This is a genomic window from Pseudoalteromonas umbrosa, from assembly GCF_030125375.1.
In the GTDB taxonomy this organism is placed as follows: domain Bacteria; phylum Pseudomonadota; class Gammaproteobacteria; order Enterobacterales; family Alteromonadaceae; genus Pseudoalteromonas; species Pseudoalteromonas umbrosa.
The window spans coordinates 634,388-975,254 of the sequence record NZ_JASJUU010000001.1 but is presented as its reverse complement, the minus strand read 5'-3'; the positions used below and the strand labels follow the sequence as shown (position 1 = coordinate 975,254).

288 protein-coding genes, 5 tRNA genes and 5 pseudogenes (1 of these 298 only partly in view) are annotated in these 340,867 nt (G+C 39.9%); 106 read left to right on the top strand and 192 right to left on the bottom strand.

The genetic code is table 11. The features are described from left to right. Positions 1–433: 433 nt before the first annotated feature. From QNM16_RS04195 to QNM16_RS04180, 4 genes are all read right to left on the bottom strand, one after another. Positions 434–1,006, bottom strand: a complete 573-nt coding sequence (locus QNM16_RS04195) for a MiaE family protein (RefSeq protein WP_284019333.1) — start codon at positions 1,004–1,006, stop codon at positions 434–436. A 70-nt stretch (positions 1,007–1,076) separates the two neighbouring features. Continuing rightward, positions 1,077–1,706, bottom strand: a complete 630-nt coding sequence (locus QNM16_RS04190; RefSeq protein WP_284019332.1) for a sulfotransferase — start codon at positions 1,704–1,706, stop codon at positions 1,077–1,079. Beyond that, a complete protein-coding gene (locus QNM16_RS04185) occupies positions 1,703–2,077 on the bottom strand; it encodes an MAPEG family protein (RefSeq protein ID WP_284019331.1) in 375 nt (124 codons plus the stop codon). The genes QNM16_RS04190 and QNM16_RS04185 overlap by 4 nt, the downstream gene beginning before the upstream one ends. A gap of 70 nt (positions 2,078–2,147) precedes the next feature. Continuing rightward, positions 2,148–2,846, bottom strand: a complete 699-nt coding sequence (locus tag QNM16_RS04180; protein WP_284019330.1) for an SIMPL domain-containing protein — start codon at positions 2,844–2,846, stop codon at positions 2,148–2,150. Positions 2,847–3,068: 222 nt separating this feature from the next. On the opposite strand from QNM16_RS04180, the gene QNM16_RS04175 reads away from it, so the two are divergent. Next, positions 3,069–7,253, top strand: a complete 4,185-nt coding sequence (locus tag QNM16_RS04175; protein WP_284019329.1) for a response regulator — start codon at positions 3,069–3,071, stop codon at positions 7,251–7,253. A 52-nt stretch (positions 7,254–7,305) separates the two neighbouring features. Here the strand turns inward: QNM16_RS04175 and QNM16_RS04170 are convergent, their stop codons facing one another. The 4 genes from QNM16_RS04170 to ggt all read right to left on the bottom strand — a co-directional run bounded on the left by QNM16_RS04170 (position 7,306) and on the right by ggt (position 13,219). Beyond that, positions 7,306–8,112 carry a hypothetical protein gene (locus QNM16_RS04170; RefSeq protein WP_284019328.1) on the bottom strand — a complete coding sequence of 269 codons (807 nt, stop codon included), beginning with the start codon at positions 8,110–8,112 and terminating at the stop codon, positions 7,306–7,308. Positions 8,113–8,635: 523 nt separating this feature from the next. Further along, positions 8,636–9,454, bottom strand: coding sequence for an ABC transporter substrate-binding protein (locus tag QNM16_RS04165; protein ID WP_284019327.1), 819 nt, complete (start codon positions 9,452–9,454; stop codon positions 8,636–8,638). A 125-nt stretch (positions 9,455–9,579) separates the two neighbouring features. Further along, positions 9,580–11,274: an NAD-dependent malic enzyme gene (locus QNM16_RS04160; protein WP_284019326.1), complete on the bottom strand. Its 1,695-nt coding sequence runs from the start codon at positions 11,272–11,274 to the stop codon at positions 9,580–9,582. Positions 11,275–11,446: 172 nt separating this feature from the next. Next, positions 11,447–13,219, bottom strand: a complete 1,773-nt coding sequence (gene ggt / locus QNM16_RS04155) for a gamma-glutamyltransferase (RefSeq protein ID WP_284019325.1) — start codon at positions 13,217–13,219, stop codon at positions 11,447–11,449. A gap of 81 nt (positions 13,220–13,300) precedes the next feature. Here ggt and rrtA point away from each other — a divergent pair, with 81 nt between their 5' ends. After that, positions 13,301–13,903: a rhombosortase gene (gene rrtA / locus QNM16_RS04150; protein WP_284019324.1), complete on the top strand. Its 603-nt coding sequence runs from the start codon at positions 13,301–13,303 to the stop codon at positions 13,901–13,903. Between the two features lie 55 nt (positions 13,904–13,958). Here the strand turns inward: rrtA and QNM16_RS04145 are convergent, their stop codons facing one another. From QNM16_RS04145 to QNM16_RS04125, 5 genes are all read right to left on the bottom strand, one after another. Continuing rightward, on the bottom strand, positions 13,959–16,442 hold the full coding sequence (locus QNM16_RS04145; RefSeq protein WP_284019323.1) for a prolyl oligopeptidase family serine peptidase: 2,484 nt from the start codon (positions 16,440–16,442) through the stop codon (positions 13,959–13,961). Between the two features lie 279 nt (positions 16,443–16,721). After that, positions 16,722–17,660 (bottom strand): YeiH family protein, encoded by a 939-nt coding sequence (locus tag QNM16_RS04140; protein ID WP_284019322.1) that lies wholly within the window; start codon positions 17,658–17,660, stop codon positions 16,722–16,724. A 57-nt stretch (positions 17,661–17,717) separates the two neighbouring features. Further along, positions 17,718–18,866 carry a 5-(carboxyamino)imidazole ribonucleotide synthase gene (locus QNM16_RS04135; RefSeq protein WP_284019321.1) on the bottom strand — a complete coding sequence of 383 codons (1,149 nt, stop codon included), beginning with the start codon at positions 18,864–18,866 and terminating at the stop codon, positions 17,718–17,720. A 1-nt stretch (position 18,867) separates the two neighbouring features. Next, the gene (gene purE / locus QNM16_RS04130; RefSeq protein ID WP_039610090.1) at positions 18,868–19,350 is read right to left on the bottom strand and encodes a 5-(carboxyamino)imidazole ribonucleotide mutase; all 483 of its coding nucleotides are present in this window, start codon (positions 19,348–19,350) and stop codon (positions 18,868–18,870) included. A 181-nt stretch (positions 19,351–19,531) separates the two neighbouring features. Then, positions 19,532–19,750, bottom strand: coding sequence for a hypothetical protein (locus tag QNM16_RS04125; RefSeq protein ID WP_284019320.1), 219 nt, complete (start codon positions 19,748–19,750; stop codon positions 19,532–19,534). A gap of 136 nt (positions 19,751–19,886) precedes the next feature. Between QNM16_RS04125 and QNM16_RS04120 the strand changes: the two genes are divergently transcribed. Beyond that, positions 19,887–20,411 (top strand): TetR/AcrR family transcriptional regulator, encoded by a 525-nt coding sequence (locus QNM16_RS04120; protein ID WP_284019319.1) that lies wholly within the window; start codon positions 19,887–19,889, stop codon positions 20,409–20,411. An 89-nt stretch (positions 20,412–20,500) separates the two neighbouring features. Further along, on the top strand, positions 20,501–22,288 hold the full coding sequence (locus QNM16_RS04115; RefSeq protein WP_284019318.1) for a sensor domain-containing diguanylate cyclase: 1,788 nt from the start codon (positions 20,501–20,503) through the stop codon (positions 22,286–22,288). A 35-nt stretch (positions 22,289–22,323) separates the two neighbouring features. Here the strand turns inward: QNM16_RS04115 and QNM16_RS04110 are convergent, their stop codons facing one another. Further along, positions 22,324–23,943, bottom strand: a complete 1,620-nt coding sequence (locus QNM16_RS04110; protein ID WP_284019317.1) for a PepSY-associated TM helix domain-containing protein — start codon at positions 23,941–23,943, stop codon at positions 22,324–22,326. Beyond that, positions 23,940–24,251, bottom strand: coding sequence for a hypothetical protein (locus QNM16_RS04105; protein ID WP_284019316.1), 312 nt, complete (start codon positions 24,249–24,251; stop codon positions 23,940–23,942). The genes QNM16_RS04110 and QNM16_RS04105 overlap by 4 nt, the downstream gene beginning before the upstream one ends. A 584-nt stretch (positions 24,252–24,835) precedes the next feature. Here QNM16_RS04105 and QNM16_RS04100 point away from each other — a divergent pair. From QNM16_RS04100 to QNM16_RS04070, 7 genes are all read left to right on the top strand, one after another. Beyond that, on the top strand, positions 24,836–25,009 hold the full coding sequence (locus QNM16_RS04100; RefSeq protein WP_284019315.1) for a hypothetical protein: 174 nt from the start codon (positions 24,836–24,838) through the stop codon (positions 25,007–25,009). 386 nt (positions 25,010–25,395) lie between these two features. Then, on the top strand, positions 25,396–26,016 hold the full coding sequence (locus tag QNM16_RS04095) for a hypothetical protein (protein ID WP_284019314.1): 621 nt from the start codon (positions 25,396–25,398) through the stop codon (positions 26,014–26,016). 114 nt (positions 26,017–26,130) lie between these two features. Beyond that, complete coding sequence (locus QNM16_RS04090) at positions 26,131–26,808, top strand: alpha/beta fold hydrolase (RefSeq protein ID WP_284019313.1); 678 nt, start codon at positions 26,131–26,133, stop codon at positions 26,806–26,808. 36 nt (positions 26,809–26,844) lie between these two features. After that, positions 26,845–27,678: an acyl-CoA thioester hydrolase/BAAT C-terminal domain-containing protein gene (locus QNM16_RS04085; RefSeq protein ID WP_284019312.1), complete on the top strand. Its 834-nt coding sequence runs from the start codon at positions 26,845–26,847 to the stop codon at positions 27,676–27,678. An 80-nt stretch (positions 27,679–27,758) separates the two neighbouring features. After that, the gene (locus tag QNM16_RS04080; RefSeq protein WP_284019311.1) at positions 27,759–28,151 is read left to right on the top strand and encodes a hypothetical protein; all 393 of its coding nucleotides are present in this window, start codon (positions 27,759–27,761) and stop codon (positions 28,149–28,151) included. A gap of 127 nt (positions 28,152–28,278) precedes the next feature. Next, positions 28,279–28,776, top strand: a complete 498-nt coding sequence (locus QNM16_RS04075) for a hypothetical protein (RefSeq protein WP_284019310.1) — start codon at positions 28,279–28,281, stop codon at positions 28,774–28,776. A 333-nt stretch (positions 28,777–29,109) separates the two neighbouring features. Next, a complete protein-coding gene (locus QNM16_RS04070) occupies positions 29,110–29,466 on the top strand; it encodes a DUF6559 family protein (RefSeq protein WP_284019309.1) in 357 nt (118 codons plus the stop codon). 101 nt (positions 29,467–29,567) lie between these two features. On the opposite strand, the gene msrA is transcribed toward QNM16_RS04070, so the two are convergent. After that, a complete protein-coding gene (msrA, locus tag QNM16_RS04065) occupies positions 29,568–30,779 on the bottom strand; it encodes a peptide-methionine (S)-S-oxide reductase MsrA (protein WP_284019888.1) in 1,212 nt (403 codons plus the stop codon). A gap of 388 nt (positions 30,780–31,167) precedes the next feature. Between msrA and QNM16_RS04060 the strand changes: the two genes are divergently transcribed. The 8 genes from QNM16_RS04060 to QNM16_RS04025 all read left to right on the top strand — a co-directional run bounded on the left by QNM16_RS04060 (position 31,168) and on the right by QNM16_RS04025 (position 39,333). Next, positions 31,168–32,682 carry a leucyl aminopeptidase gene (locus QNM16_RS04060; RefSeq protein ID WP_284019308.1) on the top strand — a complete coding sequence of 505 codons (1,515 nt, stop codon included), beginning with the start codon at positions 31,168–31,170 and terminating at the stop codon, positions 32,680–32,682. 164 nt (positions 32,683–32,846) lie between these two features. Beyond that, positions 32,847–33,503 (top strand): 5-oxoprolinase subunit PxpB, encoded by a 657-nt coding sequence (gene pxpB / locus QNM16_RS04055; RefSeq protein WP_284019307.1) that lies wholly within the window; start codon positions 32,847–32,849, stop codon positions 33,501–33,503. Beyond that, positions 33,497–34,435, top strand: a complete 939-nt coding sequence (locus QNM16_RS04050) for a 5-oxoprolinase subunit C family protein (RefSeq protein WP_284019306.1) — start codon at positions 33,497–33,499, stop codon at positions 34,433–34,435. Before pxpB ends, QNM16_RS04050 begins: the two co-directional genes overlap by 7 nt. Further along, positions 34,432–35,169 carry a DUF969 domain-containing protein gene (locus QNM16_RS04045; protein WP_284019305.1) on the top strand — a complete coding sequence of 246 codons (738 nt, stop codon included), beginning with the start codon at positions 34,432–34,434 and terminating at the stop codon, positions 35,167–35,169. Before QNM16_RS04050 ends, QNM16_RS04045 begins: the two co-directional genes overlap by 4 nt. Continuing rightward, positions 35,166–36,188, top strand: a complete 1,023-nt coding sequence (locus QNM16_RS04040) for a DUF979 domain-containing protein (protein WP_284019304.1) — start codon at positions 35,166–35,168, stop codon at positions 36,186–36,188. Before QNM16_RS04045 ends, QNM16_RS04040 begins: the two co-directional genes overlap by 4 nt. Then, the gene (pcp, locus tag QNM16_RS04035) at positions 36,181–36,843 is read left to right on the top strand and encodes a pyroglutamyl-peptidase I (RefSeq protein ID WP_284019303.1); all 663 of its coding nucleotides are present in this window, start codon (positions 36,181–36,183) and stop codon (positions 36,841–36,843) included. The genes QNM16_RS04040 and pcp overlap by 8 nt, the downstream gene beginning before the upstream one ends. Before the next feature lie 200 nt (positions 36,844–37,043). Then, complete coding sequence (asnB, locus tag QNM16_RS04030) at positions 37,044–38,717, top strand: asparagine synthase B (protein ID WP_284019302.1); 1,674 nt, start codon at positions 37,044–37,046, stop codon at positions 38,715–38,717. A gap of 142 nt (positions 38,718–38,859) precedes the next feature. Continuing rightward, positions 38,860–39,333 carry a peroxiredoxin gene (locus QNM16_RS04025; RefSeq protein WP_284019301.1) on the top strand — a complete coding sequence of 158 codons (474 nt, stop codon included), beginning with the start codon at positions 38,860–38,862 and terminating at the stop codon, positions 39,331–39,333. A gap of 93 nt (positions 39,334–39,426) precedes the next feature. Here the strand turns inward: QNM16_RS04025 and QNM16_RS04020 are convergent, their stop codons facing one another. Next, on the bottom strand, positions 39,427–40,401 hold the full coding sequence (locus tag QNM16_RS04020; RefSeq protein WP_284019300.1) for a DUF1852 domain-containing protein: 975 nt from the start codon (positions 40,399–40,401) through the stop codon (positions 39,427–39,429). Between the two features lie 405 nt (positions 40,402–40,806). Here QNM16_RS04020 and QNM16_RS04015 point away from each other — a divergent pair, with 405 nt between their 5' ends. Together QNM16_RS04015 and QNM16_RS04010 are read left to right on the top strand one after the other, a co-directional pair. After that, a complete protein-coding gene (locus tag QNM16_RS04015; RefSeq protein ID WP_284019299.1) occupies positions 40,807–41,619 on the top strand; it encodes a sulfite exporter TauE/SafE family protein in 813 nt (270 codons plus the stop codon). A 243-nt stretch (positions 41,620–41,862) separates the two neighbouring features. Beyond that, positions 41,863–42,069: a hypothetical protein gene (locus tag QNM16_RS04010; protein WP_284019298.1), complete on the top strand. Its 207-nt coding sequence runs from the start codon at positions 41,863–41,865 to the stop codon at positions 42,067–42,069. A gap of 68 nt (positions 42,070–42,137) precedes the next feature. Here QNM16_RS04010 and QNM16_RS04005 read toward each other — a convergent pair whose 3' ends face one another. The 6 genes from QNM16_RS04005 to QNM16_RS03980 form a co-directional block, all read right to left on the bottom strand. Beyond that, positions 42,138–43,043, bottom strand: a complete 906-nt coding sequence (locus QNM16_RS04005) for an ABC transporter substrate-binding protein (RefSeq protein WP_284019297.1) — start codon at positions 43,041–43,043, stop codon at positions 42,138–42,140. Positions 43,044–43,524: 481 nt separating this feature from the next. Beyond that, entirely contained in the window at positions 43,525–43,935 is a 411-nt protein-coding gene (locus tag QNM16_RS04000; RefSeq protein WP_284019296.1) for a S8 family serine peptidase, read from the bottom strand. Between the two features lie 327 nt (positions 43,936–44,262). Next, positions 44,263–44,541 carry a hypothetical protein gene (locus QNM16_RS03995; RefSeq protein WP_284019295.1) on the bottom strand — a complete coding sequence of 93 codons (279 nt, stop codon included), beginning with the start codon at positions 44,539–44,541 and terminating at the stop codon, positions 44,263–44,265. A gap of 267 nt (positions 44,542–44,808) precedes the next feature. Beyond that, entirely contained in the window at positions 44,809–46,026 is a 1,218-nt protein-coding gene (locus QNM16_RS03990; RefSeq protein WP_284019294.1) for a hypothetical protein, read from the bottom strand. Positions 46,027–46,345: 319 nt separating this feature from the next. Continuing rightward, positions 46,346–48,256 (bottom strand): ammonium transporter, encoded by a 1,911-nt coding sequence (gene amt / locus QNM16_RS03985; RefSeq protein ID WP_284019293.1) that lies wholly within the window; start codon positions 48,254–48,256, stop codon positions 46,346–46,348. A 397-nt stretch (positions 48,257–48,653) separates the two neighbouring features. Further along, the gene (locus QNM16_RS03980; RefSeq protein WP_284019292.1) at positions 48,654–48,794 is read right to left on the bottom strand and encodes a hypothetical protein; all 141 of its coding nucleotides are present in this window, start codon (positions 48,792–48,794) and stop codon (positions 48,654–48,656) included. A 444-nt stretch (positions 48,795–49,238) separates the two neighbouring features. Between QNM16_RS03980 and QNM16_RS26475 the strand changes: the two are divergent. Together QNM16_RS26475 and QNM16_RS03975 are read left to right on the top strand one after the other, a co-directional pair. After that, a pseudogene (locus QNM16_RS26475) lies at positions 49,239–49,355 on the top strand (IS30 family transposase); the annotation flags it as partial. 38 nt (positions 49,356–49,393) lie between these two features. After that, positions 49,394–49,522 (top strand): annotated as a pseudogene (locus QNM16_RS03975) (IS30 family transposase); the annotation flags it as partial. A 142-nt stretch (positions 49,523–49,664) separates the two neighbouring features. Here the strand turns inward: QNM16_RS03975 and QNM16_RS03970 are convergent. The 3 genes from QNM16_RS03970 to QNM16_RS03960 form a co-directional block, all read right to left on the bottom strand. Next, positions 49,665–53,237 carry a hypothetical protein gene (locus QNM16_RS03970; protein ID WP_284019291.1) on the bottom strand — a complete coding sequence of 1,191 codons (3,573 nt, stop codon included), beginning with the start codon at positions 53,235–53,237 and terminating at the stop codon, positions 49,665–49,667. A 325-nt stretch (positions 53,238–53,562) separates the two neighbouring features. Further along, a complete protein-coding gene (locus tag QNM16_RS03965) occupies positions 53,563–55,572 on the bottom strand; it encodes a methyl-accepting chemotaxis protein (protein WP_284019290.1) in 2,010 nt (669 codons plus the stop codon). Positions 55,573–55,931: 359 nt separating this feature from the next. Further along, the gene (locus QNM16_RS03960) at positions 55,932–57,980 is read right to left on the bottom strand and encodes a winged helix-turn-helix domain-containing protein (RefSeq protein ID WP_284019289.1); all 2,049 of its coding nucleotides are present in this window, start codon (positions 57,978–57,980) and stop codon (positions 55,932–55,934) included. Between the two features lie 146 nt (positions 57,981–58,126). On the opposite strand from QNM16_RS03960, the gene QNM16_RS03955 reads away from it, so the two are divergent. Both QNM16_RS03955 and QNM16_RS03950 read left to right on the top strand, forming a co-directional pair. Continuing rightward, positions 58,127–60,409, top strand: a complete 2,283-nt coding sequence (locus QNM16_RS03955; protein WP_284019288.1) for a CocE/NonD family hydrolase — start codon at positions 58,127–58,129, stop codon at positions 60,407–60,409. Between the two features lie 407 nt (positions 60,410–60,816). After that, positions 60,817–62,076: an SDR family NAD(P)-dependent oxidoreductase gene (locus tag QNM16_RS03950; protein ID WP_284019287.1), complete on the top strand. Its 1,260-nt coding sequence runs from the start codon at positions 60,817–60,819 to the stop codon at positions 62,074–62,076. A gap of 350 nt (positions 62,077–62,426) precedes the next feature. On the opposite strand, the gene QNM16_RS03945 is transcribed toward QNM16_RS03950, so the two are convergent. The 9 genes from QNM16_RS03945 to QNM16_RS03905 form a co-directional block, all read right to left on the bottom strand. Beyond that, positions 62,427–62,981 (bottom strand): DUF2628 domain-containing protein, encoded by a 555-nt coding sequence (locus tag QNM16_RS03945; RefSeq protein ID WP_284019286.1) that lies wholly within the window; start codon positions 62,979–62,981, stop codon positions 62,427–62,429. A 533-nt stretch (positions 62,982–63,514) separates the two neighbouring features. Continuing rightward, positions 63,515–64,237 carry a hypothetical protein gene (locus QNM16_RS03940; protein ID WP_284019285.1) on the bottom strand — a complete coding sequence of 241 codons (723 nt, stop codon included), beginning with the start codon at positions 64,235–64,237 and terminating at the stop codon, positions 63,515–63,517. A gap of 968 nt (positions 64,238–65,205) precedes the next feature. Next, on the bottom strand, positions 65,206–65,760 hold the full coding sequence (locus QNM16_RS03935) for a hypothetical protein (protein ID WP_284019284.1): 555 nt from the start codon (positions 65,758–65,760) through the stop codon (positions 65,206–65,208). Between the two features lie 789 nt (positions 65,761–66,549). After that, positions 66,550–68,421: a DUF885 domain-containing protein gene (locus QNM16_RS03930; RefSeq protein WP_284019283.1), complete on the bottom strand. Its 1,872-nt coding sequence runs from the start codon at positions 68,419–68,421 to the stop codon at positions 66,550–66,552. A gap of 195 nt (positions 68,422–68,616) precedes the next feature. Beyond that, positions 68,617–69,243 (bottom strand): LysE family translocator, encoded by a 627-nt coding sequence (locus QNM16_RS03925; RefSeq protein WP_284019282.1) that lies wholly within the window; start codon positions 69,241–69,243, stop codon positions 68,617–68,619. A gap of 64 nt (positions 69,244–69,307) precedes the next feature. After that, positions 69,308–69,688 carry an MmcQ/YjbR family DNA-binding protein gene (locus QNM16_RS03920; RefSeq protein ID WP_284019281.1) on the bottom strand — a complete coding sequence of 127 codons (381 nt, stop codon included), beginning with the start codon at positions 69,686–69,688 and terminating at the stop codon, positions 69,308–69,310. Between the two features lie 3 nt (positions 69,689–69,691). Beyond that, the gene (locus tag QNM16_RS03915) at positions 69,692–70,120 is read right to left on the bottom strand and encodes a DUF3574 domain-containing protein (protein ID WP_284019280.1); all 429 of its coding nucleotides are present in this window, start codon (positions 70,118–70,120) and stop codon (positions 69,692–69,694) included. Between the two features lie 140 nt (positions 70,121–70,260). Beyond that, the gene (gene def / locus QNM16_RS03910; RefSeq protein WP_284019279.1) at positions 70,261–70,764 is read right to left on the bottom strand and encodes a peptide deformylase; all 504 of its coding nucleotides are present in this window, start codon (positions 70,762–70,764) and stop codon (positions 70,261–70,263) included. A gap of 211 nt (positions 70,765–70,975) precedes the next feature. Continuing rightward, positions 70,976–71,992: a D-cysteine desulfhydrase family protein gene (locus tag QNM16_RS03905; RefSeq protein WP_284019278.1), complete on the bottom strand. Its 1,017-nt coding sequence runs from the start codon at positions 71,990–71,992 to the stop codon at positions 70,976–70,978. Positions 71,993–72,264: 272 nt separating this feature from the next. On the opposite strand from QNM16_RS03905, the gene QNM16_RS03900 reads away from it, so the two are divergent. After that, entirely contained in the window at positions 72,265–72,981 is a 717-nt protein-coding gene (locus tag QNM16_RS03900) for a hypothetical protein (RefSeq protein WP_284019277.1), read from the top strand. A 316-nt stretch (positions 72,982–73,297) separates the two neighbouring features. Beyond that, positions 73,298–74,185 (top strand): annotated as a pseudogene (locus QNM16_RS03895) (alpha/beta hydrolase). A 71-nt stretch (positions 74,186–74,256) separates the two neighbouring features. Here the strand turns inward: QNM16_RS03895 and QNM16_RS03890 are convergent. Then, on the bottom strand, positions 74,257–74,664 hold the full coding sequence (locus tag QNM16_RS03890; protein WP_284019276.1) for a GFA family protein: 408 nt from the start codon (positions 74,662–74,664) through the stop codon (positions 74,257–74,259). A 136-nt stretch (positions 74,665–74,800) separates the two neighbouring features. On the opposite strand from QNM16_RS03890, the gene QNM16_RS03885 reads away from it, so the two are divergent. Then, a complete protein-coding gene (locus QNM16_RS03885) occupies positions 74,801–77,293 on the top strand; it encodes a cation:proton antiporter (protein WP_284019275.1) in 2,493 nt (830 codons plus the stop codon). Here QNM16_RS03885 and QNM16_RS03880 read toward each other — a convergent pair. Continuing rightward, positions 77,286–77,801, bottom strand: coding sequence for a 2-thiouracil desulfurase family protein (locus tag QNM16_RS03880; protein WP_284019274.1), 516 nt, complete (start codon positions 77,799–77,801; stop codon positions 77,286–77,288). The two genes, QNM16_RS03885 and QNM16_RS03880, sit on opposite strands and share 8 nt — an antisense overlap. Positions 77,802–78,056: 255 nt before the next feature. Here QNM16_RS03880 and QNM16_RS03875 point away from each other — a divergent pair, with 255 nt between their 5' ends. Continuing rightward, entirely contained in the window at positions 78,057–80,066 is a 2,010-nt protein-coding gene (locus QNM16_RS03875) for an alpha-amylase (RefSeq protein ID WP_284019273.1), read from the top strand. Positions 80,067–80,194: 128 nt separating this feature from the next. After that, a pseudogene (locus tag QNM16_RS03870) lies at positions 80,195–81,604 on the top strand (alpha-amylase); the annotation flags it as partial. Positions 81,605–82,755: 1,151 nt separating this feature from the next. Here QNM16_RS03870 and QNM16_RS03865 read toward each other — a convergent pair. The 10 genes and pseudogenes from QNM16_RS03865 to trhO form a co-directional block, all read right to left on the bottom strand. Then, positions 82,756–83,319 carry a hypothetical protein gene (locus tag QNM16_RS03865; protein ID WP_284019272.1) on the bottom strand — a complete coding sequence of 188 codons (564 nt, stop codon included), beginning with the start codon at positions 83,317–83,319 and terminating at the stop codon, positions 82,756–82,758. Positions 83,320–83,438: 119 nt separating this feature from the next. Next, entirely contained in the window at positions 83,439–84,539 is a 1,101-nt protein-coding gene (locus tag QNM16_RS03860; RefSeq protein WP_284019271.1) for a hypothetical protein, read from the bottom strand. A gap of 796 nt (positions 84,540–85,335) precedes the next feature. After that, positions 85,336–86,961 carry a methyl-accepting chemotaxis protein gene (locus QNM16_RS03855; RefSeq protein WP_284019270.1) on the bottom strand — a complete coding sequence of 542 codons (1,626 nt, stop codon included), beginning with the start codon at positions 86,959–86,961 and terminating at the stop codon, positions 85,336–85,338. Between the two features lie 659 nt (positions 86,962–87,620). Then, the gene (locus tag QNM16_RS03850) at positions 87,621–90,170 is read right to left on the bottom strand and encodes a glycoside hydrolase family 3 protein (protein ID WP_284019269.1); all 2,550 of its coding nucleotides are present in this window, start codon (positions 90,168–90,170) and stop codon (positions 87,621–87,623) included. Then, the gene (locus tag QNM16_RS03845) at positions 90,167–91,420 is read right to left on the bottom strand and encodes a sugar MFS transporter (RefSeq protein ID WP_284019268.1); all 1,254 of its coding nucleotides are present in this window, start codon (positions 91,418–91,420) and stop codon (positions 90,167–90,169) included. Before QNM16_RS03845 ends, QNM16_RS03850 begins: the two co-directional genes overlap by 4 nt. A gap of 93 nt (positions 91,421–91,513) precedes the next feature. After that, positions 91,514–94,480 carry a TonB-dependent receptor gene (locus QNM16_RS03840; protein ID WP_284019267.1) on the bottom strand — a complete coding sequence of 989 codons (2,967 nt, stop codon included), beginning with the start codon at positions 94,478–94,480 and terminating at the stop codon, positions 91,514–91,516. Between the two features lie 580 nt (positions 94,481–95,060). Then, a pseudogene (locus QNM16_RS03835) lies at positions 95,061–97,718 on the bottom strand (family 16 glycosylhydrolase); the annotation flags it as partial. A gap of 280 nt (positions 97,719–97,998) precedes the next feature. Continuing rightward, positions 97,999–98,841: a LytR/AlgR family response regulator transcription factor gene (locus QNM16_RS03830; protein ID WP_284019266.1), complete on the bottom strand. Its 843-nt coding sequence runs from the start codon at positions 98,839–98,841 to the stop codon at positions 97,999–98,001. 15 nt (positions 98,842–98,856) lie between these two features. Further along, positions 98,857–99,963 carry a sensor histidine kinase gene (locus QNM16_RS03825; protein WP_284019265.1) on the bottom strand — a complete coding sequence of 369 codons (1,107 nt, stop codon included), beginning with the start codon at positions 99,961–99,963 and terminating at the stop codon, positions 98,857–98,859. Between the two features lie 253 nt (positions 99,964–100,216). Continuing rightward, a complete protein-coding gene (gene trhO, locus QNM16_RS03820) occupies positions 100,217–101,203 on the bottom strand; it encodes an oxygen-dependent tRNA uridine(34) hydroxylase TrhO (RefSeq protein ID WP_284019264.1) in 987 nt (328 codons plus the stop codon). A 265-nt stretch (positions 101,204–101,468) separates the two neighbouring features. On the opposite strand from trhO, the gene QNM16_RS03815 reads away from it, so the two are divergent. Together QNM16_RS03815 and QNM16_RS03810 are read left to right on the top strand one after the other, a co-directional pair. Beyond that, positions 101,469–102,797: a DEAD/DEAH box helicase gene (locus QNM16_RS03815; RefSeq protein WP_284019263.1), complete on the top strand. Its 1,329-nt coding sequence runs from the start codon at positions 101,469–101,471 to the stop codon at positions 102,795–102,797. Between the two features lie 3 nt (positions 102,798–102,800). Beyond that, on the top strand, positions 102,801–103,628 hold the full coding sequence (locus QNM16_RS03810; protein WP_284019262.1) for a CvfB family protein: 828 nt from the start codon (positions 102,801–102,803) through the stop codon (positions 103,626–103,628). 50 nt (positions 103,629–103,678) lie between these two features. Here QNM16_RS03810 and QNM16_RS03805 read toward each other — a convergent pair whose 3' ends face one another. The 7 genes from QNM16_RS03805 to QNM16_RS03775 form a co-directional block, all read right to left on the bottom strand. Continuing rightward, positions 103,679–104,110: a hypothetical protein gene (locus QNM16_RS03805; protein WP_284019261.1), complete on the bottom strand. Its 432-nt coding sequence runs from the start codon at positions 104,108–104,110 to the stop codon at positions 103,679–103,681. A 53-nt stretch (positions 104,111–104,163) separates the two neighbouring features. Beyond that, positions 104,164–104,361, bottom strand: a complete 198-nt coding sequence (locus QNM16_RS03800) for a hypothetical protein (protein ID WP_284019260.1) — start codon at positions 104,359–104,361, stop codon at positions 104,164–104,166. 74 nt (positions 104,362–104,435) lie between these two features. Continuing rightward, positions 104,436–105,533, bottom strand: a complete 1,098-nt coding sequence (locus QNM16_RS03795) for a serine hydrolase domain-containing protein (RefSeq protein ID WP_284019259.1) — start codon at positions 105,531–105,533, stop codon at positions 104,436–104,438. Positions 105,534–105,708: 175 nt separating this feature from the next. After that, a complete protein-coding gene (locus QNM16_RS03790; protein ID WP_152614486.1) occupies positions 105,709–105,885 on the bottom strand; it encodes a DUF6435 family protein in 177 nt (58 codons plus the stop codon). A 94-nt stretch (positions 105,886–105,979) separates the two neighbouring features. Next, positions 105,980–106,336 (bottom strand): VOC family protein, encoded by a 357-nt coding sequence (locus QNM16_RS03785; RefSeq protein WP_284019258.1) that lies wholly within the window; start codon positions 106,334–106,336, stop codon positions 105,980–105,982. Between the two features lie 215 nt (positions 106,337–106,551). Then, complete coding sequence (locus QNM16_RS03780) at positions 106,552–106,935, bottom strand: GFA family protein (protein WP_284019257.1); 384 nt, start codon at positions 106,933–106,935, stop codon at positions 106,552–106,554. A 189-nt stretch (positions 106,936–107,124) separates the two neighbouring features. Next, complete coding sequence (locus QNM16_RS03775) at positions 107,125–108,795, bottom strand: methyl-accepting chemotaxis protein (RefSeq protein WP_284019256.1); 1,671 nt, start codon at positions 108,793–108,795, stop codon at positions 107,125–107,127. Between the two features lie 928 nt (positions 108,796–109,723). On the opposite strand from QNM16_RS03775, the gene QNM16_RS03770 reads away from it, so the two are divergent. The 3 genes from QNM16_RS03770 (at position 109,724) to QNM16_RS03760 (ending at position 114,876) form a co-directional block, all read left to right on the top strand. Then, positions 109,724–112,882: a M43 family zinc metalloprotease gene (locus QNM16_RS03770; protein ID WP_284019255.1), complete on the top strand. Its 3,159-nt coding sequence runs from the start codon at positions 109,724–109,726 to the stop codon at positions 112,880–112,882. Positions 112,883–113,015: 133 nt separating this feature from the next. Continuing rightward, positions 113,016–114,017, top strand: a complete 1,002-nt coding sequence (locus tag QNM16_RS03765) for a sensor domain-containing diguanylate cyclase (RefSeq protein ID WP_284019254.1) — start codon at positions 113,016–113,018, stop codon at positions 114,015–114,017. A gap of 520 nt (positions 114,018–114,537) precedes the next feature. Next, entirely contained in the window at positions 114,538–114,876 is a 339-nt protein-coding gene (locus QNM16_RS03760) for a hypothetical protein (RefSeq protein WP_284019253.1), read from the top strand. A gap of 66 nt (positions 114,877–114,942) precedes the next feature. On the opposite strand, the gene QNM16_RS03755 is transcribed toward QNM16_RS03760, so the two are convergent. Next, positions 114,943–115,137, bottom strand: coding sequence for a hypothetical protein (locus tag QNM16_RS03755; protein ID WP_284019252.1), 195 nt, complete (start codon positions 115,135–115,137; stop codon positions 114,943–114,945). Positions 115,138–115,904: 767 nt separating this feature from the next. On the opposite strand from QNM16_RS03755, the gene QNM16_RS03750 reads away from it, so the two are divergent. Next, positions 115,905–116,168, top strand: coding sequence for an acyl carrier protein (locus QNM16_RS03750; RefSeq protein ID WP_284019251.1), 264 nt, complete (start codon positions 115,905–115,907; stop codon positions 116,166–116,168). A gap of 6 nt (positions 116,169–116,174) precedes the next feature. Here the strand turns inward: QNM16_RS03750 and QNM16_RS03745 are convergent, their stop codons facing one another. The 6 genes from QNM16_RS03745 to QNM16_RS03720 all read right to left on the bottom strand — a co-directional run bounded on the left by QNM16_RS03745 (position 116,175) and on the right by QNM16_RS03720 (position 119,421). Continuing rightward, positions 116,175–116,516, bottom strand: a complete 342-nt coding sequence (locus QNM16_RS03745) for a hypothetical protein (protein WP_284019250.1) — start codon at positions 116,514–116,516, stop codon at positions 116,175–116,177. Between the two features lie 80 nt (positions 116,517–116,596). After that, complete coding sequence (locus QNM16_RS03740; RefSeq protein WP_284019249.1) at positions 116,597–117,478, bottom strand: PhzF family phenazine biosynthesis protein; 882 nt, start codon at positions 117,476–117,478, stop codon at positions 116,597–116,599. Positions 117,479–117,540: 62 nt separating this feature from the next. Then, positions 117,541–117,993, bottom strand: coding sequence for a pyridoxamine 5'-phosphate oxidase family protein (locus QNM16_RS03735; RefSeq protein ID WP_284019248.1), 453 nt, complete (start codon positions 117,991–117,993; stop codon positions 117,541–117,543). Between the two features lie 2 nt (positions 117,994–117,995). After that, the gene (locus tag QNM16_RS03730; protein WP_284019247.1) at positions 117,996–118,415 is read right to left on the bottom strand and encodes a hypothetical protein; all 420 of its coding nucleotides are present in this window, start codon (positions 118,413–118,415) and stop codon (positions 117,996–117,998) included. A 41-nt stretch (positions 118,416–118,456) separates the two neighbouring features. Beyond that, positions 118,457–118,801 (bottom strand): VOC family protein, encoded by a 345-nt coding sequence (locus tag QNM16_RS03725; protein WP_284019246.1) that lies wholly within the window; start codon positions 118,799–118,801, stop codon positions 118,457–118,459. A 230-nt stretch (positions 118,802–119,031) separates the two neighbouring features. Further along, entirely contained in the window at positions 119,032–119,421 is a 390-nt protein-coding gene (locus QNM16_RS03720; protein WP_284019245.1) for a MazG nucleotide pyrophosphohydrolase domain-containing protein, read from the bottom strand. A gap of 512 nt (positions 119,422–119,933) precedes the next feature. On the opposite strand from QNM16_RS03720, the gene QNM16_RS03715 reads away from it, so the two are divergent. Together QNM16_RS03715 and hisC are read left to right on the top strand one after the other, a co-directional pair. Continuing rightward, the gene (locus QNM16_RS03715) at positions 119,934–120,530 is read left to right on the top strand and encodes a CPBP family intramembrane glutamic endopeptidase (RefSeq protein WP_284019244.1); all 597 of its coding nucleotides are present in this window, start codon (positions 119,934–119,936) and stop codon (positions 120,528–120,530) included. Positions 120,531–120,702: 172 nt separating this feature from the next. After that, complete coding sequence (hisC, locus tag QNM16_RS03710) at positions 120,703–121,800, top strand: histidinol-phosphate transaminase (protein ID WP_284019243.1); 1,098 nt, start codon at positions 120,703–120,705, stop codon at positions 121,798–121,800. A 60-nt stretch (positions 121,801–121,860) separates the two neighbouring features. On the opposite strand, the gene QNM16_RS03705 is transcribed toward hisC, so the two are convergent. The 7 genes from QNM16_RS03705 to QNM16_RS03675 all read right to left on the bottom strand — a co-directional run bounded on the left by QNM16_RS03705 (position 121,861) and on the right by QNM16_RS03675 (position 131,188). Then, entirely contained in the window at positions 121,861–124,791 is a 2,931-nt protein-coding gene (locus tag QNM16_RS03705) for a M14 family metallopeptidase (RefSeq protein ID WP_284019242.1), read from the bottom strand. A 207-nt stretch (positions 124,792–124,998) separates the two neighbouring features. Next, positions 124,999–125,370 carry a DUF2237 family protein gene (locus QNM16_RS03700; protein ID WP_284019241.1) on the bottom strand — a complete coding sequence of 124 codons (372 nt, stop codon included), beginning with the start codon at positions 125,368–125,370 and terminating at the stop codon, positions 124,999–125,001. A 223-nt stretch (positions 125,371–125,593) separates the two neighbouring features. After that, on the bottom strand, positions 125,594–127,228 hold the full coding sequence (locus QNM16_RS03695) for a methyl-accepting chemotaxis protein (RefSeq protein WP_284019240.1): 1,635 nt from the start codon (positions 127,226–127,228) through the stop codon (positions 125,594–125,596). 403 nt (positions 127,229–127,631) lie between these two features. After that, on the bottom strand, positions 127,632–127,787 hold the full coding sequence (locus tag QNM16_RS03690; RefSeq protein WP_284019239.1) for a hypothetical protein: 156 nt from the start codon (positions 127,785–127,787) through the stop codon (positions 127,632–127,634). Between the two features lie 1,194 nt (positions 127,788–128,981). Further along, positions 128,982–129,380 carry a glycoside hydrolase family protein gene (locus tag QNM16_RS03685; protein WP_417709492.1) on the bottom strand — a complete coding sequence of 133 codons (399 nt, stop codon included), beginning with the start codon at positions 129,378–129,380 and terminating at the stop codon, positions 128,982–128,984. Between the two features lie 131 nt (positions 129,381–129,511). Beyond that, positions 129,512–129,775 carry a hypothetical protein gene (locus QNM16_RS03680; RefSeq protein WP_284019237.1) on the bottom strand — a complete coding sequence of 88 codons (264 nt, stop codon included), beginning with the start codon at positions 129,773–129,775 and terminating at the stop codon, positions 129,512–129,514. A gap of 342 nt (positions 129,776–130,117) precedes the next feature. Continuing rightward, positions 130,118–131,188, bottom strand: coding sequence for a hypothetical protein (locus QNM16_RS03675; protein WP_284019236.1), 1,071 nt, complete (start codon positions 131,186–131,188; stop codon positions 130,118–130,120). A 365-nt stretch (positions 131,189–131,553) separates the two neighbouring features. Here QNM16_RS03675 and QNM16_RS03670 point away from each other — a divergent pair, with 365 nt between their 5' ends. Next, positions 131,554–131,943 carry a hypothetical protein gene (locus QNM16_RS03670; protein WP_284019235.1) on the top strand — a complete coding sequence of 130 codons (390 nt, stop codon included), beginning with the start codon at positions 131,554–131,556 and terminating at the stop codon, positions 131,941–131,943. A 137-nt stretch (positions 131,944–132,080) separates the two neighbouring features. Here the strand turns inward: QNM16_RS03670 and QNM16_RS03665 are convergent, their stop codons facing one another. The 9 genes from QNM16_RS03665 to QNM16_RS03625 all read right to left on the bottom strand — a co-directional run bounded on the left by QNM16_RS03665 (position 132,081) and on the right by QNM16_RS03625 (position 141,806). Further along, a complete protein-coding gene (locus QNM16_RS03665; RefSeq protein ID WP_284019234.1) occupies positions 132,081–132,914 on the bottom strand; it encodes a DUF6615 family protein in 834 nt (277 codons plus the stop codon). Between the two features lie 302 nt (positions 132,915–133,216). Further along, positions 133,217–133,468 (bottom strand): GNAT family N-acetyltransferase, encoded by a 252-nt coding sequence (locus QNM16_RS03660; RefSeq protein WP_284019233.1) that lies wholly within the window; start codon positions 133,466–133,468, stop codon positions 133,217–133,219. Between the two features lie 5 nt (positions 133,469–133,473). Beyond that, the gene (locus QNM16_RS03655; protein ID WP_284019232.1) at positions 133,474–133,626 is read right to left on the bottom strand and encodes a hypothetical protein; all 153 of its coding nucleotides are present in this window, start codon (positions 133,624–133,626) and stop codon (positions 133,474–133,476) included. Positions 133,627–133,736: 110 nt separating this feature from the next. Next, on the bottom strand, positions 133,737–133,955 hold the full coding sequence (locus QNM16_RS03650; RefSeq protein ID WP_284019231.1) for a hypothetical protein: 219 nt from the start codon (positions 133,953–133,955) through the stop codon (positions 133,737–133,739). Further along, positions 133,922–134,083 (bottom strand): VOC family protein, encoded by a 162-nt coding sequence (locus tag QNM16_RS03645; RefSeq protein WP_284019230.1) that lies wholly within the window; start codon positions 134,081–134,083, stop codon positions 133,922–133,924. The genes QNM16_RS03650 and QNM16_RS03645 overlap by 34 nt, the downstream gene beginning before the upstream one ends. Before the next feature lie 46 nt (positions 134,084–134,129). Then, positions 134,130–134,636: a GNAT family N-acetyltransferase gene (locus tag QNM16_RS03640; protein WP_284019229.1), complete on the bottom strand. Its 507-nt coding sequence runs from the start codon at positions 134,634–134,636 to the stop codon at positions 134,130–134,132. Between the two features lie 99 nt (positions 134,637–134,735). Continuing rightward, entirely contained in the window at positions 134,736–135,176 is a 441-nt protein-coding gene (locus QNM16_RS03635; RefSeq protein WP_284019228.1) for a GNAT family N-acetyltransferase, read from the bottom strand. Positions 135,177–135,371: 195 nt separating this feature from the next. Next, positions 135,372–141,041: a leucine-rich repeat domain-containing protein gene (locus QNM16_RS03630; protein ID WP_284019227.1), complete on the bottom strand. Its 5,670-nt coding sequence runs from the start codon at positions 141,039–141,041 to the stop codon at positions 135,372–135,374. A gap of 351 nt (positions 141,042–141,392) precedes the next feature. After that, complete coding sequence (locus QNM16_RS03625; protein ID WP_284019226.1) at positions 141,393–141,806, bottom strand: GNAT family N-acetyltransferase; 414 nt, start codon at positions 141,804–141,806, stop codon at positions 141,393–141,395. A gap of 321 nt (positions 141,807–142,127) precedes the next feature. Between QNM16_RS03625 and QNM16_RS03620 the strand changes: the two genes are divergently transcribed. Next, a complete protein-coding gene (locus tag QNM16_RS03620; protein ID WP_284019225.1) occupies positions 142,128–143,399 on the top strand; it encodes an O-acetylhomoserine aminocarboxypropyltransferase/cysteine synthase family protein in 1,272 nt (423 codons plus the stop codon). A gap of 121 nt (positions 143,400–143,520) precedes the next feature. Here QNM16_RS03620 and QNM16_RS03615 read toward each other — a convergent pair whose 3' ends face one another. The 45 genes from QNM16_RS03615 to hutH all read right to left on the bottom strand — a co-directional run bounded on the left by QNM16_RS03615 (position 143,521) and on the right by hutH (position 188,624). Next, positions 143,521–144,135: a DNA-3-methyladenine glycosylase I gene (locus QNM16_RS03615; protein ID WP_284019224.1), complete on the bottom strand. Its 615-nt coding sequence runs from the start codon at positions 144,133–144,135 to the stop codon at positions 143,521–143,523. A gap of 4 nt (positions 144,136–144,139) precedes the next feature. After that, positions 144,140–144,430, bottom strand: a complete 291-nt coding sequence (locus tag QNM16_RS03610) for a YciI family protein (protein ID WP_284019222.1) — start codon at positions 144,428–144,430, stop codon at positions 144,140–144,142. A 408-nt stretch (positions 144,431–144,838) separates the two neighbouring features. After that, positions 144,839–145,138: a hypothetical protein gene (locus tag QNM16_RS03605; RefSeq protein ID WP_284019221.1), complete on the bottom strand. Its 300-nt coding sequence runs from the start codon at positions 145,136–145,138 to the stop codon at positions 144,839–144,841. A 139-nt stretch (positions 145,139–145,277) separates the two neighbouring features. Continuing rightward, the gene (locus QNM16_RS03600) at positions 145,278–146,384 is read right to left on the bottom strand and encodes an NAD(P)/FAD-dependent oxidoreductase (RefSeq protein ID WP_284019220.1); all 1,107 of its coding nucleotides are present in this window, start codon (positions 146,382–146,384) and stop codon (positions 145,278–145,280) included. Between the two features lie 2 nt (positions 146,385–146,386). After that, entirely contained in the window at positions 146,387–148,576 is a 2,190-nt protein-coding gene (locus QNM16_RS03595; RefSeq protein WP_284019218.1) for a LodA/GoxA family CTQ-dependent oxidase, read from the bottom strand. 395 nt (positions 148,577–148,971) lie between these two features. Beyond that, positions 148,972–150,084 (bottom strand): tryptophan 7-halogenase, encoded by a 1,113-nt coding sequence (locus tag QNM16_RS03590; RefSeq protein WP_284019216.1) that lies wholly within the window; start codon positions 150,082–150,084, stop codon positions 148,972–148,974. A gap of 50 nt (positions 150,085–150,134) precedes the next feature. After that, on the bottom strand, positions 150,135–152,585 hold the full coding sequence (locus tag QNM16_RS03585) for a LodA/GoxA family CTQ-dependent oxidase (RefSeq protein ID WP_284019215.1): 2,451 nt from the start codon (positions 152,583–152,585) through the stop codon (positions 150,135–150,137). Between the two features lie 508 nt (positions 152,586–153,093). Next, entirely contained in the window at positions 153,094–153,780 is a 687-nt protein-coding gene (locus tag QNM16_RS03580; protein WP_284019213.1) for an SDR family NAD(P)-dependent oxidoreductase, read from the bottom strand. Positions 153,781–154,064: 284 nt separating this feature from the next. After that, on the bottom strand, positions 154,065–154,427 hold the full coding sequence (locus tag QNM16_RS03575) for a hypothetical protein (RefSeq protein WP_284019212.1): 363 nt from the start codon (positions 154,425–154,427) through the stop codon (positions 154,065–154,067). Between the two features lie 75 nt (positions 154,428–154,502). Next, entirely contained in the window at positions 154,503–154,925 is a 423-nt protein-coding gene (locus QNM16_RS03570) for a HEAT repeat domain-containing protein (protein WP_284019210.1), read from the bottom strand. Between the two features lie 108 nt (positions 154,926–155,033). Further along, positions 155,034–155,354, bottom strand: a complete 321-nt coding sequence (locus QNM16_RS03565; RefSeq protein WP_284019208.1) for a hypothetical protein — start codon at positions 155,352–155,354, stop codon at positions 155,034–155,036. Positions 155,355–155,460: 106 nt separating this feature from the next. Continuing rightward, entirely contained in the window at positions 155,461–155,799 is a 339-nt protein-coding gene (locus tag QNM16_RS03560; RefSeq protein ID WP_284019206.1) for a DUF6404 family protein, read from the bottom strand. Between the two features lie 511 nt (positions 155,800–156,310). Next, positions 156,311–156,898, bottom strand: coding sequence for a hypothetical protein (locus QNM16_RS03555; RefSeq protein WP_284019205.1), 588 nt, complete (start codon positions 156,896–156,898; stop codon positions 156,311–156,313). A gap of 188 nt (positions 156,899–157,086) precedes the next feature. Continuing rightward, positions 157,087–157,521, bottom strand: coding sequence for a hypothetical protein (locus tag QNM16_RS03550; protein WP_284019203.1), 435 nt, complete (start codon positions 157,519–157,521; stop codon positions 157,087–157,089). 50 nt (positions 157,522–157,571) lie between these two features. Further along, positions 157,572–158,150, bottom strand: coding sequence for a pyridoxine/pyridoxamine 5'-phosphate oxidase (locus QNM16_RS03545; protein WP_284019202.1), 579 nt, complete (start codon positions 158,148–158,150; stop codon positions 157,572–157,574). Between the two features lie 73 nt (positions 158,151–158,223). Then, complete coding sequence (locus QNM16_RS03540; protein WP_284019201.1) at positions 158,224–158,664, bottom strand: GNAT family N-acetyltransferase; 441 nt, start codon at positions 158,662–158,664, stop codon at positions 158,224–158,226. Between the two features lie 238 nt (positions 158,665–158,902). Continuing rightward, entirely contained in the window at positions 158,903–159,292 is a 390-nt protein-coding gene (locus QNM16_RS03535; protein ID WP_284019200.1) for a hypothetical protein, read from the bottom strand. Positions 159,293–159,522: 230 nt separating this feature from the next. Beyond that, the gene (locus QNM16_RS03530; protein WP_284019199.1) at positions 159,523–159,960 is read right to left on the bottom strand and encodes a hypothetical protein; all 438 of its coding nucleotides are present in this window, start codon (positions 159,958–159,960) and stop codon (positions 159,523–159,525) included. Positions 159,961–160,466: 506 nt separating this feature from the next. Further along, positions 160,467–161,489, bottom strand: a complete 1,023-nt coding sequence (locus QNM16_RS03525) for a S41 family peptidase (RefSeq protein WP_284019197.1) — start codon at positions 161,487–161,489, stop codon at positions 160,467–160,469. A gap of 267 nt (positions 161,490–161,756) precedes the next feature. Continuing rightward, positions 161,757–162,287 (bottom strand): hypothetical protein, encoded by a 531-nt coding sequence (locus tag QNM16_RS03520; protein ID WP_284019196.1) that lies wholly within the window; start codon positions 162,285–162,287, stop codon positions 161,757–161,759. Positions 162,288–162,396: 109 nt separating this feature from the next. Next, complete coding sequence (locus tag QNM16_RS03515) at positions 162,397–162,984, bottom strand: hypothetical protein (RefSeq protein ID WP_284019195.1); 588 nt, start codon at positions 162,982–162,984, stop codon at positions 162,397–162,399. An 83-nt stretch (positions 162,985–163,067) separates the two neighbouring features. After that, on the bottom strand, positions 163,068–163,835 hold the full coding sequence (locus QNM16_RS03510; protein WP_284019194.1) for a hypothetical protein: 768 nt from the start codon (positions 163,833–163,835) through the stop codon (positions 163,068–163,070). Between the two features lie 366 nt (positions 163,836–164,201). Further along, positions 164,202–164,585 carry a hypothetical protein gene (locus tag QNM16_RS03505; RefSeq protein ID WP_284019193.1) on the bottom strand — a complete coding sequence of 128 codons (384 nt, stop codon included), beginning with the start codon at positions 164,583–164,585 and terminating at the stop codon, positions 164,202–164,204. 39 nt (positions 164,586–164,624) lie between these two features. Further along, on the bottom strand, positions 164,625–165,200 hold the full coding sequence (locus tag QNM16_RS03500; RefSeq protein ID WP_284019192.1) for a Crp/Fnr family transcriptional regulator: 576 nt from the start codon (positions 165,198–165,200) through the stop codon (positions 164,625–164,627). Positions 165,201–165,280: 80 nt separating this feature from the next. Continuing rightward, complete coding sequence (locus QNM16_RS03495) at positions 165,281–165,589, bottom strand: hypothetical protein (protein ID WP_284019190.1); 309 nt, start codon at positions 165,587–165,589, stop codon at positions 165,281–165,283. A 304-nt stretch (positions 165,590–165,893) separates the two neighbouring features. Continuing rightward, entirely contained in the window at positions 165,894–166,250 is a 357-nt protein-coding gene (locus QNM16_RS03490) for a hypothetical protein (protein WP_284019189.1), read from the bottom strand. A gap of 521 nt (positions 166,251–166,771) precedes the next feature. Then, positions 166,772–168,718 (bottom strand): PI-PLC domain-containing protein, encoded by a 1,947-nt coding sequence (locus QNM16_RS03485; protein ID WP_284019188.1) that lies wholly within the window; start codon positions 168,716–168,718, stop codon positions 166,772–166,774. Between the two features lie 149 nt (positions 168,719–168,867). Next, positions 168,868–170,874: an MAC/perforin domain-containing protein gene (locus QNM16_RS03480; RefSeq protein WP_284019187.1), complete on the bottom strand. Its 2,007-nt coding sequence runs from the start codon at positions 170,872–170,874 to the stop codon at positions 168,868–168,870. A gap of 1,119 nt (positions 170,875–171,993) precedes the next feature. Then, positions 171,994–172,557: a GNAT family N-acetyltransferase gene (locus QNM16_RS03475; RefSeq protein WP_284019186.1), complete on the bottom strand. Its 564-nt coding sequence runs from the start codon at positions 172,555–172,557 to the stop codon at positions 171,994–171,996. Positions 172,558–172,644: 87 nt separating this feature from the next. Further along, positions 172,645–173,274, bottom strand: a complete 630-nt coding sequence (locus QNM16_RS03470; protein ID WP_284019185.1) for a hypothetical protein — start codon at positions 173,272–173,274, stop codon at positions 172,645–172,647. A gap of 854 nt (positions 173,275–174,128) precedes the next feature. Continuing rightward, positions 174,129–174,611, bottom strand: a complete 483-nt coding sequence (locus QNM16_RS03465) for a GNAT family N-acetyltransferase (protein WP_284019184.1) — start codon at positions 174,609–174,611, stop codon at positions 174,129–174,131. A gap of 447 nt (positions 174,612–175,058) precedes the next feature. Next, positions 175,059–175,553, bottom strand: a complete 495-nt coding sequence (locus tag QNM16_RS03460; protein ID WP_284019183.1) for a GNAT family N-acetyltransferase — start codon at positions 175,551–175,553, stop codon at positions 175,059–175,061. 208 nt (positions 175,554–175,761) lie between these two features. Then, positions 175,762–176,130, bottom strand: a complete 369-nt coding sequence (locus QNM16_RS03455) for a hypothetical protein (RefSeq protein WP_284019182.1) — start codon at positions 176,128–176,130, stop codon at positions 175,762–175,764. A gap of 101 nt (positions 176,131–176,231) precedes the next feature. Beyond that, positions 176,232–176,600: a hypothetical protein gene (locus tag QNM16_RS03450; protein WP_284019180.1), complete on the bottom strand. Its 369-nt coding sequence runs from the start codon at positions 176,598–176,600 to the stop codon at positions 176,232–176,234. Between the two features lie 94 nt (positions 176,601–176,694). Continuing rightward, positions 176,695–177,174 carry a hypothetical protein gene (locus QNM16_RS03445; RefSeq protein ID WP_284019179.1) on the bottom strand — a complete coding sequence of 160 codons (480 nt, stop codon included), beginning with the start codon at positions 177,172–177,174 and terminating at the stop codon, positions 176,695–176,697. Between the two features lie 1,018 nt (positions 177,175–178,192). Beyond that, complete coding sequence (locus QNM16_RS03440) at positions 178,193–178,939, bottom strand: hypothetical protein (protein ID WP_284019178.1); 747 nt, start codon at positions 178,937–178,939, stop codon at positions 178,193–178,195. 112 nt (positions 178,940–179,051) lie between these two features. Further along, on the bottom strand, positions 179,052–179,414 hold the full coding sequence (locus tag QNM16_RS03435; RefSeq protein ID WP_284019177.1) for a hypothetical protein: 363 nt from the start codon (positions 179,412–179,414) through the stop codon (positions 179,052–179,054). A gap of 127 nt (positions 179,415–179,541) precedes the next feature. Continuing rightward, the gene (locus tag QNM16_RS03430) at positions 179,542–180,087 is read right to left on the bottom strand and encodes a hypothetical protein (protein WP_284019176.1); all 546 of its coding nucleotides are present in this window, start codon (positions 180,085–180,087) and stop codon (positions 179,542–179,544) included. Between the two features lie 1,339 nt (positions 180,088–181,426). Continuing rightward, on the bottom strand, positions 181,427–181,867 hold the full coding sequence (locus tag QNM16_RS03425; RefSeq protein WP_284019175.1) for a hydrogenase: 441 nt from the start codon (positions 181,865–181,867) through the stop codon (positions 181,427–181,429). Between the two features lie 790 nt (positions 181,868–182,657). Continuing rightward, positions 182,658–182,963, bottom strand: coding sequence for a hypothetical protein (locus QNM16_RS03420; protein ID WP_284019174.1), 306 nt, complete (start codon positions 182,961–182,963; stop codon positions 182,658–182,660). Positions 182,964–183,073: 110 nt separating this feature from the next. Further along, positions 183,074–183,193 (bottom strand): DUF6174 domain-containing protein, encoded by a 120-nt coding sequence (locus tag QNM16_RS26450; protein WP_369291456.1) that lies wholly within the window; start codon positions 183,191–183,193, stop codon positions 183,074–183,076. A 418-nt stretch (positions 183,194–183,611) separates the two neighbouring features. Further along, the gene (locus QNM16_RS03415; RefSeq protein ID WP_284019173.1) at positions 183,612–184,229 is read right to left on the bottom strand and encodes an HAD family hydrolase; all 618 of its coding nucleotides are present in this window, start codon (positions 184,227–184,229) and stop codon (positions 183,612–183,614) included. A gap of 268 nt (positions 184,230–184,497) precedes the next feature. After that, positions 184,498–184,668, bottom strand: a complete 171-nt coding sequence (locus QNM16_RS03410) for a hypothetical protein (protein ID WP_155731981.1) — start codon at positions 184,666–184,668, stop codon at positions 184,498–184,500. A gap of 444 nt (positions 184,669–185,112) precedes the next feature. Further along, positions 185,113–187,113, bottom strand: coding sequence for a urocanate hydratase (locus tag QNM16_RS03405; RefSeq protein ID WP_284019171.1), 2,001 nt, complete (start codon positions 187,111–187,113; stop codon positions 185,113–185,115). A gap of 11 nt (positions 187,114–187,124) precedes the next feature. Then, positions 187,125–188,624 (bottom strand): histidine ammonia-lyase, encoded by a 1,500-nt coding sequence (hutH, locus tag QNM16_RS03400; protein WP_063361198.1) that lies wholly within the window; start codon positions 188,622–188,624, stop codon positions 187,125–187,127. Positions 188,625–188,843: 219 nt separating this feature from the next. Between hutH and QNM16_RS03395 the strand changes: the two genes are divergently transcribed. Continuing rightward, positions 188,844–189,743, top strand: coding sequence for a LysR family transcriptional regulator (locus QNM16_RS03395; RefSeq protein WP_284019170.1), 900 nt, complete (start codon positions 188,844–188,846; stop codon positions 189,741–189,743). A gap of 439 nt (positions 189,744–190,182) precedes the next feature. On the opposite strand, the gene QNM16_RS03390 is transcribed toward QNM16_RS03395, so the two are convergent. Continuing rightward, positions 190,183–190,992, bottom strand: coding sequence for an alpha/beta hydrolase family protein (locus QNM16_RS03390; RefSeq protein ID WP_284019169.1), 810 nt, complete (start codon positions 190,990–190,992; stop codon positions 190,183–190,185). A gap of 137 nt (positions 190,993–191,129) precedes the next feature. Between QNM16_RS03390 and QNM16_RS03385 the strand changes: the two genes are divergently transcribed. Continuing rightward, positions 191,130–191,504 carry a hypothetical protein gene (locus QNM16_RS03385; protein WP_284019168.1) on the top strand — a complete coding sequence of 125 codons (375 nt, stop codon included), beginning with the start codon at positions 191,130–191,132 and terminating at the stop codon, positions 191,502–191,504. A gap of 149 nt (positions 191,505–191,653) precedes the next feature. Here the strand turns inward: QNM16_RS03385 and QNM16_RS03380 are convergent, their stop codons facing one another. Together QNM16_RS03380 and QNM16_RS03375 are read right to left on the bottom strand one after the other, a co-directional pair. Further along, positions 191,654–192,004 carry a hypothetical protein gene (locus QNM16_RS03380; RefSeq protein WP_284019167.1) on the bottom strand — a complete coding sequence of 117 codons (351 nt, stop codon included), beginning with the start codon at positions 192,002–192,004 and terminating at the stop codon, positions 191,654–191,656. Between the two features lie 50 nt (positions 192,005–192,054). Continuing rightward, the gene (locus QNM16_RS03375; RefSeq protein WP_284019166.1) at positions 192,055–192,681 is read right to left on the bottom strand and encodes a LysE family translocator; all 627 of its coding nucleotides are present in this window, start codon (positions 192,679–192,681) and stop codon (positions 192,055–192,057) included. 190 nt (positions 192,682–192,871) lie between these two features. Between QNM16_RS03375 and QNM16_RS03370 the strand changes: the two genes are divergently transcribed. Further along, the gene (locus tag QNM16_RS03370) at positions 192,872–194,056 is read left to right on the top strand and encodes a beta-propeller fold lactonase family protein (RefSeq protein ID WP_284019165.1); all 1,185 of its coding nucleotides are present in this window, start codon (positions 192,872–192,874) and stop codon (positions 194,054–194,056) included. 73 nt (positions 194,057–194,129) lie between these two features. Here QNM16_RS03370 and QNM16_RS03365 read toward each other — a convergent pair whose 3' ends face one another. Then, positions 194,130–195,458 (bottom strand): hypothetical protein, encoded by a 1,329-nt coding sequence (locus QNM16_RS03365; protein WP_284019164.1) that lies wholly within the window; start codon positions 195,456–195,458, stop codon positions 194,130–194,132. Between the two features lie 348 nt (positions 195,459–195,806). Here QNM16_RS03365 and QNM16_RS03360 point away from each other — a divergent pair, with 348 nt between their 5' ends. Continuing rightward, on the top strand, positions 195,807–196,007 hold the full coding sequence (locus tag QNM16_RS03360) for a hypothetical protein (protein ID WP_211037461.1): 201 nt from the start codon (positions 195,807–195,809) through the stop codon (positions 196,005–196,007). Between the two features lie 140 nt (positions 196,008–196,147). Here the strand turns inward: QNM16_RS03360 and QNM16_RS03355 are convergent, their stop codons facing one another. Then, entirely contained in the window at positions 196,148–196,603 is a 456-nt protein-coding gene (locus QNM16_RS03355) for a hypothetical protein (RefSeq protein ID WP_284019163.1), read from the bottom strand. Positions 196,604–197,024: 421 nt separating this feature from the next. On the opposite strand from QNM16_RS03355, the gene QNM16_RS03350 reads away from it, so the two are divergent. Together QNM16_RS03350 and QNM16_RS03345 are read left to right on the top strand one after the other, a co-directional pair. Next, on the top strand, positions 197,025–197,912 hold the full coding sequence (locus QNM16_RS03350; RefSeq protein ID WP_284019162.1) for a winged helix-turn-helix domain-containing protein: 888 nt from the start codon (positions 197,025–197,027) through the stop codon (positions 197,910–197,912). Between the two features lie 210 nt (positions 197,913–198,122). Beyond that, positions 198,123–199,139: a TolB family protein gene (locus QNM16_RS03345; protein ID WP_284019161.1), complete on the top strand. Its 1,017-nt coding sequence runs from the start codon at positions 198,123–198,125 to the stop codon at positions 199,137–199,139. A 990-nt stretch (positions 199,140–200,129) separates the two neighbouring features. On the opposite strand, the gene QNM16_RS03340 is transcribed toward QNM16_RS03345, so the two are convergent. From QNM16_RS03340 to gdhA, 3 genes are all read right to left on the bottom strand, one after another. Then, a complete protein-coding gene (locus QNM16_RS03340; protein ID WP_284019160.1) occupies positions 200,130–200,633 on the bottom strand; it encodes a hypothetical protein in 504 nt (167 codons plus the stop codon). 207 nt (positions 200,634–200,840) lie between these two features. After that, the gene (locus QNM16_RS03335) at positions 200,841–201,167 is read right to left on the bottom strand and encodes a DUF2834 domain-containing protein (protein WP_284019159.1); all 327 of its coding nucleotides are present in this window, start codon (positions 201,165–201,167) and stop codon (positions 200,841–200,843) included. Between the two features lie 633 nt (positions 201,168–201,800). Next, positions 201,801–203,144, bottom strand: a complete 1,344-nt coding sequence (gene gdhA, locus QNM16_RS03330) for an NADP-specific glutamate dehydrogenase (protein WP_284019158.1) — start codon at positions 203,142–203,144, stop codon at positions 201,801–201,803. 544 nt (positions 203,145–203,688) lie between these two features. Here gdhA and QNM16_RS03325 point away from each other — a divergent pair. Beyond that, a complete protein-coding gene (locus QNM16_RS03325) occupies positions 203,689–204,564 on the top strand; it encodes an SDR family oxidoreductase (protein WP_284019157.1) in 876 nt (291 codons plus the stop codon). Positions 204,565–204,708: 144 nt separating this feature from the next. Here QNM16_RS03325 and QNM16_RS03320 read toward each other — a convergent pair whose 3' ends face one another. Then, on the bottom strand, positions 204,709–205,392 hold the full coding sequence (locus tag QNM16_RS03320; RefSeq protein WP_284019156.1) for a hypothetical protein: 684 nt from the start codon (positions 205,390–205,392) through the stop codon (positions 204,709–204,711). 990 nt (positions 205,393–206,382) lie between these two features. Here QNM16_RS03320 and QNM16_RS03315 point away from each other — a divergent pair. Continuing rightward, positions 206,383–207,189: a hypothetical protein gene (locus QNM16_RS03315; protein ID WP_284019155.1), complete on the top strand. Its 807-nt coding sequence runs from the start codon at positions 206,383–206,385 to the stop codon at positions 207,187–207,189. Between the two features lie 193 nt (positions 207,190–207,382). Here the strand turns inward: QNM16_RS03315 and QNM16_RS03310 are convergent, their stop codons facing one another. Together QNM16_RS03310 and QNM16_RS03305 are read right to left on the bottom strand one after the other, a co-directional pair. After that, the gene (locus QNM16_RS03310; RefSeq protein ID WP_284019154.1) at positions 207,383–208,624 is read right to left on the bottom strand and encodes an amidohydrolase family protein; all 1,242 of its coding nucleotides are present in this window, start codon (positions 208,622–208,624) and stop codon (positions 207,383–207,385) included. Positions 208,625–208,634: 10 nt separating this feature from the next. Continuing rightward, positions 208,635–210,020, bottom strand: a complete 1,386-nt coding sequence (locus tag QNM16_RS03305; RefSeq protein ID WP_284019152.1) for an amidohydrolase — start codon at positions 210,018–210,020, stop codon at positions 208,635–208,637. A gap of 473 nt (positions 210,021–210,493) precedes the next feature. On the opposite strand from QNM16_RS03305, the gene QNM16_RS03300 reads away from it, so the two are divergent. Beyond that, entirely contained in the window at positions 210,494–210,841 is a 348-nt protein-coding gene (locus tag QNM16_RS03300; RefSeq protein ID WP_284019151.1) for a DUF3718 domain-containing protein, read from the top strand. 55 nt (positions 210,842–210,896) lie between these two features. Here the strand turns inward: QNM16_RS03300 and QNM16_RS03295 are convergent, their stop codons facing one another. Then, entirely contained in the window at positions 210,897–211,589 is a 693-nt protein-coding gene (locus tag QNM16_RS03295) for a DUF445 domain-containing protein (RefSeq protein WP_284019150.1), read from the bottom strand. A 126-nt stretch (positions 211,590–211,715) separates the two neighbouring features. On the opposite strand from QNM16_RS03295, the gene QNM16_RS03290 reads away from it, so the two are divergent. Together QNM16_RS03290 and QNM16_RS03285 are read left to right on the top strand one after the other, a co-directional pair. Next, entirely contained in the window at positions 211,716–212,570 is an 855-nt protein-coding gene (locus QNM16_RS03290) for a fructosamine kinase family protein (protein WP_284019148.1), read from the top strand. A gap of 76 nt (positions 212,571–212,646) precedes the next feature. Then, positions 212,647–212,850, top strand: coding sequence for a CPXCG motif-containing cysteine-rich protein (locus tag QNM16_RS03285; protein WP_023399951.1), 204 nt, complete (start codon positions 212,647–212,649; stop codon positions 212,848–212,850). Here QNM16_RS03285 and QNM16_RS03280 read toward each other — a convergent pair. Further along, on the bottom strand, positions 212,847–213,488 hold the full coding sequence (locus QNM16_RS03280) for a riboflavin synthase subunit alpha (RefSeq protein ID WP_284019147.1): 642 nt from the start codon (positions 213,486–213,488) through the stop codon (positions 212,847–212,849). The genes QNM16_RS03285 and QNM16_RS03280 overlap by 4 nt on opposite strands. A 137-nt stretch (positions 213,489–213,625) precedes the next feature. On the opposite strand from QNM16_RS03280, the gene QNM16_RS03275 reads away from it, so the two are divergent. The 7 genes from QNM16_RS03275 to QNM16_RS03245 all read left to right on the top strand — a co-directional run bounded on the left by QNM16_RS03275 (position 213,626) and on the right by QNM16_RS03245 (position 219,770). Beyond that, the gene (locus tag QNM16_RS03275; protein ID WP_284019146.1) at positions 213,626–214,987 is read left to right on the top strand and encodes an MATE family efflux transporter; all 1,362 of its coding nucleotides are present in this window, start codon (positions 213,626–213,628) and stop codon (positions 214,985–214,987) included. Beyond that, positions 214,956–215,942, top strand: coding sequence for a DUF3080 family protein (locus QNM16_RS03270; RefSeq protein WP_284019145.1), 987 nt, complete (start codon positions 214,956–214,958; stop codon positions 215,940–215,942). The genes QNM16_RS03275 and QNM16_RS03270 overlap by 32 nt, the downstream gene beginning before the upstream one ends. Before the next feature lie 101 nt (positions 215,943–216,043). Then, positions 216,044–216,120, top strand: a tRNA-Val gene (locus QNM16_RS03265). A gap of 36 nt (positions 216,121–216,156) precedes the next feature. Then, positions 216,157–216,233, top strand: a tRNA-Val gene (locus QNM16_RS03260). A gap of 31 nt (positions 216,234–216,264) precedes the next feature. Next, positions 216,265–216,341, top strand: a tRNA-Val gene (locus QNM16_RS03255). 33 nt (positions 216,342–216,374) lie between these two features. Beyond that, positions 216,375–216,451, top strand: a tRNA-Val gene (locus tag QNM16_RS03250). Between the two features lie 670 nt (positions 216,452–217,121). Further along, on the top strand, positions 217,122–219,770 hold the full coding sequence (locus QNM16_RS03245) for a DUF2339 domain-containing protein (RefSeq protein ID WP_284019144.1): 2,649 nt from the start codon (positions 217,122–217,124) through the stop codon (positions 219,768–219,770). Between the two features lie 54 nt (positions 219,771–219,824). Here QNM16_RS03245 and QNM16_RS03240 read toward each other — a convergent pair whose 3' ends face one another. The 6 genes from QNM16_RS03240 to bioB form a co-directional block, all read right to left on the bottom strand. After that, positions 219,825–220,712: an NAD-dependent epimerase/dehydratase family protein gene (locus QNM16_RS03240; protein WP_284019143.1), complete on the bottom strand. Its 888-nt coding sequence runs from the start codon at positions 220,710–220,712 to the stop codon at positions 219,825–219,827. Positions 220,713–220,809: 97 nt separating this feature from the next. Further along, on the bottom strand, positions 220,810–222,672 hold the full coding sequence (locus tag QNM16_RS03235; RefSeq protein ID WP_284019142.1) for a S8 family serine peptidase: 1,863 nt from the start codon (positions 222,670–222,672) through the stop codon (positions 220,810–220,812). Positions 222,673–222,930: 258 nt separating this feature from the next. Then, positions 222,931–223,608 (bottom strand): dethiobiotin synthase, encoded by a 678-nt coding sequence (bioD, locus tag QNM16_RS03230; RefSeq protein ID WP_023401731.1) that lies wholly within the window; start codon positions 223,606–223,608, stop codon positions 222,931–222,933. Next, positions 223,608–224,360 carry a methyltransferase domain-containing protein gene (locus QNM16_RS03225; RefSeq protein WP_284019141.1) on the bottom strand — a complete coding sequence of 251 codons (753 nt, stop codon included), beginning with the start codon at positions 224,358–224,360 and terminating at the stop codon, positions 223,608–223,610. Before QNM16_RS03225 ends, bioD begins: the two co-directional genes overlap by 1 nt. Continuing rightward, entirely contained in the window at positions 224,357–225,490 is a 1,134-nt protein-coding gene (locus QNM16_RS03220) for an aminotransferase class I/II-fold pyridoxal phosphate-dependent enzyme (RefSeq protein ID WP_284019140.1), read from the bottom strand. Before QNM16_RS03220 ends, QNM16_RS03225 begins: the two co-directional genes overlap by 4 nt. Continuing rightward, positions 225,491–226,534, bottom strand: a complete 1,044-nt coding sequence (bioB, locus tag QNM16_RS03215) for a biotin synthase BioB (RefSeq protein ID WP_284019139.1) — start codon at positions 226,532–226,534, stop codon at positions 225,491–225,493. Positions 226,535–226,647: 113 nt separating this feature from the next. On the opposite strand from bioB, the gene bioA reads away from it, so the two are divergent. Further along, positions 226,648–227,937 carry an adenosylmethionine--8-amino-7-oxononanoate transaminase gene (bioA, locus tag QNM16_RS03210; protein ID WP_284019138.1) on the top strand — a complete coding sequence of 430 codons (1,290 nt, stop codon included), beginning with the start codon at positions 226,648–226,650 and terminating at the stop codon, positions 227,935–227,937. Between the two features lie 213 nt (positions 227,938–228,150). Further along, positions 228,151–229,488, top strand: coding sequence for a KamA family radical SAM protein (locus QNM16_RS03205; RefSeq protein WP_052262186.1), 1,338 nt, complete (start codon positions 228,151–228,153; stop codon positions 229,486–229,488). A 32-nt stretch (positions 229,489–229,520) separates the two neighbouring features. On the opposite strand, the gene QNM16_RS03200 is transcribed toward QNM16_RS03205, so the two are convergent. Beyond that, complete coding sequence (locus QNM16_RS03200) at positions 229,521–229,955, bottom strand: ATP-binding protein (protein ID WP_284019136.1); 435 nt, start codon at positions 229,953–229,955, stop codon at positions 229,521–229,523. Positions 229,956–230,300: 345 nt separating this feature from the next. Here QNM16_RS03200 and asnS point away from each other — a divergent pair, with 345 nt between their 5' ends. Continuing rightward, a complete protein-coding gene (gene asnS / locus QNM16_RS03195; RefSeq protein WP_284019135.1) occupies positions 230,301–231,698 on the top strand; it encodes an asparagine--tRNA ligase in 1,398 nt (465 codons plus the stop codon). Positions 231,699–231,967: 269 nt separating this feature from the next. On the opposite strand, the gene QNM16_RS03190 is transcribed toward asnS, so the two are convergent. Together QNM16_RS03190 and QNM16_RS03185 are read right to left on the bottom strand one after the other, a co-directional pair. Continuing rightward, a complete protein-coding gene (locus tag QNM16_RS03190) occupies positions 231,968–233,185 on the bottom strand; it encodes a glycoside hydrolase family 18 protein (RefSeq protein WP_284019133.1) in 1,218 nt (405 codons plus the stop codon). Positions 233,186–233,359: 174 nt separating this feature from the next. Then, positions 233,360–233,782 carry a globin family protein gene (locus tag QNM16_RS03185; RefSeq protein ID WP_284019132.1) on the bottom strand — a complete coding sequence of 141 codons (423 nt, stop codon included), beginning with the start codon at positions 233,780–233,782 and terminating at the stop codon, positions 233,360–233,362. Between the two features lie 206 nt (positions 233,783–233,988). Between QNM16_RS03185 and QNM16_RS03180 the strand changes: the two genes are divergently transcribed. Further along, the gene (locus QNM16_RS03180; protein ID WP_284019131.1) at positions 233,989–235,512 is read left to right on the top strand and encodes a flavin monoamine oxidase family protein; all 1,524 of its coding nucleotides are present in this window, start codon (positions 233,989–233,991) and stop codon (positions 235,510–235,512) included. A 43-nt stretch (positions 235,513–235,555) separates the two neighbouring features. On the opposite strand, the gene QNM16_RS03175 is transcribed toward QNM16_RS03180, so the two are convergent. From QNM16_RS03175 to QNM16_RS03165, 3 genes are read right to left on the bottom strand one after another with little or no spacing between them, the layout of a single operon-like run. After that, positions 235,556–236,143, bottom strand: coding sequence for a cytochrome P460 family protein (locus QNM16_RS03175; protein WP_284019130.1), 588 nt, complete (start codon positions 236,141–236,143; stop codon positions 235,556–235,558). Between the two features lie 9 nt (positions 236,144–236,152). Continuing rightward, positions 236,153–236,761 (bottom strand): cupredoxin domain-containing protein, encoded by a 609-nt coding sequence (locus QNM16_RS03170; RefSeq protein WP_284019129.1) that lies wholly within the window; start codon positions 236,759–236,761, stop codon positions 236,153–236,155. Between the two features lie 9 nt (positions 236,762–236,770). After that, positions 236,771–237,763, bottom strand: a complete 993-nt coding sequence (locus QNM16_RS03165; protein WP_284019128.1) for a cytochrome-c peroxidase — start codon at positions 237,761–237,763, stop codon at positions 236,771–236,773. Between the two features lie 189 nt (positions 237,764–237,952). Here QNM16_RS03165 and QNM16_RS03160 point away from each other — a divergent pair, with 189 nt between their 5' ends. Next, complete coding sequence (locus QNM16_RS03160) at positions 237,953–240,370, top strand: methyl-accepting chemotaxis protein (protein WP_284019127.1); 2,418 nt, start codon at positions 237,953–237,955, stop codon at positions 240,368–240,370. A 52-nt stretch (positions 240,371–240,422) separates the two neighbouring features. Here the strand turns inward: QNM16_RS03160 and QNM16_RS03155 are convergent, their stop codons facing one another. The 4 genes from QNM16_RS03155 to QNM16_RS03140 form a co-directional block, all read right to left on the bottom strand. After that, complete coding sequence (locus QNM16_RS03155) at positions 240,423–241,040, bottom strand: FKBP-type peptidyl-prolyl cis-trans isomerase (RefSeq protein WP_284019126.1); 618 nt, start codon at positions 241,038–241,040, stop codon at positions 240,423–240,425. Positions 241,041–241,142: 102 nt separating this feature from the next. Further along, entirely contained in the window at positions 241,143–241,511 is a 369-nt protein-coding gene (locus tag QNM16_RS03150; protein WP_284019124.1) for a hypothetical protein, read from the bottom strand. Between the two features lie 50 nt (positions 241,512–241,561). After that, positions 241,562–241,652 (bottom strand) — tRNA-Ser (locus tag QNM16_RS03145). An 82-nt stretch (positions 241,653–241,734) separates the two neighbouring features. Continuing rightward, on the bottom strand, positions 241,735–242,106 hold the full coding sequence (locus tag QNM16_RS03140; RefSeq protein ID WP_284019123.1) for a hypothetical protein: 372 nt from the start codon (positions 242,104–242,106) through the stop codon (positions 241,735–241,737). Positions 242,107–242,556: 450 nt separating this feature from the next. Here QNM16_RS03140 and QNM16_RS03135 point away from each other — a divergent pair, with 450 nt between their 5' ends. From QNM16_RS03135 to QNM16_RS03125, 3 genes are all read left to right on the top strand, one after another. Next, positions 242,557–244,845 (top strand): TonB-dependent siderophore receptor, encoded by a 2,289-nt coding sequence (locus QNM16_RS03135; RefSeq protein ID WP_284019122.1) that lies wholly within the window; start codon positions 242,557–242,559, stop codon positions 244,843–244,845. Between the two features lie 248 nt (positions 244,846–245,093). Continuing rightward, entirely contained in the window at positions 245,094–246,704 is a 1,611-nt protein-coding gene (locus tag QNM16_RS03130; RefSeq protein ID WP_284019121.1) for a trypsin-like serine protease, read from the top strand. Between the two features lie 86 nt (positions 246,705–246,790). Then, positions 246,791–247,987, top strand: a complete 1,197-nt coding sequence (locus QNM16_RS03125) for a hypothetical protein (protein WP_284019120.1) — start codon at positions 246,791–246,793, stop codon at positions 247,985–247,987. Here QNM16_RS03125 and QNM16_RS03120 read toward each other — a convergent pair whose 3' ends face one another. From QNM16_RS03120 to gyrA, 13 genes are all read right to left on the bottom strand, one after another. Continuing rightward, on the bottom strand, positions 247,988–249,559 hold the full coding sequence (locus tag QNM16_RS03120) for a cryptochrome/photolyase family protein (protein WP_284019119.1): 1,572 nt from the start codon (positions 249,557–249,559) through the stop codon (positions 247,988–247,990). Positions 249,560–249,562: 3 nt separating this feature from the next. Then, positions 249,563–249,709 carry a DUF2256 domain-containing protein gene (locus QNM16_RS03115; RefSeq protein WP_284019118.1) on the bottom strand — a complete coding sequence of 49 codons (147 nt, stop codon included), beginning with the start codon at positions 249,707–249,709 and terminating at the stop codon, positions 249,563–249,565. 5 nt (positions 249,710–249,714) lie between these two features. Then, on the bottom strand, positions 249,715–251,163 hold the full coding sequence (locus QNM16_RS03110) for a cryptochrome/deoxyribodipyrimidine photo-lyase family protein (protein WP_284019117.1): 1,449 nt from the start codon (positions 251,161–251,163) through the stop codon (positions 249,715–249,717). Continuing rightward, the gene (locus tag QNM16_RS03105; protein WP_284019116.1) at positions 251,153–252,490 is read right to left on the bottom strand and encodes a DASH family cryptochrome; all 1,338 of its coding nucleotides are present in this window, start codon (positions 252,488–252,490) and stop codon (positions 251,153–251,155) included. Before QNM16_RS03105 ends, QNM16_RS03110 begins: the two co-directional genes overlap by 11 nt. A 159-nt stretch (positions 252,491–252,649) precedes the next feature. Continuing rightward, a complete protein-coding gene (pyrF, locus tag QNM16_RS03100) occupies positions 252,650–253,354 on the bottom strand; it encodes an orotidine-5'-phosphate decarboxylase (protein WP_063359859.1) in 705 nt (234 codons plus the stop codon). 39 nt (positions 253,355–253,393) lie between these two features. After that, complete coding sequence (locus tag QNM16_RS03095) at positions 253,394–254,530, bottom strand: lipopolysaccharide assembly protein LapB (protein ID WP_284019115.1); 1,137 nt, start codon at positions 254,528–254,530, stop codon at positions 253,394–253,396. Continuing rightward, the gene (locus tag QNM16_RS03090; RefSeq protein ID WP_284019114.1) at positions 254,527–254,763 is read right to left on the bottom strand and encodes a LapA family protein; all 237 of its coding nucleotides are present in this window, start codon (positions 254,761–254,763) and stop codon (positions 254,527–254,529) included. The genes QNM16_RS03095 and QNM16_RS03090 overlap by 4 nt, the downstream gene beginning before the upstream one ends. A gap of 48 nt (positions 254,764–254,811) precedes the next feature. Further along, on the bottom strand, positions 254,812–255,102 hold the full coding sequence (ihfB, locus tag QNM16_RS03085) for an integration host factor subunit beta (protein ID WP_023401704.1): 291 nt from the start codon (positions 255,100–255,102) through the stop codon (positions 254,812–254,814). A gap of 60 nt (positions 255,103–255,162) precedes the next feature. Next, positions 255,163–256,830 carry a 30S ribosomal protein S1 gene (rpsA, locus tag QNM16_RS03080; protein ID WP_237136421.1) on the bottom strand — a complete coding sequence of 556 codons (1,668 nt, stop codon included), beginning with the start codon at positions 256,828–256,830 and terminating at the stop codon, positions 255,163–255,165. A gap of 95 nt (positions 256,831–256,925) precedes the next feature. Next, on the bottom strand, positions 256,926–257,633 hold the full coding sequence (gene cmk, locus QNM16_RS03075; RefSeq protein WP_284019113.1) for a (d)CMP kinase: 708 nt from the start codon (positions 257,631–257,633) through the stop codon (positions 256,926–256,928). A gap of 156 nt (positions 257,634–257,789) precedes the next feature. After that, entirely contained in the window at positions 257,790–259,070 is a 1,281-nt protein-coding gene (aroA, locus tag QNM16_RS03070) for a 3-phosphoshikimate 1-carboxyvinyltransferase (RefSeq protein ID WP_284019112.1), read from the bottom strand. After that, positions 259,070–260,152 (bottom strand): 3-phosphoserine/phosphohydroxythreonine transaminase, encoded by a 1,083-nt coding sequence (gene serC, locus QNM16_RS03065; protein ID WP_284019111.1) that lies wholly within the window; start codon positions 260,150–260,152, stop codon positions 259,070–259,072. The genes aroA and serC overlap by 1 nt, the downstream gene beginning before the upstream one ends. A gap of 189 nt (positions 260,153–260,341) precedes the next feature. Continuing rightward, positions 260,342–263,017 (bottom strand): DNA topoisomerase (ATP-hydrolyzing) subunit A, encoded by a 2,676-nt coding sequence (gene gyrA, locus QNM16_RS03060; protein WP_284019109.1) that lies wholly within the window; start codon positions 263,015–263,017, stop codon positions 260,342–260,344. A gap of 181 nt (positions 263,018–263,198) precedes the next feature. On the opposite strand from gyrA, the gene ubiG reads away from it, so the two are divergent. The 3 genes from ubiG to nrdA all read left to right on the top strand — a co-directional run bounded on the left by ubiG (position 263,199) and on the right by nrdA (position 267,173). Further along, the gene (gene ubiG, locus QNM16_RS03055) at positions 263,199–263,909 is read left to right on the top strand and encodes a bifunctional 2-polyprenyl-6-hydroxyphenol methylase/3-demethylubiquinol 3-O-methyltransferase UbiG (RefSeq protein WP_063359867.1); all 711 of its coding nucleotides are present in this window, start codon (positions 263,199–263,201) and stop codon (positions 263,907–263,909) included. Beyond that, a complete protein-coding gene (locus tag QNM16_RS03050; RefSeq protein ID WP_284019108.1) occupies positions 263,906–264,553 on the top strand; it encodes an HAD family hydrolase in 648 nt (215 codons plus the stop codon). Before ubiG ends, QNM16_RS03050 begins: the two co-directional genes overlap by 4 nt. Positions 264,554–264,887: 334 nt before the next feature. Then, positions 264,888–267,173 carry a class 1a ribonucleoside-diphosphate reductase subunit alpha gene (gene nrdA / locus QNM16_RS03045; protein ID WP_284019107.1) on the top strand — a complete coding sequence of 762 codons (2,286 nt, stop codon included), beginning with the start codon at positions 264,888–264,890 and terminating at the stop codon, positions 267,171–267,173. A 77-nt stretch (positions 267,174–267,250) separates the two neighbouring features. Here nrdA and QNM16_RS03040 read toward each other — a convergent pair whose 3' ends face one another. The 6 genes from QNM16_RS03040 to QNM16_RS03015 all read right to left on the bottom strand — a co-directional run bounded on the left by QNM16_RS03040 (position 267,251) and on the right by QNM16_RS03015 (position 273,651). Beyond that, positions 267,251–268,042 carry a PhzF family phenazine biosynthesis protein gene (locus tag QNM16_RS03040; protein ID WP_284019105.1) on the bottom strand — a complete coding sequence of 264 codons (792 nt, stop codon included), beginning with the start codon at positions 268,040–268,042 and terminating at the stop codon, positions 267,251–267,253. Positions 268,043–268,165: 123 nt separating this feature from the next. After that, positions 268,166–269,164 carry an L-histidine N(alpha)-methyltransferase gene (locus tag QNM16_RS03035; protein WP_284019104.1) on the bottom strand — a complete coding sequence of 333 codons (999 nt, stop codon included), beginning with the start codon at positions 269,162–269,164 and terminating at the stop codon, positions 268,166–268,168. After that, positions 269,161–270,435 (bottom strand): ergothioneine biosynthesis protein EgtB, encoded by a 1,275-nt coding sequence (gene egtB, locus QNM16_RS03030; protein ID WP_284019103.1) that lies wholly within the window; start codon positions 270,433–270,435, stop codon positions 269,161–269,163. The genes QNM16_RS03035 and egtB overlap by 4 nt, the downstream gene beginning before the upstream one ends. Positions 270,436–271,045: 610 nt before the next feature. Next, positions 271,046–272,113, bottom strand: a complete 1,068-nt coding sequence (locus QNM16_RS03025; protein ID WP_284019102.1) for a DUF4331 family protein — start codon at positions 272,111–272,113, stop codon at positions 271,046–271,048. A 101-nt stretch (positions 272,114–272,214) separates the two neighbouring features. After that, entirely contained in the window at positions 272,215–272,688 is a 474-nt protein-coding gene (locus QNM16_RS03020; RefSeq protein ID WP_284019101.1) for a DUF417 family protein, read from the bottom strand. Between the two features lie 492 nt (positions 272,689–273,180). Then, complete coding sequence (locus QNM16_RS03015) at positions 273,181–273,651, bottom strand: hypothetical protein (RefSeq protein ID WP_284019100.1); 471 nt, start codon at positions 273,649–273,651, stop codon at positions 273,181–273,183. 135 nt (positions 273,652–273,786) lie between these two features. On the opposite strand from QNM16_RS03015, the gene QNM16_RS03010 reads away from it, so the two are divergent. Continuing rightward, a complete protein-coding gene (locus tag QNM16_RS03010; protein ID WP_284019099.1) occupies positions 273,787–274,761 on the top strand; it encodes an AraC family transcriptional regulator in 975 nt (324 codons plus the stop codon). Between the two features lie 303 nt (positions 274,762–275,064). Here QNM16_RS03010 and pssA read toward each other — a convergent pair whose 3' ends face one another. Continuing rightward, on the bottom strand, positions 275,065–276,390 hold the full coding sequence (gene pssA, locus QNM16_RS03005; RefSeq protein ID WP_284019098.1) for a CDP-diacylglycerol--serine O-phosphatidyltransferase: 1,326 nt from the start codon (positions 276,388–276,390) through the stop codon (positions 275,065–275,067). 255 nt (positions 276,391–276,645) lie between these two features. On the opposite strand from pssA, the gene trxB reads away from it, so the two are divergent. The 4 genes from trxB to infA all read left to right on the top strand — a co-directional run bounded on the left by trxB (position 276,646) and on the right by infA (position 279,410). Next, positions 276,646–277,596, top strand: coding sequence for a thioredoxin-disulfide reductase (gene trxB / locus QNM16_RS03000; RefSeq protein WP_039608983.1), 951 nt, complete (start codon positions 276,646–276,648; stop codon positions 277,594–277,596). Positions 277,597–277,688: 92 nt separating this feature from the next. Continuing rightward, positions 277,689–278,405 carry a leucyl/phenylalanyl-tRNA--protein transferase gene (gene aat, locus QNM16_RS02995; protein WP_284019097.1) on the top strand — a complete coding sequence of 239 codons (717 nt, stop codon included), beginning with the start codon at positions 277,689–277,691 and terminating at the stop codon, positions 278,403–278,405. After that, positions 278,398–279,102, top strand: coding sequence for an arginyltransferase (locus tag QNM16_RS02990; protein ID WP_284019096.1), 705 nt, complete (start codon positions 278,398–278,400; stop codon positions 279,100–279,102). The genes aat and QNM16_RS02990 overlap by 8 nt, the downstream gene beginning before the upstream one ends. A gap of 89 nt (positions 279,103–279,191) precedes the next feature. Continuing rightward, the gene (gene infA, locus QNM16_RS02985) at positions 279,192–279,410 is read left to right on the top strand and encodes a translation initiation factor IF-1 (RefSeq protein ID WP_010560183.1); all 219 of its coding nucleotides are present in this window, start codon (positions 279,192–279,194) and stop codon (positions 279,408–279,410) included. Between the two features lie 136 nt (positions 279,411–279,546). Here the strand turns inward: infA and clpA are convergent, their stop codons facing one another. Both clpA and clpS read right to left on the bottom strand, forming a co-directional pair. After that, a complete protein-coding gene (gene clpA, locus QNM16_RS02980) occupies positions 279,547–281,811 on the bottom strand; it encodes an ATP-dependent Clp protease ATP-binding subunit ClpA (RefSeq protein ID WP_284019095.1) in 2,265 nt (754 codons plus the stop codon). A 28-nt stretch (positions 281,812–281,839) separates the two neighbouring features. Continuing rightward, positions 281,840–282,157, bottom strand: a complete 318-nt coding sequence (gene clpS / locus QNM16_RS02975) for an ATP-dependent Clp protease adapter ClpS (protein ID WP_284019094.1) — start codon at positions 282,155–282,157, stop codon at positions 281,840–281,842. A gap of 201 nt (positions 282,158–282,358) precedes the next feature. On the opposite strand from clpS, the gene cspD reads away from it, so the two are divergent. The 8 genes from cspD to QNM16_RS02935 all read left to right on the top strand — a co-directional run bounded on the left by cspD (position 282,359) and on the right by QNM16_RS02935 (position 290,923). After that, a complete protein-coding gene (gene cspD / locus QNM16_RS02970) occupies positions 282,359–282,577 on the top strand; it encodes a cold shock domain-containing protein CspD (protein WP_023401678.1) in 219 nt (72 codons plus the stop codon). Between the two features lie 349 nt (positions 282,578–282,926). After that, on the top strand, positions 282,927–285,149 hold the full coding sequence (locus QNM16_RS02965; RefSeq protein WP_284019093.1) for an NADP-dependent isocitrate dehydrogenase: 2,223 nt from the start codon (positions 282,927–282,929) through the stop codon (positions 285,147–285,149). Positions 285,150–285,261: 112 nt separating this feature from the next. Next, positions 285,262–285,915, top strand: coding sequence for a pseudouridine synthase (locus QNM16_RS02960; RefSeq protein WP_284019092.1), 654 nt, complete (start codon positions 285,262–285,264; stop codon positions 285,913–285,915). Between the two features lie 79 nt (positions 285,916–285,994). After that, complete coding sequence (mnmA, locus tag QNM16_RS02955) at positions 285,995–287,095, top strand: tRNA 2-thiouridine(34) synthase MnmA (RefSeq protein WP_023401675.1); 1,101 nt, start codon at positions 285,995–285,997, stop codon at positions 287,093–287,095. Continuing rightward, a complete protein-coding gene (gene hflD, locus QNM16_RS02950) occupies positions 287,095–287,697 on the top strand; it encodes a high frequency lysogenization protein HflD (RefSeq protein ID WP_284019091.1) in 603 nt (200 codons plus the stop codon). Before mnmA ends, hflD begins: the two co-directional genes overlap by 1 nt. 37 nt (positions 287,698–287,734) lie before the next feature. After that, positions 287,735–289,105, top strand: coding sequence for an adenylosuccinate lyase (gene purB, locus QNM16_RS02945; RefSeq protein ID WP_284019090.1), 1,371 nt, complete (start codon positions 287,735–287,737; stop codon positions 289,103–289,105). Between the two features lie 75 nt (positions 289,106–289,180). Continuing rightward, a complete protein-coding gene (locus QNM16_RS02940) occupies positions 289,181–290,335 on the top strand; it encodes a ribosomal protein uL16 3-hydroxylase (protein WP_284019089.1) in 1,155 nt (384 codons plus the stop codon). 129 nt (positions 290,336–290,464) lie between these two features. Beyond that, positions 290,465–290,923 (top strand): GNAT family N-acetyltransferase, encoded by a 459-nt coding sequence (locus QNM16_RS02935; RefSeq protein ID WP_237136398.1) that lies wholly within the window; start codon positions 290,465–290,467, stop codon positions 290,921–290,923. Here QNM16_RS02935 and QNM16_RS02930 read toward each other — a convergent pair. After that, positions 290,907–291,320 (bottom strand): DUF4826 family protein, encoded by a 414-nt coding sequence (locus QNM16_RS02930; RefSeq protein ID WP_284019088.1) that lies wholly within the window; start codon positions 291,318–291,320, stop codon positions 290,907–290,909. The two genes, QNM16_RS02935 and QNM16_RS02930, sit on opposite strands and share 17 nt — an antisense overlap. 170 nt (positions 291,321–291,490) lie before the next feature. On the opposite strand from QNM16_RS02930, the gene QNM16_RS02925 reads away from it, so the two are divergent. The 10 genes from QNM16_RS02925 to QNM16_RS02880 are packed head-to-tail and all read left to right on the top strand — an operon-like array spanning position 291,491 to position 302,058. Beyond that, the gene (locus tag QNM16_RS02925; RefSeq protein WP_417709222.1) at positions 291,491–292,627 is read left to right on the top strand and encodes a methyl-accepting chemotaxis protein; all 1,137 of its coding nucleotides are present in this window, start codon (positions 291,491–291,493) and stop codon (positions 292,625–292,627) included. 7 nt (positions 292,628–292,634) lie between these two features. Continuing rightward, positions 292,635–293,003 (top strand): response regulator, encoded by a 369-nt coding sequence (locus tag QNM16_RS02920; RefSeq protein WP_039608997.1) that lies wholly within the window; start codon positions 292,635–292,637, stop codon positions 293,001–293,003. 9 nt (positions 293,004–293,012) lie between these two features. After that, a complete protein-coding gene (locus tag QNM16_RS02915; protein WP_284019086.1) occupies positions 293,013–293,288 on the top strand; it encodes an STAS domain-containing protein in 276 nt (91 codons plus the stop codon). A gap of 9 nt (positions 293,289–293,297) precedes the next feature. Further along, positions 293,298–295,412 (top strand): chemotaxis protein CheA, encoded by a 2,115-nt coding sequence (locus QNM16_RS02910; RefSeq protein WP_284019085.1) that lies wholly within the window; start codon positions 293,298–293,300, stop codon positions 295,410–295,412. 18 nt (positions 295,413–295,430) lie between these two features. Continuing rightward, the gene (locus QNM16_RS02905; protein ID WP_284019084.1) at positions 295,431–297,413 is read left to right on the top strand and encodes a methyl-accepting chemotaxis protein; all 1,983 of its coding nucleotides are present in this window, start codon (positions 295,431–295,433) and stop codon (positions 297,411–297,413) included. A gap of 5 nt (positions 297,414–297,418) precedes the next feature. Further along, positions 297,419–298,009, top strand: coding sequence for a chemotaxis protein CheW (locus QNM16_RS02900; protein ID WP_284019083.1), 591 nt, complete (start codon positions 297,419–297,421; stop codon positions 298,007–298,009). Beyond that, positions 298,002–298,547 carry a chemotaxis protein CheW gene (locus QNM16_RS02895; RefSeq protein ID WP_284019082.1) on the top strand — a complete coding sequence of 182 codons (546 nt, stop codon included), beginning with the start codon at positions 298,002–298,004 and terminating at the stop codon, positions 298,545–298,547. The genes QNM16_RS02900 and QNM16_RS02895 overlap by 8 nt, the downstream gene beginning before the upstream one ends. Positions 298,548–298,556: 9 nt before the next feature. After that, positions 298,557–299,360, top strand: a complete 804-nt coding sequence (locus tag QNM16_RS02890; protein WP_284019081.1) for a CheR family methyltransferase — start codon at positions 298,557–298,559, stop codon at positions 299,358–299,360. Continuing rightward, a complete protein-coding gene (locus QNM16_RS02885; RefSeq protein ID WP_284019080.1) occupies positions 299,357–300,430 on the top strand; it encodes a protein-glutamate methylesterase/protein-glutamine glutaminase in 1,074 nt (357 codons plus the stop codon). The genes QNM16_RS02890 and QNM16_RS02885 overlap by 4 nt, the downstream gene beginning before the upstream one ends. Positions 300,431–300,432: 2 nt before the next feature. After that, entirely contained in the window at positions 300,433–302,058 is a 1,626-nt protein-coding gene (locus QNM16_RS02880; RefSeq protein ID WP_284019079.1) for a bifunctional diguanylate cyclase/phosphodiesterase, read from the top strand. Positions 302,059–302,074: 16 nt separating this feature from the next. On the opposite strand, the gene QNM16_RS02875 is transcribed toward QNM16_RS02880, so the two are convergent. Genes QNM16_RS02875 through QNM16_RS02865 form a run of 3 tightly spaced genes read right to left on the bottom strand, consistent with a single transcriptional unit; the run spans position 302,075 to position 305,198 of the window. Beyond that, complete coding sequence (locus QNM16_RS02875; protein WP_284019078.1) at positions 302,075–303,304, bottom strand: lipoprotein-releasing ABC transporter permease subunit; 1,230 nt, start codon at positions 303,302–303,304, stop codon at positions 302,075–302,077. Beyond that, positions 303,305–304,003, bottom strand: a complete 699-nt coding sequence (lolD, locus tag QNM16_RS02870) for a lipoprotein-releasing ABC transporter ATP-binding protein LolD (RefSeq protein WP_284019077.1) — start codon at positions 304,001–304,003, stop codon at positions 303,305–303,307. Next, on the bottom strand, positions 303,996–305,198 hold the full coding sequence (locus tag QNM16_RS02865) for a lipoprotein-releasing ABC transporter permease subunit (protein WP_284019076.1): 1,203 nt from the start codon (positions 305,196–305,198) through the stop codon (positions 303,996–303,998). Before QNM16_RS02865 ends, lolD begins: the two co-directional genes overlap by 8 nt. 157 nt (positions 305,199–305,355) lie before the next feature. Between QNM16_RS02865 and QNM16_RS02860 the strand changes: the two genes are divergently transcribed. Then, positions 305,356–307,026: a SulP family inorganic anion transporter gene (locus QNM16_RS02860; RefSeq protein ID WP_284019075.1), complete on the top strand. Its 1,671-nt coding sequence runs from the start codon at positions 305,356–305,358 to the stop codon at positions 307,024–307,026. Here the strand turns inward: QNM16_RS02860 and QNM16_RS02855 are convergent. Continuing rightward, entirely contained in the window at positions 307,023–307,898 is an 876-nt protein-coding gene (locus QNM16_RS02855; RefSeq protein WP_284019074.1) for a LysR family transcriptional regulator, read from the bottom strand. The two genes, QNM16_RS02860 and QNM16_RS02855, sit on opposite strands and share 4 nt — an antisense overlap. A gap of 99 nt (positions 307,899–307,997) precedes the next feature. On the opposite strand from QNM16_RS02855, the gene QNM16_RS02850 reads away from it, so the two are divergent. Next, positions 307,998–309,119, top strand: coding sequence for an S-(hydroxymethyl)glutathione dehydrogenase/class III alcohol dehydrogenase (locus QNM16_RS02850; RefSeq protein WP_284019073.1), 1,122 nt, complete (start codon positions 307,998–308,000; stop codon positions 309,117–309,119). A 78-nt stretch (positions 309,120–309,197) separates the two neighbouring features. Further along, positions 309,198–310,043, top strand: a complete 846-nt coding sequence (gene fghA, locus QNM16_RS02845) for an S-formylglutathione hydrolase (protein ID WP_284019072.1) — start codon at positions 309,198–309,200, stop codon at positions 310,041–310,043. 50 nt (positions 310,044–310,093) lie between these two features. Here fghA and QNM16_RS02840 read toward each other — a convergent pair whose 3' ends face one another. Then, positions 310,094–311,995 (bottom strand): beta-ketoacyl synthase, encoded by a 1,902-nt coding sequence (locus QNM16_RS02840; protein ID WP_284019071.1) that lies wholly within the window; start codon positions 311,993–311,995, stop codon positions 310,094–310,096. Between the two features lie 120 nt (positions 311,996–312,115). Here QNM16_RS02840 and QNM16_RS02835 point away from each other — a divergent pair, with 120 nt between their 5' ends. Next, entirely contained in the window at positions 312,116–313,105 is a 990-nt protein-coding gene (locus QNM16_RS02835; protein ID WP_284019070.1) for a GlxA family transcriptional regulator, read from the top strand. Here the strand turns inward: QNM16_RS02835 and QNM16_RS02830 are convergent. From QNM16_RS02830 to QNM16_RS02800, 7 genes are all read right to left on the bottom strand, one after another. After that, entirely contained in the window at positions 313,094–313,693 is a 600-nt protein-coding gene (locus tag QNM16_RS02830) for a class I SAM-dependent methyltransferase (RefSeq protein ID WP_284019069.1), read from the bottom strand. The genes QNM16_RS02835 and QNM16_RS02830 overlap by 12 nt on opposite strands. 352 nt (positions 313,694–314,045) lie before the next feature. Continuing rightward, positions 314,046–314,288 (bottom strand): hypothetical protein, encoded by a 243-nt coding sequence (locus tag QNM16_RS02825; protein WP_063359906.1) that lies wholly within the window; start codon positions 314,286–314,288, stop codon positions 314,046–314,048. A gap of 136 nt (positions 314,289–314,424) precedes the next feature. Further along, positions 314,425–314,901, bottom strand: a complete 477-nt coding sequence (locus QNM16_RS02820; protein ID WP_284019068.1) for a transcription elongation factor GreAB — start codon at positions 314,899–314,901, stop codon at positions 314,425–314,427. 59 nt (positions 314,902–314,960) lie between these two features. Beyond that, on the bottom strand, positions 314,961–316,850 hold the full coding sequence (locus QNM16_RS02815) for a hypothetical protein (protein WP_284019067.1): 1,890 nt from the start codon (positions 316,848–316,850) through the stop codon (positions 314,961–314,963). A 10-nt stretch (positions 316,851–316,860) separates the two neighbouring features. Further along, entirely contained in the window at positions 316,861–317,937 is a 1,077-nt protein-coding gene (locus QNM16_RS02810; RefSeq protein WP_284019066.1) for a hypothetical protein, read from the bottom strand. Between the two features lie 58 nt (positions 317,938–317,995). After that, the gene (locus QNM16_RS02805; RefSeq protein ID WP_284019065.1) at positions 317,996–321,073 is read right to left on the bottom strand and encodes a GumC domain-containing protein; all 3,078 of its coding nucleotides are present in this window, start codon (positions 321,071–321,073) and stop codon (positions 317,996–317,998) included. A gap of 593 nt (positions 321,074–321,666) precedes the next feature. Next, positions 321,667–322,107 carry a hypothetical protein gene (locus tag QNM16_RS02800; RefSeq protein WP_284019064.1) on the bottom strand — a complete coding sequence of 147 codons (441 nt, stop codon included), beginning with the start codon at positions 322,105–322,107 and terminating at the stop codon, positions 321,667–321,669. 343 nt (positions 322,108–322,450) lie between these two features. Here QNM16_RS02800 and ccoN point away from each other — a divergent pair, with 343 nt between their 5' ends. The 10 genes from ccoN to uspE all read left to right on the top strand — a co-directional run bounded on the left by ccoN (position 322,451) and on the right by uspE (position 331,429). Beyond that, positions 322,451–323,884: a cytochrome-c oxidase, cbb3-type subunit I gene (gene ccoN / locus QNM16_RS02795; protein WP_023401643.1), complete on the top strand. Its 1,434-nt coding sequence runs from the start codon at positions 322,451–322,453 to the stop codon at positions 323,882–323,884. Positions 323,885–323,896: 12 nt separating this feature from the next. After that, positions 323,897–324,517 carry a cytochrome-c oxidase, cbb3-type subunit II gene (ccoO, locus tag QNM16_RS02790; RefSeq protein ID WP_237136372.1) on the top strand — a complete coding sequence of 207 codons (621 nt, stop codon included), beginning with the start codon at positions 323,897–323,899 and terminating at the stop codon, positions 324,515–324,517. A gap of 6 nt (positions 324,518–324,523) precedes the next feature. After that, entirely contained in the window at positions 324,524–324,709 is a 186-nt protein-coding gene (locus QNM16_RS02785) for a cbb3-type cytochrome oxidase subunit 3 (protein WP_046355371.1), read from the top strand. Next, positions 324,706–325,671 carry a cytochrome-c oxidase, cbb3-type subunit III gene (ccoP, locus tag QNM16_RS02780; protein WP_284019063.1) on the top strand — a complete coding sequence of 322 codons (966 nt, stop codon included), beginning with the start codon at positions 324,706–324,708 and terminating at the stop codon, positions 325,669–325,671. Before QNM16_RS02785 ends, ccoP begins: the two co-directional genes overlap by 4 nt. A gap of 126 nt (positions 325,672–325,797) precedes the next feature. After that, on the top strand, positions 325,798–326,289 hold the full coding sequence (locus QNM16_RS02775; RefSeq protein ID WP_284019062.1) for a FixH family protein: 492 nt from the start codon (positions 325,798–325,800) through the stop codon (positions 326,287–326,289). A 5-nt stretch (positions 326,290–326,294) separates the two neighbouring features. Continuing rightward, positions 326,295–328,667, top strand: coding sequence for a heavy metal translocating P-type ATPase (locus tag QNM16_RS02770; protein ID WP_284019061.1), 2,373 nt, complete (start codon positions 326,295–326,297; stop codon positions 328,665–328,667). Beyond that, positions 328,664–328,837 (top strand): cbb3-type cytochrome oxidase assembly protein CcoS, encoded by a 174-nt coding sequence (ccoS, locus tag QNM16_RS02765; RefSeq protein WP_063359916.1) that lies wholly within the window; start codon positions 328,664–328,666, stop codon positions 328,835–328,837. Before QNM16_RS02770 ends, ccoS begins: the two co-directional genes overlap by 4 nt. Continuing rightward, positions 328,824–329,495 carry a sulfite exporter TauE/SafE family protein gene (locus QNM16_RS02760; protein WP_284019060.1) on the top strand — a complete coding sequence of 224 codons (672 nt, stop codon included), beginning with the start codon at positions 328,824–328,826 and terminating at the stop codon, positions 329,493–329,495. The genes ccoS and QNM16_RS02760 overlap by 14 nt, the downstream gene beginning before the upstream one ends. Positions 329,496–329,681: 186 nt before the next feature. Further along, positions 329,682–330,410 carry an FNR family transcription factor gene (locus QNM16_RS02755; RefSeq protein ID WP_284019059.1) on the top strand — a complete coding sequence of 243 codons (729 nt, stop codon included), beginning with the start codon at positions 329,682–329,684 and terminating at the stop codon, positions 330,408–330,410. 95 nt (positions 330,411–330,505) lie between these two features. Next, the gene (uspE, locus tag QNM16_RS02750; protein ID WP_284019058.1) at positions 330,506–331,429 is read left to right on the top strand and encodes a universal stress protein UspE; all 924 of its coding nucleotides are present in this window, start codon (positions 330,506–330,508) and stop codon (positions 331,427–331,429) included. 448 nt (positions 331,430–331,877) lie between these two features. Here the strand turns inward: uspE and ccoG are convergent, their stop codons facing one another. The 6 genes from ccoG to dapB all read right to left on the bottom strand — a co-directional run. Continuing rightward, the gene (ccoG, locus tag QNM16_RS02745) at positions 331,878–333,260 is read right to left on the bottom strand and encodes a cytochrome c oxidase accessory protein CcoG (protein ID WP_284019057.1); all 1,383 of its coding nucleotides are present in this window, start codon (positions 333,258–333,260) and stop codon (positions 331,878–331,880) included. A 138-nt stretch (positions 333,261–333,398) separates the two neighbouring features. Next, positions 333,399–334,838 carry a sigma-54 interaction domain-containing protein gene (locus QNM16_RS02740; protein ID WP_284019887.1) on the bottom strand — a complete coding sequence of 480 codons (1,440 nt, stop codon included), beginning with the start codon at positions 334,836–334,838 and terminating at the stop codon, positions 333,399–333,401. A gap of 170 nt (positions 334,839–335,008) precedes the next feature. Beyond that, positions 335,009–335,485, bottom strand: a complete 477-nt coding sequence (gene greA / locus QNM16_RS02735) for a transcription elongation factor GreA (RefSeq protein ID WP_039609029.1) — start codon at positions 335,483–335,485, stop codon at positions 335,009–335,011. A gap of 46 nt (positions 335,486–335,531) precedes the next feature. Beyond that, positions 335,532–338,750 carry a carbamoyl-phosphate synthase large subunit gene (gene carB / locus QNM16_RS02730; RefSeq protein WP_284019056.1) on the bottom strand — a complete coding sequence of 1,073 codons (3,219 nt, stop codon included), beginning with the start codon at positions 338,748–338,750 and terminating at the stop codon, positions 335,532–335,534. Between the two features lie 18 nt (positions 338,751–338,768). Beyond that, positions 338,769–339,905: a glutamine-hydrolyzing carbamoyl-phosphate synthase small subunit gene (carA, locus tag QNM16_RS02725; RefSeq protein WP_039609524.1), complete on the bottom strand. Its 1,137-nt coding sequence runs from the start codon at positions 339,903–339,905 to the stop codon at positions 338,769–338,771. A gap of 209 nt (positions 339,906–340,114) precedes the next feature. Beyond that, positions 340,115–340,867, bottom strand: partial view of a 4-hydroxy-tetrahydrodipicolinate reductase gene (gene dapB / locus QNM16_RS02720; protein ID WP_284019055.1) — the 3' portion only. Its footprint extends 48 nt past the window's final position; only the last 753 of its 801 coding nucleotides appear in the window; its start codon lies beyond the right edge, outside the window — the gene reads right to left on this strand; it ends in the stop codon at positions 340,115–340,117.

Below are 340,867 nucleotides of genomic sequence, written 5' to 3'. Positions count from 1 at the left end.
TCGAACTTCATCTTCGAACTTCATCTTCGAACTTCATCTTCGAACTTCATCTTCGAACTTCATCTTCGAACTTCATCTTCGAACTTCATCTTCGAACTTCATCTTCGAACTTCATCTTCGAACTTCATCTTCGAAAATTATGTATCCTTGATCCTTAGATTAAATATGCTTTGGAGGATTTTTACTGGTATGAGACTCGTTATGCATGAATGTGTGATTTAACACAATTAGGAAAAGTTTGAGTTTGAATAAGTAAGGTCCAAAAATTTGATTTATATTTATTAATGGCAAAATGCTTCAGTTCACCTGCTATATCAGCTAGATGATTTAAGTAGTAAATAATAAAGTGCTATCAGTTACGCAAAAAAACAGTAAAAAACGTGATTTAACATAATGAAAAGCACTCTAGTTATGAGTGCTTTTCTTGGAAAGTTTAGTGTAATGCTGCTGTGAATGGAATACTTTCACAAATTTGAGCTTCAGCTACTAATATCTCTTCGAGTCTGGCGTCAATAATCGCTTTATCAAAATACTCATAACCTAATTCTACGAATAAGTTTTTATGCTTTTCTTCTGATTTAGCAATCGCGACGTAGAAATCTTTATCTTTTCCTTCAGGTAATGCTTCAGCAACGAGAGAAAATCGCTCATGTCCCCTCGCCTCAATCACTGCCGCAACGAGTAATCGGTCAATTAAAAACTCATCACTGCCTTGTCTAAACAAAGCGCGCATCTTTTTAATATATGGATCTTGTTTATCATTTCCGAGTACCAAGCCTCTTTCATTAATGAGCTTTAATACCTGCTTAAAATGAATCATTTCTTCAATAGCAAGATCAGCCATAGCTTTGACCAGCTTAGTTCTATCTGGGTAATGTCCTAACATAGACATCGCCATGCCTGATGCCTTTTTTTCTGCTGCGGCATGGTCTTGTAAAAAGGTCACAAAATCGTCCATAACTTTGTGTGTCCACTCAAACGGTGTATGATATTTTAGTTCAAACATTAGCTATTTTGTCTCACTTACTACGTGTATTTAAAATTTATGACTTCAATTAATATCGGACATTTTAATACTATAAGTCATATAAAATACTGTCTTTATCTACTTTGCCAATTCTTGTTGATTCTACTTTTAAAGGGTGTTTAATGTCATTCCAGGCTGTTACTTTCCCATGCTTATTTACATGTGGTATAGAAATTTTAGGAACAGACATAAACTGGGCAAATTTAGGTGTGCTACCTATTTCAGATAAATTGATTGTCACATGCTCTACATTGGTTGATTCAAAAAAATCAATAACTCTTTGCCTATGTCTATTATAACACTCAATCAAATAGTCATCATCGTTGATATTTTTTTCATCAAGACCATTAAAAACATTGAAATAACAACGTTTTAAGGTCTCATTAAAACCGCCACCTTGTACAATCAATTTTGGTAACATACGAACAAGTAAACGTCGAATCGATGGTAACCAAACATTATGATCACGCTCTAAGTAGATAAACTTAGCTTGTGGGAAATGTTGATAGAGTTTCTGAAAATCATTAAATACTGGTGTATCTGCAATGAACTCCGCAGTTTTAAGTGCTTCTTGCGTGTACGCAGTGTGTGCAGTTTTAAGTCCGATATCAAGACTAGAAACACATAAGCTCGTGGTTCCAGTTCTAGGCAGCCCCAGAACAAAGTATTTTTTGGTCATAAAAAGTATAAATAAGCGTTTATTAGCGCCATGACTATGAGTGATAAAAATGTACAACCCATACCGATAACGCGCATTTTTAAGTTTGCATCATACAAGGCCTTGGCGTGTAATAATCGGCCAGCTAAAAAAAGACAAGCAATGGGTATGAGTATGATGTTACCAATTAGTTGATACTCAAGTATAAAAACTAGAATAACAGCCAAGGGGGTATATTCGATGTAGTTTGCGTGAGCGCGGATGCTGGCTTGCAAATCTTTATGGCCTGCATCACCAACCCCCACTTTATGTGATTTTCTTAGCTTGATTACATTAAAGCTGAGTTTGATATAAAACAGTGTGCAAATTGCAGCAAACAGTCCACTAAACATGATGAAAAGCCCCCTATTCCTTGTATACCTTTAGTATACGTTGTTTTAAGAGGACTTTAAAAGGTCCAAATCAATCTATGTAATAAACCGCGTACACTTCCGCTGTCAACTTAGTATCACCAGTACTGTACGAGTCTTGTAGGCTCATAGATTCTGCAGCCATCACTTTGCCTCTGGCATATGGTTGAATCGGAACATTCATCGGAGAGAAAGACACTGAATACAAGTCACCTACTTTAACACCAAAGCCATCTGCAAGTTCTTTTGCACCAAGCTGTGCTTGTTTAATAGCGTTCTGTTTAAGCTCTTTCATAATCTCTGATTTATCTTCTACAACAAATTGCGTGTTGTTGAATTGATTAATGCCACTGTCAACAAATGCTTGCAATAGCTCAGGATATTTATCGACATTTTTCAGTTTTAGTGTGATGTTACGACTCACTTTAAAGCCAGTAAACTCTTCTTCATTTGTACTGCGGTTGTATCTAGTTTGCTTGTAGACATTTAATTGTTCTGCATTTATGTGATTACCTTTCACACCAAAGCTCTTCGCAATACTTAAAGCTTTTGCAACGATATCGTCAACGTTTGATTTTGCCTGTTGAAGGTTTTTACTTTTCTCATTAATTGCAACATTGATAATAGCTGTATCTGGCTGAACAGATACCTCTGAGTACCCTTTTACGTATAAATGCGGAGTCGTTGGAATGCTCCCTGCCATTGCCGATGTACTTAACAACACTGAAAACGCAGCTGTTAATAAACGCATAAACTCTCCAAAATATTCATTTCTGTATTGATGTGTGTAATTGAAACATAATTAAATTAATTGATACTGAATATTCAAAGTTTTGTCTATGAGTATGAGTCATAAGACTTAACTTACACGGCATACGTAACGGTTATCATCCAAATTGCTTAGTTAATCAATTTTTAATGAAAAATAGTCCTGAAAATAGAAATTGCTCATAACATCAACTAGCCTAATATTATGAATAACAAGATTTTCTATCAATACACGGTTAATAAATTACTTATGGGTAAACCGCTTTCAATAATTGGCTCAATTGCAGTATTGTCTACACTAATTCCAAGCTTTTGTTATGGCAACATACCCATCTTGAGTAACCAGTATTCTGTTAAAAAATTGACAGCCGAAGATGGATTTGTGTCGTCCGAAATTTATTCAATCATTCAAGATCAGCAAGGTATGTTATGGTTCGGAACTGCTGAAAATGGCGTTATGCGATATGATGGCCGTAAAGTCACATTATTCGAATTTGATAGTGAATCTGTGAATGGGCTATCTCACAATGATGCCGGTAATCTGATGCTCGATAGAAATGGCATCATTTGGATAGGTACTTGGGGAGGTGGCGCAAACCGCTACAACCCCAAAACAGGCAAATTTGAAAACTATTTTCACGATCAAAATATACCAGAGTCTATTTCCGCGAACAGAATCCAATCTCTTTATCATGATTTGGATGGCACGATTTGGCTAGGTTCTTATGATAATGGACTCAATAAATATATTGGTTCGGATAATTTTGTGCATGTCAAAAAAGCAGAAAATGGTAACAACGGTTTATCGCATAACCGAATTTGGGATATCGAAAACAATGACATAGATAACTTATGGGTAGCCACAAGTTATGGATTGAATTTATACAATAAAGTAGAAGGCACATTTGAATATTTTTTTCCTGATCCCGACAATAAAACTCCTACAGGTGCAAATGAGATTCGCCACGTTCTAAAATCATCGCAAGGTAACGTATACGTTGGAACACAAAAAGGGCCATTTATTTTTAACACCGACCATAAAACATTTTCGAGAATTGGCTATGTGTCCGAGCAGCATTTAGGCCAAGTCAACTCAATAATAGAAGATCATGAAGGCTATATTTGGTTTGTAACCAGTAGAGGTGTATTTAGAAGAGATGAAAATAGCGATACCCTAGTACAACTCGACCTAGAGCAAAATAGTGGTATGCGCATAATTTTTGAAGATAGTGCAAACACACTGTGGGTCACCAATGAATTACACGGTATTTTCAAATTAGTGCCACATAGAAAATTTAAATCTATAGATAACCCAGAGTTAAGTGCACCTAACGGTATTGCCGCTGATAAAAATGGAGATGTATTAATTGCTAACTCTGCTTCACAATTGTTCAAGTGGGATGTATCAAAATCAACTTTAAAAAGCCTATTTCCACCCGTATTCACCAAAGATAACGGTTTCGAGTTAAATAGATTATTAGAGCGTCCTGTACTTTTTTTAGATAAAGACAACATCGTTTGGATGGCACAAGATGAGGGACTGGTAAGATTTGACCTAAATACAATGCAAAGCAAGCTTATTAGTTACCCTAAATCTGATCCAAACTATAGTGAGTTTCGTGAAATAAGAGCGCTTTCAGTAGATAAAGATGGATATCTTTGGATTGGTACGTACAAAAACGGTGTGTACATTTACAACCCCAAATTGAACGAGTTTAAACATCTAGGTGAAGAATATGGATTGTCTCACCCAGAAGTGCTCACAATATATAAAGATAAGTCTCAAAACATTTGGGTCGGTACAGGAAATGGTGCGAATTTATGGATTGACGAAGAGGAAAGATTTAAATCGTTCGTTAACACTAAAGATTCTGCCAACAGTTTACTTGGAAGTATCGTTCAAGACATCTATGAAACCCAAAATGGCTATATCTGGATAGCGACCCAACAAGGTTTAAACCTCTATAAAAATGATACTAATACGTTTACTCACTTTAATACTCAAAGTGGCTTACCTAGTAGCCTTATCCGGTCAATATCAGATGATAACAACGGGAATTTATGGTTAACAACTAACAAAGGCATCACCAAACTTAACCCCAAAACAGGAAAAATTATTAACTTTGACAATCAAAGTGGTCTACTTGGACTTAATTATTATCCAAGCAGCTTTGTAAAAGCGAAGAATAATACTTTGTTCACTAATAGCCAAAGAGGGATTGAATATTTCAGCACATTAACCACACAGACGGTGATTGAAGAGCCTGAGTTGGTTTTAACCGGATTTAATAAAATGGGGGTGCCCGTTAAACTTGATACGCCCTACTCTTATGTAGAAAATATCAATATATCTTACCTTGATTACATATTTTCTTTTGAGTTTTCAGTCCTCGATTTTTTATCTCCCAACAAAAATATCTATGCCTACAAACTCGAAGGCTATGATGATAACTGGATTGAAATTGGTAATAGGAATACTGCATCGTTCACTAATTTGGATGGTGGTAGCTATCAGTTTAAGGTTAAAGCTACAAACAGCAGTGGTGAGTGGGGAGAAAAAGTGTTATCAATAAATGTGTATGTCTCGCCTCCGCCTTGGAAGACTTGGTGGGCTTATTCACTCTATGCTTTATTTGTTGTAAGTAGTATTTTTATGGTTATTTACCTGCGAACAAAACTGCAAAAAGCTGAAATTAGACGTCAAAAGCAATTTGTTGTCGCACTTGAGCAGCAAGTATCAGAGAAGACAGCCTCACTTGAAACGCAAGCAAGAAAGCTAGAAGGCGCACTCAAAAAAGCAGAAGAAGCGACAAGATTAAAATCTGAGTTTTTAGCTAATATGAGCCATGAAATACGCACCCCTATGAATGGCGTCATTGGAATGTTGGATTTATTAAAAAGCAGTGGGTTAACTCAAGAACAGTCGCATTCAGTCAATATTGCCAGTGCAAGTGCACATTCATTACTAAGCTTAATAAACGATATTTTAGACTTTTCTAAAATTGAAGCCGACAAGCTTGAGCTGGAGTTTGTCGATTTTGACCTACGTGAGCTCCTTGAAAGTCTCTCAGAATCAATGGCCCTTGCTGCACAAGAGAAAGGTGTTTGTATTGTTCTAGACTTTTCAGACATCAAAAAATCAATGATACAGTCTGACCCTGGCAGAATACGACAAGTAGTCACTAACATATTAAGCAATGCAATTAAATTTACTGAAAGTGGAGAAATTGTATTATCGGCATCACTGAATGAACACAATCACACTGACATGTATATTTTTTCATGTACTGTAAGTGACACGGGCATTGGGATCCCCGAGGAAAAACTAGCGACTTTATTTGACTCTTTCATTCAAGTTGACGCTTCAACCACACGCAAATACGGGGGAACAGGCTTAGGTCTCAGCATTACTAAAAGGCTATGTCAGTTGCTTGGAGGTGATGTGGGCGTCACCAGCCAAGTTGGCATTGGCAGCTGCTTTAGTATTCAGTGTTCAGTTAAAAAAAGTCGTTTCGAAAACGTTATTGACCCCGACTTCAACAAATTAAACATCAAGATGTTGCTTGTGGACCCTAGTACCTCAAGCAATGACGCGATAAAAAAGCAGCTTGAATTTTGGGGAGTTAGTGTGTTTGAGGCTATAAATGCTGACCAAGCTTTACGAACTCTAAACAAAAGCCCTATTGATTTAGTTATATTCAATAAAACACTCATCGGCTTAAGTGGTGAGCTCATGGCTAAAGAAATAAGAAGTAAGGCGTCGTATAAACATATTAAATTGATTATGATGACGCAGTTAACAGAACACTTTGAAGCAATACATACTTGCCCTGTAAAACTTGATGGTTATTTCACTAAACCTACGACAAAAAAAGATTTACTCAAAGCCCTCTCTACTGTGACAACCCCCCTCGACACAGCGGCAAATGCGTCCAATGAAACTATTGAGAATAATGCAGAAAAATTTATCAATGTATTTTCAAAAGACACGCGGATTTTATTGGTTGAAGATAACAAGGTAAACCAGATTGTCGCTACACGAATCTTAGATAGTTTAAGGCTAATAGTCGACGTTGCCGAAAATGGCCTTGAAGCACTAGAGAAGCTCAGAGAGTCCCCTGTGCAATCAAAATATTCAATTATATTAATGGACTGCCAAATGCCAATAATGGATGGATATGAGACAACTAAAAATATTCGAGAGTCAAATGCTGGCTCGCATAATTCAAACATACCTATTATTGCAATGACAGCAAACGCTATGCAAGGTGATAAGCAAAAGTGCTTGGATGCTGGCATGAATGATTATATAACTAAGCCTATCGAAGCGAGCAAAGTCTTTGAAAAGCTTCAGTACTGGTACAATAAAGAAAATATATCTGACATGTAACTCAATATACAAAATGGGCCTAATGGCCCATTTTCGAATGAAAAAGTAGCAATTACTTATAGTCCACGTGGTCAACAACTAGGTTGATATCGTTTTCACCAGTTACTTCCCAAACAGTCGTATGCTCAGTTGTACCAGCAGGGTTATGACAAGCTACTGTTTGTCTGAAAACTCGACCGATTTGTGAATACACTTGCTCATTTAGCGCAAAGTGATTCGTGTGGAAAAGCGGTGTAGCGCCTTCGCCATTAAATACTTTTGAAACTAAACCGTCGTTTATTTGTGATGTACAATAACCGTCTTCAGTACCGTTGTTTACAAGAATTGAAGAGGTATAACTAACTTGGTCATACCAACCTGCGCCACCACAATGCTGAGATTGACCGCTACAATCCGGAGTCTGCCAAGGGCCAACACCTGTTAAACTTGCATTCCATGTAATTTTTGGTAAAGCTGGGATTTTGTGTTTTGCAGTATAGCTTACGCCCGTCTCAGATTCACAGTTTAGTTTTAAAACACGAGTACGCTGTAGCTGCTCTTCTGTGAAATAACCTTGTAAGCTTACTCGGTCAATATGGTGTGTATTATGGCCCGCAGGACTAATTCCTACATTTGCAATAAACTGACCAGAGACTTCATCATATACTGCGCCTGAAGAACATGTACCATATTTGTCTGCGCGGAATACCCAAGCACCAAAAGTACGAGAGCTTTCAGAATCTGTTACTATGCGCTCCATTAATGAACCAGAGTAATTAGACTCACGATCATAACCGTCTAAATCATCTACGACAACACTTGCTGCAGCGCTATTGATAACAAGTAAAGATACAGCTGCTGTGAGAAGTTTAATTTTCATTTTTAATCCCTTTTATTAGATTAGTTTAATTTATAAAATTGCCTCTTTAGAAAGGCGTAATGTCGATTTTTTACAGCGGTTATACGCATGGGTATTTAGTAAGTTAATTTACATCGCTGCCTGTTTCGCTATCTAACTTAGGTGCTAAAAAAAATATTGTAAATGGTTAAAATATTTAGATTCTGGTGATTCGACAAGTGTTTTCTTAAATCAAAAACAACAAGGTTTTAGTAATAAAAAAGTGATTTTGGAGGGTTTTTCACTTGAGTAACACGCCACATATAACTATAAAAATCATAAGCTTAGGTTGTCGAGGTGAAGTTAATTAGATTTCATAATCATATAGAATAGGTTACTCTAAAATCAGAAATCATTATTATAGGGTGAGCAAAGCTGATAAATCAGCTAAATTCTATAAAACTGAAGACTTAATTAAAAAATTTAATTTATAACAATGCATAGCACTTTAATAACCCGCTTGGATAAGTTTTACATAAATTGAATAAAAAAAATAATCCGAAATTTAATCGTTTATGCTAAAAGCTGTCTTCAAGGAGTTACTAATGAACACTTCCTCTTGAGGAAGAAATAGATTAGCGTGTGCTTCTATTATTAAATCTTGAATTTTTCGTTTTTGCAGTGTTCTTTCAAACAAGTCAACCGCTTTTCTTCCAACTTTAGAATCCGAACACGCAATATAACCAAATATGGTCGCTTTGGTGTCGCCTATAGCGTGGAACGAAATATCTTTAAGTACATCTTCAGAAGGAAAGTCTGTAACAAATACTGAACTGTATTCAATGATCCCATCCAAGCGACCTTGCACCAACATTTGTCGTAACCTAAAAGCGCTATCATTGCCCTCGCCGATAAACAGCCTATCGGTATTTGCATTAATGAAATCATCGATTTCTAGTCCATATGAACGACCTTTGGTAACACCTATTCTCAACCCCATTGACAGCGCTTTTTTTAAAGTCACTTCGATAGAAACGAACTTTTTATTACGCAAGATAAGTCGATTAGAGGGAAAAGCCATCAATGGCAGAGACACAAATAAAGCCATTGTTTCACGTTCAGGCGTTCGAACCTTATTATACAAACAGACATTTTCATGATGTTTAAGCTCTCGCCACTCTCGTTCTCTACTTGCTGGAACAAACTCAATGGCCATTTCATTATTTAAATTTCTTGCAATTATCAATAGCAGCTGTGTGGCCAAATCTCCGGGTGATTCGCCATAGGATGGGTTGTAGTCTGACACAATTTCAATTTTTAAAGGTTTGGAAAAACAAAAGAAAGAAAAGAAGACACAAGCTAAAAGCACAAATCTAGACGGCATATATACTCCTACTGCATGCAGTCCGTGCTGTAAATTATTAGTTAAGTATAGCGACAAACCTATTGTTTGCTATTTATTAGCACAATAAAAAGGCCCTCTATCGAGGGCCTTTAAAATAAGTCAGTTTAAATGCTACAACGTTTGTAGTTTCTATACTCTGGCATCCAGTAGTTTTTATCGATTGCAGACCAAATTAGGTCATCAGGCATGTCTAATGACACCCCTTCTTCCATCGCTTTTTTGGCAACAGCAAATGCTATTCGCTTACTTAATTGCTCAATTTCGACCAGAGAAGGCAGAAGGCTGCCCTTACCTGTGTTTGCCCACGGAGAAGATTCTGCTAATGTCTCACTCGCTACCATTAGCATTGACTCTGTGATTCTTGACGCTTTAGCAGCCAATACACCTAGACCAATACCTGGGAAAATGTAGCTGTTGTTACACTGCGGAATTACATGTGTTTTACCACCAAACTCGACCGGATCAAATGGACTACCAGTGGCAACAATCGCTTTACCTTCTGTCCACTCAATCACATCCTTTGGATGTGCTTCAACTTGACGAGATGGATTACTAAGCGGGAAGATAATTGGTTGTTCACAACCTGCGTGCATCGCTTTGATCACTTGCTCAGTAAATAAGCCAGGTTGACCTGATACACCAATTAAAATATCTGGTTGTGCGCAGTGCATCACGTCTAGTAAAGATGCATACTCACCACTATAGTTCCAGCTCTCTAGGTTTGTTGTTGTTTGAACAAGCGCAGCTTGGAAGTCTCTCAAACCTTCCATTCCTTCAGTTAATAGACCAAATCTGTCAACCATAAACACTTGGCTGCGCGCTTGCTCATCTGAGACACCTTCAGATACCATTTGTGCAATGATTTGTTCAGCGATACCGCAACCTGCTGAACCTGCACCAACAAAAACAACTTTTTGTTCTGATAGTTTTGCGCCTTTAACTCGACAAGCAGCAAGTAAAGAACCAACTGTTACAGAAGCTGTGCCTTGAATATCATCGTTAAAGCAACAAATTTCATCACGGTAACGCTTTAAAAGAGGCATTGCATTTGGTTGTGCAAAATCTTCAAACTGAAGTAACACATTTGGCCAGCGGCGCTTCACTGCTTTAATGAATAGATCTAAGAACTCATCGTATTCTTCTTGGCTGATGCGCTTATGTCTTGCGCCCATATACATTGGGTCGTTTAATAACTTCTCGTTATTTGTACCCACATCCAGCATCACAGGTAACGTGTACGCTGGGCTGATTCCGCCACATACTGTATAAAGAGCCAGTTTACCAATTGGAATACCCATACCACCGATACCTTGGTCACCTAGACCAAGAATACGCTCACCATCAGTTACTACGATTACCTTAACTTTGCCCTTAGTGGCATTGCGAAGAATATCATCGATATTGTGACGATCTTCATATGAAATGAATAATCCACGAGAACTACGATAAATATCAGAGAACTTTTCACATGCATCACCTACCGTTGGTGTATAGATGATAGGCATCATCTCTTCTAGGTGATCTCTTACTAAGCGGTAGTAAAGCGTCTCGTTGTTGTCTTGAATAGCTCGTAAATATATATGTTTGTTTAGGTTATCTTTGAAACTTGAAAATTGTTGATAACAACGCTCTACCTGTTCCTCAATTGTTTCATAACGAGGAGGAACTAAACCTGCTAAGTTGAAGTTTTCACGCTCATGCTGGCTAAATGCACTGCCTTTATTAAGAAGCGGAGTTTCCAATAAAGTTGGGCCAGAATATGGGATGTAGAGGTAGTTAGGGTCGGTTTGTTTAGTCATATTTACAAGCTGTGACTCTTAATTTTTTGATATAAGGGATCATTATTGTCTAAGTACACAAATTTTCAATTACTTTAATGCACATCAGACCAATAAAACGGCCCTGTAAACGAATGAGAGATCCGTAAACAGGGTCATACATTATAACTGAATAATCTATAATATCCTACGCTTACTCGCTAGATTCTCCAAGTGCAACACCTTCTCTGCGCGGATCTGCACCACCAAATAAAAGTCCTGCTTTTATTTCGATTGCGTGAATACCTGAATTTAAATCAGAGATCCGTACTTTATGCCCCTTTGACTCCAACCAAGGCTTCATTGCTTTTAATTCTGTTCCCTTCTCTAAGGTTGTATATTTATTCCGATTTGTGACACGCGGTAAATTAATTGCCTGTTGTGGCGTCAAGCCCCAATCAAGAACACCAATCACCGTTTGAGCGACGTAGTTAATAATTCGGCTTCCACCTGGAGAGCCGACAACCAACTTTAAACTGCCATCTTTATTAAATACCATAACTGGGGCCATAGAGCTTCTAGGGCGCTTATTTGGTTCAACACGATTAGCAACCCATTTCCCACCAACTTTTGGTGAGAGTGAGAAGTCAGTCAGTTGATTGTTTAATAAATACCCGTTCACCATAACCGTTGAGCCAAAACCCATTTCAATAGAGCTCGTCATAGAAACAGCATTGCCTTTACTGTCTACAATTGACAAGTGCGTAGTTGATGGAAGTTCATAACTGTCATCCTGAGCATAAGATAATTTGCCCATTGATGGATCTCCCACAGGCATTTCTTGATTATCTCTTTCCCCAATTAATTTTGCTCTGGAGTTTAAATAAACTGGATTCAACAAGCCCTGAGTCGGTACATCTACAAAATCTGGATCTGCGATATAAAAATTACGGTCAGCGAATGCCAACCTTGATGCCTGTGTAAACAAATGCACAGCTTGCGGATCATTTGGGTTGTACTGTGCTAGTTTTTTGCCTTCTAGCAACTTCAGTATTTGCAGTACTGTTAGCCCGCCGCTACTCGGTGGTGCCATCGAACACACTTTATAGTCATGATATGAAGTGCAAACTGGATGACGCTCTTTACTTTGGTAATTAGCAAGGTCAGACAAAGATAAATGGCCCGGCGCAATTTCAGCGTTTTGCACCGCTTTAACCATATCTTCAGCATATTTACCTTCATAAAATGCTTTAGGTCCGTATTCTGCAATTTCTTTGTAGATTTTGGCTAATGCGGGGTTCTTAACTAAAGAGCCAATTTCAAGCGCTTTTCCATTTGGATAGAAATACTCCTTCGCTGGAGAAAGTTTAGTTAGACCTGGGTTAAACTCTTTTTTAAGCAACATGTGAAGTCTAGGAGATACTTTAAAACCGTTATTTGCCAGGTCAATAGCAGGTTTGAACAACTGCTTCCACTTTAAGACACCATACTTATCGTGTGCTTGCTTCATAGAGTGAATAATACCAGGTACACCAACAGAACGGCCGCCAACAACCGCTTCAATCCACCTAACCGGTTTACCCTCTTTGTCTAAAAAGAGCGTATGGTCTGCTTTTTTCGGTGCAGTCTCACGACCATCAAATGTCGTGAGATAATCATTGCTTTTATCATAATGAAGAATGAATGCGCCACCACCAATACCAGATGATTGCGGTTCTACAAGCGTTAAAACTAACTGAGCAGCGATTGCCGCATCAATTGCGCTGCCCCCTTGTTGAAGCATTAACTGGCCTGCTTTGCTTGCATGTGGATTAGCAGCGACAATCATATACTTTTTAGCTATTTTTTCTTTTTTTAAGGTCAGGCCAGTAGCTGCTTCAGGTTCTCTTGCTTCTCGCTTTTTAGATTCAGCTTGGTCCGCTACAGCGGGTAAACTAGATGCGAGCACCAATGCTAGCAATGAGGACTTTAATTTGAATGTATTCATTATTTATTTTCGATCTTCGTTGGCATCATAAAAGTTAACAGGCACAATATGTAAAAATACCTTTATTATTGTAGACATAGCATGCTTGGTTTCAACCTTCCTGTAAGCCCTCAGTATATCGTACCGCCATTGGTATTAGCGATAATTGCCACTTTATTAATGGCATTCGATATGCGAGATACACTTGAATTTCACCGTCAATTGATCACTGATGGTCAAGTATGGCGAATTTGGAGTAGCCAATATATTCATACCAATTGGACACATTTAGGTTTGAACCTAGTCGGTATTTTGTTTATTTGGGTACTGCACGCAGAACACACATCAATAAAACGCTATTTTGCTCATGTATTATTACTAGGGCTTTGGACTGGGTTAGGCATTTGGCTATTTTGTCCAGACATCAGAGTATACACCGGATTAAGCGGATTGCTACATGGAATTATTGTTTGGGGTGCACTAAAAGATATTCAAGTAAAAGAACCTACAGGTATTCTTTTATTCTTGGGTATTGTAGGTAAATTGGCTTGGGAACAATATGCAGGACCGAGTACTGATGTAGGTAACTTAATTGACTCTCGCGTTGCAATTGAATCACACCTTATTGGTGCTTTAGGCGGGCTTGTGCTAGCTATTCCTTTATTTACACAAAGTTTAGGGCTTAATAAATCCGAAACGAAGTAACAGCGTACATTTTAAAATGAAAAGGCCAGCATGATGCTGGCCTTTTTTGTCGTTATTAAAGGTTCTCTTTAAATAATTTGTATATACGACGGTATTCATCTAACCAGCTTGAGGGTTGAACAAAACCGTGTGGTTCCACTGGGTAAATTGCAGTTTCAAAGTTCTCTTTTTCAAGTTCAATGAAACGCTGCACTAATCGAACAACATCTTGGAAAAACACATTATCGTCAATCATTGGCGCATTGATTAACAGAGGTTTATTTAAACCTTCAGCAAAGTAGATTGGTGAACTTCTTTTATATGCAATTGGATCTACATCAGGCCTGTTCAAAATGTTAGACGTATATGGGTCATTATAGTATGCCCAATCAGTAACCGGACGAAGCGCTGCACCTGCTTGGAACAGCTCAGGCTGTGTGAACAATGCCATAAACGTCATAAAGCCGCCATATGAACCACCGTATGTGCCCACAGAACCTGCGTCGACGTTAGCATGCTCGCTCATCCACTTAACGCCATCGGCTAAATCTTGGATCTCTGGCGTACCCATTTGACGATAAATGGCTGTACGCCAGTCGCGGCCATAACCTTTCGACGCACGATAATCCATATCCATCACCACATAACCTTCACTTGCTAGTAGTGAGTGGAACATAAACTCGCGGAAATAAACCGACCAACCCATATGTGAGTTTTGAAGGTAGCCTGCACCATGGTTAAAGATAACCGCTTTGCGCTTTTTACCTGTTTCACCTGGCGTATAATCAGCTGGATAATAAACTTTCGCATAAATCGGTGCGTCTGTGTGGCTAGATGGCACAGCAACAATCTTAGGTGCAATCAGTTTTTTATTTAAGAACTCGTCAGAAACCGTATTGGTTAGACGCTTTGGCTGAGCGTTAGGCTTAGCATCCGCAACGTAAAGCTCCGTAGGCATCATTATTTTGGAGTGCTTAAGTAAAACTTTTGACTCGTCAGGGCTCAGTGAGTAGTCGGTTAAACCATTCAAATCAGTAATTGCTGATTTTTCTTTTGTGTTTACATCAACGGTGTAAATCTCATAAATGCCAGGGTGATCTACGTTCGCTTTAAAGAAAAACTTACTGTTATCACGAGTTAGCTTTGGCTCAGATACTACAAATTTACCAGATGTAAGTTGCTTTGCTTTTCCATCAATCGGCTTAACATATAAATGGCTATACCCGGTCTCTTCAGACAAGAAAAATAACGTATCTTCGTTATTAAGCCAACCAAAGTCATTATATGCATAGTTAACCCAAGCTTTGTCATGTAGCCTATGCTGCGGCTCAAGTTCACCTTTGTCAAAGTCTAGCGTTGCAATCCAACGGTCTTTGTTGTCCCAAGCTTTGAACATCAATGCAACTTGATCACCTTTAGTGTTCCATTGAATAGGAGATTGAGTCCAGTACCAATCTAGCATAAGCTTGATAGAACGAGGTGATTTCTTAGACTTATAAGTTTCACCTTTTTCTTGTGCATTCTCTCTTTTCACATCAGCTAAAACATCTTCGTCAAAGCCCGGCAGGGTTTCAAAGCCAATGTCTTTTTGCTCGCCTGTTTTCAGATCAAAATATCTCACTTCGACTTCTACAGGTTTATTGTCTGCTACACGGCTTCGCGCTTGAACTGGGTCAATATTTCCATCTTGCCCAATATAATTTGGCATGATGTCTTTTTTCGTTTCTTGAGAAACCATATGCGCTTTGCTAACAACAACAATTAACTTATCACCCTTTGGCGAAATGCTTGATTCTACAAGTTCGTAACCTTCACCGATATATAGTTGTTGATTTGCAATAGAGTTATTTTCAGACTCAATATTAGCTTGTCGAGTTTCTGTATCTAACGCATTTTTGTGTGTAAGAGCGACATAGTCTATAAGTTTGTGCTGTTCTTTCGCAATATAAGTACTTGGTTCTTGCGTACCAACTGGCTTATTACCTTTGTTGATTTTAACTAACTCTTTAGTTAGACCTGTAGTCACATCAACTGAAAATATTGTATGGCCAACTTTAAATGCTAGTTCACCAGATAACATAAACTGTATGATTTCTTCTTTTGCGCTCGTACGGGTTAATTGCTTAACCTCTTGCGTTGCTACCTTTTTAACAAAAATATTGTCTTGGAATGTGTAAGCTTGAAACTTGCCATCTGAAGAGTATATAGCTTCATCACTACCAATTTTGTGTAAGTTTGACAAAGAAACTGGCAGTGTTCCTTTACTATTTATTGAAAAAGTGTCTCTTAGCTGATTACCAACCTGTTTTTGATCAAAGTAAATAGTATTGCTGTCAGCACCCCAATAAGCATCTTCTGGTGAACGACTAATCCAATCTGGATCCGCCATAGCTTGCTCAAGCGTGATATTTTCGCTACCAAAGTCAAGTGGTGTTTGTACGTTTTGAACTGCCGCTTTTTTCGTGTTATTCACACCTTCAAGTTCAGATTGTTGACTTGTTGTTTGACAACCCGTTAGCAGTAATCCTGCAACGGCAATGCTCAATAGGGATTTTTTCATTAGAGCTCTTCTTTTAAGAATTAAATCGGCGCAATTTAAACAAAAGATAGAACATTATTCGATAGGTTTAAGACCAATAAACAAAGTTTTTAGCTTGTTTGCAGGTGTGTTCACAAAACAGCAACAATGGAGGGTAAAAAAAGGCCAGTAAAGCTACTGGCCAAATACTCTCTGCGCTCACATAGTCGTTGATAGACAACGAATATGAAATGAGGCATATCCAAGCCTCAAATATTCAGACTAGCGCAATTTTAAAAGGTTCAAAAAAATTTAGTAAATTTATTTAATAAATCCATCAAGAATTAATATTAGTATGACTGCACTCACAATTGCCCATAAAATCAGCGCCATAATGAAAGGTTGCCAACCACATTGTTGCAATACTTTTTTCGATATTCCCGAACCAATCAAAAACAAAGTACCCACCAATAGCGATTTTGCCCCCTCATAGCCTAGTTGCCATACCATCTTAAGTTCAGGGACCCACGTATTGATACCTGCGGCAAACAAAAAACCAACAATAAATAATGGAATGCTTGCACGCTCCTCTGAGCGCCAGAATACACCTGCTAACGCAGTATAGGGAACTATCCACATCGCACGAGTCAGCTTAATCGTGGTTGCCATAGCAAGTGCAACCGGGCCATAAGCAGCTGCTGCGCCAACGACACTACTCGTATCATGAATTGCTAGCGCACTCCACATTGCAAACTGACTCTGACTTAATTCAAAATAGTGCCCAAGCCATGGAAATATTAATAAACCAACAGCATTGAGCGAAAATACAATTGCTAAAGCAACAGCAATTTCGTCTTGTTTCGCCTTAATCACTGGAGCCATCGCCGCTATTGCACTACCACCGCAAATAGCTGTACCAAATGAAATTAGTGTGCCAGTATTTTTATTTAATCGAAAAAGCTGAGTGAGAATTTCGCCCAGACCAATAATTGCGGTAATACTAACAATAGTTAGAACAATTGAGCTGCGCCCTACTTCAAGTACTTGCATAATATCAACGTTAAAACCCAATCCAATAACTGAAATTTTGAGCAGTAACTTCGATAAATTTGCACTTTGAATCTCTAACGGATTACCAAGTAAAAGCGCAAAAGTAATACCCATAAATAATGCTGTAGCAGAACCAACAATTGGACTAATACACGCTAAAAAGCAGAGCAGGTATAGGGCTTTGAGGTAATTCAGGTTAATCTTGGCCATGATAGAGCTTAATAAAGACTGAATACAATAAAAAACCGAGCTACTGCTCGGCTTTTTTTAGTTTAAAATCAAGGCGTGGCTTGTAACGCTGACACCCGGATAATCATCTTCTGGGAGTAACTCAGCAAGCTCAGCTAGCCTCTCTCCAAGTTCATGCAGGTTATCTGCTGACACATTTATATGACCCATTTTTCGGCCTGGTTTTGACTCTTTACCATACCAATGACTAGTACAGTTTTGTACGCCAAGCACAGTATAAGGTATTGAAGGCTGTCCAAGTACGTTAATCATAGCGGTTGGCCTAACCAGTTTCGTCGAACCAACTGGTAAACCTGTAATTGCACGCATGTGATTTTCGAATTGGCTAGTATGTGCCCCCTGTTGAGTCCAATGTCCTGAGTTATGCACTCGAGGCGCAATTTCATTGACAAGCAGTTGACCACCTACATCGAAAAACTCAATAGCCAAAACGCCAACATAATTTAACTCTGTCGCTAGTTTCTCAAAGGCAGATTCGGCTTGTGCTTGTATTGCTGCTTTTTCTTTACCAGCAATAGATAAAGTTAAAACACCATTGGTGTGCTGATTTTCAGTCAAAGGGTAAACCTTGCACTGACCATCTCTAGCTCGAACACCTATAATAGAAACTTCCCTATCAAATGGGATCATCTTTTCTGCAATAATGGAGTGAGGTGCAGCCTCAGTGCCAGAGTCCAAAAAGTCTTTCATTTCAGACCATATTTGTTCGGCATCATCGGGCGTTTTCAAGCGCCATTGCCCTTTGCCGTCATAGCCTGCCTGACAAGTTTTAATCACTAGGGGTAAGCCTAGTTCATCTATTGCGTTAATAAATGCCTGTTTTTCTGTTATCAAAGCATAGGGAGCACAAGGGACATGTGCATTGTCTAACAAGGCTTTTTCTTTACTACGATCACCACCTGTTGCGATGGACTCAGCGCCTGGAAAGAACTTACCGCTTTGTTGGCAGATATTTAAAACATCTTCAGGGATGTGTTCAAACTCAGCTGTAATCGCGTAAGATTGTTCTACTTCTTGTTCGAGCGTGGTTGATTTTACTTCAAAAGTCACTGGGTTAATAACTTGCTTAGAGCCTACATCGTAAGCCAAAACACTAATTCCCAAGTGTGTAGAAGCTAGGCTCATCATGCGGGCTAATTGACCCGCGCCTAGAACTAATACCTTCATGTTACTCAGCAGGATTAGGGTTAGCTAGAATTGTTTCAGTCTGTGCTTTTCTGAACGCTTCTACTTTCTCAAAAATCTCTGGTTGTTGGCAACCTAGGATTTGAGCAGCTAGCAAACCAGCATTTGCAGCACCAGCATCACCAATTGCCAGTGTACCTACAGCAACACCTTTTGGCATCTGACAAATAGAAAGTAAAGAATCAACGCCATTTAGCGTCTTAGATTTAACTGGAACACCTAGTACAGGCAAACTAGTAAACGCAGCTGCCATGCCCGGTAAATGTGCTGCACCGCCTGCACCTGCGATGATAACCTTGATGCCGCGATCAGCAGCCGATGATGCATAATCGGCCAATAATTGAGGAGTACGATGCGCCGAAACCACCTTCGTTTCATACTCAATGCCAAACTTATCTAACATATCTGCCGCATGTTGCATTGTAGGCCAATCCGACTTAGAGCCCATGATAATGCCAACCGTCATAATAAATCCTCAATTCTAAATTAAACGATACTTACTACAGCGCTAAAGGGGTTGCGCCGAAATCATGCGTATTATACCCGAGTGATAGGTTAAAGCGAGTACCAATAACTAAAAAACCGCAGCTCGCGGTTTTTTAATTGCCAAGATAACTCATTGCAAAGAATGTACTTTTAAAAACAGGCTAGCCAACAACCTGCCTGTCAGTAACAGACTTTAGCTTATTCGGTTGTTTACGAAAAGCAGCACGCCAATGTATAGAAAACTCTTTTGGACCAAAAATACATACAAATAGTAGCAATCCCCCAGGGATGAGGATTAACTTAAGTACAGGACCTAGGACATAACTGTAAAAAGCAATAAATGGGACAAATAAAATATAACCAATGATTCGCGATAGCATGAAACACCTCCAGTAAATTGAGCGCGCTCAATTAATTTAATGAGCGCGCTCAATTTTGTCAATACTATAGATAAGATTGTTACATTTGTCGTGATTTATGATAAGCTTGCCTATGTACTCAAAACGTTGATTTAATATGAAAAAAAGAGAAATCACAGCTCAAAAGATACTAGACGTAAGCTGGAATTTATTTCAAGAACACGGCTATGCTGAAACCACAACTAGACAAATAGCAACGCAAGCTTCTGTTGCGACAGGCACGGTGTTTAGCCACTTTCCTAATAAAATCGATATTTTAAAGTTGGCAATGCACCAACGTATTGATGAAGTACTGAAAACAGCCCATCGAGAGAATGAACAGACAAGTCCTCGATTACGTCTTAGGCACTATGCTAAGTTTTTATATCGTTTTTACTGCGAAAACCGCCCTTTCAGCAAAGCGCTTTTACAAGATTTAATGTGGCATAGCGCCTTTTTTGAAGACCAGCTTACTGAGTTTAAACATATGCTTTTTGAAGGTCATAAATATGATGAAGTCAAAGCCACAGCAATGATGGATTGTTATTTCATGACGCTAATTTATGGCTTGAATAATGAACATCTTAGTCCTGTTGATTTAGTTTCCCTTCTTACTGCGAAGTTACAAATGATACACACATAAAAATTGTATGATGTGTTCTTTTTATATCTTTGCTCATTAGACCATACACTTCTAAGCTTTAGTGAGAGTCAACATAAAAACTATCGCTTGTGAAAATTTTATTCGTATTGCTGTTTTGTTACACACAATATCTTAATGCAGCTGAGTCTGATCTTACGCTCACGAACGGCAAGTACACGAATTTAAGTGCAGGCAGCCAATATTTAAGCGATAATAATTTTGGCATCGTTGATGTGCTCTCATTGCCCCAAAATCACTGGAGTACCAATAGCGTAAACAACTTTAATCTCGGTTACACTGACCAAACGTTTTGGGTAAAAGTTGATTTTGTATTACCAAACAACAACCGAACATACCTTATTGAAATCGCCTACCCCGTGTTAGACAGTTTGAAACTTTATTTGATGCAGGAAGATGATGTGCTTAGCTACGCTAAACTTGGTGACAAACAGCGCTTTAATGACCGCTTGATTAAGCATCACAACTTTATTTTACCGATAAAAAAAGAAGTCAATGGACCACTATCCCTTTATATTCAGGTAGAGTCTACTAGCGCTGTACAATTGCCTATTAGGCTTTGGGAACAAGCAGAGTTTTACGAAACCGATCAATTAAATACGCTTTTTTTAGGCATTTATTTTGGTTTGATGAGCATTATGGTGATATACAACATCTTCATGTACGTTTCACTCAAAGATGAGACGTTCCTCTATTATGTTGTATATGTGTCTGCCATCATAGCATTCTACTTTAGTCTATCAGGTCTCGCTTTTCGGTATTTATGGCAAGAAAGCCTGTGGTGGAACGATCAATCTATTTTGTTTTTTCTTGTCGCAGCTGTACTAGCTGGTACTTTCTTTATTATCAAACTATTAGAGTTACAAAAAAATAGCCTGATTTTGTATCGAGGTTGCTTAGTCATTTCATTAATTGGTATATGTTTGTTGTTTGCATCCATGTACTTTACTTACGGTACTATGATCCGTGTTATTATTTTGTATGCGTCTGTCGCATGTGCTTGGGGTGTCATCACCAGAACCGTTAAATTGTTTGAAGGCACGCATTTTTCTACATATTACTCTCTAGCATGGAACGCCGCTTTATGTGGCGGCCTTATTTTAGCGGCAAACAAACTTAATTTTTTACCAAATAACTGGTTTACAGAACATGCATTAACCATTGGCACATCGATAGAAGTAGCATGTTTGTCGTTTGCAATGGCTGAAAGAATAAACTCCGAGCGCAGAAAACGCTTTGTCGCGCAAGCTCGTAGCATGACCGAAATTCGCAAAGCAAATCAGCGACTAGAGTCAGAAGTGATTAATAGAACTAAAGAGCTTCAAACGGCTTATGATAAGCTTAAACATATTTCACGTATCGATGAGCTTACGCAAATTTTTAATAGACGCAGCCTCAACGACGCACTAAATACAGAATGTTTGAGGGCAAAACGTTTTGGTCATTCGGTTAGTTTACTAATGATTGATATTGATCACTTTAAAAAAATAAACGATACCTATGGACACCAATGTGGAGATAAATGCATTGCACACATTGCCGATGTGCTAAAAAATACCTGTACACGAGCTGGTGATGTAATAGCGCGCTATGGCGGTGAAGAGTTTTGTATATTATTACCTGAATGCAATGAAGGGGATGCGTTCGAACTAGCTGAGCAAGTAAGGAAGCACACAGAAGCATCTTTAGTAAGATTTGAAAACTCCGTCATCAAATTAACGGTCAGCATTGGAATCGCCACACGTTGGGGGGTGGATTTAGAGCCACATCAACTTGTCAAGCAGTCAGATATGGCACTGTATTTTGCCAAGCAACATGGGCGGAACCAAGTGTCGCTTGGCTCAGTACTAGATACATAAATGTCAGGAGACGACCGCCCTTTTAAATTGTTACGTTAAACTAATCTCACCGCCTTTTGATTTTTACTGACTGTTGGGCAGTACCAAATACTGTTTTCTTCACCTTGGTAAACACGATTCTTAACGTGTTTCAATGCAAATAAAGCAGCCATTGCAAACCCAACTATGCCCAACTCAACACCTAGATCTGCAAGTGAATCAGGCCCCCAAATACCAATTGAAGGCAAAACAATAGCAATCAAGGAGTTAAGTGGTACTGCCAAACACAAGACGATAAACAGTTTCAAACCAAGGATACTAAATCTTGCTGCACCTAAAATAAAAGCACTCGCCATTGTGCCAAGGAACAAGGTGTAATAAATCCACATGTAAGCAATATTGATGTTCCAATCAGCCAAGCTTAGCCACTTACTGGAAGCGAAGACTCCTGCGAGTCCAATGGCGCAGCCAAGCGTAACACCTATGGTTAAATTAGCCATGAAATGACTTGAACGGCTTTGTTCTAGTGTTTGCTTTTTACGTCTTTTTTCAAGCCATATTAGGTTTCCACTGTAGAATAAGAATGCGCCGCCTAAACCCATCACAAAATAAAGCCAACGACCGAGTTCACCGCCATAACTCCCAAAATGCAGTCCAAAAAAGCTTGTTACAACAGCCCCCCAAATCCCTTGTTGCCCAGTTTCATTCGTTACACTGCTAGAGTCAACTTCTAATGTAAAAGGGTTCATAAACACATAATCATTGTGTGGGCCACGCATTAAAGTACGATCACTAATAATCATCACCGTAGTAGATGGGTGTTCAGATTTTAAACGGCTCAAACTAATGCTTTTTACCTCATAACCAGGTGCATAAATTAATGCTGCTTGCTTAATTTGATTTAAAGATGGCAGATCTTTTAATTCATACTTAACCTCTTCATGCGCTTCACCGCCACCAAACATTGGTTTATCACCGTAAACTTGACTCAGGCCGCCGTAAAATAAATCATGAAAAGAAAAAACAATGACGGTTACTGCGATAATAATATGAAACGGTAAACTCGCAATACCAACAAGGTTATGTGAGTCTAACCAAAAACGGTTTGCACCTTTTTCTTTTCTCAGGGCAAAAAAACTTTTGACTAAACTGGGTAGTAAAAAAACTACTCCAGACACAAGGGCAATAAAATATAAAAATGCTGCAATGCCAAGCACATACACTCCCGCTTGATCATGACCAAGTTCACCCATAATCCCTGCTGAACGATGTAAGTAGTCCACCAGCATAGACAGCTCATTAACATGGCGAAGTTCAGTGATCATGTCGCCCTGTTCATTTAGGGTTGCATGCCATACTTGATCATCCATCGAAAAGCCACGTGCTGAGCCGTGTCCGTACCATGATATTGGAGAACTGCTTTCTTCAAAACTGACAGTTACTCCTTTGAGTGCTTCAGGGCTTGAAGACAAAACCTGTTGTAGTAGAACATCATGCTCATCCGTCTTTACCTGAGGTAATTGATACTCTGGCGGTGTTGCCCAATCGTTAATTGCAGAGCTAAACATGGTAAGCGCACCAGCAAAAAAGCCTATGAATAGTAACAAACCGGCTGTGATACCTGTCCAGGTATGCAGGCTTTGGTATGTCCTTAAAATATCTGACCTAATTTTCATAGGTAACTCCTTAATGCATAGACAATTGCAATTGATAAAACAGCACCACTGCCAAGATACAACCAAGCTTGTTTGCCAGTTTTAAACATATAAACAAAGCTCAAGATCAAACACCACAAAGGTGCGATCATCCACATATTAAATTGTGTTTTCCAGGATCTTTGCTCTGGCGTAATTTGCTCTGTAAGACCAGTCGGGCCAAGCCATGCAAAAATCCCAACAAGGCCAAGTGCTAAGAAAAAACCTGCGAACACCCCTGCTAAAGTTTTACTCCACCAATGTGGTTGGATTTTGTCTGTTTTTGACATGCTCAATTCCTTTTAATAAATAGCGCAATAAACGGGAAACAAAATAAAGCGACCATTAGAATTAAGATCCAAATGAATACACCTGCCGAGCCAACAAAATTAAAAACCCCTACCAAAATTGCTATGGCAAACAATCCATAGCCTACTTTTTGATATGCCTTAGAGAGCGGCTTTTTTAATAATCTTTGGTGTCTATTAGACAAATATAAAAAAATTGCACCAGTACTTATTAATAGCACCATCAGAAACGCGTACAAACTTATGCTCCTGTCCTTAGTAATGAGAGTATTTGGGATGCGGGATTATAAACATAATAGGAACATCATTGCACAGCTTAAATGTAATGAGAATGGTTTTTATTACATATAATGGTATGGGATGTTCTAATAAATTAATTTGTTCATATAAAACAAAACACTAGAATGTTATGTTAAATAAAGTGGTTTTTTCTTTCAACACAGTAAAATCGTTTGTGTAATATAAGCAAAGTTGACAAACGTCACTATATTTAGTTTCCTTCTAACATTCTGATTTACGCTTTATTATCAACCAAAGCTCAACCACTACCTTCAAGATAAACAAAAATGGCAAACAAAAGAAAAATGACGACCAAAAATAACAATATGGGTTTGTGTATCGCTTTAGGTGCAGGTATAGGAATAATTTTTGGAGAATTCACTGATAACTTAGGGCTTGGGCTAATACTTGGTTCAGCTGTTGGCATGGTAACTAGCTTGAGTAAAAAGCCAAATTCTTAATATTCGCTTTTAATACAAATGACACATAAACAAACTTAGCATCTTATTTTTATCTGACCTTCATTTCTTTGTTGGCAGCAAAAAATCTTTATGCTCGATCTGCAAAACTTAACCTTTATCTCATATTGAAAAACAACACTATCTAATAAATTACCTCAATCATACAAATTGGAGCAGACTGAATTGATTTAATCACTTGATTCATATCACTGTTTTCTCCATAAAATTATTGTACATTTTAAAGTCAGTAATTTGATTATCGGCTGTCACGATATGAGAGCCGAAGGTTGACATCATTTCCTAAAATTAAATCACAATAAAGGAATCATATAGTCAAAGCCCATTTATTGATCACGGAAAAAAATCTAAATTCCTATACAGTAGGCATGATATTTTTCCACTTACTCTATGATCTTGTTGGTAAAAATGAGTTCAATCACATTATAGGTGGCTTTTATCGAACATTTTATGCAACTGGGGCAACCACAGAGCAATTTATTCAATTTGTTAAACGCAATTCAAAACAAGACTTGACCCATTTCTTCGAAGAATGGGCCTATTCTCCAGTATTCGCAAAGCGGCTAAACGAATTTGAGTCATATAATGAGCTATATCAGTTTTACAAAGTAAATAATCAAACACAATGCTGCTACCGTGAAATTGAATTAAGAGATGAAAAAATGATAAGAAGAGTCACCTTCCTTATAATCACAGTACTGTTGCCCTCTTGTAGCTTTGTGCAAACAGTTAAGGTCAAACCCTATGAATGTGGCCCATTGGCAAGGGGTAACTTTGGGGTCGTATTCTCTGTAATACAACCTAGCAACAGTCAAACATATTTTGTAAAAGGTGAAGCGAATGATGTCTGTCCTAAGCTGTTATCTGCAGACTGTGTGTTAGGAGTTGAATCATCATACTGCGCCAATAATAACTCCGCGAACGAGTATGAATGCAACTCAATCAAAATATTCTCTATTATCCAGTATCAAAATGGCACCTGCTTTTAACAAACTTATTGAGAAATCTCATGAAAAATAAAAACGGATATATAAACATCGATAATATGAGCCTCTATTTTGATGTCTCGGGAAACCCAAAAGGTAAACCATTATTGATGCTACATGGCGGGCCTAGGTTCAATGGATGAACTAAACAGTATTTCCCCCTATGTCGCCTCGAACTATCAAGTTATCCGTGTAGACTTTAGAGGACATGGTAAATCACTTTTAGGTGAACAGTCTCTTAGCTACCTGCAATATCAAAAAGATATTCAAGCACTACTTAATCATCTAGACGTCGGTCAGTATTCAATTTTTGGTTTTATTGACGGAGGTATTGTGGCTTATCGGCTGGCAGCACGCGAGCCTGACAGAGTAAATTGCTTAGTTACACTTGGAGCACAATGGCGACTTAAGCCAAATGACCCTTCCATAGAATTGTTAAGCGCTTTAAATAAAGATGATTGGCTATCGCAATTTGCTAATGAAGTTGCATATTACGAAGAGAACAATCCAGAACCGAATTTTTCAAAACTGTTGCATACAGTGAAAGATGTATGGCTTGATACAACAGCATCGGGTTACCCAGATATTGCCGTCGAAACTATCAAGTGTCCTACTCTGGTCATGCGCGGAGACAACGACTTTTTATTCTCATTAGATGAAGCGGTCGCACTCAAAACAAGAATATCAAATTGTAGTTTTGCCAATATACCGCTGACAGCTCATTCCTCTCATCAAGAATCACCAAAACTGGTCGGTGAAATACTAAACCAATTTTTACAAAAATATACTAATTAAAATGTACTAAAGGGTCTAAAACAACAAGGAAACAATATGCATAAATTTCTACTCTCTTTATATCTCATATTTTCCCTGATGCCCGCTTTGTTAAAAGCACAAGACCATCAATATGACATAAATAAGGTAGATCATAATGGCTTGGTCGCTAATTTATATCTACCAAGGGTAAAAGGTAAAGTACCTGCTGTGATAGCTTTCGGCGGTTCTGAAGGAGGCTTAGGCACTGGCAATGCAAATGGTGAAATGATTGCCCCCCATGGTATAGCGGTGCTTGGTTTAGCTTATTTTAAAGACAAAGGCATTCCGCAAACGTTAGATCAGATCCCAATGGAGTATTTTATCGATGCAATAAATTATCTTGACACTCACCCATCAATAGATAGCTCAAAAATTGGGGTGGTTGGCGGTTCTAGAGGCTCTGAAGCTGCATTCTTACTTGCTAGCTTAGACTTAAGAATTAAATCTGTCGTCGTGACTACACCAAGTAAAGTTGCTTGGAATGGTTTAACTATGCCTAAGTCTGCATGGACAATGGATGGTAAAGACATCCCGGCATTAGCTCTGGGCTTAGATTCAAATGCAACATTATTAAACAGGTTTAACGCTGCGTTAGATGACGAAATTCTAGTGAAAAAATCTTTATTTAAGTTTGAGAATATCAACGGTCCAATTTTATTGATTTCAGCAGAAAACGATCAAATTTGGCCTTCCTACCAAATGGCAAAGGACATTGAGTTGTACTTAAAAAATAGGCAGTTCCAACATAAAGTAGTGCATAACTCATATAAAACTGGTCATGGGTTTAGCCAAGAAACAGCACCTAGAATTAAAAAGTCGATAATTAATCATTTTCTGAGTACATTATAGTTTGGAAAATTTACAAGCAAAAAACTGATTACTTACTGCGCACTTAGCACATCAGCTTATATTAAGGAAAAGCTTTACGGATGAGTCATTTTAAAATGGAAAATATTCTTCACTTAGATGGCAGCGCTGGTTTAGTTGTAGGCATTCTTTTACTACTTTTAAACAATTGGTTTAGCCATCTATATAACTTACCTGCATCCTTGATACTGTTTTTAGCGACAATGAATATCTGTTACGGCGTTTATGCATTGTCGCTCGCTTTTTCTAAAAATAGACAAGCTCGGTTAATTACCTTACTTATATTTTCAAACATTGTATGGGCCGCACTATGTTGTGCACTCGTTGTGTTTTACAAGCAAACTGCTAGCATGATCGGGTTAGTATTTATCAGCTTAGAAGGCTTTTTTGTCACTGGCCTTGCATATCTTGAGTGGAGTAATAAAGACCTACTGTCGATTGCAGATAACACGTAAAAAGCTTGTTACTTCATTGAATACACCAGTTACCACTAATTTAAAAAGAATACTGATATGAATTTTTTAAATAAAAATTTAGACATTCATGTAAAACGCCATTTTATTGTTTCATTGGGTTGGAAATATGAATAATAAATTTTATAACGAAGTCGATATCTTATGGAAAGGTCCTTTTGAAGTAAGTTGTAACCGCGAGACTCTCGAACACTTTCTGTCAGAGGATGTGCCACCAGATATTATTAATTCTCACGGTGTCTATCAAATTTATGGTGAACACCCTATATACGGCAGAGATGTACTACTTTACATCGGACAAACCGCTCCCACAGAAAATAATGCACGCGGCTTTGGGCTGCGCTTAAAAGAACATTTTAGAGGCCGCTTTTGGTCGCATTGTAACTTAACGGTCAGGTTTGGCCGCTGTTATATTGATGAAAATGAGATCTATGATAAAGACAAAATTTTAGTGATAGAATCACTATTAATAGCGTGTAACATGCCTGCTCTCAATAGAGAATATCTTGATGGGGCAAAGAAAAGCAGCGAACACTATATAGTTAGAAATTGGGATTTTAAAGGCTCAATTGCTGCTGAATGTTCAAGTATCTACTGGACAGAATAAAGCCTCTGTGAAATATTTTGATTTAACACTGCATGTTGAACATGTAGTGTATTCAAAGGAGCAATCGAGAAGCAGTTAAAACCAATTAAATATATCTTGATAGTCTATATTTATGTACTTTTATTACACAGCGATTGTAGCTGCATTTATCGAGTTATATGCATTTTTCACCTCACCGGTTTGCAAGCCTTAGAAACCATCAGCATAAACTTCAAGTTTACTCTACTCACCTTTAGTCATTCCAAACCCTATTAGAGTTAAGATCCGATTAGGTGCTGTACTATTTGTCCTGTAATATAAAAATTCTACATTCTCTATCGTTTTAAAGGAAAGATGATGTTTTTCGCGAAATATAAAAAGAAAAAAGCAATCAGCAGTTACATATCTACTCTTGGTAAAGATCTTGCTCGCAGATACGGTAAGAGTAAAACCTATACTACTGGACAAGTTGAAAAGACTATTCATGATGAAGGCTATAACTGGAGACATATTTGCTACGCTCATGCTTTGTATACCAGTATGAAACAGTTCGATAAATGGCACAGTGATCGCGGTGAAGTATGTGATTATAAAAGTATGCGAGAAGAAATATCTGATTCGTTTTTTAACGGGGATATGTCACCAATCGACTCAGGTAGTTTTATGGAGGGAAATGCTGTCGGCTCCTCTGGTGATGGTGGTTCAGATTAAAGCGAACAAAATATAAGCAGTCAAAACGTTAGCAATGTGCTTTGACTGCTCGTATCGTATTTTACCTTAAAAAACCTTATCAATGCTAAGCTTAAATACTGCTAGCTCTCATTACTTGGAATAAAATCCAAAACATTAGCATTAATACAGTATCTATCCGTGCCGTTTGGTCCTTCGTTTTCAAATACGTGACCTAAATGAATACCAGTAGATTTAGAACGTATTTCAGTTCTGACCATGCCATAACTTAAATCTTGATGATATGTCACGCTGTCTTTTACTGGATATTTAAACGATAACCAACCAGTACCTGAATTAAATCTATCCTTTGTATCAAACAAAGGCGCGCCACTGAGCTTATCGACAAACACACCTTCTCCTGTATTTTTGAAAATATCGTATTGCTTACAAAACGGTCTCTCAGTGCCTTTTTGAAACGCAATCTTATAGGCTTCTGTGTCACCGAGCTTAAAAGCGCCGAGCACTTTGTAAAAGGTTTCTCTATTCATAAAGCCCTGATAACCAGCAACCTCTTTACCATTTTCAATAAGTAAGATAGTCGGTGTTGCCCAAGTAGCCGACATAATGTCAATACCTTGTAATTGGTCGGCATATCTATAATGAAGAGGTATAGAACCTTGATAATCGTTCAGCACAGTGCTTTTCAACTTTTCACAATACGGACAATAGCTGCGAGAATCCAACACTATTATGTGCTTACCTCTTTTTAAAGCGTCGTTCTCAACAATATTTGCTTCTTTTTTTTCAAACGTCACCCCAGTACTATGATCTGGGCAGTAACCATTGGGATTTTTCGCGAGATAATTTTGATGATACTCTTCTGCGGAATAAAATCGTTCAAGGGGCTTTATTTTAGTCTGAATATCGCCATAACCTGCTTTTTGTAATAACAATTGGTAGCGCGCTTTTAACTCATGGGCTTGCTTGGCTTGTTCATCGGTATCAAACAAAATAATAGACCGATATTGCGTGCCTACGTCATTCCCTTGGCGGTTCTTTTGCGTAGGATCATGACTTTCGAAGTATGATTTGATCAAAGACTCTGTAGAAATCAAATTAGCGTTGTAGGTAACTTTTACCACTTCTGCATAATTGTTCTCATCAAAACGTCTGCGAGGACTGGTAATATTTTTGTAGGTCGCTTTAAAACCACGACCATCGGCATAACCAGACTCTGCATCAATCACACCTTTCATGGCTTCATAGCGCTTTTCTGGTCCCCAAAAGCAACCAGAGCCAAGAATAAGCGTTTTAATATTCACACTCGCATTTTCCATTTCAGGCTTTGGCATATCGGCGCCATAGCTAAAAGCCGAACATAAACCCAGTAACAAAGTAAAGGTAATCTGCCTTTTCACTTAGATGCTCCTATCGTAATCGTCTAATCATTGGGACCGTGCTTTGAATAAAACAATTTCAAATTTTTGGATAGTATTGATAAAACCTTGGGTCTAAAAACTGCGCTGTAACTGGTTTATCTAGTAATTTTGTGAATAAAAAACACATTTTTTAACTAACTTTTAAGTCTGTGCGCACATGTGAAAACTGATTGCCACACTCACTATCTGCTCTTTGCAATTGCAACTTAACCTACAATACGAGCGGTTCAACGACATTAGATTAATATGTATTGTAAAATAAGGTAAAACGTTGCCACGCAATATCCAGAGGATTATAAACATGTCTTTTATCTCTCGCCTTTCAGCGATCGCTGTCGCACTTGGTGCATCAGTTTCTGTAAACGCTGCAGATATCCAATTCACTTCTACGCTTGATAACGCAGACTCTTTAGTTGTATTTAAAGCTGAAGACAAAAAAGCGGCTTTCAAATTTCTAGACAAACCGACTAGAGCGCAATTAAACAGAGCATTAGAAAGTGAAGACTTCCAAGGTAAATTTGGAAAAACAGTTGAAGTACTAGCGCCAGTTTCCTCTGACTATAAACGCATTATTGTGGTTGGTCTTGGTAAAGAAGACGAACTAAACGCAAGCAAAATGACAAAACTTGGCGGTAACTTACATGCCAAGTTAGAAGACAAGAAATCAGCCAGTGTTGCAGTTGCTTTTGAAGACTTTGACGGTGAAATCAATAACTCACAACTTGCAGCTCAATTAGCACATGGTATTAACCTTCGTGACCACACTTTTGAAGTTTACAAAAAAGAGCCAAACACTTTTAATGTAAGTTACAGCATCGATGTTGACAGCAAGCGTAAAGCAGCTAAGGAATATATCACCCTAGAGCACATTCAATCTGGTGTATTCTTAGCGCGTGACTTAACATCAGAAATTGCGTCTGAAATGACGCCTGTTGATTTTGCAAACGCTGCCAAAGAGCTAGAGCAATATGGTGTAGAAGTAAAAGTACTAGAGCCTGCTGAAATTAAAGAACTAGGCATGGGCGCACTAGAAGCTGTAGGTCGTGGTAGTGCACAAGGTTCACGCCTAGTTATCGCACACTACAAAGGTAACAACGACACACCTATCGCATTAGTTGGTAAAGGTATTACATTTGATTCTGGCGGTTATAACGTTAAAACTGGTAAGTCTATTGCGTTAATGAAAGTTGACATGGCCGGTGCTGCTGCAGTGCTTGGTACCGTTCAGGCTATGGCTAAAGCAAAAGCAGACGTAAACGTGGTTGCTGTTATGCCTATGGCTGCAAACATGGTATCAGAAAATTCTTTCGCTCCAGGTGATGTACTTCGCACAGCTGAAGGCCTAAGTGTTGAAGTACTAAACACAGACGCTGAAGGTCGTTTAATTCTAAGTGACGCTTTATGGTACGCACGTGAGTTCTACAAACCAGAAATCATGGTTGACCTAGCGACATTAACAGGTTCAAAAATCCGCGCAGTTGGCAATGACTACTCAGCTATCTTCTCAGAAGACGATGAACTAGTTAAAGAGTTCACCATCGCTGGCCAAACTGTTAACGAGCAAGTATGGCGTTTACCACTAGGCTATAAAGATGCACTTAAGTCTGATATTGCAGATATGACAAATGTTGGCTCATACGGTCCAGGTGCGACAACTGCTGCAACTTTCCTACAACAATTTGTTGGTGACACGCGTTGGGTACACCTTGATATTGCAGGTAATGCAATCTCTAAGAAAACCAAAGATGAAGTACCAGCAGGTGGTACAGGTTACGGCGTACGAATTCTGAGTGAATGGCTATTAAGCGGTAACTAATCGACTTTAAGAAAAGGCCATGCAATTGCATGGCCTTTTTTGTTATTTCTAATTGTGTAGCCTCGCACACCATAAATATGTATATTAAACATGCATATTAACATGATATGACAACGCTAAAATAATAAGAAAATCGTGTTGCAAAATATAATAAAGACAACGTAATGAATAACAACAAGATCTACATTCTAGGCGAGCGTGCACTCGTTTTAGAGATCACGCAAGGTAACCTATCTCAGTATCAACAAAACAAGCTTTTCGCGCTACACGCGTGGATGCGCGAACAAAAAGTCTTTATTGATATAGTCCCAGCAAAAACCACAATCACTGGCTATTTGATGCACTCTCAAGATCCAGAATACTGGTTAGATAAAATGCAAGATGCCTGGCAAAACATTGAGCCAGAATCATTTGAGCCAACTGTCCATACAATTTTGACACATTATGGCAAGCATTACGGGCCAGACCTTCAATCAGTTGCCTCTTTGACTGGTTTGTCACAATCACAAGTTGTTGAACTGCATAGCCAATGCAGCTATCAAGTGAAGTTTTTGGGGTTTTTGCCCGGCTTCGCCTACCTTGGAGATTTACACCCTAAATTGCACTTGCCAAGGCTAGAGTCACCAAGAACCCATGTACCAAAAGGCTCTGTGGCCATCGCACAAGACTTAACCGCTGTGTACCCGAGCGAATCCCCTGGTGGTTGGAGATTGATTGGTCACACAGACACCGTATTATTCAATCATAATTTAGATTCACCCAGTATTTTACAACCTGGAGATGTGGTGAAATTTTTACCAAGCACGGAGGGCATATGCTAACAATCTTAAAATCTGGTATTCAAACATGTATACAAGATTTAGGAAGAATGGGCTTTAGACACTTGGGTGTTTCCCAGTCCGGTGTATTAGATCAATTAGCAGCTAAAAGTGCCAATATATTACTAAGTAACCCAAAAGAAACCCCTGTTCTCGAGATAACTGTGGGTTTGTGTCAGTTTAAGTTTAATAAGCCAACAAACTTTGCTATCACAGGTGCAGACCTTGGTGCAAAGCTATCTGGACAACCAATAACCGCTGGCTGGCGTTATCATGCTAATGAAGGCGATATTTTAACATTTTCAACGAGCAAAACAGGACTCAGAGCATATTTTGCGATTCAAAATGGCTTCTCTTCACTGCCCTGTGTCATGAATTCCTGCTCTACAGACATACAAGCAGGGTTTGGTGGTTTAAGCGGTAAAGCATTAAGCGATGGTGAAGAACTGGATTATGTACCCAACTCAGTACTTAACTCTATTGGCGCGGCTTTGCCTGAATATACCGATACAATACGTATCATTGCTGGACCGCACATAGACTTACTGGCAAAAGACAAGCAGCAATGCGTGTTCGAAAAGAGTTGGCAAGTATTACCGCAAAGCAATCGTATGGGGGTTAGATTATCAAACGATATAGACCTGACTCATGACTTGAGTATTGCAAGCCAGGGGGTTTGCCCTGGCACAATACAATTACCGCCAAACGGTGAACCCATTGTGCTTTTAAATGACTGTCAAACGACGGGGGGTTATCCAATCATTGGTCAAGTCATTGAGGCGGACCTAAGACTGTTAAGTCAACTTAGTGCAGGTCAAACTTGCAATTTTGTCGTCGTGGATAGATCACAGGCCTTAGAAGCGACAACACAACAATTACAACACTTAGCACAGCTAGAAATTGCTGTACAACATCACAATAAGAAAAACTCATGACAGAACTAAACTTACTCCCATTAACGGGGATATTGGTTGTCGTATTGGGCTTTGCCCTGCGATTCAACCCATTATTGGTGGTCACCGCAGCCGGTCTCATTACAGGGTGGGCAGTAGACCTCAACTTTTCTGAATTACTTGCCACCTTTGGCGAAAAGTTTATGAATTCAAGGCAACTTGCCAGCTTCTTACTCATCTTACCCGTGATTGCTATTTTAGAGCGCTATGGCTTGCAAAACCGTGCTAAAAATTGGATTGCTAACATTAAAGGCGCAACCACTGCCAGAATATTAGGTATGTACTTTGTCGTGCGTGAATCGTCCGCAGCGCTTGGGCTATTAAGCCTCGCAGGTCAGGCACAAACTGTACGTCCACTGCTCGCTCCCATGGCGTTGGGTGCAGCTGCAAACCAGCATGGAAAACTGCCAAAAGAAGTGAAAGATATGATCAGTGCACACTCTGCTGCCTGCGATAACATTGCGGTATTTTTTGGCGAAGATATTTTTATCGCCTTTGGCGCAGTATTACTGATGGATGCGTTTTTGAAAGAAAATGGCATTGCAGGTATTGAACCACTGCACATCGGCTTGTGGGCTATCCCGACTGCTATTTTCGCGCTTATCGTGCATTTATTCCGCCTTGCTCGACTTGAAGCCAAGATTTGCAACAAAATTGCTGAAATCAGACAACAAGAAGCACAAAACAAATCAGCAACGTCAGAGGAACCAGCATGAGCGCAGTAAATCATTCATCACAGGCTGAGGCACCGGCATTACTTTCCATTGAAAATATTTATTTGCTGATCGGCTTTTTAGTACTATTCCTCGTTGTCAAAACACTTCAAGATAAAGGACACCCCAAACGCTACACCACCGCCCTATTTTGGATGTTGTTTGGTAACGTATTTTTATTTGGCGATCTATCAATTGCCCTCATTGGCGAAACACTAACATACCAATGGGTTGGTGTGAGTGTCATCATCATCGCCCTGCTTGCAGGCATGGGCAAAGTCTCCATGGGCACTTATTACACCCCAAGTGATGAAGAACTCGACCAAAGTGCAAAATCAATCGGCAACAAGTTATTTATTCCAGCTGTACTCATTCCAATCATTACGGTAATTTGTACCTTATTCTTAGGCGGCATTAACCTAGGTGGTACCTACTTATTTGACCAAAATCACCTAACTTTGGCGTCATTAACACTCGCTTGTGGTGGCGCTTTGTTGGTGGCATGGAAGTTCACCTCTGGTAGCCCAATTCAAGCAATTGGCGAGTCTAGACGCCTTGTGGACTCCATCGGTTGGGCTGCTATTTTGCCGCAAATGTTGGCCATGCTTGGTGGCGTATTTATTGTAGCGAACACCGGCACTGCGATCCAAGATATTGTCACTATGTTTATTTCGCCAGATAATCGCTTTATGCTGGTTGTGCTTTATTGTGTTGGTATGGCACTGTTTACCATGGTTATGGGTAACGCGTTTGCTGCATTTCCGGTAATGACCGCAGGTATCGCCGTACCATTTTTAATTCAGGGACACGGTGCAAGTCCAGCACCTCTGGTAGCGATTGGCATGTACTCGGGATACTGCGGTACGCTGATGACGCCAATGGCCGCAAACTTTAACATCGTGCCTGCAGCGCTGCTTGATTTAAAAGATAAATACCAAGTGATCAAAGTACAAATTCCGACTGCGATCGCTCTACTCATCATCAATATTTTCTTAATGTACGGGGTAATATTTAATGACTAAACCGAATCACCCGACGGTATTAATTACTGGTTTTGAACCTTTTGGTGGCGAAGAGATAAACCCATCATGGCAAGCCGTACAAAAACTAGAAGGGTTAATAATTGAAGGCCACATGGTGGTGACACGTGAACTTCCTTGTGAATTTGATACATCCCTTGAGTCTCTTTACAACAGTATCGCGCTGCATGAGCCAAATCTCGTTTTATGTGTCGGTCAAGCTGGCGGCAGAAGTGACATCACCATCGAGCGTATTGCCATCAATATCAACGATGCAAGGATAAAAGACAATGCAGGCCACCAGCCAATAGATACACCTGTTATTAAAGACGGTCCGGCGGCAGTATTTGCCAAGCTGCCGATCAAACAGATGCTCTGGGATTTACATGAAGCGCACATTCCCGCCAGTATTTCAAATACCGCTGGCACCTATGTGTGTAATCATGTGATGTATGGATTATGCCACTATATCGAAACACACAAGGCTAATTTGAAAGGTGGATTTATACATATTCCATATTTGCCTGAACAAGCAGTGCACCATGGTGGTGCACCAAGTATGGCGGAGTCTACTGTCATTGCAGCACTAAAAGCCATGATTGCGTCTGCTTTGGCTCACGACCAAGACTTAGCCATTGCAGCTGGCACAACCCACTAAGACCTTGCTTTATTTTGGTGCAGAAATGCACCAAAACGTCCCTCTATTTCCTTCTTTTATGTTTAAAATTTTCTGTGTGACTTAGCCAAAGTTTTCTGTTAGTTATAGTTTAAGCTTTATAAAAAATAACAATATATCGCAGTGATAAGCCACCAAGTCAGTGCATAACAGCTGGGTGTCGTAACAGGAATGAGGGTACTATGTGTTCAATATTTGGTGTATTAGAAATTCAAGGCTCAGCTGATAAGCTCAGAGCACAAGCAATAGAAATGTCTAAAAAACTTAGACACCGAGGACCAGACTGGTCAGGGGTATATTCAAGCGACAAAGCTATTTTAGTACACGAACGACTTGCTATCGTCGGTGTCGCCAGTGGTGCACAACCTCTTTATAACCCAGAGAAAACCCATGTTTTAGCAGTCAATGGTGAAATCTATAACCACAAAGCACTGGCTGAGCAATTAGAAGCCCCATTCGAATTTCAAACTAAGTCTGACTGTGAGGTTATTCTGGCACTATACAAGCAAAAAGGACCAGAGTTTTTAGATGATTTGAACGGTATTTTTGCTTTTTGTTTGTATGACGAAGAGCAAGACGCTTATCTTATTGGTCGAGATCATATAGGGATAATTCCACTGTATACCGGTCGCGACCAACACGGTAATTTTTATGTTGCCAGTGAAATGAAAGCCCTAACGCCAATTTGTAATCAAATAGAAGAGTTTCCTCCCGGTCATTACTTATATTCAAAAGAAGGCACGTATCACAAATACTATCAACGTGACTGGCAAAACTATGATGCCGTCAAGGATAACCCAGCAAGTGCACTCGATGTTAAAAATGGCTTAGAAGCAGCTGTTAAAAGACAACTGATGTGTGACGTGCCTTATGGCGTACTTTTATCTGGTGGCTTAGACTCATCTGTTATCTCTGCAATTACTCAACAATATGCCGCTAAACGAATTGAAGACAATGATGCCAGTGATGCATGGTGGCCCAAATTGCACTCTTTCTCTATTGGTCTTAAGGGATCGCCAGATTTAGCCGCAGCACAAAAAGTTGCTGACCAAATTGGTACCGTTCACCACCCTATTCATTTTACAGTACAACAAGGTTTAGATGCGCTTAAAGAAGTTGTATATCATCTGGAAACATACGATGTAACGACTATTCGTGCATCCACGCCCATGTATTTAATGGCAAGGTATATCAAAGCCATGGGGATCAAAATGGTGTTATCTGGTGAGGGGGCGGACGAGCTATTTGGTGGCTATTTGTATTTCCACAAAGCACCGAACAGTAAAGAGTTCCACGAAGAGCTTAACCGTAAAGTATCAAAGTTACACATGTTTGATTGCCTGCGTGCGAACAAATCTATGGCCGCTTGGGGTGTTGAAGCAAGAGTACCTTTTTTGGATAAAGAGTTTGTAGATATCGCCATGCGTACCAATCCTGAATATAAGATGTGTAAGGATGGCCGTATTGAAAAACATGTGATCCGCGAAGGCTTTGATGGTTATATCCCTGATGATGTGCTTTGGCGTCAAAAAGAGCAATTCTCAGATGGCGTTGGGTATTCTTGGATTGACTCGTTACGTGATTACGCTGAGGCACAAGTGTCTGATCAAGATATAGCGAATGCACATTATCGTTTCCCAATTAATACGCCCGACAGTAAAGAAGCGTACTTCTATAGAACCATCTTCGAAGAGCATTTCCCGGGAGATGCCGCAGCTAAATGTGTGCCTCATGGCAAATCTGTTGCGTGTTCTACGCCTGAAGCACTTGCTTGGGATGCAAGCTTTGAGAACAATGCGGATCCGTCGGGTCGTGCCGCAAACGTGCACAACGACGCATATATGCAAAAGCAGTAGCCTCCACCCTATTTGCTGATAATTTAAGCAGCCTATAAAAATCAATTACTAGGCTGCTTAAATAACCCTTCACATTATCGGTTTTTATCTTTGCTTTTACATACTACACTTGCAAACATCTTAATCTAATAGAGAAAAAACAATGATTGAACAAGGACAACGCATTCCTGAGTCGGTATTAACAGAACTTACTGCTGATGGTATGCAAAACCATACATCAGATGCGCTTTTTGCAAATAAAAAAGTAGTGGTTTTTGCTGTACCTGGTGCTTTCACACCAACCTGTTCTGCTTCGCATTTACCGGGTTTCGTCGCACTTGCTGATAAAATTAAAGCAAAAGGCGTTGATAGCATTATTTGTGTATCAGTCAACGATGCTTTTGTTATGAAGGCTTGGGGCGAAGCACACAATGCTGAAGCGCTATTAATGTTGGGCGATGGCGATGCAAGCTTTACCAAAGCATTAGGCCTTGAAATGGATACTGAGACTTTTGGTGGCGTGCGCTCACAACGCTATGCGATGGTTGTCGAGAACGGTGTTGTAACCCAACTAAATGTTGAAGCACCAAAAACATTTGAAGTCAGTAAAGCAGAAGTAATTTTAGAAGCACTTTAATCACTGATATCGTCAAACGAAAGAACCATTCTTTCGTTTGACTTATTAAAGTACTAGGGCTGATGCGTTTGCTCTTACCTAGTCAAGTCCCTACTAAGCGTAATTCGCTGACCACTGCTCAAGGATAGTTTGGTACGGTTTAATAAAGTGCTCTTCAGCAAATTTACCCTGCTCAATCGCAAGGCGACTACGCTCTTCCCGGTCATACACAATCTGTGTGAGCGAGTGATCTAAGTTTTTCAAGTTTGGCTTATAAACAGCACCAGCGATGGCATTGGCATTATAAATTTCTGGGCGATAAATTCTTTGGAATGTACCCATCGTACTGATTGTGCTGATAAGCTCCAAGTTTGAGTAATCATTTAGCAAGTCACCGAAGAAGTAAAATGCAAATGGTGCAGCGCTGTTTGGCGGCATGAAATAACGTACCTGTAAGCCCATTTTTTTAAAGTACTGCTCAGTTAATGACGACTCATTTGGCAAGTATTCAAAGCCCAACACTGGATGTTGATTGTCAGTTCTGTGATATGTTTTATTATCTGAAACACTTAAACAAATCACAGGTGGCTTTTTAAAGTTTTGCTTATACGCCTCAGAATTCACGAAATATTGAAACAGCTTTCCGTGCAAATCACCGAAGTCTTCAGGAATACTGAACTGTGGCTTATCTTTATTGTAAGCAAGCAGTCTAACGCTGAAATCGTAATCTCGTACATAGGATGAAAAGTTGTTACCAACAATTCCCTCTATACGCTCGCCAGTCTTATTATCTATGACATACGTTTTTAATACCTCGATAGAAGGAAACGTTTCTCCACCGCCATCCACATCAATATCCACAGAGACAATTTCAAGCTCTACTGAATAGCGGTCGCCCTGCGCATTGTCCCAATGTGCCAGCGCATTAAAACTGTTATCAATCATCTTCAATGCGTTACGCAGATTAGCTTGGCGGCTTTCACCTCTTGCTAAATTTGCGAAGTTAGTCGTAATACGCGTGCTATTTGCAGGGTGATAATTTTCGTCTAAACGGAGGCTTTTGATTGTAAATGTGAATTCTTTGCTCATAGTGTTCTTACATCCAAATTGGTTAGGTGACCCTAAATTTATGTCTCGCTCTATCGGGCTTTTTATTTCAAGCTGCGGCTTATCCTCCTTAAATACGACCCAATGGTGAATTTAAGATTTAATACCTTTGGACTTTTAGACGTCTAGAGCTATGCGATGAGTTATTTATACTCTTATAGCTAAAAATTTAAAAATGTTATTAATTCAAATTGGACATGAGAAAAATTAATACATCATAAAACCAATACCTATAGCCATATAAACCATTGATTTAAATTAGCTTTAGACGTCACATTATGAAATTTTCGATTGAAAATACGTATTTTCAATTCTAAAAATACGAGATGCTAGCCCCATTTCAATGCTGTAGTATTGCAACCTAAATTATAATAAGAGATAAGTTGAATGAGTGAATTGCTTTTGTTGATCCTATACTGCGCATTGCTTGGCAGTGGTGTTGGCTTCCTCGCTGGTTTGCTTGGTATCGGGGGCGGGTTGGTGATAGTACCAATTTTGAGTATTATTTTACTTCAGTTTGAAATACTACCACCTAACCAAGTTGTTATAGCGGCCATAGCAACCTCACTTGCGTCGATATTATTTACATCGACTTCCTCAGCACTTGCACATCATAAAAATGGAAATGTGCCATGGGAATTGGCACCTTGGATCATGACAGGCGTCGCGTTTGGTGCTTTACTCAGCGGCTTTATGGCTTCCTTACTGCCAGAGGAAGTAGTGAAAGGGGTATTTGCTTTATGTGTTACGCTGATTGCTCTTAAAATGCTCTATAGCAGTAATAAACGCGAAGAAAACGAAAAGCGTCTAATGCCAAATAAAGGCATTTTAACCATTTTCACAACCATCACAGGCGGATTGTCTGCCATGATTGGTATTGGCGGTGGCGCTTTACTTGTGCCCTTACTTACATATTTTTCTGTTAACATGAAAAAAGCAATAGGTTGTTCATCTACGTGTGGCATAGTAATAGCTTTGTTTGGCTCTGTAGGTTATATCAGCTCAGGAGTAAATCACTTTAGCGTTGACGATGGATTTTTAGGGTTTGTGTATTTACCAGCATTACTTGGTATCGTATGCACATCTTGGTTTACTGCACCATTAGGCGCAAAAGCAACTAACCATCTACCAGTATCTACTGTAAAGAAAATATTTGCCGCATTACTGGTGATCATGGCTGGTAATATGGCACTAAGCTAACCTTTCTACTGTAATCAAATCACTAAAACCAGCCTCAACATTTATTTGGGGCTGTTTAGTTAACAATTACACTAACCACGCAATTTAAAAGCTGCATAGCCTGTTAAGACCACATAGCAACTCGCAAAAATTTAAAAATTATAATTAAAATACTCATTTTCAAAACAAAAGATTTACAAAAGTGCAAATATGTTCAAGAATGCTCTACAGATTTAAATTTACTGAATAATAGAGATAAGAATAATGATAAAGTCGTTTTTACTGACACTGCTAACCTTTATGATGTGCTCAGCGTATTCATCTGCACAAGCCCGTACATCTACTTATGTACTATGTTATAAACAAGGAAAAGTTGCTTGGAGTGAAGAGCATTACAATCCTCGTTCAGTGCAAACTGCATATTACAAATGCGTAAGCGATAATGGCACACCACAACTAGTAATCAGTTAACGACTTATTAAACTATATACCAACTTTGATAATCTATTGATTTTATGAAAAATATAGCTATGTGATATCTATTGTGTAGAACACGAGGTATCCACCCACTTGGCAATATCATTACGGTACTTAATGGCCCATCGCTTTGCAGCTTTAGCCTCACTATTACCATCAAAAACGGCAAAAGATGCAGCGTCCGCTATCATTCTTTGCGAAAAATCAATTTTTTTTATCAAATCATAAACACATGGATATGACTTTTCTAACTGTGGCCACCCAGCTTTTCTTAACCACCCTTTTTTGGGGTTACCACAATCATGCAACAGGTTTGGGTTTATACCCCAACTGACATCAGTTTCACACTCTATAGAATAAGTCGGAAACTCGACAAAACGACCAGGAATATGTAAATCAGTCCAATTTGGCGTCCAATTGATCAGTATTATGGGCTTTTTATTTAACCAAGCCTCTTCAAGTTTTTGCCAAAGAGCTTCTTCATTTTGCAACCTTTCAATCGTAAAATTCATGTCCAATGCTCTGATCAGATCGGCATCTTGATAATTCCAATCAATAGTATAAAACACCCCTTTTGACGGATCAGAGTCTTTAGAAAACAGCTTTGAACACTTATTAAGTGCCTGCCAGTCTGGTAAACCAGGGCACAACTCTTCTACATATTTAGGGTACCACCACTCCTCACGTACAACGACACTATGTACGCCTAAATCTACTATCATGTTATTAGCGACCATCCTATTATACTGGCCCGACATTGACTGTTGCCAAATTTCAATTTGAAAGTGAACTAAACCTTTTTGCATCGCGCCCCATTGATCGCTTGCAGGCATATCATGATATGTGACTGTATAGCCGTAGCCCTCAATAATATTGCCTAAAGCATGAGAAAGTACTCGCTGGCTCATCCAGTTATTTAAAGGAATAGAGATTACATCTGTTTTGTTTGATGCGTATGTGTTTGACAAAAATAGCCAACACATACATAGATAGAGTGTAACCTTAATAAATCGCATACACATATTACCAACACAGTTTTACGCCAATGATTTATAAACAAACTAGCTGGTATAGTATAGCTGAAGTTTCAAGTCCCCATTAATCGAGGAACTAATTCGATGGTTGTGCGGAACACAAGAGTGGTGTCTAAGCCAATACAGTGTAATGAAATATTTAGATACGTATGCCAATTAGTCAGAATATTAAAAACAAGTAGGTCACAAATTTATTTAGCCTATCTGAATGACTATTACCTATAACAATCAATCTTACCTGAAATATTTATTGTCTGAAATGCAGTACGATAAAGGTGGCGTAGCCAAATTCATGATGCCCCGTAATCAACATAACGGGTATATCGAAGTATGTGAAAAGCGCATTTCCTCCTGATTCTTTAAAGGCTTTTGTTGCAGTATCTAACTTAGCTATACCCTTTAGAGTCATTGAAAGTCAGCTGATAAAATTAGTATGAAAAGTTTCCAAGCTCAAACTTTGAAAACACGCAGGCTCAAGTCTAGATTTATATGACATCGGGGTCGTCCCGATATTCACTTTAGTAAAAGCAAATCGATTTGATTGTTTAAAAACACCTTCGTTAGTTTGATAGTAAAAGTCGTTTATTTCTCTATAAGTGCTATCAATAGTAGACAGAGTCTTACTACCTAGTGCACATATTTCAAGAATTGGGTTAACAGGAGAAAATCTCGTTTGCAACTTATTTTCATCAACTGCTCCGACTGACATCACGCTTCTATAAGCAGCCGGATACAAAGGAGCATCAATATCCGGTCGGCTTGTTGAGTCATAATTTCCTGCTTCAGCAATAATTAAAATGCCTGCACTGATTACCCTATCAATCACAACCTCGTAATGCTTTGGAATAAAACTGATCAGCCAGTGAAATATTTATAATGTATATCCCTCGACTGGCACAAATCTCGATTGACTAAATTAAGTCTGAGCGCCTAACCTCTGAATTTTCTCTATCACTAGATAAAGAAAGCTTCTGAATAAAAAGGTCAAAAGCGCCACTTTGTACAATACCAACAATGGCTTGTTCATTTTCGTTTGCAGAAATAACACCTAAAAACGCGGTAACATGATCGGCACTATCGTTATAACAAAATTCAACATAACTGTTATGGGTGCTGTCTAAACTTGTTGTTGAAAACTCATTGTGTTCGCCGGCTATACCAGAATCTGTAATACAAACTTCAATGCCCTATTATCCGGCTCTGATACCAATTCAAACTGTATTAATTTAGCATCAGAATTTATGACCTCGTTATTTTTTAATTTCTCATACCTAGGATCACTACTATCTTTTTGAGGTATATAGACTTCATCAGTTATTTTAGAGGAACTATTCTTTTCAATTGAATCGAGCCTATAAATGGCATCATTATTTCCTATATCGATTGATGAAATTTTTTCTATTTGTTCAATTTCAGCGCTATCCAACTTCATTAATAAAATATTTTAATCACTATCCACACTTAATGATTTAATTAATTCACCTCTAAAATAAGCTGGTTTACCCCTTGGCTATACGCAACCTCATATTTAAATAGTGATTTTAATAAAATTCAACTTAATTTTCATTAGAGTCAAAAACAAAAATAAAATAGAATAAATTAAATAAAATTTAGATTTAATGAGTTTGGTTTGAAGTCTGGCTTAGACAGTGAAGAACGCACTGCCTGTTAAATTTGGCAGTGCTTTTTAACTATTATATTACCAAATATAAGTCCCCTGTATTGGGTAACTTCCAGGCATATCAATTTCGCGAGAAATAGTAAGTGTTTCAAGGTCAATTTCAATAATTCGACCATCATCACTGGCGGCAGTATAAAAATACCTATCGTTGCGAGGATCAAAAGACGATGTATGTGATTGTGTTTTTCGACTTGGCGAAGAAGCTGGTGGACTTACATCAATATTTGCAATTTTACTATGCGTGTTTAAATCAATTACAGTCATAAATGTGTCTGTGTGATTTGTCGACACCGCTAACATTCGACCTGGGATCATCGTTGTATGTCCATTCCCTGTACCAGTTTCTATAATAGATACAATCTCCATAGATACCTTATTGATTACATATGTTTTTCCTTCATTTGAGCCTAAGTATATGTGAACGCCATCAGGGTGAAATGACGCATGATGCGCCCCCATTTTTTGTACATCTATGTCTAACGTTGGGACCAACTTAATTTGTTTTTGATAGATTTTCTTATCTGACAGCTCAAATGCCATAACCCCAGGAGCTATCCCTTGTTTAGGGGCCCCTTCTAGTACAGCATAAAATACATCTTGATCAGAGCCACTTGTATTTGGTGCTGCTAATATATGATGTACAGATGTTGGCGTCGCAAGAGAGAATTTGTGAGAAACAACATATTCCCCCTGATGAGATGAAACCTCATATAATTCCAGAGACCTCCTAGCTCTATCTAAAATTAAAAACAAAGAGTCGCTTAACCAATAAGGATGGCCAGTAGCTAGGCCTCCACCAAAATCTGTTGGTGTAATAATCGCCTCATTACCCACTGTTGCAACAACCTCATTTGTAGTTGTATCAATAATGCTTGTTACTGCTTTTTTTGTTCCTGATACAGCTGCTAACTTTTTACTGTTGTTATAAGTAACCGAACGAGGATAATGGCTAAGAGGAATTACATCCCCTATTTCTAATGTTGAACTTGAAATTATATCCAGTGATTGTGTGTTTCTTGTTGTAACATACACTTGCCCTTGACCAGCCTTATCAATTGGATAAGGGCTATCGCCAATTGTATTTAGTATTTCTTTAAGCTTCATAGACTGAGGAGCAAATGTAATTACTTGATTACTCTCTTTGTCTGCATAAAAACCGGTGCTGTGAGTATGTGCTGCTACTGATTGAATACTTATTGCCGATAGAACCGACATAAACATAATAGACTTTCTCATTTTTTTCCTTTCTTCTTATAAAGAATGAGAGAAATATCAGATGGCCAAGTTTCCATGTTTATAATTTAAACAAAATCAAAAAATGGCCTTCTTATTTCTTCGCTTTTTACTGGTTATTATTGAATGTTCCTAAATAGGTTATACCCTTTACAGGTTCAAAGAAATAAGAGATATGAGGTTATGAATAAAAATCAATTTGTTTCACTATGATAAACAGTCAAGCATAAGCAATTGTAATCTAAAAGAATAAGAGTAATGAGAAGAGATAATGTAAAATATATTTACAAGGATAGTATGCGTGAATTTAAATAATTAATTGCTAGCCCAAAGCATCGTCATCACTACTAAAAAAGACTTGGTTTCGCCCGTTACGTTTCGCATGAAAAAGCGCTCTATCTGCTTCATCAAATAACTGTTTGACGTTCACTTCCCGAGTATAGTCCCAGCACGTACCACCTATACTCACAGTAACAAACTCACCTTGAGCCGCTCGATGTGGAATTTCGAGTTCACTTACTGCACGGCATATGTTTTGAGCGACATTTTTTGCATTTTTTAACCGAGTATTTGGCATTATTATGGCAAACTCTTCACCGCCAATTCGAGCGAGTAGCCCATTCTTTACCGTTAACCCGTTAGATAGTGCTTGGCAAACATTTTGTATACAGTAATCACCAAGTTGATGGCCATAATGATCATTATATTGCTTGAAATTATCAATATCGATTACCAATAAACAAAAGTGCTGTTTTTGCTCACAGCTCCTCTCAAATGTATCACGCAGGGCTTGTTCATACACTCGCCTATTTGGGATCCCCGTTAGTGGATCTAAGCTAGCTAGACGCAAAAGTTCATCCTCTCTTGCTTTAAAATGTCGACTAGTATGATCTAAAAGATAATTATAAGTCATACATAAAGAGGCATTATTTGAACCATGATCGACGTTGAGGTGTTGAGGGTTGCTTTCATTTTTGGCAATTTTGTCAAATTGCTCCATTAAATCGATTAGTTCATCTTTCATACCATGCTCTCCAAAGTTTAAACCAATCGTTTCAGTTTGTGCTGAAACTCGAAGTGGATGAAAAAAATTGATTAACCAAAGCGCAACAAAGCCAATACCGCAAACCCAAACAGCACTCACACAAATACCAAGTAATTGAACAATAAGTTGTTCAGTGTGTGTTTCAAGTTTTAACTTTTCAATCGGCACAAAAAAGGCAACAGCCAACGTCCCCCATATACCACCACCAAGATGAACAGGTACTGCACTAACTACATCATCTATTTTAAATTTCTCCAATAAATCGCCTAATAAAACACTGATGCAACCAGCTATGGCACCGATTACAATAGCTGATGGTAAATTCACCAGATCCGCGCAGGCCGAAATAGCGACTAAGCCGGCGAGTAGTCCGTTCAGAACATAGCGTATGCCTTGCATAGAGTGCAGATTCCATGATAACAGCAATGCACTTACACCACCTGCACAAGCAGAAAGAGCTGTGTTAGAAAACACTCTAGCAAGTTCTAAATTAGGTGTATGAACGCTCCCTCCATTAAAGCCAAACCAACCGATAAAAAGTAAAAAAGTACCTAACGCCGAAAGAGGCAGATTTTGACAATACAATTCTTTAGGCTCTCCCTCACTTGTGAAGCGGCCTAATCTTGGCCCTACGATTATCAGAGCAACTAATGCTATCCAGCCGCCAACACTATGCACTACTGTAGCGCCAGCGAAATCAATAAAACCAAGCTCGAATAACCAACCTAATGGGGCTTGCGTAAAATGTTTACCATGCCAAATCCAATGACCTACAATAGGGAACAAAATAGTTGCAGTAAGAAACGAACAGATTATATAGCCGGAAAACCGCATTCGCTCAGCAACAGCACCTGATAAGATTGTTGCAGCAGTGCCACAAAACATCATTTGAAATAAAAAGAAGGCAAGTACACTTGGGTCATCATAACTATTTAAAGCGAACTGTTCTGTACCAAATAAGCCACTTTGACTTGCTCCATACATCAGGCCATATCCAATAAGCCAAAAACATACACCACTGATGCAAAAGTCAGCTACATTTTTCAAAGCAACATTAATGTTGTTTTTGCTTCTTACCAATCCGCTTTCGAAGCAAGTGAACCCAGGTTGCATCAGTAACACCAGCGCAGTACATAACAATGTCCAAGTGATTGATATTGTTTGCGGGTCTATTTCAATATTTGCCAAAGATGTCCCAAGTGGATAGGTACTTCATATAAGGAGCTTAGACAAGCTCTTAATAATTCTCCAGATGAAACTTGCAACACCCAATTGCTTTTCGAGTAACGAGCAAGCTCTAGCATAATTCACGAATAAAGTTTGATCCAAAAAACCATTTTTTAACGCAAACGCTAATAACAGTAAAAGTGAGGGTAATGATGGTAAAAATATGTCTTTTATAACTCCATTAAAAAATGGCTTTTACATTTTAAAAATAATATACTCCCACCCCAAAAATAATTTTAAAATAAATTTTTAAATTAAAGAGCACAGATTATAATAAGAGCCGCAACCTTTAAAATTTATAACTCAAAAAGTAAAGCAGCTCCACAAAATTAACTTTCAGTTAATATCTTTATGAGAATCAAACAATGCGTCCATTCTCATCAACAAGTACGATGCTACCACCTCCGCGACCACCGCTGACTTTATCAAGTAAGTCCTTTGATTTTAAACTTACAACGTTAGACTTGAAAATTACTTTAGTTTTTTTATTTAATAGCATAAAATTCTCCTTAAATTTTTAAAGCTAAGAAAGGTCTTTGTATATTTCTTATTTGACCCACAAACACCTTACCACCTTTATTTATATTCATATATTTTTTATAGTTATCACATATAACAACATTGAATCAAAAAAACTTAAAAAGATAGATTTAAACCTATCCAAAGCAAGCCTCGTATAAGTTCAAAAAAATCACAATAATAAATTATGAAAAATTTAATTTAAAACAAAAGAAAATAAAAAATAATGATAAAATTTATATTTTTTGTTTTTTTCCCGAATATTGATTTTTTCATAAGTTAATCTAAATTTACGCATCTACATTTCAGGCTAAATACACCTGATTTCAGATAATAACTGCAACACTCATAGAAAGGTGTAGAGAAGGAAGCAAACTGCCGAAAGTGGCACGTCCTTCTCGCCAAAGAAACAAGCGTTACTACTGTGAGTTATCAGCAGCTGACCGAGGGAAGAAGATACCAAGTTACGGCCCTTTAAGAACCAAGAATTCCAATCTTTGAAATAGCAAAAAAAGTGAAGTGCCAACGTGCAACGGTGTATCTATAAAGCTCTTGGGAGCTAGGCGCAAACGCAAATGGCAATATGTAAAAAAGGGTATGGATTTAAGACAAGTAACAGATGAAAATATTCGGCTCGCTCAATCAAGGTTTAACTACCCCTCCAGAAAGTGTTTAGGGTTCAAGCAACCAGCAATTATTTTTAAATAACAAGGTTATGGCTGCTTGATATTAAAGAGTGTCGCACTTCGGAGTTTAATTCAGGCATTTAATCAAGAAAAAAGCCCTAGCATTTCTGCTAGGGCTTATATATTTAGAACTCGATCGCCTTTAAGATTACACTACAACCTCTCTAGTGAACTTGATACATCGCAGATGAAGTAGAAATAAGTAAATTGAGCTTCCCTTGTTCATCTAATCTAACCTTTAATGCATCTTTTGAAGGCCTACCAAGTAAATTTGGGCTTCGGCTTATTTTATTACCAGAAGAGTCTGTAAATAATACGTTCGAATGTGTAGCATTGCTCCAACTATCAACACTTTGAGTCGCAAATATAAGCTGTTGGTGGTTTTTAGTTGCTGGAGAAACCGTAAAATCAATGACATTTTCATTCAGTGCTTTTTTATGCACCTGCTCGAACCCATCGCCATTAACTTCATACACTATAAGTGATAAGTTACTATCTGAGTAATACTCATCTTCATTATATAAACATGCAACTTCTAGCTCAGCATCACTATCAAAATTAAAATACTCTACCTGAGTACACCTTTGATCTAATTTACTTTTCTCAGAAAAACCGCCATTAGAGAATGAGAGTAAAGTTAATTCATCAGACGCTACCACCATATTTACAGCATCATTTTCAGCAAGACTAAAATCTTTTATCTGGCCAGAAACTACAAAACTAGATAGTAAAGTTTGGTTATTTACATCCACAACTTTGACATTACTTCGCGTGCTATAAATTGCATCAGGAATATTGTCACCATTTATGTCAGCAGCATCAACACCAACCAATCTGTCATTAGAATCAATTGGCAACTCATAAGAAATATCATAAGTAGTAAGGTCCATCACCCCCAAAGATGTACTATAAAGTGCTGTATTCGGGAGCAATAACTCTGAAAAACCGTCATTGTCAAAGTCAGCAGTAATTGTGGCTTGATCGTCATTCCAATTAGTTGAAATTTCATCTGATGGGGTGAATTCACCATTTTCTGTCATCTGAACTACACGTCCACCATCATAGCCAGAGTTGCTATTTGGCACATAGAAAATGGCTTTTTCAATATTTCCAGCCCCTTCAGCCCACCCTGCTGATACAAAGCTATCAAGCTGAGGTGCTATTTGCTCTTGTCTGACCGAAACGCTATCGCTATTGATATCCGCCGTGACTAACTTATCAGCACCTGAATCATAAATGCCAGAACCCCATATGATTTCAAGTTTTCCGTCATTATCACTATCACCTACCTGAAATGATGCTGTATCATTGTCTACCGAATCAGCATTCCACAGCTCGGTAAGTGCATTTTCACTATCATATTTATAGGCATGCAATTTACCCCATTGGCATTGTCCAATAATAAGTTCATCACTTGCATCATTATCTAGATTAGCGGCGGCTATTTTACAATTATTATTGTAACTATCTAAACTAGCAAGTTGCGCTTTATCAACTGCGGAATAAACAGTTACGCCATAGCTACTGCCAATAATTTCATCAATACCATCGCCATTGATATCAGCAAGAATAAAGTGGTTTTCACCGAACGCATTGCTACTTAACCATTGGTTTTCCCAAGTTGCGCTATCGTATACTAGACCTGAGTCTACAATAAGCTCTACGTTTTCGTCTGTATCGACATTACCAAAACTCACGATGTTTGCGCTGTCTAAAACAGTTTCAAATAATGGCTCATCTGGGTTTTCTAAAGAATATACAGCAAGCGTTCTTGCTGAATAATAGCTATCTTCATGCTGAAGCAAAACAGCCAACTCAGGCACACCATCGTTATTTATATCTCTAAATGCGCCAGACACGGCCTCTTTTTCGAAACTTAAGAGTGTGCGAGCTTCTGAATTTAAATCATCAATAACACTCAAACCAGATCCTGTAAGAACATAAATTTCCTTCTCAGAATCGTTATCTGTATTAGCCGCAAAAACGCTCTTAATAGTGCTATTTTCAGCAAGTGAATAAGGATATAACCACTTTTGCTCGGGGGTTTGATTGTTATATGTGATTAACATCACCCGATTTGAATTATCGGTCGTAAGTATTTCATTCTTTTTGTCACCGTCAAAGTCATCAATTATGAAATTGTTTTGCATTTTAGGAACTTCGACACCTGAGCGTGCAATCGGTAATGATTTTTGAGAGTTAACTTTAACGCTAAGACTCACCTCACTCGGATTTGACTCATCTCCAGTTGCAAAAGTAAAGAAATAGTCCTGAGATGAAAACAACATTTCAGATGGCGTAGTCCAAGTTATTTGGCCATTTTCGTCAACTGTGACGCCTTCTGGAGAAGCAATTAATGCATCTGTTTGAGCCGCTAGCTTATTGTCTGGATCAACAACTTTAGCAGTAAACACAACACGCTGATCCGGAGAAATGGCGTCCGGAAGACCCGTTACTTCAACGAAATTTGGAGCATCTGATAAAGTAATTGACGTTCGATAACTAAGAACTGAACTCGCTCCATCAGATACCTTCATCGCGACTTCTAATACATCGCCAAAAACTGCAATCCCTGCTGGCAGCGTATTCGTGTATTGCCCTTCGACTAATTCGTCATTAACATACCACTCGAAGCTAACAGTCAAGTCTTCTATCGGTGTATCTTCATCCCAATAATTACCAGCTTCAACGGTGATAGGCATTGTCGTATCTGGCATGTAACCGGCATAGTAAGGGCTATCTGCCGCAGGTGGTAATGACATAATATCAAGTGGCACTGGGTTAAGATTTGTTTGATTACCAAATACAAATTCGTGAATATTCGTGATATATGTGCCTAAGTCATGTTGATTATCTAAGTCGGTGTCTAGATAATAAATAGGAAAACTGTTCGAAAATGAAATAGTGGCACTTGAATTCTTGCCAGTAAACTTAATTTCACCACTTCTAAAACTTGGCGAATAACCTGTTAAATCTTTTGCATTAACAGTCAAAATGCCAGAGTTGTTAAACTTAATGGTGCCTGACAAGTTTAGCTCGTCAGTCCTGTCATCAATTGAGTCATCGTTAGCACTTAGCTGAGAGACAATTTGATCACCATTTTGATTCTCGAGAAGAATGTTATGAGTAACATTGACAGAGCCATTATGAACACCTAGGTCACTTTGAGCCGCCTTTAAACTTCCAGTTAACTTTTGCGACTCACCCTCGGAGAACATTTCAAGCGCATCGAAGTAAATACCGAGCTCGTTGGTGTCAACTGAGCTTTTGACAGTAATACTGCCTGTAATAGTCGTGTTGGAATAATTAGAGCAATTAGTAAATTTCGCAGAAATTTCGCCTTCACCAGATTCCTTTACAGAACCAGAATAATTAACTGTACCACCATTTGCACAGCGCTCCGTACCACTTATTGTTCCATCACTTTTAACATGATTTTCAATACTGGGAAAATCAAAATCTGTAAATGAGGTAGCCGAATCATCGAGCATGTAAACAAAAGCTTTTTGAACAAGCTCAGGAGTTATCTCTGCCTTACTTTCTTGACCGGTATATCGGCTCTGAACAAGTGAATTCGCAGCTGATTCTAACTCAGCAAATGTTTTGCCTTTTGAATTCTGCAGAGTATCAGATGCAACGCTCGCTGCTGATGGCTCATCACCTCCAGATCCACCACCGCAACCTGCCAGTACTATTGATAAAGCGAACGCGATAGATGAATGTTTAAATTTTTTCATACTTTTAAAGTCCTTTTAGGCCTTCCATTGATTAAAAAATAATTGTACCCAAAAACAAAGTGATTATCAAAATTACATAAATAAAGTGATGGAATAACCGCCAGAAATGGAATTGAAAATCCTGAGATGTGAAAATAAATGAAGCTATATTGAAAGTAGGTTTTACTATTGTTTATATCTAGGGTTATAGGTGTGCTTTATATTAAACTATATTAATTACAAACCTAGCAATTACATTGCAATGAAAGTGAAGCAGTCACTATTAGTATGTTAAAAGTTCAAATCTTGCTATACCTCTACAAACTTCTTTTTATTGGTGTTTAGACTAGCTAAGCCTAAACGCTTCTAATAACCTCACTAACTCAGCTGATTGACCTTTCAACTTGTTTGCAGCAACTTCAGCATTTTGCGTATCAGATAGAGACCGCTTACTCGAGTCATCTACTTTTACAATCTCTTTCGACATATCAGCTGCTACCCTTGCTTGCTCTTCAGTATCGATAGCAATAGATTGGATCATACCAGCAATTTCTTGCGCACCACTGACAATTTCATTCAGCGAACCACCGGCTTGCTGAGCAAGATCAACACTATTGTTAACTTGTTCAACGCTTACATTCATCGCATTTACTGCAACCTGTGTTTTATCTTGAATGGCTTGCACTGTCGAAGATACTTCACCAGTGGCTTTTGTAGTGCGCTCTGCAAGTGTTCTTACTTCATCTGCAACAACAGCAAACCCTCGGCCTTGCTCACCGGCTCTGGCAGCCTCGATAGCTGCGTTCAAGGCAAGTAAATTCGTTTGCTCTGCAATACTACCAATTACTCCAATAACATCACCGATTTGCGCACTTAAATCACCCAAGCTAGTAATAGTACTCGCCGTTTTTTGTACTTCGCTTGCTGCATTCGTAATTTCATCCACTGTCAGTCGTACAACACCTCCACCTTGATCAGCCAAATCACGGGCACTTTCAGCGTGTTCTGCTGCATCTTTGGCTCGCTGTGCCACTTCAGCTACCGTAGCACTCATTCGGCCAATTTCATCTGCAATAATGGTTGATTGTTCAGAACTACTTTGACTTAAATTGGCTATTCTTTGATTTATCTCAGCGATGTCTTCACCTGATAACTCCACGTTGCTAGCCACCTGTTCAACATTACGAATTAGATTGCTCAAAGACTCTACCATTTCATTTGATGCATTAGCCAAACCGTCAATTTCATCTTTACCCTCATGAACCAACGGCTGTAAAGATAAGTTACCCCTTGCTGTTTCAGTAGCAACATTTAAAACATTAGTAATTCTTGATGAAATTGAATTACTTAAAATAAAAGCTACCACGCCACTGCCAACGGCTGCCAAAGTTGTAAGAACAAAAATAATGGTTAGCATGCCACGCATATCTTCATCAAGTTTTATCAATGCTCTTTCAGCATCGGCCTTCTCTTCGTTTGTCGATTTGTCTAAAATCGCTTCCATTTTTTCAAACAAAACAACTTCAAGCTCATGCACAACAGCAATTGATTTTGATTTTGCACTTGGGTCAAAACGTTTGAAAACCTCATGTGCCTCTTTATATAACTCATCGTGCAACTGCTTAATTTTGTTCAGATTGGTGACTTCAGCGGGCTTTCTCTCTAATGGTCTTAACAGCTCTAAGTACTTGATGAATCTTTTTGAAGCTTCTTCAAAAGCTTCTTTTTCATCTAGTTCACCAGTCATAAATTCAGTGAGAGATGCAAGCATATCGCCTTTTTCATCGACCATTTCTAAATATAAACGTACGCCCGGTAAATCATCAGAAACGGCTTCAACGATATCTGTGGTCTTCAAGGCATCAGCGAATTCCTCTTCTTTAAGCCTATCAAGCAATGTTTCAAGCTCTGCCCCCACTGAGTTTTCGAGCTTATCAACAAACTCAAAAGCCCACCTTTCCGTAACAGGATCATAAACACTGAACACTTCTCTTTCTGCTCTAGTTTTGAATTCATTAACAATACGTTCAATCTCTGCCATTTTTGCTCTGTCAGATTCTGTCGCTGATTCAAGAGGCCTTAAACTTTTGAATACATCCATGAATTCATCGTAGTTGTCATAAAACTCAGCTTTTTTGCTCTCATTGCCAACAACATAATCGAGTAACTCAACATGCATATCACCGATTTCATCCATCAGCTGTAAGTAATAAATAGCTGCGGGAACATCATCACTGTGAACTTCTTCTGTGACTTCAGATAGTGATGTAACTTGCATCCAAGTCACTGCACTTGAGATGACCATTAACATGACAATTATGCCAAAAGAGAGGTAGAGTTTTTTATCTAGTTTCATGTGATGCAACTTTATTTACATTGTCTAGAAAGGCTTCTCACCATAAAAAGGCAATCTTAGCGAAGGCTATCCTAACCTATTACCTAGTGTGAAATCACATAACACGAGTGGTAGCGTCCATGTTGAATCATTATGCTTGCTATTATTGTATGAGAGAAATCAGTCTATCGAGTTACATATAACTTAGTCTAAAAAAACAATGTTTCAAGAATCGACCTCTTTACTCACATTTAATGCGACGTGTAACTATGACTGGCAAACATTTTAGATACAATCAATAAGGGCGCAGAAGTTTGAGGGCATTTCAATATAAAAAGAGATGGTTCGAAGGTGCACCAATTACTGAAGTGCACCTTATTTTACTTAACATTATCTACAGATATCGAGTAAATGTCTGAATTAGCATAGTAAATCGAGTTATACAACAGCTTGTCGTTCTGCCAGTCAAAGTCGCTGGTATCTGAAGTGATGAGCAGCTTTTGCTTTTGTACTAGCTCATCATACTGATATAGCTGATATCTTCGAGACTTAGCTTTTTGCCAAAGCCATAGATTATCCTGCTTCTGCAAGTTAAATCTATTTTGAACAACAAATGGTATTGCTTGAATTTTTTCAGATTTCACAAGAGCAAAGTCAATACCGGTAAAGTATGTGCCATGGGCGTCTTGCCATATTATATCTTCTGCAATGGTTGAGAATGAAACAAACTGCCATTTAGGATCTTCACTCGATAACTTATCATCACGAATATCATAATAATGTACTCGCCATTTATCAGCACCTTTTAGACTAAATGCTATTGTATGAACATCTTTTACAGACAAGCCGCTAATTTCTACTTGTGGTATTTTCAGCTGTTTAATTCTGCCACTGTTTAACGATATTTTGAAAAGTCCATCCTGCGTTAGTGCAAAAATAAATCGACCATCAAATGACCATTTTAAATCGATAAAATATTGTGCTTTGTTAAACTTAGAGAGCATGACTCTGCGCTGAGTATTAAACTCATATAGCCACACTTGCTCACTTCCCGTTGCCAAACTGATATACGCAATTCTGTTATCGTTATAAGAGAATCGTGCAAGACGCTCGTCAACAGAGGTCGCTGCCAATGTTTGTGTAACAGCATTGTTCATAGAGTAATATGTAATATTGCGATCTTGAGCCCCCGTGCTAAACAAGTATCCCTGACCGTCAGAATGACGGTTTAAGCCAAATAACGGATGACTATTGGAGTAAAGAACTACTCTATCCTGCCCTTCTAAGTCATAACTCACAATTTCATTTGCTGGGTAGCCTTCAAGCAAAGTAATTCGTTCGCCTGAGTGGTCCCAAACAGCGCCTCCCTCACTGTCAAACAATTGATAAAAAGCATTTTTCTCTATATCAATTACATATAGTCCAGTCGACAATTGCTTATCAACTGCGCTGATCAAGAGTTTATTTTTTGTAGGGTGCAAATCGAACTGACTGTACCCTCCAAGACCCGCCAGCGGCTGCCGAAGTCTAGTTATTTTCCTGTTTGATATTTGAAAAGAATATAGATAGAAAGGCCCGCCAGGATAGGTAGACTCATTAAAAATAAGTAAATCTTCATCATGAGTGAAAATAATTTTCCCATAACTGCCTGAACGACAGTTGTGTATTAGCTCTGGTGTACCTAACTTACCGTTTCCAAAGCTTCTCATGAAATATTGGCAGCTATTTGAAGTGGTAGTGAGATAAATAAATGCCTTACCATCTTTGCGCCAAACACCTGGCCCCTCCCAAGTTTCAGGTCCATGCTCTATGGTTTCAACATTTTCGGTATGTAGTGTTTTTAATTTTAAACTGATGTTCCCATCATTCACTTCGGTGAATAGAAGGAAATTGCCATCAGAAGATAAATGAGGATTTAACTCTAAGCCAGGTTCACGAGTTATCGCGTTGACATCTGTTAAAAGTTGAATCGTTGATTTCTGGTTATAGTGAAATATACAGTATAAAGCGATGAGTAAAATAATAGCAAAAATACCGGATATCGGCATCAATACTGTTTTATATTCCCCAATTGGTAAACCAAAACCTTGAATCTGTGTTTGACTACTCGATATATGCTCTAGCGTATTGACAGGTGCAATAAATTGATACCCTTTTTTTGGATAAGTAACAATATACTTAGGACTTCTAGGATCATCTTTTAGTGCTTTTCTCAATTTTGTGATCACACGGTTAACTGCATTATCAGTTACGATCCGCCCTTGCCACACCTGCTCAATTAACTCATCTCTAGACACCAACACTTTTGGGTTTGAACAGAAAAAACGCAGTACTTCCGAAACCATAGGCTCAAGCTGTGTCTTGTTATCATCACAAGTTAAAGTAAGGGTTTGATCACAAAACGTAATTTCGCCAATTTTCCAATGCATCACATCTCTTTTATTATTATTAAGTGATTGTATTTATTGATTAATATTTTCAGGCATAAAAAATCATAAAAAGTTATTTTATTATCAATACTTTAAAAAAAACCAAAATAAACTGATTCCGATTATTAAGAATTAGGAAAACAGTAATGTGCATTTTATCTAAAAATGTTGCGAAAGTAATTGCTTTAATCGCCATTTTATTAGCTATGAGCTTACCTTATCCAGGCCAGGCTGTAGAAGAACATATTTCGTTACCAACAAGCCTTATGAAAAAACTATATGCTGATGATATTAATATCACTCATATTGCTGATTCTGAATTGTTTTTTAGCTCATTACTGCCATTAATTAAACAACTACCAACTGAATTAGTTTCGAAGCAATCAAATAGTATACAGATCAACTTAAATTTAATTTTACAAGACTTCGAAGCATTGAACGCTCAGCTTTATGCTGAACAACAAACAAGAATAGACTTCAGCGAATTCCAAAAATGGTACATTGCAAGTATTCAAAAGAGTTCCCCTTCAACGCTCAGACAGTTAATCACGAACAAACTAAACCCATTAAGCTATGCTGCACTATTTCAATATGAACATAATCTAAACAACACTTACAAGAATAAACGCCAGCAACTTACTAATCTTATTAATGAAATAAGGGATACAAAAACGCTCAATACCCAACAATTAATTCATCTTGCATCGAGCACTATGGACCTTAAAATCATGACAAGCGTCTATGTCATTGCACACCCATTGATTCAAAAAAAGTGGCAAAAGGATTTCATTATCGAACCCTCACGCTTGATCACGACAACTCAAGGGGTTGAACACACAGCGACCATCGTAAGGCCGAAAAATATTGATAAATCATACACAAGCGCATTTCAATTTACGATTTACGCTGATGAGAGCCGGCATATAAAAACAGCCAAATATGCTGCTTTAAATGGGTATATCGGTATTGTTGTCAATTCCCGTGGTAAACGACTAAGTAAAAATAAAATTGAACCATGGGTCAATGAAGGGATAGACGCACATAGGATCATAGATTGGATTAGCAAACAAAGCTGGAGTGATGGTCAAGTGGTGATGTATGGTGGCAGCTACAATGGCTTTACCCAGTGGGCAGCAGCAAAATACAAGCATCCTGCATTAAAAGCCATTGCTCCTTATTCTGCAGCACACCCAGCCCTTGGTTTACCTATGGAAAACAACATATTCTTAACAGCCAATTACCAGTGGGGATTTCACGTCACAAATAATAAAACCATGGACAACAGTGAGTATGCAAACAGAGATCATTGGAACAACTTAAACAAAACGTTATTTAACAGTGGTCGGGCTTTCAAAGATATAGATAAAATTGAAGGACGCCCAAACCCCTTGTTTCAAAAATTATTAAAGCACCCGAGTTTTGATGGTTACTACAAAGCCATGGTCCCTTTTGGCGAAGAGTTTGCTGACATCACAATTCCAGTGCTCTCAATCACAGGTTATTTTGATGGAGGGCAAATATCCGCTATTCATTTTATGAACGAGCACTATAAATATAATCCAAAAGCAAATCACAGCCTACTAATTGGCCCCTATGACCACTGGACTGCGCAAGCTGTGCCAAACAGCCATGTTACAAATTACAAACTTGACCCAATCGCGTTACAAAAAGACACTGAAAAAGTGGTATTTGAATGGTTTGACCATGTTTTAAATAGTGCACCAGTCCCCGATCTTGTAAAAAATAAAGTTAACTACCAACTGATGGGAAATAATACTTGGCACCACGTTGACAGTTACGAGCAACTAAACCAGCAAGGTATAGATTTTTACTTAGGCAACCCCTCTAAGAGCAAGTACCAGTCTTTATTAAAACAAAAGCCAAACCCTATTGCGCAGCATACTCAAGTTGTTGACCTTGCTGATAGAAAAGTACAGCATAATATTGACTATATGAACGTGATACTACCAGAACTGCCTGATGAAACTGGGGTTGTATTTGTTTCTGACGAATTTGAGCAAGATATGCAATACGCTGGTGCACCGTCAGGCCACGTATTTATCTCAATTAACAAAAAGGACGTAGATATTGGCTTTAATCTTTATCAACTTATGCCTGACGGTCAAACATTTCATCTGGCCCATTATCGCAGTCGAGCAAGTTATGCAAATAACAGCTCAAAACGCCAACTGCTTACACCAAACCAAAAAACCAAGCTCCCGTTAGTGAATACTCGTATGACTGCAAGAAAGTTAATAAAAGGCAGCAAATTAGCACTGGTACTGGATGTGAATAAAAATGAGCACGCTCAAGTCAACATGGGTACGGGCAAGGATGTCAGCGTCGAAACCATTGAAGATGCAAAAGAACCTTTGATATTAAATTGGTTTGCAGATTCGAAAATTCACCTTCCGATCGCACCACTATAAATTGTGAATTTTAACACTTATGAAAAAACTAGCTCGATTTGCGGTCTAAGTCATCGAGCTAAAAACTAATTAATAAATACCACAACGTCAAGTAAGTAGATTAACGCTAATAATATTGTGCGGATGTTTGAACATGGGCGTTCAAAGACCAACAAGCATGCTTCATAAAAGACATAGTAATGATCGGAAACACCTCATTCTAAGCTGAAGTCATACAGAACCTAATAATTTAATTTATCGATATTTAATGTTGCCAAAAGTTAGTGCTATTCAGCCTATTAATACTTTTAAATCAATGAACGTTATGTATAAAATCAGATAAATTTTCGTCTCTTGATGGTATATCAAGCTGTGAAAATTTTGTAGCTAAATGCATTTATTAGTAACGATTATAAACAGGTTAAATATTGAGTAAACGTAAGAACCCATATGGCATTCCTAAAGCCCTTTATGGAGCCAATAAAAGTAAGCACTTTTTCAAAGAAAATACCAAACTAGAACAAAAAGATATTTATCAATTAGCTGTCACGCATTATGACATTAATGAGCATAATTGCTGCGTTAAAAAAGCACATGTAAACAACAGTATTACCCGACAACTGCAACCTACTTGTCATGACCTCGACGAGCTAGAAAGAACTGTCTTGCCAGACCCAAGTAATCGGGTGCGCTTGGCATCCAAAAAACATTTCATACGGTGCTATCAATGCCACAAGTTTGTTCGAAATCCCCACCCAACCTATCTATTTTGTTGTTACAAGTGTGGCGCTCTAAATCAAAAGTACCGACACTTTAGTCGACAATTGACCAACCATACTGCTTTAGTTACCGGAGGAAGAACAAAATTAGGACACCAAATTGCACTCAAGTTACTCCGTGCTGATTGCCAGTATGTGATCGTTACAACCCGTAACACTGAATCTGCTAAGCAAGTATTTTCAAAATACCCTGACTACGATGTTTGGAAAGACAGCCTTATATTACTAGCGCTTGATTTGGATACTGACAACTTAGACTTCTCTCTTGATAATCTAAAAGCAAAACTATCGATGATCAAGTCTTTAGATATCTTAGTAAATTGCGCAGCACAAACTATTAGGGCACGAGACAAGTCAGAACAATATGGCTCAACAAGTAACACTGAAAGTGAAGTTGAAACAAATCGCTATGGCGACCCTAAATTTGTAAGTAATACACATACGAATAGCTGGCATATGCGACTAAATGATTTCCAACAACAAGAGTCTGAAGAGTGCTACCGAATTAATGCAGTTGCTCCGACACTGTTAATTCAAAAGCTAACCCCCTTGCTAAAGAAATCTTTAGTTTCGCCCTACATTATCAACGTACACGCTAGAGAAGGCGTATTTAATACCAAAAAAGCAGATTTACACCTACAAACAAACATGGCCAAAGCTGCGCTACATATGCTGACCAAATGTTTAGCACGAAAGCCTGATTTACTTACAGAATCAGGAAAACGTTTTGCAGTGCACGGCTGCGATCCAGGTTGGTTTTCAGTCGATGAGTATTATGAAGATGATAGGCCATGGGTGGTACCACCTTTAGATGAAATTGATGGTGCTGCAAGGATATTATTTCCATTGTTCGCGAAGTTGCCAGGTTGCAGCCCGACACGTAGGCATTTTTACCAGCTCTCTTACTAAGTTAAGTATCGTTATAACTTGTTTATACCTAAACTTAAATTTCTAAGTAAAAAGATAATGCACTACATAAAAGCCCGAACAACCTCTGCAAGGGCTTTATCATCATTGCGGTTCTTGCCCTATGACGTAACTTTTTAACTCGCAAACTTAAACTTATCCGCCCACTTCAACGGGATTATTTTCCTTAACTGAGTCTAGCAATATAGCTTACTTGGCGCCTGTCAAAAGCTTTAAACAAATACAGGCTAAATAACTTACATAGATAAAAACCACTAAGGTATTTTTACATATTAGTTAAACGTTTAATAATAAATAGGGTCCATTAGACCCTATTTAAAATATTGCGACTATCATAAAGTTGTTAACGAAACAGCCACCATCAAAAAGACAAACGAAGCGACTAAATATGAAATGATCCCTACAGGCTTCTTAAAGAACTCCGGTAATTGAGGCCATATTTTCTCTTCAGCCGTCACGTGTCTGTAATAGTCATAACATGCTATTTGAGCACATATAACATTTGGTACCACCCAAAAAATCACAGAGGGGAAGGTAAAACCCATTAATCCCTCAACTATTGAAAGCAACCCGTTGAAAACCCAAATACTCGCAAACATGAAGCCGGCTTTCATCCACATTTTTTTGAACAAATAATATAGAGGCCCAAAAAACAGAACGAAAAAGTTTAGCGAAACACTTATTCGGTCTGAGTTCGATAGTCCTTTAAATTCAGGTGTTTTCATAATAGAAAACATGGATTGAGAATCAGCGCCAAGCTTTTTGAGTAATTTAAAACGTTTTAGCCACTTTTCTGACAATTGGTATTGCTCAAAATCAGATGATGATTCTGGCACAGTAGAAGTCGATCCCGGATTAGTAGATTCTGTATTTGTTGTTTCACTCATTATTTTCATCCCTATAAATTTTGCTCTGAAATATTACATTGCCAGCAGGCAAAAAAATCGCTGATCTCAGCTGAGTAATCCACGCAATTCCTTTTGCTTGTGATAAATCTGGCAGTGCGACTGCGGCCCTAATTAAGTGTGTGTGCCTATGGCCCACCATACTTGTACGAAACCAAAACAAACTGTACACAATTCAACCATGATTATATTAATAAATGTTCAAATGATGATAATTCATAGACAAGCTTAGATAGCTTTCAAACTTTCTAGGACTGAAAACCACTATGCACAACGAGAAGTATGTTGCATTTCATATCAACTCCCCCCTGTTGGAGTGGGTAATTCAAGATACAGCAGCTATGCAGAAGCAACAATCATTTTTTGTCGAGCACAATTGCAAATGATAGCCGAGAAAACATGCATTCTTTGCAATGTTATTTGAGCAACAGTCTGTTGCACAGACTGTCAAAAGTTAAAGCCCCAGCTAATGCTGAAGCTTTAACTTGTGTACCTATTAATAAGTTTATTTTTGGTTAGCCAAGTGGTGTTACGTTTAGCCTTGAGCCCGGTGCAACAGTGTTGTCGCTAACTGTGCTTGATTGGGTATCAACCGGAACCACTGGTGCTTGGTTGATAATGCTCACAGACGCCGCATTACCCGATGCGGTTTCCATTTTAAAGGTCGTTGTCTCAACAACTAGCGTTGTAGGTGAAGGCACTAGAAGTTCACCGGTTACAGAAATTGTTCCCGTGACTTCAACTTCACTTTGGTTGTTGACCATGATACTGGCAATTGAATTTGCAACAGTAGTATCACTTGAGGATTGACCTACCTCATAGTCGTTAATTGCTTCAGTGAGATTTTCAGTTTTGTTTGAAAATGAGCCGCTGCCACCTCCTAGTAGCCAACCAAAGATCCCTCTTGTTGAAGAGCCTGCTGAGGTGTATGTAGCGCTTTCCAGCTCTTTACGAAACTGGCTGTTTCGCTGATATGAATCACTACGTTTTGCTTCATCTACAATCTGGTCAAAAGTTTGCTGCGTAATTGAGACCATTTTGATTTTAACATGCGCATCTACCTTTGCATGATAACCTGGCGATACGGAGACACTTGTTGCCGAGCCATAACCGTTCTCCATTTTTAGCTCGTTGAATTTTTGATTTTGACTAGTGCCAGATAACGCGTCGCGAGATGCTATAGGTAATGATTGATGTTCAAAGTTAGTATTAGCCAATACATTTACACGAATGGACATATTATATTCCTTTTAAATAATGATCAGTAAGTGATGCATTTCGCAATGTTGTGCAAGTAAAAAACAACAGAGCACGAATTCCACAGTGCTGTACACATCGTTCCAAGCTAGCAGTTTTGCTAGCTGTGCTTCAAAGATAGAGTGCGGATTAATAATTACTATTACATATCATTACATCTGACCTGATTGTGAATCCGTGAGCAAAGGTAGTGACCAGACTGAGGATATTTCTGTTTCTTTAGACTTTTTAAATTTTGTTTAATTCATGGGATTAATTTAGCCAACTATAAATCTCAAAAGCACTGTTTAGAACTATAATAACTAGCACTCCAACATACGCCATCACGGCTATCAGCCTCTCATCAGTATTTTTAGGGATATCGTTTAACTTTTCTACCATAGATACTCGAATACCCTTTCCATTAAAAAAGTTAATTAAATTATAAGAGCAATAAAAAAATACAAAAGTAACCATGATAAAACTTAAAAAGCTCGATGGTTGAAAGTCAATTATTATAATTGCCACATATATTAAATAACCAAAGATAATAATTAAGTATAATTTTTTAATCATCTTTTAGAAAACCCATTTGTAGGCGCTGAACCACTTGCTATATAACAACACTTCCAACTGGTACGAGCCCCGTTTTTCATTAATGCAACAAAAGTTCTGATACTCAATACAAAACCTATTACTCTTGAAAAATCTTATCTACAACAGCGCTACCAAATAAAAATCGATTTATTTACAGGAAACATAATACCTATCTTCGATACTGACTAACACTAGTTTTAAAATCCCGATGTAGGCCATTGAAGTCATCTCGTGTGTATGGAGCATAAGAAAAAACACTACCCGAATTCAAGTTCTATCTACCACGATAGATTCACTTAAGTTGACATAGATAGAGCATCCATATGTGTCAACTATATCAGGGCTTTGGGTTGGGTTTCTTTTATATTTGTTATTACTCTATTTTGAATAATCTATCATTTATAATTAATTCAGATTGTTCTGATAACCCAGGGAATTCTTTAAAGTAAGTACACCCTGCGATAGTACGAAACCTATCAAGCAATAAGCCAGAAACAGTGGAAATGCTTACAAGCTCACCAATAGTAAAGTCTGCTAAGAAAACAGTAATGCTATCTTTGGATTCACGACTTATACTTGAGTATATATCTGCGTTAGTACAAGCTTCAGGTTGAAAATATTCGTACAAGGAACGTTCTCCCTCATTCTCATAGTATAATGCTACTGATATTTCCTTTAAATCAATTGCGCATTTATCAATCATAACTTGAGATTGGCCATGGATTCCTTTCACAAAAATACTTTTGCCACACAACTTGAATTCAACGAGTTCTGAGCCTGGCCTTCCTTTTAATACATGTAGCGCTATCAACTCAAACTTTCCATCGCCTCTGTCATATACATTAAAATCGGTTAATCCCAGTTTTTTCCCAGCCAATGAAACGGGTGATAAAAATAGAAAAGTCGCCAGTAATAATTTAATCTTCATTGGGAACTAATACCCACTGTAAATTGCATTTTTCATACCCCCGATATTTCTTTAAATATTATTTATAAAAGAACTATGTTAGAATATAGATATAAACAACATTTAACATGACAACCACTTATACCAACTTTTTAAGCCTATTTTATAAATGACGACACACATTGAGATAAGTGTCATTTATTTATTATGCTCGTCAACCTGTACTTAATCTCCTATATAGAAAACAACTTGGGTTGACATACTCGGAGCATCCATACTTTCAATTTAATATTTCTTAAACCTCTGAATTTAGAAAAATCTTTTTATAAATTCAGTTACCATCTCTTTCCCTGTTAATGAGTAAAAAATAAAAAGTAAGGCAAAGAATGTTGAAGCCATTAGCTGAATAATAATCACGGAAATAGAATCATTATAGACAAATGAAAGTAAAACCCCCACAATTCCGGACAACCCCCCTAGCATTGCTGATAATACTCTAAAAAACACTACAATTAACCTCGGTTATATTTAATTCCAACACTTGAAAACACCCAATATATAGAGCTGTTTATAGTTATTTTAGAAGATGAAAATTAAAGTATGACATCAAAAAAATTATACAAACACATTGTGATAGCCAAGAACTCGCAGCTCACTTTCTCTATATTAAAAACACAACCTTGTCTTTTTTTGAATACGTGTTTTTTTACAACATAGCAGGATTTGATTGGTACAAACATGGCCAAAATTAAAAAATGCACAGGCCAAAAAGCATGTGCATTTGTTACTTTCAAAATAGGCCCTAATTATTTATGAGCGCTTTTGCTCTTCAATCCATGTGTTCACGCGTCTTTCAAGTATAGATAATGGCATGGCACCACCGCCTAAAATTGTGTCATGGAAGCCTCTGATATCAAATTTTGCACCGAGTTCATCTTTTGCATGCTCTCTCAGTTCAAGAATTTTAATCATACCCACTTTGTATGATGTAGCCTGTCCCGGCATGATCATGTAGCGACGAATTTCTGAACGTGCCGCGGTATCATTTATTGGTACGTTATTCATAAAGTAAGAGACGGACTCTTCTTCAGACCAGCCTTGTGCATGAATACCTGTATCAACAACCAGCCTAACAGCACGCCACATCTCATTAGATAAACGGCCAAAGTCGCTATATGGGTCTTTATAGGCACCCATTTCTTTCGCTAGTAATTCTGAATACAATCCCCACCCTTCAGAATATGCAGTAAATTGTGCTTTAGTTCTAAACTCTGGGATCCCTTCTAGCTCTTGTGCAATAGACAATTGCATATGGTGACCCGGGTTGCCCTCATGATAAGCAATCGACTCCATTGTATTTTTAGGCATCGATGTCATATCAATCAAGTGAGCATAATAAACCCCAGGGCGAGAGCCATCTTTGGTACCAGGCATATAGTGCTGCGCCGCTCCAGGTTGCTCGCGAAATGCTTCAACTCGTTTAACGACTAATTTTGACTTAGGTAATATCCCAAAATAGTCTGGTAGTTTTTTGTTGAGCTCATCTAAATAGGCAATAGAATCATCAATGTACCCTTGCCTGCCTTCATCGTTGTTCTCATAGAAAAACTGCGGGTCACTGCGGAAAAATTCAAAAAACTCTTTTAAAGAGCCTTCAAAACCAACTTGCTCAATAATTTGTATCATTTCGCTTTTAATACGCGATACTTCATCAAGACCAATCTTATGGATCTCATCTGCGGTTAAATTGGTTGAGGTTTGATCTGCCAGCCTGTAATTATAAAAAGCCTTACCATTTGGAAGGTCGCCAACACCATAACCATCTTGTTGCTTCAAGTTAGCCATATCTTGCTCAAACCAATTTATAAGAGCTGTGTAAGATGCTTTAAATTCACCTTGCAACGCAGCTTTCGTTTGTGCAAGCAACGCATCACCTTGTGTTTGACTTATCTTTTTATCATCAATCAACTTTTGCACTTTGCGTTTAGCATCTGACCAAAGGGGTGCATCTTTATCGCTTTCGATAAATGGAGCACCATTGATGATACTTTTAGATTGGTTAATAACCCCTTCATAGGTAAATTTAGGCGGTCTAATACCTTTTTTCGCTCTAGATTGAGCCTGATCAAGCAGCTCAATAATTGCATCAGATCCTTTAACTAGGCGAGTGTTGTACGCATGCATGTCTTCTATCGTTTCAACTTTATGGTAATTAATCATAAACTGGACGAAAAACGACTGAATACCAAACATATGATTAAACACGTATTCATTTTCAAAAAACTTTGCTTGCTGCTTTTCTTGCTCATAGTCATAAAGCCAAAGATCATAAGAAATCTTAGCCTCATCATCTAATTTGCTGTAATCAAATTGCGATCTTAATTCAGCTACGGTACCTGCCAGCCAAGCTAACTGGCGCTTCTGGGACTGCTCAGACACGTCATCGATTTGGTCATATTTATCTTTTCGACCATAAATCGTCATCATAATTGGGCTCATTTGCATTTCTTGTTCGTACTTTTCTGCAAACCAAGCATTTAGTCTTTGTGTCTCTGCCTCTACGGCACTTTGACTGTGAATTTGTGCTGTAGCATTGACTGAATTAGTACCGGTGCTAGCCTTATTCGCTTGACATCCAGCTAACACTGCCACGACAGAAATTGCAATAATGGATTTGTACACTGTAGGTATCTCCTTTAATTTTTTTAGCTACAGTAAATAAAAACCACATTTATTCCAATATATTAGATAAATTTAAATGTAACTAAAAGTGAATTAAGTTACAAAAACCACCCAACTTATTTGTCGTAAAATAATCAATTAACTCTGTCGTTTTTGACTGAACAGAATTGATATAAACAGAACTGATATAAGATGTTATCGCTGCTTCATAAAGGCGACCGCAAGACCAGTGCTGACAAAAGTAAACCCTGCCGAAATATTTAAGCCCTGTAACACTTTGGGCCTATTTACCAAAAACTTCTTCAGCTGCGTCGAAAAAACGCCCATTATTCCAAAACCAAGCGTGGTCAGTAACGCAAACCAAGCACCATATATCATCATTTGAATAGAAACACTGCCTAAGCTGGGGTCGATAAACTGCGGTACAAACGCAAGTACAAAAATCCCCGGCTTTGGATTTAATGCCGCGGAGAAAAAGCCAGTGGCAAAAATGGTTTTATATGACTTTGCCTCAACAGACTCTATAGTAATCAAGTTGCGATTAAGAAGCACTTTAATGCCCAGCCAAACTAAATAGCTGGCACCGATGAATTTGACGATGTAAAAAGCAATATTTGAGGTCTGGATCAATAACGTCAATCCAGCAGTCGCTGCAAATACATGAAATAAAATGCCTACTCCAGAAGCACTGGCAGAAATACAAGCTGCTAATCGCCCTTGGCTTATTCCACGAGCGATTGCCAAAATGTTATCTGGCCCGGGTGAAATAACGAGTAGAAGACATGCTGCGGTATATGCAGTGAATACATCGAAAGGAAACATAGGCCCATCCTTGTTATTAATTTAGGTAAGAGGGCTTATTGCATTAAAAGTTCAAATATAGTCATTACAAATGCAATAATATTGACTGCCGCTCACTTTTACGCATCTTTTTGACAACTAACAAGAATGAGTTGTCGATCATGCGCTCTATCTCTCCTTTAGGCACTGTGCCATCAAGAATAACCGTGTTCCAATGTTGTTTATTCATATGATAGCCGGGAATAACAGCGTCAAAAATATCTCGCAACGCTTGAGCCTCGTCAGGGTCACATTTTAAATTTAACCACCAATGTCCACCTTGCGACTGACGCATTTTTTCTAGTGCAAGTGTTGCATACATTTTATCTTTCACTTTGTATACATCCACACCCTCACCAAATGGTTGACTAACGCTACTAAATGGTTTTGCTAAAAGATATTCATGCACAGCCTTTACACAACTCATTGTCTATTCCTTACCAACAAAACTTACTTGCGAAACATTGAGTAGAGCAATGAGCACTGAATCTTGATTAAAGAGTTGACTATATTTTTTTGCCAGTAAATTAGCTGCTGCAATATCTTCAGCAGAGGCATTATAAATAGTGACTACTTTTGAATGCTCTTTCTTACCTTTGTAGTAACCGACTGCATCCACAACACTAAAGCCTGCAAATGTTTTCGCTAGCTGGTTTGATTCAAAATGCTGCCATTGACTTGTCGTAATATGCCCACCTGTTGGGATGGACAACCCAAAATACATTTTGAGACCTTCACTGCGCGCTTTCACCTTAGCAGTTGCTGTTTCTGCAAGACTTTGTTTTTTTGCCTCACCAATACTGGCACAACCAGATAGTAATAAGATCGCAAGGCAAAAGCTTAAACTAAGCGTTCGCATATTCATTCCTTAAGGGTTATATGGTTTAGATGTGGATCAATGATAAACCATACAAGATGCTGAAAAAGCACTCAAGAATAATTTAGAATGGAGGGGCTATGATGAAGCAGCACGGAATATGCTGCTTCCAACGAACATACTCAAGCGTGGAGCTTTAAGTATTTCTTAACCTTTTTCATCGCCATTTTTTGTTTTAACGGTGAAAGATAGTCAATAAATAAATTGCCATGAAGATGGTCAATTTCATGCTGCATTACAATGGCTAAAAACTCATCACTCTCAATTTCAATTGCATTACCGTCTCTGTCTTGCGCTGTCACTTTTACTGATGTGAAACGCTCAACCTCTGCGAAGTAGTCGGGCACCGATAAGCACCCTTCTTGGCCTTTTTCTTTATTCTTGCCTTCAGATACCTCAGGATTGACCAAGATGAGAGGGTCATTACGCTCATCTGAAATATCAATAACAACGACAGCTTCTTCTCTACCCACTTGAGTTGCAGCCAACCCTATGCCGTTACTTGTGGCGTACATGGTCTCTAACATATCATCTATCAGGCTCTGAACAGAATCAAAATCAGTTACTTTTTTTGCTTTTATTTTTAATCTTGGATCGGGGGCTGTTAAAATTTCTAGGACTGCCATATTTTACTTGTTTACCGTAATTTATATTGAAAAGTTCAAATGACTCAGCGTCATTTTATATATTAGGGTTCTAGTTGCAAAAGTGTATTTGCAACGCTGCTGGCGGATCAAACCTGCAGCAGCGAATTTAAAGGAATCAATATATAAAAGCAATTTAAGACCGAAACGTATCATTTATTTAGCTAGATACAATGTATACCTTGCTATACGACTACAACATAGAATCACTGTAGGCAAATAAAGAAGGTGCTCCACCTGTGTGCCAAAACATTACCTGTTTATCTTTTGGAAGCTCTCTTTTTTGAATTTTATCTACCATGGCAGCAAAAGCCCTTCCCGTGTAAACGGGATCGAGTAAAATCCCCTCTGATTTAGCCAATAGTTGGATCGCTTCTTTTTCTTGTGCAGTCAAAACACCATAACCCGTCTCTAAATAGCCCCTATCCAGCACTACATCATCAACTTGATAACTTTGCGCCAAATTTAAAAATGAGCACATTGAATTTGCCAGCTCAGCAACTTGCTGTTGAAAGCTATGGGCTTCGTTTTCAGCTTTATCAATCTGTATGCCTGTAAGTTCATATTTATGTTTCAATAAAGACTTGGCTATCATCAGACCTGCATGTGTACCACCCGAGCTTGATGCAAAAAAGATATTGCTTAAATTATCAACACCTATTTGTGTCGAGAGCTCAAAACCTGCTTCTATAAACCCACATGCCCCTAACTCATTCGATCCCCCATACGGTATCACATACGGTGAGTGCCCCGATGCTTTCAAGGTATCGACGAGATTAGGAATGTCTTCTCCTTTTCGATTTTCTTTGGTGAAGTGAATATGTGCACCAAACAACTCATCAAGTAATAAATTACCATTAAAATTGGCAGGTTTTTCTCCTCCTAATAAAAGATGACAATCTAACTCCAATTTCGCAGCAGCTGCGGCTGTTTGTCTGCAATGATTGGACTGCTGAGCACCTGCAGTTATTACCGTATCACAGCTTTTTTTAATCGTATCTCCGAGTATGTACTCAAGCTTTCTTGTCTTATTTCCACCAAGAGCAAGGCCTGTCAGATCATCCCGCTTCATTAATATATCAGGACCACCTAATACTCGGGTAAGATTTTCTAGTTTAATAACTGGTGTTGGCAGATAGCCTAGTTTGGCTTTTGGTAAGTGTTGCAAGATTGAGAATTTTTGCATGATTAAGTCAGCTTTACAGTTCATTAATACACTCTTTTTAACACAGTGTATAATTAGCATGCAACATTTCAAAAATACGCGTTTATAATAGAATGGTAAATTTTATTTATATTAATGATACAGCTTAAATAAATAGTGATTTTTGAAACAGTATAAATCGATTACTCCAACAAAAAGTCTAAAGCTCGTTTTGATGAATAGTAGATGTTTATATATATTAGAAATTAATAACTAAAGACTTTAGTGTAACTGTCGATATGTAACCAATGACAAATCTTCTGTATAAGGATTATGTAATGAAGATAGCAAACCAAACCAATTTTCCGCCACCAGCCCCAAGTAGCGCACCAAACAAGAATCCTTCATCTATGGATGCTAAACCCATTACTGATGAAGTAAAGACACTAGCAACGGTATACGTTCAAAATAGATCACATGACGACCAACATATAATCAATGACCCAAATGTTGGTGAAATGACGCTTGAATCCCATACCTACGACCCTGAACGACTCAACAAAGTCTCCCAGACGTTGTATTTTGGCGGTGTAGCGGACCTATTTAGAGGTATGCAAACACACTACCAATCATTTATGAGCGAGTTAAAAAACACAGCTCCAAAACTCGCCGAGTCAACAAGCTGGGGATTTTCGATTGATGAAAAAGGTGAATTTGTCGTCAATGGCACCATCAGTGACGAAAATAAAAGCTATTTAGAAGAAAAGCTAAATGCAAATGAAGACCTACTTGAACTTGCAAAGCAAGTTCCTGCCCTATTCATGCAAGGTTTAGCGTACGACAGAGGAGCTGATGGCAAAGGCCCAGCTTGGGGGAAATTCGATGTCAATGCAGAAAACTTTAAAGACATCATAGATTTTAAAGAGGTGTTCGATGAATCTTACAGCTCCATGGGAGACATTAGCTTTTTCAAGGGCAACTTTGATGTTTTAAAATACGCGCAAAATGTGGCTGATCAACTACATAATAAAGCTGAGGCCAAATTTGGTTACTAACAAAAAATAGTTTTTCGGACAATATGGGCTTTGTCCTTTATTAATCATCAGTAAATACATTTACGTTGTTAAGTCGATTGGAAAAAGCCTTACTCATTTATATTAAAATAATTAATGACAGCTCTGTCACTGCTCTTACTCTCATTGTTATAAAACCACTACGACTTAAGGTTTTCGACAATTAAAGATATAGTTAGGATCAAAACCTATAAATTATTTAATTAAATAACCTATACATACCTATGTACTAACTGCAACGCTAAACAATTACATAACTGTTTCGTCCTTAAAGTAACTTAAACAAAGGAGTAAACTTATGAAGCAGTTCGCTTTCCTATTGATGTGTGCCTGTAGCTTTTTGGCCAATGCCTCTTACCTTGACTATAAGTATGAACATCTGCCTACCGAACATACCATTTCCTCTTCCACACTCGGTGAAGAGCGTACTGTGTGGGTCATTTTGCCTGAAGGCTACAATGCGCCAGAAAATAGCGACAAGCAATATCCCGTTATTTACACCACTGACGGCGAGAACTTACAATATTTAACCGGTCACAATATGTGGTTCTTATAGCGCTCAAACATGCTGCCAGAAGCAATTTTGGTCGCTATCAATACTCGTCATCACAGAGCGCGCGATTTAACCCCAACAGAACCTAAAAATAGCCCAATTCCAGTCGCAACCGGACAAAGCCACCAACTAAAAGCCTTTATCAAAGATGAGGTTATCCCGTTTATTGATAACACATATCGTACAGATGACTTTAGAGTGCTGTCTGGTCACTCTCTTGGCGGGTTGTTCACAATCACTAGCTTATTATCAGAGCACATGCAGCCTCTATTTAAAGGCTATGTCGCCATTGACCCTTCACTGTGGTGGGACGATGGTATCGTTGCAAAGTGGGTTGAAGCAGCAGAAGACACATTTGATGAAAAAGCTTTCTCTGTCTATATCGTAGCTGCACATGAAGAAAACATTCCTCCTGAGCATCAAGCGCTTTACTTGCAGCACATCACAGCAATCGATGACGCCGCAAACAGCCTGATTGACACAGATGCGACCACAATTCGATACGACATTACCCATGACGAAAACCATCGTTCAGTATTACATGTCGGTGTATTTAGAGGATTAAGAGAAGTCTTTAAATGCTACCCAAGCGTTTGCCCTAAAGCTGACGAAGATGAGTCAGAACAGGACTAAGCAAGGACTGATAAAACACATTTGGCCTGCCATACATTGAGGTGCCCCTTGCACCTCTTTATACAAAGATATTAACCAATAAACCCATCGTGCTGCTGACCTTCATCACCAATTTCGTGCCAGCAGGCTTTTGAACTTACCCACATGTGGTGAACCACCTTAGCACCCGCCAAATCGTCATTGGCGATTAATCCTACCGGCACGTACATTCGCTGCTCATCGTTTTTACCAGGGAGATTTGACCCGCACTGCGTACAAAAACTACAAACCCAGTCGTGGTTGGGTTTATGCCAAGTTTTGATTTTGTCGGTACCTGTCAGCCAAGCAAAGTGTTGGTTATTAACCACCGCAACTGACACACCATTTCCGCCACTTGCTTTTCGACATATTGAACAGTGACAGACATAAATGTCCGTTATTGGTAAACTAATTTCAAACTGCACCGCATTACAATTACAACTACCTTTAACCATCTTCATCTTATTACATCACATTCTATCTGTTTCTATTGTATAAACATTTTTGCACTTTAAACACTATTGATAACGCCTGATCTTAGCGAACATGCCATTCCTTTTCTAAACTTAGAACACCCGTTTTGATAGGCACAGTACTATGGCGTTTAGCACAGGGCTATTGATCCTACTATTTGTGATCTTCGCACTCTTTATTGGCGCATTTGTACGTCATATTTTAAAAGGTACACAAGTCCCCTACACTGTTGCGCTCTTACTGCTAGGCATTGCTATCGGGTTGCTACAAAGAGCAGACTTATTTAATGCATACGCCCCAGAATTTGGCCAAAGCTTATCTTTGGTTGCCGAAATAGACTCTCACCTATTCTTATATCTGTTTTTGCCAACGCTCATTTTTGAAAGCGCATTTGCCATGGAGGTCCATTTATTCCGGCGGATGTTTACGCAAATCGCTATTTTAGCCGTTCCAGGTTTAATGCTCGCGATTTGGTTAACAGCCGAGCTCATCTTTGCCATTGTGCCCGATGGCTGGGGCTGGAGCTGGGCCATTTGCCTGATGTTTGGTGCTTTGATCAGTGCCACAGATCCTGTGGCTGTCGTCGCGCTGTTAAAAGAGGTCAGTTCTAGAAAGCGTCTTGAAACCCTCATTGAGGGTGAGTCGCTGCTTAACGATGGCACCGCAATTGTGTTCTTTTCACTTTTTTTTGCATGGGTTAGCGCCACTTACAGTGGTGATATCAACGCTGGACTTTCATCTCCTTTGCATGTCACAGCCGAGTTTTTACAAGTCGTACTAGTAGGTCTAGCAATAGGTTTGGCTGTTGGCGGTTTATGTATCATATGGATAGAGCATGTATTTAACGACCCAATGATCGAGATCTCTTTAACCATAGCAGCTGCCTATTCAGTTTTCTTTATTGCAGAGAACTTTCACGTATCAGGGGTTGTTGCAGTTGTCACGTTAGCCATAATGTTTGCAAGTATCGGTCGAACTCGGATCAGCCCCGAAGTAGCAGGATTTTTACATCATTTTTGGGAAATGATGGCCCACATGGCCAACACACTCATCTTTTTACTGGTTGGCATATTGGTCGCTATCCGTGTACCACTGAATGATATGCAAGCATGGAAAATGCTGGCATTGCTTTACGCTGGTATTTTAATCATTCGGGCAATCTCTATCACCATGTGTATGCCGGCCCTAACTAGATTAGGTATTGGTATTAATTTTCCAAAAGCAGCGGTACTGTGCTGGGGTGGACTGCGCGGTGCCGTGTCACTAGCCTTGGCGCTGGCCGTGGTCGCCAGTGATGTCATACCAAAAGAAATTGGTGATCGGGTGCTGTTTTTATGTGCAGGCATCGTGGTCTTAACCATATTAGTCAACGGCTCCACGATGGGCTGGTTACTTAAAATACTCGGCTTAAACTCATTACCTCCAGCAAAACAAGCAACTGTAGACAAAGCCCAAGGCACAATCAGTAATGAGCTACACGAGATGCTGCCTGTGATGATGACCAACCCATTTTTGCAAGGCGCAGACTGGGAAACCGTAAAGCAAAAATCGCAGCTACAAGCACTCAATGAAACTGAATCAAATAATAAAATAACTACAGAAGAGCTCAACACGGCATACAAAAGGCGATTGCTCGAGACTGAACGCAAACATTACTGGACGCAATTTGAACAAGGGATGTTGAGCAAGCAAGCTACCAGCAAATTAGTCGAAGCGGTTGAATCAGCCCTAGACGGTGAACCCCAAATTAGCCCAAGAACTTCCATTTATACGGTATGGCAAACCCCCAAATGGTTGCAACCACTGAGGCAATATTCATGGTTAAACAAGCTCTTATTGACCTTTTATTTTAAGAAACTTGCCTTGGGTTACGATATTGCTCGGGGGTTTATGCACGCACAAGAGGCCCTGCAAAGTCATGTGCAAACCTTAGCCCCCAGCCAGTCTGCTGCCGATTTAGTGTTAAAAGATGTCAAAGATAACAAAACACGCACACTTGAGCGTATGAACGAATTACATGAGAGCTTCCCAGAAATTATTCAATCCCTGCAGACACAAGCTGCGACTAGGTTGTTGCTCAATCGCGAGCGCGCAGTCATCAATGCACAACTTAAGCAAGCTGTGTTAGATAAGCCCGAAGCTCAAAGGTTATTAGCATGCGTTGAAGACAAAATGGCCAATCTCCAAAATGAGTCAATCTTCAAAACGACCAAGCAACAGCAATTTACTAATGATATTCCATGGGCCAAAGAGTTACCGCTTGCCACACGTGAAAAATTGTCCGCTTTTGTAGAGCATCACGTTTATGAAGCGCAGCAAGTAATTTGCAACGAAAATCAGCCACTATCGAAAATTGGCGTTATTGTGAGAGGAAGCGTTAAAGAACAATGGAACGTATCATCAGGTAATGACGTAAAGCACACTTGTACAAATAAAGGGCCGGGCGAATCAGTTGCTCTAACAGCATTGCTAAGCGGTGCATGCGCTACCGACATTACCAGTGACACACCCTGTGATATTATGTGGCTACCTTGCGACAAGCTTAAGCAATTAATGCAAAATGATAGCCAATTAACCCAAGTAGTTTGCAAGTTAATGCAAGAATATACTAGCTAATTGTTTTAGATTTATCCGTTTCGCAAATGCGTTCTAGTTGCTCAATTAACTGCATAACAGAGTGTTGGCTATAGACTTTGATTCCTTTGGACCTGAGCAGTTGTGCAGTAACGCCGGCACCGGTCACTTTCTTACCAGAAAAAGTGCCATCATATATTTTTTCGCTTCCGCAAGATGGGCTACCCTCTGCCAAAACCGCGAATTTTATTTCTTGTTGCAAACAAATTTGCAGCGCTTGATGGGCACCATCTAAAAAGGCATCAGTCACATCAACTCCATCATCTCCAATAACACGCGCTTGTTGGTGGATGACATCACGCCCCTCGCCTCCGATAATTTCCGCAGGCGCTCTAGGTATCGGTAAACCAGCAGAGACTTCTGGACAAAAGCCAACAAGCTTAACGTTTAGATCTAACCAACGCTTATCTGACTTATCCAGCGATAAGCTACTTCCGTTATACCTCACTTTATTACCCATTAAACAGGCGCTCACAAAGACCTTTTGCATCCATACTCCACATTTAAATACTGCACTAACTTCTATATACCCATAAAAAGTACACATAGCTCATTATAGTAGAGTAGTTATTTAACACTAAAGAAATATTTATTCTTTAATGAAAGAATAAACAGCTAAAACCACCTAATTCATAGTATTAAAAAAAACAACATGCAACTTTGATCCCATTTTGCATACGTATTCAATGGAATGTTCCTCAAAGCGCCTTATATTGTAAAACTCATGTAAATGAGAGGCGCAATAATGAAAAATATAATACTACCAATCGTCGCAAGTGTTTCGGTACTTGCATCAAACAGCACCTATGCTACGCCTAGTAACACCGGTGCACCAACAACATTTGTTCACCTGTTTGAGTGGTCTTGGCCTGATGTCGCCAAAGAATGTGAAACCTTTTTAGGGCCACAAGGCTATGCGGCAGTTCAGGTTTCACCGCCAAGTGAACATATCACCGGGAGTCAATGGTGGACAAGATATCAACCTGTTAGCTATCAACTTGTCAGTCGCGGCGGAGATAGAGCTGCGTTCATCGACATGGTATCTCGATGTAAAGCCGCAGGGGTCGATATTTATGTAGATGCGGTGATAAATCATATGGCACACGGAAGCGGTACAGGGGTCGCGGGCAGTCAGTTTGGTAACAAACAATACCCCATCTACAGCCCAAATGACTTCCATCAAACCTGTGCAATTAACCCTGAAGATTACGGCAATAACCCATGGCGCGTGCAGCATTGTGAATTAGTTGGGTTGCACGACTTGGACACCGATGCACCTTATGTGCAGTCGCAGCTTGCAAATTACTTAAATGACTTGCTTGATATTGGCGTTGCGGGCTTTCGTTTAGATGCAAGCAAGCATATGCCTGCGAACGACATCGGCGATATTCTCGGTAAACTCAATAAGCAATCTGTGGTGTTCCAAGAGGTCATAGATCAAGGTGGTGAAGCTGTTCAAGCTTCCGAATACTTTCAAAATGGCTTAGTCACCGAGTTCAAATACAGCATTAAACTCAGCGAAACTTTTAAAACAGGACAGCTTGCTTGGCTTAAATCTTTTGGTGAGCAATGGGGCTTTATGCCAAGCTATAAAGCCGTTGTATTTTCTGATAACCATGACAATCAACGCGGGCATGGCGGTGCTGGCTCTATAGTCACCTTTCACGACGGCAAACTATATGAACTGGCCAATGTGTTCATGCTTGCCTACCCCTACGGCTATCCAAAAGTAATGTCTAGCTATGAGTTTAATGGTGATACCGATGCCGGCGGCCCAACTGTGCCCGTTCATCAAGGTAATAATTTAAATTGCAACGCACAGCAATGGCAATGTGAGCACAGAAAGCCCTTTATTGCAGGCGCGATGCGCTTTAGAAATCACACCAATGAAGACTGGTCAGTACAAAACTGGTGGGACAATGGTAATAATCAAATTGCTTTTTCGCGCGGTAATTTAGGGTTTGTGGCCATCAATAGAGAATCAAACAATATGAATGTGAGGTTGGCAACCGGTCTCCCTGCGGGCACATATTGTGACGAGCTTTCTGGCGGTAAAAGTGCGGGATATTGCAATGGCAGATCAATTACGGTTGATGGCGATGGCTCTGCTCAAATATCACTGTCCTCTATGGATGCAATCGCGATCCATCACCAAAGTATTACCACAGATACCCCTAATGACGGCGACGGAGATTGGCAAAGAACCGTTGTATTTATAAAGGCACAAACACAAAGCGGCCAAGATATGTTCGTACGCGGCGGCTTGGACCACAATGCAGCGTCACAACGTGGATTGCAATGCGACCAAAACCCTGTACTTTGCCAAATTCCAATTAGACACCTAAACCTCAGAAATCAAACCACTGCACCATGGAAATCCGGAGATACCTACCTTGACTGGCAGTCATCTGAACCTGGTCAATCAAATCAAGCCCAAGGGACTGCTTTAGATTGGACAACCAATGTTTGGCCCGCAAATTGGGGGGAAAAGAAAACCTACGATTTACATGGATTTGGTGAGTCAGATTTAAACCAATGGGGCCCGCACTACTGGAAACTGGATGTAGAAATGGATTGCAGTCAAACTCACCAAGGCTGGTTCGAACTAAAAGCATTTGTCAAAAATGGTCAAGGATGGGAAAGTGATATTCTCCAAGCAAACCGACCTTATGCTAGCAATAACCACTTCGCGCAGTGTGGTAAACTAAACGTATTTGAGTTTGGCAAAAACACCCACCTCATACAGGCTCTCTAGTGTTAAGATAACACCTTAAAATTTGTGTATGGCAACCGTTTTTGGTTGCCATTTTGCATACGTATTCAATACGATTATTACCATAAGACCGATATATTGTCTTTCTCAAAAAAATGAGAAATATAAGAATGAAAAATAACCGACTCCCTACCCTAGCTGGACTTGCACTCATTGCATCTACCAATGTGAACGCATCGGGGCATACCACTAACACATTTGTACATTTATTTGAGTGGTCTTGGCCCGATATTGCCACTGAATGCGAGACGTTTTTAGGACCTCAAGGTTACAAAGCGGTTCAAGTGTCACCGCCTAATGAACATATCGCAGGCGATCAGTGGTGGACAAGATATCAGCCCGTCACTTATGAAATAAACAGTCGCAGTGGCGACAAAGCGCAATTTGTCGATATGATAAAGCGATGCAAAGCGCAAGGCGTAGACATCTATGTCGATGCAGTGATTAATCACATGGCCCACGGTAGCGGTAAGAGTATTGCTGGCAAGTCTTATGGCAATAAGCACTACCCCATTTACTCTCCTAAAGATTTCCACAAACCCTGTGCTATCAAAGGCTCCGACTACGTAAATAATGCGTGGCGCGTGCAAAACTGTGAACTAGTTGGCCTACATGATTTAGATACTGACTCTGTCAGTGTTCAGGCAAAAATCGCCAGTTACCTAAACAAACTTACAGGCTTAGGCGTGGCAGGATTCAGACTTGATGCCAGTAAACACATGCCAGTTGAGGATATCGCTGCAATTTTAAAACAACTCAATGACTCACCGCTTATTTTTCAAGAAGTCATAGATCAAGGTGGTGAAGCAATCACATCAGTACCGTATCTCAGCAACGGCATGGTCACAGAGTTCAAATACAGCGTCAAACTGAGCCATGTCTTTAAACAAGGGAAGCTTGCTTCACTGAAGACCTTTGTAAAAGACTGGGGTTTAATGCCCAGTGAAAAAGCCATCATATTCACAGACAACCACGATAACCAGCGCGGTCACGGTGGTGCTGGAGACATCGTCACGTTCAAAGATAAAACGCTGTATGACCTTGCTAACGTATTTATGCTGGCCTATCCGTATGGTTATCCAAAAGTGATGTCCAGTTACGAATTTAACGGCGATACCGATGCTGGCGGGCCAAAAGTGCCTGTTCACCAATCTGGTAACCTCAACTGCCAAGACACCTTGTGGCAATGTGAACATAGAAAACCTCTGATCGCCGGCGCAATGCGTTTTAGAAGTTACACGGCCGACAATCCAACCATCTCAAATTGGTGGGACAATGGTAATAACCAAATTGCATTTACACGTGGAGATCTGGGTTTTGTCGCGATTAATCGCGAAGATAAAACAATGCACGCTACGCTTCAAACCGGTTTACTACCCGGCACATATTGTGATGAGTTGAGCATAGATATCAATCAAGGGCCGTGTATAGGGAAATCTATCACTGTTAACCAAGACGGTACCGTTTTAATACAGTTAAAACCAATGGATGCAATAGCCATACATCACCTTGCACGATTGAAGTAGTATGGCCTTTGTGCAAATCGCTATTGTGCGAAAGGTTAATGACACAGCGCCAAGCGCTGGCATTCTTTTCGCGCAAGGTGTTTAACGTGCAAAATGTAATGACTGCGAGCGAAGCGAGTACGTTCAATTTGCGCAAAGTGAATATCGTGTGAAAGGTTAATGACACGGCGCGAAGCGCTGACATTCTTTTCGCGCAAGGTGAAATGAGCCATTTTAACCAAACAAAAACAATACCCCTATTAACCCAAAGCAGATCCTCTGCTACGTCATTCCGGACTTGCTCCGGAAACCATAGAATAGTCACAGAAAAAATAGGTCCTGAATCAAGCTCAGGATGACAAAGTGATTAACGTGCGAAAAGATAATGTGTACTAGCTCATATCTGACTTACTGCTTAAGTGAATAGAGTTCGACTTCATCTAACAGGCACCTATGAGCGAAAAGCGGACGATCGTTATAATTCATTTTTGGACAGAAACGTTTTAAGTCGTCTGTACTAGGTGAATTTCGCGTAAAAGCTTTGTAACGCTCTGCTAAACGGCAATAAAATAGCAGGCTAAAATTGGCGACGAAGGAGCACAAGCCTGCTGTTTTGTGTCCAAAAACAAAAATGGACAGACATATTTTAAAAAGCTAAAAAAATTCCAAGATATCATTCCAAAACAATGGGCTCTTCATTATAGAAAATTTGTGCCTGTCCTATTTTGGTTTCTTGACTAAGCAATATTCACTCAGAACCCTTGATACATATCTTAAGTGGATTTATTCCTATATTCACAGTCATGGTAGAAACAAAAACGCATACTGAAAAATAGTACATAAAATTAGTGGAAAATGAATCAGGTACTTATTGCTCTCAAGAGTAAAGCCTGCGAATTTATAGTTAAACCTTTGGGCATTTAAAGAATAATACAAAGAAAAAACGGCGAACACATAATAAAAAAGAGAGGCGACAATAGCTGACGTGGTTAACCAAATCCCTTTTAAAAGAATAATTTCAAATCCTAAGTTAAATACGAAAGGGAATGAGCTAACAATAAATGCTACAGCTACTGTAATTGAGATACTTTTTTCGTTCAAAATATCCCCCCTAAGACATAACGCCAAGCGAAACGACAGCGTCAGCTGTCAGGTTGCGCGCCTTGTTATACTTTTAACCCCAATAACTTTCTCGATATTTCAACATACTCTGGATTCCCTTTACCATTTAACGCCTCGATTAAGCCCTCACGACCTGATTCAATTAACGGGCTTTTTTCTGAAATAAGAATTTTAAGTGTATTTGATTTAAACCAAGGCATTGCCACTTCCAGGAAAGCCTGAAACATGGCGTCAGCACATAATTGAATTGATTCTTCAGTATTTTCATACTTGAAGCTCGATTCGTAAGGGTGTAAATCAATATCTGGCATACCATTTAATGCAACATGTTCACGAGAATCGTTAAGTGCCCTAATCAGAACATGCATTCTAAATGTTGGCCCAAACGTATATTTGTGGAAGTGAATCACATGCGCAACATGTCCTGCCTGCTTTGAAAACCAATTACTACGTCTAGTAAAATCATATTCTCTAACCAATTTGTTAAATCTTCGCAACACTTTTTGACCATTAGCCTGCTCAATTTTCTTTGCTTCTTTCTCAGCAAGGTATTGTTGTTTCTGCTCTGCCGTTAGATGGTCAATTAATTTAAATCCTCTAGGAATCACTTCCCTCTCCTTGCAATGCATAACGCTTTGCTAAGCGGCAATAAAATTGTTGGCTAAAATAGTGAGGAACGAGCAAAAGCCAACTGTTTTTTGTCCGTTTAAGCAACTTGTTATGCGCATTATTTTGATTTGAAATGACCTAGCAAAGCATTCCAGTCAAACTCAATACCAGCCTTTTTAAATACACCAAGTTTAATTCCACCACTCAGAAATTCTCTTTTGTTTTTTTCCTCATCATCAATATGGATACATTGTAAAGCCTCTATTGGCTCCTTTAACTTTACTATGCCATTTGAAAGAAGTTTATCTTGATATCGAATTAGCGCCGCACTTGTTCGCAGATCTCCTTTAAGTTTATCAATTTCGCTTTTTAGTCTTTCTAGTTTAAGTTCAGTAAGAGGGTCTGAATACTCATTTATTAACTCTGCAGTGTCAATTTGCGGTAATTTCAAATACAAAGACAGCGCTTGAGATACTAGAGTTAAAGACTCTTCCTTTGAATCAGGAGTTATTGAAAATAGAATGTCTTGCCCTGAGTAATTGACTTGAGGTTTAGATTTTATGCCTAGATCTTTCAAAAATTCGATAAAGTAATTTAGGTAACTGATACAGGATTGTTGTACCTCTTCATCAAAAGAGAATTTAGCCACTACTTTATTTGAAAAGCCACCTATCGATAACTTTTCTTCTACTTCTTCAAAAGTTCTATCCAAAAAGCTCGCAAGTTTTAAGTAAAAATCTTTGAAGCACTCTACTTCATCGACATCTACACCAAAATAAATTGATGCAAAACCAGAGTCATCGGATAAACCTAACTCCTCGCCATTAATTGGAAATTCTGTCTGAGCCTCTATTGCTTTGGCGACTTCATTTCTAATCATAAAAGGATTGAAATGTCCATCCCAATCATCAAGCTTAATATCCCAGCAATAGCCAAAGTACTTCGAGTCTGCATCTGCGCTAGTACATAAATAGAGAGTTGAAATTTGTTTTCCTAAGATTCCATGTTCGTTATCAATAACAAGATAAAGTTCAGGATGAAAATCACTAAAGTTATGATCTGAAAAATCGGTGATGGTTAGTTTTAAATCTTGATTTGCGGGAAATTGATAGGACTTATCACCCCATTTACCCCCATATTCGGCTAGGTTATACTTTTTCCCTTTAAATAGTACATTCCAGTCTTTCCAATTATCGCTTGTTTTTTCTAGTTCAACCATAATCCATCACTTAAATATTCGAATGCGTATAACAATTTAATATCGACCCAATGGGTCGCTTTTCTACCGAACCATGGGTCATTTTTCTCATTGTACCAGTTTTATCACAATAACTAACTTGTTGCTACAGATATATTTTTTAATCATTATAGACATTATGGAAAGGATCAAAACGACCCACAGGGTCGTTTTCTTGACTATGGGAGAAACGCAGCGGCACTGTATATAAACACAGTTACCTTTTAGAGCTAACTTAATGAGAACTCGTTCACCATTTTTAAGCCACATCGTCGAGTTTATGTTGACTAAGCAATATTCACTTAGAATCGTTGATGCATACCTTAAGTGGATTTCTCCCTATATTCACTGTCATGGTAAGCCCCATTCGAAGTTGCCAATTGTTATAACCCCTGAGGAGGTTAAATGTCTCATGTCGTTTTTAAGCAAACGATATTATTTAATTTCAGGATTAATGTGCGAAAAGTTAATGACATAGTGCGAAGCGCTGGCATTCTTTTCGTGCAAGGTGAAGTGAGCCATTTTAACCAAAGATGACCAACCCCCCTTTAAACGCACCAATCCAGTCGTAGTGGGTTAAGCATGGATCCTGAATCAAGTTCAGGACGACGAATTCGGGGGGCATGTGCATAACTGGCCATAAATCAACATCATGACCCCATCTATTAACACATCGCTGATTCTCTCTACGTCATTCCGGGCTTGCTCCGGAAACCATTGATTAGTCACAGAAGCAATGGCTCCAGATTCAAGTTCACTAAAACAAACACTCGATGCATTAAGCCTTAAAAGAATCGACCTTTTCTTTTAAGTTGCTGGTGTAATCACCCAATGCACTACTTACTTCAGCATTGAGCTGCGCGTTTTTAGCAATTTCTGTGATGCTATTGTTAAACTCATTAATGTTGGTGCTTATCTCAGCAATCACAGAGGTTTGCTCTTCAGTTGCAGTCGAAACTTGCACATTCATATCGATGATTTCATTCACTGCGCTATTGATTTCGTTCATATACTTTGCCGACTCGTTCGCTTTTTCAACGCTCGAAGTTGCACTCGTTTGCGCATTTTCCATCGCAGTCACGGCATTTTGCGCCATTGACTGTAGCTTTGTGATCATCTCTTTAATTGACTCAGTTGCTTTTTGCGTATTATGTGCCAGCTGTCTCACTTCATCGGCAACGACCGCAAAGCCTCTGCCCGACTCACCTGCCCGAGCAGCTTCAATCGCAGCATTTAATGCCAATAAATTGGTTTGCTCAGCAACACCTTGGATCATCAAAACAACTTGGTTAATTTCGTTACTTTGCGTATTTAAAGCTTGAATTTGTTCGGTATTATCCGCAACTAAGTCAGCTAACTGCTCAATCGATTGGATATTCTGTGAGATTGTACTTGTGCCTTGCTGAGCAAGCGTGCCCGATGTTTCAGCTTTTTGTGCTGTTAACTGCGCATTATTAGCCACTTCTTGAATAGCAGCGCTCATTTGCGTCACAGCTGTCGCAATCATAGCTGTTTGCTGCTCTTGATCCTGAGACGTATTTGCCATCGATGAGCTAATAGATGTCAAATTGGTAGACGTCGAGGTCAATTCACCTATCATTTCAATAAGACTTTGAACAAGGTTGTGCAAACAATCGACCATCATATTAAAGTCATTGCCAATTTCGCTAAGCTCATCTTCGCCAACCACTTTTACACGCTGCGTTAAATCCGCATTTTGTGCAATGGTTTTTATGGTGCGTCGCAATCCTTTTAGTGGCTTATGGATAGAGCCGTAGATCAACCAACTGACACTCAACATAACAACTATCACGAGTACAGACGCAACTATCATCCCAACCCTTGCAGCATCGGCTTCTTCATGGCTCACATCAATCAGTTTGCTGGCCTCATCTAGCTGCAGCACCATCAGTTCATTGTAGCCTTCGCTCAGTGGGTCAAACGTCTCGTAGAGATCTTTAACAAATTGGTTGTAAGGCACAGAGTCAAACTTATCTTGTGCTATTAAGCGCTGATACTCTTGAATAAGCTGATTAACTTCCCGCTCAGACTGCTTAATTTGCTGAACTATCGATTGCTCTTGACTGGTCAATTTACCTCCTAAGTAAATTTCCCACTCAGCTATGGCTATTGATTTGGCCTCTTCAATATTATCAAGCGCTTGTGATGGTGTTAATTGCTTGCCTCTTAACTTATGAAATGTATCAACAATAACCACCGCATAGTTATCTGACACCACTTTAATCTCTTTAAGTGGTAAAACTCGACCAGAGTACATCTTGTCCATATTCGTAACGAGGTGGGAAATCGTCGTGAGCGTAAACACTGTCGCAATTACGAAAAGGATTGCAGGTAATCCAGACAACGACAATAAACGGCTTTGTACAGAGAAATTATTCAACATCAAATTTTCCTTAGGCTTTGCCTAGTTACCTTGATAATTGAGTATTGACTAACTATGTGAAATTACAATGTAAAAACGGAACTGATCCACTAAAGTCTCGGTTCAAAATGGCTGTTCAAACCACTTTGTCACATAATCGAAAACGAACACTGTGTGACTAACTAATTTAGCGACGCATTCAATATTATAAACTTGCGATGTAATGGACTTGGCAAACTACTGCTAAAAAACTTAAAAACAGTACTTTATATGCAATGGGCTGCTGAGTCTTAAGTGCTGAAATAAACGCGCAAATAAATGAAGATATAAGAGAGAGGAAGCATACTAGTGCCAGAGCAAATACAATTTGTTGCGGCAGATAAAAATCACAGTCATAGGAGCACCTATAGAACCGCTCTATCATTAAGCTGGCCAATATCGTTTGTAACGCCCCCCAAGCGCTTAATAAGAGTAAAGCAATATGCGACAAATGTCGGAAATTAAATGCTTGTTTATAATCCACTGATAAATCCTTATCGAAAAAACATCCGCATTACGAAGACATAGCCATGACTTAAAGCTTAATGGCGAACAATAAAAAAACACACTCATCAAGTACAAATTATGACCGGTCTTGAAAATAAAAAGCCCGCTATTTGCGGGCCTTCGTCTAGCGTACTCTAGTTACATTCAACGATTGAAGCTTCTGATGTTGATGCTCTAAGCGCTATTTTGCTCAATCCTACTTCAGCGTTTCCAACGAGCGAGAGTTTAAATGGAGACATTGTCTGAGATAACTCAGCGCCAAGGTTTGCAAAGCAAGTCAAAGGCACGGCTAACTGCTGCCAACCATTTGTGAGCGCGCTCAATTTTTCATCCGGTATTTTAACTTGTGAGCTGCAATTGATTTCTTCCTGACAATTCACCCCTATATAGGCTTTTGAAATTGAGCCTGATTTCACAGAGATATCAAATGTTAAGTAAGCACTCGAATTGACATACGCGCTGAGATCTTCAGGGAAACCATGTTTGCTCAACAATTGAATGCCAGCGATTTTTGCATCACTAAAAGACAATTGCAGACTGTCTTCCTGTACAAAACGGTCAATCGTTCTGTAGCCTACGCCATTGATCTGCTCACTATTAGAACGGATCGGCTTTCTCTTATTACCTTCAGTGAGATATAGCGCCCATGGTTTTTTAGGCTGACCATCGTATAACAACTCGACTTCATTGACGCTGGCACTAATATCAAAATACTCGCTCAAGTTGTCTTTCAACGTATCCTTTGTTTCGTAATCCAACCCAAAGCCGTATGCAAACAACGGAGTTTTTCCGTCAAAACGATTGACGTGTTGCGTCGGTGAATTCGGCCACGAAAACGACAGCTTGCCCGTAAAGTCATATTGAATACTGTCATTTTTATCTTTTAGTAGCACATCAGCCACACCACCGCCTTCAGATCCCGGTAGCCAAAGTGCAACAAAAGCGTCGCTGGCGTTTAGCTCCGCATTCATCCACATCGGACGACCACTAATGAAAAGTGATACAACTGGGATACCTTGCGCTTTCAATGACTTTAATAACATCAGGTCCTTGTGAGTACCGTATTGATATGCCAAATGCGGTCTATCCCCTTGTCCCTCTGCGTAAGGCTCCTCTCCAAATACAACAATTGCGACGTCGGGCTTATTATCTTTATCGAACGAACCATCAAGACTCAAGGTAATCTCACCACCCGCTTTCAAGACTTGGTGTTTGATACCTTCATAAATCGAGGTACCACCAGGAAAATCTGCATTGGCGTTATTGGTTCCTTGCCAAGTAATAGTCCATCCACCTGACTGTTTACCTATGTTATCTGCGCCATCTCCAGCAATTAAGATATTTTGTTTGGGAGATAAAGGTAAGATCCCAGCTTTGTTCTTGAGCAGTACCAGAGACTTTCTTACTGCTTCTCTGGCAAGTGCTCTGTGTTGTTCATTACCCATAATTTTACTATCGCCAGCATAAAGGCGCTGCGCGGGACTTGGCTTATTGAACAGGCCCGCTCGTATTTTTACTCTTAAAATACGGCTCACCGCATCATTCACTCGACTAAGCGCTATGGTGCCGTCTTTCACTTGGCTGACCGTATTGTAAAACAATGGCTTCCAACTTTGCGTTGGTGCCATAAACATGTCTAATCCCGCATTGATTGCTTGTGGACAATTATCATTCGTGCATCCTTGTATCTGACCATGGCCATTCCAGTCTCCGACCACAAAGCCATCAAAGCCCATTCGGTCTTTCAACACTGTTGTCAGCAAATATTTATTGCCATGTATCTTGTCGCCATGCCAGCTATTAAAGGAAGCCATTACTGACTGCGACCCAGCTTTTAAGCCACCTACATAACCTTGTGCATGAACTTTAAATAGTGTTTCTTCGTTAGCAACGTTGTTCCCTTGATCATCTCCTTTAAGAGTCCCACCGTCTCCAACAAAATGTTTAACTGTGCTTATCACATGCTGCTCTTTGAATACGGTATTTGAGCGCCCATCACCTTGAAGTCCTTTAACAATGGCATAAGCGTAGTCCCCGACTATTTCTGGGTCTTCTGAATACCCTTCGTACGTTCTTCCCCACCTGTCGTCTCTTACAGTGGCAACCGTGGGTGCGAAGATCCAATCAATGCCCGTAGCCAGCACTTCTTTTGCGGTAACTTGGGCGATTTTTTCTATCAATGCAGGATCGTTTGCAGCGCCCAGACCGATATTATGAGGAAACAAGGTCGCGCCAATCACATTGTTGTGACCGTGAACCGCATCGGTGCCCCACATCGTCGGGATCGTCGAACCATCCAAAGACGCATCAATTGACGCTTGATACATAGACTCAGCTAATGCCACCCAATCGGTCACTGACGCATGTTTGTCACCATTTGGAAAGGCCCCACCGCCATTTAAATAAGAGCCAAAACCGTATTTGCGCATATCTTCAACTGTGATATCGCGTATTTCAGGCTGGATCATTTGAGCGACTTTTTGCTCAATGGTCATCTCAGCGAGAAGTGCATTAACTTGAGATTCAACCTCTTCCGATTGTGCAATTTCAGACACAATATTTGGCCAAATAGTTTGGTCTTTGCCCTTATCTGCTGTTGTCTCTAATCGTTTTGACTGTTCGCACGCACTGAGCAAACTCACCATACACACACAAAATAACGAGGTTCGTTTTAAGTTGTTCATTGCGCAGTCTCCTTTGTCGATTTTTTATGGCATCCCCAAATTCCAAAATACGCAATGAAGATATAACAAGCAGCGGGTAAGAAAAATGAGCCCTGTAGCCCGATATTGTCAGCCAGTAACCCTTGTAAAATAGGGATGATAGCGCCGCCGACGATCGCCAAGCACAATAAACCTGAGCCACGACTTGCGTCTTTGCCTAAGCCAGAAATCGCTAAACTAAAAATTGTAGGAAACATAATAGAGTTGAATAACCCAACCGCGAGCATCGCCCACATCGCAAGTGCACCGGTTTGATTGACTGCAAAAACAATCAGGCAAATCGAAACAACAGCATTGAACGCCAGCACCTTTCCACCCGCAATTTTTTGCATCACCGCAGCCCCAATAAAGCGCCCGATCATTGCTCCGCCCCAATAGTATGCAATGAGCTTGGCAGCTTCTGCTTCATTCAAGTCTGCAATACTAGGTTGATGTAAAAAGCTTACTAGAAAACTGCCAATCGATACTTCTGCACCCACATATAAAAAGATGCCAATTGCGCCTAAAATCAAGTGTGGATGATCAGACAGCGGTCTGGTACTTTTTGGGAGTTCATCCTGTGATTCGACCAATTTTGGTAACTTAAGTGCAGCAAATACAATAGCCAATACTCCCAATACACCTGCGAGCAATAAGTATGGTGCTTGTACCGCTTCAGCACCATTTGATACCGTGTTCTGCCCTGAAAACAAGAGGTAAGCACCAAAGAATGGGGCAATAGTGGTGCCCAGTGAGTTGAAAGCCTGTGTCAGCGTTAACCTTGAAGGTGCGGTTTCAGGTTTACCCAGTGCGCTAACATAAGGATTCGCAGACACTTGTAATACGGTGATCCCTGAAGCCAATACAAACAAAGCAAGTAAAAAGACTTCGTATATTCCAATAACAGCCGCTGGTACAAACATCACACAGCCCAAAGCAGCAATGAATAAGCCAAATACAATACCTTTTTGAAAGCCAATTTTACTGACGAGGTTTCCTGCGGGGATCGAAACAATGACGTACGCCCCAAAAAAGCAAAATTGCACAAGCATCGCTTGCGTGTAGCTAAGTTGAAATGCCCCTTTTAGATAGGGAATTAAAATATCATTCAGGCAGGTAATAAACCCCCACATGAAAAATAAACTGGTGAGCGCACAAAGTGCAAATCCAATATTTTTAGGGAAATCGGATGATTGTACTTGCGCAGCTTTTGAAGCAAACTCGGTTGCCATAATAAAAACTCCAACCAGCATTGAGCCAATGCAACAGCGTCTGTTGCATGCTCAATACTTAAAAATAACTTAGAGATAAAAAAGTGATTAGATTTACTGAAAGCTATATCTCACACCCAAGGTATACCTCGGGCCGTACTGCCTTGCGAATAAAAACTGTCGTTCATAGCGACCAAATCCCTGCTCAGTTTCATCGTTGAGATTTATGCCCTCAAAAAAGACCGTCCAGCGTTCATCAATGTCGTAATTTACGCTGGCGTCTAACTGGGCATACGCCTTGGCAAACTGCGGCGGATTATCAGCAGAACCTTGATCTTGACCAACGCCTATTAAATACTCATCACGCCACGCGTAAGTAAGCTTAATAGAGAGCCCATCCTTCTCGTAAAAAACTTGTGCATTTGCTGAATCACTTAACCCCGTTAACGGTGTTTGCTGATCTAAACTGTTTACATCAAACTCCACGTCGCCATCGACAAACGTGGCATTGAGCCCAATGCCAAAGCCGCTTTCACCAAACACATGTTGAAATGCCACTTCAAATCCATCGACCTTTTTAGTATCTGTGGCATTAAATGGCTGGGTTATTTGCCAAACTAATGATGGGTCATCGTCAGCAGGCTCTATGTAACCTTGCGAATTAAGCGTCGCGCCATTAGCCTGCATTTGCAGAAAAATAGCATCACTGGTTGCTTGCTCACCGCGCGCTTCAATATCGGCAACCGCTTGATTCCATCTCGGACCTTGATAGATATCTTTAAATCCATCAATAGTTGTTTCATTAACCTGACTTCCGATGAAGTTTTTGACTGACTTTTTGAAGTAGCCGATTGCTGCGTAACTACTTTCATCGTAATAATATTCAAGGCTTAAATCTAAGTTTGTAGACTCAAATGGCTCTAAATTAGTATTGCCTTCATTGCCGTTACGTGAACCTATTTTAGGGCTGCCAGAGAGCACGCGTCCCCCCGCCAAATCACCCAGTGGTGCACGTGTAATGGTTTTACCCCAAGACACTCGGCCAACCAGCTCATCGGTGATATCCACTTTCACGTCGAGCATTGGCAGCAGCACATCATGCTGTCCTTCAGAAGTATAAGTATTATCCTCTGGGAGGTATTGTGTGTGCCACTCACTACCACCTAGCCACCAAACTGAAATCGGAATCTGTTGTTCATCAACACTGGTTACATCGGTTTCTTCGTATCGAACACCGATGTTTAAAGCGACAGGGAATGAGGCGACTTCAAACTCCCAAGCACTCTGAACATAAAAGCTCATTGTCTCTTCTTGAACAGAGCTACGAGAAAAGGTGCCCAAATCATGGTATGCCGTAGTGGCAAAGTAATCGTCACCACCGAGCACGTCATTGGTAAGAAATGCTTCAGAGCGCGCGACGACCTCATCAAAGTCAAAAGTGTAATAGTAATTCGGGCTCAAATTTGCGCCACCACTGGAAAATGCATCTAAAAATCCATTGGTATCGTTTCTGATAAACATGCTATCAGGGAAGATTTGTGGCCACGCAGGATTAAATAAAAAACCGCCAATTAGACCACTCCAAGCGTTAGAGCCGCCCATCGTTTGGTCCGTCATAGCAGCACCAAATTTGACATCAATGAGCGGAATGTCAAAGCTGTCATTTTCCCATGTTGCATCTATTTGTAGTTGCTGAACCTCTGCCTTTCCAGGCGAGTGAACAAACTGACTAAAGTGTGAGTCAATTTCACTTTCAAGCAGCGTTGTTGAGCCATTCAGCCAATGTATTTGCGCATGTGGAACATCACCGGTGCGATAATCATAGTTTTTAGTGCGTAGCTGATCTGACCCCAACACCAAAGAGCCTTCACTGCCGATGCCTTTATCAATGCCATTGTCGGTTTCACTTGATGAGTCGTGATAATCCACGGCAACATGCCACACGTCATTAATTTGCCAATCAATATTAATACCTGCTGATTTTTCAATGACTTCTGTCGTGGATCGCGACGCAGTAAAAGAGCCATCATTACCGCTAATATCGGCAAAAACCGCTGTGCCATTTTCATCTAATTCATAGGCATTGATGTTGCCGCCATATTCATTCCACATCCCCCAACCTATGCCGTTTTTACCTGTTACGGCTTTGGTGTGGGTGTAGTCTACTGAAAGCACCAAGTCATCAGTGGGCGCATACTGAAACACAATATGACCATTTGTTCTGTCCCTTTCCAAATCTTCAATGCCGTAGTTCATGTCACGAGGAAAGAAATAATCTCCTACTCGATTTCCTTCATTATCTAGTGGCCTAGGATCAACCACCTTGCTGTCATTTATATTACCGGGCAAATCGACATTGGCTTGCCAACCCTGAATATGCGCCTGCTGCTTTTGGAAATCTCTTTCATGATGTGTGAGAGAGAACGATACACCCAATGTATCGTCAATAAAGGTGTTTGAATAAAGCGCTGATAACTCGGGCGTCACATCGTCATTTTCGACGTTTGACGAATCATGAATCGCTTTTGCCGAAAAGGTATAGCGCTCACCGGGACTTGCCAGCGGTTTTCTGGTCACAATGTTAACTGTAGCGCCTAAACCACCACTTGGGTTTTCTGCGCGTGCTGTTTTAAATACCTCTAACGCCATTACACCGTCAGCCGATAAATTCTCAAGGCTGTAAGATCTTGAGTTACCAGTGCCTGGCATTTGTCGACCATTTAACGTAATTAAGTTGAAATCCGGACCAAAGCCCCTGACTGTGATCTGAGAGCCTTCACCATTACTTCGACTGACCGCAACACCAGTAATACGCTGTAAAGATTCAGCCAAGTTGGTGTCTGGAAATTTGCCCATTTCCTCTGCTGAGATCGCATCCACAACACCTGATGCACTTCTTTTGAGATTCATAGCACGGGTCAAACTGCCCTTGATCCCACGGATCTCAATGACTTCTATTTCTGGATTTTGCGCATCTGTCGTTAAATTCACTGTTGATTGTTCTTCTGCAAATACCTGCCCTGATAGAGCTAATGACACACACAAAGCCACGCGCGAAGATACAAATTGAACTTGTTTCATAACTAACCTACATAAATTCTCTGTTCTGGGGGGAAATTTGTCCCCCCTTGTATTTGCCGCGTTACGGCACCGTGATTTCTGCGTTATCAACTCTGTAAACCGCACCTTCGCCGGTGCCCCATGCAGGGAACACCATTACAACATTGATTTTTGATAAATCTAAGCCTGCGTCAGCCAACGACTGTAAAGAGTAGGTATAAGTTTGCCACTGCCCAGTAACTGGAGGTTGTGCTTCAATGCTCGCACTCAAATCAAGCTCGACAGCTGTTTGCGCGTCGAGTGATTCAATTTTGAATTTCCAAGTACTACTTGCGTCATTGGGTGCGTTGAGCACTTTCATGTCAAAGCGAACAACCCCTTCTGCTTGCAAGGCGCTGGCATCAAAATGTGAACCAACATTTGCCAAAAAGCCCATCACTGTCGGCTCTGCACCAATTGTGAATTCTGCAGTCATGCCATGCGCTGCATCGTCTTGTTGTTCTGTAGGGGTAGAACCTCCACAGCAATCCCAAATTGGCCAGTTAATGTTTTGTCTATCTTTAAAAAGCGTAAGAGACTGAGCTTGAGGCACTGAGCTTGGATTGTAGATAAGCACGTTATCTAGTCTAAATACTGCCCCTTCACCAGTACCCCAAGCGGGAAAGACCATCACAACATCAATCGCTGTCACATCTAACCCTGCCTCTAATAAACTTTGTAGGGAATAAGTATAGGTTTGCCACTGGCCAACGACTGGGGCTTTACCCTCTTGACTTGCTGCCAAGTCCAGCTCAACCGCGGTGGTCGCATCCATAGATTCAATCTTGAACTTCCAAACAGACTCTGCGTTGGCTGGCGCACTCACCACTTTCATCTCAAATTGAATGACACCCGATTGCAAAAACTCACTGCTGTCGAGATAAACACCATCGTCTGCAAATAGACCAACAACTGTCGGTTCGCCACCGATGGTATATTCAGCCGTCATGCCATGTTGTGCATCGTCATTGACGATTTCAGGTGTCGATCCACCGCAACAGTCCCATAGCGACCACTGTGACAGCACATCATCTTGAAATAACACATGCCCTTCAAAAGTTGGCGCATCCATTGGTTGATAGAATTTCAAATTATCGACGCGATAAAGTGCGCCTTCACCCGTTCCCCATTCTGGGAAAATCATCACCACATCAATGGCACTCACATCCAACCCTGCACTGGCTAAATCAGAGATCTTAAATGTATAGGTTTGCCATTGCCCTGTAACCGGTGCTAAACCCTCAATGCTACTGTTGAGGTCGAGCTCTGCAGCGGTTTCAGCATTGTTGCTCTCTAATTTTAACTTCCAAACCGATTCGGCGTTCGCTGGCGCATTAACGACTTTCATTTCAAATTGAAGCATGCCATTGTCAAACATCGGTGAGGCGTCAAACGGTGCTGGTGATCCCCCTGCTTCGGAGGTATTGTCAGTGCGTGATATAAAACCTAAGACAGTTGGTTCACTCCCCACAGAGAACTCAGCAACATTGCCGTGCTGTGCATCGTCTTCAACTATTTGTGGTGTTGTTCCTCCACAGCAATCCCATAATGGCCAATCTGGATTAATCGACTCTTCAAAAACGACAAATGGTTGAGGCGCAGATACGCCATCGCCAGCAATGCGCATGTTGGTAACTTGATATACCGCGCCCTCGCCACTGCCCCACGTTGGGAATATCATCACAGCATCGATTGCATTCGGAGTAAGTCCGCTATCTACCAAAGCTTGCAAAGGAAATGTGTACGTTTGCCACTGTCCAAGTGCCGGTGCTTGACCTTCAACACTGGTGGTCAAGGCAACTTCGGCTGCGGTTGATGCATCAACGCTTTCAACTTTTAAAAGCCATGGCGTATCAGCAGCACTTGGTAAACTCACTACCTTCATTTCAAAGCTCAGCGTACCGCTACTTATAAGCGGGCTTGCATCAAAAGGCGTGGCTTCACCCTCAGGGTCAGTAATAAAATCCTCGCGAGAAATAAACCCATTCACGGTTGGGCTCTCTCCAACCACAAATTCATACACAGCACCTTTTTCAGTGTCATCGACTAAGGCAGGTGTCGACCCGCCACAGCAGTCCCAAGCTGGCCAATTCGGATTGGGTGTACCAGTAAAAATATCTAGATCCTGGGCGATGCCGGAAGAAGGCGGAATTGGTGTGGGTGCTTTGCCCTCCACTAATGCATCCTCTAAACTATCGAACCCACCACGTACTGTGTCACACCCTTTACCCGTCTCTGGGTTAATTTGGCATTGATACACACGCACATAATCGATCTCAAAATGCTGACCGTTGGCAAAAGCAGAGGCATCGACGCCTAACTCATTGGCACTTTCAGGCCAGTCTCCCCCAACTGCAAGATTGAGTAGCATATGGAATTCTTGGTCATACGGCGCGTTATCCCAATGGGTTTCTAACTCGCCAGAATCTTGCCCAAAATACTCCGTAAACCATCCGCGATAAATTAGCCCTACTGCATCACCATCTCCATTATAAAGCGCTTGCGAACGGCGCTGAGTTTGGTACAGGTAGCCATCTACATACCAACGAATTTCCCCTTCTTGCCACTCGATGGCATAAGTGTGAAAGTCATCCGCGGGGTTCATATCATCTGGTAATAGGTATGCTTTACCGCTTGATTCGTTGTCTGGCCAGTCTTTGCCATAATGCAAAGTGCCATATACATGTCGCTCTAATGTACCATCTTCTCGTTTTGCTTTTAGATTTACCGACTCAACCACATCAATTTCACCGGACTTTGGCCATCCACCGTATGCTTCATCTGTGGGTAACAGCCAAAATGCTGGCCAACTTCCTTGGCCTGATGGTAATTTCGCCCGCACTTCAAAACGTCCATACTTGAAATCTGCTTTGTTTTTAGAACTTAACCTTGCTGACGTATAGGGCTTTTGCTCCCCCTCTGCCGCCGGTAAAGCGACAATATGGAGTACGCCATTATCGATATAAGAGTTGTCATTACTGTCTGTGTAACATTGTTGCTCGTTGTTACCGCCACCTGCACAATTAACTTCATGAAGCCATTTATTGGCATCAATGGTATCTGTATCGAACTCATCACTCCATACGAGTTGCCAATCAGAGACGGGAACTTCTGGTGAGATTTGGCTGGTATCAGTGTTCGTTTCAGCGCCCCCGCCACACCCTTGCAGTGTCGCACTCAGCAGGCAAACGCCAAACACTTGGTTTACTGTTGGTTTCATTTCATCACTTCCACATTTGCCCACAGTGCATATGTGATATTTTCTTATTTAAAAACATCCCACTGTGAACCTTGGCACATTTATCGTTGTCATTTGGCCAAATGCATTTAGTTTAAATGCAAATTAAAAATGTAAATTTGGCAGTTAAAATATTGATAGAAAGATAATAATGTGACAATTGAAATGCGCTATCGCGGTGCAATTTTGCGTCAATGCTGGTGCAGCTGCACCGCATACGACAAGGCGAAACAAATCCACGATGAAATGTGAGGCATGATGACTACAAAAATGTATCTCCCACACGAGATTTCAGCAATGACTTCAATGTGTCACTATAATTCCGACTCACTTTGAGCCTGATATCCCCCCCTAAATCCAACATCGATTCATTATTCTTTAGTGTGGTAAAACTTTTAACAAAATTCACATTAACCAAGGTAGATTTATGAATTCGTGCAAACGTCGCATTGTCTAACTCTTCACTTAAGCGCTTGAGTGTGATCCGCACAACATAGTTCTCCTTTTCAGTGTGAATACACATGTAATCCCCAGCTGCATCAACCCACATAATGTCATCGACGCATAAGAACACTTGCTCATTGTCATGATTCTTGATCAGTAATTCATGTCTAGGTTTTGTCGGAAATGGCGCGCTTTCTTTATCTAGCCACTCTTGTAACTGTGAAATACTTAACCCCGATGATTCACCCAGCGCTTTTAAAAGCTTGGCTTTCTCTTCACTTTTTTGATACAGGGCTGATTCACTGAGAGAGTCTCGGATCCTGTCGACTGTTTTTTTCAGCCTGCCAAGATTCACCGGCTTCATAAGATAATCCAAAGCATTGAGTTCAAAAGCTTCTATCGCGTAGTCGCTGTACGCACTGACAAACACAACTAGTGGCATCGTGTCTGACTGCAAACCTTGAACCACTTCAAGACCACTGAGTCCCGGCAGCCTTAAGTCAATAAACAATACGTCTGGCTGGTGTTCATGACACAAGCGAATTGCATCGTCGCCGTCAAACCCTTCTCCGACTATCTGAATATCAGATATGTTCTCAAGTCTAAGCCTTAGACCTTCTATTGCTAGAGGTTCATCATCCACCAATACTGCAGTAATCATATTTGTTTCCAATTCTTAATTTGCTATCACAAAGGGAATAATCAATGTGACGCGTGTTTTGGTATTGCCATTCTCAACGCCGAGCTCACAGGGTGTACCAAAAAAGGTTTCTAGGCGCTCTTTGGTGTTACTTAAACCTATCCCAAACCCTTTTTCATTGGGCTTCTCTGAGACTCCCCCGTCGTTTTCGACCAAGATTTTTAAATGCTCATCTTGTTTGGTAACCTGAATATCTATGAGACTTTGCTGTTTTCTCGCTTCAACACCGTATTTTATCGCGTTTTCTACAATCGGCTGTAAAACCAAAGGAGGGATTTTGGCCTGCTTTGCATTATCGTTTATGTCAAAATTGACCTTCAGACGTTCACCAAATCGAACTTTCTCAATACTCAAATACAATTCGATTAGCTCAAGCTCTTTGCCTAGGTGGCTCGCATCTGTTGTGTCGTGTTGGAGTGACGCACGGAAGAAATCACAGAGTTTGTCTAACATCTCTTGTGCCATATCATTCTCTTTTTTCATGATCAAAGTCGAAATGGCATTCATGGTGTTAAACATAAAGTGGGGATTTAACTGATATCTCAGCATTTGCAGCTGTGCATCTTTTGCCGCCGTTTGGGCTCTAAGCAACATTTCATGCTCTTTTTGCAAACGCGCGTTGTAGAGCATAATAAAAAATATCGCTGTCCACACAAACATGGTAGAGACCGAAAACAAAAACCAGCCACCAAACTCAAGCATATTGAGCTCTTGATACCATACTTGGTTGTAAACAATGGTTTTGTATGAGGCCAGCTTAATAACATTAAACACCAAGCCTAAAATAGCGGCGCTGACAAAGCTCGTTATTAAAGTCCGTTTAAGCGGCCAATGCACTATGCGCCGGATGATCGACCACTGTAAAAACGACAATATAAAACCAAACCCCACCTCAACAGCCAGATTCAATAATTGGCCCGTTAAGTTAAAGTCGCGGTCATCAAACTGTGGATGAATAATCGAGATAAATACAACGAAAGTGTAACCAAGCCAGCCTAAGATCTGTAAAGACCAAAATTGATGACTTTGCTTGGAAAAAGCTTGCAGTGAAATGGTTAATTCTGATTGGGTTGGCGCATTCATTATTATTGTACGGTATAAACTTATCCTACTTGAGTATAAGCGCACATGTCAGGGGAACCCAAATCAGCAACAAATATTATTGAGCATGCTCAAATTTATTCTTTGGACAGAAAGATAAATTATAACCCATTGAATTTAAATAGATCTATAAAATGAGTAAAAGGAATAAGTGTTGAGGCACACAAAAAAACGCCCTCGGCCATATGACCGAGGGCGTTAAAAATCGATATTGCTTTTTAAAAGCTAGAGCAAATTAAGCTGACTGCTTACGCTGCGCTTCTTTTTGAGCTTGCTTTTGCTCTTTACGTTGACGCAGTGCTTCTTGCGCTTCGTGACCAATATGGCCTTCACCACGTTCTTTTGCCAGTTCCATTTGCTTTTGGCGTTCTGCAAAGCGAGCTTTTTGCTCTTCAGTCACATTGTCGAAGCAGTGGTGGCAAGATACCCCTTCCATGTACTGCTCTAATTGCATTTCTTCTTCAGTGATAGGCATGCGACATGCGTGACATTGCTCGTATGAGCCTTTGTTTAGGTCATGGTCAACTGCGACGCGATTATCAAATACGAAACACTCACCTTCCCACATTGTCTCTTCTTTTGGCACGTCTTCTAAATACTTAAGAATACCGCCTTCTAGGTGATAAACCTCTTCAAAACCCTGCTCTTTCATGTAAGCAGTTGATTTTTCGCAGCGAATACCACCAGTACAGAACATAGCTACTTTTTTGTTTTTCTTAGGGTCTAGGTTTTTTTCAGCCCATTCAGGGAATTCGCGGAAAGTTTTCGTTTTTGGGTCAACCGCGTTTTTGAACGTGCCAATTTCAATTTCATAATCGTTACGTGTATCAACAAGTACTACTTCTGGGTCTGAGATAAGGGCATTCCAATCTTCAGGCTTAACATAAGTACCTACCACTTTTTTCGGGTCGATACCGTGTACACCCATGGTCACGATCTCTTTTTTCAATTTAACTTTAGTGCGGTAGAACGGACATGTTTCGTCGTAAGACTCTTTGTAAACGATGTTCTCTAAACCAGGTTGTTTGTCTAGCCATGCTAGCAATGCATCAATGCCTTCACGCTGCGCTGCAACGGTACCGTTAATACCCTCTTCTGCTAAAAGTAGCGTACCACGTACTTCATTTTCTTCCATTACTTGCAATAAAGGTTGGCGGATCTGCTCAAAGTTAGGCAGTGAAACGAACTTATACATTGCACAAACAACATAAGGTTTAGTCATAATAATTCTCTTTTATAAGCTTTAAAACAACCTACACTTAAACACGACGCGTAGGCACAAACCGAATCGTAAATCCGGCGCTGAGGCGAGTATTTTACGGATTTATGAAACAAATGCAAAACACACAGAATCAAGTGCTGAGTTTTTATTCCAAGTGATTAAAACAAAAGCAAAAACAGCTTTAACCTTATATTTATATAGTGCCTTTGTCTGGCACTTTGCTATAATGGCGCGTTTTTTAGAATAATGATTGGAGAAAGTAACTTTGAGATTTTCCGAACTCGGCCTTGACCTACGCTTTGAGAAGCAATTACAACATCAAGGAATTAATGAGCCAACAGAGATCCAAGCTCATGCTATCCCTACCGCACTTGCAGGCCACGATGTTTTTGCCCAGTCAAAAACCGGTTCAGGAAAGACCTTGGCGTTTTTATTACCTGCTGTTCAGCGTGTAATGAAACAAAAAGCGCTGAGTAAACGCGACCCACGTGTACTCATTGTTGCCCCTACCCGAGAGCTTGCTAACCAAGTATTTTCACAGTGTCGTCTATTAATCGCAGGTACTGCAATGACAGCCACTAAGGTGCTCGGTGGTGAGAACTTTAATGATCAGGTTAAAGCGCTACGTAAAAACCCGCACTTTGTGATTGGCACACCGGGTCGTATTACTGACCACCTAGAACAGCAATCTCTGCGCTTGTCTGGCCTTGAGCTACTGATTTTTGATGAAGCAGACCGAATGCTTGATTTGGGCTTTGATAAGCAGCTTAATACGATTAACAGCCAAGCTGACCACCGCCTTCGTCAAACTATGTTGTTCTCAGCGACCTTAGAGCACGCGCAAGTTGAGATCACTGCCAAAGCACTTTTAAAGTCTCCAAAAAAGATTCTATTAAGTGGCAGTAACGAAAAACACGGCGACATTCAACAAGCGCTGTATTTCGCAGACCATCTTGATCACAAAGAAGCACTACTTAAACACTTTGTTCAACAAGACGAAGTTGGCCAGTGCATCATCTTTACCGCGACTCGCCAAGACACCACGCGTTTAAGTGAGCTGTTAAATGAGATGGACATCAAAGCAATTGGCCTTGCAGGTGATTTAGCGCAAAACAAGCGCCTAGATATCATGGATGCATTTAGCCGTGGCATTTATAAAGTGTTAGTGACTACTGATGTCGCTTCACGTGGTCTTGACCTATTAAACGTGACACACGTGATCAACTTTGACTTACCAAAGCAAGCAGAAGAATACGTTCACCGTATCGGTCGTACAGGACGTGCTGGATTTAAAGGCACTGCGGCATCACTGGTTGGTCCAAAAGATTGGAAGAGCTATAAAGCGATTGCTCAGTACCTAAAAGAAGAACTGACTTTCCACACCGTAGAAGGTTTAGAAGGTAAATTTAAAGGCTTTAAAGAAAAACCGAAAAAGCCTGCTTATAAAGGTAAGAAGCCGCAAAAAGCGAACAAGCCAGAACAAAAACGCAAGTTTACTAAAAAGCCAAAAGCGCCAAAAAAACCGATTGCAGCACCATTTGATGTAGATGGTCATGCACCACTTCGCAGAAAACCAAAGCCAACTGAGGAATAAACCATGCTAGGAACTAAGCAATTTTTAATGATTGAAGAGATCTGTGCAGAGGGCGCATACCTCGACGGTAAAGAGCTTGGCGATGTATTTTTACCTTTGGATGAAAAACCTGAATATTTAGAAGAAGGCGATAACGTCGAAGTCTTTATTTACTCAGATAACCAAGGTCATGCCTGTGCAACTACAAAAGATCCCATTGCACAAGTGGGTGAATTTGCCTTACTTCGTGTTAAACAAATTAACAAAGTTGGTGCATTTATGGACCTGGGCATTGCAAAAGATGTACTTGCGCCATACAACGAGCAAAAGCCAAAAATGCGTGAAGGCTATAGCTACCTTGTAAAGCTTTATTTGGACAATGCCAGCAAGCGTTTGTGCGCTTCAAGTAACCTCAATAAGTTTGTTAATAAAACACCTGCGGATTACGAGAAAAACCAAGAAGTCGATTTAATCGTGGCTGCTAAAACAGATCTTGGCTACAAAGTGGTTATTAATGAAACGCACTTTGGCATGGTGTTCTTTAATACGGTATTTAAGCGTATGTACATCGGCCAGCGCATGAAAGGCTTTATCAAGCAAGTACGCGAAGGCGACAAAATCGACGTATTACTTGAAAAACCGGGGATCGAGAAGATTTCAGGCCTTGGTGAGCAAATCCTTGCCAAGCTAGAAGAAAACAACGGCTTTTTACCTTTAGGTGACAAGTCAGACCCTCAGCTTATCAAGCAAGCTTTCTCAACCAGTAAAGCTAACTTTAAAAAAGCCATTGGTGGCTTATTTAAGCAAGGCAAGATTGATATCGAAGCGAACTCAATTTCACTTCGAAAATAAATCTGTCGGTGATTTGAGCATTGGGCTCAGGGCTCAAATCACCTTTTCAACTACATAAGGGTTAGGAGAACATCACTGTACACATTGATATGTGTTTGATAATAATACGCTTCAGATGCGGTCCCATCTTGACGATAAAGCGGTATTTTCTTTCGGCTGGCTTCGCCCACCACCTCAACCTTCTTATTGATAAAAAATACTTCTGGCCTTTGACCATATTTTTTAGTCATTTTTGAAACGGCATACCAGCTGAGGGCAAGCGTCACATTACGCCTGTCTCGATAATCCTCTTGTGTGTTTAAATACACGACATCGCCTCGTTTAGCACCAGCCTTAATTTCAAATTGAAAGACCCCACGTACTGAATTTGGTGCACTGGCTTCTGTATCTGCAATTAACTTCATTGTTTCATTCAAGTCATATACACTCGGATGGGTGTAAGTACCGAAAAAAACGATAAGCAAAAAAATAAGTACTTTCACTTTCAATCCTTTTATTCAAACTTTCCTTGTAATTACAAAATACCTTACCTTATTTAAACTGCAGAATTGTTTTGTTTTTGTAACAGCGGTCTTTCTTTTGTGCCAAGTAAACTTAAAATATTTTTGCTTTGGCTATATTCAGTGACATTCGAGGAAGAAAACGGACGAGCTAATGAAATAAAGCCTGTGACAGATAAATAATTCAAGAAAAAGCTTTCTAAAATTTCTGGTAAGGCCCAACTCTTCGCCATAACAAAGGCCGTTTAAACTAGTGCGTTCAAACGACCTCTTATCTGCTAGCCAATTGCAACTGTGCTTGCCCTAATTACAACGCAAATCCTTCGATATATTCTGCTGCTATTTTATCGGCAAAATGAATAGGTAGAGCACCAGCAAGGTTTGTTAGCACAACCACAGATACATTATCTTCTGGGTAATACACCATGGTTACCGCGTTACCACCGCTGGCACTGACTGCTGGGTGATTTTCTCTGTCTATCACTTGCCAGCCAATGGCATAACCATTTTGTAGTTTATCGAAGCCTCTGATAGTGCCATCATTTAGCACCACTGGCGCCCAAAGCCCATCCAAGTTTTTAGTCAGTTTCTTGTTTGTAAGCGCAATCAGATAATTGGCCAATTCTGTCGCTGTCGAATTCATACCTGCAGCGGTTCTCATCATGTATGAAAACTGACCCTGAATATTTATAAAGCGTTTGTTTTGACCATCATAAACGTACTGCTGCGCCTGATCTTTGATCACTGGGGTCATATACTCAAAACCAGCTTCGGCGGTTAAATTCATCTTGGCGCGTTTTAACTGATGCTCTGTTATAAACTCAATAAAGTTACCATCAACGTATTTATCAATAATTTTACCGACAATCACATAACCCGTTTGGTTATAAGAAAATTGGCTATTCACTTCAGACGCCATAGGTAATGTTTGCACTTTATCCCAAGACGCTTTTGGGTTGCCTCTGACAATTAAGTCTATGTTATGTCCGCTTAGAATCCTCGGTAAACCAGAGGTATGGGCCATCAGATGCTTGATTTTAATCTTTTGCCACGCTTTTGGTAAATCAGGTAAATGCTTGCCAATTTCATCATCAATTGACAATATGCCTTGCTCCTCCAATTGCATTAAGGCAACCCCTGTGAAGGCTTTGGTCATTGAATTTATCGAAAAAATAGAGCTATTTTTAACCGGTACGTCATGTTGTAAGTTTGCCACACCATAGCTTTGAGCTTTTACTATTTTATTGTTCTTCACCACTGCAAGTTGCAATCCAGGAATATTGCGTTTCTCCATGGTGCTTTTTATTAGGTAGTCAACGGGATTAGCGTATGCAGACAATGTCGTGCCAGCAATTATTGTGTAGAGTGCGGCGAATCTGGCCGATTTTAAAACCGATGTCATCATCCGTATGTTGTCCTTGTTTTTAATACATATTCACAAGGAGGATACATTAAATAACATCTTACAGTAAGTGAAGCGCGCCTGTTTATTCCATAAATAAGAATAAATTAGTGTAACGACCATGCCCTTACATTAGAATGGCCGTTTTTTGTACGCTTTTTATCCCAAAAACTTACAGCTAATTGCTTTTATTTTGCAATGTTTCAATCTCTTTCCAAATAGCCTCAGCTTCAGCTGTTAACATAGCATAGCCCTTAATGTCTCCATTTCTTTGCGCATGCATACCTTGTTCAAGCTTTTTGTCGTAAATCTTTCTGAGTTTTTTTACTGGGTCAGGTTTTAAAAATCCAAACATACCTTTATCTCGTGTTAGTCTTTTCTCACTAAACGAATTGAGTGAGGGTATGGATCAGTTGTGCTTTTTAATTCCCTGAGATAGTTAAATCAAACTACTGCGTTTCTGACCAAACAGCGAATTCATTACCGCTTGGCTCAATAAAATGAAAACGACATCCTCCTGGGAATTCAAAAATAGGTTTTACAATTTCACCGCCTTTTTCCACTACCTTTGCCTGTGTTGCCTTAATATCACGGCTGTAAAATACCAATAGCGCACCACCACTTACAACCTGACTGGACATATCAGCTTTATAAAAACCACCATCTAAACCTTGATTTGTAAAAGCAGTATATTCAGGACCGTAATCGACAAATTCCCAACCAAAAACCTGAGTAAAGAAAACTTTTGTCGCTTGCAAATCATTTGCAGCAAACTCCACATAATTGAGTTTTTCATGTTGATTCATGATTGATTTTTCCCAAATTTAACTAATTTTTTTAGTGATAAGTACGACAAGCTTGTGTCATTAGTTACCCGTGCCCGGCCTTTTTTCTTTTGGGAGTTGATCTCCACCACTGCCACCAGATACACGCTTTAACAGAACACCACATGTGATCACTTTAATTGTATTTTTTATCATTTCACGATCCTTAACTATTAATACACCAGTTTGTGAGGTTATCAAACCTCAGCGTTAACATGCCACCACTTCGGCTTTTTTGATACATAAGAATGTGAGGTTGGCCTAAGTGCGACTCTATTGGGCGAATCAAAAGTGCCAAGCACTAAAGCAATCATTGGGTCGTCATCTATAGCCCCTAACGTGCTACCACACACGTCGCAAAAGCTACGTGATGAATAGTCTGAAGAGCGCCAAGTTTTCGGAATCCCACCCGGTCCAACCCAGTTAACGTCTTTTTTATCAAACTCAACCCATACTTGAGTTAATGAACCGCTATGACGCTGACATATTTTACACGAGCAAGTATGTGGATTACGCGCTTCACCTGATGCGACAAATCGAATGTTTCCGCACAAGCACCCGCCGTTATACTCTCTAGCCACAAAATGATTCCTTATTGTTGTATAGATGAATAATACAAGTGCAATAAAAGCATATACTTACATCAATTTCAAAAAGTTGCTATAAGCTGCGAGTAAAGAGACGCTTGAAAGGAGTTGAAGAGATTAATGAAATTAAGCGATGACCCAGCCAATACTAGGCAATCGCTTTTTAAGATTAGTTGAAGTGAGTTAACTCAGCTTAAACCCACCCACGGCCTCACGCAGACGCTGCGCACTTAACATAGTTTGATCGGCAATTTCTCCATTTTCTACTGCGGTATCAAAATTTAATCTTGTACCTTCCGACATTTGCGTCAAATTGCTGCTGATATCGTCTGTTACTTTGCTTTGCTCTTCTGTCGCCGTCGCTGTCTGTATTGCCATATCAGAGACACGCTGTGACGCTGAAGCAATTTTACCAAGTGACGCTAAAGTTTGGTTTGAACACGTCACCGTTGAGTGCGTTGTCTCATTCCCTTGTTCAATAGAGGTTACAGCTTGCTCTACACCGCTTTGTAAGTTTGCGATCATTTGCTGAATATTCTCTGTCGATTGCTGTGTTTTGCTTGCTAGGGTTCTGACTTCATCTGCGACTACCGCAAACCCTTTACCCTGCTCTCCTGCTCGAGCTGCTTCAATGGCTGCATTAAGCGCCAGTAAATTGGTTTGCTCTGCAATTCCGCGGATCACATCCAGCACAGAAGTAATGTTCGTTGAATCTTCAGATACTTTTGAGATAGTACCTGCTGCATGTTCAATAATTTCCGACAGTTGGTTTATTTCTGTTACGGTATTATTGGTAATGTTAGCGCCTTCTTCCGTTAGCCTATTTACACCGGCTAAATCTTCCGCTGTGGAACTGGCATTTTCAGCTACTTCTCTGATCGCATACGACATTTCATTCACCGCCGTTACAATGACTTCAATTGACTGTAGTTGATCCGAGCAGGTGTCATGAATGTGCTTAGCGCCTTTTTCAAGTGACTCTACGCCCTGTGCAACGGTCATGGATTCATCTACTATGGTGCGAATAAGTTCTGACAAGCCTGAAATAAATTTATCAAACTCATTGGCAACATCACCAATTTCATCTTGTCTTGTAGAGTTTATACGTTTAGTAAGGTCACCATCGCCTTGGCTCATTTCTCTCAGCTGAGCCACTAAATCATTCAGTGCAATGGTCATTCGCTTCGGTGCAACCAAACCAATGGCAACAATTAAGGCAATAACCAGTGCACTGAAGATTAAAATCACAGTCAAAGTACTTTGTACTTCAGCTATGGATTGTGTGCTGACAAGCTCACTAATGGTATCTGCCTTTTCACCTGCTGCATTAAAGTAATCTCTCAGTGCATCAAAGCTTCTTGTTGCTGCCCCTTCGCTTTGTCTGATTGCCGCCGTTTTATTCCCTTGGTTCATCAAATCAAACACTTTTTGAGATTCAACAAGCCAAGTCTGATACTGCCTATCAAAACCAGAAAGCGGAGACAATGCACTCGGATAATCTCGCATCAGTTCACGGTATTTATTCATTCGTTCCAATGCTTGTTTGGCATTTTCTTTATAGTCTCTATAAATAATGTCGTAGTTTTGCGATAGGTTGTCGCTGTACAACACGTGTTGTTCCGCAGAATGGGCTTGATATAAGTCTCTGTCAGCATTGATAACCGCAGAAATGGCAGGATTAAATTTATTACCTACTTCATTGAGGCTTTTTTCTGTTTTAGATATAAGAAAAAAGTTAATCGAAACCACTGCTATAAAGAACACAGAGATTGCGATAAATAGCGCCGAATATTTTACACGTATCGAGCGAAGAAATGCCGGCTTTTCTTCTTTGTAACGAGGATTTGTTGTCATTGATCTATTACTACTTTATTCAAATCAAATTTGATATCACTAGGTAGAGTCTGAGCACCTTGATAGACAGCACAACGCACATTGTGAAGTGTCAATTACAGTGAACTTTTTCTACAAAAAGTAATCAAAATCCTGTTCAATTTTTCAATCGTTCCTAGAAAGGCGGCGAATATTAATACGACTTACCTGAAATGGGTAGTAATATTTAATTCTATCGTTGTTTTTTTAAAGGTGAGTTAAAGTAAAAACTCTAATGTAAGTTTTTTATTTATGTTTTATGTTTACTATCTTGATTTACATGTAGCTTATGATATTTAAGTGTAATTCACTGAAGATCTATTCAATTCATAACACGCAGCATTGAAAGCTAAAACTCCGCAGTGAATAGTTGAATGGGGTTAAGGCAATTAATCAATCCGCGTAATGAGTGTTAGTGACCGTTCCAATACATACTGACTTTCCATAAGGTAATTTGGAACTACGCCATGCTCATTCCAAGTTATGGACTTATCCACACTCATAATAACCCATTGGAGCGTGTATCGACCACTCAGCACTTAACGAAAGTATTTCTTCAGTTGTCATACACACATTCCTACCACAATCAAAAAAGTAACTCATAAAACGATCTTAACCTTATATATTTCATCAGCATTTTACTCACTCAACTTCAAATATGTCTCAAACCTAGAAAAACAAAATAAAATATATTGTATACAATTTATTTTCATTGATGTAAGTTAAGAAACGTTTATTACAAAGTGATACTTGTTTTTGAAATAAACAAACACGTTAAGTAACTAATAAATATGAATTTTAACTCACAATCAAGAGGTAAGGCAGCTATGCCATTTGTTAACTAAGGCGCAAGTTAAACCAATAAACTCTCCCTTTCATTAACAATAAAAATAGATTACAGGAGAACAACATGTCTTTAACCAAAACAGCCTGTTTATGGCCTAAACAAACGCTAAAACTCAATTGCATCACCGCAGCACTGCTTTGTGCATCGGTTAATGCTTATGCTGGAGAAAGCATACAAAACCAACAATTACAAACTAGCATGGCTGAATTAGGCGCGCATAAACACGAGGGGCAAATCTGCGGCACTGACCATAACAGCCAAAGCTGGTCTGCAGTTCAAAAAGAAAACGCTCGACAAGCAAAGATAAGTTCAAGCTTCTCATCACACATCATGAATACCCTTGCAACCCAAGATGATTTAGCTGCGGAAAATGGCAATGGCGTTGCTGGTAGATATTACATACCTGTTGTTGTCCATATTTATGGCGATAGATACAACTGTGATACAGGTACTTATTGTCTTACAGAGCAAAAAGTCATAGACGGACTCAACAAATCTAATCAAGACTTTTTAGGGCTCATCACAGATGACGGCCCTATTGCCCCAGAATTCCAAGCAATCCGCAAAAACCTAAACATTGAATTTGTTTTAGCCAAAATAGACCCAGATGGGCAGCCAACGACGGGGATTGTCCGTTACCCAGAAAAGGCGGGCTATGGCAAAGGCAGCGGGGTTGATGAGCAAATCGCTGCTGATGCTTGGGACAATTTCAAGTATATGAATATTTATGTTCAACAAGACTTGTATGATGATGGTAAAACCAATAATTCAGGCGTTGCTTGGTACCCACAGCTGAGCATGTCGCAAAACGGACTTTCACGCGTTGTATATAATGGCGACTACATTGGCGCGAATACCAATGAGAACTTTCGTTCTGTATTAACCCATGAATTTGGTCATTGGTTAAACTTACCTCACACATTTGATGGTGGGTGTACGATACATTCAGAAGCGTTTTGTAACGCCACGGGTGACGGTGCCTGTGATACGCCACAAATGAGTAGCAGCATATTGCAAGAGAATGCCAAAAACTGCTTAGGGCAAGCCACCAATACTGAAAACTTCATGCACTACTCCGATAACTACGCTATGTTCACTAAAGATCAGGTCGACCGTATGACAGCAGCCCTCCACGGCCCGGCCCGCGCGACACTTTGGTCAAACGCCAATCTCATTGCCACTGGCTTAGGCGAGTATACCAGTGATGCTGACCACCCTTGGGATGGTACATCAGGTGCAGTCGTACCGCCCAAAGGCGAAGTGCTTCAATCATTTACTAACCTATCTGGTGCAAAAGGCGAAGTTGATAACTTCGAAATTCAGATCCCAGAGGGGACGCAAGCTGTCGCATTTTATCTTGACGGATACGATGAAGATCCGGATATGTATGTTTCAAAAGGCAAAGCCCCTACCAAAACAGGTAATAATTGGGATGCCGATTTCATCTCCTTTAGAAGTGCAGGATCTCCAGAATTAGTAACTTTGTCAGCGCCATCGAGTGTCGAGCGCTATCATGCAGCCATTGATGCTTATAGCGCTTATTCTAATGCAACACTCAGCGTCATATCAGGAAGTGACAACACGCTTTGCGCTGGTTGCGAACGTGTTTTTCTCGCCGAAGTAAAAGACTTACAGTCTGCAAAAGGAGCTGATCCTAAAACCTACCAATACGAGATCCCAGCTGATGCGCTGCGCACAGTAGCGGTAATGACAGGCGGGTATCAAGGCGACCCTGATTTATACGCCAGCATGAACGCAATACCAACTAAAGAGACATTTGATTGCGGGCCATTCAGTGCACCGAGGCTAAGTGAATACTGCGAATTATCCGCCGGCGGTGGCACACTCAACCTCTTGATTGACCCATTTTTAGAATACAGTGATGCAACACTCCTTGTTTACTATGAAAGAGCTATCGATTCTGAGCTACCAATCGCACAAGCAAATGGTCCCTACTCTGGTTTGATTGACAGTCCAATCAGCTTTAGTAGCGCAGGCTCATTTGATGCAAATGGCAGCATTACAGCTTATTTGTGGGAATTTGGAGATGGCAATACATCAACAGAGGCCAATCCATCACACTCTTATAGCCGAGCTGACACTTTTTCGGTGAAGTTAACCGTCACTGACAACGACGGAAACACCGCCTCAGATACTGCAACAAGTCAAATCAAAGCGCAAAACCTTGCACCTGTTGCCGTTGCAAACGGCCCTTATAGTGGTGAAGCCGGACAGCCAATTCAATTTAGTAGCAATAACTCGGCTGATCCAGATGGCAACATTGTCAGTTATTTGTGGCAATTTGGTGATGGTCAATCAAGTAGTTCAGCAAATCCTACCCACAACTATACAGAGGCTGGTGACTACACCGCTACATTAACCGTCACCGACAATGATGGCCTAAACCATAGCGCTCAAGCGAGTGTCAGTGTTAATACCATGCGCTACTGTGAAGCATCAGGTAATACAAAATATGAATGGATAGCCAATGTGCAATCAGGTGCATTCAGTAATCCGTCACAAGCAAGCGGTTACAGTGATTTTACCTCAAAAGTGATTGAGCTAACCGAAGGCGATAATCAATTTACCTTAACGCCAGGTGGTAACTACACAGAGCACTGGGCTGCATGGATTGACTTTAATAATAACGGTCAATTTGAACAGTCAGAGCAAGTATTGAATAATCTATCTGGTAAAGGCCCTGTTAATGGTACTCTCGCTATCCCAGCTGGTAATGTGGGTAAATCAGCGCGTATGCGTATCGTAATGAAATACAAAGGTGAAACTGTCTCAGCTTGCGGCGAGATTGGCGACGGTGAGGTTGAAGACTATACAGTAACAATCAAACCAAACGATGCAATACAACCTGTGCCCAATGCCTGCGCAGCCCAATCACCGATTTCTGGCGGTCGGTTAGAAGCTGGAAAAGCCGCATGCCTTGGTGATGATGGCACACTTTGGCTGAGCATTGGCGGCGTTGACTCAGCAAATCATATCGCCATCACCACTGCACATGGCAAAAACAACTTACATATCTTGTACAAAAATGGTGGCTGGCCAAGCGATGGGGATAAAGATGCAGAGTCTAACTCTGGTACCACTTCTGAGTGTATCACGGTCCCTGCTGGCAATCAGTATTGGTCATATTTAAAAGTTTCTGGTGATGCAAAAGACACCAGCATCATTGTCGACTTTGATAGTGAGCAATGTAGGCAGCCATAAGCTAACTATTTCAACCTTTACACCAAAAGCATCGACTTTTTAAGTTGATGCTTTTTATCTCCCTCCAACTTAGTTGATTTTGGTACTTGAACTATACTCTAAGCCTGTGACCAACCACCTTTAGCCGATGTGTATGTCTTCTTCACCCAGTCATGACACAATTTGTCTACCGATAACATTTATAAACGAGTTGTCGCAGTCGAATGATTTGCATGAGACATTAACTTTAATTTCAAATTGGCTTCCGCAAATTATTGGGTCAGATAGAGCAAGTGTATGCTTGAATAATGGGTCAGACGAAACATTAGAAGTGTTCGCATTGTTTGGCAACAACGCCATTGAGGCAAATACCATCCTGCCCATCAGTAGCACTATGGTTGGCCGAGTTTATTCCAATAAGCAATTGGAAATAAACAATAACCTTGCTCAAAGTAAAGACCTTGATTGCCAAATCTTACACAAGGGCGGCCTAGGGTCCTGTGTTGATGCCCCATTGCAGCACTCAGGCACATGCTTTGGCACACTGAATTTAGGTAGTTTAGAGCCAGACACTTATAAGCCAGAAGATGGTGCCCAATTAGAGTGCATTGCTAATTGGTTAGCCAATTACATTCATGCTCAAATGGAGATCACCGAACACAAAAAACGTGCAGAAACAGATCCACTCACCAAAGCAAACAACCGGCACTGCCTAAATACAGTCGGTAATGAACTGCTTAAACTGTGGGAAACAGATCAACAACCGTTTTCTATGATCATGATAGATATCGACCATTTTAAGCAGTTTAATGATAATTATGGTCATCATGTTGGTGACCAAATACTGGTTACTTTTAGCCAAGTGATTAATCAAGTGATCCGCAAATCAGAGCACTTTATGCGGATTGGCGGAGATGAGTTTGTTATTTTGTTGGAAGGAAACGTCGACCTTGCAACTAAGCTAGCTGAACGTATCAGAAAGGCTATTAAAGATATGGCGCTCAAACATGACGATGACAGCCTCATCATAACCGTTAGCTGTGGTGTAACCTCAGTGCAAAACCAAGACAGTTCTTTAGAGTGCCTTTACAACCGAGCAGACAAAGCCCTGTATCAATCAAAGAAAAATGGCCGAGATCAAACCACTGCGATTTGAGTAAGGTTGTAAGTATAGCTTTATGAAAAGAAGCTTATCTAAAAGCATTAAGCCCTCACAAACTGGCCAGTTCGTTTTTTCGTGGTCTGGTAAATACTCGCGTAAAGTAAAAAATGAGTAACGACAAAAAAGTATTATAAGTGTATATAATAACTAAAAGAGAATGTTAAACTGCAGTTATTGTGGGACTCCGAGAATATAGTGAAATCTCTGTTCTTAATATTTATTTTTATTCATTTAAGTATACATGCAAGAGCACCCAATTAACTGAAACCGAAAGATCAAAATTGTTTGAGTCATAGTTCAATTTTTTCAAAAGCCATATATTATTGATGGCGCTAAGTTCCAATCACTAAGAAGAACTCAGTGGCTAAGCCAAGTTAGCGCTTTGTTTGTGCCGATAAAGTCCTCTTATAATATTTGTAGGTCAAGAGCTGTTGGAGCCACATTTTCCGGAACATCCCCTTCAGATATTACTTATATCGTTCCCGTGACAAACAGTGAGTATATTGGTGAATTAGTGTGGTTAGAAAGTGACAAAAATTGCTCACAAAAGAAATGGAGTGACGTGCCATTTTTATCCTCTCCAATCGTTGACCCTACATTATATAAGATATTGTCTAATTTAGACTCACTATTAAATGCTGCGACCAAAAGTAATGTTGAAACCAATTTGAAAAAAGAGAAAATTCTCAGCTTTAAGAAACATCCAATAATATCAATTGGTGTGGAGCGAGACAAAACTGATTATTATTACAAGATCAATGTTGGAAACGACACATGCAATCAACTAACAGTCTACACATTAATAAATGAAGACTTTTTCGAAGTAAAAAGTGTTTATATGGTAATGTGTTAATTATTTAGTTTTCAATTATATTGGTAATATGAGCTGAAGAATACAAATTCCTCAGCTCCTCAGTCATTAGTGCTCGCAGGCTTTTGAGCACATAATTACAGAAGGTGCAATTGTACCACAACAACCTCCAGCACTATATGTGAAACATACAATTCCATTTGACATATTACCACCAGCTATATCAGCTGTTTGCTCTTGTGGAATGGCTTTTTTATCCGCAGATAGTGTTTTTATTTTCTTTTTGTTCAACTTGATATTCATAACAATTTCCTTTTTTACATATTTTAATTAATAAACGGCCCTAGATTTAAAAAACCAAACCAAGCCTAATTTATCACTTCAAAAAAACAATTATAAAAATTAGTTAATAACTTCCAATCGCATAATGTCAATTATTTAAATTCTATAAATCAAAAAACCCAAAAAACATCTAAAACCCTCAATGCATTAGTTTTTAATGAGTAAAATACAGTCACTATAAAAGGCAGTCTTTTGTGCAATTAGCCTCAATGGGAGAGACTGTGATCCAATCACGAGTGTAATCAATACATAAACTGAATAGTGATATTGTGCCACCCCCGCCTATACCATTAGTATGTTCTTGAGGTATGACTTTTTTATCCGAAGATAGCGTTTTTATTTTCTTTTTTCAGTTTGACATTCATAATGATGACATATTTATTACAACCCTTAAATTAAAAATACATTTACATAATAAGCCATTTATATCAACACATTTTTAACCCGCATCAAAAAGATTTCTCTAATAGACTCTGTGATTAATTCTTAAAAGTGAATAACTAAATATTACCAAACACGAAAACCATACTAAAATTTAGAACAATCAATTAAACTCCTCTGATAATTAAAGTTATTTTTTAAGTTTAAAATTATAAACCCGATTTTCGCACCATTCTAAAATCAAGTTTATTTAATTTAAAAAAACAGTAAATTTTCTAACTTAAAACCTAAAATTATTTTATAATTCAAACTAAAATCGGTTAAAAGAAGATGTCAGGTATCAATGCATGGGGTTAGAAATACTAGAAATAAGAATGTGGGCAGAGGAAAGGTTTTCATTAAAAATATCGAATAAAGAAGCTCGAGAAATAAGCACAGTCGGGGAGTTTGCTCAGTATATTAGTGCAAACTCAAAGCCTGCTTTTCACCCACATTCGGATTATGAAGCCGTATACGATATGCTAGTTGATCTGTTGGTGAGTAAATACAACATTCCAAGGGAATCGATTGTCGAAACTTCACTACTTTATGCTGATTTAGGCTTGGGATGATTTTATTTAACCAATCGCCCAACGAAAAGACAAATTAGCTTCAAACCCAACTAGTCCACAGCCTGTAACAATTAAAATCAAAGCAGCATACCAAGAGAACTTAATATCTGAGCTTGCCTTAATTAACGACTTATTCTTTAGCTTGACGCACTCATTGCCGAAAATCATTGGGTAAAAGTCATCAAGTTGTGCTTCATAAAACGCTTGAAAAGATGGCTTCCCCCAAGAAATCCAGTTTGCTTTTTCATGCTCTAACCAAGTTCGATAAAAAACCTTACAAAAATAATAGTTTAAAACGATCACAGCCGCGAATATCACTAAAATACTGACCGCGATTACATCAAACATATTGAGCACCGATTAAGTCGTTCTGATACAAAGATAATGCAGAAAACAAGCAAGCACTAAGAACCGAGCTAGGTACCAGGCTACGTTTCTAAAGCGACTTCCTGCTTATCAAACACCTTGGCATAGCCACCGACTCTGACCTCACTCACCTGCCCGTTATCTAATTTGATAGTCGCTGAGATTTCAGACGCGCATTTCATGGCACGGCCTTGCTCAAATAGATAGTCAATTGTTGTGTTTGAGTCAGAGTAGATGTGCTTAGCTAAATAACATGCAAGGGCACCACTGGCACTGCCTGTTGCAGACTCCTCAGGGATACCAAAAAGTGGTGCGAAATTCCTACAACTGGCTGTGTAGGTTGACTTAGATCCATTCAATTCAAATACATGAGCGCCAACCAAGTTATGCTTTTTGCAAAATGCACTCATCAATTCGTCGTTGAGCGTCACTTTGTCAAGATAGCCACTTGGTACTGGCACTATCATATCCGCAAGCCCTGTGGTGACAATTTCGATGGGCAAGCATGTAGATGCCAAAACGTCATCATCCAAACCGATTAATGGCGAAATTACTTGGTATGAGAAGCTGCCTAAAAAGTCGGGTAAACGCTGCTGCATGACGACTTGTCCGTTGGTGTCAATATGCACTTCGAGTATACCGGCCTTAGTTCTTTGCACATATTGCCCAGCGTTAATCATGCCCTGTTCAAACATCACTGAAAATGCAGCCAAGGTCGCATGTCCACAAAAGTCAACTTCTTCGGTTGTTGTGTAAAACGTCAGCTCAAAATCCACCTCTTTATCGCGGGTAACAAAAGCCGTTTCTGAAAAGCCAACAACTTGGGCAATCTGTAATTTTTCAGCACGAGTTAAGTGCTCAGCATTTAATACCACACCAGCTGGATTACCACCTGCCCCTTCTAACACAAATGAATTAACCAAAAACGTCTCTACTTGCTTCAAACTAGACTACCCCAAAATTTATATCGTTGATTTTATGTTATTTTATAAAGTGAGCACGCTCATTATTTGACACCATATGTAACTTTTGCGCTCTCAATTTGCTCGGCTTCAGTAATGTTAGGAAACAGTTTGTAGCTGGGTGCTACGATAGGCTTAACCTTATTCACCGTAATATGAATAACGCCCGCAACCGGATATTTATCCCCCGTTATAGGCACTATTTCTTTAAAGAGTATAGGAAAGTGACTGTCTTTTTTAGCGACATAGTTTGCTTTACCATAGAGTTGAAAGCCCTTTTGCGTAAACACATCCACACAGCTTACGCACACATTATCGTTATGTTTTATATTGCGAACACTATTTGCTGATGCAATATTGGCTATGAGCAGTTCATTGTCTTTGTAGGTAACAAACACTTCTTTGGGTGACACACTCGGCCCCCCGTCTTTATCAACAGTTGCCAACCAACATAATACGCTCTGGTGAATTGATGACTTAACTTCTTCTGTAAACATGATCATTCCTTTAAATAAATAAGCCTTGCGACTTTCATAAACCAAGGTTGCTCCCATAACTCTATTTTAGCTTGTTCACGTGTTTTTTGTTCTAAAAATGCTTCATATGCATCACCTAAGTCACTGTGTTTGTTGATTTTTGGATAATCGATCACTATTCCTACTTTAGCCAAAGAGACACGTGCATGCTCAGTTTTGGCTTGGTCAACATATAGCATTTGGTTTTTAACATCTGCGTAATACGCGATTCTCTCTTGATCAAGCACATCAGCTATAAGCACCGCATCGACCAAACGCATATCTTGAACAAGAGGCCTAAATGTTGGATTATCTTGCCTTGCCCACACAATGATAAGTACAGCAAATATGACAGATGATGCTAGTACAAGTAATAGCTTGTTGTATCTTGTGATGTTCAGCATTTTGTTACTCTATTCTTGTTATTATTAGAAGACTTACTTACCTAAAGCTGCCATAAACCTTGCTCATTTTCACCTAAAATGTATATGGCGAACTGACCTTTACCAGGTATTTCCATCAGTGGCATTGCAATTTTAGCCCCTAACGCCTGAACTTTACGCACCGCTTCATTGATATCGTCCACCAGCCAATACGGGCGAATTATTGGAGACTCAGTCTCTCTAAGTGGCGCTCGTACCCCCACTAAACTGCCGTCATCAAGTCGGCAAGTTTTTGCACCACCAAGTAGCGGTTCTGGATCAGAGAAGGTTTTTTGGTATGTTTTTTCGTAAACTTTTACCACTGACTCAACATCTTCAGAGACGATTTCTAAGTATTGTATTTTCATAAGCTCTCTTCTAGCACTTTATTTGAGCATTTAAGATAAGTTTACATATAGCCTTAATGTATCTAAAATTGGCTCAGAGTAATTTTGTAAAAAATGACTTTCAACTACGCACTCCAGTCTAAACTCCAACTTTTGATAATAGGTTAGTTGATAGCCAAAAGCCCCTATACCAAGCTCAACACGTTCAGTTTTTTAAACTTTAACTGAGCAACAATTTTATAAGCACATCACTACTTATTATGAAAACGAGGTTTAGCACTTTCACTGTGTTCTTTTTCTAATGCACGTTTTTGTTTTTCTTTTACTTCTGCCCAACTACCACCTTGTTCAATCGCTGATATTCGTTGTTCATATTTATTCACTGCACGCTGAACTACAGAGCCCATATCTATCCCCGTCTCTTTTTCTAGAGCTAGGATGATATTTAAGTAGTTCCAAAGGATGTCGCCTAATTCATCTTCTAAATGACATTTTCTTTGTTTTGGGATCTCTTCTAGTACTTCAGAGACTTCATCTTGCAAAGCGGATAAATACGTATTTGAGCCTGAATACCAGCTATTTGTTTGGTCAAAAATAAACTTTCGCTGTGCAATTGCTAATAAGTTTTCTAAATCTGACACCTTTCTCTCACCTCAGGCTTTGAACTTTAAGCGTATAATGTCTGGCGACTAAAAGCTAAATCGAAATAACGATTGTACCTAGCTTATTGTTTAACGGTATGCCACCCGACTATTTGATTTAACTTAGCCTAACTTTACGATTAATTTGTACATTGGCAATTTTTCTATTTTAGGTAAAATGCAAAAAATTAAAACAAATAAGGATATAAAAACCTGAACTTATAATTATGTTTACACATTTTTCTCTCATTCGGCTCATCGCCTTTTACTTTCTTGCAATGATTATTATGTCATTGCCAGTAGTGTTATTAATGTATTCAAACACGCCCGACTCATTCTTGAGCCTATCCAACGCCCATACCAAAGAACTTATCGAGATAACATCGTGTGTACTTATATTAATACTAATATTGCGCTTTCTTAAGCCTAAGCAAAGGCGTGTAATCTTTTCAAATACGGCATCAAAAACTGAGTACGCCTATATGACAATACTCGCTTTAGGACTACTTTGTATGTATTTTGCCACTGCAGACATCTTGCAATTGTATTCGCACATCGACCTTAAGTTGGTTGACGACAATTTTTTAGATCCCAACATCTCACCGCAAGACGATCATTTTATTTTCTACATGTGTGTACTATTTGTCAGCCTAGTGATCGTGGTGCCTATTTTTGCAGAAGTCGTATATCGAGGTGTATTACTAGATAGGCTATATATAAAGCTTTCCCCGTTGTGGGCCATTGCTTTAAGCTCGCTTTTATATGGCTCTATGCATAATAATTACATCGGCAGTCTCATTTTGGGTATTATTTTATGCCTAATAAGGTTTAAGTATCGAACACTTGCCGCGCCTATTTTTATCCATATGCTGCATAACTTGATTGTATACGGCCTTATTCTCACCTCTTATTTTGTGAACTTAAGCTGCATTCCAATTATCTCTGGCTTAGTGAGCGACCCCAACATCAAAACCATTGCGATATTGCTCAGTATCGCCACACTGATTATTGGCACATATTGTTATTATGTCCTTCGCGACATCCCTAAAAACAAGTTTAAAAAGCGTACTCGCTCTTTGCATGAAACGCCTCTAAAGCAAACAAATTAAGAAACTACATACAAACTGATCCGGTTGGAGCTAGTCTTTATTTAGCTCCACAGCGCTCAACATTAAATTTATAATAACCTACCCAACACGCTACCCTTGATTTTCAATTCTCGCTATGATGGCAGCTGCATATGCTTAATCATTACAAATGCCAAGGACTTAAGGAATTTTTATGCAAAGTATCAGTACCCTCATTTCTGAGCAATTTAGTCAATTAAAACCCTACAAAGCTGGCTTAACAACCGAAGCGATACAAGAACAATATGGCCTTGAACAAATACATAAGTTTGCCAGTAATGAATCCCCATTTCCGCCTTCTGAATTGGCAATGCAAGCAGTCGCTGAGGCAATGCATACTAGTAATCGCTACCCTGATTATCAAAAGCTTCGTTTGGTTATTGGCGAGCAGTTTCAACTGTCTGCAAGCAACGTGATACTTGGGTGTGGTTCAATCAATATTCTCGATATCATTTTTCACGCTTTTAACAGAAAAGGCAGCAACGCTGTTTTTACAACATGTAGCTACTTCGCATACCCACTGCTTGCACAAAAATCAGGCATTGACGTAAAGCTTGCACAGACTGACGAAAACCTAGGACATATTGCACACAATTTGTTAGCTCAGTGCGACGAAAACACCAGCTTATTGGTTATTGACAACCCGAGTAATTTTTCCGGCAGTGCGCTCGATGCCAAAGAGTTAGAATACATCTTTAGCAATGTCCCAAAGCATACTTTGGTTGTGCTTGATCAAGCATATGAAGAGTTTACTGATGCAGCCCCCTTATCCATTAACAGCCAAACATTTGCAGATCACCCAAACCTAATTGTGACGCGGACATTTTCCAAAGCATATAGCTTGGCAGCACTGCGCATTGGTTATGCACTTGCTAACTCGGAAATAATCGACTGGTTAAATCGCGGACAACAGCCTTTCCCAGTATCAAACTTAGGCATTGCTGCCGCCATTGCCTCATTGCAGGACAAAGCATACAGCGACATGGTGATTAACAGCGTTAAACAAGGCCGTAAATTACTGACTGACGGGCTAAATCAGCTCGAATTAAAGTGCTATGCTAGCCATTCAAATTTTGTATTGGTCGAATTTGGCGAAAACGCTGGTGACATTTATCAGCAGTTATTGGAGATGGGCTACATCACGCGCCAAATGCAAGTATATAAGCGACCAGATCTCATCCGTATTTCTATTGGTAATAACGAAGAAAACACCAAGTTACTCAGCGCGCTCAAAACACTACTCAATCCATAACTGGTATTCAAAAAGCACAACCATGAAGGGGCAAACACCTTCATGGTTGAGTCTGTACGTTTACAGCTTAGTTATTGGCGTGTGCGCCCCAAGTCCCGAGCCATACACAATGGCATTCAGTAGCAATCGATTAGTGGCAAGTGTAGAGCCCCTAAATACCGGTTGACCAGAGAATAAAATAATTTGCCCATTGCCTTTTCTTTCACGAGTTAAATAGGCTGAATTTGCAAGACGCTTGCTGGCTTCAGGCCATAACAAGCCACTCATACGTAGTGTCAGCTCTTGCTTTTCGGGTAATGTCGCCCATCCCACTTTACGTGAAACGGGTTTATCTTTTGCCTCTTTGATGTGTTTTTTCCACGCGCTGGCATCCATTTCTTGATAACTGCCAAACCTTACCGCAGTTTCTACGCGGCCTTTACTCATCAAGATGGGATCTCTTGCTGTTAAAACAGGGATCACAGGCGGCGCACCAAAAGTAAGCCAATGTTTTTGATCAGTTCTTGCAGCGACAATCGCGCCAGACGTTCTAAATTGAGCAAGCCATTCATCTTGCTTTTTAAGTTGCTTTTCTGACAACGGCTTTGCTTTATCATCCCAAGGATAATTGACTGTATCTACTGCGTTATGTTGCCAAATATTGCTGATTTCTGGGTAGCTGTCTTGCTGTGCTAACCACTCTCTTTGCAATGCGATGTCGTATTGCTCAATCTCTTTGAATGCGTCTTTTATCTCCCTTACTTGGCTTAGCTTTGCTTTAGGATTGGTCAACTGAGGAACTGAGCCATCAATCGCAATGAGTGTGCCGCCGGACTCAACCCAGTTGTTGATAGCAGATAATTCGCTCTTTCCTAATTTACTACGCCACGTTGAAGGTAAAACAAGCGTGTTGTATCGCCTTAGATCTGTCCAGTTAAAGTAATGACTATCAATGTGTGAATGACGAATGCCTAAGTTGCTGTCAATACTGTGCCAAATTGCACCAAAATCCAGTGAGCTTACACCACTGCCATTTAAAATCGCAATTCTAGGTTGCGCCAGTACTTTAAAGTGAGAGCCACCAAAATCAGGTAAATCACCTTCCCCGTGTCCACCTGCTACAGCGTACGCGGTAACTTGCATTTCTTTGGCTGTTTTTTCTACTACTGCATCCAAATCGCCTGCAAAAAATTCATTATCATAACGCGAGACTATAATGGAACCACGGCTGATATTCACATCATCCAACACAGTTTCTTTATTAATAATGCGTGTTGTCACGCCGCGCTCCATCAGCCGTGCCGCAAAGCCAACAGATGCATCATCTTGACCGTCAATGACATACGCCAATGAGTTCTCTTTTTTAATAATTGGCGGGCGCTGCCTAGGAGCCTCATAAGGGCGAATATCTTCGCTAATGTCTTCTTTAACAGTCAGTGCTTCAAGGCCGTACATCATGGAAATATTCCACGCCGTCGCGTCATACATTAAGCTTGAACCATTTCGCAATAGGCGCTGACGCTCTTCAACTAATACCTCATCCGTAATTTTTGCGTCAAATTCTAACATAGCTGACACCAACCGACCTTGCGGTTGGCGATTACGGATCAGTAGCGTGCCAGCTGGCAGTTCTGTTTTAACTTGCTCGCCGAGCTGATTTTTAGCCTTACTCACTTTAATTGGTTTAGTGCTTTGGTGCAGCTCAAAGCCTTGCAGCTGCATTAAATTGACAAACTTAGCCATTCGCTGATGATTTTCAGTTGGTAAAATAGCAAAAGTCTGATCTGCAAACGGGCTGTCTTTAGAGATGAGCTTACGTTTGTCTTTGACAAAGTCTCGATAAATATCTTTGGAGTGTTTTGCTAAGGTTTTAATGTTGGCAATGCTGCTAACCAGTTGCTTGTCGACCCCTTCTGCATAACTCACTATACGACCATTCGGCTGCATCACGCCGTCTTCTTTGATCCGTGCTTGCTCGTACAGAATATGAATGGTGCCTCTAAAAGCAGCATAACTCGAATAGCCTGGATATAAGTTTTCTAGCCACTCCCCCATATAATAAGGCCAATTTTCTTTATCTAACGCATCAGCTTGGTCTTGCTCAAACACTGTGCCCCATTTTCTGATATGTGATGATAAGTTTTTGTTTACTGGCTCTCTTGCCAAACCAAATAAATAAGTATCCATCGGCCCCATTTCATGGGCATCTATCATTAACTGTGGGTTCCATTCATTAATGGAGCGAACAATTCCTTGCGTTTCTGGGTGCACACCCAGCGTAAAGTCACGGTTTAAATCAAAATAGTAATGGTTGCTTCTGCCAGTTGCCCATGCATCTGAATGAAGTGTGGACTGCGTGTCAACATTCGGAGCGACGCCGCGACGCTGTTGCAGCTGCTTGGTAAAACGTGCACGACCGTCTGGGTTCATCAAGGGGTCAATAATGATCACGCTTTTATCAAGTAACGTTTCAATATCTTGCTCTTGCGATGCAATGAGTTGATATATGACGGCAAGTGCCGCATCACTGCCCGATGCCTCATTGCCATGAATGGTATAAGCTAACCATGATACCGCAGGTAGACGATCAATAATGCGCTTTTCTTCAGAGCTGGATAGATTGACCGGGTTTGCAAGTCGCGCTAAGTCAGACTTGATTTGATCAGTGTTAGCCAAGTTTTTTGCTGACGAGATGACCACATAATGTAAAGGTCGCCCTTCATGAGATTTCGCATATTCAACTACTTGCATTCTGTCACTGACTTTTTGCCATGCCGCCAGTGCCTCTGTAATTTGAGCCGGTGTTGCAGCGCGCTGCCCAACAGGAAAACCTAATATACTTTCGGGTGTGGGAATAGATGAGCTCAATTTTCCCTCAACTAAGGGTTTGTTGTAATTCAGCCCTTGCAGCTCGGTTGGTAAGCGCTTTACGCCATCAGCTGCGTTGGCACACATTGCCAAAGCGCTTGCGATGGCAATAGACAATGCCTTATATGAATTGCGCATATACATTGTTGATTTCCTTATTATTGTAATAAAAAAGCAGCTGACCTATTTTTAAACTGTCAGCGTTTTAGACACTATCACTGGCTATTTTTGCGGTCAAACAGTGGACGATAAAGCGAAGAAATATAAGACAAAGTTCTATGTCGATAACAAGCGTTTCAAGAACTGGCACATAGCTACCAGTTCTTTATATCCCATTTTTAGTGAATAGACTTAGTCAATGCTGAACTCTTTCAAAACGTCTAAATCTATATACTCCAAAACTTTTTCATGCGTTGCACTGAGCTTAACTGGCGGTGCAAACCCAGCTATATACGCTTCTTTCCATCTTAGGGCACATAAACACCAGCCATCACCCGGCTTTAAACCCGGAAACTGATACTGAGGCGCTGGCGTACTCAAATCATTGCCTCTTGCTTTGGTAAATGCCAAAAACTCTGCAGTGACGATTGCACACACAACATGTGTGCCATGATCCATGTCATTAGTGTTACAAAAACCATCTCGCATAAATCCGGTTAACGGATCGATACAACATACCTCTAAGTCTCCACCCAATACGTTTTTCGCTTTCTCTAGCGCCATTATTTCGACTCCATTTATTTCGATGATCAATCATGAAAATAAATGGTGTTACGAGGTACAACTAAATAAGGATTACTTTTTAAGGGATTAAAACCCACTTTGCTCAATATAAATAGCGCGCTAATTCTTTTTTCGTTATTGAGCAGTGTTCTGATAGGAAGGGAGCAAGAGAGCACAAGCTTTTATTATGCATGCGCTCTCTTCAAAAGTTTAAAGCAACACACTACCCCAGTTTAAAGCCGCCGACTGCCTCGCGCAGCTTTTTAGCACTGGCCATGGTTTTATCAGCTACCTCTTCATTTTCGACAGCTGTATCAAAGTTATGGCGTGTGCCTTCTGACATTTGCGTCAGATTACCACTTATGTCCTCTGTTACCTTACTCTGCTGCTCTGTTGCCGTGGCGGTTTGCACTGCAACATCCGATACACGCGCTGATGCTTGGGCAATTTTATCCAAGGACTCCAAAGTCTGAGAAGAGCACTCCACTGTTGAACTCGTTGACTCATTGCCTTTTTCAATCGACGATACCGCCTGCTCGACGCCTTGTTGTAAGTTCGAGATCATTTCTTGAATATTTTCAGTTGATTGCTGTGTTTTACTGGCAAGCGTGCGTACTTCGTCAGCAACCACTGCAAAGCCTCGCCCCTGTTCCCCCGCTCTTGCAGCCTCAATGGCCGCATTTAACGCCAGTAGATTGGTTTGCTCTGCAATACCGCGTATAACATCTAAAACCGACGTTATATTTGTTGAATCTTCGGCAACTTTAGAGATTGTGTCTGACGCATGTGCAACCACCTCTGATAACTGGGTTATTTGGCTCACCGTCTGGTTAGTCACGCTTGTTCCTTCGTCTGTCAGCTCATTCACATGTGACAAATCTTGCGCGGTCAGGCTAGCATTTTTTGCCACCTCTTTAATTGCATAAGACATTTCATTTACAGCAGTGACAATCACTTCAATGGCTTGAAGTTGATTAGAGCACGTATCGTGAATATCTTTAGATCCGCGCTCAAGAGACTCCACCCCTTTAACAACCGACATAGACTCATCAACAATAGTGCGTATCAGCTCTGATAGACCTGCAACAAACTTATCAAATTCATTGGCCACATCGCCTAATTCATCATCGCGGTCTGAGTTAATGCGCTTGGTCAAATCCCCGTCACCATGGCTCATCTCTTTTAACTGCTTCGCCAAATCATTGAGCGCATTGGCCATTTTTTTAGGCGCTATCACCCCGATGGCAATAATAATCGCAACCACTATGGCGCTGATCACCCAAATCACGGTCAAAGTACTGTTTACTTCACTGATAGATTGGTTACTCACCTCGCCACTTATCCTATCAGCGGCCTCTCCTGCCAAATTAAAATACTCCCTAAGATCGTTAAAGCTTTGTGTTGCGACCCCTTCGCTTTGAATGATAGCGGCGCTTTTATCACCTTGGCGTATTAAATCAAACACCTTTTGAGAGTCACTGAGCCAAGTCCTGTACTGGTTATCAAAACCCCGAAGCGGTGAGAGCGCACTGGGGTAATCTTGCATTAACTCACGGTATTTGTTCATGCGATCAAGCGCTTGCTGGGCATTTTCTTGATAATCAGCATATAAGCTGTTGTAGCTGTTATCCAAGTTGGTGCTGTACAAGGTGTGCTGCTCCGCTGATAACGCTTGGTATAAATCTCTATCCGCATTGATAACAGCAGAGATTGCGGGATTAAATTTGTTACCAACTTCACTGAGGCTTTTTTCAGTTTTAGATATAAGAAAAAGATTGATAGACACAACCGCGATAAAAAACACAGAGATGGCAAAAAACAAGGATGAGTATTTGACTTGCAGACTTTTGAAGTTCATCTAAATTCACTATTTGCTTGTTACTTATTACAAATATAGTTAGAAATAGCGAGTTTTCAGGGGAAATTAGTGTCTAGTTTTTTTGACCAACAAGCTTACAGCTTAATTAACCATGCAACTAAGTTTGGTGTTTTAGCAAAATATCCTTAGATTAACATGCAACTCTCTCACGCCTCTGGTTCATTACCACATTTATCAAATAGTATTTTCTATATGCACCAGAGCCATCATGCTGCACATCATATTCATGTACCAAGAGTGACAAGCATTTTAAATACTTACAATACTTTGCAAAATATAAATATGGTTATCTCTATGAACCTTATTTCTAGACTTATGGTATCACAGGCTAAAATGACGACTTATCCATCAGACAAGCCTTGTTGTACATGTGCAACAAGGCTTATAGCCATAAACTAAGGGCTGCAACAAGCGTTGACAACCCAACCAAAATTGCAAAAACGTAAACTGCCTTCGCCTGTATTAAACCCACTTTATCAGCACCATTTTCACTCATGGTGCCTTTGACCTCTAATTTGTCTGTACTATTCTTTTTCATCCAATAAGTACTCTCGTTTTTTACTGTCAAACTCTTATATGCACCAACACCGCCAGAACTCTAAAACCCACCCCCGTGCAGATTTTGTTTTTTGAATAAACTCTTTCGATTTATTCAAATTCGCTTTGCTGTACAGGAAATAGAATATAAGATGATTAACACTTATCATCACCCAACTCTCTCACGCCGCTTTTTTTCGCTTAAATAATCGCGGCATACGCAAACATATACACCGGCACCATTACTAAAATTTTTGACATATCAAGCTCTCCTAATTCATTTATAAAACCCAAAAGCGATGCTATAACCTTAATTACGATATCAATCAATATCTCATAACGTTTGGTGTGTACTCCCCTTGGAAGGGTTAATCCCGTGAAGGACGCTAATCACCCGCCCAGTGCGGGTTTATTATTTCTAATGGGCCTTTTCAACTCATTCAAATTCACTTTCTGGCACTGAAATGAAATATAAGCTGTTTAACACTTCTCAGTTTTACCTTTTCAATGCTCACCTAATCACCACCAGCTGACAACAAGATTGAGTACTATAACCGCACCTATACTGGTCAAAATGCTAAAATTGTTCTTGAACAACTACGTCGACCGAAAATTAATTGCAGCTGTGTTTCCACAATTAAGCTTGTTCATGAACAACCTAATAAAACGATCATACCGATTTTTTCAGGGGCAAAAGGCGACGAAAAAAAATAGTTGTAAAAGCCCTTCTAAAACTCAGTTTGTACATGTACAACAACCCGTTCTTTTCTAAAACGGCACCAGCTAAAAATGAAATAGAAAAGCTTAATTGCTCTCAAAGCCCCGTATGGCCTCACCTTAGCGATAGATTAAAGCCCGGTGAAGAAGAAAATGATTTTTTTAAAAAATTTTAAAGCGATTGAAAAGCGCACATTCACACTATACGAAATCATGGCCTAGCTGCTATTAAGCACTTCCCCATACGTATGCTTGCTTCTAAATCCAATTTCGAAACAGTAAGGAAGTAAGTGATTTATGTGCCTTACTAGTCGAAGTTCTTCTAAATTCACCCGTGCAAACTAAGCTAAAGACGGCAACGTCAACTACGTGCAGTTGCAAATCAGCTTCACGAGTTTCCACTAAAGTTGCTTTAAACGCCGCCGCTGAGTCATGAGGGAGATATCGAATAAAACTAACCGTATCTGCCAAAATTTAACTAGTGCCACTCACCAGTTTGCATTTGATTTGAAAGTGCTATCGCCCAATTCGGCACCTGCTTAGCCCAGCGGCTATCTAGCATTTCGGTAGCAGCCTGCTCGTAATCACTAGCTTCAACATATGAAAGTGCCTTTTTGAAGTTCATTAAGCCAGTAGCGCCCAAATTAAAAGCCATATTTACTAGCACTGCTTTTCGCTGCTCATTAAGTAAAGAGAAATATGGAAGCGCTTTAGATAACTGCTGAGAAATTGTTTTAACTCTGCACTGCAATAACAGCGCAGCTTCTTCTTTGGTGAAACCGCTCCCTAAATTAAAGCCATAACCAATGGTCCATTTATCTTTGGTGCATTTGTACATCTGCGAGCGAAATCCCTCATGTGCTTTTAGTTGCGATATTAAATCGATGAATTTCCGCTATAAAAAAGCCCGACCTAAACAAATAGAACGGGCTGTAAAAATAAGATTCTTTAAACAAAAAAATCCGCTTAGATAAACTAGGCGGATTTCTTCAACATGGGAAATAGTAGCTATTTATTGGGGTTTGCAAATTCTCTTTTTATTTTAGATACCATAGTCCTAAAACATCCCATTAATCTTGAATTCAAAAGGTTTAGGAATGTCAAACTTCCCCCTGATGGACCATCACTTGGTAAATCAAGAACTTCATAAGTATACTCATACCCTAATGGCTTAGCACGTTCCTTTAACACAACTATACCAGACCCATCAAGCCACAATTCTTTTTGACCTAGACACTCACCAACTAACGTATTAGCATGACCTATAATCATTCTGCTTAACCCTTGTACAAAACTCGATAGTGAAGATCAGAAGAGGCCAAGCGATATACATCGTTAACCCACTTTTTGCAGTGCTTGCACCCAAGCGCTTTAAAAATCTAGCTTGCAGAATAAACACCCTCAATAGTTACATCATCCCTTTTTCTTCTTGCCATAATAAAAGGTTTCGTAAGGCTCATCATATCGCTTTAGTCAAAATACTTTTTTTCGAAGTTTGTTATATTGAGAGGTGTCAGAGAAATACTGAGAAACTGACTAAAAAATAGAGAAACACTCTAATGCAGACGTTTTTTTCACTGTTACTTTAAATTTTTCATACTATTTTAATGAATATTATATATTGCCTTCAAATTCTTTTTCCCACTCGGACCAGACTTCATTCACTTTTACCTTAACACTATTAAAAGCCACCTCGTCTATCATATTTATATCTCTTAAAATATTTAACCCTAGAAATAAATCATCAATAAAAACTTTTATCTGTTTAAAATCAACACTACTTTCATTAACATTATCCCGTCCTAAGAAGATATCAGTTCGACTATTACTTAAAGAAACTCCATCTAGGTTAAGTAAATTCGATACTCTCATAATACCCTCTAATACTATAGATTTCCGTTTTGGGTTAATATCTTCAACTGAGTCACTTGATTTATTATAATTAGCGGAGGAAAGGCCAAATTTTGGACTAGCTGAAAACCTTGAAAAATTCACCATACTATTTCGCGAGTTTTCATGATTTGGGTAAATATATTTAATTGAATCAATTAGTGTATTAAAATTAGGGGATGAAATCCCAAGTTTTGGACTAGCTGAAGACATTGAAAAATTCACCACACTATTTCGCGAGTTTTCGGGAAATGTACGCTTATACAGCTTAATATAGTTAATTATTACACGCTGAGCGCTATCCGCATGGTAATTTGAATGCTGCATATGTAAAGACTCCACATGCTCCTTAAACAATTTCTTATGCTCGATGTAAAACCCTAAATTTTCTTTTTTCTGGGCTAATTTGAATTGCTCCTGAGATAACACAAACTGCTTATTGGCTCTCTCAGATTGCTCCTGCGCCAATTCAAACTGTTTTTGAGCAACCTCAAGCTGAGCCTGTATCTTCAAGCTACGCCAATAAAGGCCAATCAATGATGTGAGGGCTATTAAAAGGGTAAATATACCTATCGGAAGAGAGAATGTTTCAGGAACGCCAGTCCAATTTGAGATTTTACTTAGATCAAAATCCAGCTGGTCCCATACGAACCACAGCTGAATCACGAGTATTAGTGGCGGCACTACTAACGTACATCGCAAAAGTAACTGGAAGGTCTTGCCTAATCTTTCTATTAGTTTTGTGTTGTCTTTATTTTCAGCTTCATCTCGCTCAAGCTGTGTTCTTTTACTCAATTCTTTATCCTTAGCCCTAAACTCACAAACCCACTTAGAATTCAGAATCCTACACGATTTTAATCACCTATCCAAATTCGTGATAGAGTATTTAAAGATTAAGAATATAAGGAATACACATTGAAAAACGCTCACTTTTTTTTGATTGCTGTTTGTCTCGTTATAGTTGGTGCAATTGCCGACAACCTAATAGACCCACCAGTGCTTTTTGTGATTAGTTCAATTGGCAACATCCTCTCTGTGCTATCAAATATTGGTGGTTTTGTTGGAGGTGTATGTGCTGTGTATGCGGTTGCGTCTTGGAGAAAGCAGATAGCCTATAACAAGAAATATGAGTGCTGGAGGCTTTGGAAAATGTATATCTTTTGCTTTTAAGAGCCCAAAGCAAGGTCGATTTACTCTATATACGTTATGACAACTCCTCTAAGGACTACTTACCCTTCACAATTGCCGAGTACAAAAGTGCAAAACTTGATTACGAAACTATTGTATCAGAACTACAATCATCGAGCCTGAAGCTTTCAACTAAGTCACGTATATTTCTATCAATTGACAAGGATAAAGAGATTTCGAGGTTAGATAGCAACATGCGTCGTGCAAGAAATTTATTTACGTTGCTCAAGCTATCAGAGACACCTGAAAAAACAGATTATGTACCTTCAAATATTTCAAAAGTGTACTTCAATTGTGAAGCTACATTTAAGCCAGCTTATATTGAGTATCGAGACTACATTGAGCGTTCACTTAAAATATAGTTGCGCACTTTAGGTCTCATGCGCATTAATTTGCGCACATTGCGCACATTGCGCAGTGAGTTTGCGCACTTTTGATCTAAACTTATTATTATTCAACAAATTATAGACACAAAAAATGCGCAGTTAAGTTGCGCAATCTATTTTTTAACAGTGAGATCATATGCAATTATGTGTCTCGGTTTATTACTTGGTTCTTTTGCAACATCAACATCATCATGAACAGCCTCAAAAATCTCCCTTGCTCCATCTGGTTTTTTATCAAATAGCGCCTGTATATGCTTAGGGCAATCCTGTAGTTTAGGAAAAAACTCTCTAAAATCAATCGCTGAAAGCTGATAGACCTTCCTGTATTCTTTGATAAGTAACTTGGCAATTGATAACTTATCGCCGCAACAAAAAAGTGCATGCAAAGGAATTGTTTCCTTTAAAATATCATTTTTAGTTATTACTGGAGATTTTGTTTTTTTATCCTTTTTTGAAGTTGTATCTATTGGCTTCATCAAGTTTTTAATGAACGTGCCCAGCGCCAAAAATACTCCAAAATCTTGGGCAGGATGGCCTCCTATTGTCTTTGAATCAACATCAGGAATTGTGTAAAAAGCATAACAAGCAAACATCTTGTTCTTTTTTGCGTAATCAAAAAGCATATCCATCTGAGCATTTGTGTTGTTGGGGTACCTTAACTTGCGGTGATAACTGTCAGTTTGCTTCACAAATTTTTTAGCCTGAATGGACAATGGTAGAATTCCACTCTTAGTACGAATCCAAAGTTCAAAATCAGATCCAGTAACACCACTCTCTTTCATTCGATTATGTGTTTGAGTGCTAAAATAGCTACAATTCGGATCTATCTCAGCCCACTTCCAAATTAGATAATCAGTTATCGACTCTTCATTGACGCCACTAACTTTCTCAATAACTTTTTTGTTTAACGCGGTATTCTTAGTGCATATATCCACTGCAATTTCCAAGAAATTCTGTTTTTATTACAATTAAGTAGTTAATTTATCCTCATTTATTACCATAGGCAACTAAACAACATATGTGGTGTCTTAAGCCAATTCTCTCATCTTTTCACGCACATTCTTAATAATATCACCCTCCCACCCACTTATAATACGCATTATCTCTTTTGATACTTCTTCATGCCGCTAGGTATAACTTTATTGGATAACTCCTTCTTTGACCACGGAATACAATTCGCAAAAATACACCTCAATCTTGTAATACAAAGAATGCAAATATTCAAAGGGAATCACATACTCCCCACAAATCATTTTGCTTGATAAAACTTTTTGGTCATACCTTGGCTTTTTGGCGCCACCAAGCGATAGCCTAGCTTTTCATAAAATTTAGGCTCATCAGCGATCATGGATACATACGAGCCTTCAAGTGCAACCGATGTTAGGTATCTATCAATGTATTCCATCACTTGTCGGCCTAAGCCTTGCCCTTGGTATTGTGGGTCAACTGCGACATCTACAATTTCAAAATTACATGCGCCATCGCCCACAACTCGGCCCATACCGATTAGCTTGCCATCGTGGCGAATAGACACACCAATAAGGTGTTAGGTAAGCCAATTTCTGCGGCTTTTAAAGATTTAGCTGACAAGCCAGCCGTCACACGCATATCACAGTATTCTTGGGGCGTAGGTACATGCTCTTCAATTGTATAATTCATAATCACTCCTAGGTAAAACTGATATGATTATACATATAACTGTATAAATAAACAGTGCTGTACTTTATTTAACTGGGGGATGAAAAACGCTGTTTAGCACACCAGATAAATTACCTATTCAGCTCAGTAATATGCCACATTTCACCTGATGGCCCCCAAAGGTAGATGATTTTACCCCATCTCTCTTCTTTGATAGGTTCATACCTTATATCTATGTTTTTTACTTTTTGGATGGAATTCAGAGCGGCTTGAATATCAGGTACACTGAGTTGAAACATCAAACCCGCGTCACAATTTATTTCAGCAGCTTGTACAAAAAGAACGTACATGTGCCATTGCTAATCACGCTCATGTCTTCATTGGCATCGTCGCTGATAAAGCCTAACGCCTCGTAAAAGGCTTTCGACACAGCTAACTCTTTTACTGGAATAAATGGGCGTATATCATTTGATTTCATATTTTTCATTTAAAAAGCGCAGTCTAACCGGTGTTGCTAGCGATGCTTAAAACGTATCTATACTCAACACGTAATTGAGGTGTCGCTCATTGTTTAACACAAAATACGTCTCGCCAATGACTTTAAAATTATGACGTTTATAAAAAGCCAAGGCGCGCTCGTTTTTGTGAAAAACAGTTAACCAAAGCTTAGAGTGTCCAGCGTTTTTGCAAGTATTAATGGCAGCATCAAGCAATTTTCTGCCTAAGCCTTTGCCTGTAAACGGCTCTTGAATATACAGCCTATCTAGCTCAGGACTGGGTTTTGATGTAACGGGGCAAGTGGCCGAATAGTCCAAAGACACTAGCCCTGTAAGATTGCTCGCGTTTTCACAAAGAATATATTGATAACTATTGTCCTTGATTTTGTTTGCGATATTTTCAGCCGTAAACTCACTCAAAACATACGCTGAAATTGCATCATTTACTCCATCAAGGGCATAATTGTGGAGCCAAACCTGCGCCGACAGTGCGGCGATGTTTGCACTGTCTTTTAATGTTGCTTCTCTATACATAGTCCTTTACCTCTACACAAGTGTACCTAATTGTATTTATCACTTTCTAAGTTATTTATAAATAACCACAAAGTAAAGGCAGCCTGATCAAACCTCACACTACACGTAGCGCTTTAACTTTCTGCCAGTAAATTCAAAACCACACTTTTGATAAAACGCAAATGTCCTGTCCCATTGTGTATTCGGTGGCGCTGATACGTCGACCCGCGACCATTCATGCTCCTTTGCAAGACTGATTATTTCATCAATTACTTTAGACCCTACCCCATGTGCACGGTGATCTGGGCTGACCCAAAGCTCATTAATGATCCCATAACGGCCACTGGCAAAAAATGAAAAGGACTCCGATAAAGTAAAAAATGCCACAGCTTCATCATTTATTTTTACCTCATATGCAGTGTGTCCATATGCAGGCAATGCATCAAATATACTGTCAAACTCAGCGGATGTTGGTACTTTTGACTCACCAAATAACTCTGAATAGAGTTTGCTGATGTATGATTTAATAAGGTTTTCATCTGTAATAACGCTAATCTGCATATTCATTCCTTTTAAGCGTATTAAGTTGGTTATTGAGCCTAAGAAAACAAGTATCACTCAACATAACACAAAACGGCATAGGAACGATGAAAGATAAAGGTGTTTTAACCACGATGTATCGTGCAGGTGACGCCAGATTTATCGCATTTTCAAATAAGAATATAGTGAATTTGGGGGCACAAGCCCCCAAATTAATTATTGATAAACTTGTACATTATTACTTTGAATATACTGCAATAGTTCATCGCTAATAGTCGTACCAGATAACCAAAACGATGTCTGCTTGGTAGATATATACTCAACACCGGTGATATTATCCAATGTGTTGTTTGAAAAGTTTAAAAACTGTAAGTTTGATCCCTGAGGAATGTGCAGCTCTGTCACATCTGTATTTGATAAATTTAAGTCAATCAAAGAGGTCATGTTTTCGTCAAACTCAAACTTCGCCAATGGGTTTCCTTCCAAGTTTAGAGTGTATAAATTCGTTAAGTTTTCGAGTTTTACCTCAGTAAGCTTAGCTTCAGCCGCTTGTAGTGAAAATAAGTTCTGATTACTTTCTAAGTTTAAGCTCGTCAAAGGAGTAGAAGTCACCTCCAAAGAATACAAATGCTCAAAGTAGCTAAGATCTAATGCTTCGATATTCGTATTATTGAGTGTCAAGTAAGACAAAGCATAAGTATCCGGCTCAATATTGAGGCTAACTAATGGCGAATAAGATGCATCTAAAGACGTAAGTAATGGATTTCCGCCCAACTCAAGTTTAGTGATTTGGGTTTGTCTTACACTGACGTTCTGAATTTCGTTCAAATTACGTAAATCCAATGCCATTAAAGCTGAGCTTTCAGCGTATATGCTTTGTATTTTATGCGCCGTTGTAACCCCCGAAATACTCTCTATTTTACTACTCTCAATGTCTAGTGTTCTTAGCTCAACATTGCTAGATAAATCTAAATGCGTTAAGTCTGAAGACCTAAGAGATAAGCTTAACAAACTGACTTGATTGGACAAATCTAGTTCTGTAAACAAGGCACCTTCAATTTGTAATTGCTCTAGAGAACTGTGTGTAGGTAGTTCCATACTCGTCACTGTCGAGCCATAACTAAGACGTAAACTTTTCAACGTATTGAGACCACCTAAATCTAAATGTGAAAAGTCGACACCTGTAAAATCAAGTGATTCTAATTGCGTTAAACTCTCAAGATCAGCAATTGCCTGCCCAGATAAACTAATGTTATAAAAAGACATTGACGTTAAGAATTTAAACTTTTCAATGCCATTCAAATTATCAATTTGAATGTTATCTTCAGAGTATGAGTAACAAGATAAATTGTTTGAATATTGTGGAAAGATATTGCCTTGGCTCTCTAAGCAAGCTTTGAAAGTAGAGTCTTCAATACCCAGCGACTCAAGTATAGATTGCCCATTATCCTGCTCAAACGACACCTTTAATGTGCAATCAGACACCAGCGAAGGTAGCACAATACCAATCTCAGAAATACTATTTTCCCATGCAAAACGCGCATTACACCCTTCAAAGTCAGCAATACGATAACCTTCATCAGCCAACAATGTCATGTGAGTGTCATGATAAAAAGGCACGTTTTCTAGCGATGAATTAGTGTTAACAGCCCCACCCTGACTTACATCAAGCGTGATATCAAAACTTGGGATTTGGTAAAACCAAGTTTGTTCAATCCCTTGTTCACAACTTTGGCCGTCTTGATATACGCATACCTTAATACCATTCGGTATATGCATAACGGGTGCAATCCAATAAGCGCCTTGCGGGGTTTGTTGAAAAAACTTTCCGTCAATGAACTTTGCAGTCCCGATTGTTTCATCAAAGACCGTTGAAATTTCCCAGTTATTCTTATCCTCATCAAAGTATCTGTAGTATATGTCTCCTGTTACATACCTCTCACCATTTAAGTGATAAAAGCTAAATCTATTTAGTGCGCTTGGAATAAATTGCTCAACATGCATGTTAGAGCTGTGTTCCGCAATATGGTATTCACCATTCCCTTTTGCAAGTAACACTAACCCATTATTTTTAGACAATACCTTAAATCGCTCTGATTGGTCTATTATGCAAAACGTTGGGTCGGTCTCACACTCAGGGGAGTAATCGAGATAATAACGGACTTCAAAAGCATTCTCATCCAGTTGAACATCACCAAACTGAGCATATTTATTTACAGATGCGTCTTCATGTATAACAAAGCCATGATATACGTTTGACTCAGGGCCCCACTTAAAGCGCCACTGCCCAGTGAGTTTTTCAATAGATAATGGCTCATTCATTGCTTTTGCCATGATACCAATTCCTTTTTGGAAATAGCGCATACCATCAAACAAATTAGAGTCCTGAGTTTCTATTTGAATAAATCCATTATGCTGATTAACAGGCTTTAAAATATAAGTGTCGAGAGCATTATCCAAAGCAGTTAATTTCAATTGCCCTAATTCATCTACTTCCCAGCTCAATTGCACTGGGCTAGTTTGAAAACCTTGCTCTGACACGGTTTCTAACACAGCCTGTCCATCTGCCGAAATCTCAATTTCATAATATGTATATGAATTTTGATATACAAAAACCCACTTTCCTACCCAGTCAGTCAACTCCTGAACTTCTTCCCCTGCAAAGCTTTTATGGATAACTGGACCAACCTCAAAGCCTAGACCATCATCACTTTCATCTGCATCAAGCGCCCAAACTAAAGAATTGCCATCTAGATAGCTGAACTCCAAGGCATTAATAAATGTATAAAAGTCATCGTTAGTAAATACATCAGCATAATAACTTGTGAAATTAACTGAAAAAACATATTCAAACTCAGCACGAGTATGGTACTCAGATAAATTATGCCAAAAGAATTTTATCTCGGGTGAGTAATCAGCGCTTTCATTATATGTGTAGACCCCTTCCCCGTTAGGATGAACATTCAACTCATGTAGCAATGGGAAGTATAAGGACGGATCATAAAGAAGGTGCTTGCCATATACTGGTAGCTTTTCTTCAAAGGTTGCTTCGATTTCACATGCATCGTATTCATTTACTATGTAAGAAAACTCAGTTTGGATGCTTTCTAAATCAGTAGAGAAATCACGGCCACATATGTTTAAAGCAGTAATATAGTGTCCTTCATCTGCTAATACACGAAGGCCAATACTCTCACCAAGAAGAACATTCTCGGCATTAAAATCGATGCGACCTGCACCGTTGGTTTTTACTGTAATAGGATAAGTTACCGGTGTTGTCGAATAAACAGTTGTATTTGACTCATCACATACAGCTGAGAGTTCCGATTTTAAGCATATGGCAAAGCTGTTGTCACCAAGGTCAGTAACTTCAAGATACAGTTTGCTATTATCATACGGTGACGTCAGCTCATAATAACCTTGTCGTTGTTCGAATGAATAAAAGTCTGAAACCTCTTGACTGATGAGCCTCAAAGATATCTCGCAAGGCTTATCTTCATAACAATAGTCAACGCTGGTTATGATACTGCCATTGTCGCCATACAATCTAATATTGTTTGCTGATAGCTCATCATCAAAAGAAAAGAGAAGCTCATGTTCGTCTTTTACTTCTATAAACTTTATCATCTCAAAAGTGTAATTTTGGTCTATAAGTTTTAGAGTAGAGTTAACTGCGATTGTATCGCCAGAAACAGCCAATAACTGATAAGAGTATTCAGTACTAACAACGCATAACTCGCTATTTTCACAAGCCTTATACCTACCATTCCCATCAAATGAATAGCGATATGATACAAGTTTTCCTGACTCAAGCGAGTACTGTCGCCCTGTGTTAAAGCCAAAATGAACCAACCCTTGTTCATCAATTCTAAATACACTATTGTGAATATCTTTTAATCTTACCCAGGTACGCTGGTAATCAAACGTATCAAAGCTTACATCTTGATGTTTGACCATATAAGTGTTGTAGGATTGGATTATTTGGTCGTCTTCTACTGTGTGCCCCATAAAATGATAACCAAACTCATTATGCGCAATAAGCTGCAATATTTGAGTTCTTTTACCTTGTTGAAAGGTAAGTTCATTCCCAGAGATTTGCCACTTGCTTTGCTCTGAGCTTTGTATATTTGTAGCTATACCGTTCTCATCAAACTCATATTCAAAATATACGTTTTCTCGGGCGTTGATTATTTTATGAAGTGACCAAGTTCCCTCTAATGTAGGCTGAGACAATTGCGCAAAGCTACTTTTTGTATAAGTTTGTGAGTGAAAAGAAAACTGACGGGTCTGTAACTTTGAATCCACATGCGCATCACCAATAAAGGTAACGCTTGCTGAGTTAAAGTTCGTATTTTGCGCGTAAAAATCTAGCTCTATACGATTTAGTTCTAGAAAGTGGTATTCATCCATATAAGCGTTGTAATTGAGTGTAACAGGCTCTAAAAAAGTAACTACAACACGATTATTTTCACGCTCCCAAGACACTTTATGGCGCTCGTCTGAGATATAATAACCAGTATTGTCATCATTCAACTCAAGACCAAAATAAATACCATATTGAAAGTCAGGTTCAGTTACCCACAAAACTTCATCTAAGATGATCTCAGCGGGCTGAAATAAATCGGTGTCCGACTTCAAAGCATCTATAGTGCGCTCAATAAGCTCAGGCTGCTCTTCTTTTAATTGGGCAAGGTACTGAGTAGCGGCATTTTCGTCCTTTACCAATTCTAACGTTGTAGCATACCCGTCTGGCAGATCCACTGTGTCATTATCTACAATCGCTTTAAGCAAAGTTGCAATATCTAATTTATCTTTGGCACTGACGCCAAGTTTACGTTGCTCAAGAAGCTCACCCGAATTAAATGCATCATCAAATGATGACAATAATGCATACTCAGCGGTTGTCACATTGGTTACATTGACACCAAACTGTTCTTCAACATTAAGCTCTTCATCGTCGCCAGCTGCCAAGCTAAGTTGAGACAAAGATCCTAGCTGCGAAACAAACTCTACAAAACTTTGTTTATCTTGACCTGTTGCGCTCAGCTTCACTAATTCATTTGCATAGGCCTCTTCACCTTGCTCTAAATTAATAGCAAGTGTGTATTCACCAAAGCTATCTGCGACTGCCGTAAATACCTTATCACCAATTTGCGCTTTAACATTTGCGTTTTCAATAGGTTGATCTGTTACCTTACCCGATATTTTTAATTGTTGTGCAAATGCTTTAATCACAACCGAAGTAGATGATGTCGCTTCTCCGCCAGTCTCATCTGTGACAGTCAGATTAAAAGTAATAGGAATATCTTCGTTGATATCACCACTGCTTATTATAAGTGTATCGGTATCAGTACCTGTCACTTCAATATAGTCAGGTGCATTGCTAGCCCACTCATAGGACGTAATTTCCTTGCTCGTTGCAACACCTGCCTTTACAGAAAAGGATGATTGTTCGATGGCATGCTCTTTTGTCTCAATTGTCAAAACAGGAGTGTCAATGAACGTCACTAAATGAGTTGCTGTTGCTGTTGCCCCTTGTTCATCTGACACGGTAACTGAAAATGTTATCGGCGTGTCCTTAACTAAATCATTGGTGCGTGCGGTAATACTGGCGTTGTTTTCACCAACGAGAACGATCGCTGAACCTCCATCATGTGACCATGTGTAGTTCAGCAATTGACTCTCTTTGTCATGTCCATTTGCTATCAAGCTAATCGCTTGCATCTCATCGGAATGCGTTTGCCCTTCGATAGAAACCACAGGTACAGTATTGGCAACAACTGGCTGCGTTATACTTTCTTCCTGCTTATCTGAAGAACCGCCACCGCACCCTGAAATTATTCCTATCAGGCCTGCGAGGCATATCTTACTTACCGCACTATTCAATTGTATTTTCCTCACTAATTTTTGCAAAAAGGCGCAGAATACACACAGCACAATAAATGTTCAAGGTTAAAATTTAAGCAGATAGGTAGTGGTCAGTTTACTTTTTAGATATGCATTTTCTTTTAATATGAAATTCAGATAGATAAGGGGCTTATTCGACATACTATTAGAAACTTTAATTTACCTACTATCTAAAATTTGTTGCATTTTTGAACCCATTGAAAGATTATTCCCAGCGGATTTGCAATTATTAATTTCCAACAGTGAGCAATTTAATAGGTTGCTTTGAACATTCTTAAGGGGGGTTTTGAGTCTGTGCTCGCCATAATATGCAATAATGACTATTCAAAACTACTCAATTAATTTACACATACCATAACCTAGTGGCATACCCGTTCTTAGATCATACCCGTAACGTCTGTAAAACGATTCTTTCCCCCTCGCTGACATAAGGCTAATCGTTGCGCCTTTTGGAGCATTATCACACAACCAACTTTCAATCTGCACCATCAACATACCGCCGATCCCTGTTTGTTGATAATTTGGATGCACTGCGAGCTCTTGAATATAGAAAAACAAGGCACAATCACCTATAACCCTGCCCATTCCAACAAGCTGTGAATCCATACGTGCAGTAACATGAAATAGTGACTGCTCCAAACTCATTGTAGCCATACTCAAATCTGTATCACCCCAACCAACATCAGCGCGTAATTGCACAAACTCTTTGGCTGAAGGCCCAATCGTGTTGATTTTCAATTTCATATCGCTTTCCCTATTTTATATTTTAGATTGATAACAATCCTCATATCGCTCTATTACTTATCTTACTTTCAACAGTGAAGCGAGCTATTGTCATGCCTGAAAATACACACCTTAAAGACACCAGATCATAAACTGATTTGTTTTTTCTCTCTTCATTTCAACTGTCTCTTTGAATTATCTCAACGTCCAAAAAGTGTGCTATGTTCAATTTGGGTTTTTGAAGTTGATATAACGAATACATCTTAAACGCTAAATAGCACCTGATTATCACCATAATAGTTAAGCGTTTATATCAATTACACTTAAGTTAGGGAGAGTTTTGTGAAATTAGAATCAATTGCTTTACATGAAGGATATACATCCGAGCCCACAACCAAATCTGCGGCAGTGCCAATTTATCAAACAACCTCATATACTTTTGATAACACAGAACATGGTGCAGACCTATTTAACCTCGCAGTACCTGGCAATATTTACACACGGATCATGAATCCAACCAATGATGTGCTAGAAAAACGCGTTGCGGCAATGGAAGGTGGTATCGGCGCATTAGCGGTGTCATCAGGCATGGCTGCAATTACATACGCAATACAATGCCTCACTGAGGTTGGTGACAATATCATTAGTACCAGCCAACTCTATGGAGGCACATATAACCTATTTGCTCACTCATTGCCAAGACAAGGCGTTCAAGTCAAGATGGTTTCTTATGATGACTTTGATGGCTTTGAAGCTGCGATTGATAGCAACACTAAAGCTGTTTTTTGTGAGTCCATAGGTAATCCCGCTGGCAATATCGTCGATATCAGCCGAATTGCAGAAATAGCGCACAAACACGGTGTACCAGTTATTGTAGACAATACGGTAGCAACTCCCTATTTGTGCCGCCCTTTTGAACTGGGCGCAGATATTGTCGTACATTCATTAACTAAATATATGGGCGGCCATGGCACGACCATTGGCGGCATCATTGTTGACTCAGGTAAATTTGATTGGATTGCAAATAAAGAGCGGTTTGCAGTGATGAACGAGCCCGATCCTTCTTATCATGGCGTGGTATACACAGAAGCTTTTGCTGAAGCGGCTTATATTGGCCGATGTCGTGTTGCCCCACTGAGAAACACAGGCGCTGCATTATCACCGATGAACGCATTTCAGATTCTTCAAGGTATAGAGACACTTGGGCTAAGAATGGATCGTCATTGTGAAAACGCGCAAAAACTGGCGGAATATTTACAACAACATCCAAAAATTGAATGGGTTAATTACGCCGCCCTTGCAAGCAGCCCAGATCATGACGCCTGCCTTAAAATTACTCGCGGTAAAGCTTCTGGGATTTTAAGTTTTGGTATCAAAGGTGGCATTGAAGCCTGTACTCGATTTATCGATGCTTTAAATATGATCCTTCGGTTGGTCAATATTGGAGATGCAAAATCACTCGCCTGTCATCCTGCATCAACCACACATAGGCAGCTAAATAAAGCAGAGTTGGCTTCAGCTGGTGTGAGTGAAGATCTCGTTCGTATTTCAGTGGGTATAGAGCATATCGATGACATCATTGCAGATGTGTCGCAAGCGCTAGATAAAGCATAAAGCACTGATAGAGCTTGTACGAATTTTTATGCCTTGTGCAATCGCGTATTCGCGTATAAAGCTGAGTTAATGGTTTTTAACTCAGCTTTAAATCATGAAACGATTTCTAGATTGGAACACATCAAGGTAATTGCGGTCTTTTAAATTGTTGACGCGCTTTTTCAACCTTCGCTCTGATAATACATCCCTCAGCGTGATCATTGATCAGCCCCATCGCCTGCATAAAAGCATACACTGTCGTCGGGCCTACAAACTTCCAACCTCTTTTCTTCAAATCTTTCGCTATCGCTTTGGACACATCTGAAGTCGATTGCGTTTGTGGTTCATTCATACTTTCAGACGATGGTTCATAACGCCAAAAGTAGGCTGCGAGTGAGCCCATCTCTGTAACCACTTCTTGGGCTTTTTTCGCATTATTAATGGTGGCTTCTATTTTTCCGCGATGGCGAACGATGCCTTCATCCGATAGTAATTGCGTAATGTCTGCATCAGTAAAATCCGCAATTTTATTAAAGTCAAACCCCATGAATGCACGTCGAAAGTTCTCTCGTTTTGCTAAAATTGTTCTCCAACTTAAACCAGATTGAAAGCTTTCAAGGCACAGTTTTTCAAACAGGCGGATATCATCACCCACAGGAAAGCCCCACTCTGTATCATGGTAGTCAATAAATTCAGGGACAGAAGCCGCCCACTTGCAACGCTCTTGGCCATCTTCACTCGTTACTATTGCACTCATACAATCATTGACCCAACAAGAATGACAGCCTTTCGTCTGTCTTTTTGGGAGCTATTTCTAAAATATCAGCAGTAACGACATTTTCAGCCACAAAAGGGTCTGAATTAACTCGTGTTTGTAAGTCTTCAAGGGATGTATTATGCGCAATCACTGAGCCACCAAGCCCCGGTTGCAAACTTCCCACAAGTATAAATACGCCATCATCAAAGCCTTGTTTAATCCATTGATTATGAGCCCCCATATACTCAGCGGCTTGAGATTTATTATCTGAAAACTTCAGCAGTACAACAAACATCTTTCATCCTTATATTATTTGTAATATTTGAGTAGATTAAACTTTTCAACTAAAAACTGGTTATTCATACAGTATTGGTGCAAAAAGAAAAAAGCAAGCACTGATGCAAACAGATGTTAAGAAAAGCGCTTTTCATCACGAAGGGTCTACTAAAAAAGACAAGGGTATTTCAATTAAAAGACAGGGTTACAAAGGCAGAAAAGTTAACTTTGGATAGCACACTTCTGTGTACCAGTTTGCGTTTTATAATTTATAAGCAACGCCTTAAAGTCTAACCGTTTGAGTTATAAACTGAATAATAGTTTATCAATACAAGGGGTATTTACCATCAAAAAGGTGGTAAACCCCTTTACCAAATTACAATTTGAGCTGCTCGCGAACACTTAAATGCATCAAGCTAGCTGTGTTTTAGTCTTTTCTTCGGGCGCGAATATAAGCACTGGCAACAAGAATATTACAAAAGTGCGCTACATCGCTGTAATTACGTAAAGAATATACTCCCCTGCCGTACTGGCCTTCAGAATCAGCATCCCCAGCTTCCCACTGATGTACTTGAATATACCCAGACGAGCTACTTGCAATTATTTTGTATGCAACAGCATGATGATTATCAATAAATATTTCAAAAGTACGACTACCCTCTGTCATTTCATAGCCTTGCTCTTGGCCAACCAATTTAATTTGCTCTACTGCAAAATCAAAATCCATTGTTATTTCCTTATCTGATAATACCTATTTAAATAAAAGGTGGTGTGTTTGGTAAAGCCGCCAAGCGGTTGCAATATACCAATAGAACCCACCACTTAAAATTAACAAAAATTTAAACTAAACACACCTAAAAAGATTTTCAATACTGTCGCCTTTTCCAAAAATCCGTATCATAGTGTGTAACCCTTTGATACTCTTTATTTTTATCAATCACATAGGTAAGAAACTGCTCATGCATAAGCTGCTGATACTGCTCTAAAGAGTCTTGTTCCTGCGCCATAGCTTGAACTATCGCTGTTGCACCGTAATAGGCACTGCCCATCGCTGACGTGATCCCATAAGAAGAAAGTGGATCATAGCTACAAGCCGCATCACCAATAGCTATCCACCCATCTCCAATGCAACTAGCCACACAGGAAGAATAAGAAGAAACGGCTTTAAATTCAGTCGTTTTCTCAAGTTTACACTGAGCCAAATAAGGTTTTAAGTAAGTAAGTTCACTTGCTTGGTGCAATAAAGCTGTATGTGATTTAGGCATATCTAAATCATTGTCTGTAAAAAAGCATAATGTCGCCATTGTTTGTGAGAATGGTGCCAAATACCACCAGCCATTAGAACAGCTTTTTATCACCGCATTTTGCTTGCCCATCAGCCCATTGCCATCGTGATGTAGATATGTGCAACACGCCATTAAGGCGTCCGCTTTTTTTTCAGCAATATTGAGCTTTCGAGTTAATACCCGAGCTCGACCTGTGGCATCCACAATATAACTGGCAGTAAACTGCTGTTTTTGGTTGGTATTAGAGCATACCCGCTCTGTATTTTTCGTCTGAAGCAGCCACTTATTATCACGACTAATGTCTATTAATCTGGTATTCCAGAAAAAATCAACACCCGCTGTTAAAGCAGCGCTTAATAAGCTGCTATCAAAACGTTCTCTATTTAAAATCCATCCTGTTCCGTATGGGCTAGCAATTAAGTTTCGTTCATAGCGGCCTTCTCTATCCCAGTCAACTTCATACCCTTGCAATTCAAAATGGCCATCACGGCAAAATTGCTCAAATAAATTTAGTTCAGATAAAATCGGTTGTATTGTTCCATGAACACACTCTCCAAAGCTTTGCTTTTGTCTCGAGTTTTTATCCACAACAGCAACTTTCACGCCCTTTTTAGCGAGCACAAGTGCTGCGGTCATACCCGCAACACCTGCCCCCATAATGACGACTTGATAATCCGTTATCGCCATAACTATCGTTGATTTTGACGTGTGATAATTTTGCGCGGAGGAAGATTTTGCTTAGCCGCTTTGCTCTCTTCCTTGTCAAGTTGACTTATCGCACCTTCTGACTCGGCGCTGACGCCTTGTCCACTCTCGAGCCCTGCAAGTTGCTGTATGTTAAGTAGCTGTCGATAACTGGCATCTTTAACTAAATAGCGTTCGTCTACTTGAGATTCAACCCAAACTTCATTGACCTCTGTATCTTCAAGCGAGATAGGGCTTTTTATGGGCTTTTTAACGACAATCCCCATTTTATCCCAGTTATCAACCATCTTAACTCTTGGGTTTTCTTGGTTTTCTCGCAAAAACCTTAGCCAGTCTTGACGATAGCTGAAGTACTTAAATCGCTGAACTTCTGATAGTTCATGGTTATCAAGTTGCTGAAATGATCGCTGACTCATCACCTGATTCGGTACTCTCGCCGACCAATAAGTAATTGTCGGTAAATACTGAGCCGGATCGTAATCTTGATTAGAACGACAGCTCCCCTCATCAGATTGCCAAGGCACGCCCATAAAACGAGTTAGTGTGCCCGGTCCACTGGCATTAAACATTTCTTTCAATGCTATATGAGGTGTTAAAACAGGCCCAAAGTAATCTTGCACCTCTTCATTTTTTGGCAAGATGTTCAGCCGCATTGGATCAAATTTGTCTTGCACATTCCACATACTCAAACGGCGCATAAACCAAGTCAATTCAATGCCAGGGTGAAATGGTCCACCTAAGCATTGCTCAAGATTCGTTTGTGTCAGTGCAAATGGGCGACGATTTACCGGCTCAATTGTCTCCAACGGATCGGTAATATTCTTCAAAGGTTTTAAATTACTTTTTGCGTTTTCACCTTCAATGAAATCGCCGTCAGCCCACTTTTGCATATGATTATATTGCGTTTGCGTCAGACTAAGCCCCTTTAATGGCGAGTCGTTATCATCCCCATATAGATCACCGAAAATAGGCGGCAATTGAGATGCTTGCAATAATGCCTGCGACTTTTCAATGGCCTTATCTAGGTTTTCTTTGATACCTTTTTTCAAAGCAGGATCAATATCTTCGTTGCCACCTTCCTTTATCAGATCTTTTACAAGCTTTTTCCTTTGCGCCTTAGTGTCTTCCTCTGATAGACGGAAAAGCTTAAAAACTGCTTCTCTGATAGGCTTATTAGAACCGCAATTTGATTTCAGCTTGTCTAAGAACACCGGATTATTGAAGTTGCCTGGAGAGCCATCACCAAACACCATAAAGTAGCCTAAATTCACCCCTTGATTTTCAACTAAGCTGCTAAGGACAGGGTAAATATCACGATAAAATTCTGTTTTTTCAGAATATGAAGGAAGTTCATGTTTTCTGAGCATCAAGTCAGTGACAACGTCATACATGGTCACAACACCTGGCATATTCGGCGCAAAGTTGGGTGGCGTAACCGCTACCATAGCAGGCTCAGCTTCTATCTCTTCGCTATTAATGATGACTTTAGCGCGGACGGTACCATCTGAGATATCGTCATGCCAATAGTCATTGTTAGCAAAGGTTTCAATCGGTTTTTGCTCATAACTACTAGAGTGACCTCGACCACCAAGTACAAGCAACCTGCCCTGCTCATCAGTTCTCAATTCACCAAGGTAAACGGTTTTTTCTTGGCTTGTTCCGCCAAAGATGGTGCCATCATCAAAATGATACTCATTGCCTGATTTGTTTTTACCTTTAATAGTACGAGGCTTAGGATCAATGAGCAGTTGTTCTTTACGCTTTTTAAGGTCTTGGACGAACGCATTTCTTAGCTCACAATCCCTTGAGGCATCACCCAAGTCCATTGCATCTTCGAACTTATAGTTGATTGATTTTCTGTTCGCTAACTGTACTTCCCACTTAATTGTGGCGTCATCAGCAGTGATCTCACGTGTGACTTGACCACTGTCATTTACCTCAAAAATTCTAAAACGTGCCGCTTGTCGCTTTACCCTTCCTTTTTTATCTTTGTAATCTAACTCAACATCTGGGCGATTCGTCAGGCTATAGTTTTCGTAACACGCTTTTAAGTTATTACCTGTGTAATTTGGGTTTACATCTTGATGTGGCACTTCAGGACCTACGAAGAAATCTGATTTCGAATTTCCTAAGCGTGCAATACCAATGGCGGGATAAATATAGTACTTAGCCATAGTCTTTCCTTATTTTTTAAATTAAATCAATACCGAACCATAAGCTGAAATAAATAGGAGGGAACAAATACAAGGTTTACTCAATGATTTAACACCTTAAAGCACTTACACATACAGGAGAGTTTAAAAGACGAGTTTTTATCAATAAAACTGCTTTTTCTATATTCCATTATTGCTTAAAGGTAATAACTTTATTGATATATGCTCACTCCAATTACCTCTACATATAAGCTCAGATAATCACTCCCGTTACTTTAGTTGATAGTATTTAATTAAAGTATTACAAAGCCTTACAAGACAAAGCTAACCAACATATTGCACATCAAATTTAGATATTATCAACAGTGCTTAAACGTAATCATAAGCTGGATTAACCCACTTACTCTCAACCAAATTTAGCCTACAACTTTAAGCACTTCTGGCGCTGAAAACTGTTGCTTACTTTGCCAAAATTTGGAGTTCGTAAATCGTTGCTCACGACGATAATGTCCCAGCAGCTCATTCAAATAACTGTTGTAGATTTGCGTCATTGTTTCACTATAATTGCCCAGCGCACTTTGCTCACCTTGAAATACTTTATGTATTGCTTGCGCTGACTTTTCCGCCATATAAATTGCCGTTGTCATACCATGAGAAGATAAGGGGTCAAACGACATCGCGGCATCCCCTGCAATGAGCCAATTATCGCCATGTAGTTTACTAATTATATGACTACTCGCGTTGAGTGCTTTTATGTCAAATGGCTCTTGAGGTAGGACTTTTCTAAACCAGTGTGTATTCTTTGCAATACTATGCCAGCTCGCACATTGCTTGAGCTTTCCAAAATCAGGTGTGAACTGATTACAAAAGATGGCTAGCATGCACTCTTCATCATTAATTTTTGAAGCCAGAGTCCAGCCATCCTCAAAAGCCTCGACAGCCACCGCTGGCTGATTTTGTAAGGGCGCTTTTAACCTACTATTTGTCACAAATGCACTGAGCTTATCAAATGTGTGTCGTTGCAAGTTCAACACTCTCGGTAAATAGCCCTGTCGCCCGCTTGTATCAAGTACAAATCGCGCTTTGATCACCAGTTTATTTTGAGTATTGGCACAATTGATACTGCACTGCCAGCCTTGATCGACACGACGAGCGTCCTTTACTCTGCCTAATAAGGTGGATTGTTTTGGTAAGGTTGAGCGTATTTGTTCAATAAAAAACTGCTTGTCTACTTTCCAACCATGATGTGCCGCCACTAAAGGCGCTGTTTGCAGAAAAGGTGAGCCCCATGAAGAAACCATCCCCGAATGACGGACATGCGGCCCTGACATCAGCAATTCAAAAACCCCAATACGCGCCAATAATGGCTCTATGCTTGCCGGTAGGCTTTCAGCCAGACGGATTTTTGAGGAGGAGCTTTCCTCCACAAGCACTACATTATAGCCATGATCAAGCAACAGCTTTGCGGCAACCGTGCCAGTTATCCCACCACCGATAATGAGACAGTCACACTCTAAAACATCGCTCATTTACTATTTCCTGTTTAAAGGCACCGAAGTGCCTTTTTCACTCATTAGAATTAATCTTTATCTGCTTCGCTGTAAGCAACATAGACCACATTTGGGATACCTGAAGAGCCTGGGTTTTCGACAGGTCTCGCCATCACCATGCCCATGTTTTTCCACTGACTCACCATTTGTATCAAGCCATTGGTGTAACCACCTTCCGCATGATAGCCAACAAAACCAAGATCAGCCGTATGAAGCCACTCTAAACGTTGTGAAAATTGCTCCAACCGTAAGTGTTCAAAAGTAGACTCAGACATGCCCTGCGCAATACTGTGTGTCATACCATTAATTTCAGGTAAATCTGCAGATTGGCTATCTTTAAATTTGTTATACCTTGCTAGCGGCAATACATGAACTGGCAAATTTGCTGCCCACCACGACGGAATTGGGAAGTCTTCAGGAGTGTAAACGGCTTGGCAACTTGCGGCATCAGATTGCCAAGGTATCCCCATCCACTTAGTCAAATCGCCCGGTGTATTTTGCCATAACCATGCTGCATCAGAGTTTGGAATAACGGACTCTGTGACATTTTCGACCCCTATCGAGTAACCAAAGTCTTGGTACATATTTTCAGACTTGAGTCCTTTCGGATCTTGTTTGAGCCTAAATTCCCTTAAGCCCAGTAAACTGATATCTGGGGTGACACTGCTTACGGCTTCATTTTGGCTGTAAATCAAGTTATGACGCATCGGCCAAGTTAACTCAACCCCAGGGTGAAACCCACCTCCATATAGAGCATCTAGTGCGGCGCGCGCGCACAATAGTGCACTGTTTGGAGAGGCTTTAAACTGTTCACTGTAAAAAATGCCCAGTTCTTCAATTGTGTTTGCACACTCTTTTTCAGCTTGCGTAACATTAAACTTCCCTGCTGCCCAGTTTTGTAGATGTTGATACATGAAAGGAGGGATAGCAAACCACTGCATCGGGCTACCCGGGTAGTCAACTCCATCATTAGGGTAAAAAGGCAGTTTTAACGGGTAAGTCGCGGGACGCTCCGCTATGTTCGTTTTGTCCTTACTTGGTATGATGCGGCTATCACTCACCCAAATACTGCCACTTGTATTAGGATCATCGTCGGTCACGCCTTCATCAAACAGTGGGTTTCTAAACTGATTAAAGATCCCCTCACGCAGTGATTTAGCCGCATTCGATGTATCTAATAGCTGCGCAAATTTCAATTCGCTATTCAATTCACGAATTTGTGTATTGACGGCATTATCCGTAAAGTCCGCTTGATTCACCCACTGCATTCTGTACAAACGGTACAAAATTGGAAAAACATCGCTAAATTGTGTTTCTAATGTATTTAAATCGCCTTCTTTGAGTGCGGCCCCTGTGACCATGTCATACATAGTCACCAAAGGCTCAATTTGTGGCGCATAATCTGGTGGAGTCGTCGCTATCCAAGCACTATTACTTTCATCATTAAGCTCAAAACAACCACCTTCTTCAAGTTCGACTAAAGCGGTTATACGACCATCGCAAATATCATCAAACCAATTTGAATTATCAGCAAAGTCTGTATTTAGCGATGATGGCGATAAGGCTTGTGATATGCCGTTACCCGCATAAAAACGAAGTGTACCGTCTTCTGCACATTCAAGACTGCCTTGTAATACATTGTGACGCTCTTGTAAGTTGAGCAAGTCACTCAGACGATTTTTTTCATTCGGTTCATTCGCAGGAAACTTTCCACGAAGTGCAACTTGGCCATGATGTCCATTTGAAATGCACCCTTTGCTTGAGATCACTAACTGCTTTCTTAAGCCATTTGTGGTCACATTCGGGTTTCTGCGCTTTGCCGTCTGCGCTGGTGCGATACGATGTTTGCTGACATTTTTACTCAGATTGCCAGACCCTTCTGTCTGCAAAGACAAATCAAGCGCGTTGTTGTAGTCATACCAAAAAGACTTTTTATTTGCCACCTCAACATGCCAAGTAACCTTATCGCCTTCGCCTAGTTGAAGCTTTTCGGTTGGGTTGCCATTTTCATCACATTTATAGATATAAAAGTTTTGTGCCTGCTTTTTTACTGCATGCAAATAATGATCGCTCAACACTTTTAAGATGGCATCTTTTAGTTGCTGTATCACTGAACAAATGTCACTCGTATTCTCTAACACAAGATTATCAAGGCTACGTGAGATCTGCGTTTTCGGCACTAAATGAGATAAATCAAGTAACTCTGTGAGTGTTTCAATATCATCTTGAGCGAGCTTGGATGTCTTTTCTTCATTCAAGCCTTTATGAATTTGGCTAATGGCTTGTTCAGTTTTATCACCAAAACATGACTCTACCAGTTCCACCAACTCATGCTCGGTCACCAAATATTGAACATTAGTGTCATACAAATGTGCCCAAGGCACTTCGGGGGTCGATATAGATAACGACTTAATTGCAGGACCGTTTCCTACTCTAGCAATACCCAATGGTGGATAAATTTTATATTGGCAATTTGACATGGTTTGTCCTTAATTAAATTAAGTTTGAAGCACAACTGACCGAGCCGAAACATAACGAGCAATGAACACGCGTTATCTCAAACTCGGTTTTTACAAAGCAAATGACGAAAAGGAGAAGTGTTGGATAGCGCAAAATACTGCTGGGTATGGCTGCCAGTCACCTTCAGTAACCAACACGGCAAAACGCAAACCAAACTTGTAGGCATAACCTCTCCTTGTAAAGTTTCAATTAGACTTTAATTGAATAATAAGGCACTAAGTTTAGTAACAAATCGAAAACAATCCATTACAGATTATTACGCGAAACGCGAGAGTTAATTGCTATAAGAGCGAGTAAGTTGTGTTGATGAGCCATGATTGAAGTGAAAAAAATAGATTACTCATAAAACTCAGGGATGCTTATATGGGCATCGATGCTCCTGCATGAAAAAATGAGCTAACAGCGTCGCAGCTCTCACAAAAGAAACAGTAACAACGCTAGACTCAGCATGGTTTAGTGGTCGTATTGTCAGGTAGTATATTTTTGAGTAAGCGTTATATCACCAATGTCTGTGTTGATATTTGATTGCATGACAAAATCGACCGTTCTCACCACATCCTCTAAAGGTATTGGAATGAGGCCTGCAAATTCGCCAGAATGAATATCTGCCAATACTTCATCGGTTCCCACCAAGCCTGGGTTTATTGTTGTAAATCCAATGCCTTCATTTTTATACCCTATTCGCAATGAATGCACAGCACCTCGTAATCCGAATTTAGAGGCGGAATATGCGACTTCAGACGTTGTAGAAATATCAAGACCAGATGTAGCACCTATGAATATGACCCTGGGGTTTTCAGATTTTCTTAAACTAGGTAGGAGGCCCTTAACGAGTTCTATGGGTGCAATCTGATTAATATTGATTATATTTTGTGTTTCACAATGCGGACTTCTCTCAAAGTTATAGTCTTGAGTAAACGCATTCTCCTCCCATATTCCACCCATATACAACAAAGCATCAATGGTAAGATGGGACGTTGCGTCAAGCACTTTTTGTATACCCGCGATATAAGAAATATCAGCTTCAATCCATTGGCCAATTTTGGATGGCGTGCGCGAAACAGAAATCACATTATCTCCATGCGCGTGATAAAATTGTGCTACAGCTAAACCAATCCCTCTGCTTGCACCCATGACTAATATATTTCGTTTCATACCGCTCTATCCTTATTTTTGGTCAATATAACATCTGTTAAATTACAGCCTTTACCTACATAGTTAAAGCCAGATCTCACCGTCATATTTGCTTTAAAAATAACTTAGTTTCGACTCTGGTAAATGGCGTTTGTCAGCTCAACTCATTACTTTAATTAGTTATATGAAGTCGTTATTTTGATTCGCACTAAGTAAATTTAAGGAGAGCACCGGTGCCCTATTGAAGGAATAAAGTTTCTGTGAATAGAATTCAGTCCGTTGTATAGCACCATTTAAATTGCTTGTTAGCTATACCCTTCCCAATAGATACAGCTTGCAATTCTTTGAGAGTGACTAAGATTATTTTTTATAAACTCTATTGTTTCAGCTTTACTTTCAGGAAGAACTGGGTCGTCATGGTATCCACTACCACAGTACCTAAACCCTGCTTCCCAAAGTAACATTGCTGACTGCCACCTATTTTTATCCGATTGCTTTGGTGCGCGAAAGTTGCGACCTAAAAAGGCCATTCTACGACCGCAATTGGGACAATTGTGCACAACCTCAGAATCAGCTTGCCAAGTGGACCCCGTATTTAACTCTTGAGTTGCGTGCCTTTTGAAAGCTACTCGACAATCAAAACATGCAAATTTGTAGAGAAATTTCATGAATACCTAACGCCAACCATAAAGGGGACAAAAAAGCAGGGTAAACCAAGCAAATAATGAGTGCAAGTCGGCTACTTAGCGCCCGCTGCTTTTGCTTGTTAGTGCGCTAAGTTTATCCGAAGCCACTTCCCTAATAACTTGCCAAGAATCATTTCTTAGTACCTGCAAAACCGCCACTGTCACTTTTCTATTATTTACAAGCGCATGCCTAACAGACTCATCTTCATCTTTTGCTAACTGCAACATCAGTGATTCAGGTATTTTCCTTTTACGAGCTACCATTCCACGGACTTTTGGGTCATTATCTACTGCCAGCTTTTCAAGTATTGCCACAGGTACAGTTTTGTTGTGCGCTACCCAAACGGCTAAGTCTGGATACTTCACGAGAACCTCTTCCCATATTTGTATAGGCGCCTCGTCATGAGCAGCGCGAAAATATTCGTCTTGAGCTTCGCTTTCTCTAAGCCTTTTGAATTCTTCAGCTGACTCTATCATCATGTACTGTCCTAATGTTCACCAAACCGGCAAAATAACTGGCTTAAGTTAGCACTGCGTAGGAAAGCAACCCTAGTATTTCGAGTCATTGGTTTGTAAGCATAATATGTTTTATTTAGACCAAACAACTCGCGTAACGTTGCACGATTTTTTGTCAATTACAGCTCTTGGGTATTCCTTAGGCTGCGCTTTAAATACTTGCTGCTTTCTCAACAAAAGCCAAATACCATCGTGCTCTTCAATTGTGAAAATCCCTATGTGATGCTTATATTCTGGATACTTTTCATAAATAGCACTAAATCCATTTCGAGCAGCTTCACCTTTATCACACGCATGACTAAAAATAGGTATAACGATAAAAGTTAATATTAATAACTTAGTATTTTTACACATAAACTGGATATTATTTTTCTTTATAACAAGAATAAGCACCTGTTCTTCATTGATTTAGGTAGCATCGAAATGAGATGTGGACAACACCTAGTAATAATGAACAAACGATATCCATGCGTTTGGCATCATTATTTACGTTTCTTAGCTATAGCTCCTCCCAAGTGCTTAATTTATACTTTTTGGCGCTATTACTATAGTAAGCTGCTGCACATAACCCTAACATCAACCCACTAAACATACTAAAAATAACCATTGTCGAGAATGACGCACCATCTAAATGCCAAAAAGCCAACAAAAACGATATTGGTACAAACCAACCTGAAGCCATCAAAAAATTCGATGAAAATCTGTTGTAATGAAAAGGAATAATTTCAAAGCCAACTTTGCGCAACAGTTTATATGGCGGTGGCATTGCGTTAGTTTTATTAACATTTGCTTCTTCGAGTTCTATTAGCGCTGCTTCAAGCTTTTTCGAATACGACATATACCCCTCCTACATAATAACCAATCAAAAATATTTTGTTTTAATTATTTGCGATAACATGCTTTCACTACATCGCAGGCTCTACACACCACTCAGGCATAAACTACAATTAAAAAGAACACCACTTTATTGATTGCACAACCCACTTTTCAACATAAAAAGTTAATTACCCATAAAGTTCATTAAATAAAATAAATATAGTTTCCACATTACGGCTATCATAGTAGCCTATCGATTTACAAAAGCTAAAATCATTTGTTAACGCTAGACAAATAACAACACCTTATCAATAAAAGTATATATACAATCAACTACAACTCTAGCACTGAGTTTTAAAAGTGCTGATTTATTAATAATAAAGAGCCTTTGAGAATGACACCAATAAATCCGGGAATTTTGACACTAAACTTGACATTGAATTCCTAAAACTTGCCTCAAGTCAACAATTAGCAGCTGTTTCGAACAGGAAAATGACAGTTTAACCAACTCCACATGCTTTGACTTGTTAAAGCTACTCTGCTTGCGAAATCACAGGTCTATTTTTCTTAATAAATTTCACTATATCGGATAGTTTAACTAGAAACTCCTCAGGTGATTTCTCCGAGAACTCATTGACATTAAATATTTCCAGATTGCCATCTGGCGTCTTCAGTGATTGAGATAAATCATTGACTGGGTTTGCGCTAAAATGAATTAGGAAAGGTACTACAAACACATTATACCCCTCCAATGTCATATCATATTTAGCTAACACCTCTGGAGGCCAATTGTTATGACTATTAAAAGTATTACTAATAAATTGTGTGGGTATATGAATACGTGATTTCCCTTCTGCAATTATTGGAAGCACAGAGGGCTGTTTAGCCTGCACTAAAGCAAACATCGCAAGCCAGGGAGTAGTACCTTTTGAATTAATAAGGTATTCAGGCTTAATAGCAGCTCCATTAGAAATTGCAGGGCCGACATTAACCATAGAAAGCAGACCTTGTACCTGTCTTTCCGATAAATCTATCTTATTTGGGTTTTGTTTTGATATTCCAATAAAATACATGTGGCGCCACTCTGTCGCAGAACATCCTTTTTTGGTTTTATCTGTCACGACTTCCCCATGTGCAAATGTCGAGATAAATATAGCACTTAAAAATATTAGAATAATTCGATTTAGCATAATCTTCCTGTGAAACCTTAACGTCCACCTAAGATGCAAAAATGATTGGCTAAAATAAGCAATGAGGGAGCAATAACCAAGCGTTTTGTGTCCTTTTTAATATGGGCGCGTGTCATATTTCATTTCACCCAAAGTACAACTAAATAAAACACACACACAAGAGCCAATGAATAGAAAGGTACTTTTTTCTGAATATAATTCCGAGCATCCCTTGGAGGTGTTAGCATTGTTAAAAGCTTGGATGTTTTAGATATTTTCTTATTACTTAATTTGCCATTAGATGAAACAAGTCGGTACTTTTGATGTAAAAATTTCCCTCCGTAATACTTCATATCACTTTCTAACTCAGCTCTCTCTTGAAAGATATCCTCATTTTTATTACGAACAAGCCTAGTAACCTGCAATACAACCGTTCCATTTTCCACCTCCCTCATATTACATTCAGAAGGGTTATTTCTCTGATGTATGTATTTAAAACCACCTCTTGCAGATCTGCTAGATTGAAATAGAAAAGAAAAAGTAACAGTAACATACTTTTCCTTGAAATTTTTCAATTGAATCTACCTCTTAAAACCTGTGTTAAAATATAACACTGTAATTCTTTTCACGGCTGGAGTAATGTTTTACACCAATAAACACCTGTGTTTTCATATAACTCCCGCAAATGTAGCCTGCTTTTTCGGAAAGTAAGAAACTCTATTACAACAGGCTTAATGATATAACCTCCCCAATTATTTGGCCTTGGGACAGGTTGGCCATTAAAATTTTCCGAGGCTTTTTGGTAGCGCATTGCTAAAGCGGTTTCTGATTCTAACGGCGCACTTTGAACGAAAGCGCTAGTCGTTAACTGAGCACTTCTGGTTCTTGTTTCCCAAAAATAATCTGCTTCTATTTCAGTTATTTCTTCTGCATAACCAATAATGCGAACTTGATAGCCAACATGATCCCACCAACAAGTCATCGAAGATTTTGGGTTATCCGAAATCTGTTTGCCTTTTGCGGAATCTAAATAGGAACAAAAAACGAAACCCTCGTCACTAACGGCTTTTAAATCAACAAATCTTCCCGACGGAAACCCATTTTTGTCGATAGTCGAAACACACACAGCACTTTTTTGGTTTAACGGACTATCTACTTGCGATTCCTGCCACCAAACTTTAAATTTATTTATAGGACTTTCCATGAACCTCGTTCTCATTTAGGTTAACATCGTAAACAATAACCAAAGACCTGCATGCCATACCCTTATGGCGCTACTAATTTATGCGAACCATTTTATTAGCACATACAGACTCACCATTATATTCAGTTATAAATTCATCAGACACTTCGAAGCCATATTCTTTGTAGAGTGCCTTTGCTGGTTTATTTGATTTGACTACAAACAGGTTAGCCTTCCCACTTATTTGTGACAATAGGTGTTCAAGTATCTGTCTTCCTATACCTTTTCCTCTTGCGCTAGGGCTAACAAATAGAGCTCTAATCTCTGACTCAAATATCGCACCATACTCAAGGAGCTTACCATCATCAAAAACGTATATTTTTGATTCTTTTAGCGCAGACATTCTCTTTTCATCATTTTCTAGTGGTAAAAGCGTAAACGCCTTTTTCTCAAAACTAAGCTCATCCAATTTGGACTTCGAATAAATCTCCAAAACTGTTGGATAGTCTTTTTCACAAAACTCTCGAACACTCATATGGTGTTAATTCCTTTGAAAACACTAGGCTAAAACTAAAAGAAAAATAAGCACAAACCTGCCTCAATGACATCCTATTGAATTGGGCAATTATCATATTTCACCGTATTCTGATTTGATTAAACAAAAATACTTAAAAATTCAGAGCCGATGGTCATCCAATTCCATATATAGATGGCTAATAATATTTGGCTTATATGCATGGGAAACGTACAAAGCCAACTATTTTTCAGCTCTTTTAATCCGTTCTTTTTGGTTTACGATAATATACCGTAAACCAAAACACAGTAGTCAACACAACACCTAACAATGCATAAGTTATTATTGATTCAATAATTAATCGACCCGTTACATCAGTAAAAGCAGGTATAAATATAAATACTATTGATGGAATAACACCAACCATTAAATAATATCTCAATCCAACGAGCTCATTATGGCTCATCCAAAAGTGTATAGGCAAAACATAAAATACCAATGCCGCCGAACTAACTAAACCACCTAATGTTGATGCGAAAAGCAAGTGAAAAAACAGCACATTAAAGTCAGTCAAGAACCACATATATAAAAAAGACAATCCCCAACCGGTAATAATTGAATTTCTTAAACCTTTGATTGCCAATTTCAAACTAATAACCCTTAATTTCTGCATAATAAACTAATTTAACTTAGCTATTATTGTTAAAGTACGGTCCAAGCCAAGCTTTAATCGCCTTTGCGTTGATTTGTTATGTTTTTATATAAAGAACAAGTAGAGTTCCAAAAGTCAGTATTACTTCTCTAATTTTGATTCGATTTTAATGCTAATACTGCAAAACATCACCACCAAGTTGGTATAGAATTAATTAAACAACCCTACTAAATGCCCGCTTTTTGCTTTAAGAAATTAACTACACGATGTCTTTCTTTTTCATAGTACTCTTCACGTTTTTCCATATGAATTGTTGGACTACAAGCACCAACAAACAGCCCCTTTTCATTGGGATAGGCAAATACAGCATATTTCCCCTTTTGTTTAAAGGGAAAGCCACATGCAGCAGGGTCTTCCCTTGTTGCCACTAATACTTTTTCACCCATAAATCCTTTATAGCTTTGCTCTACAGCTATAGTCACTGCCATTGATTTAGAGTAATTAAACCAACCCTCTTCCTTAGTTTTTATTATCTCAATTTTTTCAACTGTCCCAGTAAAAACAATTGGATAATCATTAAATGCCTCTTTTATATCATAACCTAGGCAAGTACATGCTAACGTATTAAAACTAAATAAAATTAATAACGTACTTAAAGTTTTCAAGTGTTCCACCTTATACAAATTACGTTTCAATAAGAAGTGGATAGCATCCGCGATTTCCCTCGATAAAACTATAGGGGCATACACGAAAAAACTTCCACCCTTACTCATAAGATTGCTAGCAACCCATAAATAATATTCAAATTTAGATGACTAACTCAATTCGATTTACAAGTTAATATACGTCCTATCACATACTAATTTTTCTTTTTACTAATTTTTGGATTATTTCGTATAGAAAACACCAATGTAAATAATAACGACATTATTAACTGAACTGCAAAGTTAGAAAAATAGCTTTCTCTGGTCATTTGAGATGCGAGATTCCACACACCCATGTTGGTAAGAAAAACGATGATGTTTCCACCAACTTGGTGACGAAACCTAAAACAAGCAAAGTCTTCAATGCATAATTTATACTTTTCATCTAACTTCAACTTTTTCTCCCCCCTATTTTGAAAAATGAGCAAACTATCAGCGTTATCAAGATCCGCTTGTTGATGTCGTTATCAGTTTTTTCTTCTGGACAATTCAACAAGTTTTTCATTGATTTCCTTTATTTGATACTCATTATTCGATGACTTTTTAACTTCTGTAAGTGCTAATTTATAGGCGACATCTAAGGCGTGCTCGCGTGAAACCTCAATATGAGGCTTAACCCCAACCGACTCCCAATTAGTTTTTGTATTAGGGTTAATTGACTTTGCAATGGGGATACCTGCTCTAAAACCATTTCCTAATTCATAAAACTGCCAAGGGTTTGCACCACCTTTTGTTATTTCTCCTACTAAAGTGGCTCGATTGAGGTGCTTTAAGTTATAAGCAAACTCTTCTGCCGCTGAAAATGTATCACTGCTGGTAAGTATGAATATAGGTGCATCCAAATTGATTGAGCCATTAAGTTTTTCCAATGTATAAAATTCACGCGTGGAGTCTGTTGCTCGCCAATAAATACTGTTTAAATGCGTATTCGGCTTTAGAAAATAACTACTAATAAACTGGACCATTTCCGCACTACCGCCACCATTTTTTCGAAGATCAAAAATCAGAGCATCTGCATTTGAAACAAACCCAATTATACCTTCTACTGTTTTCTTAGAGCTCTTTGATAATGCGTCAAACCCCCAAAAATCCACATACCCTACATTGCCATCCAGTATTTCAACTCGATTAAAACCTGAGTTTTTCCTGTTTAGTTTAGCAAACCAAGGTTCTCGCTTTGGTATCTGTTTTTTACTTGCTGCTGGGTTTCGCCATTGCACAGTAAAGTGTTTGTCAAACCTTTGCAGCTCATCTGTCAGAGAAGAAGCAAACAGCTCATGCGAGTGGCTATCAGAAAATGCCCGACTATATTTGAAGTTTGCGAGTGCGCTTGAAATTTCATCGATCTTTTTTACTTCAACATACTCTTGCTTAATACTATTCGTAAGCTCATTTAATATATTAGCTCTATCAACAGCACTGATATCAGCAAAGGCAAATGAAGAAAAAGTAAGAAAGCTGCCCCATATAATACCACCCTTAATATACATTAAAACTCCCTCTTTCAAACAACTTACAAGTTCATTACAACTAAAAAACACTACTTTATATGATTATATGCTCTATATTAATTTACTTTAACATTGCATTAAAAATTATTAATGACATAGATTATAACCTTTGAAGGTTCAATCTGTTACCCGGTTATTAAATTACAAAATTAAAATCTATAAATTTCCAGACTTTAGTTTTAGAAAACATGACAGTGTGTTCCTTATTCAACTTTATCGAAGTGTAAGTTACTAAAGCAATACTTTTTATACCCCGTATGTTTTTTTAAACTTTTCAAGATAAGGCAAAAATTCATGATACTTATCATTTATTTCATGGATGATATCTGAAAAGCGTTTTAATACCTGAGAACTTTGCTTTTTTTCTAATCTTTTTGGGTACTTTGAGTTTTCGATGTCATTGAGCATATAGTAAAAATATTCACAATCCTCTCGCGCGTAATTACCATCCGTATAATCACCGCATTCCAATAGAAATTCAGCCCACGATATTTTATTCATTTCATAACGAAGCCATTGAGCAGCAACAAATTCGTCATTGCATTTCTCTGCATCAAAACGTTCAAATGGTTCTGAATATGCGTATGTATTTAAACAATCAATTGCAGCCTCTTTACTTCGAGTTACCGCCAGGTCCAATATCCAAAATGGAGGCTTATTTTCAGACAAAATTATTTCATCTGCCCAGCATATGTAATGCTTGTAACAGACCAACTCAGTATCGAGCAAGGTTACAAAGCTAACAGCTTCTCTCTTTGTTATGACTCTTTCTAGCATGATGCTTCTTTTGATTGAATACCTTAGGAATAGATAATTACATAATTAACCAAGCTTAATGGAAATTGAGCTTCAATAAATATTGAAACGCCCCCCTATCATCGTTTTATTAAGTACCGTTTGGGATACTATGTCCATAACTTATAGCAAGATTTCTCTGACTAGATGACAAAGCTGACCAAATCACATGGACACGGTCCAAAGGCATATCAGCTAAATCTTTTTTATATTTATCTTTTTTTAAACTTACTTTAAAAAAAGATGGGCTATGGTCGATGTTATTTATTTTTAAACGCCACAAAACAACGAATGCATATTTCGGAGTTAAAAACTGATTTCTTTTATAAAACTCCAATGCGTTCTTTAGTATGTTATTACTTTCTGTTGCCGCCAGCTCAACCAAGGCCTTTATGCAAGTGTCCAAGCGCATATCTAGAGTTAACGCATTCAGTTTCTTCTTAGCTCCATCAATATTAAGAAGAACCCCTTTATCAAAAACTTGAACCTGAAATTTAAGGATACAACTAGAGCCAACCCACAAGCAATTGAAGGTATTTCTATTTTTTATTTCGAAATGATACCTAAGTTGCTCTTGATTACACAATTCACAATCTTCAATAGGTTTTCCATGGTCTTGTAGATTTTCAGTAAAATACCATTCTTGCAAAGCTTCATGTAATGTAGTGCTCTCAGACAATGGTAAAATATTATCTGTTATTTTTTTTGGATATGTGGCAATAACCCCTCCTTGAGTTATTGACCCTGCATTAGGTAAAACAACTATACCTGATAGTTTTGAAGCGCCTCTGCATTTGTTATTCGTTGAGTATATAACTTGCCTAAATCATCATTCGAGCTAATTGAAGCAAAATGGGACTCATCAATCATGATAAATTGTTCGTTAGTTTTTCTATTTATTTTGATAGTGCCAACTTCTAGAGCTTTTAATGCACTGATCCACAACCATTTATCTTTCACATCAGTTTTGTATGCATACCAAAGAGGCATTCTAAATAACCTCTCGAAAGTTAAAGACTTTATCAGTTCACTTTGCAGATTCAGGCTGTAAGAGTTATTATATTTCTTGTAGTTTTTTACATCGACTGCAATCATTCCGATTGATTCCAATAAAATCAGAAAATCAGGACGTTTAAGGCTATTTTTAAACAATGTACTAAAAGTTTCTTCTGATTGCTCAATATATAAAAAAGACACATTATTTGACTGTAACCAGTCATTAAAAGCTAATTCTCCTACCTGTCCTTTTTCAATAATCGATAGTGATGTGCTTATCGACTTTTCTTGCTCTGGCTCAAAGTCGACCTCTATAAACTGTTCCCAATCATCTGTATTGAATGTGCCGAAACCATCAATCCAACCACTTACCCACTCATCATTACCGCACTTATCACAAGTTAAAAATTGCGAAAACTCAGCCCAATCGTTTTTATTTAGCTCTTCTTCTTGCTGGTTATAGTAATTATGTGTGCCAATCTTTTCGCATTTTAAACATCTATAGTATGTCTCACTTAAATCATGAATATTCAAATTAAAACCTTTTTTATATTATAAAGCTTGATGTATCCAGTTATATTAGTAATGCCAATCGTCTACTAAAAATACAAAGGTGTCGATCGACTAATGATGACCAGAGGGCTGTAGACCAGATTTATATTGCACCCAAAACAAGAGCAACTCAATAAAGTGAATTGGAAATCTTTGTATTTTTTCTCCACAGCGTTCAAACTATTGGTAGTAAAATCAAAGAGAATACAGTGCAGATAATTAGCGAAAAATTTGAGCCAAAACGCACCAGAGTCATGATTATATATTCTGAGGTATTAGAAGCAGAAAACCTTATTTCAGAAAATAGAATCGCCTTACCTGTACCTGCATGGGTTTCAACTGATATTTTCAACCAAATAAGTATAAATACCAAACATAATCATAAACTGCAAACACCTCTAAAAGTAAAGGTAACTCAACTAACAACCGAATAATACCCAAAATAGCTAGAGCTATTGCGCACTGTACAGCGGTTAAATACCCAGAAAGCGCAATTGTTGAATTTTTAACAATCGGTATCAATGCGCCTTGTATTAAACTAACTAAGAAAAAAACTCCAACGACAATAAGCTCTTTACCGATTTTAGTAAGCACCACCATAACTGCTCCTAAACTCAGCATTGAAAAAACCTCAATAGTGCTGCTTATATTCCCACCGCTGGAAATATATAGCCGAGGGTTATGTTTTATTCGTTTTTTAATTTTTGAAAGGTATTCACTATTAATCTGCATCGAAAATAACATGTTAAGTAACTGAATACCAAAACTCAGTCACCTAGATTCATTTTTCAACTTACTCAAAGTCTGAGGGGCAACACCTAGATAAGAGGCGATATGATAGGACTTAACTTGACTAAATATGAGAGGATACTCATCCAGAAGACGTGCATACCTTTGGGCTGCGGTCTCTGACATAAGAGAAAGAACACGTTTGTATGTTGCAGAATAATAGGTGTTATGTAGCCATATTCTCGCCAACGTGTCCCACTTTTTATCTCGTGATATGAACTTATCGAGCTCCTTTAAAGACGCTACATAAAAAACCGAGTCTTCCAAAACTTCAAAGTTAAGCATAGAGCCAGCTTTTTCATAAAAACTGACACTGTCATCCATAAAGTGGTTTAAACCATGTTTGCTTTTGCCCCGAAAGTAAAGTTGCCATGTATGCTCTTTACCATTCATGTCAATTAGATATGACCTAGCTAAGCCACTTTTAATAAACCACATTTCACTAAATACCTCACCGGCATGGTGGACTATTGTTCCTTTTTTAATATATTTTACATCTAAAAATTCGCAAGCATGACTCCATTCCTCATCATTAACTGGAATGTAATGCTCAATCATTTTTCTTATATATTTCATAACATTAAGGTGTTTTTTATAAAGTACTCAGCCAAAAGAAAAAAACTTTGAGGAAACAGTTATTAAGAACTTTCCCACACAGTCAATGTATCAACGACATCACCTCTGTAAAATTGACACTCAAACTCATCAAAAGAAAGTCCTTCTAGCGCTTTTTCAAGGCGGTTGAGTGTAGATTGAATACCAAATGACTTCGAACTCGCAGAAATATTGTTACCATTGATGTCTATAAAAGACCATATTCCAATAAAGCCAACAACTGCGTGGTAGCTATATTCAATCTTATTCAGCTCTGAAACCCTGATCTTTTTTGGCTTTCCAAAGTGGTACTTTCGAAGGAAGCCATGTTTATATCGAACAATTTCAAACATTATAAGTCACGTCACTTTCAAAGTGGCTAAAACAAAAACGTTACCATGCAATTAACCCCCAATTGAAAAATTTTAGTACGCCTTCTCACGTCAAATTTTCTTCAGCTTTACACCTTGATTAAAAACCTAATGGTTATAACAAAGCAGCTAACTATTCGAATTTAATTTCAACATCGGAACTGGCGATACATTAACATTTCCCGAGGTTTTACATTAGCACGTTCAATTTTCCTTTATTCACAAATATTCCATAGTACATTACATTTATAAAATTATTGGAGTCTGTTTGGTTGTTTAGTATTTTTTAAAATCCGCAAAGTTCCGCTGTCTCAAGTCTAGATATCGTTTCTTTAGCTCTTGCTAATAAAGCTTGAGACTCAATTTTTTGGAGCCCTTCAATATTCCCATCATATAGCTCTAAAAAATCAAGGTATAATTGAATACTCGCACAACTGTTTTTATAAAACTCTTCTGAATCTTGAGCTTCATATGCCTCAAGACTAATGAGGTAACTCTCCAAAACTAACGTATAATCCATTTGTAATTTAACAGTTCCGGAGTATAAATCGAAAACTCTTTCTATAATCTTTTCCGAAGCTGACATAGATGTAATAACGCCTAAAACGACAACTAAAAAATACAATACGAATGCTTTTTTCATGGGTACCCTAAAACATACATAATAATGACTGCCACACGATGCTAGTTATTACAATTTCATGGGTTAGCTTAAAGCCAAAACAATAGTTAATTTGCAAAATTACTAAACTGTTTAGGCAAACATGAACGAAGATAGCATATTTGTTAATAACTTGGAAACCCATAAAAATCTTGTCGAGTAGGCTTGTGTTGAAGATAAATATGGTACATCTCCGTTGATCGTTTATCAGCTAGCTAAAACTAAATAATCAACAGGTATGTTGTGAAGAACAGGGAATTACAACGAAAAGCCTACGCTTTACAACTAGAAAAGCACTTTAAAACCACCAAGTTAAAACCCAAGTATTGTCACCACTCTTGTGACTCAATAAATTCGCACAACACTTGATATACGATATAAGATGAAAGTCTCGCAAACTTTCTTGTTTTTTGAGAACTTAAGTCTGTGGATGCCCTGCTTTTAAATCTTATTAAAAAAACAGGGCAAGAGTAAATATGTCAATTTGATGCTAGGTGTCTACTTTATACTACGGGCTGCGACACAGGTTTTACAAATTTAGGTTTGGCCAAACGATTAAGGTATTTAATGCCATTCAATTGGCAACAGTAATCAACCAAAAATGGAGCTGGTTTGTTGTTTTCTATAATATTGACATTATGCTTAATGAGGGCTGGCTGTTGTGATAATAAATAACTATCACTGATCGGTGTATATTGTTCATTCCAGTCTAATACCGAGTTATACTCAGAATTATCAGTTAAATGCGTTTGCAATACGTAGACCTGATTAGCGTAGCTACTGGTATTTCTTAAGTTAATGGTATTATAAATCTCATTAAAATATTCTTTATCCAGTTTTTTTCTTCCATGCCAAGGGCTGCTGAAATTGTTCTTACAAGGCCAGAGAACGTCATATTTTATCGCTTTTTCAGCCGCTTCCATATCATCTAAGTCTTTAAAGTAGATAATCATTTGCTTGTTGTCTGACAACAAATTCGCCAAAGGGGCTGTTTCAATATCAATACTGCCATCGTCTTTCACAACTTTATTCGCTAAAAAGTGTTTAACCAAATCACACAACTGAGAGTATTGAGGCGTTGTTAACTTGCTGTGAGTTAAACTCATCACAACGAATTCTTCTTTTTTGGCACTGTCTGTGGAATCAATATCGAGTAACTTGAATTCTTGTGCGGCCATACTGAGGGGTTGGTACCAAATATTGTGTAAGAGGTCAGTATCCGCTTCCAACGATAACAATTGACTATCTCCGGTACTAAATAACGCCGCCGATTGCGCATTCCAAGTCGGGTAGTTTTTATCAAATGTGGTTTTCTTTACGACTGATAATTGATAGTCAGTTGCAATTGCTAAATCAATATAGGCTCGTGTACTGATCTGCCCATCAAACTGGGTGTAACTCAAAACAACATTGTTATCATTGTTAGATAAGCAAACAGCGATTTCCCGCTCTATTGGTTCACCTGCAGGCTTTAGGATCAGCTGTTCCGATGAAAACGTGACTTTACCACCGTCCAAACTGGCAACGACATAAACCAAATCTTTATTTTGATTGCTGTAGAACAACAGACTCTTTTGCTTACCTGGCAATGTTAATAACTTCGGATTGGTTCCATTACATTGTGATACTTTACTCGATTCCAACTTTACCAACTCAGATCCATCTGGTGCGATAGAAAAGTGATTAAACCATAGCTGATCATGCTTGTTGTCATGTTCAGTTTTGTGCACTTCCAAAATGGTTTCTTGGTCTTGAGCACATAATACTGCTAATGTTGGTTGAACTCCGCTGGTATAATTGGCTTGATTGTGTAAATCAAAAGTTGGCTTGCCATCAATTATTTTGCCTAGTGTGTACCATAACTGATCTTTATTTTCCGATTTATGCACTTCTACGACTTGACCAGAGTTTGTAGTCACCACAGCTGGTGTCATGCCATAATTATATGCTTGTTCACTTTCCCACTTTAATTGGCGGTTCAGTGGATCATATTCACCAATGCGATAATATAACTCAGTGGCCGACTTTTTCTCGTTATTAATGCTAAAAAGTCTGGTGCTGTGGTAAAGCAAAGCAAATGTATTATTTGTCAAAGGTAGTATGTTTGGCGACTCCCCATAGGCAGAAAGCGTATTATAGCCTTTAAAAAAATCAGAAAAGCTACGAAGTAAAGTATTATAGCTTGCGCCATAACTTGGGTCCTTACCGCCGTGGTATTCAACCAGCTGATTTTTGTAATCGCTAGGTCTAGAGTCAAAATAGCGGATCCCCATCATCAGTTGCTGATAGATATTGTGCTTTGTAGTGATATATTTACCGGTATTGCCTGTAATAAATGAATAAGACGCAGGATGGTGAACACCTGCCATAGCAATATTTTTTATCGGCTGAGATTGGATTTGCACTGCCATTTCCTCCATCCAAACTGAAGGGTTGTATGATGTCGTCATTTTGTTCTCTCTTGTCTTGGTAAAGTATCAACAGTCAACGATTAGGTGGTCCCGTATCACGCTACAGTTCCTTTTAAAGATTGAGCTGTTTGTCGATATTAGGGGCAAATCGTCATATCTGCCCCTGCGCTCTAGTCGTGAACGCTCTGTTAAGCTAGGATCGCTAAGTTGTAATAGAGGTTGTTGTTCCCACCGCCATTGTGGATATCGAGTGTTGTTCCATCGGACATGCTTGCGACACAAGGATTATTACCGGTATCGTAATAATTACCCTTGCTACCAACCCAAGTCAGACGGTCAGAAATTACCTTACCAACAAGGTAATAGAGATTGTTATTACCACCGCCATTATTGATTTGCAGTAAGGTTTCGCGACCCACTGCGGTAATAGCTGGTTGGTTTCCAGTGCCATACTTGACACCAACTTGGTCTTTCACCCAAGTTAATTGATCATTTTTGTATTTACCAATACTGTAATATAAATTGTTATTATCACCCCCATTGTAAACTACAACAACAGTATCATTGTTGAGTACTGCCACGCTCGGGTTGTCGCCAGTGTCAAATTTAATACCATTACTGCCTTGCCATTCAATTGAGCTCTGTCCAACTTTACCAATACGGTAATAGAGATTGTTATTACCGCCGCCGTTGTGAACCTCAATAATGGTATCGTGATTGAGTGCTGCTACACTTGGGTTATCACCGGTATCATATTTTACTCCGTGATTTCCAACCCATTGGATAGTATTGGCTTGCACTGTACCGATACGATAATAAAGATTGTTATTACCGCCACCGTTGTGAATTTCGACCAAAGTGCTGTTTTCAAGCGCAGTCACACAAGGATTATCACCAGTATCGTATTTTGTTCCATGTTCACCAATCCAACTAAGAATGTTGTTACTAATATGCCCTATACGATAATAAAGATTATTATTGCCACCGCCATTATGAATATCAATCACCGTACCGTCTTGCAGTATCGCAACGCAAGGTCGGTCACCAGTATCGTATTTGACACCGTTTGGACTATAAACAACCCATTTGTTTTCTGAAAAAGGTTCATTGGCTTCGCCATATTGTATGATATAGCTGTCAATAGCAGTCGCCAGTGCTTGTTGTTTTAATTGAATGTTTGCATCATCAGGAAAATAATCAGCACTAAGTAATTTAGATAAAGGCTCTAATTGAATATCAATCGGAGCTGGCGATTCTTTAGTGCTAGCAAGAAATTGACTGATGTCTTCATTTTGACTGCCGCCGATGTACAGGGCCGCTTTTTGGCCTGATTTGGTAATTTGATTGAATTCTTGTTGTTGTTTCTCATCCAAACCACCTGAGCCGCCTACGGTTACTTCCTCAAACGTACCTTGCGCCCCCATGCCTATGTTTATGCCTTTTCTTGTCAGTTCAGTATAAGCCTCTTTGGTTAAAGTAATGCTTTGTGATACTCGCCCACCAAAGGCAATAGATTTGGCATAATGCGTACCAAATTTATCAATAAAATCATAGAGTTTTAATTTATTTAATTCGTTTAATTCATTTGATTTTTCTGAGTCTGACTTTTTTATTTCGAAGGAGGTGGGAAGTTTAGCAACTTCGGCTTTAAACGATTGGTCCAAAGGGAGTCTTGTGGTTGAGGATTCATCCTCTATCTCCACTACATAACCATGATATGTTGCTTCTGTGTAGGTCTGAAAGTTTTCGGTTTGACCAACCTCTTTTTTAAAACTTTGATAAGATTTGCTAAGACTGAAAGAAAAGAGGCCAGGAATCCCTATATTAGCGCTGGCCTGTCGGCTGAAAGTAGATTGGAAGTCATAGGCATTATAAAGAAATTCAGATTGACTCAGCGATTCTCCCCAATTGTCTGGTTTGTAAAAGGTGCCATCTGGAATACTTGCAGTGCCATCTGGAATGAGGTGGCTTTTTTCGTCCGCTCCAACAGAAAAAACAGGATGCTTAGTGCCTGAACTTGCTCCCAAGTAATATGGGTTAATATCTAACAAACTATAACCCAGTCCTATGAAGCCAATATTCTTTAACATTGGTGCTTCTTGTGTATGTTCATCCGTCATTTTGATTTCTTCTGTATCAAGGCTTTCAGGTCTCTGCGCTTTACCTTGAATATCTATTCGTTCAGAAATATTCATTGTTTTGTCCTATTTCAATTTGATTACTTTTCGCCGAAATTTGTGCCAATTTCATAGCAAGTGCTGGCCAGCTGTTGAAATAAGGTTAATGTAATCCCGTAATAAAACTATTACATAGCCATTACAGGACTGATGTTTGCGTCTCTTCTGAAAGTAAATAAAAGTTTAGCTAATCGTTTTTCGATGGGTAATAGAAAAAGAAATTGTGAATAAACTAACGTTCCCTCGTGATACATACTGAAAATACACTGCTTAGCAGCTAAAATTAAACGTGTTGATATTGTGGTCTAAATGAGTAAATTGGAGGCTAGGCATGCAGCACTTGGAATAAGATGATAAATGTATACTCTGGCAATATCAGATATCAATCTACGACAGTTATAGTATATCTACACACCCTTCCCTACTAAAAAAAGTGTTCTGCAACATGCTAAATCAATAATAGTGACTTTAACAAAGCAAGATGGTTGTTTATACAGATGAAAGTAAATAAAGGTTTAATTGCTTTTTTAAACAATTCCTCTACGTTTTACTTCTTTTTTATACAAGGATTCGTTATAAAACCAATAGCACAAAAATCCAAAAAACATGACTAATGAGTAAATAAAGTACTGAAGAATATTATCGGATAAAAACACCATCAAACTTTCAGGCTCTAAAGACGGAGAAAGAAATATAAAATTAAAAACCATGTACAAAATGGAGGTAGGGACCGTTGTACTTAATAACCAACTTACACATCCTTTAACACGTAATTTTTTCCAATTATTAAATGTTCTATCGTTCATTAAATAACTCTTTTATAGTAGTAAAACTTGAATTCCAAGAAACCCAAATCCCTGCCAAATTTTTCATATCATATAGCCTCATAAAGTATTAAAGTACCTTTGCTTCCTTCATTGCTATTTTCAACAGCTTTCATATTTTCGATTTTTTTCATATCAATTAAAACAATATGACTCAGTAAGCATCTCATCAACATCAAACATTACATAATAAGAGTACAGCTCCCCTTGGTTTATAAGTCTCTAACCACTTAAATGGCAAATAAATAACCTGACGATAATCTCAAGCACAGCAACAACAGCTAGACTTGATTAGGCCAGTTTTAGTTGCTCATTAGGTAGCGCTTTTAAACCAATCAGCTTGTGTGATTTTATAAACGCAATGTTCACGCAAATGTTTAGGGCTAGGGACATCTGGATGTAAAAAACTTTCTCCAGTGTTAACCATTTCCAGCCTTTCCATTACTGCGCGAGAAGATTTGTTATCTACAACAGCAAAAGAAAAGATTTCATCAAATTTTAATTCTTCGAACCCTATTTGAAGTACAGCTTTTGCCGCTTCCGTAGCATACCCGTACCCCCAATATTTCCGTGCGAATCGCCAAAGAATTTCTACACATGGAGAGTGCGGCAATTGCGAAGTCGGGCTATATAGCCCAACAATGCCAATAAACTCTTTTGATTCTGCAAGTTCAACAGCCCAAACTCCCCAACCGTTTTTTTCAATTAAGGATTGGCACTTTTTTGCTGTGTCGTCGCTCTCCTCACGATTCAAAGTATGCGGAAAAAACTTCATTACTTCAGGATCTGAGGACATTGCATAGAATGCATTTAGATCATCTGACACCCATTGACGCAGTAGAAGCCTTTTAGTTTTGGGCTCCAAAATTTTAATCATAATGTAAACTATCCTTGTATTACCTTAGCCCTCTGGTAAGAGGCAAAATATAGTTGCCTAAAGTATGGAGCTCAAACTACCCCACTTTTACGTGGTCAATTTTTTAATCGTTTTGTTAGTTGTATTACTAACCGTTACCAAAGCGGCGATAAAAATCACAGCCATTATATCTACTGCTATGAATGGCTCAGCAATTTTGCTCGTAAATTCCTGATACAATAATCCTGGGGTGAAATTAGCGGAAAGACTTAATGAAGTTGTGTCAGCGAATGTGATACCCAAATATATACCGCCTAAACCGCTATAGTTTATAAATGTTGAGCCCAATCCAAAAGTTACTAGCTGTAAAGATTGATTTATAATTGACAACCAATAAAACCTTTGCAGCCCTTTTAGCGCTGTATAACCAGCAAAAATATTCAATAATATTACGGCAAAAGCAATAGATATCGTCAAGGCTGAAATGTTTTCTGTGAAAAACACTAGAAATGGTGTCACAATTGCAGCTGCAATTTGGAAGCACCCAATAACCTTTACTCTTTGCTCTGCTAATTTAAATGTTTCTTTTTGAGATACTTCTTCAGCTCTATCAATTTCTTCTTTACGACTTTCAAGCTCTCTTAATAAAGCCGGATAATTCTCAGAATTCGGGTCAATTTTGTCTTTAACATCCATTAACTCATTTATTGAGTATGTAGAATAGTCAATTTTTGTCATAAATATCTCAAGTGCAGCTAACGATTGCCAAACCAACACCTAATAGCAAGCTAAAATTAGCGAAAAGGGAACGTAAACCTGCTATTTTTCGTTTTTTTGGGGTCTAAATTACACTAGTCTTCTAAACCAAGTATGGTAATTATAAAATACATTAGCCTATGATTAAACCGGTTTAAAAACCAAAATTATAAGCATTACAGAGCAAAAAAAAATAAACTCAGCTATGGCTATAAAAATCAAAGCCTCCTATTTATAAAATCAAAGCAAAAAAAGAATAACTCCTGTGCTTAGCATTGCTTTTTAAGTTAAAGATAAAAACTTTGAGCAAGAAGCAAGGAGCAATAACATTGTTACTTTAACTCAATAGTTTTAGTTAAACATGACCCACTTGTTATTTGAAATGATATACACTATTTAAACAGGGATGGAGTTAGCGCTAAGGGCGCTATTAGCGGTGAACCGACTATATTACCAACGAGAAATAAATAACTTGTTAATTTTCACCCCTAAACACTTGAATATAAAGTAACCTAACAACTATTTTTACCTTTATCAAATTCACTCAATTTTACGTTTAGTAAACTAAGCTTTTTAAAGTTAAAGAGAAGTTAGATCAAAATGATAATACAAAAATTAATATTTTACTCACTATTGCCCTTATAACATAAAGCCCCATTCATGAGCGCATAATAACAGACGAAAAGTTGCGGTGAAGAAGCATAATTTTACTTAAACCATTTAAGTAAGCAATCCGGTCCACACGCTAAATGATTGGTAGTACTGAAAAGTCGATTGTGTCAAAGGAGTATTTATTACTCATAGCCGCAAAGCCATGCTTTTGCTATCCGGTCCCCTCACTGACAAACCTGAGGTAGCATTTCATCGCCTCGTGCATGTTTTATTAAGTCGATAATAGCAAGCATATCTTCATCGTCTTCATCCATTCCAACTTCTACGAACCCGAAGCTAGAATAAAACTCCTTTGCAACTGGGTTAGCTGGATCATAACAAATTTCGATCTCTCGAAGGCCCGGGGCTTGCTTAATTTCATCCAAGGCAAGATTTAATGCTTTACGCCCAATCCCTTGTTGCTGATGCTTTTTATCAACCATGAAACGCCATATCGATATTTTTTCAAGGGACTCTTGCACCCACATGAAAAATCCGACTGCCTCTTCATTTAAATATATTGCCCTAGTTTCATAACCATTGTTGAACATTGACTCAACCAATGAATACATATTACATGCAACATACTCTTGCTGCTCTTTTGTGACATCAAGCTCGCAAACTTCTTCGTAATTTTCCTTAGTTACTGGACGAAGTGAAACTTCCACAAATTCTCCTTAGCCTTGCAGACTTCTAGCGATAATTCTCGTGTATCCAACTTACCCACGACTGAGGCACACGCAAAATTAAGCTAATTTAACCTAATACTTTTAGTAACTTAACAGCTAAAACTCACACTTTCAATTGAAAATCAGCATGTCGAAATCGAAAGCTTATTTATTCAGCCATAACCTGGTTTGCTTACTACTGTGTTAAACAACTTAGAAGCTAAAAGATTATTTTTTCTAGCACTCAAACGATATACCCGATAATGTTTTACTGCTTGTTGATCTTCTTCCTTTTTAATTTGCAGGATTCCAGCTTAAAGCTGTACACTTTTCAGTAAGTGAAATAGTGGTTTATAGATACCAAAGTCACCTTATTTGAATCTGGCAGACTTCAACTCATAATACAGCGCTCTACAAACGAGTTAATAGAATATATTTCGCCAATATTTATTTTACTTCGCTAAGAATCTTCTCCATAAAAATGGCATTTTCGCCATAGTTTGCACATACATTAGCTCCTTTGACCTTCTGGAATCCAATCAACGACCAAAAACTATCGGAGCCTTGTACCGCTACCAAGCTTACTTTATGAATTCCTTTTTTCTGTGCTATTTCTATCAATTTTAAGGCAGCCGCCCGACCTATTCCTTTCCCTTTTGAATAAGGGGCTATGGCCATATCATGTAAGTATAAATACTCACAATAAGCGATATTTGGTAAAGGCTCGAATAACTTTGGTGGCACGATGCCACTCCATGGGTGGGCTAATACATATCCGAGTACATCTCCGTGATTGGATAAACATACAAAACAAGTATCAGAAGATGCGTAATTTTTACTTTGAAGCACCTCTAGTTCTTCAGTACCAATCTCTTGGTAAGATTTTTCTTGAATGTCTAAAATGCTGTCCCAGTGCATTTCTTCTATTTTACTAAATATCATACAACTCCTCATATACATCGCAGCAGTATCGATCTGTTATATACACATACCTTATCAATATGTAACCAAATTACATACAGTTAAATAGTGGTAAAGCAATGTCACTTATACGATGAGTTTGTGCCTGTCCTTTGTGAATCTATAGTTGGCTAAATGTGTATTGAAGCGAGACCGTACCAACTGTTGCGAGCCACGCTTTAGTGGCTTGTTATGTTTCAGATACTTGATGAAACCGCCAAATTGTTTTGTTTTGAAAAGCGTATAGCGCTAAAACAAAATAAAATGAAAAAATTACGACTACTGTAACTGTGTCTAAGCCGCCTTCTTCGAACCATCCAATTAGTTCGTCAATGATCCCTAGAACCAACAAAGATTGCCAGAATGTTCTGTTAAGGAACCGGATACCTAGAGCATAAAATATACAACCAATCAAAATTGAAGAGGTCATCAAACTTCGTATTACCTGAATAACATCAGGTGAGTCTACAAAAAACGAAATTTCAATATAGATATAAAGGTGGAATATAAACCATGGAAGCCAGAGCAGCCTCAGTGATTTCCATTTTGTAATTTGCATCGTACTTCCTTTGAAACATAACGCCAGCCTAATAGGCGGAAAGGTTTGGCTAAAATTAGGAACTAAGTGACGCAAGCCAAGTTTTGGCGTCCTTTGTTTAATTAACTTTTATACCAACTTGCCCAAGCTTTAGGGGCCGGATGTTTTAATTTATATGCTTGAATATCGTCTTTACTTGCGTACTTTAAATAAACACCAAAATAATCAGTTAGATATTCTTCACCTACACCCATTCGCCAAAATATATTGCTAGGTTCATATTCAGGAAACTTCTCCCAAGGAGGTAACGGAGGAGTCGCTTTTAGCTCATTTTCAAACCTTTGCTGAAGCATGGTTTCCCAATCCTTTTTGTGTTCAAGATAAGCTTTCCAATCTTCAGCCGAAATTCCCTCTGGTGGCCCCATTTCATTTGAAGCCATAGCAGACCCTGCAATCATAAACAAACTTAAAAATATAAAACGAATCATCATCAAAAAACTAACGCTTGCCGTAAACGGCACTATATAGCAGGCTAAAATTAGGAGTGCAACGGACACAACCTGCAGTTTTGCGTCCATTGTTTAATTAATTTATTATGTCTCTTGTACATAAAACTGTTAAGTTATCGTTAGGGTCTTTAGTTTCCCATTCGATTTCATTAATGAAAGTCGTTTTGTAAGGTGTTTTATCATTTCTTAAATCATCTCCCATTTCATTAATCACCTTGTCGGAGATAGCTTCTAAAGGGTCATCTAAAACATCAATTTTGACATTTCTTAAATCATATATCATTTGCGATGATTCATACGTAAAGCTACCTTCTTCATTAACTAGAACAGTACCAAGTGGAATTTTGTTTTGATAGAGCATTTCTACATTAGAACGGTAAGAGTAAGTGAAATTACTTATATCGTACGAATACTGCATTGTTTCTTTAATTGTAACTTCTTCCTCTTCATAAGAGTTAAAGCAAACCCAGTTACCATTTATCAATTCTAAATGTAATTTATCACTAGCATGAACACTGAATGAAAGTATAAACAATGAAATTAAATATTTTCTCATAGCCCCCCTTGAGGCATAACCCCTGTCTAATTGCTTGTTAGCACAACTCCTGTTAAGGGACTGATAATGTTTGGCTAAAGTTGTGTGGCGAAGCGAAACCGAGCCAAACTTTAGCAGTCCTGCTTGAACAGCTTGTCATGTGTTAATCCATCTTATCTAAGATTTCTTTTGCTGTAATCACATAATGTGTAAGACTTTGCATTCTTTTTAAAGACTTACGAATTTCGTGGTTATGTTTATTTATCTCTTGATTCACACCTTCGATATTATGCTCAAGAAACTCTTTAAGATCTTTGTGATGTATAGATGCAATAACAGGTGTTAATTGCTCTAACTGCTCTTTCGTTTTTCTCGGTGATCTAATTCTAGGGTTTGCCAACCCCTAATGGTGTGATGTAAAGACATGTCATTTGCATCTTAAAGCACAGTTATTACAACGCCATCTTTTTCTTCGAGAGTAAAACGTAATTCCCTTTGTTTATTCTTTCTCATAACTCTGGCTTGACATATAACGCCTTAATAAACAGCGAAAAATAGCAGACCAAACTAAGCGAAGAATGAGCGCAAGCCTGCTGTTTTGCCTCCACAGTTTAATTAATTTGTTATGTGTACCTTTACAGCGGCGCCTCAAAAATAATATATAAAACACAACCATAAGAGATTAATAAATTAACCCAACAAATTCTTTTTAATAGGTGATTTAAGAGCTTATGTCCGAACCAAAGTATCACGGAATTGATTAAAATAAATAAACAAGCGGAAAACATAAAGTATGCGGCCACAATTAAAGTCTCATGTGGTGCCTTACCTATATGAAACCAATAATGAATAAGTAAATATATAAGCCAACCATTAAACATCGCGACTGAAAAGGAGCTTAAAAATATAACTATTGGAGATATTTTTCGTTCTTCCACATTCCCTCTGTTACACATAACGCTTATCTAATCGGTAAATTGCTGCTGGCTATACTGCGCGAAGCGCCAGCCAGCTGCAATTTATCCGATTGAGCGCCTTGTTATATTTTTTTAGCACTAAAGGTAATAGGCACTTCGTTGATGAACCAATTAACAATACTATCTACTTCCATGAACACTTTGCTTTTATAAGCATCTTTTATTGATACCGTTCCGGCATTACGATCAACATCTGCGTAATTATCTGACAGGTCAAAGCTCTTAATGAAGGGCTGCATAGTAATTCCATCTTGTATTGCTGGGAATATTATTTTCATTGTGTGCAGATCTACTGCAAACATTTCAACTGCGACATGACCAGAAAGTCCATCCTCAAAAGATTGAACGCCGATACCTTTATTGTACAGAGGGGTTTCGCCGTGATAGTAGCGCCATGCGGGTTTTGCTATGATTATTACATCTAAATCATACCTATCTTTTACTTCAGTTAGTGCTGGAATGAACTTTTCATAAACAGAGCTAAAACCGTAAGATATCGCGTCTCCAGCCCCTAAGTCAGCTTCAAGACTTGCTACTATTGGCGCATCTATCAACCATTTCTTCTTTGCGGCTTTAACTAAGCTAGCTTCAACCTTCTCTTTCAACCCCCAACTTACATCAACAACAATATCTTTCTGTTGGCCTGAACGAGCTGTGGTTTCATCCCAGATATTATTATTTGTTTCATCTGTCACACTAGAGTAAATACCAATGCGAGCTTCACTTGTTAGATTTATAGGTCTTTTTGAAGCACAACCTGAATTAAGAACGATTACACTAAGAAATAGTACTTTTGCAAGATTTTTCACCAAAGTTCCCTTAAAAATATAACGCTTTACTAATAGGCGCCAAATGCTTGGCTAACATTGACGACGAAGGAGCACAAGCCTGCTATTTTGTGTCCACGGTTTAACGGCCTTGTTAGGTGTTACCTTCACCAAACCTTAAATTTATAAATTTTATAGCCTCATACAGCAAGAAAACAGCCATTATATAAATTGGCCAAATAGATACTTTTAATAAACTTGTGCCACAATCACCATTACCATAACGCAACATTTCTATACCAGATGGAATACAAGCGATGGCAAATATAGTGATAGGAATATACAAGCGCTGGCGTTTTTTAATATACCAAATAAAAGTTACTATAACACCAATAAAAAATGAAATTAAAAGTAAGTTAATTGAATCATTCCAATTTTGCTCATAACCAACACCACTAAAGCATGCGTATGAACGCGAGGAAAATAATAAAATTAGTAGCGTGATACCAAACTTCATGTAATACCTAACGCCCGCATATGCGGGGCAAAATGCTTGGCTATAATTGGTGAGGTACGAACCAAGCCAAGCTTTTTTGGTTCCGCTCATAATGCACTTGTTAGGTTTCAGACCTAGTTTAAGCACTTTATTTTTCTGCAAGCCAGATTTCACAAATTAAAATTAAAATTAAACCTACTATAGGCGGAAGAAAATAGACATAGCTACCAATGGATATATCCCAAAAATCACCATTTAAAAAAACTGGTGGCCAAGTCCATACAATCGTAAGTGCAGCAATTGAAGAGCCACACCCTACGGTAATTCCCAATGTTAACCACGCCTTAATTTTTAGCTTGCTAATTGGTAGATTTAACCAAGTGAAAGTGGCCGTACTTAAACCAATAAAGCCACCGAGAGTAACCACAAACAAATCTAACGATGCAGCTTCACCTAGTAGGACCGCTATTCCTGATGCAGTTAAACCCAAAATTGCTGGAATACCAGCTAAATACCCACCAGCACCAAAGAATAAGTACCACAGTTTACGCGTAGTCAAATTCATGTTGAAACCTAACACTCCAATAAGGGGCTGATAATGCTTGGCTAAAATTGTGTAGCGGAGCGAAACTGAGCCAAGCTTTAGCAGTCCCGTACTTAATTGGCTTGTTTTATCTATAAGCTTACCAAACACCAAGAAGCTCTAGTGTATAAATGATACCTACCCCAAACATGGCGAGACCACTAACTTTAAGCATAAGTTTTTTGTGAGCTAACTCAGCTTAATCCATTTTTTCAGAGTTTTTAATACTTATATAACCAAAGCTTTGGCATAAACTAAAAATACCTAAACCGAAACCAGCGATCATCATTGCTAATTGAAACAAATATATTCTCCTTTTTCACATTAGATATAACATCTTTATCTACGATAAATGTCGCATAACAACAGCGTAATGTCTGCCGTATAACAACAGCATAAGAGTTACTCCAAACAGAGCTTAAACAGCTGAAATTTCTGCCTGACACTATTGAAAAGATCAAAGTAATTTTAAAAAAGAAATACAACAACACAGTAATGAACACCGCATATAAGATACCACTTTCCTTGCTTTCTTTTTTATTCAACGCTTGACCTTACAAAGCGATATTACATTTTTATCTACGACAAATATCGTATAACAACGACGTAATCTCTGCCGCATAGCCGCAGCCATTTATATGCGCACCTTAATACCTTCAACCATAACAATAAGTTAAACAAATGTCACCAAATGAGGAATGGTTAAAATACGTCAGTTGTCGCATAACAGTGATATGTGACTGACACCGAAAACTATTTAGATACCCATGTAAATAAGTCAAAATTGAACTTGCTATGAAATCGCCCTTTTTATCCATGCTCCAAACGCACGTACGACTCGCAAAGACATGCCAAAAACACCGCTTCGAATTACTTCTAGTGAATAACCGCCTTTATCTGGCTTCAAAATTTATTGCCCTCAAAAGTACTTGATGAGGAGATGAAAGAGCAATTTTTGACTCACCTAGTTAATCAGCAAAACGATTCTTAAAATATACAACTCTGACGGCAAATATACGGATACGCATATACCAAAGAGATATACTGAGCTCTAGTTGATATACAAAAATTCAAAGATAAATAAAAACCGCAAACAAACGATTTGGCTGGCATTATTTACGGCAAAAAATATAAATTGCGCCAGTCCAAAATGATCCGCTTAGATACTTTTAAATGGCTGCTTAACTTTATTACAAACCAAACAAAAATTATTATTAAGTTTAAGAATGCAATTTCAGAACGCGTGTTGGGTATTATTTTTCGCGGCTCTCCTAGCTCTAGAAGTCTCAAAATGCACAACCAAACATAATATCGGCTTAACTTGTTCATCAGACGCATAATAAATATCATTGCCATAAACCTGAACAGATACCAGTGCACCTCACCACGACGACCATCGAACAATGACTAACGCACCGGCACAAGAGCCTAAAGGTCGGAGGCTGCTTAGCTATAATGACTGCAAAAATATCGGCACCAAACCAAAAACTAACAAGGTACAGGCGATAAGTGACAGCAATGACCCAAATCTAACCATAACCTTAACCATCAACTCTAAAGTCGCATTTGCCGAGTACCCTGCGCCAGCAATTGGAAGTGCCTTACTTGCACCTGTGACAGATGCAACCGTTATACCTAGCCAAATAAATACGAAACCAAATGCACATCCATAAGCTGCAAATATTGCAACTAATGCCGGCAGCTCAACTAATGACCACATAACGCCTAGGATTGCTAAAGCCATGGCACATTGCACAGCAGTCAGGTGCCCAGAAAGTGCCATACGCGAGTTTTTGACTTTAGGTATCAATGCTCCTTGTATTAAACCCGCAAGGAACAACACCATCCCAATAAAGATCAGCTGTGTACCTACCTCTGTAAGTTCTAACATGATGTACCCCTTGCTGATATCTCGTAAATTTCAGAGAGGTTAACTGCATTCCAGCAGCTGCTGATGTATAACCTACGGCAATGCTCACGTTGTGCGTTTAATTCTTGAAAGGCTTTCATTGTCAATCTCCATTAAAAAAACACATGGTAGATAACGAAATACCAGAATTCATTCACCTAGATTCATTTTTTAATTTACTTAATGTCTGGAGGGCAACTCCGATCTAAGAAGCAATATGATATGACTTTACTTGCTGAAATATTTATAAGCACTCGTCAAATAGGTGCATATATAATTGAGCTGTGGCCTCTGAAATGAGTGAAAAACGCGATTGTATATTGCAAAGTAGTAAGTGTTATGTATTCAAACTATGGCTTCCTCTTACTTTTGATCTTGAAAAATAAACTTATCAAGTGCACCCAGAGGTATTACATAAAAGATAGAATTTTAGATAACTTCAAAACTAAGCCAAGACTCCGTTTTTCAAAAAAGCTCCACTATCCTCCATAAAATGCTTTAACCCATGTTTATTTTTTACACAAAAATAACGTTGCCATGTATAGTCTTTGCCGTTCAGAATAGCCAAGCATGAATAGGCGACACCTCTTTTAATAAATCATATATCACTAAATACTTCACCTATGTGATGAACTTTTATGCCTTTTTAACATGCTTTATGTCAAATGTGCAGCTAAATCAGACATTTGAAGATTGAAGTTCAAGCTTATCAGAATATTAATTTATAATTTGATTAGCAATCGCCTAATATAGATATCGCTTGGCTGATAACCTAATAAAGTTTCCAAGCCTGATAAAACTCAAGCTGTGCCTTTACTGATAAGCATTCTTGCAACCAGTCATTACTTTTTGCAATATCAATTAATTCAGAAGGCTCATTATAAAGCTTCAATGCATCTGACACATCTATCGTTACTGCACTCTCAAACTCTTTTAAAAGCACCTCAACTTCATATATTAAAGATTTACAATCTGATTTTTGGGATACTTCGAGATGCGCTAGCAAAATTTCAATTGCAATGATTTTAGGCGCTCTGTACTTATCTTTTTTAATTATTCTTAGTAACCAATTCCACATATTTTCCCTATATCTTTAACACCGAGAAAAGCCGGCGGTGAATTCCTAGCTGAAATGTACGAAGGACAAGCGCCTGCAAAGATTTTATTAATTATTTTAATAAAGTGACTTTACTCGAACACCTCAAAATGGCTGACACGATAGAAGCACTCATCACCTTCAATGTCTTTATTCCAATCAACGTGTATAGCTGTTGGGAATACATAAGTTGGATGATAATCTAGTTTTATGCAAGATTATTAATTTCATGAGTTAGTTTATTTGTTCACTTAAGCAATATTTCACCGCACTTAAAAAAGCAAACCCCGCATAAAATACCATTAAATCACCTACAAGCATTCAAAATTTTGAATATTAGGTAAAAGCTCAGATAATTTTACAGGAGCCTTATCACATTATGGGGGAGTGAACATATATCAAAATACTTCCCTAGCATTTTACACAGATAAAAAACACGCGCCTAGCGTAGCACCATTTTTATTTTTAAAACGATTAACTTTTCAGGGAAAATATGATGTGAAGACTTATTCTGAATGTCTAATATACTCCCAAATCAATGTCTTAAATCGTTCTAATTATAATGCAGCTTCTTAATCGCTCCTCGTATATTTAGCCAACGCTTAAAACAAAGTTAAACGCTTACTTAAATTACAATTCTAAACCCAAGGATTTGAGTGCAGATTCACCTTGCTGTGCACTTTGAAATTGAATTGCTTCCATGCCAACCGCTTTTGCACCAGCAATATTATGGGGCATGTCATCTAAGAATACCGTTTCATTTGCAATTAGCCCATACTGCACCAATAATGCGTGATATATCTCAGGTTGTGGCTTTAGCATACCTAGATCAGCTGAAATAATAGTGCCATCAAACAAGTCCCAAAAATCATAGGAAGCTTTCAAAAACTCAACTGTTTCATGGACATTGTCTGTTAACGCATATACACCATAACCAGCTTGTTTGACTCGTTGGATCAGTTCTGTAGATTTATATATTAAAATTTGCGTATGCTTTATGTAGTAAAAAAGCCGTTTGGTATCTTGTGCGCTGAAGTTAAACTCTCGTTGATACCTGCATTGAGTCTCATGCTCAGTGGTAATGCCTTTGTTAATGTCTAGCCAAATTTCTGAACCAAACACTGATTGGGCCAACTGCTCACACGAGTCTGATTCTGGAAAAGTCAGCTTAATTATTTCTTGTGGCGACCAACGCACTACAACGTTACCTATATCAAAAACAACATTTTTTATCTGGCTATGTGCCATGATTATTCCTTAATTTTACTTTTTAATTTCACAGATGCCTTTATATTCATAAACTCATCTATTTGGCTTGTAGTGCTTTACTAAGCACAGGCAATAACAAATCTAGATTGAATTATTGAAATCCGAATTAACAAAGACCAACTAAAATATATATGAAGTTTATATCTAAGAAATGAAAAGGTTAGTTTTAAAACTGAAAGTAGGTCAATTAAGACCTACGACAAGGGTTAAGGATATTTACAAACACAAGCAATGCTTGTTTTTTTCGTTAGCAGTCGTCTGAATAACACTGCCAAGAAACCTGGCACTTCACGGTTGGTAAACAACCGATTGTTTCAAAAGTTTGTCCACCACCAACCTGAGGTGTCTGTTGATTATTAAGCGACTTTTTAGACGCGCTTAGGTTTTTCACTTTCTTTTTGCTTAATTTAAGTAACATTATAATTTCCTTTGGTTAGTTACATTCAACACAGACACGATATCAGGTTTTTTAATCCTTAAAAACCTTATTTTTATGAAATTTTATACTTTTTTGATCAAAAACATAGATTTATATTTCATTATTATGCCATTTTTTTGAATTTACTAATTAAATAATGTATTTAATTTGAGCAGATTTAACACTGCTGTATAAAAAGGGAATAATTTTTCTCATTTCATTACAAAACCAGTACGTTATTATTAGATAAAATTCACTAGAATATTTTCTCATTTAAGTACTTAATGATTAGATCAAATTGATCGATAAATGAGCTTTCGCACGTACCTACGGTATCGAAGAAGATATAGCTGAGGATATAGAAATGTATATTTTGTCTGTGCGGGAATTTTTGAACAAAAGAATAGAGCTTAAGATTACCTTAAGCTCTATATTAAGATGCGGTTATAGAGATAAGTTATCTAAAATATCATCATCCACGTTGTTCGAAAGTGTTACTTTCAATTTTGGCGTTCTGGCCATTTCACGTTTAATTGCAAAATTAGCTTCTTCGTTACGTGCCCAGCTGCGACGTGCAATACCATTGTTTACATCAAATAGCAGCATAGATTCTAGTCGACGTTCAGCATCGCTTGAACCATCTAACAACATACCAAAACCACCATTGATAACTTCACCCCAGCCAACACCGCCGCCGTTGTGAATTGAAACCCAAGTAGCGCCACGGAAACCGTCACCAATGACGTTGTGGATCGCCATATCAGCTGTAAAGCGGCTGCCATCATAAATGTTAGATGTTTCACGGAATGGCGAATCAGTACCTGATACATCATGGTGATCACGGCCAAGAACAACTGGACCAATTTCACCACGTTCAATAGCATCATTAAATGCTTTAGCAATCTTGATACGGCCTTCAGCATCTGCGTAAAGAATACGTGCTTGTGAGCCAACAACCAGCTTGTTTTCTTTTGCGTCTTTGATCCAAGTAATGTTGTCTTGCATCTGCTGCTGAATCTCTTCTGGTGACTCAGCCATGATTTCTTCAAGCACTTTTGCAGCAATTGCGTCAGTCTTGTCTAAATCTTCTGGTTTACCTGATGTACACACCCAACGGAATGGGCCAAAGCCATAGTCAAAACACATAGGACCTAAAATATCCTGAACATAAGATGGATATTTAAAGTCAATACCATTTTCGGCCATCACATCGCCACCAGCACGTGAAGACTCAAGTAAGAATGCATTACCGTAGTCGAAGAAGTAAGTACCTTTTGCAGTATGCTTGTTGACAGCATCAGCGTGGCGCTTAAGTGTCGCTTGTACTTTTTCTTTGAATACTTCAGGCTCTTCACGAATTAAGCGGTTTGACTCTTCATAACTGATCCCAACTGGGTAATAACCACCTGACCACGGGTTATGAAGTGATGTTTGGTCTGAGCCAAGGTGCACAAATATGTCTTCTGCAAGGAATGACTCCCATACATCAACGATGTTACCGATAAATGCAATAGACACTACCTCTTCGTCTGCTTGTGCTTTTTTAACACGAGCAACCAAATCAGGCATATTGTCGACTAATTCATCAACCCAACCTTGCTCATGACGTTTAATCGCCGCTTTCGGGTTTACCTCTGCACATACAGTAATACAGTTGGCAATGTTACCTGCTTTCGGCTGCGCGCCACTCATGCCACCAAGACCTGCGGTTAAGAAGATCTTACCTTTTGGACTATCGCCCTTTTCCAGTACTTTACGGAATGCGTTCATTACCGTGATGGTTGTACCGTGTACAATGCCCTGAGGACCAATGTACATGAAAGAACCCGCTGTCATCTGGCCGTACTGTGTGACACCCAGTGCGTTGAACTTTTCCCAGTCATCTGGCTGAGAGTAGTTCGGGATCATCATACCGTTTGTTACGACAACGCGTGGCGCATCTTTTGATGACGGGAATAATCCCATAGGATGGCCTGAGTACATATGAAGTGTTTGGTCTTCTTCCATTTCACTTAAGTACTTCATTACAAGTAGGTATTGTGCCCAGTTTTGGAATACTGCACCGTTACCACCGTACGTAATAAGCTCTTCTGGATGCTGTGCAACTGCCGGATCTAAGTTGTTGTCAATCATCAACATGATTGCCGCAGCTTGCTCGCATTTAGCTGGATAGTCTGAAATCGAACGCGCCTTAAGCTCATAATTAGGCTTAAAACGGTACATATAAATACGACCAAAATCTTTTAATTCTTGCGCAAATTCAGCTGCAAGTTCTTTGTGCCACTCCTTTGGGAAGTAGCGCAGCGCGTTTCTTACTGCTAGCTGCTTTTCTTCTGGGCTTAAAATGTCTTTACGCTTTGGCGCACGGTTTGCCCCCGCCGGATATGGCTTTGCTTCAGGCAATACGCTAGGGATACCCTGCTTTATTTGTTCTTGAAAATTCATGTCGGATTTCCTTAGTTCACTGTAACCGTAAATGCTTGTGACTTAACAAACTCAACCATGGCATCAATGTCTGGCTTAAGTAGTCTGTCTTCTTCAAGTTTCGCGACCTTTGTACGGATCAAGGCGTGATTCTGTTCAATAATATCTGAACATGTATTCGGACGTCTAAAATCAACCGCTTGCGCTGCATACATCAACTCAATTGCAAAAATCTTTTCAAGGTTACCCAAGATTTGGTTGAATTTGCGACCTGAAATACTGCCCATTGATACGTGGTCTTCTTGACCCATCGACGTCGGTACACTGTCAGCAGACGGTGGGAAACACAGCGATTTATTTTCTGTTACCAAGGCCGCAGTCGTATACTGAGGGATCATCATACCTGAGTTTAGACCACCTGATGTCGTGAGTAGTCTAGGTAGTCCATGTAAGCCTTCAAGTAGTAAATAACAACGACGATCAGAGATATTACCAAGCTCAGCGGCTGCAATTGACGCGTAGTCAAGTACCATAGCTAAAGGCTGGCCGTGGAAGCTACCACCAGAGATGGCTTCTTCTTCACTGATAACGATTGGGTTGTCTGTTACTGAGTTCATTTCTGTCTCAGCAAGCTCTTTTAAGTGGTTAAATGCGTTGCGCGATGCGCCGTGCACCTGCGGGATACATCTAAGTGAATATGGGTCTTGAACGCGATCGCACTCTTCATGGTCAGCCATATTCTGTGAATCTTTGAATAAACGGCGCATGCGTTTTGCAACTGCAATGTTACCTTCAAATGCACGGATAGCATGTAGCTCTTCACGGAATGGCTGCTCACTGCCCTGCATGCCTTCAATACTCATCGCACCGGCTACATCAGCAAGGTCTAATAAGTAACGCATTTTAGTCAAACCAGTAATGGCATGAGATAAGATGAATTGCGTACCATTGATAAGCGCAAGTCCTTCTTTTGAGTCAAGGTCCATGGCTTCTAAGTTGTTATCTGCGAGTACTTTAGCTGCTGGCTGGATCTCATCGCCTACCCAAAACTCGCCTTCACCTAATAAAGGTAAGAATAAGTGAGAAAGCGGCGCAAGGTCACCTGATGCACCTACAGAGCCTTGCTCTGGCACAACTGGGATAATGTCTAGTTCAATAAACTTAAGCATACGCTCAACCACTTCTAGGCGAATGCCTGAAAAGCCTTGGCTAAGTGCGTGTACTTTAGTGATAAGCATTAGCTTAGAGATAGGTTTCGCAATTGGATTACCTACACCAACGGCATGCGTTATTAGTAGGTTCTTTTGCAGAAGTTTGGTCTCTTCAGGGGAAACTTGCGTGTCGCACAGCGGACCAAAACCAGTATTGATACCATATACTGCTTTATCAGACGCAGCCATCTTGTCTACTCGTTGACGGCTTTTGTTAATTTTATCTAATGCTTCCTGACAAAGCTCTGCTTCAATACTGCCATCGGCTATGCCGTTTACAATATCAAGGTTCAGACGATCTACACCATATCTAAACGTCATCTTATTCTCCTAAATATATGCTTTTCCTAAGCAACTATGTGCTTGATGGTGCCATATTAACGCTGTAATGATGTTTTATAAATTATAGATAATCGTAATTCATTCCGATTTTATCAAACTTAATGATGTTACCTTGGCAAACTTTCCACTAAAATAAGCCCAGCTTTAAATTACAACCACTTTTTAGCCAGTTCGCGTGCTGCTTTTAGGAGAAAAACTGTGCAAGTTCATGACGTTGACCTACGCCTATTGAGGATCTTTGTGGCCATAGTTGAATCTGGAGGCCTATCCGCCGCAGAATCTCGCTTAAACATTGGTCGCTCCACCATTAGCTCACACTTATCGGACTTAGAAGTCAGGTTAGGGATAAAACTGTGCAAGCGCGGTCGAGGCGGCTTCGAACTCACAGAGCCTGGTCGCATTACATACCAAGCCTCTCTTGAGCTTTTGCAACAATGCGAGGCATTTGCAACGACGGTTGCCAGTTCTAAGAATGAATTATCTGGACGTGTAACCATTGCGGTAATAGACACCATGGCCAGCGACCCCCGCTGTGGAATAGCAAACGCTATCGCGTCATTAAAAACACAAAGCGACAATATTCAATTTGATATTAATGTTTGTGAAGCGAAAGAAGTTGAAACTTCTGTGATCAACGGGCGCTCGCTCGTGGGTTTAGGTGTTAGCCGGCACCATTTGCGTGGCCTAGAGTACATTCCCCTTTATGATGAAAAAAACTTTCTGTACTGTGCCAAAGATCACCCTCTATTTGATTGCAAGCCTTCGCAGGTCAATAAACTGCTTAAAAGTGCAGAAGTCGTCTCAAGTAACTATATGCGAGATAAAGAGGTCAGAAATGATGGTCTGAATTATATGAATACCGCCATTGCTTATCATGATGAGGGGATTGCACATTTAATTTTATCCGGCGCATTTATTGGCTACTTACCCGAACACTACGCCAGTTACTGGGTTGATAAAGGTATTTTAAAAGCCATATTACCGCAAAAATATGCGTATACCATTCCGGTTTCATTGATCACCGCAAAAAACAATTCGGCCTCACCCCTTGCTAATGCCATCATCAACGAATTAAAACGCAGTCACACAATTAAGTAATCGATGAGGGCGACAAGTGCCCTCAAAAGCTACCGACTTTTGTGTCTATCAATGTACGTCTTTACTTACCAGCTTTTAGACAACGCATTGAAATTCTGAGCTAAAGACGACGTCAAACCCACACTCGTCATCAACTACAACTCGTAGTTCATGGTATTCTTGTCGCGTTGGCACCAGCTTTTCAGCTGCAAGGTTCCAAAATTTTTCGATAGACAGCAAACTGGCTACAAACGATTGTACGGATAAAAATTAAATTTAAACTCCCTGTTTGGACTTAATACCTAAAAGTGCATTATTAAAGGCAACCAACCTATGTTGTCATTGTATTTTAAGGGTTCAATCATTAAAACTTCAGAGTCTACTCACGTTTTAGTGTTGAATTAATACGAGTCAAAATAAATGGATTGCCATAAATAAAACCAGCGAAGCCTATCTTATATTATTGATTGTAAGCCTGAATAGTTTTCATCAAATGAGTCGTTACTTCGGGGAATAAGAAAATGTCATGTCCACCAGCAACCACTTCTAATTCACTGTCAATACGATGCTTATCTAGCGCCTTTTTATAATCAAGTGTTAACTGTGGTTTGGTAATATTATCTTGGTCTCCAACCAACAATGTTATTTTGGTGGATTTCGGTATGTGTTTTACCAATTCAATCGGAGATGCGACATCAATATCTCCCTTAAATTGACGCCAACCACGCGTGTCAGATATGTATTTTCTCCATTCATTAATGTCACAAGGACAAGACACTATATAAGCATGATCAATTAACCTAGGAAATTGGGCGACAATTTTTGCAGTAATTGCACCACCACCTGAATGGCCAGCAACAATCAATTTATCTGCATTATGCCGAGCTTTTAATGCGCTGATTGCTTGTGCAACTTGCTTTACTCGATCATCACTATAATTCTCACCATTTGTTTGGCCTCGCTCTCCATCAGACGTTTTGTTCATGGCATCTGTATAGCCAGGCCTTAAAAGGCCCACAGCGACCAGATTGTCTACTTTTTTAGCAAGTGTCGAGGCAAAAAAGTATTGATAGCTTGGACCAGAAAATGGTGAATCTCCATGTAAAGAAACTAAAAGAGTCGGTGAATTGGTCAATTTATCACTTTTAAATGTTTGTATCTTTGTGCAAGTACCATTTACATTCACTTGCTCATTATTATTCTTGCAACTGGCAAATACCGCACCAGAGTATAAAGCCATGAAACATATAAAGCCTTTGGCTATATTCATGATTGTTCCTTATTATTTTTATGAATCATCCGAGCTCTAAGCTAGACAAAATCTATTTTATTTTCATTGACACAGTCAGCATTACAATTAATAACTAATTGTGGGCTTTATAGTAAAACAAAAAAGAGACATTAAGGATGAAAAAAGTAATAAATACGATACTTTTATGGGTATCAGCTTTATCTAGCCTATTACCAATAACTGCATTTGCTTCTGGTGTTGTATATTACAAGGCTTTATGCAAACAAGTAATAAAACAAACACAGCAGGCAGTTCAGCTATATAAAAACTTACTCAGTTTGCCAAATGACACACAATCAAGAAGACATAAAAAGCTTTCTTCATGGCTAATCCAAGCATTCAATCAACGCGGGGTTGAATCTCCCCCCTTGGAGATGTCAGGCAGCACGCTTATTTACGCGAAGCGCATCAACCCAAACGCAAAGAAAACCGTTTTAGTCTACATACAAGCTGACGGTCAGCCGCATGGCAGCAGCCATGATTCGCCATAAACAAAAGCTAAATGCTGATAACAACCCACACTGCCCAAATGAAAATTTGCGTGTAGGTATCTTCATAGAAGGTATCACCATAATCGCCTCCGTTTTAATTCAGCTTTTATAACAAAAAAGTCTGCTTAATTGTTGGCACTTATACACTATTACGCGCTATTTATACGCATGCTCAATACCCGCTTAATTCCAAACAAGACGATAGTAACAAAACCAGAGTACATAACTAACTTACCGAGCAAGGATTCAGATGGTAGACCAGCAAACAGCCTAAGATAATCGTTCACTAGCAGCATACCCAAACCTACAGTGATGCTTACTAACTTAAAACACCAATAAACATTACCTTGGATAGTCATGATAGACAGCAGGAGTACAATCAATGAGGCATAAAATGCTAGGACAGACATAGCGCCTGGAACCACACTTAGCAGAAGTAAAAATAACGAACTAGCGAGTAGCAGACATCTATAAATATGTAATACCTTACTTTTCATCATCAATTCCCATTATGAATAGGTTTCTCTGGTTCTTATATAGTGCGATGGGGTTACTTGCCATCAATGGCAATTTTCCCTGCTAAACCAATTAAAATTGCCCCAGAAACGCCCTCAAGTGCCCGTGTATAACGCTTGGCGCTTTGTCGACCAAACGCCCAACTCCCTGCCAGTGCATAGATAATGTTGCAAAGCGTGGCTAACACACTAAATATCAAGCCATAGATAAGTAAGTTTTGGGTTGCCGCTTCGCTATTTGGGTTTATGAATTGTGGTAAAAAGGATAAGAAAAACAAGGCAACTTTTGGGTTTAAGACACTGACAATGAACCCTTGCAGCAAAACATTGCTCTCGAGCTCGTTATTAGCCTCCAAATTTATACTAGATTTACCTTGGTACATTGAAATTAAAGATTTCACACCTAAATAACATAAGTAGACAGCACCTAAAATCTTAATTAGGTTGAACAATACCGCCGAGCTTAAAATAATTGCTGACAAACCCAAGCAAGCAGCAGCTGTATGAAACGCATAGCCAAAGCCTAAACCAGCTGCCGCTTTAAAGCCATCTACCACTTTGCCTCTCATAGTATTTGAGACAATATAAATCACATCTGGACCTGGGATCAGGTTAATCGCCAAGCAAGCAACGATAAAGACATATAAAGAATTGAACTCCATTCCTACTCCTTTAGTTTTTAGTCGACTTATTTTCTAAATTGAAAAGTCAAAAGCTAATAGAATATATAATAAGTTTAATCAAGATAACCAACAATAAAGTATAAAAAATGAGCTTATTGATTTAAAACCCTATCCATGATTATATGAAGTCGATTTCCAATCATACAACTTCATACCATTAAGAGATCTTATGTATTATCGAATTTTAGCGCCTCTGCTAATGATAACTATAACAGGCCAAGCTGAAGCGCTCCCACAAAATAAAAAACCGAGTGAGCTCGAAGCAATACAGATCCTCCGACATACCGAGAACTTAAATCAAGAAATTGCAAATCCTCGTGATATCACTTCAACGAACAATCGAACGCTATTGATCGCCAGTGGAGACAGTAATTCGCTGTCTGTCTTTAGTGAAGGGAGTGACAATAAATTCAGTTTCTTACAGAGTTTTTCCAGCTCCAAATATCCAACTTTGGCACTCGAAGGTGCGTCAGATGTGACATACATAGAGCATAATGACGTTGCCATCGTTACCTCGTTTTACAGTGGATCGCTCACGTCATTTAAACGTAATAAAAGTGGACACTTTGAGCATGTTCAAACTTTAGGCAATGATATTAATATCAAGCAAGCTTTTTCTGATTATAAAAAAGTAAAACATAAAGATACCCTAAGCTTACTCGGTGCATGGAGCACGCACTTTTCAGAGCAAAGTAATACCTTATATGTCGCTAGCTACCTAAGCAATGCAGTCTCTGTTTTTGACATTGATAGCGCAGGAGTGCTCTCCCCACATGACCAACTACTGCCGAAAATAAACTGGGGAAAGCCAACTTCCATTAGTCAATCTAACGACGAGAATTGGCTGTACGTTAATGGTTTTGAAGAAAGCAAAATATCCATATTAAAAAAAGACGCGGATGGGAAATATGCTTTGACTCAAACGCTTACTCACGGCTCAGACAACATTGAGGCAATGCAAAAACCGCAACAAATATTAATCAGCCCTGATAATCAGTTTTTATTTGTGGCCGCATCCAAAAGCAATAACATTAACGTTTTTAAGAAAAACAGCTCAGATACATTTGTTCATCACCAAATCCTCTCGACCCCCACACCAACAAGCTTAAGCGGTGCATGCTGTATCGCATTTGCTAGCAAACATAATATGCTTTTTGCTGCAGGAGAAGCTGGGGAAGGAATTTTAGTCTATGAACTGTCCCCATCAAGTGGGAAATTGTCTTTAAAGAGACATATTAAGCAATTTAAAAATAATACAATAAATGGTGTCTCGGTTTTAAGCTTGTCAGCAGACCAACGAACTCTGTTTGCCGGTACAGGCAAAAACAATGAAGTGTACATCATTAAACTTTAGCAATATAAACACCTTTAAAATTCATTAATAAGCAGGCAGTTGGGGTATACAATGCAAAGGTATACCCCTTCGGTTAGCTAACGACACTCTCTTTATTTACGCGCAGAGTTTCATGATACACCCAGGTCAATCTTCCAATATCTATTGGAAGCTCCATCTCTTCCACTGCATCATAAATTTGGTCTATTTGTTGATTTTCAAATTCTCGTTGAATTGAGGATAAATTTATCTCCATCCACGCCTCCACAGAGTCCGATTTTTCAAATAATGCTGGATTATCTTCAATAGTGTCGTTTATATTTTTCCAAATATCAGACTGTATCTGAGGTGGAGTTTCATGAGTATGTTCAATGACATCCTGCATCCATCCAACACCTTGCTTCTCGTAAGCATCTATTAGATTGCTATACATATTGCGTCTTTCTGATTCGGTTTCCATTCTATCAGTAAATAAAACATGACCACCATGCGAACTGTCATAGCCACTTGTATATTCCTCTAAATCAACAAGTTTGCTTGCATAGGAAAAAATATTGTTTTCATTGCTTTTGTCAGACTCGTCCAACATGGAAAGAAATGATGACCTATCATTATTTTTTACATGATTAGCCATGTCCATAATACCCATACTCTGCTCACGCGTACTTTCTTTTAAATGCTGATTAATAGACGTCATTTCGCCTTGTGAGTATCTATTTTTAGAAAGTAAATCTACATATTGATGTGTCAGTTTTGCAAAATGTAAATTTTCTCTTTCAAGCTGTTTGTAATTTGCAGCTTCTGAGAATGTTTTAAACAAAGTTTCACTGTGGTCAAAGTCGGTATCTAAAGCAATAAACATTCTAACATTTTCTTCTTCCTGCTCAGATAAAGCAGCGAGTGTGCTTACCGTATTCTGGATGTCTTCTTCTGACATTGAGCTAAGTAGCGATATCAGCTCCTCAGATTTTTCTTTATTAAACCCAGCGCCCATAAATGAATCTAGACGAAATGACTTGGCTAAAACATCGACAAACTGGTTCAGTGTTTCATCATCCATTTTATCCATGAGTGATAGAAGTTCCTTTGAGGGAACATGTGTTCGAAGTAAGTCTTTTTGCTCTGTAGTCAGCCTATCTTCATGGGTCAAATAAGCGTCGATATCTTCCAATTTTGTCAGTTCTCCATAACGATACTGCGGGGCTTTATTTGCTCCCCCGCTCGACATATCAATGACTTGAACTTTGTGCTTTTTCGCTCGCATGTAAGGGTCATATAGATCAGGTTGAGGAGCCGGATAACGCGGAGTTAGGATTTCTGCAACTTGTTCTTGATCCAGTTTATCAGCTTTTTCAATTCGAGCATTTGTTACCGAGGGCTTAGAGTCAGCCAAATTTATATTTAGAGCGGGTTTTATATGCATTTTGATTTCCTTATGCTCACTTCAAAAAATATCGGCATTTCTCATCATTTCTTTAGTATTTAATTAATAAATAAAATTTCAATATAGAGAATATCAAGATCAATATTTTAAAAACACTTTTGAGACAACGAAAAAATAGCCCTACTTATATTAATTCGAGATTAAAATACCTTTAATTTCACCATTCCTATTATTTATACAAATATGTTCTTGCAAAAACACACCATTAAGGTTAAATTAATGTTAACACAGTGCGGCTTTTTAAACTCTTTCCTAATGCACTATGACGTAAGGAATTACACTAGAGATATAAAGTACATCACTAAAAAACTAAAATAAGGAAAGTTCATGAAACTAAATAAGAAGAAATTGAAAAATCTAAGCCAACAAAAAGAACTCGCCAATGTGCAAACACCTAATATCGCAGGTGGTTTTTGGAGAACAATTGGCTGTGCTCCAAATACTTACAATGATGGCACTTGCCCGTCAAATTTGCCGTATGAAACAGGCTGCGCTTGCCCTACTACACACCCTATTCACTGTGCATAAGTAGAAGTCAAAACTAAGTAGTATAAAATCAATCGCGTATTCTATAACACGTAGGTGCGCGATTTCATTTTCCAATTTCAAAACCAGTGCACCCAATATTTCCAATATAAATAGGCACCAAGGGTTTTTAATTAAACGGATTAAATTTTGCTGTCCATTTGAGTATTAATAAGCGCATCAGTTACGCAACCAGCTATTGTTCGACGAGAGCCTAACTTCACACATTGCTGTAATTCTGGAAATATCAATCCGTAAGACGCTATGGGAAAATTATCAACTCGCCTAATGCACCTTTCCACTGCATACTGACCATATACACTCATAGGAAGTGGCTGAAAGTCATATACTTCGTCAATTATGTCATGCATATTCAAAGCAATAATATCTGCTGGCTTGGTCAATTCTGATTGCGCTAAAACTTGTTTTGGCGACAATCTGGCCAAGAGCACTTGCTTTGGCTGGCCTCGTGATTTTTGCTCAAAGGTTGAAGCCGCAATTTCATGTAAAGACATACAAACAGCTAAAGGATGACTGGTTTTTGAATAAGCCATCATTCCCCAACACAACATCACCACACCCAAACTGACCCTTAGCATAACCCCTTTCCTTTTATAAACGAGTTGTACCAAGTGGCACAACCAGATTAAGTATCTCAATAACGGTTAGATAATATCACAGTCAAATAATTTTTATATTGCAATCATATCTTTATAATAAAAAAGGTATTAATGTGTATAACTTAAGAAAAGAGGTATAGCAAAGTGCGTTTTTTTAAATACACAGCGTATTCTTAAATACTTTGACATCTCATCGTTCTAGCAATAACAACCTTGTCGCTTCCTCGTTTAAATTTTCAGGTGTTGTAAGTGGAGAGTTTACCACTCTGGCTAAAATTCTTTTTAAAGGAATATAAATTTATCAATCAGCTAGTTACCTGTTTGAATTTTATATCTAACGTCGGTATTCTGATGGCGCTTCATTCAATAATAAAAACAAAACAAGTGAAATAGAGGCTCTATGACAAAGCAATATTGGGTTGGTGAATTTTATGTCGACATATCTAGAAATCAGATCACACGAAATCAAGAATCACAGGTCATTGCACCCAAGGCATTATCCGTACTGACTTATTTGGCAAAGAATCAAGGAGAAGTGGTCTGCCAAGAAGTTTTGCTTTCTACAGTATGGCCAGACACAATAGTTACCACAAATAGTTTACAGCGTAGTATTGCACAGCTTCGAAAAGCCCTTGGTGATGATGGCAAAGGGCAGATTTATATTAAAACACACGCCAAACAAGGCTATAGCTTAGAGTGCAAAGTTCAGTGGTCAACTCAATTAGAGCAAATTCCTGTCCAAATAGACAGAGCTCGCTCTACCCACCATGTCGCGTCACCAAGCGCAATGTCATATTGGAAAACAAAACTGCCGCTATTTGTTATCATTCTCATTGTATGTAGCTTTATCGGGGTTCGCTTTGTAATACCGGATGAATCTAAACTGTTTTCAGTTGGAGAAATTCGTGCTCTAACGGCATCAGATGGAAAAGAGTTTGCAAGCATTTATTCTCCAGACGGTAACTATATTATTTTTCATCGCTTTTCAGAAGAAGAATGCGTAAATAATATTTGGGCTAAAAACTTAAAGACCAAACAAGAGCATAAACTCACAGAGCACATAGACAGTTATGGTAGTCATAGCTTTTCCCCTAGTGGAAAGGAGCTCGTGTTTATTCGCACAATGAACTGTGAAAAACCCATAGTACAAAAAAAATGCTATCAACTAATGAGTATGGAGTTTGCTAAAGCGTTAATAGCACCGCAACCTATGAATGTTTTGCTAGAGTGCAAAAGTTCAGAGATCAAATCACCTCATTGGTTGAATAACAATAACATCGCTCTGTGACAACGCGAGTCTTCTCAATGGCAGTTAATAAGCTACTCTGTCGAAAAAAATGAAAGCAGTGTTATTCATAACGTCACCGATGGAAATATTATCTATTATGATTACTCACCAAAAGACGACTTATTTGCTGTAATCAGCATCCATGCAGACAGCAAACATTACATAGAAGTACTCTCATCGACAGGCGAATTACTCTCAAGCAACCCTATAATGTTCACATCTGAGGCCAAGCGAGATATCAATGTGGTAGCCAATTTCTCACCGATTGAAAACCATCTTATTTTTAGTACAGGTCGACAGTTTTTCACGCTCTCCTTTGAGGGTAAAGTGAGTAACGTAAGCATCCCACTGGACCGACCCGCTTTTTCTCCTAATTTTCATCCAGATGGTAACAAAGCACTGGTCATAAAAGGTAACTTTGATTTCGACATTGCCACAATTCCTATAACAGAGCTGTCTAAAGCATATGAGAAATTAGATAACTATATTACTGCGCGCTCAACTATGTCCGATAGTAAAGGGATCTTTCAACCGGGTGGAGATTTACTGGCATTCTCCTCTGACCGTTCAGGAGATGATCAAATTTGGCTGCATGATGAGCATTCTACAGTGCAATTATCAAACTTCCCCATCGACAGCAATATTTCCGGTATGAAGTGGTCAAAGGACGGAGATAGTATACTCGTAAGTGTTAATAATGAACTGATACAGTTAAAACTTAGCGGTAAGCAAACTAAACACCACACCCAACACCCTATTATTGAGTTATTACATTGGGACTCCACAACTAATCTCGCACTGACGTTCGCGAACGTCAGTGGAACAAAAAAACTGATGCAATACAACCTCATCACAAGTGAAACACAGCTAGTAACTGATAGGCGCGTAAACTGGGCTGATAAATCAGAAGAAGGACAGGTTTTTTACACAGATCACATGGATAGATTCTGGCAACTAGGTGCTGTAGAAGCTGAGCAAATAGTCGCTCTAGACGGGCATGGCGGTGATGGAAAGCGATTTATTATTCATAATGGCGCTATTTTTGGTACGAACAATAAGCACGAACTTTGGTCTTATGACCTTATTAACACCGACTTTAAGGTAGTAGGCAAATTACCTAATAACTTCGCTAATATTGGTGATATAAACAACGAGCAACTCTTAATAAAGGCCAGGATTTCAGCTAAAAAAGAAGTCGTTGAACTGCGACTAAAAGACGAACAGTAATCTAGGCCCTCATTATCTACTATTTGAGTGCCTAACAGCTACCACACGAAGCTCTCTTACTAGCGTCTCTTTGAAGTTTTATACGTAAACTGATAAAGCATTGAGCTCTATTCTATTGAGCCTTATTTCTACCAACACCCCGTTCACTAAATATAGATAACTAACACTGCTAAAAAAACTTCTCTACTAAACTTGAAAATTTACATCGATGCATATTTTCATTCGTTAACGATTAATAATTAATGAAAATGCAAACCTAATTAAGAAAACTATAATTTTAATAAAAAATAAAACCAATTAAAACAACAGCTTAAAGTCAAACACAATAAAAATATTAATATACCAATCAGATTTTAAATTTTCACTTTTATTTTTTAAAAACTCTAATATAATGTCCTTGTGCTCTCAAATAGCACATAAAAATAATTTATAAGGAAAATAAAATGAAAAAAGATAACAATAAAAATCAAAGCTTTGCTTTAATCGAAAAGTCACTACTTAACCAAATCGCTGGTGGCCGTGGCGGTGCAAACTACCCAAGATATAAAGAAGACTAATTACCAAGTAAAGTCTAGAATTAGAAGGTATTAACTTACCTTCTTTTTAAGTAAAAAAACTTATAAACTTCAAAAATTTTCAAAAATACGTTAATAGCCTCACCTAATTTTTAATAATCATACTGAAACACAGCGCTCTCAATTTTCGGTAAAAACCTTCGTGAATGAGTGAAGAGTAACGACCAATAAAAGTAATAATTTAAAAAAGCTATATGAATCAGACCAATAACTTCATTCACAGACAAGTTACAGCATAAAGTTTTTAATCATCCCGATATCTTTTTTAAAAATAATAAAGGCTACTTGATTTTAGAAAAGCATTGATTTTCAGGTTTAAGTCCTTAACAAATTAATTGGGAAACTCCCATTACCTAGAATCAATGCTGATTATCAACTTTAAGACTAACATTTTTCAAAAGTAAAGAATTAATAATCACAACATCTCGCTATCAGAGTTCAGTTCAGCGAGATGTTTTTCAGCTTTTCTTGTCATAATGTTAATACTGCGTTTTGCGCCAGATAAACTGAATCGAGACACCAAAAACTGACCGCTTTCCATCGGAATAGCAATACCAAATTGCTTACTATCTTTAGTGGTTCTCTCTATTTCATCAAAGTCATCAAAAATCATCACATTCTGCTCGTCAATTTCATCACCACAAACGAGATTTACGTTTAAAGAGCCAGATTCAGCATTGACAAGCACAGGGTAACTCTCCCCCTTGTCACATGTAATATCAACGCTAAGAAGATAAAGGCATTGCTGGCTATCAAAATAACAATACTTACCAAAAACATGATCGCTATTATTGACCGTGGCTGCAAAATAATACTCGTCACCATCTGTATTGGTGATCCAGTCTTTATGGGTAGTCTCGTTAGAAAAAGTAGGTAAGCAAATTGATGAAGCAAGCAGAGCTATGAGTATTCTTCTCATATCAGTATCCCTCTATTAAAATTCCATTTTATATAAAGCAAGTATTAAGCTAACACTATAGAAGGAAAATGAAAATATATGGTCCTGTAAAGAATGCGATTCTTCATATATGGGTCATATTTTTACTTAAGCAGATGGTTATTGCGCCGATTCTGATAAAAAACATAGCTTACTATTTAGCATCAGCTCGGATTTGGACCTTAGGTTTTAGCTGTGCGCTCTCTCTTTTTCCGCATGCAGCTCTCTCATCAACAAAAATAACGGCAACCCAAAAGATACCCCGACCATCATGGTGCTAACAATAGGCAACCACAAATAACGAACACCCAGCTTTTTTCCTTCATAAAGGATAAATATAATCAGCACAATCGCAGATACAATCACATCTAGCCAAGCAAATGAGGCAAGGGGATCAGCGTTTACCTCCTCGTATAATCTAATAAGATCCAAACCATGTAAAAATAACCAAGGAGCAAACGCACTAAAAGGCGCTAATATGCCCAAAATGCACAATAAACCGTAAACATACTTCATTACAGAATCCTTTTTTAGAAGAGTGTAATAGGCAACACATCGATATATTTAAGATGAGCTAGCCAAGCCTTGATAAGTCCAGCCAGTCTTTGCGGCTTTTCCAAAGGAAACATATGTCCACTCCCCCTCAATTTCAAAAATGTATTCATTCAGATGAGTTTGCTTTATCTTGTCAAACCAACTTACATTGATAATGTTCGTCATTTGCACTGTAGCAAAAATAAATCGGGACCTTCAAACCGAATAATTGTGTGTATAAACCTTCCCGAATAGCTGTACACTGGTACTGCTCTACGAGTGTTTGTTTGCCAAGTTCTTTATCCTTATTTTGATAATACCCTCTTTATCTGCAGCGCTTTTTATATCCAGCAATGCTTCCGCCTTGTGCGTGCCGACCCCTTGATCGTTAAAAGCTGGGGGTTTAGTCGCCAAATAGGATGCGATATAGCCCCTCATTAAAAAACCCATAAGGTTAATCTCTGACTGAGCTTACTCTAGAGCAGCTCGTTGCACATAGTACCGAGAATTGCAAAACCTTAACTAGACGACAAGACTAATCCTTTAATTAAAGCAAGATTTACGTACTGTTATAAAGCTTAAGGCAAACACGCACCTTAAGCTTTTAACTGAAAACTATACAACACCATACGCGAGCATGGCATCTGCAACTTTAATAAAGCCTGCGATATTCGCGCCATCTACGTAGTTAATTTGGCCATTTTTGCTGCCGTACTTCACGCACTGGTCATGAATTTGCTGCATAATGTCATGTAACTTTTGCTCTAGCTCCTGCTCAGACCAAGACATACGAATACTGTTTTGTGACATCTCTAATGCAGATACTGCCACCCCACCCGCATTTGACGCTTTTCCTGGCGCGTACAACACACCGCGCTCAGAAAATATTTGCACAGATTCTGGCGTACAAGGCATATTCGCACCTTCCGAAACCGCAATACAGCCGTTGTCAGCCAAAGTTATTGCATCTTGCTCAGTCAGTTCATTCTGAGTCGCGCATGGGAATGCAAGTTCAGCTTGAATATGCCATGGCTTTTTACCTTCGTAGAATTCACAAGTGAACTGCTCTGTCAGTACACTAAGACGTTTCCGTTGCCTTGTTTTTACATCTTTAATTATATCCAACTTAGTCTGATCTATGCCCTCAGCGACATATAAAGTACCACTAGAATCAGATAGCGTAAGTACTTTGCCACCGAGCTGGATGATTTTCTCAGCGCAATGCAATGCAACATTTCCAGAACCTGAAACCAAACATGCTTTACCCGCTATCTCTTCTTTTTGATGCGCTAGCATCGCTTGCATGAAATAGGCATTACCATATCCTGTTGCTTCAGTGCGAATTAAGCTGCCGCCAAATTCAAGCGACTTACCAGTTAACACGCTTTCAAACTGGTGCGTTAATCGTTTATATTGACCAAATAAGTAACTGATCTCTCGAGAACCCACACCAATATCACCAGCAGGCACATCCATATTTGGCCCAATGTGTTGATAAAGCTGCGTCATGAATGACTGGCAAAAGCGCATGATTTCACGATCTGATTTCCCTTTTGGGTTAAAGTCTGAGCCCCCTTTGCCTGCACCTATTGGCAGTGTTGTTAAGCTGTTTTTAAATGTTTGCTCAAACCCTAAAAACTTTAAAACACTCAAATTAACCGAAGGGTCAAAACGAAGTCCTCCTTTGTACGGTCCAATTGAGTTATTAAACTGAACCCGATACCCACGATTTATACGAATATTACCGTCGTCGTCTTCCCATGAAACTCTAAATGAAACCACTTTGTCCGGCTCAGTCATTCGTTCAAGAATATGCGCCAATTTATACTGAGGGTTTTTATTAATGAATGGAATTACAGACTCCGCCACCTCTTTTACTGCTTGATGAAACTCAGGTTCATGTGGGTTACGCTTTACAAGTCCTTCCATAAAGTGTTCAAGTGTCAAATCATCGTACATATTTCTACCTTTTAGCAGTTAAAATAGCCGTATTATTGATATAAACGACTTTTCAATATTTGGTATTAATAAGGTTACCTCAGTATAGCTAACCCAACTTCTTGAATTTTTCGAACATGTCATTCGTAAAATCTGATTAAGCACAGCAAGAACTGAGTAAACATCATGTTTAAAATATAGCCTGTTTTGCGGCTTATTTTATATGACCGGAGAACAAGTAAACCGCATTCAATCAAATTGATCTCTCGACACTTATATAGCAAAAGTATTTAGCTTTTATTGAAAACCAAGATAATAAACCGATTTTTAATCTCTTGAAGAAGAGCCCGTACAATAACGCCACCTCTTCTCAAGCACTTTGTATAAACGATGCTTTTGTGACATCTTTCAAAGCCATTGCACCATTTCCAAAAAAACGATTAGGCTAACCAAAACATTCTATGTAAACGAATAAATAGCGCTAATATTAGAAATTTTCAATCTAAAAAATTAAACATAAGATAGCTCCATCAAAGCAAAAACTTAATAAACTGGAGAAATGCTTATGTCTAATATTCTTATCATCGGTGCTGCTGGCCTAAACGGTATTGCAACTATCAAAGCCCTTTTCGCAAAAACGGACCTACAAGACACCATTATTGCTGGCGTACGAAGTAATGAAAAAGCCCAAGCGCTAAAAACCCAGTTTCCTGACCTTGAAACTCGCATTATGGATATTGAACAGCCAGAAGCGCTGGCCGCATCAATGCAAGGCGTAGATAAAGTCTTTTACATCACAGGAAACGTATTTGAACGTGAGCAACATGCTAAATTGGTGATTGACGCAGCTGTAGCATCGCAATCAATTAAGGACTTTGTGTTTTACTCAGTATTTGGCGCAGAATATGAAGCCATTTTGTTTGGCCGCCAATTCCGCTTTGGAGAAAAGTACTTAGAGGGGTCAGGACTCAACTGGACACATCTACGTACTATTTTCTTTCAAGATAATTTACTTGGTTGGGCCGACGGCATCAAACAAGGGGCACTTTACCTTGGTACTGGAGAGGGTAAATTCGCACCTCTACTAGTGTCTGACATCGGCGAAATTGCAGCCAATGTTTTAACATCAAACGAACACAAAAATAAAGCCTACAATATCACAGGCCCTGAGCTATTAAGTGGTGTGGATATAGCCAATACTTTCAGTGAAGTGTTAAACACAGGAGTCGCTCATATCTCACCAGATAATAAAACCACTTTGGCTTCATTACTCGATACTGGTTGGCCACAATGGCAAGCAGAAGGATTAGTTGAACTATTTAACTTATTCGCAGATAACCATGCAGCGGTTGTCAGCCCTGATGGTAAGGCACTACTTGGTAGACCGCTGACGACACTTAGGCAATTTATCGAACAAAACCGTGAGGCATTTAGCTCATAGTGTTTCAAGTGAGTAGATTTGAATGAGGTGATGTAACAACGTACTTTAGATTACCTCATCAAACCTACAAAAGAAGTCGCCTACTCAGCTTAAATACCAGCGGTGGCGATCTCTTAGGTGAATAGCTTTAGTACTTTAATTGTTCTAGCAAGAGGACTTATTGAGGTTTTCTAACTTTTTAAGCAATAAATTGATATATCCTCTGCATAAAAGCACGACATAGATAAACACGAACGTATTTGTCATGTGCAGTAGTAACCAGACTTGCTCAAAGTTAAACAAATACCCAACCATTTGCACTATACCAGCCAATGAGAAGACAAAATAAAATGCAATCAACAACCTATGAGGAATAAGCCCATACTTTGCATCTTTCAGAGAAAGCAAAAACGATTTATCCGACAAGCAAGCTCTGACTACATTGGCTTGATAAAACAGGATCTGAGTTAGATACAGGGCTCCTACCGCAGATGTTACCCCCGCATCATCGACTAATCGATATGAGAAAAACAAGGCAAAGGGTAAAAAGTGAGGAAGTGTTCGCCAAAAACCTGTATATGTATTCGTTAAAGCTTGCTTGTAGCGCTCAATTAAAGGCCCTAGTAATAATGGGGATGCGTGGATAAATGCGATTGCAAACCAGGGGATCTCAAACTCCTGCAAACTCATAAACTCTACTGCAGGTGATAAAACCATAAGCCAACACAATGCAAGCTCAAGCCGTTGAAACTTAGGTAAGCCTTGCTGTATCGATATCAAAGAAACCGTAATCAAAAAAACAATGACAACACTTGATAAATAACCAATTTGTAAAACATCTACCAACACACTTTAAAACCTCAACATTCTTTACTTCTAAAAGTCACCCACTAACCTGTGTTTAATGTAGCGTCTAGTGACAGGTTTTCAAATTAAGCACCTGAAACAGCTCATTTCCTATTGTGACTCGCACAGCTCACTTTACTAATAATTTAAATGCGTGTCATTAACATTAGCAAATGAAAGAGAAAAGAAAGTTATTAGGTCGAGTCATAATTTAGGCCAACTATTTTGAGCTGTTCTGAGCTGTCACTCTGAAAACCTCCTAGCTTATATTAGCCAGCTGAGCCGACTAAAACTACGGTAACAAGCCCGCTTTTTAAAGTCAGTTGACACTGAAAGTAGACCTAGATCAAATTTAAATTTATTTTTTAAATTTTTATAAATTAATTTTTCGCATTAATCCGCTTATTTTTACAAGCAAAAATTTCCACATTCATAAACTTCAACCTCTCAATAGGATAATTAATGAACACACCATATTAGTTTGGATAACATTCGCTACTTACCACCTCCATACCAAGCGTTAAATATAGTATATTTATATTAAAGCTTTTTAATAACTTATAGTGACAAAAAACACTTTCATAATAGTCAAAAATCACATTATCAAAATATAAAATAAATTAAAAACAACAAAACCAAGAATAAAAAATTTAAAAATTGCAAATTCTGCATATGAAAATAATCATCAACCATGCTCCAACATCTAGGGGTTTACACACCAAAATTTACCCGTTAGCTTATTTAGCAATCAGCAACGGTTGTCGTTGAGAAGCCACAGTTTTAGAGCCCAGCTAACAGCTAGTTTCTTACTCAATCGTACGTTTTTATATGGCAATAACTTTTAATGTAGCAGATATAAAAATTGCTGATAAAAAAGAATTCGGCGCATGAATAAATTTATATTCAAGATGAAAAACCTCAATTAAGGAATGCATCTGCGTCAGACAATTACTCAGGATAAAATACTTCCTGTAAAATATAATGGAGTTACCAATGAAACTTAAACTACTAGCAGCGCTTACATCAGGTCTATTAGCTACTTCAGCATTTGCTCAAACAGTTGTGCAAGACTTAGATGGATATAACAGAACGACAGTATACGCAAATGGCGCTGTTGACCGTATCGTAACGGACTCTTTAAGCGCTCGTAGCTATGAGGCGTGGATTTATTTCAGAGAGTCTGGTTCAGAATGTACTACAGGTACAATCTTTGACGAATTAACTGGCCAGACATACGGCTCTGTAAAGTTTGGCACAGCAGGTCCTGGCGCTGCGCGTGTTGATACGGTTCACTTTAATGGTGGCTTCTCTGATGAGCAAGTAAAACGCAATCGTGTGCTTGCTTTAAACTGTCAAAACATCGAAGGTGAGCAGTTCAAGGTATATCACAAATTCTCAGCACTACCTGTTATCACATGGGATACTAACTTAGTTGGTGTTGGCGAATATAAAATGCCTGACTGTACAGGGGCAAGCTCGCATTGTGGCGGTCGCGGTTGGTACGAGCAAGTAAGCTATACATCATCACTGCACATTGATAACAAAAATGAAGATACATACTGTACAGCAACTATGAATGACGGCTTCACTTCACGTGTATTTAATGGCTATGACAGCACGCCGCTATTCCACACAAACCACTATGGTCTTGAAAACGCAGTATACGATTACTCTGGCCCAGCGTTCAGACAAGTTGTTACGTGCCACAGCCCTGTAGGTCAAATTCAACGCACACAAGTGTGGGTTGTTTCAGGTGAAAACGATATCAACCTTGAAGTAGATTACACTGTATATAAGTAATCCATACTTCTAAAACCTCAAAAGAAGTGCCTAGCACTTCTTTTTCTATTTCAGCCCCACTACTTGTCCAAATGCTATAAAACCAAATATGCATTCACATTCCATCTGACAGCATGTAAAAGTGAAAGCAATCGCTTAATGGCGCGCCAATAAAAAAGGCGCCAACAGGCGCCTCTATTCATTATTTACAAATTTACTTTGTATAGCCACGCGGCATCGATGAATCTTTGGTGTAACGCTCTGTCAATTTGTCATGACGAGACTCTGTGGTTACTTGCTCACCATTAATCCAAATAGTGTCAACACGTGTACTGAACTCGAACGGATCAGCTGTCCAAAGTACAACGTCAGCGCGTTCACCTTTAGCAATCCTACCGCCTTCGATACCAAACGTATCAGCAACATTTACTGTCATCGCTTTTAAAGCACCGTCATGTGACATGCCATTTGCTACAGCAATACCTGCATTGAAGCGCATCTGATAAACATTATGGCTACCATCACCAGCAACATTTAGAATGACTTTAACACCTGCTTTTTCAAGTGTACCGGCATTACCTAAATGTGCATGTAGTGCATCAAAACCAGTTGGTAAGTTAGATACCGCACTCACAATCACTGGTACTTTTGCTTTCGCCAACTCTTCTTTTACCAATACAGCATCATCTGCACCGTAAATGACAAGGTTTAGCCCAAACTCTTCTTTTAGTTTGATTAGCTCAAGTAGTTGTGAAGCACGTGATGCTGACGCGACTACTGGCAGCTTGCCATTTAATACGTCAATCAGAAGCTTTTCTTCAGCTGAAGGATCTTTATCTGCTTTTTTGTCTTTTTTAGCTGTGAGCTTTTTCTTTTGCTCAGCTAGCTTTTTAGCAAACGCTTGAACAGCTGCTGCACGAGAGCCATCACCACTTGCCGCACCTAAGTCTACGATAAGCGCAGTTTTACGGTCAGTAACACTACCAAACTCACCTGATAGATCAGCAACAAAGCCAAGACCCATAAACACACCACTTTCACCCCAAGGTAATGATGGAATGCTCAAGTTTTGCGTTACGCCACCTTTTCTTGCATAAGGGATCAAGCTAGATCGCGGGTTAAACGCCGAGCTTGGATCAAACTCTAAACCTGATTTATCGTACGCATCAACTGAACGAGAAACTGCACCGACTTCAACCAAACCTAAGTGGTTCATCGTACCGATAAGGCCTGGCGTTAGCACTTTACCTTGTGCGTCAACAGTCACATCAGCGTTAAATGACTTCGGATTTAGGGCTGTAATTTTGCCATTTTCAATCACCACAGTTGCGTTTTCTAGTACACCCTGCTTTGTTTGCGTGTGTACAGTCGCATTTGTAATCGCTGTTACTTGCGCAAATACCGCTGATGAGCTCAGTAATGCACCAGTTAGAATAGATAATTTAAACTTGTTCATTGTGGCTCCCCTAGCGCTGACCTAACATAAAATCACTAACTGCTTGGTACTTACTATCATGGCGGTCATATACTTTTGCACCATCAATAAATACTTTTTCAGCTTTTGAATACACGCTAAATGGACTTTGGTCCCAAATAACAACATCTGCTTGTTTGCCAGCTGCAATTGAACCTGTCAAATCTTCAATGCCCAGTGATTTTGCTGCGTTGTAAGTGATCCACTTAATTGCATGCTCTTCTTTGATATCAAAACCAACTTCATTTGCTGAATACATCACTTTTGCAGCTTCATGATTCAAGCGTTGAATGGTTGTATCAGAATCAGAGTGAATAACTGCACAAGAGTTTTTGGCTGCATCAACAATGGCGACATTTTCAAGTGACATGTCATATGCTTCCATCTTAAAGCCCCACCAATCTGGCCAAAGTGCAGCACAGTTACCATTCTCACCTAGTAAGTCTGCAATTTTGTATGCTTCAATACCGTGGTGGAATGTACCTGCGTGATAACCAAACTCTTTAGAAAGGTCAATCATCATGGCCATTTCTTCAGCTTTGTAACAGTGGTTATGGATTAAGATTTCGCCGTCAAGTACGCCGCGTAGCGTATCCAGCTTAATATCACGATGTGGTGCATCTGGGTTTAAGCCCGCAGCATATTCTGCATCGTACTGTTCCCAAGCACGCTTATATTCTGTCGCTTCAATCCAAGCTTCGCGGTAGCCTGCCATGTTACCCATACGTGTTTTTGGTGCAACACCTTGACCACCATATACGCGTTTAGGGTTTTCACCACACGCCATTTTCAGACCGTACGGGGCTTCAGGGAACTTCATGCCTTGCATAGTTTCTGATGGTACGTTTTTAAGCGTTACCGCTCGACCACCAAATAAGTTTGCAGATCCAGGTAAAATTTGTAATGAAGTAATACCGCCTTCACGTGCACGGTTAAAACCAGGGTCTTGTGGCCATACTGAATGCTCAACCCATACTTGTGCAGTATTAGGGTGGATCATTTCATTACCATCTTGGTGAGACTCAACACCTGGGTTTGGATAAGCACCCAAGTGTGAATGGTTATCGATAATACCAGGTGTTACCCATTTGCCAGCAGCGTCAATTGTTGCATCAGCATTTACGGATAAGTCTTTGCCTACTTGGCTAATTTTACCATCAACAATGTAAACATCAGCATCGTTGATTCTTTCACCTGTGCCCGTTAACACTGTCGCATTAGTAATTAATGTACTTGTCTTTGAATGAGGCTGGTAAGTGCTTGGATATGGATTTTTCTCGATTGTGACTTTATCTTTTTGAGGACCAGTGTCTTGCTGGCATCCTAAAAGAGCGGTGCTTAGAGCAAGCACGATCACAGAGGGTTTGAACATATTCATATTTTCGTCTCTGTAGTTTTTGTGACTGTAGTTATCAAAGAGACTGTAGCGAAAATTCACAAAAATTTCGATGTAAAAACCTCAAAATGCCATAAATTACGATAAATTACGTGAGAAATTGCAATATTGTATAACAAACAGGCACGCCCCTTCTGTTTTCTGAGCAAATAACATACACACTTGCACACACTTATACATACTTTTGAAATAGGTTTTAATAAAAATAGGAAAAGTAGCTAAAAGCGTTAAAACATATCGATATTGAACTGTTAACCAAATTTTATTTGTAATTTTTTTCGGCTGTTATGAAACAAATATGAGGTGTTTTTTCATTTAAGTTAGATGGACTTACAGTTGCAATAATACAAATACATAATTCCTTACATTCGTACAATCTTCCCTTACAGCATTTTATGCCGTTCAGGCCAATACTCTAGAGGAATCGCACTTAACGACCTGCTTGGAGAACAACGATGAAAGTATTATTAACTGCTGCACTAACTGCGCTAGTATCTATGTCAAACGCACATGCTGTTGAATTTGTTGCCGCTGACGACAGTCATGCAACCAAACTTTGCATGGCATTCGCATCGGATCGCCCACATGTGATGTTGGCAGCAATGCGCGGACAACACACCGCGAAAACACGTATAACCACGAAACTAGAATGCAACGATATGAGTTTAGATGAGTTTGCGAAGACTTATAGCCTTACTCGAAATGCTAAGTTTATGAAAATCGACTTAGAAACCAAAACTTCTATTAAAGACATTGCAAAAGCAGAACATACAATGCCAGTTGTTTTATCAGGCTCTAAATAATGAGCGAGCAAAAGGTGTGCATTAAATACAAGTAATGCACACCACATAGAGTACGTTACAAAACACTCGCCAATAAACCGAATACACCGCCAAAAACACCGCCCCAAACAACCAACCAACCTAGATGTGTATGGATCATGTTTTGCACAATATTTTTCACCATAACTGGCGTTAACTCAATTAGCCTTTCATCAACGGCATGTTCAATGGCTGTACGGATCGAGTCTAAAGACTGCCCACTTGTTAGCACCCCAGAAATTTTATCTTTGAACTCTGGCTGCTCACTCATTTCACGCAAGGCTTCTTTCATTTTTTCAGTAAAAGTATCACGCATTGGCTCAATAGCTTCTTTGCCCCCCACCATTGCCAGCATCGCTCCAAACTGTGAGCTTTCGATGACTTGCACCAACTTATTAAAAGCAATCGATAAGTCTGCATGCTCAATGACTGGGTTTAAATCTATGTCGATTTGATTTTTTTCTGCGAAGCTTTTGAGCTTATCTTGATTAAAAAACTCATCTAATATGAGCTCTTTAATGGCAATTTTAAACTCTTTAAATTTTATTGTTATAACACCAGAACCATATAGACCGGGTACTTTTTCAAATAACATATGAACCGCAAGCCAATTGGTGACGGCACCAGAGAGGGCAAACAAACCCATGGTAAAAACTAAATCATGATCTAAAGCATAACCAAACGCGACCAATGCAGCCGCAATCAGGTTTGTGATAACACTTTTATTCAATGTGAACATCCAAAACATTTCAAAACTGTGGCTATTCTATTCGATTTAAATTTGCACTCAAGTATTTGTGTTATAGCCAAAATCGATCATAGTTAGATAAAGTGCTCACACCCCACCGGGCTGACTATGTGGAACCTAGTAAACCAGTACATTAGTGAAGCGATTCACGACAATTTTGAATTTACTCGCAAAACACAGCTACCCAGCAACCACAAGTCGAAAAACTACCAAATTGAAAACGACAGGCACCGCTTTTTAGTAAAAGTGGACCATATCAGTGCCTTAGAACGCTATGAGTGTGAAGCCGATAATCATGCATTACTCACCAGAGACAGTGATTTTTTGGTCGCCGATCCCATCACCATAGGGTCAAGCCTTGAGTATTGCTTCAGTGTTTACGAATGGCTGCCTTCTCAACCAGATAAAGAGAACTGGTACTTGTGCGGTGAAACACTTGCCAAAATGCACAATAGACATGAACAAGAAATGTTTGGTTTTGAGCAAGACAACTATATTTTAGGCTTAGCCCAACCTAATCAGTGGCATAAAAAGTGGTCTGTGTTTTTTGCCGAAGAGCGGATCGCTTGGCAATTGCAATTACTACATGAAAAAGGCATAGAGCTCGTAGAAATAGATTATTTTGTCGAGTACATAAAGCCGCTAGTAAATCACCCTGTTCAACCCTCATTGCTACATGGATTTTTCTGGCGCGGTAATATTGCTTTTTCCAATGATAAGCCAAGCGTTTATTGTCCTGCTTGTTACTACGGCGATAGAGAGGTAGATATTGCGAATAGTGAGCTATTCGCACAACTGCCTAACGCGTTTTATGCAGGATATGAAGAAACTTATCAAATAGACAAAGGCTACCAACTGAGAAAGCCTATTTATCAATTATATAGCTTGCTTTGTCATGCAAATGTCTTTGCTGGTGACTACCTCACCCAATCAAAACAGCAAATTGAGCTCATCTTAAAATAGCTGTCATCGCGCGGTAATAATTGCAAAAACTGCTATAGTTAATAGTGGAATTCAAGGCGGTTGTTGGAGCCATATTATGAAGCAGCTGTATAACCAAAGGATCAGCTGCCCCCACTGTGGTCATCATATTTTTGTTGATTTAGATATCAGTGAGGGCGACCAAGATTTTTATGAAGATTGCGCCGCATGTTGCAACCCAATTCATTTGAACATGCACATCGACGAAGCAATCAACAAATTGGAGTTACGAATTGACAGTGACGACGAACAAATTTTTTAACCCATTGGGCTTAAGGTATTTTTACGTAAATAATGCTCGACCGTGTTGACGATAGTGTAAGTTTGCTGATCGACTTCAATGTTGAGCTTATCACCTGATTTAATCTTGCCGATATTGGTGATGGCAAGCGTTTCAGGAATTAAATGTAACCAAAAGCCTTGCTCGTCTACTTCACCTACAGTTAAACTCGCGCCATTAACAGATATAAAACCTTTATAAAAAACATATTTTGACCAGTTGGTATCTAACAGCAGTTTTATTTTTACATTGTCAGCTGTTTTAATCACGCTATCTACGATTGCCATATCATGGATATGCCCAGAGACAATATGCCCACCTAATTCTGTGCCAAAAGTGACTGAGCGTTCAAAATTTACTTTATCACCACATTTAAGTAAGCCTAAATTGGTTAACTTTAATGACTCATCAATGACATCAAAGCTGACTTGACCAACCACATCAGACTGACTAGCCTCAAATTGCACGACGGTTAGACAGCAGCCATTCACAGCGATACTGGCACCAATGGTAAGTTGCTGTAAATGCTCGTTGCCAACAGATAAGACTAAACGCATAACGCCATCATTTAATGATGCGCTAACCACTGACGCTTGAGTTTGAACAATTCCAGTAAACATGTTTTTTCCGAGGTAAAAATTATGCCGCCATTCTACCTGATGCCCTGCCCTGTCGAAACATATTTACACACTTATTTCGTAGATAAAAATGACAAACTTCAATAGAATGCCTTTTTTTAGAAATACTGAGTTTTAAGATGAAGTTTGAACTCTGGGAAGCCAAAAAGTTAATTAGACTTGCCACACCCGTTCTATTAGCCCAAGTGACTCTCGTGATGATGTCTGTTGTCGATACCATGATGGCAGGACAAGTGAGTCCAAACGACTTGGCTGCGCTCTCCATTGCAACTGGCGCACTCAACCCCTTGATGTTTTCTTTACAGGCTATTTTATTAGCGCTTACCAGTATGGTTGCCCATAGCGTCGGCGCCAATGATCAAGACAGTATAAAACGGTATTTTCAGCAAGGTTTATATTTGGCATTGATGCTGTCTTCATTAGGATTTATTGCAAGTTATTTCACGCCTTATTTATTTGCTAGTACCGGCACAAGCCCTGAAATTGCCCAAATGGCACAAGATTATATCGATTATGTTAAATATGGTCTCGTTGCATTTTTAGTCTTCTCAGTGTACCGAAATGTCACCGAGGGTATGGGCAATACTAAAGTTGCTTTTTATATCGGCTTACTCGGTCTGGGCATAAACGTTATCGCTAACTACATCTTTATTTATGGCAAATTAGGTATGCCTGCCTTGGGCGGTGCCGGATGTGGTGTTGCCACCAGCATTGTTATATGGACTATGGCCATTGCACAAATTTGCTACAGTATGAAAAGCAAAGAGTTGAAGGGCAAATGGCTGATCAGTGATTTTATGAAGCCGCACAAAGAAACCATTTTACAGATCGCGAAACTCGGGTTGCCTATCTCATTTGCTACTTTTTTTGAAGTGACGTTATTTGCATGTATCCCATTATTTATTGCTGATTTAGGTGCTGTTGCCGTATCTGGGCATCAGGTCGCCGCGAGTGTAACCATGATCTTGTTTATGTTGCCGCTTAGTTTATCTATGGCTATCGGTATTAGGATTGGCAATATCAGCGGACAAAACAACATTGAACGATTGGTCAACGCAACCTACACCAGCTTTATACTGGCCGTTGGTGTTGCAGCCATTGTTGCTTTAGGCACCTATCTGATCAGACATGACATCAGTTGGCTTTATACACAAGAAAAAGAAGTTGCCATGCTCGCATCGAGTATAATTATACTTGCCTGTGTTTATCAGTTACCTGATGCACTGCAAGTGTCTGCAAATGGCGTTTTACGTGGCCTAAGATACACCAAGCCTATTACTGGGGTAACCTTTATCTCCTATTGGGTAATCGGCTTTACGCTTGGATACGTATTAGCAAAAACAGACCTAATAGTACCAGCGATGGGACCGACCGGCTTTTGGGTTGGTATCATTGTTGGTCTCACAGTGGCTGCTGTGCTATTGATATATTTTGTGAGGAGAAAACTCGTTGAAATGCAAACTGCTGCTCTTAGCACTTAGCACGGTTTTGTTTGGGTGCACACCAGCACCCAGTGACACAAACCAAACGTATACAGAACGCCTTGGCAAGGTGTTCAGTACCGACGGGTTATCTATCGGATCGCTGAGTGTACTGCCACACTCAGTCCTCGACAAACCAAAAGCCAGCTACTCCATCTCTGTTATAGATCTTGCCAAGCTCGGACACTGCCGTGTTTCTACACACATTGCCAATCATAACAATCAATTAGGCAAGCTAGCCAAACCAAGCGAACAATTTAAATATAATCTTAATTTTATCCGTTATGCGCAAGCATGTATTGACGACGACAGGACACCACGAGATGTGCAGCAAGCCTTAGCACTTGCAAGACAGGAGAAGCTTGCTCAGCTCTACCCTATGCTGGCTTACGTATTTTCCAATGAGAAAGAACTCAATCAGTTTTATACACTGACATTCAGTGAGGTTCAGCGTGAAACTAGCCAAGGAGAAATTCATGCCTTGGAAGCTCTAAATACGCTAAGCAGCTTAATAGATAGCTTAAGTGAACCAAACCAAGCCAATGGCGAGATGCTGACAGACGCCCTTGAGAAACTAAATAACAATAATTATGTGCAAAGCCTGATCACCAGTACCAGATCCCAAATTGCTTGGAATCAAACAACCACAACTTGGCTCAACTCGTTAGACATAGAGAATAAAGTCTGTCCTGCTGGGAAAAACAAAAAGCGCGCTCAAGTACTCAATAATGTATTTCAAAAGTTCTACATTCAAGATATTCAAGCGTATCAATCACAACTAGTTAAACGTTTACATGATGTGGAGCCCCACTTTGAAACTTTCTCGCGTAAATTTGGCCAACAAGACTACCCTAATGTCATCACGCCTTTATTGGTTAAGTTAAAGCAATCAGCTAAGGAGCACGTTTTTTGGTGGCAAAACTTCTACAAAGTGTGCAAAGTTAGTCCGTTGTGATCGAAAAAACCGCAGACAAACAAAAATTTAGCAAAGATACTTGATCCATTTCGCAGAGCACTATATATTAGCCGCCGTTGCCAAGAAACACGGCACATTGTACGACCGTAGCTCAGTTGGTTAGAGCACCACCTTGACATGGTGGGGGTCGGTGGTTCGAATCCACTCGGTCGTACCAACTTAATTTAGTTAAGTTTTAAAGTTCTAATATGATACGACCGTAGCTCAGTTGGTTAGAGCACTACCTTGACATGGTAGGGGTCGGTGGTTCGAATCCACTCGGTCGTACCAACTTTAACTAAATTAAGTAATCTTCTATAGTACGACCGTAGCTCAGTTGGTTAGAGCACCACCTTGACATGGTGGGGGTCGGTGGTTCGAATCCACTCGGTCGTACCAACTTAACCTTGTTAAGTAACACACATCTATAGTACGACCGTAGCTCAGTTGGTTAGAGCACTACCTTGACATGGTAGGGGTCGGTGGTTCGAATCCACTCGGTCGTACCAAGCTTTTTCTCTCTTCTTTCTATCAAATTTACTAAATCGCTATTTGCTACCCTGTCGTAAACTTCAATATATTTCTACTATAAATTTGCATGCGTTTTTCGACTAATGTCCATAAACACTAGGCCCTGAAACCAGTTTAGGGTGACAAATGTAGCGACTACTTAATCTGGTCGATTAGCTGGTGACTTTTATACGAATATAAAACTCGTCGTCCCGGACTTGCTCCGGGACCCATACTGAGCTTGAAGCTGGCGATAAGCGGTTGGCACCTGCTAAAACTGCTCATTTCACCTTGCGTAAAGAGAATGCCTTCACTTCGCTAGCAGTCATTAGCCCTTTGAAAGAACAAAATTCGGCTTACGCTTTTTAAGATTTGTGCCTCTAAAAACTGGGCCCTGAAACCAGTTCAGGGTGACGAATGTGGCAACTCTTTAATCTGGTCGTTCAGCAGGTGACTTTTACACGAATATAAAACTCGTCGTCCCGGACTTGTTCCGGGATCCATACTGAGCTTGAAGCTGGCGATAAGCGGTTGGCACCAGCTAAAACTGCTCACTTCACCTTGCGCTAAAGTAACATTGCTCCGTAATGTGTATTTTGCACTTAACTTGATAATTATCTGTTTTTAAAGCAAACTCATCTTACCTCTCTAGTATTTTAAGGAAAAGGTATGGATACTGAGTTGTTTTCCTTTGCATTTAATCTGTTTTTGTTTGTGGGGGTTGTGATTGCTTTTAAAGATCGCGCTCGTATAGACAAACTCGCGAAAAAGGTTATACATCTTCAAAAAATCATCGACTTTCAAACAGCGCAGATTGATAAGCTCAAGCAAGCGTTGAGTGAGTCTGCCCCAGCACCCCGCTCCACTGATGAGCCCACAATACAAATTGAATCAACAAAACCTGATACCGTGCAGGCTGACAATGTAGAGCCAGCACACTTATCTACCCCAGCAAAGCCGGACGTAAAAAGCCCGCCAAAGCAAGCGCTTCAAAAGCAGTTTACACTGCCCGAGTTCAACTTAGAAACGCTACTCAAAGGCAATGGTATTTTCTGGTTGGGCGCACTTATTTTATCTATTGGTGGGATTTTCCTCGCCAAATATTCGATTGAAGCCGGCCTTATGCCACCGGCTGTGCGTGTTGTTTTAGGCGCATTGTTTGGCTGTGCGCTAGTAGTAGGTGCTGAGCTGGTTAACCGCTTTAAAACTAAGCTCAATGTGAATACGCCCTATATCTCTGCGGCGCTTGCCAGTGGCGGTGTGATCACCTGCTTTGCTATGGTTTTGGTATCATTTAATCACTATCACTTCTTACCCGCCAACCTCGCCTTTGTCTTTTTAGCGGTTATAGCCTTGTGCGCAACTTATTTGGCGCTACGCTTTGGGCCTGTGCTTGCGGGCATTGGGATCATCGGTGCGTATGCTGTACCGGCGCTTGTCTCGACTGGGTCTAATAATATTGGGGCATTGTTGTTGTATGTCGCCTTTGTGTCTTTATCTGCAGTGTGGGTTGCGGATTACGTCAAACAAAAGTGGCTGTGGTGGCAAAGTTTTGTTGGCCATTGTGTGTGGTTTATCGGTGCCATTGTTTTAGGTGATAAAGGTGACTTTGCTGCCATTACACTTTACACGGTTGCAACTCTATATTTTTATGTGCTCTCAAACCTACTTGGTTGGCGGCTTAATTTAACCATGCATAATCCACTGCCCATTAAGTCATTATTGATGGCAAGAAGAGAGCAAGTCGCAACCCTTATCACCCTGTTTTTGTTCGCCATTTACCTGATGTTTTCACCCGTTTTCAGTCACATGGTGATAGCTGCTTTCATTGTCGCTGCCATCGCTTTTGCTTCAGCTTACAGGCATAGTGCCCTAGATACATGGCCATATTTGGCGCTGGGTTTTGCTTTGTTTATGTTTGGCAACATACATCATAAAGTCGATTTTAATGACATCCTCTATCCATTTACTGGCAAGTATTTGTTTATTCAGATCGCTGCCTTGTTAGGTATGGCATTTAGCGTAGTGATGGTCAAACGCGATGCAGTACGCCATGCTTATTTACTGCTACTTGTGTTAGTGCCACTAAGCTTATTTGGTCTTAGCTATATTTCACTGCCTGTGGACAGTGACGCCATCCTCTACCCTGTTTGGGCATTTGAACTCCTGCTCATCGCCGCCGGCGCAGCGTTTGCGGCTGCCAAATCATCGGTACCGTTACAGCGTGTGACATATTTAGTGTTAGCAAATGCCATGCTGACTTTATGTTTGACCATGTTGTTATCAGCAAGCACGCTGACCTTGGCTATTACGGCGCAAGTCGCATCCATGAGCTATTTAAGCTGGAAATACAAGGTTGAGATCCCTGACTGGCTGTACAAAGCAGCTTTACTCGTTGTGGTTACTCGATTGTCTGTGGCCCCTTGGGTTGCTGATTACAAACATGAAGCCATTTTAGGTATTCACTGGACACTCATCGTCTACCCAATTGCGATTGCTTTAGTCTGGTTTGCTGCAAAATATAACCCATCAAGAACGCTTAATACGTGGTTTATGGGTGTATTTATTCACTTATGTGCGCTACTTGTCACCACCGAAACCAGCTATTTATTAGTCGGAGATTATCCTAATTTTGATAATTTAAGCTATCAAGAAGGCGTGGTGTTATCCCTAAACTGGTTAATTCTAGCGGGCGTATATTATTGGCGCAGCCAGCTAACGCGCAATCTGCAAAAACTGTATATGATTGGTGGCAGCATTTTACTCGGTGCAAGTACGCTAATACATGTGCAATTCTCCGTGTTTGAAAGCCCATTTGTATACAGCCAAAATGTAGGTGGCTATGTTATAAACTGGTTGTGGCTCCAATGGCTTGCACCTGTACTATGCCTGTATGGGTTTATGCATTTTAAACTTGTCAAAGCACAGTTTAACCGTTTTAATTATGTGGCAATGGCCATATTTGGCTTTATGTTTATCAACGGTGAAATACGCACCTTGTTCAATGATGGCTTCATCAACTGGCATTTGGGGATGAAAGAAGCGGAGCTTTACACCTATTCAATTGTCTGGTTATTGATCTCAACCACAACCATTTTTGTCGCGCAGCATTTTAACCATAAACACTTAATCAATATTGGCTTTATTGGTCTCGCCATGGTGATTTTAAAAGCCTTTATGGTCGATATGTCTAATCTTGAGGGGCTGCTCAGAGCCTTGTCATTCATTGGCTTAGGTTTGTGCTTGGTGGGTGTGGGTTGGCTATTTCAAAAAATGCAGCCAAAATCCGCCACCAGCGCTTCAGGCAAAAAGGATTAATCACAAGTTATCATAAGCGAGTGCAGGTCACTCGCTTTTTTAATCACCAAAAGATTAACCTGAGCTTTGATTTTTACTAGGTAGGACTTCTGCAAAACCGTCATCATACAAGTCAATCACACTTTCAAAGCCGTATTTTGAGGTCCAACCCAATTCACTTTGCGCTTTAGATGAGTCATAAACTCTGTCTAAGCTTTGTGGTAAAGACCAACCTCGCTGTTCAAACACCGCCACTAATTTTGGTGATCGTACACGTAAAACGGCCTCACAATCGTTAAATAATTGCTCACAGCAGCTGGGATCAAACGGTGTTTTGCCAGAAATAATAAAGCGATTAAAGCCAGGCAACCTCTTTTCAATGGCGCAGCGGTGAGCGCTGGCCACATCACGGTAGTCTATTCCTCGATTTAACCGATACTGCGCCATTTGCTCAACTGGCTCTGGAAAGCATCTCGACATTTGCAATACAGTTACGGGAAAATCACGCGCATTGCTTATCGCCTCAAGCGTAACCTCTGCGGCAATTTTAGTATGATGATAGATGGTTTTAGGTAAAGGTTTGCTCTGCTCTGTCACCCACCCTGCTCGCCCATTTGGTGTGCTAGCATGTCCGTATAATGCCGTAGTACTGGTAAACACAAACTGCTTTACGCCATTTGCAACGGCAAGCTCAGCTAATTTTGTGGTTGCTACAACATTCACTTCATGAAACATCTCGTCACTTACATGGCCGATATGCGGTGCATGGAGTGCCGCCGTATGTACAACCACATCAACGCCTTTAAGGGCACGATGTAAAAGCGCTTCGTCTCGAATATCGCCGATAAAATCTGCGGTTGAACAAGGTGTGCTGTCTAACCCCACCACGTGATAGCTGCGTGCTAGGTGAATATAAATGGCTCGACCAACGCGTCCGGCAGAGCCTGTAACTAAAACCTTCATAAACCACTCGATATGAATATCATTGTTTTATTGTAACAAACGAAAAAAGGCCTTTAAATCGGCCTTTGGGAGTGACTCAACAAAGTAGCTTTGAAGATTAGTTTAAGTTCTTTTTCTTAGTGACTTTGTCTGTATGGCCAAGTACACGAATTGACCAATTGGTGAATGTACCCGGTTTGCTATTATTCTCGATGGTATAGCGGCTGCGTGGTTGGCCAAACGGGTCGGTAACTATCGTGCGCTGTTGATCATTCATATCCGTAATATGTAGCTTCCATGTTCCAACAGATCTTTCATCCCAGAATTTATAACTAAGTAGTTTATGATCATCATAACCAAGCAAGCTCTTTTCAGATGGCGCGATATAATCTGTGTTTTGTCCAACCAGATTATTATTTGGCGACATCAATATACTGCGAGTGCCACTTGGTGATTCTAACTCGACTTTTAAATCAGTAATACGGCCATGTTCAGCACTTAAACGTACTTGCACGCCCTCAATAAACATATCTTCAGTCACTTCTATTTCTGAGGTGGTCGTGTGTGTAATATCTTCTAAAATAGGCTTGCTAAAGGTGTCGTGCTCGCCAAACCATCGCGTTTTTACAAAATCTGCTGGTAAATTTTCAACGGCATAACGGCGAATAAGCTCTGCAGCTTTATCAACATCGACTAGGCCAAAGCCATAATAAGGGGAAAACTCAACACCCGCAGCATTGCTAGACCAGCCTTCCAATGCCACCACATTAGACAACTTAATGTCTTCCATATCTCGGTTTACTTTGGTTGCCGTATTGGCCAGTAAGTGTCTGATATCTCTTGCGGTCAAGTTGTGACCTTGCTGCTCAGCAGCTGACATGAGCAGCGCCACTGCACCTGTTACATTCGCTGCCGCAGACGATGTGCCATTTACGCTGAAATAATAATCTTGCGGACCTGTACATGTCTGTTGTTGGCCCTGATATTGCTGACGCCAATCACAGCTTAATGTCGTGGTCACCATACCTGGCGTGTTGCGATCTGCCCCCGCCGGCGCTGTAACAAAGATATTACTGCCCACCGTAGAGCTATTGGTTAACCTGCCATCAGCACTCACGCCACTGACATTAATTTTCCAAAAGCTGGTTAAATGGCCGCTATTTGCATTGTGAAATGGAAGACCGCCATTATTTGTTGCATAGTGATATCCCGGCGTATCTATGCCATTAGGGCCATACGCATTTATTAATGTCCGGTAGTGACCATTGCCCGCAGCCTGAACAAAAAGTGCGGTACGTTTGTCTAGCTCTGTTGATAATGTGACGCGCTCCATCACCTCATCTCTAAGTCTAAAGTTCACCATTTGAATGGTTTTGCCAGTATCAGCATCTGTGGTTGTATACGCATAGTTGTAAGGCGTACTATGCACAGGGGTTACCCCAAAACTGGTATTAAAAACTCGGGAGTTTTGCGCAATCGAGGTTTTGCCATTTTTCAGGCCAACACCACGATGATAAGCCCACTGCTCATGACGGCTCATGTATGAACCCAATCTATTGTGCACAATGACGTCTGCTTCAGGGGCGACGCCTCTGATCCCAACATCGTTTTGCACAGCTGCAATCAAACCAGCCATGTATGTGCCATGTGCTGATGCCCAGGGCTCTGTTGAATCAATACTGGGGTCAAAAATTAAGTTGTCGATCAAATCCAAATGAAGCTCATCTACACCTGTGTCAATCAGCGATATTTGCACGCCTTGGCCTTTGTGCCCCCAAAGGTGCGATTGCCACAAGTTCAAGTCGTGCCCTGCAACTGTATTATCAAAGCTGCCATCATTGAGTAAATTCCATTGTAGAGATAAGTAAGGATCCCCGTTTGGGTCTAACCAACGGTGTTCATAAAGGCGATCTGTTGCACTTGCATTGACTTGGCAGGAGAGCAAAATCGCTAAACTGATTGGAGCAAACTTATATTTCATAGCATTTTCCTTTCTTTTACTGATAATGCTCGAAACGTCGTAAAGATATAAAGATAACGAGGAAATTTATAATCTATTAGTTTAATAAGTAACAAAACATTTATTTATGATTGAATGTAAAAATTACTTTTTAAAATAATTAAATAGATGATTTTAAATCAACAAGCCGTAACTTAAATTTGATGTTTGGCAGGGTTTTAAAAAATAACCTTCATAAATATAAATAAAAAATATGAAGGTTATTTTTTAATATAAGTATTACACGCCAAGTAAGCTATTTAGCGCTGAGTGCACTTGCATCTTAGCTTTTTCTTCAGAATAAGGCGTGACAGCTAAAAGCGGAAAATCAAGGCGTTGCTTTAACGTCTCTAAGTTCGCGTCATACTCTGCCATATTTGGATCAATTTGATTGGCAATCCAGCCAACACATTTTGCCCCTGACGCCTCAATGGCTTGGGCCGTTAAAAAGGCATGATTTAAGCAACCTAACTTCATACCAACCACAAGGATAACGGGTAGGTTTTGCTCTGCAACCCAAGTGGATAAAAAGTCTGTATCATTGATTGGCAATGCCCAACCGCCTGCGCCTTCCACCATGGTGAACTCAGCACCTAGCGTAGACACATCAGCCAGTTTGTTGGTCAAATCCTGCTTTGAAATATGTACATCAACACGACTTGCGGCAATATGTGGTGCTATTGGCGGCGCAAAGCAAAACGGGTTAATTTGCTCATATGTGCCGTGCACATTGGCCGCTTCCATTAAAGTTAAAGCATCTTCGTTGACCAGCTCACCAAACGCTTCTTCTGCACCGGCAGCAATGGGTTTAAAACCAAGGGCTTTTTTCTTTTTTGAGACAAGATACTTCAGCAGCAAACTTGTGACATAGGTTTTGCCAACTTCAGTATCCGTACCGGTAATAAAAAACTGACTCATTATTTTGTTAACTCCAAAAATGCCACCTCGTAACTAACATGGGCGAAGCCATCAACGAGTGGATAGGCTTTTAACAAGGCTTGATAACTTTCTTTACCCACTAAGCCACGACGCGTATCTGTATTGTTTAACTGGTTTGCACCTATGCTTTTTACCGACTTAAGCGCCTCGCGTGGGGTGTTGTAAATATCAACCAAGCAGCGTTTACTCATCGACCGGATCGAAAACCCAGCTTGCCTTGCAATCTGCTGTATGTCTTCAAATCGCGTGAATTGGTTTACATGGCAATGACCATCTACACCCTGCCAAGCTTTAGCAATTTCACGTAAAGAGCCATCAATAACAATGGATAAATGCGCACTGCCACCAGCTTTTAACACGGTATTCAAACGCTTAAATAATGTTGGTAAGTCACTGCTCCACTGCATCGCAAAATTACTAAACACACATTCAACAGACTGAGCTTGCAAAGGCAGTGCATCCATATCCGCACACACTTTCAAGGCGGATTCTGGACCTTGTTTTAGCATGCCTTCGCTCAAATCCAATGCCACTAACGTATCGCACTTTTGCGACAATACGCCATGATGTTGCATTGGCCCTGCCCCCAAGTCCAGCATGGTATTGTAGCGACGGTTTAAACCGGCAAACAGAATTTCGGCTGAGCGCTGTTGCACATTGGCGTGCTTAATGTACTGAGCAGACGCGCGTGAAAACTTATCTGCAATATTCAGTTTTAACATCGCACTCATATTACCTCCTTGAGGCATTCAACCAAGTATTCGATGTCAGCTTGCTGGTGCGCTGCGGTCAGTGTTACACGTAATCTAGCCGTATTGTGTGGCACCGTTGGCGGCCTAATTGCAGTCAGCCAAATACCTTTTTGTGCAAGACTTTGCTGCGCATTTAGCGTGCTTTGCGCATCGCCCAATACAATCGGCTGAATCGCACTATTTGATGCCTGCACTGGAATGCCCGCATCCCTACAAAGTGCTTTAAAGTGCGTAATGTGACGATGTAGTACCTCACGAGCACTACCGCTGTCACATAATCTTGATAACTGCGTTGAGGCAATCTTAGCTAAAGCTGGCGACATGGCCGTTGAGTAAGTGTATTCACGGTTAAACTGTACCATGTAATCAATCACTCTTTTGCTTGAGAGCACGGCAGCGCCTTGACACCCCATGGCCTTACCGAATGTAATCACTAAAATATCAGGTCTCACACCGGACTCAACAGAGCCTAAACCGTTTTCACCGCATACCCCGAAACTGTGGGCATCATCAATCATCAACCAAGCGCTGTGGGTATCAGCCAAAGACTTCAGCTCATGCAACGGCGCACCATCGCCATCCATTGAGAAAATACCTTCACTGACAATAAGCTTGTTTTGGACACGTGTTTTTTCCAAACGCGCACGCAAATGACCCATGTCGTTGTGATTAAACCTGACTAACTTAGCGCTGCTGTTCAGCCCACCATCAATAAGGCTGGCATGATTGAGCTTGTCTTGAAACATAGCGCTGTCTTGGCCAGCTTTATTATCATGAAATAAAGTGCTGAGCACACTAAAATTCGCGCCAAAGCCACTGGCAAATAGCATGGCTCTCTCGTAGCCAAGCAACTCACACAATTTAGCCTCGAGCAATCGGTGGGTGCGCTGATATCCAGTGACCAAAGCTGAGCTTTTACTGCCAGCAACAAAGTCACCAGAAATAGCTTGATCTCCAAGCGCTAAATAATCATTACTGGCAAAGTTTAAGTATTGCTGCCCATCAACTTGGATATGACGAGCAGACACTTTATCTATGCAGGTACGGCGACGCTGCAGCGCGTCACGTGCTTTGTCTTCTAGCGCTTGATCTATAAATTCAAACGCCATTTATTTTGCTTCGTAGAATAGCTCTGACGTTACTTTGTCTGCAATTGCAGAGTTAAGAGACGCTTCATACGCTTCATCTGAGTAGTCTTCACGCGTCTCAGGCTTCATACCTAGCTTTTTAAGTAGGTTCATATCCGCATCTGCTTCAGGGTTTTCTGTAGTTAGTAGCTTATCACCATAGAAAATCGAGTTTGCACCAGCAAAGAAACACATTGACTGCATTTGCTCATTCATCGCAGTACGACCTGCTGATAAACGCACATAGCTCTCTGGCATCATGATACGTGCCACAGCAATAGTACGGATGAACTCAAAATGATCTAAATCATCCACATCTTCAAGCGGCGTACCCGCTACTTTAACCAGCATGTTAATTGGTACACTTTCTGGTTGCTTTGGTAAGTTTGCTAACTGCATTAATAAACCATAACGGTCTGCAGCCTGCTCTCCCATACCCACGATACCACCAGAACAAACCTTCATGCCCGCATCGCGCACGTGATCAATGGTGTTTAGTCGGTCTGCGTAAGTACGTGTTGTGATGATCTGCTCGTAATATTCAGGTGAGGTATCTAGGTTGTGATTGTAATAATCAAGACCTGCATCTTTTAGAGCATGTGCTTTTTGATTGTCTAGCTTACCTAGGGTCATACATGTTTCTAGACCAAGTGCGCTAACTTCTTTAACCATTTTTTCAATGTATGGCATGTCTCTGTCTTTTGGATCTGACCAAGCAGCACCCATACAAAAACGCGTTGCGCCCTTTTCTTTTGCCAATTTTGCTTGGTTTACAACCTTTTCAACTTCCATCAGTCGTTCTCTTTCTAGGTCTGTTTTATAATGACCTGACTGTGGACAGTATTTACAATCTTCTGGACATGCGCCTGTTTTAATCGACAGAAGAGTAGAGATCTGGACTTCATTTTGTTTGAAGTTTTTGCGATGTACGCTCGCAGCATAAAATAGTAAGTCGTTAAAAGGCATTTCAAATAATGCTTTTACTTCTGCGTGTTTCCAATCGTGACGAACGATGCCATATTCCATAACTTAATCTCTTCTTTTTCTGGTTTTTTTCGCCAGATAATTTGACGGTGATTGGCTTAGTCTACTTCTTGCTTTAGTATTGTCAACGAGTGATGAGCAAACAAGGTTTACAAATGAACAAAAATCAACCAATCGATCTGAATTTTGACAAAGCCCACATCTGGCATCCCTATACGTCAATGATCGATCCGCTGCCTGTTTATCCAGTGACACACACAGATAAAAACCGCATATTTCTAGAAACTGGTGAGTCTTTGATAGATGGTATGGCCTCTTGGTGGAGCGCCCTGCATGGTTACAATCACCCAAAACTTGTTAAAGCAATGACCGAGCAAGCCAGTCAAATGAGTCATGTGATGTTTGGCGGCATTACTCATGCGCCTGCTGTCAATTTATGTAAAAAGCTCGTTGAGATCACACCTGAGCCCCTGCAAAGGGTATTTTTGGCAGACAGTGGCTCTGTGAGTGTTGAGGTGGCCATTAAAATGGCTTTGCAATATTGGCTGAGCCAAGGTCATCACTCTAAAAATAAATTAATGACTGCCAAAAAAGGCTACCATGGTGATACCTTTGCTGCGATGAGTGTTTGCGATCCAGTCAACTCTATGCACAGCATGTATCAAGGCTTTTTACCTGAGCATATTTTTGTTGACGCACCGAAATCCAAGTTTGGCGAAGAGCAAAACGACGCTGAACTAGTCGCATTAGAAAATACATTTAAACAGCATCACAATGAGCTTGCAGCCTTCATCATTGAGCCAATTGTGCAAAATGCTGGCGGCATGAACTTTTATAATGCCAAATATCTTAAAAAGCTCCGCGAGCTTTGCGACGAATACGACGTGCTGTTAATACTTGACGAAATTGCCACAGGCTTCGGTCGTACCGGTAAAATGTTTGCTTGTGAACATGCTGACATCGCACCTGATATTTTGTGTATAGGCAAAGCATTAACAGGTGGATGTATGACGTTATCAGCCACTTTAACCACAGACAAAGTCGCGTTGGGAATAAGCCAAGGTGAAGCAAAAGTACTCATGCACGGCCCAACCTTTATGGGTAACCCACTAGCTTGTGCAACGGCAGTTGCGAGTCTTGAATTGCTGGAAGACACAGATTGGCATGGCAATGTCACCCGCCTTTATAACGCAATGCAAGACTTACACCGCTGTGAGTCATTCGAAGCAGTCAAAGAAGTCAGAACACTCGGTGCCATTGGGGTTGTTGAACTACTTGATGTAGTCGACGTAGCAAAAATTCAAAAATTCTTTATCGAAAAAGGATTATGGATCCGCCCATTTGGCAAACTGATATACATTATGCCTCCTTATATCACTTCTAATGAGGATATTGCTCAGTTAATCGACGGTATCTATCAAGCGATTGAGCAAAAAGCCTACTAGAATCATAGGATGTCAGCTTACACACCACGTATGGGCTGACACCTTTTATCTCCGCAGTGATTATTTCTCACACAAGTCTGTATAGAATCCAACCACATACGATGAAAACTATCATTTTTTCAGGGCCTTTAACGATTTGTACCTGAATTTACTTCAGCTTTTTGCTATAATGCGTCTCTTTTTTAAAATCTAGCAAGCCGAGAAGTAGTAAGTATGCAACAATCCGTCCAATTGCAGCCGGCAGAGGCCTATCAGCCACCTCGCTTTACTGTGTACCAACACCGTCAAATTGATAAGATCGAACAGCTTGATAAGCTGCCTGAGCACCTGCGCTTTCAAATGAAAGTCGTTGCGAACGTATTCCCATTCCGTGTAAATAATTACGTTATCGACGAATTGATTGATTGGGACAAGGTACCTAATGACCCAGTGTTCCAGCTAACATTCCCACAGCGCGGTATGCTTGATGACGAGTCATATGATGAAATGGCCGCTTTATTAAAGCGTGAACATACGCCAGAAGAAGTATTTGAACTGGCAACTAAGCTAAGACAAAAGCTTAACCCGCACCCAGCTGGCCAAATGGACAAAAACGTGCCGTCTTTTGAAGGTGAAAACGTAGCGGGTGTACAACATAAGTACAAAGAAACAGTCTTATTCTTCCCTGCGCAAGGTCAGTACTGCCACTCTTATTGTACTTTCTGTTTCCGTTGGGCACAGTTCGTTGGTAAAGCTACGCGTTTCAACAATAACGATGAAGAGTTACTGCACAGATACCTAGAAGAGCACACTGAAGTTACAGATCTACTGATGACAGGTGGCGATCCAATGGTAATGCGTACTGTGAAGCTACGTAAGTACCTAGAGGCACTAAAAGAGCCAAGATTTGACCACATCCGTACTATTCGTATCGGTACTAAGTCTTTAACTTTCTGGCCATTCAGATACGTAACTGACCCAGATGCAGAAGATTTATTAGCACTGATTAAAGAACTTGTTGACGCTGGTAAACATGTTTCATTTATGGCACACGTAAACCATAAGCAAGAACTTCGCACTGATGTTGCAAAAGAAGCAATTAAGCTTATTCGTAAAACAGGTGCACAGATCAGAACCCAAGCGCCTTTACTTAACCACTTAAATACAGATCCAAATATGTGGGCTGAAATGTGGAAAGAGCAAACGCAAATGGGCATGATCCCTTATTACATGTTCATCGAGCGTGATACAGGTGCAAAGCGTTACTTTGAATTACCACTGCACAAAACATGGGAAATTTTCAGAGATGCATACAAGCAAGTATCAGGTGTGAGCCGTACAGTGCGTGGTCCATCAATGAGTGCAGGCCCTGGTAAAGTTGAGATTTCTGGTGTAACAGAAATCAACGGCGAAAAAGTATTCGTTCTACGCTTTATTCAAGCACGTAACCCTGAGTGGGTACAGCGCCCATTCTTTGCAGAGTTTAACGAAAACGCGCATTGGCTAGACGACTTAAAACCAGCATTTGGTGAAGAAAAGTTCTTCTGGCAAGAAGAATACGAAGCGATGTAAAACATAAAAAAGCCGACTTAAAAGTCGGCTTTTTACCATTCGAACATATGTGCCATTTTACTGATGGTTTTCAGTGCCACACCATGCTGATTACGTTTCGCATATAAATGTTGCAGTGACTTATCTTTCACCTCTCCGACAATCACTTCTTTTACTTGATAGCCCATCGCATGCGCCGCGCTCACATACGCGATAAATTCCCACTTTTTAATATTCGTATTATCTAAAATGACTAAAGGAATGCCTTCAGCGAGTGCATTGATAAAACGCGCAATATTCAAATTGTGATATTGCGGCAGCTTCGCCTTATTAAACTCATAATTGCCCTGCTCGTCTGTAAAGTAATCATCCGTAGAGCAAATTGTATATTGTGATTGATCACCAGCCACCAGCTCGTCGGCTAATGTTTGCGCGTAGTGTGTTTTACCAGATCCTGGTAATCCTCTTAAAATAAAAGCTTGTTTCATTTAATGAAAATTCATTCCGACTTTTTTTATTAATAACCAAGCTATAATGCCATAAAAATCGACCTTCGCACAGTGCTCTATACCGCCACAAATACAGTGATCAGCCAAATTTTGGCCATTGTAGTCAAATTTTTTTAAAATTGGGTCATTTGGTAGTTTTTTTATGTAGCCAACGGGGGTAAGATACCGATCACGTGACTCCAAACATAACAAGCAAATTGCGTTAAAAAAACGAGTCACCACAGAATTTGCGCTCAGTGCATTGAAATTTGCACTGACGAGCATATATAGACAAAAACTAGCTGGGCAATATAAGCCCTTTTTACAAATCATTTTGGAGTAAAGATGAGCCACATAGCGATAACGGAGCTACTAGCAGGCACCGTTGCGGTAGACAGCCAAGTTACAATCAAAGGCTGGATCCGTACACGACGCGATTCAAAAGCGGGTATTTCATTCCTTGCCGTCCACGACGGTTCTTGTTTCGACCCTATTCAAGCAGTAGTACCTAATTCGCTTAATAATTATGAAGAAGTAACTCGTCTTACTGCTGGTTGTTCTGTTGCAGTAACAGGTGTACTTGTAGAATCTCAAGGTAAAGGCCAGAGCTTTGAACTACAAGCAAACTCTGTTGAGGTATTAGGCTGGGTAGAAAACCCAGATACATACCCAATGGCAGCAAAGCGCCACTCTATTGAATATCTACGTGAGCACGCACATTTACGTCCACGCACTAACGTTATTGGTGCGGTGACACGTGTTCGTAACTGCCTATCACAAGCAATCCACAGATTCTTCCATGAGCAAGGTTATATGTGGATCAGCACACCAATCATCACAGCGAGTGACTGTGAAGGCGCAGGTGAAATGTTCCGCGTATCTACGTTAGACATGAATAACTTACCTCGCACAGACAAAGGCGATGTTGATTACAACGAAGATTTCTTTGGTAAAGAAGCATTCCTAACCGTATCTGGCCAGTTAAATGGTGAGACGTACGCAAGTGCAATGTCTAAAATCTACACCTTCGGCCCTACATTCCGTGCTGAAAACTCAAACACTTCTCGCCACCTAGCAGAATTTTGGATGGTTGAGCCTGAAGTTGCATTTGCAGACTTAGAAGACATTGCGAGCCTTGCTGAAGATATGCTTAAGTATGTATTTAAAGCAGTGCTTGATGAACGTCGTGACGATATGGAATTTTTCGCACAACGTATCGAGAAAACAGCGATCTCTCGTTTAGAAGAGTTTGTTGAAAAAGATTTCGCACAAGTTGATTATACTGATGCAATCACAATCCTTGAAAACTGTGGTAAGAAATTTGAGTTCCCAGTTGAGTGGGGTGTAGACCTTCAGTCAGAGCACGAACGTTACCTTGCTGAAGAGCACTTTAAAGCACCAGTAGTTATTAAAAACTACCCGCGTGATATTAAAGCATTCTACATGCGTCAAAACGAAGACGGTAAAACAGTTGCAGCAATGGATGTTGTTGCACCTGGCATCGGTGAAATCATCGGTGGTTCACAGCGTGAAGAGCGTTTAGACGTACTTGATGCTCGTCTAGAAGAAATGGGCTTAGACAAAGATGATTACAGCTGGTACAGAGACCTTCGTAAATACGGTACAGTCCCACACTCAGGCTTCGGTCTAGGTTTCGAACGTCTAGTTGCTTATGTAACAGGTATGGGTAACGTACGTGACGTTATCGCATTCCCACGTACTAAAGGCAGTGCAACTTACTAATTCAAATTAGTTTGAATTTAAAAAGCTCTGTTTTCACAGAGCTTTTTTATGTCTTGCTACCATCTGACTTTAGAATGTTAACTTGCACACATGGATTCTGAGGCAAGCTCAGAATGACGTAGGTAGGTATCAAGATTGATAAGGATCCAAGACAAGCCCAAAGTGTCAGCACTGCAAATAACACCGTCACTCTGAACTTGATTGAGCGCCTATTTTTAAAGCTGCGATACATCAATTAGCAGCCAATAGCCTCACGATTTAACTCATTTTTATTTATTCAATACATAGCTCTTACATGCACCAAGTTCAGTGTAGCGATGTGCATGACCTAAAGTTTCTGGCTCAACGCCATGCAAAGGTCCGCCGTTCACACGCCAATTTTTACCTTCAAAGCTGACTACATCCCCTGTGCTATAAACACTTGGGTAAGGCTGCCACTGTTCTGCACAAGGCTGACACTTAGGTAGCTCCTTAGCAATTACATCTAACAACTTATATTCATCGTCTCTTGAGTCTTGGTGTAACTCCCAAATAAAGATGCCAGGGTAACCATTTTCAGACACAAAATCGGTTTTTGTTTTTAATAACTCAGGCGTTTCCCAAAAATGCACATAGTTATCAAGTTCGTAGTGGCCTTGGTTATAATCTACGCCCTCGCCTTTTACTATCGTATCAACAATTTCTCGTGCAGTTAATGTTTTGACAGGGCCACTAACCAATGGGAATGATTTATTATAAAACGGCACACCCAAACTGGTTTTAGCCACATCATACTTGGTGATCATGCTTTGGCTCCACTCTGCCGGGTGCACTAATCCGCCATGGATGTACTCCCAAGCTGCATGGTGGTTTTTAGGTGAACCGCCCCACGCTCCCGTATAGTCATATGCCATAAAGCGAATGATATCTGCATGGTCGTCTAAATCTTTATGAAAGTTAATACCTGACCATCCACCCGCTTGTACATCTACAGATACTTCTAAGTGCGATGGTAGCTTTTCTCTAAGTTCCTTAACAAGATCCAGAAGGTATCCGCTCTCAACCGGATTTGGCTGGTTGTATGTACTCCAGTCTTCCCAGTCAACATCGATACCGTCTAGTTTATGTAACTCGGCATATGCAACTAAGTTATCAACAAGATTGCTGCGTGCAGCGGCATCCATAGACAAAAAGTCCACGCCTGCACCACCGACAGACAGCATCACTCCCGTATTGTTAGCATGAGCATGCTCGACAATATCATCAATGTATCTATCAGCCTGTACCGTATCCATAGTGCCATCAGGACGAGGATAAGCAAAAGCGACAATTATGTGCGTAAGTTGATCAGTCGCTAAATCTTTAACATCCAGCTCACCACCATCAGGATAATCCCAAGTAGAATAAAACCCTTCAACCCTAGGGCAAGACTCTGCAGCGCTCGCACTCATAGTGATCGTTCCAAAAACAGCAGCAGTTATTGCCGCCATACAAGTTCGTTTAAACATAACCTTTCTCCATGTTGTAAAATGTATCCTTAATTTAAGTAACATGAATGCGGGTCATATAACATTGAATATTTATACTGACAAAAAAAACTAATAAAAATAATTTTATATCGTTTAAGACAATTAAAATGTAAGAAACTACTTATTATAATCAGTAAAAATACGCCTTTTATTTTAATGTTTAGTACTAAAGGCGTGATCTTTCATCACGGTTGCAACCAGTCTGAAAACATCAATCCAAGCCCGACGTAACTCAGAATTCCATTCATTACCCAGCCCTTTTTTTAAAGTGTATAACAGCGCATTCCCAACAAATGTAAAATGCTCTGCTTTTACACCATATCCAACATGGCGCTCTGCTAATTTTTGAAGCACGGGTACTAATGCATCTAAGTCATCCAAAGAATTTACCGCGACTTTAAGTGTTGCCATCAACTTTTGCCCCTGACTTTTCATGCTATTTTTAAATAACGCTTTGAGTGACGGGTCATACTCAAAAAGTGTTGAATAGAATATTTCAGCGGCTTGCTCCGCTATGGGTTCTACTTTAGCAAAACTTTGCTGCACTAGCTGTTTTTGGCGTGTTGATAAACTCATGCTAACGCTCAAATATAATTCGTATTTTTACAACTCTAGACCTAATATCGCCATCTGGCGAATAATACCTATATAAGCAACTAAAATGGGTGTTCCCCTGATTATTTGCATCGTCCATAAAATGAAAAAAAATCATTCTAATTGTCAACAAAACTTAATCTGTTAATGTTTTGGATACAAACCAATCAATTCAAGGACACGAACAAATGCATAAAGATAGACGCGATTTCATACAAAAAGTGACTGCCGCGGCACTAGTAGGCTCAGTGGCACCTAATGTATTGGCCGATCAATCTCTTGCACCTGTCGACATTCAAACATGGCGTAACTCCATGAAAAACCGAGGGGAACAAGAGGAGGAAATATTAATCCTAGGTGCTGGTATTTCTGGGCTCTGCGCCGCGTATGAGCTAGCAAAGCAAGGTGTTAAATATAAAATACTAGAAGCTCGCTCAAGACCAGGAGGCCGAAATGAAACCATTCGCCACGGATCTGTGATTGAAGAGTTCGACCGTACATCAATTTGTGATTTTTCTGCCGATAGAAATTTATACTTTAATGTCGGCCCTGCTCGTATCTCTACACAACACAAACGGGTGCTCTCGTATTGTAACGAATTCTCTATTCCGTTAGAGCCTTTAATTAACGACAATCGAAATACATACTTTTCTTTCAGTCCTTCACACTCTTTAAAATCCCGAGAAGTATACGCAAGTCAACGGGGCCTAATTGCATCAACCTTGGCAAAGGCAATCGACCAAAATCTCACTTCTCACCTCATTCCAAATAACCAAAATCAACATATGCTAGAAATGCTCAAAAGCTTTGGCGAACTGGATGACAATTTCAATTTCACTTCATCAACTCGAGCTGGAGTAGCGCAAGATAGTGGAACCTTTACACCAGAACAAGGTATCGAACCGACTCATTTTGAAGAACTACTTCAATATATTGATAAATGGAAAAACCGTATTCACTTTGAGCAATCACTCCACCAGCAGTCAGTCATGCTACAACCAAAAGGTGGAATGGATAAAATAGTGAAGGGGTTCACTAGTCGATTACCGGGTAACATCCGCTATAACAGCAAGGTTCTGGCAATCAAGCGTTCAACAGATGGCGCTGAGGTCACTTATGAAAATAAACATGGGCGAATAAAGACAATCACAGCTGAAAAGGTAATCGTTACCCTGCCACTAACAGTACTACAAGATATTGAGCATGATTTTTCTAATGAAATTTCACAAGAAATACAACAAGCACAATATTCTTCTGCCGGTAAAATTGCGTTTCAGTCAAAACGATTTTGGGAAACGAACGAGCAAATTTTTGGTGGGATAAGCTGGTTAGATACCGACAATGCGCAAATTTGGTATCCATCGGCAAAGTTTGGCAGTGATCTGGGCATTTTAGTTGGCGGTTATATTTTTGGAGGCCCAGCTGGCGATAGGTTTGCGCAGCTATCAGAATATCAACGGATCAGTGATGCTATCTCTCAAATGTCACTTGTCCACCCAAACACTTCAGATCATGTCTATGCTCCCGTATCGCGTTCTTGGAAAAACACGCCTTATTCTAAAGGCGGCTGGTCTTCGCGTCCTCCTATTGAAGCGTTTTCCCATTGCGATGGCCCGTATGTGTTTTCAGGTGACCACACAACTTACTTGAGTGGTTGGCAAGAAGGGGCAATTGCATCAGCACACAGGGCACTCGAGTTACTGGATTTATAAACAATATCTTTATACCAATACAGGCTTTGCAAACTAGCCTGTATTACTTTTTCCTTGAGTAGAAATTTGCGAAAATAAAATCTCGCTCTTCAATACTTGCATGGCAATTAGAGCACATTTGCTTTATTACCGGCTCGCTTCCCTTCCCTGCCAATATCAAAGTCCCCTCTTTATCAAACTGAACATACTCCCAATCTCCAAACCCTTTCGAATACCCTTTTTCTCTTTTTATCATCATGGTAATGGTGAGTGCATCATGAGGGGCACCAGACTGCGAAGAGAAGTTTTCTTTTAAAACAATTGTACCTGGTTGGTACGATTTAAAGTTTGGCTCAGCAATTTCATCCTCATCTTCGTCGTCTTCATCATAGTCCTGATAGTAACGAAGGTATTCCAAGTAGTTATTTTCGTATACCTTGATATCTTTATTTAAAAACACCACGATAAACTGCTGCCAATGCAAACCTGAATGCTCAAATCCTGTCACTCTTTGCCATTGCGTCCTGTAATCTTTTAATGCGGCTTTATATTTATCAGGTACTTTAAATGGATAAACATTAAACGGATTTGCTGCCACAGCATTTGCGATAAAACCTGCGCAGAGACACAAGATCTTCAGTTTACTAATCATGTTTTTTCCCTAGTTTAAAGCAAGCTTCAACGTCGCACGCTTTTTCCCCTTATACATAACATCCACACTTGTTTGCTGCCCTTTGGCTAATTTAAGTTCGACAGGGTCGTATTTAGGAATTTGTAATACAAACTCGGTGTGCGTCCCAACATCTAATTCAATAGGGTAAACTTTTTGCTTTTTAGTAAAGGGTAAAACCTGATATGCATCTGAATTGACATTGGCTATATAACTGCGCATTTTTGGATGAATTTTACACCCGATCCGAGTCAATGTGTTTTCACTCCAGTTAGCAGCCACCTTGGTAGTTTGGCCTTGATTCATTAAGCCGACATCAAACTTAACGCCAGAGTTTGGGTCATTTGCAAAAATATTGTGCTGAAATTCATCAGAGTTTTTAAATGTGATTTCGCCATTTTTACCTATCACAACCGCTTTTTTATCAAATATTTTGTTCGATTGATCAAGCTCAGCAGTGCTAGGCCCCTTTCCTCCTTTAGCGTATACAACACCAACAAAAGACGGCTTTTTCACAAACTCTAACTCGCCAGTTAACACTGCTGCATGCGCAGAAAATATGGAGCACAAGCTCATGCCGATTAATAAATACTGTTTCATTTTTACTCCTTAGTTAGGCAATTTAGGTCGCTGTATCACAACAGGATCTGTCAATGCAGCCATAAATGCGATTAAATCTGCTTTTTCTTGCGGGTTTAGATTTAGAGGGACTATCAATGGGCTTACGTCTTTTACGTTCACAGCACCTTTGTCGTAATGCTCAACCACTTCTTCTAAGCTGGCCAGTGAGCCATCATGCATGTAAGGCGCACTCATAATGATATTTCTGAGGCCTGGGGTTTTAAATGCGCCCTTTAATTTACTGTTGGGGTCAATAAGAAAGCGGCCTTCATCATTGTCTTCTATACCGATATTATGAAAGCTATCATCTGTGAAGTTTGCGCCGTCATGGCACTTCACACAACGTGCCTTACCGACAAATAATTGCAACCCTCGAATCGCAGAGTGTGACATTGCTTGCTTTTCTCCAGCAAGGTATTGGTCAAATGCTGAATTATCACTAATGATGGTTTTTTCAAATGCAGCAATCGCCCTGCCGATATTTTCAAACGTTAAGCTGCCATAAATCTCTTTAAACTCTCTGTTATAAAAAGGAATTTTCTTAAGCCGACCAACAGCTTCTTTTGGCGTCATTTGCATTTCAACATCAGAGACGATAGGCCCTAAAGCCTGTTCTTCCAAAGTTTTCGCTCGTCCATCCCAAAAGAAAATGGCAGACCATGCGAGGTTATATAAATGTGGCGCGTTACGGCCTAATATATCGCCACCACTGCCAATTCCCTTTGCCAACCCATCACTAAAACCGAGCTCAGGATTGTGGCAAGTTGCACAGGATTGATTTTGATTTTTTGATAACCTGTGGTCAAAAAACAACATTTTTCCAAGCTCAATTTCCCTCTCACTTGGCTCTTCGTCATCAAAATATTCTATGTCATCTACATCGGGCGTAGATAAATTACCGAACGCAGGCGAGTCAACCGCCAACACATTTGCGCTAATAGCCAACACAAACGACAACATAATCCCCTTGTTACAATCCATTACTTGCCCCCACAGTAAGCCATCTTTAATTGTAAATATTTAGGTATAAACTTTGACCTTACCGAAGGATTGTCTATATTTTTCAATAAATCAAAAAATTAGTAGCTTTTAATAAAAGTTTATTAAAACCAATTAATTAGGTACAAACCGTCTGCCTAGGCTACTAACAATCAGAGCTCACGACACAATATGAAAATTTCTCGTTTCGTTCCGGGCATTGCCGCGCAAATGCTTTTAGCGTTTGGCATAATTACTTCTTTAGGAATATTTAGTAACTTCTTTGTCTATTTAAGTACAGGCACGCTCGCCGGTAATTTTACGCAAGTCTCGTCAGTTTCCATTCCACTTGTAAACGTCAATTCAGATTTGAAAATGCACATTTTAGATTCACTTATTGCGCTTGAAGAACAGATCATTACTGGCAGCGATGTACAGGCACGTAATACTGCGATTACCAAGCGTGATGATGCGTGGAAAGATATAGATCAAGACTTTTCAAGCCTAAGTGAATTTGCAAAGCAAACTGGGTTTAGTGACAGTAAGCTCTCAATAATCAACGCAAACTTAAAAAAGCTCAAACAAGAACAACAGATCATTTCTAACATAGCGAATACACTTGATAATGAACCAGCAGTGAAGCTGTTAGTCACAGACGCGATCCCGCTTGCGGAGTCTATGGTGCAACTCCTCGCCCAGATGATAGAAATAGAGAGTGAGCAAGAGTTAGATGAAGACAGAATTGAGTTATTTAAGCTGCTTGTTGACTCAGAAGTAAGCTTTGCGACAGCCATTTCTGAACTGCGCGCATTTTTGTTAACACGCGAACAAAAAAACATTGATGGGTTCGACCAAGCATGGTTTAAAAACAGTGACGCCTTTGTATCAATTCTTGATGATTATGAAGAGCTCTTCACTGACCAGCAGCTTGAGTACTGGGAAGCTTATAGCGAAGAGCGAGAAAAGCTTGCGCCAATTACAATTTTAGCCTTCGAGAAACAAGCCAGTAACGAGTCTAATTTTGCGACAAACCACCTCAGCAATACCATTAAGCCATTGACCGAAACAATTTTTGACGAGCTTCGCGAAATGAACCAACACGTTGAGCGCGTCACCAAACAAGGCATTGATGATACACAAAGTGCATTGTCTAACATGTTTGTTGTGCTTGCTTTAAGTTCCGTATTAACCATTATCATTGCAGGCGTGATAAGTGTCATGTTTAGCAGTAAATTACGTAATCGAGTCAAATCCTTATTAGGTAGAGCACAGAATATTTCAGTCGGCGACTTTAAAACCAAACAAGATTACTTTGTGATCCGTTCCGACGATGAATTAAACCAACTTTCTGAGAGCTTTAACCACATGACGCTCTCTTTGTCCTCGACTATATCTACCGTACGCAGACAATCAAGACAAGTTGGTCACTCCGCACACCAAGTTGCAGCCATTGCAACTGAAATAAGTACCGTTGCCAAAAATGAAAATGCGAGCTACTCAGAAGTAATGCGAGTCATCGAGTCATTTATGGATTTATTGGTGGAGTCTGGGCAGGCCATTGAGCAAAGCCAAACTGTACTAGAACAAGCCAAAACAGAAGCAGATACAGGCATACAAGCTGTTGAGAGTAACTTAAATGAAATGGTAAGAACGGTTGAAGTTGTTACTCTCGCATCTGCAGGCGTTGAGGAGCTTAAATCGGCCAGTGAACAAATTGAGTCTGTTACAGATGCAATCTCGACCGTTGCCGATCAAACTGCGTTAATTGCACTCAACGCAGCCATCGAAGCAGCTAGAGCTGGCGAGCAAGGCCGTGGTTTTGCAGTCGTCGCCGATGAAGTTAGAAATTTGGCGCAAAGAACAGCAAACTCAACTGATGAAATCAGAGGCGTTATTTCTCAGCTCACGCATAAAGTCGTCGATGTTACGCGTTTAATGACAGATATTATTCATCAAGTTGATGTCAGTAAGCAGCGCTCAGATGAAAGTGGTCAAGCCTTAAGAGCAATGACCAATACTATCGACAGTATTATCTCGGCAAATGATCAAATAGCCAACCGCTCTGAGCAGCAGAGTCATCAAATGCATGAAATGCAACTCAAGCTACAGCACTTGTTTTCTTCCCTTCAGCAAAATGCCGAAAAAGCACAAATGGTCTCTATGATTGGTGCTGACCTTTATCAAACATCAGAGCTAGTAAACAATTTGATGGATGGCTTTCACTTTGACGAAGATAAAGACGCGATTCAAAAGCGCCATGAAAAAAGACGCTCTGACAGACTTGAAGCAAAAATTAAAATTAAGATTATCTGTGAGGATAAGGACTATTCAACAATTACTCGTGAGCTTAGCTGCGTTGGCTGTGGCGTCACATTAAGTAAACAATTAAACCAAGAACTCGATATTGATACAAATTTAACACTGATAATGTACTTACCAAGAAAAAATTACAAAGAATATATGAGTCAGTCTCCAATGAAGATTTCAGCACGAGTTGTTAGAAAAGAAGAGAAAAACCACGAATATACCTATTATGGTATGGAGTTTTTGGTTGAAAATAATGAAAGGAAGACGACGCTTTCAGAGCTTTATGAGTTTTTTGATCAGTAGGAATATGCATGCTCAGCGCGAACTGAGCATGCAACTTTAAAGATAGCCTAAATTATAGGATCTCTAAAAGCTCAACATCAAAGATAAGTGTTGAGTAAGGTGCGATAGATGCGCCTGCACCACGCTCACCGTATGCTAGGTCGTGTGGGATGTATAGACGTAACTTAGTACCAGCATTCATAAGCTGAAGTGCTTCTGTCCAACCTTTGATAACGCCATTTACTGGGAATTCAGCAGGCTGACCACGGTCATATGAACTATCGAACACTGTACCATTGATTAGCGTACCGTGGTAATGAACACGAACTGTTGACTCAGCAGAAGGCTTGTCACCTTCACCAGTAGCTACAACTTCGTACTGTAGACCAGACTCAGTTACTGTTACTTCTGCACGCTTCGCGTTTTCTTCTAAGAAAGCAGTACCTTCAGCAGCTAGAACTTTAGCTTCTTCTTCACGACGTGCTTGAATTTCGCTGTTGATTTTCTCGAAAGCAGCTTGGATCTCTGGGATCTCAACGCGGAATTCACCGCCAGTGTAAGCGTCTTTCATACCTTCGAAAACTGCGTTTAAGTCAAGACCTTCGAAAGGGTTCGCTTTTAATTGCTCACCCATTTGAAGACCAATACCGTAGCTCGCTTTACCAGCGTCTGTGTTGAATAAATCTGACATATAAATTCACTTTATTTATCATTCTAAAAGGACGCGCAGTGTAGCATAGACAACAGGTAACTTATAGGGCGCTAAGCAAATACACGCCCTATTTATAATACCTTAGGCGTTATTCTCTAAACTTTTTGATTTTAATTGTTTTACCAAGAAGGTAGCAAAAGGCAGAGATAAAACTAAACCAATGATTAACTCATTACTATAGCCTGCTAATTTATCGTCGAAATAGACACCAAAACCAACAACACCAAATAGAGATATAACGATTGAAGCTAAAAATGGCCATAACTTTTCGTATTTAGTTATGAGGTGTCCTATAAGCGCATTATACAAGAAGGTATAAAACAACGTTTTCCAAATGGTTGGCTGCGGTTGACCATCAATTGACATAATCACAGCCATTTGCAGTCCACTTAAATAAAAGAAGCTAAAGACAACCCATAATGAACAATGTTTAACAACATCTTGAGTCATTGAATTCTCCAAACGAAAAAAACCGCCGTTAGGCGGTTTTGGGAATGAGGTGGCGGAGAGATAGGGATTTGAACCCTAGATACGCTATTAACGTATGCCGGTTTTCAAGACCGGTGCTTTCAACCACTCAGCCATCTCTCCGTTGTTGGCGCGCATAATAAAGAGTATTCATAAATATGTAAAGTATTTTTTGAAGTTTGCGCAATAGTTTTCAATTTTTAATTCAGTAATACTGTTTAGGCCGCCTTGCCAATAGCGCACAAATAACACTGACTAATACAATACATAAAAATACAGAGCCGGAGTCAACCGCGATATGAATAACTTCGTCCCAACCGCTGATTTTTTTCGCCAACAATGGAATAACTGAAATAGACGCAACAACTATAAATATTTTTAAAGCAGCTAAAAAATCAAAGCGTTTATTAAAATTCATCCAAGCAGTAAGGACTACAAGTAAAACAGCGGGTGAACTAAGCGACAACCAAGCATTACTAACATTACTTAATAAATAGTGGCAAATAATACATCCCACTACCCCCCAAGTTATCCAGACCCACCAATTCTCTCGTCTCTTTAGAAATAAATCTCCCATAACCTATCTTCTTATATTTATTCACAGGTAACAAACTAGGTACATCCACACTAAGACTTACTAGACTAACAAACGCAGATTAAAAAACAACCAAGAGATGATGAATTATTTTGCTACTTTTGTGACATTTAAATACTCGCACTAACCTTGCTTGCAAAGCCTATTTTTGCGCTATCAGTGATAGATATAAAAAGCGACATCGAGATTAGACATTTCTACGCAGTTAAAATTTACATAAAAACCAACTGTTAAATGAAAGATTTAATATATGACAAATAATCATGCCATCACACCTGATTCAACTTGACTTAAAAACAAACTTAACGATAATGCAAACCGTTATCATTTAACACTATATTTGGTACAGAGAACTATTGTAATTCTCTTTGCTCAATGACCCGTTGTATCAAATTGGTTAATGACATTTATTTGTTCTTTGGATAGGATTTTATGGACAACTCTACTACTTTTCACTCTTCTAAGTCTCTTCGCTTAACACCGCTTACTGTTGCTTTAGTTACCGCTTTAACAGGCACTCAAGCGCTTGCTAAATCTGCGCCAGACGGTTCTAAAACAGCAAATGAAATTGAGCATATTTACGTCACAGCCTCAACGACGGGTAATTATTCAGATGCAGCCACAAAATCGGCAACTAAAATGATTTTGTCACTGAAAGAGACTCCTCAGTCAGTTTCAGTGATAACACAGCAGCAATTAGAAGATTGGAAATCAGTAAATATCAAGGATATTTTACAACATACAACTGGCGTTTATGCAAGCTCTTCGCGAGGCCAAGATAGACCGTTTTTCGTCGCCCGTGGTGAAAGAATCAACTTAGTTCAAGTTGACGGTGTTCAACAATTTCCTGGCGGTCGCCGCTCTGATGTAAATGGAGATGCAATTGCTTATGAACGTGTGGAAATCCTCCGAGGTGCAAACGGCTTAATGACTGGTGTAGGTTCTCCTACAGCCACTGTTAACCTTGTCCGTAAACGCGCCATCAGTAAAGAGCTGGATGGTCATGTTGGGATTACAACAGGACGCTGGAACAATAACCGCGTTGAACTCGATGTTTCAACACCTCTAAATAGTGATGGCAGTATTCGCGCAAGGGTAGCAGCAGCGCATTTCGATAGAGACTCGTTTATTGATAGATATAGTCAAGAAAAAACATCCGTTTATATGACTGCTGAAGCAGATGTTACAGAGTCAACTTTATTACGAGTCGGGTATGAGTTTGCAGATACCGAGTCATTAGGTGCGATGAACTCTCACGCAACACCTTATTATTTCATCGATGGTTCATTAATGAACCTAGAAAGAGGTTCAACAGGGCTTGCCGCCAAATACAGTTCATGGCCCCTAGAAGAAAACACAATTTTTGCTAGTTTAAACCACGGTTTTGATAATGGATGGCAACTAAACACAATCGCAACGTATAACACCATAGAAATGGAAGGTGGTAACCTGTTCTTCGTTTGGACAAACGACTTTTACGCGAAAGATGGATCAGTCAACCCTGAAGTTGGTCATGGTTATAACTTTGTAATTAGTGATTCTAAAGACACTCAAAAGACATTTGATATTAACTTGCAAGGCGGCTTTGATCTCTTAGGTAGAGAACATGATTTAATTGTCGGATTTAATATGTTTGATAGAGAACGTATTGGTTATAACAAAACAGATGGTCAACGCGATATTTCTATTAATAATATTAACTATTTCGATTGGACCGGTGACTTACCGCGTTACGCCTATCAGCACATAGATACTGCAAATTATACAACAAATCATGAAAGCAGCGGTTTTTACGTCGCTACTCGTTTGTCCCTAACCGATAATTTAAAATCTATTATTGGCGTTAGAGCAACTGATTGGGAAGTTGTCGATTATCGAACTAACCGACGAACACAGTTATTTGCCCAGAATATAAAAGGTAGTTACGAGGTAAGTAATGAATTAACACCATATGCCGGCCTTATCTACGATATCAACGACGAATTTAGCTTGTATGCAAGTTATACCGATGCATTTGAACCTCAGAACGCATATGACAAAGATGACAACCTACAATCTCCAATTGTTGGCGAAAGTATAGAAGCCGGTTTAAAAGCTGAAATTGGCTTACTTAACTTTTCATTCGCTATCTTCGAAAGTAATAAAAATAATGTTGCAAAAGCAGATCCTGCTTTTTCTCGGCAACTAACGCCCAATGGCAACACTATCACTATGCTGATAGATGAAACGCAAACAAGTGGCTTTGAATTTGAGCTAAGTGGTGAAGTCCATCCAGGTTTTAATGTATATGCAGGCTATTCATATGCAAGATCTGAAGATGAGCACGGTTCACAGCTTAATAGTGAAGTCCCTGAACAGCTAATAAATATTTATACGACTTATCAACCGACCGATCTAATTGAAAACTTAACAGTTGGCATAGGTGTAAACTGGAAAGATAGCTACTGGGTAAACAGTACACGTCCTTCAGGTAATTTAGATTACGGCCTAAATAGATGGCAAGAAGTGTCCCCTATTGAAGTCGACGAAATCCGTACGCATGGTTCAGTTGCCTTATTTAATTTAATGGCGCGATACGATGTGTCTGACAATCTGAGCTTATCTTTGAATATTGACAATTTATTCGACAAAAAATATTACGATGCCATTTCAACTTCTCAAGGCTATGTAAATTGGGGTGAACCAAGAAACTGGAAGCTTTCTGCTAGATACAATTTCTAACACTTCCTTCCCCTAGGTCTAAAGCGAGCATACAGGCTCGCTTTTTTTATTCAACTTTTCAACACTCCCCTTTGTAAAATTATTGTTACACACAAAGTGCTGTTAGTGTTACTTAAGTTGTATTTTATTCCCAAAAAAGCACATGGTCTTACCACTGATGATTTTTCAACCACCACTTGAAAGTAAGGTGTATCTCAGATTATTCATATAAAGGCTCAATTTCGAGCATATGAAGGAAAAGATACATCATGAAAAAGGTTAACTTATTATTATCTGCACTCACAGTCGCCGCATTAAATGCATATGCCACACCGCCGACCGATGTTCAACCGAATGTCGTTGGAGGAATTGAAACACCTGCATATTCAAGACCATATCAAGTCGCTCTAATGATGAATGGTCGCCAAGGCTGTGGCGGCACACTGATCAGTCCGGATTGGGTATTAACAGCAGCCCACTGCTTGGACAGCGCATCTACATCAAGTTTAACAGTACGAGTCGGTGCACACTCAATCAGCCGTGGTGATGGCCAAACAATTAGAGTATCTCAGATTATAAATCATGAAAGATGGCGCGGTGCTAATGGGATCCGCTCAGGGTATGACATTGCTTTGTTGAAACTCGCCTCGCCTGCCCCCAATCAATATACACCCGCAAAGTTACCAACCGCAGCAATCGAGTCACAATATGCAAATGTTGGCGCTTATGTCACAGTATCTGGTTGGGGTTTAACCTCAAACCGAGGCAGACCTAGCGATGTTTTACGTGAAGCCGAACTACCAGTCATTAGCAACAATAGTTGTAGCTCTTTACTTAACTTTTCTATTCCTGGCTCTGTCATATGCGGCGGTGGTGAAGGTGGTCGTTCAGCATGTAATGGCGATAGTGGCGGCCCCTATGCTGTGCGCGTCGGAAGTGACTTTTATAGCATTGGTACTGTCAGTTGGGGAATTGCCTGTCAGGGAGCTACTGCCTTTACTCGTACCACCAGCTATTTAGATTGGATTAAGCAAAAAACGGGCATTATTGATATTCCAAATGACAAACCACCTGTCGCTAATTTTAGATATAGCGTCAATGGTACAGCGGTTAACTTCACCAGTACTTCAACTGATGACAAAGGAATTGCTCAATTTGATTGGAGTTTTGGCCAAGGCAACGCTTCTTCAAACGCCGAAAACCCGAGTCATGACTACAATTCGAACGGAGAGTTTAACGTCACTTTAACTGTCACTGACACAAAAGGGCAAACCAATAGTACTTCTCAGGTAGTCCGTGTCGGAACACCGCCTAGCTGTGGAGAAAACTGGTTAGCAACGAAAAGTTATTCACCTGGCGACAAAGTGACATTCAATGGTGTTGTATATGAGGCAATTTGGTGGTCTCAAGGTGCGCAGCCAGATTTATATAGCAATGTTTGGCGTAAAGACAGTGACTGCGACGGCTCATCTGATCCAGTGCCAGTTGCAAGCTTTACCATTACTAAAAACAATTTAACGGTTTCATTGCAAAACCAAAGTACAGGTGCAGTGTCCTACTCTTGGAGTTTTGGTGATGGTAAAACGAGTTCAGCTGCCTCTCCAACGCACACCTATGCAGTAAAGGGGCAATACACTATTACGCTTACAGCAAAAAATAGCCAAGGACAATCTGCAACGTCAAACAAAGTTGTTACTGTAGGAGAAGTTTCTGGCGGTTGTAATGGTTTGCCCAGTTGGTCGGCTGAAAAAGTGTACTTCAAAGGTGATCGGGTTGCTCATGACAATGTGATTTATGAAGCAAATTGGTGGGTTCAAGGAGAAAACCCTGCAAACTCTGATGACTGGGGACCTTGGACACGGATCCAACCTTGCAATTAACAAACTGATAGTAAAATGTAAATTTTACTTTTAAAGCAGCTAAGTCCCATGTAATCTGATATCAAAAAATTACCTCAAATGAGAGCATGGGACTTAATCAACACAATCGAACAGAATTAACCCGCTTAGGTGAGCGGATCCAAAAAACCTTTTTAGCTGTCAGTCATGCTTTACCTGAACATGCTCACACGATTGGCGGTTTCGCAAAGCATTTAGATTATAATCGTTCAAACAGCCAAAGATTTTTTGCAGCCTGCAAGGCCAATAATGGCTTACAAGTTTTGGTTGAACTACCCGGCTTACAAGCATTGCAGCTACTCTCTGACAAGCTCTCTCCCCTACTACCCTCAGCTTTGATAAGCCAAGTTAATCAAGTCGTAGACTTATTTGCTCAGTGTATAGAAAACAACGCTAAAAGCCATGCAGACCTGAAGCGCTTGATTAAAGAGCCTAAGAATATTGAAGTACTGTCAGAAGGGTCAGAGCATAAAGCCCAGCTCTATCACGCCGCTAAAGCTTTGTTAAAATTCAGTGTTGAAGAGGTTTTTTGCATCTATATTTTGCGTGAAAATAAGAACGATCCAAGCTATTTACAAGAAGTTGCACTTATCAGTAAGTCAGGTATAAATAGGCTTGTTGGCGCTGTGCCATTCGTTCAGTTTTACACTCACCCTCACCCTGAACATTTCAATGGCCCAGTCGAAATCACAGCAAATAGTGCCCTCAAGCCCAATGAGTTCACACTGGGTGTTTCAAAAGAGCTTTCAAGTTCTGGCTTTTTAAATGCATTTAGTACCTATTCACCCAGTAATTCTGGATTGGTGTTCGACCCTTTGCCAAGCCAAAATAGCGATGTCACTTTTGTATTTAACAACCCAGACGAAGTCGTCAATCCCTTGGATCGAAACAGTCCATGCAGCTCAACCAGCCTATCGATTAAAAACCCAGTAAAAAAGCTCACTATGCTTGTTTTACTTGAAAAGCAAATAGACAAATGTAGTACTGTCAATATCGGTTGCTATCACAGTAATCAAAAAGTTGAAGAAGGCAAATTAAAGGCAAGTGACCTTTGGACTGAGCGTTTTCCTGAGTTTCCCGAACTCAAAATAACACCTCTTGAAAATGACTTTGCTCACAGTCAACTTTTGGAAGAACAAAAAAATAAGCTTAGGTATCTACTCAATGTCAGTGGTATAGCTGCTGATGATTTTATTTGCTACACCACTGATGTTGACTACCCTATTTGGTCCAGTACTTATCGCATTTACTTTGAACACCAATAATTACAGTTTATTAAGGTTATCAAGGTAGTATGCCGCTTGTTCCATGATTAACGCCCTTTGCTCAGGGGCTTTTTTACGCCAATTGGCATATACCATACGATTACGAGGGTTAGAAGAAAACTTGCCTTCATGCGTGTCCATAAAGTGCCAATAGAGTGAATTCAACGGGCATGCATTGTCACCAGCAACGGACTTGATATCATATTGGCAGTCTGAGCAATAGTCACTCATTTTGTTCACGTAGTTTCCACTGGCTGCATAAGCTTTTGAACCAACTATGCCGCCATCTGCAAATTGACTCATACCTCGAGTGTTTGGCATTTCAACCCATTCAATCGCGTCGATATAAACACCCAAATACCAATCATCAACCTGCCTTGGGTCAATACCAGCAATCAGGCAAAAGTTCCCTGTTACCATTAAACGTTGAATATGATGGGCATATGCATAATCAAGAGACTGCTTTACTGCATGCTTTTGACAATTCATATGCGTCTTGCCATTCCAAAACCAGTCAGGTAAATCTCGTTTTGCATCTAACTCATTGAGTTCAGCGTATTGCGGCATGTTTACCCAGTAGATCCCACGAACAAACTCTCTCCAACCAATGATTTGCCTGACAAAGCCCTCTACTTGCGCAATATCTATTTCCTGCTGATGTTGCACAAAATAGGCAACAACCGTATCAACCACAAACTGAGGACTGATAATTTTACTATTGAGCGCAAAAGAAAGCCTTGAGTGATACAAACTCCATTGTTTTTTTGTATACATATCATCTGCTTTACAAGTCATCGCGTCTTGAAAAAATCCAAACTTGGGTAACTGCGTCTCGCAAAATGAGCGTAATAACTCTTTTGCTTGCGCTCTGGTTATCGGCCAGAGGCTGTTGGCTTCATATATGCCAAAAGTACTTACCTGATGCCTTTGCAACCTTTCCCATACATCACTTACATCATTTGCAAAAACCAGCGGCTCAGGTATTTCCGAAAGATCTTTTTGTTTGAGTTTGTTTCTGTTATTGCTGTCAAAGTTCCACTCTCCACCAAAGGGAGTAGAGCCATCCATCAAAATATTGAACCTAACTCGCATCTTACGGTAGAACGCTTCTAATCTATGCTTTTTACCGGCACTAAAATAACTGGAAAGCTCGCTATCTGATAAATAAAAATGCTCAGATTCATAGGCACCGCTATCGATGTCTATTTGTGCACAAAAAGTACTTAGTTGATCTCTAAGCCGATACTCATCTGGCAATTGATATTCAAATTTTGCTATGCCATATTTTGCTATCAAGCTATTGAGTAGTTCGGGTAATGTTGCAAATTGGTGAGTATCATCCAGCGTTAAATGACTCACGTTATGCCCCGCTTTTTGCAGTGCAACCGAAAATGCTTTCATCGCCGCAAAAAATGCACATACCTTTTGAACATGGTGCTTTACATAACTGGTTTCCTGATTCAGTTCAGCAATCACATACAAGGTGCCTTCATCTTTGGTATTGTACCAACTATGACCTGCATTAAGCTGATCGCCCAGAATTAAGCGAAGTGTTTGATAAGTTTGAGACATATTTTATTGACTCTCTTTGTGACGGTTTGAAGCACAGCGCTTAGAACAATATTTGACGTGAGCCCAGTCCCTTTCCCACTTTTTTCGCCAAGTGAATGGGCGCTTGCATGTAACACATACTTTGCTGGGTAAATTTACTTTTTTATGCACTGTGTTTACCTTACATGTATTGCCAAAACACGCTTGGCTTCAATGGCTACATCCTCTCGCTTTTTCCAATGCCACATAAGTGCTTGAGCGCGAGTGTAACTTTCTTTTAAATCTACGATAGGATTTGGATAATCGACACCAAGCTCAATGCCATACATCATTTGCTCCATGTCTGTTAAATCCCATGGTGCATGCACAAGGGGTGCTGGTATATTTTCTAATTCAGGTACCCACTTTTTCACAAATACACCTTCTGGATCTTTATCTTCACCTTGCTTAACCGGGTTATAAATACGGATCGTATTTATCCCTGTTACCCCAGCTTGCATCTGAAACTGACTGTAGTGGATCCCAGGTTCAAAATCTAAAAACAATTTAGCAAGGTGGGTAACACCTTCACGCCAATCAAGCTCCAAGTGGTGACATAAAAAACTCACCAACATAGCGCGCATTCTAAAGTTCAGATACCCAGTTTTTATCAAACTGCGCATGCACGCATCAACCATAGGCACACCTGTGTTCCCTTCTTGCCATGCTTTTAGACGAACAGCAGCTTCACCTCCCTTTACCCTTGGCATGCCTTCATAGGCACGATTAACGCACCTGAACTCCATATCACATTCACTTTCAAATTTTTGCATAAAGTGGCAATGCCAATGCAACCTTGACGTAAAAGCAACAAGTGAGCGCCGCCAATGCGGTTTTTTCCAATTGGCCAAGACTGTTTGATATACTTGCCGCAGACTCACGTTGCCCCAAGCGAGATGAGCAGATATCCGAGAGCAATGTTGCTGAGATTTTTCTGGGCTTGATAAAGAAAACGCATACTCTTTGCCCCTCTCATAAAAAAATGACTCAATAACCCGCCAGGCCAGCGTCTCACCACCTTGCTGAAAATGCACAGCCTCAGTTTCATACTGAAACCGCTTAATATCAACGCGCATGGAAAAGTGTGCGCCAATTGGAAACCAATTAACCTCGGCGCAATCAATATCGAGTGTGTCTTCACGCATCACGGTTTGCCAGTTTTTGTCCCAACTAGTTCTTGCTTTAAGTCCTCTGATCACAGCGCCTTGTGGGAACTCTTCCCAATTTATACCAAATTTTTTACACCAAGCTGCGACGAGCTTATCTCTTTCAAAAGTGAAGCCAAGCCCTATTTCTTGATGGGAGTACAATGCATCTATACCAACCTCTTGGTTGATCTGCTCAAGCACATCAATGATACTCCCATAGGCACAATAGAGACTGTCAGAATCTATTCGCTCTGAAATATCTTCGAGAGATTGGGATATAAATCTAAGATGACGACGAGAAGTGTGTTCATCTTTTATCATGATCGGCTCAAAGCAATACAATAAAAGCACTTGTTTATTTGTTTTTGTCGCCTTATACAGTGCTGCATGGTCTTGTAAACGCAAGTCCCTTTTTAACCAGACAACGCTAATGGCCATGCTTTTCACTCATTACAGGCCAATCGACCATATCAACGTCTTCACTGAATATGTTGGCATGACTAGACCACTTTTCTTGAAATGCGCCATCGGGGTCATACATCTGCGCCTGCTTTTCAATATTGAAATGTCGTCCGCCTCTCGGGTCATCACCGACTCCTGCGATATATTGCCAGTTTCCCCAATTAGAGGCGACATCATAATCAATCAACTGTTGTTGAAAATAAGCTGCACCATAGCGCCAATCAACTTGTAGTTCATTAACCAAGCAACTTGCGACAATTTGTCTGCCGCGATTCGACATAAACCCAGTTTCGTTCAACTCTCTCATACATGCATTGACAAGTGGAAACTGAGTCGCTCCATTGCACCAACGTTTGAATCGCTGTGGGTAATAAGTTGTTAAGGGACGAGCGCCTTTTTCTCCTGCAAACTTAAATAAACTACTCCCTTTTTGAATCGCTTTGTGATGAAAAAAATCCCGCCACATCAATTCAAAGCGGATCCAATAAGTAGAGTCATTTGCACCGTGCTGCTGCTCATACATATCGAGCCTATTAATGATCTGTCTTGGTGAGATATTACCAACGGACAAATACGGGCTAAATTGCGTAGAGTTATACTTTCCATCTAATGCATTTCGAGTCATTTTGTATGACGATGCACTTTGTGTAGAAAAGTATTCTTCTAAGTAATCAAGCGCCACTTTCTCACCACCTTGAATCAGACTTTCATCGCTAGGTATTGAGCCGTCTAGTTTGAACATATACTTCTCTATCACAGTACTGTCTATAGCTAAGGGCAAAGGCAAAGTCTCTGAGAACGTTTCTTCAACGCTCGAAGAGACCGTGAGTTTATCCGCTTTTTTCCTGAATTTTGAAAAAGAGCCACTCAAATCTTTGTCTTCAAGCTGCTGTGGACCAAACAACAAATTATTGTGCTGGTGTATAAATCGAACGTTACTATTGTCTGATTTTATATACTCAAAGGTCGTTCTCTCGTCATAGCCACAACCTAAGTGACTGCCGACAACTTCAATCCCCTTTTGGGTAATCACATGATTTATGACTTCTCTACTATGTCCTTTGAGCACATATAGCTCATAACCTAATTGCTGTAGTTGCTCAGACAAATCAAGCAGCGACTGTTGAATAAATTTAAGTCGCTTTTCACCTAGATGTACATGATCAAAATTTGTTGCCGAAAATAGAGATTCATCTAGAACATAAATAAACATAATGCTGCTAGATGCATAAAGAGTGGAATTGAGTGCCAAATTATCTTGAAGCCTCAAATCGTCGGTAAACCAGTATAGAGCTTTACTCATGACGCTTGTTTAACCCTGCCTTACAAATGGTTATTAAGCACATTTGTACGCATCAAACATCAATCTAGATTTAAAAAATATATAACGAATATAGTGGTGAGCATTGATGACGAGAGATTGAGACTCGTTAGGCCTAGGACAGGCCTAACGAGTATTCAATTAAGAAATACTTGCGTTTATATCTCTCAGTGCTTTTGCAGGATCTTCGGCTTTAGTGATCGGTCTGCCAATCACTAGATAGTCACTGCCAGCTTCGATAGCTTTAGCAGGGGTCATAATGCGCTTTTGGTCACCCGCATCACTACCAGCAGGTCGGATCCCCGGAGTAATAAGCTTAAATTCATTACCAAGCTGTGCTTTTAATGTCTCCGCTTCTTGCGCTGAACACACTACCCCATCCAACCCTGACTCTTTAGCCAGTTTTGCCAAGTAAAGCACCTGCTCCTGTGGTGTTTTATCAATACCCAATTTGCTAAGCTGAGCTTGGTCCATACTTGTCAAAACAGTAACAGCAATAAGCAACGGCGCCTTATCACCATATTTACTTAACGCTTCTTTGGCTTTTGACATCATTTCAGTACCGCCACTAGCGTGCACATTGACCATCCATACGCCTAACTCCGCAGCAGCAGTGACTGCTTTTGCAACCGTATTTGGGATATCATGAAATTTCAGGTCAAGGAATACGTCAAATCCTAGATCTACTAGCTTTTTAACAAACTGAGGGCCAAAGTAAGTAAACATCTCTTTACCTACTTTTAAACGACACTCATCTGGTGAAAGCTGAGACACAAATGCTAAAGCCGCACTCTCGTTGTCATAATCTAATGCAATTAGCACTTTCTTTTGTTCAATATTTGACATAATTACCTTAATTTTCTTTTAAAAGAATCACATACAATATTAATAACCATCTAAACCCCGACTAGGTACAACAGACTCCCACGTTTTACACGATGGGCATAACCAGTATAGTTTATGGCTGGTAAAGCCACATTTATTGCATTGATAATCGGGCTTAGTGGATATGTAAGATGTAACGAGGTTATCAATCTCTTCCAATACATCTTGAATTCTTACATTTTTGGCACTCAAAAGTTGCAGTAAATAGCTGAACCCTCTTATTGACGGCTCTCTCTTTAAGCTGTCAGTTAGAAATACTATCGCTTCTGTTACTTTTCCGGACTCTACTAGCCCCTGACAATGCTTTATTTTTATTGTTACGCCGGCATTCGGGAGTAATTCCCCTACCAAGCCATAAAACTCTTCCGAGATATTCAAGCTCTCATAGCAGGTTTGAAGATCGTTAATAATAAGAGGTGCGATTTGAGGAAATTCAGAGGTCAGTTTGCGCCAATAATAAATTGCTTTTACATTATCTTGACGGCCATGTGCATCAAGGCCTAACTCATATAAAGGTCTGATAGCTTGATGATTGAGCTTCGTCGCTTGTTCAAAAAATTTGATATCCTTTGATTCAATTGCAACTTCACAATAAAAATTCGCAATCGCAGCACAACTGGCCTTATCGGAAAATAGGTCAGAATATGCTTCGTACATATTTACACCTTTTTGCCAGTCTCTCGTTTGCGAATAAAGCTGGATCATGGGCTCCAAAGCATCTTCAAAACCTGCTTTAACTAAAACGACTAAATTTGATTCTGCCCCATCTAATAACCCTGCCATTATATAATCTTTTGCTAATTCCAGCCTGCAGGACTTGACCAATTCTATATCTAGATTGGGCTGTTCTATAAGTAACTCATGAATTTTGATCGCTCTATCGAGTTCACCGCGCTTTCTAAATAAGGTAGCGAGAGTCAAATAGTGCTCTACTGAATCAGCTGACACTTCTAGCAGCTGTATTAGATGTTCAAGACCCTGATCTTCTTCTCTATCAAGTAAGAATTTCAGGCCTTTACTATATTCGGATGTGATTTTTCTATTTTGCTCATGTGCCAAATTTTTAGCACTGTTCTTTCCCATTACATAGCCATAAGCAGCGGCAACAGGAAGCAGCAAGAACAAAAGCTCGATCATGACTGGCTTTGATCTTTATTCAACAATAAATTATTCGTTTTATGTAACTGACGATTCTTTTGTTTTAACCTTACGATTGAACTTAAGTTAAACAAAACACCAAGAATTATACCTGAAAACAGACATAAGCTCAGCAGTGTCGCTAACGGCATTTCGGCACTTGCAACGATAAAGTTTACTTCAACAACATTCGGATTCTGTGTGCCTACTACAAACGCCACTAAAAGCAACACTAAAAGTAGTCCCTTTTTAACAACTCGAACCAAATTAGGTATCTCCAATTACCCTTCGAGACTAGCGTTAACGCGATCTCTTAATTCTTTGCCAGGCTTAAAGTGTGGAACATATTTGCCATCCAACTCTACTGTTTCGCCTGTTTTAGGGTTGCGACCAGTTCTAGGAGAGCGGTAGTGCAGAGAGAAACTGCCAAAGCCACGGATTTCAATTCTATCAGAGCCAGATAGTGAACCCGCCATTTGTTCTAAAACTTCTTTTACTGCATTTTCTACGTCTTTTACAGGAACATGTGCATGCTGTTCAGCAAGTTTTTCTATTAATTCAGACTTTGTCATAACGTTTCCTTTAAATAAAAAAAGAAGGGCTAAAGTGCCCTTCTTGATTAGACTTAAGAATTAGTCTTTTTGAGCATTTTTGAAAGCAGCTGCCATTGCGTTTTCGAACGCTGGCTCTTCTTTCTTAAGCTTCTCTAGAGCTTCTTTCTCTTCAGCTTCGAAGATAGCTTTAACAGATAGGCTGATCGCACGGTTCTTACGGTCAACACCTACAAACTTAGCTTCTACTTCGTCACCTTCAGAAACAACAGAAGTTGCATCTTCAACGCGCTCTTGAGCGATGTCAGCTACACGGATGTAACCTTCAACACCTTCAGCAAGCTCTACAGTTGCGCCTTTCGCGTCAACTTCAGTCACTTTACCTTTAACAATAGCACCTTTTTTGTTTGCGTCTAGGTAGTTATTGAAAGGATCAGCTTCGATTTGCTTAACGCCTAGTGAGATACGCTCACGCTCTGGGTCAACTTGAAGAACGATTGCAGTGATCTCGTCGCCTTTCTTGTACTCACGTACAGCTTCTTCGCCTGGAGTGTTCCAAGAGATGTCAGAAAGGTGTACAAGACCGTCGATGCCGCCGTCAAGACCGATGAAGATACCGAAGTCAGTGATTGACTTGATCTTACCAGTAACTTGGTCGCCTTTGTTCTGTAGACGAGCAAATTCCTGCCAAGGGTTAGCTTTACACTGCTTAAGACCTAGAGAAATACGACGACGTTCTTCGTCAATTTCAAGAACCATAACTTCAACAGTGTCACCTAGTGAAACAACTTTTGAAGGGTGGATGTTCTTGTTAGTCCAGTCCATTTCAGAAACGTGTACTAGACCTTCAACGCCTTCTTCGATCTCAACGAAACAACCGTAGTCAGTTAGGTTTGTAACGCGACCAGTAAGCTTAGCGCCTTCTGGGTAACGACCAGCGATTGCTGCCCAAGGATCTTCGCCAAGTTGCTTAAGACCTAGAGAAACACGAGTCTTCTCTTTGTCGAACTTAAGTACTTTAACAGCGATTTCGTCACCAACATTTACGATTTCACTTGGGTGCTTAACGCGCTTCCAAGCCATGTCAGTGATGTGAAGTAGACCGTCAACACCACCTAGATCTACGAATGCACCGTAGTCAGTAAGGTTTTTAACGATACCTTTAACTTCTTGACCTTCAACAAGGTTAGCAAGAAGCTCTTCACGCTCTTGTGAGTTCTCAGATTCGATAACTGCACGACGAGAAACAACAACGTTGTTACGCTTCTGGTCAAGCTTGATTACTTTGAACTCAAGCTCTTTACCTTCAAGGTGAGCAGTGTCACGTACAGGACGAACATCAACAAGTGAACCAGGTAGGAAAGCACGGATTGAATCAACTTCAACAGTGAAACCACCTTTAACTTTACCGTTGATAATACCGATAACAGTCTCTTGGTCTTCACATGCTTTCTCAAGACGGATCCAAGCTTCGTGACGCTTCGCTTTCTCACGAGAAAGGATAGTTTCACCGAAACCGTCTTCGATTGCGTCTAGTGCTACGTCTACTTCGTCGCCAACAGCAACTTCTAGTTCACCAGCAGCATTTTTGAATTGCTCTGCAGGGATTGCACTTTCAGACTTAAGGCCAGCGTCAACAAGAACGATGTTGTTCTCGATTGAAATAACTGTACCTTTAACGATAGAGCCTTGCTCTGCTTCAAAACCCTTTAGGCTTTCTTCAAATAACTGCGCAAAATTTTCTGACATACTAAATACGTCTCATATATAAATGTACCAATAAGCGACCATGCTGCATGGGGTAGTTAAAAAAACACCGGCGGCCTTGCCAGTGCTATGATAAATTAGCTAACTTTCGGAAGTTTGCCTGACAATACAGCTTCATCAACAAGTTTAAGCACTTGCTGATATACTTGGTCGGCATCTAAAGTCGTGGTATCTATGTGAATAGCATCTTCAGCAGGCACTAGCGGCGCTACTTTTCTATTCATATCACGGTCATCACGTGCTTTGATATCTTCTAAAAGGCCCTCAAGTGTAACATCAAGCCCCTTATCCTTCAACTCATTAAAGCGTCTCTTAGCACGTTCTTCAGCACTTGCAGTAAGATAAATTTTTAATTCCGCTGATGGGAAAACAACTGTGCCCATATCACGACCATCCGCAATAAGGCCATTCTCAGTTCTAAATGCACGCTGTCTGCGTAAAAGTGCCTCTCTAACTCGCGGAAGCATGGCTATTTTTGAAGCCGTAGCCCCTACTTCTTCATTGCGGATTGTATTCGTTACATCTTCGCCTTCAAGCACAATTCTAGATTTCTTAGACGTGCTATCAATCATAAATTGAACGTCAAGGTTCGCAGCTAAAGGAACCAACGCCTCTTCATTATCCAGTGCGATTTGATGATGTAACACTGCAATAGACAGAACGCGGTATATTGCACCGCTGTCTAAAACATCCCAATTTAATTTCTCAGCCAACAAACGACAAACAGTCCCTTTGCCAGATCCGCTTGGGCCGTCTACGGTGATTACGGGCATTGCAGCCTGCATTAAAACCTCCTGAAATGCACACCTTATATAAATCGGCGCCTATTATACGCAAGTTTGATGAATAGATCCTTATCAAGATGTAACTTTTTGTTCTATTGCCGAATTTGTATCTTAATTAGGTATGAGAGCGTGTGAAAAACACGCTCTTAAATCTGACTAGTGCTGCGAGATTGAGGACAGCACATCAAAGTAGGTAGGGAAAGTTTTCGCTGTGCAGCCAGGATCATTAATTGTAACTGTTTGACCACCAACAGCGACCATTGAGAAACACATTGCAATTCGATGATCGTTATAAGTGTCTATCTCAGCCTGTTTGAACTCTGTCGGCGGTGTGATCTCAATGAAATCTTCACCTTCAACTACTTCAGCACCGACTTTGCGTAGCTCCGTCGCCATTGCGTATAAACGATCGGTTTCTTTCACTCGCCAATTATAAATATTACGAATAGCCGTCTTACCTTTCGCAAACAGTGCGACTGTAGCCAACGTCATCGCTGCATCAGGAATAGCATTGGCGTCGATATCAACACCTTGCAACTCACCCTTTCTCACGACTAGTTTTTCATCGAACCAATCAATTTGAGCACCAACTTGCTCCATCACTTGTGCAAAACCGATATCACCTTGCACACTTGCTTTGCCAACACCATTTATTTCAATTTCGCCTCCTGCGATTGCTGCTGCTGCCACAAAGTAAGATGCAGAAGAAGCGTCACCTTCCACCATAATACTGCTTGGTGAGGTGTAGCCCTGTTGGCCTTTGACATAAAACACTTGATAATTATCATGCTCTACGTTCACACCAAACTGCTTCATTACACCTAATGTAATATCAATGTAAGGCTTAGAAACTAGCTCGCCGGAGATCTTAATTTCACTGTCACCATCAAATAATGGTGCAGCCATCAGAAGCGCAGTTAAAAATTGACTTGAAATACTGCCATCAATCTCAACTGTGCCGCCTTTAAGCTTTTTCCCAACAATATCAAGTGGCGGATAGTGTTCATTTTTCAGATAGGTAACATCAGCACCTAATATATCAAGTGCATCAACAAGATGACCAATTGGGCGCTCTTCCATTCTTGGCTCACCAGTCAATGTGAACTTTCCCTCTGTCGCAGCTAAAACTGCAGTCAGAGGGCGAAAGGCTGTACCTGCATTACCTAAAAACAATGGTTGTTCAGGCGTATTAAAGTGGCCACCGTTACCGTGTACTTTCGCTATTGTTTTGTCATCATTCAATTCAACCTTAACACCCATCACATCTAAAGCGGCGAGCATATGGCGAATATCATCACTGTCTAACAAATTGCGAACTTCTGTTACTCCGTCACATAAAGCGGCAAGTAAAAGAATACGGTTTGATAAGCTCTTTGAACCTGGCAAGGTCACAGAGCCAGATACTTTTTTTATTGGTCTTAAAGGTAACTGTTCCATCAGCTGTGCTCCGCTGCAAATTTTTTCATGAATACAATTAATGCTTCAATGCCCTCTATTGGCATTGCGTTATAAATACTTGCGCGCATACCACCGACAAAACGATGACCTTCAAGCGCCATTAAACCGTTTTGTTCTGCTTGCTCAAGGAAGATGTCATTCAGTGCATCATCTTTAAGCCAAAACGGGACATTCATTAATGAACGACAAGTGCTCGCTACTTTATTGTAATAAAAATCAGAGCTATCAATATAATCGTATAACAATGCCGCTTTTTCTTTATTGTGTTTTTCCATTGCAGGCACGCCACCTATTGACTCTAAGTATTTAAATACCTCAGCCGCTAAGTACCAAGCGTATGTTGGTGGTGTATTGTACATGCTGTTTTGCTTTGCTTCGATTGCGTAATCTAAAATTGCAGGGCGCGGTAACCCTTCTCTTTCTAGTAAAGACTTACGAACAATTGCAATACTCAAACCTGACGGGCCAATATTCTTTTGTGCACCAGCATAAATTAGATCAAAATCATCGACATTAATTTCACGGGATAAAATCATTGAAGACATATCTGCAACGATTGGTGCTGTTGGATGTTTTGGCACGTCAAAGATTTCAATGCCATCTATGGTTTCATTCGGGCAGTAATGGATGAAAGATGCATTTTCAGGTAGTGACCAATCTGAAACCGGTAAAATATCAAATTGACCCTCTTTGTCCGTACGAATATCAAGAGATTCTACCTGCGTAAACTTTGCGCCTTCTTTCGTTGCGCCAATTGACCAAATACCATTCTCAACATACACACCTGGTGCACTATCCAAATGTAAGTTCAAAGGCACCGCTGAGAAATGGCCTCTGCCGCCACCGTGCATAAATAACACTTCAAATTCATCAGAGATATTCATCAACCTTCTTAAGCTTGCTTCACATTCTTCAGCCAACTTAAGAAACGGCTTGGAACGGTGGCTTATTTCCATTACGGATACACCTAAACCTTGCCAGTTGATAAACTCTGCTTGCGCTTTCTCCATTACCGCAGGGGGCAACATCGCTGGACCTGCACAAAAGTTATAAACAGTCATATTTTCCTCATTCCAAATAAAACGTGCCGCGAAACAGCAAAATGCTGTTCATACAACGCGACACGAAAATAAACCTTCAGTCTATGAATTTACATCAAATACAGGGTCAGATGAAACAAAATTCTGGGTCAAATTATTTAATTTGGTTGAATTTTTTTAATAAAAAAGCGGCCTAAGCCGCTTTTTTAATTATTCAGAATCTTGTTCTGGTTCACTCGGTGGTGTTTCTTCACCTTGAGCATCATCCACAACAGCATCTTCAATCTCATCTACTTCAATTTCTTCGATGCGCTGAAGCCCGACAACTTGCTCATCTTCTATTGTACGGATCAATATAACACCTTGCGTGTTACGTCCTACAGTAGAGACTTCATTTACGCGCGTTCTAACCAAAGTGCCTCGGTTAGAGATAAGCATAATTTCATTGTTGTCTTCAACTTGAACTGCGCCAACAACGTTACCGTTACGCTCAGTTACCTTAATTGATACAACCCCTTGTGTCGCTCGGCTCTTCGCTGGGTATTCATCCAATGGCGTACGCTTGCCATAGCCGTTTTCTGTTACCGTTAAAATAGCACCATCATTTTTAGGCACAATCAATGAAACAACTTTTACGCCATCTGGCATCTTAATACCACGAACACCTGTTGCTGTACGACCCATCGGACGTAATGCCAACATCTCTTCGCCTGTTTCAGGGTCAAGTTTCACTTCGCCTGTTTCTGAGTCACGTAGTTTCTCATTAAAGCGAACAACTTTACCGTGGTCAGTAAATAACATGATGTCGTTACTGCCATCAGTAATATCAGCACCAATCAGGTTATCACCGTCGTTCAAGTTGATTGCGATAATACCACTTGCACGCTGGCGGCTGTATGCAGTCAGTGGTGTTTTCTTCACTGTACCATTGGCTGTTGCCATTAAGACATACTTGTCTTCTTCATATTCGCGAACTGGTAAAATCGTTGTGATACGCTCATCTTCTTCAAGGGGCAATAAATTAACAATTGGCTTACCACGCGCTTGTCTTGATGCCAGTGGTAATTGATATACTTTCAACCAGTACAATCTACCCGCTGTCGAGAAACAAAGTATTGTGTCGTGTGTATTAGCCACAAGTAGACGCTCAATGAAATCTTCGTCTTTCATTCTTGTAGCCGCTTTACCTTTACCACCACGGCGCTGTGCTTCGTAGTCAGATAGAGGCTGATACTTCACATAACCTTCATGAGAGAGTGTTACAACAACATCTTCTTCGTTAATAAGGTCTTCTAGGCTGATGTCATGTGCTGCGGCAGTGATTTCCGTGCGACGCTCATCACCATATACTTCTTTGATTTCAACCAACTCATCACGGATAACTTCCATCAAACGCTCAGGTGATGAAAGAATGTGTAGTAGCTCAGCAATTAAGTCTAGTAGTTCTTGGTATTCACCTAAGATCTTCTCATGCTCTAAGCCTGTAAGCTTGTGTAAACGTAAATCAAGAATTGCCTGTGCTTGTTGTTCAGAAAGATAATATTGACCATCTCTGATACCAAGCTCATCTGCTAACCAGTCAGGTCTTGCAACATTTTGCTCACCTGCACGCTCAAGCATAGGTGCAACAGAACCAAGCTCCCATGCACGCGCTGTTAATGCCGCTTTCGCTTCAGATGGTGTTGGTGACTTACGAATTAGCTCAATAATTGGGTCAATGTTTGCCAGTGCAATAGCAAGACCTTCTAGCGTATGTGCTCTATCTCTTGCCTTACGTAAGTCGTAAACTGTACGACGTGTGACAACTTCGCGACGGTGAATAACAAACGCTTCTAGCATTTCTTTTAAGTTGAAACACTTAGGTTGATTGTTATCAAGTGCAACCATGTTCATACCAAACACGGTTTGTAGCTGAGTCTGAGCATATAGGTTATTAAGTACAACCTCGCCTACTTCACCACGCTTAATTTCAATAACAATACGCATACCGTCTTTGTCAGATTCATCGCGTAATGCACTGATACCTTCCACTTTCTTATCTTTTACTAGCTCAGCAATTTTTTCGATAAGACGCGCTTTGTTAACCTGGTAAGGGATCTCATGGACAATAATCGTTTCTTTGCCCGTTTTCTCGTCAGTCTCAATCTCTGCACGAGCACGGATATAAACTTTACCACGGCCAGTTTTATAGGCTTGTTCGATGCCTTTTTTACCACTGATGATTGCCGCAGTTGGGAAATCAGGGCCTGGAATATATTCCATTAGCTCTTCAATGGTGATGTCAGGGTTTTGAATAATTGCTAAGCAACCATTGATCACTTCAGTTAGGTTATGTGGCGGGATGTTTGTCGCCATACCAACTGCGATACCTGAGGAACCATTCACTAACAAATTTGGCACTTTAGTTGGTAGCACGTCAGGGATCTGCTCTGTGCCATCATAGTTAGGTACGTAGTCGACAGTCTCTTTGTCAAGGTCAGCAAGAAGCTCATGAGACATCTTTGCCATACGCACTTCGGTATAACGCATTGCAGCTGCCGAGTCACCATCGACAGAACCGAAGTTACCTTGACCATCAACAAGCATGTAACGTAAAGAGAATGGCTGAGCCATACGTACGATTGTATCGTATACTGCACTATCACCATGAGGGTGGTATTTACCGATGACGTCACCGACTACACGAGCTGATTTTTTATAAGGTTTGTTCCAGTCATTTCGTAGCTCGTTCATTGCGAAAAGTACACGACGGTGAACTGGCTTCAGTCCGTCACGTACGTCTGGCAATGCACGCCCTACGATCACGCTCATTGCGTAATCAAGGTATGAATTTTTCAATTCATCTTCAATATTGACCGGGAGGATTTCATTGGCGAGATCAGTCATTTGATACCACTTTCCTTCAGAGTCTTGCCCTTTTGTGTCACACTAATAGCAACAAAGGGTTAAGTTATTATTTATTCGGCTGCCGATAGTAACACAGGTAAATTCAATTTGCAGTCGTAAAATGTCTGGTATTTTTATAAATAGCCAATACAATGCGCCCAGATAAACGAGGAAGCTTTTTATGACCGAACATCAAAATGTAGACCACCAAGAAATCGCAAAATTCGAAGAAATCGCTGAAAGATGGTGGGATACAGAAGGAGAATTTAAACCGCTACATGATATCAACCCATTAAGGTTGGACTTCATCAACGATAAAAGTGCAGGCTTATTCTCGAAGAAAGTACTTGATGTTGGATGTGGTGGCGGGATCTTAACTGAGAGTATGGCTAAGCTTGGTGCAGAAGCGACAGGCATTGATATGGGCCAAGAGCCTTTAAATGTTGCTAAACTTCACAGCCTTGAAAGCGGAATCAGCGTAGATTATCAAAAAATACCCGCTGAAGTTTTCGCTGACGAGCATCCTGAGCAGTTTGATGTGGTGACTTGCATGGAAATGTTAGAACATGTACCCGACCCTGCTGCAATCATTGCCGCAGTCGCAAAAGCTGCTAAGCCGGGAGCCAGCGTATTTTTTTCTACTCTAAATAAAACACATAAAGCGTATTTATTAGCTGTTGTTGCCGCAGAGAAACTTTTAAAAATGGTGCCTGAAGGCACACACGATCATAACAAGTTCATTCGCCCTTCAACTTTAATTGGTTGGGCTGAGCAACATGGTTTAAAAGTACGTGCATCAGCAGGAATTAGTTACAACCCGTTCACTAAAACGTTTACTTTAACAGACGATGTTAGTGTAAATTACCTACTTCACTTCGAGAAACTAGCATGACACAAGCCGTTTTATTTGATTTAGACGGCACTTTACTTGATACCAGTGATGATTTGGGTGCCGCATTAAACCATGTTCTGACAGAGCATAGATTACCCACACTTTCAAAAAATGAGTACAGTCCCGCCATTTCTAATGGCGTCAAAGCCCTGCTTGAAGTTGGCTTTAAAGACAAATTAATCGACTATGACTTAGCAACCTTGAGGCAGCAGGTTTTAGACTATTATGAAAGTAATATTGCTATCCACAGCCATTGCTTTGATGGGATCGATGACATGTTGCAATCTTTGCATGATAAGGGGGTCGCAGTCGGTATAGTTACCAACAAACCTGAGTTTTTAACTTTCCCTCTTTTACGACAAATCAATACATTAAAAAATATTGAAGTCGTCGTGTGCGGAGATACCCTCGATGTAGCGAAACCCCACCCAGCACCACTATTGCTCGCAGCCGAAAAGTTGGGGGTTTCTGCTTTGCAAACTTTATATGTCGGTGATGCAGAGCGAGATATACAGGCAGCCAAAGCAGCACACATGCGCTCGGTTGCTGCACTGTGGGGCTTTATTCCCTCACTAGATGAAGCCCTATCATGGCAAGCAGAGGTAAATGCACACCATCCGATTGAGCTTATTTCGCACATATAGTGAAAAATTATAATTTGAGACACTACATATAGTGCCTTACACTTAATTGAGTAAATAATTGAACAGAAAAAAATCATTCAGTTTTTTTGCTAAAAAAAGGCAAAAATTAATGAACTGAAGTTGATTTTTTTACGCACTCAGGCTCAGCGGATAGCAGAAGGTTAGTAATTACTAACGCTATTTATTTATCCCAATGTTATCCACAATTTGAGTGAAGTTGTTCTCTTGCAAAATAGTATCAACCACACTATCTTGTGATGCACTTTCAAATAGGCACCATATCTAGTGGTGATTTCCTAACCAATATAAGAATTTGGGAATACGGGCATAGCTTATGAACCAACAATTATCTGTCAGTAAAAGAAACGGTCGTAAAGAACCGCTTGATTTAGATAAAATCCATCGAGTTATTACTTGGGCAGCCGAAGGCTTAGACAACGTCTCGGTCTCTCAAGTGGAATTGAAGTCTCATATCCAGTTTTACGATGGGATCCGTACTGAAGATATCCATGAAACAATCATCAAAGCAGCTGCAGATTTAATCTCTAAAGACACGCCTGATTATCAGTATCTTGCAGCACGTCTTGCAGTGTTCCATTTAAGAAAAAAAGCATATGGCCAGTTTGAGCCTCCGCACTTATATGATCATGTTGCAAAGCTCGTGGACGACAAGCGTTACGACGAGCACCTATTGAAAGACTACACTCGTGAAGAGTTAAATGAATTAAATGACTATCTTGATCACAGTCGCGATATGACTTTCAGCTACGCGGCGGTCAAGCAGTTAGAAGGCAAATACTTAGTTCAAAACCGTGTAACTGGTGAAATCTATGAGAGCGCACAGTTCTTATACATACTAGTGGCGGCAAGCCTATTTGCTGATTATGACAAAGAAACACGTTTAGATTACATCAAGCGTTTCTATGACGCTGTTTCACAGTTCAAAATATCACTACCAACGCCTATCATGGCCGGTGTTCGTACACCTACACGTCAGTTCAGCTCATGTGTACTTATTGAGTGTGATGATAGCCTAGATTCAATTAATGCTTCTTCTTCAGCTATTGTTAAATATGTGAGTCAACGTGCCGGTATCGGTGTAAACGCCGGCCGTATTCGCGCACTTGGTAGCCCAATTCGCAATGGTGAAGCATTCCATACTGGTTGTATTCCATTCTACAAACACTTCCAAACAGCAGTGAAAAGCTGCTCACAAGGCGGTGTGCGTGGCGGTGCTGCAACTTTATTCTACCCGCTTTGGCACCTAGAAGTTGAAAACTTATTGGTTCTAAAAAATAACCGTGGTGTAGAAGAAAACCGTGTTCGTCACCTAGACTACGGCGTACAGTTCAATAAAACAATGTATGCGCGTTTATTAAAAGATGATTACATCACCCTGTTTAGCCCATCAGACACACCGGGGCTATACGATGCATTCTTTGAAGATCAGGAACTTTTCGAAGAACTATATTTAAAGTACGAGCAAGATGAGTCTATTCGTAAGAAACGTATCAAAGCGATTGAACTGTTCTCAATGTTTGCTCAAGAGCGTGCAAGCACCGGTCGTATTTACTTACAGAACGTGGACCACTGTAATACTCACAGTCCATTTGACTCAAAAGTAGCCCCTATCCGTCAATCTAACTTGTGTTTAGAAATTGCACTGCCAACTAAACCGTTGAACAACGTCAATGACGCTGAAGGTGAAATTGCACTATGTACACTTTCTGCATTTAACTTAGGTGCTATTGAAGATTTATCTGAGCTTGAAGAGCTAGCTGAGCTAGCAGTTCGTGCACTTGATAATCTATTAGATTTCCAAGATTACCCAGTACCAGCTGCTCACACAGCAACCATGGGACGTCGTACTCTGGGTATAGGTGTCATTAACTTTGCTTACTACCTAGCTAAGAATGGCAAGAAGTACTCAGACGGCAGCGCTAATGGCCTAACGCATAAAACGTTTGAAGCAATTCAATACTACTTGATGAAAGCATCTAACGAACTTGCAAAAGAGCGCGGTGCATGTCCTAAGTTTAATGAGACAACATACTCACAAGGTATTATGCCTATCGATACTTATAAAAAAGACATCGATGCAATCTGTGACGAGCCACTTCACCTTGACTGGGACGCGCTAAGAGCAAGTGTTCAAGAACATGGTATGAGAAACTCAACGTTATCTGCGTTAATGCCTTCTGAAACTTCATCGCAGATCTCAAACGCGACAAATGGTATTGAACCGCCTCGTGGGCATATCAGTGTTAAAGCAAGTAAAGACGGTATCCTAAAGCAAGTTGTGCCTGAGTATGAGAAGCTTAAAGATCAGTACGAACTACTATGGGACATCCCTTCTAACGATGGTTATTTAGGCCTAGTTGGCATCATGCAGAAGTTTGTCGACCAAACAATCTCTGCAAATACAAACTACGACCCAACTAAGTTTGAAGGCGGTAAAGTACCAATGAAGTTATTGTTAAAAGACTTACTAACAGCATACAAGCTGGGTGTTAAGACGCTTTACTACCATAACACACGTGATGGTGCTGCTGATGCACAGGACGAATTAAAACCAGAGCCTGAAGATGACGGCTGTGAAGGCGGCGCTTGTAAGATTTAACAAGCCAGTCAAGAATCAAAAAGCCCAGCATATGCTGGGCTTTTTCGTACACACAATTCAATCATGCTCTATCAAATTTAGTCATCTAGCTTGAGCACTTTGGCTATCACGCAAACTTGCTGTGCGCTTTTATAAATTTGATAATATCCTCCACTTACAGATAACTGATAGCAATTAAATATTTTGTTGGCTGGTATCTGCCAATACGAAGCCAGCAACGGAGCCGCCGATCCTGTCGCTTGATCTTCTTTACTGCCATATTGAGGTGCAAAGTATCTGAAATAAAAACCATCACTACCTAAGCCATGATTTGTGGTCACTAGCAACGCCCGACGAGTGCATTTGATGTATTCCTTAGCATTAAAATCTAACTCAATCAGATCTTGCATATTTGCTGCTTGTGCAACGAAATACCCGTCATGAGGCTCTGTGTGCTTAATATTACTCAGCGTTTGGTTAAACACCGGAAATATATGATCAAAGTCCGTTGTTATTTCAAGGCTCGCTTGCGGCAAGCACATAACAAACAGCTCGCCCCCTTGATGAGACACACGTATTGTCTGATTAGACGATTCAAAAATAATTTCTTTGTCAACAAGGGTGAAGGTGGATGTTAGTACGTCAGCCGCAGCAAGGGTTGCATGACCACAAAATTGAATTTCACCATATGGTGAAAACCATCGAATACGATACCTGCTATTGGCATACTTAACCAAAAACGCAGTCGCAGCGACTTTATTATTATTGGCGATTTTTTGAAGGCCGTGCGTATCGTGAAACTCATTGAGATCATCACATAAATTCACGTCAGCAAGATTGCCAAGGTAATGCTCAGAGCAAAATACTCGCCGAATACCGCACATCTTCATATCAAAAAATCTTACTCATGGTTGTATTTATTATTCATGCTTAGCAATCGATGCATCAAAGATATATAAGCACATTGCCACAAACACTTCTTTGTACTCAAATACCTCTGCAGTAAAAAGTAATTAACGCTCTTCTTTCACGACTTGCCATAAGGAGTCTACAAAATACTGATTACTGTCCGTGAAATGCTTAACCACATGAAAGCCGCTTTGTTGTGATAATCGCTCAATCTCATTTGTTGAAAACTTATAAGAATACTCGAAATGAATCGCCTCATATGCATCGAATTGAAACGCTCTTTGTAGCGCCGAGATGTAAACCTCTTGCTTTTCAGTAGAAAGTACATAACTTTCCATGGCGCCTAAAACTGGATTATAAACGCCAAAATGTTGGAATTTATCTAGCTCGAAATTAGCGCCTAACTCTTTGTTTATTCGGCTCAACAAATTGAGATTAAACTTTGCAGTTAAGCCATCTTCGTCATTATAAGCAGCAGTGAGCTTCTTAACGTCCTTCTTTAAATCAAAACCAATGAATATAAAGTCATCCGATTTAAGACTCGCCCATACCTTTCTGAGAAATCCAAGACTTTGCTCGCGATTAAAATTGCCAATATTAGAGCCTAAAAATAAAACCAACTGCTTATTTGTAGACTGACCCCTGACGAGCTTTAACCCGTCAAAGTACTCGGCTACCACACCATGAATTACCAGATTATCATTGGGCACAATATTTTCTTGTAGCATGAACATGGCTTTTTCTGAAATATCGATGGGGTAAAAATTTACTTTGCAGCCACTTTTCAAAAAGCCATCGATAATTAACTGACTTTTATGTCCATCCCCAACGCCTAATTCAATAATGTCAATTTCTTGCTCATCAATCACATCAGCTAACTGTTTGTTAATATTGGTGATGATTTCCACTTCTTTCGCGGTCAAATAGTAATCTTGATGCTGGGTAATTTTTTGGAAAATTTCACTTCCCGTATCATCATAAAAGTACTTTGCAGACAAGTGCTTTGAAGGCGCACTTAACCCAGTCAATACGTCAATGGCTAGCTGATCATCTTGTGTACTTTCACCGTGTGTGTCTTGCGTGAGTAATCTAAAGTGTGTCATTCAATATCCTGTGCTAGCCTGATGCCAGAAAACATCCAGCGCTGATGTGGTTGATAAAAATTGCGATAACTGTGGCGATAATGATCGTTAGGTGTGGCCACACACCCACCTCTCAAAACAAACTGGCTGCACATAAACTTACCATTGTACTCGTTCAGCATGCCCTGATATGGCTTGTAACCGGGATAGCCCGAATAATGACTTTTAGTCCAACACCAAACTTGCCCAAAAGGCACGCCACTCGCTATAGGGTGATAAATGCTTGCAAGATTGCCATTGCGCTTATTGATCTCTGAAATTACCGCAACAGCTGAGCTTGCTTGCAAATAAACCTCCAGCTCATGCTCTGTCGGTAACCTTAAGCCTTTCCAGTTAGCAAACGCGTCTGCTTCAAAGTAGCTTATATGTGTGACAGGAAGGTTGAGGTCTAACGGCATCAAACCATGTAGTGTAAACTCAAACCATTCATTGCCTATCTTTTGCCAATACAAAGGGTGGGCAATTTTCTTGTCGTTTACCCACTCCCATCCCAAGCTCAGCCAAAATTCTGCTCTGCCATACCCATCATCTTGAATAAACGCCAAATACTCGCCATTTGTGATTGTGTTTTCACTAATCGCAAATCCATAGTTGTAGCTTTTGTGCCTAGGTTTTTCATTGTCATAGGCAAACCCCCTATTTATAGCACCCACTTCATAAATGCCTTCGTCAAAAGCACGCCAACGTGCTTTTTCAGACCTAGGGATGCCTAACGATTGGTCGCAATAAACGGGAGAAAGTGGGTTACAGCCCAAAATATACTTAATATCCATAAGCAACAGCTCCTGATGTTGCTGCTCGTGATGTAACCCGATCTCTAGCAAGGATAGCACTGCTTCGTCTATATCGGCCAAGGACAAAAAGTTTACAACTTGTTGATCTACATAGTTACGATAATGAATAACTTCATCAACCGTTGGTCTTGATAGGCTCCCCCGCTGACTTTGCAACCAATGTTCGCCAGCTGATTTATAGTAAGAATTAAACAGCACGCGATACCCTTGGTGATACCTTGAGTAATCTGTCATGTATTTAACCAAGATAACTTCTTCAAAAAACCACGTTGTGTGGCCTAAGTGCCACTTCGGCGGACTGACTTCAGCGATCGGTTGAACCGTATAATCTTCAACTTGTAAGCTTGCGCATAAAGTAGTTGAGTGCGCTCTGATCCTCAGATACTCATCAATTAAATGTGTAATCTTTGTTTTCTCGATTGCTTGCTGTCGGTTCATAAGCTACCTGATTGAAAAGTCTATTCTGTGTCAGAAACCAACTTAATAACCCTATCTAACAAACAGACTACAATGTTAATAAAGTGTAGCACGTTAATGTTGTATGGTATTTAAGCTTTTTCAATTTCATGTAACACAGCCTTCAAAAGCTGACTTGAAGCATTTATTGAAATCTAAACTCACCAGCATCGGCTGGCTTATAATGTATTATCTCTTTGCCCACTTAAAGTATGTATGCTCTAAACGCTTCTAATTATGTCTAAAAGTCTTTTATGCAGATTTTTGGCTTAAAAACTAATCCTAAACAATAAAATTGTTAGGGCTCAAATGAATGACGGTGAATATCCTCGACCAAGACGATTTCATGCGCCAATTGTGATTTAGAATAATATGCAATATCGTGATAACCACTGTCTTGTATCGTCTAGCCATCAACGTAATAACTAATAAAAACAGCACCAAACCGCCATTGGCTTTTATCAAAGTTAAGTCCTAAATGTGAGTTATAACTATCTGCATCTGAGATATATTGTCCAAAAAGAGATAAATGTATTGGGGTGTTTCTCAACTATGAGAAACACCTTGGTCAAGTTAAATTATGAAGAAGGTATTAACGCACTGGTACGACATATGGAAACTTAACAGGATGTCGATTAAAGGTATTTGCATGATCTGTTACCTTGCGCCCAACTAATAAGCTCAGCGCTGCGTCCATACCGTCGTCACTGGGTTTACGTCCGTTGACTTTCGGATAGCCATATTCAGCTCTGCTACCCACCGTGTAAGAAATCATATCAGGTAACAATTGCGCTGCAACTGAGTCCGCATATTCAACAGGGTTGGACAGTTTCCCATCAAGAGCAACCGCCCTTAATACCATGCCGGATATCGCATACCTTCGTGACATGTCGCTATCTGGGCGATGTTGAATATGTTCACTCACTTCCATTTTGTTATTTGCCAAAAACATATGCGTGACAAGCGGGTTTGCCACTCGATTCACTTGTACCCACTGATCAACATTGTACATCGCGCTACTTGCATACACGTGAATATTTTCCGCCAGCATGCTGTTAGGCAGTTCAACTAAAATGATACTGCTATTAAAATCTTTAAATAAATCAACCCCATTATTGAATTGAGACAGCTCAAGCTTACCTTTGCCAATCAGTGTTGTTAAAAACCCGACAATACCCACGGAATTTCCAACAAATGGATCTCGTGCCGCGCCGCTCCATACCTTCACGCCATTGTTAAATTTAACGGTTTTACCAACTTTAGCCTTACCAAATGCCTTGCCTTTTGTACCAACAGCTTGATTCGCCCCATCTACGAGCCCAAAAACCAACTGTTCCCCTTCTAAATGAGCTGTGATAGTTACCCCGCCACTACCAAACGATTTATCATTGGCAATATGAAAGCTGTAAACGCCTTTGTGACCAAAAGCAGCGCGGTCTGTTGTGGTTGGGTTCACATCTATCATAAATGCAGTGTAACCACGGCGCTCAGAGTCAAATACAAACATATCCGTCAGATCAAACTGTGGATGCTCCTGAGCCAATTTACTTTCAAAGTGATGGCTTGCAACTGCTGGTACTGCGCTTAAGCCTGCACCAATAGCAAAAGCAAGCGCTGCCACTGTAGATTTATTGGATGATTTTTTTAGCAATTTAATCATAGCGGTCTCCTATAAACCGAGTTGCTATTAAAAAGTGGGTTTTACGGTTTAAACTACTGATCTATCGACCTTACTTTTTTATTTTGGGCTATTTAATTAACTCAGCTGTGAGCACGTAAACGCGCTAAACAGTTAGCCAACACCAATATTGAAATACCTAACAAAGCAACATCCTTGATTAAAAACTGTCCTAGAAAATTTAGAAATGGTAAACCTCCCTCTTTGTCTTCCCCGATTGGCAGCACAAGTAAAGTGCTCACAGTCACCAAAAAAGTCATGGCGCCCATTGCACCACCCATAATTCCAGCACGCGCAGACCACACAGACATCACCAATAAGGTGGCAGTAATAATTTCAATTACACCGAGGAAATACGATGCCCCTTCAAAGCCAAATACCGCATACAACCAAGTTAACCAAGTTAACCAAGGTGTGCCATTAATGACGGGTTTTAATGCTTCAACTTCCGTGAGGGTAAATTTAAGTACGCCAATTAATAATAATGGCAAGACAACCCCTAGTAGCGCAGTACCTTGCCCAACCTTATGCAAACAATTAATCGAATTAGTAAACAAAAGCAGCCTCCTGAATAAATTTGTAAGTTCTGTTAGCTCAATACCGTATCCTGATACCAAGCAAAAATAGCGACTTTTATCGTGTTTAGTGCTTTAACTGCGTTCATATTCACGGCAATTTATGTGCTGAAGACAGTCAATCTATCAACGGCTTGGGATAAATTATTAATCACCTTACTTGGATGAACCATGACCAAAAAAACCAACTTTATGTCAGTTCGTACAAAAATCGGGGGTAATAACTTTTAAGAGTGTTCTCCATTCGCCTACAAGCTATAAAAGGTAGATGGTTTTAGATTTCTGCGACTTTAGAGGTGCCCTATCTAAATGGATTTTTGAATTAGGTAACAAAGCGTTTTGAATTTTTGAAGTGGAAGTGCTGTCAGGCGCAATATATTTATTGTTTGATTCAACTTTGAATTGTAACTACAAAAAATGAGGTGCGAGCTAGTATAGCCCGCAAAATATAAATGAACCGATACAGTCCCCGTACTACTGGTTAAAAATTTGCCCGCGTGTTTTATATAAGCCTGTCACCATCAAGATACAAAATAACCATGGCATAACAAACATTGGCGCACCAGTATCAAAGTAAAACTGAGTCACACTATAAACGTCGTTAAACCCCTCCCAGACGAGCATGAATAAAAGATAATACCAGGCCCACTTTTGCCCCTTTTTGAGTGCAAATATAGAAATAAGAATAATTGGCACTGCCGCCGATACAATATTGACACCTGCCAGCATCGCCAAAAATGTGACAAACGGACCTGCTTGCGGATCAACAGCGGCAAGCTGAGAAAAACTAAAGTCCAACTTATGAATAACAAATGTCCATAGCGACATATCGTTAGAAATAGAGAGACTGGAAGTCAATAACATGAATAGTCCCGCCATCAAAGGCATTAATCCTGCGTACATTGTCCACTTCCAGCCTATTACTTCATTCTCTGTTTTATTCATGGTGATACTCTTCATTTTAATAAACGATTGAGTCAACAATTTTACAGTTTCATCTTGTACAAACTATGATATTTAGTGCAGTATATATGTCGAATCGTACTTTTTTGGTTCATTACGAACAATAGGAGTAAACTAGTGTTTAACTACCTCTCATCGCCATCAAACACTCAAATTCCTAATGCTGGAAACAACTTAATTGGGGGAGATGCATTATCGGATATATTAAATGCTCTTCGTCTTCAAGCTAGCAGCTATTTTTGTACCGAGTTTTCAGCACCTTGGGGCATAAAAGAGCAAGAAACAGACTATGGTACTTTTCACTTCGTTGTGCGAGGCGGTGCTTGGTTAAACATGCCTGATTCAAAGCACGCTACCTACCTCTCTACCGGAGATATTGTCGCTTTTCCAACGGGTGCGGCACACCAAATTGGCGATCAACCAAATGGCGTATGTATATCAGGAGATGAATTACTGACGCAGATACAGAACGACAAAAACCCATTTGCAGGAGATGAAAGCATTACCACATTATTGTGTGGTTACTTCAAATATCAGCAACACATCCAGCTGCCAATATTAAGAGATATGCCCAACTTTTTGCATATAAAAACAAATGAAGAACCATCACTATTGTGGCTAAACAATCTAGCTAATATGTTGGCCCATGAATCCCGCTCGACACTACCTGGCGGTACCGTTGTTGTTGATCGCCTTACTGAGGTATTGGTCATCCAATTGCTGCGTTGGCATGTCAATACTCATGATTCCGGTACGGGGTACTTTCGGGCACTTGCAGATACACGACTCAGTCTTGCTTTGAGCCTGATCCACAAACAACCCGCTCAAGCGTGGACAGTTGAGCGTATGGCGCACTCCGTGGGTATGTCTCGTTCCGCGTTTGCAAATTTATTCCACGAAATCATCGGTATGACGCCACTGTCGTATCTCAGTCAATGGCGAATGCATATCGCCCAAGACCTATTGAAGGAAGGAAAAGAGTCGATGATAAGCGTTGCAGAGCAAGTTGGTTACCGCTCTGAGGCTTCTTTTAGCAAAGCCTTCAAAAAAATAATTGGCATAAGCCCGGGTCAATTAAGACGTCAAAAGTAGTTCTTAACTTAGTTATTCCAACATGCAGGCAAGTAAATAACTTTTAAATATGGGGCTTTATCATTGGATCTAAGCAGTGATATGCAATACAAATTCGAAAAAATCGCCACAGTCAACACAGTCAACACAGTCAACACAGTCAACACAGTCAACACAGTCAACACAGTCAACACAGTCAAAATATGGAGAGGTTTTGAGACTATCAATAGCATTAAAAGAGGGAACAAAGCCCATAAACATAGTATTAAACATTAAAGGCGACTAACGGAAGTTAGTCGCCTTATTCGTACTGTGACAGCAAACTTAAATGAACTTTTTAATTATAAAGTCAACTTTGACACGTTTAGCCTGCCCTAATATCTTTTGCACCGGTGCAGGGTAATCTTGCAAAGTTTCAATATCATCAGGTCCAGATAGTTTTCGGCATTGAGACAAGATTGATTGCTTTTCAGCATCGATAAATGTTTTCAATTCCTGAGCTCTGTCTTCTATCAAAATGCCATTTTCGATGTCCAAACCCCAAGCTCTTGGGTTTAAATTATGCCCTGTCATGAGATGGACTTGATTATCTTGATTTATACCTTTTAGATGGAATGAGTTGTCCCCGTCCTTCCAAAGATACACATTGAGTAGCCCCTGCTCGATATACCTTTTTTGCGACTTTAGAAATTTATGTAAAATCCGCTCATATAAATAAGGCAGTGCGCCTATTCGACTAAATGGTTTATCAGGTGAGATGTAAAAGTCATTTGCAGTCTTATCGCCAACAACAATAGTTATTGACTTACCTTGCTTTAACAGACGACGTAGTGACCGCAACAGTGGTGCTGGGAAGTTGAAGTAAGGCGTATATAAAATCAACTCCTGCTCAGTGGTATCAAATAACGTCTTAATCAATCTATTGAGCTTATTAGTTCTTCGACCAAACCCTAAAAATGCACGTACATTAAGTGCATTAGACTCATTTGCGCCAGACATATCGTAATTAGCTTTTTTCAGCGAGCGCATTAATTTCTTTTGCGCCAACTTAATTTCACTAAATGGCTTTAAAGGCCTTCTATCAATTCTGGGGACAGCTTCAGAGTTTAACAAATGCTTTTCAATAAAAGCGGTAAAGCTATTAGCTAATTTTGCATTATCTAATAGAAAGTAACGATCAAGACGATATCGCTCTTCTTGATGTAGGTAGACATCATTGATACTTGCTCCGCTGTAAAGAACAGTGTCATCAATCACAAACCCTTTAAGATGAAGTACTCCAAACAATTCTTTGGCTTTTACTGGCACACCATATACTTCGACATTTGAGTTGAACTGCTCCAAATAATCACAATACAAGCGTGCATTACCCTCAGACTTTGCCTCACCGATTAACCCTCGCTGGGCTCTGTGAAAGTCGACTAGTATTTTGATCTCTAAATCTGGGTTGCTCAGCGACGCATTATGCAACGCAGACAACACACCTTGGCCTGCCGTGTCATCTTGTAAATACAGTGCGGCGATGTAAATGCGCTTCTTTGCTTTGCCAATCAAAGACAAAAGTTCGCTGTGATAATGTTTAGCGTCTGTTAAGACTTTACAGCTGCTCGCTTCTAAAGCAAAGCCAGAGTTGTCCTGCCAAAATGCCATATTTACCTTTAAATCTTGGGCTACTGATAATTTAGTAGCAAAAAAAATTCCTTCAAACATAACAAAAAAAAATAGAAAGGTCATGAAGATCCGACAATTTCAACTCCATTGGCTTACTTTTCCATCAAGTACACTAAATTTGACAAGTTCACGATTTCTAAAATTGCTTTATTTAATTTTTATTTTACTTCTGGGTTGATTTACTTAGAATCGGCATCATTGTAATGCTAATACTAAATTTTAGGATAGAAATTCATGAGTGATAAGCACTGTAAACTATTGATCCTTGGCTCAGGTCCAGCAGGTTATACTGCCGCTGTTTATGCAGCACGTGCAAATTTAAACCCTGTTTTAATCACAGGTATGCAACAAGGCGGTCAGCTGACAACAACAACAGAAGTAGAAAACTGGCCTGGTGATGCACATGGATTAACTGGCCCTGCTCTTATGGAGCGCATGAAAGAGCATGCAGAGCGTTTCGAAACAGAGATTATTTTTGACCATATCAATAAAGTCGATGTGACTAAGCGTCCATTCACCCTTACAGGTGACCAAGGCACTTATACTTGTGATGCTTTAATCATTGCAACAGGTGCATCTGCAAAATACTTAGGCCTAGAGTCTGAGACAAACTTCCAAGGTCGCGGTGTTTCTGCTTGTGCAACTTGTGATGGATTCTTCTACAGAGGACAAAAAGTTGCTGTAGTTGGTGGTGGTAACACAGCGGTTGAAGAAGCGCTATACCTTTCTAACATTGCAGACGAAGTACATGTTGTTCACCGTAGAGATAGCTTCCGTAGTGAAAAAATTCTATCTGACCGTCTACTAGAGAAAGCGAAAAATGGCAATGTTGTTCTCCATTTTGACCGCACTTTAGACGAAGTACTTGGCGACGATATGGGTGTAACAGGTATTCGTATCAAAGATACAAACTCTGATGCAACTGAAGATTTAGACCTAGCTGGTGTATTCATCGCTATTGGTCATAAGCCAAATACGGACATGTTTGAAGGTCAACTTGAGATGAAAGATGGCTACCTTGTTGTTGAGTCAGGCCTAAATGGCAATGCAACACAGACAAGCGTAGAAGGTGTATTCGCTGCAGGTGACGTATCTGACCACATTTATCGTCAAGCAATTACTTCTGCAGGTACTGGCTGTATGGCAGCCCTTGATGCAGAGCGTTATTTAGATAACCTTAAATAATCTCTTAGCACGCCATATTTCATGGCGTGCTTCCAACCGAAATTTGCTAAACTCAAAGTAAGCAACTAGTCCACTCGAAACTAAAGTCCCCCATGACACAACAGTTGTTCCATTTATCATCGACAGATTACATATTTCCGCCGTGCCACTTTGCATTAAAAGAACCAGATGGCCTGTTAGCCATTGGTGGATGTCTCAATACAAAAAGATTAAAAAAAGCATATCAACTTGGTATCTTCCCTTGGTTCAATGAGCGAGAGCCGATCATGTGGTGGTCACCCAGTGAACGAGGCATTATAGAGCTGTCAGACTTTCATATTGGACGCACACTTAAGAAAGCTCGGAATCGACTCAAACCCAGAATTACTATAAATCAAGCTTTTGAGCAAGTTATCTCTCAATGCAGAGAGCAGCGTCTCCACGAAGAAGGAACTTGGATCAATAAAAATATGCTCAAGGCATATTGCCAAGCGCATGAGGAAGGGTTTGCTCATAGTATAGAGGTATGGATTGACGAAAAGCTGGCTGGCGGTCTATATGGAATAATGATATCAGGTGTATTTTGTGGTGAATCTATGTTTCATAACCAGCCAAATGCTTCTAAATTAGCAATGTGGGCTTTGGTTAATTGGCTCAAAAAACACAATGCTCATTTTATAGATTGCCAATTAGATAACCCTTACTTAAGTTCTATGGGCGCAAAAGTCATTCCCAGAGAAGAATTTTTGACTAAACTTAAAGAAGCAAGTGACTATCACCCTGTACAAACCATGTGGCACCCACAAGACATAGGGGTAATATATGACTGAACACTTTCCATCTAAAATTGGCCTCAGTCAGCAATTTGATTGCAGCTATCTACCAGATAGAAAAGAACAGCTACTAGTTATTTTAGACAGTGAATGCTACACAGCAGCGCGTTTTGAAGCTCTCCTTTCTTTGGGGTTTAGGCGTAGTGGAGATCAAATATATCGACCACACTGCCCCCTTTGCAGTGCATGCCAATCAATACGAGTTTTGGCAAAGGATTATGTACCATCAAAGTCACAACAGCGAAAATATAAAAAAATACAAAACAGCTTTAGCGTTAAAGTGAGTTTTGAAGAAAAAGAAAACTATTTTCCACTTTATGAAAAGTACATAACCCTCAGGCATAGTGATGGCACAATGTTCCCGCCAAACAGACTACAGTATGAAAGTTTTTTATTTTGCCGCTGGATGCCAATTTCGTTTATAGAATTGTGGCACGAAGGTCAACTTGTCGCAGTTGCCGTTACAGACACAATGCCTAACGCCCTATCTGCAATTTACACTTTTTTCGACCCCGACTTTGAACACCTGAGTTTAGGGACAATTATGATCATGGCACAAATAAACCTAGCAGCGGCAGAAAACAAGGAGTTTGTTTATTTAGGTTATCAAATAGACGAATGTAAAAAAATGCGCTACAAAAAGCAGTTTTCACCAGCTCAACAGCTTAAAGAAGATACTTGGACAAATATTTAAGTTACTAATTTAAGCTCTTACCTTTACTTATTGTGTGCTTTTGGGCAAAATCTCCAACGATAAACTTATACAGAGGTGATACGCTCCAAATGGCGAAAGAAGACGTTATTGAAATGCAAGGCACGGTCCTTGATACTTTACCAAATACAATGTTCCGTGTTGAATTAGAAAATGGTCACGTAGTTGTGGCTCATATTTCTGGTAAAATGCGCAAAAACTACATCCGTATTTTAACAGGTGACAAAGTCACTGTAGAATTAACTCCTTATGATTTAAGCAAGGGACGCATCGTTTTCCGTGCACGTTAATTCTACCGTCTCGCCAGCGTCAATTTGATGCTATAAGACGTATGTAGCAAAAAACCTAGCCTTGGCTAGGTTTTTTGCTTTTGTAACGTCAATATTTAGTACAGCGGCTGAAAGCTATCAGCTCAGCCACCATCAATTATGCAGATACGAGCTCTTTTTCAAAATCGAATTCTAATGCATTGCCTTTAACAGTCACTTTCACATTACCACCATCGATAAGTGAGCCGAATAAAATTTCATTCGCCAGTGGCTTTTTAAGGTTGTCCTGAATGACACGTGCCATAGGTCTAGCACCCATCGCTTTGTCATACCCAATGTCAGCAATCCAATCCCTCGCTTCATTCGTAAACTCTAGATTAACCGACTTCTTATCTAGTTGCGCTTGCAGCTCAACAATAAACTTGTCTACTACCTGCAAAATAACTTCTTTCTCTAGATGGTTAAACCAAATAATATTATCCAACCTGTTTCTAAATTCAGGTGTAAATACTTTGTTTATCTCAATCATTGCATCATGTGAGTGATCTTGTTGCTGGAACCCAATAGACTTTCTCACTGTCTCTTGTACACCTGCATTAGTTGTCATAACAAAGATAACATTACGGAAATCAGCCTTACGTCCGTTATTATCCGTTAACGTTCCGTGGTCCATGACTTGCAAAAGAATATTGTAAATATCAGGGTGCGCTTTTTCAATCTCATCCAATAACACAACAGCATGAGGATGTTTAATGACTGAATCAGTTAATAAACCACCCTGCTCGAAACCAACATAACCAGGAGGTGCACCGATTAAGCGGCTTACAGCATGACGCTCAGAGTACTCTGACATATCAAAACGAATGAACTCAATACCCATGCACTTAGCAAGCTGTTTTGTAACCTCTGTTTTACCAACACCAGTAGGTCCTGCAAATAAGAATGAGCCAATTGGTTTTTCTTCATTGGCTAATCCCGAGCGTGACAAACGAATTGCTGAAGTTAACGCATCGATTGATTCGTCTTGACCAAAAACTAGCATTTTAAGATTTCTATCTAAATTTTTAAGCACTTCTTTATCGCTTGAAGACACATTTTGCTGAGGAATACGAGCAATCTTAGATACAATTTGCTCAATATCTGACACGCCAATTGTTTTCTTGCGTCGAGATGTAGGTAATAAACGTTGATTTGCACCTGCTTCGTCAATTACATCTATTGCTTTGTCTGGTAAATGACGCTCATTAATGTATTTCGCACTCAACTCAGCCGCAGCTTTAAGTGCTTTTTGCGTGTAACGAATACCATGATGCTCTTCGTAACGCTCTTTCAAGCCATATAAAATTTTTGCAGTATCAGCCACACTTGGTTCAACAACGTCAATTTTTTGGAAACGGCGAACCAAAGCTCTGTCTTTTTCAAAAATATTCTTAAACTCAGAATACGTCGTAGAACCTAAACAACGAAGTTTACCGCTAGAAAGTAAAGGCTTAATCAAGTTTGATGCATCCATTACACCGCCGGATGCAGCACCCGCGCCGATAATGGTGTGAATCTCATCTATGAACAAAATTGCGTTTGGTTTTGCTTGTAACTCTTTCAACAGAGCTTTGAAGCGTTTTTCAAAGTCACCGCGATACTTTGTTCCCGCTAACAAAGCACCCATGTCAAGGGAATAAACAACAGCATCTTCGATCACTTCGGGGACTTGCTCGTTAACAATACGATAAGCAAGCCCTTCGGCAATTGCCGTTTTACCAACGCCAGCTTCACCCACAAGTAACGGGTTATTCTTTTTACGACGGCAGAGCACTTGAATGGTTCTTTCTACTTCTTGATCACGACCAACAAGCGGGTCTATCTGCCCTGCTTTCGCTAAAACGTTTAAGTTTGCAGTAAAGTTTTCCAGCTTAGTTTTTTCTTCGCCTTGAACCTCTGCGCCTTCTTCATTGATGTCCTCTTGCTCTTCTGGCTCAGGATCATCATCTGACTTTGAAATACCATGGCTGATGAAGTTCACGATATCTAATCGGCTTACATCTGCTTTTTTCAGTAAATAAACAGCCTGGCTTTCTTGCTCTGAAAAAATTGCGACTAAAACATTGACGCCGGTTACTTCATTTCTGCCTGAAGACTGAACATGAAACACTGCCCGTTGCAAAACACGTTGAAATCCTAACGTTGGTTGAGTCTCCCGGTCTTCCTCTAACTCAGGAATAATTGGCGTTGTTTCATCAATAAACTCTGACAAATCTCTTTTTAAGCTGTCAGTATCTACGCTACAGGCGTTGAGCGCTTCACTTGCAGATGGATTATCAATCAGTGCAAGTAATAAATGCTCCACCGTCATAAATTCATGACGACGAGTACGAGCTTCACGAAACGCGGTGTTAAGTGTAATTTCTAAATCTTTATTTAGCATTGGCAACCCCCAACGAGAATAAATAAGGTCATTCTTGCTCACAGCTACACAGGAGCGGATGCTCATGATCGCGAGCGTATCTGTTTACCTGCTCAGCCTTTGTATAGGCTATGTCTGCAGGATACATTCCACATACCGCTTTTCCCTCGTGATGCACTTTAAGCATCACATCAGTTGCTCTTTCGCTATCCATGTTGAAAAAAGTCATTAGCACTTCGATGACAAAATCCATCGGCGTGTAATCATCATTGTTTAAAATTACTTTGTATTTCTTCGGTGGCTGAAGTTTTTGCTTCTCTAGGTCTTTGACCTCTTCCAACACACCTGAATCTTTTATCCCACTCATAATTAAATATAGTCTTGTCTTATATACTCAAGCAAACTTGAATTAAAAAATAAATAAAATGTTAAAAAACTGCACTAAAAAACTTGACTGTAAGGTTATTTAAACTACATTCTAGTCCTAGTTGTTCATGTTATGGACAGCTTAGCAAATTTCAAAGGTTAGATTAACTTAATTAGTCAACTTATAGAAGGATGTAGAAGTATGGCTTGCGGAAAAGTCAAATGGTTTAACAACGCCAAAGGGTTTGGTTTCATCGTAGAAGACGGCAGTGACGAAGATATCTTTGCACATTACTCGACGATTGTAATGGATGGATACAAGACGCTTAAAGCTGGTCAAGATGTAACATTCGAGCTACAGGAAGGGCCTAAGGGCTTACATGCTACTAATATTGCACCGAAAGTTGGTGAAATGGCATAGCAAATTCTAAAGGCTCTATAAGCGGGCTACGAAAGTTGCTCGCTTCATCTCTTTTTCTCTCCAAAACGTTTCTTGTAACATATTTTTCTATAACTTAAGTAAATTGCATTAGCAGCATTACGATTAGATTGGTACAATCCCTGCCGATGTCCAGGTCTGTTAGTTATTTCTATTAACCTAACTTCAGTAGGAATAACTAACAAACTTGCTAATTACAAAGAGCTTAAGCTTTTTATAAGCTAATTTTTTTGTTATTCAATCGTCCAAATAACGATGGGTAACATAAGTTAGCAAGATTTTGCTTATTGTTGAACGGTCGAAATTGGCCCAAAACTATCTAGGAATGATGATGACATCAAAAATTATTTATACAAAAACCGACGAAGCACCAGCTTTAGCAACATATTCTTTGTTGCCAGTAATCCAAGCTTATACTAAAGCAGCTGGTGTTGAAGTAGAAACAAGAGACATTTCTCTAGCTGGTCGTGTGATCGCTAACTTCCCTGAGTTTCTTACTGAAGAGCAAAGAATTGCAGATGCACTATCTGAGCTAGGTGAGCTTGCTAAGACGCCTGAAGCGAATATCATCAAATTACCTAATATCAGTGCTTCTATCCCTCAACTTAAAGCAACTATTAAAGAGCTACAAGAAAAAGGCTATGCACTTCCTGATTACCCTGAAGAGCCTAAAGATGACAAAGAAGCTGCTATCAAAGCAACTTACGACAAAATCAAAGGTAGCGCAGTAAACCCTGTATTACGTGAAGGTAACTCTGACCGTCGTGCACCTGGTTCTGTAAAAGCATATGCTCAGAAAAACCCTCATTCAATGGGTGCATGGTCTGCTGACTCTCAATCATATGTTGCTAGCATGAGCGAAGGCGACTTCTTTGGTTCTGAGCAATCGACAACTATTGCTGAAGCAACTGACGTGCGTATCGAGCATGTTGCTGCTGACGGTGCTGTTAATGTTCTTAAGCAAAGCACACCTTTACTTGCTGGCGAAATCATCGATGCGTCTCGCATGAGTGTTAACGCACTTCGCACTTTCTTAGCCGCTGAAGTAGAGGCAGCAAAAGAAAAAGGCGTTCTATTCTCACTACACATGAAAGCAACAATGATGAAGGTATCAGACCCAATCATCTTTGGTCATGCAGTTAAAGTGTTCTACAAAGAAGTATTCGAAAAGCACGGTGAGACTTTTGAGCAGTTAGGTGTTGACGTTAACAACGGTATTGGTGACGTTTACAACAAGCTTGCTAAATTAGATGACGCGAAGCGCGCTGAAATCGAAGCAGATCTTGCAGCCGTTTACGACGTTCGTCCGAGCATTGCTATGGTTGATTCAGATCGTGGTATCACAAACCTACACGTTCCAAGTGACGTTATCATCGATGCATCTATGCCAGCGGCTATCCGTACAAGCGGTCAAATGTGGAACGCTGAAGGCAAGCAACAAGATACTAGCTTTGTTATTCCAGATCGTTGTTATTCAGGTGTTTACCAAGCAACTATCGATTTCTGTAAAGAAAATGGTGCTTTTGATCCTCGTACTATGGGTACTATCCCTAACGTTGGCCTTATGGCTCAAAAAGCAGAAGAATACGGTTCACACGACAAAACATTTGAAGCACCTTCAAATGGTGTTATCCGTGTCGTTGACCAAGCAGGTAACGTACTACTACAACACGATGTTGAGCAAGGCGATATCTGGCGTATGTGTCAGGTTAAAGACGCACCAATCAAAGATTGGGTTAAGCTAGCTGTTAACCGTTCACGTGCATCTAACACACCTGCAGTATTCTGGTTAAACGAAGAGCGTGCACACGATGCAGAGCTTATCAAAAAAGTAAATGCATATTTACCAGAGCACGACACAGACGGTCTTGATATCCGCATTCTTGCACCTGTTGAAGCGACTAAATTCTCACTAGCTCGCATGAAAGACAGCCAAGACACTATTTCAGTTACAGGTAACGTATTACGTGACTACCTAACTGACTTGTTCCCAATTTTAGAGCTTGGTACAAGTGCAAAAATGTTATCTATCGTTCCACTAATGAATGGTGGTGGTCTATTCGAAACGGGTGCTGGTGGTTCAGCGCCTAAGCACGTGCAACAGTTCGAAAAAGAAAACCACTTACGTTGGGACTCTTTAGGTGAATTCTTAGCGCTTGCTGCGTCTCTTGAGCACCTAAGCCAAGTAACAAATAATCCTAAAGCACAAGTGCTTGCAGATACACTAGATGCGGCAACGGGTAAATTCCTAGACGAAAACAAATCACCTTCTCGTAAAGTGAACGAACTAGATAACCGTGGTAGTCATTTCTACCTATCTCTATACTGGGCACAAGCACTTGCTGCACAAGACACAGATGCAGAGCTTAAGGCTAAATTTGAAGCGGTTGCTAAGCAACTGACTGAAAACGAAGCTGCTATCGTTGCAGAGCTAAACGATGTACAAGGTCAAGCAATGGATGTAGAAGGTTACTTCCAGCCAAATGACGACAAAGCGTTTGCTGCAATGCGTCCAAGTAAACTATTTAACGATGCATTAAACTTAATCGCATAAGTTAAATTCAAGCTTTAAAAGGCAGCCTTGCGCTGCCTTTTTTCATTTTCATGCTGAAGTATAGCGAGACTTTTGTTAGTATGCGCCCTTTCATATTACCTCTTTGTAAGCTATGACATACAAAAATAGTCAGCGCCCTAACGCTACTCGGAACAAGCCAAACAACATCTCACGACGACCATCACGAGGCGCTAAAAAGCCGCCAGTCAAACCTGAGGATGTCAAAATAGTATTGTTCAATAAACCATTCGATGTGCTGTGCCAATTTACGGATGATCAACACCGTAAAACACTTGCAGATTATGTTGATGTTAAATCTGTATACGCAGCAGGCCGGTTAGATCGAGATAGTGAAGGCTTATTGCTACTAACAAACTGTGGAAAGCTGCAACATAAACTCACTGAACCGAAAAAAAACACCAATAAAACTTACTGGGTTCAGGTGGAAGGTGCACCAGATGAGCAGTCATTAAACCAGCTTAGAAAAGGCGTAGAGCTCAAAGACGGTTTAACCAAGCCTGCACAAGTTGAGGTAATAGAAGAGCCAGATGTGTGGTCGCGTACGCCGCCTATCAGGGAGCGTAAAAATATTCCTACAACTTGGTTGAGTATTACTATTTCTGAAGGACGCAACCGGCAGGTGCGTCGTATGACAGCACACATAGGCCACCCTACACTTCGGTTGATCCGATATAGTATTGGCAAATATACCCTTAATGGCCTAAATAACGGTCAGTATAAGGTTTTGCTGCCAAATAAAGTCTAGTGTGTGTCTTTTGAGGGTAGCCAAATGCATGCTATACTCACGGCCTTTCAAATATTACATATAGATTTACAGCGATATTATGAGCGATAACAGTAACATTAAAGTCATTGTCGGCATGTCTGGCGGCGTAGATTCTTCAGTTTCAGCTTACCTTCTAAAAGAGCAAGGCTACCAAGTCGAAGGCTTGTTTATGAAAAACTGGGAAGAAGACGATAACGATGAATACTGTGCCGCAGCTGAAGATCTAAAAGATGCGCAAGCTGTCTGTGAAAAGCTTGGTATTGAATTGCACACAGTTAATTTTGCAGCTGAATACTGGGATAACGTATTTGAATATTTCTTGGAAGAATACCGTGCTGGGCGTACACCAAATCCAGATATCATGTGTAACAAAGAAATAAAATTCAAAGCCTTTTTAGAGTTTGCCGCTGAAGCTTTAGGTGCCGACTACATCGCCACCGGCCACTACGTCCGCAGAGAGGAACGTGACGGCAAGTTTGCCATGCTAAGAGGCTTAGACAATAACAAAGATCAAAGTTATTTCTTATATACATTGAGCCACGAGCACGTTGCACAAACCCTATTTCCAGTAGGTGAAATCGAAAAACCTGAAGTACGCAGAATTGCTGAAGAGCAAGGTCTAATTACACATAACAAAAAAGACAGTACAGGTATTTGTTTCATTGGTGAGCGCAAGTTCAAAGATTTCTTACAAAAATTCTTACCAGCTCAACCTGGTATCATTGAAGATGCTGAAGGAAATCAAGTCGGTGAGCATGAAGGCTTGATGTACCACACCCTTGGCCAGAGAAAAGGCTTATTAATTGGCGGAATGAAAGAAGGCTCTGGTGAACCTTGGTACGTTGTAGATAAAGATGTTGAGCGTAATGTACTTGTTGTTGGACAAGGTAAAGATCACCCTCGACTATACAGCAACGGGCTAAATGCAAACCAACTTCATTGGGTTGATCGTGAAGGCCCGCAAGGCACGACTCGTTGTACAGTGAAAACACGTTACAGACAAGAAGATATCCCTTGTACTTTATTAGTTGGTAAAGATGGCATGGCACGTGTTTTATTTGATGAGCCACAAAAAGCCGTAACGCCTGGTCAATCTGCGGTTTTCTATTTGGATGATGCTTGCTTAGGTGGTGGTATCATTGAGTCGGTGATTAAATAATGCAACCAAAAGCCGTTATTCCTCTTGCTGCTATTTGCCAAATAGCTAAGCTTGTCCAAAAATGTGCTCGTTATGGTACTTTCAATGAAAACGAAGTGCATACGTTTTTGCAGAGTATATTAAATACCGCACCTCAAAACCCTGAAGATGTTTATGATGATCACTTTGCACTAAAAGGTGGTTATCAAGCGCTAGTCGCTCAACTATCGAGTGACGGTGAAAAAGACGTTGAGATTGTGAAATACGTTGGCAGCCTATTGCAATTAGAAAGAGCTTTATCATCTAATGATTCTGTTTTTTCCGAGCTCGCTAAACGTATAGAGCAAGTCGAAAGACAAACATTGCATTTTAATGTATATGATGAACAAGTTCTGGGCGCACTTGCTGATATCTATACCCAAGTTATCAGCCCTGCTGGACCAAAAATCCAAGTTTTTGGTAAACCAGATTTATTGCAGCAAACACATATTCAACATAAGATCCGTGCTTTACTGTTAGCAGGTATTAGAAGTGCCGTGCTGTGGCGACAATTAGGCGGAAAACGCCGTCATTTCTTTTTCTCTAAGAAAAAGATTGTCCACACCGCACAACAATTTATTTAAAAATATCGTTCAAAAAACCAATTAGTTAGGAGAAATTATGGAGCTTTCAGCGTTAACCGCTATCTCTCCAGTAGATGGTCGCTATGGTAGCAAAACCAAAGAACTTAGAAGTATCTTCAGTGAGTTCGGTCTGATCAAATACCGTGTTACTGTAGAAGTTCGTTGGTTACAAGCTTTAGCAAAAGCTGACGCAATCAAAGAAGTCCCTGCTTTCAGTGACGAAGCGAATGCGCTACTTGACGACATCGTGGCAAACTTCAGCGAAGAAGATGCACAGCGTGTTAAAGACATCGAGCGTACAACTAACCACGATGTTAAAGCAGTTGAATATTTGCTAAAAGAGAAAGTTGCGGATAATGCAGAGCTACAAGCTGTAAATGAGTTCATTCACTTCGCTTGTACATCTGAAGACATCAATAACCTATCTCATGGTTTAATGCTTAGCGAAGCACGTGAGCAAGTGTTGTTACCATACTGTGATAACCTGCTTAATGCCATCAAAGAAAAAGCGATTGAGTATAAATCAGTACCAATGATGACACGTACTCATGGTCAACCAGCATCACCTTCTACTATGGGCAAAGAGTTTGCAAACGTTTATGTTCGCTTACAGCGTCAACGCGAACAAATTGCAAATGTATCACTATTAGGTAAAATCAACGGTGCCGTTGGTAACTACAATGCACACCTAAGTGCCTATCCTGAATACGACTGGCATGCACACGCAGAATCATTTGTGACAAGCCTTGGCCTAACTTGGAATGCTTTCACTACTCAAATCGAACCGCATGACTACATTGCAGAGCTATTTGATGCGATTGCACGTTTCAACACGATCCTATTAGACTTTGACCGTGATGTTTGGGGCTACATTGCACTAAACCACTTCAAGCAAAAAACAATTGCTGGTGAAATCGGCTCATCAACAATGCCGCACAAAGTAAATCCAATTGACTTCGAAAACTCTGAAGGTAACTTAGGCTTAGCAAATGCCATTTTTGCACACCTTGCGCAAAAACTACCAGTATCTCGCTGGCAGCGTGACCTGACAGATTCAACTGTATTGCGTAACCTAGGTGTTGGTATGGGTTATACTCTAATCGCATATCAAGCAACGCTTAAAGGCATCAGCAAGCTAGAAGTAAATGCAGATCGCCTACTTGCAGAGCTTGACGATAACTGGGAGCTGCTTGCAGAACCAATTCAAACTGTTATGCGTAAATATGGCATCGAAAAGCCGTATGAAAAGCTGAAAGAACTAACACGTGGTAAGCGTGTTAATCAAGAGATCATGGCTGAGTTCATTGACGGCCTAGATTTGCCTGACGCAGTAAAAGCTGAGATGAAACTAATGACTCCGGCTAACTACATCGGCCGTGCAGAAGCATTTATCGACGAATTAAACTAATCTAAATTATTAGATTTTAATAAGCGAAAGGATAAGCGAATAGCTTGTTACTTTCGCTTTTTTTATGGAGAAAATATGTACCAGCTGTCTATTAACGATATGAGTCCTGAAACCTTTTTAAAAGAGTATTGGCAAAAAAAACCCCTACTCATCAAAGGAGGTTTTGAAGATTTTCAAGACCCTTTGTCAGCAGAAGAGCTTGCAGGCTTAGCAATGGAAGACAGCATAGAGTCTAGATTAATCACAAATCATGACGAAAATTGGTTGGCGCATCATGGGCCATTTGATAATTTTGATAAATTAACCGAAACCAATAGCACCCTACTCGTTCAAGCTGTTGATCATTGGCATCCACCAGCAGCTGAATTGCTTGAACCATTTCGTTTCATTCCAAACTGGCGAATTGACGATTTAATGATTAGCTATTCAACGCCCAAAGGAGGAGTTGGACCTCATTTAGATCAATATGACGTGTTCATTATACAGGGTGAAGGTAAAAGACACTGGCGAGTTGGTATGCCAGATGCGAGCTTAAAGCAGTTCACCAAAGACAAAGCGCTGCTGCAAGTTGAACAATTTGAAGCCATAATCGATGAAATTCTTGAGCCGGGTGATATTCTCTACATTCCACCAGGTTGCCCACATGAAGGTTATGCCGTTGAAAATGCACTCAACTACTCTGTCGGATTTAGAGCGCCTGATCAAAAAGACCTGATCAGTAGTTTTGCTGACCATGTCATCGACGAAGAAGCTGGAAAACATCGCTTTAGTGATGCCGATCTCAACATGAGAGCGTCCATTGGTGAAATTAGTTCCGATGACAAACTCAAAATCCAAGCTATGTTAACTGGATTAATTGAAAACGACTCTCTATACAGTCAATGGTTAGGCACTTATTTAAGCCAGCCAAAGCACGATATGGACTTAGCCCCACTAGATGACGCACTAGTGGCAGAGTTTTTAGAGGATGAAGTTGAGCCTCATGATGTTGTTATTCGCTCAGGTGGCGTAAGGGCCATTTATCAAATCACGGATACAGATGTTTTGCTCAGTGTTAATGGGGAAAATTACTCTCTTCCTAGCGAGACGCTAGAACAGGTAAAATTGTTAACAGATAATACAAGTTTTTCCTTTGAACAGGTAAAACCAGCATTGATCAGCTTGGAATTTAAAGAAACGTTAACTACGCTTATAAACGACGGGCTTTTTTACATAGAAGCTTGGTCTTAAATGCCTGACTGACAGGGCCAACCGAACAAATACACGGTGTCATTTTCATGGCACCGACAATAATAATAGGGGTTGATTTTTCCCTTATTCGTCAGGACGTGTTCTATGATTTTTCGCAAAGAGGTAATCATGATTTATCACGTCGACAAAGTGAGTTGGAAACAAACTCAGGGACAGCTGCGCCAAATTCGTGAAAGAGTGTTCGTTTGTGAACTGCACTTACCAAAACAAGTTGAGTTCGATCAACATGATAAAACAGCCGATCATGTACTAATACGTGATGAAAACGACCAAGCTGTTGGAACTGGTAGATTGTGTAGTGACGGTTTAATCAGTCGTATTGCAATCTTCAAAGACCACAGGAACAGACAAGCCTATCAGTCATTAATCGGATATTTAGCAGATCTTGCCCAACAAAAAGGGCTCGAAGAAGTTTTTGTTCAGTGTATTTTGGACGAAGTACCCACCTTTATAAAATCTGGGTTTAGCAAGCAAGGCGGCGTGTTTATGGAAGCAGGTATTCCAAGACAACGGCTCAAATGCCCTGCTTCGATGATAAACTCAGAGCCATTTACGATGCTACATTAGCCCACAATTTATCGTTATCGTAAATTGCGTAGATATCATGCGCCTTGTTAACAAGCAAGTTCGCGAAATCAAGCTGTGTTTTGTCTTTTACACCTGATGAAAGGATGCCGTCAGCCTTTATCTGCCATTGGTATGATAAATGTTTAAGCGCATCTCTGGCACTCTTTGCGACTTTAACTTCTACTGCATCAGTTGGCACTTGCCCTGATATGGCCCAATAACCTTTTCCTGTTTGGTCTTCTAACCGCCAAACTGCAAGTGCAGGTGGCAATATACGACATTCTTTTTCGATTACTTTGTTTGTTATTATGCCTTTTTCTGCAAGGTAACGCTGAGCTGCATGTAATTGTTGTCGTTGCCAGTCTTGGATTGACTGCTGCGGTTTTGAATTTGACATAGTGAAACCTACTTACTTCATTGTTTTAGTCTTTCTTTAACTTTTTCCACTTTATTAATTTCATTAACCTGTTGCAACTAAGAAACGGTAAAGGTCTCAATTAAATTAATATTTGCACAATAATCATACTTTACTAGGCTAAAAAATAACTCAATCAAAGATTATCTAGCATGCTCTTGTTTGTTGTGTACTGTACACCAATTGTCATATTGGCTATTGGACTGTTTTTTATAGATTCACTAGTGATAACGCTCATTTTGAGCGGGCTGTCAGCTATAGCTTTGCTTATGCAGAAAATGATCAAAGATATACAACAAGAAAAAAAACAGCCATTAACTGAATCCCCTCAAGACGAGTTAATGCAGGAACACAAAGAAGATCTAGCCTGTTTGGAGCAACTCAGCAGTGTCATCATCCCTCAATTAATTGCTCAGGTTTCAAGTGCCAGAGAGCAGACCAAACAATCTGTTGTGCATATGTCGGGAGAATTTTCACAGTTGGTTGGCAATATCTCCCAAACTCTAGAAAGTACCTCAAATAACAGCACCACAAGCCTTCAAGACGTCTCAGAATCCAGCCGAGAAAAACTAAACGATGTTTTGGCGTATATAGAGCAAACAAATGATTCACAAGCGCAAATGACGACCACAATTAAAGATCTTGTCGATAAAAGTAATGAATTGCAGACCATGTCAGTAGATGTCTCAAAAATTGCAGAACAAACCAATTTACTCGCGCTCAATGCGTCTATAGAAGCAGCACGCGCGGGTGACAATGGCCGTGGATTCGCAGTGGTTGCAGATGAAGTCAGATCATTAGCAAGTTCCAGCGGTGAAACCGGTGTGAGAATTGGCCAATTAATCGAAAGTATAGCCAATGCGATGCGCGCTTCGATGGATATGATGAACAGCGAGCTAGAGAACAAGCAAGCTTTGACTGAAAAATATCGAAATGAAATTAATGAGGTTGTCGACGAATGGCTTGCGCTTTCACAACACGTTGAGTCACAAGCCTCTGAGCTGCATGCTTCCAATATCGAGATCAGAGAAAAAATTTCACACATACTTGTCGATTTACAGTTCCAAGACAGAGTAGACCAAATCCAAGACAGCGTGACTATCGCTTTAAACATTATGACTGAAGAAATTGATCAATTTATTCTTAATCGCAGAGAATGCCAAACCGCAAAATTTAATCACCAAAGGATCAGCAATGAATTGAAGAAAACCGCTGCTACCAATGAACAACGCAGTATTTTGTCCAAAGATGGTGATGACGATACTGTTGATGATTTAACTTTTTTATGAGGCCATTATGAGTAAAACCATTTTAGTTGTAGACGATTCAGACTCACTCAGACAAGTCGTCAATATTGCCTTAACAGGCGCCGGATTTAACGTAGTAGAAGCCAGAGATGGTAAAGATGCTTTAACTAAACTCAATGGCAATAAAATCCATTTGATAATAAGCGATGTCAACATGCCAAATATGAATGGCATCGAGTTTGTAAAACAAGCTAAGCAATTACCACAATACAAATTTACACCCGTCATTATGCTCACGACAGAAAACCAACAAAGCATGATGGAAGAAGGCAAAAAGGCAGGCGCTAAAGCCTGGATGGTCAAGCCATTCAAGCCAGCACAAATGTTGCAAGCAGTATCTAAATTATTAATGATGTAGAGATTTAATATGACTGAATGTTTTAAATTTCCTGCTGAGCTAACCATTTATGAAGTTCAGGAAACCTTTAATGAAGTAAAGTCTTATATTACGGATAAAGAATCTGTGTCTTTTGACTTTAGTGAGACCACAGAAGTCGATTCAGCAGGTTTACAGCTCATCATTTGGGTTGTCTACCATAGCCAAAAAATTGGCCTGAAAATCGATACTATCTCTACAAACGAACTCATCGAAAAGCGTTGTGAAAAATTGGGTGTAGGTATGTCCGCGTCCCAAAATGACTAAGGGGTAGTCATGTCTATTGATTTGTCGTCTGCCATTGCCACTTTTGTTACAGAGTCTAAAGAGCTGTTACAAGAAATGGAAAACGGGCTGCTAGATTTAGAATCTGAAAGCTCACAAGAGCATGCTAGCGAGATTATCAATGCTCTATTTAGGGCAATTCACACAATCAAAGGTAGTGCCGGCATATTCGATTTTGAGCATGTTGTCGCCTTAACACACATTGCAGAAACGCTGCTTGAGAATGCGAGAAATGGAGAGTTACAGCTAGATAAAGAGCTTATTTCTTTGTATTTAGAAGCCCGAGATGTGACTGAAACCCTCATCACACTGGCCGCTTCGGAAACCGAGCCTGACGCTGACTTGTTAAACAAAGTGAATCACTTGGTTGCGTGCTTTGCCAAATATATAAAAGAGCAAAATGATGAACCAGATAACATCCGAACAACTCAGGTCACTTCAGGCAACAAATTAGATAACGAACGCTGGGTGCTGTTTTTTGTACCAAATGAAAATGTACTGAGAAATGGCCTAGACCCCTACTCCTTTATTCATTACCTTGATTCAGAAACGAGTGAGCTCAAGGTGAACACCTGGTTTGACGCGATGTTTGGGCCACAACAATTTGATCCTGAGTCCAATTATTTGTCGTTTATTTTGTCCTTTGAAACAGACAAATCTGAAGATGAAATAAATGATGTGTTTGAGTTTATCCAGAGTGAAGCTTATATCGCAATTTTACCCCCTCATGGCGATGCAGATATAGTCAAATCTAGTCTTCAAAAATATCAAGATATTGATTTTGTAACCCATGCACTCAAAGAAGCAGATCCGGCTTTTTCAGATATCATTCAACTTTTGAGTAAAAAAGAACAGCCAGAGAACACAGAGCTCGTCGAAACCGTAGCAGGCGCACCGACGCCAGCAAACACGTCAAAGATCCACAAAAGTAAAACATTGCGTGTTGAGGCGCTTAAACTAGATAGATTAATCGACCAAGTCGGTGAAATGGTTATTACCGGCGCGAGAACAAACTTACTCGCCCATGAAACCGGTAATGAGACCTTAATCGAAGCGATGGCACTATTAGAGCGCCTTGTTGAAAACATTCGAGATAGCTCCTTAAAACTGAGAATGGTGCAAATTGGAGAAACATTTAACAAGTTTAAGCGCGTAGTACGAGATATTGCAGATGAACTCGGCAAACAAGTCGATCTCACCATTGTCGGCGCTGAAACCGAGCTTGATAAAACCTTTGTAGAAAAAGTCAGCGACCCCCTCATGCATATCGTCAGGAATGCCATAGATCATGGCATAGAAGACCCAGAAACAAGAATAGCAAACGGTAAATCAGAGCAAGGTCAACTCACACTAAAGGCGTACCATGATTCTGGCTCAATCGTGATTGAAGTCAGTGATGATGGAAAAGGGCTAGATCAAGAAAGAATTCTCAAACGTGCAGTCGATAGAGGCTTGGTCAGTGCAAATCAAACTCTACAAGAAAAAGACATTAATTTACTGATTTTTGAGCCAGGCTTTTCAACTGCCGAGTCCATCACCAATATTTCAGGTCGTGGTGTTGGTATGGATGTCGTTAAAAGAAATATCGACAGCTTAAGAGGCAGTGTGGAAGTTGAAAGCAGCCAAGGAAAAGGCTCAACGATATTAATCAGACTTCCACTCACCCTATCAATTATAGATGGCTTCATGTTTGAAGTGCACAAAGAGAACTACGTGATCCCTTTAGATACTGTAGTCGAGTGCTTAGAACTCCATGAAGTGGTGTCTGAACAAGATATTCAAGACAAGAGTTACATCAATTTAAGAACTGAGGTTTTACCCTTTATTCGCCTCAGAACCTTATTTGGTATTGAAGAGCAAATTGACCATACTAGAGAATCTTTAGTTATCGTGCAATTTGGCACGTTACGAGCGGGTCTTGTGGTTGACTCTCTCAAAGGTGAATTTCAAACAGTAGTAAAACCACTTGGAAGGTTGTTCGAAGGACTCAAATGTATTAGCGGTGCGACAATTTTAGGTAGCGGAAACGTGGCAATCATTTTGGATGTTTCTGCACTTATAAAATCGGCAATTTCTGTCTATGAGGCGTTAGAGAAAAAGCATTAAGTAATTCGGAGAGCGAACATGTTTAAGAACTTTACAATTCGCAACAAGATCATTCTTGCGATGTTTACCATGGGGGTGTTGCTGTTAGTTATAGCAATGTCCGTACAGCTTAAAAACGGAGAAATTGAAGAGTTTGCGGTGGACGTCGGTAAGGTAGATATACCCGAAACGATTTATGCCTTAAACATGCTCGATGAGTTAGGTGATATGAATAGTAACGTGCTCGAATATATCGCCGGCGAATCTGATGAGAGTGAAGACTTTAGGTCAAACTACAACGAATTTATCCGCTATTTGGAAGATCTCAAACAGCTTGGCACAGTAAATAACTCTCTGATACGTCAATTGGAAGAGTTAGTATCACGCTATGCTAATGAAAATCAAGAGCTTATATTTGATCGCTTTGATCCGCTTCTAGAAGCTAAAGCCATCGATAAATATGACTACTTAAATAAAGAGTTTGCAATCCCCCTTGAGCAACTGCTTGACACATTAAAAGAGGAAGAAGTTGCAGATGCGGGAAGCAGCGGTGATTTTAACGAGGTAGTGAATGATGACCTGCCCGGTGTACGCTACTACCTTGAGCTGATAGATGAGCAAGGCGATATGATGAGCTCCATGAACGCATACATGCGTGGTGCACTTGGCGCAGATGCCGCTTTTGAGAAAGATGCCAGAACCTTTACTGGTTTTTTAGCTGACCTCAAGCCTCTTGAAAGAAAACCGGCGGAAATCAAAGCACTTAGTGAAGTAGAGCGCATGTACATGGAATTATATAACGGAGGTAAAGAAATCTTCGCCATGTATGACCCTCGTGACAAAATTAAAGCGTCCAGTGATGTTGATAGATTAGAGCACGAAGTATTTAATAAAATTGAAGACCTGTTAGAGGAAATATCAAACGAGGCAATTCAAGAAGGTGACGAGTCTCTCAATGCCTTAGTTACCGCAGCGAGAGAAAGCATTTCTTTAGTGTGGGCATTGCTCGTCGTTGCCATTGTGCTTGCCACTGCAACCGCAGCCTTTTTGATCCGTGGTATCGTGATCCCCATTAATGCCCTTGCCGAGGCCGCTGAAGACCTTCGCTCTGGTGAAGGTGACCTAACCAGACGTATACCCGATTTTGGCAATGATGAAATCGGAGAAACTGCACGAAGTTTCAATGGATTTATCGAGCGACTGCAAAATATCCTATTGGATATTCAAGAGTCTGTGGAGTCTATTGCACATAGTACCAATGAAGTAGGCACAACTTCGCGGATGCTGAGTTCAACTTCAAATCAACTCGCCGCAAGTGTAGAAGAAACCTCTGCATCATTGGAGCAAATGAGTTCCTCTATCTCCATGAATACTGAAAATTCAAAAGTCACGAACGATATTGCTAAACAATCTAGCAGCGAAGCCAATGACGGTGGTCGTGCTGTAAAAGATACAGTTAAGGCCATGACCCAAATCGCTGAGAAAATCGGCATTATTGAAGACATTGCCTACAAAACCAACTTGCTTGCATTAAACGCAGCCATCGAAGCGGCGAGAGCCGGCGAGCATGGTAAAGGGTTTGCCGTGGTTGCTGATGAAGTAAGAAAACTCGCAGAGCGTTCTCAAGTAGCTGCACAAGACATAAGTACACTTGCAGATAACAGTGTAAAAATCGCACAGCACGCTGGTGGTATGCTAGATAGAATGGTGCCTAACATTGGTAAAACAGCTGATTTAGTTCAAGAAATTACTGCAGCTTCCACAGAGCAAAGCACCAGTGTGGCTGAAATCAATCGAACCGTTTCACAGTTGGACGAAATTGCTCAGCAAAATGCGTCAGCGTCTGAGGAGTTGGCTTCAACCGCAAAAATGGTTCAGGACCAAACCAGTGATATTCGCTCCACGGTGAATTACTTTAAACTCAGTAACGACAGACAAATGATGAAATTGAGACGCTCTGTACAGGAATCAAAATCATCAGGCTCAATGCCAGAAGAAGGCTATACCCCTTTTGATGAGTAAATGTTATGACAGATCATACAGCTCAAAATAGTTTAGTCGACAAAGATAAATATCTGGCGTTTGAACTTAACCATGCTTCGTACTCCATCAATATTTCGTTAGTAAAAGAAATTATGGAGTACGTTGAAGTCGACCCCATACCCATGGCGCCTGAGTTTATCATAGGCGCAATCAACTTGCGTGGAGAGGTCATTCCCGTTTTTGACCTCTCTTTGCGCCTTGGAAAACAACCTCAGGATATCACGAACAGAACTTGCATCATTATTGCTGAATGCCAATTTAACGCCCAAGAAATTACCATTGGCTTAAAGGTCGATATGGTGACAAAAGTATTGGATATCTCTAGTACTGACATTGATGGCGTGCCAAGTATTGGAGGTCAGTTTCAAAGCCGTTTTGTCCTTGGCCTTGCAAAGTTACCTGATAAACTGATGACCATTTTAGATATCTCAAAGATTTTAACTTTAGATGACCTCAAGCTCATCGAAGACTTAAATAACGCTGAGCTCACAGAATACTCTGATAACGAAGACCAAAGTAACCCTCCTCTACAAGACTTCGAGGAAGATACATCAAGCGAGGTTAGCCATGAGTGAAAATCAGCAGGAAATAGCCCATATTCAGCAAAAAGGTGAGCTTCGTTACTTATTTGTCAAAGTAGGGCACGATCACTTTGGTATTCCCATTGATTCTGTTAAAGAAGTTATAGAGCTTGTCGAAACAACCATGGTGCCCATGTGCTCAGATGTGATTCGCGGCGTGATAAATGTACGAGGCAGCGTAATACCCGTACTCGATTTGCAAAGCCGGTTAGGCCTAAAGTCGACCACGCCCTATGATAAATACAGCTGCATCGTGTTGTATGACTTTTTTGACCAGTCATTAGAAGAGTCAATGACGCTAGGCATGCTAGTTAATAGCGTAGTGTCTATTGAGTTTATCGACCTGAATAAGCTCGAATCTTCCCCCTCTTTTGGGTCTAATATTCCAAGACATTTTGAGTGGAAAATGGCCAAAATCAACAACAAACTCACAACCTTACTTGATATCGAAAAAGTGCTGAATGTCAACGAGATAAACACCTCATTAAAACATGAGCAAGAACAGTTTTTCATCGACTATTGCCAAAGGTAAGTTAAGCCTGTGGCAATTAGTCAGCTTGAATTCAATCAATTAAACAGAGTGCTCGATGAGCATACTGGGATTCGGTTGAATGCCTCTAAGGCGGATATCATGGCCAGCCGTTTAAGCTCAAGACTGCGGGCAAATGCATGTGCGACACATAATCAATACTATCAGTTAATAATCAGTCCAGACGGTAAAAAGGAGCTGGATATTTTTATTGATAAGATGACGACACATGAAACTTATTTTTTTCGTGAGCAAGTCCAGTTTGAATTTTTATATGAGTACTTTCGTGGTAAGCAAAGCCGCCGAGTGCCCATAAAAGCATGGAGTGCAGCGTCCTCCACTGGAGAAGAAGCCTACTCTATTGCCATGGTGTTAGACGACTTATTCTACGGCAGAAATTGGTCTGTAACTGGAACAGATATATCACCAACGGCAGTAGAAATGGCAAAAGAAGCCTGCTTTGCCATGTCTACCTCACAAAAAATTCCCAAAAAGTATCGACGCGCGTATTGCTTAAAAGGAATCGACCAAAATGAAGGGACATTTACGGTCAATAAAGCCATTAAAAGCCACTGTACTTTCTATGTTGATAACTTGCTACGTTTAAAAAAGGTAGACTATTCTTTTGATATCATCTTTTTGCGCAATGTTTTAATTTACTTTGATGAAATCAAACAAAAAGCCATTATCGATAACATTGTACATAGGCTTAACCATGGCGGATTGTTGTTTTTAGGTCACTCGGAGTCACTGAGAAAAAAACGCCAAGGGCTGGAGTTGATCCAACCCTGCATCTATAAAAAGGTCCGGTTATGATTAGCGTATTTATCGTTGACGATTCTGCGGTAATGCGGCAACTCGTAGGCGAAATCATCAAACATGATAGAGATTTAAAGCTTATCGGCTCAGCGCCTGATCCCCTTTTGGCAGAGCGAAAAATGAAGTTGAATTGGCCTGATGTCATCTTGCTCGATGTTGAAATGCCCAAAATGGACGGCATTACCTTCTTGAAAAAAATTATGCAAGAAAAGCCTACTCCCGTGATTATGTGCTCTGCCCTCACCCAAAAACATACCGAAACTGCAATGGAAGCACTCGCATCTGGCGCTGTTGACGTCATTGCAAAGCCCACGCAGGGGTTAACAGACTTCCTTAATAATCAAGGTATCACACAAATCATTGATGCTATAAAAGCGGCAGGCAAAGCCAAAGTAAAGCCATTACGCTACCTAGCTGAAGAATCACTCAGGCACAACCATACCGTTGATGAAGTCCTCCCCCCTGCTTCACCAAGCGAATTAAAGCCACCTATCACCCATGACAAGGTCATTGCAGTGGGTGCATCCACTGGCGGGACAGAAGCCCTTACCGGATTTTTATCTTTATTACCGCCAGATACACCACCCATTGTTATCGTTCAACACATGCCCAGTAAGTTTACCCATGCGTTTGCACAGAGGTTAAATACTATTACACGCCACACTGTTGTTGAGGGTGAAAACGCGATGAGATTGAAAACGGGGTATGTATACATAGCGCCCGGTGGTAAGCACATGTTGGTAAAACGTCAAGGTAGCGACTACTATTTAGAAGTACGAGATGGTCCTTTAGTGAGTCGACACAGGCCTTCTGTAGATGTGTTATTTAGATCAGTCGCACAATCTGTGGGACGCAATGCAATTGGCGTAATACTCACAGGTATGGGTGATGATGGTGCATCCGGTATGTTAGATATGAAGCAGGCTGGCGCAATCAATTTTGCAGAGAGTGAGTCCAGCTGCGTGGTATTTGGTATGCCCAAAGAAGCCATAGCCAGAGGTGCAGTAGACAAAGTCTTTTCGCTCAGCAATATCCCGTATCAAATATTAAAAGTGTTAAGGTGCTAGGTATGCAAAAAAGCCTTTTAGAACTGCTCAATATCATCTACGTAGCATATGAGAAAGACGGGGTGATCACAGGGATCTCTGATAAAGCCAGTAATTTAATTACTTTAAATGTTGGTGATAATATTGTCGACTGCGCGACATTAAAGTTCTTTGATCAAGACTTCAATGACTTAGACAGTAAACAAATACTTTTTGAAACTGATTTTGACCAGTTAGAGCTCGGTGTCAGTGTAGATAACAGTAATGTGCACTGGGTTAGATTTAGTTATACCAGAAAAAATGACCTCACCTTCGTTAAAGTCGACTTAATTGAAGAACTCGTTGCAATTAGACGCCTTAACAAACAATTAGCCATTCGCGACCCTCATACGGGCTTATTATATAGAGAAGCCTTTGTTGCTAAAGTACAGGAGCTTGATACAACAGGTGTAATGTGTTGTATCAGGATTTGTAACTACCAACGAATATCCGAGGTTTGGAATATCGGTGTAGCAAACTTAGTCTTTATGGAGGTACTTTCTCGCTTTCAAGGTGAATATGAACAAGGTATTTTCTCGAAACACTCATCAGACTGTTTTTGCGTATTCATCCCCAACTCATCCCCGATAAATATTGAAGCCCTCTACAACCATCTTAACGAACCATTCGAATTCAACGACAGCAGTTTTTATAGCAACGTTGCACTGGGTTACTATAAAGAATCAAGTAAAGATGACCACGAACTTAGCTTAAACAAAGCTGAAATGGCCACCTTTGATGTGTTGTCTGAAAAGCTAAGATTAGTTGAATTTCAGGAAGGACTGGCGCGCCAAATTGAGCGACAAAACAAAATTGAGACCGCGCTTAGAGATGCACTTCATAATGAAAACTCGGACAATACTTTCAGTGTTGTACTGCAACCACTTCATGACACGAAAACAGAGTGTTTAATTGGCGCCGAATGCCTAATGAGGTGGACTTTGGATGGGCAACCAGTCTCTCCTGTCGAGTTTATTCCAATTGTTGAGAGTACTGGTGACATTAATAAACTGACTATGTTTACGCTCTCACAAATCAAAAAAACCAAAGATAAGCTTAGAAGCGAAGGCATAGAGCCCAAAAACTATATGTTCGCGATCAATATCAGTGTGGTAGAGATTTTAGACGTCAACTTTGAGAGCAAATTACTGCATGCATTAGCAGAGTACAAAATTGACCCTCGCTGTATCAAGCTTGAGCTGACTGAGTCAGCCTTAATAGACAACTTTTCCTATGTAAATGAGGTACTTGTTTCTCTTCAGGGCAAAGGGTTTCTTATTTCTATTGATGACTTTGGTACCGGTTTTTCGAGTCTGAGCTATTTGTGTAAATTACATTTTGATGAAATAAAAATCGACCGCTCTTTTGTTACTAATGTGGTAAAAGATGGCAAACTTCAATCTGTCTTTAATTCAATTGTATCTTTAGCCAAAAACCTAGATAAGCCACTCGTCGCTGAAGGCGTGGAGGATATGGAGCAAATGATTTATGCCAAAGCAAAAGGCGTACAATATGTACAAGGCTACTACTATAGTAAGCCTCTCCCCATTGACGCCTTTGTCGAGTATGTTTTAGAAGACAAATCGAGCTATTTACACTTTGAGAGCTAATCAAAGTCAATTAGCTCTATCCACCACCAAGTACTCGTGCAGGCTCGATTTTAGTTGCCTGCCATGCAGGATATAAACTCGAGAGCACGGAAATAAACGCAGTTGCCACCAAAACAATCACGATATCTATCCAGTCTAACTTGCTTGGTAAAAACTCAATAAAATAAACACCCTGCAATGGGTTACTGCCATCAATTGACGTCCAAAGCATGAATAAATCAGAAATATTGAGCGCTAACAGTGTACCAACCACTAGGCCACACAAAGCCCCAACTAATGCGTAGCTCAAGCCCTGAATAGCAAATGTCATAAAGATAGTGCGATCGCGCGTGCCCATGGTTTTCAGAATCGCAATATCAGCTTGCTTTTCTTTCACTTCCATAACCATTGACGAAATAATATTAAAACTGGCCACAGCAATAATTAAGAACACCACTAAATAGACAATGGTTCTAACCATTTGAATATCTTGATACAAGCTACCTTGTGTTCTAAACCAGCTCTGAACATAGACGAGATCTGGTAATGCACGACCAGCGCTCATTGCAATTTGATGTGCATTAAATACATCGTCTACAGCAAGACGAAGACCAGTAACAGTTTGGCTCTCCAACATTAACGCTTGCTGGATTTTTGGTAAGCTTACTAATGCAAGGTTCTTGTCGACTTCACCACCCATGGAAATAAGTCCCGTGACATTAAATGACACGCGTTTTGGCGCTGCCAGTGCATTTTTCGCATGCTGGTTCGCAATTAACACCGTCACTTTATCACCAAGGCCTACGCCAAGTTGAGACGCGATCCCTTTTCCTAGGATGATTTCGTTTTCACCTAAATTTTTTAAATCAATAGGCTGAATGAAACGATGAATACTAGAAACCTGAGTGTGCTTGCTAGGTTCTATCGCTTTTAACTGCGTCGCCTTTAACTTGCCTTTATATTGAACCATTCCGGTTAAATTTATCTCTGGTGTCGCAGCCAAAACGCCTTGCTGACTCTCTAGTAACTTAACCTTGCTGGGCCAATCGCTGATCGGATCATATGGGGCTTGATAACTTACATGAGGAACAACCGAAAGCAGCCTTTCCTTTAATTGTTGCTCGAACCCATTGATAACGGACAGAGCAACGATCAAAACAGTCACGCCCACAAAAACACCTATGGTTGACGCTTTACTTAGAAAGCCAATAAATCCGCTTTGGTGTTTGGTTTCTCTAAGCCGTTTGCTTAAAAAAAGACTAAGCATTTAACGCGTACCTTCTTTTTGATAATCAACCAACACACCATCATCTAGCTGTACCACTCGACCTAACTTCTCTGCAAGCTCAAGGTCATGTGTCACAATCACAAAACTTGTTTCAAATTCCTTGTTTAACTCGTTCAACAGCTCATATATCTTCAAGGCGTTATGTTTATCTAGATTACCTGTTGGCTCGTCGGCCAATACCAATGAAGGCTTAGTCACAAGGGCTCGTGCAATCGCAACACGTTGCCTCTCACCACCAGATAATTCTGATGGTCGATGGTCTACCCTGTGACCAAGACCTACTTTTTCAAGCATTTTAGCCGCTTCGCTTTTAGCATCTTGCTTAGACTTACCAGAGATTAAAAGTGGCATCGCAACATTTTCAAGTGCACTAAAGTCCATCAATAGGTGATGAAATTGGTAGATGAAGCCCATGTGTTGATTGCGAAAGTCAGCTTGTTTTGCACGTGACAACGATTGAACTTCAATCCCCTTAATTTTTAATGTTCCGTCTGTTGCAGAATCTAAAGTTCCTAAGATATGTAATAAGGTACTTTTTCCTGAACCAGAACTTCCCACTATTGAAAGCGTTTCCCCTTGCGCAAGAGATAGGTTTACACCTTTTAACACAGACACTTGATTACCTGCTTCTTGGTATGATTTGTTAAGTGCTTGGCATTGGATCACAGGATCATTCATATCTTAAAACCTCGGCAGGCATCACTTTTGCTGCTTTTTGTGCAGGGTACAGTGTGGCTAAAAAACTTAATAATAAACTGGTAAAAATAATAAAAGACAGGCTGACGGTATCAAACTTCACTGGGAGTGCCATGCCGCCTAACAGTGACAAGCCAACGAAACTTAATACTTCATTGATATTAGCAGCCAATAATAGACCTAAAATAGAGCCTATAAACGTACCGACAACACCGTTATATAAACCCTGTATCATGAAAACTTGCGCAATTTTGTTCGGCGTAAACCCTAGCGTTTGTAATATCGCCACTTCGCCTTGCTTCTCACTCACCATCATTGAAAGCGCAGAAACAATATTAAACACTGCTACGACTACGATTAAAGCCAGTAATAAAGACATGACGCGTTTTTCCATTGCCACTGCGGCAAATAACGCGCCTTGCTGCACTTGCCAATCTTGATAGGAAAAGTCAGATAATAGCTTTTGATTATCTGATTTAAATGCCCCCACAGAGAACGCATCATCTAAAGTGAGACTCACATCAAATTCATTGGGCTGCCTTTTCAACAGTTTCATTAGACTTTTGCCATCGGCAAATGCAAGGCTGGTATCCGCCTCACTTCGAGAATTATAGATAGCAGCGACAGTAAACAGCCGTTGCTTAGGTACTCTACCTAATGGGGTATAGCTTGTAATATCAGGAAAAATGACGCGCACTTGACTTCCAAGCCGGACATCTAGTTTGTTAGCAAGAAAACGGCTTATAGCTAACTGATAACGACTATCATGCATTGCTTTAACACTACCCGACTCAACATGGGGGTGTATTGCCGTTGGGTAACCAGAGAAAGAGCCCTGCAGCCTGACTCCAACTAACTCTTTATTCGTCTGCAAAATAACATCAGAGGTGACATAAGGCGAGGCACGTTTTACACCTGGCAATACTGAAAGCATATCTAAATTTTCAGCAGGTTGAGCATTATCTTTTTCAGAAAGTTGTACATGCGGGATTAAATCAAGCATGGCATTTTTTAAACTTTGCTCAAAGCCATTCATCACAGAATTAACTGTTATCAAAGACATTAAGCCAAGTGCAATCCCCGCAATCGAGAAAAATGAGATGAATGAGACAAACGCATTTCCCTTGGACGAGCGACTGTACCTAAGCCCGACAAACAGGCTAACCGATTGAAACATATTGAAATTTTATTTATTTGTTTTCTTGTATTTGGATAATGCTAACACAGATGAGATCAACTGGTCACACCTTGTTGTGTAAAATTTTTTTAATTATCCGCTACTTAATGTCTAAATTTGGTGTAAAATGCGTGAAATCTTGCGGTATGGAAGTTCTATGTTATCCCTAGACAGATTTAAGCATATGAATTTTAAGGGGGATTTGTTCGGTGGTGTGACCACTGCTATTATTTCTCTTCCCCTAGCCCTCGCCTTCGGGGTTGCTTCTGGTGCCGGTGCAGAAGCTGGAATGTGGGGCGCTATTCTCGTCGGTCTTTTCGCTGCCTTATTTGGCGGTTCTACTTCTTTGATTTCTGAGCCAACAGGTCCGATGACGGTTATTATGACCGCTGTTCTGACCACTATGATGGCACAGTACCCCGAAAACGGATTAGCAATGGGCTTTACCGTTGTGATGATGGCCGGGGCTTTTCAAATACTTCTCGGTACATTAAAACTCGGGAAATATGTAACGCTAATGCCATATAGCGTGATATCAGGCTTTATGTCAGGTATTGGCGTCATACTGATAATACTTCAGCTGGCACCTTTATTAGGTCACCAAGCTCCAGCTGGTGGCGTGTTAGGAACGCTTGGAGCGCTACCCAGCTTACTTTTAGATCTACATGTTGCCGAACTGTTTTTGGGCATATTGACACTGGGTATCTTGTTTTATTTACCGCAAAAGTATCGCCAATATGTACCCGCTCAGTTAGTCGCCTTAGTCGCAGTTACTTTAGTCTCTATCGTCTTGTTTGATACCGATAGCATCAACAGAATTGGTGAGATACCCAGCGGGTTACCTTCTATTGTCTGGCCTACATTTACTGCCGAGCAGTTTACTTCCATGGTGATTGATGCCCTTGTATTAGGCACCTTGGGGTGTATCGATACATTACTTACCGCAGTGATTGGTGACAGTTTAACTCGTACTGAACACGACTCTGACAAAGAACTTCGCGGACAAGGTATTGCGAATATGATTTCAGGTTTGTGTGGTGCCCTACCTGGTGCAGGCGCGACCATGGGGACTGTTGTTAATATTCAAGTCGGTGCACGTTCACCGCTTGCGGGTATCATTCGTGCACTAATATTAATGGCGGTTGTCTTTGTTGCTGGAGGATTAACAGAACCTATTCCTATGGCTGTGCTTGCCGGTATTGCTGTTTACGTAGGTTACAACATACTCGATTGGAGCTTTATTCAACGCGCGCACAAATTGAGCATCAGCCAAATGGCCATTATGTACGGCGTGATGTTACTCACTGTATTTGTTGATTTAATCGTTGCAGTCGGCCTAGGAGTGTTTATTTCTAATATCATGGTGATTGAGCGCTTGAGCCGAGTGCAAGAGCAGCATGTAAAAGCCATTAGCGACAATGATACTGACGAAGATGTGCCATTGAGTAGCCATGAAAAGGCATTATTAGAGAAAGCACAAGGTAAATTGCTGTTCTTCTACTTGTCCGGACCGATGATTTTCAGTGTCTCTAAAGCCATTGCTCGTCAACACAGGTATATCAGCGAATACAAGACCATGGTCTTAGATTTAAGTGATGTTGCCATGTTAGATGTCACAGTGAGCTTAGCCATCGAAAACGCTATCACAGATGCAATCGATGCCAACGTTCAGGTTTTCATTTACTCACCGAATCAAGAGACCAGTGAGAAGCTGAACAAAATCAACATCCGAGAAAAACTAGGGACTGATGCATTTTGTCAAAGTCGTGAAGCGGCACTCAATAAAGCATTAGAAGCAATGTCACTTTCAACAAGAACTGAGGACTAAGGTGTTTTTAAGCCTTTAGCAATAAACTCTAGTAACTCTCTTACCGAAGTGGGCAAATATCTTCTGGGCGGGTAAACCGCCCAGATACCCTCTGACTCTGGTCTATACGTATTTAGCACTTCGACAAGTTCTCCCTTCTCTATCGCTTCTATTAAGTAATAATGAGGTAATTGCGCCAAACCCAAGCCTTGTTTAGCGGCATCCACCAGCGCCCAGCCACTATTGCAACGTAAACGGCCTTTAGCATTCATTTGATGCTCTTTACCATTATCTAAAAAGCGCCACACACTCGAACGGCCTACTAAGCAAACGTGCTGCTCTAGATCTTTGATACTTTTTACTGGTACTGACTTTGCTAAATATTCGGGCGAGCCACACACCAGTGTTTGACGATGAGACAATAGCCTAGCCCTCATTGAAGAATCTTTTAAATTTCCTAATCGAATTGCAAAATCAAACCCCTGCTCTATCAAATCAAGTTTGTTGTTGTTTAGCTCCATATCTATTTGTATATTCGGATACAAGGTCATAAATTCATTCACCAATGGCATAATGTATTGCTCACCATACATCACCGGCGCTGTCATTTTTATTTTACCTGCAGGCTGACTATCTCTTTGCCGCAGTGCCGACGTTGCATCATCAAGTGCATGTTGTAGGTGTTTCGCATGAGATAGAAAAACATTTCCCTCTGTTGTTAATGAGAGCTTCCTTGTTGTTCGGTTTAACAGTTGATAGCCGAGTGTACCTTCAAGCGTTTTAACCCGCCTGCTCACTTGTGCTACTGAAGTATCTAACTGCTCCGCTGCACCGGTAAAAGAACCACACACGGCCACTGCGACAAACTCATCTATGCCAACCCACCTATCCATTATTACAAATCCGTAAAAGTCTTTTATTATTTTCGAGATTATCAAATTTATAATAAAGGTTATACTTATGTCTCTCTATAAAAATAGGAAAACAACAACATGGCACAATTTATCAAGTCCAAAGCAGCCATTGCATGGGGTCCAGGTAAACCACTTAGTATCGAAGAAGTCGATGTGATGATGCCGCAAGCTGGCGAAGTGTTAGTTAAAATCACAGCCACAGGCGTTTGTCACACAGATGCATTTACCCTGTCTGGTGAAGATCCAGAAGGTGTTTTTCCTGCAATTTTAGGACATGAAGGTGCAGGTATCGTTGAAGCCATAGGGGAAGGTGTAACAGGCTTAGAAATTGGCGATCATGTTATCCCTCTTTACACGCCTGAATGCGGTGAGTGTAAGTTCTGTACCTCAGGTAAAACCAATCTATGCCAAAAAATAAGAGAAACACAAGGCAAAGGGCTTATGCCAGATGGCACTACACGTTTCTATAAAGATGGTGAGCCAATTTACCACTATATGGGGACTTCAACCTTCTCTGAATACACTGTATTACCAGAGATTTCTCTTGCAAAAGTGAATAAAGAAGCGCCTCTTGAAGAGATCTGCTTACTTGGCTGTGGTGTTACAACCGGTATGGGTGCTGTACTGAATACGGCGAAAGTACAAAAAGGTGACACTGTGGCGATTTTTGGCCTTGGTGGCATTGGTTTATCGGCAATCATTGGTGCAACGATGGCGGGTGCCAGCCGCATTATTGGCGTGGACATCAACACCGACAAATTTGAACTGGCAACGAAACTTGGCGCAACTGATTTAATCAACCCGAACGATTATGATAAGCCGATTCAAGAAGTGATTGTTGAAATGACCGATGGCGGCGTTGACTTCTCATTCGAGTGTATTGGTAACGTTAATGTGATGCGCAGTGCACTAGAATGTTGTCACAAAGGCTGGGGGGAATCAGTTGTCATTGGTGTAGCAGGTGCAGGCCAAGAGATATCAACTCGCCCATTCCAACTTGTAACTGGACGCGTATGGCGCGGTTCAGCCTTTGGTGGTGTCAAGGGACGTTCTGAGCTACCAGAAATAGTTGAAAGATACATGGCCGGAGAGTTTAAACTCAATGACTTCATTACCCACACAATGACATTAGATGACATCAACGACGCATTTGATTTAATGCACAAGGGTAAGAGCATTCGCTCAGTTATCCACTACTAAGTATCAACTTAAGCGGTGAGCGCAGTCTCACCGTTTTGACCATTTATAATTTGGATTTAATTTTAAGTTGCGAAATATATGGAATTAATCAGCGAAAATAAAGTGTTTGGCGGTTTACATCAGCGTTTCAAACACCAAAGTGCAGCAAATAACTGCGAAATGACATTCGCCATTTTTTTGCCAAAAACAGACTCTAAAAATAATAAGTTGCCTGTACTCTATTGGCTTTCGGGACTCACCTGTACCGATGAAAACTTCATGCAAAAAGCAGGCGTGTTTAAGTATGCTAATGAACATGGTATTGCCATTGTCGCGCCAGACACCAGTCCTCGTGGTGAAGATGTTGCTGATGATGAAAATGGCAGCTACGACTTCGGTCTCGGTGCTGGCTTTTATTTAAATGCTACTCAAGCGCCCTTCGCCGCTCACTATAAAATGTATGACTACATCACAGTTGAACTACCTAAACTGATCGAGTCAAATTTTCCTATTTCGGATAAAAAAGCCATCAGTGGACATTCAATGGGTGGTCACGGCGCACTGACTATCGGGCTTAAAAATAGTCATCAATATGTAAGTATTTCTGCGTTTGCACCAATCACAAATCCAATGGACTGCCCTTGGGGTGTGAAAGCATTTACAGGTTACTTGGGTGAGGATGAGTCTCTATGGGCGCAATACGATGCAACCAAGCTGATGTTAGAGCACAAAATAGAGAGAAAGCTCCCCATCAAAATAGACCAAGGTGGTGATGACACATTTTTAACAGAGCAGCTTAAGCCTGAAGCTTTACTCAATGCTGCTAAGGCAATTGGTTACGATGTCGATTATCAGCTGCATGATGGATACGACCATAGTTACTTCTTTATTAGCTCCTTTATTGAACAGCACATTGAGTTCCACGCGCAATATTTAAATGCGTAAAAACAAAAAAAGGCGCTACTCCTTAGCGCCTTTGTTGCTTAACATTAATTCTATTTGCTCAGATCAGAGTACTGATTATTACCTGTAAGCTTAATCGTTTCATCAAAGCCAGGTATGTGTAACTCATTTTGATCTATGGTCAGCTGCGACTCATCAACCATACCGTTACCAAAGCGATAAATCAGTTCATAATTACCTAAATCCGCCGCTTGCTTATACGCTTGTTGATTCTCTGTTGTCTTTTCAAGCTTCTGCTGATATTCAGCTAACACAGCTTCACCGTGACGTTTAGCCAACAGGCGCGCTGTTACTTTTGGTGAAAATACAGTAGCCGTCGCATTATTACCGCCAAACCCTTTCGAGTTGATAAACGCGATATCCATATCTCCACACTCATAGTGGTAGTTACGGATATCTAAGTGCTCATCAAATACATCATCAGCGACTTTATCAATTGTTGTAATACCTGGCATAATATTGTGACTAAATACGCCTAGTGCGATTGCTAACTGATCACCAGATGCAGGTGCAATTGTATGACCAACATAGGCTTTTGGTGCTGCAAGCTTCCAACCGTTTATTGAAAACGCTTCAGCGACTTTGTGATAGATAGCCGACTCAGTTACACGGTTTTGAGGTGTGCTAGAGCCATGCGCTAAGATGAAGCTGCGCTTTTGCAAAGACTCTTGCCCAACAATCTCTTGTGCCAACGCAACAGATTTTGCCATTGTAATGTAGTTACCCGGACCAGGCGCTGTGATTGACTTTTTAACGCCATCTGCATTTACAAATACATCAACAACAGAGCCCATCACTTCTGCACCTAGTTCTAACGCAAGTTTGTCATCCATAAGAATGGCAACCTGTGCACCTTCACCGATGGTGAAACCACAGTTTTCACCAAACGGGCGGCTCGTCCTACGATGATCTGCTTCGTCTGCATTGTCTAACTTTTTCAACCCTTCTTCGTTTGCAAGAGCGCCCATATTACCAAAGCCTTCAATGACTTCTGGCGTTAACGCACATTCAACACTAGCAACTACAGCCACGCGTGTACGACCTGCTTGAATATCGTTAACTGCTGCACGTAAGTTATATAAGAAAGTTGCACATGCACCAGCAGTTGAGAAAGTCGTTCCAACACTACCCGTGACATATGCATTAATGAAATCAGTCGACATAGTATTTAAACCAAGTGCTAGCTGTTTAGTGCTCACGCGATCGCCTCTTAATCGGCTTCTCACTAAACCGCCTAAACCTTCATTGTCCATTTGTCCTGCAACTGATGCCGAATAAGTGCCAATTTCATCAGGTTTTACGCTAGACATTACATTGTCCCAATCTAAACCAGTCGACTTAATCGCATCTGTCGCTGCAAAGATGGTCGCCTGTAAACCTCTAGGCTGGTAGCGGCTGTTATACATTTTTGCCGGCTCAAAACCAGTTGGGAGCTGACCCGCTGCTTTGATTGGATTATCTCTATAACTATCGTGTTTTACTTCAAGCTGTTCAGGCACATGCACATTAACAGTTTTAGTATCTACCTCTTCTACTGACCAACTACTTGGTACGGGCGTTGGTAAATCTCTTTTGCGACAAGTAAAGCGAATACCTTGTTCGGTATTCGCTGTAATTGTCAGCTTTTGCTGCCAATGTGTAGCATCAACATCAAAGTGATTTTTTTCGATTTTACGAATTAAAGTACCAGCAATGACCTGTTCACCTACTTTAGTCTCAACGTCCGCTTTAGTGATAACTTCTCCATCTTGAGTAACTAGGTTATCACCTTCAACAGAGACCAAATTCATTAAAGTTGCGAGACCTAAAAAGGTATCTGCTCTGGTGCTTTGATCTAATTTATCGAGCACAATTCTGCGATATGCTTGGTGAAAAGATGTTCTACCTGCGGCATTAATACCACCCATACCGACGATAATAGGTAATGCTGTCATACTTAACTCTTTAATACTTATTTGTTGCAATAATTCTAGAATGAAGTAGATAATATAACTTTACAAAATTCGCCACTGAATTGACAATATTCGCCAACCTTTGCAGATCAGATGAGTTTTATGGAAAAAATACGAATTGCCCTTACGCTATACGAACAATTATTGATCACCAGCGTAACGCTGCCCATCGAAATGCTCAAAGCTGGAGAAGCTTATGCGAAGCGGCATAACAAAGAGCGTTTCAAAGCGCTTGAGATACATTGTTTAAGTGAAAGCGGGAGTCCAGTCCAAGCGAATATTGGCATGACCATGGATGTATATTCTGATTTTGGTGCATTAGAGGGCTACGATTACGTCATTGTTCCAAGCATTTGGCGCAACCCTCGGCCAGTTGTAAAACACAACCCGCTACTGGCTAGAAATATTGACAGTGCAAGGAAGCAAGGGGCAACCATTATCGGAGTTGGCACTGGCGTGTGCTTTTTAGCTGAGTCTGGGGTTTTAAATGGCCATTCTGCAACAACCCACTGGCACTATGCTAATCAGTTTATGAAAAGCTACCCAAACGTGGACTTGAAACCAGATTACTTTATTACTCAGTCGGATAGGCTTTACACAGTGGCAAGCCTCAATGCGCTTGCTGATGTCATTGTACACTTAATAGGTCAATTTTATGGTAAAGATGCTGCAAATCATGTTCAGCAAAACTTTTCTCATGAAATCAGAAAGCCCTATGAAGAACAACGCTATTTGGAAGGAGCTGTTGATAGATATAGCGATGAGCAAATTGCAGCAATTCAATTTTGGCTGAAAAACAACGCCAGCTCAGTTGAATCACTCGCTGCAGTAGCTCAGCAGTTTAATATGAGCTACCGCAGCTTTAACAGGCGTTTTAAAATAGCTACAGGTAAAACTGCCATTGCGTACTTGCAAGAGGTCAGGCTCCAACAAGCATGTGAACTATTATCTTCGAGTAATTTGAGTATTCAAGAAATCGCGCTCACCGTTGGGTTTAATTCACAAAGTCAGCTGTCCCGAGCATTCAAAGAACAAATGAACCAAACACCAAGTTCGTATCGCAAAATTGTTCGCAAAAAACTATTTTCTTAGTGCAACGCGAGACCAACTCACATCACGCTTATTAGGCATTTTGCTTGGTTGATTTTCCACTTGAAAAACCACTTCCAAGCCGTTCTCTAGTGCCATACTAGAGAGCTCCTCATTGTTCGTCGGATACACATGAGTGCCCAATCCTGCAGGGCCATTCCTAAGCGAAAACGCACAAATACCGTTGGGGGCTAATAACTCATAAAGTCGGTTAATACATTGCTTGCGTTCTTTATAATTTAAATGATGCCAAACACCATCTAGCAATATAAAGTCAAAGACATGATTAGCGGAATTAAGTAATTTTAAATCTGGTAAACTATCCTCTAGCCACTCGATTGGCAGCTCTTTATAGCGCGCCTTTGCCTTATCTAGAAAAGCAGTTAGCGGCTCTATCGCACACACGTCATAACCTAACTCACACAGTGCTGCGGCGTTTTGACCTACCCCACACCCTGCATCTAATACTTTTGAACCCAGAGCGGGTAAAAATGACAAAAAGTCTTGGTTAATATCTTCAAACTTCAATCCAAAACTCGCCTTCGCGAAAGATTGAACTCCAATTTCATATCCACGAGTACCTGTAACCATATAGTCTGCTTAGCTGTTAAATAGTATTGATGTTAAGACGATAAAACCGTGCAGTTATTTTTAGAAAATAACACTATTTACACCCTGTACTCAGCCCAAACGTCGCTTATAAGAAAAACCATTTTCCTAATTAACAAAAAGGCATTGCAGTGTAACCAAACATTATTTTTAGTAAGTAAAACGAAATTAACTCAATAGAATTCAGGTATCATAAATGTATGAGACTTGGCTAAGGTTTAAGTCCCATAAAGTCTTGGCAAGTCATGATTTAAATATTAGGCTTTTAAAATTTGGACTCATAGCTCACTATGTATGTGTCGTATGCACGACAGTAAGCTTTACCTACCAGATTTCATGGTTTTTTCGCTCTTTTTTCTTGTATATAAAAATATAAGCTATACACAATCCCCACCAGACAAAGAAATGATATCAATGCAGCAGGAATAAAAATAAGCAACATGTTGGCTTTAAATCCAACAACAGCCAGTACGATACAAATAACACCTATTATGAGCTCGATTGAAATCAATTCCCAATCGACGGTATGAGTTCTACTTATTGTTTTAGCGGCATAATGATTAACTTTAAAGCCCATTAAATATTCCTTATTTATGAGTTAAATACAGTGCTAACGAGCATAGCTAGAATAAACAACTTTTAATCACTAATGCCAGCTTACTTTGTAAACATGCAAATTTGATATTTCAATATTTTCATATTTATAAAAGTACTTAAATAATTTTATCTATATAAAAAATACGCTTTGAACCATTAAAATCAAATTCAACATCATCACCCAACATCTTCCCTTTTAAAGCCAAGCCAAGAGGTGACTGCAATGTAAGCACCAATACTTGCGTCTCTAAAATCATGATTTTAAGACCGCCCTCTACAGGGCCTATAAAATACCAAAAATGATCATCTTCCTCATCACTCAACTTAATTAATGCGCCTTCAATCACTGAGCCACTAACTTCAGCTTTAAAAACCGATTCAAATGCATTAATAGCACGGTGCGCTTGCTCTACTCTCTCACTTTGACCTTCTGCTAAATAGCCAGACTCAATACTTAAAGAGTCATACTGTGTTTCTGCAGCACTTTGCTCGTGGATAGCGTCTTGTCGCGCACTATTTGCAGCCTCTTGAGCCTCATATAGTTTTTTTTCTAATGCCATCCTCAGCGCTTCAATTACAACTATTTTTTTCATCTCTTACCCAAACAAAAAAAGGGCCCATATCAGGCCCTCGTACTATCTTTTGTGAACTACTAGAATAAAGATTCAAAGCTTCCATCTGGAAACAATATACCAGGGATCCCCCTAATAGTTCGTACATCTGCCACAAGTTTATCACCAAAATAAAATCCGCCGGTATACAAATCTTTCTTTTTCTTGATGTCTACCCAATAACCATCTTTACCGCGAACAATCAAATTAATATTTCCAACAAGATTTGTTACTGTGATTTCACTCACATGTCCGCCCAGCATAATTGCAATGTCTGCGGTGGTAAAATTAGACAGATCATTTGGTTCACCAGTAACTTGTATTCTAAGATCCTTACCACCATTTAATGCCAACTCTAGCTGAGCGCCAAAAATAAGATCCATGTCGCTTCTCATAGCCAACGGAGAGCGTTCATTTGCATAAATCCGTAAAGGGGTAACTTGATTCGGAGTTGTTAGCACACCATCAACTGAAAGGAAAGGTATGATAGATTTAGTAGTGCGGAGACTTAATTTTTCCCGTAAATATTCCACTTCTACGTTCCCTGATAAAATCGCTTCACCTTGAGATAATGTTACCTTGCCAAGTGCATTTGAAACACCGAACACTTCATCTATATTATTTGGGTCAAATCGCCCCTCAGTTAAAATTTCAAACTCATCAAAAACATATTCAAGATTTGTCCCTGGTTTTAAAATTTTTCCTGTACCAGAGCCTACAATCTTATCCCCAAGCAATGGACTTATCCTCCATTCTGGGACTGAAATATCAACATTTACCTCAAATCCACGCCTAACACCTGTTACAACCCATCGAAAACCTACTTCTGTTTGATAATCAATATCTAAACCTGGAAGGGTGTAATTTCCTGCCAAAGAATTTTCAAATGGAGATACATGCTTAACAACATCACTAATCACTTCTAAGGCAACTAAAAATGCCTCTTGAGTGTCATCATTAACAAGGTTTTCTACTTCCTCAAGTTTAATTTTCAGCTCTTCGCTGTATTGCTCATCTTGTAATCGCAAAACCCCAATCGCATTTCTGACCTCGTTAAGTAAATCATTACTATAAGGCTCAATTTCTGAGTGCATTTCTCTACTGGACTTAACGCGTAGCATTTCATTGACTTCAATTAATACCTTTTCGGATATATCTCTATACAAAGAGTTCGTTTCTTCAGATAAAAGCGTTTCAATTAAATACTGATTCGCTAACTTCCTGTAAGGAGACAATAAGTCCTGATTGCCACTTAGACCCTCAGCTATCGCATTTGAAAATAAACTTGAATCTTTTTGGTTCAAATAATGCTGTTGCATTACATCAACATAAGTCATCGTATTTGCTACATACTCAGCCTTTTGTTTGTTCAGAATCGTACTTTGCGTCAAGTGATTATTAGGCGTTGCTGTAAGAGACCAAATAGAGCTATCTAAATTTGAAGCTACCAACGCACTATTAAAGCTTGAGAAAACTACATGGTTGGCCCCAGGTGTTGGCAAGGCTAGCAGCTCAAAATGTGTCTCTGCATTAATGGGTTCACCAAAATCTATCTCATCGTTTCCATTAAGGTCATTAGGATCATTCAACAGTGAACGCCCACAACCAGATTGCCTTGGGCAAGTAACACTACTGGTGCTTGGTATATACTTAAAGTGATATTGCCCGTCAACTGGCACTGTCAATGCAAACTGATTGATAGAATCAACTTCATGTGTTATTTGAGAATTATCATTTAAATTGATGACTGTTAGTTCGCCACTTTTGTCTATAAAATTTGACACATAAAACTTTACATTTGCGTCAAAGGATTCAGACACATCATTACCAAAACCAGGTTGAATATCTGCCACTTGAGGAACGTCTGCACCACTACCACCACAACCTGAAATCAGTGCCATTAGTAGACATAAACCACTTGTTTTTTTCATTATTATTTTCCTAAAGCACTAAGCGGACAAACCAATTTATATTTGCATAGTACGCTCTATCGAGATCAAGATCGTCTGTTTTAACAGAAAAGCCTAAATACTCATTAGCAATACCTAACTCGAAAGCTTGAGAATTTGTTTCATAGCCAGTAAACACCCGCCAATTTTCATTAAAGTGATAATTGACGTTGCCTTGTATAAAAGTATCTTTGTAGAAACGACGAGAATAAATATCAAACGAAATTCTATTATTTAGACGGTACTGAACATCAAAATAATAACGAGCTTCATGTTCAAAGGAGTAATCGACTTCTCTTCCATATGCCGAAGTACGAAGCCTAATAGATGGTTCGGTTTCGATACTATCACCCTTTTCAGTAAAAGGCACATCTGTTGTAATCCCGTTCACAAAACCTACGCCGGAATATTTCGTTTCGTTAATCAAATCCAGGCCTTTAAATGAAATTCGCAAGTCATCCGTTATTTTCCAATGTAAATATAAATCAAACGAGTAACCTTCCCCTTCAGGGCTTTGCTCAGGCGTAAATGATTTGAACAAAATATCTTTTGAAAAAAAGTATTGTGTTTGTAGTGCGCCTTTTATTTCATCACTGAAGACAGTCCCGTCAACGACGGCATCTTGAAAATGCGCGCTCTGATAGTAAGTTACCTTTGGTGAAACTGTAATAGCTTCATCTAATAAATTAAAATCATAAGAAAAGAATATACCATGGGATGTTGATTGCTTACCCTTCAATAGATATCGGTAGTTCCTTTTTTCAAACTCAAGATCATTTTTTTCTAGGTAAGTAAAAAGTGCAGTATCAGGATCAAACTCCAACGTATAGTTATAGCGGCTTTGAGCACCAAAAGAAAAGTTTTTATATTTGACCCCAAGTTCAAAGACATTAAACGTGAATGCGCTATCACCTGACTTTAGAGGTTGGTCAAATTCATCTATAAAAGATTTAACTGGTTGTGCTTCTGTATATATTTCTGAATCAAAAGTATTAATTATTTCAAAATCATTGGCATAAATAGAGCTTGAGAAAAGTATAGTGAGAAGAAGTGCATTAGGTTTTGTCATAATTATTAGATCAAAGGCGGTAAAAACCGCCTTCCTTTATTATTGTAAAGAATTGTTATTAGTTAATGCTTTGACCTAAGAAATCGATATCCGTGTAATCGATTACTTGGCCATCGAGATATGTTACTCTAAATCCATTTGTGATCTCAACGACGTCACCTACCTTAGTTGGTGTAGTATCGTTATATAACGTAACATCACCAATGAGTGGCCCATCAGTATCTACCAAGTTGACGTTAAACACATAACCATTGAACTCATTTAGCATAATTTTAGCCAACCCAAGTTCATCATTATTGTCTTCATTTTTAAGTGCAAAATCGGCTGTAAAAGACAGTTCTTCTGTAGTACCAGACATAACAACACTCAAATGTTCAATGGCATCACTAACAAATAGAGGAACTGAATTCCCAGCGCTGTCTGTGGAAGTTAATTCTGATGCTAAAGTGCCATTAAAACCATATTGCCCATCAACAAATTCGACGATATTAAATGTTTTAGCACTAGATGCGTCAAAGTTCCTAGCATCTTCAATCGTCGTGATACTGCCATCGATAAATATAACAGAACATGATGCATTTGGTTGTGCAATAACGTCTAGTGACCAACGTTCACACTCTGCCAAATCAGGTGATTTCACCAATACGGTTTGTCCGTCTGTTGATTTTAACGTACCTGTCCAGGTTAGAATAATTTTACTCGTCGCGCCTGAATTCACTTGTGCATTTGCCAGAATGTTTTCGTCACCCTGAGTATTAATAAGTTCAACTTCGTACGTGTCTGTATTGTATCTATATGTCCATTCTGGATAGTTCGGAGCAGTGCCATTGTGAGAGCCAGAATCTAGATTTTGATCCCAAATGTCTCTTACTACATCATATACCACTTCACCAGCATTAAATACCGCATCAGCACCTTCTCTTGTGACAAATGCAATCGACGTCATTTTATCTGTACCAGATTTACCTCTCGCATTATCAACACCAAATGACACATTAGTATTCAGTGTTCGGATAGCAGACTCAGATGCTTTAAAAGTATTTACATTTGCTGTAACCGTTTGCTGTCTCGCCTCTGAGGAAGTTACAAACCCTTGCGCTTCTTCTCTTTGTGCGTCAGTTCTAGCTAAGGCTAAATACTCATCAGCACGCGTTTTTGCAAGATCCACGTCACTCAAAATACCAGATGTCAAGGCATTTAAAGTATTGAACTTATCTATTGCACTCTGAGCGCTAACTAACGCGGCTTCAAGTGCAGTTAGATCGTTGCCTGCAGCAGCAAATAAGTTGGTCGCTTCGGTGAACTGTGCTTGAACATCAGTATTTGCTGTATTAAATGTTTGCTCACTTTCTTCTGCGCGTTGAATGGCAGCCTCAGCAAGTACTTTTGCCGCACTCGCTGTATCATCTAGCACGGCAATAGCTTTTTCTCGTTCCGCATTTGCAGACTCAATGAGAGCTGAAATACTTGTACTCAAAGACGCAGTACCATCCACCAATGTTTGAGAGTCTGTGACGGCTGATTGAGCTTCTGAGGTAAGCGTTAATAAACCCTGAGCACTAGCCAGTAATTGCGCTGAGCTAGATGTTAAAGCATCAATACCTTGCTGGACGTTAGAGTCTGATAGTTCAGCGATCAAATCATCTGCGGCTTTTAAATAATTCTCTTTTTGCTCTTGATTCTGAGCGTTTTCACCTAACGCAATAACAGCTTGCAAAGCCTCATTTAACCCTGAATATGTGCTGCTTAGCTCAGTCAGTTCGTTTTGTGCCTGAGCCAATAACGTTAGTAACTCTGCAAGACTATCACTAATCAAAGTATCATTATCAGTATTACATTCATCGCCCTCACACCCAAGGTCCTCAACTGCATTTTTTGAATCTTCAGCAGCACCTTCTAGTGTATCTTCATCTGTCGCTCCAGACTCAATCGCTTGATCTCGCGCGTCTTTTGCTTTTTGTGCAAGTTCGTTTAGTGCATCTTCATCTAGTTCAGGCGCGACCTCTTTTAATGCGCTTTTAATTGCTTCAATATCACCGCTAGCAATTGCTACAAACACAATTGCCGTTTTGTTTACTTCTTCTTGGAGTGTTTCAGCTAACTGAGCAACAGCAGAGTTTGAACTTCCTTTGATACTTCCCTCAGAGACGCCTTGCTTCAATGTTTCCAAAACAGATTCAAGAGAGGTATCACTGCCAGAATTTGAAGCTATGTTTTGAAGTGTCGATGCGACGTTGATGAGAGTCAACGTACCAGAATCAATGCTATCTTCTGATGTCACATCCGTGAAATCTACAGCACCGCCTAAGGATATATCACCACTTAATAATACAGCGTCCTTTGTTGCTTCTGGTCCCATAAGAATTAATAACGTGTTTAAACTTGCACTGGCTACACTTTCTGTATTTATTTCGCCTCCATCTTGTGAGACCTTTTGCAATAACTCAGATGCTAGAGTGGTAAAAATAGTTGCATTTGCTGTGTAAGCTTTGGTCGTCCCCTCCGCTCCCTTTGCTTTTCGAGCAACCTGCGACGTAATTTCTTTAATTACATTTAAAGTCAAATCATCTTGATACCACTCGTCAAAATCAATTTTAGAGTTAGAATTTACGTCATTTTCGGAACTTGTAGTGAAGTCCCCACAACCGAGAATAGCATCACACTTTATAAAGCCACTGGACTTTGTTGTTTTGATTGTTATGTATAAAGCTCCGCTAAATTGCTGGTCAATATAAAAACCATAAGTACCATCATCAGCAGTTAACAGTGACGCTGGGCTCTCACTGAGAATTTGCGATTTAGCAAGTTCAACGGCTTCAGCTTCACTTGTTGACGTCGCTTTTTTTTCTATCGTTTCAAGGTTACTTCTGTAAGCGACATCGATCAATTCTCCATTTTTTAATTCTTTTACTACAAGTTCAGCACCTCTGAGTGTACCTTTTACTGCCTTGCCAGAAACAAATACGTTAAAGTCTACTGTTGCAGTGCCTTCGACATCTGCTGGTACTGGCTGTACAGGATCAACCGGCACAAATGATGATGAATCTTCGCTTTCAAAGAGGCTACACCCAGACAGGCCAAGTGTTAATGCAATTGAAGCGGAGAGAGGGGTTCGGTAAATTTTTTTATTCACCACAGGAGGCCTCCTTAAAATGCCTTAGATTTTTCTTTTTAATTGTTTTAAGCGTAGTTGGTATGAAGTAAATCTCTAGTATATAAACAACTTTTTTCCAAAATTCTTGTTAATTAATTTGCACTTACCTTCAAGGAAACTGCCTCCACTTTTGCAATACCCTGACCAATAAAATACAAAAAAACAACAATACAGAAACTTAAAGCATACACAAGCCACGCAATGTTACTCATATGAAAACAAACTAATCAAAAAAAATCAATAAAACATTTCAACCAACTGCGAAGATAACCCTGAAGGAATTCACAAAAAAACAAAAAGTCCTTAAAAACAAAAGACCAAATCTAGTAAAAAGAACTAATCAAAGCCATATATTTCAAAAATATTGCAATATGCACAACCACTATAATTAAGTATCAGCTACACAATGGAAAAAGTATCAATCTCGAAACAGTTTCAAAAATAGAAACAATCAGCTTTACTCAATAAACAACAAACCATCATAGATGAACCAAGCTAATCCGATAGGAGTTGTAGTGCTGACAGTATGGGGGGGAAAAGTGTATAACTGAGCAAATTGAATCAATTATCTGTAACTAACGATATGAAAAAAAGTATAAAGGATTACTTGACCCGAAACGATTAAGTGAAGGAACCAAAACCTGCCATTGCATTTCAGCTAAATTACAGGCTCCTACCATTACCTCTGCCTGCCATAACCCTACTTCAATTTGAGTAAATTCAATTGGGATTTTCCCCATATACATAGAAACCCCTTCTATATATGCATTATTCAAATCAATATCAGCTTGCGCTTTAACGAAAATCACAAAAGGCTCTTCGGCTCTTATTTGTTTTTTTGATAGCCAAAATTGGGTTGATGGGCTCACACGACATGGAGAAACCTCAGAGCAATTTTTAGTTTTGACTGAACTTTCACTTTTTTCTGAACTTTCATGTATAATTGTAGGTAGCTCCGAGCAAGACGTAAGTAAATAAATTGAAATTATCAAAGCGAATATTGAAAAATAGCGCATAATTTAAGCTGACTAGAGTCAAAATTGTATGCCTATGATACTACGCTTATCAAGCTTTGAGGGCCAGCCAAGGTTAGTATAAATCTCGGTTGAATTGACCACGGTCATGAAAACTGGACGGTTTTAAACTACCTGCTGAAAACTTGATTGATGTCATGCTTTGGGGTGTTTTAGGTATCTTTTGTTTTGCAAAAAAATTATTATTTCCTTGCAAAAATAAGGGTTTCTCAGGCTTGCTTTGGCTTATTTAGCGTACTCAAAGCGAGACTGTTGAAATATAAAAGAGGGCCTGTTTTACAGGTTAATCATTTCTAAACGCATTAACTGCAGCGGAATCCAGAAAATGAGCCAAACAGTAGCATCACAAACTGAGTACAATTATAAAGTTGTACGCCAATTCGCTATAATGACAGTGATTTGGGGCATCGTTGGCATGGGTGTAGGTGTATTTATCGCAGCGCAACTTGCTTGGCCTGCTTTAAACTTCGACATTCCATGGTTAACTTACTCTCGACTTCGTCCGTTACATACGAACGCTGTTATTTTCGCCTTTGGTACTAGTGCATTATTTGCAACGTCATATTACGTCGTGCAACGCACGTGTCAAACGCGTCTCTTCTCCGACAAATTAGCTTCATTTACATTTTGGGGCTGGCAAGCAATTATCGTTGCAGCCGCGATTACACTGCCTTTAGGTATTACAAGCTCGAAAGAATATGCAGAGCTAGAGTGGCCTATTGATATCGCAATTGCAGTCGTTTGGGTAACTTACGCAGTCGTCTTTTTCGGCACATTGATTAACCGTAAAGTATCTCATATCTATGTCGCAAACTGGTTCTATGCAGGATTTATTATCACTGTTGCTGTCCTCCACATCGTTAATAGCATGGCTGTACCGGTATCACTTACTAAATCATACTCAATCTACGCAGGTGCGGTAGATGCAATGGTACAATGGTGGTACGGTCACAACGCGGTAGGCTTCCTTCTAACGGCTGGATTTTTAGGTATGATGTACTATTTCGTTCCTAAACAAGCTGGTCGCCCTGTATATTCATATAGATTGTCCGTAGTACACTTCTGGGCACTTGTCTCTCTTTACATTTGGGCTGGCCCTCACCACCTTCATTATACTGCATTACCTGATTGGACTCAGTCGCTTGGTATGGTTATGTCGGTAATTCTATTTGTTCCTTCATGGGGCGGTATGATCAACGGTATTATGACGCTATCAGGCGCGTGGCATAAGCTTCGTACCGATCCAGTATTGCGCTTCTTAGTTGTTTCTCTGTCATTCTACGGTATGTCAACATTTGAAGGTCCAATGATGGCAATCAAGTCTGTAAACGCCCTATCGCATTACACTGACTGGACTGTTGGCCATGTTCACTCTGGCGCTCTTGGCTGGGTTGCAATGATTTCAATTGGTGCTATATACCACTTGATCCCTGCATTATTTGGCCACGCGAATATGTATAGCGTGAAACTGGTTAATACACACTTCTGGTTACACACTGTGGGCGTTGTTTTATATATCGTTGCTATGTGGATTTCAGGTGTAATGCAAGGCTTGATGTGGCGAGCAGTAAACTCTGACGGTACATTGATGTACAGCTTTGTGCAATCTCTAGAGGCTTCATATCCATTCTATATCATGCGCTTCCTAGGCGGTGTGTTCATCGTAGTCGGCATGCTAGTAATGGCTTATAACGTATACCGCACTGTTACTGCAAAAAGTGGCTCCCTTGCTACTGATGCAAACACGCAAATGGCTTAAGAGGTATCGACTATGAGCAATAATAACTCGACAAATAAACACGAAATAGTAGAAAAGAACGTTGGATTGATGGCGATTCTCACAGTGTTTGCGATTAGCTTCGGTGCATTGGTAGAAATAACGCCACTGATGTTCCAAGATGACACGACAAAGCCAGTTGAGGGCCTGCGCCCATTAACTGCACTTGAGATGGAAGGCCGAGACATTTATGTCCGTGAAGGCTGTTACAACTGTCATTCACAAATGATCCGACCATTTAGGGATGAAGTTGAACGATATGGTCACTACTCCGTCGCTGGCGAATCTGTTTGGGACCACCCTTTCCAATGGGGTTCTAAAAGAACTGGACCTGATCTTGCGCGTGTTGGTGGTCGTTATTCTGACGACTGGCATTATGCGCACCTGATCGACCCTCGCTCCGTAGTTCCTGAATCAAATATGCCTGGTTACCCTTGGCTAGAAGAGAACGTACTGGATGGTAAATTAACCGCTAAGAAGCTTGAAGTCTTTAAGAACTTTGGCGTTCCTTACACTGACGAAGATATCAAGAACGCACAGCAAGCAGTCCAAGGCAAAACCGAAATGGAAGCTTTGATCGCTTACTTGCAACAACTTGGCACACATTTGAAGTAATTTATTATGGATTACGGCACATACAGAGGCATTTTAACTCTGGTAATTTTAGTACTGTTCATTGTGATTGTTGTGTGGGCTTACAGCAAACGAACCAAAAGTCGGTTTGATGACGCTGCAAAAGCCATATTCGACGATGAAATAAAACACGACAACACAATTTCAAAAGAGGAAAAGGAGTCTGAAAAATGACTAGCTTTTGGAGTATTTGGGTCATCGTATTGACCTTAGCATGTCTGGCTCTCATTTTTGGCCTATTAATTTGGAATCTGAAAAACTACACAGGTGTCGAAGAAGGTGCCAGTTGTGGTCATGAGTTTGACGGCATCGAAGAACTAAACAACCCACTGCCAAAATGGTGGACTTACATGTTCTTCGCAACATTCGTTTGGTCTGTGTACTACCTTGCAATGTATCCTGGCTTAGGTAACTTTGCTGGTTTACTTGGCTGGACCAGCTCTAACCAAGGTGTCATATCGCTCGAAGAGTCTAAACAAGCTGTGTTAGACGCAAAAGATAAAGGGCTCTGGGTTCAACTTGATAAAGAGTTTGAAGCCGCTGACGAACGTTTTGGTCCTATCTTTAAAGCGTTTGCAGAGCAAGATGTATTAACACTTGCAAAAGATTCAGACGCGTTGGAAATCGGGCAAAGGCTGTATGCTCAAAACTGTGCACAGTGTCACGGCTCAGATGCGCGTGGTGGCCTTGGCTTCCCTAACCTGACTGACAAAGACTGGTTATATGGCGGCACACCGGATCAAATCAAAGAAACACTGTTAAAAGGTCGAGTTGCAGCGATGCCAGGTTGGGAAGCTGCATTAGGTGAGCAAGGCGTAAAAGAAATGACCGCTTATGTACTGAGCCTATCAGGTCGTACAGTAAACCAAAAAGATGCTGACGCTGGTAAAGCTAAGTTTGGCATGTGTGCAGCGTGTCACGGTGCTGACGGCACTGGGTCTGTCGCACTTGGAATGGCATTCGGTGCACCTGATTTGACCGATAATATTTGGCTATACGGTGGCTCAAAACGCGCTGTTGAAGAGTCAATACGTCATGGACGCGCAGGTGTGATGCCGGCATGGAAAGACATTTTAGGTGAAGATAAAGTTCATCTTTTAACTGCCTATGTGTACAGCTTATCTCAAGAGAAATAAGCATGGCATAAACATGTAAGCCTCCATAATGGAGGCTTACTTATAGTAACAAACTAACGTAAATTTAATATAAAACTCGCCTAGTTAGGCAGCAAAACAAACAACAATGTAAAGTAGTGAATAATTATGAATCCAACTCCGTGGTATAAGAATTTTTGGCCTTGGTTTTTAATGTTTTTCCCACTAGTCACCATCATTGCGTGCGTATTTTTAGTGACTTATGCCGTTGGTAACGGTCCTGATATGGTCGTCGATGATTATTACAAAAAAGGCAAAGCAATCAACCTCGAGTTGAGCAAATTCAATAAAGCAAAAGCGCTATATCTACATGGCGATTTGATCGTTGAAAATGACAAAATCAGCTTTGACTTCACCAAAGGCGACCGCAGTAATGTCAACGCATTAAAAGTATCGTTTTATCACCGAACAATTAAAGAATACGACTTCTCCACGACCCTGCTTGCCAATGCCAGCGGCACATTCACCGCGTTGCTAGATAAAGAACACCGAGGCGCATTTACCGTGTTCATTGAACCTATGGACGGCAGTTGGAAAATGAAGGAAAACTTACAATTACCAACAGATAAGCCAGTTTCTATTACACCTCAATACAAGTAATTCTTATGGCAAAAAGTTGTTTTCATTGCCTTGAAGCTGTCCCTTCAGGATTTCAAGGTGAAGTTGTTTTCGAAGGAATCGCAAATCCAGTCTGTTGCACAGGGTGTCAAGCAGTTGCAGAAACAATCCTTGCGCAAGGGATGAGTGACTATTATAAATTTCGCACAGAGTCCAGCGGCAAAGTTGAAGAATTAGTACCAGAACAATTAAAAGAACTTCTCAGCTACGACAACAAAGATATTCAAAAAGACTTTGTGGCTGAGCAAGGCAATTTAAAGGAAGTACTACTCAGTGTTGAAGGGATCAGCTGTGCAGCATGTGCATGGCTCATTGAGAAACAATTACTTGCAATCCCTGGCATTAAACGTGTCGATGTTAATACCTCAACCCACCGAGCGATGATCTTGTGGCAAGATGAAACGACCAAGCTCAGTGAAATCATCGCGGCACTAATGCAAATCGGATACAAAGCGTATCCATTCCAAGCAGATGAAGAAGCCGCGCAAAAACAAGCTGCAGCTAAAGCCTATATGCGTCGCTTAGGCGTTGCAGGGCTAATGACTATGCAAGTCATGATGTTCGCTTTTGCCATGTACTTTGGCATGTTTTCAGGTATGGAAGAAGGGTTTGAGCAATATTTCCGTTGGATCAGTTTAATTTTAGCTTCGCCTGTCATTCTCTATTCTGCCCTACCTTTTTTGACGAATGCAGTAAAAGGCCTTAAAAGTCGCCAGCTCAATATGGATCTGCCGGTTTCATTGGCTATTTTTGGCGCATATGGTGCGAGCTGTTACGCGACTGTCATGTCGGTGGGCGAGGTCTATTTTGAGTCCATCTGCATGTTTACTTTTCTACTCCTACTTGGAAAGTATCTAGAGTTTAGAGCCCGAATGAAAGCAAGCGAGTTTACTGCTAACTTGCAAAAACTCTTGCCTCTTACCGCTAGGCGATTAGCTGGCACAACAGAAGAAGTCATTGCGGCGAAAAACCTGCAATTAAACGATTTAATCTTGGTTAAACCTGGTGAGACAATCCCCGCCGATGGCATTGTGATTGAGGGTACTAGTACAGTCGACGAATCGATGATGACTGGTGAGCATCTCCCGATTAAAAAATTTACCAATCATCAAGTCTATGCTGGCACACTGAATCACGATGGTGTGATCACCTTAAAAATTAACAAAGTTGGGCAAAACACACTACTCAATCAGATCATTAAGCTTCAACATAATGCTTTAATGAAAAGGCCCAAAATTGTTGAAGTAACCGATAAAGTCGCTCAGTGGTTTGTGGCTTGTTTACTAATCTTTGCCTCCATCACCGCAATTGGCTGGTATCATGTCGAACCCGAGCATGCATTCTGGGTCACAATCGCCGTTTTGGTTGCCACCTGCCCTTGCGCATTAAGCTTGGCTATCCCTACAGCCTTAACCTGTGCAGTTGCGACACTTACCAAAAAAGGGATCTTGATCAAAGAAGCGCATGTGTTAGAAACAACGCCTAAAGTAAGTCGCTACGCTTTTGATAAAACAGGCACCCTTACTGAAGGCCGTTTTACCATTTCAAATGTAACGATTCTAGATGAGCAATATGCAAAGTCGATGATTTTGTCGATTGCAAGCGCACTAGAGCGCTATTCTGAGCATCCAATAGCGAAAGCGTTTGTTGATGAAAAAGTCAGCTTTTTAGAAATACATGAAGCGAAGGTATCAACAGGCCTTGGTGTAAGTGGAGAATTTGAAGGCAAACACATCGCAATTGGTAAGCCAAGTTGGTTTGGAAGCCACGCCTCTTTTGCGCAGGCAACTCTGTTTGTTGACAAACGCCCTATCGCTGATTTTTACCTTCAAGACAAAGTACGAGCAAGCGCCCCCGAAGTCATCGAATATTTACAGTCTCATCAGCTCACATGCCATATGTTGACCGGAGATAGCTCAAAAGCTGCCAGCAATCTATCTAACGAGCTTGGACTTGATTCTTATAAACAAGCGTGTGCACCAAAAGACAAGCAACATGAAGTAGAACTATGGTCTGATAAAGGTCACATCGTAGCTATGGTTGGCGATGGCGTAAACGATAGTCCAGTATTTAATAGTGCCCACCTTTCTATCGCAATGGAAACTGGCGCGGATATTTCAAAAAACACGGCAGATGTAGTACTGTTAAATAGTGATCTAAATTCACTGAAAACGCTACAAAGTGTGGCTATAAAAACTAAGCGAATAATTAAACAAAATTTGACGATTTCGCTACTGTATAACGGCTCTATCTTACCATTAGCTGCACTTGGGCTCGTGCCACCTTGGCTCGCTGTGATTGGCATGTCAGCAAGCTCTATTGTGGTCATTACCAACTCATTAAGGTTATTGAAACTATGAGTATAATTTATGTATTAATCCCCATCGCTATTTTATTTGTGGTTATCGCCATTGGGGTGTTTTTTTGGGCTGTAAAAAGCGAGCAATTCTCTGATCTAAACAAGCAAGCGCACAGCATTTTGTTTGAAGATGACAAAGAGCAGCATAATAAGAGTAATGATGGAAATTAATTTTGCCAGTGCATTTTTAATGGGCCTGATGGGCAGTGGCCACTGCCTAGCTATGTGTGGAGGCATTGCGTCAAGCTTACAGCTTGCCCAATCAAAACAACCTCCCCTTCTCGTCGCTTTTTTATACAATTCCGGCCGACTTTTAAGTTATGCTACCGCAGGCCTGTTGGTTGCTGCACTGGGCGCATCTTTAGCTAAACAACACACTGGGTTTGCTATTGCTTTATCCTATTTAAGTGGCGTATTTATGCTGCTCGTTGGCCTATACATTATGCGGCTTGCTGGCACACTAAATTGGCTAGAAAAACTCGGAAACTTTGTAATTTGGCAACGTATAGTCAAGCTAAATAAACACATTTTACCGATTGATACCAAAGCAAAAGCGCTTGCTTATGGCGCTTTATGGGGATGGCTACCATGCGGCCTTGTATACAGTGCTTTGATATGGAGCCTTCAAGCTAAAAGTGCCCTGTATGGCGCACTGACTATGGTGGCTTTCGCTCTGGGGACCTTTCCTGCATTACTTGTTGCAGGACAATCAGCGCAAATACTCAACAAATTTTTAAACCATACAGTAACGAGAGTGGCCCTTGGTAATCTCTTTGTATGGTATGGGTTTTATTTGATTATCATCACTAGTAATAAACTAGTAGATTAATCTAGTTTTATGCTTGCTAATATTAGATAATAGCGAGCATAGATTAAGCTCTTAAAAGCAGGAGTTTTTAAGGGCTTATTATGGTGAAAATTTCGAAGTACTTAACTTAATAATAATATTTAAGTTTTTGTTTTTGGCAATTTTTGAATTTATTTTTTATGTGCGTCTAAGAGTAATGGATTAATTATGGATTTAAATAATCGCTCCAAAAGTCAGTGTACAATAAGTTGTACAAATTGCAGTATAAGTCAGCTTTGCTTGCCTTATTCACTCAATGGTAATGAGATGGATAAGCTAGATGAGATTATCGAACGAAAGAAACCTTTGCATAAAGGTGACTTCTTATTCGAATCTGGCACAGCACTTCAAGCAATTTATGCCGTTAGATCTGGCTCATTTAAATCTTATACCCTGTCTGAGCAAGGTGATGAGCAAATAACTGGGTTCCACCTCGCTGGTGACTTAGTTGGTTTTGATGCCATCAATAAAATGCAACATCAAAGCTTTGCACAAGCACTTGAAACCTCAATGGTGTGTGAAATCCCGTTTGAAACACTTGATGAACTTGCAGGCAAATTACCAAAATTAAGACAGCAGATTATGAGACTAATGAGTAACGAGATCAACTATGATCAAGAGATGCTATTGTTACTCAACAAAAAAACGGCTGAAGAAAGGCTCGCAACCTTTATCTTTAACTTATCTAACAGATTTGGCGAACGTGGTTTCTCTCGTAAAGAGTTCCGCTTTACAATGACACGAGGCGAAATTGGTAACTACCTAGGCCTGACGGTTGAAACTATCAGCCGCCTGTTAAGCCGCTTTCAAAAAGCTGGCTTAATCAAAGTTGAAGGTAAATTCATTACCATTATAGAGCCTGAAGGCTTAGCTGCGGCTGCTGGTATTACTACTTGATCTAAACCAATATTTCTGCCGAATTCGCTTTATACCTTGGCTATATCAGTTACACTCAAAGTATATTGATTAGCCAAGTGCCATAGGAGGCTTTTATGGATAAGATAAAGAGAATTCTCACTGTTATTGATCCCACAAAAGAGCAGCAAAATAGCCTTGAACGCTCTATTAGTCTCGCCCAAAAAACAGGGGCAAAAATAACAGCCTTCCTCTCTATTTATGACTTTTCTTACGAAATGACGACCATGCTTTCCAAGGAAGAACGTGAAGCAATGCGCCTCGCAGTTATTAAAGATAGAGAAGAATGGATCAATATACAGATAGAAAAGTATACCAACTTAAACATCCAAGCGAAGGTAGTATGGCACAACCGGCCGTATGAAGCGATTATAGAAGAAGTACTCGATGAGCAATTCGATATCGTTATCAAATCAACTCATCAGCACGATACGTTAAAGTCCGTTATATTTACCCCTACTGATTGGCATCTAATTCGCAAATGTCCTACCCCGGTTCTTTTGGTGAAAGATAAAGCTTGGCCAGAGCATGGAGAGATTATCGCAGCAGTTAACTCGGTCAGTGATAATGAGCAGCATCAAGAGCTCAACAAACGGATTGTCAAAGACGCCTTGTTTATTTGCGATCTTGCAGATGCGTCATTGAGCTTGGTTAATACCTATCCTGCAACCCCCGTAAACATCGCCATAGAAATTCCTGAATTCAACCCATCGCAATACAGTGAGGCGGTTAAAAAACACCATGAAGATGAAACATGGTCTTTAGCGAGTAAGTTTAATATCGCAAAAGAGACCTGTATTATCGAAGAAGGTCTACCTGAAGATGTTATCCCTTCTGTTGCAGATAAAAAATCAGCTGAGCTTGTCGTCATTGGTACGGTAGGAAGAACAGGATTGAGTGCCGCTTTAATTGGTAATACGGCAGAACATGTAATTGATAGCTTAGATTGTGATGTCTTAGCGCTTAAGCCTGACGGTTACAAAAGCCCTCTAGAAAACTAGATACTGAAAAGTCCGATATTTAGTATCGGACTTTTCTTCAATGCATCAAGTGCCAGCTTATTCGTGCGTTAATAGCTACAGCATAAAGAGATAAACCACTCCAACAAAGCACAACCCAAACAGACATAACATGACGAACCTTAGAAAACGGTTAGACTTGGGCATTTCATATTGTCTAAATGCTTTCAAATTCAAGGCATCTCTATTTGATAAACCTTTACAATGTGGACACTCATCAAGTTCATCACTCAAAGACACACCACAGCGCTCGCATGGTGAACAATCAGAACTTCGATACCAAAACATATTAACCTCTTACCATATTTGACGACGCCAAATGACAGGAAAACTTTACGCAATTTAGACCGTTATATTCTCATACTTTAACTAGGTAGTAAAAAAGGGCCAATTGGCCCTTTGAGGAATAACCCAGTGCTCTACTAAAACACTAGTTTTTATAAAAATAGCTATCTTTCGTTATAGAAATACTGCTATCTTCATTCGCGGAAATAGTAAATTGAATTGACGTTCGTTTACTTTGAATATCATAGCCATCAGCGGCAATAGTCACAGGGACGAGTAACATCTTACCGCCTTGTATTTCAATCTCTTGCGGGGCTGTTAGTTTAGCGTTATCCAACCCACTGAAGCTTACTTTGTATTGCAACGTTTGCTGCGTTTTATTAATAATACTCAACGTGTATGGATTTTCGACTAACCCTTCGTAATTAACTCTATAAAGTGCATTACGGTCACGAATTACAGATGCTTCAATGGGTGTACGATTAAATGCCCAAATTGCCATGGTCGCAAGTATAACCGCAAACAAGCCTGCATAGCCGACAAGTTTGAGTCTGAAAGGGCTAGATGTTTTTCCAGCTGTTTGATTTTCACTAACGTACTGTATTAACCCAGTTTGATACCCAAACTTAGACATGGTGTCATCACATGCATCTATACATAATCCACAGTTAATACACTCATACTGAAGGCCATTTCGTATATCTATGCCCGCAGGACACACCTCAACACACAAGTTGCAGTCTACGCAATCTCCAAGCCCTTGTGCTTTGTGATCAGACTTGCGCTTGCGTGGCCCACGATTCTCTCCTCGTATTGCATCGTAAGTAACTAACAAAGTGTCTTTGTCGAACATAACTGATTGGAAGCGTGAATATGGACATGCCACATTACACATTTTTTCTCTTAAAAAACCTGCATTGCCGTAGGTACAAAAAGCAAATAAAAAAACCCAGAAACTCACTAAACCAGACCACTCTAAAGTGAACATATCGATATACAAGGTTTTCGCTGGAACAAAATAAGCCATGAAAGAGGTCGCGGTAAATAAAGAAATCAATAACCAAATAGTGTGTTTAGCTGTTTTTCTAAGCGCTTTTTGTGAATTCCAATTCGATTTATCTAGTTTAATACGTTGATTACGAGTTCCCTCAACTCGATGCTCTACCCATGTAAACATTAGCATCCAAATGGATTGAGGGCAGGTATAGCCACACCAAACTCGGCCCAACCAGTTAGTGACAAAAAATAAGCCAAAAGCACCTGCCATAAATACCCAAGCTAAAATCATAAAGTCATGCGGCAAAAATGTCTGACTAAATATTCTAAATTGCTGGCTTGAAACATCAAAAAGGACAGCTTGCTGGCCTTTATAGGGGATCCAAGGAATGGCGATAAATACCAACATCAAGATCCAACCAAGGTTGCGACGAATTTTCTGAAAGAACCCTTTTTGTTCTCGGATATAAATTGGCCCTTCTTGCTTGTAGGGCTTAATAATCATATCCTCTTCTTTAATATCAAACTTCATATTACTTGCTTACGGTAAGTGGAACACAATGAGTGTTTTGCAACTTTCAGACCAAACTGAAAGATAATTAAAGCATTGATATTTAATGGACTTTAATTAATGCAACTTTACTTTAACGTGATATTTCACGAAACTCCTTTAAATATCGCGTTTTTTCAAGATCCCCAACTTTTTCATCTTAGAGCGCAATGTACTTTCATTTAATCCAAGCTTTTCAGCAGCACCTTGTGCACCTGATATTTTCCAACCGCTCATCTCTAGCACTTTAATAATGTGGTGCTTTTGAACTTCATCCAAACGAACTGCAGACTCGCCTTTAATGACAACATTTTCATCTATGTGTAAAGGCTGGGACAAGTGCAATGTGTAACCGCTTGCTAAAATGGCTTCACGCTCCAAAATATTTTGAAGTTCTCTAATATTTCCAGGCCAATCATAGGATTCTAATTTTATTAAAGATTTTTTCGCTATTCCTTTGATTTGCTTGCCTAACCGAACATTAAGCTTATTAATCATGTTGGCACACAGCATAGGTAAATCTTCTTTTCTTTCACGAAGCGGAGGCACTTTAATAGGGAATACATTTAATCGATAATATAAATCCATCCTAAACACCCCCTCTTCCACCATTTGCCACAAGTCTCTGTTTGTCGCTGCAATTACTCGTATATTAACGGATATGGTTTTTGTACCGCCAACACGCTCAAACTCTTGCTCTTGCAGCACGCGCAGTAGCTTGCTTTGTGCTTCTTGGGGTAGCTCACCAATCTCATCTAAAAATAAGGTGCCATTGTGTGCAAGCTCAAAACGGCCTTTTCTTTTATCATGTGCGCCTGTAAATGCGCCTTTTTCATGACCAAATAATTCTGACTCTAACAAACTTGGGGAAAATGCAGCACAATTCACACGTACAAATGGCATTTTTGAGCGACCACTTAAGGCATGAAGGTTTCGCGCAACTAACTCTTTACCGGTACCGTTTTCACCTAAAACCAATACTGTACTGTCGGTTGTACTGACTAACTTAATTTGCTCGATCATACGATTGAAAACATGACTTTGGCCCACCAAACCAGAACCTTGCCAATTTTGATTAATTTCAGACAACAGATAGCTATTTTCGTCTTTTAATTGCTCTGATAAAGATTGCACTTGCATGAGCGCATCACGGAGTGCTTGCTCTGTTTCCTCTTGTTGTGAAATATCGCGAAATATCGCCACAGCCCCTATCACTTGACCATCTCGATACACAGGTGTTGATGTGTATTCAACCGGAAAGCAACTCCCATCTTTACGCCAAAAAACCTCTCCTTTAACATAACGCGTTTCACCATCAAACATGGTTTTATAAATTTGGCACTCATCGGCAGGGTATTCGCTACCATCTGCATGGCTATGATGGTGATACTGATGAATTTTCTTTCCGAGTAACTCATCAGCTCCCCACCCTGTCATTTTTTCTGCTGCAGGGTTTATAAAAACGGCATTACCAGATAAGTCAAAGCCATAGATACCTTCGCCGACGGCATTGAGTAAGAGTTTTGGGTCATTTAAGAAGTGCTTAATAACAGATGACATCATAGTTCCTCGTGATATTTCACGATTGATAGTACGCCAATCAGCTTTATCTAGCGAGCAGTGTTCATAGAAAGGATGATCTTGGTCAAAAACGCTATTTAGGACAGGTCAGTAGAAATAAAAAAGCCCAGTTACAATGAACTGGGCTTTTTATCTTTAGGTTAGACTAATTAGACGTATTCAACTTCGATGATTTCGTATTCAACAGTACCGTTTGGAGTTTGAATATTAACTGAATCATCTAGCTCTTTGCCAACTAAGCCACGAGCAATTGGTGAATTTACAGAAATTAAATTGTTTTTAATGTCTGCTTCATCGTCGCCAACAATTTTATAAGTTACTTCTTCATCAGTATCTACATTAACAATCGTTACTGTACTACCAAAAATAACCTTGCCATTGTTAGCCATCTTTGTGACGTCAATTACTTGAGAAGTCGATAATTTAGCTTCGATTTCTTGAATTCGCCCTTCACAAAAACCCTGCTGTTCACGCGCAGCATGATACTCAGCGTTTTCTTTTAAGTCACCGTGTTCACGCGCTTCGGCGATATCAGCAACAATTTGGGGGCGAACCACTTTTTTCAGATGGTTCAGTTCTTCACGAAGCAACTCTTCGCCTCGCACAGTCATCGGAATTGATTGCATAAGTCTCTCACTTACCACCAAGGCCAAAGGCCTTGGCTTATATCCATTAGTTCAATCGCTGGTGTAATTCTTGTACAGAGTTTACAGAGCTTCTGTCATCTGCGGCATGCGCAGTACAGTTTGCAAACGCTGCATTTAGCGTGGTGGTGTAGTTAGTCTTATGCTGAAGTGCACCACGACGTAACACCTTCGAATCTTCAATCGCTTGGCGACCTTCAGTGGTATTTACGATGTAGCTGTACTCACCGTTCTTGATACGGTCAAGAATATGAGGACGACCTTCAAATACCTTGTTCACGCGGCGAACTTCAATGCCAGCTTCTTCTAGTGCTTTAGCTGTACCGTTCGTTGCGTCAAGCTCAAAACCGATAGCTTTCATCGTTTTAGCAAGCTCAACAACGCGTGACTTGTCGCTGTTACGGACAGATAGTAACGCGCGACCGCCACGTGGTAAAGCGTTTGATGCACCTAATTGAGCTTTTGCGAATGCTTCGGCGAAGTTTTCACCAACACCCATGACTTCACCCGTTGAACGCATCTCTGGACCACGGATTGGGTCAACACCTAAGAACTTAGCAAAAGGAAGTACAACTTCTTTCACGCTGTAATAAGGAGGAATTACTTCTTTTGTTACGCCTTGGCTTTCTAGAGATTGGCCGACCATACAACGTGCAGCTACTTTCGCAAGTGCAACACCTGTTGCTTTAGAAACAAATGGTACTGTACGCGCTGCACGAGGATTAACCTCGATTAGGTAAACTTTGCCATCTTTCACAGCAAACTGAGTATTCATTAGACCCACAACACCAAGCTCTAGCGCCATGTCACGTACTTGCTTGCGCATAACGTCTTGAATATCTTGCGATAAAGAGTGTGCTGGTAATGAACATGCTGAGTCACCTGAGTGAACACCCGCCTGCTCGATGTGCTCCATGATACCGCCGATGATCACGTTTTCACCATCACAGATAGCATCAACGTCTACTTCGATTGCATCATCTAAGAAGCGGTCAAGAAGAACTGGTGCTTCGTTAGATACAGATACCGCTTCAGTCATGTAACGACGTAAGTCATCTTCGTCATATACGATTTCCATCGCACGACCACCTAGTACGTATGATGGACGAACAACTAATGGGAAACCGATTTCTTGAGACTTAGCAACCGCTTCTTCTAATGAAGTTACTGTCGCGTTCTCAGGCTGCAGAAGGTCAAGACGTTCAACAAGTTGCTGGAAACGCTCACGGTCTTCTGCACGGTCGATTGCGTCAGGAGAAGTACCAATAACTGGCACACCATTCGCTTCAAGGTCACGAGCCAGCTTAAGTGGTGTTTGACCACCGTACTGAACGATAACGCCTTTTGGCTTCTCAACGCGTACGATTTCTAGCACATCTTCAAGTGTAATCGGCTCGAAGAATAGACGATCTGACGTATCATAATCTGTAGAAACTGTCTCAGGGTTACAGTTAACCATGATAGTTTCATAGCCATCTTCACGCATTGCAAGCGCCGCATGAACACAACAGTAATCGAATTCAATACCTTGACCGATACGGTTAGGGCCACCGCCGATAACCATGATCTTGTCTTTGTCAGACGGTGCTGCTTCACACTCTTCGTCATATGTAGAGTACATGTAAGCTGTGTCTGAGCTGAACTCTGCAGCACAAGTATCAACACGCTTGTATACAGGTAGGATTTCTAACTGATGACGCTTCTTACGGATTTCTTTTTCAGACACACCTGCAATTTCAGCGATGCGAGCATCAGCAAAGCCCTTACGTTTAAGGCGACGTAAGAAATCTTTGTTAAGACCTGCAAGACCTGCTTCTGCAATTTTAGTTTCATCTTTGATGATGTCTTCAATCTGAACTAAGTACCAACGGTCAATCTTAGTTAGCTCGAATACATCTTCAACACTCATACCGTGACGCATTGCATCTGCAATGTACCAAATACGCTCTGCACCTGGCTCACGTAATTCACGGATGATGGTTTCTTTTGCTTTAGGGTCATCAAGTGCAACGATTGGATTGAAACCTGTTGCGCCCACTTCCAGACCACGAAGTGCTTTATGAAGAGACTCTTGTTGGTTACGGCCAATCGCCATAACTTCACCAACAGACTTCATCTGAGTAGTTAGACGGTCATTTGCACCAGCGAACTTTTCAAAGTTAAAGCGAGGGATCTTAGTCACAACATAGTCAATTGAAGGTTCAAATGATGCTGGTGTCGCGCCACCAGTGATGTCATTTTGAAGCTCATCAAGCGTGTAACCTACAGCCAGTTTTGCTGCGATTTTCGCGATTGGGAAACCCGTTGCTTTTGATGCGAGTGCAGATGAACGAGATACACGAGGGTTCATCTCAATGATAACCATACGGCCATCTTTTGGATTTACACCAAACTGAACGTTTGAACCACCTGTTTCAACACCAATTTCACGCAGTACCGCCATCGAAGCGTTACGCATTAGCTGGTATTCTTTATCAGTTAATGTTTGCGCTGGTGCAACTGTGATTGAATCACCTGTATGTACACCCATTGGGTCAAAATTTTCAATAGAACATACGATGATACAATTGTCGTTTTTGTCACGAACAACTTCCATCTCGTATTCTTTCCAACCAAGTAAGCTCTCATCAATTAGAAGCTCATTCGTTGGTGAAAGGTCTAAACCACGTGTACAAATTTCTTCGAACTCTTCCATGTTGTAAGCAACACCACCACCGGTGCCACCCATTGTGAAAGAAGGACGGATGATACATGGGAAGCCAATACGCGTTAATACGTCTTTTGCTTCGTCCATTGAGTGTGCGATCTCTGCACGAGGACACTCAAGACCAATGTTTTTCATCGCGATGTCGAAACGCTCACGGTTTTCTGCTTTGTCGATTGCATCTGCAGTTGCACCGATAAGCTCAACATCGTGCTTAGCCAGCACACCGTGCTTGTCTAAGTCAAGCGCACAGTTCAGAGCTGTCTGACCACCCATGGTAGGAAGGACCGCATCTGGCTTTTCTTTTTCAATGATTTTTTCAACAACTTCCCAGTGAATTGGCTCGATGTAAGTTGCATCAGCCATTTCTGGGTCAGTCATAATCGTTGCAGGGTTCGAGTTTACAAGAATAACTCGATAACCTTCTTCTCTAAGCGCTTTACAGGCCTGAGCACCAGAGTAGTCAAATTCACATGCTTGGCCGATAACAATTGGGCCTGCGCCCAAGATTAGAATGCTTTTTATGTCGGTACGTTTTGGCATTGTTACTCCAGTAATAAATTAGGCTTTGCGTGCTTGCATTAATTCAATGAAGTGGTCAAACAACGGCGCTGCGTCGTGTGGACCTGGGCTTGCTTCAGGGTGACCTTGGAAACTGAAAGCTGGCTTATCAGTGCGGTGAATACCCTGTAACGTACCGTCGAATAATGACTTGTGCGTTGCACGAAGATTGTCAGGTAAGCTCTGCTCATCAGCAGCGAAACCATGGTTTTGCGCTGTGATCATCACTACGTCACGGTCTAAATCTTTAACCGGGTGGTTACCACCGTGGTGACCAAACTTCATTTTTACTGTTTTTGCACCTGATGCTAATGCCAGTAATTGGTGACCAAGACAAATACCAAAAATTGGAGTGTCTGTTTCAAGGAAAGACTTGATGGCATCAATTGCATAAGTACATGGCTCTGGATCACCAGGTCCATTTGAAAGGAAGATGCCGTCTGGGTTTAATGCCAGTACTTCTGCAGCGGAGGTTTCTGCAGGAACAACCGTTAGCTTACAGCCACGGTCAACTAGCATACGTAAGATATTTTTCTTTACACCAAAATCGTATGCAACAACATGGAACTGCTCTTCACCTTGCTCAAGCGTTTTAAAGCCTTCACCCAGTGTCCAGCTGCCTTCATTCCAAGGGAAAGAAGATTCTGTTGTTACAACTTTTGCTAAATCCATTCCTTTTAGGCCAGGGAATGCCTTAGCCGCTTCAAGCGCCTTTTGCTCGTCAACGTCATCACCAGCGATGATGCAGCCGTTTTGAGCTCCCTTATCACGTAGAATACGCGTCAGCTTACGCGTATCGATATCCGCTATCCCTAGAATATTACGTTCTTTTAAATAATCACTTAACGATTGTTCGTTACGGAAATTACTTGCTAGTAATGGTAAGTCACGAATCACAAGGCCTTTAGCCCAGATTTTGTCCGCTTCCTCGTCTTCACTGTTGGTACCAGTGTTTCCGATGTGCGGGTAAGTTAAGGTGACAATTTGTTCCGCGTAAGACGGATCTGTCAAGATTTCTTGATATCCTGTCATAGACGTATTGAATACTACCTCACCAACAGAAATACCGTCGGCGCCGATGGCAGTACCGCGAAACACCGTACCGTCTTCAAGGACTAACAGAGCGGATTTAGTCAAGTTAACCTCCATAGATATAAAAAAACGGGATAAGCAAACACGCTTTTTTCCCGTCTACAAAGCGCTTGGTAACACGCAGTAATTAAATTTTGGCAAATTCGTTATAGTCTACAGCACTTTCTGGGATTCGTCTAATAATTAGAGTAAAAAACTTGAAAATAAGCACTTAAAAGTCATTTTCAAGTGAAACCGCCAAAAAAATAAACAAACTACTTCAAACCTAGGACATCTTGCATGTCATAAAGTCCTGCTGGTTTGTTTTTCAACCACTGTGCAGCCCTTACGGCACCTGATGCAAACGTTAACCTTGATGCCGCTTTGTGGGTTAATTCAAGCCTTTCACCCATGGTTGCAAAGTAAGCTGTATGTTCACCAACTATGTCACCTGCTCGGAGGACTGAATAGCCAATTTCATCTTGACTTTTCGCTTCATGAACATTAGAGCGGTCATACCTCGCAACAGTGTCATGATCCCACCCTTTCGCCTCTGCGATGGCTTCACCAATCGCTAATGCCGTACCTGACGGTGCATCAATCTTATTTCTGTGGTGGGCTTCAAATATTTCAATATCCATTTCATCAGCTAGCTTGGTCGCTGCCGTTTGCACCAAGTTTAATAACAGATTTACGCCGACGCTAAAGTTGCGCGCAAATACAATGGGGATGTGCTTACTGGCTTCTTGTAAATGTGCCATCTCTTGATCAGATAGACCGGTTGTACCAATCACCATGGGGATTTGTTTGCTTACTGCCACTTTTAAATGAGACAACATACCTTCAGGTAACGTAAAGTCGATTAGCACATCAGCTTGCAGGTCTTCACTACTTTCATCGCTAAATTGAAGCGCTGATGTGTGCACAGGTTGCAGTGCCTTGACTTGCGTATTCAAATATTGCGAGCTTTCTCTTACAAATGCGCCTGCAAGCTCGACCTCTTTTTCAATCTCTACCGCTTCAATCAG

Coding starts and splice junctions, on each gene's coding strand:
- QNM16_RS04180 (WP_284019330.1), bottom strand. CDS start 2,846: ATGCGTTTATTAACAGCTGCGTTTTCAGTGTTGTTAAGTACATCGGCA.
- rpsA (WP_237136421.1), bottom strand. CDS start 256,830: ATGTCAGAAAATTTTGCGCAGTTATTTGAAGAAAGCCTAAAGGGTTTT.
- QNM16_RS03135 (WP_284019122.1), top strand. CDS start 242,557: ATGGACAACTCTACTACTTTTCACTCTTCTAAGTCTCTTCGCTTAACA.
- QNM16_RS03105 (WP_284019116.1), bottom strand. CDS start 252,490: ATGAGTAAAGCTCTATACTGGTTTACCGACGATTTGAGGCTTCAAGAT.
- QNM16_RS03965 (WP_284019290.1), bottom strand. CDS start 55,572: ATGAAACTAGATAAAAAACTCTACCTCTCTTTTGGCATAATTGTCATG.
- QNM16_RS03890 (WP_284019276.1), bottom strand. CDS start 74,664: ATGAAGATGGTTAAAGGTAGTTGTAATTGTAATGCGGTGCAGTTTGAA.
- QNM16_RS04195 (WP_284019333.1), bottom strand. CDS start 1,006: ATGTTTGAACTAAAATATCATACACCGTTTGAGTGGACACACAAAGTT.
- QNM16_RS02820 (WP_284019068.1), bottom strand. CDS start 314,901: ATGAAAAAAATAGTTGTAATTGAAGCGCTGAGGATGGCATTAGAAAAA.
- QNM16_RS03180 (WP_284019131.1), top strand. CDS start 233,989: ATGCATAAAGATAGACGCGATTTCATACAAAAAGTGACTGCCGCGGCA.
- QNM16_RS03525 (WP_284019197.1), bottom strand. CDS start 161,489: ATGTATATTAAGGGTGGTATTATATGGGGCAGCTTTCTTACTTTTTCT.
- pssA (WP_284019098.1), bottom strand. CDS start 276,390: ATGGCATTTTGGCAGGACAACTCTGGCTTTGCTTTAGAAGCGAGCAGC.
- QNM16_RS02880 (WP_284019079.1), top strand. CDS start 300,433: ATGCAAAAAAGCCTTTTAGAACTGCTCAATATCATCTACGTAGCATAT.
- QNM16_RS03700 (WP_284019241.1), bottom strand. CDS start 125,370: ATGGCGCTAGAGAAAGCGAAAAACGTATTGGGTGGAGACTTAGAGGTA.
- aat (WP_284019097.1), top strand. CDS start 277,689: ATGACACAACAGTTGTTCCATTTATCATCGACAGATTACATATTTCCG.
- QNM16_RS03500 (WP_284019192.1), bottom strand. CDS start 165,200: ATGATTGAGCATTACATTCCAGTTAATGATGAGGAATGGAGTCATGCT.
- QNM16_RS03680 (WP_284019237.1), bottom strand. CDS start 129,775: ATGATTATAGGTCATGCTAATACGTTAGTTGGTGAGTGTCTAGGTCAA.
- QNM16_RS03460 (WP_284019183.1), bottom strand. CDS start 175,553: ATGATATTTAGTAAAATAGAAGAAATGCACTGGGACAGCATTTTAGAC.
- QNM16_RS03245 (WP_284019144.1), top strand. CDS start 217,122: ATGGATACTGAGTTGTTTTCCTTTGCATTTAATCTGTTTTTGTTTGTG.
- rrtA (WP_284019324.1), top strand. CDS start 13,301: ATGCTTGGTTTCAACCTTCCTGTAAGCCCTCAGTATATCGTACCGCCA.
- mnmA (WP_023401675.1), top strand. CDS start 285,995: ATGAGCGATAACAGTAACATTAAAGTCATTGTCGGCATGTCTGGCGGC.
- QNM16_RS03475 (WP_284019186.1), bottom strand. CDS start 172,557: ATGATTAAAATTTTGGAGCCCAAAACTAAAAGGCTTCTACTGCGTCAA.
- QNM16_RS03920 (WP_284019281.1), bottom strand. CDS start 69,688: ATGAGTTGTGTAAAGGCTGTGCATGAATATCTTTTAGCAAAACCATTT.
- aroA (WP_284019112.1), bottom strand. CDS start 259,070: ATGGAACAGTTACCTTTAAGACCAATAAAAAAAGTATCTGGCTCTGTG.
- QNM16_RS04010 (WP_284019298.1), top strand. CDS start 41,863: ATGATAAAGTCGTTTTTACTGACACTGCTAACCTTTATGATGTGCTCA.
- QNM16_RS03205 (WP_052262186.1), top strand. CDS start 228,151: ATGCAACAATCCGTCCAATTGCAGCCGGCAGAGGCCTATCAGCCACCT.
- gyrA (WP_284019109.1), bottom strand. CDS start 263,017: ATGACTGATCTCGCCAATGAAATCCTCCCGGTCAATATTGAAGATGAA.
- QNM16_RS03810 (WP_284019262.1), top strand. CDS start 102,801: ATGCTAGGAACTAAGCAATTTTTAATGATTGAAGAGATCTGTGCAGAG.
- QNM16_RS03335 (WP_284019159.1), bottom strand. CDS start 201,167: ATGAAGTATGTTTACGGTTTATTGTGCATTTTGGGCATATTAGCGCCT.
- QNM16_RS02830 (WP_284019069.1), bottom strand. CDS start 313,693: ATGGTTACAGGTACTCGTGGATATGAAATTGGAGTTCAATCTTTCGCG.
- QNM16_RS04175 (WP_284019329.1), top strand. CDS start 3,069: ATGAATAACAAGATTTTCTATCAATACACGGTTAATAAATTACTTATG.
- QNM16_RS03310 (WP_284019154.1), bottom strand. CDS start 208,624: ATGAACAAGTTTAAATTATCTATTCTAACTGGTGCATTACTGAGCTCA.
- QNM16_RS04135 (WP_284019321.1), bottom strand. CDS start 18,866: ATGAAGGTATTAGTTCTAGGCGCGGGTCAATTAGCCCGCATGATGAGC.
- purE (WP_039610090.1), bottom strand. CDS start 19,350: ATGACGGTTGGCATTATCATGGGCTCTAAGTCGGATTGGCCTACAATG.
- QNM16_RS03155 (WP_284019126.1), bottom strand. CDS start 241,040: ATGTCAGATTTATTCAACACAGACGCTGGTAAAGCGAGCTACGGTATT.
- pxpB (WP_284019307.1), top strand. CDS start 32,847: ATGAATAACAACAAGATCTACATTCTAGGCGAGCGTGCACTCGTTTTA.
- QNM16_RS02800 (WP_284019064.1), bottom strand. CDS start 322,107: ATGCGCTATTTTTCAATATTCGCTTTGATAATTTCAATTTATTTACTT.
- QNM16_RS03355 (WP_284019163.1), bottom strand. CDS start 196,603: ATGCTAAGGGTCAGTTTGGGTGTGGTGATGTTGTGTTGGGGAATGATG.
- QNM16_RS04100 (WP_284019315.1), top strand. CDS start 24,836: ATGGCAAACAAAAGAAAAATGACGACCAAAAATAACAATATGGGTTTG.
- QNM16_RS03745 (WP_284019250.1), bottom strand. CDS start 116,516: ATGTTTGATGTAATCGCGGTCAGTATTTTAGTGATATTCGCGGCTGTG.
- QNM16_RS03915 (WP_284019280.1), bottom strand. CDS start 70,120: ATGCGAACGCTTAGTTTAAGCTTTTGCCTTGCGATCTTATTACTATCT.
- QNM16_RS03325 (WP_284019157.1), top strand. CDS start 203,689: ATGTCTAATATTCTTATCATCGGTGCTGCTGGCCTAAACGGTATTGCA.
- QNM16_RS03880 (WP_284019274.1), bottom strand. CDS start 77,801: ATGCAAAAGGTCTTTGTGAGCGCCTGTTTAATGGGTAATAAAGTGAGG.
- QNM16_RS03875 (WP_284019273.1), top strand. CDS start 78,057: ATGAAAAATATAATACTACCAATCGTCGCAAGTGTTTCGGTACTTGCA.
- QNM16_RS04080 (WP_284019311.1), top strand. CDS start 27,759: ATGAGTCATTTTAAAATGGAAAATATTCTTCACTTAGATGGCAGCGCT.
- QNM16_RS03200 (WP_284019136.1), bottom strand. CDS start 229,955: ATGAAACAAGCTTTTATTTTAAGAGGATTACCAGGATCTGGTAAAACA.
- QNM16_RS02900 (WP_284019083.1), top strand. CDS start 297,419: ATGACAGATCATACAGCTCAAAATAGTTTAGTCGACAAAGATAAATAT.
- QNM16_RS02840 (WP_284019071.1), bottom strand. CDS start 311,995: ATGACAGCATTACCTATTATCGTCGGTATGGGTGGTATTAATGCCGCA.
- QNM16_RS03485 (WP_284019188.1), bottom strand. CDS start 168,718: ATGACGACATCATACAACCCTTCAGTTTGGATGGAGGAAATGGCAGTG.
- QNM16_RS04040 (WP_284019304.1), top strand. CDS start 35,166: ATGAGCGCAGTAAATCATTCATCACAGGCTGAGGCACCGGCATTACTT.
- QNM16_RS03600 (WP_284019220.1), bottom strand. CDS start 146,384: ATGGCGATAACGGATTATCAAGTCGTCATTATGGGGGCAGGTGTTGCG.
- QNM16_RS03165 (WP_284019128.1), bottom strand. CDS start 237,763: ATGGATTGTAACAAGGGGATTATGTTGTCGTTTGTGTTGGCTATTAGC.
- QNM16_RS03770 (WP_284019255.1), top strand. CDS start 109,724: ATGTCTTTAACCAAAACAGCCTGTTTATGGCCTAAACAAACGCTAAAA.
- QNM16_RS03170 (WP_284019129.1), bottom strand. CDS start 236,761: ATGAAACAGTATTTATTAATCGGCATGAGCTTGTGCTCCATATTTTCT.
- QNM16_RS03190 (WP_284019133.1), bottom strand. CDS start 233,185: ATGTTTAAACGAACTTGTATGGCGGCAATAACTGCTGCTGTTTTTGGA.
- QNM16_RS04120 (WP_284019319.1), top strand. CDS start 19,887: ATGAAAAAAAGAGAAATCACAGCTCAAAAGATACTAGACGTAAGCTGG.
- QNM16_RS03645 (WP_284019230.1), bottom strand. CDS start 134,083: ATGAAATCAAATGATATACGCCCATTTATTCCAGTAAAAGAGTTAGCT.
- QNM16_RS03445 (WP_284019179.1), bottom strand. CDS start 177,174: ATGAGAAAATATTTAATTTCATTGTTTATACTTTCATTCAGTGTTCAT.
- ubiG (WP_063359867.1), top strand. CDS start 263,199: ATGACCGAACATCAAAATGTAGACCACCAAGAAATCGCAAAATTCGAA.
- QNM16_RS03470 (WP_284019185.1), bottom strand. CDS start 173,274: ATGACAAAAATTGACTATTCTACATACTCAATAAATGAGTTAATGGAT.
- QNM16_RS03425 (WP_284019175.1), bottom strand. CDS start 181,867: ATGTTAGAACTTACAGAGGTAGGTACACAGCTGATCTTTATTGGGATG.
- QNM16_RS02905 (WP_284019084.1), top strand. CDS start 295,431: ATGTTTAAGAACTTTACAATTCGCAACAAGATCATTCTTGCGATGTTT.
- QNM16_RS02925 (WP_417709222.1), top strand. CDS start 291,491: ATGCTCTTGTTTGTTGTGTACTGTACACCAATTGTCATATTGGCTATT.
- QNM16_RS03540 (WP_284019201.1), bottom strand. CDS start 158,664: ATGAGTGTTCGAGAGTTTTGTGAAAAAGACTATCCAACAGTTTTGGAG.
- QNM16_RS04190 (WP_284019332.1), bottom strand. CDS start 1,706: ATGACCAAAAAATACTTTGTTCTGGGGCTGCCTAGAACTGGAACCACG.
- QNM16_RS04160 (WP_284019326.1), bottom strand. CDS start 11,274: ATGACTAAACAAACCGACCCTAACTACCTCTACATCCCATATTCTGGC.
- QNM16_RS03435 (WP_284019177.1), bottom strand. CDS start 179,414: ATGAAGTTTGGTATCACGCTACTAATTTTATTATTTTCCTCGCGTTCA.
- QNM16_RS04125 (WP_284019320.1), bottom strand. CDS start 19,750: ATGCTATCGCGAATCATTGGTTATATTTTATTTGTCCCATTTATTGCT.
- QNM16_RS03585 (WP_284019215.1), bottom strand. CDS start 152,585: ATGTCAAATTGCCAATATAAAATTTATCCACCATTGGGTATTGCTAGA.
- QNM16_RS03845 (WP_284019268.1), bottom strand. CDS start 91,420: ATGGCAACCGAGTTTGCTTCAAAAGCTGCGCAAGTACAATCATCCGAT.
- QNM16_RS02860 (WP_284019075.1), top strand. CDS start 305,356: ATGTTATCCCTAGACAGATTTAAGCATATGAATTTTAAGGGGGATTTG.
- QNM16_RS02865 (WP_284019076.1), bottom strand. CDS start 305,198: ATGTTTCAATCGGTTAGCCTGTTTGTCGGGCTTAGGTACAGTCGCTCG.
- QNM16_RS03175 (WP_284019130.1), bottom strand. CDS start 236,143: ATGATTAGTAAACTGAAGATCTTGTGTCTCTGCGCAGGTTTTATCGCA.
- QNM16_RS02935 (WP_237136398.1), top strand. CDS start 290,465: ATGATTTATCACGTCGACAAAGTGAGTTGGAAACAAACTCAGGGACAG.
- QNM16_RS04170 (WP_284019328.1), bottom strand. CDS start 8,112: ATGAAAATTAAACTTCTCACAGCAGCTGTATCTTTACTTGTTATCAAT.
- QNM16_RS02835 (WP_284019070.1), top strand. CDS start 312,116: ATGGAAAAAATACGAATTGCCCTTACGCTATACGAACAATTATTGATC.
- QNM16_RS03730 (WP_284019247.1), bottom strand. CDS start 118,415: ATGCTGAACATCACAAGATACAACAAGCTATTACTTGTACTAGCATCA.
- QNM16_RS03315 (WP_284019155.1), top strand. CDS start 206,383: ATGAAACTTAAACTACTAGCAGCGCTTACATCAGGTCTATTAGCTACT.
- QNM16_RS03610 (WP_284019222.1), bottom strand. CDS start 144,430: ATGTTTGTTGTACTGCTGAAGTTTTCAGATAATAAATCTCAAGCCGCT.
- trxB (WP_039608983.1), top strand. CDS start 276,646: ATGAGTGATAAGCACTGTAAACTATTGATCCTTGGCTCAGGTCCAGCA.
- QNM16_RS03955 (WP_284019288.1), top strand. CDS start 58,127: ATGTGCATTTTATCTAAAAATGTTGCGAAAGTAATTGCTTTAATCGCC.
- QNM16_RS03015 (WP_284019100.1), bottom strand. CDS start 273,651: ATGAATAAAACAGAGAATGAAGTAATAGGCTGGAAGTGGACAATGTAC.
- QNM16_RS03140 (WP_284019123.1), bottom strand. CDS start 242,106: ATGGGAGATTTATTTCTAAAGAGACGAGAGAATTGGTGGGTCTGGATA.
- QNM16_RS03590 (WP_284019216.1), bottom strand. CDS start 150,084: ATGAGCGATGTTTTAGAGTGTGACTGTCTCATTATCGGTGGTGGGATA.
- QNM16_RS03650 (WP_284019231.1), bottom strand. CDS start 133,955: ATGTACGTTCTTTTTGTACAAGCTGCTGAAATAAATTGTGACGCGGGT.
- QNM16_RS04090 (WP_284019313.1), top strand. CDS start 26,131: ATGGCGGGCCTAGGTTCAATGGATGAACTAAACAGTATTTCCCCCTAT.
- ggt (WP_284019325.1), bottom strand. CDS start 13,219: ATGAATACATTCAAATTAAAGTCCTCATTGCTAGCATTGGTGCTCGCA.
- QNM16_RS02775 (WP_284019062.1), top strand. CDS start 325,798: ATGAATCCAACTCCGTGGTATAAGAATTTTTGGCCTTGGTTTTTAATG.
- QNM16_RS03605 (WP_284019221.1), bottom strand. CDS start 145,138: ATGGATTTTGATTTTGCAGTAGAGCAAATTAAATTGGTTGGCCAAGAG.
- QNM16_RS03370 (WP_284019165.1), top strand. CDS start 192,872: ATGTATTATCGAATTTTAGCGCCTCTGCTAATGATAACTATAACAGGC.
- QNM16_RS04075 (WP_284019310.1), top strand. CDS start 28,279: ATGAATAATAAATTTTATAACGAAGTCGATATCTTATGGAAAGGTCCT.
- QNM16_RS04045 (WP_284019305.1), top strand. CDS start 34,432: ATGACAGAACTAAACTTACTCCCATTAACGGGGATATTGGTTGTCGTA.
- QNM16_RS03405 (WP_284019171.1), bottom strand. CDS start 187,113: ATGAATTTTCAAGAACAAATAAAGCAGGGTATCCCTAGCGTATTGCCT.
- QNM16_RS02965 (WP_284019093.1), top strand. CDS start 282,927: ATGACATCAAAAATTATTTATACAAAAACCGACGAAGCACCAGCTTTA.
- QNM16_RS03505 (WP_284019193.1), bottom strand. CDS start 164,585: ATGCAGATTAATAGTGAATACCTTTCAAAAATTAAAAAACGAATAAAA.
- ccoO (WP_237136372.1), top strand. CDS start 323,897: ATGAGCAATAATAACTCGACAAATAAACACGAAATAGTAGAAAAGAAC.
- ihfB (WP_023401704.1), bottom strand. CDS start 255,102: ATGACAAAGTCTGAATTAATAGAAAAACTTGCTGAACAGCATGCACAT.
- QNM16_RS03390 (WP_284019169.1), bottom strand. CDS start 190,992: ATGAATATAGCCAAAGGCTTTATATGTTTCATGGCTTTATACTCTGGT.
- QNM16_RS03635 (WP_284019228.1), bottom strand. CDS start 135,176: ATGCAGATTAGCGTTATTACAGATGAAAACCTTATTAAATCATACATC.
- QNM16_RS03150 (WP_284019124.1), bottom strand. CDS start 241,511: ATGACTCAAGATGTTGTTAAACATTGTTCATTATGGGTTGTCTTTAGC.
- QNM16_RS03775 (WP_284019256.1), bottom strand. CDS start 108,795: ATGACAACAAATCCTCGTTACAAAGAAGAAAAGCCGGCATTTCTTCGC.
- QNM16_RS03040 (WP_284019105.1), bottom strand. CDS start 268,042: ATGAAGATGTGCGGTATTCGGCGAGTATTTTGCTCTGAGCATTACCTT.
- QNM16_RS03885 (WP_284019275.1), top strand. CDS start 74,801: ATGGCGTTTAGCACAGGGCTATTGATCCTACTATTTGTGATCTTCGCA.
- QNM16_RS03575 (WP_284019212.1), bottom strand. CDS start 154,427: ATGAAATTTCTCTACAAATTTGCATGTTTTGATTGTCGAGTAGCTTTC.
- hflD (WP_284019091.1), top strand. CDS start 287,095: ATGCAACCAAAAGCCGTTATTCCTCTTGCTGCTATTTGCCAAATAGCT.
- QNM16_RS03980 (WP_284019292.1), bottom strand. CDS start 48,794: ATGCTATTAAATAAAAAAACTAAAGTAATTTTCAAGTCTAACGTTGTA.
- QNM16_RS03340 (WP_284019160.1), bottom strand. CDS start 200,633: ATGAGAAGAATACTCATAGCTCTGCTTGCTTCATCAATTTGCTTACCT.
- gdhA (WP_284019158.1), bottom strand. CDS start 203,144: ATGTACGATGATTTGACACTTGAACACTTTATGGAAGGACTTGTAAAG.
- QNM16_RS03580 (WP_284019213.1), bottom strand. CDS start 153,780: ATGAAACGAAATATATTAGTCATGGGTGCAAGCAGAGGGATTGGTTTA.
- QNM16_RS03125 (WP_284019120.1), top strand. CDS start 246,791: ATGGGACTTAATCAACACAATCGAACAGAATTAACCCGCTTAGGTGAG.
- QNM16_RS04145 (WP_284019323.1), bottom strand. CDS start 16,442: ATGAAAAAATCCCTATTGAGCATTGCCGTTGCAGGATTACTGCTAACG.
- QNM16_RS04050 (WP_284019306.1), top strand. CDS start 33,497: ATGCTAACAATCTTAAAATCTGGTATTCAAACATGTATACAAGATTTA.
- QNM16_RS03790 (WP_152614486.1), bottom strand. CDS start 105,885: ATGTTTGGATTTTTAAAACCTGACCCAGTAAAAAAACTCAGAAAGATT.
- QNM16_RS03905 (WP_284019278.1), bottom strand. CDS start 71,992: ATGAACTGTAAAGCTGACTTAATCATGCAAAAATTCTCAATCTTGCAA.
- QNM16_RS03365 (WP_284019164.1), bottom strand. CDS start 195,458: ATGCATATAAAACCCGCTCTAAATATAAATTTGGCTGACTCTAAGCCC.
- QNM16_RS03495 (WP_284019190.1), bottom strand. CDS start 165,589: ATGTTTGAAATTGTTCGATATAAACATGGCTTCCTTCGAAAGTACCAC.
- QNM16_RS03050 (WP_284019108.1), top strand. CDS start 263,906: ATGACACAAGCCGTTTTATTTGATTTAGACGGCACTTTACTTGATACC.
- QNM16_RS03450 (WP_284019180.1), bottom strand. CDS start 176,600: ATGATGATTCGTTTTATATTTTTAAGTTTGTTTATGATTGCAGGGTCT.
- QNM16_RS02875 (WP_284019078.1), bottom strand. CDS start 303,304: ATGCTTAGTCTTTTTTTAAGCAAACGGCTTAGAGAAACCAAACACCAA.
- QNM16_RS04020 (WP_284019300.1), bottom strand. CDS start 40,401: ATGAGCAAAGAATTCACATTTACAATCAAAAGCCTCCGTTTAGACGAA.
- QNM16_RS03520 (WP_284019196.1), bottom strand. CDS start 162,287: ATGCTAGAAAGAGTCATAACAAAGAGAGAAGCTGTTAGCTTTGTAACC.
- cmk (WP_284019113.1), bottom strand. CDS start 257,633: ATGCAGGCTGCAATGCCCGTAATCACCGTAGACGGCCCAAGCGGATCT.
- serC (WP_284019111.1), bottom strand. CDS start 260,152: ATGACTGTTTATAACTTTTGTGCAGGTCCAGCGATGTTGCCCCCTGCG.
- QNM16_RS03995 (WP_284019295.1), bottom strand. CDS start 44,541: ATGAAGTTGGATAGCGCTGAAATTGAACAAATAGAAAAAATTTCATCA.
- QNM16_RS03560 (WP_284019206.1), bottom strand. CDS start 155,799: ATGTCGTATTCGAAAAAGCTTGAAGCAGCGCTAATAGAACTCGAAGAA.
- QNM16_RS03235 (WP_284019142.1), bottom strand. CDS start 222,672: ATGAAATATAAGTTTGCTCCAATCAGTTTAGCGATTTTGCTCTCCTGC.
- ccoG (WP_284019057.1), bottom strand. CDS start 333,260: ATGAAGTTTGATATTAAAGAAGAGGATATGATTATTAAGCCCTACAAG.
- QNM16_RS03935 (WP_284019284.1), bottom strand. CDS start 65,760: ATGAAGATTAAATTATTACTGGCGACTTTTCTATTTTTATCACCCGTT.
- QNM16_RS03130 (WP_284019121.1), top strand. CDS start 245,094: ATGAAAAAGGTTAACTTATTATTATCTGCACTCACAGTCGCCGCATTA.
- QNM16_RS03715 (WP_284019244.1), top strand. CDS start 119,934: ATGTATTTTGCCACTGCAGACATCTTGCAATTGTATTCGCACATCGAC.
- QNM16_RS03350 (WP_284019162.1), top strand. CDS start 197,025: ATGACAAAGCAATATTGGGTTGGTGAATTTTATGTCGACATATCTAGA.
- QNM16_RS03280 (WP_284019147.1), bottom strand. CDS start 213,488: ATGTTTACTGGAATTGTTCAAACTCAAGCGTCAGTGGTTAGCGCATCA.
- QNM16_RS03380 (WP_284019167.1), bottom strand. CDS start 192,004: ATGATGAAAAGTAAGGTATTACATATTTATAGATGTCTGCTACTCGCT.
- trhO (WP_284019264.1), bottom strand. CDS start 101,203: ATGACTAAACCTTATGTTGTTTGTGCAATGTATAAGTTCGTTTCACTG.
- QNM16_RS03755 (WP_284019252.1), bottom strand. CDS start 115,137: ATGAATATCAAGTTGAACAAAAAGAAAATAAAAACACTATCTGCGGAT.
- bioB (WP_284019139.1), bottom strand. CDS start 226,534: ATGGAATATGGCATCGTTCGTCACGATTGGAAACACGCAGAAGTAAAA.
- QNM16_RS04070 (WP_284019309.1), top strand. CDS start 29,110: ATGATGTTTTTCGCGAAATATAAAAAGAAAAAAGCAATCAGCAGTTAC.
- QNM16_RS03290 (WP_284019148.1), top strand. CDS start 211,716: ATGTGGAACCTAGTAAACCAGTACATTAGTGAAGCGATTCACGACAAT.
- QNM16_RS02825 (WP_063359906.1), bottom strand. CDS start 314,288: ATGGGCTTTAAAGTTAATCATTATGCCGCTAAAACAATAAGTAGAACT.
- QNM16_RS03940 (WP_284019285.1), bottom strand. CDS start 64,237: ATGTCCATTCGTGTAAATGTATTGGCTAATACTAACTTTGAACATCAA.
- QNM16_RS03970 (WP_284019291.1), bottom strand. CDS start 53,237: ATGAAAAAATTTAAACATTCATCTATCGCGTTCGCTTTATCAATAGTA.
- clpS (WP_284019094.1), bottom strand. CDS start 282,157: ATGAGTGGGATAAAAGATTCAGGTGTGTTGGAAGAGGTCAAAGACCTA.
- lolD (WP_284019077.1), bottom strand. CDS start 304,003: ATGAATGATCCTGTGATCCAATGCCAAGCACTTAACAAATCATACCAA.
- QNM16_RS02910 (WP_284019085.1), top strand. CDS start 293,298: ATGTCTATTGATTTGTCGTCTGCCATTGCCACTTTTGTTACAGAGTCT.
- QNM16_RS02815 (WP_284019067.1), bottom strand. CDS start 316,850: ATGAAAAAAACAAGTGGTTTATGTCTACTAATGGCACTGATTTCAGGT.
- QNM16_RS03615 (WP_284019224.1), bottom strand. CDS start 144,135: ATGAGTGCAATAGTAACGAGTGAAGATGGCCAAGAGCGTTGCAAGTGG.
- QNM16_RS02895 (WP_284019082.1), top strand. CDS start 298,002: ATGAGTGAAAATCAGCAGGAAATAGCCCATATTCAGCAAAAAGGTGAG.
- ccoS (WP_063359916.1), top strand. CDS start 328,664: ATGAGTATAATTTATGTATTAATCCCCATCGCTATTTTATTTGTGGTT.
- QNM16_RS03595 (WP_284019218.1), bottom strand. CDS start 148,576: ATGGCTAAGTACTATATTTATCCCGCCATTGGTATTGCACGCTTAGGA.
- QNM16_RS02850 (WP_284019073.1), top strand. CDS start 307,998: ATGGCACAATTTATCAAGTCCAAAGCAGCCATTGCATGGGGTCCAGGT.
- pcp (WP_284019303.1), top strand. CDS start 36,181: ATGACTAAACCGAATCACCCGACGGTATTAATTACTGGTTTTGAACCT.
- cspD (WP_023401678.1), top strand. CDS start 282,359: ATGGCTTGCGGAAAAGTCAAATGGTTTAACAACGCCAAAGGGTTTGGT.
- QNM16_RS03750 (WP_284019251.1), top strand. CDS start 115,905: ATGGGGTTAGAAATACTAGAAATAAGAATGTGGGCAGAGGAAAGGTTT.
- QNM16_RS04165 (WP_284019327.1), bottom strand. CDS start 9,454: ATGCCGTCTAGATTTGTGCTTTTAGCTTGTGTCTTCTTTTCTTTCTTT.
- QNM16_RS03655 (WP_284019232.1), bottom strand. CDS start 133,626: ATGAATTATACAATTGAAGAGCATGTACCTACGCCCCAAGAATACTGT.
- QNM16_RS03900 (WP_284019277.1), top strand. CDS start 72,265: ATGAAGATAGCAAACCAAACCAATTTTCCGCCACCAGCCCCAAGTAGC.
- QNM16_RS03705 (WP_284019242.1), bottom strand. CDS start 124,791: ATGTATATGCGCAATTCATATAAGGCATTGTCTATTGCCATCGCAAGC.
- purB (WP_284019090.1), top strand. CDS start 287,735: ATGGAGCTTTCAGCGTTAACCGCTATCTCTCCAGTAGATGGTCGCTAT.
- QNM16_RS03735 (WP_284019248.1), bottom strand. CDS start 117,993: ATGTTTACAGAAGAAGTTAAGTCATCAATTCACCAGAGCGTATTATGT.
- clpA (WP_284019095.1), bottom strand. CDS start 281,811: ATGCTAAATAAAGATTTAGAAATTACACTTAACACCGCGTTTCGTGAA.
- QNM16_RS03025 (WP_284019102.1), bottom strand. CDS start 272,113: ATGATTAAATTGCTAAAAAAATCATCCAATAAATCTACAGTGGCAGCG.
- QNM16_RS03860 (WP_284019271.1), bottom strand. CDS start 84,539: ATGGTTGAACTAGAAAAAACAAGCGATAATTGGAAAGACTGGAATGTA.
- QNM16_RS03830 (WP_284019266.1), bottom strand. CDS start 98,841: ATGATTACTGCAGTATTGGTGGATGATGAACCTCTAGCAATAGAAGGT.
- QNM16_RS02960 (WP_284019092.1), top strand. CDS start 285,262: ATGACATACAAAAATAGTCAGCGCCCTAACGCTACTCGGAACAAGCCA.
- QNM16_RS03545 (WP_284019202.1), bottom strand. CDS start 158,150: ATGGAAAGTCCTATAAATAAATTTAAAGTTTGGTGGCAGGAATCGCAA.
- egtB (WP_284019103.1), bottom strand. CDS start 270,435: ATGAACCGACAGCAAGCAATCGAGAAAACAAAGATTACACATTTAATT.
- ccoP (WP_284019063.1), top strand. CDS start 324,706: ATGACTAGCTTTTGGAGTATTTGGGTCATCGTATTGACCTTAGCATGT.
- QNM16_RS02920 (WP_039608997.1), top strand. CDS start 292,635: ATGAGTAAAACCATTTTAGTTGTAGACGATTCAGACTCACTCAGACAA.
- QNM16_RS03660 (WP_284019233.1), bottom strand. CDS start 133,468: ATGGGCCGAGTTGTGGGCGATGGCGCATGTAATTTTGAAATTGTAGAT.
- QNM16_RS03570 (WP_284019210.1), bottom strand. CDS start 154,925: ATGATGATAGAGTCAGCTGAAGAATTCAAAAGGCTTAGAGAAAGCGAA.
- carB (WP_284019056.1), bottom strand. CDS start 338,750: ATGCCAAAACGTACCGACATAAAAAGCATTCTAATCTTGGGCGCAGGC.
- QNM16_RS04025 (WP_284019301.1), top strand. CDS start 38,860: ATGATTGAACAAGGACAACGCATTCCTGAGTCGGTATTAACAGAACTT.
- QNM16_RS03795 (WP_284019259.1), bottom strand. CDS start 105,533: ATGATGACATCGGTTTTAAAATCGGCCAGATTCGCCGCACTCTACACA.
- ccoN (WP_023401643.1), top strand. CDS start 322,451: ATGAGCCAAACAGTAGCATCACAAACTGAGTACAATTATAAAGTTGTA.
- QNM16_RS02810 (WP_284019066.1), bottom strand. CDS start 317,937: ATGACAAAACCTAATGCACTTCTTCTCACTATACTTTTCTCAAGCTCT.
- QNM16_RS03455 (WP_284019182.1), bottom strand. CDS start 176,130: ATGCAAATTACAAAATGGAAATCACTGAGGCTGCTCTGGCTTCCATGG.
- QNM16_RS04185 (WP_284019331.1), bottom strand. CDS start 2,077: ATGTTTAGTGGACTGTTTGCTGCAATTTGCACACTGTTTTATATCAAA.
- nrdA (WP_284019107.1), top strand. CDS start 264,888: ATGAACCAACAATTATCTGTCAGTAAAAGAAACGGTCGTAAAGAACCG.
- QNM16_RS02770 (WP_284019061.1), top strand. CDS start 326,295: ATGGCAAAAAGTTGTTTTCATTGCCTTGAAGCTGTCCCTTCAGGATTT.
- QNM16_RS03375 (WP_284019166.1), bottom strand. CDS start 192,681: ATGGAGTTCAATTCTTTATATGTCTTTATCGTTGCTTGCTTGGCGATT.
- QNM16_RS02885 (WP_284019080.1), top strand. CDS start 299,357: ATGATTAGCGTATTTATCGTTGACGATTCTGCGGTAATGCGGCAACTC.
- asnB (WP_284019302.1), top strand. CDS start 37,044: ATGTGTTCAATATTTGGTGTATTAGAAATTCAAGGCTCAGCTGATAAG.
- QNM16_RS03855 (WP_284019270.1), bottom strand. CDS start 86,961: ATGTTGAATAATTTCTCTGTACAAAGCCGTTTATTGTCGTTGTCTGGA.
- QNM16_RS03345 (WP_284019161.1), top strand. CDS start 198,123: ATGTTCACATCTGAGGCCAAGCGAGATATCAATGTGGTAGCCAATTTC.
- QNM16_RS04060 (WP_284019308.1), top strand. CDS start 31,168: ATGTCTTTTATCTCTCGCCTTTCAGCGATCGCTGTCGCACTTGGTGCA.
- QNM16_RS03035 (WP_284019104.1), bottom strand. CDS start 269,164: ATGACACACTTTAGATTACTCACGCAAGACACACACGGTGAAAGTACA.
- fghA (WP_284019072.1), top strand. CDS start 309,198: ATGGAATTAATCAGCGAAAATAAAGTGTTTGGCGGTTTACATCAGCGT.
- QNM16_RS03785 (WP_284019258.1), bottom strand. CDS start 106,336: ATGAATCAACATGAAAAACTCAATTATGTGGAGTTTGCTGCAAATGAT.
- QNM16_RS04095 (WP_284019314.1), top strand. CDS start 25,396: ATGATATTTTTCCACTTACTCTATGATCTTGTTGGTAAAAATGAGTTC.
- QNM16_RS03160 (WP_284019127.1), top strand. CDS start 237,953: ATGAAAATTTCTCGTTTCGTTCCGGGCATTGCCGCGCAAATGCTTTTA.
- QNM16_RS03690 (WP_284019239.1), bottom strand. CDS start 127,787: ATGAAAAAGAATAGTACAGACAAATTAGAGGTCAAAGGCACCATGAGT.
- QNM16_RS02760 (WP_284019060.1), top strand. CDS start 328,824: ATGATGGAAATTAATTTTGCCAGTGCATTTTTAATGGGCCTGATGGGC.
- QNM16_RS04140 (WP_284019322.1), bottom strand. CDS start 17,660: ATGGCCAAGATTAACCTGAATTACCTCAAAGCCCTATACCTGCTCTGC.
- QNM16_RS03240 (WP_284019143.1), bottom strand. CDS start 220,712: ATGAAGGTTTTAGTTACAGGCTCTGCCGGACGCGTTGGTCGAGCCATT.
- QNM16_RS03925 (WP_284019282.1), bottom strand. CDS start 69,243: ATGTTTCCTTTCGATGTATTCACTGCATATACCGCAGCATGTCTTCTA.
- QNM16_RS04085 (WP_284019312.1), top strand. CDS start 26,845: ATGCATAAATTTCTACTCTCTTTATATCTCATATTTTCCCTGATGCCC.
- QNM16_RS03360 (WP_211037461.1), top strand. CDS start 195,807: ATGAAACTAAATAAGAAGAAATTGAAAAATCTAAGCCAACAAAAAGAA.
- QNM16_RS02855 (WP_284019074.1), bottom strand. CDS start 307,898: ATGGATAGGTGGGTTGGCATAGATGAGTTTGTCGCAGTGGCCGTGTGT.
- QNM16_RS03275 (WP_284019146.1), top strand. CDS start 213,626: ATGAAGTTTGAACTCTGGGAAGCCAAAAAGTTAATTAGACTTGCCACA.
- uspE (WP_284019058.1), top strand. CDS start 330,506: ATGGATAAGATAAAGAGAATTCTCACTGTTATTGATCCCACAAAAGAG.
- QNM16_RS02785 (WP_046355371.1), top strand. CDS start 324,524: ATGGATTACGGCACATACAGAGGCATTTTAACTCTGGTAATTTTAGTA.
- QNM16_RS02990 (WP_284019096.1), top strand. CDS start 278,398: ATGACTGAACACTTTCCATCTAAAATTGGCCTCAGTCAGCAATTTGAT.
- QNM16_RS03490 (WP_284019189.1), bottom strand. CDS start 166,250: ATGAAAAAAGCATTCGTATTGTATTTTTTAGTTGTCGTTTTAGGCGTT.
- pyrF (WP_063359859.1), bottom strand. CDS start 253,354: ATGTCAAATATTGAACAAAAGAAAGTGCTAATTGCATTAGATTATGAC.
- QNM16_RS02940 (WP_284019089.1), top strand. CDS start 289,181: ATGTACCAGCTGTCTATTAACGATATGAGTCCTGAAACCTTTTTAAAA.
- QNM16_RS03480 (WP_284019187.1), bottom strand. CDS start 170,874: ATGAATATTTCTGAACGAATAGATATTCAAGGTAAAGCGCAGAGACCT.
- QNM16_RS03120 (WP_284019119.1), bottom strand. CDS start 249,559: ATGTCTCAAACTTATCAAACACTTCGCTTAATTCTGGGCGATCAGCTT.
- QNM16_RS03385 (WP_284019168.1), top strand. CDS start 191,130: ATGAAAAAAGTAATAAATACGATACTTTTATGGGTATCAGCTTTATCT.
- bioA (WP_284019138.1), top strand. CDS start 226,648: ATGAACAAAAATCAACCAATCGATCTGAATTTTGACAAAGCCCACATC.
- QNM16_RS02740 (WP_284019887.1), bottom strand. CDS start 334,838: ATGTCATCTGTTATTAAGCACTTCTTAAATGACCCAAAACTCTTACTC.
- QNM16_RS03420 (WP_284019174.1), bottom strand. CDS start 182,963: ATGTGGAATTGGTTACTAAGAATAATTAAAAAAGATAAGTACAGAGCG.
- QNM16_RS03840 (WP_284019267.1), bottom strand. CDS start 94,480: ATGAAACAAGTTCAATTTGTATCTTCGCGCGTGGCTTTGTGTGTGTCA.
- QNM16_RS03305 (WP_284019152.1), bottom strand. CDS start 210,020: ATGAATATGTTCAAACCCTCTGTGATCGTGCTTGCTCTAAGCACCGCT.
- QNM16_RS03960 (WP_284019289.1), bottom strand. CDS start 57,980: ATGCATTGGAAAATTGGCGAAATTACGTTTTGTGATCAAACCCTTACT.
- QNM16_RS03825 (WP_284019265.1), bottom strand. CDS start 99,963: ATGAATGCGCCAACCCAATCAGAATTAACCATTTCACTGCAAGCTTTT.
- QNM16_RS03725 (WP_284019246.1), bottom strand. CDS start 118,801: ATGAAAATACAATACTTAGAAATCGTCTCTGAAGATGTTGAGTCAGTG.
- QNM16_RS03110 (WP_284019117.1), bottom strand. CDS start 251,163: ATGGCCATTAGCGTTGTCTGGTTAAAAAGGGACTTGCGTTTACAAGAC.
- QNM16_RS02755 (WP_284019059.1), top strand. CDS start 329,682: ATGGATTTAAATAATCGCTCCAAAAGTCAGTGTACAATAAGTTGTACA.
- QNM16_RS03695 (WP_284019240.1), bottom strand. CDS start 127,228: ATGAACTTCAAAAGTCTGCAAGTCAAATACTCATCCTTGTTTTTTGCC.
- QNM16_RS03765 (WP_284019254.1), top strand. CDS start 113,016: ATGTCTTCTTCACCCAGTCATGACACAATTTGTCTACCGATAACATTT.
- QNM16_RS03220 (WP_284019140.1), bottom strand. CDS start 225,490: ATGGCGTTTGAATTTATAGATCAAGCGCTAGAAGACAAAGCACGTGAC.
- QNM16_RS03945 (WP_284019286.1), bottom strand. CDS start 62,981: ATGAGTGAAACAACAAATACAGAATCTACTAATCCGGGATCGACTTCT.
- QNM16_RS02915 (WP_284019086.1), top strand. CDS start 293,013: ATGACTGAATGTTTTAAATTTCCTGCTGAGCTAACCATTTATGAAGTT.
- greA (WP_039609029.1), bottom strand. CDS start 335,485: ATGCAATCAATTCCGATGACTGTGCGAGGCGAAGAGTTGCTTCGTGAA.
- QNM16_RS03300 (WP_284019151.1), top strand. CDS start 210,494: ATGAAAGTATTATTAACTGCTGCACTAACTGCGCTAGTATCTATGTCA.
- QNM16_RS03285 (WP_023399951.1), top strand. CDS start 212,647: ATGAAGCAGCTGTATAACCAAAGGATCAGCTGCCCCCACTGTGGTCAT.
- QNM16_RS02930 (WP_284019088.1), bottom strand. CDS start 291,320: ATGTCAAATTCAAAACCGCAGCAGTCAATCCAAGACTGGCAACGACAA.
- QNM16_RS04105 (WP_284019316.1), bottom strand. CDS start 24,251: ATGTCAAAAACAGACAAAATCCAACCACATTGGTGGAGTAAAACTTTA.
- msrA (WP_284019888.1), bottom strand. CDS start 30,779: ATGCCAAAGCCTGAAATGGAAAATGCGAGTGTGAATATTAAAACGCTT.
- QNM16_RS03625 (WP_284019226.1), bottom strand. CDS start 141,806: ATGAAATTGAAAATCAACACGATTGGGCCTTCAGCCAAAGAGTTTGTG.
- QNM16_RS03095 (WP_284019115.1), bottom strand. CDS start 254,530: ATGATCGAGCTTTTGTTCTTGCTGCTTCCTGTTGCCGCTGCTTATGGC.
- bioD (WP_023401731.1), bottom strand. CDS start 223,608: ATGAGTCAGTTTTTTATTACCGGTACGGATACTGAAGTTGGCAAAACC.
- hisC (WP_284019243.1), top strand. CDS start 120,703: ATGCAAAGTATCAGTACCCTCATTTCTGAGCAATTTAGTCAATTAAAA.
- QNM16_RS03800 (WP_284019260.1), bottom strand. CDS start 104,361: ATGGCGAAGAGTTGGGCCTTACCAGAAATTTTAGAAAGCTTTTTCTTG.
- QNM16_RS03410 (WP_155731981.1), bottom strand. CDS start 184,668: ATGTTACTTAAATTAAGCAAAAAGAAAGTGAAAAACCTAAGCGCGTCT.
- def (WP_284019279.1), bottom strand. CDS start 70,764: ATGGCAGTCCTAGAAATTTTAACAGCCCCCGATCCAAGATTAAAAATA.
- QNM16_RS03415 (WP_284019173.1), bottom strand. CDS start 184,229: ATGGCACATAGCCAGATAAAAAATGTTGTTTTTGATATAGGTAACGTT.
- hutH (WP_063361198.1), bottom strand. CDS start 188,624: ATGACGTTTAGATATGGTGTAGATCGTCTGAACCTTGATATTGTAAAC.
- QNM16_RS03640 (WP_284019229.1), bottom strand. CDS start 134,636: ATGTATAGAGAAGCAACATTAAAAGACAGTGCAAACATCGCCGCACTG.
- QNM16_RS04015 (WP_284019299.1), top strand. CDS start 40,807: ATGAGTGAATTGCTTTTGTTGATCCTATACTGCGCATTGCTTGGCAGT.
- QNM16_RS03185 (WP_284019132.1), bottom strand. CDS start 233,782: ATGAGTTTATCAACACGCCAAAAACAGCTAGTGCAGCAAAGTTTTGCT.
- QNM16_RS03225 (WP_284019141.1), bottom strand. CDS start 224,360: ATGAGTGCGATGTTAAAACTGAATATTGCAGATAAGTTTTCACGCGCG.
- QNM16_RS03990 (WP_284019294.1), bottom strand. CDS start 46,026: ATGAGAAAGTCTATTATGTTTATGTCGGTTCTATCGGCAATAAGTATT.
- QNM16_RS04110 (WP_284019317.1), bottom strand. CDS start 23,943: ATGAAAATTAGGTCAGATATTTTAAGGACATACCAAAGCCTGCATACC.
- infA (WP_010560183.1), top strand. CDS start 279,192: ATGGCGAAAGAAGACGTTATTGAAATGCAAGGCACGGTCCTTGATACT.
- asnS (WP_284019135.1), top strand. CDS start 230,301: ATGAGCCACATAGCGATAACGGAGCTACTAGCAGGCACCGTTGCGGTA.
- QNM16_RS03850 (WP_284019269.1), bottom strand. CDS start 90,170: ATGAACAACTTAAAACGAACCTCGTTATTTTGTGTGTGTATGGTGAGT.